Consider the following 450,621-nt stretch of genomic DNA (forward strand, 5'->3'; position numbering starts at 1 on the left):
ATGGGGGAGGCCGGCGGCCGATCACGCGGCGACCGAACAGCCGTGCGTCCAGCGAATAGGCGCCCGGCCCCAACACCAGCAGGGCCAGAGGCAGCAGCGCCAGTGGCCAAGGCCCGGGCAGCGTGGACAGACCCGCGGCCGTCATCACTGCCGCCAGTGGTGTCAGCACACCAAGTGCGAGCATCGCTACGGCCAGCAGGTACAAGGCCGACCACCAGCCGCCTGGCATACCGGGCCCGCAAAGAGCGGCCGCAACGCACAGCCGCAGCCACAGCAGGCCGAGGCCCGGGCCACGGTCGGGAAACATCACGAACAGGCGCTGCATGACCGGGCTCCACGGGGCATGCCGGCGTGATATCGAAACGGACCGCGTGCCGCCTACCCCGTTCGGGTCACCCTGGCCTGCCCCGCACCTGCCAGAATGCGCACCATGCGTGGCCGCCCCTTCCCGTTCCTGCGTCGCTTACCGGCGCTGCTGACGTGCCTGCTGTTGATGACCGCCCTGCCCGCGCTCGCCGTGCAGCGTCCCGCCCTGAGCAGCGGACTGCCCGGCTACGAGCACACCGCATGGCGGGTCGGCCAGGGTGCGCCTGGCGATATATGGGACATTGCGCAGGACCGTGATGGACTGCTGTGGCTGGCGACCGGTTCTGGCCTGTACCGCTTCGACGGCCGCCGTTTTGAACGCCAGGCGCCACCACCGGGCAGCAGCTTCCCGTCCACCAACATGGTCACCCTGGCAGTCGGGCGCGATGACGCAATGTGGATCGGCTACTTCCAGGCCGGCATCAGCCAACTCGCACGCGGCCAACTGCACAGCTACGGTCGGCAACAGGGCGTACCGGTCGGCGTGGTGCCGCACTTCAGCCAGGACCGCGAGGGCCGCCTCTGGGCAGCGATCAATGGTGGGCTGCGCTGGTTCGATGGCCGGCGCTGGCAACCCCCGCCGGCCTCCGCCGGGCTGCCGGAACACCGCGTGCAATGGGTGTTGCATGACAGCCGTGGCACGTTCTGGGTACTGGCGGATCTGAAGATATGGATGCGCGGACCCCACCAGGCGGTCTTCATTGATACCGGCATCGCCGTCTCGCAGATGGCAACACTGGTGGAGAACCCGCAGGGTGAGGTGTGGCTGGCCGACCGCGTCCGTGGCGCCTCGCCACTGGCAAACGCACATGGTCTGCTGACCGGGCCCGAACGTGAGGCGAGGCGCCTGCCCGACCTGGTCGCTGCCCGCATGCAGTTCACCACCGACGGCGCGCTGTGGGCGACGATGAGCCCGCATGGAGGCGTCGCCCGGGTCACGTTCGACGGCACCCGAGCCGTGCGCATGGAGCGCTTCGATTCACCGCATGGCCTGACGGCCACCTCGGCGGTGCCGATCATCGCCGACCGCGAAGGCAACCTCTGGGTAGGTACCAATCTTGGCCTCAACCGCTTCCGCGCGCGCAGCGTGCACACCCTGGCGGTCGGCCCCAGTGATCCCTACCGCTCGCTGGTGCGCACCACTGACGGACGGGTGTACGGCTACGGTGAAGACCTCAAGCCCTACGACCTGCGGCGGTCCCTGCTGGAAGGCAGCGCCGCACAGCTGCAGGCCGCAGCGCGGCAGGCACCTGCGCCGATCTGGCAGTTCGATTGGGTCAATCTGGCGCGCACTGTCGAAGGCCGTACCACGCTGATTCCGCTGCCCGCGCCGTTCACCGGGCAGCCGCTGCACGCCCTGCTGTTTCCCGACGAGACGCAGGCCTGGGTATGCACGGGCGAACGCGGTGTGCTGCATTACCGGGACGAGCAATGGCAGCGGGCGAGTCGCCTGCCCGAGCAGGCCTGCTCCTCCCTGGCGCTGGACGCCCATGGCCAGCTGCTGCTCGGCTACGCCGATGGTCGCGTGCGCCGGATGGGCACCACGACCATCGATGCCTTCGGCGCAGCGCAGGGCCTTTCGGTAGGGCCGGTGACCGCCCTGCTGCAGCATCAGGACCTGCTGCTGGTAGCCGGCGAAGCCGGACTCGCCGCACGCATCGGCGAGGGGCCCTTCGTTGCAGTGCGCACCGACATGGCCGGCGTCCTCGAAGGCATCACCGGCATGGTCGCCGATGCGGGCGGGCATCTGTGGCTCAATGGCAGCCGTGGCCTGGTGCGTCTTGAGAGCAGCCTGTTGCGCCGAGCAATGCAGGCAGGGCAGCAGGTGACGCCCCGCCTGTTCGATGCGGTGGATGGCATGCCCGGCATTGCCCTGCAGAGCGGGCCGATCGCCACCGCCACCCTGGCCGACGACGGTCTTCTGTGGCTGGCGACCAACCAGGGCCTGGCCTGGCTGGACACTAAGCGTTCGCACGTCAACACACTGGCACCCAGCGTTCGCATCGGCGACGTGCTGTATGGCAGCGAACAGCAACCACTGCGGGACGGCCTGCGCCTGCCGGCCGGCACCAGCCAGCTGCAGATCGACTACGTGGCGCTTTCACTGGCCCGCCCGGAGCGCAACCGCTATCGCTATCGACTCTCCGGCGTCGATGACGGCTGGCAGGACGCAGGCAGCAGCACCCGCGCCTATTACACCAACCTGGCGCCGGGAAGCTATCGCTTCGACGTGGAAGCCGCCAATGAGGACGGCATCTGGAGCACGGTCCCGGCCAGCCGCAGCTTCCGCATCGCGCCCACCTTCATCCAGACCGTGTGGTTCAAGCTGCTGTGCGTGGCCGCCGTGCTGGCGCTGCTCGTACTGGCCGTGCGCATCCGAAGTGGCCAGCTCGCCGCGCTGTTCCGCGCCCGCCTGCAGGAGCGAAATGGCGAACGTGAACGCATTGCGCGCGACCTGCACGACACCCTGCTGCAGGGCAGCCAGGGCCTGATCCTGCGCCTGCATGCAATCAGCCAGTCCGCGCAGACGCCAGAAGCAGTGCGCGGCCAGCTGGAGTCGGCGATGCAGCTGGCCGAGCGCAATCTGGCCGAGGGCCGCGAACGCGTCAACGCATTGCGCGACGGCCCTTTCGCCGGCCGCGACCTGGCTTCGGCACTGGCCGATGTGCACGCCGAGTACGCGGGGCATGGCACCAATCCTCTGCGCCTGACCGTTGAGGGCGCGACGCCACCACTACAGGCCGATGCCGCGGAGGAAGTGTTCCTGATTGGTCGCGAGGCCATCCGCAACGCGTTGCGCCACGCCAACGCCAGCGCCATCGAAGTGGAGCTGTCGTACGGCACGCGTTGCTTCCTGCTGCACGTGCGCGACGATGGCCTCGGCATCGCCGACGAGAACGCCGGCCATGGTCATTGGGGCCTGCAGGGCATGCGCGAACGCGCACAGCGCCTTGGTGCGGAACTGCAGCTGTGGACCCGCGCCGGGCTGGGGACCGAAGTCGCGCTGGCGGTTCCCGCCCGGCGCCTGTATCACCGCCGCCCATCGCGTTGGCGCTGGCCCTGGAGTAAAGCAAACCATGACTGAGTCCCCTGCCCCGATCGGCGTGCTGGTGGTCGACGACCACCCGTTGCTGCGTGACGGCCTGGCGGCGCTGCTGGGCGCCCATTCCGACCTGCGCCTGCTCGGCGAAGCCGCCGATGGCGAGGAAGCCATCGCACGCTACCAGCAGCTGCAGCCCGACGTGGTGCTGATGGACCTGCAGATGCCACGCCTGGATGGCGTCGAAGCGATCGTACGGATCCGCGCGATGGACCCGCGTGCGCGCATCATCGTGCTGACCACCTACCGCGGCGATGTACGCGCGGTGCGGGCCCTGCAGGCGGGTGCCAGCGCGTACCTGCTGAAGGACATGCTGCGCCACGAACTGGTCGACACCATCCGCATGGTGGCCGGTGGCCGCCGTGCGCCGATTCCTCCAGCGGTGGCTGCCAGCATCGCCGCGCATGTGATCGAAGACCGCCTGTCACCGCGCGAGACCGAGGTACTGCGGCACGTGGCCGGTGGCCTGTCGAACAAGCGCATCGGCGAGCGCATGCAGATTTCCGAGCAGACGGTGAAGGCGCACATGAAGAGCCTGATGGACAAGCTGGGCGTGGGTGATCGCACGCATGCGGTAACCCAGGCGCTGCGCCGCGGCATCATCAGCCTGGACGACAGCGGTCACGATTAGGGGGTTGTTCGGCAGGGCTGCGCCCTGCACCCACGGTAGTGCCGGCCGCTGGCCGGCAACCTCAACAGCAAAATCAAAAGCGGGCTCTCCGTGGGGTGGCGCGGCGGTGTCGGAATGCGGGGACGCTGCAAGTACGTCCCTGTAAGCTTGGCAGCCGCATCCATGCGGCTGACACCCCGCACTCCGACACCGCCCCACCTCTGACAGATTCCGATGGCGGTTGGTAGGTGTCGACCTTGGTCGACACTTCTGTCAGATATCGAAATCAATCAGGGGTCAGATCCGTTTTCCGAAGGAAAACGGATCTGACCCCAAGAGCCGTTCCAACAGACCGCAGGAACCTGTCGAAGGCGGGGTGGGTCCGGTTGCGGGGGCCTGAGCGCCATGGGCCCGAGGCATGCCTCGGGCGGGTTGGGCAGGACGCCCAACCCCGGTCTTGCCGTGTGCGCAGGACAGCGCACACGAGCAAGGCGCGACCGAGCCTCCATGGGTGAGGGCGCTTCGCTTGCGAAGCATTGCTTCGCAAGCGCCCGAACGCACAGCCGCCAGCGGTTGGGCCGGACTGGGGATTCACGGCGTCCCCCGCAACCGGACCCACCCCGCCTCCCTACAGGAACCCGCTGTTGCTGTTGCCTCCAGCAGGTGCAGGGCTGCAAGCCCTGCCGAACGGCCCCCCTTACTTCAAACGCAGCAGCAAGCTGCCGCCCGCGCATACCACCGCCAACCAGGCCACACCGTGCCACCCCCACTGCGCCAGCGCCAGGCTGCCCAGCGCACCACCGGCAGCCATGCCGATGAACATGCCGGTGAACAGCAACGCATTGAGCCGGCTGCGTGCCGGCGGCACCAGGCCATAGACCAGCGTCTGGTGCGCCACCAGCGCCGACTGGAAGCCGAAGTCGAACAGCAGCGCACTCACCACCAGCAGCGGCAGCAGCGCGGCGGCCGGCAGCCAGGACTCGGCCAGCAGCAGGCCGAAGCCCAGCAACGCCACCGCGATCGCCAGCCGCGCCACTGCATGGCAACCCAAGCGATCGGCGAATCGACCCGCAAATGGTGCGGCCAGTGCACCGGCCGCACCCGCAATACCGAACGCACCCGCCGCCGCACTGCCCAGGCCCAGGCGGGCATGCAGCATCAGCGCCAGCGTCGACCAGAATGCACTGAAACCCACCGCCAGCAGCGACTGGCTGGCCACCGCACGGCGCAGCTGCGGCTGCTCGCGCCACAACGCCAGCAATGAGCCCAGCAACGCCGGATAGCGCAGCGTGCTGGTCGGTGCGAAACGCGGCAGCGCGCGCGCCATCACCGCACCCATCGCCGCCACCGATACCGCAGCAAGCACAAACTGCGTGCGCCAGCCCCACGCTTCAGCCACCACGCCACTGACCACGCGCGACAACAGGATGCCCAGCAACAAGCCGGTCATCACCCGGCCGACGATCTGGCCGCGCTGTGCATCCGGCGCCAGCACCGCAGCGGCCGGCACGATGTCCTGGGCCAGCGTAGCCATCAACCCGACCAGCAGGCTGGCCATCAGCAGGCCTGGCAGGTGCCCGGCCATCGCTGCGGCGCCCAGTGCCAGTGCCAGCAATGCAGATTTCAACAGGATCAGGTTGCGACGGTCGAAGCGGTCGCCCAGCGGCGCCAGCAACAGGATGCCCAGTGCATAGCCGAGCTGGGTCAGCGTCGGTACCAGGCCAGCGGCGCGCTCACCGGCGCCAAGATCCTGGGCGATCAGGCCCAGCATCGGCTGGCTGTAGTAGAGCGAGGCAACCGAGAAGCCGGCGCCGGCCGCCATTGCCAGCACCAGCGGGGTGGAGGGTGCAGTCGCGGGTGCGGCGGCGACGGACAGCGAAGGGGTAGACATGGGGGAGTCCGGTGGAAGAAGTGGGCGTATCCTGCCCGCATTCGCCCAACGTCTGTAGCAAGCTGAAATACATATAATTCATACGCCATACGCATGACCGACCTCACCGCTGGCGCCGATCGCCTGGATCTGCTGCGCACCTTCCTGCGCATCGTCGATGCCGGCAGCCTGTCTGCCGCAGCCGCGCAGCTGGGCACCACCCAGCCAACGGTCAGCCGACGCCTGCAGGCACTGGAGCGGCAGCTCGGCCTGCGCCTGCTGCTGCGCTCCACCCATGGCCTGCAACTGACCGAGGATGGCCTGCGCTGCCAGCGCCATGCGCAACGCGTGGTCGACGAATGGGAGTCGCTGCAGGCCGAACTCCACGGCGAGCCGGAAACACTGCGCGGCCGTCTGCGGGTGATGGTGCCGCATGCCTTCGGCCAGGCGCAGCTGCTGCCGACCATGCTCGCATTCCTCGCCCGGCATCCGCAGCTGAGCCTGGAGTGGATCCTTGAAGATCGGCGTCCGGATTTCATTGCAGAAGGCATCGACTGCGCGGTGCGGGTGGGCCCGGTCGACGAACCGCGCATGGTCGCGCTGCCGCTGGCCGAAGTACCGCGCATCGTCGTGGCGGCGCCCTCGCTGGTGGACGTCACAGCGGTCGGTACGCCGGAACAGGCGCAGTCACTGCCGTGGATCTCGCTGGTCACCTACTACCGCGAACGACTGCTGCTGCATGACGCGCAGGGGCACGCGCATACCCTTTCGATCAGCCCGCGCCTGCTCAGCGACAACCTGTTCGTGGTGCAGCAGGCCGCATGTGCCGGGCTGGGAGCGGCCGTGGTCTCGGCCTGGCTGGTGGCCGACGACCTCGCACAAGGGCGGCTGGTGCAGCTGCTGCCGGACTGGCAGGCACCGCCACTGCCGGTACACGTGGTATTTCCCGCAGCGCGCCAGCAGCCGCCGCGGCTGCGCGCCTTCATCGATGCGATGAAGGCCGCACTACCGCAGCTGCACGGCATGCGGCCGGCGCCGCGCTAGGTCACCGGCCGCATCATCCACGCATGGCGTGGATCTACTGCTGATCGCGGGTATGGATGCCCGGACGGTAACCGGTAGATCCACGCCATGCGTGGATTCCGCCCCGCCGCACCATCAATTGGCCTTCGTCGCCTCGGCATTCCACGCCGCGACCTTGGCCTTGGTGTCGGCCAGCATCCTGTCCAGCGCGGCGCGGTCATACACGTTGCCGCGCAGGATCACGCTGTCGATCTTCTCGGTGGCAGCGATGTCCTGCAGCGGGTTGGCGGTCAGCAGCACCAGATCGGCGGCCTTGCCCTGCGCGACACCACCGTAACGGTCCATCTGGCCGAACCAGGCCGGGCCGGAACGGGTTGCGGCCGACAGTGCCTGCGGTGCGCTCATGCCTTCCTTCACGAACAGCTGCAGTTCCTGGTGCAGGGCGATGCCCGGGAAGTTGAACGAGTTGAGGAAGCCCGCATCAGTACCGGCAATGATCGTCACACCCGCTTCCTGCAGCAGCGGCAGCACGGCGGCCACCTGGTGGTACTGCGCGTGGCGCGCTTCGATCTGCGCCGGCGTCGCCTTCGCCGCGCGGTCCACGCGCCACTGGTAGGTCGCGCGCAGGCCCGGGCCGATGTAGGCCAGGTACGGGTCGTTGGCGTGGTCATCCTGGTCGAGGAAGTCGAGGATGCGGCCGCCGTTGAGGGTCGGGGTCACGAATACGCCGCGCTTGGCGAAATCACGGTAGGCCCGCATTGCGGTGTCACGGTCGAAGCTGGCGTCGAGGCGGCGGTTGGCTTCGGCACGGTCGATGCGGCCAGCTCCGAAGTCGGCGGCAATCTGCGCCTCGTCCTTGCTGCCGGCCTTGAACGCGTAGTCCAGGTGCTCGATCGAGGCCAGGCCGGCATCGACCGCCTGCTCCACGGTCAGCGCCATCGGGATGTGGCCCGACGCCTTGAATCCGGCCTTGCGCGCGGCACTGGCCGAGTACAGGAACAGTTCCGGCTTCAGCGTGCTGTCGGTGATCTTCACGAAATCGACCTTGTCGTGCTGCAGGCGGGCGATTGCCTTGTCGGCGTCGGCCTCGCTGCCCACTTCGATCGTGCCCTTCCAGACCGGCTTGATGCCTTCGATCTTCGCGCCGGAACTCAGCAGGCGCGGGCCGAACAGGGTGCCCTTGGCGATCTCGCCACGCCACTGCAGCACCTGCTCGGGCAGATCGCCGGAACAGTCACGCACCGTGGTGATGCCATGCGCGATGTACAGCGGCAGCAGTGCCTTGTTCTCTTCGATCAGCGCCGGGCCACCACCGAAGTGCACGTGCATGTCCCACAGCCCCGGGATCAGGTATTTGCCCTTGGCATCGATCTGGCGGGTCGCGCTCCACTGGCTGCGCAGCTGCGCGTCCGGGCCGACAGCGACGATGTCCTCGCCGCGGATCACCACGCTCTGACCAGCCAGGGTACTGGCGTGCTCGACATCGACCACGGTGGCGTTGCGGATCAGCAGGTCGGCGCGCTCGGCAGCAGACGCCGACAGCGGTGCCACCGCAAGAAGGATGGCGAAGGACAACGGACGGGAACGGAACATGGACAGCATCCTGGTGGGCACGCCCAGCGTGCGGGTGGAAGGGGTTTGCATTCAGCGCACCGCGCCGTGCTGGCGCAGCAGGGTTTCAATTCCGGAATAGCCGCGCTGGCGCGCGTGCGCCAGCGGCGTCACACCGTCGCCGTCAGCCAGCTCCGGGTCGGCACCGGCCTCCAGCAGCAGCTGCACGATCTGCACGTGGCGCGCGCCGCCATCGCCGAGCAGGATCGCTTCCAGCAGCGCGGTCCAGTGCAGCCGGTTGACATGGTCCACCGCCACGCCGGCCCGCAGCAGCGCGCGCACAGTGGCGACATGGCCGCGCTCTGCCGCCGGAATCAGCGCGGTGCCGCCATAGCGGTTGGTGCTGCGAAGATCGGCACCATGCGCCAGGGTCATCGCCAGGATCTCATCAAGGCCACGCGCGCCTGCGTACAGGTAGGCGCTGTCCTGCAACGCATCCTTGGCGTTGACGTCGGCACCGGCCTCGATCAGCTCGCGCGCGGCATCCACGTTGTTGCCATGCGTGGCCAGCAGCAGCGCGGTGCGGCCCTGTCCATCGCGCGCCTCCAGCGTGGCGCCCTCCTCGATCGCCTGTCGCACCGCAGCAGCGTCACCGCGGCTGGCAGCATCACGCAGGCGGCCATCGACGTCGGCTTTGGACGTTGCGGTGCAGGCCGGGGTGACCATGGCCAGCAGGCACAACAGCAGCACGCGCGCGAACGGCGCACGCCAGCCAGGGGAACGATGGACGCGCATGACAGTGACTCCTCATGTCCGTCGCCACGGAGCACCGGGCGACGGTAGCAACAGCCGGGCATTGCCGGCCCCTGCCCTGCATGGTAGAAGTCGGCTTGGGTATCCAGAAGTGAAATGTTCAAATGCAAGACAGTGCCAAATCGAATAGAACCCTGTTCGAACTGGACCTGCTGCGGGCGCTGGTGATGGTGGCCGACTGCGGCAGCTTCACCACGGCGGCCACGCGCCTGCATTCGACACAATCCACGGTCAGCCAGAAGGTACGCCGGCTGGAGGAACTGGCCGGGCATCGCCTGCTCGAACGCGGCCACCGCGACGTTCACCCCACCGACGCCGGCCACACCCTGCTCGGCTACGCGCGGCGCATGCTCGACCTGAACGAGGAAATGGCACAGGCGCTGGCCGGCGCGATGGTGGAGACCGCCGTCCGCATCGGCGTGCCGGAGGACTTCGTCAACCCGCAGACCACCCGCATGCTGGCCGCCTTCAGCCGCCGCCACCCGCAGGTGAAACTGGAGATCAGCAGCGGCCTGAGCCGTGACCTGGCGCAGGGCTTCGACCACGGCGAGCTGGACCTGGTGCTGGTCAAGCAGCGCCGCAACAACCGCCAGGCGGTGCATTGCCGGCGCGAGCCGATGCACTGGATCGACAGCCTGCGCAGCAGTTGCCTGCAGCAGGACCCGCTGCCGCTGGTCACCTTCCCGCCGCGAGGGCTGTATCGCGACGAGATGATCCACGCCGTGGAAGCGCTGGGCCTGCGCTGGCGCATCGCCTTCACCAGTTCGTCGCTCAGTGGCATCCAGGGCGCCGTGGCCGATGGCATCGGCATCAGCCTGCTGCCGCGCCGCGCGGTCAGCCGCGAGCACCGCATCATCGATGGCGAGCGTGAGCTGCCGGTGATCGACAACTACGAAATCGGCCTGCTGCACCGTGCCGATGCCGACGATGCCGTGCGCGCACTGGCCAGCGAGCTGTGGCGGCAGGTGCAACGCGAACCGGACTGACCACAGTAGATCCACGCCATGCGTGGATGAACTTCGCGCATCACGCATCGAAACATGGTCAATCCGGCCGCACGGCCGGCAACATCGGCTCGTAGAGTGCCTGATGTTTCCGTGCCCCACGGCGCCTTGCCATGTCCGACGAAATCCCCACCCGTTTCGATCCCCTGCCCGCTGCCCTGCAGACGCATCTGCAGCACCAGCGTTCGCTGATCGCCGCGCGCGTGGCCGCCGGCTTTCCGACGTTGCCGGTGCAGTGGCCGCTGGCGGCCACCACCCTGCAGCGCGTGGTCGATGCCGAGCTGATCGATCGTGACGACGGCGATGGCTGGGAAGCGCTGGGCGTGGCGTTCGGTGACACCCTGGCCCAGCGCGTGCCGGGTCTGGCCTGGATGCAGGTCACCGATGCCTGGGGCATCGATGCGGTGCTGCGCTATGCCGACAGCAGCCTGCAGATCGGTGCCAGCACACTGCTGCTCAAGCGCGTCGAACAGGGCGAAGTCATCGACATCGCCCATCTGCTGGCGTGGCTTGAGGAATTCGTCGCCACCCGCGCCGACGATTACGTCTGAAAGGCCGCCGAGCATGGCTCGGCACTACAGGGGATTGCGTGGCGTGGATCTACAGCCAGCGGCCGTCGACCACCACCCGGCGTTCCACGGGCACCGCAGCCACGGCAGCAGGGCCGTGGTCGGCACGTACCGCCACGAAAGTGGCTGGCTGGCCTTCGGCAATACCATGCTGCGGCAGGCCGATCGCCTGCGCGGCATGGGTGGTGACCATGTCCAGCGCCAGCATCAAGTCGGCATCGGTGTAGAAGCCGGACCGGTAGCCCAGCAACATCGCCCGCTGCAGCAGGTCGCCATTGCCATACGGCCACCAGCAGTCACGGATGTTGTCGTTGCCTGCGAACACGCGCACACCGGCATCATGCAGCGCGCGCAGCGGCGGGAACGGATGATCCCCCGGCGCGTTGCTCATGATCGCCACACCCGCGGTGGCCAATGCTTCGCCCACCTGCAGCGCGCGCGCCAGCGGCACGTCGCCCAGCGCATAGGCATGGCTGACCGCAACACGCCCCTGCAGGCCGGCAGCCCGTGTCCGCGCGGCGATGCGCAGCAGCTGGGCCAGGCCGGTTTCGCCCGGCTCGTGCAGATGGATGTCCAGCTGCACGCCGTAGTGCTCGGCCAGGCCGAACAGCAGCGCCAATTGGCCTTCGGCATCACCATCGAGCGTGGTCGGGTCGATGCCGCCGAGCACCTCCACGCCCGCGGCAAGCGCCTGCTCCAGCACCGCGGCGGAACCCGGACAGGACATCACCCCGGCCTGCGGGAACGCCACCAGCTGGATGCGCATGATGTCCGCACAGCGCAACGCCGCCTCGCGTACGGCTTCGAGATGGCCAAGCCCGGTGCTGGCGTCGATATCGACATGACAGCGCATCGCCACGGTACCGAAAGCACTGCACTGGCGGATCAGCGCCTCGGCACGGTCCACCATCGGTGCCGCACCCGCCACCGCCGCCTTCTCCACCGCCAGCCGCTCACGCAGGCTGTTCACCGGCTGGTGCGGGTGCCAACGGTCGCCGACAAAGCTCTTGTCGAGGTGGATGTGGCCGTCGACCAGCCCGGGCAGCACCGTGAAGCCCTGCAGGTCGACGTATTCCGCCCCGTCCGCCGGCGCGGCCTCGCCATTGAGGCCGCTGATGCGGCCATCACGGATATGGAAATGCAGCGGCGCACCCTGGCGGTCGACACCGCCGTGGATGAACTGGAGGGTCATCGGGAACTCCCGGAATGCCAAGACTGCCGCCATCGTGCGCCCCGCCGCCACCATCGGCCAACGAAATATCTGGATGGCACACATTCACCAGAACGATGATCACCCTGCGACAACCGGTCGCAGCCACGCCGTGCACAGCCCTGAACGGGTAACATGGGCGCCTGTTTCCGTTGTGATGCCGCATGGGCCCGTCCGACCGCCACGATCGCCTCCGCCGCTGGCAGGCCGCGTCCCTGCTTGCCGCCGCCCCGATCGCCAGCCTGTCCGCCACTGATGCTGCGGCCGCTGCGCCGCTGCAGTCGCCGCCGGGCCAGCAGCGCATCGCCCCGGCGGCACTGGTCGAGCGCCTGCACCAGCGCGTGCTGTCCGGGCAGAGCGCCACCGCCACGCTGGAACACTGGTGCGCCGAGCACGGCCTGGCCGAACAGGCGCGGGTGCGTGCAGTGCGCATACACGGCCAGGACAAGCCGGCCCCCGCCGACGTTCTGCAGTCGCTGGGCGCGAAGCCGGGTACCGAACTGCGCTATCGCCGCGTACAGCTGGTCTGCGGCAGCCGCGTGCTGTCCGAGGCCGACAACTGGTACCTGCCCGGCCACCTCAGCCCGGCCATGAACCAGGTGCTGGACAGCACCGACGAGCCGTTCGGTCGCGTGGTCGGCCCGCTCGGTTTCCAGCGCCAGACCCTGGCTGACCAGACGTTCTGGCCGCCGCGGGGTGAAGGCGACCGCGGCGTGATCCTCGAGGTGCGTGCCTTGTTGCGCGACCGCCAGCAGCAGCCTTTCAGCTACGTCATCGAGTCATACCTGCAGCAGGCGCTGCCGTAACGCGCAGTGGGTCCCGGGCATGTCCCGCCGCTACCGACCCGTGATGGCGTTGGCGGCCGGGTCCACCGAGAACACGAAACGCCCACCGTGCTGGTCCCTGCCCCACCTCATCGGTGCCGTGGTCAGGCTGTAGACCGGACTTGCCTTGTCCATGCCGATCGCCTCGGACCAGGCGCTGAAATCCTCATCGGTGCGGCTGCGGATTTCGCCGACACACAGGCTGTAGCCACAGGCAAAAGACACCAGCGTGCCGTCGCTGCCGATGAGCCGGGTCGCAGCCGTCCTGTAGAGCCGGGTCAGGTCCTGCACTTCCGGGTGGCCCGCCGCATCCTGCTCGAACTGGCTGATCGCCTGCGCAAAGGCGTTGTCCGAGCCCAGGATCACGTCGCTCTTTTCCGCCGACAGTGCTCCTTCAGTCAACAGCAAGCGCTCGCCCTCAAGGAAGTGTCCCTCCAGATCCGCAGGCCCTTGCCCGGCCGTCGCACGCGTCGATGCCGTTGGCACGCGCGCTGATCCAGCATCGGTCACTGCGTTGGAAAGAGACGGCACGGGCGCGGCGCTGGCCGCCTCCGCAGCATCGTCCACACTGGCCGCCTGCTTGCTGCTGCACCCGGCAATGGCCAGCACGGCAATCACACTCCACACTCTGGCATCCATGCGCATCATCCTCCGGGTATCGCCACAGCATGCCACGCGCGCAGCGGCAGCACCGGTGCACTGCACAAAGAAAAGCCCGGCAATGCCGGGCCTTTCGTTCGCCTGCCGGATCAACGGAACCGGTAATCCAGCTGCACCCAGTACTGGCGGCCGTACGGGTCGTAATTGCCGACCGGGTAGAACGGCCAGCCGCCTCCGTCCTTGTCCGCCGGCGGGCGGCTGTCGCGCAGGTTGTTGACGATCACGCCCACCGACAGGTTCTCGCCGAACTGGCGGAACACGCTGGCGTTGTACGTCATATACGGCGCGATGCGGCCACTGCCATCGGTCTTCGGCAGCGAGCCGAAGCGGTTGCCATACAGCGTGGTGGTCCAGTCACCCTGGTTCCAGGTGATGCTGCCGTTGGCCTTGCTGCGCCACTGGTAGTCATCCAGCGAATTGCGGATGTCACGCTCCGGATCATCGGAGAACTGCCGGTATTTGTGCTCCAGCACCACCGTGTAGGCCAGGCGCGTGGTGAAGCGGCCATAACGGCCGGCATCGAAACGCCAGTTGCCCTTCAGGTCCAGGCCACGAACCGATTCGGAGGCGGCGTTGATCGGATTGATCAGCACACGGGTCACCTGGTCCGGCTGCACGGTTGCGTTGGACGGGTTGCGGATCACCCGAGACAGCGCGTCCTGGCACAGCGGTGAACCGATATCCCGCGCTTCGCCGCCCAGCGTGCGGCCCAGGCGGCAATCGGCCTCGTCACGCAGGATTCGGCTGGTATCGAGGCTGGTCACCTCGTTGTCGATGCGGATGTCGTAGTAGTCGGCACTGAAATCCAGGCCAGACAACGGCGACCAGACCACGCCGAAGCCATAGGACTTGGCCGATTCCGGCTGCAGCTGCGCATTGGCGCGGTTGCTGTAGTCGATCGACAGGCCGTTGTAGTCACAGTTGTCGTACGACTGGCCTGCGGTGCGGCAGCGCCAGTAGTCGGTCATGCCCGGGTTGTAACCGCGCGTCTCCGTCGCGAACACATAGTTCATGTCCGGCGCCCGGAAACTGGTCGCCGCCGTACCACGGATCAGCAGGCTCTCGATCGGACGGAACTCGACGCCAACGCTCCAGGTCGCCTTGCCGATGTGCTCGCCACCCGCACGGTACTGGTCGTAACGGCCGGCCAGCGTGGTGGTCAGCGACTGCAGCAGCGGCAACTGCAGCTCCACACCTGCGGCGTAGCGGTCACGCTCGCCACCGGCGCCGATGCCTGCACTGGTGTTCCAGAACTCGCCGGTTCCCAGGCGCGGGTCCGGGCGGTTGCGGTAGCCCTGGCTGCCGGCTTCGACCACCGCTGCCAATGCAGCGTCGCCACCGGGCAGCGCGAACAGGCGGCCGTTGACGCTGGCGCTGAAGGTCTGCAGCCATGCCGCATTGCGGCTTTCCTGGTAGTCGGACAGGCCCTCGTATTCGTTTGGGGTCAACGGTTTGAACAGGCGTGCCGGGTCCGGCGCATAGACCTCAACGCCATTGCGTACGCCCAGCTTCGGACCCAGCAGGTATTCGTTGATGCCGGCCAGCAGCACCGGGCGGCGGGTGCGGTTCTCGTAACGCGAGCGGCTGTAGACCGCCTCATAGTCCCAGCCACTGTCACCGATCTGACCACGTGCGCCGACGTTGAACGACCACGAGTTTTCCAGGAAGCGGTTGGCATTGCGCGGCAGGCCGCCGATTTCCTCCGGCGCGAAGCGGCGGTACCAGCTTTCCAGATTGCCGGTGGTCTGGTTGTAGAAGTAGTTGCGCGCCGAGGTCCAGGTCGGCGCACGCGTGTTGTTGTAGATGCGCGCGCTGCCCACGGCGACATCAGCGAACAGGTCGGTGGTCTCGTTGACGTGGAAGGTCAACAGACCGTAGCCGTTGAGGTTGCGCTTCTGGGTCTGCACGGTCCAGTAGCTGGCGGCGGCCTCGTTGCTGCCGCAGTACCAGCCCTGGCGCGGGTTGTTGGCGCGGAACACGCTGCCGCCATAGATCTCCGACGCTGCGTCGCAGCCGCTGACGCCCGGATCGATGTTGCGGCCGGTGGCAGCATTGCGGCGATAGGCGATCGCGGTCGCCTGCGGCGCCTTGCCGACCGGGTCATCATCCAGCGAATCCATGAAGTCGCGCTGGCGCGCGTGGATCGCCTTGCGCACATCGAACTCGAAGCCGAACAGCGCATCCCAACGCTCGCCGGAACTGCCACCGACCACCTGCGCGCGCTGGTTGTCGCCACCGCCCTGCTGGGTGCCGCCGGCGCGCACGTTCACGTCCACACCCTCAAAACGGTCCTTGAGGATGATGTTGACCACGCCGGCGATGGCATCGGAGCCATACACCGCCGACGCACCGGCCGCCAGCACCTCGATGCGCTCGATCAGCGCACTGGGGATGTTGGCCAGGTTGACCACGTTCACCGAGCCCTCGTAGGCCAGCGGATAGTCGGCCTGGCGGCGGCCGTTGACCAGCACCAGCGTGCGGTTCGGGCCCAGCCCGCGCAGGTTGATGGTGTTGGCGGCCGGGGTGAAGGTATTGCCGAAGTCCTCGCCCTGCACGTTGCCGGTGTTCTCGGTCAGCGCGCTCAGCGCATCGAAAGCATTGCGGTAGCCCTGTGCATCGATCTGCTCCCGGCTGATCACCGTCACCGGCGAGGGCCCCTCCACACTGGCGCGCGGAATACGCGAGCCGGTGACCTTCACTTCCTGCAATGTGGTGGGTGCGCTTTCCTGCGCGAAGGTCGGCAGTGAGACCAGCATCAGGGACGACAGTGCGAGCACCAGCGGACGCGGGCGCAGCGCCTTGTGGGAGGCGGACATGGGCTTCCTGGGGAGTTTGGCGGGTGGTGGTACGGGACAGCGGCCTGTGCGGCACATAACGATCCCGTAACGAAAGTGTCCTGAATGGGGGGGTTCAACGGAAATGACCAGGCCTGATGGCCTTATGCCTGAACCGAATCAGACCCGCAGTGCCATTCGCCACACTTTTGCAATGTTTTGAATGGTGTGGCGCTGCGGGCACGGCCATCGTGCCGGGGATGATGACCCCGTATCCCACCTCCCTCCTTCCCCCGTTGCGCCCGGTACTGCGCCGTCACCTGCTGCAGCTGCAGGCCGCACCGGTCACCCTGCGCCCCTTCCAGCGTACCGACCTGCCGCGCTGGCGCCTGTTCGATGACCGCCGCCGGCGCGGCCGCCGTCACCCCGGCGACATCGACGAGGAGGCACGCTTTCTCGCACACATGCATCGCTCGCGTCTGGAGCAGGACAACGACCAGCTGCTGCTGGGGGTGTTCGACGACGAACACGGCACGGTGCTGGATCAGCTGCACATCCGCCTGCAGTCGCTGCATGCGCGCAGCGCCGAGTTGCTTTCGCTGCAACACTGGCACCCGCATACCGACGCGGCGCTGCGGGCGCTGTGCCCGTTCCTGTTCGAGGATGTCGGCCTGCATCGCCTGTTCGTGATGCTGCCACCGGACTGCAATGACCCGTTCGCCACTGCGCTGCACGCCTTCGGCTTCGAGCAGGAAGGCCTGCTGCGCGACCATCATCTGGACCTGGAGGGCTGGCAGGATCGCCAGCTGCTGGCGCTGACCGCACCGGTCTGGCGAAGCCGCCAGCAGCCCCAGGGTTAGCGGACCCGCTCCAGCGATGCGCCTGCGCCGGTCAACACCGAGCAGGCGTGGTCCTGCAGCTCTTCAGCGCTGGCCTCGTTGCCGGTGCCGGCGTCCACACGGGTCGCCAGCAGAATGAAGCCCGGGCCGCCCTGCACTGCGTCCCGGCCGGCCACGACCAGGCTCCACTGGCCCACATCATCCACGCCTGCGAGGTCATAGGCCAGCAGATTGAGCGGATTGGCGGTCAGTTCCGCGCCCGGCAGCAGGCGGGCCTGGTACTGATGGCCGCGCAGCAGCACCGGCAACGGTGCCCAGCGGCTGCCGAGGGCGGCAGCATGCGTGTCCAGCGCCTGCAGCACGTCGGCACGCAGGCAATCCACATGGATATGCAGCTGGTGCTGTGACCGGCCGTGCGGCGAGTTCAAGGCCAGGCTGGCGACGTTGCGCGGCAGCGGTTGCCGCAAGGCCTGTTCGGTGTGGCTGCGCGCCTGCCAGGCTGCAGCGAAGTAGTTCGGTGCACCACGCTGGTACAGGCGGCGGTTCTCGATACCGCTGACCTTGTCCAGCGGCATCAGCAGGAACTGGTAGTCGCCGTGCGCGTCCTTGACCAGCACATCGCGGCGATCCGCGGCCGTCTCCACGCGCAGGCAGTCGCCGCGTGGACCTTCGGCGCCCTGGCAGTCACGTTCGATCAATCGCCATAACGCGTCGGAATGGGCCGGCGGCGGCGGCGCGCTGGCGCAGGCGGACAACAGCAGCAGGGACGGCAGCAGGGACGGCAGCAGGAAGGGGCGCAAGGACACGGAAACGACTCACGGAGCAGGCACGGCAGACAGCGCCGCGCTGCATTCTAGCCAGTGCGAAGCTGCAATCAGTAGGTGCCGAACGGCACTTCAACCACGATCGGTGCCTCGCCCTCACCCGCCTGCAGGCTGTAGCGATCCAGCGCGCCGTCGTCATCGGCGTGCGGCTGACGCTGGAAATGCAGCGGATAGCGAATGTCCCCCAGGCGGACGGCGCTGCCGTCGGCCTCCAGCGCGGCACCTTCGGGAATCAGCAGCCCGCCCAGGTCGCTGTAGGCGCCAGGCACATCGGCGAAGCTGTAGTCGGCCAGCTCGTCCACCCGCTGCATCGCATAGACGTGCGGCACATAGGGACGTGCCGGGCTGCGGCCATTGCTCAGGTCGGTCACCCAGGCCTGCGGCAGGTGGTACTGCTCGCGCAGCGCGGCCACGCCCAGCGAGGGGCTGGCCACCTGCAGGCAGCACACCGCGCGCTTGCCCTCACGATCGAGGATGGCGAATCGGTCACCGCGGGTGGCCGCCTGCGGCAGCATGGCAAACGCCAGATTGCGCTGCGCAGGCGCGTAGCCCGCTTCAGTCTGCAGGTTGCGCCAGGCGCCGAATACCGGGGATTCGACCGGCACGGGTTCCGGATCGGCAGCGCAGGCGGCAAACGCCACGCCCAGCAACGACAACGCCAGCGCCGTCATCGTCTTGTCCTTGCCGCGGAAACTGCCTGCCGTCATACCCTATCCAACACCTGCGCCGGAAAGGCCCGGCCTGCCCACTGGCGTACTGCCAGCCATTCCTCCCACTATGCAATGACCACGCTGTGCCGGCAATGACCGGGGCGCTGACGCCTTTCGCACGCTCGGTGCTATCGTTCCCGCCATCTTCCCCTGCGCAGGAGCGCTCGCATGTCCGCATTCCGTCTGTCCCTGTTGCTGCCGGCCTCTGCCCTGCTGCTGTCGGCCTGCGTCAGCACCCCTGGCCCGGAAGTCAAAGGCAGCGGCCGTTGTGACGCCAGCCAGCTGGGCTGGGCGATCGGCCAGCCCGCCAATGAGCCCAACATCCGCCGCCTGTCCCGCGAGAGTGGTGCCGGCCTGGTCAACCCGATCGGCCCCAGCACCATCACCACCAAGGACATCCGCCAGGACCGCCTGCGCGTGTTCGTGGACAAGGACAACGTCATCACCGCCACCCGCTGCGAGTAAGCGCCGCCTCAGTTTTTGTAGAGCCGAGCCCACGCTCGGCTGCTCTGCGGCCGGGCCACGCGAGAACCCGAGTCGAGCATGGCTCGACTCTACACTTCAGGGTTCGGTATAGCCGGCGCAGTCCGGCAGCGCCTGGTCCGGGTGGAACATGCCCTCGCGGAAGTGGAACAACCGCGTATAGGTGCACGCCGGATCCTGCTCGGTGCGCAGGTCTTTCTTCTTCAGCGGCCCCTTGGCCAGCGAATCCTCGAAGCGTGAAGCGCCGGCGGGGAACCGGGTCGCCACGGTCTGGTAGCGCAGCACCGGCATGCCCTCGGCAGCCGTATCCAGCGCCAGCTTCGCCGAGAAGCCGTATTCGTCGTGGCAGGCACCCGCGCGCTGTTTCACGTCCTGCTCGCTGAAACAGGCGCGGATCATCGCATTGCCCAGCCATGGCACGGTCAGCACGTCGTCGTCCACCTGGATGTCGTCCTGCAGGTGGCGTACGCGTGCCAGCTGCAGCGTGGACGCGTCAGCACCTCCACCGGAGTACATGGCGCTGAACGTGACGATGCCACCCACCAGCACATTCTGGCGGGCGCGCTGCTGCGGATCGGTCACTGGTTCACCGCTGCCCACGCCTGGAGCCAGCCGCACGATCCATGGCCACAGTGACAGCTCGCTTTCCTGCGGCACGTCGATGCTGACGTGGTAGGTGTGCGGCTTGCCCTGGTCCGGCCCCTTCTCAAGCACTTCCAGCACGCTCGGCCGGTCACCCTCCTCGGCGACCGGCTGCACGCGCACGCACCAGTTGCCGTCCCGCGTGCAGTCATAAAGCCCCGACGGCCCAGTCTCACTCGCGATCAGTACCTGTCCCAGCGGCTCTATCACGTCGCCGGCGGCATCGCGCTGCTGCGGCAGGATCGAGCCCTGGGCCAGCACCAGCACCGGGGGAGCCAGTAGTGCAACGCACACGATCGTGCGGACAACGATGGTGGGCATGGAGGAGATTCCTGCTCGTGGAATCCAGATGGTAGCGCAGGAGTAACAGGACGATCGCGACCTGTCAGAACGGCGCTCCCAACTACGCCCCGCCAGCAGTCCGGAGAATGGCCGGAGGAGCGAAGCCGTCATCAGTTGGCGACTCGAAATTCTCACCATCCCAGCTTGCTTGACTGATCCACTCCACAGCCTTTTCAGCGAACTCAGCGAAAGTCGGAGCGAGAAGGTACTTGGTGTCTTCATCCGCACCAAAGGCAATCACCTGTCCTTCAGCACCGCCAATGTCGGGATCGAAATCCAATCCCATGTGATTGCCGCCACCATCGTGAGTCAGCGGTATCCAACGCGCATTGGTGTACATCGGCTTCACCACCCCCGCGGGACTCGACTTCATGAACTCCGCGCACTCCTCGTTCATGCCGTCGGCCTCGATCTCACGCCAACCGTGCCACTGCCGCCTGATCTCCACGGACGAGAGCATCTGACTGCCGAACAGAAGCCCAACCCCATCCTGCCCATCGTGAATCATCAGCAGCTGCCTTAGCAGATCTGGCAAAGCGACTCCAAGCTGAGCCTCCAGTTCAACCAACTCGCTTTCGGAGGCTCCCGGCCGCAACTGCACTTCATCCAGACAACTCTTCTCATGAAGCGACGCTTTGATGGACGCCCATATCTGATCTGCACTCTGCATTGGTTCTGTATCCGTCTCGGCCAAGACCTCAGCCTAGTGCCAACCCGATCAGTGCGGAATGCAAGAAATCCGAATTTTCGGAGAGTACGCCGCTAGTGCCCACTACAGTCGCAGCTCCCCCAGCCCTTGGCTTTCGACGTCTGGCCGATGCCGGGATTGAACGTATTGCTCGGGTCCAGCTGCTTGTAGAACCCGGCCAGCGCCGGCTTGGCCGGATACAGGTGGCCGACATTGTGCTCGGCCGGGTACTCGGCACCCCGCTGGTCCAGCAATGCCCACATCGCATGCTCGATCGCCATCGGGTCTTCGCCTTTGCGGGCGATGTAGTCCTGGTGGAACACGTGGCACAGGAAGTGCCCGTAATACAGCTTGTGCAGCAGGCGGCCGTCGATATCCGCCGGTAGCTGTTCGAACCAGTCGGCGTCGTCACGTCGCAGCGCGATGTCCAGCGCGACGATGTCCTGCACCTGGTCACGATGCACTTCACGGTAGCGCACTGCGGCACCGGCCACGGCAAAGCGATGCAGGAACGCCTTGCGCCCCTCCTCCGCCGTGCAGTGGAAATAGCCGCCTTCGTGGCCAGCGAAGAAATCGCGCAGCCAGGCTTCGGTTTGCGCTGCGTCCTGCGCGGACACCTTCAGCAGCAGGTGATGCTCATAGCGCTGGCGGAACTCACCCATGCGCTTGGGCAGGTGCGAGGGCAGCAGGCCCGTCAGCACCTGCATCACACGGTCGGTCACGCCGCGCAGGCCCAACCGCTCGAACCAGCCATCGACACGGCTCTTCAACGCGAACGCCGCGGGCACACGGGAGGTGCCGAGGCGATCGATCAGCAGGAAGCTGTCCTTGCCGTAGCGCTCGCCGATGTCATAGGCATCGCGGTGAATGTACTCGCCCGCGATCGGCAGGCGCTCGAAGCCGGTCAGCAGCTGGCGACGGATCGCGGTGAGGCTGTCGGTGCGATTGCTGCCGATATAGAAGACCTCGGCAGCCTCTTTTTCGAAGGTGTCCAGGCGCACCGCGAACACCGCCAGCTTGCCGGCCGAACCGGCCGCTTCGAAGTGGCGGCTGGGGTCGGCGTTGAAACGCGCCGGCGTATCGGCATCGACCTTGCGCACTTCCTCGGCATAGCGGGGATCGGAGGCCGCGCGGCCGTTGCCATCGCCAACATCCGCCGCGCTGTAGTCGCCCACCTGCAGGCGCTGCAGGATCTGCTCGGGCGTATCACCCAGCGCGATGCCCAGATGGTTGACCAGTTGCAGCTGGCCATCCGCATCGACCTGCGCATACAGCGCCAGCTCGGTATAGGCCGGGCCACGGCGCACCAGCGCGCCGCCGGAGTTGTTGCAGATGCCGCCCAGCACCGACGCACCGATGCAGGACGAGCCGATCACCGAATGTGGTTCGCGGCCGAGCGGTGCCAGCGTCTGCTCCAGCCGGTCCAGCGTGGCGCCGGGCAGGCACAGCACCTGGCGGCCTTCGTTCAACAGCTGGATACCGGTCAGGCGCAGCGTGCTGACCAGCACGATCGGCCGCCCGTAGTCGTTGCCATCCGGGGTCGAGCCACCGGTCAGGCCGGTATTGGCCGCCTGCAGGATGATCGCCGCCCCACCCTGCACCGCTGCCTGCAGCACGCGCCACAGTTCCAGCAGCGTACCCGGGCGCACTACGGCCAGCACCGGGCCGTCGCCGAAACGATAGCCACGGCGGAAGCGGCGCGTGGCCTTGTCGCCGGTCAGTACATGGCGGTTGCCGACCGCGTCGCGCAACTGCGCCAGCACGGCATCGTGGCCACTCACGGCAGGCTGACCAGCGAATCGCGGCCGATGTCGGCGATGCGGCGCGCGCCGGTCAGTGTCATCGCCACGCGCATTTCCTTGGCGATCAGGTCCAGCAGGTTGGCCACGCCGGCCTCGCCCTGGGCGGCCAGCGCATAGACGAAGGCACGGCCCAGCAGCACGGTGTCGGCGCCCAATGCCAGCATGCGCACCACGTCCAGGCCGGTGCGGATGCCCGAATCGGCGAGGATCTTCAGATCACCCTGCACGGCATCGGCAATCGCCGGCAGTGCGCGCGCGGTGGACAGCACGCCGTCCAGCTGGCGGCCACCGTGGTTGGAGACCACGATGCCATCGGCACCGAACTTCACCGCATCACGCGCGTCGTCCGGGTCGAGGATGCCCTTGATCACCATCGGCCCCTTCCAGAACTCGCGGATCCATTCCAGGTCCTTCCATGAAATGGACGGATCGAAGTTGCTGCCCAGCCAGCCGATGTAGTCCTCCAGCCCGGTCGGGTTGCCGCGGTAGGTGGAGATGTTGCCCAGGTCATGCGGGCGCCCGAACAGACCCACGTCCCACGCCCAGTGCGGATGGGTGATGGCCTGGCCGATACGGCGCAGCGAGGCATTCGGGCCGCTCATCCCGGAGTGCGCATCGCGGTAGCGCGCGCCCGGCACCGGCATGTCCACGGTGAACACCAGCGTGGTCACGCCCGCGGCCTGCGCCCGCTCCAGCGCGTTGCGCATGAAGCCACGGTCGCGCAGCACATACAGCTGGAACCACATCGGCCGCTGGATGGCCGGTGCCACTTCCTCGATCGGGCACACCGATACGGTGGACAGGGTGAACGGGATGCCGCGGCTGTCGGCCGCGCGCGCCGCCTGTACCTCACCGCGCCGGGCATACATGCCGGTCAGGCCGACCGGCGCCAGCGCCACCGGCATTGCCAGCTTTTCGCCGAACAGCTCGGTTTCCAGGCTCAGGTCGGACATGTTGCGCAGGATGCGCTGGCGCAGCGCGATGTCGGACAGGTCGGAAACGTTGCGCTTCAGCGTGTGCTCGGCATACGCGCCGCCATCGATGTAGTGGAACAGGAACGGCGGCAGCCGGCGTTGCGCTGCGGCACGGTAATCGGTGGAGGCGGAGATGATCATGGGGTCAACCGTGTGGGGAAGGTAGACGCGAGGCCCGCGCACGCCGGGCTTCGTTGTCATCGAGGGTGCGCAGCGTGGTGTGCACGAACTCGAGGTGGGCATGCGCGGCGGCGCGCGCGCGTTCGGGGTCGCCTGCCAGCACCGCGTCCATCATCTCGCGGTGCTGGTCGGACAGCGGCGAGAAGGTCCTCGCCGAGGTGTAGAGCTTTTCGCGGCTCTGCGAGATGTTGGTCTGCAGCAGCTCGAACAGGCCACGCATCACCTGCAGCAGAACCAGGTTGTGCGAGGCCTCGGCGATGGACAGATGAAAAGCCGCGTCGGCCTCCGCTTCGCCGGTGGGGTCGTCCTTGCCGTGCGCGTCCATCATGGTCTGGAAGGCCTGCGCGATGCGCGTGCGGTCCTCGTCGGTAGCGCGCAATGCGGCATGCCAGGCGGTGGCACCTTCCAGCGCGTGGCGGATCTCCAGCACGTCGAAGCGGTATTCCGGGTCGCCCTGGAACAGCGGCAGGTACGGCGCCAGCGGTTCATCCAGCGCCTGCCGCGCGCGCGCCGCAGGTTCGGCTACATAGGTGCCGCCACCGACGCGTGCGGTCAGCAGGCCCTGGCTGGCCAGCTGCGCGATGGCTTCGCGCAACGCCGTGCGCGAGACCCCCAGCTGCACCGCCAGGGTGCGCTCGGCCGGCAGCCGGTCACCGGGCTGCAGCTGTTGTTCATGCACCAGGCCGCGCAGCTGTGCGGCCACCTTGTCGGAAATGCGTTGCGTGCTCATGGCGCCATTGTGGCCCGAAGCGCGCAGCGGGTGGTCGGCCAAGCGTGCCATGGCTCAGGGAATCATCCAGGTCAGCCAGTAGGCCTGGGCCAGGGTGATCAGGCCGACCATCGTGGTGAAGATCAGGCTGTGCTTGACCGTGAAACGGAACAGGTCCGATTCCTTGCCGGCCAGGCCGACCGCTGCGCAGGCAATGGCGATCGACTGCGGCGAGATCATCTTGCCGGTGACACCGCCAGTGGTGTTGGCCGCCACCAGCAGCACGTCGGACACGCCGATCTGCTGCGCGGTGGTTGCCTGCAGGGCCGAGAACAGCGCATTGGACGAGGTATCCGAACCGGTCAGGAACACGCCCAGCCAGCCCAGGAATGGCGAGAAGAACGGGAACGCGTCGCCGGTGTGCGCCAATGCCAGCGCCAGCGTCGCCGACAGGCCCGAATAGTTGGCGATGAAGGCGAAGGCGAGCACCATGCCGATCGAGTAGATCGGCATGCGCAGCTCGCGCACGGTTTCGCCGAAGGTGCGCAGCGCCGAACGGGCCGGCATGCGCAGCGCGATGATCGCGATCACCGCAGCGAGGATGATCGAGGTACCGGTGGCCGAGAACCAGTCGAACTTGTAGACGGCTTCGTAGCTCAACGGTGCATCCACGATCGGCGGCATCTTCTGCACCATCTGGTCCAGGCCCGGCACCGGGATCTTGAGCACCCAGCTTTCCAGCGGGCCACCCGCCGCGAACAGCGACTTGAACGGCTTGATGCTCCACAGCGTGACCATCGCGGTGAGGATCAGGAACGGCGACCACGCCTTGGCGATCTGGCCAACGCTGTAGCGGGGCGCTTCCAGTGCCTGTGCGGCCGCCTCGGCGCTGGTTTCGGTATCGAAGCGGAAGATCCGCACCGGCTTCCAGCGGCGCAGGAACAGGGTCAGGCACACCAGCGACGCCAGCGACGCGGTGATGTCCGGCAGTTCCGGGCCGATGAAATTGGAGGTGAGGTACTGTGCGATAGCGAACGAGCCACCCGCGACCAGCACCGCCGGCCAGGTTTCCTTGATGCCACGCCAGCCATCCATGATCGCCATGATCCAGAACAGCACGATGATGGTCAGGAACGGCAGCTGGCGGCCGGCCATCTGGCCGATCTCGAATGCATCCAGGCCGGTGACCTGCCCGGCCACGATGATCGGAATGCCCATAGCGCCGAACGCTACCGGCGCAGTGTTGACGATCAGGCACAGGCCGGCGGCATACAGCGGCTTGAAGCCCAGCCCGACCAGCAGTGCCGCGGTGATCGCCACCGGCGCACCGAAACCGGCCGCGCCCTCCAGGAAGGCACCGAAGGCGAAGCCGACCATCAGCATCTGCAGGCGCTGATCCTCGGTGACCGAGAGGATCGAGGCGCGGATGATGTCGAACTGCTCGGTCTTGACCGAGACCTTGTAGAGGAATACGGCACCGATGATGATCCAGGCGATCGGCCACAGCCCATAGACGAAACCAAAGCCGGCCGCGCCCAGCGCCTGGCTCAGCGGCATGCCGTAGAACAGCAGGGCCACGCCGAGTGCGATGGCCACGGTGATCGTGCCGGCCAGCCAGCCCTTCATGCGCAGCACGGCCAGGGCAATGAAGAAGAACGCGATCGGCAGCAACGCGATCAGGCTGGACAACCACAGGTTGCCGGCGGGGTCGTACAGGTGTTGCCAGGGCTGCATGAAGACTCTCGACTGGATGCGGAAGGTGCCCCACCGCAGGCGGTGGGTCGCCGTGACTGTCGAACATTGGTCGTACCAATAAAGATTTCGATCAGACCACTTGCAGCGGATTTAACCGCCACTCCGACGAAGAGCCTATTAGACCATAGCGCTAGATGTCATATTGGTCCGACCATTCAGGCCACCATGGTAATGCCGGCCGCTGGCCGGCAACTCGAGATTCCTTACGAGATCCGCTTCTCCAACCGCCGCATCACCGCCAGCACCAGCACGCACAGCACGCTGACGCCGATCGCAATCACGTATTTACCGATGCCCACGGCGATGCCAATGGCCGCCGCCATGATCAGTGAGCTTGCGGTAGTCAATCCGCTGACCTGGTCTTCGCGTGAGCCGCGCAGGATGGTGCCAGCGGCAACGAAGCCAACACAGGCCACCACCGCTTCGATCAGACGGACCGGGTCGACCTGCAGCAGGTCGCGATAGCGCTCCTGCTGGAAATGCTCAGCCACCGAGTCGCCGAGGCCGACAATCAGTGCGGCGGCACCGGCGATCAGCATGTGCGTGCGCAGGCCCGCCGCGTGCTTGCCCATCTCGCGCTCGACGCCGAGCACGCCGCCGAACAACATGGCTGCGGCCACGCGCAGCAGGATCGAGACATCCTGGGTGAGTTCCATGGGAGAGGCTCCGGGATTTTCCCGGAGCGTCGCGCGGCAGCCGTGGCACAACGGTGAAGGCCGCACCACAGCCCGTTCACCCGGCAGCGCCGGGCCCTGCCCGGCATCACCGTCGCCTGCGATTACCGCATCATTGCGCCAGATAGCCACCATCGATGGCGTAGTACGCGCCGGTCGCGAACGAGGCATCGTCGCTGGCCAGCCAGGCCACCAGCGCCGCAACTTCCTCGGCCGTGCCCAGCCGCTTCAATGCATGGCGGCCTTCCAGCGTGGCGCGCACCTTCGGGTCCATCTTCTCCAGCAGCGGTGTGCTGATGAAGCCCGGGCCGACCGCGTTGACACGGATGCCGTCGGCCGCATGTTCCCAAGCGGCGGTCTGGGTCAGCCCAACCACGCCGTGCTTGGCCGCCACGTACGCAGTGGAACCGGCATAGCCCACCTGGCCCAGGATCGAGGCCATGTTGATGATGCTGCCGCCGGTTCCAGCGGCTCGCATCGCCTGGATCTGCGCACGCTGGCACAGGAACACGCTGGTGAGGTTGACGTCGATAACCCGCTGCCAGCCATCGATCGGATAGTCACCGCTGCTGGCAGCCGGCCCGCCGATACCGGCGTTGTTGACCGCCACATGCAGGCCGTCGAGTTCCTTGATCGTGCGCTGTACTGCCGCCTCCACCGCAGCGTCGTCGGTGACGTCCAGCGCGATGCCGATGGCCTGTGCACCCGCATCCCGCAACTGCGCCACGGTGGCATCGACCGCATCCTGCTTCAGATCCCAGACCGAGATCCGCGCGCCGGACGCCGCCAGGGTCTGCGCCACAGCCAGGCCTATACCGGACACGCCGCCGGTCACGATCGCGGTCTTGCCGGTGAGCTGGTAGTCAATCATCTGCGTTCTCCATCAGTGTGGGTATCGAAGTGGCCTGCAACAGCCAACCGCCCCACCCTACGCGTGCGCCCGTGATGGCCTGGCTGACATCGCGTCCATGGCGGATCGTTCCAGCCATGAAACCTCAACTCAAGTTGATGTATGGAATTGCGTACGGATATGCATGCAAAACGCTGGCGTATGTTCGGCGGCATTTTCACTTTGGCCGTAATCGTCAATCGTTTTGACCATATTTAAATCAAAAGCGCGCGAATCGAGGCGACAATGGGAAACGTTTCCATTTTCTCCGACACATTCAATTCAACCTGGTGTTCCCCCCACCCTCCAGAGTGCCCATGCCACTGCTTCCCAGCATGTCTCACGGGTAACGACCGGATCTGCATCTGTGTTGCAGAGTGCGTGGGCGAGGTAATGCCAGCGTCCACCTCCAAAGCACGTGCCGAGCGATGTCCCGATATTTCACTTTTGCTGATTACCGCCGCTTCGGCCACCGCCATGGCTTCGATTACCGCGCCGACCCGGAACACCTGCGCGACGACCAGTGGGCCGGCCATGGCGAGGTCAACGAGCAGTTCCTGCGCGGCGGCATGAGCCTGATCGCCTCCGACGTCCATAATCGCTTTCCTTATGTGGCGACCGCCCATCAGAGTCCCGGCCTGGCCATCCGCGTGATGCTGCAGGGCCAGGTCGATGTGCGCATTCCGCGACGCGCTGGTTTCACCCTGCGCGCTGGCACGGCAATGACCGCGCACCACCGCGAACAGGTCGAGATGACGGGTGCGCATCCCGGCGAAACGCGCATGCGCGGCGTCAGCGTGATGGTGCCCGGCCAGATCGACCCGGACCTGTTCCATCTGCCGCAGCTGGAAACCGCGCTCAACACCCACCTGGAATGCCGCCACTGGGCCATTCCGCATACCCTGCTGCCAGTGCTGGGCCAGCTGTTCGACAGCCCATGGGAGGACGGCATCGACGCCTTGTGGCGCGAAGGCGTCGCACTGCAGCTGCTGGCCGTTGGCCTGAAGGCCGAGGATCTGCAGACCGACCATGTACGAACGCTGCGCGCGGGCCAGCGCGAGCGGCTGGAGCGTGTGCGCGCCTACCTGCACGACGATCCCAGCCATGCCCACAGTCTGATCGAACTGGCCCAGTTGGCCTGCATGAGCCCGAGCTCGCTGCGCCGTCATTTCGCCCAGCAGTACGGCTGCTCGGTATTCGACTACCTGCACGAGCAGCGCATGCGCCACGCCGAACAGGGACTGCGCGAAGACGGATGGACAGTTGAGCAGGCAGCCGCCGCCAGTGGTTACCGCCACCCCAGCAACTTCGCCGCTGCATTCCGCAAACGTTTCGGCCTGGTACCCAGCCGCTGGCGCACGGGCCCCTCGAAGGTGGGCTGAAGGCTGGTGCCCTGATAGGTGTCGACCTTGGTCGACACGCTCCCGTGCCATCGCGGAGGCCGGCCAGCGGCCGGCACTACCAACGCCGCCGGGCATGGCCCGGCGCTACCGACACCGCACATTCCTGGGTAGCGCCGGGCCATGCCCGGCGTCACCCTGGCCGCTTCAATACACCGGCAGATCGATGTAGCTCGCCTGTGCCGCGCTGTGCCAGACCCGCTGCGTGGCCTTCTGGTAATCGCCCGGCTTGGCCAGGTAGATGTTCGGCACGTAGGTCTGCGGGTTGCGGTCGTACAGCGGGAACAGGCTGGACTGCACCTGCACCATCACCCGGTGCCCCTTCTGGAAGGTGTGGTTGGCGTTGGGCAGATCGAAGCGGTACGGCAGCACTTCGTTGGCCGCCAGCGGCTTCGGATCACTGAAGCTCTCGCGGTAGCGGCCACGGAAGATCGCCAGCGACACCGGCAACTCATAGCCCCCCATCTCCGGCGTGGACGCTTCCTGGTCCGGATACACATCGATCAACTTCACCACCCAGTCGCTGTCGGTGCCACTGGTCGAGGCCTGCAGATGCACCACCGGTGCGCCGCCGATGCGCAGCGGCGCGGCCAGCGGTTCGGTGATGAAGGTCAGCACGTCCGGGCGACCATCGACGAAGCGCTGGTCCTTGACCAGCCAGGTGGTCCACATGTCGCGGTCACCGAAACGTACCGGGCGCGGCACGAACGGCACCGGCTTGGCCGGATCGGACACATACTCCTCGAAGTCGCCCTCGCCCGCCGCCGGCGCCTGGAACGCCAGCTTGCCTCCGGCGCGCAGGAACAGCGGCTTGCTGCTGGCGGCACAGCCCTTGTCGCAGCTGCGCGGCCAACCCTTCAGGCGATCCCAGTGGTTCTCACCGGTGTTGTAGATCAGCACCGGCGGCGTGTCCGCCTTCGGCGCACCGTCCACCAGGTACTGGTCGAAGAACGGCTTGAGTACATCACGGCGGAACTGCAGCGCGGTATCGCCATCGAACTTCAGCGCGCCCAGTTCGCTGCCACTGTAGTTCACCTGGCTGTGCCGCCACGGCCCCATCACCAGGTAATTGCGGTTGTTGCCGCTGTCGCGCCCTTCCATTGCCTGGTAGGCATGGTTGGCACCCCACATGTCCTCCTGGTCCCACAGGCCCTGCAGCCACATGGTCGGCACCTTCAGCGGTGTTTTCGCCATCACCGCATCCAGCGCCTGGCCCTGCCAGAACCCGTCATAGGCCGGATGCTCAACCAGCTTCTTCCACCAGGTCAGCTGGTCCACACCGGTGAAGCGCGCGTAGTCGCCGGCCGAACCGATGCGCAGGAAGGTGCTGTAGTCGTCGTAGCCGAGGCTGGGCAGCGGCGTGCCCTTGCCGCGCTTCTCGGTCTGCATCGCGAAATAGTTGAAGTTGACCTGGCGGAACGCACCGTAGTTGAGCCAGTCGTCGCCCATCCAGCCATCGACCATCGGGCTCTGCGGCGCAGCCACCTTCAGTGCCGGATGCGGGTCGGTCAGCGCCATCACCACGGTGAAGCCCTCGTACGACGAGCCGAGCATGCCGACCTTGCCATTGCTCTCCGGTACGTTCTTCACCAGCCAGTCGATGGTGTCCCAGGCATCGGTGGAGTGGTCCACCTTGGTGTTGTTCAACGGCCCGCGCAGCGGCCGGGTCATCACGTAATCGCCTTCGGAGCCGTACTTGCCGCGGATGTCCTGGAACACGCGGATGTAACCGCCGTCGACGAACACCTCGTCGCCCTGCGGTAGCAGGTCGCGCATGCGTGGCGAATCACTGCGGCTGGCGCGGCCAGCGGCATCGTAAGGTGTGCGGGTCAGCAGGATCGGCGCGTTGCGGGCGCCCTTGGGCACCACGATCACCGTATACAGCTTGGTGCCGTCACGCATCGGCACCATCACCACGCGCTTGTCGTAGTCACGACCGACATCGGGGGCAACGAAGGGCTTGCCGCTGATGTCCGGGGTCATCGGCGGGGTATCGGCGGCCAGCACGGTGCTGGACAGGCAAAGGGCAATGGCTACAGCGACGGCACGCACACGCATGGACAACCCCTCCCGGCAGGAAAGCCTCAAGCCTACTCCTGCCCCGAGCCGTGAAGTGTGTGCGGGCTTTGCATTCTTCGGTGGATGCAGGCAGGACTGATGGCACATGTGCTGCCCGACGGGCACGCATCCATCTGGCCGTTGTCGAGCCGAGCCCACGCTCGGCTGGGGCCACCGCAACCTCCCCGAAGAGCAGCCGAGCCTGGGCTCGGCTCTACAACATCAGGCTGCCGTTACTTCATGCAACGCCAGCCAACGCCAACGGCCGTCTTCCTGCCGCAGCACGGCCAGTGCTTCACGCCAGGCCATCCCACCTTCAGCAACGCCCTGCCCTTCACGGTAGCGCAGCATCACCAACGGTGCCGGCACCGCAATGAACTGCAGGGCATCGATTTCGATACGCAAGCCCGGGCGGGCACCATGGCCGCCAGCGAACATGCCGGCCAGGGCTTCGCGGTCCAGGCGCTGCCCGGCAATACCGACCATGCTGAAGTCGGTGCAGAAATGATCCATCAGCGCATCCAGCGTACTGGCGGCTGCTTCCGCACGGAACCAGGCCTGCAGCTTGGCGATCAGATCATGGAACTCGTTCTCTGCGGTCATCGTCATTGCATTGTCTCGGGTTGGGAAAGAGAGATCGATTGCGGCCGGCGCAGCAATACCATCGGCAGCAGAGTCAGTAGGGCGGCCAGCCCCAGCGCCACGCGCGTGGCGTTTGCCGGCAGCCATTGCATGGCCAATGCCAGCAGCAGCGCAATGGCGGCGGTACCGAGGCAGAAGCTGAGCTGACGGTTGAGGTTCCAGAGGGCACTGGCATCGCCCAGCGCTTCACCCTCCACGCCATGGAAGGCCAGCGTCTGCGCCGTGCTGCTGCACAGGCTGCCGCCCGCCCCCATCAGCGCGAACAACAGCGCGGCCAACGCGAAGGCCGGCTGCGGCAGCAGCGCCATCAACAGCAGGCCGCTGGCCTGCAGCAGCATGCCCGTACGCAGTACCGTGGCCGGGCCGAAGCGAGCCAGCAGGCGCTTGCTGGCCGTGATCGCAGTGGCCGAGGCCAGCGCCCACGGCAGCATCAGCGCGCCGATGCGTGCCGCGCTGTAACCGGCCTGGTGGAGCTGCAGGGTACTGACCAGCTGGCTGCCGATGAATACACCGGGTACGGCCAGATAGATCAGCATCGCCAGCCGCAGCCCACGATGCGACAGCAACGACCAGCGCAGGAGGGGCTGCGCCTGCCGACGCGCATGCCGCAGGTGGGCCACCGCCAGCAGCAGTGCGACCAGCAACAACACGGCACCTGCGCCGCGGTGTCCGGACTCACCCAGCCAGGTCAGCGCCAGCAGCAGCGCGCCCAGCGCCAGCATCGCGGTGGACAGCGCATAGGCCTGCAGCCGCGGCGCACTGCGCACGCCATCGGCCGGCATCCATGCCAGCACAAGCGCGATCGCCACCACCGCCAAGGGCAGGCTGGCCCAGAGCACACCGCGCCAGGACAGCCACTGCACCAGCAATCCGCCCAGGGCTGGCGCCAGGGCCGGCACCAGCAGCGCCACCAGCAGGATGCGCCGGGTCAGCGCGCCACGCTGGTCAGGCGTGCATTGCCGGTAGGCCGCGGCCTGCGCGACCGGAATCAGCAGGCCACCGGCCAGCCCCTGCAGCAGGCGCCAGCCGAGCAGCCAGCCGATACCCGGCGCTGCGCCAGCCAGCACAGCGGCAACCGCGAACAACAGCAACGCCACCAGCAGCAAGCGACGCTCGCCGCAGCGCGCAGCCAGCCAGGGCGCCAACGGAATCACCACGCTCAGGCCCAGCATGTAGGCGGTGCCGACCCAGGCCAGGGTGCTGATATCAGCGTGCAGTTCCGCCGCCAAGGCCGGATAGGCCACCGTGGCGATGAACATGTTGACCAGATCCAGGGCGAACACCAGCAGGAAGATCGCCTCATGGCGCAGGCGGGGGGACGGCATCGGCGGCGCTCCAGCAGAGAAGCGGCCAGCATGCCGTGCGGGCCTTGTTGGAAAAACACGACGACAGCTGCAACACTGTCAAATCTGTTTTGACAATGGATCGCCATGGTCAGCCTCGACCGCTTCGATATCTTCCGCGCCGTGGTCGAGGCCGGCAGCCTGACCACCGCCGCCGATCGCCTCGGCCTCAGCCGCGCGGTGGTCAGCTTCAACCTGAAGCGGCTGGAACAGGAGCTGGGCGTGACCCTGCTGCTGCGCAGTACCCGGCACCTGGCCCTGACCGAGGCTGGCGAGCAGTTCCTGCAGCACTGCGTGCAGGCGCTGGACGCCGCCCAGGCGGCGATCGATGCCGCGCGCCGCGACCAGCACCAGCTGCAGGGCGTACTGCGCCTGACCACCACGCCGGAGTACGCCCAGCTACGCTTGATTCGTGCGTTGGAGGCGTTCCGTGCGCGGCACCCGGCCCTGCAGCTGCACCTGTCGACCTCACCGGCACCGGCCGACCTGATTCCCGAACGCTTCGACCTGGCGATCCGCCTCGGCCGCCTGCCGGACTCTGGGCTGCATGCCAGCGAACTGGAACGGCATCCACTGTGCGCGGTAGCGGCTCCGTCCCTGTTGGCACGCCTGCCCTCTGCCGATGCTGCCGATGACCCCGTGCAGCTGGGTTCCCTGCCCCGCCTGGGCTACCCGCGCCTGGCCGATGTGCCGGTGGTGGCACCGGATGGCAGCGATGCCCTGTTCGCCACCAACCCCGGCAACGCGGTGGTGCGCGTGGATGGTGCCAGCAGCCTGCGCGCCTTCGCCGTGGCCGGTGCCGGCGTGACCGTGCTGCCGCGCTGGCTGATCGAGGACGATCTGGCCCAGGGTCGGCTGCGACCGGTACTGTGCCAGCACCGCTTCCCGCAGCAGAGCGTGTACGCGGTCTACCCGCACAGCACGCAGCCCTCGCCAAAGGTGCGGCAGCTGATTGATTTCCTGCGCGGGTGGTTTGGCAGCGCGCCCGGGTGATGACGGCGTCCGCCGGGCGCGGCGTTCTGGAGCCGAGCCCACGCTCGGCTCCGTTCTACAACAGCCGAGCATGGGCTCGGCGCTACAGTAGATATCCGGTAGCGCCGGGCCGTGCCCGGCGAGCGCAGCGGCAATCTACAAACAAACACGGCCCCTTCCGGGGCCGTGTCTTCAAGGCCTCAGCGCAGCACCTGCTCCACCAGCTGCACGTCCACCGTCTGCAGCGGCTCGGCAGCATTGCGCGACAGCTGCACCTGGTAGGTGCCGCCGTCGATCTTCCACTGGCGGGCCTGCGCATCGTAGTGGGCCAGGGTCTTCGGTTCGGCTTCGATGCGGATGCGGCGCTGTTCGCCCGGCTGCAGGTTCACCTTGTCATAGCCGATCAGTCGGATCGGCGTGGTGCTGCCAGCCGGCAGCTTCAGGTACAGCTGGGCCACGTCGGCACCGGCGCGCTCGCCGGTGTTGCGGATGTCCACGCTGGCGACCAGGCGCGAACCTTCCACGCTGACTTTCAGGTTCTCATAGGCGAACGAGGTGTAGGACAGGCCATGACCGAACGCGAAGGTGGGCTTCAGGCCCTTGGCCGCCATCCACTTGTAACCGACGTTGGCACCTTCGATATCGAAATCGAACACATCACCGAACGGCTTGGCCGGCTTGAAGCCGAGGCCGTCGATGTGCGGGCGCGGCAGCTGCGATTCGTCCACCACCCAGGTCACCGGCAGACGGCCGGACGGATTGACCTGGCCGGTCAACAGCGCGGCAATGCCTTCGCCACCGCGGATGCCCGGGTACCAGGCCTGCAGCATCGCCGGCACCTGCGCCAGCCATGGCGTGCGCACCGGGCCATTGGTTTCCAGTACCAGCACGGTCTTCGGGTTGGCCTTGGCCACCGCCGAGATCAGCGCGTCCTGGTTGTCCGGCAACTGCATGTCCGGCAGATCCACCGATTCGGCGGCCCACTGGGTGGCGAACACGATGGCGACGTCGGCCTGCGCGGCAGCCCTGGCCGCGGCGGCGGCGTTGGTGCCGTCCACGTACTCGATGGTCGCGTCCGGACGCGCTGCGCGCAGCGATTCCAGCGGCGAGGACGGGTGGAAGATCACCGGGCCCGGCCAGGTGGTCGGCAGCACGCCCGGCACTGCATTGGTGCCCTTGGCGGTCACGCCCACCATCGACGAACCGCCGCCACCAATCACGCCCTTGTCGGCGTGGCCACCGATGATGACGATGCGCTTCACCGTGTCGGCCAGCGGCAGCAGGTTGCCTTCATTGCGCAGCAGCACGCTGCCCTCTTCCACCGTGCGCTGGGCGACGGCGAAGCCGGCCTCGGCATCGACCTTCTGGTGCTGCGGCGGGTTGTCGAAGTTGCCATGCAGGAACATCGTGCGCAGGATGCGCGCGACCATGTCATTCAGGCGCGCCTGCGGCACCACGCCGCCATGCACGGCCAGGCGCAGCGGCTCATCGAAGAACACCGCCGCGTCGAACACTTCGCCGGCCGACTGCTGGTCCAGGCCGGCCAGCGCCGCCTTCGAACCGCTGTGCACGCCACCCCAGTCGGACATCACGAAACCGGGGAACTTCCATTCCTGCTTCAGCACCTGGTTCATCAGGTAGCCGTTCTCGCAGCCGTAGGTGCCGTTGATCTTGTTGTACGAGCACATCGCCACGCCCGGGCGGCCGGCTTCCAGCGCGATCTCGAAGGCCAGGAGGTCCGACTCGTGCATGGCCTGTTCGCCAATGCGCACATCGTGGAAGTTGCGGCGGGTCTCCATGTCGTTCAGCGCGAAGTGCTTCATCGAGGAGATCACGTGCTGGCTCTGCACGCCCTGGATCAGCGCGCCGACCATCGAACCGGCCAGCAGCGGATCTTCACCGGCATATTCGAAGTTGCGGCCATTGCGCGGATCACGTTGCAGGTTGACGCTGCCCGACAGCAGGATGTTGAAGCGCTGCTGCCATGCCTCGCGGCCCATGGTCGCGCCACCCGCGAAGGCGACCTGCCGGTTCCAGCTCGATGCGGTGGATGGGCCCGATGGCATCGCCGTGGCGAAATCACCCGGGCGGATGCCGCCCGGATTGGTCACGCCGACGCCGGCATCGGCCGACTGCTGCGACGGAATGCCCAGCCGCGCCACGCCCGGCACGTAACCGGCCGAACCGACCGCGCCTTCCGGCAGCGGGCCACCGTCCTTGCCCAGCCCGAAGTAGCTGTGCAGCATCTGGAACTTCTCGTCCTCCGTCATCGCCTTCAGCAACAGCGCAGCGCGCGCATCGGCGTTGAGGGTGGTGTCCATCCACGGCCTGTCGCCATGTTTGTCGGCGGCATAGGCCAGGGTCAGCAAGGTGGCGCGCAGCGTGCTGCCGGTCACCTTGAACGGCGCACTGCTGGCGGCCTGGAAGCCGTCGCTGAAATAGCTGGCATCGGCTTCCAGGGCGACACGCGCCGGATCGAAGCCGGCGGCCTTGGCCGATTCACCGGCCACCGCGCCGAGCAGCACCGCCGGCGCCCCCAGCCGCGAACGGGTGACCAGCGCTGGCAGCTGCGCGGCACCTGCACCGGCATCGGTATAGACCGCCACCGTGTGGCGGCCATCGTCCAGGCGCAGGTAGCTCAGGCCCGGCTGGTCCGGGCCGGATTCAGCGGCGATCGGCAGCCGGGTCAGCACGGCCTGGCCGCGCTGGATCTGGCCATCGTCCCTGCCGGCGGCGATGAAGCGGTACTCGTAGCCCAGGCCATCGGCCAGCACCTGCAGCGGATCGACCTGGCCGATGCCGCGCTGCACCTGGCGCACGCTCACCGCGTCCACCTGCAGGGTCTTCAGCTGGGCGGCCAGGGCCGGCATCGTCTCGGCGGTCGGGGCCTGTTCCAGGGTCAGCACAGTGAACGCGGCGGGGTCGGCCCAGGCCGGGGCGGCCAGTGCGACAGACAGGGCCAGGGACAGTGCAAGCGGCTTTGTAAACGTTTTCATCGGCAGGCGTAATTCCGTTGCCAAGGCAATCGGTCCAGGGAAAGTGCCGCCGAAGGGTGCAGCGTTCATGCCGCGCAGGAATTGCCAGGCAACCTCCCGCAGGCCGAAGGACGGGCCGGTCTGCGCCTGGGACCCTCCTCCCGGCGTGACAACCTGCCTGTCCGGGCCGCGCAGGGCGACCCAATCCTGTGAAGATTGTGCGAGGGCGTTCACACCTGTCAACAGGACCTAAGTCACAGAGGCAACCCGGCCAGCGGTTATCAGGCCATCACCGGCGGTCATCAGCAGGCCGCGTGGGGCTGCCGATAATGAGGTGTCACCGGCCCTGGACCCCGCCCATGAACATACACCGCGACTTCGATCATCTCTGGCGTGACCGCTGTGATACCTCCACCCAGCGCAGCCCACGCGTGCTGATCCGGGTATTCGTTGCCCCTGGCGAACTGGAGCGCAGCGTGGCGTTCTACGAGCAGTTGCAGGGTGTGGTGGCCGATGCGGGCTTCCCGTTTCCCGATGCCGGCCTACGCCTGGCGATGGTCGGTGCATTCCTGCTGATCGAAGGTTGCGATGAGGCGCTGGCGCCATTCACTTCGACCACGGGGACGCTGCTGGTCGATGACGTTCGGCCCTATCACGACAAACTGGTCGCGGCCGGTGCCGAGATCATCTTCCCGCTGCAGGTGGTGCCGACCGGGGCGGCGTTCAATGCGGTGCATCCCGATGGCACGGTGGTCGAGTACGTACATCACCGGCCGGATCCGCACGGGCGGTGAGAGTGCGCGCGGCCGGGCTGCGCCCGGCACCCGCAGAGGCAACGGCCAATGCAACAGCAGAAGCAAAAGCTGGGTTCCTGTGGGGTGGCGGGGTGGGTCCGGTTGCGGGGGACGGCGCAAGTACGTCCATGTAGCCTCGGTCGCGCCATCCATGGCGCTCACGCCCCCGCAACCGGACCCACCCCGCCTTCGACAATTCGCCGCAATCTGCAGTAGATCCACGCCAGGCGTGGATGCTCTTCGATCAATCGTCGAATTAATCGATTTCGATGGAGATTCATCCACGCATGGCGTGGATCTACAATCCCTCCATGTCCTCCCCCGCCCTGCCCTGGAATGGCACGCTGCTGCTGGATGCTCACGTGGCGGTGCTGCAGGGCCATGCCGGTGACAGCAGCGTACATGCGCACTACGCCCATCAACTGCTGCTGAGCGACGGTACGCCCTGGCAGGTCGAAGTCGATGGCGTACGGCAGCAGGGCCAACGGCTGTGGCTGCCCTCCTTCCAGACGCATGCGATCCTGTCGGCGCCGGAAGCGGGCTGCACGGTGTTCCTCGAACCCGCGCATGCCGATTCCACGCAGATCCAGCAGCATCTGCACGCACTGCCGGGCAATACCATGGAGCTCTGCGACTGGCTGCCACGGCTGAGCCGCCCACAACCGCTGGACCGCCGCGTGCAGGCGGCATTGGCCCGTATCGCCCAGCACCTGCCTGACCCGGTGCCGGCCGCCGATATCGCCGAGGCGGCGCACCTGTCGGCCAGCCAGCTGCACCGGCGTTTCCAGTCCGACCTGGCGGTGACACTCCGCGGCTGGGTACTGTGGCAACGCCTGCGCAATGCACTCACGCATCATCTGCACGGCCACAGCCTGACCGACAGTGCGCATGCCGCTGGATTCGCCGATCTGGCCCATCTGTCGCGCAGCCTGCGCCGCATGTTCGGCATCAGTGCCGCGCAACTGCAGGGCCTGCAGCTGCACGCGGCCTGACACGACCCATCATCCGCGCCTGCGCAGACCTTCCGGCAGCTCCGGCACCTCGCCATGTGGCAGTTCGCGGAACGGCGCCAGCAGTTGCCCGGGGTAATCGCGCGGATAGTCCGGCTGGCTGCCGATGCCGAGGTCGTGCTGGCGCAGCCGATAGCCCGGCGCATCGAAGGCAGTCCCCAGCAGGTGATCCCAGACGGTCAGGAACAGGCCGAAGTTGACGTCGCCGGCGGTGCCGTAACGCATGTGATGGAAGCGGTGCAGCGGCGCCCAGGCCATCACCCGGCCCAGCACGCCGGGACGCATGTCCACGTTGGAGTGCTGCAGCAGCAGCTGGATGGCAATGGCGAAGGCCAGCACCGCCGCCACCGGCATCGGCAGGCCCAACAGCAGCAGCGGTAGCACGCCGCCCACCGCTTCGGCGGCCTGGTGCAGTGGGTGTTTCATCAGCCCGTTGAAGCCATACATGCGGGTCACGCTGTGATGCACGGCATGCAGACGCCATAGCCAGCCGATGCGATGGCTGGCGTAGTGCACCAGGGTGATGCCGAGATCGGCAGCGATGATCGCCACCAGTAGCTGCAGTGCGAACGGCCACTGCAGCGGCCACAACTGCCACGGAATGATCGCCGCCAGCAGCGGCACCGCCGCGATCGACAACAGGTTCAGGCCTTCGTTGACCAGCGCGTGCAGGGCGTCACGCACACGGTCGCCGTGGTCGCGGTTGAACGCAGGGTCATACGGCCAGGCGCGCTCGGCGACGAACGAAACCGCAATGGCGATCGCCAGCAGGGCCAGCAGCCACAACGGATCGCCATGGCAGTGGCCGACCCAGACGACGGCAGTGGCGACGAATCCAAGCAGGAACAGCGGGGCATACAGGCGGAGCATCCAGTGCTTCATGGGCAACCCGGGAAGTGAGGGGCCTGCATGCTGGCGTGGCGTGTGGGTTGCTGGCTTGAACAAACGGCGCAACCCTGCGGGCACCACGCTTCCCACATCCACGCATGGCGTGGATCTACAATGATGCTCTCATCGCGCCCGGGACCGGCATGGACTCCTTCAACCTGATGCGCGCCTTCCGCCGCATCGTCGAACGCGGCGGGCTCGCTCGTGCCGCCGAAGACCTGGGCATGTCGCCGGCCGGCCTGAGCAAGCAGTTGCGCACGCTGGAAACGCACCTGGGCGTGGTGCTGCTGCAGCGGACCACGCGGCGCATGAGCCTGACCGAAACCGGCCACGCCTATTACCGCGAATGCTGCCGCCTGCTCGACGAGCTGGACGCGCTGGAACGCGGCATCGCCGAACAGCGCGGCGAGGTGGCCGGACGCCTGCGCGTGAACGCGCCGCAGTCATTCGCACTGAGCACGCTGTCGCCGCTGCTGCCGCGCTTCCTGCAGCAGCATCCACAGTTGTCGCTGGACCTGGTGATGGAAGATCGCCTGCTCGATGCAGTCGGTGAGGGTTTCGATGTGTCGCTGCGGCTGCGTGCCGAACTGGATGATTCACGCCTGGTGGCGCGCCGGCTGGCGTCGCTGCAGCAGGTGCTGTGCGCGGCCCCGTCCTACCTGCGGCAGCATCCGGCACCGCAGGCGGTGGACGATCTGCAGGCGCACAGCGTGCTGGCCTACAGCCTGTCCGACTCCCCCGGCAGCTGGCCGCTGCTCGGTCCCGATGGCCAGGTGACCATCACCCTGCCCGCGCGCGTCACCGTCAACAACAGCTTGCTGCTGCGCGACCTGCTGGTGGCCGGCATGGGCATCGGTGCCCTGCCCTCGTTCCTGGCCGCTCCGGCACTGGCCCAGGGCGAACTGCAGCAGGTGCTGCCCGACCACCGCTATCCGCCGCGCTTCGTGCATGCGGTCTACCCCACGTCGCGCCATCTGCAACCCAAGGTGCGTGCCTTCATCGATTTCCTGCACGCCGAGCTGCCCGGCTGCGCTGGCCTGGATTCGTAACCGCCAGCGAAAACTGAGCTGCCCGCGGCGTGCTGTTTCGGCCACGCCGCGCTGCCTAATCTGCCGCCTCCCCTCTCACCGATGGCAGGCAGATGTCTTCCGTTCCTTCCCCCGCCACCGCCGCGCCGGTGGTCGATTTCTTCCACGACGTGGTCTGCGGCTGGTGCTTCGTGCTGGCCCCGCGCCTGAAGCAGGTCTCCGCCGAACTCGCCATCCAGGTGCGCCACCGCAGCTTCGTGCTGCAGGACTCGCGCGCACAGATGGTCGAGGTGTTCGGCTCGATGGAGCGCGCCAAGGCGATCATCCTGCGCCACTGGACCGACTGCGCCGCGCATGAAGACACCGCGCGCATCGATATCGAAGGCATGCGCGCGCAGGACTTCGAGTATCCGTCCGGCTGGCTGGGCGCACTGGCCTGCCAGGCCGCCGGCATGCTCGGTGGCAACGACGCCCATGGCGCGATGTTCGATGCCGTGCAGTGGGCGCACCTGCACCAGCACCGCAACATCGGCGACGCCGAAGTCCTGCTGGATATCGCCGAAGCGCTGGGCCACCCGCGTGGCGCCTTCGCTGACCACATGCGCAGCGACGCAGTACGCCAGCGCGTGCAGGTCGATCGCGCCGAAGCCGCTGCCCTCGGCATCCGCTCCATTCCCACCGTGATCGGCGGCAACGGCCTGCGCATGCAGACCCTGCCGCTGCCACACCTGCGCCAGGCCCTGGCGCACCTGGTCGCGGCCTGAGCCGCGCCCCCCCCCCCACCCTGCAAGGAGACTCCCCATGACCCCACGTACCCTGGCCACCGCGCTGGCCCTGCTGCTGGCCGGCACCGCAGCTTCCACCACCGTGTCCGCGCACGAACGCGTACCCTCCGGCCAGCAGGTCGGCACCAGCCCCTGGGGGCCGAAGGACGAGATCGGCCGCCTCAACCTGATCACCGAGGCCTCGCGTGCGGCGATCCTGTCGCGGGTCAGCGGCGGCAAGGCCTATGACCTGGCCACCGAGTACTACGTCGGCATGCCCAGCTGGCAGGATGCCGGCGACCCGCACTACCAGTTCTGGATGACCCACACCCCGCGCGGCACGGTGATGGATGATCCGATGGGCGTGGGCGAAACCATGAACCTCACCCGCAGCTACACCGGCACCGCGTTCTCGATGTACAGCCACACCGGCACCCACATCGATGCGCTGAACCACTTCGGCATCCATGGAAAGATCTGGAATGGCTTCGAGGCCGACAAACACCTCGGCGACCGTGGCTGGAATGTCACCGGCATCGAGAAGTTCCCGCCGTTGATCGCGCGTGGCGTGCTGATCGACGTGGCCACCGCCAAGGGCGTGGACATGCTGCCGGACAGCTACCGCGTCACCCGCCAGGACCTGAAGGATGCGCTGGCACGCCAGAAGGTGAAACTGCAGCAGGGCGACGTGGTGCTGATCCGCACCGGCCGCATGCGCCTGTTCGAACAGCCCAAGGCCTACATGGCCAACCCGCCGGGCATGGGCCTGGACGCGGCGCGCTTCCTGATCGAGGACAGCGGCGCGATGATCGTCGGTGCCGACAACCTCAGCTTCGAGACCTTCCCCTCGGAGGTGTCCGACGACTACGTGCCCCTGCACACCTACCTGCTGGCCCAGCAGGGCGCGCCGATCATCGAGCTGGTGGCGCTGGACGAACTGGCCCGCGACAAGGTCTACGAGTTCGCCTTCATCGGCGGCCCGCTGAAGATCCGCGGTGGCGATGCCGCGCCGCTGCGCCCGGTCGCGCTGCCGGTCCGCCCGTAACCGTGGACATACCCGGGTAGCGCCGGGCCATGCCGGGGGGCCGACCTTGGTCGGCACCCCTACCCCTTCAGCAACCTGAAATCCGATCCTCCGATTTCATTAGTAATTCTACTCACAAGGCGAGTAGCATGTCCGGTCTCAGCCCCTGATACCGGCCCGTCGATACTCGCGTCATGCCCGCCGTTTCCGCCCGTTCCTGCCGCTTCCAGCCTGCCCGGCGCCTCCCCTGGAGGACCCGCTGATGGGTGCCGTCGTCGCCCTCGACCGGCTGCTTGACGGCCGCCAGCTGTGGCGCGGCCCGGCCCGCCAGGGGCCGGCCAGCGACCATCTGGCCAGTGGTCACCCGGCACTGGATGCGCGCCTGCCCGGCGGCGGCTGGCCCAGCAGCGGGCTATGCGAGGTACTGCAGGCCGCGCCCGGCGTCGGCGAACTGGCTCTGGTCTGGCCAGCGCTGGCGAAGCTGAGCCAGCGCGACCGCCCGATCGTGCTGGTCGCCCCACCCTATCGCCCGCACGCTCCGGCCTGGGCAGCGGCCGGGCTGGATCTGACCCAGCTGCAGATCATCCACGCCGCGCCGAAACAAGCGTTGTGGGCCACCGAACAGTGCCTGCGCTCGGCCGCCTGTGCAGCAGTGCTGTGCTGGCCACACCAGGCCGATGACCGCTCACTGCGCCGCCTGCAGGTGGCGGCCGACAGCGGCCAGTGCCTGGGTTTCGTGTTCCGCGAGGCGCAGGCGGCGCGCAATCCCTCCCCGGCCAGCCTGCGCCTGCAGCTCGACCACGGCCAGGTGCGGGTGCTGAAGTGCCGTGGCGGCCTGCCGCCGGCGCAGCCGTTGCCGCTGGCCATCGCCCACTGAGGCCGCGCCATGCACTGGGCCTGTCTGTTGTTGCCGCAGCTGGCGCTGGACAGCGTGCTGCGCCTGCAGCCCGACCCGCAGCGGCCACTGGTGCTGCTGCAGGGGCCGGCACAGCGTCGCGTACTGCGTGCGGTCAGCCCGTCGGCACGCGCAGCGGGGCTGCGCCCGGGCATGCTGCTGTCGGCTGCGCAGGTACTGGTGCAGGACCTGCATCTGCACGATTACGATCCCAGCGCCGAACAGCACACCCGGCAGCTGCTGGCCAGCTGGGCCTATGCCTACAGCTCGCAGGTCAGCCTCGATTTTCCGCACGCGCTGGTCATGGAAATCGGTGCCAGCCGTGCCCTGTTCGGCGACTGGCTGACGATCGAGCAGCGGCTGCGCAACGAACTGCATGAGCTTGGTTTCCGCCATCGCCTGGTGGCCGCGCCCACCGCGCATGCCGCGCGCGTGCTGGCCAACGTTCACGACGGCCTCAGCATCGATGCGCAGCAGCTGCCAGCGGCACTGGCGCAGCTGCCCTTGCCGCGCTGTGGCCTGCCCAGCGAAGCAGTGACCGTACTCGGCCGTTCCGGCCTGCGCACGCTGGGTGCGGTGCTCGAGCTGCCGCGCGACAGCCTGGCCCGGCGCTTCGCACCGGACGTGCTGCAGCAGCTGGATGCGCTGCGCGGGCTGCCCGCCGCGCCACTGCGCTACTACCAGCCACCGGACCGTTTCGATGCGCGCATCGAATTCGAATACGAGATCGAATCCAGCCAGGCCCTGCTGTTTCCGCTGCGTCGCCTGCTGCTGGACCTGGCCGCATTCCTGTGTTCGCGCGATGGCGGCGTGCAGCGCTTCGACCTGCATTTCGAGCACGACATGCTGCCGGCCAGCGTGCTGACCATCGGCCTGCTGGCGCCCGAGCGCGATCCCGCGCTGCTGTTCGAGATCGCACGCAACCGCATGGAAGCGTTTGCCCTGCCGGCCGGCAGCCGCGCACTGCGACTGCAGGCCGAGCAGCTGCCACCGTTCGTGCCCGCCGCGCGTGACCTGTTCGATACCCGGCCGGCACAGGCGATGCCCTGGAACCAGCTGCGCGAGCGCCTGCGCGCGCGGCTGGGCGATGACGCCGTGCAGCCGCTGGCGGTGCAGGCCGACCATCGCCCCGAACGCGCCAGTGGCATCCAGCCGCCAGCCAAGCCTCCGTCGTACTGGCCACTGCGCCCCGGCTGGCTGCTGGACACGCCGCAACCACTGCGTGATCCGCGGCTGCGCATCGTCACCGGGCCGGAGCGGATCGAATCGGGCTGGTGGGATCAGGCCGATGCACGGCGCGACTATTACGTGGTGGAAACTGCTCACGGCCAGCGCGGCTGGGTCTTTCGTGAGCGCAACGACCCGCATGCGCCGTGGATGCTGCACGGCTGGTTCGGCTGAGCCACCATGCACAGCGAACTGCCCGGCTACGCCGAACTGCACTGCCTGTCGGCCTTCAGTTTCCAGCGTGGCGCCTCGATCGCCGAAGAACTGTTCGCGCGCGCCGCCGGCCAAGGCTATCGAGCGTTGGCGATCACCGACGAATGCTCGCTGGCCGGCATCGTACGCGCTTGGCAGGCGGCGAAGACGCATGGCGTGGCGCTGATTGTCGGCGCCGAATTCCAGGTCGAGGATGGGCCGAAACTGGCCCTGCTGTGCACCGACCAGGCCGCCTATACGGGGCTCTGCCAGTTGATCACCACCTGCCGGCGGCGGGCCGCCAAGGGCGAGTACCGCTGCCTGCGCGAGGACCTTCTCGGCCTGCCCGTCGGTCTGCTGTGCCTGTGGCTGGACCGGCAACCGGCCGCCACCGACCTGGAACTGCTGCGCGCCGGCTTCGATGATCGGCTGTGGCTGGCGGTGGAGCTGCACCACGAACACGACGATGCACGCCGCCTGCAGCAGCTGCAGTCCTTCGGCGAACGCCATTGCCTGCCGCTGGTGGCCAGTGGTGATGTGCACATGCATGTACGCCGCCGCCGCGCCCTGCAGGACACGCTGACCGCGATCCGCCACCGTTGCAGCGTGGCCGAAGCTGGATGGCGCCTGTTCCCCAATGGCGAGCGCCACCTGCGCCCACGCACCGCGCTGGCCCAGCTGTACCCGCCTGAGCTGCTGGCCGAGACCCTGCGCATCGCCGAGCGCTGCCACTTCACCCTGGAACAGCTGCAGTACACCTATCCGCGTGAGCTGGTGCCCGAAGGGCATGATCCGGACAGCTGGCTGCGCGTGCTGGTCGAGCGTGGCATCCCGTGGCGCTGGAAGAACGGCATCCAGCCGGCACAGCGCGAGCAGATCGAACACGAACTTGCGTTGATCAAGCAGAAGAACTACGCCTCCTACTTCCTCACCGTGCAGGACATCGTGCGCTTCGCCCGCAGCCAGGACATCCTCTGCCAGGGGCGTGGCTCGGCGGCCAACTCCGCGGTGTGCTTCGTGCTGGGCGTGACCGAGATCGACCCGGCGCGCAGCAACCTGCTGTTCGAGCGCTTCATCTCCGCCGAGCGCGACGAGCCACCGGATATCGACATCGATTTCGAGCACGAGCGCCGCGAAGAAGTGCTGCAGTACGTGTTCAAGCGCTATGGCCGCGAACGCGCCGCCTTGACTGCGGTGGCGATCAGTTACCGTGGCCGCAGCGCGATCCGCGACGTGGCCCGTGCACTCGGCCTGCCGATGGACCAGGTCAACGAACTCGGCGCGGCGATGGACCACTGGGGCGGCCACGTACCACTGCCGGAGACCCTGCGCGAGCGCGGCTTTGATCCGGAAACACCGCTGATGCGGCGGCTGCTGGCACTGACCACCGAGCTGATCGATTTCCCGCGCCACCTGTCGCAGCACCCGGGCGGCTTCGTGATTTCAGAGCACCCGCTGTCGACGCTGGTACCGGTGGAAAACGCGGCGATGGCCGACCGCACCGTCGTCCAGTGGGACAAGGACGATCTGGATGCCACCGGCCTGATGAAGGTCGACTGCCTAGCGCTGGGCATGCTCACCGCCATCCGTAAATGCCTGGCGATGCTGCAGCAGCACGGCCTGCACAGTGGACGCATGGATGCGATCCCTGCCAAGGATACGAAGACCTACGACATGATCTGCGCCGCCGACACCATCGGCGTGTTCCAGATCGAATCGCGTGCGCAGATGGCGATGCTGCCACGCCTGCAGCCGCGCTGCTTCTACGATCTGGTGATCGAAGTGGCGATCGTGCGCCCCGGCCCGATCCAGGGTGACATGGTGCACCCCTATCTGGAACGGCGGAGGATCCTGCGCGAGCAAGGCCCGGAGGCACTGAACGATCCGGACAATCCGCTCTACCCACCGCAGCTGGAACGCGTGTTCGCGCGTACGCTGGGCGTGCCATTGTTCCAGGAACAGGTGATGCAGCTGGCAGTGGAAGCAGCAGGTTACACACCTGGCCAAGCCGATGCCCTGCGCCGCTCGATGGCGGCATGGAAGCGTCGTGGCGGCCTGGAACCGCATCGGGAGAAGTTGCTGGCCGGCATGTTGAAGAATGGCTTCAGCCGCGACTACGGCGAGCACCTGTTCGAGCAGATCAAGGGCTTCGGTGATTACGGTTTCCCGGAAAGCCATGCTGCCAGCTTCGCCCTGCTGACCTATAACAGCTGCTGGCTGAAGTGCCATCATCCCGCCGCGTTCACCGCCAGCCTGATCAACAGCCAGCCGCTGGGGTTCTACAGCCCCGACCAGCTGCTGCAGGATGCACGCCGCCATGGCATCGGCGTGCTGCCGGTGGACGTGCGCCACAGCGACTGGGACTGCACGCTGGATTTCAGCAAGGGACCGGCGGCGATCCGGCTCGGCCTGCGCCTGATCGATGGCTGCAACGAACCCGTCGTGCAGGCCATCATGCGCGAACGTGCGCAGCGCCCGTTCGACGATGTGGGCGACCTGTGCCAGCGCACCGCACTGGACCGCCGCCAGCAGGGCCTGCTGGCCGATGCCGGTGCACTGCGTGGGCTCAGTGGCCATCGCCATCGTGCACGCTGGGATATCTCCGGCGTGGAAAACCGGCTGCCACTGTTCGACCAGGCCCGCGCCACTGCCGAAGCCCGCGTGCCGTTGCCCCTGCCCAGCGCCTGGGAGGACATGCAGGCCGATTATCGCAGCACCGGCACCACACTTGGCCGCCACCCGATCTCGTTCCTGCGCGCGCAGCTGCGCAGCCGTGGCTGTCTGGACGCTGCACAACTGGCCGGGCATGGCCATGGCCGTCGCGTGCGTATCGCTGGCCTGGTACGCATGCGCCAGCGCCCGCAGACCGCCAGCGGCGTCACCTTCCTCACGCTCGAAGATGAGACCGGCATGGTCAACGCCGTGGTCTGGCGACACCTGGCCGATCGCCAGCACCGGGTGCTGGTCGATACCCAGCTGATGCAGATCGATGGCCGCCTGGAACGCGTCGATGGCGTGCAGCACGTCATCGTGCAGCGCATGCACTGCCTGGATGAACTGCTGCAGGGACTGCGCAGCCACAGCCGCGATTTCCACTGACGATACACAACGTCACACAACGAACTGGCCATTGCCGGTCCGCATCCGCTATCGTCGGCACATCCAAGGAAGGACGACCCGATGCCCCGTGCGCTGCTGCTGACCACCCTGGTGGTCTCGACCCTCGCCCTGCTGGTTTCCGGCTGGACCGCCTGGAGCCTGCATCGCAGCCAATCACCCCAGCGCATCATCGAGGCGCGCGGGCTGGTCATCCACGATGCAAGCGGCCAGCCGCGGGTGATCCTCGGCGCACCGGTTCCCGATCCGCTCAGCCAGGGCCGCACCCAGGGGCCGCGTGCCACCGCCCTGTCAGGCCTGATCCTGCTCGGTCCCGATGGTTCCGAACGCGGCGGCTACGGTACCAGCGACCGCGGCGGCGAAGCCCTGCTGACCCTGGACGATGCCACCGGCACCACTGAAGTATTCAAGGTCGTCGCCAACCCGGACCGCGGCGCCAGCCTGATGGTCAAGCACCAGAACAACACCGGCGCCATGCTCACCTCCTGGCAGGGCAAGCCGGAGCTGATGTTCGTCGATGACAGCGGCCAGTCCTACTACGTGCGTCCCGGCGCCAACGCCGCGCCCTGATCTGCTTGTGTAGCGTCGAGCCATGTTCGACTGCTTCTATCAACAGCAGCCGAGCATGGCTTGTATGTTCCTCCCGGCTCCTACGCGGTATGTAGGAGCCAGGGTGGAGGGACCGTCAACATGATATCTGCGGGTAGCAGCCGACAGACGAGCCGAGCGATCCCCATCCCGCACCTTAACGTCGATAAAGGATCTAGCGGCCTTTGAGGACCGCCGATGGAGGCAAGCCAACGTGGTGCGGTACCACCCCAGCCCCTCAACAATAGCTGGGAGTTACGCAGATGTCAGATCGTTTAGCCGTCGGCATCGATGCCGACTCAAAGAGCCTTGTGGTGGCGCGCCATGGCACCAAGGGCAGCACTCGAATCCCCAATTCAGCGTCGGCCATCGGTAAGTGGCTGTCCGGCCTGCCGACCAGGACTCGCATTGGGGTGGAGGCGACCAATCGCTACCACGAGCTTGTGGCTCAATCTGCCCAGAAGGCCGGCCACGCGGTCTTTGTGCTCAATCCGCGCGACATCAAGCATTACGCCAAGGGGGTGGCTTGCCGCGGCAAGACCGACTCTGGCGACGCACAGGTTATCGCGCGCTACATCGCCAAGGAGGCCGACAATCTGCACGAGCATGTCGCTCGTTCGCCTGCGCAGGAGCGGCTGCATGTACTGCTCCAGCAACGTGACAGCCTGGTCAGGAGCAAGACGAAGCTCAATCTCTCGCTGGGGTCGGGAGCATCAGAATCCGCACTCTTCGGAGGGGTTTTCAGTAGCCTGAAAGAGGCCATCGCCCTGCTGGATCAAGAGATCCAACGGTTGTGCCGCAGTGGTGAACAGCACGATCTGTATCGACGAATCATGACCATTCCGGGGATCGGACCGACGGTGGCGGCCTTCATTACCCATCACATCACGCGCTGGCCCTTGGCCAGCTCGGACGCCTGGATTGCCTGCACCGGCCTGGATCCGCGACCCAACGAATCCGGCGCACGGATCGGTCGGCGTCGCCTGTCCAAACGCGGCAGCGCCGGTTTGCGTCAGATCCTCTACATGGCGGCCATGGGCCTGACCCGCTCAAAGGGTGGCAAGCCTCTCTACAACGCCATCCGCGAGCGCGGCCACAGCAGTACTGCCACTTTCAACATTCTGGCGAGAAAACTAGCCAAGATCGCCTGGGGCGTCTTCAAGAGCGGTCGGGACTTTGACCCAGCCATGCTGAAAGTGGGTCAAGCCTGCTTCCAGCAGGCTTGACCGCGAACATAGGATCTCGGCTCTACAAAGGCGAAGCAACGTCGAGCATGGCTCGACGCTACAGAGCGAACACCGCCGCCAGGTCATCCGCCAGCTGCCGCAGCTGCGCTGCCCCCAGCGCAGCGCAGGTGATGCGCAGGCCATGCCCCGGCGCTGCCACCGAGAACACTTCGCCCGCGCGCACATGCCATCCACGCGAAGCCAGGGCCAGCACCTGCGGATGGCTGTCGGCCTGCAACGGCAGCCACAGGTTCAATCCTTCCATCGGCAACGGTGTCGGCAGGCCACGCGCATGCAGCAACTCCTGCAGCGAGCGCAGGCGCTGCTGGTAACGCTCACCTGCCGAAGCGATCTTCGCCCGCTGCGTTGCCGACGACAGCACCGAGGTCGCCGCATCCTGCAGCAGGTGACTGACCCAGCCGGTGCCGGACGCCAATCGCAGCCGCAGCCGCATCGCGGTCTCTTCATCGCAGGCCAGCCAGGCCAGCCGCAGGTCCGGGCCGAGCGGTTTGGACAACGAACGCAGCAGCGCCCAGCGCCGGCCATCCAGCGGCAGCACCGAGTGATAGGCCTGCTGCGAGAGCAGCGCGTAGTGATCGTCGATCAACACCGCCACCTGCGGGTAGGCCGCCAACAACTGCCGCAACGCCCGCGCCCGCTTCGCATCCAGGCTGGCCCCGGTCGGGTTGTGTGCCCGCGGGGTCAGCAACACCGCGCGTGCACCGGCCTCCAGTGCCTGCCGCAGCGAATCGACCTGCATGCCATGCGCGTCCACCGCCACCGGCAACGGCGCGTGGCCCACAGCGTTGAGCACGTTGAGGCTGCCGAGGAAGCACGGATCCTCCACCGCGATGCGATCCCCCGGCAGCAGCCACGCCGACAGCAGGCGTTCGATGCCATCGACCGCGCCATGGGTCAGTTCCAGCGCATAGCCCTCCGGGCAGTCCGCATCCAGCGAGGCGCGTGCCAGCGCCTCCAACCTCGGGTCGACCGTGCCCACGCCATACAGCCGTGGTGCGGCCGGGGCCAGGCGCAGGTTCGGCAGCAGGCGTGGATCCGGGTTGCCACCGGCCAGGTCCTGCAGGGCCAGCCCGGGCGTACTGCCTTCACGCGCCAGCGGCGGCGGCAGGCCACGCACCACCGTGCCGCGGCGGCCCGCCGTGCTGGCCAGGCCCGCCGCATCCAGGCGCTTGTAGGCAGCAGCCACGGTGTTGCGGTTCACTCCCAGCTGCTCGGCCAGTTCACGCACCGGCGGCAACACGCTGCCGGCCGGAAGGCGGCCCTTGCCGATGCCGTCGCGGATGCTGTCGAAGATCGACTCGGCGCTATGCCCGGTGATTTTCATTTTGTCCTATGCCAAAATATCTCTTGTCCTGTGCCAGTGTATCCCACCCTGGTCACCCTGCATTGGAGGTGCCCGCATGCCCCTTGCCGCTGCCGACTGGCCCGTCGCCCAGTCCGTTGAACAGATCGCCGCCAACCTGGTCACGGTGCGCCAACGCATCGCCGATGCCTGCGCCCGCGTCGGCCGGGACCCGGCCAGCGTGCGCCTGCTGCCGGTCAGCAAGACCGTCGATGACGCCCGCATCCGCATGGCGGTAGCCGCAGGCTGCCACGAACTGGGCGAGAACAAGGTGCAGGAGGCGCAACGCAAGGCTGAAACGATGGCCGACCTGGGCGTGCACTGGTCGGTGATCGGCCATCTGCAGACCAACAAGGCGCGCTACGTGGCGCGCTTTGCCAGCGAGTTCCAGGCGCTGGACAGCCTGCGCGTAGCCGAGGCCCTGCAGCAGCGCCTGCAACTGGAAGACCGCACGCTGGATGTGTTCGTGCAGGTCAACACCTCGGCCGAACCGAGCAAGTACGGCCTGGAACCCGACGCGGTCGAGGCCTTCGTGCAGCAGCTTCCGGCCTTAGATCGCCTGCACGTGCGCGGCCTGATGACCCTGGCCATCTTCACCCCCGATGTCGAGCGCGTGCGCGCCTGCTTCGTGCGCCTGCGCGAACTGCGCGACCAGCTGCAACGCACCGCCCCACCCGGCCTCGACCTGTCGCAGCTGTCGATGGGCATGTCCGGTGATTTCGAAGTGGCCATCGAGGAAGGTGCCACCGTGGTCCGCGTCGGCCAGGCCATCTTCGGTGCCCGTGCCACCCCGGATAGTTTCTACTGGCCGAACAGCGGAGCACCGGCATGAAGCACGCGGTTGTCCTGCAACACGTTGCCTTTGAAGACCTCGGCACCCTGAAACCGTTGCTGCTGGCGCAGGGCTGGCAGCTGCACGTGCTGCAGGCCGGCGTCGATGTGCTCGATGGCGCCGAAACCGCCGATCTGCTGGTCGTGCTGGGCGGTCCCATCAGTGCCAATGACACAGGGACCTATCCCTTCGTCAACGACAGCATTGCCCTGCTGCAGCGCCGGCTGCAGCGGCAGCGGCCGACCCTGGGCATCTGCCTGGGTGCACAGCTGATGGCGCGGGCACTCGGTGCCAGTGTCGCTCCCAGTGGTGGCAAGGAAATCGGCTTTGCGCCACTGCTGCTGACCGATGAAGGCCAGCGTTCTCCGCTGCAGTCCCTGCAGGGCATTCCGGTACTGCATTGGCATGGTGAAGCGTTCGAACTTCCGGCCGGTGCACGCCGCCTGGCCAGCACGCCGGCCTGCCGTCACCAGGCATTCGCCATCGGCAGCCACGCACTGGCCCTGCAATGCCATCCGGAACTGGACGCCCGCCAGTTCGAGCGTTGGCTGATCGGCCACACGCTGGAGCTGGCCCAGGCCGGCATCGATCCCAACGACCTTCGCGCGCAGGCGCGTCGCTATGGCGCACCACTGGCTGCGGCCGCCACCGCGATGTTCGACCATTGGCTGCAGGACCTGCCGGAGACACCACAATGAACTACCGATTGCAGATCCACCGCGATGGTGCCCACTGGGGTCACTTCGACTGCAGCGGCCCCGATGCCCTGCAACGCATGGACGCCATCGCCGCACAGCTGCCTGCCGATCAGGGCTTCCAGCTGAAACGGCAGAAAGGGGTCAGCGAAGAGCGCATCCTGTCCAGCAATGCCGATGGCCTGCGCGTACTGGCTTCGCAGATCCAGTACCGCGACATCTGACCCGGCGATGGTAGTGCCGGCCGCTGGTCGGCATTCGACGGGAGAACAGGTTTGCCGGCCAGCGGCCGGCACTACCCTGGCTGTTCGCCCGCGTGCGAAGCTTCACGGATGCTGACCCTGCAACGCGGCCGCCACCACGGACTGCTCATCGCCCCGCGCTGGCCCTCCACCCGCATCCAACTGGAAGAAGAGGTACTGCAACGCCTGCTCGACGCGCAGGCAATGCTGCCTGCCGGGCTGCGCCTGCTGCTCACTCGTGGCTTCGAACCCAGCCACAGCCGTCTCGGTGGCTTCCGCCGCGTGGTGCGACGGCTCGGCATTGCGGTGTTTCGCACCTGCTACCCGCAGCGCCGGGATGAGATCGATGCCATCTTCGGTGCCAACGGCCACGACATCGATGGCCGTCATATCGATGTCTCACTGGTACTGCACGGCAAGCGGCTGCGGCTGCTGCCTCTGGGCGTGTTCACCCCACCGCGCTGGCAGGATCGTCGCGTCGCCCATCATGCCGAAGCGGTCGCGCAGGTGAAGCGCAGCCTGCAGCATTGCGGCTTCGAGCTGCATCACAACCCCACCGAGGCCCTGCAGATCCACTGCGACTATCGCCCGCGCTGACGCCGCGGTGGCCCATGCATGCTGCGCCTCATGCCATAGATGCAAATGATTCTCTTTTGCTGTAAGGTGCAGCCGCTGCCCTTGCCGCCGCGGGCTGTTCCCTTTCCCAGTTGTCGCCCGCCCCGTGTCCACGCCTGTCGAACCGACGGATGTCGCGCAGCTGTGCGCGGCCCATTACCGGCCGCTGCACGCCCATGTCCGCCGCAAACTCCCGCAACGCAGCGACGCTGATGACGTCGTCCAGGAAACCTGGCTGCGTGTCGTCAAAGTCGCCACCAGTGGCCTGCTGGGCAATGGCCGCGCCTATCTGTACCGCGTCGCCCACAACCTGATCGCCGATCACTACCGGCAACGCCAGCGCCGTCGCGAAGAGGTGCTGGATGACACGCAGTTGAATGCCATCGCCGATCCTGCGCCGCTGCCCGAGCAGCGAATGCTCGACGCCGAACAACTGCGCCACCTCGACGCGATCATCGCCGCGCTGCCGCCACGCTCGCGCCAGGTGTTCCTGCTGGCCCGTGTGGAACAGTTGGCGCTGGCCGAGATCGGGCGCCAGCTGGGGATCAGCCGGCAGACCGTGCACGGCCATCTGCTGCGCGCCCTGGTCGCGTTGCAGCAGGTGCCGGGCGCATGAGCCAGGAGACCATTGCACGCGAAGCTGCACGCTGGTGGCTGGATGCGCACGACGGCGACCGCGATGAGAACGCGTTCGAGCAATGGTGCCGGGCCGATCCACGCCATGCGGCGCAGTACCTGCACCTGCAGGAGTTGTGGCAGGCCGGTGCGGCGACGCCCAGCCTGCAGCGGCAACAGCAGCGCAGGCAACGCCGTCGCCTGCGCGAAGCCGGCATTGCGGTTCTGTTGCTGTGCGCACTGGGTCTCTACAGCCGCCATGCCTCGCCACCCGTGGCACAGGTACTGCGTACGGCCGCTGGCGAGATCCGCGAGGAAACTCTTCCGGATGGTTCGCATGTCCTGCTGTCACCTGGCAGCGAAGTGAAGGTGCGCATCGATGGGCAGCGCCGCCAGCTCCAGCTGCAGCGCGGCCAGGCCTGGTTCCAGGTCACCGCAGATGCCGACCGGCCATTCCAGGTGCATACCCCACAGGGCACCGTCACTGCACTGGGGACCGCATTCGATCTTGCCGTGCAGGGCAACAGCAGTGTGGTCACCGTTACCGAGCATCGCGTGCGCGTGGACAGCGGCAACGTCAGCATGCTGGCCGACGACGGCGAGCAGCTGCGCTTCGATGGGCAGGCAACAGCCCATGCAACAACGGCTGCCCCCGGAACATTGGCCTGGCGCGAGCGGCGCCTGCACTGGGTCTCGGCCCCGCTGGCCGACGTCACGCAGGGCCTGGACCGCTGGCATGGCGGGCATACGTGGGTCGTCGGCGAGCAGCTGCGCCAGCAGCCGGTCACCCTGCTCGGCAGTGCCGACGGTGCAGCCAGCAATCGCGACCAGCTGGCCACGCAACTGCAGGTGCGCGTGCTGCGCCTCGGCGCGGGCATACAGGTGTGGCTGCCGCCACGCAGGGAGCAGCGTGATGGACCCTGACATCCGGCCTGCGACTGCGTCTACCCAGGATGACGACGTTCTGCGTCAGCCCCTGGAGCCCCCGATGCTGTGCCCCCGCCCCCTTGTCCTTGCCCTGTCGCTGGCCTGCACCAGCGCCCTTCCGCTGATGCCCGGCAGTGCCCACGCACAGACCGCCACACGCACCTACGATCTGCCCGCCCAGCCGCTGGCGGCCGCGCTGGACGCCTACAGCCGGCTGACCGGTGTCGACCTGGTGATCGGCGCGGCGCTGCCTGCCGGTCATTCGGCCCCTGCTCTGCGCGGTGACTTCGACGATGCGCAGGCCCTGTCGCGCCTGCTGGCAGGCAGCGGCCTGCGACCGCGCTTCGTCGATGCGCGCCGCGCCGCCCTGGAACCGACGCCGGCTGAACGCACCGATGGCAGCCGTCGCACCGGCCCGCTGCGGGTGCAGGGCACTACCGCGCACGGCCAGGCACCGGGCGCCGGCGCCAGCCAGTATGTACCGGCCACCCGCGATGGCTTTGCGCCCTCGGTCGGCAGCGAGCGCGTGGCGATGGCCGAACGCCAGGAAGGCAACAGCCTGCTGCGCTCGATGCCCGGCACCCACAGCTTCCATTCGCGCAGCCAGCCGGGCCTGCAGGTCAACATCCGCGGCATGACCGGTGCCGGCCGGGTCAACACCATGATCGACGGTGTCACCCAGACCTTCCGCAACAATGCCGGGCATGGTTCGGGCGGTCCGTTCGCCTATGTCGATCCCTTCCTGCTGGCCGGTGTGGACGTGCAGCGCGGTGCGGTCGCTGGCGGTGACGGCGCTGGTACGCTGGCCGGCAGTGCCAACTTCCGCACCCTGGATATCGACGATCTGCTGGGTGAGGGCCGTGACTGGGGCCTGCGCGCCGGCTATCGCCATGGCAACAACGGCTATGGCAGCGGCCGCACCTTCGCCGGTGCATGGCGCCACAGCGAAGAAGGTGGCGACCGTCAGTTCGGCCTGCTGGCCGCCGCCAGCAGCAGCCGCAGCAGCGAATACGCGACCGCGCGTGGGCAGAAGAACAACGCCGACCCCGGCAGCCAGCAGCCCAGCAGCTGGCTGCTGAAAGCACGCCTGCAGCCCAGTGACCAGCATCGGCTCGACCTGAGCCACATGCGTTACGAAAACGACTTCTACCACAACTACCCGTGGCAGATTTCCGCGCGCAACCAGCGCGCCAGCTACCACTACACGCCCTATTCGCCATGGATCGACCTGCGCGCGACCTTCGCGAGCAACAAGACCCGGCTGTTCTATCCGCCGGTGGAAGATTCAAGCTACATCGGCCGCCGCACCCACAGCAGCCTGAGCAGCTGGACCCTCGACAACACCAGTCGCTTCGACATCGGCGCACTGCAGGCGCGCTGGAACACCGGCATCAAGCACCAGTCGGACATCTATGTGGCCGATACGCCCATCCTGCGCGGTGCCAACCCGCAGGGTCGCAGCCAGCTGGACAGCGTGTTCAGCACGCTGGAACTGCAGTACGACATCTACGCGCTGACTGCCGGCCTGCGCCAGGACCGCTTCGGCATCCGTGGCCACATCCCGGTGTGCTCGGATGTACCCGGCCAGTGCGCGGAGATCAATGGCGGCGACATCGACGTGCGGCGCAGCGAGCGCGCACTCAGCCCGAGCCTGGCGGTTTCACTGCAGGCCACTGACTGGCTGCAGCTGTTTGCCGAGGTCTCGCGCACATCACGGCCGCCGCGCGTGCAGGAGATGTTCTTCGAGAAGATCCCGCTGGAGGACGCCAGCGTCGCCGACGGCATCGGCGCCAATCCGTTCCTGCGCCGCGAGCGCTCGCGCAACCTGCAGTTCGGCGCCAACCTCAGCATCGACTCGCTGCTGGTCGACGGTGACCTGGCACAGCTGCGCATCACCCGCTTCGACAACCGCATCCGCGACTACATCAAGCCGCAGTACCTGCTGATCGTGCATCCGCCGGAAGTGGAACCGCTGGTGGTGCCGATCGACAGCGATCCGCAGCTCAATGCCTGGACCGATGTGCTGGATGCAGACGACTTCACCGCCACGACCCGCTGGATGAACCATCCCGGCGTCGTGCGCATGCGCGGCATCGAGCTGGAGGCGCATTACGCCAGCGAGCACTACCACGCCACGCTCAGCTGGACCCGCTCGCGTACCAGCGCGCCGGCCATCGAGTTCGTCAACCTGGAAGACATCACCGCCCTGCCCGACCGCTACTGGACCCTGGACGCAGGCGGCCGCTGGTGGCAGCAGCGCGTGCAGGCCGGCCTGCGCGCCGCGTACTCCGGGCCCACCGAGGAGGGCTACGACTTCTTCCAGACCCGCAAGACCGGCGGCACCGGTGTGCTGCTGGACTTCTACGCCAGCTTCAAGCCACAGGCCAACACCACGCTGTGGCTGAACATCGAAAACCTGCAGAACAAGGCCTATGACAACAATGCCTCGATCGACAGCATCTTCAGCCCGATCCTGGACCGCGGCAACGGCCGTGGCCGCACCGTCTCGATGGGCGTCAATGTGGCGTTCTAGCCGTCGCTGGCTGCCCGTATGCCTGCTCGCGCTGGCCGCGGTGGCTGGCGCGCAGCCGGTGCCCGGCACAGTGATCGACCTGGCCACTGGCCAGCACCTGGACGAAGCCGCATTCGTGACACGCGCGGCGGACGCCCAGCGGCTGTTGCTGGGTGAACGCCATGATCTCGCCGGAGACCACGCCGCCCAGCGCTGGCTGCTGCAGGCCCTGCAGCGGCAGCGCCCGCAAGGTTCACTGGTGCTGGAAATGATCGCCAGCGAGCGCCAGCCACGCCTGCAGCGCGTGCAGCGCTGGCTGGCCAAGGGCCACCAGGCCGAAGGTGCACGCCTGCGGGAACTGCTGGACTGGGATACGCGCTGGCCGTGGGCCGCGTATGGCGGCCTGGTACGGGAGGCTGCCGATGCAGGCACGCCGTTGTTCGGCGGCAACCTGTCGCGTACCGAGGTCAACGCGCTGCTGGCCTCGACCGAGGGCGTGCGATTCCCGGTGGCCGCTGCCCGCCAGCGCCTGTCGGCGGTGGTGCTGGCCCAGCACGCAGACGCGGCACCGATGCTGGAAGGAATGCTGGCCGTGCAACAGGCCCGCGACACGCGCATGGCGCGGGTGCTGCTCGATGCGCCCGCGCCGGCGCTGCTGGTAGCAGGTCGCTGGCATGTACTGCGCGGTACCGGTGTACCGGGCTACCTGTCACCGGATACGCCTGCGCTGGTGATCGCATTGGCTTCGCCGGGTGAAACCGTCGATGCGGCAGATGCCGATCTGCTGTGGGTGCTGGACGATGAGTGAGCGTGGCCAACACTGGCAGGCGATCGCGATCACCGTCGTCCTGCATCTGCTGCCACTGCTGCTGTTGGTGCACTGGGTCGCGATGCCGCCGATGCTGCCGCCGCCGGAGCAGGACGTGCGCATCAGCCTGCGCCTGCTGGCACCGGCCACGCCGCCGCAACCGGTGGAGGAACGCCAGGCCGAGACCCCCAGCCAGGCGCAGCAGGCCCGCGCCTCGCAGCCCACGAAGTCGCCGCCGCCACCCAAGCCTACGGCGGCGCGCGAGGGAGAGCTGGCCGCCAGCGAAACGGGTGGGACGGGCCGGCAGCCACTGCCAGTCGCCCCGCCTGCGGCCGCGACCGATGCAAGTCCCGCACCGGCATCGATCACGGCCGCGCCGCCCGCTCCAGACGCGCCACCGGCAGACTTCCAGGCCGGCGCCGCCAGCGACCAGTGGGAAGCCCGCCTGATGGCGCGGCTGGAGCGTTACCGCTACTACCCTGCCGCCGCGCGCTCGCGCCGGCAGCAGGGCACTGCGTGGGTCAGGGCCAGCATCGACCGCGAAGGTCGCCTGCTGGCGCTGCGGCTGGAGCAGTCCAGTGGCCAGCCGATGCTCGATGACGCCGCGCTGCAGACCTTCCGTCGCGCGCAGCCGCTGCCGCCCATTCCCGATGAACTGAAGGCACCGCAGGAGCTGGTGGTGCCGGTGGAGTACTACCTGCGCTAGGCGGCATAAGCCTCCGCCTCGATCTCGAACAGCATGCCGTCCAGCGCCAGCCGCGGCACCGGGATCAGCGTGCAGGTGGGCGCGGCGCGGTTCGGCCAGCGCCGCCGCACCTGATGGGCGATGATGCCCAGCCGGTCTTCGTCGTGGCCCACCACCAGGATGCGCAACCGCGCCACATCAGCCAGGCTTGCCTGCACCGAGCGCAGCGCGGTCTGCAGGTTGTCCAGCGCCTGCCCGACCTGGTCTTCGAAACTGGGCGAGAGACGGCCCTGGGCATCTTCACCGCCCTGCCCGGCGACATGGATCACCCGTGCTGGCAGGCGCACCACCGCCACGTGGGAGTAGCCGTTCGCGGAAGGGTCGTAGAGGCCGGGAGGATTGGACAGCTCCAGCAGGCCATGGCTGAGGTCCGGTGTGGTCAGCAGGTTCATGCCGCGCGCCTCGTGGGGGTTGCAGGCAGTCTGTGACCTCAACCCAGGTTGAGGTCAAACGGATCCGGTGCAACAGACCGGTCTGCCACGCGCAACGATCACGCCGACGTGTAGAGCCGAGCCCGTGCTCGGCTGCGCTGCGCGAATGGCAGCCTAGCATGGGCTCGGCTCTACCGTTCCCCGCTCACGTCCACGCCGGGTCTGCCGTGAAATCGATGGTCAGCCAGAACGTGCTGCCGCGCGCATCCAGCCGCACCGCGATCTCATCGCGCATCGCATCAACCTCGCCCACCGACCCCAGCGGCGTACCCGGGTCGGCCAGCACATGGATCTCGATGAAGCGCATCCGCCCCATCTTCGCCACGTGACTGGTAAAACCGGCATAACCGCGCTCGGCCACGAATGCCTGCATCACCTGCTGCACGCGCCGGTCCAGATCATCCGGCGCCACCTGCAGTACTTCACGCATGGCCTTCCACGCGCTGCGCGCCGGCACCGGCAGCACCGCCAGGCTGATCAACGCCAGCACGATCGAATCCAGGTACGGCACCCAGTGGTGCCATTCGCCCCCCTGCAGGGCCAGGGCCAGTACGAAGGCCAGTACCACCGCCAGGCTCATCAACCCACCCAGCAGCCAGCCACGCACGTCCAGCCACAACAGCGCCGAGCGCAGATGCCGCGCTCGTTGGGCGACAAACAGCGCCATCGCCAGGTTGCTGGCACTCAGCAGTGCCGCCCACCACAGCGCGGGCCCGAATTTCACTTCATGCCCGCCCGTGGTCAAGCCAATCACCGCGTTGGCCAGCGCATACACGCAGGCCAGCGACAGGATCACCCCACCGAATGCCTCGACCATTGGCTCCAGGTGCCAGTAGCCGTACTGGAAGCGCGGGCTCTGCTCCCGCGCCACCAGCCGCAGCACCGACAACGACACCAGGGTCAGCGCGACGTCGACCAGGCTGTACACGCCATCGAACAGGATGGCCTGCGATCCCACCAGCAGGCCACCGCCGAAGCCGACCGTGCTCACCGCCAGGGTGACCCCGATGGAGAACTTCAGGATGCGTTGCTCGCGCGCGGTATCCATCGTCCGCCGAACGGCCGACCGTTGCCGGTCAGGCCTTCAGCACCTCCACCTTGTACGAAACCGCATCACCCTCCTGCTCGATGATCAGCCCGTGCACGTCCGACTCGAAGCCCGGGAAACGAGCGTTCTGTTCGCGGGCGATGCGCAGCGACTGGATGATCGGCTCGTCACTGTCGCCAAAGCGCTCGCCCGGCATGATGGTCGGAATGCCCGGCGGGTACGGCACCAGCATGGTCGCGGCGACGCGGCCACTGAGCTGCTCGATGTCGACCCGCTCGATCTCGCCCTTGACCAGGTGGTTGTAGGCATCGGCCGGGGTCATCACCGGGGTCGGCAGATCCACGTACATCTCGCGCATCACCTTGGCCACCGCAAATTCCTGGTTGAACGCATGCAGTGCATCGCACAGGTCACGCAGGCCCCAGCCGGCGTAGGCATTGGGATAGTCGGCCGCCAGCGTCGGCAGTGCCTGGCTCAGCGGCGCGTTGCGGTCATACAGTTCCTTGAATGCCATCAGCTCGGTGACCAGCGTGCTCCACTTGCCCTTGGTGATGCCCATCGAGAACAGGAACAGCACCGAGTACAGGTTGGTCTTCTCCACGGTAATGCCGCGGCCCCACAGGAACTTGCTGAGCACCGCCGCCGGAATGCCCAGCTTGCCCATGCTGCCGTCCATCGCCAGGCCCGGGGTCAGCAGGGTCACCTTGATCGGGTCGATCAGCACGTAGTCATCGACCAGGTTCTCGAAGCCGTGCCAATGGGCATCCGGTTGCAGGTACCATTCCTCGCGTTTGGCCACCAGCGGCGCCGGCGTATCACCCTTGTCCAGGCTGCGCTCGACCAGGGTCGGCTGCCACACACTGAACCACCAGTCGTCGCGGCCCAGATCGTCACGGACGTGCAGCATCGCGCGGCGGAACGCGATCGCCTCGTCGTGCATCTCCTGCACCAGCGAACGGCCAGCCTCGCCTTCCATCATCTTCGAGGCCACGTCGCAGGCCGCGATCACCCCGTAGTGTGGGCTGGTCGAGGTGTGCATCATGAACGACTCGTTGAAGCGCTCGGCGTCCAGGTTGCGTTGCGCCGAGTTGCGCACGTGGATCATCGAGGCCTGCGAGAACGCCGCCAGCAGCTTGTGGGTTGAATGCGTGGTGAAGATGATCGCATCCTGCTCACGCGGCTTGCCTTTGGCCATGCCGTAGTGGTTCTCGTAGAACGGATGGAACGCGGCGTAGGCGTACCAGGCTTCATCGAAGTGCAGGAAATCGACCGCGCTGCCGATCTCATCAGCGATCTTTTCGGCGTTGTAGCACAGGCCGTCATAGGTCGAGTTGGTGACCACTGCGATGCGTGGCTTGGAGCCGGCCTGGTAGGCCTGGCTGGCCAGCGGGTTGGCAGCAATGCGCTGCTGCAGCGACTCCGGCGTGAACTGGTCCAGGCTGATCGGGCCGATGATGCCGTGCGCGTTGCGGCTTGGGGTGAAGTACACCGGCACTGCACCGGTCATGATCAGCGCGTGCAGCAGCGACTTGTGGCAATTGCGATCTACGAACACCACGTCACCGCGCGCCACCGTGCCGTGCCAGACGATCTTGTTGGCGGTGGAGGTGCCATTGGTGACGAAGAAGGTATGGTCGGCGCCGAAGTTGCGAGCCGCTTCTTCCTCGGCATCCTTGATCGGGCCGGTGTGGTCGAGCAGCGAGCCCAGCTCCGGCACCGAGATCGACAGATCGCTGCGCAGGGTGTTCTCACCGTAGAACTGATGGAATGCACGGCCGACCGGCGACTTGGTGAACGCCACGCCACCGGCATGGCCCGGCGTATGCCAGGAATAGTTCGACTCGGCCGCATGATGGATCAGCGCCTTGAAGAACGGCGGCAGCAGGTTCTTCATGTAGTCTTCGGCTGCGCGCATCACCTGCCGCGAGATGAAGCTCTTGGTGTCTTCGAACAGGAAGATGAAGCCGTGGATGTACTTGAGCAGCTTGCTCGGCACCTTCTCGATGGTGCGGCGCTCGCCGTACAGGAACACCGGCAGGTTGGCGCGGCGCGCACTCTGCTCACGCAGGAAGGCAGTCAGGCGCTGGAACTCGCCATCCACCTCTTCGCTGCCATCGATCGAAATCAGCACTGCCGAGGCCGCCACGTAGGTTCGGGCACCGGCGCGCGCATCATCCAGGTTCAGGCCGCACAGCACGCGCTGGTCGTTGCTGCGCAGTTCTTCCACCAGGGCGCGGATCAGGATGCCGCCGATGCGCGGCGACTCGTAGTCGTTGTCGATGACAATGACCGGATAGTCCAGGGACTTGAAGTACACGTTGATTCTCCTTGTCGAACTCAGGAACGCTGGGCGCCGACGCTGATGGCCGATGCCTCGCGGGCGCGCTGCCGCTGCTGGCGGCGCTCCTCGCTGAAGAAGGGATAGAACACGGTGATGAACAGCACGAACAGGAAGGCGTACTGCACGATGGTTCCCGACGAGCCGTAGATCGCCCACAGGCAGTACACAACGGTCAGGCTGGTCAGGGTCCAGAACGCACCGGTATGGACCAGGGTGTGCGAACGCTCGACCACGAAGTAGCAGGCCACGCACGAGTAGATGTAGGGCAGCAGGGTTAGTACCACGGCGGCCGACGTGATGACGTCGAACTGTGCCGACGCGGTTTCCGAGGTGGAGGTGACCAGCACCGCCAGGGTCATCAGCACCGCTACGATCAGCACGCCCTTGACCGGCACGTCATCCTTGTTGGTCTTGCTGAAGATGCTCGGGAACAGCCCGTCGTCAGAGGCCGCCTTGGCGCTCTGCGCGGTCAGCAGGATCCAGCCGCCCAGCGAACCCGCCGCGCCGATGAAGGCGCACAGGCTGACCAGCGCACCGCCCCAGCCACCGACGGCCTTGGCCGCAGCCAGCGCGAACGGGGCATCGGAGGTCTGCAGTTCGCCGTTGGGCACCATGCCCATGATCACCGAGGAACTGGCGATGTAGGCGATGGCAGCCAGGAACACACCGGCCAGGGTGGCACGGGCCACGTTCTTTTCCGGGTTTTCCACCACGCCGGCGGTGACCGAAGCGGATTCAACGCCGATGAACGCCCACAGGGTCAGTGCCGCGGCGCTGGAGATCGCGCCGAAGTTCGACTCGCCGGACACGTTGTAGGCGCCCTTGAAGATATCGGCATCGAAGAAGAACCAGCCGAAGATGGCGATGCCCAGGATCGGGACCAGCGCAAAGCTGGTGGTGACCGTCTGCACGCGGCTGACGAAGGCCGGGCCGATCACATTGGCGAAGCTCAGCGCCCACACCAGGATCAGCACCGCGATGCAGCGCACCAGCGGCTCGGACAGGATCGGGAAGAAGTAGCTGAAGTAGCCGACCGCCGCAATCGGGATGGCGACGTTGCCGATCCAGTTGGCGAACCAGTAGATGGTGTTGGTCTGGAAGCCCATGTAGGGCCCGAACCAGTCGCGCGCATAGGCGTATGGACCGCCCGCCTTGGGCGCCAGCTTGCCCAGCTTGGCGAACACGAACGCCAGCAGCAGCGCACCGGCGGTGGTGATCAGCCAGCCCCAGATCGAGGCGGTACCGATCTTGGCCAGGCTGGAGGGCAGCAGGAACACACCGGAGCCCATCATGTTGCCGGCGACGAGGAAGGTGGCTCCGACCACCCCGATTTTCTTTGCTTCTGCCATGACAATCTCCTGTACTGGCATGAGCCCGGTGCGGCCGGACGTGGGGACGGTTGCGCTGGCGTAACGCCGCTGGCGCTTACTTGATGAAGTTGTATTGCAGGCTGCCCTGCACCCGGACCGTGTCGCCGCGCGCGCCGCCCTGCTGTTCCAGGCGCCCGTACAGCAGCTCCATGCCCATCGTCCACGACGGTGCCGGGCTCCAGATCAGGTTGAACACGCCGTAGCGGCTCTGACGGAATGCGTCGGCCGCCAGTGCAGCATTCCGCTCCAGGGTCAGCTGGCCGACGATCAGGTTCGAACGCCACAGCTCGGACCAGTAATGGGTGTAGCCAACGAAACCACCGTGCAGGTCCAGCGCATCAAGGCGGCCATCGGCACCGACCACCGCGTCCAGCCCGGAGCCGGTCAGGTCAGCGGTGTAACGGCTCAGGCCGCGCCCACCGAGGGCACCGAACAGCAGCAGGTCGCGCTCGCCCACCGACGCCGATCCGCTCAGCTGCAGGCCACCGGCCATGCGCCGGTCGCGCTCATCGTCACCGTCATACGCCAGGCTGCGTGCCACCGCGCCCAGTTGCAGGTGGCCCCAGTCGCGCTCCATGCGCGCCGTCACCGTCATATCCGGCAGCCGGTTCACCGCCGCGCGCTCATCGCTGGCACCGGCAAGTTCAGTCTTCGGATCTTCGGCGGCAACAGTCAGGGTGTTGCCCTTGCCCATCGCAAAGCTGTGGTGGATGCCGGCCACCAGCAGATAGCCCGCACCACCCGGACCGGCGAAATCCAGCGTGTCAGGCAAGCTGTCCGGATCCATGAAGCTGGAATAGCCGTAGCCCGCGTAGGTATTGCCAAGCTGGCCATAGGCGTGGCGCAGGCGGAATTCGTAACCATCACTGCTGCCGAAGAAGTCGTTCTCCAGGTAGAAGCGCAGGTTCCCGTGCGAGGTCGGGCGCCGCGCCTCGAAACTGAAGCGGGTCTGCTTGGCATGGATGTTGAAATTGGACACGTCACGATGACGGCCGCCCACTGGCATCGACGAAGGAATGAACTGATCTTCGTCGCCGGCTGCGCGCGAATCGGCGATGGCATCGAGCTTGGCGTAGCCGCCAATGCGGATCACCGTATCGGTGCCGGGAATGGCGAAGAACCCCTTCAGATCCGGGTCGGTTGGGCCGGCCGCACTGTCCGGTCGCGATGCCGCGGTGGAAGGATCGGCCACCGATTCACGCTGCGGCAGCACCGGTTGTGCCACGCCCGGCACCTGGGTGGGATGCAGCAGATGGGTAGCGCCTGCAGGTGCGGTCGCAGGCGCAGGGATCTGCGCGACGGCAGGCGCAACCGCGCCATTACGCTGCTCAAGCCGATCCAGCCGCTGCTGCATGCCTTCCAGTACCTGACGCATGGCCGCGATCTCACGGCGCAGCGCCTGCGCGTCCTCCTTGTCATCAGCCTGTGCATATGCCGGCGTGATCGCCAATACGGTCAAGCAGGCCAGACTCAGTACCGCCACGCGCATTGCATCCTCCCTGGACGTCCATGTTCATCTCGCAGGCCGAACGCACGCATGCGCGGCTCCGGCCCCACGTTGCAGTTGCTGGAAATGCGGATACTGCGTCGACGGCGGCGGCCAGCCTGCGCACTGCAGGCAACAGGACGATGACACTGTCCTGCCCGCACCGATGTCGACTCCATCAAGGCCGCGCTGCCAAAGAGGTGGCGACCGCAGCGGTCTGGGTAACAAGCACGGAGTGAGAATGTCGTGAATGGCTGTGCCGGCCGACCCTGATCAGGGCGTGGCGAGCGCGGCATCCGTCGCGCAGTGACGCTGTATTCCATGCGTCACAGGCTAATCCGCCTGTCGTTTTTGGCCTTGATTGGAATCAAGGCGTGATGCTTGATGTCAGTCACGATTCAGACGTGACGATGAACCAACGTTGCGCGGGCCTGCAACCGGAAGGCCGGCCACAGAATGCAACAGGCCCGCATGCTGCCATGCGGGCCTGTGCAATGTTTCATGAAGCTGGCGCCACTCAGCGCGGGCCAAGCACCGTCTGCAGATCGGCACCCTGCGGCAGGCCCGCACGACGCTGTACCTGGCCCTGTGCGTCCTGGAACAGAATGCCCGGCGTGCCCTGGAAGCCCATTTCGATCATCAGTACCTGATTGGCATCGAGCTTGCCAGCAATTTCGCGGCTGATGTTCGGCAGCGCCTTGATGCCACCGCGATCAAAATCGTGCTCGTTCTGCAGCAGCGCTGCACTCGGGTCACGGGCTGCGAGGATGGCCGCCGCCTTGGCCGGGCTGTCCTCGCGGATGACGCCGACCATGATGTGACGCAGCTGCACCTTGCCCGCATCGACCCACGGCCGTGCCGCTTCCCAGAACTTGTGGCAGTAAGGGCAGTTGGCATCGCTGAAGGTATAGACCACGCGCGGCGCATCGGCCTTGCCGTCACGTACCCAGGCGCTGGATTCCAGTTTGGTCCACATCTTGGCCGACATCGGCGAGGCCACCAGCTTCTCAACGGCCTCAGCGGCTACATCGTTGCCCTCCGCATCGAACAGGCTGCCGACCAGTACATGCTTGCCATCAGCAGTGACATAGGCCGCTGCCGGCTGCTGGCCGCCGACCACGCCGGCGAAACCTCGCAGGCCACCGGGGGCATCGAATTCGGCGACGACCTCGAACCCATGCTTCTCGATGCCCTTCAGCACCGCAGGGCGATCGCCCTTGTTGGCAGCGGCTGTGGCGCTCGCTGCCGGTGCCGCGGCGGTCTTGCCCGGCGGTGTCTGTGCCTGGCTGCAGGCGGCCAATGCCAGCAGGACCGGCAGCAACAGCACCGCCGGGGCGGTGCGCAGGGAAGTCGACAACATGGGAACTCCGTAGTGAGATGCCCGCGCAGGCTACCGCAGCCGGCGCAGTTTGTGTTCAAGACCAGCTGCCGTCAGTTCGCCGAGGTGCAGTTCACGCAGGCGCCCCTCGGCGTCGAAGAACAGGGTCGAGGGATAGGCCTGCACGCCCAGCACCGTGGATGCCGCAGCGTCATCGTCCAGCAATACGTTGCCCAGCAGGAGCCGTTCGCGCGCAACGAAACCCTGGACCTCCTCAAGGGTTTCACCCTGATTGAGGAACACGAACTGCACGTCCGCATGTGCCTGCTGTGCCGCTGCCAAGACCGGCATCTCACGCCTGCAGGGACCACACCAGCTGGCCCACAGGTTCAGCACCAGTGGCTTGCCACGAAACTGCTGCAGATCAACCCTTCCCCCTTGCAGATCAGCAACCTGCAATACCGGCAAGGGCATCTGCCGCTCCTGCCAGGCGGACAACAGCTGACTGCCGCCCGCCCATAGCAGCACACCTGCCAACGCCGCGCCCAGCACCGGGGCGCGCAACGCCCGCCATGGGCGCAACCTCCACAGTCCCCATGCCAATCCCGCAACCAGGACAACCACCAGGTGGTAGCCACCATCGGCAATCTGCAGAATGCTCCACGGCGCCTCGCGATACAGCGCGAAGTTCAAGGCCACGAAGCTGATGCGACCACACAGCAGGCCCACCAGCAGCATGTCCAGAACCATGCTGGGTGCGGAAGGCAGCGGCATGCCGTCCTTCCTGCGTGGCCAAAGACGCGCCACGGCCATCGCCAGCACTACGCACACGAGAATCAATACCACCGGCATCGGCACCGGCCCAACGCTCGACATCAGACCACCTGTTCAATCGTCCACTGGCTGCATGGTCGAAGTGTCGCACTCCGGTTGCAAGCCCGACGATGCTGCCCGCATCAGGCCGCGCTGCGCCCCAGTTGCATCACCGACGGCGATTGCAGCCCGCGCAGACTGCCCGCCACCGACGGCATCAAGGGCCGCTCGCGGCGCTTGCTGCTGACGTGACGCCGATAGTTCGCCGGCGTCATGCCAACGATGCGCAGGAACAACCGGCGAAACGCACTCTGATCGGCGTAGCCGACGCCCCAGGCCACCTCATCGATACCCGCTCCCTGCTGCAACAGGGTCTGCGCCTTGGCGATGCGCAGCCGTTGGCAGTACTCGATCGGCCGCAGGCCGGTGGCCTTGAGGAACCGCCGCTGCAGCGTGCGCGGCTCCAATCCGGAGACTTCGCAGATCGCGGCGAGGGTGGCGCCGCGTGCCGCCGTGGTGTGCAACCAGCGCTGTGCCTTCAATACATCACGATCGCCATGTGCGAAGTTGGCGCTGAAGCGTTCCAGATCCTGCTGGATCGTGGCGGGCACGGTGATGCCCAGCTGCTGCGCCACCGCACTGGCCACGCCCTGCCCATGCAGCCGGTACAACAGCCGCAGGCCCAGGAAGCGCCAGGCCTGGCCCCCGCCGACCGTCAGCAGGTCGCCGTCATCCACCAGCGCCCGCTCGCTCGGCACCCAGCTCGCGGCCTGCGCCTGCAGGCCTGGATGGCGCCCGAGATCGGGGCCACTGACCGTACGCCCGGCCAGCAATCCGGCCCGTGCCAGCACGCTGACGCCATCACTGGCGGCGGCCAGCAGGCTGCCACCGTCATAGTGCGCGCGCAGCCAGTCCAGCAGGACCTCATCCGCGCGCAGGCACGCGCCGGCACTGATCTGGCCGGGAACCGCAATCACAGCCGGGATGGCCGCATCGAGCATTTCCGCACCCGCAATACGGTGCACACCAGTCTGGCTGGCCGGCACGATCCAGCGGGTGACCAGCACCCGCTTGAACGGCCGGCGCTGCTGCTGGGCAAGGCGATTGGCAACGTGCGCCATTTCGGCCAGTACGGAGGCGGCAGACGGATCACCTCCCGGGTATTCAACCACCGCGATCTCGACGAATCCTTCGTTCCTGAATCCTTCCACAGACCACCTCCTCGGTTCGTTGCAGGCCATCGAACGGCCGGTTCAGGCGAAGGGTAGGAACTGGCCCATCGGCGGGGCTATGAAGAAAGTTGCAAAGTGCGCTGAATGCGCGCACCCAGTCCAAGCCTTGACTCTCGACCAGACTCCAGGCTTCACAATGGCCGGCAGCATCCGCAGGAATCCGCCATGAACATTGGACAACTGGCCCGCCAGGCGGGCGTGCCGATCGATACGGTGCGCTACTACGAACGACAGCAGCTGCTGCCGACCGCGGCCCGCTCGGCGGGTGGCTACCGCATCTTCGGCGAGCAGGATCTGCGCCGGCTGCGATTCATCCGCCGCGCCAAGGCGCTGGGCTTCAGCCTGGAAGAGATCGGCGAGCTGCTCGTACTGAGCGATCAGCACTCGCAGGACATGGGCAGCGTGCGCGACACCGCGCAGGCCCGCCTGCAGGACATCGCGCAACGGATGGCCGAGCTACAGCGCATGCACACCGCACTTTCGCAGCTGGTCGACGCCTGCCCCGGTCACGGCACGCTGGACCAGTGCCCGATCCTGGCGGCACTGACCGACAACGTTGCACAGGCGAAAGGCGACTGACATCGGCTTCGCAACGCACGTGAAGAAAAGTGCAACAAATGCTTGCCAACCCCCTGGGGCAAGGCTATTATTTCGCTCCTCAGCGACGTGGGGCCATAGCTCAGCTGGGAGAGCGCCTGCATGGCATGCAGGAGGTCAGCGGTTCGATCCCGCTTGGCTCCACCAATCTTTCGGCATTAGGCCGTCGAAAGGTCGCTAAAGAACATTGATGAGAATTGCGTCCCCATCGTCTAGAGGCCTAGGACATCACCCTTTCACGGTGGCGACCGGGGTTCGAATCCCCGTGGGGACGCCACTCATCACGAACAACGAGGACCCGGCCGATAACCGGGTCTTTTTTGTTCACCGCCTACCAGCAGTCAGGTAGTGGCGTTGCGGTTCCCCTGCCCTCGCGGCCGCGGTTGAACCGGAACGAAAAAAGCTCAAAAAAAGCTTCCACAAACGTGAACACGCAGGTATGATAGGCGGCTCGGTAACACGGGGCCATAGCTCAGCTGGGAGAGCGCCTGCATGGCATGCAGGAGGTCAGCGGTTCGATCCCGCTTGGCTCCACCACTTTCGACATTAGGCCGTCGAAGGTTCTACAACTTGAAGTTTTTCGTGCGTCCCCATCGTCTAGAGGCCTAGGACATCACCCTTTCACGGTGGCGACCGGGGTTCGAATCCCCGTGGGGACGCCAGTTTCAAAACGGACTCTGCTCCCGGCAGATCATCCGGAGTTTCATTGGGGCCATAGCTCAGCTGGGAGAGCGCCTGCATGGCATGCAGGAGGTCAGCGGTTCGATCCCGCTTGGCTCCACCACTTCGACATTAGGCCGTCGAAGGATCTACAACTTGAAGTTTTCGTGCGTCCCCATCGTCTAGAGGCCTAGGACATCACCCTTTCACGGTGGCGACCGGGGTTCGAATCCCCGTGGGGACGCCAATTCTTTAAAACCCCGGCTTCGGCCGGGGTTTTTCTTTGCCTGTGATTCCTGGGAAGGCCCGAGCCGCGCATGGCTGGCCTCAGCCTGGACACACCTCAGAACCGGCGATACATCCCGATCGATGCAGGTGCGGTAGGTGCGAAACCAAACTGCGCGTACAGCCGGTGCGCTTCACCATCTGCCAGAAGGCTGACGTATGCCGACGGCGGCAGGTTTGCCTGCATCCAGCCATCCAGGCGACGCATCACTTCCTTGCCCAGGCCCTGCCCCTGCAGGCGCGGCAACACGGCGATATCGCAGACCTGCAGGTGGCAGCCCCCATCGCCGACGATGCGCCCCATCGCCACCAGCTCGTTGCCCTGGTAGGCGCACACGCCATACAGGGTATTGGGCAGCGCGCGTGCCGCCGCCTCCTGGCTCTTGGCACTGAGGCCCGCCAGCACACGCAGCTGGCAATAGTCCTCGACCGTGGGCACGGCGTCGCGGAACTGGCAGGCGACGGAATCATTCATGCGCTTTCTCCCTGTAGGTCGGGCTATCCTGCCTCATCCATGTCGCAACTGCTGCGACCCGCGCCTGCAGAGTTCCCATGTGCTATTCCGCCCTGATCCGCGCCGACTACGCCAAGCTGGTGCGCGAGTTTGGCGCCATCCTGTCGCTGGAAGAATTCGCGGAGCTGTACGCGCACGATCCCGGCAAGAAGCGCCCCAGAACTCCCAAGGCCATGGATGACGGCTTCGCCGGTGCGCGCACCGAGCAGGGCCGCGACATCGTCGCGAAAATCCAGCAATGGCATGCGCAGGAGCGCCAGGATCTGGAAGCGGAGCTGGCCCGCCAGCGCGAGCGACGCGATATCGCCAACGCCACGCTGGCGACCCGCCCCACCCAGAAGGCACGCAACGACCTGCGCGTAGCCGGCAACCGCATCGATCGTGCGCAGGCCCGGCTGGAAGACCTGCACCGGGTGCAGCTGCTGCCGCGCGACAACCGCATTTTCCCTGGCACCTACGCACCGGTCATGGTCAGCGAGGGCGGCAAACGCGTGATCAAGCCGATGCGCTACCAGTGCCGGCTGCCGGACAAGCCGGTGCGCAACGACATCCTCTATCCCGGCACCTACAACGCGAGGCGCGACAGCCTGGAAGGCTATTGGCGCGGTGCGTTCGGCCTGCGCCACGGCGTGGTGGTGGTGCAGGCGTTCTATGAGCACGTACCGCGTCACGCCATCGCCGGCCGCACGCTGGGTGCCGATGAGAAGGAGCAGGACGTGGTGCTGGAGTTCCGGCCTGATCCTCCGCGCGATCTGCTGCTGGCCTGCCTGTGGGCGGAATGGGAAGGACCGGAAGGTCGCCTGCTGTCATTTGCCACCATCACCGACACGCCTCCGCACGACGTCGCTGCTGCGGGCCACGACCGCGGCGTCGTTCCCATCCGCAGGGAACACCTCGATGCCTGGCTCAATCCCGATCCGGATGATCTGGCGCGCCAGTACCGCATCCTCGACGACCGCGAAGAGATCCGCTACGTGTACGAAGAAGCGGGCTGAATACCGCGCACAGATGAAAAACCCCGCCTGGGCGGGGTTCATGGATCAGGGATTGCCGCCGCACATCGCCTCTTCGCAGAAGGCCTGTTCCTGCAGGCATTGTTCGACCTCACCACCCCGCGCGATGCAGCTCTTGTAGAGCTGGAAACAGGGCTGGCCGCACCACGCGGCAGAGGCCGTACCACCGAAGACCGCCATCGAAAGGACACCCGCAGCAACCATGCGCTTGATCCACTTCTTCATGCCACTCTCCTTGTAGGCCTGAGCATTCAGGCCCGGGCAGGATACGCCCACCGCTTCAGCATGCGCCAATCAGGCCCTGGCGCTGGCGCGGCCCACTGCGCGTACCAGTGCCTGGCTCAGGTCTGCCGAGAGATACGGCTTGACCAGCAGCACGCCGGCCAGCATCGGCTCGGGCAGCTGCTCGGCCAGCATGCCGGTGGCCAGCACGAACGGCACGCCACGCGCCGACAGCGCCGCGGCCACCGGCTCGCTGGTTTCATTGCGGGCCAGGCGGTAATCAAGCAGGGCAACGTCCGGGGTCGACGCCTCCAGCAGGCGCAGTGCCTCAGCGACGCTCGCGGCCAGACCCACCACCGTTGCACCGGCATGCACCAGCTGCATCTGGAGCAGTGCGGCACTCATCTCGTCGTTCTCGACCACCAGCACCCTCAGGTCCTGCAACACTGTCATCGGCTACCACTCCTGGAGGCATTCAAGCCGCCGCAGTATAGCCACCACTGGGCCGAAGCCGACAGGACGCGCCCTGATCGGCCTCCCCACTATGAAAGCCGTGCCGACCTCGTTTACAATCGCACGCTGCCTGCCGGTGTGGCGGAATGGTATACGCAGCTGACTCAAAATCAGCCGGGGGTGACCCCATGAAGGTTCGAGTCCTTTCACCGGCACCAAAGACCCTTGCGGCATAAGGGTTTAAAAGAAAATGGCGTAATGGAGTCGTGAATCTTCCGGCTCCGCCTTTTTTCTTCATTCTCTCTCGCTACACACCGCCGCGCATCTGCTGCAGCCCCGCCCTCAACCGCGCCTTGCTGCGGATGTCCCTCGCTCGGGGTTTCGTCTCCGCCGGCGGCTTGCGCGGCTCCAGCGCTGCCTTGATCCGCTCGATCTCCTTCGCCCCAGCCTCAGCCAGGCGCCGGGCCTGTTGCTGCTGCTCGCGGGTCGGGGGTAGGCCCGGCAGAGGCGTGGCCGGCGCGATGAGCGTGCTGTCGGTCAGGGGGTCCACGGCCTCGCGCGGCGGCAGGCCCGGGTAGAGCCCCACCGCACACCAGTGCTCAGCCAAGCGCCTATTCTGGCGCACGCTATCAGCTGTCACGAACCGTCCCTGCTCGGCGTCCCTACCTTTGAGTGGACCGACTCCGGCCCACACTTAGAGGAAAAGGACGTTAGAAATGAACCGAGCGAACTGGTTTGTGGTCTCTCCCGAGGGTGCCAAAGCGGTTGGACAGCTCCATCACTTTGTGACCACCGGCACATCGTTGCCCTCAAAATTGATCCACCTGGTGTTCTTGCGCGTTTCTCAACTGAATGGATGCGCGCACTGCATAGACATCCACACACGCGATCTACTCAAGGAAGGCATGCCCTTCGACACAATCACCCTTCTGCCTGTTTGGCGCGAAGCCTCGTACCTGTTCTCGGAGCAAGAGCGCGCCGCGTTGGCATGGTCTGAGGAAGTGACGCTTGTCAGCGAGACCCACGCATCTGACGAGGCGTATCAGGCCGTGGCCGCAGCCTTCAGCGAGAAGGACCTTGTCGATCTTACGCTCACCATCGCGGCAATGAACGCGATCAATCGGCTAGGCGTGAGCTTTAGGCTCAAGCCCCGTGCCAAGCCCGCTACCGAGTAACGACACCGGCGAGCGCTGGGCATTGGCCCAGCGCCGCGTCAGCGCCGCTTTGATCCGACTTTTGCCTCCCTCAACCGAGCCTTAGCGGGATCCGTCAGTCTGGGCTTGGTCTCCGCCGGCCGCCGGATCGGCTCCAGTGCCGCCATCACCCGGGCGAACGCGGCAGCAGCCGCCTCGTCCAGGGACTCGGGCTGGCGGTACTGATGATCGACATCGACCACTTCAAACGGCTCAATGACACCTACGGCCACCCGGAAGGCGATCGTCGCCTGCAGTCGGTGGCTGCCATCCTTGATGGCTGCCTGCAACGGGGTGACGATCTGCTGGCCCGCTATGGCGGCGAAGAGTTCATCGCCGCCCTGCCCTCGCCCGATGCCGCCCACGCCCTGGGCCTGGGCGAACGGCTGCGCGCTTCGGTCGAAGCCGCAGCCCTGCCCACCCCTGAAGCCACCGTCACCATCAGCATCGGCGTGGCCTGGCAGGCACCGGGCGAAGACCGCGATCCGCGCGACCTGGTCGAACGCGCCGACCAGGCCCTGTATCGCGCCAAGCATGCCGGCCGCAACTGCGTACGCGGCGACACCGGCACCACGGAAGACTGGTCCGGGCGCCGCGTCTAGACCGCGTGCAGCGCCGCCGCTCCATGCCGATGCCCGGCCCCGCCCTGCACGCGGAAGCTGGCCACGGTCTGCAGCAGCTGCGCCGACTGTTCTTCCATGCTGCGCGCCGCCGCCGACGCCTCCTCGACCAGGGCCGCGTTCTGCTGGGTGCCCTGATCGATCAGGTCAACCGCATGATTCATCTGCTGGATGTCGTCGCTCTGCTGCTGCGAGGCAGTGCTGATTTCGGTCATCAGGTCACTGACCCGGCGCACGTTGATCACGATTTCATCCATGGTGCGGCCCGCGCTCTCAACCTGCGCCGTGCCGGCGCCCACATTGGCAACCGACTCATCGATCAGGTGCTTGATCTCCTTGGCTGCGCTGGCCGAACGCTGCGACAGCTCGCGGATCTCGGTTGCAACCACGGCGAAGCCACGGCCATGTTCACCGGCACGCGCAGCCTCCACCGCTGCGTTCAGCGCGAGAATGTTGGTCTGGAAGGCGATGCCGTCGATCACCCCGATGATGTCGACGATGCGCCGCGACGAGGCATTGATCACCGCCATCGTCTCGACCACCTCATGCACCACATTGCCGCCTCGCGCGGCGACGTCGGCCGCTCCACCGGCCAGCTGGCTGGCCTGGCGCGCGTTGGTGGCCGTGCGCTGCACGGTCTCGGCCAGTCCCTTCATCGACACGGCGGTTTCCTCCAGCGAGGCCGCCTGCTGCTCGGTGCGCTGCGAGAGGTCGCTGTTGCCCTGTGCGATTTCAGTCGCGCCGACTGCGATGGTGTCCGCAGCGAACTTGATCTGGCCGATGATGGCCGCCATCGCCTCGACCAGCGAATTCACGCCTTCGCACAGTTCGGCGATCGGTCCGTTCTTGTCGGTGGTGGCCACGCGCTGGGTCAGGTCGCCCTGCTTGGCGGCAGCCACCACCTCGCGGGTCTGCGCCACGGCGCGCTGCATGGCCTGGTTCTCATGCACCTGCACGGTGATGTCGGTAGCGTACTTGACGACCTTGAACGGCTTGCCGTTGAGGTCCAGGATCGGGTTGTAGGATGCCTGGATCCAGACCTCGCGCCCGCCCTTGCCCAGGCGCCGATACTGCCCGGCGTCATACTCGCCACGCCCGAGTTTCTCCCAGAACTGGCGATATTCGACGCTGCTGCGATGCTCGGGCTCGACAAACAACGAATGGTGCTGCCCGCGCACCTCGTCCAGGCTGTAGCCGGTGGCGGCCAGGAAATTGTCATTGGCCGACAGGATGCGGCCATCCATGCTGAACTCGATCACCGCCTGCGACTTGGCGATCGCGGCCAGTTGCCCCGCCGAGTCGGCCGCCTGCAGCTTCTGCGCGGTGATGTCGGTCGCGAACTTGACCACCTTGTACGGCCGCCCCTGGCGGTCCAGCACCGGGTTGTACGAGGCCTGGATCCAGATCTCGCGCTGGCCCTTGCCGAAGCGGCGGTACTGTCCGGCGTCATATTCGCCGCGCCCCAAGCGCGCCCAGAAGTCGCGGTATTCAGCGCTGCGCGCCTGCTCGGGGTCGACGAACAGGGAATGATGCCCGCCCTGGATCTCCTCCAGCCGGTAGCCCATCGCCTGCAGGAAATTGTCATTGGCCTGCAGGATGGTGCCGTCGAGCGCGAACTCGATGACGGCCTGCACGCGATGCAGCGCGGCCACCTGCGCTTCCAGCTCGGTGCGGTCGGTCACCGCCTTCTCTGTGCGGGTGCGTTGCTGTGGCGCCAGTACGCCAAGCAGCGCACGCCACGGCGACCAACGGGTATGCAGCTCGGCCGGCGCCTGCGCGCCCGCCGTGAAGCCTGGAATGAGCATTGTCTGATCCTCGGTGTCCGGTAAGCGGTTGTGACCCGACGGGCGGGATGCCCGGCGGCAACATCAGTTGCCAGGGACTACAGGTGCCAACCGGCACCTCTCGAGCGACTGCCAAGAGCGTCTGCTGCGGGTGCGATCGGCATCTGGAAGCGGCGGAACACACTGCGCGGACCGCCCATCGGGGGCAGTCCCGGGTCCTGCGGCGGGTGACTGGAGCGGGATCCAGAGGGAGTATCGGCGATGCCGTCGGCCGCTTTAGCGGGATTCCGCGACGTCCGTCGCAACTCCATGCATTGCAGCCGGAATGCGGTAGACGATTGCCGTGTACTTCACGCCCCGCTCACGTGCCACCGCCTGCCCACCGAGGGACTCAGCCAGTGAACGGCTGGACCGGTTCCGTTCCGCCACCGGGTAGCGGAACGCCGCACAGCGCAGGCGCTCGGAGGCCGCCGACCACACCGCCGCCACGGCTTCGCGGCCATAGCCGTGCCCATGCATCACTTCTGCGATCCAGATGCCCAGCTCGGGTTCTGCTTCCCCGGCTCGATGCAGGCCTGCCAGGCCAAGGAATACATCATCCTCGCGCCTGCGGATCACGAACGTGATGTCGGTCCCGTCGGCAATGGTGGGCAGCCACGTCTGCCAGACCGCAGCAAACGCCGCCTCCGACGGAGGCGGCTCGAAGGCCATGTAGCGGGTCAGCCCGGGCGTGATTCCCGCAAATGCCTCGTCGGCGTCACCGGGCGTGAATGGCCGGAGGTGCAGCCGCGGACTGTCGATGGTCCAGTCGTCGGATGTCATGTTCTGCATTGCCTGAGCGCTGAGTACAGCATCGCTCAGCAGAAGGATGCAGCTCAAGGCAGAAAGGTTTACATGACCAATGCGGGATTCCCCAGCCGGAGAAAATGACCAGCATGAAGGTCCCGCAGGACGCTTATCGACATGGAGATCGCATGTTCCCTCGCTTTGCCAGCCTTCTCTTCCTGGCCGTGTGCAGCAGCAGCGCGCTGGCCAACGACACCGCCTATCGACCGGCGTTCCACCCGGACCAGCTGAAGGGACCGCCCGCAGGACGCCCGAACGAAGTACTGGTACTGGGCAGCCCGCACCTGTCCAGCCTGCCGGAGACCTTCACGCCGGCGATGCTGGAACCTCTGCTGCAGCGCCTGGAAGCCTGGCGGCCCACCGCGATCGCAGTGGAGAACCTGTCCGGCCTGCAGTGTGACTTCATGCGCCGCAATCCAGCCCGATACGCGGAGAGCGTAGCGGACTACTGCGTCGATCCGGCCCCGGCGCAGGCCGCCACCGGCCTGGACGTGCCCAGCGCGAACGTGGAGATGGAACGCCTGCTTGCGGAATGGCCGAAGGCGCCAACCGCTGCCCAGCGACGCCGATTGGCCGCAGTCTTCCTGGCCGCGGGCGAAAGCAGCTCGGCAGTCGTCCAATGGCTGCGGCTGCCCAGGGAAGAGCGACGTGCTTCGGACAGCCTGACGCCGGAGCTGGTGCGGTTCCTCGACACGCGCATGACCCGCCGCAACGAGGCCGGCCTGGTGGCCGGCGTCCTTGCCGCACGCCTGGGACTGGAGCGCCTGTGGTCGGTCGACGACCACACTGCGGATTCGCCAACACCGGAATCGCAGCAGAAGGCCTACGCTGCCGCCATACGCGGTGCCTGGGACAATTCCTTCGTCAAAGCGCGCAGGGCGGCCGATGAACGGCTCGAAGCCAATCTTGACCAAGCGGATGGGTTGCTCGCGATGTATCGCGCCTACAACGCACCCGAGGCCGTGATGGCGGCCTTCAACAGCGATTTCGGCGCGACGCTCGTCGAACCCTCGCCGGAAGGCTTCGGCCGCAACTACGTGGGCTACTGGGAAACCCGCAACCTGCGCATGGTCGCCAACATACGCGACATACTGGGCCAGCAGTCAGGCACCCGCATGCTGACCATCGTCGGTGCCTCGCACAAGGGCTACTACGAGGCTTACCTCAACCTGATGCACGACGTGCAGCTGGTCAGTTCGGATGAAGTTCTGCGCTGACGCAACATGACATGGGGGATGCGGTGACCATCCACCGCATCACTCCACCGCGTTCCTGCCCGCCCGCCAGAGCACGATGCAGGCGGCACCGATGCAGGACAGCGTGAATACCAGCAGGGCGACCGCGCCGCCCTGCAGCACCGGCAGCAGGGCCTGCGCGTGCAGGTCGCCGCGCAGCTGTTCCGCACGCAGGCAGGCGGCCAGGGCCAGGCACCAACCGACCAGGGCCGGAGCGAAGGCACGCACCGTCACCGGGTTGCAGACATTCATGGGATCGCCTGTACGAGGGGAAGTGCACGGAGTATTCGCGCACGCCCTCTCACAGGCTGAGATCAGCCCTCGATCGGGTCGATGTCGTCGCTCGGCAGCTCACTGGCCTCGCCCTGCACCTGTACGTTGTTGCGACCCATTGCCTTGGCCCGGTAGCACTGGGCATCAGCCGCCGCTACAGCCTGGTCCACGCTCATCCCGCCCGCCAATGGCGCGATACCGATGCTGGCGCCCACATGCAGGCGATCCCGGTCCCACGGAATCGACAGCGATGCCAGGGTGTGCAGCAGTTCACCGCCGATGCGCGCTGCACGACGCGGTGTGCAGCCGGACAGGATCACCGCGAATTCGTCGCCGCCCAGCCGCGCCACCACGTCCGAATCGCGCACGCCGTGGCGCAGCACGCTGGCCACCGCCCACAGCACGGCATCGCCGGCCAGATGGCCCCAGGTATCGTTGACCGGCTTGAAGCGGTCCAGGTCGATGTACATCAACGAGGCGGCCTGGCCGGTACGCTCGACGCGGGTGATCGCCTGCTGCAGATGCACCTCGAAGCCGCGGCGGTTGCTCAGCTCGGTCAGCGGATCGATCTCGGCCAGATGGCGCGCCTCGCGCTGGCGCGCGCGCTGCTGGGTGTCATCGCGCAGCACCCACACTGCGCCCCGTACATGACCTTCATCATCACGCAGCCAGGCACGGGTCAGGTCAACCGGAATCGTGGCTGTGCCCAGGCGCAGCAACAGGTCGGCGTGCAGGTCCACTGCGTTGCTTTCCGGGTCCAGCAGCACGGAGACATCCAGCACTGAACCGGGTGCGTACTCGGTGGTCAGTGCCAGCACATCCTGCACCTTGTGCCCGGCCAGCGACAGCGCGCCATCACCGGCCAGGGTGCGCACCGCGGCGGCATTGGCGTAGTCGATGCGGCCATCCAGGCTGACACTGAGCACCAGGTCGGCCACCGCATCAAGCGTGATACGGCTGCGCTGCTCGCTCTCGAACAGACGCTGCTCGCTGCTGCGCTGGGCGCTGATGTCCTGGATCTGCGACACAAAATGCAGCGGCTCGCCGTGCTCGGTGCGCACCAGCGACACCGACAGCCGTGCCCAGATCACCTTGCCGTCGCGATCGAGATAACGTTTTTCCAGGTGGTAGTGGCTGCGCCGCCCGGCCAGCAGGTCCTGCACCAGGGCCAGATCGGTCTGCAGGTCGTCGGGGTGGGTCAGGCGCTGGAAATCAACCTGCAGCAGTTCTTCGCGGGGGTAGCCCAGGATCCGGCACAGTGCGTCATTGACGTCCAGCCAGCGCCCTTCCAGCGACACCAGCGCCATGCCCAGCGCCGCCGACGTGAACGCACCGGCGAATTTCTCTGCCGACAGGCGTGCTTCGGCACGCGCCTGCAGGATCTCGGTAATGTCGATGGACATGCCGACATAGCCGATCCGCGCGCCGCCGGCACCATCCATGCGGCTGATCGACAGGCGCACCTGGCGTGGCTGGCCATCCTTGCGCCGCAGTGTCCACTGCCGTGAATAGGTCTGCTCATCGGCGCGGGCGCTGAGTGCTTCAAACGCGCCCGGCAGGCTTCCGTCCGCAGCCGCCAGCGGACGCAGCCAGGCCGCCAGCTCGTCCGGATCGTGGAAATCACCCAGTCGCCGCTGGCCGACCACTTCTTCGGCGCTGTATCCCAGCAGGCGTTCCGCGCCGGTATTGAACAAGGTGATGGTGCCTTCGGTATCGGTCGCGATCACCGCCACCTCGTCGGATGCGTCGACCACGGCCTGCAATCGCTGCCGGCTCTCGGCCGCATCCTGTCGCGCCTGCTGCAGCTCGGTCACGTCGGCGTGTGCACCGGCCATCCACAGCGGTCGTCCCTGCCCGTCCCATTCGAACACGCGGCCACGGTCGTGGATCCATATCCACTGGCCATTCTTGTGCCGCATGCGCAGCAGGCAGACATAGTTGTCGCTGCGGCCTTCGAAATGGTCCTCCAGTGCCGCATCGGACAGGACGATGTCGTCGGGGTGGACCAGCTTCAGGAACGTCTTCTGGCACACCGGCTCCAGCTCTTCCAGGCGATAGCCGACGATCTCCGCCCAGCGCGCATTGACCCGCATTTCGCCGGTCTGCACGTTCCATTCCCAGGTGCCGGCTGCGGTGCCGTCGATGATCATCGCCAGGCGACGGCGCTCCTCGGCCAGCTCCTGCAGGCGCCGTTCGAGCAGCCCGTTGCCGTTGCTTCCCTGGCCCGCCATCAACCCGCCCCGCGGCCCGCACAGGCGGGCAGTGGCCGCAGCACAACGCTGCAGCCCTCAACGAAGACAACGGGTCCTGCTGGCGTCATGGCCCTCCCCAGCGACAGCGGGGTGGCCGAACGCCTCCCCTCAAGCGCAAGTGTGCGCAATCACGGGGAAAACCGACAAGTCCCTCACCACGAATCAAGCGTGACGGGGGACACGGTCCTCAACTGCGCTTGGCGCGGGCGAAGGCCTCGGCCAGGGCATTGTTGGCCGGGGGCGCGGACACGGCGGGACGGCCACCATTGCCCTGGCCCCGGTTCGGCCCGCGGTTCGGGCCGCCTGCGTCGCGGCGCGGCCCCTGCCCGCGCTCATCGCGCTGGCCCGAGCGGCTGGTGGCCTGCCCGGGGGTGTCGTCCAAGCGCCGGGTCAGGGCGATGCGCTTGCGGGCCACGTCCACCTCCAGCACCTTCACCTTGACGATATCGCCGGCCTTGACCACGTCGCGCGGATCCTTCACGAACGTATCGGAGAGCGCCGAAATGTGGATCAGGCCGTCCTGGTGCACGCCGATATCGACGAAGGCACCAAAGGCCGCCACGTTGCTCACCACGCCTTCCAGCACCATGCCCTCGCGCAGGTCCTTGATGTCCTCGACACCCTCGGCGAAGCGCGCCGCCTTGAACTCCGGACGCGGATCGCGGCCCGGCTTTTCCAGTTCCTTCAGGATGTCGCGAACGGTCGGCACGCCGAAGGTGTCGTCGGTGAACTGTTCTGCTTTCAGGCCACGCAGGAAGCTGCCATCACCGATCAGCGCCTTGATCGAGCGCGCGGTGCTGGCAACGATGCGCTCGACCACCGGATAGGCCTCCGGATGCACCGCCGAGGCGTCCAACGGCTGATCACCGTCGGCGATGCGCAGGAAGCCGGCGCACTGCTCGAAGGTCTTCTCGCCCAAGCGCGCAACCTTCAGCAGGTCTTTGCGACGCTTGAACGGGCCGTTGTCGTCACGATGGCGCACGATGTTCTCGGCCACCGTGGCCGACAGGCCGGACACCCGCGACAGCAGCGCGGCAGACGCGGTGTTCACGTACACGCCGACAGCGTTCACGCAGTCCTCCACGCGCGCGTCCAACGCCCGGGCCAGACGGTACTGATCCACGTCGTGCTGGTACTGGCCGACACCGATCGCCTTGGGTTCGATCTTGACCAGTTCGGCCAGCGGGTCCTGCAGGCGGCGGGCGATCGATACCGCGCCACGCAGCGACACATCCAGGCCCGGAAACTCCTTGGCCGCGAACTCGGAGGCCGAGTACACCGAGGCACCGGCCTCGCTCACCACCACCTTCTGCAGCTTCGGGTTGCCAGCGGCCTTGATCGCTTCACCGGCCAGCTTGTCGGTTTCGCGGCTGGCGGTGCCGTTGCCGATCGCGATCAGCTCCACGTTGTGCTTGGCGCACAGCTGCTTGATGGTCTGCAGCGACTGGTCCCACTGGCGGCGCGGCTCATGTGGGTAGATGGTATCGGTGGCGACCAGCTTGCCGGTGGCATCGACCACGGCAATCTTGCAGCCGGTCCGGATGCCCGGGTCCAGGCCGAGCACGGTCTTCGGGCCGGCCGGTGCCGCCAGCAGCAGGTCCTTCAGGTTGTCGCCGAACACCGCGATGGCTTCGGCCTCGGCCTTTTCGCGGGCCTGGTTGAACAGGTCCAGCAGCAGATGGGTATGCAGCTTGGCGCGCCAGGTCAGGCGGCAGGCGTCCAGCAGCCAGCGGTCGGCGGCACGGCCCTGGTCGGCAATGCCGGCCTTGCGCGCCACGCGCCCTTCGGCGTACTGGTGGCCAGCCTCGGCATCATTGCCCGGGTCCAGCTCCAGGAACAGGATCTCCTCGCGGCGCGCGCGGAACAGCGCCAGCAAGCGGTGCGAGGGAATCTTCGCCAGCGACTCGGCGTGTTCAAAATAATCGCGGTACTTGGCACCTTCGGTTTCCTTGCCCTCGGCCACGCGGGCACGGATCACGCCGGATTCGCCGAGCCAGGTACGCAGTTCGCCGACCAGCGCAGCGTCTTCGCCCCAGCGCTCCATCAGGATCGCACGCGCGCCTTCCAGCGCAGCCTTGGTGTCGGCAACGCCCTTGTCGGTGTCGACGAAGGTGGCCGCGAACGTCTGCGGGTCCTGCGTCGGGTCGGCCAGCAGGCCATCGGCCAGCGGCTCCAGACCGGCCTCGCGGGCGATCTGGGCGCGGGTGCGGCGCTTGGGCTTGTACGGCAGGTACAGGTCTTCCAGGCGGCTCTTGGTGTCGGCGGCGAGGATGTCGTTGCGCAGTTCGTCGCTGAGCTTGCCCTGCTCGCCGATGCTGGCCAGCACCGCCGCGCGGCGGTCCTCCAGCTCGCGCAGGTAGGTCAGGCGCACTTCCAGGTTGCGCAGCTGGGTGTCGTCCAGGCCCCCGGTCACTTCCTTGCGGTAGCGCGCGATGAACGGAACGCTGGCGCCCTGGTCGAGCAGGCCGACTGCGGCGCGTACCTGGGCGGACTGGGCACCGATCTCGTCGGCGATGGTCTGGGCGATCTGCTGGGCGAGCGCGCTCTGTGCGTTCTTGGCGTCGTGCATTGCTTCAGGTCTGTGCCGCGTTTCGGGAAGACCCCATTCTGGCAACCCACGACGGAGCCGGACAAGGCATTGACAGGGGGAGAGGTTCAGCGGCGGGGCCGGATTGGACGCCGGCATCCTGGCAAGGAGAGGGCTCGGACTGGCCCTGGGCTGGGATGCCGGCGCGGGCGCGCGATGGTGGGCGCGCCCTGCCGCGTGTTGCGGAGGTCAGCGGTAGTGGCGGGCGGCGCGCTGCATGACGATCTCGTCACGCATGCCTTCCAGGGCCATCAGGCGGACCTTGCCGACACCCTGCAGTTCCATGAACCGCTCCGTGTAGAACTCCGGCCCCAGCGCGGTGTCGGCGCGGGATTTGCTGAAGCCGTAGGGCACCACGCCCTTCTCGCCATCCTTGCTACCACCGACATAAAGAACGATTGCCATGTGATGTATTCCTCCAAATTGCTACTGCGTACTGCACTCGATGAGCGATGCTGCGAGCTCATCGAGGGAGAGCTTACCGCGTCGAACCTGACTGGAACGTCACGAAGGCTAATGACGATCGGTTGCATGCAGATGACGGCGGGATCGCAGCAGAATGCTTACGGATCTTTAACTTCCGGCTAACGAATCGGTGGGGGATTCCTGCCAACGGCGCAGCCCCTCGTGGGTGGTTTGGTTGGTCGCGGAAAGCCGGTTTCCTGCAGGCTGGCCGGGAGGGTGGGTAGGCCGGGGACGCCGTGAACCCATCCATGGGGCTTGGCCGCGGCATCCATGCCGCGGACACCCCGCCCTACCCACCCTCCCGGCCGCTGACAGATTCCTGGTGCCTGCCGCCACCCACGGAGAAGAAAAAAGAAGATCAAAAGCAAAGGCAGCCTGGCTGGCCGCTTTTTTGTTGTAGAGCCGAGCCTGCGCTCGGCTTCGCGGGCTGGCCTGAAAGCAGCCGAGCGTGGGCTCGGCTCTACACGAGCAAGCGCAGCGCGCGACCCGCTTTTGCCGTTCTTATTCTTCTCCGTGGCTGGACGCGCACGGAAACTGTCAGAGGTCGGGCGGGATGGGTTCGCGGGACCGTTGGCGCCATGGATGGCGCCATCGAGCCCCCATGGATGGGTTTACGGCGTGTCCCGCGAACCCATCCCGCCCGGCCCAATCGCATGAAACGTATTCCGCGACCACGCCACGAGGGGCTGCGCCGTTGGCAGGAACCTACGGCCACCAGCCGTGCCCGAACCGGGCAAAATGATCGGCCGCGCGCTCGAATGGATTCCGCGCACTCACCCCGCCACACAGCAGGTACACCGGCAGGTACAGCGGCCCCAGCACCATGTACTGGTAGACGTGCGCGCGTTCGTGGTCGTCCAGCCGGATCAGCGGCTCCACGCCCCACCCCGCCTGATGCGCATAGGTCCGGCACGAAATGCCCAGATCATGACCGGTATGCAGGATCACATTGCCCAGCGTGATCGCCCCACCCGGCCCCCACGGCCAGCGGTCGAACACCAACGCACAGTCACGGCCGCTCCAGCGCAATGTCGCGCCGCCGAGCATGCCGGCCAGGCCGCCGATCAGGCCGATCAGGGAATTGGGTGACGTCCACACCGCGCCCAGTACCTGCAGCGCGCGCAGCCAGATCGGCCAGGGCTCAGGGGCAGTCTTCAATCGGCCTCGTTCGGCATCAGCAGCCACAGGATCAGGTAGACCAGGATGCCAGGGAAGGCCGCCGAGCCGATCGAGACCAGCACGAACACGATCCGCACCAGCGTGGGGTTCCAGCCGAAGCGGTGGGCGATGCCGCCCATCACGCCGGCAATCATGCGGTCGTTCAACGAACGCGACAGCGTGCGCGGCGTGGTGTTCATGGCGGTTCTCCTGGGCTGCGGGAAAAAGCAGTCGAGCATGGCTCGACTCTACACCGCCCCCATGTCTACGGCGTGCGGTGGCGCAGGGCCTGCAGGCGTGCGCCGAACCAGGCGGCTGCGGTCTGTTCAGGCTGTCCCGGGCACTGGATGCGGTAGGGCTTGCCACTCATGCTGCTCTGGCTGGCAGCGCGCTCGATGAACTGCTCGGCGCTGTCCACCATGTCCTTCTTCAGCAGGTAGTCGTACTTGCGCTGCAGGTGCGCACGCGCATCACTGCCATCGTGCCAGCTGCCATTGCGCTGGAAGCGGCATTGGGAGCCGTCCAGGCTGGCGATCAGCTGGGCGATCTCCCGCCGTGCATCCGCACTGGGTGCGGCGTGGGCAAGCGGCGCTGCCAGCAGTGCCGCAAGAATCAACAGAATCCGGTACGTCATCATCCCCCCAGGTCAGTCGAGCATGGCTCGACTCTACAGGTCACGCGCCTTCAACCAGCCATCGATCGTAGCCGGTACTTCGCGCTGCGCACGGCCGGAAACGTAGATGCCAATATGCCCACCACGGAAACTGGACTCGGTGTAGTCGTCCGTGCCCAAGCGCCCATGCATCGCGCGCGAAGCATCCGGTGGCACCAGATGGTCCTGTTCTGCATAGATGTTCAGCACCGGCAGGGTCACCTGCGACAGATCCACCGCTTCCTCGCCGATCCGCACCGTGCCGTTCATCAATCCGTTGCCCTGGTAGAACTGCTTGATGAAGTCGCGGAACGCCTCGCCCGCCAGGTCCGGCGAGTCGAAGATCCACTTCTCCATGCGCAGGAAGTCCTCCAGCGCGGCCTTGTCATCGAGGATGTCGAGCAGGCCCACGTACTTCTGCACATTGAGGCGGAACGGCTTGAGCATCAGGTAACTGGCATTCATCAGGTCGGCCGGGATGTTGCCCAGCGTATCCACCAGCAGGTCCACATCCACCTGCCGCGCCCAGTGCGAGAGCATGTTGTCGGCCGTCTGGAAATCGACCGGGGTGACCATGGTGATCAGCTTGCCCAGCTTCTGCCGGCGCAACGCGGCGTAGCAGAGTGCGAACACGCCGCCCTGGCAGATACCCAGCAGGTCGACCGGGCCACCACTGCGCGCACGCAACGCATCGACGGCGCCATCGATGTAGCGCAGCAGGTAGTCCTCCAGGGTCTGGAAGCGCTCCGAGCGATCCGGGTAGCCCCAGTCCAGCACGTACACGTCCTGGCCCAGCGCCAGCAGCTTCTGCACCAGCGAACGGTCAGCCTGCAGGTCGACCATGTACGGCCGGTTGACCAGCGCGTAGACGATCAGCAGCGGCGTACGCCGGGTCGGTGACTGTTCGCCGACGAAGCGGTACAGCACCACCTTGCCGTCGCGCCAGACTTCCTCACGCGCGGTCACGCCATAGTCCACGTCTTCCACCTGCGGCAGCAGCTTCAGCCCTTCCATCAGCTTGCGCTGCATGGCCAGGGTTTCCTGCATCAGGTCATCGGCGTTGAAGCCCAGCGGCCCCTTCATCGGTCACGCGTCCGAGTGGAAGTGCGAGGTGCGGCCTTTTTCGCTGACGCCTTTTTCGCAGCCGCCTTCTTTGCCGGCGCGGCCTTCTTCGCGGCCTTGCGTACGACCGGCTTCACCTTCGCCGGCGCCGGCTGCGCCACTGGGTCCACCTCGGCAGTTCCAGCCAGCACCGCCACCTGTGCCTGCAGGCGGCGCAGGCTGCGCTCCAGCTCGGCGATACGGCGGTGTGCGGCATCCATCTCGCTGCGGGTCGGCAGGCCGATGCGTTCACTCATCTGTTCCACCTCACGCTGCAGGCCGGCGCGCAGGCGCATCTGTGCGTTGCCCAGCGAGGCATATACCTGCTGGAACGGCTCGGACATGGCGACCTTGGCGTAGGCCTCCTCGGCCACTTCGATCCACAGGTCGAACATCGCGCGGGCGCTGGTCAGCTGGGTGCCGGGCTGTTCGTGCTCGGCCAGGCGCTGCTCGAACAGCGCAAAGGCCTCATCCAGCGCCTGCCTGATCTGATCAACGTAGGCGCGCGAATGCTGCTGGTATTCCTCCTGTGCGCGCAGCAGTGCCTGCCAGCGCGCCTGGTGTTCGCGGCCCGGGCCGAATGCCGGGCTCTGCAGCCACGGGCCAGCCTGCAGCTGGAACTGCTGCAGCCATGCGGCGAATTCGGGCACGGCGGCGCCGGCGTGGGTGCTGCCACGGGCCCCCTGCAGCATCCACTGCAGCATGCCGTCGCCCTGCCCCTGTACCGCCTCGCGCCAGGCCTGTGCCACGTCCGCGCTGCTGGCGTCGCGGCCGGCGAAACGCGCGGCCACTTCCTGCATGGTGCCGTACCAGCTGCCCGCCTGTTCGCGGAACCGGCGCACGGCATCTTCCGGTGCGCCCTGCCCCTGTTCGGGCAACAGCTGGCCCCACCAGTCGAACAACCGCTGCCAGCTGCCGGGGTCGTCACCGGCCGGCGCACCGGGCGTGCTCGCATGGCGCAGGGCATCGCCCCAGGCGCCGAAGTACTGCCGCGCCAGGGCTTCGAAATCGCTGCTGCCGGCGTCATGGGCCGAGCTGGTCATCACAGGCCTCCGCTGGGCTGGCTCATGGCTTGGGAATGCGCAGGGTCTTGCTGATCATCAGCGACCCGGACAGGGCGAACAGCAGCACCATCGGGTGCAGCTGCCACGGACCGATCTGCCACTGGCCGAACCAGAGGTCCTGGCCGATGGCATCGGTACCGGCGGCGATCGCCAGCACGATCACCAGCACCAGGCTGGTCGGGATCGGAGTGCCCTCGAAAAACCTGACCTTGCCCTCGTCGCCGGCCAGCGCCTCGGCGGTGACGTTGTAGCGCGCCAGGCGGCTGACGCCGCAGCAGACGAAGTAGCTCAGCACCAGCCAGTCCCAGCCGCCCTGCATGCCGCAGGCATAGGCCAGCGCCGCCGGCGCCACGCCGAAGGAGATCACGTCGGACAGCGAGTCCAGCTCGCGGCCCAGGGTAGAGCTGGACTTGCGCCAGCGCGCGATGCGCCCGTCGAGGGCATCGAAGATGAAAGCCAGCGGGATCAACGCCATGCCGAACAGCAGGTAGCCGCGCTCGCCGTCCTGCAGGAAGCGCATCGCGGCAAAGACCGCACCGGTGCCGCAGAAAGCATTGGCCAGGGTGAACCAGTCGGCCAGCTGGAATTCGCGCAGCATCGAGAAGTGACGTTTCATGGGGTCTCACGGAGCATCAAGGCCCACAGGTTACCGCGAGCGCCGCCACTGGCGACAGCGCTGGCAGGACCCAGCCTTCACCGCTCCCTCACCTGTCCTCACCAGCGGTGAATTTTTCGCCACCCATCTTGACAGCCTAGGGGGGTGGCGCCTGTCGCGGCTTATCCACAAAGTTGCCCACGCGTAATCCACACCCCCTGTGGACAACCAGATCTCACCGACTGCGACGTTGGACATTTACTCATCACCCTGCATCGGGGTTTCCCTACTTCCCAAGCCACAAGGTGTGGCGCTATGGTCACCGGCGGACCCGCCGCCGCCACGTCCGAAACTCTGTAATGGACGATGATGATGCTGGATGCTCCCACCCTGGCCGCACAACTGCGGCAGCCCCATGGCGAGGCCGCGTTGGCGGTCGCCGACTCGATGAACCGCAGCAACGGCGCACTCAACCTGGCCGCGATCGGGCTGCTGGCCGTCGGCGCCGGTGAACAGGTCCTGGAGGTCGGCCCGGGCAATGCGGCCTTCGCGCCGCTGATGCTGCAGGCCACCGGCAGCCACTATCTGGGCATCGAGCTGTCCACCGCCATGGTCGAGGCCGGCAACCAGCGGCTGGCCAGCGCCGGGTTGGCCGAGCGTGCGGCGATGCGGCACGGCGACGCCCATGCGCTGCCGGTCGCCGATGCCGCGATGGATGCCGCGCTGGCGGTCAACACCCTGTACTTCTGGCCGAACCTGGCCCCGGTGCTGGATGAGCTGGCGCGGGTACTGCGCCGGGGCGGCCGCCTGTGCCTGGCCTTTGGCGACGCCAGCTTCATGCGCAGCCTGCCATTCGCTGCCGACTTCCAACTGCATGAGCTGGATGTGGTGGAGCTCGCACTGCGGGTATCGGGCTTCCGTGTCTCGGCCTGGCGCAGCCACCGGGAATCCGCGGCCGGCAATGACGGCCAGACCCGCGAAAAGCACTTCCACCTGCTGTTGGCACAGCGGCGCTGAAGCTGCCCGCCTGACCGAGTGGTAGAGCCGGCCGCTGGCCGGCTGCCCCGACGATTCCGGATTGCCGGCAAGCGGCCGGCACTACCCAGCCTGCACCCGCCTCCAGCGAGCAAAACAGAGCACCTGCATCACCAGCATGGCCAGCAACCCCAGCGGCCACGCCCACCACAGCCCGGCCAGACCGTGCCGGGACTGCAGCCACATCGCCAGTGGCAGCTCCAGCAGCAATACGGCCGCCATGCCCAGCAACGCGGGCAACAACACCGTGCCACCGCCTCGCATCACTCCGACCAGCACCGCACTGCCCCCCATCGCCAGCACGCCCCACACCACGGTGCGCAATTGCTGCGTGGCCAGTTCGCGCACGTCGGTCGCCGCCAGGATCAGGCCAGTCAACCAGGGCGCCAGCGCCACAACCAGCACCACCACCCCGCTCAGTATCGCCAGTCCAAGCAGCACGCCGGTGCGGGCGATGGCGGGCAGCCGTGCCGTACGTCCCGCCCCCATCGCATGCGCGGCGAGGATGGTGGCGGTGATGCCCAGCGACATCGCAGGCAGCTGCACCCAGCTCATCAACTGATTGACCGCGCCGTAGGCGGCCGTGGCGGTATAGCCGTGGCGATTGATCCAGCCCAGCAGCACGATCTCGGCCACGGCCAGACTGAGCATCTGCAGCGAGGACGGTACGCCGATGCGTAGCATCGGACGGATGAGTGCTCCATCGAAACGGATCGATCGCAGTAACTCATGCCCCGGTGCCAACGGGTGCCCAATCCGCTGCCACCGCCACATCAGCCAGGCCAGGGCCAGCAGCGAGGCGAGCGCCGCCGAGACTGCCGCACTGGCTGCGCCCAGCCGCGGCAGGCCGGCCCAGCCCAGGATCAGCAGCGGCGTGCACAGCAGGCCGACCACCGTGGCCAACAGCAGCGCATGCAGCGGCGTCTTCGCATCACCCACCGCGCGGCTCACCGCAGTGGCCAGCCACAGCAGGAAGAACACCGGTGCCGCCAGCAACAGGACACGGGCATAGACGATGGATTCGCCGAGGATCGGGGCCGGCGTACCGAGTGCCACCAGCAGCTCTGGTGCGAAACCGCCGCCCACCGCCATCACCAGCACTGACAACAGCAGAATCAGTGCCACCGCACTGCCGGCCACCGCGCGCGCCTGCTGCGGCCGGCCCGCGCCCCAGGCCTGGCCGATCAGCACCATGGCACCGGTCGCCAGGCCCATTACCAGGGCCAACAGCAGGAAGAAGACCGGGAAGAACGCTGCGGCGGCAGCCACCGCCTGCGTCCCCAGCAGATGGCCGAGGTAGATGTTGTCCAGCGTGCCTGCGGCAAGCTGCAGCGCATTGGTCAGCAGCATCGGCAGCAGCAGGGCCAGGTAGGTGCGCCACAGCGGTGGTGCGGCCGGGGGTGTCGGATGTACAGGGGTGGTCATGGGATTCTCTGGGCAAGGCGCTGCCCTGCCCGGCGTTTCCGCCAGCAAAGCAAGCACAGGGGAGCGGGCCGTGGCCCGCGATCAGGTGGCGCCGCTGCTCAACGACGGCGCGATGGCTCAGCCGTCGGCGCTCTCGAATGCCAGGCGCAGGGCGTGGTTGCGCACATCCTCGGGCCAGCTGCGCAACGCCATTTCCAGGCCCGACCGGTCGTGCGCGAACAGGACACGGATCGCTTCCTCGAAACCAGGCAGGTCACCGGCGATGGTCTGCAGGAAGTGATAGGTGCGCTCGCTGTGGCGACGCTGCTGGTCCTTGTCCGCACCGGCACGGCTGGCCGCCTCCACCAGCCTGCGCAGCACTACCGAGGCCCCACCGGGCTGCTCGGCCAGCCACGCCCAGTGGCGCGGCAGCAGGGTCACTTCGCGGGCAACCACGCCCAGCTTGGGGCGGCCGCGACCGCGCGGGGCAACAGGTGCGTCTTCGGGAGCGATTCCGGCGTCCGCTTCCACGGCCGATGGAAACGCCTCCGCCACCCGCGCCAGCAGTTCTGCGTCGCTGCCGCGTGTGTCGAAATCATGGGTGCGACCGGTAGCGTTGTCGAACACCAGCAGCGGACCGGCAACGTTGCCGGCGCGCAGCTGTTTCAGCGCAAGCGCCGCCACCTCCGGGGTACCGGAAGCGACCAGGCGATGGCCGTCGAAACAGCTGAAGGGAGGAAGTCGGGACGCAGGCATGGCAATGGCATCAGAGGCGATGCGCCAATATTGCCCGGGTAATTTGCGGCCGTAAATATTACCCGGGCATTAATCAACCAGAAGAGCGTGCCAACCACGGTTGGCCCCCACCGGAATGGGTGGCACCCACACGATTCGCCAGGTTACAGACGGCTGAAGGACCAGCTCACCATGCGGCCGTCCTTGTACGGCATCACGCCGTGGAACGGGCGAGGGTCGGTATCGAACACCAGCGGCAGGAAGTTGCGGTCGCCCTCCCACATCGGCAGCGTGTCCAGCTTGTCCAGGTCCACCCACTCCAGCGTGCCCTCGTGGTTGCCGCCGTGCGGGGTGCCCTCGAATCCATCGATGACGAACACGAAGCCCAGCCAGTCTTCGCCGTGCTTGCCGAAACCCGGCCAGCTGATGGTGCCGCGCAGGCGCATGCCGGTGCAGTCGATGCCGGCCTCTTCCTGGATCTCGCGGCGCATGCTGGCGGCCACATCCTCGTCCGCTTCGATCTTGCCACCCAGCCCGTTGTACTTGCCCAGATGATGATCACCGGGGCGGGTATTGCGATGGATCATCAGCACCTGGCGACGATCGGGCGACAGCACGTAGCCCAGGGTGGCGACGATCGGGGTATACGGCATGGGGCAGCATCCAGCGGCAGGTCAGCCGTGGATTATGGCCGATCAGCGCACCAGCGACAGGCGGCGCTCGGTGGGCGTGCCGGCACCATCGGGATCACGGCGCAGGGTGGCGACGCCGTGGCCGCGCTCGGCCAGGTATTCCAGCCACTTGCCCAGGAAGGTATTCATCCGCATGCGGTGGCTGATCAGCTCTGCCGGCGGCGGGTACAGGCCCATCGTGTCCTGCCAGCGGCGGCCCACGTAGCAGTGGGTGGTCTCGGCCTGGCGGGCGTCACGGTACAGCCGCACATAGGCCGACGGATCCGGCTCTCCGGTGACCGGGTCGGCCAGGTCATAGGTCAGGCGCAGTTCCACCGTGTAACGGTGGCACTCGATCACGTCCAGACGAACATCCAGGCCGTCGCCGATCGAGGAAATGTAGCTGCCCGCCACCAGTCCGGCCGGTTCGAACAGGCGCACCAGGTGGCGGTAGTTCTCCGCGTACAGGCCCATGAGCCAGCTCAGCCGGCTCAGGCGGGGAATGCGTTCGGTGCGGGGCAAGGCTCGGGCCATGGGTCGATCCTACACGTTGGTGCTTCAACGTGGGGGCGGGATCGCCCCGGCCAAAGGGGCCCGGTATCGACCACCGGTCGATACCCACCACGCACGAGGGTTTCCCGCAGCATCGGTAGGCCACGACCGTTGGTCGTGGCGCGCGCCTCAATACAGCTCGCGCTGCAGCCCCAGCGTGGCCAGCACCTTGCTGGAGATCTCCTCGATCGAGGTATGGGTAGTGCTCAGCGTCGGGATCCGCTCCATCTGGAACATCACCTCGGCCGCGGCCACCTCGCGCTTGCAGGTATCCAGGTTGGCGTAGCGCGAGTTCGGGCGGCGCTCCTGGCGGATCTGCTGCAGGCGGTCCGGGTCGATGGTCAGGCCGAACAGCTTGCGCCGGTAGTTGCGCAGCCGTGGCGGCAGGCGGTCGCTTTCCAGGTCCTCGTCGGTCAGCGGGTAGTTGGCCGCGCGCACCCCGTAATGCAGGGCCAGGTAGATGCAGGTGGGTGTCTTGCCGGCGCGCGACACCGCCACCAGGATCACGTCGGCGTCGTCGTAATTCACCGCGATACCGTCGTCATGGGTCAGCGCGAAGTTCATCGCGTTGATGCGGCGGTGGTAGGTATCGAAGTCGACCATGCCATGGGCCTGGCCCACACGGTTCACGCGCGAACTGGACAACTCACGCTCCAGCGGCTCGATGAACGGCGCGAACACGTCCAGCATCAGGGCACCACTGTCGGCCAGGATCAGGCTCAGGCTCTGGTCCACGCAGGAGTTCACCACGATCGGCCGGACCTGGTACCGCTCCCCCGCCGCCTGGATCCGGGAACAGGCTTCCCGGGCTTTTTCGGGGTCGTCGACAAACGACATCCGGTCGGTAATGAAGCTGAACCCGGAGAACTGGGTCAGCAGGCTATGCCCAATGGTTTCAGCGGTGATACCGGTTCCATCGGAAACGTAGAACACCGGACGGATGGTCGACATGCGCGCTTTTACCCCCTACGAAGCCTAAAAGGGCCGCCAACACAAGCTTGTGTCGACAGCGGTCTGCCCGGCATCATATCGGCTTCTTCCTACGGACGCGGCCACTCAGCCCGCCTCGGGCGATGGCCAAACGGAGCATCGCGCTTGAACGAGAACATCCTGTGGTTGCACGAACTGCGTCTGGCCGACCTGGCCCGCGTAGGCGGCAAGAATTCCTCGCTGGGCGAGATGATCGGCAATCTGGCCGGTCTGGGCGTCTCCGTTCCCGGAGGTTATGCGACCACCGCTGAAGCCTTCAAGGACTTCATCGCGCACAACGACCTGTCCAAGCGCATCTTCGACAAGCTGGCCACGCTGGACGTCGAGGACGTCAACGCGTTGACCGCCGCGGGCAAGGAGATCCGCAGCTGGGTGATCGACGCGCCGCTGCAGCCGCAGCTGGACCAGGACATCCGCACCGCCTACGCCAAGCTGAGCGCTGACAATGGCGGCGGCGACGTGGCCGTGGCCGTGCGTTCGTCGGCCACCGCCGAGGATCTGCCGGATGCGTCCTTCGCCGGCCAGCAGGAAACCTTCCTCAACGTCACCGGTGCCGACGACGTCGTGCACAAGGTCAAGGAAGTGTTCGCCTCGCTGTACAACGATCGTGCCATTGCCTACCGCGTGCACCACGGCTTCAAGCATGAGGACGTGTTCCTGTCCGCCGGCGTGCAGCTGATGGTGCGTTCGGGCGTCGGTTCCTCCGGCGTGCTGTTCACCCTGGACACCGAGTCCGGCTTCCGCGACGTGGTGTTCGTCACCTCTTCGTTCGGCCTGGGCGAAATGGTCGTGCAGGGCGCGGTCAACCCGGACGAGTACTACGTCTACAAGCCCACCCTGCAGGCCGGCAAGCCGGCGATCCTGCGCCGCTCGCTCGGCAGCAAGGCGATCCGCATGGTGTATTCGGACGTCCCCGGCGAGCGCGTGAAGATCGAGGATACCCCGGCAGAGCTGCGCAACACCTTCTCGATCAGCGACGAGGACGTGCAGGAACTGTCCAAGCAGGCGCTGGTCATCGAAAAGCACTACGGCCGCCCGATGGACATCGAGTGGGCCAAGGACGGTGTCAGCGGCAAGCTGTTCATCGTGCAGGCACGCCCGGAAACGGTGAAGTCGCGCAGCCACGCCACCCAGATCGAGCGCTTCGCGCTGACCGAAAAGGGCGGCAACGTGCTGGCCGAAGGACGTGCCGTCGGTGCCAAGATCGGCTCGGGCGTAGCCCGCGTGGTGAAGACGCTGGACGACATGAACCGCGTGCAGCCGGGCGACGTGCTGATCGCCGACATGACCGATCCCGATTGGGAGCCGGTGATGAAGCGCGCCTCGGCCATCGTCACCAACCGTGGTGGCCGTACCTGCCACGCCGCGATCATCGCGCGCGAGCTGGGCGTGCCGGCCGTGGTCGGTTCGGGCAACGCCACCAAGGTCATCGAAGATGGCCAGCTGGTCACCGTCAGCTGCGCTGAAGGCGATACCGGCTTCATCTACGAGGGCAAGCTCGGCTTCGAGCGCACCACCACCGATCTGGGCAACATGCCGCCGGCACCGCTGAAGATCATGATGAACGTGGCCAACCCGGAACGTGCCTTCGACTTCGGCCAGCTGCCGAACGCCGGTATCGGCCTGGCCCGCCTGGAAATGATCATCGCCAGCCACATCGGCATCCACCCGAACGCGCTGCTGGAATACGACCGCCAGGATGCCGCGACCAAGAAGAAGATCGACGAGAAGATCGCCGGCTACGGTGATCCGGTCAGCTTCTACGTGGACCGCCTGGCCGAAGGCATCGCCACCCTCACTGCTTCGGTCGCGCCGAACCCGGTGATCGTGCGCCTGTCGGACTTCAAGTCCAACGAGTACGCCAACCTGATCGGCGGCAGCAACTACGAGCCGCACGAAGAGAACCCGATGATCGGCTTCCGCGGCGCCAGCCGTTACGTCGACCCGAGCTTCTCGGCCGCCTTCGCGCTGGAGTGCAAGGCCGTGCTGCGCGTGCGCAACGAAATGGGCCTGGACAACCTGTGGGTCATGATTCCGTTCGTGCGCACCCTGGAAGAAGGCCGCAAGGTCATCGAGGTGCTGGAACAGAACGGCCTGAAGCAGGGCGAGAACGGCCTGAAGATCATCATGATGTGCGAAGTGCCGTCCAACGCACTGCTCGCCGATGAATTCCTGGAAATCTTCGACGGCTTCTCGATCGGCTCCAACGACCTGACCCAGCTGAGCCTGGGCCTGGACCGCGACTCGTCGATCGTCGCGCACCTGTTCGACGAGCGTAACCCGGCAGTGAAGAAGCTGCTGTCGATGGCGATCAAGGCAGCACGTGCCAAGGGCAAGTATGTCGGCATCTGCGGCCAGGGCCCGTCCGATCACCCGGATCTGGCCGAGTGGCTGATGCAGGAAGGCATCGAGTCGGTGTCTCTGAACCCGGACACCGTGGTCGATACCTGGTTGCGCCTGGCCAAGCTGAAGGCCAACGGCTGATGCCGTAAAGGCCGCAGGCTGACGTCGTGTTCATCGGCGTCAGCCGATACTGCTGCTGCACGCAAGCCCCGCCTCTGCGGGGCTTGCTGTTTCTGGCGTCCTTGCACGCCACGCGTACCTCGCACCTGTCCCGCAGCAGCAAAGGAATTTCCGCATGATCGCCGCCGCACCGCCCTCGCCCGCCGCAACGCCCTGGTTCCACTCGCTCGACTGGGAGCGCCTGCTGGAAACCTACGGCGTACCGTTGCTGGCCGCGATCGTGGTGCTGCTGGTCGGCCTGTGGGTGGCACGACGTCTATCCAATGCAATGCCACGGGCGACCGCGCGCATGGGCGTGGACCCGATGCTGGGCAGCTTCCTGCGCAACGTGGTGTATGCCGCATCGCTTGTGATCGTGGTGGTGCTGGCGATCGGCACGCTGGGCGTGCAGATCACCCCGTTGCTGGCCGTGCTCGGCACCGCTGGCCTGGCGGTCGGTCTGGCATTGAAGGATTCGCTGTCCAACATCGCCTCGGGCGTGATGCTGGTGACGCTGCGACCGTTCCGCGTGGGCGATGTGGTCACCGTGGCCGGCCAGACCGGCACCGTGCGCGAAGTGCGCATCTTCCAGACCGTGCTTACCGGCGCCGACAACCAGCACACCACCATTCCGAACACACTGATCACCGCCGCGCCGATCATCAACCTCACCGCCGAACCGACCCGTCGCGTCGAACTGGTGATCGGCATCGGCTACGAAGACAACATCCAGCTGGCACGCGACACCGCGCTGGCGCTGATGAAGGCCGACCCGCGCGTGCTGCAGACGCCAGCACCGGACGTGGTGGTATACGAACTCGGCGCGCACGCGATCAACCTCGGCATCCGCTGCTACGTGAAGTCGGCCGACTGGTTCGGTACCAAAGTCACGTTGCTGGAACAGCTGAAGCTGGGCTATGACAAGGCCGGCATCAACATCCCGTACCCGCAGCAGGACATGCACCTGTACCTGCATGGCAAGGATGGCGGCGTGGTCGAAGCGGACGCGCTGGTGCGCGACAAGCCCTGATCCAACCCGGGAGTGCCGACCAACGGTCGGCACCCACCGATGGGCATCAGGCCTCGGCGGCCTCTTCCAGCGCCGGGTAATCGGTGAAACCCTTCGCACCACCACCGAAAAATGTGGCGCGATCCGGCGGATTCAGTTCTGCACCCGTACGCAGGCGCTCAGGCAGGTCCGGGTTGGCAATGAACGGCCGGCCGAAACCGATCAGGTCGGCCCAGCCTTCGGCCAGCGCCTGCTTGGCGCGCTCGGCGGTGTACTTGCCGGCGTAGATCAGCGTGCCCGGGTAGACCATGCGTAGCGCCTGCTTGAACGCCACCGGCATCAGCGGCGCATCATCCCAATCCGCTTCGGCAATGTGCAGGTAGCCCACCCCCAGCTCACCGAGCAGGTGTGCGGCAGCCAGATAGGTCGCCTGCGGCGTATCGTCCACCGCCCCCTGTAGCGTGGTCAGCGGCGCCAGGCGCACGCCCACACGCTCGCCACCGGCAACCTCGACCACCGCCTGCATCACCTCGCGCAGGAAGCGCAGCCGGTTCTGCAGCGAACCGCCATAGCCATCGGTACGCTGGTTGGCCTGCGAGTCGATGAACTGGTTGATCAGGTAGCCATTGGCGCCATGCAGTTCGACGCCGTCGAAGCCCGCCTCCAGCGCATTGCGGGCGGCCTGCGCGTAATCGGCGACGATGCCCGAAATCTCGTCTTCGCGCAGCGCACGCGGCATCGAATGCTGGATCATCTCGCCGACGCCGGCTTCGGGACCTGCCCCTGTCGGGTCGACGAACACTTTCACGCCATCGGCCAGCAATGCCGAGGAAGACACCGGCGCTGCGCCATCGGGCTGCAGGGCCACATGCGAGACGCGGCCGACGTGCCACAACTGCGCGTAGATGCGGCCACCGGCGGCGTGCACCGCATCGGTCACCTGCCGCCAGCCCTTTACCTGTTCGGGGCTGTGGATGCCCGGCGTCCAGGCATAGCCCTGGCCCTGCGGGCTGATCTGGGTGCCTTCGCTGACAATCAGGCCGGCACCGGCACGCTGCGCGTAGTAGGTCGCCATCTCGGCGGTAGCAACGTTGCCGGCAGCCGCACGCGAGCGGGTCATCGGCGGCATCACGATCCGGTTGGGCAGGGTCAGCGGGCCCAGACGGTGGGAGGTGAACAACATGGCGGACATCTCTTGCGGGGGGAGTGCCAGCAAGAATGGGGACCGCCTGCGAAAGGCAACAGGCGTGTTGTGGCAAAACAGTTGTGCCCGGCAGGCAAGGATGGCCCGGCATGAAGGCTCATCCACGCATGGCGTGGATCTACTCCAGGCGGGGTTCGATCTTTACCGCGCCATGCGCCACGCGGTCATAGCAGGTGCGCACCACGTCTTCCCCGTACTTCAGCTCCAGCCGGCGCACGATGAAGTGACCGCGCGCCATGTCCTGGTAGTAGTCGGTGAACATGGTATTGAGCGTTGCACCTGCAGCGGCACCGACAATCGGCACCGCCTGCGCGGCGAATTTCTCGGTGACCACCACGCCGAAACGCGCCGCCACTTTCTCCACCATCTTCGCCAGCAGCTTGCCGGCCTCCTTCGGTGCCACGCCCAGGGTCAGGTCGCGGCCGGTCACCACGCGCCCGGCCAATTCGGCCGACAGGTGGCGCATCACGTCGGTGGTGAAGCCGCGGGCCAGGTAGTAGCCGGTCTCGCTGGCGTCATCGCGCGGCGAGTTGCCACCCAGCGCAAACACCTCCAGGCAGGCCTGGCGGGTGCTGAACTCGGACAGGTCAAAGCCCTCGCTGCGGGCCACGTCGGCCACCGCGCGCATCATGATGGTGGTCGACACCGGCAGCTCGATGAACAAGGCCGCAAAGCCAAATGCCCCGCCGACCGCGCCGGAGGTGGCCGCCGCCAATTTGTGCCAGCGGGTGGAGGCCCCCTTGCCCGGGGTGTTGTCCATGCTCCACAGCGCGGCCTGCGCCGATTTGGTCAGCGCCGCCTGCACCGCACCGTGGATGCGGTTGGAGACCGAACTGGGCAGTGCTTTCACCGCGAACTCCAGCGGCGTGCCAACCAGGTTGGCCATGCGCGCGGTCAGGGTCGGCGCTTCCAGCAGCGCCACCGCCCGCTGCAGGTCGGACCAGTCGCGGGCGTCGTGGGCGATGTCGCGGGGGAGCAGGATGGGCTCGTTCATGGCGCCGATCTTAGCGCCAGGGAGTTGAACGGTTCGTCGCGGGGCACGACAGAGGGGTCAGAGCCCTTTCCGCTGGAAAGGCATCCGCCCCCGGCGCCTTGCCGGCCAGCGGCCGGCACTACCGATCAAGGCGTCGAAAGGCCGGAAAGCGCCCCCATGAACTGGCGGTAGTGGCGCAGCTCGGCGATCGAGTCGTGCACGTCGCTCAGCGCGGTGTGGTTGCTGTTCTTGCCGACGCCGGCGGCCACGGTCGGCGCCCATCGCTTGGCCAGTTCCTTCACCGTGGACACGTCCAGGTTGCGATAGTGGAAATACTTCTCCAGGCGGGGCATCTGGCGGTGCAGGAAGCGGCGGTCCTGGCAGATCGAGTTGCCGCACATCGGCGACAGGCCGGCCGGAATCCACTGTGCCAGGAAGTTCACGGTCTGCGCCTCGGCCTGGGCCAGCGTGGTGGTGCTGTCCACCACGCGCTGCCACAGGCCCGAACGACGGTGCTGGTTGCGGTTCCACTCGTCCATCGCTTCCAGCGTTTCCAGCGGATGATGGATGGCGAATTCAGGGCCCTCGGCCAGCACATTGAGCTGGGCATCGGTAACCACCGTGGCGATCTCGATGATCGAATCGTTGTCGGTGTCCAACCCGGTCATCTCCAGGTCGATCCAGATCAGTCGCTCGTTGGCCGCGCCGGTGTCCGCCATTGTGTCGCCTCGTTGCTGGGCAGGCGCGCGGCCTACCGGTGAAGGAAAGAGGCGCCCATCATACCCGTTCGCCCCTCAGCCCTCGCCGACGTGGTCTTCCAGCAGCAGCGGCGGCTTGCCACGTTTGGCGCGGAAATAATTGGTCAGGCGTGTACTGGCTTCCTTGGCCAGCACCCCGCCGTGAATCTCGACGCGATGGTTGTGGCGGGCGTCGCCAATGAGGTCGAACACGCTGCCGCAGGCGCCCGTCTTGGGGTCACTGGCGCCGTAGACCAGACGGGCGACGCGTGCATGCACGATCGCCATCGCGCACATCGCGCACGGCTCCAGGGTCACATACAGCGTGCTGCCAAGCAGGCGGTGGTTCGCCAGCAGCTTTCCGCCGGCCCGCATCGCCACGATCTCGGCGTGCGCGCTGGGGTCGTGCGAGGCGATGTTGAGGTTCCAGCCCTCCCCCAGCAGCTGGCCATCGGCACCCACCAGCACGGCTCCGACCGGAATTTCGTCGAACTCGCGCTGCGCGCGCTCGGCCAGCGCCAGCGCGTGGCGCATCCAGTGTTCATCGGTGTCGTGCACCGGCACGCCCAGGGCGTCGGTCATGGCGGTTCTCGCGTGTGTGCAGGGCCAGGATGGCCGCCGGGGCCGCATTGTACGCCCCGGGCCGTACAGGCGCCGCTAGCGCGCGTCGAAGCGCTCGCGGGCCGCATCCAGCGCCGGGAAATTGTGCTCGGCCCAGCGGTCCAGGGCGGACAACGTCTCGACCAGACCGTGCGCGACCTCGGTCAGACGGTACTCGACATGCAGCGGTTTGCTGCCCCGGTCACACCGCTCGACCAGCCCATTGCGCTCCAGCTGTCGCAGAGTCTGGGTCAGCACCTTCTGCGAGATGCCTTCGATCTTCCGCAGCAACGCGCCGTTGCGTTGAGGGCCCTGCGCCAACGCCGGCAACAGCAGCATCACCCACTTGCCGGAGATCAGCGCCAGCGCATCGCGCGCCGAGCAGTCGGCGGCATACACGTCTCCGGGATAGGCCATGGTTACCTCAAGGTGCGTAATTGCCGGGGCATGCCGGCACCGCGAGGATGGTCGCACACTCCTCGAACACCTCGCCCCATGCACGCCCTGATCCTGCTTGCCCACCCCGAGCCCCGCTCCTTCAATGCCCACCTCGCCGCGCAGGCGGCCGAGCAGCTGAGGCACGACCACTCGCAGGTGGATGTGGTCGACCTGTATGCGGAAGGCTTCGATCCGCTGGAAGCGGCCTGGCACCATCCACGGCGCCTGCAGCCCGAGCGCTTCGATGCCCAGCGCGAACAACGCCACAGCGCCGAACTGGAGCAGTTACCCGCCGATGTGCAACGTCACCTGTACCTGCTGCGGGTCGCAGACCTGGTGATCCTGCAGTTCCCGCTGTGGTGGTTCGCGGCGCCAGCCATCCTCAAGGGCTGGCTGGACCGCGTGCTGGTATATGGGCCGATGTACAACAGCCGTCAGCGCCACGAACATGGCGTGATGCAGGGCAAGCGTGCATTGCTGAGCGTCACCACCGGTTCATCGGCACGGGCATGCGCGGTGGACGGCCGCGAAGGCGACACCCGATTGCTGCTGTGGCCGTTGATGTACAGCCTGCGCTACGTCGGCTTCGAGGTAATGGAGCCATGCGTGGTGCATGGCGTGCGTTCCGGGCTTGCAGCGGAACGCGTGCAGGCCCACGACGAAGCACTGGTTGCAGCCACCCTCTCCTACCGCGAGCGACTGACGCACTGGCGGCAGTGGCCAATCGTGCCCTTCAACGACAGCGATGACTTCGAGGATGGGGTGGTGCTGCGCGCGGACGCGACTGCGCACAGCCCCTTCATCCGCCACCGCGACGCGGGATGAATCTTCGCCTGCAGGCGCTACCGGAAAGCCTCATACTTCGCACTCTTCCGAAGCACCTTGGTGAACCCATGACCACCCTGCGCCCCTCTCGCGCCGACGACGGCGCCGCCCTTGTCGACCTCTGGCGTCGCGCCGTCGACGCCACCCACGACTTCCTCAGTGCCGAAGACCGCCAGGCCATCGATGCCGAAGTGGCCGGTTTCCTGCCGCAGGCGCCGATGACCGTTGCTGTCGATGCACAGGATCGGCCGCTGGGCTTCATGCTGATCGACGGCACGCACATGGAAGCGCTGTTCATCGATCCCGACGTACGTGGCACCGGGATCGGCCGGCAACTGCTGCAACACGCACTTGCCCAGCATCCGCAGCTGAGCACTGACGTCAACGAACAGAACGCACAGGCCGTCGGCTTCTACCTGCGCATGGGCTTCGTCGAAAGCGGCCGCTCACCGCTCGATTCGCAAGGCCGTCCGTATCCGCTCATCCATCTTCGGCATAACGGATGACATCCGTCGGCAGCGGCCACGTGCTAGCGTGGCTGCTTTCGACCAAGGAACGCCGTGCATGGATGGTGCAAAAGCCCTGCTGACCCTGTTTGCGCTGGGCATCAGCCTGGTCTGGATCCTGGTGCCATTCGCCATCTTCGCCGTGCGCAACCTGCTGCGTGAGGTACTGGTCGAGCAGCGCCGTACCAACGAACTGCTTGAACACATCGGCGGCTACCGCATTCCGAAGCCGCAACCCGAACCGACTGTCTGGCGGGCGCCCTGAGCCGGAACGTGCCAGGCCCGGATCAGGCCGTCGCCTCGAAGGCCGGAGAGTACTGCACCTCGCCCTGTGCCAGCGGAGGCTGCAGGCAAAGTGCCTGGAAGTACTCTGCAGGCACACCCGGCAGGACCAGGCCCGGCTCGGCACGGAAGCCGAAGCGACCGTAATAGGCCGGCTCGCCCAGCAATACACAGCCATGTGCACCCTGCTGACGCAGTGCTTCAAGTGCGGCGTGCATCAGGGCCGCACCGATGCCCTGCCCCTGCCACGCGGGTAAAACCGAGATCGGCCCCAGGCCGAACCAGCCCGTGCTGCCATCGCTGATCGTCACCGGCGACACCGCCACATGGCCGATCACCTTCCCGTCCATCTCGGCCACCAGCGAAACGCTCAGCTCCCCGAGGGCGCGCAGGGCGTCGACGATGAACTGCTCGGTATGGCTGCTGTGCGCCGCATCCCGGAATGCGGCCTCGGTGAGCGCACGGAGGGTGGCATGATCATCAATGGCTTCGGCACGGATGGTGTAGTTCATGGCGTAATGTTCGCTTGCGTGAGCATTGGGTGAATTTGCGACCGTTGTCACAAATTTGCGGCGAAATGTCGAGCGCGAGGCGCAATCGCCCCGCGAACCTCGAATCGCCCGTGCCGCAATCGATTCGGCGACACCACCGAACGCTGAATGCGTCAAAATTCCGTCGCAGACGCCCTGCCGTCGCTGGCGTCAGGTTTCCAGAACACTCCATAATCGATAAACCTGTCACCAGGGAAGGATATATGGACACGGACGCACGATGCAGGATGCTGCCATGGATGTAGGCAAGCCGACACGCAAGGGACGCCATCTGGTACCGATGGGCCTCTTGCTGGCACTGACGGCCTGCTCGCCCTACGCGGACGCAGAGCGTGACGTTGCCGCAGGTGGACGCGGCCTGGCCAAGCTCAACCCGTCACCGCAGCAGGGCTACGAGCTGGTACTGACACTGAAGGATGCCCCTGGTCCCTTCGCGGTCGTCGAGGGCGTTGCCCAGTACGACGTCAGCAACCACAAGGACTGCGGCCGAGTCCTGAGGGCGACCGGTACCGCCAGCCGCATTACCAGCCAGGAGCTCGTCACGCTGCGCAAGGTCGGTGAGAACGAGTATCGCGGCACGTTCTACCTCGACCGCATGCAGGACGAGGATTACTACGGGCGTGGTGTCTGCCATTGGGCGCTGACGGGAGTCGGTGCGATGTTGCGCGCTACGACCGGCGAGGCGGATACGCGATTCCTGACGTTCGTCGACAAGGAGCGCATGGACGCGAGGAGCCCATTGACTCTCTATTATCCGAGGGTTGCCTATCCTCGCGCCGAGCTTGCTGCCAACTACCCTGCCAGCGGCAAAGAGAATCCTTCGGAGTACAAGGAAGAGCTGCGCGACGCGCTGTTCTCAACCACCACCACTGTGCAGAAACTCGCGCCATGAGCTGCCAGTTCAACCATCCCTACCCCCAAGGAGGCCGACATTGCGCCACAAGATGATCCCGTGCCTTGCTCTGCTTCTATTGACCGCCTGCAATCCGGAGACCGCCATGAACCAGGAACGTGCCGCTGCTGAAGCCGATGTCGCCCAGGGTGGGCGTGGCCTCGCCAAGCTCAACCCCAGCCCGCGCAAGGCCTATGAACTGGTGCTGCGCCTGAAGGATGCCCCCGGTGATTTCGCAGTGGTCGAAGGCGTAGCGCAGTACGACGTCACCAACGAAGACCAGTGCGGCCACATCGAACCAGCCACCGGTACCGCCGCACGCATCACCAGCCAGGAGCCGGTGGAGCTGCGCAAGGTCGCTGACGGCGAATACCGCGGCACGTTGTACGTGGACCGCATGCTGGATGAGGACTACTACGGCCGTGGCGTGTGCAAGTGGGAGTTCACCGGCGCCGGGGCGATGCTGAAGGCAACGGGTGCTGAAGGCGAAACGCGCTTCCTGACCTTCGTCGAGGCCAAGCCACTGACCGAAGGTAGCGCGCATACGCTCTACTACCCGGACGCGGCCTATCCGCGGGCACCGCTTGCTGCCAACTATCCGGCCACGGGCAAGACCAATCCTGCAGACTACGTCGCCGAGCTGCAGGGCAAGCTGTTCACCATGAGCCTCAGCGCCAGTGAGGTCACCCAATGACCATCACCTCTCAGGACTACGCCGCACTTTCCGATGACGCCTATAAGGATCGTGCAGTCGGGCGACGGGCTCCGGGCCAGGAAGAGAAAGTCACGCTCAACGGACACGAGTACAAAGTACTTGAGCATGTCGACAATCGACTCAACGGCTACCAAGGCACCATTTACCAACGCACCGACACCAACGAGATCGTCGTCGCTCATCGCGGCACCGAACAGATTGCTCGTGATGCAATCCTCACCGACGGAGGCATGGTCGTTGCCCGCACCAACGTGCAGGCCCCCGATGCCATCGCCCTGACCAAAAGCGCGCTGGACTATGCGAAGCAGGAAGCTGCATTTGGAGGCCGCGCGCCTCAGGTCACCGTCACAGGCCACTCCCTCGGCGGCGCCTTGGCCCAGATCACCTCGCACCATTTCAACGTCAAGGGCGAGACCTTCAACGCCTATGGCGCGGTCAGCCTCAGCTACCGCATTCCGGAAGGCGGCAACACCATGATCAATCACGTCATGGCGTCCGATCCGGTCAGCGCCGCCTCGCCGCATTTCGGCCAGGTCCGCATCTATGCCAAGCCCGACGAGATCAAGACGCTCGCGGCAAACGGCTTCAGCAATCACGCCCTGCGTGATCTGATTCCGGACCGGCCGATCATTGCGGCGACCAGCTCGTTCGGCGCGCACAAACTGGGCAACTTCCTCGACGAAGGCTCGGTGCTGAAACATCCGGAAACCCAGAAGCTGGCAAAAGACAACGCCAGGATGATCGAGGAGTACCGCGATGACGTCGAGTCACTGCGTCGCGGCGTCACCCGCGCGGCACGGGGCATCCCGGGCGGTGCCATCGATCTGTACGACCACATCCGCGGCCCGCTGCAGCCCGGTGAACCGGCACGCCGCGAAGCGGAGAAGAACGGCCATAACACCAGCATGCTGCGCATGGACGATGCCAATCACCTGGGCAACCCACTGTTCAACGATGCGATCCGCGGCGTGCACGCGCAGGACGTTCGCGTCGGCCGCGTCCCGGATGTGATGAGTACGCAGTTGGCCGGTAGCTTGGCGGCGGAGATGCACGCTGCAGGCGGCAAGCGCATCGACGAGGTGGTGATGAATGCCGACGCCTCACGCAGCTTCGCGGTGCAGGGCCAGGGCGGCGACCCGGCACACCTGCGCGTGTCGGTGGACACGGCGGTGGCGATGAACACGCCGCTGGAGCAGAGCAGCCAGCGGATTGATCAGCAAGCCGCGGGACAGCGATTGGCACAGGACCGCGATCAGCAACTGGAACAACAGCAGAACCAGACCCGCAGCATGCAGGCCTGATGAACAGCGCGGGAGCCGGTCATTCCGGCTCCCGCTTTACTTCAGCATCGCGCGTCAGGGGCTGGAGGCCGCGACCGGCGCCGACGCACCGGCGGTTACGAACAGATCCGGCCCGGAATCCGGGAAGCCACCACAGGCGCGATCGCCCGGCGCTACCGGGTCACAGGGCCACTGCGCCCGCGCGACCTTCTCACGCAGCTCGAAGCGATCCCCCGTCCAGACCACGAACGCGATGTGCTCGCGGTTCCAGTCACCGTAGGCGCGCGGACCGCCCTTCTGCGCAGACTCCGGGTACTGCACGAACCAGCGCATGGCCGGGCCGTACTGCAACTTGCTATGGTCCAGGCTGATCCGTCCCTTACGCGACAGCTGACGCGCACGATCGACCTCCGTGACCGGGGGCATGGCCGGCATGGCATCGGCGGTCACATCCCTCGGCGCCGCGTCCCCGCGGACCTGGTACACACGCTGGGCCACGTAGGCCTCGCGGCAATCACCCGCTGGCACGCGGACCGGCTCCTCGCCGTACTCATCGCGGTTGGCGACCTGGTCGCTGCAGGTGAACGGTGCTGACACCAGATAGAACGTGCTGTCGGCGTCGCGCCCTTCCAGCGAGCGCACCCAGATGTCGCCCATCCGCACGATGAAGTCCGGGCGCTGGCCTTAGCCCGGCACCGCCTTGAACCACGCCTTCTGCTGCACCTCACGCTCGCGCCAGCTGCGCGGCAGGTGGATGTCCTGCTGGGGCAGCGCGACCAGCAGCGCGGCCAGATGCGCCGGCATCGTGCCCTGGCACGCGCCGATCAGCAGCTCGCCCTGGGTCGCCAGCCGCCCGGCCAGATCCACCGGGCAGCGGGCGCCAAGCGCGCGCTCGGTGGCCTGCTCGGGCTGCAACGGCACGATGGCCAAGGCGGGTGGCGCGGGAGCTACCGCCGGGACGGCTGGCTCGACGACGGCAGGCGGTGCAGCGACAGGCGCCACCGTTGCGGGTGCAACGGGCACAGGCGTCGGGCCTGCGGCCGGCGCCGGCTGCGCGTCCACCACAGGTGTCGCAGGAGGTGTCACGGCAGCCGGCACTTCGGGAGCCGGTGCCGCGGCAACAGCTTCGGCCGCCGTGGGTGCTGCAACGTGCGCCGTCCCTGCAGGCGCGTCAAAGGCCGCCTCGGCAGCGCGGGGCGTCTCCACGAGGGGTGCTGCGGCCTCCTGAGCCTGTGCCGACGCTGCGGCGAGTCCAAGTGACAGCAGCCAGAGTGACGGCAGGCGGCGCACGGATGCACTGCAGTGGGCGGCGGCGTGCCGGGCATTCGGGGGAACGATTCGCATGTGGTGTCCTTACGAGTGGGTTTCCATGTCGGCGCCACAGGGCGCCACGCGTCGTACGTAAAGCGCCTGCGGCCACCCTGCCCGCAGACATCAGGTGCTACAGGGATCGAGAACGCTGCTCCTGCTCGCGGGCAAGCGCAGCCGCCGGGTCCTGCTGGGCGACGCTGGCAGCCAACTGCTGGCTGCTCTGCGCCAGTGGCTGCTGCGCCGCCTGTTCGCGATCGACCGATGCGCGCAGCATGGCCGGATCGCCCAGCCCACCCTGTACCGCAAACAGCGTGCGACCGTCATTGCCGGCCAGGAGATGATCGATGCGCGACAGGCCGGCTTTATGCGCCCCCAGCGCCAATACGCCAGCGGTATTGTCGAGCTCTTGTATGCTGCGCAGTCCACTCTGTGCTCCCATCTGCTGCAGGCGTCGGCGTGCATCCTCGAACAACGCGTTGCCGGGCTCACCAGTTTGCGACATGTCTCGGGCAACACTCTGCGCCGGCGCACCGACCTCACCCCGCTCCAGCCGCGCCATCACGTCCGGCGTCAGCTTCTGCTGCCAGACCTCGAAGCGTTGCCGGCGCGCCTCGATGCCATTGAGGGCGCCATTGAGCGCATGCGTTGCTTCGCGCACATCCTCGCGCGCGGCTTCCGGCACACGTGTCTGCCACTGCCACACCGCAATACGGCCTGCGTGCTCGGGCTGCGCGGCCAGTTCCGGCTGATTCACTAGGTCCAGATCCAGCGCCTTGCCGGCACGCTCGTAATTCTCCTTGCCGACCAACGGCAGATAGCCGCGGCCGTGGTACTTCAATGCGTCGCCGGGCACATCATTGCCCATGCGTCCGCCGTACATCAGCTCAGCCAGGTTTTCCGGGCGGCCACGCAGCGCTTCCTGGCGGGCGCTCTCCAACGCAGCGTTGCCATTGCGCCACGCAGCTTCCACCGGGATCTGCGAGATTCCCAGGGTGAAGTTGAAACTTTCATTGAGCCGGCTCAAGCCGCGCGACTCGTGCCCTGCCTGGGCCATGAAATTGGCCAGTTCAAGCGGGGAGTCGATGCCGGCTTTGGTCGCCTGCCGCAACAGCTGCGACTCTCTATCGGTCGACACAGTGCAACTCCTGAATCTTCATCAGCGCGGATTCCCTTCCGCCGGTTGGAGCTTGGCTCATGGAAGCGACACCTCCGCGACACTGGACGGGTCGAAGTCCTCGAACAGCACCCTGCCCAGCTCCGCCACCGAGTAATCCCGGATGTTGGTCGCTTCGGTCTCGATATCCACGACCTTGCGTCTCACCCCGTCCACCCAGCAGGCCTTGTCCGCGGGCGCATAGCGGAACCGGTAGGTGCTGCTCCAGCGCTCGCGGCTACCGCCGTTGGTGATCACGCTGAAGGTGCCCTCCTCGACCATTGCATACGCAAAAGGGTCGCCGGCCAAGCCACCTCGGGTGGAACACGGCACCAGCTTGTCGTTGCGCGCGGCCAGCTGCCAGCGCCCGCGCCCGTCACCGCGTAGCAACAGCAGCACCCGGTTCGGTCCGTGTTGGCCGGGCACCAGCCCTTCCGGCGTCGGCTGGTCGATGACCAGCAGCTGATACTCGATGCCATCGCCGTTGAGCTCGCCCCTGACGGCTTCCAGCAGGTTCGCACCGGACGGAACAAATGCCAGGGCATCGTCCATGTGTGCGCCAACCCTGTCTTCCATCCCCTCCCACTCCTTCAATATCGTCCCGCCGATGCCCGCGTCGTAGGCGGGCATAGTGGCGTTGCCCAGTCGCGCCAGTCACCCTGCAGGTGCGGATGATAGCTCCGGGAGCACCATGGCAGCGTCGGTGGCATGCGTCACCCGTTGAGCGGAGGGACAGGGTCCTCATGGACGGGAAAGCTCCTGCAATCGTAGCGCCGAAGCGCCATTTTTCCGGCGCCAGGAGAGCTTAGCGCGAGGAGGTCGCTTGCGTCGAAGAGCGAAAGCTTGAAATGGCGCTACCAGTCACAGAATCGGGGACCGCATCCACGAAGCAAGACGGGCGCAGGCGGCGCAACACCCCCAAATCGCCTGTAGCTTCACATGCAGTTGTTGAATGCCAGAGGACAGGCTTTCGCATCGGCGTCGATACATTCTCCCACTGCCTTTTCCTCCGCCTCGGGCAGCGTCCGGCCGCGTACGCCTGATATCTCTTGAAAGTGAAATAGCACACGCGACGTAGACGGATCTGCATTGTGCTCCCGCCGCAGCTCTGCAGTCCCGCAAGGCAGTCTAAGTTGCCCAGCTTACCGTACTAGCATTAACGTATTTCGTCCCAGTGAACATCAGCGCAGTAGAAGAGACTGATGAGACACATTCAGCCGGAAGTAGGCGCGCAGCATTTTATGCCGTGGCTCTCCAACGACAACATTCTTCGAGACTATACCAGCGTGCCCGCCGACACATTTACATCAAAATTCTTCAAAAATAGGTTTGGTACAGTTTTCATACAGCACCGCGCACTTCCCGCTCACATCATTCTTGCACTTGGAGTGCGCCATTATCAGCGCCATTTCCGGCGTAGCACCACGCCCCAGCGCCGACATTCCACGACCCGTCTTCCCACTTGGAATGACCCAAGCCACACACTGATTTCGATACGCCAAACTGACGGAGCAATCGGCGGCACCCGTTGAACTGCACTTCCGCAACGCCTCTTGCTCTGCCGCTAGCTGTGATCGAAGGCCGGTCGATGCTCCTGCGTCCTGAGTAGACCGGGACTCGGCGATTGCCCCCCAAGTCTTTATCCACCGCCCAGTCGGAGAGTTTGCGGGCAACTCGGAAATCCCGCCACTCGATGTGCTACTCGGTGCGCCACTTGGAATGGGGGCACAACCTCGGGCGCCCTGACCTCCAATCGGGTAGTACCCTGGCGGACAATTGCCTTCAGCAAAGGATTGATACGCCACGCCCAAGATCAAAGTACTGGCGAGAATCGCTTGCGATACAAGAATTTTCATCGCCCGCCACCTCCACCTTTATCGTGCATATCGAACTCGCTATGCAACGCTGCCATTCGCATTTCCTCTAACCCCAGACGATGGTGGCGGAGAGTCAAGGCACCCTGCAATCTCGGAGTGACTGCAGAACCTACACCCATTGGTTGAGATTCGTGAGTCGCCGGTGCGTTCGGCTTGTATTGCCCCCCCGCCCGTCGAATCCGGCGGCTGACCATTCGGGCCCGGCGATGCCGGTACTGCACTACCGCCTATCTGCGAATATGCCATGAAGCTGCCCAATGTTCCCTGGAAGAACATCGCCGCCATCGGGCGGCGCAGTCAGAGAATCAGCATGGTCAGGATCAGGCCCATGCCGCCTTGCTGCAGTGCCATGCTCGACGTACCTTCGCTGAAATTCTCACCCATCAGCGTACCCGTCAACGTGCTTCCCCAAAAGGCGAACGCAACCTTGGACACCATCTTCATCGCGATGCCGGTCACATCAATGGACCGGAATATCAGGGCGCGACATAAGCCTGCAACTTAGAACTCATCAAATATCGGTTTACTGCAGTCCGAATAGATCTCTTCGCAATATCCCGGCTGATCATTCTTGCACATGGCTTGCGCGTTGAATTTTGCCCTTTCGGGCGTGGGACCAGATCCAATCCCAGCACGACCTGCGCCAGAACGCCCCCTTGGAATGACCCACGAGACACACTGATTTTGATACGTGAAGCTAACCGAACAATCAGCGGCACCAGCTGATCCGCATTTTGAAATTGCCTCACGAGAAGCCTCCTCCTTGGATCGCTTACCGACAGAGGTGCCCGCGTCCTGAGTCGTTTTCGATTCAGCAATCGCCCCCCATGTCTTGGTCCATCGCCCAGTAGGAGAGTTTGCGGGCAATTCGGAAATCCCGCCACTCGATGTGCTACTCGGTGCGCCACTTGGAATGGGGGCGCAACCTCGGGCGCCCTGACCTCCAATTGGATAATACCCTGGCGGACAATTGCCTTCAGCGAACGCAACTTCGGTCAATGAGACGAGAAGAAAGAAGAAAAGAATCACCCATTGCTTTGCTCCATTCATGAAACTGTCCTCACCCCCTTCTCATTGGACCAGCTAGACGGCACCGCGATTGACATTTCCTTCGTCTCATAGATCGACTCAGAACAAGCGGAACAGGCCGCTTTACATTGCACTCCATCAGAGCACATACCGCGCGAAGCCGGCAGCTCCAGTCGCTCGATGAAACACACACGGCGCTGCCGCTTGAGTCGTAACGCGGTACAGCACCACACGTGGCGCCCCTCACGCCCTATCGCTCGTAGAAGGCGAATCGCCAATAGCGCCCACCAGCGGCTATTTGGCATGGCAATTTCCGAGGCCATCAATTAACTATTTAAGAGAACTAGAACTCCTCAAAAATCGGTTTCGTGCAGTTGGCATAGAACTCCACACATTTTCCTGGCTGATCATTCCTGCACATTAACTGGGCCACAAATAGCGCTCGCTCCGGCGTGGGCCCACCACCCACTCCCGACTGCCCGCCCCCAGAACGCCCACTTGGAACGACCCAAGAAGCGCACTGATTAAAGTAGGCCAAATCGACCTTGCAGTCACGCGCTCCTCCCGATGCACACTTGGAAAGAGCCTCTTGCTCTGCCAGCTCTTTGGCTCTCTTTCCCGTCGACACTCCTGCGTCTTGAGTGTTCTTGGAAGACGCTATCGCCCCCCAGGTTCGCACCCACTTGCCAGTAGGACTGGCAAGCTGAATCTCCGCTGTGGTACCACCTCCACTAGCGGCCCCGGGTATAGGCGCACACCCCCGTGCCCCTTGCCCCCCAATCGGGTAGTAACCAGGAGGGCAATTACCTTCGGCAAAGGATTGATATGCCACGCCCAAGATCAAAGAACTGGCGAGAATCGCTTGCGATACAAGAATTTTCATCGCCCGCCAACTCCACCTTTATCATGCATATCGAACTCGCTATGCAACGCTGCCATTCGCATTTCCTCTAAGCCCAGACGATGGTGGCGGAGAGTCAAAGGCACCCTGCAATCTCGGAGTGACTGCAGAGCCTACACCCATCGGTTGAGATTCGTGAGTCGCCGGTGCGTTCGGCTTGTATTGTCCGCCTCCCGTCGAACCCGGCGGCTGACCATTCGGGCCCGGCGATGCCGGTACTGCACTACCGCCTATCTGCGAATATGCCATGAAGCTGCCCAATGTTCCCTGGAAGAACATCGCCGCCATTGGGGGCGCAGTCAGAATCAGCGTGGTCAGGATCAGGCCCATGCCGCCTTGCTGCAGTGCCATGCTCGACATACCTTCACTGAAATTCTGACCCATCAGCGTGCCCGTCAACGTGCTTCCCCAGAAGGCGAACGCAACCTTGGACACCATCTTCATCGCGATGCCGGTCATCGCTGCCAGAACCGCCATGGAGAACATCGTGCCTATGCCGTAGAGCAGCCACTTCTGGAACAGCTGCTTGGTCTGGTCAAACAGCAAGCACAGGATGAATAATGGCCCCAGGCCGATGAACAATGCCAGCGCGACCTCATACAGCAAAAGCATTGAGCCAGCCGTGACTGCCGGACCACCCGTGCCCATGCCAATGAACCACATGGCACGGGTCTTGGCGTTGTCCAGCGTCACGTCGCTCATCACGTCCAGCGCGTCAACGCTGGATAGCGCCAGCTGCATGTAGCCCAGGTTCTCATCGATCAGATCCTCCGGCGAGTCCTTCTTCCCGGTCACGACGTAAGTAATCTCGTTCTTCACGTCATTGATGAGAAAGCCATGCATCTCGCGACCGAACATACCCATGGTCGTGGCAACCGACACGATCAGCGCAGCCTTGGCCATGTTGGTCACGAGCACCATCATCGAATCGCGGCTGCGACCGGTGGCGATCCGGAAACCCTGAATCAGCACCCAGAGCGTCATGAGAGTCAGTGCAATGCCACCGACCCACGCCATCATGCGTCCAAGCAGCTTGACGCCGTACTCCGCGATTTCCTTATGCAGGTAATCGAGGATCAGCCGGAAGAACACAAAGTCACCAATTGAGGATGACGCGTGCAGATTCTGCAGCATGTGCAGGGGGCCTTGCCCCAACATGCCATCCATCAGCCCAAGATCCATAACTTCACCTAGAATGTGATTGCAGCTCGACCGGAGCAGCGTCTAATCAGTTGGAGAGCGCTGCCTTCAGTGCCGCGGCCTTCACTACGGTACCGAGAGGTGACTGACCGGTACCCTTCAATGCGCGCTGCGCAAGAATCTGCTGCATCTTGGTCAGCGCCTGAATCTGCTTGTCATACCCTTCAGTCTTCTTTTCCCAGGTCGCAAAATCCGCCTGCATATAGGCGTCAGAAACGACTGCATTCGCGGAGGCCTCTGCCATCGCACCCTCGCCGCTCCACAGATCGCGGATATCCTTGATCCTGTCCAGCACCTTGCGCATGTCGGGCATCGTCTTCTGCACAACTTCCACGGTCTCGTTGTACTTCTGATTCTCCATGACCTGGATTGCAGCGCAGATGTTGCGCTGCTGGGCGATGATGTCCCCACCCGGGCTCAAGTCCAACGCAGTGAGGATACCGCTCAGGCTCATGATATTGCCGGCGCCGCAGCGCTCGGCAACATTCCACTCAAGCGGAACCGGCTCCAGCTTCACGCCTTGAGGCATCAGTGGCGAGGCGATGATCTGATTGAACTTCGCCAGCTTCTGCGCCCAGTTCTGAGTTGTTTCCAGAAACCGTTGCGCCTGGGTACTGTACTCGAGCAAGGCTTCCCCCTGAGCGGCAAGCGTATGGACCTCAGTCAGCGTGCTGTTGAAGGTATTCAAGCCAACCTCAACCACCGGGATGGTGTATCCCTTCACGGGGAAGCTGAGCAATGCGGCGACGGAAATCGCCATGGCGGTGGAACGGAGCCGGGAGACTGCACTCGGCGTCTTGGCAGTACGGGCAGTGGTTTCCATGTTCTTCTCCATCGAATTCAAGGGGCTTGCTGCGTTCACGTCCATTGCGACAGTCATGCTGCAACCTCCTTACTGTTGGATGCGGGCTTTCCGGAGCCCTTGCGGTTCTTGTAGAAATCTTCCAGCCACTGTTCCGGCGTCAGCTCATCCACCGTCACACGTGCACGCACGGCGGCGGTCTGCAGGACACGATGCATGATGTCGATGTTGTCGGTCGACGCCGAGATCACCGACAGGATGTCGTCCATGCCGCGCAGGTTGAGCTGGCAGACACTGGACGCATGACCCTGCTTGACCAGGAAGCAACGCGAGCGCTCGTCCAAGGCGGTAACCACATTGAACTCGGCCTCGGTCAACTTCAGGCCATCCATGTAGTCGCTCTTGCTGGCATTCGGGTTCGGCAGCAGGATCAGGGTAGCGGTCTGTTCGATCAGGGCGGCGGAGATATCACTCTTCAGCGCGTCCTCCGGGCTCTGTGTGGCAAAGATGCCGAGACCATTCTGCTTACGGATGGTCTTCTGCTTGTTCTTCGCGAACTCCTTCAGGCCACCCTCGCCATCCAGGATCTTCCAGAACTCGTCCATCACATAGATCAGCGGACGGCCGTCGATCAGCGACTCCAGGCGGTGCAGCAGGTAATTGATGACCGGCACGCGCACTTCAGGGTTGTCGATGATGTCGGTGTAGTCGAAGCCGATGATGTTGGCCTTGCTCAGGTCAACGGTATCCACGGGATTGTCGAACACCCAGCCCAGCGAATTGCCCGAGGTCCAACGGCGCATGCGCGCGTAGAGGCCATCGTCGCCCATGTTGGGCAGGCTCTTCTGGAAGTTGGTCATGCTGCGCAGATGCATCGGCGTATCGAGCATGCTTTCCACGGCGCGGTAGATGTCTTCTTCCTCGCGGGCGCTGTACTCGCGCTTGCCGGCCAGCACCTTGATCAGGTCGGCCAGGAACTGCACGTTGGCTTCGTTGTTCTCGCACTGGAACGGGTTGAAGCCGGTCGGCGCGCCGTTCTCCAGGGCCAGATAGTTACCTCCGCAGGCCCGCACGAAGATCTCAGCACCGCGGTCCTTGTCGAAGAAGAAGATGGTCGGCGACGGCTCGTACTTCTGCACCTGGCTGAGCAGGAAATTGATCAGCGCGGTCTTACCGGTACCGGACTTGCCGATGACCATGGTGTTGGCGATCGCCTTCTCGCCCAGTGAGTTTTCCGACGGATGGGTCGCGTGGAAATTGAAGTAGTACGGCTGGCCGTTGGTGGTCTGCAGCGTGGTGACGCAATCGCCCCACGGGTTGTTGTGCTGCTTGCCGGTGGCAAAGTTGTGCAGCGGCGACAGGCCAAGGAAGTTCAGCGAGCTGACATTGGCCAGGCGCGTGCGATAGCGCCAGTTGCCCGGCAGCTGCGAGTAGAAGGACGAGGTAACCGCCAGGTCTTCCTTGGTCGACACGAAACCGGCGTTGGACAGCTCGGCGCGGGTCGAGGCGACGTTCTGCGAGAGCTTGGCCTGCGTGTCGCCGTAGACCGCCATGATGAAGTGGTATTCACCCAGCACGAAGTTGCCCGACGACAGCTGATCCATAGCCTGGTCCAGCTCGACGATCTGGCTGACCGCCTTGTCGCCGGAGGAGATCATCATGCCCTTGGTGCGGTCGAGCACCTTCAGCGCATCCTGACGCCCCATCGGGCTGAACGAATGGGTGATGACGTATTCGTAGTCGAGGTACTTCAGGCCGTTGAGGATGCCCGGGTAGGTCCCCTCGGCATACTCCTTGATGTTCAGGATGGCGCCAAAATGGTTGGCGCCATTGGGAGTGTTGATCGCAAAATCGCCGGTCTTGGCCGAGAACATGTGGCGGCTGACAGGCAGGTAATCCTTGATCGGCGCCGACAGCACCGGCACCGGCTCATCGATGCGATTGATCAGGTAGCCGAACAGCTCCAGCGTTTCCGAGAACACCACACCGTTCTTGGCTTCGTACATGCCCAGGCGATACGGCGCGTAGTCGCGGATCACGGCCTCGACGTTGCCGGCCAGTTCCATCAGCTTCTCGACCGCCTGTTCCTGCTCGGCGCGCAGCTTGTCTACGTTCGCCGACTTTTCGACAAAGCGCTTACCGGCCACCACCGGGCGGTAGATCATGGTCAGGTACAGCTCGTTCTGCATGATGCGCTGCGAGGACAACATGCCCATGTACTGGTCGGACACGTCCTGGTTGAAGCGCTGCTTGTAGCTGCTCTTGCCCTTCAGCGTGCGGCGGCGACGGATGTCGTGCACCCAGAAAGCGACGTTGACGAAGTCCGGGGCGCGCAGGGTCTGCAGCAGGCGGTTGAACGTGTTGTGGCGATGCTCGAGCTCCCACTCCTCACGGCCGACGAACGGCAGTCCTTCCAGATGCCAGGTCATCAGGTAGTCGCCGCCCGTGGTCTTGACCACGTTCGGAGCGACATGCGACGACAACGGGATGAACTCACTGATGGAGGTGTCAGGGCTGAACATACGACTGCTTCCAAAGAGGTACTGCCAAGGAGTTTCAAGAGACCTGGCGGGCGAGAACGCCCGCCAGGCCGGATCCGGACCTCAATCCATTCGGGCCGGCTTGTTGCGGTAGTGATTGGGGTTGAACACCCACATGCCATCGTGTTCCGGCACGTTGCGCACCTTCAGCTTGAACATCAGTCGCAGGCCCAGCAGGCGGAAGATCATTTCGTCACGCTTGGCCATGTGCCGCATGATGAAAATCGCCACCGGAATGGTGAGCAGGAACCAGAAGTTCGTGTACACACTGAGCAGCAACAGCCCGCCTGCCACCATGAAAAATGGCAGATAAGGCACGCCCAGGAACATCGCTGGGCGCGTGCAGCCGCGGAACACGACGTTCTTATGCACTGTAGTACTGGATCGCGTTGTTGATCAGGTAGTAGGTCGTGCTGGTGCCAGCACCGCACTTGCCGTCGCTGCCTTCACCCAGCAGCATGCGCGCGATCTGGCCGGCGGCACCGATCAGCACGCCACCGATCAGGATCGGCGCGACGTCGCTGATGCGCTTGTGAGCAAAAGCGATCTGGTAGCCGGCGAAGATCACCGCAATGGTCACCACGGCGATCGAGGCCATGTTCAGCAGGCCGTTGATGTTGGAGAAGAAACCGCAGACCTTCTTGTCGGTGCCGCCGAAGTCGGTGTTGGTGGCGAACACCTGCGGGGCGAACAGTGCGCCAACGAAGATCGTGGCCATCAGCAGGGTCTTCAGCGTGCGCTGGGCCTGGACGAGGTCGAGATTGGATCGCTTCATGGATTGATTTCCTTGTTGATGGACTAACACAACTGAATCGACCAGCCGGGGGACTGGCCGCACCACGACTTCGTCAGAACACGAAGGCCGCATCCCCTGCGGGAATCTGCTGCACCGGTGCAGCCTGCACCGGTGCGTTGAATGAATTTTCGCCACCGGCCACAGGCTGATTGCGCTCGCTCCAGGGGCGCAGCATCACGGGCCCCTCGTTGTCGGCGCCGGCAGCGCCCGGCAACTGCTGCGGCATGGCCATTGCCTGCGCCGGACCCGGCTGAGGCAGCTGCTGCGGCATGCCACCGGCCTGTTGCTGCGGATACGTGGCCCCTTGGGTGGGCTGCGGCTGTGGCTGCATCATCCGGTCCACCGAACCCAGCACTACCTTGGACAGCGCCTGGTCGGCGATGTTCAGCAGGCTGCCCCGCGCCATCGCACCGGTGGAGGGATACACGACATACGCACGTGCCGGGTCTTCCGACGGCACGTACACCGGGCCATTGGACTGCGCAACGATGCGGGCCTGCGCCGGAGAGGCCAGCTGCGGATGATGCTCGACCTTCACGCTGCGGCGTTCACCCCGACTCACCACGTCGATCGGCGCAACACCATTGGTGGCAAGCTGCTGCCCGCGGCGCATCGAGTCGTAGACCTTCTGCACATAGCCATGGCGGAAGCCGGTCTCGAAATTTCCCGAGTAGTAGCAGCTGAACGACTTGCCCCAGTCACCACCGGAGCGCTTGTAGCACTCGGCCAGGATGCGCGAGCCCGCCTGCAGGTTCGGGCACTGCTGGAAGGCCTTCTCGTAGGAATCCAGGCCGTACTTGCCGAGGTTGTAGCGATTGACCTGGGCCAACCCGATGGAGAAGTTGTAGCCCTTCTCCTCCAGCATCCGAACCGTCGCCAGCGCTTCATCCAGCGCCTTGGGCTGGCGCACCAGAGCGCCACCAACTACGCCGATGGCATAAGGGTTGCGTGACGATTCAACGTTGATGACGTGCTGCATCACGTCCATCGACACCGCCATCTCCGGGCACGCCATCATCTCCAGTCCTGGCAGCATCCTTCAGCCCTCCTGCCCCTGGGCGCGCCCAGGATTGAAATCGATACCGGTGATGTAGCGCGAACCGGCGTGCGCCTTGATATGCACAACGATGTCGATGGTCATCATCAACAGTCGCTTGATCACGTTGAATTCCAGGCCCGAACCTTCGGCGGAGGCCTTCACCATGAGGGCCAACTGGTCCCAGGTCTGCTCCGGACTGCCCGCATGGCAACTGGTGATCGAGCCCGGGTGGCCCGATGCGCAGTTGCGGATGAAGTAGAACGCCTCGTCACCGCGCAGCTCGGCAAGGATGATGCGTTCGGGCTTCATGCGCAGGCAGGCTTCCATGCAGCTCTTGGCGCTGACGTTGCTGGTGCTCTGCCCACCCTTGGAGTACAGCAGGTGCACCACATTGGGTTGGGTCAGAAACAGCTCGCGTGCGTCCTCGATCGTGACCAGGCGTTCGTTGTCGGGGATATGATTGACCAGCGCTTTCATGAAGGTGGTCTTGCCGCTGCCGGTCGCACCGGACACCACGATGTTCTTGCGGTACATCACCGCACGCCGGAAGAACTCGGCGTACTCGCGCTGCTGGCGCAGTTCCAGCAGCTCGCGGTCCTGCTCGCTGATGCTGCCATCGCTTTCCAGGATCTGGTTGAAGAAACCATCTTCGTGATACTGGCTCAGCGACTTGGTGTGCTTGGACGGCAGACGGATGGTGATTGATACCTTCCCGGCGTCACATGCCGGCGGAATCACGAACTGCGCACGCTGGCCGGTGGGGAACGTGAGCGACACGACCGGATCGGCATCGGTAATGCGCTGACCGGTGTTGCTCTCGTTCACCACCGCCGTGCAGAACTGCCGGGCCCGCTCGAAGGTCAGGCCCGGCACGTCTACCCGCTGCCACCCCGTCCGGGTTTCCAGGTACAGCTCACCGGGACGGTTGATGCAGATTTCCGTCACTTCCGGGGAAGTCATGTACTCGGCGATGCCCAGCACTTCGTACTGATAGCGCAGGAAATCGCTGGAGACGAGGGCGAGGGGTGACACTTCGGCGTCCATGATCGTTCGTTGGGTTACCGGCGGGGGTGGAGCACGTTGGTGAAGTCGACGTCCTTGGCAACGTAGACATTCACGATCGTGCCCTGGTTGATGGTGACGGTCGGCGGACGACGGTTGCTGCTGAGTGCCTCGTTGGCCAGGCGCTCCATCGTGCGTGCGGTAGCACTCTCATAGGGCGACTGCACCGTCATGCCGTTGTTGGCGATGGTGGTCGTCTCCGGACCATGTTCGGCAGCCGCGTACTTGAAGGCATCGGAAATCAGGCTGATCATCAGCGCCGAGGCGATACGGCTGCCCCAGTGCGCGCTGTACTGGCCCGGATGGCCGGCGCCGCCCAGCTGATCCACGCCCGGGCTGGACATCGCAACATCGATGCCATTGGGGGTGGTGATGCGATCCCAGATCACTTCCACGCGCTTGCCGATCGGACCACCGCCATAGGCGCCATAGATCTTGGAGCCCTTCGGCAGCAGCAGGTTGCGACCGTTGATCGAGTACACCGGCTCGGTCAGCAGGCACGACGTGTAGCCGGCCAGATCGGTGATGATGCGGGTTTCCAGCACGCACCGCAGGTAGGTGCCGCGCACCAGCAGCGCATCGGGGCTCTGGATGTAGGCGGCACTGGAAACGTCTTCCACATCCGGCCCACGGCGGATCTTCTGCTGCCCCTGCTGGTTGGGCATCATGTTCGCAAGCAGCGCCTGGCGGGTCTGTTCGTCGAGCGCACTGCGCTGCGGTTGCGCGCGATTGCCTGCCGCAAGCGCGGCATCATCCACGCCAGCCATCCGGCGCTCGACCAGCGTCGGCTCACGGGGTCCCATGGCTTCCGGCCGGGACGCGATGGGCACCAGCTTCGGACCTTCGTCCTGCGACATCGGCGGAAGCATCGGAATCGGTTCGGCGGCAGTCGGCGGCGCCTGCGGAGGCGGCGCAATGTCCGGCAATGTCGGCGTGCTGGCACGTGCGACATCCGGCACCTTCTGCACGGCGTCATCACTTTCCTGGCCCTTGCGGAACAGCAGGAAGCCCATTGCCATCAGCAGCAGCACGATGCCGCCGAGGAACAGCAGCGCCTTGCGGTTCAACCGCTGCTCTTCGGCCGAGCGCAGCTGCGGCGCGGCCGCGTCCAGATCCGGCGCCGGCTCGGCCTGGGCCGTGCCGAAATAGGGATTCGACGGCGCGTCCGGGGCACCCTGTGCGCCGTACGGGCTCTGGCTCTCGTCGCGTCCGTTGTTCGGGTCGTTTCCGGGAGTGTTCTGCTGGCTCATTTCTTCACGTTCCTTCGCAGGCCGACGACGAAGTCGCCGTGGCGGATGACCAGGTACGGGTGCGTCCCGTGCACGATCAGCGTATTGCCTTCAACCGTGGTGTTGACCACGAAGTCTTCACCGTATTCCGTTTCGCGACCGAAAACCGCCGGGAAGATGCCGGTCTTGTACTCCGGCGAATTCGGCAGCTTCAGGTAGGTGAAACGACCATCGTCATAGGCGTTGACCGGGATCAGCCACCCCATCTTCTTCGCCTTGCTGGTCGAATAGGAGTAGTTGAAGTTGTACTGGCGGTCCTTGGCCAGTTCAGAGCTCAACAATGGCTTGGCCTCTTCTTCGACCGCTTCCTGGGCGACGCCGAACACGGTGTCGTTCGGATAGACGAAGGCGATCTTGTACTGCACGCCTGCACGACGCGCCTGTTCCAGCTGGCGCCAGTCAGTGGCTACCACCTTCAGCTCGAAGATGTAGGAGTGGGTCTCGGTGCGCACCATCATGTTGGTGTCCACGTCGACGTTCTTCGGCTTGAGGTAGAACACGTTCTCGCGGCGGGTCAGCTCCCAGCCGCTGCTGAAGCCGGTGCTGTAGTCGAGGATCTTCTCGTTCGGGCTCAACTCGATCTGGGTGGTCAGGCCCAGGCCGGTGCGAACCGGATAGATGCGGTCCTTCTCGTACTCGTAGTGGTCCACCGCCTGCGCCATCGCCGCTGCTGAAAACAACAGCGACAACATCGACAGCAGCGCCAGCGCGCTTCCCCTGATATTTCGACTACTCATCGGTTGCTTGCTCCATCAGCAGTTCCGGTGGAATTGTTCTGCGCCGGCCTCATGGCCGGCTGTCCGGGCATGGCGTGCCCCGGCGTTACTTGCCCCTGCACCGGCTGACCCGGCATGGGTTGACCCTGTACGGGCTGGCCCGGCATCGGCTGGCCCGGCACCTGGCCGTTGACCGGAGCCGCGACCGGTTGGCCGGTGGCAGGATCGATCATCGTGGCCGCAGCCGGATTGTTCGGATCGTAGACGCCCTGTGCCTGCTGCGCGGCCTGTGCAGCCTGCTGCGCCTGCGCCTGCATGGCGCCGTCATCCGGCACCGGGACGCCACGGGAATAGTCGTTGTCGACGCGATACTCGGTGACCTGGAAGGCCAGCGGATTGAGGATACGATCCTGCTCGGACAGCGCGAGGTTCTGGTTGTAGCCGAAGCGCATCGTCACCAGCTGATTGTCCAGGTAGGTGGCAACGCCAGTGCGCTTGTCCAACAGGCTGCGCTGGATGCGCACCGACGCACCGCGGAAGCTGCCGTTCGGTTCGGCGCCCAGCGGCGTGATGCTGAGGATCTTGACCCGGATGGCGCGCTCGCGGCCATACATCACGAACGGGTTCTGCGGGTTGTTGCCGGCATAGCGCACGCGCATGGACTGCGCCACCGGATCGGTGGACATCACGAACACCAGCTCCCAGTCGCGCAGGCCCATTACCGCCGAGTCGTACGATTCACGTGCCAGCACGTACTGGGCGACATTGCTGCGATTGATCGCTTCGTTGCTGGTGATGGTCTCGCCCTGGAACGTGCCACTCAGGCGCGCGACCGTCGCGGTACCCGTATACGCGTCGGCCATCACCAGGAACGGCACCTTCTCTTTCAGCGGCAGCATGTAGTAGTAGCCGCCCGCCAGTGCGAGCGACATCAGCAACGAGCCCGTGGCGACCCACCACGCGCGCCGCTCGCTGCGACGCGCCATGTCGGCCACGGTGATCTCGTAGCTGACCGCCTTGGCGACCGACTGCTCGACCTTGGGACTGTTGCCGGGATCCTTCTTGCGGAACATGGATTCTTCCGTACTGCTGAAACATCAATGGGCATGGAGCCCCTGCGACAGGCGCGGGGAGCAGCACGTTCGATGGTTTCGAGGTGGACTCAGGTGCCGCTGTTGGAATCAGCGCCCTGCGCCGACGCGGTGGGCGTCGAGCCAGCGCTCTGCACAACGATCTGGTTGCCAACAATGGAGACGGAGATGCCTTGCGCCGAATACGCCGAAGTCAGATCGATCACAGCCTGCTGTGCATTGGTGGTGTCGATCTTCGAGACCGCGCCATACAGCGTGAAGTCCGAGTTGAGGCGGTAGTCCAGTGTTCGTCCGGAATCCTTGGCCCAGCGCTCGAGCATGGCTTTGAGCGTGCCATCCATCGGCGAGGCCTGGTAGACGTAGCTGGAGTACAGCGGGATCTCGGTCGTCGCCACGGCAAAGCGATTGACCGGCTTCCAGCGCCCACCGAAATCGGGGGCGGACTTGGTGGCACACCCTGCCACCATCAGCGCCGCGACTGCGGCGATGGAGATTTTCGCGATAAACGCCTGATTCATACGGGCTTCACTTTGACGTACGAAAAAGCAGTCCCGAGCGTTGGTTCCCTGGTCGTCCAGCGCTGCATGGCGCACGCCGGAATCGGGGAGACGCGCTGGCATGCAGCACACCTGCCCCGGCTCCCCTGCAGCCCGAAAGCTGCCAACCAGGTCGCGGGGCCGCCAGACGTTGCCGACGACACACCCGCACACCCTCACCAACGTCGAAACCATCCTTGTTTCCATGGCACAAACTCCTGGCCACCCTGCGTTACAACTTTTGCCATCCAGCACACACTTCTGGATGACGAACACAGAGTTACACAACCACGCGTCAATTCCATGTCAGACAAGTCTGAAAATCTATGAACAGATGCCGAATTTTTGACTCAGGTCACGATTTCATGTCAGTGAATATGAATACATGTCACAAATTTAGCGACGTGAATTAGACGTTAAGCATCGGAACGTCGACCTTCGGCAGCAGCCGCGACGTGAAATAGCGGTCCTTGTAATAGCGGATCTTGTCGCACTTCACCGGATGCGGTATGCCCTCGTAGAGGAATACTTCCTTGTCCGGCCCCATCGCCTTCAGCTCCTGAGGCAGCATCAGTGCGCGCCGCTCCTCGGTGAAGTTGTGGGTCTTCTCGCGGGCATGGGTGACGTTCTTCTTGCGGATGGTGGTGTAGCCCAGCATGTCCGAGTAGTCGTTGGCGTCCTGCTGCTCGCGCGGCGCGTACAGGATCTGCAGCGCGTGGTTGGTGATGATCGTGCGTGACACTTCCCGTCCGTAGGTGGCATCAAGCTGGGACATGCTCTGGATGATCGGCAGCAGGCGGATGTTGTAACCGGCCATGTAGGACACCGCCGAGGCGATGATCTCGACCTTGCCGATCGAGGTGAATTCGTCCATCAGCAACAGGCACTGGTACTTCAGGTCCGGGTTGGACTTGGGCAGTTCCTTGGTATTGAGGTTGATCAGCTGGCTGAAGAACAGGTTGATGATCAGCCGGCTCTCGGCCAGCTTGTTCGGCTGGATGCCGATGTAGATGGTCATCTTCTTCCTGCGCACGTCGGTCAGCAGGAAGTCGTTGCTGCTGGTGGCCTTGTCCAGCACCGGGTTGATCCAGGGATTGAGCGGCTCCTTGAAGGTGCCGAGGATCGAAGCGAAGGTCTCGTCGGCCTGGGACAGCATGTTGGCGAACGCCGAACGGGCGTTGCCACTGAGGAACGACCGCTCCGACAAAGCCTTGAGGTACTTCTTCAGATCGGTGCCGTCGCCCGATGACAACCGGTAGACAGCGCCCAGCGTGGGCGTGCCCGAACCGCCCGGGAATCCGCTGCTGCGCTCGTCATCCCAGTTCTCGAACAGATACAGGGTGAAGGCCATGAACGCGTTGCGCGCCTGGCTGACCCAGAATTTCTGGTCCTCGGCCCCATCCGGATACAGCATCGCGGCAATGCTCATCAGGTCCGAAACCCGGAACGCCGGATCATCGGACACATAGCTGAGCGGGTTCCAGCGGTGCGTGCGCCGATCTTCGGCGAAGGGATTGAACAGGTAGATCTCCTGGCCCTGGCTGGCGCGCCAGCCACTGGTCAGGTCGAAGTTCTCCTGCTTGATGTCCAGCACCACCAGCGATTCGCCGTACTCCAGCAGGTTCGGGATGACCACGCCCACGCCCTTGCCTGAACGGGTGGGTGCCGCAAGGATCACGAACTGCTGGCCGTCCAGCCGCACCAGCTTGCCGCCATGGCTGCCGACCACGATGCTCTGGCCGGTCTTCTTGAACATGCCGTGCTTGGACAGGTCGGCGCCGGTGGCGAAACGCGCGTCGCCATGCAGCGAGCGCTTGTCCTTCTTCAGCAGCAGCGCCAGGCCGGTCACCAGCAGGGCCATCAGCGGCAGACCGAAGCCCACGTAGCCAGCCCATTTGATCTTGCCCACGAAGGGCGCGACCTGTGGCTGGTCCAGCGCATTGAAGTACTGGTAATAGGTGTTCCAGGTGAACAGCTTGGTATCCAGGCCCAGGAACAACAACGTCAGGTAGCCGGAAAACACGAAACCAAGCAACAGGGTCGCCAGCGTGGTGATGGCGATGAGCAGATACTTCTTACTGGGCAACACCCGAATCCTCCATGATGCGCACAAGGGCGCGACGGCCTAGCGGCGGCGCCAGCGCGACGCCTTCTTCCGCAGGTGGTTTTCGTTCTCCAGCCCGGGCTCTTCGCCCTCTTCACGCACCCGTTGCAACAGCAGTTGGCGCGCTTCGGCCAGTGATACCAGGTCGGTCAGACGATCCCCATCGTCGGCGACGACCGCATGGCCGACCACATCGCCCGGAGCGTACACCGGCGCGTAGGACACCGCTACCAGCTGATAGCGGCCGCGCGTCTCCAGCACATGCCTGAACTCCTGCATCGACATCCTCCTTGTTCCAGCATTCCACAGCCCCTGCACGCCCATCATGCCGACCGCCGTGTCGTCATCACATGCAGGAGGCCGGCAACAGGGGGCCGCACGCGCTGCAGCACCGAGCCCGTGCCCGGCGTGCCGCAATCCCATCGATCAAACACTGATTTGCCCCGGGCGTGGCTGCTGCTGTTGCGGTGCAGCAGTACAATGGCTGGCTCCCCGCCCCCATCGCGCCCCCGCATGAGCCCCAACGCTTCCCTGGCTGCGCGGCTGACGCCCCGTCAGCGCACCTTGATCATTCTTGCCCTGTCCCTGGGCGGCTTCGCCATCGGCACCAGTGAATTTGCCAGCATGGGCCTGATGCTGGAGATCAGCCGCGGCCTGTCGATTTCCGAAACCCAGGTCGGCCACCTGATCAGCGCCTACGCCATCGGCGTGGTGGTCGGCGCCCCGATCCTCGCCTTCGTCGGCGCCAGCTTCCCGCGCCGTAAGCTGCTGCTGGCACTGATGGGCTTCTATGCCGTCGGCAACCTGGCCAGCGCATTGGCACCAAACTACGGCACGATGCTGATCGCGCGTTTCGTCGCGGGCCTGCCACACGGCGCCTACTTCGGCGTGGCGATGCTGGTGGCGGCGGCGATCAGCCCGGCCGGCCAGCGCGGCCAGGCGATGTCGCGGGTGCTGCTGGGCCTGTCGATTGCGATCCTGGTCGGCAATCCGCTGACCACCTGGCTGGGCCAGCAGCTGAGCTGGCGCACCGCCTTTGCCCTGGTCAGCCTGCTGGCCATCGCCACCGTGGCGATGATCGCGCGCTTCCTGCTGCCGGACCCGGACGAAGTGCGCACTTCGCCGATGCGCGAACTGCGCGCCTTCAACACCACCCAGGTGTGGCTGGCGCTGGCAATCGGCGCCGTTGGCTTCGCTGGCATGTTCTGCGTGTTCACCTACCTGGCGCCGACCCTGGTGCAGGTCACCGGCGTAGCCGAATCGTGGATGCCGCTGGCGGTGGGCGTGTTCGGCATCGGTGCGATCATCGGCAACATCGCCGGTGGCTGGCTGGTGGACAAGTTCCACTTCAAGGCCGCCGCGGTGGTGCTGCTGTGGTCGATCGTGATGCTGCTGCTGTATCCGCTGGCCGCGCAATCGGTGTGGACCATCGGCCCGATGATCATCACCGTCGGCACCATGGGCGCGCTGGCCGCGGTGCTGCAGACACGCCTGATGGACGTGGCCGGCGAAGCGCAGACGCTGGCAGCTGCCTCCAACCATGCCGCCTTCAATACCGCCAATGCACTCGGCCCGTGGCTGGGCGGCTTGGCGATCAGCGCCGGCTTCAGCCCGGCCAGCACCGGCTATGTCGGTGCGGCCACTGCGATCGGCGGCCTGCTGCTGTGGTGCGTGGCAGTGATGCTGGACAGGAAGCGCAAAGCCACCGCCGGCAGCCACTGAACACGGCGCCGGCTCGTCAGTCGCTGCCCACGCGGCGGCGGCGTCCCGGTCGCAGCAACGCCGTATCGCCGGCCGCCAACGTCGGTCGCGCCAACTTACCGCGCCGTACGCGGTCCAGTACCCGCCGCGAGTTGGCCGCGCAGTCGATGCCCTCCGGCCGTGCCTGGATGTCCTCGATCAGGGCCAGCAGATGGGCCCGGCTCTGTGCCAGCCGCAACTGCAGCGCCTCGATGTCGGCCACCTTCTGCTGCAGCATCGTGATCAATGCGTCGTGCTGCCACTGGCCCATGTCTGGCGGCAACAGGGTGCGTATCTCCTCCAGGCTGAAGCCGGCGCGCTGTGCACCGGTAATCAGCTCCAGCAACAGCACCGCCTGCTCCGGGTAGTCGCGGTAGCCGTTGGCCTGCCGCTGGACCACCAGCAACCCGGCCTCTTCGTAGAATCGGATGCGCGACGCTGCCAGACCCGTGCGCCGGGCCAGCTCACCGATCTTCATCTGCCTGAATCCTCGACATCGGAACCTGTTGACCTTCAATCAAACTTGAAGGTTAGCGTAGCGCCATTCCCCTGTCCTGGAGCTGTCCGATGTCGCTGTTCTCGCCCCTGGCACTACCCTCCGGTGCCGTCATCCGCAACCGCATCGCCAAGGCGGCGATGGAGGAAAACATGGCCGATGCCGACCACGCCCCCTCCGAAGCGCTGCTGCAGTTGTACCAGCGCTGGGCCGACGGCGGCGCCGGACTGATCATCACCGGCAACGTGATGGTCGATGGGCGCGCCATGACCGGGCCGGGCGGCGTGGTACTGGAAGACGATCGTCACCTCGACCGCTTCACCGCCTGGGCGGACACTGCCCGCTCGCGGGGCGCGCAGATGTGGATGCAGATCAATCACCCGGGGCGGCAGATGCCGGCCGCACTCGGCCAACCCGCGCTCGCGCCGTCAGCCGTTGCTTTGCAGATGGGCGCGCTGTCCAAGCAGTTCGCACCGCCGAAGGCGATGACCGAGGACGACATCGACGCGGTGATCGCGCGCTTCATCCGCAGTGCCGAGCTGGCCGAGCGCGCCGGTTTCAGCGGGGTGGAGATCCATGCCGCGCACGGCTACCTGCTCAGCCAGTTCCTGTCGCCGCTGTCGAACCGTCGCGAGGATCGCTGGGGCGGCAGCCTGGACAACCGTGCGCGCCTGCTGCTGGAGATCGTGCAGGGTGTGCGCGCGGCCGTGGCGCCCACCTTCGTGGTGGCGGTGAAGCTCAACTCCGCCGACTTCCAGCGCGGCGGTTTCTCGCCCGAGGACGCGCGCGCCGTGGTGGAGATGCTGGCGCCCCTCGGCGTGGATCTGGTCGAACTGTCCGGCGGCAGCTATGAAGCACCGGCCATGACCGGCGCCGCACGCGACGAACGCAGCGTGGCCCGCGAAGCGTACTTCCTCGAATTCGCACGCGAGATCGCCACGGTGGCAACGATGCCACTGATGGTCACCGGCGGCATCCGCCGCCGCGAAGTGGCAGAACAGGTGCTGGCCAGCGGCGTGGCCATGGTCGGCATCGCCACCGCGCTGGCGATCGAGCCGGATCTGCCGCAGCACTGGCAGCAGGGCCGCGACCCGGTGCCGACACTGCGCAACATCAACTGGCGCAGCAAGCTGCTGGCGGCCAGCGCGCACATGGCCGCAGTGAAGTATCAGCTGGGCCGGTTGAGCCGGCACCGCCCCACCGCGCCCGGTATCTCACCGGCCTGGGCACTGCTGCTGGCACAGGCGGACGTAAAGTGTCGGACCCGCCGCTACCGGCGCTGGATCGGCGCCCGCGTCTTCGCACATTGAGCCGCGCGGACTTCTCATCACCGCAGCGATGCTCCACCATCTGCAGGATCGGCGGCACTCCGCCGCCGGTCGCAACTTGGAGATGGAAGCCACGTGGCAGCAGGATCGACCAGGAACCGCGAGAAGCTGCTCGACGACCTGCTCTCGCTGGGCCGCAACTGGGCACTTGCCATCGCCATCGCCGGTGCCGGCGCGGCCGTCCACTACAACGAATCGGTCTACGAGGCCGGGCTCTGGCGTGGCCTGCTGCCCACCCTCTGCTTCCTGGTCGCGATCATCTGGATCGTGCTCAGCATCATCCGCTTCGACCTGACCCTCCAGCAGCACTTCGAGCGCAAGCGCACGCGCTGGCTCAGCCGCCTGCTCTACGTGGTGCTGCTCGGTACCGGTATCACTGCCGTGTTCTTCGTGACCGAACTGGCGTCCAACAACCACATCGCAAGAATGTGCGACGCCGTGGCCAACGAACCGGCCAGCCGGATCCACAGGTCCGCCGAGTGCCAGCGCCTGTATCAGCATCGGGCGGCCTACCGGCAACGGCTGGAGTCGGCCGAGGGCGAGTTCGACTGAAGCCTGCGCCGGCTTCGCATCGCGTGCGCGAAAAACACATGGCGTGGATATGCCGTCGGGCACAGTGGCTACGCCTCCCTTGCAGCGAACGAACGCCGCCGACATGCACCACCCACCCGCCCCTGCCCGTCACGATGCCATCGCCCTTCAGGCCGGTGTACTCGGCAGTGTGTTGGGCGTGACGCTGTTCAAGGCGATCGCACTGTCCGCACTGGCGAGTGGATCCTTGATGGTGATCGGGCTGTGGCTGCTGGCCTGCGCGCTGCTGGCTGCCTGGGCACTGGCCGCCTGCCTGGCCTGCCTTGCGCTGAGCCGGCGCGTATTCGTGCTGATGCTGGCGCTGAGCATGATGCTGATGATCTGCGTCGCCTGATCCCAGCAGGCGCGGGACTATCGCGCATCTGTTACAGAATAACAAGTGCGGTTGGTCGGATTGTGCGTGCCCGGGGTCACGGATTTGAATGCCATGGCCAGCCCGGCACCACCCGAGACCTCCCCATGACCCTGCAGCCCCTGCTTCGCGCCTCCCTCACCGCCGTTGCCCTGGCCTCGCTCAGCGCCTGTGCCACCTATGACGACAGCAACATGTATCAGGCCTGCCAGGAATCACCGCATCTGAAGGACCTGCCGCGCGAAGTGGCTGCCCGCGAGAGCCGCTGCAACAAGGGCATGGAAGTGTGGTCGAGCGAGCGCAAGGGCAGTGACAGGCCGATCGACCTGAGCGGCAGGAAGAAGGATCTCTGAGCCGCCTGGCATCTTGATCGTTCCGATGCATGCGGATGACCAGCCCGTCACGATCAGAAGGGCAGGATAACGCCTCCCCACCGCGACGACTTTCCCGATGCCGGCCACTGGTCACCCTGTCATCCATGCCTTTGAAGCTGTGTTCGACCTGTCTGGCGGAGTGGAGCGCATTACGGCGCTCACTGTCATCTGCCGGCACTGTTCTGAAACCCGCTCGGCCAGCGAAGACAACTTGGTCCAGCTGCCGGGCGGTGCCTTGTTCCGCTGCGATGGATGCGGCAGTCATCAGGCGGTGAGCCATGCGCGGGTTGCCGATTGGCAGGTGAATTCGCTTCTGGGTGTCTGAGGCTGGAATACGACGGTGCCATGACGCAGGCTGTTGGCGCAGGGATGATGGTGAAGTCAGAGGCCGCCCCGTGAGCCACCTCGTCGGCCCGAAGGGCCGATGACGGCCAGGGCGCAGGACCTGTGCAGAGCGCAATGACATCACCTCGGCTAAGCTGCGGCACCTTTCTTCACGCACGGCCATGCATCCCTTCCCCCTTCCTGTCTCGGCACCCGATCAACTCGCCTACCGGCTGCTGCAGGACAGCGACTGGGCCCGTTCCGCCGACGCCGCCAACGCTACTCCCGAACTTCGCGCTCTGCTGGCGATGATCCTGGATTCTCCGGAGCCGCTGTGGATCGCATGGGGCCGCGACAACAAGGCGTTCTTCTTCAACGATGCCTACCTGCCGATGCTGGGCGGCAAGCTCCACGGCGCCATGGGCAGCCGATTGGAAGACGTCTGGGCGGACGTCTGGGCCGACGTCGTCGATGCTGTCAACGACGCCTTCGGCGGCACGAGCCGCAGTTTCAAGAACATGCCGTTGATGATGGACCGTGATGGCACGTTGCGCGAGACATTCTGGACGTTCTCCTACTCGCCGCTGCGTGCCGGTTGCGGAGGCGTGGCCGGCATCATCTGCGTCGTCAGCGAGCAGACCGAACGGGTGATCGAGCGCGACCGGCACACGCGCCAGGTAGCGGCCATCACCGAGCAGGCACGCGAGGCCCACCTTGAACTGGTACGCGCCCGCGAACAGCTGCGGCAGTCGCAGAAGCTGGAGGCCATCGGCCAGCTGACCGGCGGCGTTGCACACGACTTCAACAATCTGCTGCAGGTCATCACCGGCTCCGTGGACATGCTGCTGCATACCTGGCCAGCCGGAGATGCGCGCCTGCGCTATGTACAGGCCATCGAAACCGCCGCTGACCGCGCCACTCGCCTGACCGCCCAGCTTCTGGCGTTCTCGCGTAGACAGAGCCTGTCGCCGCAGGTGTTCGACCTTTGCGAGAGCGTGCGCGCGCTTTCAGACATCATCACCACAGTACTGGGTGCGCGCATCTCCGTATCAGTAAACCTGCCCGACGCCCCGTTGCCGGTACTGCTGGACCGGACCCAGCTCGACACCGCACTGATCAACATCGCGGTGAACGCGCGCGACGCCATTGACGGCCACGGCAAGGTGACGATCGATGTGGAACAGCTGACATCGGTGCCTTCCGTGCGGTTCGCGGCGCCGATGAAAGGCAACTTCGCTGCGATCAGCGTCAGCGACACCGGTGCCGGTATCGATCCGTCCGTGGTGGACCGGATCTTTGAGCCATTCTTCACCACCAAGGGAGTGGGCGCGGGCACCGGGCTTGGCCTCAGCCAGGTGTTCGGCTTCGTCAAGCAGTCCGAGGGCGAAGTGGACGTACAGAGCCAGGCCGGTGTCGGTACGCGCTTCACGTTGTATCTGCCGCTGGCGCAGGAAAACGCCACCATCGAGCTGCCGACCACGCAACAGGGGCTGCTGCATGGCCACGGATTGTGCGTACTGGTGGTGGAAGACAACGTGGATGTGGCCGAGTTTGCAGTCGGGGCGCTGCGCGAGCTTGAGTACAACGTCGTACTCGCGCGCAATGCCGACGAGGCACTGGCGGAGCTCGAGCGCGACGCTGCGCGTTTCACGTGGTGTTCAGCGACGTGGTCATGCCCGAGACCAATGGGCTGGATCTCGCCCGCACCATCCGCAGCCGCCTGCCCGATCTTCCGATCATTCTCACCAGTGGCTACAGCGAACTGCTGGCCCGCGATCCAGGCCACGGTTTCACGCTGCTGCGCAAGCCCTACTCACTGAAGCAGCTGGCCTCCGTGATGACCGAGGCCAGCCGTCGCTCGCAGACGATGGTGACTGCGCTTTAGCCGGCAGATCACCGCGTCGGACCGGTCCAGGAAGCAAGCGCCGAATCAAGGCCGGGCATATCTCCTCCTATGCCGCAGGTCCAGGCAACGACGCCATCCGGGCGCACCAGCACCGCCCCCAGACCCGATGCCACATCTCCAGTATCTGCGGCGCAGGCGATGGAAGGCTGCCAGCGTTGGTCATGCTGCGGCGGCGAAGACGCCGGGTCGAAAACAAGCAGCGCCCCCTGCCCCGCTCTCAGCAGTTCGCCCAGGCGGCGGCCATCGGCCAACCGGAAGTCCGGCGCGCTCCTGCCGACCAGCGGGTGCTCTCCGCCAAGTTCCAGCTGCTGCGAAACACCCCAGATCCGCTCGGCCAGATACGTGGCCCCATCGCGGGTGCCGGCCAGGTCGGCCATGATCGCTGCCAGCGCGCGCGAGCCGGCCCCGGGACGCATCAGCGCAACCTGCGCGCGCGACCAGTCCAGCACCTTGGTGCCCACCGGATGGCGCTCAGACTGATAGCTGTCCAGCAGCGCCTCATCAGCCTTGCCCCGCACTACGGCGGCCAGCTTCCAACCGAGGTTCATCGCATCGCCGATGCCAAGGTTCAGCCCCTGGCCGCCCAACGGTGAATGCATGTGCGCGGCATCACCTGCCAACAGCACACGGCCGCTGCGATAGGCCGTCGCTTGGCGCGCAGCATCGGTCCATGTCGTGGCCAGGTGCAATGCAGTGATCGTTGCCTCGCGGCCAGACACCCGCCGCAGCAACGCTTGCGCGGAGTGCCGGTCCAGTGGCGTGCGATGGCCCGCGCCACCGTCGAAATCGGCCAGCGCCAGCAGGCCTGGCGGGTTGAAATTGCACATCCCGTGATCGGTGAACTGTCGGCCCGGTGTGAGTACACACCCATCTGCCAGTTCGACCAGCAGCGTGTAACCGGTGAACTCCGGCCCGGTTCCGGCAAAGATGAAGCCCGATTGCTTGCGTACCGTGCTGCGGGCCCCATCACAACCGACCAGCCAGCGGCCGTGGACCCTGCCGGAGCCGATGTGCACGGCAACCTGCGCCTCGTGCGCATCCACCGCCTGTACCGCACGCCCGCGTTCGATGCGCACGCCCAGCGCAATCGCACGTTCGGCCAATACCGTTTCCAGGGCCTGCAGCTCCACCGCCATCTGAGTGCCCACTGGCGTCGGCAGGCGCCAGCTCCAGCGCGTGCGGTCGACGTCGTCCAACGCAAACGGAATGCCGGCGAAGTGGCCACCCAGCGCCCGCGGTTGCGCCAGCCAATGGGCGGTGCCTAGCGGCGGCGCGCCCTTGTCGGGCTTGAGCACCTGAGTCGCGACGACCGCGTCCAACAGGCCACGCCGATCCAGTGCCTCCAGCGTGGGGACGTTCAGGCCGCGCAGCCCGAATGGCAGGCGCTTCAACGGCGAATCAGCGGACCCGGCCTGTTCCAGCACCAGCACCGAACACCCGGCATGGGCCAGTTCGCAGGACAGGAACAAGCCAACCGGGCCAGCACCGGCAATGACGACGTCGTACAGCATGGAGATTCCTTGTGAGCGCCGGGTCGGCGCTCTGGCGGGACAAATGTTACACTCGGTGTACGTTTTCACACATGAACCACCCATGACCCCGCTTCCTGACCGTCGCGAGCAGCGCAAAGCCAAGACCCGACAAGCGATTTCCGACGTCGCCACCGAGCTGATCATCCGGCGGGGCTTCGAGGCCGTCTCCATGTCCGAGATCGCCGAAGCCGCGGGCGTCTCACGCAAGACGGTCTTCAACTACTTCGCCAGCAAGGAAGACCTGGTGTTCGATCGCGATGAGGAGGCGCGCACGCTGCTGCGCGAGGGCATGATGGCGCGCAGCGGAATGACCCCGCTGATGGCCTTCCAGTCACTCGTGCGCGAGTTGCTGGAGGCGGGCCATCCACTGCTGCGCATCAATGCCGGTGCTGCCGCCTTCTGGGGCACCGTGGCGGAGAGCCCGGTACTGGTCGCGCACGCGCGACGGCTGCAGGCGCAGTTGACTGACGATCTGGCGCAATTGATGGCCGACGCTGTCGGCCGGCCCGGACATGACGCCGAAGGGCGATTGGGCGCGGCCATGCTGCTGGCGTCGATGGTGGCGGCCTATGAGAAGGGACTGGCAAGCCAACTGCAGGGCGAGGACCCGCGCGAGGCCATGCTGCAGCTGATCGTGCGCGGCGCCAACGGGGTACTGGTGGCCTTGGCGGGCACCCCATATACGGACCCCGGCGCGCGTCCATAGCGCATTCGGGGGATAGGTTTCGAAGTGTTGCAAATGCTAATCTTTCTCATTTGCAGACACATAGCCCCTCCCCAATGCCCCTTCCCACACCCCTGCAACGCGCCCTGTACCTGGCACTGACCCTGCCCTTGGCACCGCTTGCCCATGCTGCCGAGTCCTCTACTGCCGCGCCCAAGGACCTGGACAAGGTCGAGGTTCGCGGACGTGCACAGGCGCTGTACCGGGTGGACGATGCTGCGGTCGGCACCCGCACGGATACACCGCTGGAGCTGGTCCCACAGTCGATCCAGGTCATCCCGCGTGAACTGATCGACGACCAGGCGGCGCGTCAGGTAACCGATCTCTATCGCAGCATCAGCGGCATCAGCTATTTCAGCTATGCCGGGGTGACCCTGCGCGGCTTCCGCCAGGAGAACGTGCTGTATGACGGTCTGCGCGGCGACCCGTATGCAGGATTCTCGGTGCCGCAGTTGTTCAACATCGAGCGCGTGGAAGTGCTGAAGGGACCGGCAGGCGCGCTTTATGGCGGGGGTGATGCGGGCGGTGTCATCAACTACGTAACCCGCAAGCCCAAAGCCGCTGCCGAGCGCCGCATCGAGGTCCAGCTGGGCGACAAGGACTTCCGTGCCGGATCGATCGAGGGTACCGGGCCGTTGAATGCCGCCGGCAGCGTGCGCTATCGCGCCGGGCTCTATGCCGACAATGAAAAGGGCGTGCGCTGGAACACCGACAGCGAGAGCGTGATCGGCGATGCCTCGCTGGCCTTCGACGTCGGACAGACCGGCGAACTGGTGCTGCAGTTCACCGACATCACCCAGAACCTTGGCGGCAACCGTCTGCGCGGCGTGCCGGTCAACGATGCAGGCACGTTCCTGACCGACCGCCGCTGGAACCACAACGAGGCCAGCGACTTTCTCGACATGCGCGCCAAGGTGGCGCTGGCGCAGTACCGCTTCGCGCCGCTCGACACGCTGGACCTGGACTTCGCCGCCCGCTGGTTCAGCAACAACGAGCACCAGATGTACCACGAGCCGATGGGCCTGCTCGATCGTGACCGCGATGGCGTGGCCGAATGGATGACCCGCCAGCTGCGCAACCAGATCCGCGACAACGACGCATTCACTGCCAACGGCAATGCAGTCTGGCGGGTGACCACCGGCGCGGTGGAGCACAAGGTGCTGTTCGGCGCCGATGTATACCGGCTGGACGCGTACTTCACCGCACAGACCGCGAACAGCGCTGACCTTGCGCGTGGCGCCGGGCCGGTGCGCGGCATCGACCTGTTCAATCCCGTGTACGGCGCCAGTACCTGGCACGACTACAACCTGGCGGCCCTGCCCTGGCGCAGCACGTCCACCCGCAGCAAGCGCTATGGCGGCTACCTGCAGGACGAACTGGCACTGGGCACACGCTGGCATGTGCTGGCCGGACTGCGCTGGGATGGCTTCAAGGATGAGGACCGCATGGGTGGCAGCAGCGTGGATGGCAACGATCTCAGCTGGCGGCTGGGTAGCACGTTCACCGTGCGCGAGGGCCTGAATGTCTACGCCAACATCGCCAATGGTTTCGTGCCGCAGAGTGCCGCCAACCAGAACCCGGCCGCTGGCGGACCGTTCGATGCCGAGCGCAGCAAGCAGTGGGAAGTGGGCATGAAGTCGCTGCTGGCCGACCGTGTGACCTTGAACATGGCGGCCTACCGGATCGACCGCAGCAACATCGTGCAGGCCACCGGCGAGGTGATCGGTGGCGTGAACCAGTTGGCCGCGCTGGGCCTGGTACGTAGCACCGGCATGGAGCTGGACCTTCTGGCCGACCTCACCGAGCGCTGGGTGCTGAACCTGACCTACGCCTACAACGATGCGCGGGTGAAGGACGCCGGCCCGAATGGCATCACCAACGCCTCCGGCGACCGATTCGCCAATGCGCCGCGCAACAAGCTGGGACTGTGGACGCGTTATGACCTGCCGGCGATCAACTCCGCCATCGGCTTTGGCGCCGATCACGTCGACGAACGCCTCAGCCTGGATGGGCAGACGGTCAAGGCCTACACCGTGTTCGACGTGAGCTGGAAGACCACGTGGAGGCAGTGGCACTTCCAGGCCAACGTCAAGAACCTGTTCGACAAGGTGTACGCGGCCAGTGGCTTCATTGAACGCAACGGGCATTTCCCCGGCGAGCCACGGCGGGTGTATGTGCAGGCGGCCTACAGCTTCTGACACAGGGCTGCGAACCATGATGACAGGGGGAGGTGGCTGCCCACCTCCCCTCCCGGTGTCAGTGCGAGCAGGCCACCAGCATCGAGCGGGTGGCCATCTGGGTGGAGGTGAAGCCGTTCTTGTTGCCCACCGCGATGGCGTTGCCGTCGTCGCCATCCTTGCTGAAGACCACATAGCCGCCTGGGCACATCTGCCCGGCCTTTTCGTAGCAGCCGCTCCAGGAGCTGGAGCCGCTGCAGTCGATGGAGACGCCGCGTCGGCCATCGGGGGTAACGGTCATCCTGGCGGTGGTGCAGCCACTCAGCGCGGCCACGAACAACAACGGAACGAACAACTTCATGGGTACTCCAGGGGGTGGGATCAGCGGAAGGGCGCCAAGGCTGGAGTGCCCGGATTGCGCGAACCTTGCGCCGACATCCGCTTTCCTGCGTCCATTACAGCCTTGCGGGACATCGGGAAGGCACGCCATGTTCACGCAATGTTCCTGTAATACGGTGCCGGCGCGTGCCGAACCGCCCCGCCACGCCCCCTTCCTGCGCAAACCCCGCCGATGCACATCCTGCTGATCGAAGACGAAGCCGAACTGGCCGCTACCCTGAAGTCCGCCCTGCAGCGCGAGCGCTACGTGGTGGACCTGGCCAACACGCTGGCGCTGGCCCGCGAAGCGGCGCTGTGCGGATCGCACGACCTGGTGTTGCTGGACCGCACCCTGCCCGACGGCGACGGCCTGGGATTGATTTCGCTGTTGCGTGAGCGCAACCCCGGGGTGCCGATCATCGTGCTGAGCGCGCTGGGGCAGCTGCCGGACCGCATCGCCGGCCTGGATGAGGGCGCGGACGACTATCTGGCCAAGCCCTTCGCACTGGAGGAGCTGTTCGCCCGCATCCGCGCTGCCGGGCGCCGGCCGAGCGGCATGCAGGTGGAACTGGTGAGCATCGGCCGGTTGGTGTTCGACCCGGCATCGGGCGAGGCGAGCGTGGGCGGGCAGCGGCTGGAGCTGCCGCGCCGTGAGATACGTGTACTGGCCGCGCTGGCCCGGCGTCTGGGTCGCACCGTGCTGCGCGAGTCGATTGAAATGGCGGTGTATGGATTCGATGACGGCATCCATTCCAACACGCTCGATTCGCACGTATCGCGCCTTCGCCGCAAGCTGGCCGATGCCGACGCAGGAGTAGAGATACACGCCATCCGCGGTGTCGGCTATCTGATGCGGGAAGCCAAATAATGGCGCGTCGTCCATCGCTGAAGCGTCCGTTGATCGTCAAAACGCTGATCTATCAGCTAATGGCGTTGCTGGTGGCGTTCTTCGCGCTGCTGATGGTGCTGATACGTGCCGACAGCGGTGGCTACTACACCATCCAGACCTTTGCGCCGGTGGCCGCCGACGCGGTGCACCGCGACCGCAATGGCGAACTGTACGTGCAGAACACACCGGAACTGGCCGAACTGCTGAAGATCGTTCCCGGTGCATGGTTCATCGCCGAGGATGAGCATGGCCACTACGTTACGTTCGGACCTGTGCCGCCGGCCTATGCCTCGCTGGTAGGCGCACTGGATGGCATCCCCTTTGGCGACCTGCGCGGGCGGGATCGCAGCGATGGCCTGGCCGTCGTGGTCCGCCAGCACAGCGGGCCGGCCGGCAAGCTGACCATCATGGCCCATGGCGAAACCGATACGCTGACCTGGCAGATGGCGCTGGCGGCACACATCATCACCCTGCCGATCTTCCTGCTGCTGGGCCTGGCCACCATCGTCCTGACACCGATCATCGTGAGACGGGCCCTGGCCGGGGTGGAGCGCATCGCCGAGGAAGCCCGCAACATCTCCGCCAGCCGCCGCGGTGTCCGCCTGACAGAAACCGCTGTGCCTGTGGAGATCGCTCCGTTGGTGACGGCGGTGAATGAAGCACTGGAGCGGCTGGACGAGGGGCACGAACGGCAACGCCGCTTCATCGCCGCCGCCGCGCATGAGCTGCGCACACCCATTGCGATTCTGAGGGTAAAGGTCGATGCGGCCGACGACGCCACCTCGTGCAGCCTGGCCGTGGAAGTGGCGCGGCTGGCGACGCTGGCAGAGCAGCTGCTGGATCTGCACCGCATGGACGAAGACGGGCCGAAGGAAACCATCAACCTGGCGCGGGTGGCCAAACGGGTGGCCGCCGATCTGGCGCCGCTGCTGATCCAGTCGGACAAGACCGTAGCCGTGGCGGTGGAATCACATTTCCCGGTGCTCGGCGAGACCGGCGCAGTGGAGCGGGTAATTTCCAACCTGGTACTGAATGCTGCCGAACATGGCGGACGCCAGATCATCGTGCGCGTTCAAGGCAGCTGCCTGGAGGTCGAGGACGACGGCCCCGGCATACCGGTCGACCAGCGCGAACGGGTTTTCGAACCCTTCCAGCGGTTGCGGCCGCGGCAGACAGGCGCGGGCCTGGGGCTGAACCTGGTGCGCCAGGTGATCGACCGCCACGGCGGCCACGTCACGATTCTGGATGCGCCGGGTGGTGGTGCATTGATCCGTGTCGAGTTTCCATTGCATCCGGGCGTGACCAGCACGCCACCGCTGGAGCACTGAACACATCGCATGCACCTGTGTAACCGGCGCCTGTCCATGCGTGGCCGGGAGCGAGGACAGGCAAGGTTGCGGCAATGTTCGCTGGACAGCATCGGGGTGTGGCACCTGCCGTGCCACCGCGTTCCTATCTGACAGGAAGCCTGCATGTGACCCAGGGAGCTCCCCCACCGTCCCCTTCCGCACGCACTGTGCCACCGCGGAATTCGCCCGGACTTACGGCTGCCGCATGGAATCGCCGCCCACACAATGTCCGCGCGCCCGGCCTGCAACATTGGCCGCTTTGGCTGCGGACAGTTCCCGATATCGAGCGCGCTGGTGTGTTGATGCGACTGTTCGGCGCGTTGTTTCTGCTGCTGCCCGGCCTTGCGCTGGTGGCTTCAACGTATCGGCACGCGAGCACCGCGGCGGCGGCGGCCGTGTTCCTGTTCGTTGCCGTGCATGCCGCGCTGCACGGGCTGGCGGCATGGCGGGCGGCAACCCCGCACCCAACGCCACCGCTGCTGCGCGCCCTGGACGGCCATGCCGCTGGGATAATGATTGCCAGTGCGCTGCTGATCACCATCGGTGCAGGAATGGCGAAGCTGCATGCTTCGACCTTCCTCTGGTTGTTGGCCGGTGCTGCGATTCAACTCTGCACTGCGCGCATCGCAGGTCACCGGCTGCGAAATGCACTGCTGGTTCTCGGTAGCGCCCTGCAGTTCATCGCCGTCGCACTGCTCGCTCTTCACGCCGCGCGCTGACACAACGATCGCTCCGCAAGGTTCGCGCAACCCAGCGCATGAAGACTCGACGGTCAACCACGTCTGCCACGACAGACGTGTGTTTCTACTGCCGTGAGGACCCCCGATGACCTGTCTGTTCTGGATGTTGCGCCGATGCCACGACAGACGTGTGTTTCTACTGCCGTGAGGACCCCCGATGACCTGTCTGTTCTGGATGTTGCGCCGATGAGCGCCGTACCGCGCAAGCGCCGCCGTGCGCTCATCGTTGCTGCCGGCCTGCTGTGCAGCGCGCTGATTCTGTTCGCGTGGTTGCGGCCCGCACCACCTCCGCACCTGCAGGTTGCACCGGTCGCTCGCGGCAACATCGAACAGGTGGTGGAGGCCACTGGCACGCTGAAGCCCTCGCGACTGGTAAGCGTGGGTGCACAGGTCTCTGGCCGCATCGATACTCTGCATGTAAAGCTGGGCGACAAGGTGAAAGCCGGCGATCTCATTGCCGATATCGATTCGCGCACTCAGCGCAATGCATTGCTGAGCGCGCAGGCCGCGCAGCGCACCGCGCGCGCCAACCGCGATGCGCTGGCCACCGACTTGCGCCAGTTCGAGCTGACACTGCATCGGCAGCAGCAACTGGCGGCCTCGCAACTGGTGGCCCGCGCCGACTTCGATGCAGCCAAGGCCAAGGTCGATGCCACCCGGGAACAAATCGCTGCGCTGGACGGTGAAGTGACGCGCCGACAGACCGACGTCGATGTCGCACAGACCAATCTGGAATTCACCCGCATCACCGCCCCCACCGACGGCACCGTGCTGGCCGTGGTCGCGCGCCAGGGGCAGACCGTGAATGCGGTGCAGAGCGCACCGACCATCGTGATGCTGGGCAACCAGGACGTGATGACGGTGTACGCTGAGATCTCCGAGGCCGACGTCGTACACACGTCTGTCGGGCAGGAGGTATTCTTCACCATTCTTGGTGATGCTGGCCGCCGCTACAGCAGCACGTTGCGGGATATCGCGCCAGCGCCGGAATCGATCACCAACGAAGACAGTTCCAGCCTCGCCGCACCGGCGGTGTCGGGTGGCAGTCGCACGGCCATGTACTACAACGGCCAGTTCGACGTGGACAACGCCGATGGCCGCCTGCGCAGCTACATGACCGCGCAGGTTCGCATCGTGCTGGGCCGCGCCAACGACGTACTGATCATTCCCTCGGTCGCATTGGGTGCACGCGCCGCCGATGGCAGCTACAGCGTGCAGGTACGCGGTGCCGACGGCCGCGCCAGCACGCGGCGCATCACCACCGGGCTGGATGACCAGATCCAGGTGGAAGTACGCGACGGGCTGAAGGAAGGCGAACAGGTCGTGCTGGCGCAGGCCAACGTCGAAGCCACCAACGCGCCTGCACAACCCCAATGAGTACGACCATGAACGAGCCACTGCTGCGCGTTCGCGGCGTACGCCGTGAATTTGCCGCGGGCGAGCAGACACTGGTAGTACTCGACGGCATCGACCTGGATATCCACGCAGGTGAACTGGTGGCCATCGTAGGCCAATCCGGCTCAGGAAAATCCACGCTGATGAACATCCTGGGTTGCCTGGATCGCCCCTCCGCCGGCGTCTATCAGATCGCCGGGCGCGAGACCGCGCAGATGTCGCCTGATGAACTGGCCGAACTACGCCGCGAGCACTTCGGCTTCATCTTCCAGCGCTACCACCTGCTGACCGATCTGACTGCACTGAGCAATGTGGAAGTGCCCGCGATCTACGCCGGCATGCCTGCCGAGGCACGCCATGCGCGTGCGGCCACGCTGTTGTCGCGGCTTGGCCTGGGCGAGCGCATGCAGCATCTTCCTGGTGAGCTGTCGGGTGGCCAGCAGCAACGCGTTTCGATTGCACGGGCCCTGATGAATGGTGGCGCGGTGATCTTCGCTGACGAACCTACAGGTGCGTTGGACACGCATTCCGGCAAAGAAGTGATGAAGATCCTCGGCGAGCTGCATGCCGAGGGCCATACCGTGGTGCTGGTTACGCATGACATGGCCGTGGCCGAGCATGCGCAGCGCATCATCGAAATCCGCGATGGGCGGATTGTGGGTGATCGTGCCACCGGTACTGGTCTGTCAGCGGGCGTGGCGACGCCAGCCGTGCCCCAGCCTGCGGGCAACAGCGGCTGGCAGGTCTGGCGGGACCGTTTCACTGAAGCCTTCCGCATGGCACTGCGTGCGATGAATGCCCACCGCATGCGCACCTTCCTGACCATGCTCGGAATCATCATCGGCATTGCTTCGGTCGTGGCGGTGGTAGCACTGGGCACCGGTGCACGGCAGGCCATCCTGTCCAACATCTCCTCGTTGGGTACCAACACGATCGAGATCTATCCCGGTTCCGGCTTTGGCGACCTGCACTCGGCGCGGGTGGAAACACTCACCCCCGGCGACAGTGTGACCCTGGCCCGGCAACCATTCGTGGACAGCGCCACCCCCGGTGTTGCCACCAGCGGCACTGCCCTGCGCGGCAACCGTTCGGCCAGCGTGCAGGTGCAGGGCGTCAGCGAGCAGTATTTCCGCGTGCATGGCCTGAAGCTGGGCGAAGGCGCCTTCTTCGGCCCACCGGGTGTGAGCGGCTACCAGCAGGTCGTGGTGATCGACGCCAATACCCGCGCTCGCTTCTTCGCTGCCGCGGACAATCCCATCGGCCAGACCCTGCTGCTGGGCAACGTGCCTGTGCGTATCGTGGCCGTGGTGAAGAAGGATGCCGGTGCTGCCGGCGATGCGTCACTGCTGCGGGTATGGCTGCCCTACACCACCGCCATGGCACGCATGCTGGGGCAGAGCCACGTGTCCAGCATCACCGTACGCGTTTCCGATGCGATCAGCATGGAAGCGGCCGAGCAGGCCATCGGACGATTGCTGACGCGGCGCCATGGCAGCACCGACTTCTACATGAGCAACAACGCGCAGATCCGTGAATCCATCGAACAGACCACCGGCATCCTGACCATGATGATCAGCTCCATCGCGGCCATCGCATTGGTGGTCGGCGGGATCGGCGTGATGAACATCATGCTGGTGTCGGTGACCGAGCGAACCCGCGAGATCGGCGTACGCATGGCGGTGGGTGCGCGCCGCAGCGACATCCTGCAGCAGTTCCTGATCGAATCGGTATTGGTGTGCCTGCTCGGCGGCGTGCTCGGCATCGGCGTGGCCCTGGCGTTGGGTGCCGCATTGGAGTTGGCCAAGGTGGGTTTCAGCCTGGTGTTCTCCGTCCATTCCATTCTCGCCGCCTTCGCCTGTTCCAGCCTGATTGGTATTGGCTTCGGATTCCTGCCGGCACGACGTGCCGCACGGCTCGATCCGGTGGAGGCACTGGTCCAATAGCCAATGCATCTACCTGTGTTGACAGCAGGTTCGCGCAATGTCCGCAGTGTGTACTACGGCTACCGAGAATGTCCGCACAGGAGCTGGACGATGTTTCTTAGAACAGGAAAGCCCGCGCTGCTGCTGGTAGCTGCCGCGCAGCTACTGGTGTTGATGCCCTACTCCAGCGACGCCCGCGCACAGCGTGGCGATCGCTACAGCCCGCACTGGAGCCAGGACTACCGCGATCGGGAGCGCGATGCATGGGAGCGGCGCGAACGTGAGCGGGATCGTGAGCGGGAACGCGAGCGCCGGCACGACGCCAAAGCCACCGGCGTGGTAGTGGGCGTGGTGGGTGCAGCGGTGGTGGCCGGCGTGATTGCCGCTGCTGCCAAGCGCGAACGCGAAGTCCGCGAGCGCGCCGACTACTGCATGAACCGCTACGGCAACTACGACCGCCGCAACGATACCTATCGCAGCACCGACGGCTACACCTATCCCTGCCGCTGATTGCCCCTCAACAAGGACAAACACCCCATGACCAGAACTGCTCTGTTGATTGCCCTGTGCGCTGCCCCATTACTGGCCGAGGCCGCACCGGCCGATCCGAAACAGGCCTACATCGATTCCACGTTCACCGCGATGGATACCAACAAGGATGGACGCGTCGACAAGTCCGAGTACGCAGAATTTCAGCAGGGCCGTTTCAACAAGCAGGCCGATTCAATCGACGCCGCATTCACCGCGATGGACAAGAACAAAGACGGACGGATCAGCAAGGAGGAAGCCATCGTGGTGCCGGAGATCGCGAAGTACTTTGCGGGCCTGGACACCGATGGTGATGGCTATCTGTCACTGAAGGAAATGCAACAAGCCATGGTGGCCGCTCAGACTGCAGACGCGCCAACAAAGTAAATCCAGGGCGGGGCGCTGAAGATGGATGCCCATCCGGACGCGGTGCGGGTTGAACACACCCTCTTCCCACGTTAGCCTCCGAGATGCCCAAGGAGGGCTATCAACGGAGTGAAGCATGAAGATTGGATTCAAGCTGTCTGTTGCTATTGCGGCTGCTGCACTGACCCTGGGAATCGGCAGTGCCTCCGCGCAGTCCCGCTGTACCCCGTGCTACACCGCCTACGAGGCTTGTCTGGCGGCGGGCAATGGCGAGAAGGTGTGCTACCCGGCATTTGCCCGCTGCCTACGGAACAGCGGCTGCACCATCCCGTAAGTCACGCACTGCCGTGATTCATGCCGGCCCCCTCCGGGGGCTGGCATTGGTGCGCGCCATATTCCATGCTCGGCCGACAATCACCTCAGGGCGAACGCTTGAAACCACGATAGGTTTCACCCCACTCGCGCATGGCCAGCAGCACCGGAACCAGCGTGCGCCCGAACTCGGAAAGCTCGTATTCCACCTTCGGCGGCACTTCCGGGTACACGTGGCGGATCACCACCCCGTCGGCTTCCAGTTCCCGCAGCTGGCTGGTCAGCATGGACTGGGTAGCGTTGGGCACACGCCGCGTGAGCTCCATGAAGCGTCGCTTGCCTGTCATCAGGTGGAACAGAATGACCGGCTTCCACACGCCGCCCATGACCGACAGCGTGACTTCCACCGCGCAACCGCTCTTGCCGTCCCAACGCCTGCTACGCATGCATACTCCGGAAAACCATAGTACCTACGGAAAATCATCGTTCTTGTTGCGATAGTGGTGCGAGCCTAGCATGGGCTCATCCATTGAACGTGAGACCGCACCATGAGTTTCAAGGCACTGCTGACCCGCAAGACCAACGACGGCGTTTCCACGGAGCTGGTCGATTTCGATGAAGCCAACCTGATGGATGGCGACGTGCTGGTGCAGGTCGAGTACTCCACGCTGAACTACAAGGACGCGCTGGCCCTCACCGGCACGCGCCCGGTGATCCGGACGTTCCCGTTGATCCCTGGCATCGATCTGGCTGGCGTTGTACTGGAGTCGGGCAATGCCGGTTTCCAACCCGGTGACCGCGTGGTGTTGAACGGCTGGGACCTCAGCATGGGCCACCACGGCGGCCTCGCCCAGCGCGCCCGTGTTCGCGGCGAATGGCTCAACAGGATTCCCGCCAACCTGAGCACCCGCGACGCCATGGCCATCGGCACCGCCGGCTACACCGCGATGCTGTGCGTGCTGGCGCTGGAAGATGCCGGCGTGATGCCGGACAAGGACGATGTGCTGGTGACCGGCGCCAACGGTGGCGTCGGCTCGATTGCGGTGGCGATCCTTTCAAAGCTGGGTTATCGCGTAGTGGCTGCCACCGGGCGCCCGGAACACGCCGAGTATCTGCACAGCCTGGGCGCCGCCGAGATCATCGACCGCGCGCAGCTTTCAGAACCGCGCGAACGGCCGGTGAGTGCCGAGCGCTGGGCCGGCGTGGTGGATGTGGCAGGCGGCCCTACCCTCGTCAACGCCATTGCCGAGACGAAGTACCGCGGCGCAGTGGCCGCGTGCGGGCTGGCGCAGAGTGATGAGCTGCATGGCTCGGTGCTGCCCTTCATTCTCCGCAACGTGACGCTTGCCGGCGTGGATTCGGTGAATGCGCCGCAGGCCGTCCGCCAGCGCGCGTGGGATCGTCTTGCCACCGACCTGGACCCGCAGAAGCTGGAAAGCACCGTGCAGCTGATCGGGCTTGCCGAGGTGCTGGACGTCTACGACCAGATCATTCCGGGCAAGGTGCGTGGGCGGATTGTTGTGGATGTGAATGCGTGAGCAGATCGTCTGGATCCACTGCATCTGATGCAGTTTCCATGCTGCGGCGAATGGTGAACACGCAGTGAAACGACGCGGGCGGCGGTGACCTCAAGCCAACGCCGCTCGCATACGCTCGGGTTCCCATCGCTACCTGGACACCTGACATGCCAATGACCGCGTTCGCACTTGCCGCTGCGCTTTCGGGCCTGCCCGACATCACCTGGGAGCGCGAGCGCGCCGAGGATGCGCACCAGCTCATGCTGTGCCAGATCCATCGCGATGCGCTGAAGCAGAACGAGGGCAAGGACGATGCCTATCCGCGTACCAAGGCGGTCTGCGATCTGCTGGCGCGCGAGTACAAGGACAAGTGGGATTTCGATGCGCAGGACGCGCTGGCCGCTTCGGCGGTGGATCTGGATGAGCTGATCCGGCGCGGTGATGTGGTGGAGGTCCCGCCAACGAAGCAGGATCGCGCCTACGAGTGACGCCGTGCCTGCAGGCAAGGCAGCACGCATCGTCTAGGGCCCTTATCATGTGGGCTCAAGGGCCCAATAAGCCCTATTGACGCTTGCAAGGCAGTATCTGGATGTCTATGGAATGGTGCCCCTCGGGCTGGGGCCGACGCGTGACCCGTTCGCCCCATTGGTCGCTGCGGCTTGATGGCGAGTATGTTGAACTCAGTGTGTCCGGCCAGCAGTTCCGGCAGCGCGTGGATGAGGACCAGCAGGTGCAGATCCATCCAGGGGTCTTCTGGTCACGGGTCGAGCTGCAGACCGGCGATGCCGCTGGGCTGTGCGTAGACGGGCTCCCCAACGGACAAGCATCCCGGCTTGCTGCGGCCCTGAAACACATGCTCTTTGCGCGCACCACGCGTGGGCGCAATGCCTTGTTTGACAGCGTTCTGCAACAGATTCAGTCGTGGTTGAACGACGCGGACGCCCTCATCGACCGAGGCAATGCCGGCCGCCGCTGGATCACCCACGAGCAGCAGCAGGCGCTGCTGGCGAAGCGCTCCGCCCTGCCCCTGCAGCCGCTGGAGCTGGAGCAGCTGTTCCGCGATGAGGACGTGCATGAAGATCTGCATGCGGACAGCCATCGCGCAGCGCTGGACGTCCTGCGCGACTGGAACCTGGATTGGCCCGCTGCCTGGGCCGAAGCCAACGAGGCCATGACCCGGCGCGAGCTGGTGTTGGCCAAGGATTTCCTGGACCGGGTCGAGAGTAGACCGCTGACCGAGGAACAGGCCCGCGCCGTCATCTGCTTCGACAACCGGGTCCAGGTCGTGGCCGCGGCCGGCTCAGGCAAGACCTCCACGATGGTCGCCAAGGCCGCTTATGCCATTGACCGCGGCTTTGTCGAACCCGAACGCATCGTGATGCTCGCCTTCAACAAGGATGCCGCCAGAGAGCTTGAAGAACGCGCACAGCGTTCCTTCGACCGATTAGGCATGGGCGACATCACGATTGAGGTACGGACCTTCCATGCACTCGGCCTGGCCATCATCGCAAAAGCCACGGGGCGCAAGCCCGATATCCCGGAATGGGCCATTGACGCCACGCTGGGCTTCAACAAGCTGGCCGAACTGGTGGACGACCTGAAGGATCGCTCGACCCACTTCCGCACCCAATGGGACATGTTCCGCCTGGTATTCGGGCGCGACCTGCCGCCATTCGGCGCGGAAATGGAGGCCGACGGCTACGAACGCGATGGCACACCCTACATCCGCACCCTGCAGGGTGAGCGGGTGAAGAGCCTGGAAGAATGCGTGATCGCCGACTGGCTGTTCTACAACGGCGTGACGTACGACTACGAGCGACGCTACGAATTTGATACGGCGACCGACACCCACCGCCAGTATCGCCCCGACTTCTATTATCCGGGCGCCGGACTGTATCACGAGCACTTTGCGCTGGATGCCGATGGACAGCCGCCGAAGCACTTTGCCAACTACAGCGAAGGCATGCACTGGAAGCGCCAGCAGCATGCAGCGCGCGGCACCGCGCTGGTCGAGACGACGTCGTTTGGACTGCGCAGTGGACATGCCCTGCAGGATCTTGCGGAGCGACTTGGCGCGTCTGATGTCGAACTCGACCCGAACCCGGACCGCGAATTGCCCGATCAGGGCGCCAAGCCGATGCCGGATGCAGACCTGATCGGCTTGATGCGCACCTTCATTGCCCACGCCAAGAGCAACTGTCTGACGCTGGACGATATGGCCGCGCGCCTGCGGCAGATGCCCGAAGATCAGTTCAAGGAACGGCATCGACGCTTCCTGGAGATCGCCAGCCCTGTTTTCCAGGCCTGGGACAACGCACTGGCTGACGAGCACGGCATCGATTTCGAAGACATGCTCAACATGGCGGCCGGGCTGCTGGAACAGGGCCGCTATGAATCGCCCTACGAGCTGGTGATGGCCGATGAATTCCAGGATGCCTCGCGCGCCCGTGCACGCCTCTGCCGTGCATTGGTAAGTCAACCAGGGCGCTACCTGTTTGCGGTAGGCGATGACTGGCAGTCGATCAATCGCTTCGCCGGTGCAGACGTTTCAGTGATGACCGGATTCCGCCAATGGATGGGGCATGGCCAGGTACTGAAACTGGAGCAGACATTCCGCTGCCCGCAGGCGCTATGTGATGTTTCCAGCCGCTTCATCAGCCGCAACCCCGCGCAGATCGTCAAGGAGGTTCGTTCCACTGCACCGGCAATGGGCCCGGTGCTGCAGGCGTTCCAGATGAATCGGCGTGAGGAGCTGCAGTATGGCGTTCGCCAGTACCTCACCAAGCTGCATCAGCAATTGTTGTCCGGGGCGGTGCCACAAGGGCGCAATGGACGCGTGACGGTGTTCATCCTGGGGCGCTACCGCGCCGATCGCAGCGCGGTGCCACCGGATTGGAAGACAGCCTTCGGCAGCACGATGGATGTAGAGTTCCTTACGGCACATCGATCGAAGGGACGCGAAGCGGACTACGTGATCCTGCCGGGGATGATCCACCGAGGCTTCCCCAGCCTACGGCCGGATGACCCGGTGCTTTCGCTGGCGATGCCGGATGGCGACACCTATCCACTGAGCGAAGAACGGCGGTTGTTCTATGTGGCGCTTACGCGAGCGCGACGGTCGGTTGCGATGTTCACCCTGCAGGGCAAGCACTCGCCGTTCCTGGATGAGCTGGTGAAGGACGGGGCAGTAGAAGTGACCGCGATTTCAGGCGCGGCCATTTCGGAAGAGCGCTGCCCGGTGTGCAAGGTGGGCGTGTTCGTGGACCGCAATGGACCGCATGGGGCTTTCCGGTCGTGCTCCAGCTATCCGTTGTGCCATAACAAGCCGAAGGATGGGCGTCGCGGGTAGCCGTCCAGGATCTGCCATCCGTTCGAACGCGCAGACACCGCATCTCAGCGGTGGGCGGCCGGCTGTAGCGGGCGGCAGGGCTACCGACTCCCACTTTCCCACAAAGAGAAAGCCGGCACTGGGCCGGCTTATAGATCTTTTTCCAGCACCCGCATCAACGCTTTGAGCACAACTTTCTCAAGCTCAACACGATGTCTGCAAAGCCATAAAGGAAAGGCGCAGCGAGAAGCGCGGAGACGCCTGATCCCAAAAGCCAGGGAACAATGCCAGCAAGCGCCAACGCGATGCTGATGACGCCAACCGCGGCCGACAAACCTCCGACCGTCTGGATGACAAGCGGCAGCGTCTCACTCTCTACTCGTGACCGTTCTGCCGACGCCGGGTCCACCGCACCCATTTCACTCATGATCAGTCCTGTCCGTGAAACCTGAATACTAGCTCAGTGAACGGTGTTTTGTGCTGGCGCCCCAAGGATACGGCGCAAGTAGAGTCCGCGTGAAACAGCGGGATCGCAACGGTCCGAAACGATTTCTCGATGCTGTGCCAGGAGTTTCTTGCTTCCATCCCTGTCCTCAGCTGAAGACAGCTGCACAGGTAGAGACGCCTGAGAAAGCAAGAAGGCCCCTATCTCTAGGGGCCTTCTGGAATCCTGGCGGAGAGAGCGGCCGATTTGACACTCTCACAATCTCTCAGGGAGTCCAGAAACCTAGGCGTATCAACGCCTGAGACTCCACACCCATACCATCGAGTCTCGCGGAATCAGGACCCCAAACATGGGGCGAACTGTGGGGCACTATTGATGGCAAGACCGACCAATCGACTTAGCGCGCGCGCCGTGCAGACCACGACCAAGGTAGGCTATCACGCAGATGGCGGCGGCCTGTACTTGCTGGTCGGACCAACCGGCTCAAAGTCCTGGGTGCTGCGCTACCAGCGCGCCGGCAGACGCCGGGAGATGGGGCTGGGGCCCACGCAGCTGGTCAGCCTGCAGGAGGCTCGTGCATCAGCTCTCCAGCACCGCCGCCAGCTGCTCGCGGGAGATGACCCAATTGAGGCCCGCCGAATGAGCCGGTCAGCCGGCACCACCTTTGGCGATGCGGCAGATGCCTATATCGCCTCCCACCGCGCCGGCTGGAAGAACGAGGCCCAGGCCGAGCAGTGGGAGCAATCCTTACGAACCTACGGACCGGCGCGAGATACGCCAGTTGGGAACGTCGATACTCCCCTGGTGATGGCTTGCCTGCGCCCCATCTGGACCGAAAAGACGGTGACAGCCACGCGCGTGCGCGGACGTATCGAGCGCGTGCTTGACTGGGCGAAGGTCCACGGGCAGCGTGACGGAGACAACCCGGCGCGCTGGCGCGGCCATCTGGAGAACCTGCTCCCCAAGCCCACCAAGGTGACCAAGCCCAAGCACCATGACGCGATGCCTTACGCGGATGTGCCTGCCTTCATGGCCACCCTTGCCGGGCGAGAGGCGCGCAGCCGACGGGCGCTGCAGTTCGTCATCCTGACCGCAGCCAGGACGGCCGAGGTAACTGGCGCGGATTGGCCAGAATTCGATCTGGAACACCGACTGTGGACCATCCCGGCCAGCAGGATGAAGGGCGGCCGGGAACACATCGTGCCACTGACCAACGCTGCGTTGGCGATCCTGGAACCACTGTCCCGCAAGGAGCCACCGTTCGCGTTGTCCGAGAACGCGATGCTCTACCTGGTGCAGAAGCCCGCACCGAAAGGCTTGGGGCTGCCATTCACCGTCCATGGCTTCCGATCTAGCTTCCGAGACTGGGCTGCCGAGACCACGGACTATTCAAACGAGGTGGTGGAGATGGCGATGGCGATGGCGCATGCCATCAAGAACAAAGCAGAGGCGGCATATCGCCGAGGGCACCTTCTGGACAAGCGGCGCCCCCTAATGGATGCTTGGGCGAATTTTCTTCAGGGATGATCAGCGTGATTGCCAAAACGATTGTGTTTGCGGAACCAGCGGTCAGTTCAGCCGGACAATCGGCATCAGACATCGTGGCGATCTGCTCGCTCGTTGTTGCTCTACTAGCCCTTGGATTCTCAATCGCATTTGCTGAAGTCCAAAGACGTCACAACATTAGAGTAGCGCGCCCCCACATGGACATTTCTCTGGGCGTTGTCACTTACGTTCTAAGGGTAACCAACCACGGTCCCGGCGTCGCGCGGCTTGTCGCCTTTAGCGCCACCACGGAAGGTGGGACTCTCAATCTTTTGGAACCATCCCAATTCGAGAAATTCTGCGATTGGCTTATGAAGGACGCGGTAGAGCCAATTTTTACAGAGAGAAATATGATGGTAGTCGGCAGCTACATCGCACCAGGCCTATCTATTGACACCATCCTTCTAACCAAGAATCTGGGTGATACTGACAAGCGCCTAATTAGCCAAAAAATTAAGTCAATAGAATTCAACATCTCCGTGTCCAGCCTTTATGGAAAAATATACGCGGACTATCACGCACCAATTAGTGGCCCGAGATAAATTACGCAAGTGCTTTTGATCGACCAAGCAGATTTCGGTGATCCCACCATGCCTGTCGATATTCGGCTTAGCGTCGCATCTGCTGCAGCCCTGCTCTCATCCACGCCTTTGTGCGGACGTCCCTCGCTCGGGGCTTGGTCTCTGCCGGCGGCTTGCGCGGCTCAAGCGCCGCCTTGATCCGCTCGACCTCCTTCGCTCCGGCCTCGGCCAGGCGCCTTGCCTGTTGCTGCTGCTCGCGGGTCGGCGGCAGTCCTGGCAGCGGCGGCGGCAGCTGGATCGGCGTGGTGTCAGTCAGCCGGGCGACTGCCTCGCGCAAAGGAAGATCGGGATACAGCCTGGCGGCGCACCAGCGCTCGCCGTAGCGCTTTGCCTGTCGGACATTGGCGGCCCGCACTTCCTTCACCTCCCACATCTTCTGGTCCTCCATCCATAGCCTGACCCCAGAACCGCCATCGGGCGTGACGCTGGCCGTCACGCGGCCGTTGTACCAGAGCGCCCAGCGCTCACCGGTCTGGACTCAGCCAGACGGGATCGGGGCGGTGCGGAAGCCGTGGGAAGAGCGCATAGCCGAAGGATACGGCTCCGCGTCTCAGAGGCTGAGAAAGCTACCTTAACGTTTCAGGCGCTGCCAAACGCTCGAACTTCTCTCGCAACCACTTGCCCTTTCGGCCCAGCCGTTTGGCAGCCAAGGCTATGGCATCCGCTCCGAAGTTCTCGATCGCGATCAGCAACCCAAGCATTTCCACATACAACTTCACTGCGTGTTCTGGGTCATCCGCCGAGACCATGCATCTTGGACTATCGAAGTCGTACTCGAACAGGCGATCCAGGTCTGCTTTCAGGCCATCGACAGCAATCACAAAGCACGTTACCAGCCCGGTTAGCTCACCGTCCCCCAAGGCCCCTTGTGCGAGAGCAGCACGGCACGAGGGGATCGTCTCCTTCGGCAATAAAATGGTGAGCCGCACGACCCTTCCTTGCATGGCCTGCTCGATGCAGTCTTCGACGTCCTTTGCCCAACCTCGAGCCCGCGCGATATCGAGCCCTGCAGCGATCTCTGCTCCGACGGACAGCATTGTCGCCCTTCTTACCCGTCGATTTCTAAGCATCTCCTGCCCAGTGGTCGCTGCGAACGTAATCGCGCCGCCAACTAGTGTTGAGATGATGACCTTCCAATCGAGGTCCATGCCTTTATCCCTTTGGCTTCAAGCAATAGTCTCACATGGCGAAGCTCGCCAGGCCTACCGGAACGGCGCTGCGTCCAAGCGCGCCGCCATCGTCTCAACTGGCGCGATTGAACTTCGCTACGGTGTGGATTCCCACGCCCCTGGAACAGACAATGAGCGACGAAACCTTAGTGAACGGCAGATTTGTTGGTGACGATACGGCCTCAACACTGACCCTTTCTGTGGCCGGCGACGTTGAAGTGACGGTGATTCTGAACAAGCCAGGAAATCGGGGAAGCCAGCGTGAGATCCGGCGCGAGGCAGCGATCAAGGCCATGGAACTGCTGCTGTTCGAAGTCAATCGCGGGCCGGTTAGACCGTATCCTTAGAGGATATAAGGACGCTGAGCGCCTGATTTGGCATGGTCGAGCAAGGCTCGACCCCTCAGCGAATTGGGCCACGATCAAATTTGCTCCAATGCCAACGTTGCATTTGCCAACTGCTGGGCCCATAACCCGTGCAGCAAACCATTGGCATAGGACTTCTCAGCCACCCTCAGCTTGACTATATTCCGGATCGCCAAATTTCTAATAGCTTCAACCGCCGCCCGCCGACTGCCCGCCGTAACCCTCTGAAATAGGTGCTTAGAGACCAAGTGGGCAGTCAGCCGCCCATCACGATCGTCACTTGCCCTGAAATTTCCAGCCGCTCTATCATCGGCAGTTATGGCAAAAAACTCCATCAGCTCATTCGTACTCATGAGAAGAAAACCGTTCTGATGAGCCATCTCACCCACGGGTATTCGCTGATCTTCGACAATCAATACGTATCCACCCGACTTAAGAATTCTCGAAATGAGGCCGGAGGGAGAAAAAAGCCGCAACCAATCTTCGACAGGAACCTCATGGAGCACGTTTGTCATTACGACGCAGTCGGCCCAAGATGCCCCCCTTGACGCTATTAGTGCTTCATCATCGTTGAAATACCTACCCTCTGAAGATCCATACTTTCGCTTAATCGCATCCTGGCAAACGGCGGCGTCGTCCGAACATGGATCGAATGCGATGTAATCGAAGAGCGCCCCCTCATCATCGTCTGACGCCAGAGCTTCAACCAAGCGACCTTTCCCCGCCCCAAAATCGACGACCTTCAGGGCGTCCGACCCCCTAAGATCATTCAGCGATCTACGTATTTGTTGCAGCTGAGAATCCGCCTGGCCGGTATATACCACCTCCGGGGGAAGCAGGCATTGATACGCATAATTATTTGATGCCAAATGGTATGGGAGACTCAGAAATGACGTCAGATGGCCAATATTCTCGTCATTACCGAGAAGGCTCTTGATCACATCCTCTGCCTTGCGGCCTGCAAATTCGGCTTTGCCATCGTCGACACCCCAAATGGCACTTGGCTGTATGGAGTTGATGTAAGCCAAAAGTGGGATGGAGTGAGTAGCAATCCAAATTTGAACGTCTGGAGCGTTCTTACGAATGCGCGACAAGAGGTGTACTAGCGCAGCAGGATGCAGATGATTCTCGGGCTCATCCAAGACAAGGACAGACGGCCCAAGTTCGTCAGCTTGAGCGTGAAGCGCCGCTATGAGCTGAAGCGCAATCTTCTGCCCCGAAGACAATTCGGCGCGTGCGATGTTCTTTCCGTACATCGTAAGCGTTCCGTCCAATCCTCGCTCCAAGCGCTGGCCAAAGAACTGCTCCACCGCTTCGTTCAAAGATTCATAGCGCTCAATGGCTCGATCAATGTCCGCCTGTTGATGCGTTGAATGTTGATGTGTAGCTTCTCGCCATTCGTCCTGAAGTTTAGCAATGTATGCCAACACACTCGAGTTCCAATGAGTGGCATCACCTTGTTTAAGGTTGGAGGCGTGCGTCTCGCGCGTGCTCCTCGCCATATCGTCAGGATTTGCCAGATCACCTGAGGATGGAAGAAAACTCACTGCGTGGCCGTGGGGGCCATCCGACACCACTCCCCCCACGTCAGACAGCAGGATTTCCAGCTGCTCCATATTTTGTATCATCTCCGGACGAGCGCGATAGGTCGCCGACTGACTTCTCATACCCTCGAGCTGCGCTTTGTATTTTTCCTTGTCCACCGACTTAGCAAAGTTAATAATTTCAGAAACATAACGCAGCAACCTAGATTTGCCGCTACCATTCTTCCCAGCAAAGACCACGTAAGAACCTAAACGGTACAAAGTCTGCTCAGGCAAACCCAGTGCTGCTGCGCGCGAGCCACGTACGATAATGCTTGTAATTGCCACGACTGCATCCCTGCGTTCGAATTGGGTCGGCGGATGATAGCAGCAGTTGCGCGTCATGCAGATTGGGGCGTCGACTCCCCCTGCACCGCACAGCGCCCAGATCCGACAAACTGCTGGACGTTCTAGCTCTACGGCGAGGGGCAGTTGCTTACGGTAGAGCCGGCGGCGAATAAGCAATCGCGGCACTCGATCTGAGCAAGTCGTATACGCGCTTCGAACGGTTAGCCGACCTATCATTGTTGTATGTGCGGCCGATTCGTCCAGCTCCCCGTTGTCGACTTCGGCCAGCCCGGCCTGGCTGACCTTGCCCTTGGCCTGGCCGAGATCCAGCCAAGCTACAACCTCGCGCCGACACAGCGCGCCTCGGTGATCCTGGACCGGGGCGAAGGCCGGCAGGTAACTCGGCTGGCGTTGGGCCTGCTGCCGTTCTGGGCCAAGGCCAAGGGCCTGCAGGGTTCGACCATCAACGCGCGGATCGAGACGGTGGCCACCAAGCCCGCTTTCCGGTCTGCGTTCAAGAAGCGCCGGTGCGTGATCCCCATGGCCGGGTACTACGAGTGTTCGGTCAGCCCCGAGGACGGCAAAAAAGACCCGTGGTTCATCCACGCGGCGCAACCGCTGCTGGCTGCAGGTCTGTGGGAGGACACCGGCCCCTTACTACCCGACGGGAACCTTGGCACCTTCACCATCATCACCAGCGACAGCAGCGGCGTCTCCGCCGACATCCACGACCGCATGCCGGCCTGGTTGCAGGCCGGTCAGATCGATGAGTGGATGGCAGCCAGCCCCGACGATGCCATGGCGATGCTGCTGGCAAGCTCGCCTCCGTCCATGGAGGCGTACAGGGTCAGCCGCGCCGTCAACACGCCACGCAACAATCGCGAGGACCTGCTCCAGCAAGTTGCGTGACGTCTACAGCAGGGTGGCCTGGCTGTCGTCCCAGCTCTTGATGATCAGCTCTCCGAACTTCTTCCCTCTCCCCTGCCCGCCACCTATGGTGTAGTCGAGCTGCAGCGGCACCAGGTCGAAGCCGGCGAACACTTCGCGGATCTCAGGGTGGTCGTTGATCGAGACCACGAAGCGCCCGACCGAGCCGCGCATCAGCTCGGCCATGGCCTCGTACTCGGCGAAGGGGAACTCGACGCCGTAACCCTCCGTTTCCCAATACGGCGGATCGAGGTAGAACAGCGTCCCCGGCCGATCGTAGCGCCGCACGCACTCTTGCCATGGCAGGCATTCGATAACTGTGTTCGCCAGGCGCAGTTGTACAGCGCTCAGCTCTTCCTCGATGCCCAACCAGGCGAAGGCCATCACCCTCGCGCAGGCCCTGACCGTGCTGCGGGATCTGCACCACCGCCTGCCGCGCTTGCAGGATCTGCGCGTGTTCGAAGCCGCCATAACCGCCTATGTGGCGACTCTGCGCAGCAGCATGCAGGATGGCGACACGCCGCTCTGCGATACCACCCGTGCCCGGCTGGCGCAGGCGACCGAATTGCTGGAGCTGGTCAGAAGTCAGAGTCGCACCGTGGTCGATCCGGCCGACCCGTGGCGGGACCTGTACCACCCCAGTCGCCTCCCGGCGCGCAACGCCGACGGAGAGATCCTGTGCCATCCGGACGTGCCGGCGTGGGCCGACGGCCGCGAGGTATCGCTACGCCCTCTTTTCCTCGCGCAGGGTTTCGAACTGGTGGTGGTTGAGGGCGAATTCTCCGACGAAGGTATCGGATCTGATGTCTACAGCGCCGCCCAAGAGCTGCATCACTGGAACCCTGCAGCACCGGGCGAAGACTGGCGCTTAGCTTGGTTCGGCGAGACTGAGGACGGCCTCGGTGCATGGTTCGTGCGGCCGCTAGCAATCGGCGTGATGGAAGCTAGGAACGCGGGCCATGGTTGACTGCGCAAATGCCAGCCTACGGCGTAGCTTCGGGGTTCGCTGGGCCGATTTGCTCCTCCGCAGGAACGCCAACAAATTCGCGGAACTCGGCCGCAAATTGCTCGCTTATTCCTCGCAGCCACTCGAGCTGACCAAGCAAAAACTGAAAGTCTGCATAGTCAGCTCCATAACGCCACGTCGGGTTGACGCCGGTCGGCTTGATCACTCGCTCCCGGATCTTTCGAACCAAATCTCCAAGCGTGCGGCTTCCACCGATGAGGGTAGCCAGATCTGCGCCGATGCTGTCGGGCAAGTTGTGGATCCTGTCCTCAACGCGCTCTGCGCCTGGAAGCAGCGCACGCTCTGCTTCGTCGAGAGCGCGACACATAGCCCCACCGTCGCGAATTCTGCGAGCGTGCACGTCGATGCCCGTATCGAGATCTTTGACCATTACGCCCATCCGCACGGGCAGCGCGGTCACTTCATAGAGCAAAAGTCGGCCAATGATCCGCGCATTCTCCTCCCGCAGTTTCACTGCTTCCCCGTGCTGCTGTTGCGCGATCCGCTTCGCCTCCTCGGCGATACCTGCAGCGCGATCAGATGTCCTGTAGGCCAAGAAGGCCACGACCGTAGTGCTCACAGCCGCGACCGCGCCGATCCCGACTGCAAACCAGTCAGCCAGATTCCCCACCTCGTCCGCAAGCGGACAGAACTCAATCGCCATAGACCCTCCCTGTAGGAGCCGATTCTGCCATGACCGACATTGATTCGAACGATATCCTCCAGGCTGGGTCCGCTCCCGTTACCTTGCCGCCCCCGAAGCATGGCGGCCTCGTGCAGTTGGAGGATGGATTACTGCCCTGCCCGTTCTGCGGTGCAGCCGCTGAACGCATCGACTTCGGTATCGGGTCGGGGGAGAACGAGGGCGGCTCGTGTATCGCCTGCACCGTCTGCCAGCACAGCGGCCCCATTGAGTTTGGCTTCAAAGAGAACTTCGTTTCCAACTGGAACCGTCGCGCCCTCTCCGCCCAGCCCTCCCCGGGTGGTCAGGGGGATGGGCGAATCCCGTTTGAAACGTGGGCGAAGTCACAGAACTACGACATGCACCGTAGCGCTGGCGGCCCTACGTTCGTGGTCGGCGAATACACCAGCGAGCTTACAGCAGGAGCATGGGAAGCATGGCAGTACCTCTCCGCCCGCCAGCCGGTGGGGGAGCCGGTAGCGTGGCTTGTCCATTGGTCCGATATGCCGATGGAATCGCCCGAGGTGACAAGAAGCGCATCTCGCATCGCGGAAGTGAGTGCGTTGACCCACCCTCCGCGCGTCGTGCCGCTCTACGCCGCCCGGCCCGCGCAGGCCGTAGACCTGGGCCGCATCCGTTCGACGGTGCAGGCGCTGCTGAACTGGATTGATGACTGGGCCGAAACGCCTGAGGAATCAGGGATCGACGCCATCGAGATTGAAGCGGCGGCCGTGCTGGACCTGATCGACAGCCAGGCGGTGGGCAAATGAGCTTCGACTCACAACTTATCGGGCGGACTGGGCATTGGAAGGAAGTTATTACCGCCATTGACGACCAGATCAAGATCACGCCGGAAAACGGGGGCCATGGGTTTGATCATCTCCGCCATCGCTCGAATCTCATCCATCAGCTGGGCGAAATGCGAGTGGAGAGCATCCACTTCGTACTCTGCCAATTCTGCATGAAACTCTTCCATCGGCGACATATCAAACGTCTCAACAGTCTTGAGCCAGGTTCTAATGGCACGCCGAAGTCTATTCAGCGATTTGACGAGCCCCGCTGTTTCTGGGGTGGCCCTCAGCTCTGGAACCACAAGATTGTGCCGAGCCCAGCCGCGCACGGTCTGCTTCGTGCTCTCTGGAGGCGATTTCGCCTTCACCATCTGGATCGAGAATCCAACACTTCCAAGACGGTATCGGAATTCGATCAAGTCGGCTGCGAAATGCTCCATCGCAGTCTCCGCTATCACAAGCTCCTCGGCTCTCAGGCGTCGCGCAGGGCGCACTACCGCGAGATAGGTTGCAAACGCTGCCAACCAGCTCCCAATGCCGCCGAACACTGCGGCCACAACTGCCCATGCGTCCCACCAAAGCACGCACCGGTCGGCCCCCAACGGCGAACAAGTGCTGATTCCATTCCACCAATCCATCTCATGACCGTCGAGTATGCGGATCCGCATTTTGCCACGTCGCCATTCTCGCAAGAGCAGCCCCATGGCTGACCAACTGCTCACCGCTGCGATGGTCCACGTGTTCGCCCTGGTCGGGTTTGCGGCCCGCATCGCTACCCTGTGGGCGATCAGCCGCGCATGCCGCGCCGCGCGCGCAGGGCTGCGCTGGTGCTGGCGGAGGTGCGCCGCATGATCACTACGCCGGCATTCCGATATCACGGCGCGAAGTTCCGAATCTCTGGCTGGATTCACCAGCACCTGCCTGCACACCGCACCTACGTGGAACCGTTCGGCGGTGCCGCAGGCGTGCTGCTCACGAAGGCCCGCAGCTACGCCTAGGTCTACAACGACCTGGATGGGGACGTTGTGAATTTCTTCCGCGTCCTACAGGACATCGCGCAGCGGGAATCACTGATCGAGACCTGCAGGCTGACTCCCTATGCCCGCGCCGAGTTCGACCAGGCATGGGAGCCTACAGCAGATCCGGTTGAGCGTGCCCGCCGCTTGGTATTACGTGCGCAGATGGGTTTTGGTTCTGCGGGTGCGACAAAGGAAAGACCGGGTTCCGCATCGACTCGCAGCGTACCTATGGCACTGCGCAGCATATGTGGCAGAAGTTCCCCGATGGGTTGGCTGCGATCGCGGATCGCTTCAGCGGCGTCCTTATCGAGAACCGGCCGGCGATCGAGGTGATGAGGCAGCACGACACACCGCAGACGCTCCATTACGTCGACCCACCCTACGTGCACAGCACTCGGGTGATGCAGGCCGGAAAGGCCGGCTATTACAGGCACGAAATGGCCTTCCAGGATCACCAGGAACTACTGACTGCGCTGCTCGCACTACGTGGAATGGTTGCTGTCAGTGGATATCGAACGGAGCTGTACGACGACACCTTGACCGGACGGCAACGGGTAGAGATAACGGCACGCATCGCCGCGGGACGTGGCGGAGCGATCCGCACCGAATGTCTGTGGATCTCCCCCGCAGCCCAGGATTCTGGCCACCAGCGCGGGCTGCCGCTGGAAGCAATCGCATGAACCCCGCCACCGAGCAGCTGCGCGCTGCGCTGGCCACCAACTGAAGGAGGACAACATGGCTACAAACAAGACGCGCGAGATCACTGTCGCGGAACTGCACGCCGACCTGCAACCAATTGAAGTCGTCGCAGTGCGCACCAGCTTGGGCCACTCGTCGATCTATCGCCGGGTGAAGGAAGGGACGTTCCCGAAGTCGTACAAGATCGGCGCACGTGCGGTATGGTTGAAAGAGGACATCGACCGTTTCATTGCTTCGATCACGTATCCACAGAATGTGGGTCAAAGCATGGGACGCGCTGCCTAAAAACGAAAAAAGCCCCTGAGAACAGGGGCTTAGGAATTACCTTGGCGGAGAGAGTGGGATTCGAACCCACGGAAGGTTTAACCCTTCGCCGGTTTTCAAGACCGGTGCCTTAAACCGCTCGGCCATCTCTCCAATCGGGTCCCGGTCGCCCGGGCAGCGGCGTATTCTCGCACGTGAAGGGCATTTGCCCAAGACCACCCTTGCCCCCGCCCTTCGCATCCGGCACGGTGGGGCCTTCACTGCAATCGGAGCCCCCATGGCCCACCTCGACCTGGCCAACCTGCGCACTACCCTGCTGGACGACACCCAGCTGGCCGCAGTGGCCCTGCATCGCACTTTCGCTGGGCACCTGCCGGTCAGTAGTGGGCATCTGGTGGTCTGCGATCCACTGGTCCAGGCCGAGGCGCCTGCGCTGGCCGACTACACCGCCCCGTTGGGTCGGCATCCGGTGGAAATCATCGTGCACAGCGGCCGCCCAGCCCTGGCCGTGGTCTGGTTCAAGCCGCGTCAGGCACTCACCGCGTCTGCGCTGCACTGGCAGATGGCGCGCTGGACCACGCAGGACCTGACCGGACTGGATGAGGACAGCTTCATCGGCTACCCGGTCGACGCCGGCATCGGCTGCTTCATGGATACCGACACCCAGCAGGCACTGCTGGCCCTGATCGAACGGGCCGATGGCGACGAAGGCGGCGAGTGGTCGGATGCGCTGATCGACCATGATGGCCTGGACGAAGGCACCGAATACCGCCCCTGGGGCGAGGACTCACCGCATGGCCTGGTCGTATTCACCAGCGGCTGGGGCGACGGCGTTTACCCAAGCTACTGGGCGCTGGATACGTCCGGCATTCCGGTCGCTCTGGTCACCGATTTCCTGTGCATCCAGCGCGGAGACGGGCGCGACGAGCGCGAGATCGCCGACCAGGCCTATCGCGACAACCTTCCACGTGAAGAAGCGGAAGCGCTGGCGCGGCTGGTGGCGGCCGTGGAGCGGGACGACGCGGATGCGCTGCGCGACCTGTTGAAGGATGCGCCGCAGCGCGCCAATCAGATCGAACCGGACTGCGGCGGCACCGCGGTGTTCGAGGCGATCCGGCTGGACCGTCCGCAGGCATTGCGGGTACTGCTGCAGGGCGGCGCATTGCCGGCGATGCCGGAGCGCCTGCACATGAGCAAGGTGACCAGCTACCTGGACTACGCGCGCTTCCTGAAGAAGCCACGCAGCGCGGAGCTGATAGCGGTGCTGGAGGCACCGGTCATTGCAGCCCAGCCAGCACCGCAGGCAGCCCCGCGACGCAGCTTCTGGGACCGATTGTTCGGGCGGAAGTGATCGACGCCCGGAAACAGCAACGCCGGGCATGGCCCGGCGCTACCGTTGATGTCCCTCAGCCGGCATCCACCGCCAGCGCACCCAGTGCACTGGCCTTGATCCGCTCCTTGGCCTTCTCGCAGGCACCATCGCAATGCAGGCGCGAGGCCTCCAGCTGCGGCGGCAGATGTTCGGCCAGGAAGTCGATGAACACGCGCACCGCCGGCAGCAGGCCACGGCGCGAGGCGAACACGGCATGGCACACGCCCTGCGGCAGCGACCAGTCCGGCAGCACCACTTCCAGCTCGCCATTGCGCACGGCATCGGCGCACACGGTTTCCGGCAGCATGGTGATGCCGAAGCCGTCCTTCACCATGCTCTGCAGCAGCGGGAAATCGAAGCCGGCTACGCGCGGCTGCAGGTCGACCCGGCGCACTTCGCCTTCCGGACCATGCAGTTCCCAGCGCTGGCGTGCTTCGTCTTCGCTGATGCTGAGGGTAACGTGCTGGGTCAGCTCTTCCGGGTCCTTCGGCCGGCCAGCGCGGTCCAGGTACTTCGGGCTGGCCACCAGCAGTTCCTGCACCTGGCCGAAGCTGCGCATCACCAGGCTGCCGTCGTCGTCCAGGCGCGAACGCACGCGCAGGGCCACGTCATAGCCTTCGTTGATGATGTCCACGCGGCGGTTGCTGATGTTCAGCTGCAGGCGCACCTTCGGGTACTGCTCAAGGAACTTGGGCAGCAGCTTGGGCAGCTGCATCTGCGCCAGCGACACCGGCACGCTGGCGCGCACCACGCCGCGCGGTTCCGCACTGAGGCGGTCGACCACTTCGCGGGCGGCCTGCGCCTCGGCCAGCATCGTCTGCGCGTGGCGGTGCACGCTGGTGCCGACGTCGGTGACCGCGAAACGGCGCGTGGAGCGCTGCAGCAGGCGCACGCCCAGGTCGGTCTCCAGCTGGCTGATGCGGCGGCTCAGGCGCGACTTGGGGATGCCCAGCGCACGCTCGGCGGCGGCAAATCCGCCGTGGTCGACCACCATCGCGAAGTAGTACAGATCATTCAGGTCATGCATGCCCGAGTTCCATATCTAGAACAATACGTGGCATTCAACCACCTTTATCCCGCATTTGCAACAACCTATCGTTCTCTCCGTCGGCGGGGCCACCCCGCCCCTCCCTCTCAGAACATAGGTGACTACCATGAAGCTTCTGCATCTCGACGCCAGCGTGCTTGGCGAGAACTCCGTCTCCCGCCACCTGACCGCCGCCGTGGTGGCCCGCTTCAAGCAGCAGATCGAAGGCCTGCAGATCGATTATCGCGATCTTGACGCCAATCCGGTACCGCATCTTCGCAGCAGCTCGCTGGCCAAGGCGGACGCGGCCGAAGCCGCCGATGCTGAACAGGTGCTCGAGCAGTTCCTTGCCGCGGACATCGTGGTGATCGGCGCGCCGATGTACAACTTCAGCATCCCGTCCACGCTGAAGGCCTGGATCGACCGCGTGGCCGTGGCCGGGCGCACCTTCAAGTACACCGAGAACGGCCCGATCGGCCTGGCCGGCGGCAAGCGCGTGATCGTGGTCAGCAGCCGCGGCGGCATCTACACCGATTCGCCGGCCGACTTCCAGGAACCGTTCCTGCGCCAGACGTTCGCCTTCTGGGGCATCAACGACATCGAGTTCGTACGTGCCGAAGGCATCGCCTACTCGCCGCAGCACCGTGAAGACGCCATCGCTGGCGCGTTGGCGGCCCTGCCGTCGCACGAAGCGGCTGAAGCCGCCGCTGCATAAGCGTTCCAGCGTTCGGTGCCCCTCTCTCCTCGTCTGGGCGCTGAACGCGGGCCGGGATCCCCTCCCCCATCCCGGCCCACCCTGGCGGCCCCGCTTTGCGGGGCCGCTTTTCTGTGTCTGGCCCGAGGGCTCGCCATCCACGCACGGTGTGGATCTACTGCACGTGTGCGTGGATTCGGTGCCATGCGCGGCGCTCACCAGAACGTTAGGCTGGGGCCATGAACTACATCGTGACCACTGCACACCGCAGCGAATTTCCGCACCCGATCACCCTGCGCCGTGGCCAGGCGCTGGTGGTGGGCGAACGCTATGAAGGCCCGGAGGGCTGGGACGACTGGTTCCTGTGCGAGGCCGAAGGGCAGCAGCCCGGTTTCGTGCCGGCGCCCGTGATCGGTCGCACTGCGCAGGGTGACGCGTTTGCCACCGAGGATTACTGCGCACGGGAGCTGGATGTGGATCCCGGGCAGGTGCTGCGTGGGCAGCGCACGCTCAATGGTTGGGCGTGGTGCGTGCCGGAGACCGGCGAACCGGGATGGGTGCCGCTGGAGAAGCTGCGGGCCATGCGGTAATCGCGGGGTTCATCCACGCATGGCGTGGATCTACTGAGGCATCGGTGAATTCATGCCGGGCGCGTGCAACATCCTCCAGTAGATCCACGCCATGCGTGGATTCGGTGCCATGCATGCATGGCACCCACCCGATCAGAGAATCAGGCGATGGTTTCCAGCCCACCCATGTACGGGCGCAGCGCTTCCGGCACGGTGATGCTGCCGTCGGCGTTCTGGTAGTTCTCCATCACTGCGATCATCGCGCGGCCAACCGCCACGCCCGAGCCGTTCAGCGTGTGCGCCAGTTCCGGCTTGCCGGTGGCCGGGTTGCGCCAGCGCGCCTGCATGCGGCGGGCCTGGAAGTCACCACAGTTCGAGCACGAGGAGATCTCGCGATAGGTTTCCTGCGACGGCAGCCAGACTTCCAGGTCGTAGGTCTTGATGGCCGAGAAGCCCATGTCACCGGTGCACAGCAGCACCTTGCGGTAAGGCAGGCCCAGCTTCTCCAGCACCACTTCGGCGCAGCGGGTCATGCGCTGGTGTTCGGCGTCGCTGTCTTCCGGGCGGCTGATCGAGACCAGCTCGACCTTCTCGAACTGGTGCTGGCGGATCATGCCACGCACGTCGCGGCCGCCGCTGCCGGCCTCGGCACGGAAGCACATCGAGTGGGCGGTCATACGCAGCGGCAGGCGCTCGGCCTCGACGATCTCGTCGCGCACGATGTTGGTCAGCGGCACTTCCGAGGTCGGGATCAGGTACCGCGTGGAGTCGCCCACGGCGGTCTTGAACAGGTCGTCCTCGAACTTCGGCAGCTGGCTGGTGCCACGCAGCGAATCGGCGTTGACCAGTAGCGGCACGTTGGTTTCCTCATAGCCGTGCTCACCGGTGTGCAGGTCGACCATGAACTGGGCCAGCGCACGGTGCAGGCGCGCGATCGGGCCGCGCAGTACGGTGAAGCGCGAGCCGGACAGCTTGGCCGCGGTCTCGCCGTCCAGCCAGCCGTTGCGGGCGCCCAGCTCGACGTGGTCGAGCACCTTGAAATCGAACTGGCGCGGGGTACCCCAACGTGCCTGCTCGACGTTGTCGTTCTCGTCGGCACCGGCCGGCACGTCATCGGCCGGCAGGTTCGGAATGCCCATCGAGATCGCTTCGATCTTCTCACGCAGCTCGTCCAACGCCACTTCCGAGGCCTTCAGCTCGTCGGCGAAGGCGGCAACCTCGGCCATGATGGCCGAAACGTCCTCGCCCTTGGCCTTGGCCTGGCCGATGGCCTTGGAACGGCTGTTGCGCAGGCTCTGCAGCTCCTGGGTCCGCACCTGGATGCGCTTGCGATCGGCCTCCAGGGACTCCAGGGCAGACACGTCGAGCTCGAAGCCGCGGCTGGTGCGCAGGCGTTCGGCGAGGTCGGCGGGCTGGTGGCGGAGCAGGGCTGGATCAAGCATGGCAGGTGTCGTGGTGGGTATCAGGGATGGGATTATCGCTTGTTATACGGATTTCTGCCGCCCGGTTCATTCCCGCCGTGGCAGAATCGGGCTATTCCGTACTGGTCCGGTCCATGTCTGCACCCCGCTCGTCGTCCGCCAAGTCGTTTACTGTGCATATCCCGCGCAACGCCCTGAAGATCGCCGGCATCGCCTTCGGCGTGGGCGTGCTGCTGTTCGTGCTGGTCTGGCTGACCGGCCGTGACAAGGAGTTCTTCCGCGCCGACCCGGCCGCGCAGACCCCGCAGGAAACCGCCCAGGTCGAGCCCCTGCCGGAACCGTTGGCCGCTGCGGCCGGCTCCAGCGACATGCCCGATGCCAAGCCGGCCCCGGTCGAGGAAGAAGCGCCGAAGCTGGTCGAAACCGCCCCGCCACCGCCCGCCCCGATCGCCGAGCCGGCCCCGGCCACCCCGGGCGCTGCCCCGGCCACGACCGGCAACAGCCAACCGATGCCGATTGCCGGTCAGTCGCCGCCGCCGTCGTACCCCGCCGCCGCCCTGCGCGCCGGCGAAACCGGTACCGTGGTGGTACGCGTGGATGTAGACGCCACCGGCTATCCGAACAACGCCACGGTGATCCAGCGCAGTGGTTCACGCGACCTCGACCGTGCCGCCACCGACGCCGTACGCCGTTGGCGTTTCACCCCCGCGCAGAGCAACGGCCAGCCCGTCCCCGGGAGCATTGAAGTGCCGTTCGACTTCAAGACCCAGTAACTGAACACTTCCCGGCAGGCAAACTGAACCCTGCCGGTGGCGTTGACGCAACGCTGACACTTCTCGTCCGTGGCTCGCGCAACACTTCCCACGTCGTCCATTGACGGAAGGAGTTAGCGATGACTGCCACCACCCACGAAGACCTTCATTCGCCGCAGCTGCAGGAGGATTCCAGCCTGCAGCACAAACCCACGTCGCCCTGGATGTGGATCGCGCTGATCGTGGCGATGTTTGCTGCCGCCCTGCTCTGGCTGCGTCATTCCAACCAGGAAGATGTGGCGCCAGCGCCGGTCGGTGAGCGCATGCTTCCAGCCCCCGAGCAGGCCGCGGTGACGGATGCAGCGGCCCCTGCCGCGCGCCAGGGAGCCCCGGCTACTGCTTCGCGGAAGGCCGCGCCGGTAGCGCGCAATCGTGAGGCCCGCCCGCTGGCCAGCAACCGCATGCCCACCTACCCCGCCGCTGCGCTGCGTAGTGGCGTGCAGGGCAGCGTGATCGCCAGCCTGAGTGTAGATACCCACGGCAATGTCGCTAATGCTGCGATCGTTTCGCGCAGCGGCGAGCGCAGTCGTGATCTGGATCGCGCGGTGCTGAACACCGTGCAGAACTGGAAGTTCCAGCCGGCGATGCACGAGGGCCGTGCCGTCGCCAGCGTGGTGCGGGTCCCGGTGGATTTCCGTACCGAGCAGCGTTGATCGCGGACGAGGGGTTCGTGATGTTTAGACGGAGGCTTCGGCCTCCGTCCTTTTATGCGGAAAAGCGTGCCAACCGAGGTTGGCACCTACCGGATGAGGTGAGCGCGCCAACCGAGGTTGGCTTCTACCGTGCAATGCGATCCGCCGGGCGTGGCCCGGAGGTTGCTGTGACGATCAGGCCAGGTTGAACCCGGCGCTGCGCGCCAGGCCATCGAAATCCGGGAAGGACGTGGCGACATTGGCGATATCGTTGATGCGCACTTCGCCGTCACTGATCTGGCCGGCGATGGCGAACGCCATGGCGATGCGATGGTCACCGTGGCTTTCGATGGTGCCGCTGCCCAGGCGAACGCCACCATGCAGGGTGGCGCCGTCTTCGGTTTCGTCCACCTGCATGCCCAGCGCGCGCAGGCCGGTGGCCATCGCAGCAAGGCGGTCGGATTCCTTCACCCGCAGCTCGGCCGCACCGCTCACCACGGTCTGGCCTTCTGCGGCGGCGGCGGCCACGAACAGCGCCGGGAACTCGTCGATCATGTCCGGCACCAACGCTTCCGGAATGCGCGCGCCCTTCAGCGGGGCGTAGCGCACCACCAGGTCCGCCACCGGCTCACCGCCCTGCTCGGCCGGATTCTCTTCGGTGATGTCCGCCCCCATCAGGCGCAGCGCGTGCAGCAGGCCAGTGCGGCGCGGGTTCAGGCCGACCTGCTTCAGGCGCAGCTGTGAACCAGGAATGATGCTGGCGGCCACCAGGTAGAACGCCGCAGACGAGAAGTCGGCCGGCACCACGATGTCCGTGGCGCGCAGGCGCTGGCCGCCACGCAGGCGGGCCTTGCCCGGTGAGAATTCGATGTCCACGCCGAACGCCGACAGCATGCGCTCGGTGTAGTCACGGGTCGGATGCGGTTCCAGCACGCTGGTTTCGCCCTGCGCGTACAGGCCGGCCAGCAGCACTGCGGACTTGATCTGTGCGCTGGCCACCGGCGAGGCGAAGTCGATGCCGTGCAGCGACTGGCCGCCATGCACATGCAACGGCGGCGTGCCGTCATCCTGGGTGTCGATCTTCGCGCCCATCTGCGACAGCGGGCCAGTGACGCGGCGCATCGGGCGGCCCGACAACGATTCATCGCCGATCAGCGTGCAGTCGAATGCCTGGCCTGCCAGCAGGCCGGCCAGCAGGCGCATGCCGGTACCGGCGTTGCCGCAGTCCAGCGGTGCGCTGGGTGCCTGCAGGCCGTCGATGCCGACGCCGTGCACGATGCGCTGCGACGGGCTGGGGGTTTCGATGCGCACGCCGAGCTGGCTGAAGATGCGCGCCGTGGCGCGGGTGTCTTCGCCTTCCAGGAAGCCCTCGATATGCGAGGTGCCATCGGCCAGCGCGGCGAACATCACCGAGCGGTGCGAGACCGACTTGTCGCCGGGAATGGTCAGGCTGCCCTGCAGCGGCTGGCCCTTGCGGGCAATCCAGTGTTGCGCGTTGCTCATCGTTCGATCATTCCGTAAACACCGGCAGCGCCGGCGATGCATCAGGGAGCGGCGGCTGTTGCCGCCGCAGCAGCACTCAGGGCACGGCCACCGGGTAGGAGCCGAGCACCTTGATCTGCGCCGAGTGCGCTTCCAGTTCGGCCAGGGCAGCCTGCATCGGCGCGTCGTCGATGTGGCCCGCCAGGTCGATGAAGAAGCCGTACTCCCACTTGCCGTGGTGCGACGGCCGCGACTCGATGCGGTTCATGCTGATGCCGTGGCGGGCGAACGGGCTGAGCACGTCGAACAGCGCACCGGGCTTGTCATGGATGAACACCAGCACCGAGGTGCGGTCGTGGCCGGAGGTCGGGAAGATGTTGCGACCCACCACCAGGAAGCGGGTGGTGTTGTCGGCATCGTTCTGGATCGGCTTGGTGACCACCTTCTTCAGGCCGTACACGTGGCCGGCGCTCTCGCCACCAATGGCCGCCGCATCATCGGCGTTGCGCGCGCGACGCGCGCCTTCGGCGTTGCTGGATACCGGAATCTTCTCGGCCTTCGGCAGGTTGGCGCGCAGCCACGCCGAGGTCTGCATGAACGACTGCGGGTGTGCGTAGATGCGCTCGATGTCCTCGAGGCGGCCGCTGCGCGACATCAGGTACTGCTGCACGCGCAGTTCCACTTCGCCACAGATCTTCAGGTTGGAGGTCAGGAACATGTCCAGAGTGATCTGGATGGTGCCCTGCCCCGAATTCTCCACCGGCACCACGCCGAAATCGGCGTTGCCCGCTTCCACTTCCTGAAACACCTCCTCGATGCTGGCCATCGGCAGGCCCAGCGCGGAGCGGCCGAAGTGCTTGAGCACCGCCTGCTGGCTGAAGGTGCCTTCCGGGCCGAGGTAGCCGATCTTCAGCGGCTCCTGCTGGGCCAGGCAGGCCGACATGATCTCGCGGTAGACGTGCACCAGCAGTTCATCGCTGAGCGGGCCTTCGTTGCGGTCCACCACCATGCGCAGCACCTGCGCTTCGCGCTCGGGGCGGTAGTAGTCGACGGCGGCGGCGAGCTTGCCCTTGGCCTTGCCGACCTGGTGGGCGAAGCGCGCGCGCTCAGCGATCAGGTTCTGGATGTCACGGTCGATCTGGTCGATCTTCGAGCGCACATCGGCCAGCGCCAGCGGCGCCAGGGTAGGCGCCGGATTCGACGCGGCCTTGGACGTGCTCTTGCCCTTGGCCTTGGTGGAGGCGCTGTCCTTGGCCGGTTCGGCCTTCTTCGGCGCCTTCTTGCTGGATTTGCTGCTTGCCATCGGAGTTCCTTGTTGCGGGGCACGCACCCGACGGTGCGCGCCGTTCATTGCTCAACCGTGACGCTGCTGGAAATCAGCCATGAAGGCGACCAGCGCCTCGGCCCCGGCCAGCGGCATGGCGTTGTACAGCGAGGCACGGATGCCCCCGACCACCTTGTGGCCCTTCAGCGCCAGCAGGCCGGCGGCCTTGGCTTCGGCGACGAAGCGGGCATCGAGCTCGGCATCGGGCAGGAAGAACGGGATGTTCATCCGCGAACGGGCCGCATGTGCGACCTCATTGCGGTAGAAGCCGCCGGAGCCGTCGATGGCGCCGTACACCAGCGCGGCCTTGGCGGCGTTGCGCTTGGCGAACTCGGCCACCCCACCTTCTGCCAGCATCCACTTGAACACCAGGCCCGCCAGGTACCAGTTCCAGGTCGGCGGGGTGTTGAGCATCGAATCACGGGCGACGTGCGAGCGGTAATCGAAGATGTCCGCACGTGGCTGGCCACTGCGCTCGAGCAGGTCGCGGCGGATGATCATCACCGCGATGCCGACCGGGCCGAGGTTTTTCTGCGCGCCGGCGTAGATCACGCCATAACGGCGCACATCAAGCGGTTCGCTGGCGATGGACGAGCTGAAGTCCGCGATCAGCGGAACGTTGCCGGTGTCGGGCACATCACGGAACTCGACGCCGTGGATGGTCTCGTTGGCGGTGATGTGCACGTAGGCGGCATCGGGCGACAGCTGCCAGTCGGCACGCGCCGGCAGTTCGCGGTAGCCGTTGGCCTCGCTGCTGGCGGCGATGTTGACGTCGACGTAGACACCGGCCTGCTTGACCGCGGTCTTGCCCCAGTGGCCACTGACCACGTAGTCGGCACGTTGGCCGGGGGCGGCGAAGTTGAGCGGGATCAGCGCCTGCTGGGTGGTCGCACCACCGGACAGGAACAGCACCGCATAGTCGTCGGGGATGTCGAGCAGGCGTCGCAGATCGGCTTCCGCCTCGGCGGCCACGGACATGAATTCCACACCGCGATGGCTCATTTCCACGATCGAGGCACCGGTACCGTGCCAGTCCAGCATTTCCGCCTGCGCCTGGCGCAGGACCGATTCCGGCAAGGTTGCAGGGCCGGCACTGAAGTTGAACGCGCGCGTCATGTCACACCTGTGGGGCAAGACCCCTAGTATGCCGCAGTGCACCAGCCTTGCGGCCTTGTGGCGCAAGGGAAATTTGGTTTCATTGGAATCCATTGGCCACCCGCATGGCGCCGGTAGTCGCCGACCTTGGTCGGCGTACGCCGTCAGGCGTCATTCCCGCCGAAGGAGCGTGCCGACCAAGGTCGGCACCTACCGGAAGCGGGTGGGCACACGCCGGGGGGGGGGGTAGCGTCGGGCCATGCCCGGCGGATTCAGATCAGCGCGCGCCGAACCAGAGCAGCAGGCTGAGCAGCGCGGCCAGCAGCAGCGCACTGACCAGCAGCCACGGCCAGCGCCGGACCTTGCGCGGCACGGCCGGCAGCACCGGCGCCTGCTCGGCGTCCTGGCTGGACTCGTCTTCATCCGGCAGCGGGCGCCGGCGCGGGTCATGCGGCACTTCCAGCACGAACCGGTGCTGGCCATCGAACACGACCTGGTCGCCCGCCTGCAGCCAGCAGTGGCGCACGGCCACACCGTTGACCCGGGTGCCGTCGGCACTGCCCAGGTCACGCAGCAGCACGCGCTCGCCGTGCACTTCCACGCGGGCGTGCTGTTCGGCGAAGGCCGGTTCATTGATCTCGATGTCAGCGTCGCCGCCGCGGCCGATCAGGCGGGACCGCGACAGCGTGAAGCTGCGGCCATGGTGCAGGCCACCGACACCGCGCAGCAGGCGCTGCTGCTCATCGGAGCCGTCGTCGTTCTTCGGCGCAGGCGCCTGCAGCAGGCTCTCGACCTCGCCCTGCAGGACCATTTCCACGCCGTCCACATACACCGCATCGCCGGCACGCAGCAGCGCCATGCGCCGCACCGGGCGACCGTTCACATGAATGCCGCGGATACCGTTGCCGACCTGCAGCCAGAGGCCGCGATCATCCACGCAGAACTGCGCCAGCAGCAGGGCACCGTGGCCGGCATCGCCGAGCCGCACACTGCCGTTGGCCTGGCGCACGATGCGTTGCACCCCGGGCCGCAGCGGCTGGTCGGGCTGTTGTTGCTGACTGAAGTGGACAAGCAGGTTCTGCACGCGGCGCAGCCTAGCAGGTTGGCCGCCAACGAAGAAGAACCCACGATGAGTGCTTGGCGCGGAGGCCCTCGATGCGCACAATGCTCGCCCTCATTGATCATCCCCGCCCTGCGCCAGGAGCCTGAATGTCCACCATCGATGTCCGCCACGCCCACGCCCTGCCCGACGCACAGGCGCGCACCGCGATCGAACAGGTTGCCGCCAAGTTGTCCGAGCGCTTCGGCCTGAAGTCGTCCTGGACTGCCGACGTACTGAATTTCTCCGGCAGCGGCGTGGACGGTGCGATCGAACTGCAGCCGGGCGCCGTGCGCGTGACCGCCAAGCTGGGCTTCCTGCTGTCGGCGATGAAGGGCATGGTCGAAGGCGAGATCCAGCGCGTGCTGAAGGAAAAGCTGGGCTGAACCCCGGCGGCGGCCATCACGGCCGTGCAACGCCAACGCGCGCTACTCTCGGGGGCAGGCCCAACTCCCACGGGAAGTGCGATGAACCAGTACGAAAACGATGACCGCCGCAACGACGACGCCTCGTTCGGTGACCAGGCCGAGCGCTTCTCGCGCAAGCTGAGTGACTCGGCGCAGCAGGTCTGGCTGGCCGGCCTGGGCGCTCTTGGCCGTGCACAGGCCGAAGGCAGCCGCTTCTTCGACGGCCTGGTGAAGGAAGGCGAAGCCTGGGAAGCCCGCCGCCGTGAACGCAACGGCGAACAGGGCCCGGGCTGGCGCGACAACGTTGAAACCTCGCTGGACGAGGCCCGCGAGAAGGCCTCCGGCACCTGGAACAAGGTTGAAAAGGCGTTCGACGATCAGGTGCAGGGCGTACTCAAGCGCCTGCACGTACCCACCGCCGACGAGGTGACTGCGCTGGAGGCTCGCATCGATGCCCTGCAGGCGCGCCTGGCCAAGCTGGAGAATCGCGACGCCTCGGGCACTGATGCACCTGCACCGGGCAGCCATCAGTCGCCAGGCAGCGTGCCCTGACCGGCCATTGTTGCAATGCAATAAATTTTGATTGACAATCGCGAGCAACCCGCCAATCGCTTCGGCTGCCGTTTGTTCCCTCCCCTCACGGCTTCAGGATTGGCGGGTTTTTCGTGCCTGCGGTATTCCGAACTGCGCGTTCCATCACGCTTCCTGTCAGGAACATCCTGACTCAGCGGCACGGCGCGACCTTTACACTGTCGCCTTCGCATTCGCCCCTTCCGCGCACCTCCTGCATGCTCCCTTGGATCCTGGCCCTGCTGTCGGCCCTGCTTACCTGTTCCCTGGCCGTTGTCTATCTGTGGTGGATCAAACGGCGGCAGAAGGAGATGCAACTCGGCTTGCAGGCCCTGGCTGGCATGCACTGGCGCGAATTCTCGGTACTGGTCAAGCGCATGCTGCGCGAGCAGCGCGGCCTGCGCGAACTGGATGACCCAGGCGAGGAATCCCGTGAGCCCAGCAGCGATTTCCTGCTCAGTGACGGCCCCAACAGCTGGCTGGTGTCGTGCAAGCACGGCCTGGCCTACCGCATCGGCACCGCTGCAGTGAACGAACTGGGTGCAGCCGCGCGCCTGGCCGGCGCCAAGGGCGGCGTGCTGCTGACCGAAGGCCGGATGGAACGCGACGGCCGCAGCGCCGCCGAGAAGCAGGCGGTCGAGGTGCTGGACGGCCCGCGCCTGTGGCCGCTGCTGCAACCCTATCTACCGGCGGAAATCGAAACCCGTGTGCGCGCCAGCGCCCGCCATGAAGCCCTGCGCCGGATCGCCATTGCCGCGCTCGGCGCGGTCACGCTGGGCCTGCTGGTGGGATTGAGCCTGCAAGGGCTGCACGTGCAGGACGCCCCGCCCGTTGCCGAGGTGGCGGTCGCCCCCGCGCCGGTTGCGCCTGCGGTTGAAGCGGCGCCCGAACCGGCGCCGGCCCCCGCCACCATGCCGCCGGCCGCTACGCCTGCACCGGCCGCGCCCTCAACCGATGCGCGCAGCAACCCCAACCCGGATGCCGCTACGCTGGAGCGCTTCCAGGCCGATCTGTCCCGTGCCTTGGCCGGCAAGCCCGGCATCGCCAGCGGTGTCTGGTTGACCCGGCAGACGCTGGCGATCAACCGCACCGGCGAGCTGGACGCGGTGTGGCCGCAGGTCTGCGAGGAAGTGCTGCACTACCCCGCCCTGCGCAACGTGCGCATCCAGCTCAATGCCCGACCCGGTGTGGATGAGCCGGTGCGCTGGCGCCAATGCGCCACGTATTGATGGGGCAGCATCCACGCATGGCGTGGATCTACCAGGGATTCACACGCGTCGGATAATCCCAACCGGGATTCAGTAGATCCACGCCATGCGTGGATACGCCTCTAGCGCGCCCCAGGCGCGAAGCGCGCAACCAGGTCCCAGGCATCGCCGAGGAACACCTGGCGCACGCGGGTGATCGGCTGCTCACCGCGCCAGGTCAAGCGCTCGATCACCAGACAGGCGGTACCGGGCTTCACATCGAGCAGCTTGGCGGTGACAGCATCCGCGCCCCAGGCACTGATGCGATGCTGGGCGCGGGTCCACGACACGTTCTGCAGCAGCCAGCTGCCCGGCGCGGTAGTGCTGAAATCGACCTCCAGCACCTCGGGCACGCCGACGGGGCTGATCAGGCGATGCTCCAGCGCCAGCGGGCGGCCATCGGCCAGGTGCAGGCAACGCATCGCCAACAGCATTTCGCTGCCGGCCAGTTCCACTTCGCCGGCATTGCCCACTTCAGCCAGACGCAGCTCGCGCTGCAGCAGCCGGTAGCCGTACTGATGCCCGCGCGAACCGACCTCCATCGCAATGTCCGGAATTTCCAACGCCACCTGCTCCAGGTGCGGGGGTTGCCGCGCCACGAACGAACCCGCACGACGGCGACGTTCGATCATGCCGCTCTCGGCCAGCGCGGTCAGCACTTTGTTCACCGTCATCCGCGAGCAGCCGTACTGCTCCATCAGCTCGTGTTCGTATGGAATGCGGAAGCCCGGCGCCCATTCTCCGCTGAGGATGCGGCTTTCCAGATCGCTGCGGATACGCTGGTTGAGCGTGGCGGACTTGCTGGCCTTCACGTAATGGGGTCCCGGTGGCGGAGGCGATCAGCCCAGCACGCCCTTCAGGGCGGCGGCGAAGGCGGTGGTGATCGCCTCGCGCTGCAGGTGGCGGCCCTCGGCCACGCATTGGCGGCCATGGCGCCAGACCGATCGCAGCGCGCCATTACGTGCGGCGAACACCCAGCTGTCAAGCCATGCGTCATCCTGTCGCGCCTGCAGCGCCGGGTGCGCGGCGTCCAGTTCGACCAGATCGGCACTGGCACCGACCTGCAGGCCAGCGGCCACGCCCAGCGCCTGCGACCCACCGTGCAGTGCGCCTTCGAACAGGAAGCGGCCGGTGCTGCGGGTGGCGTCCGGGGCCAGCACATTGCGCCCACGCAGGGTCAGGCGTTGGCCGTATTCGAGCAGGCGCAGTTCTTCGGCGGCATCGATCAGCACGTTGGAATCGGAGCCGACACCGAAACGGCCACCCTCGCGCGCGAACGCCTGCATCGGGAACAGACCGTCGCCCAGGTTGGCTTCGGTGATCGGGCACAGGCCGGCCACGGCCTGGCTGGCCACGATGGCGGCACGCTCGTCGTCGGTGATGTGGGTGGCGTGCACCAGGCACCAACGCGCATCGACCGGTGCGTGGTCGTACAGCCACTGCACCGGGCGCTGGCCGCTCCACGCCAGGCAGGCCTCGACTTCACGCATCTGCTCGGCGATATGGATGTGCACCGGGCCATCGGTGAGCGGCAACAACGCACCCAGTTCCTCGCCCGTGACAGCGCGCAGGCTGTGCGGTGCGATGCCGAGCACCGCATCGGGCAGCGCGGCCAATGCCGGCTTGGCGGCATCCAGCAACTGCGCGAAGCCGTCCACATCGTGGATCAGGCGACGCTGAGCGGGATTCGGCGCTGCCCCGCCGAAATCGGCATGCGCATAGAACACCGGCAGCAGGGTCAGGCCGATGCCGGTCTGATCGGCCGCCGCCGCGATCCGCGCACTCATCTCGGCGCGGTTGGCATAGGCGCGGCCGTCGGCATCGTGGTGCAGGTAGTGGAATTCGCCGACGCGGGTGAAGCCGCTTTCCAGCATTTCCATGTAGGCCTGGGCGGCGATGGCCTGCACCGCGTCCGGGCGCAGATGGGCCAGGAAGCGGTACATCAGTTCGCGCCAGCTCCAGAAGCTGTCACCGTCACCGCCGCCGATCTCGGTCAGGCCGGCCATGCCGCGCTGGAAGGCGTGGCTGTGCAGGTTGGGCAGGCCCGGCACCAGGATGCCGACGCGGGTGTCACCGTCCTGCGCGCCCTGCCCCGTGCTGATCGAGGTGATGCGGCCGTCCTGAACCTGCAGGCGGACATCACGGGCCCAGCCCTCGGCCAGCAGGGCGTGGGCGGCATGGAAACAGTGCGGGGAACGCGAATCGGACATGGCTGGACAACCCGAAATGGACGCCTATATTGTATAGACATATAAGCACAGCCGCGTTGTGGATGCCATGCACGTCGAAACCCTCTGGTCCAACGTCCACCTGATCACCCTCGATGGCGAGGGCCTGGGTGTCATCCGCGATGGCGTGCTGGCCTGCGCCGACGGCCGCATCGTCCATGTCGGCCCGGCCGGCAGCGACGCCCACCTGCAGCCGACCACCCGCATTGACGGCGAGGGCCGCTGGATATCGCCGGGCCTGATCGACTGCCACACCCACCTGGTCTACGCCGGCAACCGCGCCAACGAATTCGAGCAGCGCCTGCAGGGCGTCAGCTATGCCGACATCGCCCGTGCCGGCGGCGGCATCGTCTCCACCGTGCGTGCCACCCGCGCCGCCACACCCGAGCAACTGGCCAGCGAAAGCCGCCCGCGCCTGCTGGCGATGCGCGCCGAAGGCGTGACCACGATCGAGATCAAGTCCGGCTACGGCCTGACCCTGGCCGACGAACGCAAGCAGTTGCAGGTCGCACGCGCATTGGGCGAGGAATGCCGGGTCAACGTGGTGACCACCTTCCTCGGCGCGCACGCGATTCCGCCAGGCCGCGAGGCGCAGGAGTACACCGACGAGGTGTGTGAGGTGATGATTCCGGCCATTGCCGCCGAAGGCCTGGCCGAAGCGGTGGACGTGTTCTGCGAGAACATCGCCTTCTCGCCCGCGCAGGCGCGCCAGGTCTTCGAAGCGGCGCGTGCGAACGGGCTGGCGGTGAAGATCCATGCCGAACAGCTGAGCAACCAGCACGGCGCCGAACTGGCCGCTGGTTTCGGCGCGCTGTCGGCCGACCATATCGAACATCTGGATGACGCCGGCATCGCCGCGATGGCGGCGGCCGGCACTGTCTCTGTGCTGCTGCCGGGCGCGTTCTATTTCACCCGCGATACCACCCTGCCGCCGATCGCTGCATTGCGCGCGGCGGGTGTGCCGCTGGCGCTGGCCACCGACAGCAACCCCGGCACCTCGCCGCTGACCAGCCCGCTGCTGGCGATGAACATGGGCGCCACCCTGTTCCGCCTGACCGTGGACGAATGCATCGCCGGCTTCACCCGTGAAGCGGCGCGCGCACTGGGCCATGGCGAGCGTATCGGCCGTCTGGCCGTCGGCATGGACTGCGACCTGGCGATCTGGGACATCGACGCCCCCGCCGACCTGGTCTATCGCATTGGATTCAACCCGCTGCACGCGCGCGTGGTGCGCGGGCAGCCCGACCTGCCTGCCTCCTGGAGCAACACATGAGCAACACCCTGGTTCTTCGCCCCGGCCATGTCACTCTCGCCCAGTGGCGGCAGGTCTATCGCGGCGCGCCGCTGGCACTGGACCCGGCCGCACTGCCGGTGGTGCGTGCCAGCGCCGCCGCCGTCGCCGCCATCGTCGCCAAGGGCGCGCCGGTGTATGGCATCAATACCGGCTTCGGCAAGCTGGCCAGCGTGCGCATCGAGCGCGAGGACCTGGCCACTCTGCAGCGCAATATCGTGCTCTCGCACGCTGCCGGCGTGGGCGAGCCGATGCCGGCCAGCGTGGTGCGGCTGATGATGGCGCTGAAGCTGGTCAGCCTCGCGCAGGGCGCTTCCGGCGTGCGCGAGGAAACCCTGCTGCTGCTCGAAGCGATGCTGGTCAAGAGCGTGCTGCCGGTAGTACCGGCGCAGGGTTCGGTCGGCGCCTCGGGCGACCTCGCGCCGCTCTCGCATCTGGCCAGCGTGATGCTGGGCGTCGGCGAAGCGTTCATTGGTGACGAACGCCTGCCCGCAACCGACGCACTGGCGCGTGCCGGCCTGCAGCCGATCGAACTGGGCGCGAAGGAAGGCCTGGCGCTGCTCAACGGCACCCAGTTCTCCACCGCCTACGCGCTGGCCGGCCTGTTCGAGATCGAAACCGTGTTCCAGGCGGCACTTGTCACCGGCGCGTTGTCGGTGGAAGCGGCCAAGGGCTCGGACACCCCGTTCGATCCGCGCATCCATGCCATCCGTGGCCAGCGCGGCCAGATCGCCACAGCGGCCACGCTGCGCACCCTGATGCAGGGCTCGGGCATCCGCGAGTCGCACCGTGACAACGACGTACGCGTGCAGGATCCGTACTGCCTGCGCTGCCAGCCGCAGGTGATGGGCGCGGCGCTGGACATCCTGCGCCAGGCCGCGACCACGCTGGAAATCGAAGCCAACGGCGTGACCGACAACCCGCTGGTGTTCACCGAAACCGGCGAAGCGCTGTCCGGCGGCAACTTCCACGCCGAACCGGTGGCCTTCGCCGCCGACATGCTGGCGATGGCCGTGTGCGAGATCGGTTCGATCAGCGAGCGTCGCCTGGCGATGCTGGTGGACCCGGCGCTGTCCGGCCTGCCCGCGTTCCTGACCCCGCGCCCCGGCCTGAATTCCGGCTTCATGATTCCGCAGGTGACCGCCGCCGCGCTGGTCTCTGAAAACAAGCAGCGCGCCTACCCGGCCAGCGTTGATTCGATCCCGACCTCGGCCAACCAGGAAGACCACGTGTCGATGGCCGCGCACGGTGCGCGGCGCCTGATGCAGATGGCCGAGAACGCGGCCAACGTGATCGGCATCGAACTGCTGGCCGCGGCGCAGGGCTGCGACTTCCATGCGCCGCTGCGCTCCAGTGCCGCGCTGGAAACCGTGCGCGCCACGCTGCGTGCGCAGGTGCCGACGCTGGAAGAAGACCGCTACTTCCATCCGGACATGGTGACCGCCACGAATCTGGTGCGCAGTGGCGCGCTGGCGCAGGGCCTGGCCCATCTGTTGCCAGGCGTGGAGCTGCCAACCGTGGAACCGCAGGCATGAATACCCATCCCGACTGGCTGACGGTGCACGAGGGCGACGCCCCCCTCATCGTCAGCTTCCCGCATACCGGCAGCGAGCTGCCGCACGACCTGATCGGCGACTACCACTCGCCGTGGCTGGCACGCCGCGATGCCGACTGGTGGGTGCACGAGCTGTACGACTTCGTGCGCGGCATGGGCGCGACCACGGTGCGCTCGGCGATCTCACGTTCGGTGATCGACCTCAACCGCGATCCCAGCGGTGTGTCGCTGTACCCGGGCCAGAACACCACCGGTCTGTGCCCGCTGACCACCTTCGACAACCAGCCGCTGTACCACGCGGGCCGCGAGCCGGATGACGCCGAGATCGCGCGGCGCCGCGACACGTATTTCCTGCCCTACCACGATGCGCTGGCCGCACAGATCACCCGCCTGCGCGCGCAGCACGGTACGGTGGTGGTGTACGACGCGCATTCGATCCGCTCGCATATTCCGCACCTGTTCGATGGCGAGCTGCCGCAGTTCAACCTCGGTACCGCCGGGCCGTCCGGCGCACCCGACACGTCCTGCGACAACGCCTTGAGCGATGTGGTGGAAAACCTGCTGAAGATCAGTGGCATGAGCCAGGTGCGCAACGGCCGCTTCAAGGGCGGCTGGATCACCCGCCACTACAGCAACATCGCCGGCGGCGTGCACAGCCTGCAGATGGAGCTGGCCTGCCGTGGCTACATGCACGAACCCCTGCCGGATCAGGTGGACGAACACAGCTGGCCCACCCCGCTCGACCCCGACCACGCCGCACCACTGCGCCACACCCTGGCGCAGGTGCTCAATGCCTGCCTTGAATTCGCTACGAACCGGAGCGCCGCATGACCCGCAACGACCCGTCCCGCACCATCGCCGCGCCGACCGGCACCACGCTCAACGCCAAGAGCTGGCTGACCGAAGCGCCGTTGCGCATGCTGATGAACAACCTGCACCCGGACGTGGCCGAGCGGCCGCAGGAGCTGGTGGTGTACGGCGGCATCGGCCGCGCCGCGCGTGACTGGGAGAGCTTCGATGCCATCGTCGAAACGCTCAAGCGCCTGGACGACGACCAGACTCTCCTGGTGCAGTCGGGCAAGCCGGTGGGTGTGTTCCGCACCCATGCCGATGCACCGCGCGTGCTGATCGCCAATTCCAACCTGGTACCGCGCTGGGCCAACTGGGACCACTTCAACGAGCTGGATAGGAAGGGCCTGGCCATGTACGGCCAGATGACCGCCGGCAGCTGGATCTACATCGGCGCGCAGGGCATCGTGCAGGGCACCTACGAGACTTTCGTGGAAATGGGCCGCCAGCACTTCGGTGGCGACCTGACCGGGAAGTGGCTGTTCACCGGCGGCCTCGGCGGCATGGGCGGTGCACAGCCGCTGGCTGCCGTGATGGCCGGCGCCTCCTGCCTGGCCGTCGAGTGCCGCAAGAGCAGCATCGACATGCGCCTGCGCACCGGCTATCTGGACACCTGGACCGACAATCTTGACGAAGCGCTGCGCCTGATCGAGGAGTCGTGCAAGGCCGGAACGCCGAAGTCGGTGGGCCTGCTCGGCAACGTTGCCGACGTGCTGGCCGAACTGCTCAAGCGCGGCGTGAAGCCGGACCTGCTGACCGACCAGACCTCCGCACACGACCCGGTGAACGGCTACCTGCCGCAGGGCTGGACCGTCGAGCAGTGGGACGAGAAACGTGTCTCCGCCCCCAAGGAAGTGGAAAGGGCTGCGCGTGCCTCGATGGCCAACCACATCCGCGCCATGCTCGGCTTCCACGCACTGGGCGTGCCGACCGTGGATTACGGCAACAACCTGCGGCAGATGGCGCTGGAAGAAGGCGTGGCCAATGCCTTCGATTTCCCGGGTTTCGTGCCCGCGTATATCCGCCCGCTGTTCTGCCGTGGCATCGGCCCGTTCCGCTGGGCGGCGCTGAGTGGCGACCCGGAAGACATCGCCAAGACCGATGCCAAGGTGAAGGAGCTGATTCCGGACAACCCACACCTGCACCGCTGGCTGGACATGGCCGCCGAGAAGATCAAGTTCCAGGGCCTGCCGGCGCGCATCTGCTGGGTGGGTCTGGGCGACCGCGATCGTCTGGGCCTGGCGTTCAACGAGATGGTCGCCAACGGTGAACTGAAGGCGCCGGTGGTGATCGGCCGTGATCACCTGGACAGCGGCAGTGTGGCCTCGCCGAACCGCGAGACTGAAGCGATGGCCGACGGCTCCGATGCGGTCTCCGACTGGCCGCTGTTGAACGCCCTGCTCAACACTGCCAGCGGCGCGACCTGGGTGTCGCTGCACCACGGCGGTGGCGTGGGCATGGGCTTCTCGCAGCATGCCGGCATGGTGATCGTGTGCGATGGCACCGAGGCAGCGGCGAAGCGGATTGGCCGCGTGTTGTGGAACGACCCGGCGACCGGCGTGATGCGCCATGCCGATGCGGGTTATGAGATCGCGATCGACTGCGCGAAGGAGAAGAGGCTGGATCTGCCGGGGATTCTCGGCTGATCGCAGGGGTGCCGGCCACTGGCCGGCACTACCGCAAGGCACCTGTAGAGCCGAGCCATGCTCGGCTCAGTGCTTCCAGGGTCACCACGCCTGACCGGAAGGCAGCCGGGCATGGGCTCGGCTCTACATGCCAAGATGCGCCATCACCGCTGACGGACCACTGCGATGCATCGCGCTCTTGCCGTTGCACTTTCCTGCTTCCTGATGGCCACCCTGCCCGTTTCGGCGCGCAGTGCTCCCGACAACCTCTCGTCCCAGCTGGATACCCAACTGCAGACCAACCGCGAACGCTACGGCATCGCCGGCCAGGCCGTACTGGTCGCCCACAACGGCCAGGCGCTGTACCAGGGCGCCAGCGGTGAACGGGATCCCGCTACCCACGCACCGGCCACCGTCAATTCCATTTTCACTGCGCAGTCGATGGCCAAGCTGCTGACCAGCACGCTGGTGATGCAGTTGGTCGACCAAGGCAAGATGGATCTGGATGCGCCGGCCAGCCGCTATGTGCCGGACCTGCCGGCCGCATGGAAGACGATCCCGGTGCGCGACTTCCTCAACCACAGCTCGGGTATCGGCGAGTACTACGACCGGGTGGAGAACCGCTGGGTCAGCAAGGGCTACACCGGTGTGGCGCCTGATCTTGCCGCTGCACTGAAGGTCGCCGCGACCGCGCCGATGCAGTTCGCCAGCGGCAGCCGCGTGCAGTACACCCAGGCCAACTACCTGGTACTGACCGCCTTGCTGGAAGCGCACTATCGCAAACCCTACCCGGCCATCGCACGCGAACGCATCCTGCAGCCTTTGAAGATGGCCAGCACCTCGTGGGGCGTGGCCAGCGTGCCGGCCACGCGCGCGGCGGTGCCTTACATCGGCAGGGACGGCCAACTGCAGCCCGCCAATGAAGACCCCTGGCCGGACTACGGCTGGGGCCATGCCGATCTGCAGACCACCGTAGGCGACATGAACCGTTTCCTGCAGGCGCTTGCGACCGGCAAGCTGGTGCGCACGGCGACCCTGGAAAAACTCTGGCAGCCGCAGAAACTGGCCGGTGGCGGCAACAATTTCTTCTCCACGGGATGGGACACCACCCGCAGCGACGGCTACACCCAGGTTGGCCACGATGGCGGCACCCGTGTACGTGCGCGGCTGGCCTACAAGGGCACGCTGGCCAGCGGCTACTGGGTATTCGTTTACCTGACCAACGGCAGCGCCCGCAATGTCTGGTCGAGCACGCTGGTGGAAAGCACGATGGCGGTGGCCGCGCCGAAGGAATTCCCGCATGCGGTGTTGTCCGAGCGGTTGATCGGCTATGCGTTGGATGACAGCACCGATGCGAAACCGCAGATGCGTAGCTGGCTGCGCGACAGTAATGGCGTTCCCACCGGCGAACTGGAGCGCGCGATCAATGCCGATGGCTATGCCATCCGCCAGAGTCTGGGTGCTGGCAAGGCGCTGAAAGTGTTCACGCTCAACACCGAGCTGTATCCGGATTCGGCCAACGCGTGGGACAGCCTGGCCGAGTGCCATGCGGCATTGGGCGAAAGGGAAGCGGCTGATCGGCTGTATGCGAAGGCCAAGGCGCTGGCGAAGCCCTCGCCCTAAACCCTGCTGTAGAGCCGAGCCCATGCTTGGCTGCTCTTCGTTGCGATCGCAGGAGACCCGCGCGCGCTGCGCGCGATAGCCGAGCATGGGCTTGTATGTTCCTCCCGGCTCCTACGCGGTATGTAGGAGCCAGGGTGGAGGGACCGTCAACATGATATCTGCGGGTAGCAGCCGACAGACGAGCCGAGCGATCCCCATCCCGCACCTTAACGTCGATAAAGGATCTAGCGGCCTTTGAGGACCGCCGATGGAGGCAAGCCAACGTGGTGCGGTACCACCCCAGCCCCTCAACAATAGCTGGGAGTTACGCAGATGTCAGATCGTTTAGCCGTCGGCATCGATGCCGACTCAAAGAGCCTTGTGGTGGCGCGCCATGGCACCAAGGGCAGCACTCGAATCCCCAATTCAGCGTCGGCCATCGGTAAGTGGCTGTCCGGCCTGCCGACCAGGACTCGCATTGGGGTGGAGGCGACCAATCGCTACCACGAGCTTGTGGCTCAATCTGCCCAGAAGGCCGGCCACGCGGTCTTTGTGCTCAATCCGCGCGACATCAAGCATTACGCCAAGGGGGTGGCTTGCCGCGGCAAGACCGACTCTGGCGACGCACAGGTTATCGCGCGCTACATCGCCAAGGAGGCCGACAATCTGCACGAGCATGTCGCTCGTTCGCCTGCGCAGGAGCGGCTGCATGTACTGCTCCAGCAACGTGACAGCCTGGTCAGGAGCAAGACGAAGCTCAATCTCTCGCTGGGGTCGGGAGCATCAGAATCCGCACTCTTCGGAGGGGTTTTCAGTAGCCTGAAAGAGGCCATCGCCCTGCTGGATCAAGAGATCCAACGGTTGTGCCGCAGTGGTGAACAGCACGATCTGTATCGACGAATCATGACCATTCCGGGGATCGGACCGACGGTGGCGGCCTTCATTACCCATCACATCACGCGCTGGCCCTTGGCCAGCTCGGACGCCTGGATTGCCTGCACCGGCCTGGATCCGCGACCCAACGAATCCGGCGCACGGATCGGTCGGCGTCGCCTGTCCAAACGCGGCAGCGCCGGTTTGCGTCAGATCCTCTACATGGCGGCCATGGGCCTGACCCGCTCAAAGGGTGGCAAGCCTCTCTACAACGCCATCCGCGAGCGCGGCCACAGCAGTACTGCCACTTTCAACATTCTGGCGAGAAAACTAGCCAAGATCGCCTGGGGCGTCTTCAAGAGCGGTCGGGACTTTGACCCAGCCATGCTGAAAGTGGGTCAAGCCTGCTTCCAGCAGGCTTGACCGCGAACATAGGATCTCGGCTCTACATGGATGTTGCGGGCGGCCATACGCGAGCGACGGGTGACGTGACGGCGCCGACCTGTTAACTTGCGCGACACTTTCGTGGTTTACAGCATTTCCGCATGTCGCTCTCGCCGTACCGCCCCACTCCCTCGCTGCTATTCCTGACCGTTTCCCTAGGCCTTTCCTCCATCGCCGTCGCCGCCCCCCAGGCCACCACCCTCGATGCCGTACGGGTCACCGCTGCCGCCGATGCGAGTGCCCAGGCGCGCGAGGCGTTGAAGCGCGTGCCCGGCGCTAGCAACGTCATCGACGTGGCCAAGGCCGGCAGCCGCCTGTCCAGCAGCGCCGATGTGCTGGCCTACCAGCCCGGTATCAGCGCGCAGTCGCCGGGCAACGAGGGCACCAAGGTGTCCATCCGCGGCTCCGGCATCAATCGCGGGCCGGGCGCGCATGCTTCGGGCATCGCAGTGTCGATCGACGGGCTGCCGCTGACCGGACCGGGCGGCACGCCCTACGAGCTGCTCGAACCGCTGTGGCTGTCACGCGTGGAAGTGCTGCGGGGCGCCAATGGTTTCAAGCGCGGCGCGCTGGCGCTGGGCGGTGCCATCGACTATGTAAGCCGCAGCGGCCGTGATTCGGCCGGCGTGCAGCTGCACTACGAAGCGGGTAGCCGTGGCTACCAGAAGCACGGCATCAGCTGGGGCGGCGTCAGTGGCGATGTCGATTACTTCCTGGCCTATACCGATACCGAGTTCGATGGCTATCAGCGCCATGCGCGCGGCGACGGCAAGGGCGCGATGGCCAACATCGGCTGGCAGATCACCCCCGATCTGCAGACGCGTTTCTTCGTGCGCTACCGCGAAACCAATCATGAAACGCCCGGCCGCCTGACCCGCGATCAGATCCGCAACGATCCGCACGCCGCGAATGCGTCCAACCTGGCCATTGATGCTCGCCGCCCGCAACCGGGCAGCACTTGGGTGGGCAATGTCACCACGCTGCAGATCGATGAGGACTCCTCGCTGCAGGCCGGGCTGGTCTACCACACGTACCCGATGGACTTGAACGAGAGCCTGTACCGGCAGCAGCTGGACTACGCCAACCTCAACGCCACGCTGGACTACCGCCATCGCCACCGGCTGTTCGGCCTGGACAGCGAGACCACGGTCGGCCTGCGCGCCACCCACGATCTGGACGCCGATGTGCGCGAGTCGCTGCGCTTTGCCAGCAACGGCTATGCCGCCGGTACGCGCACGCGTGACTTCCGCCACCACGGCACCGACAGTACGCTGCACGTCGGCAATACCCTCACCTTCAACGACCGCCTGCGCATGCAGACCGGGCTGGCACTGATCAGCACCCGCCGCGATGTGCAGGTGACCTGGCCGAGCAGCGGCGGCCGCCTGCGCGACCACGACTGGGACTACGCGCCGCGACTGGGCTTCACCTGGCAGCACAGCGCGCAGACGCAGTGGTTCGGCAACCTCAGCCGTTCGGTGGAGGCGCCGCACCCGTGGTCGATGATCTGGGGCTCGAACCAGTACTTCGGGCCGGGCAATGGCCCGTCTACCGGCCGCCAGCGCGCGCCGGTGCCGATGCAGAACCAGACCGCCACCACGCTGGAACTGGGCGCGCGCGGTGACGCGGCGCTGGGTCGCTGGGAACTGACCGGCTACTACGCCCACGTGAACCACGAACTGCTCAGTGTCGAACTGCAACCGGTGCCGAACCTTTTCATCGCCGAGAACAACGCCAGCCCCACCGTGCACCGTGGCATCGAAGCCGGATTGGACAGCACACTGTGGCAGGCCGCGCCGGGGCGCCTGTCGTTGCGCCAGGCGTACACCTTCAGTGATTTCCGTTATCGCCACGATGCACGCTTCGGCAGCAACCGCCTGCCCGGCCTGCCGCGCCACAGCTACCAGGCCGAGCTGCGCTTCGATCATGCCTCCGGCCTGTACGCCGCGCTGAACACCGAATACGCCTCGCGCATCGCGGTGGACTACGCCAATAGCTACTGGGCCGACAGCCATGCGATCTTCGGCAGCCGCATCGGCTACGACGCACCCGGTGGCCGCTGGCAGGCGTGGGCGGAGATGCGCAACATCGGCAACCGCCACTACGCCGCCACGGTCACGCCGGGCTACGACGACGCCGGCAAGGATGTCGCGCGCTCGACGCCAGGCGAAGGCCGTGGCGTCTATGCGGGCGTGCGCTGGCGCTTTGACTGATGGCCGCAGGCGGCGCCGGGTCTGACCCGGCGCCGTCGTTCCAGGGTCAGCCGATACGCCAGGCCGGCAGGCGTTCGCTACGCTTCCAGATGGAAGGCGCGAAACCAATCAACACCAGCGCCGCCAGCCACTTCGGTGAGGTGTTGAGCAGTGTCGAGGTAAGCGAACCATCGGCGGGGGCGGCCATTTCCTGCCACGGGTTGTAGCCCAGGTAGACGACGCTGCCAGCCCACCACAGCAACGCCACACCGACACCCACCAGCAGCAGGGCCAGCGTGCGGCAGGTCCAGCGCTGCGACGTGGTGCCCCATTCCCGCGACGCTGCGATCAGCAGACCCACCACCAGCAGCGACACCAATGCAACCAGCCCGATATCGACCTTGGGCCCGATGCGTTCATAGCTGCAGGCGCGGCATTGCGCCTCTTCCGTGGCAGTGGCAGCTTCGGCGCCATCGGCCTGCCCGGCTGCGGGCTGCGCCAGCGCTGCAAACGGCATCAGTACCGCCAGCAGCGTCACCATGATCCAACGAAACAACGTCCTGTTCCTGCGTGCAGCGACATCCATGCGCTCTTCCTCGTCAGTGGTTGTACGTCCAGGGCCGCAGTATGCGGCCGTCCCATACGCCGCCCAGACCCCGTTCCGGGGGTTCGGCCATCCAGCGTCCTTGTTCCCGATGCAGCACGACAAGCTCCCGGTAGACGAAATCGTCGGAACACGAATCCCAGGCGACCGCAATCATAGCCCACTGCCCATCGACGCTGAAAACAGGCCGGGTCAGATAGGCGACGTGGTCGTATGTCCGAGTCGGCCCATGCGCCGTTGCCCCGCACCCCTGCTCCCGCAGCGCTCGAAGCCCCGCGCCGTCCATCCGCTGCGCACCGGCCAATGCGGCCGCAGGCACTGGCGTGGACCGGCGATTGGCGGGAACCAGGTCCGCCTGCAGCTGCAACCGCAGCGCATGGATGTCCGGCGGCCACCAATCGTCCAGTGGCAGGACCAGATCGTCCACCTCCTGGCAGATGGAGGCACTGCTGCCCGGCCAGCAATAGGGCAAGGTCTGCTCCATCACGTAGATGTCCTCCCCCACCGGGTCGGTCAACTGCGGCTGTTCCTGCGGGCGCCATTGATCAACGCGCGTGGACGGTGTCTGCGGTGCGCTGGGCACCTCGCTCAGCGACGATGGCAGAACTGGCGTTGGCTGCGGCACTGGCGGGGGTGGAGGGGGGAATGGGGGGCTCTGCCGGATCGCCAGCGCCATCGCCTCCGCCTGCATCTGCGCTGTTCCCAGGTTGATCGGTAGCCGACCGATCTCCTGCTGCCACCTCGGGCGCAGGCTGCAGATCCCGGCCACAAGAGCCAAAGCCGACAGCGCCGCCGCCAGCGATGCAATGCGTCGCCAGGTGATCCGTTGTTGGCATTCACGGGCTGGCTTGAACGAGGTATCTGTCATCACGACTCCGCCAACGCGGGCCACAGGCCGTGTCCAACGCTCATATGGCGGACAGGCTCCACTCGAATACGCTCCCATCCGCTCTTCCTGCGGTGCAGAAGGTAGAGGACGCGCATCGCCGTTCCTCCACTGCACAGATCCGAGGCGACCGATGCCATTGCCCAGTTCCCCTCCTGGCTGAACACAGGACGCTGCAGATAGACAACGCCCAGATCGGGATTGCCCGGGCCACCCGTGCATCCCTCGATGCCACGCGCACGCCGTTGCTGAAGCTCGTCCCACGTCATCCGTTGCGCTCGCACATGCGCAAGCTCAAACGCAAGGTCGGGTACGCGTACAGCCCGGCGGTTCGCAACCTGCAGCATCGACTCCAGATGCTGCTGCAGCTGAAAGGACGCCGCACTGTCATCATCACGCCATTCCACGACGCTGTGACGAACCTGGCAGACAGGGGCGGGGTCTCCTTCGCCACAGGTAGGCGCAGTCCATTCCATCACGACAAATGGCATGTCGGGCTCCCAGCCGCGCGGCTCGAAGTGTGCTGGCGCGACATCTTCCAGCGGCACTGCCGCGGTCGCGGATCCACTGTTACCGGTCAGCATCGGGGAGAAGATTCCCTTGATTGGAATCGGTGGTTCCGGCGGCTTCCCTGGTGGTGTCGGTCGCAGGTCGATGAGCTCTGCCATCACTTCGGCCTGCATCCGTGCCGTTCCCAGATTGATCGGAGGCGGGCCGACTGCCTGCCCCCATTGCGAGCGCATGCTGACGATCAGCGCTACGACTGCAACCATCGATAGAACGACCGTTGTGGCCAGGACGCGTTTCCGTGCAATGCGCTGTCGCATGAAGTTCCTGGAAGAAATGAAGCAGGTTGGGATATCGGCCGGGGACGTGACGCTACAGCGCTTGAATGACCTGCAGCAGATGGGTCGCATCTGGCGCGAGTTCCTGCGCGAGCCCGCCCAGCACCACGAAGAACAGCAGCAGGCCGAGCAGCGGCCAGATCGTGTGCGTCACGCATACCCGCCACCACCCCTGCTCGTGCATGCCCTGCATGCGCCGGTACAGGCCACTGGCGATGGCCGCGTCCACCAGCAATTCGGCCATCAGCACCGGTGCCGACCACACCACCCACACGCTCGCCAGCAGGACGGACGCCACCAGCGCGACGATGCCGAGGATCGCCAGCAACGGCAGGCCTGCTTCGTCTTCGGCCAGGCCGGTCAACGGCAGCTCACCGGCATCGCCGCCGCCGGCCTGCGCCGACTCATTCCACGAAGCTGACGCGCCGCCACCTCCAGAACGGCCACCGACGCCGCCCCACGGTGATTCCACGGCACTTCCGCGAGGTGAAGGGCTGCCACTGCCCACATCCGGCGACAGGCCATCCAGCACGTTGTCCCAGCGCCAGCGGATCCAGATCCACATCAGCAGCAGGAACACGCCATAGGCCAGCAATACGGCTATCGGGTAACGAAGCAGCATCGCGTCGATACCGGCCAGACGCAGCAGGTGCGAGGCAAGGAAACCGGCCGCACCGGTCAGGGCCACGATCAGTGCCATCTGCAGGCGTGGCCAGCCGCGTTCCCGCAGGTGTTGCCGTGCGCGCACAAGCTCCCCGGCGCGGTTCACCGGCAACTTCAGCGGGCTCCGCGCAAAGAAACGGGTGCGTTTCATCGGCGCCACCGGGTGCCGCGGATCGTGGAGCGTGGAAGCTCAAGAACCTGATACAGCATGCGGACATCCTTGCCGGGCACGCGCGGGTGGTGTTGCGCGGATTCTACCGCGGCCGGGGCCTCTGTCCAGGCGACGGGCCGAGGCCATTGATCATCAACTGCGGTCGACGATCCGCACGATGCGACCGTCCTCAAAAGCGAACTCGCTGTGTCCCTGCAGTGCCAGTTCCGTACCCGCGCCGGGACCATCGGGAATGTCCTGCGCGAATACGCCACGCCAGCCGATGCTGGCCAGCACCACGCCATCCTTGAAGATCAGCTCCAGCAACCGCTGCTCGCGCTCGCGGAACAACGGCGCCGATTGCCGTGCCAGTTCGCCGAAGGCATCGATGCCTTCGGTGACCATCGTCAGCTGCCCACCGCTGTGGTTCTCGAAACGCACGTTATGCGCCAGCACCGCCAGCATGGCGTCGATGTCGAAGCGGTTGTAGGCCTGCAGGTAGTGCTCGATCAGATGGCGGCAGTGCGATTCGTCCACGGCGGTGTCCAGTCAGGGCCTGCGCCGAGTCTCCCGCGACCGTTCAGCCGTATCAAGGAGGCGCGGCGGCCTTCAGCAACTGCGCGGCCACCTGGTCGAACGGGGCGATGTCCTGCAGTGCGCGGCACATCGCCACCGCACCTTCCACACTGGCAATCACCAGATTGGCCAGCCCACCCGCGGCGACCGGATCGTGGCCGTCGGCGATGAACGCTGCGGCCAGATGGGCCTGCCAACGTGCGAACACTTCAGCAGCTGCTGCACGGGGCTGGCTCGGCACTGCCTCCACCGGCTCCTCCACGGCAGCGGCCAGTACCGGGCAGCCCGCCCGGAACCCGGAGCGCAGCAGGCGCTCGCGCCACATTGCCAGGAACTGCTGCAGGCCCTGCACCGCCCCGCCCTTCAGCAGCTCCACCAGCAGCGCTTCCACCTTGTCGCCAGCCATGTGGGTGGCACGCGCCAGCAGCTCCTGCTTGCCGCCGGGAAAATGGTGGTAGGTGGAGCCCAGCGGCGCCTCGGCCAGCTTGGTCACCTCACGAATGCTGGTGGCATTGAGGCCTACCCGCGCCAGCATCTGTGCTGCGGCATCAATCACCCGTTGCGGGGCATCAGAGGGTCGTGGGCTCACGGCGATCGCCTTGCTAAGACAGTCGTCATAGATTAGCGTACCGGCCGTTCTATAACAGTCGTCATAGCCATGAATCTCTGGTTCCGCCTGCTCCATCTGCTGCTTTGCAGCCTGTTCCGGCCGAAGCTGGAGGCCCCGTTCGGGGTCTCGCGCCTGCAGTTCCGTGTGCTGCCCAACGACCTGGACAGCAACCTGCACATGACCAACGGCCGCTACTGGAACATCTTCGATCTGGGCCGGCTGGACCTGATCCTGCGCATGGGCCTGGGCCGGGTGGCGCTGCGCGAGAAGTGGGCACCGATCGTCGGTGCCGGCACCATCCAGTTCCGCCGCGAACTCAAGCCGTTCCAGCGCTTCACCCTGGAAACGCGCCTGGTGGGCTGGGTCGGCTCGCGCGGCATCATGGAGCAGCGCGTGCTGATCGGGCCCGACCAGAAGATCGCCACACGTGCGCTGCTGGTCACCGGCATCTACGACCGTCGCGCGCGCCAGTTCCTGGGCATGCCGAAGATGATGGAAGCGATCGGCGTGGTCGCCCCACCGTCGCCGTCGCTCAGTGCAGCCGCCGAGGCGTTGCTGGCGGCCGATGCCGCGTTGAAGCTGGACGATGCCTGAGGCACGTCACCCTACCTTCGGCATGTTCTTGGTCACGCAATGGATGCCACCTCCGCCGCCGGCGATCGCATCGATATCCACCTGTTCGATCACGCGGCCGGGATACAAGTCCTCCAGCAGTTCACGGCAGTAGCCATCGGCTGCGTCGTCACCGAACTGCGGCGCGACCACCGCGCCGTTGATCGGCAGGTAGTTGATATAGCCCGTCGCCAGATCGTCGTTGTCGCGGGTATGCACGTTGTCGCGCCCGTCCCGCGGCGGCGGCAGCGTATGCACCTGCAGGCGACGGCCATCGGCATCGGTGGCCTCGCGCAGGATCTGTAGATGTTCGCGGGTCAGGTCGTAGTCGTAGGACTCCGGATCATTGTCCAGGTTGGCAATCACTACACCCGGGCGCACGAAGCGCGCATAGAAATCCACATGCGCGTCGGTGATGTCCTCGCCGGCGATGCCGGGCAGCCAGATCACCTTGCGCAGGCCCAGGTGATGCTTCAGCTCGGCCTCGATCTCCGCGCGCGACCAGTCCGGATTACGGTTGCGGTTCACCCAGCAGCTTTCGGTGAGGATGGCGGTGCCATGGCCATCGACTTCGATGCCACCGCCCTCGCCCACCAGATCGCTTTCCAGCAGCGTCGCGCCGGTCACCTGTGCCAGCCAGGGCGCCACCGCGCCATCGTTGCGTGCGCTCTGCTTGCCTCCCCAACCGTTGAAGTTGAAGTCGACCAGCCCCAGCCCGCCCCGGTCATTGGTGACGAAGCAACCGCCGTAATCGCGCACCCATATGTCATCCAGCGGCACCTCGAGGAACTCGATGTTGTCGCGGCCGCAGCGGTCCTGCGCCTGCTTCAGCTGGTCCGGGCGGCACAGCACGCTGACCGGCTGGTGGCGGGCGATGGTACGGGCCAGCCGCGCCACGGCGGTGTTCACCGCATCGGCCTGCGCGCCCCAGACCCGCGGTTGCGCGGCGAAGGCCAGAAAGACACGTTCCTGCGGCCCGTGCTCGTCCGGCATGCGCCAGGCGCCCGCAGCTGGCCCCGCTGCGGATACGCGAGCCGGCAGCCCCGCCAGACCGAGGGCGGCCAGGCCGCCAAGACCGGCGGCGCCCGCCAGCTGGGTGAGGAAGTGACGACGGCTGCTCATGACGGGCTCCAGGGCCGGTGTGGGATGGAAGCTATGCTGCGCTTGCCCATCCATAAGAACAAACGATAGATTCAGCCATCAATTGAACAGTTTTACTTACCTGAAATGCTCAAGCATTGGCCACCGCTGAACGCGTTGCGTGGTTTCGAGGCCGCCGCCCGCCTGGGTAGTTTCCACAGGGCCGCCGAGGAACTGCATCTGACCCAGTCGGCCATCAGCCAGCAGATCCGGGGCCTGGAAGCCTCGCTGCAGCAGCCGTTGTTCTTCCGGCAGGGCCGCAGCGTCACCCTCACCGACGCCGGCATCGACCTGCTGGAAACCACCCAGTCCCTGCTGCGGCAGCTGGCCAGTGGCATCCGCCGGCTCGATCAGTACCGCAAGCCGAATCAACTGATCGTCAACACCAGCCCGGCCTTTGCGCGCCATTGGCTGGTGCCACGCCTGGCCGGGTTCCATCGCCTGCATCCCGGTGCCGACCTGTGGCTGCTGACCAGCGAGGACGCGCCGGACATGACCACTCAGACGCTGGACGTAGCGGTACGCGATGACCTCGACTCACAGGCGCAGTGCCAGCACCGCGTGCTGCTGCAGGATCGCCTCTTTCCGGCCTGCCATCCCGACCTGCTGGCCACGCCCACGCATGAACGCCTGACCCTGCATGGCGAGCGCGAAATGGATTGGAGCCAATGGCAGGTCCAAGGCGGTGCGGATGTCGGCCAGCGCCGCGAAGGCATGAATTTCTCGGAGCCCGGGCAGCTGCTGGATGCCGCATGCCAGGGCCTGGGGATTGCCCTGGTCAGCGAATTGCTGGCGGCCCGCGCCTGCGATCAAGGCCTGCTGCTACCGCTGGATGAGGCGCGCGTGCGCGGCCCGCGCTGGAGCTGGCTGGTGCACCAGGACAGCGCGGCCGATCCGCTGGTGATCAGTTTCTGCGAGTGGCTGCTGGCGAGTCTGCCCGCGGGAGCTACTTCTGCTGCAGCGCGCGCTTGACCGCCGCTTCGGCCAACGGCGCCATCACTGCATAGCCCTTCGCCGTGGGATGCACGCCGTCCTCGGCCAGCTGCGGATCGAGGCCACCAGCCGCATTGGCCATCGGCGTGTAGTAGTCCAGATAGACCAGCTGCTTCGCCTCGGCATAGCGCTTCAACGCCGTGTTCAATGCGCGCACCTTCGGCGCAGGCGTGATGCCCGGCATCCACGGGTACTCGCTCACCGGCAGCACGGAGGCCAGCACCACGGCGATGCCATGTGCACGGGCCAGCTCCATCATCGCGTGCAGGTTGTCTTCGATCATCGCCTGCGTGGACGGGCCGGTGTTGCCGGCGATGTCGTTGGTGCCGGCCAGGATCACCACCACCTGTGGCTTCAGTGCCAGCACGTCCTGCGGGAAACGCACCAGCATCTGCGCCGTGGTCTGGCCACTGATGCCGCGGTTGAGCCAGCCCTTGCCGGGGAAGAAACCGGCACTGCCTTCCCTGCCCCAGCCCTCGGTGATGGAGTCACCGAAGAACACTACGCGTGGCTGGCCCGGCACTGCCGCAGGCAGTCGCGCGTTCGCGTCACGATAGCGTTGCAGCTGCGGCCAATCGGCCAGGCGCTGCTGCATGAAACGAACTTCGTCGGGGCGCAGCTGGTCGATCGGCGTCTGCAGCAGCGGATTGACTGCGACGGCTTGTGCAGCGCCCAGCGGAGAAGCCAACGCGAGGCCCAGCGTCACGACGGTGGCAGCGGCAAGCTCAACAGATCCACGCATGCGAGTACTCCTGAAATCATCTTCCGCAGTCTAACGCCCCGCCCTGTGCTCAGCGTGCAGCCGTACGCGCCGCCACACCCGTGACTTTCGCCGGCATCCACATGCCCGGCGTCCAGCCGCTGGCAGCGAGGATCGCCTTCGGGTTGTCCTGCTGGATCAGCGCACGCACCGCATCACGCTTGTCCTTGGCCTGCAGGTAATAGGCCTTGGCGATGCGGTAGCCCACCCAGTACCCGAGGTCGTAAGGCTCCTGCGAGCCCGGCTTGTAGTTGTACAGCCATGGCGACAGATCGGTGCTGTCCAGATCCAGCGCGAACGCGCTTTCGATATGCACTTCCCGGCCACGGGTCCAGGCCGCGTGGCGCCCGTTGCCGACGTTGCCGGAAATCAGTTCGGCGATGAACTCGGCGATGCCCTCCCCCAGCGAAACACGCAGCACCGTCGCATGCGGGTCGCCCGGCTCGAAGTCGGTCAGGCCCGTCTGCTGGATGTGCACGTACTCGTGCGCAATCACGTGCACGAAGCGGTCCTGCACATTGGGATTCATGAAATCGGCTGCGCACAGCGCTTCCAGGCCGATGATCACCCCGCTTTTCGAGGTCAGCCCGACCGGACGGCCACGGCCCACCGCGATGGTCACCGGCGGAAACGCAGCCTGCGGGTAGATCGCCTGCAGGTTGGAAAACACCTGCGTCAGGCGTTGTTTCACCGCTGGCAGTTCGGCCAGGCAGCTTCGTCCCTGCGCATACAGTTCCGGCTGGTTGGCGATGGACTCGGCAATGCGCTCGGGGGTGACCCGGCGCGCCTTCGCCAGTTCGGCCAGGCCCGCCGAACCCTCGGCCATGTATCCACGCAACTGCGCAACGCTGGGTTTGCCACCTGCGTTGTCGTACAGCGCGTAGAAGCGACTGACATCGTCAGTGACAATCTGAGGCCCGGCCGGTACCGCCGCCGTGGCCATGCCAACTGCCCCGGCACAGGCCAGGGCCAACAGGCCGCGCAGGATCATGGACATCGCTCCGTCCTTGGTGGAGTGCAGGCGAAGCGCGCAATCTATCACCCCGGCCCGGCCGCCGCAGCAAGCAGATGCGGGCACTCCGGCGCTGTGCCAGACTCGATTCGGCACCTGCCACGGAAGATGGAGCACCCCGCGATGATGATCGTTCCCGCGTACTGGGCTGAAGCCCGCCTGCAGGCCCGCTTCCGTGGCCGGCCGGTGGTGGTGCGCCGCTTCGGCTGGTCCGACGAAGGCCCTGCAGAGGCGCAGGTGCACGCCGACCGCCGCGCCAACGAAGCCCTCAATGCCATCCTCGCCGGGCAGGCGCTGCCGCGCCGCGAAGTGCGCAGCAACTACGGCGTGGAGGGCGTGCCGATCCGCGAGCAGATCGTGCAGCGCGACGGCGACGTCATCATCACCCGCAACAGCTATGGCGCACTGTGCCTCAACAGCCCGGACGTGCTGTTCGCCGACATCGACCATGCGCAGCCGCCAGCCGGCTGCGTGATGCCGGCCATTGTTGCGGCGGTCGTGCTGCTTGCCGGCGCCGTCACCGGCACGCTGCTGTGGCACTGGCTGGTGGGGCTGGTGCTGGGCGTGGCGGCGGTAGTTCTGGTCAATGCCGCATTGCTGTTGCGCCGCAGGCAGCGTCTGGCCGCCGCCGGGGGGGCCGAAGGGCTTGCGCTGCGGCGCGTGGAAGTCTTCAGCGAACAACACCCCGACTGGCATCTGCGCGCTTACCGCACGCCTGCGGGACTGCGCGTGCTGGCGATGCATGCCACCTTCTCGCCCGAGGACGAGCAGCTGCAGGCGTTCTTCAAGGCACTGGGCACCGACACCTTGTACGCGCGCATGTGCCGACTGCAGCACTGCTTCCGTGCGCGGCTGACACCGAAGCCGTGGCGCGTCGGCCTGCGTTATCGCATCCGCCCGCCGGTGGCCGCGTGGTCCGCCGAACAGGCCAACAACCCGGATCGTCTGGCCTGGATTGCGGAGTACGAAAAGAAGAGCGCCGGCTTCGCGGCCTGCGCTTATCTACGCAGTTTCGGCGATACCACCCGGGTGCATGCCAAGGCAGAACATGTGCGCGACCTGCATGACCGGCTGTCGCGCGCGCAGGACCGCCTACCGCTGGCGTGAGGGCGGGTACTCAGTCAGCGCTCTGCACGAACGGCTGCCCTGCCAGGGTAGTGCCCAGCCGCACCGCGATCTGTTGACCGTCCTTTTCGAAGGTCGTCGCACATTGCTTTCCATCCTTCTGGCATCCGACTTCCGGAAAGCCGTCCAGCGATTCCGGCGCGCCCTGCGCAGGTTTTGCCCGCCAGCCTGCGGCATCCAGCAGGCGCTTGGCCTTGGCGTAAGGCATGCCGGCGATGATCCCCAGCTGCGCCAATTCGGTGGGCAATGGCTGCGCACCTGCAGTTGAGACCAGGACCAAGGACAACGTTGCAGCAAGAAGGATGGCTTTCATTGCACCGACCTGGAACGAGCTATCAGGTTCAGCCTAGACCATTTGCGCGGCGTGCGAATGTGCCGGTAACACGTCGTTACCGAGTCTCCACAGTTGATTGCAGAGCACCTGCAACTGTTTACAGGCCAACGGATAGCCGAGCGTGGGCTCGGCTCTACAGCAGGATGCAGGAAGGCCGCCCGAAGGCGGCCTTCTGCAAAGCGGTCGAGCAGGCTCGACGCTACTTGGCGTTCTTCACGTAGGTGTCGAACCAGTTCAGCATTTCCGCCACCAGCTGCTCGTTCGATTCCAATGCGGTGTACCAGTGCGGTTCGTTCGGCAGCATCACCAGGCGGGTGGTGCCGCCGTTGCCGCGGATCGCCTGGTAGAGCTTGCGCGACTGGAACGGCTCGGTGCCCGGGTTGGCGTCGTCCTCGCCGTGGACCAGCAGCAGCGGCAGCTTGATCTTGTCGGCATAGAAGAACGGCGAGGCCTTCAGGTACACGTCCTGCGCCTGCCAGACCGAGCGGCGTTCGTTCTGGAAGCCGAACGGGGTGAAGGTCTTGTTGTACGAACCGCTGGTCGCCACACCGGCCTTGAACAGCTTGGTGTGCGCAATCAGGTTGGCGGTCATCAGGCCGCCATGGCTGTGACCGGTCACGCCGATGCGGTTGCGGTCGACCACGCCCATGTCCACGGCCTTGTCCACCGCCGCCTTGGCGTCGGCTTCCAGCTGCTCCAGGTAGGTGTCGTAGGCGTTCTTCGGGTCACCCACGATCGGGAACGAGGCGTTGTCGATGATCGCGTAGCCGGCCAGCAGCATCAGGCGGTACGGCTGCAGGCGGGTGAAGGTCTGCTGCGAACCGGATACCTGGCCGGCCTGCGCGGCGTTGGCGAAGTCGGCCGGGTACGCATACAGGATCGCCGGCACGCGCTGGCCCTCCTTGTAGCCCGGCGGCGTGTACAGGGTGAACGACAGGTCCACGCCGTCGGCGCGCTTGTAGGTCACCAGCTGCTTCTTGATCTGGCGCACTTCCGGGGTCGGGTCGACCAGCTTGGTCAGCGCGGTCGTGGTGGACGCGAACTGCGCCTCGCCGGCCTTCGCGTCGGCCACCGCCTCACCCTGCTGCCGAATGAAGGCATTCGGCGGATCGATCACCGACTGGTGCCAGGTCAGGTAGCGCCCCGGCGTGTTGCTGAAACCGAGGAACTGTTCGTAGGCATCGGCGCTGCTGCGGAACAGGCGCTCGCTCTTCAGCGTGCCGAGGTCGAGGCGGTCGAGGAACGGACGGTCGCCCTGCGGCGAGGCACCACGGCCGCTGAGGAACACATGGTTGCCCTCACGGCGCACGACCTGCGCACCATTCGGCAGGCGGGTGAAGACCAGGTTGCCGGGGTTGCCGTACAGCTCATCGCTGGACATGTCCCACAGCAGGCGGCCTTCCTTCTTCGGCTGGTCCACATCGACGATGCGGGTCTGCATCCAGTGGCGGTTCTCGTCGTTCTCGAACTGGAACGCCACGGCCGGATCGGCGGTCCATGCGAAGCCTTCGAAGCGCTGTGCGGTGCGGGTGATCTCGACCGGCTTGCCGTTGAACGGCGCCTTCAGCATCAGCACGCGATCGCGATGCGGCACGTTGACCTTCCAGTCGCCCTTGTCCAGCGCTTCGGCATAGACCAGGGTGGCCGGATCGGTGGCACGCCAGTCGAAACCGCGCGGACCTTCCGGTACGCCGTGCACCGGCACGCGGTCGGCCAGCGGCAGGCTGGCGATCGGCGTGGACTTGCCGCTGGCGATGTCCAGCACGGCCACGTCGTTGGCGAAGCGCTGGTAGGTCACCGCATGCGAATACGGTGCCTTGATCGATTCGGTCAGCACGTGCACGCCATCGGGCGCGGCGCTGACTTCATTGAACAGCGCCGGTTGCCCGACCGGGCGCACGCGGTTGGCGACGGTATCGACCACGGCCAGCTGCGAAGTACCGTAATAGGCGAACAGCTTCTCGTCATGGACGCTGGTCAGCGTGTCGCGGGCTTCGTAGGTGCTGCTTTCGCCGCTGCTGCCCAGCGACTCCTGCGCGTCCGGACCGGTCGGCACGCCGCCATTGGACGGCGCCGGGCCCTGATTGGCCGGCACCAGCTTCACCAGCAGGTTCTGGCTGCCGCCCAGCCACTGCACGGTGTAGCCGAAGATCGGGTTCAGCTGCACGTTCGGCACCTGCTTCACCTGGCCGGTGGCCGCATCGCCCACCCACAGCTGCACGCTGGTATCGACCGCATTCTGGAAGGCGAAGTGGCTGCCATCGGCCGACCACAGCGCGCCGGTGGCGCAGCCCTGCGGCAGGTTGACCTTGGTCTCCTTGCCGCTGCCGATATCGACCAGGGTGAAGTCGGCCACGCAGGCCGGAATGCCGTAGCCACCGGGGGTGTCATGGCGGCTGCGGTTCTTCGGTTCCAGGCGCACGCCGGCCAGCTTCAGATACGGCTGGGCGACACGGCTGATCGAAGGGTAGGTCTGCGCAGTGGTCAGCAGCAGGCGCTGCCCCCCCGGGGCCACGTTCGGCGCTGGCGGCGGCGGCGCCTTCAGCACCTTGAGCAGGTGTTCCGGTGGCTTGGCGTAGTCGGCAAGCGCCGGGCCAGCGGCCAGCAGGCCGACGGTGGCAACGGCAACGGCCGCCGCCAGAGAGGTTCGACGGATCAGCATCCTTATCCCCTGGAGTGTGAATGGGTACCCGGAATCGGGCATGGACCCGAATCTAGCACCGCAGGGGTTGTCGTGAATGGGCCGGAAGGGCTAGTGGCCGGATGGGGCAAAGTGCAGCTCCGGGAGGTGCCGGGAACTGCCGGCACCTGCCAGGCATGGCTTGGCACTACTGCTGCGCGTGCAGGTCCCAGGTGGCCAGGTAGTCGGGGTCGACCACGATCATGCCACTGGTGTGCATGCGGTACTCCCCGGGCTCGGCTGGCTGGTACTGGTCCAGCATCGGCGGCAGGTAGCGCTCGTGGCCATCATTCTCGTCGGCCAGCACCACGCCCTCGTCGGCGCTGATGCGCAGCACCGTGCCGGCATACTGCTCCAGCCCCTTTACCTGGCCGTCGCCGCCATAGCGGGTCACCCCTACCAGTACGACCTTGCCGATCATTTCCTCGACCTTGGCGTCGTCCAAGGGCGGCAGCATGGGAGTGAATTCGTCGCTCATCGGTGCACCTCCGTAGCCTGCAGGACATCGTGGATGAGGTTTCCGCTTCGCAGTGCGCGTCGCTGGCAGCCGAGCAAATGCCCGGCCTGAAGCCTCTGCATCGAGAGTGCCAGTACGCCCATGAACCCAAGGGTTCCTGGAGCACGATGCTGCCATCACAGGCGGAAGGGACAGGTGAAGGCCGAACTCGGTCCTCGCCGATCAGGGGGTTGCACCTGCACCACGCTAGAATGCGCCCATGCGCACCGTACATGCCCTCCGCTACATCACTCCCTTGCGGGAAGGTGGCTCCCTGCCGGCCGTGGTCGAGACCGACGACGACGGCATGGCCGTGCTGAAGTTCCGTGGCGCCGGCCAAGGCCCGAAGGCGCTGATCGCCGAGCTGATCGCCGGCGAAATGGCGCGCACGCTGGGCCTGCCGATTCCGGAAATCCTGTTCGTGGAGCTGGACCGCGAGTTCGCCCGCACCGAACCGGACCCGGAAATCCAGGAGCTGATCCGTGCCAGCGAGGGCCTGAACCTGGGCCTGGACTACCTGCCCGGTGCGATCAACTACGACCCGGCGGCGATGCCGGTGGATGCCGATCTGGCCTCGCGCATCGTCTGGTTCGATGCGCTCACCAGCAATGTCGATCGCACCACGCGCAATCCGAACCTGATGGTGTGGCATCGAAAGCTGTACCTGATCGATCACGGTGCGGCCATGTACTTCCATCACGACTGGGCCAACGCCGGCGATGCCTGCGAAAAGCCGTTCGTGCTGATCCGCGACCACGTGCTGCTGTCGTTCGCCAGCCGCATCGCCGAGGTGGATGCCGAACTGGCCGCGCGCCTGACCGATGCCGAGATCGAGCGCATCGTCGGCCTGGTGCCGGACAGCTGGCTGGTCAACGAGCCGGCATTCGACAGTCCGCAGGCCTATCGCCAAGGCTACATCGACTATCTCAAGCATCGCCTGAAAGTGCGTGCGGTGTTCGTGCAGGAGGCCATCCGTGCCCACGCTGCACACGTATGACTACGCGGTCATCCGCGTGGTACCGCGGGTGGAACGCGAGGAATTCATCAACGTCGGGGTGATCGTCTCCTGTCCTGGCGCGCGTCATCTGGAGGCGGCCATCGACATCGATCCTGCGCGCCTGCGCGCCTTCGCGCCGGCGCTGGACCAGGAGGCGCTGCAGCCGTGGCTGGATGCGATCGTGGCCATCTGCCGCGGCGACGCCAGCGCCGGCCCCATCGCGCAGCTGCCCGCGCGTGCGCGCTTCCATTTCCTTACCGCCAAGCGCAGTTCGGTTGTGCAGATGTCGAGCACGCATGTGGGCCGCACTGCGGACCCGGCGGGCGTGGTGGAACACTTGATGACGAAGATGGTGCGGGTACCGGCACCATCCGAGTAACGTCGATCGGGTAGAGTCGACTGTTAGTCGACTAACGCGCGCAGCGTGGGCTCTTTGGCTGCGGTTGAGAAAGGCAGTCGACTAACAGTCGACTCTACCCAGTCGACTCTACCCGGTAGACGCCACCCGGCCGGTGCCATCACCATTCGCGCTCGCCTGCCGGCTCAAGCTCGCTCAACGGCCAGCGGCACCATCCATACGGATGGTCACCGATCTGCGCGGCAAGACCGGCTCGAACGGGATTTGCCAGAATGTAGCAAGCGTGCCTGTGAAGCGACGCATCACTGCGGATTGCATGATCGTAATAGCCAGCCTGCCAGATTGCACCCCGGCTCCCTCGCCGCCGGTTGATTAGAAAGCTGCTGCGCGCCTTGAAGCGCTGCACGCAGTAGCCCAACGAGTGACTGCGAAGTTGAGCCAGCCAGTGAATGTGATCCGGCATGATGATCCAGGCAAGTGATGCAGTCAGGCCTTCCCGATCCATCGATCCGAGGAGCTGCATGGCAAGGTGGGCATTGGCAGGGCAATCGAATACGCGATAGCGATTCCGGCACACCATGGTGATGGTGTAGACGTTGCCGACTATGGATCGGCGGCCGGCAAGCAGTTGAGGGCTGGGCATGAGTTCGAGAATGCCCGCCCGCATGGATTTCCGGCATCGGTTCCCTGCCAATGCCAGAATCAGGGATCCTCTCGATACAGCGTCAGGGTATGTGGAGTCGCCTGGGTGGAGTCGCCTGGGTGGAGTCGCCCGGGTAGAGTCGACTGTTAGTCGACTATCGCGCGAAGCGCGGGCTTTCCAACGCGGAAGAGAAGAGCGGTCGACTAACAGTCGACTCTACCCAGTCGACTCTACCCAGTCGACTCTACCCAGCCGGCTTTACCCGTCGGCCCTATCTCGGCAACGCAAACGCCATCACATAATCGCCGTTTGGGGTTTCCATGAAATGGTGGCCACCGGCCATGATCACTACGTACTGGCGCCCGCCCTGCTCGTACACCATCGGGTTGGCCTGGCCGCCCGCGGGCAGCTTGGCATGCCACAGTTCCTTGCCGGTCTTCAGGTCGATGGCACGCAGCAGGTCATCGGTGGCAGCGGCGATGAAGATCAGGCCGCTGGCGGTGATCACCGAACCACCATTGTTCGGCGTGCCGATCTCGATCGGCAGGCCGGAACGGATGCCGAACGGTCCGTTGCCGCGCGCACTGCCGAATGGACGGTCCCACAGCAGCTTGCCGGTACGCAGGTCGATGGCACGGATACCGCCATAGGGCGGCTGCTTGCACAGCAGGCCGGTGAACGGCAGCCGCCAACCAGCGTTGACCTGGATGCCATACGGCGTGCCCACCTGCGGGTCGCCCGCGCCTTCTGCACCGCCCTTGTCGAACCGGATCTTCTCGCGTGGCAGCCAGCCCAGCCGGTCGGCCTCGGCGCGTGGCACCAGCCGGTTGTAGTTGGGCATGTCGTTGTAGTTGGCGACGATCACGCCGCGGCGCGTATCGATGGACACGCTGCCCCAGTCCGAGCCGCCGTTGTAGCCAGGGTACTCGATGGAATGGCGCTCGCTGCTCGGCGGCGTGTAGAAGCCTTCGTAGTACGCCTTGCGGAACTGGATGCGGCAGACCAGCTGGTCGATCGGGGTGATGCCCCACATGTCGCGCTCGGTCAGGTCATGTTCGCGGCGCAGCGTGTGGTACAGCGAAAACAGCTGGGTGGGTGAACGCTGCTCGGGTTCGACGCCGCCGACCGGCACCTTGCGCTCTTCGGCGGCGGTCAGCAGCTGGCCGTTGCGGCGATCGAGGATATAGAGGTCGCCCTGCTTGGTCGGCAACAGGATCGCCGGCACCTTGCCCGCCGCCGTCGGGTAGTCGATCAGGCTGGCCTGCGAACCCAGGTCGTAGTCCCACACATCCTTGCGCACCGCCTGGAAATGCCAGACCGGCTTGCCGGTGGCCACGTCGATCGCCACCAGCGAGGTTGCATAGCGGTTCTGGCTCTCCGTGCGCGAGCCACTCCAATAGTCTCCCGCAGAATTGCCCAGCGGCAGGTAGACCAGCCCCAGTGCTTCATCACCGGTGGCGGTGGTCCACATGTTGGGTGTGCCGCGCGTATAGGTCTGCTCGCGCGGCGGCAAGCCGCTGCGCTCGGGCTGGTCCATGTCCCATGCCCAGCGCAGCTTGCCGGTGATGGCATCGTAGGCCTGGATCACGCCCGAGGGCGCATCGCGGCGCTGTCCGTCGAGCACCTGATGACCGGTCACGATCACGCCGCGCACGATGGCCGGCGGCGAGGTGATCGACACATAGCCCGGCGGCACTTCGCCCATGCCCAGGGTGATGTCGACCTGGCCGTTGTTGCCGAAATTCGCGCACGGGCGGCCACTGTCCGCATCCACCGCGATGATGCGCCCATCCAGCGTGCCTTCGATGATGCGCGCCCAGCATGCCGGACGACTGCCCGGTGCAACACTGCGGGTGATGCTGGGCGGCGGTTCCGGCAGCGCCAGATCAGCGGCGACATCGGCCAATGCCGCATCAGCAACGGTCGGCGTGCTGGGCTGCTCGTAATAGCTCACACCGCGACAGGCAGCGGTATAGGGAATCGAAGCATCCTTCACCCTTGGATCGAACCGCCACAGCTCCTTGCCGCTGGCGGCGTCGAGTGCGATCAGGCGGTTGCGCGCGGTGCACAGGTACAGGCGACCGCCAATCTTCAGCGGCGTGGTTTCCGCGCCCCAGCGCTTCCTCGGCATATCGCCGGTACGGAACTGCCAGGCCGGCTGCAGCGTGGCCACATTGGCCGGGGTGATCTGCTGCAGCGGCGAATAGCGGGTGGCCGCATTGCTGCGGCCCCACGCCGGCCAGTCGCCCTCGGCGGGCTGGTCAGCCGGCTGCAGGCCCGTGGTATCGCGCGTAGGTTCCAGTCCGGCGCTGACCGCGCCTTCCGGGAACGGCAGGTGCCCGTCCACTTCACCATGCGGCGCAAAGGCCAGGCCGAAGGCAGCTACGAACACCAGCATCAGCACGCCCGCCACGCTGCGCGACAGGCGCTTGGACACCGGTTCGCGCAGGGTCGGTGCCAGCAGCGCCACCACGATGCCCAGGGCCGTAACGAGGCCCAGGCGCGGCACCCAACGCCAGTAGTCGCTGCCCGACTCCCACCAGGTCCACAGCAGTGTGCCGATGAACACCAGCGCGTACAGCAGCGCGCCGCTGCGACGGTTGCCGAACAGCAGGAGGCCGCTGGCCAGCAGGCCGAGCCCGGCGATGGCGTAGTACGCCGAGCCGCCAAGGCTGAGCAGCCATGCGCCGAGCCCGCCGATGACCAGGCCGAGCACGACCAGCAACAGCGACAGCACGGTCACCAGCGGATGGCGCGGGGTTCGGACAGGAGCAGGATCGGACGGCGGCGTGACGGACATCGTCGATCTCCGGGGGCAGCATGCGCCCTTATCCCACCGCCGGCGTGAAGCGCGCGCGTATGTGTGGCGTCCGGTTACGACGACGCCGGCACAGGGCCGGCGTCGTCGGGTACTTCAGGCTCGCGGCAGGATCACTCCTGCGCGGCGTCCTCGCTGCTGGCCGCAGCCGGGGCGCCGTCGGTCGTGGCCGGGGCGGCAGCCGCCACCTCGTCCTCGTCCTCTTCGATGGAGGCATCCATGCGCTCCACCGCCTGCAGCTTCTCGTCCTTGGACAGGCGGATCAGGGTGACGCCCTGGGTGTTGCGGCCGACGCGGCTGATTTCCGAGCCACGCGTACGCACCAGGGTGCCGCCATCGGAGATCAGCAGGACTTCGTCGCTGGAGCCCATCAGCACCGCGGCGACCAGCTTGCCGTTGCGCTCGGTGGTCTGGATGCCGATCACGCCCTGCGTACCACGGCCCTTGCGCGGGTAGTCCGGCAGCGGGGTGCGCTTGCCATAGCCGTTCTCGGTGGCGGTGAGGATGTACTGCACGCTGGCGTCGTCAGCGCCGTCGATCACCGCATCGCCATTGGCGGCGGCTTCTTCGACACCGTTGTCGTCCTCGTTCTCGTCCTCGATGCCACCGGCACTTTCGGCCACGATCAGGCTGACCACTTCCTCGCCGGCCGGCATCTTGATGCCACGCACGCCGGTCGCGGTACGGCCCATCGAGCGGACCTTGTCCTCGCCGAAGCGCACGGTCTTGCCGTTGGAGGCGAACAGCAGGATGTCGCGCTCGCCGTCGGTCAGGCCGACGCCAACCAGCGCATCGCCCTCGTCGAGGTTGATCGCGATCTTGCCGCGGGCCAGACGGAAGGCGAACTCGCCCAGCGGGGTCTTCTTGACCGTACCGTTCTTCGTGGCGAAGAACACGAACTGGCCATCGGCGTACTCGCGCACCGGCAGCACGGCCTGCACGCGTTCGCCCGGTTCCAGCGGAATCCAGTTGATGATCGGACGGCCACGAGCGTTGGAACCGGCTTCGGGCAGCTGGTAGACCGGCAGCCAGAACACCTTGCCCGAACTGGTGAAGGTCAGCAGCGTGTCATGCGTGTTGACCAGCCACAGCTGTTCGATGAAATCCTCTTCCTTGGTCGCCGCCGCACTGCGGCCACGGCCGCCACGGCGCTGCGCGCGGTACACGCTCACCGGCTGGCGCTTCACGTAACCGGCGTGCGACACGGTGACCACCACGTCTTCCGGCGCGATCAGGTCGAGGATGTCCAGGTCTTCTTCGCTGTGGCGGATCTCGGTACGACGCTCGTCGCCGAACTCGGCCTTGACGCTGACCAGCTCTTCGCGGATCACCTGCAGCAGGCGGTCGGGGTCTTCCAGGATGTGGATCAGCCCGGCGATCACTTCCAGCAGCTGCTTGTACTCGTCGGTCAGGCGGTCCTGCTCCAGCCCGGTCAGGCGGTGCAGGCGCATTTCCAGGATCTGGGTGGCCTGGATCTCGGTCAGCTGGTAGCCGCCCTCGATCAGGCCCACGCCCTTGGGCAGGTCTTCCGGACGCGAGGCTTCGGCACCGGCGGCGCCCAGCATCGCACCGACCAGGCCCGGCTCCCACACGCGCGCCAGCATGCGCTCGCGTGCTTCGTTCGGGTTCGGCGAGGTCTTGATCAGTTCGATCATCTCGTCGATGTTGGCCAGCGCGACGGTCAGGCCTTCCAGCACGTGGGCACGGGCACGCGCCTTGCGCAGCTCGAACACGGTGCGGCGGGTGACCACTTCGCGACGGTGGCGGACGAACGCCTCCAGCATCTGCTTGAGGTTCATCAACTGCGGGCGGCCATCGACCAGCGCCACCATGTTGATGCCGAACACCGATTCCATCTGCGTCTGCTGGTACAGGTTGTTCAGCACAACCTCGGCAGATTCACCGCGCTTGATCTCGATGTAGATGCGCATGCCGTCCTTGTCGGACTCATCGCGCAGCTCGCTGATGCCTTCGATCTTCTTTTCCTTGACCAGCTCGGCGATCTTCTCGATCAGACGCGCCTTGTTCACCTGGTAAGGAATCTCGGTGACGATGATCGATTCGCGGCCGTTGTCGGCCACTTCGATATCGGCCTTGGCACGGATGCGCACGCGGCCACGGCCGGTGCGGTAGCCGGCGACGATGCCGGCGGTGCCATTGATGATGCCGGCGGTCGGGAAATCCGGGCCAGGAATGTATTCCATCAGGCCGTCGACGTCGATTTCCGGGTTGTCGATCAGCGCGATGCAGGCGTTGATCGATTCGCTCAGATTGTGCGGCGGGATGTTGGTCGCCATACCCACCGCGATACCGGCCGAACCATTGACCAGCAGGTTCGGGAACCGGGTCGGCATGACCGTCGGCTCCAGTTCCTTTTCGTCGTAGTTGGGCTGGAAATCGACGGTTTCCTTGTCGATGTCGGCCATCAGCTCATGCGCGAGGCGCGACATGCGCGCTTCGGTGTATCGCATCGCTGCGGCGGAGTCGCCGTCGATGGAGCCGAAGTTACCCTGGCCATCGACCAGCATGTAGCGCAGCGAGAACGGCTGTGCCAGGCGCACCAGCGTGTCGTACACCGACTGATCGCCATGCGGGTGGTACTTACCGATGACGTCACCGACGATACGTGCCGACTTGAAGTAGGGCTTGTTGCTGTGCGCGTTCAACTCGTTCATCGCGAACAGCACGCGGCGATGCACCGGCTTGAGGCCGTCGCGCGCATCCGGGAGCGCGCGGCCCACGATCACGCTCATGGCGTAATCGAGGTAGCTCTTGCGCATCTCGTCTTCCAGGTTGACCTGGATGATTTCCTTGGCGGTTTCTGCCATTCGGGTTCCGTTGTCTGGTAGCGGTCCAGTCCGGCGCAGCCCTCTGCGGGAGGGGGTCGTGCCGGAACCTCGATTCAACCTGTGGATACTACCACAACAGGCCGTTTTCCGCCTCCCTTTACGGGGATTTTACCGGCACAAATCAGGAACTTAGGGCCCCATACCGCCCCTGTAGCGCCGAGCCCATGCTCGGCTGCGGCGGATTTGCTGGCTGAGCCGAGCGTGGGCTCGGCTCTACAGACATCCGCGACCCTGCCCGCCTCAGCCGCCGAAGGCGGCGCGCATGTTGTCGGCGGTCGGGTTCAGGATCACCCCGCGCTCGGTCACGATGGCATCGATCAGCTCGCCCGGAGTGACGTCGAACACCGGGTTCCAGGCGGCAATGCCTTCGGCCACGGTGCGGGTCCCGCCCACGCCATACAGCTCGCCCGGGTCACGCTGCTCGATCTCGATCTGGCTGCCGTCCACGGTTTCCATGTCCACGGTCGAGGACGGCGCCACCACCATGAACTTGACCCCGTGATGGCGGGCGGCAATGGCCAGCTGGTAGGTACCGATCTTGTTGGCGGTATCGCCGTTGGCACAGATACGGTCGGCACCCACGATCACCCACTGCACGGCACCGGTCTTCATCAGGTGCGAGGCGGCCGAATCGGCAATCAGGGTGGCGTCGATGCCATCCTGCTGCAGCTCCCACACGGTCAGACGTGCGCCCTGCAGCCACGGACGAGTCTCGCCGGCAAATACCCGGGCGATGCGGTGCTGGGCCATGCCGGCACGGATCACGCCCAACGCGGTACCGAAGCCGGCGGTGGCCAGCGAGCCGGTGTTGCAATGGGTCAGCACGCCGCTACCGGCCTCGATCAGGCCGGCGCCCAGCGCGCCCATGTGGCGGTTGGCCGCCAGGTCTTCCTCGGCGATGGCCTGCGCCTCCGCTTCCAGCGCGGCCTTCCAGTCGGCACCGGCGGCATTCAGGCAGCGGCGCATGCGCGCCAGCGCCCAGGCCAGGTTGACAGCGGTCGGGCGCGACGCGTTCAAGCGCTGCAGCGCCGGCTCCAGCTGCTGCAGCGCATGCGCGCCATCAGCGGCCTGCACGTCACGTGCGGCCAGCACCACGCCCCAGGCCGCGGCAATGCCGATGGCCGGCGCGCCACGCACGGTCAGCGCGTGGATGGCGGCGGCAACCTCGTCACTGTCATGGCAGACCACGTGCTCGACCACGAACGGCAGCTTGCGCTGGTCCAGCAGTTGCAGGGCATCGCCGGTCCAGAGGATCGGGCGGATGTGGTCATAACGGGCGTAGTCGATGTCGGAGGCAGTGTTCATGGCCCCATTGTAGGGCCACGCCCCGCGCGGTTGGAGCCTGCCCCGGCTCAATTCACCGAGAATTCGGCGCGGCAGCCGCCGTCCACCCAGATCCCGTTGCGGTTCCAGCCCCAGGTGTTGCCTTCCTCGCACGGGGTGCTGGACAACTGTTCGGTGACGACGGCGCCGACCGAAATGCTCGCGCCACAGAAGCGGCGCTTCTTCGACTTCGACTCGCAGGTCAGGCGGCGCGGCACGTCGACAAAACGGCCGTCCTCGTCCGCCACTTCGAAATCGCCCTGGCAACCACGGCTGGTCCAGACTTCATTGCGCTTGTAGCCCCAGCCCTGCCCTTCGCGGCACGGCAGCACCGACAACTGGCGCAGCAGGCGCACCGGCGCCCCGTCCAGGCGCACCGGGCAACTCTGCGGGCGGCCATTGGATTCGCAGCGCACCACACGGCGGACCAGGCGCTTGCCTTCCGTTGCCGCAGGCGCTGCACCTTGCGCTCGACGCGCACGGAACTCGGCCCGACAGCCCAGGGTAACCCACACGCCACTGCGGTCGGTGCCCCACTCGCTGCCACGGATGCAGCTGTTGCTGGACAGCTGGCGCACAAGGTCGATGCCATTGCTGACGTCGATATCGCAATGCACCCAGCCCATGTCGCGCGATTCGCAGGTCACCACTTCGCCGTCATAGCCCGCCTGCTGGGCCGACGCCGATGACGGCAGCCAGGCACCCCAGAGCGCGATGGAGTACACCGGTGCAGCGACAACCGCAAACCACTTGACCAAAGCCTTCCCCAGCAGGAATGGATGAACTGCGTGCCAGTGTCCGGCATCTGCCGTGATAAGAGCATCATCCCGCTTACCGAAGCAAGCGCAGAAACGCGGAATTCCGTTCAGTCTTCGATGTTCAGGAACGTGCGCACCGCGCTCACGCGTGGGCGAAGTCGTAGGCCAGCACATCGGCGATACGCGGCGTGCGGTTCATCGCCATCAGCAACCGATCAACACCCACCGCCACGCCGGCGCAGGCGGGCATCGAGGGCAATGCGGCCAGCAATGCTTTGTCCAGTGCCGGCTGCACCTGGCCGCGCTCATGGCGGCGCTGCAGGTCGCGCTGGAAACGCGCACGCTGCTCGTGGGCGTCGTTCAGTTCGTGATAGCCATTGGCCAGTTCCACTGCCCCCAGGTACAGCTCGAAACGCTCCGCCAGTGGCGGCGTGCCGGCACGGATGCGTGCCAATGCGGCCTGGCTGGCGGGCCAATCGTGGACCACGGTCATCACCGCGTCATCGAAATGCGGCTGGATATGATGGGTCATCAGCAGATCCAGCCAGTCATCGCGGGTCAGCCCGACCGGGTCGATGTGCACCTCGCCCAGCGCGGCACGCAGCGCAGCCTCATCGGCATCGAACGGATCCACGCCCACGTACTGCTGGAACAGCTCGCGGTAGCTGAGCACACGCAGCGTCGCACTGCGCCCGACCAGGGCCAGCGCCTGGCCAACCAGCTCGGCGGTTTCCTGCACCAGGCGATGGTGGTCCCAACCGACCCGGTACCACTCCAGCATGGTGAATTCCGGATTGTGGCGGCCGCCCGCCTCGCCGTTGCGGAACACCCGGCCCAGTTCGTAACAGTCACCCACGCCCGCCGCCAGCAGGCGCTTGAGCGGATACTCCGGCGAGGTGCGCAGCCAGCGGCGGCGTCCGCCGGCATCGACATGGCCGGTGAAATCGGTATGGAAGCTGTCGATGTTCGGCTCGGTGTTGCCGGCCACCGACAGGATCGGCGTCTCCACCTCCAGCACGTCGCGCTCGGCGAAGAAGCGGCGCACCAGCGCATTGAGCGCGGCGCGCTGCTGCAGCATGCGCAGCAGGGCCTCGCTCACAGGATGCCCTCCGGGCGCGGGTGGTCCAGCGGCAGAGTCAGCAGATCGCGGGTGTCATCGATGTAGCCGCTGGCCAGGTACAGGCGCCGGGCCAGTTCGTTGTGGTGGTTCACTTCCAGGCGCAGGCGACTGACGCCACGACCCCGTGCGCGCTGTTCGCAGATGGCCAGCGCCTGCTTGCCGCGGCCACGACCGCGCGCGCGATGGCTCAGGTACAGCTCGTCCAGCAGCATGAAGTGGCCGCCCTGCTCCAGGCTGAAGCCCATCGCGATCACTGCGTAGCCGACCACCTCGCCCGCCTCGTCCAGCCACAGCAGTACTTCGCCATTGCGCGGGTCAGCCAGCAGCGCATCCACACCGCGACGCACGCGCGCGTCATCGAAGTCGATCCTGTCTTCGGCGTAGAACTCGCGCATCAACGCGATCAGCGGCTCTTCGTCAGCTCGGGTAGCCAGGCGGAAATCCAGCGGGGCGGTCTGCATCGGTGTTCCTTTGTGTTTCATGCCGGGCGCAGGGGCACCCGGCGGGGTCATCATTCGTGTTCGGCAAGATAGGCCAGCAGGCGGTCTTCGTCCCACACCGGCACGCCCAGCGACTGTGCCTTGTCCAGCTTGGAGCCTGCCTCGGTACCGGCCACCACAAAGCTGGTCTTCTTCGAGACGCTGCCGGAGACCTTGGCGCCCAGCGCCTCCAGGCGCTCCTTGGCGGCATCGCGGGTGAGCTGCGCCAGGGTGCCGGTGAGCACCACGGTCTGCCCGTCCAGCGGGCCCGCAACGATCTCGGCCAGCGCCGGCGCCTTGGCCAGGATCTGCTGCATCGCCTTCTCGGCGGCCAACAGCATCGCGCCATGGCCTTCGGCGTCCAGCCACTCCGCTAGACCGCGCGCAGTGTCGTCCGGTAGGCCGGCGTTGACGAACTGGCCATGCTCGGCGTCGAGCACCGCCTGCGCGCCAGGCAGCGCAGCCACCAGCTTTTCCGCGCGCAGGCGGGTAATGCCGGGGATCTCCGACTCGACCAACAGCTGCGCCAGATCCAGGCCCTCGCGCAGCTTGGCACTGGGCGCGTGCACATCGCTGATGCGCACCTGGCCAACCTGCAACAGGTCATCGATGGCCTGCTGGTTGCCCTGCTGCTCGAAGAAATGGCCGAGCGAGCGCGCCACTTCGCCACCGATGTCCGGCACACGCTTGAACAACGGCCACGGCAGATGGCGGATCAGCTCCAGGTCACCGAACCACTGCGCCAGCGCCTTGGCCGTGCTTTCGCCCACATGCTCGATGCCGAGCGCGAACAGCAGGCGCTCCAGCGTGGCAGCACGACTGGCGTCGATCGCCGCGATCAGGTTGTCGGCCCACTTGGTGGCGATCTTCTTCGTGTTCCATTCGAAGCTGGCCGGCTGCACCAGCGCCTGCGCGCGCCAGCCCGGATCGTTGCCGTCCAGCTTCAGCACTGCATTGAGCACCGCACCACTGCCCTCGGCGGGCAGATGCAGCTTCAGCGCAGCGGCCAGTGCTGACGGATCCTCGGCGTCCAGTACCAGTTTCAGGTGCAGCAGCTGGTCACGGCTGAGGCGGTACAGATCGGCCACGCTCTTGACGATGCCGGCGTCGACCAGGGTTTCGATGTACTTGTCACCCAGGCCATCGATGTCCATCGCGCGGCGCGAAGCGAAATGGGCGATGGCTTCCTTGCGCTGCGCCGGGCAGGACAGTTCGCCCGAACAACGCCACGCCGCCGCCCCCTCCTCACGCACGATCTCCGAACCACAGACCGGGCAGCGCGTCGGCATCTGCCACGGCGTGGTGCCCTGCGGGCGGCGGTCGAGGATGACGCTGACCACTTCGGGAATGACATCGCCAGCACGCCGCACGATCACGCTGTCGCCGACGCGCACATCCAGGCGTGCGATCTGGTCGGCGTTGTGCAGCGTGGCGTTGGACACGATCACGCCGGCCACGGCCACCGGCGCCAGGCGCGCGACCGGTGTGGCCGCACCGGTGCGGCCGATCTGGATCTCGATCGCCTCCACCGTGGTGCTCTGTTCCTGCGCCGGGAATTTGTGCGCGATGGCCCAGCGCGGCGCGCGCGAAACGAAGCCCATCGCCTGCTGACCCGCACGATCATCGAGCTTGTAGACCACGCCATCGATATCGAACGGCAGGCCATCACGGCGCTCACCGATGTCGCGGTAGTAGCCGAGCAGGCCGTCGGTGCCGTCCACCACCTTGCACAGCTCACTGACCGGAAAGCCCCAGGTACCGAGCTGGGCCAGGATGCCCGAATGGGTGTCCGGCAGTTCGCCGCCCTGCACTTCGCCGGTGCCGTAGGCGAAGAAACTCAGCCTGCGCTGCGCACTGATCTTCGGATCGAGCTGGCGCAGCGAGCCGGCCGCGGCGTTGCGCGGATTGGCCAGCACCTTGCCACCGTGCTGGCGTGCACGTTCGTTGTAGGCCTCGAAATCGGCGCGCGCCATGTAGACCTCGCCGCGTACTTCCAGCACATCCGGCCAGTCCTTGCCGTGCAGGCGCTTGGGAATGTCACCGATCTCGCGCAGGTTGGCGGTCACGTCCTCGCCGGTACTGCCATCGCCACGGGTCGCGCCGAGCACGAAATGACCCTCTTCGTAGCGCAGGCTGATCGCCAGGCCGTCCATCTTCGGCTCGGCCGAGAACCGTAGGCTGCGACGACCCAGGCGCTCATCGATGCGGCGCACGAAATCGGCCACTTCTTCATCGCTGAAGGCATTGGACAGCGACAACATCGGTACCGCGTGGCGCACCTCCGGGAAACGGCCGGAGGGCCGCGCACCGACCTGCTGGGTCGGGCTGTCGGCACGGGCCAGTTCCGGGTGCTCGCGCTCCAGCGCTTCCAGCTCGCGCACCATCCGGTCGTAGTCGACGTCAGGGATCTCCGGCGCGTCCAGCTCGTGGTAGGCGCGGTTGGCCTGGGCGATCTGCCGGCGGAGGTCTTCGGCGCGTTCGGCTGGGCTGGGGCTCATCGGGATCCGGTGGTTCTGGGATGGCCGGGAATTCTACCGCGCCCGGCCGTCAGGCCCGGTAACGGCCCCGCTTCTGTAGCGTCGAGCCATGCTCGACTGCTCCCCCCTCCGCTCTGGCAGGTGCCAACCGTCTCCCTCGTTCCGGTAGGTGCCAACCTTCTCCCCGCTCCGGTAGGTGCCAACCTTGGTTGGCACGTCTGTAGTCGAGCACGGCTCGACGCTGCAAATGCAGCTTGCCGCCCACCCTCACCGGCGCTAGCGTGCGACGGTCTGCCCTTCGGAATCCTGCCCGTGCCCCTGCCCGCTTCCCGTCGACGCTTCCTGCAACTGGCCAGTGCTGGCCTCGCCGTCGCCGGCAGCGGGCTGCCGCAGCTCGGCCATGCCCAACCCGCGACAGCCGCCGCCCCCGCCCCCGCCCCCGCCGAAGGTGCGGTGCTGCTGAATTTCAACGAATGCCCCTACGGCCCCTCGCCCGCAGCCCAGCAGGCGGCACGCGACAGCATCGCCGGTTGCGGCCGCTACCGTTTCGCACTGGCCGGACAGGTGCGCGACGCCTTCATCGAACAGGCACGCATTCCGGCTGATCACGTGCGGTTGTATCCGGGTTCCAGCGAACCGCTGAACCGTGCCGCCGTGCTATGGACCGGCCCGCTGGCGGGACTGGTAGTCGCCGACCCGACCTTCGAGACGCTGGGCGAGGTCGCCGCCGCACACGGTGCGCACGTGCAGAAAGTGCCGCTGCGCGACGACGGCGCACATGACCTGCGTGCAATGGTTGCCGCCGCGCATGCACGCCCGACCGGACTGCTGTATGTGTGCAACCCGAACAACCCGACCGGCTCGATCAGCCCACCGGATGAGCTTGCCTGGCTGCTGGCCCACAAGCCCGCCTCCACCCGCGTGCTGCTGGACGAGGCCTACCTGCAGTACAGCGAGCAGCCGAGCCTGATTGCGCAGGTGGCGCAGCGCGACGACCTGATCGTGTTGCGCACGTTCTCCAAGCTTTATGGCATGGCCGGCCTGCGACTGGGCGTGGCGGCCGCGCATCCCGACCGCCTGCGCGAACTGGCCAGCCTGGGCGACAACCCGCTGCCCGTGCCGGCACTGGCCGCTGCACTGGCCAGCCTGCGCGATCCGCAGTTGATTCCTCAGCGCCGCCTGCAGAATGCCAAGGTGCGGCAGGCCACCATCGCGTGGCTGGGCAAGCGTGGTTTCAGCTGCGTGCGGTCGGAAGCGAACTGCTTCGTGGTCGACGTCCGGCGCGATGGCAGCGCGTTCGCCAAGGCAATGGCCGACAACGGCGTGGTGATCGGGCGAAGCTGGCCGATCTGGCCACAGCGCGTGCGCGTGACCGTCGGCACCGAAGAGGAGATGGCCGCGTTCCGCAATGCGTTCGCGAAGGTGGCCGGCGTACCGGCCTGACCCTGTTGGTGGGGGCGAACCTTGGTTCGCCCCATCCACGCATGGCGCGGATCTACTGTTGTGGGTGCCAATCGTTGGTCGGGGTGGGTGCCGACCGTTGGTCGGCACGCCATGCCGCTTACCAGCGCGGGGTCTTGGTCAACGGCGGAGCCTGGTGCTGACGGTCATAGGCGCGCAGCTCGTCACGGATGTGCGCGATGCGCTGGCGCCCCAGGGCGTTGCGGCTGTCATCCAGCACAACGCCATCCAGCAGCTCGGCCATGCGCTGCACGGTCGGCAGCATTTTCTCCCAGGCATCCAGCGCGGTCAGCGGCGCCGGCAGGGTCAGGAAGAAGGCGATGGCCGGGGTCTCCATGGCACGGATGTTGGCCATGTCGAAGCTGCCCGGCTTCATGATGCTGGCCATCGAGAAGATCGGGCCGCGCTCGGGGTGGCCTTCCACCAGGCGGTGGAACACGTTCATGTGGCCGAACACCAGGCCGGTCTTTTCGGCCGCCACCACGATGTCTTCGCCACGCAGCTGTTCGCCGGCCCGAGCGGCCACGAACAGCGAGACGATCTTGTCGAAGTCCTGGGTGGCGCGCTTGCCGAGGTCGCTGGCGCCCGGATCGGTTTCGCCCAGGCCGAGTTCGGCCTGCTCACCTTCCGTGCCCATGCCCGGTTCGACGCGGCCATCGGCCACGGTGACGCCGTCTTCGCCCAGCACCGGCTCGCGGCGCTCGCCGCTGTTCGGTTCCGCGCTTTCCACGCGGCGGCCCTGGGGCTTCTTCTTCGGACGGCCAAACAGGAAGATCGCGGCGATCAACAGCAGGCCGGCGGCCAGGATGCCGATGCGCAACAGTGCCGTGTCGGACATTCGATAGGTTCTCCGGCTAGTTCATTCAGGTAACTAGGATGGCACGTCAGGCCGCGCCCGCCAATCGCGCGGCTTCTTCCAGGTCCACGCTGACCAGGCGGCTGACGCCCGGCTCGCGCATGGTCACGCCCGACAACTGGTGCGCGGCCTCCATCGTCGCCTTGTTGTGGCTGACGAACAGGAACTGCACCTTTTCGCTCATTTCCTTGACCATGTTGGCCAGGCGGCCGACGTTGGCTTCGTCCAGCGGCGCATCCACCTCGTCCAGCAGGCAGAACGGTGCTGGATTCAGCTGGAAGATGGCGAACACCAGCGCCACCGCAGTCATCGCCTTTTCGCCGCCGGACAGCAGCGAGATGCTGGACACGCGCTTGCCCGGCGGACGCGCCATGATGGTCACACCGGTGTCGAGCAGGTCTTCACCGGTCAGCTCCAGGTAGGCGTGGCCACCGCCGAACAGGCGCGGGTACAGCGCCTGCACGCCGGCGTTGACGCGGTCGAAGGTGTCCTTGAAGCGGCCACGGGTCTCGCGGTCGATCTTGCGGATCGCATCTTCCAGGGTTTCCAGCGCCGTGGTCAGGTCGGTGTGCTGCGAATCCAGGTAGTCCGAGCGCTGCGACGCCTCACCGTACTCGTGGATGGCGGCCAGATTGACCGGCTCCAGCCGGCGCATGCGGCCATCGATCTGGTGCACGGCCTGCTCCCAGTCGCCCAGGCGGGCATCCTCGGGCAGCGCATTGAGCACGTCCTGCAGTACGAAACCGGCCTTCTCCACCGCCCCCTGCAGGGTCTCCGCGCTGAGCACCAGCGCCTGCTGGTCCAGCTTGCGCTGCGAAATGCGTTCGCGCTGGGCCAGCGCCTGTTCGTCGCGCTGGTGGCGGGTCTGTTCGTAGTTGCGCAGTTCGGCATCGATGCCGTCCAGCAACGTGCGCGCCTCGGTCAGCACGCGGTCGGCGCGGACGCGCTCTTCCAATGCGTTCTGATGTTCGGCCTGCAGCGATTCGACCGGCGAATCGCCCTCATCCAGCTGCGAATGCAGTTCGCCCAGGCGCGAATCCAACTGCCCGCGCTGGGTACCCATGCGCTCCAGTGCCTGGCTCAGTGAGGCCAGCTGCGCCCGCTGCGATTCCAGGGTCAGGGCCAGCGAGTGCGACCGCTCGCGCACCGCACGTGCAGCGTCGCGGGCCAGGTCGCGGGCCTCGGTCAGCTGGCGGCGCTCGCCCTCCAGCCGCTGCCGGGTCGATTCCAGGTCGCCCATGCTGCTGACCGCGTTCTCCAACCGCGAGCGCGCCTCACGCGCCTGCTCGTTGTTGGCTTCCAGCGTGTCCTGCAGCTGCTTCAGCTCACCTTCGATGCGGTCGATGCGCGTGCGCGCGGCCTCCACCTTGCCCTGCTGGCCCTGCAGCTGGCCGGCCAGTTCAGAGACCGCGCGATGGGCCTGGTACAGCGCACGCTGCGCGTCTTCGCGCTGCTGTTCGGCGGCCTGCAACTGCTCGCGGAAGCCTGCCAGCTGTTCCTCCAGCTCGGCCTCGCGGTCCTGCAGCTGCTCGATCTGCTCACGCAGTTCGTTGATCTCACGTTCGCGCAGCAGCGCGCCCTGCTGGGCCGCACCGGAACGCGATACGCGCAGCCAGCCCTGACCCAGGCGCTCGCCACTTTGGGTGATGATCGAATCGCCTTCCGGCAGGCTGGCCTGCAGCGTCTTGGCTTCGGCCAGATCCCTGGCACCGTGCAGGTGCGCCAGCAGGCGCCGGATCGCTGCCGGGCCACGCACGCGTGCAGCCAGCGAGGTCGGCGCGACCTTCAGGTCCGCGCCATCGTTGGCGACCAGTGCAATGTGGCCCTCGCCCAGTTCGCCCAGCGCGTCGACCAGGCTGGCCGGGTCATCGACCAGCACGCCTTCGATCAACTGGCCAAGCGCGCTTTCCACCGCGTTTTCCCAACCGGCATCCACGTCCAGGCGTTCGCCGACGCGCGCCGCCGAATCCAGCCCGCGCGCCTTCAGCCAGGCCACGGCCGCGCCCTGCTCCTGGCCCAGTGCGGCCTGCTGCAGGGTTTCCAGCGAGGCCAGGCGACCGCGCAGGCCGTTGGCCTGCTTGCGCAGTTCAGCCAGTTCGTTCTGGCCATTCCGCTGCTGCTCCTGCACGGCCGCCACGCCCTGCTTGCGCAGCTCGACGTCTTCGCTCAATTCATCCAGCGCGGTCTTCTGCGTGTCGTGCTGCAGGTGCAGCTGCTCGAAGGCTTCTTCCAGCGCATCCACGTCCAGGCCGGCGCGTTCGGCGGCCAGGGCCTCGCGACGCCGGTCGGCGTCGAGGATCTGCTTGTCCAGGTAGTCCACGCGCGTGCGCTCGACATCGCCGGCGCGCGAGGCTTCCGAACTCTGCGAGGTGTGCTGTTCCCAGCGCTGCTGCCAGCTGGCCAGCCGCTCTTCAGCCTCACGCAGGCTTTCTTGCTTGATCTCGTGTTCTTCCTGCAGTGCTTCCAGCTGCGGAGTGGCGGCCTCCACTGCCTCACGCAGCACCATCAGCTTCGCCTCGTCGCCACTGATGTGCTGGCCCAGTTCGGCCAATGCCTGACGGGTCTCGTCGCGTGCCTTGAGCAGGCGCTGCGACAGCTCGCGCTGGTGCTGGATCTGCTGTTCCAGGCGCGCCAGCGTGCTGCCGACCTGGTAGACCGCCGCCTGCGCGGTGTTGAGCGCATCGGCGGCCTCTTCGCGGCGTACCCGCGAGGTCTCGATGCGGGCCTCGGCGTCACGCTGGTCGGCGATCAGCTGCTGCAGCCTCGTCTCTTCCTGCGACAGGCCTTCGCGCAGCTTCGACAGGCGCCCGTCGAGGCCGCGGAATTCCAGCGCCTTCCACTCGGCATCCTTGACCCGGCGCTCTTCCTGCAGGGCCTGGTACTGCTCGGCCTGCTTGGCCTGGCGCTTGAGGTGCTCCAGCTGCTTGCTGATCTCGTCGCGCAGGTCGCCCAGCCGGTCCAGGTTCTCGCGGGTGTGGCGGATGCGGGTCTCGGTCTCCTTGCGGCGCTCCTTGTATTTGGAGATGCCGGCCGCCTCTTCCAGGTAGACGCGCAGGTCTTCCGGGCGTGCCTCGATGATCTGGCTGATCATGCCCTGCTCGATGATCGAGTAGCTGCGCGGGCCCAGGCCGGTGCCGAGGAACAGATCGGTGATGTCGCGGCGGCGGCACTTGGTGCCGTTGAGGTAGTAGTTGCTGGTACCGTCGCGGCTGACCGTGCGCTTGACCGAGATTTCGTTGAACGAGGCGTACTCGCCCGAGATCGTGTGGTCGGAGTTGTCGAAGATCAGCTCGACCGTGGCCTGCGAGACCGGCTTGCGCGCGTTGGACCCGGAGAAGATCACGTCGGTCAGCGAGTCGCCACGCAGGCGGCTGGCCGAGCTCTCGCCCATGACCCAGCGCACGGCGTCGATGATGTTCGACTTGCCGCAACCATTGGGCCCCACCACGCCGGTCATGTTGGTCGGCAGGTGCAGGGTGGTCGGATCGACGAACGACTTGAAGCCGGACAGCTTGATCGTGGAAAGACGCATAGGGGTTCCGGACTGGGGCCGGCAAGCGGCCTGCGTTTACCCTCCAAGCCATTGATCCTGTTGGGATCGATGCCCGTGGAACGGGTGTGACGCCCTGAGTATACCGATGTGGCCGTGTTCTACGAATGGGCGTGGAACATTGTCCAGCCCCACCCCGTCGGCCAGAGGTGGCCCGACACCACGAAACGGAGCCATAAAACAAAACGGGCACCCTTGCGGGCGCCCGTTCTGCGGTGATGCCAGGCCTTGCGGCGTGGGATCAGGCTTCGGCGACGACGACAACCTTGACGGTGGTCTCGACGTCGGCGTGCAGGTGGATCAGCACGTCGTACTCGCCGATGTTGCGGAAGGCGCCTTCGCCCAGGATGACTTCGCTCTTGCTGACCGGCAGGCCGGCAGCGGTGAAGGCATCGGCGATTTCGCGGGCGCCGACCGAGCCGTACAGCTTGCCTTCGGTCGAAGCGTTGGCCGGGATGGTCACGCTCGCGCCGTCCAGCTTGGCCTTGCGGGCGTCAGCTTCGGCGTGGATGGCCTGGGCCTTGGCTTCGTACTCGGCGCGCTTGGCTTCGAACTCGGCCTTGTTGCTCTCGGTGGCCGGCACGGCCTTGCCCTGCGGCACGAGGAAGTTACGGCCGTAGCCCGGCTTCACGTCGACCAGGTCGCCCAGGTTGCCGAGGTTGGTGACTTTCTGCAGGAGGATCAGCTGCATGGTATTGCTCCAGATGAGTTATTCGTTAGCGAGGCGATGCCCCGCAACAAAGGCTGTCCGAATAGCTGGCACAGCGGGGGCGGCACCGGGCCGCCCCGCCGGGCATCAGACGTCGTGGTTGTCGGTGTACGGGATCAGGGCCAGGAAGCGAGCGCGCTTGACGGCGGTCGCCAGCTGGCGCTGGTACTTCGACTTGGTACCGGTGACGCGGCTCGGCACGATCTTGCCGTTCTCGGTCAGGTACTGGCGCAGGGTGTTGAGATCCTTGTAGTCGATCTCCTTCACACCTTCAGCCGTGAACTTGCAGAACTTGCGGCGACGGAAGAACTTGGACATGGGAAGGCTCCTTAGGCGGCAGAAGCGGCGTCGTCGCCGGCTTCGTTGTCAGCGGTGGTGGTGGACTCGCCTTCTTCGTCGTCACGACGACGGCGCTCACCGCGCTCCGGCTTGTCACCCTTCTCGTCCTTGCTCTTCATGATCAGCGACTGCTCGGTGTCAGCCTCGTCACGCTTGATGACCAGGTTGCGCAGCACGGCGTCGTTGAAGCGGAAGCTCTCGGTCAGTTCGTTCAGAACGGCCTGGTCGGCTTCGATGTTCATCAGCACGTAGTGGGCCTTCACCAGGTTCTGGATCGGGTACGCCAGCTGGCGGCGACCCCAGTCTTCCAGACGGTGGATGGTGCCGTTGCCGTTCTCGACCAGCGACTTGTAGCGCTCGATCATGGCCGGGACCTGCTCGCTCTGGTCCGGGTGGACCATGAACACGATTTCGTAATGACGACTCATGTTTTTTCTACCTTTCGGATGTGGCCTTGCGGCCGGACAGCCCCCCGCCGTTGAGACCGCGGTGGGGCAAGGGTTCCCGCCGGGTAGGCAGGAAGCCGCGCATTATGGCGCAGATGGGGAGGATGGGCAACCGGGGGTACCCGACATGCTGAACCGGGGTGCCCTGCCCCGGTGCCGATCAAGGTCGGCACCCACCAGGCGGGTAGCGCCGGGCCATGCCCGGCGGCCGGCCGTCAGGCCTTGTCGGCGTCGGTGGTGAAGCTCTCGCCGCAGCCACACTCGGCGGTGGCATTGGGGTTGCTGAACGTGAACGTCTCGCTCAGGCCGTGCTTGCCGAAGTCGATCACGGTGCCGTCCACCAGCGCCAGGCTCTTGGCGTCGACGTAGATCTTCACGCCGTCCTGGTCGAACACGGTATCGCCCTCGCGCTCGTCGCGGGCCAGGTCGGTGATGTGACCCCAGCCGGAGCAACCGGTCTTGGTCACGCCGAAACGCAGGCCCAGCGCGCCGGGGGTCTGGGCGATGAAGCGCTGCACGCGCTCGAAGGCAATGGGGGTCAGGCTGACGGCCATGGGGCTACTCCAGAGGTACGGGGACATTATAAGGAGCCGTTGCCGCGAAAAATGCCTCGCAAGCAGAACGCTGCAACCGGTAAACTCCCGTGTTCACAGATCGAGTCGATCAGCAGAGGATTCAAGTCATGACGGTGGTCAGCGTTGAACATGCGCTTGCCGGGAAGATCCCGGAAGGCGGCGAAGTCACGGTACGCGGATGGGTGCGCACGGTGCGCGGTTCAGCGAATCTGGCTTTCGTGAATGTGAGCGACGGCTCCTGCTTCGCCCCGATCCAGGTCGTGGCCGGCGACGGCCTGGCCAACTTCGACGAGATCAAGCGCCTGACCAGCGGCTGCTCGGTCATCGCCACCGGCACCCTGGTGAAGTCGCAGGGCAAGGGCCAGTCGTTCGAGATCCAGGCCAGCGCACTGGAAGTGGTCGGCTGGGTCGAAGACCCGCTCACCTACCCGATCCAGCCCAAGCCGATGTCGCCGGAGTTCCTGCGCGAAGTGGCACACCTGCGCCCGCGCACCAACCTGTTCGGTGCGGTCACCCGCATCCGCAACTGCCTGGCCCAGGCCGTGCACCGCTTCTTCCACGAGAACGGCTTCAACTGGATCAGCACCCCGATCATCACCACCTCCGACGCCGAAGGCGCCGGCCAGATGTTCCGCGTGTCCACCCTGGACATGGTGAACCTGCCGCGTGACGAGAAGGGCGCGATCGATTTCAGCCGTGACTTCTTCGGCAAGGAAACCTTCCTGACCGTGTCCGGCCAGCTGAACGTCGAGGCTTACTGCCTGGCGCTGAGCAAGGTCTACACCTTCGGCCCGACCTTCCGCGCCGAGAACAGCCACACCACCCGCCACCTGGCGGAATTCTGGATGATCGAGCCGGAAATCGCCTTCGCCGACCTGGCTGAAGACGCACGCCTGGCCGAAGAGTTCCTGAAGTACCTGTTCCGCGCGGTGCTGAACGAGCGCAGCGACGACCTGGCCTTCATCGCCGAGCGCGTGGACAAGAACGCAATCACCAAGCTGGAAGACTTCATCAACGCACCGTTCGAGCGCATCGACTACACCGATGCGGTCACCCTGCTGCAGAAGTCCGGCAGGAAGTTCGACTTCCCGGTCGAATGGGGCCTGGACCTGCAGACCGAGCACGAGCGCTGGCTGACCGAGGAACACGTCGGCCGCCCGGTGGTGGTGACCAACTATCCGGAGCACATCAAGGCCTTCTACATGCGCCTGAACGACGACGGCAAGACCGTCGCCGCGATGGACGTGCTGGCCCCGGGCATCGGCGAGATCATCGGCGGCAGCCAGCGCGAAGAGCGCCTGGACGTGCTGGATGCGCGCATGGCCCAGTTCGGCCTGGATCGCGAGCACTACAGCTGGTACCGCGATTTCCGCCGCTATGGTTCGGTGCCGCACGCCGGCTTCGGCCTGGGCTTCGAGCGCCTGGTGGTCTACGTCTGCGGGCTGTCCAACATCCGCGATGCGATCCCCTACCCGCGCGCCCCCGGCAGCGCGGACTTCTAAGCCCCACACGACCACGGAGGTACTGCCCCATGACCCTGTTCTTCGCCCTCTGTTTCGTCGGCGTTGCAGTGGCCGGGTTCAGTGCCTTCGTGATCTTCTGGCCGCTGACCCTGGTGCATGTGCGCGACCGCCATCCGGCGCTCGCCGAGCGCTTCGGCAGCGGCGCCTTCCTCAAACCCGATGCCCTGGCCTGGCTGCTGCGCCGCGACTATCGCAAGCAGCCGGACCGCTCGCTGTCCGGGCTGGCGACGCCGGCCTGGGTATCGCTGCTGACCCTGCTGGCCGGACTGGGCATGGCCGCCCTGCTCTGGCTGGCCTCGCTCTGGTAACACACCCATGAATGACATCACCGCCTCGCGCGACAGCTGGTGGCTGGCCAGCCTCGGCAACACCCTGATCTGGGCGCGCCTGCGCGTGCGCCCGGCCGGCACCGCCGAAGTGCTCGACAGCGATGGCAACACGCTGAGCTATGACAGCGAAGACACCGCCCGTTCGCAGCTGTTCGACGCCGAGTTCGTCGAGTACGACGGCCTCGACGAAGAAGACGCGCTGGTGCGCGGCTTCAGCCTGCACGAAGTGCAGCCGCCGCAGGCCGACAGCGACGAGGGCCTGCGTGGCCGCATGATCCAGTCGCTGGGCGGGCGCGCCTGAACCCAGCATGTTCACCCCGCGCGCCTTCGCCGAGACCGACCTGCTCTGGCTGGACCGCCTGCTGGCGCGCGATCCATTCGTCACCGTGCTCACCCCCGGCAGCGATGGCCTGCCGGAGCTGACCCGGATGCCGGTACTGTACCGGCGTGACGGCGAACAGATCGAACTGCGCGGCCACTGGGCCCGCGCCAACCCGCAGTCGCGCCACAGCGGCGCGGCCAAGGTGCTGGTCGACGGCCCGCACGGCTATGTCTCGGCCAGCTGGCACCCGGACAAGGAACCTGCGGCGCGGGTGCCGACCTGGAACTACGCCGCCGCCGAACTGCGTGGCCAGCTGCAGACCTTCGACGACACTGATGCGCTGGCCGAACTGGTCGGTACGATCAGCGACCGTTTCGAAGCCAGTGTCGGCCAGGCCTGGCAGTTCGATGCCACGCGTGCCGAACACGGCCCGGAGCTGCGCGCCATCGTCGGCTTCCGTTTCCAGGTCGAGCAGGTGCAGCTCAAGCTCAAGCTGAGCCAGAACCATCCCGACGCCAACCAGCGCGCCGTGATCGCCGAACTGGAACAGCTCGGCACCCCCTCTTCCACCGAGTTGGCGCAGTGGATGCGCTGGCACCGCGAACAGGCCGCCCGCAGCGACTGAACGCCCCAGATTCCCGCGACGACGCAGCCGGATGGCTGCGGCGCGCCCCCACCCGACGCCAGGGACCCGTACATGAAAGACATCCACAAGCTGCTGCAGAACAACCGCGACTGGGCCGACCGCATCGAGAAGGAAGACCCCGAGTTCTTCCACCAGCTGGCCAAGCAGCAGCACCCGGAATACCTGTGGATCGGCTGCTCCGATTCGCGCGTGCCGGCCAACCAGATCATCGGCATGGCCCCGGGTGAAGTGTTCGTGCACCGCAACGTCGCCAACGTGGTCGCCCACACCGACCTGAACTGCCTGAGCGTGGTGCAGTACGCGGTGGACCAGCTGAAGGTGAAGCACATCCTGATCGTCGGCCACTACGGCTGCGGCGGTGTGCATGCCTGCCTGCACAACACCCGCGTCGGCCTGGCCGACAACTGGCTGCGCCATGTGGGCGACGTGATGCAGAAGCACACCGGCATCCTCGATGCGATCGAGACCGATGAGCTCAAGCACGCTCGCCTGTGCGAACTGAACGTGATCGAGCAGGTTGCCAACCTGTGCCGCTCGACCATCGTGCAGGATGCCTGGGCCCGCGGCCAGAAGCTGATGGTGCATGGCTGGGTCTACAGTCTGAAGGACGGACGCGTGCGCGAGATGGGCATCGACGTCGGTTCGCAGGAAGAGCTGCAGCCGGCGTATGAAAAGGCCCTGTCCTACATTCCGCGCAAGGGCAAGCGCGACTGATCCCTTACGGATGACCACCATGCTCGCTTCGCCGATCAACCTGCACGCCTGGATCGAAGAAAACCGCCACCTGCTGAAGCCACCGGTGGGCAACAAGATGATCGACAACGGCGACTTCATCGTGATGGTGGTGGGCGGGCCGAACTCGCGTACCGACTTCCACTACGACGAAGGCCCGGAGTGGTTCTACCAGCTCGAAGGCGAGATGGTGCTGAAGGTGCAGGAAGACGGCGCGGTGCGCGACATTCCGATCCGCGCCGGCGAGATCTTCCTGCTGCCGGCGAAGGTGCCGCACTCGCCGCGGCGTCCGCCCGGTGGCATCGGCCTGGTGGTCGAGCGCAAGCGCCTGCCGCATGAGATGGACGGTGTGATCTGGCATTGCGAACACTGCAACCACAAGCTGCACGAAGAGTACTTCCCGCTGCAGAACATCGAAACCGACCTGCCCAAGGTGTTCGCGCGTTACCACGCCAGCCTGGAACTGCGTACCTGCAGCCAGTGCGGGCACGTGGATCCGCTGCCGGTGCCTGCGGCGGGCTGAGCACCTGCCCCTGTAGAGCCGAGCCCATGCTCGGCTTCGTGGCCCGGCAGCCGAGCATGGGCTCGGCTCTACAGGTTCGGCGGCAGGCACGCCGCCAAGCGCTACACTGGCGGTCCCGTTGCAGCCTGTTGCCCGACCATGTCCGACCTGCTCAGCCGCACCCACGCCATCGCCCTGGACGCCGCCGATCCGCTGCGCCCGCTGCGCAATGAATTCCTGATTCCGCGCCATGGTGGCGGCGAGCAGACCTACTTCGTCGGCAACTCGCTGGGGCTGCAGCCGCGTGGCGCACAGGCGGCCGTGCAGGAAGTGATGAAGCAGTGGGGCGAGCTGGCCGTGGAAGGCCACTTCACCGGCCCGACGCAGTGGCTGTCCTACCACCGTCTGGTGAGCGCGCAGCTGGCCCGCGTGGTCGGAGCATTGCCCAGCGAAGTGGTGGCGATGAACACGCTGAGCGTGAACCTGCACCTGATGATGGTCAGCTTCTACCGGCCAACGGCCGAGCGCCCGGTGATCCTGATGGAGGCCGGTGCATTCCCGACCGACCGTCATGCGGTGGAAGCACAGATCCGCTTCCATGGTTTCGACCCGGCGGAGTGCCTGGTGGAAGTGCAGCCGGACGAAGCCAACGGCACGATCTCACTGGCCGCGATCGAACGCGCCATTGCCGAGCACGGCCCGCGCCTGGCGCTGGTCCTGTGGCCCGGCGTGCAGTACCGCACCGGCCAGGCCTTCGACCTCGATGCGATCACCCGCGCCGCACGCCTGCAGGGCGCACGCATCGGCTTCGACCTGGCGCACTCGGTCGGCAACCTGCCGCTGCGCCTGCATGACGTGGCTCCCGATTTCGCCGTGTGGTGCCATTACAAGTACCTCAACAGCGGCCCGGGCGCAGTGGCTGGCGCCTTCGTGCACGAGCGCCACCACCGCGATACCACGCTGCCGCGCTTTGCTGGCTGGTGGGGCCATGAGGAAGCCACCCGCTTCCAGATGGCGCCGCAGTTCACGCCCGCCATCGGCGCCGAAGGCTGGCAGCTGAGCAATCCGCCGATCCTCGGCCTGGCACCGCTGCGCGCCTCTCTGGACCTGTTCGAACGTGCCGGCATGGAGGCGCTGCGCAGCAAATCGCTGGCGCTGACCGGCATGCTCGAAGCACTGGTACGCGCGCGCCTGCCGCAGGTGCTGGACATCATCACCCCGGCCGACCCGCAGCGCCGCGGCTGCCAGTTGTCGCTGCGCGTGATCGGTGGCCGCGAGCGTGGCCGTGCCCTGTTCGAACACCTGCGCGGCATCGGCGTGCTCGGCGACTGGCGCGAGCCCGACGTGATCCGCATCTCGCCCACCCCGCTCTACAACCGCTACCTGGACGTGCACCATTTCGTCGAGGAAGTGGAAGCCTGGGCCGGCCTTTAAGCCGGTCCCTCTCCTACTGCTGGACAGTTCGTTGATCGCACACGCCTCCCGCTCGTTGAGCATTATCGGTGCCGGCCTCGCCGGGTCCCTGCTGGCCATCCTGCTGTCACGGCAAGGCTGGCGCATCACCCTGTACGAACGCCGCGGCGATCCGCGCGTGGCCGACTACGAGAGCGGCCGCTCGATCAACCTGGCGCTGGCCGAGCGTGGGCGCAATGCGCTGCGCCAGGCCGGCGTGGAAGACGAGGTGATGGCGCGCGCGGTGATGATGCGCGGCCGCATGGTGCACCCGCGCGAAGGCGAACCGCAGCTGCAGCGCTATGGCCGTGATGACAGCGAAGTGATCTGGTCGATCCACCGCAGCGACCTGAACACCACGCTGCTGGAACTGGCCGAAAAGGCCGGCGCCACCGTGCACTTCCATCGCCGCCTGCACACCGTCGATTTCGATGCCGGCTACGCGCGCTTCATCGATGATCGCGACGACAGCCCGCACGACATCCGCTTCGACACCCTGATCGGTGCCGACGGCGCCGGCTCGGCGCTGCGCGCGGCGATGAACCGCCGTGCGCCGCTGGGAGAGGACATCGCCTTCCTCGACCACTCCTACAAGGAGCTGGAGATCCCGCCGGCCGCAGATGGCAGCTTCCGCATCGAGCGCAACGCACTGCACATCTGGCCGCGCGGCCACTACATGTGCATCGCCCTGCCCAACCACGAAGGCACCTTCACCGTCACCCTGTTCCTGCCCAACCAGGGCGAGCCCAGCTTCGCCACGGTCAACACCGGCGTACAGGCCGAGGCGCTGTTCGTGCGGGAGTTCGCCGACACCTTGCCGTTGATCCCGAACCTGCGCGCGGACTGGGAACAACACCCGCCGGGCCTGCTCGGCACGCTCACCCTGGACCGATGGCATCAGCAGGGCCGCGCCGTACTGATCGGCGATGCTGCGCATGCGATGGTGCCGTTCCACGGCCAGGGCATGAACTGCGCATTCGAGGATTGCGTGTCTCTGGCCCGTCATCTGATGGAAGCGGACGATCTGGAAGGCGCGTTCGAAGCCTTCGAAGCCGAGCGCAAGCCGAATGCACGTGCCATCCAGCAGATGGCGCTGGAGAACTACCTGGAGATGCGCGACCGCGTGGCCGATCCTGCGTTCCTTCTGCAGCGCGACCTGGAGCAGGAACTGCAGCGGCGCTGGCCGACCCGCTTCGTACCGCATTACACGATGGTCACTTTCCTGCACACGCCCTACGCCGAGGCGCTGCGCCGCACCGAACTGCAGCGCGAGATGCTGGCGGCGGCCACTGCAGGTCACCACTCACTGGACAACATCGACTGGACGGCACTGGAAGCGCAGATCCACGCGCAGCTGCCGATCCTGGAGGGCGCGCACTGATGGCTGACAGCTTCCTGTTCTACGATCTGGAAACCTTCGGCCAGGACCCGCGACGCACGCGCATCTCCCAGTACGCCGCCATCCGTACCGACGCCGACCTCAACGAGATCGATACCCCGGTCAGTTTCTTCGTGCGCCCGGCCGACGACCTGCTGCCCTCGCCGATGGCCACCCTGGTCACCGGCATCACCCCGCAGCAGGCCCTGGCCGAGGGCATCAGCGAGGCCGAAGCCTTCGACCGTATCAACGAGCAGCTGTCGCGTCCCGGCACCTGCGCATTGGGCTACAACACCCTGCGCTTCGACGATGAATTCGTCCGCTACGGCCTGTTCCGTAACTTCCATGACCCCTACGAACGCGAGTGGCGCAACGGCAATTCGCGCTGGGACCTGCTGGACATGCTGCGACTCATGCGCGCGATGCGTCCGGACGGCATCCAGTGGCCGCTGCGCGAGGACGGCGCCACCTCGTTCAAGCTCGAGCACCTGGCCGAGGCCAACAACGTGCGCGAAGGCGACGCGCACGAAGCGCTGTCCGACGTGCGCGCCACCATCGGCATGGCACGCCTGTTCAAGCAGTCGCAGCCGCGGCTGTGGGAGTACGCGCTGAAGCTGCGCGACAAGCGCTTCGTCGGCAGCCTGCTGGACGTGACCGCGATGAAACCCGTGCTGCACATTTCCATGCGCTACCCCGCCAGTCGCCTGTGCGCGGCGCCGGTGCTGCCCTTGGCCGTGCATCCCACCATCAACAACCGCGTGATCGTGTTCGACCTGGATGGCGACATCGACGACCTGGTGGCACTGCCGGCCGAGGTGATCGCACAGCGCCTGTACATGCGCGCCAGCGAACTGCCCGAAGGCGCCGCGCGGGTGCCACTGAAGGAAGTGCATCTGAACAAGGTGCCAGCACTGATCGCCTGGAACCACCTGCGCGCCGATGACCACGCGCGACTCGGCCTGGACGTGGCCGCGATCGAGGCCAAGGTCGAGCGCCTGCGCGCGTTCGCCCCGCAGCTGGCCGAGAAGGCGCGCCAGGTCTACAACCAGCCCCGTGCGGCCACCGTGGCCGACGTCGATGCCTCGCTGTACGACGGCTTCCTCGGCAATGGCGACAAGCCGCTGCTGGCGCTGGCCCGCACCACAGCGCCGGAACAGCTGGCCGCGCTGGAAGGCCGCTTCCGCGACCCGCGCCTGCCCGAACTGCTGTTCCGCTACCGCGCGCGCAATCATCCCGACAGCCTCGCGCCGCCTGAACGCCAGCGCTGGCAGGATTACCGCCGCCAGCGCCTGCTCGGAGACGGCGGCCTGGGCGAACTCAACCTGCCCCAGTACCAGCAGCAGCTCGATGCACTGGCCGCCGAAGCGCCCGATGACACCCGGCGCCAGGCCCTGCTGCAATCGCTGCGCGACTGGGGCCAGCAGCTGCAGGAGACCTTGTGAGTACCTATTTCTCGGACGCCAGCTTCAAGTTCCTGCGCAGCCTGGCGCGGCATAACGAAAAGGCGTGGTTCAACGATCACCGCCAGCAGTATGAAGACCACGTCCGGCAGCCGTTCCTGCGCCTGCTGGGTGACCTGCAGCCAGCGCTGGCGGAGATCAGCGACCACTTCCGCGCCGATACCCGTGGCGTCGGTGGCTCGCTGTTCCGCATCCACCGCGACGCGCGCTTCTCCAACGACAAATCCCCGTACAAAACCTGGCAGGGTGCGCGCCTGTTCCATGAGCGCCGCCGCGAAGTGGCCGCGCCTTCGTTCTACGTGCACCTGCAACCGGGCGAGAGCTTCGTTGGCGCCGGCCTGTGGCATCCAGAACCGGAGACCCAGCGCCGCGTGCGCCACTTCATCCTCGACAACCCGGGCAGCTGGAAGGCGGCCGCGCATGCTCCCGCGCTGCGCAAGCGCTTCGACTTCGAGGAGAGCGAAAAACTGGTGCGTCCACCGCGCGGCTTCCCGGCCGATTTCGAGTTCATCGACGACCTCAAGCATCGCAACTGGGTGATGTGGCGCTCGCTGGACGACGCCACCATGACCGGCCCTCGCCTGCTGTCCACGCTCGGCAGGGATCTGGCAGGGCTGGGCCCGTTCGTCGACTATCTGTGCGCGGCGCTGGACCTGGAATTCTGATGCCGTTGGCGCACCAACGCCGCACGCTGGGCCGCACCGGGCTGGCGGTTTCGCCGGTGGGCCTGGGCTGTTCCGGCTTCTGGGGGCATCGCCGGTTCCCGGAACAGTCGGCCGCGCACGTGGTCGAGCATGCACTGGCACAGGGCGTCAACCTGTTGGACACCGGTCACAACTACTCCGGTTTCCACGCCGAGCCGCGGCTGGGCCGCATCCTGCGCCCGTTGCTGAAGCGATACCCGCGCGAGTCGCTGGTGATCTCCAGCAAGGGCGGCACGCTGACCGGCCAGGCCGGCATCAGCGGCGCCGAGCAGCGCAATTTCTCGCCCGCCGCCATCACCGCCAGCTGCGAAGCCTCGCTGCGCAACCTCGGCCTGGATTACCTCGATATCTACCAGCTGCACGGTGCCAGCCAGCACGACATCAACGATGACCTGCTGGCCGCACTGCAGCGACTGCGCGAACGCGGGCTGATCCGGCACACCGGCATCAATACGCACACGGCGTCGACCCTGTGCTGGATGATCGACCATCCCATGCTGTTCGATGTGGTGCTTCTGGACTACAACGCCCTGCAGCAGGACCGTGAACCGCTGATCGACCAGTTGCACGCGGCGGGCATCGGCGTGCTCGCCGGCACCGTGCTGGCGCAGGGCCATCTGCTGCCGTCACGCGCCCGCCTGCCGCGCCCGGCCGACGCCTGGTACCTGGCCAGAGCCTGGCTCAAGCCAAGCAGCCGCGCACTGATGCACAGTGCACGCCGGATGCGCCACGCCATCGCTACCATCCGCAGCCAGCGCCCCGCCCAAACCGCGTTTGCCTACGCCCTGGGCCATCCCGGCGTGGCCAGCGGCATCCTCGGCACCACCCGCACCGTCAGCCTGGACGAAGTGCTGGCGACGCGGCTTGAGGCACTGACCGCAGCCGAACGCCAGCAGCTGGTGAACGCCTTCGGTGATGGGCGCGGATCACCCAGTCATTGAGTCTTCACCCCATGCCGCTGCGGTTGCGGCAGTCTGTGCGGCATGAAGAAACTCACTCTACTCGTTGTGCTGCTGGTCCTGGCCTTGGCCGCCTGGTGGTTCGGTGGCCCCTACATGACCGTGCGCGGGCTGTCCCAGGCCATTGAACAGCGCGACACCGCACGCCTGGAGCGCTATGTGGATTTCCCGCGCGTGCGCAGCAGCCTGCGGGCGCAGCTCAACGACTACCTGGTGCGCCAGGCCGGCCCGGATGTGGCGGCCAGTCCCTTCGGTGCCCTGCTGTATGGGTTGGGCGACCAGCTAGGCGGTGCCGCGGTGGACACCATGGTGACCCCGACCGGTATCGGCGCGATGCTGCAGGGCCACGTGCTATGGAAGCGCGGCCGCAATGAACTGCAGGGCGGCGATGCCTTCGGCCCGACCGAGCCGGCGCGACCGCTGAAGAATGCCGAGCATCATTTCGAAGCGCTGGACCGCTTCGTGATCGATGTCGATCGCGGCCCCGGCCAGGCGCCGATGAAGGTCGTGCTGGAGCCGCAGGGCCTGCGCTGGAAGGTGGTGGACCTGCAGCTGGGGATGTCGGGCAGCCCTTGATCGTACCCGGGGCCTGAGGGCGATGCCGACCTAGGTTGGCAACTACCGGGGCATGCGGCTCTGGTAGATGCCCACCTTGGTGGGCGCCGATGCATGGCAGTGCCAACCGAGGTCGGCACCTACCCGGCATGGCTTCAGCCTTCGTTGGCGACGCCGTGCGGTACGTGGCCGGCGGCCACATGCTCGCGGGCGCTGTCGATGTTGTGCTGCGAATCGTCGAAGAAGATGTCGGCGCCGAACGCCTGCAGGAACGGGCCCTTGTGGCGGCCGCCGAGGAACAGCGCCTCATCCAGGCGCACGCCCCACTCGCGCAGGGTGCGGATCACCCGCTCATGCGCCGGTGCCGAACGCGCAGTCACCAGTGCGGTACGGATCGGCGCACTCTCGCCGGCCGGGAACACTTCCTGCAGCGTGTGCAGCGCCGACAGGAAGCCGCGGAAAGGGCCGCCACTGAGCGGTTCACGGGCCCGTTCGCGCTCGTGGCGGCCAAAGGCTTCCACGCCCTGCTCGCGCGAAATTCGCTCGCTCTCATCACCGAAGATCACCGCATCACCGTCGAAGGCGATGCGCAGCTGCCCGGCCGGGCGGGTGATGTCGATCTGATCGGCTGCCGCCGCGGCGGTTTCGCCGGGCGGCTTGGGCAGGATGGTGGCCGCGGCGATGCCATGGCGCAGCGCGCTGCGCACTGATTCCGGGTTGGCCGACAGGAACAGGTCGGTTCCGAACGGCTTCACGTAGGGCCAGGTCGGCTCGCCGGCGGTGAACGTCGCGCGGATGATGCCAAGGCCGTAGTGCTGGATCGAGTTGAAAATGCGCAGGCCGGTATCGGCCGAGTTCCGCGACAGCAGGATCACCTCGACCCGCGGGTTCTCTGGACTGGCGCCCTGGTTCAGTGCCAGCAGCTTGCGCACCACAGGGAACGCCACGCCCGGGCCGAGGATGTCGTCTTCGTGCTGGCGCTGGAACTCGGCATAGGCCGCCACGCCATCGCTCTCGAACAACGCGTGGCTTTCCTCGAGGTCGAACAGCGCGCGCGAGGTCACCGCGACGGTCAGCAAACGGGGGGAGTTGTCGCCCATCGGTGGGGGTCCTTCAAGCGGTCGGCATGGCCGGCCGCCTATTGTCTTCAAAAAACGAACTGTTCGCTCAGGATCCGGTCTTCCAGGTTGTGCTCCGGGTCGAACAGCAGGGTCACGCGGCGGTCTTTCGACTCGCGGATGGTCACTTCGACCACGTCGCGGGTCTCGTGCGAATCAGCGGTCACGCTGATCGGGCGCTTGTACGGGTCCAGTACGCGGAAACGCACTTCGGTGTCGGCTTTGAGGATCGCCCCGCGCCAGCGTCGCGGCCGATACGGGGCCAGCGGCGTCAGGGCGATGGTATGCGAGCCCAGCGGCAGCACCGGGCCGTGCGCGGAATAGTTGTAGGCGGTACTGCCAGCCGGGGTGGCGACCAGTACGCCGTCACCGATCAGTTCGGCCACGCGTTCCTGGCCGTTGAGGTCGATGCCGATATGCGCCGCCTGCCGGGTCTGGCGCAGCAGCGAGACGTCGTTGTAGGCCAGCGAGCCGGTGCTGGTGCCCGATTCGGTCAATGCCACCATCTCCAGCGGACGCAGGTTGGCCGGCTCGGCACGGGCGATGCGCGCCTGCACGTCCTCGTCGCCGCGATACTGGTTCATCAGGAAGCCGACCGTGCCCAGTTTCATGCCGAACACCGGCTTGCCCAGGTGTCCATGCCGGTGCAGGGTCTGCAGCATGAAGCCATCGCCGCCCAGTGGGCACAGTACATCGGCCTGCTCGGGCGTGTAGTCGCCATAGCGCGACACCATGGCCGCGCGGGCCATCTGCGCGGGCTCGGTGGTACTGGCCAGGAAAGCGATGCGGGGGGTGTCGCTCATCGGTGGATCCGGGGGGAAGGCATGAGGGAGAGCATAACCGAGCGCCGGGGGTTGGACCTCGCGGGGCGGATGACAGATCGACGGCCGGCGTCGGGTCAGTGATCGCAGAAAAGACAGGCAAAAACAGAACGGCCCCGCTTTCGCGGGGCCGCTGTGTTTCACGCATGCCGGGCACGCCCGGCGTTACATCACTTACGCACCGTGCGCGGCCAGCTGGCCCAGGCGCTGGACTGCGACCGAAACGGTCGGGTAGTCCAGGGTCTTCTGCTCGGCCAGTTCGGCCAGCATCGCCAGGGTGAAGCGCAGGCTGTTGTCGTCACGGCCCATCCAGGCTGCGACCTTGGCCTCCGCGCTACTGCCCTTGGTGCCCAGCACCTGGCCGGCCAGGTTGCGGTGGTTGGCCGCCAGTTCGTCACGCAGCACGCCACGTGCCACGGCGTGCCAACGACCGTTGACCTCCAGCGCGTCGACCTGCTCGAACAGCCACGGCAGCTGCAGGGCATCGCCCAGGCGGAAGTGGACCTTGGACACGTCCACCGGCTTCAGCTTGCGGGTGCGGGCCAGTTCGATGATATCGAACGCCGGCTCCAGGAAGTGCAGTTCGGCCAGCTGCTGCGCCAGCGCGGACGGCAGACCCTTTTCCTTCCACTCGGCCACCAGGGCTTCGTAGGTCGGACGCTGCGAATCCGGCAGCACACCCGAAGCAACGCGGATGTCGTTGAACGGACCCTGGTAGCGGTTGACCGCTTCGGTGATGCCCGGCATCGCACCCGGGCGCGACAGCAGCCAGCGCACGAACGAGCGCTGCAGCTTCCAGATCACTTCCAGCGCATCGATCTGCACCGACTCCGGCACCTTGCCGTCGAGGGCATCGATCTGCGCCCACAGCGCGCGTGCATCCAGCGTTTCGCGGCTGATGGTGTAGGCCTTGGCGACCTCGGCGATGGAACGGCCGGTGTCTTCCTGCATGCGCATCAGGAAGGTAGCGCCCATGCGGTTGATGGTCTGGTTGGTCACGGCCGTGGCGATGATTTCGCGCTTCAGGCGGTGACGCTCCATCGCGTCGGCGTACTTCTTCTGCAGCGGGGTCGGGAAGTAGCGCTGCAGCTCCTTGGACAGGTACGGATCTTCCGGGATGTCCGAATCCAGCAGCTGGTTGAACGCCACCAGCTTGGAGTAGGACAGCAGCACCGACAGCTCCGGACGGGTCAGGCCCTGGCCGCGTGCCTTGCGCTGGGACAGCTCGGCGTCGGACGGCAGGAACTCGATCTGGCGGTCGAGCAGCCCCTGCTGTTCCAGGGTACGGATGAAGTGCTGCTTGGAACCCAGGCGCTTGACCGCCATCCGCTCCATCAGGCTCAGCGCCTGGTTCTGGCGGTAGTTGTCGTTGAGCACCAGCTCTGCGACTTCATCGGTCATCGAGGCCAGCAGCTTGTTGCGCTGCTCGACGGTCAGCTTCTTGGCCCGCACCACATCATTGAGCAGGATCTTGATGTTGACTTCATGGTCGGAGGTGTCGACACCGGCCGAGTTGTCGATGAAGTCGGTGTTGAGCAGCACGCCAGCCTGCGCGGCTTCGATGCGGCCCAGCTGGGTCATGCCCAGGTTGCCGCCCTCGCCCACCACCTTGCAGCGCAGCTCGCCACCGTTCACGCGCAGCGCGTTGTTGGCGCGGTCGCCGACATCGCTGTGCTGCTCGCTGGCGGCCTTGACGTAGGTACCGATGCCACCGTTCCACAGCAGGTCGACCGGCGCCTTCAGGATCGCGCTCATCAGATCGTTCGGCGACAGCGCCTTGACGTTGTCGTCCAGGCCCAGCGCTTCGCGCACCTGCGGGGTGATCTCGATCGACTTCAGGCTGCGCGGATAGACGCCGCCGCCCTTGCTGATCAGCTTGGCGTCGTAGTCCGCCCAGCTCGAACGCGGCACGGTGAACAGGCGCTCACGTTCGACGAACGTGGTGGCCGCATCCGGGTTCGGGTCCAGGAAGATGTGGCGGTGGTCGAACGCGGCGACCAGGCGGATGTGGCGCGACAGCAGCATGCCGTTGCCGAACACGTCGCCGGACATGTCGCCGACGCCGACCGCGGTGAAGTCCTGGCTCTGGCTGTCACGGCCCAGCGCACGGAAGTGGCGCTTGACCGACTCCCACGCACCACGTGCGGTGATGCCCATGCCCTTGTGGTCGTAACCGACCGAACCACCGGAGGCGAACGCATCGCCCATCCAGAAGCCGTGCGCGATGGCCAGGCCGTTGGCGATGTCGGAGAAGGTCGCGGTGCCCTTGTCGGCGGCCACCACCAGGTACGGATCGTCCATGTCGTGGCGCACGACATCCACCGGCGGCACGATCTTGTTGTTGACGATGTTGTCGGTGATGTCCAGCAGGCCCTGGATGAACAGCTTGTAGCAGGCCACGCCGTTGGCGAAGATCGCATCGCGATCGCCATTCACCGGCGGCATCTTGGCGAAGAAGCCACCCTTCGCGCCGACCGGCACGATGACGGTGTTCTTGACCATCTGCGCCTTGACCAGGCCCAGCACTTCGGTACGGAAGTCTTCGCGACGATCCGACCAGCGCAGGCCACCACGGGCCACGGCGCCGAAGCGCAGGTGGGTACCTTCCACGCGCGGGCCGTAGACGAAGATTTCGCGGTACGGGCGCGGCTTCGGCAGGTCCGGCACCAGCGCCGAATCGAACTTGAAGCTGATGACATGGCCGTGCTGGCCGTTGGCATCGGTCTGGTAGTAGCTGGTACGCAGGGTCGCGTCGATCACACCCATGAACGAGCGCAGGATGCGGTCCTCGTCCAGGCTGGACACGCGGTCCATCAGCTTCAGCAGCGCATCGCGCGCAGCCTGCATCTGTGCGTCGCGGTCACCCTTGCGGGCGTCGACCACGGTCTTGAGCACCTTCAGGGTGGCGTCGTCGCCAGCAGCCAGCACATCGAAGTGGGCCTTCAGCTGGGCCTGGCCGGCAGCGATGTCGTCCTTGCTCTCGTGGCCGGTGGCCGGATCGAAGCGCGCTTCGAACAGCTCGACCAGCAGGCGGGCCAGCAGCGGGTAGCGCGCGAAGGTGCCTTCCACGTAGGCCTGCGAGAACGGCACGCCGGTCTGCAGCAGGTACTTGCAGTAGCCACGCAGCATGGCGACCTGGCGCCAATGCAGGCCGGCAGCCAGCACCAGGCGGTTGAAGCCATCGTTCTCGGCATCGCCGTGCCAGACGCGGGCGAAGGTCTCGCCGAAGGCTTCATCGACGCTGGCGGCATCGATCGCGCCGGCGGTCGATTCCACCTCGAAGTCCTGCACGTACACCGGCGCGTTGTCGACCGACAGGCGGTACGGACGCTCGGCGATCACGCGCAGGCCCATGTTTTCCATCATCGGCAGCGCATCCGACAGCGGAATGTCGTCCAGCTGGCGATACAGCTTCAGGCGCAGGCCATCGCCGCTTTCGCGCGGCACGGCCTGCAGGCTCAGGCGCAGGTCGTCCGGGCCGGTCAGGGCGTCGAGCTGGCTGACATCGTTGGCGGCAACCGCGGTGCTGTTGTCTTCGATGTAGCCGGCCGGCAGCGCCTTGCCGATGCGGGCGGCGATGCGCAGGCCTTCGGTCTCGCCATGGCGGGACACCAGCGCTTCACGCAGGTCGTCCTGCCAGTTGCGCAGCACCTGGGCCAGCTTCTGCTCCAGTTCGGCGGTATCGACGTCGAGCATTTCGCCAGGCTTCGGGCGCACGATCAGGTGCACCTGGGCCAGCGGCGATTCGCCCAGCACCACCGAGCTGTCCACGTACTCGCCGTGCAGCGCGTCCTTCAGCATCGCTTCGATGCGCAGGCGCACGTCGGTGTTGAAGCGCTCGCGCGGCAGGTAGACCAGCGCGGAGATGAAACGGCTGTACTTGTCGCGGCGCAGGAACAGGCGGCTGCGCACGCGCTCCTGCAGGCCCAGCACGCCCATCGCGGTGCGGAACAGTTCGTCCTCGCTGGACTGGAACAGTTCTTCGCGCGGCAGGGTTTCCAGGATGTGGCGCAGGGCCTTGCCGCTGTGGCTGGCCGGAGCCAGGCCGGACTGCTTCATCACGTGCTCGTGGCGCTGGCGCACCAGCGGGATTTCCCACGGGCGACGGTTGTACGCGCTGGAGGTGAACAGGCCAAGGAAGCGCTGCTCGCCGATGATCTTGCCCTTGGCGTCGAATTCCAGCACGCCGATGTAGTCCATGTAGCCAGCGCGGTGCACCCGCGAACGGGCATTGGTCTTGGTCAGGATCAGCGCGTCCTTCAGCCCGGACGTGGTGTTCAGGCCCTGCGCGGCCAGGGTCTTGACCGGACGGGCGGCGGACTTGTCCTTGCCGCGCATCAGGCCCAGGCCGGTGTCGTTCAGCGGCGCCAGCACGTCTTCCTTGCCCTGCTTCTCGACGCGGTACTCGCGGTAGCCGAAGAAGGTGAAGTGGTTGTCGGCGGCCCAGCGCAGGAACTCCTGTGCTTCCTTGCGCGACGCGTCGTCGACCGGCAGCTGGCGGCTGCCCAGGTCGTCGGCCAGTGCCAGCGCCTTGTCCTTCATCGGCTGCCAGTCGCGCACGATCGCACGCACTTCGTCCAGCGCCTTGTTGATGGCCTGTTCGATGGCGGCCATGGCGTCGGCCGGCTGGCGGTCGATCTCCAGCAGCATCACCGACTCGGCATCGCCTTCGCCGACCTTGACCAGCTTGCCGGCCTTGTCGCGGGTGAAACGCAGCACCGGGTGGCCCAGCACGTGGACACCCACGCCCTGTTCGGCCAGCGACATGGTGACGGTGTCGACCAGGAACGGCATGTCGTCGTTGACGATCTGCAGCACGGTGTGCGGCGACTCCCAACCGTTGGCCTTCGCGGTCGGATTGAACACGCGGACGTTGGCCTTGCCGGCCTTGCGGGCACGGGCGAATTCCAGCGTCTCAGCCGCGAGAGCGGCCCACTCTTCAGCGCTGTGGTGCGGGAACTCGTCCGACTCCATGCGCTTGTAGAAGTCAGTGGCAAATGCCACTGCTTCGGCCTGTGCGGCCGCGGGGTAGCGCTTGCGCAAGGCCGTGTACACCGGCTCCAGGGAGAAACCAGCGGTCACTGCGACCTCCGCTTCTGCTGGTTTGGTCTTGTTTTTCACGGTCTTGGCTGCGGTTTTTTGCGGTTTCATGGCAGAGCGATGCGCTTGCTCAGTTGGGAAAATGAAATTGTAGCCCTACCGCACGAAAAGGCCTTGCTGCAGGACGGAATAACCAGATTCGGGTTTGCTGCGGTTTAGACGCCTATTCAGTTCGCACCGGTATGGTGCTGGCGCCCGCTTCAGCACTGCCGACAGGATCGGCAAAGCGCGTTACCGGAAGACACACGCGGCGACACCGATTCGATTCCACAATCCTGAACTGGACGGTATAGTCCACCGCGTGAATCCGGCCTACCTCCCCGTTGCCCTCGACGCACGCGATGAGCGCGTGTTCGATGCCGTGCGCGAGCTGCTGGCCCAGCAGGGCATGCAGATGAGCATGGATGCGGTGGCCCAGCACGCCGGCTGCTCCAAGCAGACCCTGTACTCGCGTTACGGCAGCAAGCAGGAACTGCTGCGCCGGGTGATGCAGCGCCACGTCGGCCACGCCACCGGCGCCATGGTTCGTGCACTCCGCACTGACGACCTGCGTGCCAGCCTGCTCCAGTTCGCCACCGACTTTCTGGAGCACTTCAACCAACCGCACGTGGGCCAGGCCTGTCGGCTGATCGCCGCCGATGCATCCCAGTTTCCCGAAGAGGCGCGTACGCTGTACCGGCATGGTGCCGGCGCGCTGACGCTTCATCTTGCTGAATGGATTGAAACCGTTTGCATGCGAGGCCAGCTCCGGCATGACGACCCGCACTTCATGGCCGAACTGCTGCTGAGCATGATCGCCGGTCAGGATTTCGACAAACGGCGCTTCCATACCCCCCATCGTGATGACGCGCAGCTGCGTCGGCGCTGGGCAGAGTTCTCCGTCGACAGCTTCCTGCGCGCCTTCGCGCCTCAGCCGTCGCCGGCCCCGTCTTCAAACCAACCCCGGAGTTCCTCCTGATGACCGCCCCACTCCGCACCCTTGCCTTGACGTGCGCCGTTGCTGTCGCGCTGGCTGCCTGCAAGAAGCCGGAACAGCAGACGCCCCCGCCGCCGGAGGTGGGCGTGATCGACGCCAAGCCGCAGACCCTGCCGCTGCAGCGTGAGCTGGTCGGCCGCCTGTCGCCGTTCCGCAGCGCCGACGTGCGTGCGCGCGTGCCGGGCGTACTGCTCAAGCGCGTCTACCAGGAAGGCTCCCAGGTCAAGCAGGGGCAACCCCTGTTCCTGATCGACCCGGCGCCGCTGCGTGCCTCGCTCAATGCCTCCGAGGCCCAGCTGGCTTCGGCCCGCGCCACCTACGCCAATGCCAAGGTGGCCGCCGACCGCGCCCGTTCGCTGGCGCCGCAGCAGTTCGTCTCCAAGTCCGACCTGGACAACGCCGAATCGGCCGAACGCACCGCGCTGGCCGCGGTCAAGCAGGCCGAAGCGGCGGTGACCTCCTCGCGCATCAGCCTGGGCTATACCGAAGTGACCGCACCGATCAGTGGCGTGGCCAACAAGCAGCAGGTCACCGAGGGCGCACTGGTCGGCCAGGGCGATGTGACCCTGCTGACCACCGTCGACCAGCTCGACCCGCTGTACGTGAACTTCTCGCTGAGCGTGGATGAGCTGACCCAGCTGCGTGCGCAGCAGGCCAAGGGCGCGCTGGCGCTGTCGGGTGACGGCAAGGCCACGGTCAACGTCAAGCTGGCCGACGGCACCACTTACAGCGAGCCGGGCACGCTGGACTTCTCTTCGACCACGGTCGACCCGGCCACCGGCGCGGTGTCGCTGCGTGCGCTGCTGCCGAACCCGCAGCAGATCCTGCTGCCGGGTGCCTTCGTCAGCTTCCAGGCCAACCTGGGCGAGCGCAACAACGCCTACCTGGTGCCGCAGCAGGCACTGCTGCGTGACACCACCGGCGGCTACGTGATGGTGGTCGGTGCCGACGGCAAGGTCATCCGCAAGAACGTGAAGACCGACGGTGCGCAGAACGGCAACTGGCTGGTCAGCGACGGCCTGGCCGCCGGTGACAAGGTGATCGTGGCCGGCGTGCAGAAGGTCAAGGAAGGCGCACCGGCAGTCGCCAAGCCGTGGACCCCGGGGCAGGACGCCAACGGCAAGCCTGCCGCAGGCGGCGCCGCTCCGACGGGCGCGGCACCGGCCGCAGGCAAGGCACCGGCCGACGCGGCCAAGCCCGAGCAGGCCGATGCGGCCAAGCCGGCAGCCACCGATTCGAACAAGCAGTAACGGGAACCTTCCGTCATGCCTAAATTTTTCATCGAACATCCAGTCTTCGCCTGGGTGGTTGCGATCCTGATCTCGCTCAGCGGCGTGATCGCGATCCTCAACCTGGGCGTGGAGTCCTATCCCAACATCGCCCCGCCGCAGGTCACCGTCTCGGCCACCTACCCGGGTGCCAGTGCCGACACCACGGAGAAGTCGGTCACCCAGGTGATCGAGCAGCAGCTGACCGGTATCGATCACCTGCTGTACTTCAGCTCCTCGTCCGCCTCCAACGGCCGTGCACAGATCACCCTGACCTTCGAGACCGGTACCGATCCGGACATCGCCCAGGTGCAGGTGCAGAACAAGGTCTCGCTGGCCACGCCACGCCTGCCCTCGGAAGTGACCCAGCAGGGCGTGGTGGTGGCCAAGGCCAACGCCGGCTTCCTGATGGTGGTGGCGCTGCAGTCCGATACCCCCGCCATCAACCGTGACGCCCTGAACGACATCGTCGGTTCGCGTGTGCTCGACCAGGTCTCGCGTATCCCCGGCGTCGGCAGCACGCAGCAGTTCGGTTCCGAGTACGCCATGAACATCTGGCTGAACCCGGAAAAGATGCAGGGTTATGGTCTGTCGGCCAGCCAGGTGCTGGCGGCGGTGCGCGCGCAGAACGTGCAGTTCGCCGCCGGTGCGCTGGGTTCGGACCCGTCGCCGGAAGGCCAGCACTTCACCGCCACGGTCTCGGCCGAAGGCCGCTTCAGTTCGCCGCAGGAGTTCGAGAACATCATCCTGCGCGCCAATGCTGACGGTTCGCGCGTGCTGCTGAAGGACATCGCCCGCGTTGCCTTCGGTGCCAACAACTACGGCTTCGACACCCAGTACAACGGCAAGCCGACCGGCGCCTTCGCCATCCAGCTGCTGCCGGGCGCCAATGCCCTGAACGTGGCCGATGCGGTGCGCGCCAAGATGGACGAACTGCAGCCCAGCTTCCCGGCCGGCGTCACCTGGTTCTCGCCGTACGACAGCACCACCTTCGTCAAGATCTCGATCCAGGAAGTGGTCAAGACGCTGTTCGAGGCGGTGTTCCTGGTGTTCCTGGTGATGCTGATCTTCCTGCAGAACTTCCGCGCCACCCTGATCCCGACCCTGGTCATCCCGGTGGCCCTGCTCGGTACCTTCCTGGGCATGTGGATGATCGGCTTCACGATCAACCAGCTGACCCTGTTCGCGATGGTGCTGGCGATCGGCATCGTGGTCGATGACGCGATCGTGGTGATCGAGAACGTCGAACGCATCATGACCGAGGAAGGCCTGGCGCCGAAGCCGGCCACGCAGAAGGCGATGACCCAGATCACCGGCGCGGTGGTGGCGATCACCGTCGTGCTGGCGGCGGTGTTCATCCCGTCCGCCCTGCAGGGCGGCGCCGCCGGTGAGATCTACAAGCAGTTCGCCCTGACCATCGCCATCTCGATGGCGTTCTCGGCGTTCCTGGCCCTGGGCTTCACCCCGGCGCTGTGCGCGACTTTCCTCAAGCCGACGCACAACGACAACCCGAACATCATCTACCGCACCTTCAACAAGTACTACGACAAGATCAGCCACACCTACGTGGGCCACATCACCTCGGCGGTGCGGCATGCGCCGCGCTGGATGATCCTGTTCGTGGTGCTGACCGCTCTGTGCGGTTTCCTGTTCACCCGCATGCCGGGCAGCTTCCTGCCGGAAGAAGACCAGGGCTATGCGCTGGCGATCGTGCAGCTGCCGCCGGGCTCGACCAAGGGCCAGACCAACGAAGTGTTCGCGCAGATGCGTGGCATCCTGGAAAAGCAGGATGGCTATGAAGGCATGCTGCAGGTGGCCGGTTTCAGCTTCGTCGGTTCCGGCGAGAACGTGGGCATGGGCTTCATCCGCCTGAAGCCGTGGGAGGAACGCAAGTTCACCGCGCCGGAGTTCATCCAGAACATGAACGGCGCGTTCTATGGCATCAAGGAAGCGCAGATCTTCGTGGTCAACCTGCCCACCGTGCAGGGCCTTGGCCAGTTCGGTGGCTTCGACATGTGGCTGCAGGACCGTAGCGGTGCCGGTTACGAGCAGCTGACCCAGGCCCGCAACATCCTGCTCGGCCAGGCCGCGCAGAAACCGGACCACCTGGTCGGTGTGCGCCCGAACGGCCTGGAAAACGCGCCGCAGCTGCAGCTGCACGTGGATCGCGTGCAGGCGCAGTCGATGGGCATGTCGGTGTCGGACGTGTACAGCACCATCCAGCTGATGCTGGCCCCGGTGTACGTCAATGACTTCTTCTATGAAGGCCGCATCAAGCGCGTGACCATGCAGGCCGATGGCCCGTACCGCACCGGCCAGGAGTCGCTGAAGAGCTTCTACAGCCCGTCCAGCCTCACCACCAATGCCGACGGTACCAACGCGATGATCCCGCTCAACACGGTGGTCAAGTCCGAATGGGTGTCGGCACCGCCGTCGCTGAGCCGCTACAACGGCTACTCGGCGATCAACATCGTCGGTTCGCAGGCACCGGGCACCAGCTCGGGTGAAGCGATGCAGACCATGGAGGCGATCGTCAACGACGACCTGCCGGCCGGTTTCGGCTACGACTGGTCCGGCATGTCCTACCAGGAAATCCTGGCCGGCAACGCGGCGACGCTGCTGCTGGTGCTGTCGATCGTAGTGGTGTTCCTGTGCCTGGCCGCGTTGTATGAAAGCTGGTCGATCCCGGTGGCGGTGCTGCTGGTAGTGCCGCTGGGCGTGCTCGGCGCCCTCGGCCTGTCCATGCTGCGTGGCCTGCCGAACGACCTGTTCTTCAAGATCGGCCTGATCACCGTGATCGGCCTGGCGGCGAAGAACGCGATCCTGATCGTCGAGTTCGCGGTGGAGCAGCGCGCAGCAGGCAAGACCCTGCGTGATGCCACCATCGAGGCGGCACGCCTGCGTTTCCGACCGATCCTGATGACCTCGTTCGCGTTCATCATGGGCGTGATCCCGATGGCGATCTCCACTGGTGCCGGCGCCAACTCCCGCCACGCCATCGGTACCGGCGTGATCGGCGGCATGCTGTTCGCCACCCTGCTCGGCCTGCTGATGATCCCGGTGTTCTTCGTGGTCGTGCGCCGCATGCTGGGCGACAAGCTGGATGAACCGTCCAAGGAGTTCATGGAACGCCAGCGTGATGCGGATGCTGCACACCGCCCGGATCGTTGATCCGGTGGTGAGCTGAAACGAGAAAGGCCCCGGAGCGATCCGGGGCCTTTTTTCTGCTTTTGAATGCATCCCAACCAAGGTTGGCATCTACCAGGGCAACGACATGCCCGACGGCTGGCAATCACCAGAGCTGCGGCATGCCCGGTAGCCGCCAACCTTGGTTGGCGCCGTTCGGGCCACGTCTCAGCGCAGCAGCGCAATCACCACGCACACCACCACGAGAGCCAGCGCAGGCCATTGCATCGGCAGGAAGAAGAAGTGATGGGGTGCGGCCTCGCCCTTCTGCCGGGGCACACGATTGAGCCACAGGCCCAGCAGTACGTTCACCGCTGCGCCGATGCCTGCACCCAGCAGCACCTGGGGCAGTGGAGTGTTGCCCTTGGAGCCTTCATGCGGGAAGAAGTACGCCAGCAGCAGGATGGCTGCGATCGGCGTCACCAGCGTCATGAATCCCCAACCTCGATAGATCATCTTTGCAGACCGCGTAATAAACGACCTGTATTGGAACAGATCGGGTATCGCCCGGCCAGGAAGACCGTGTAGATCCACGCATGGCGTGGATCTACCGGCCGCGCCGCCGTTGCAGCGGCGCGGCCCTTTCCACTCAGCGCAGTCCGGTCTCGTTGCGGGCGATCACCAGGCGCTGGATTTCCGAGGTGCCTTCGTAGATCTCGGTGATCTTAGCATCACGGAAGTAGCGCTCCAGCGGCATTTCCTTCGAATAACCCATGCCGCCATGGATCTGCACCGCCTGGTGGGTGATCCACATCGCGGCTTCCGAAGCGGTCAGCTTGGCCACCGCCGCTTCCGTGCTGAAGCGCTTGCCCTGGCCCTTCACCCACGCCGCGCGCAGGGTCAGCAGCAGTGCTGCGTCCAGCTTGCACTTCATGTCGGCAATCTTGGCCTGGGTCATCTGGAAGGTGCCGATGGCCGCGCCGAACGCCTTGCGCTCCTTCACGTATTCCAGGGTCGCTTCATAGGCGGCGCGGGCGATGCCGATGGCCTGCGAGGCGATACCGATGCGGCCGGCATCGAGCACACTCATGGCGATCTTGAAGCCCTCGCCTTCCTGGCCCAGCACATCCTCAGCCTGCGCCACGTAATCGTTGAACTCGATCTCGCAGGTGGCCGAGGCACGGATGCCCAGCTTCGGTTCGGTCTTGCCGCGACCGAAGCCCGCCTTGTCGGTATCGATGAGGAAGGCAGTGATGCCGCGCGCGCCCTTGTCCGGCTCGCTCATCGCGAACAGCACGATGTACTTGGCCACCGGGCCGGAGGTGATCCAGCTCTTCTTGCCGTTGATGATGAAGGTGCCGTCGGCCTGCTTCACGGCGCGGCAGCGCATGGCCGTGGCGTCCGAACCGGACTGCGGCTCGGTCAGCGCAAACGCGCCGATGGCCTCGCCCTCGGCGATGGCACGCACGTACTTCTGCTTCTGTTCCTCGGTACCGTGGGTGAGGATGCCATTGCAGAACAGCGAGTTGTTGACCGACATGATGGTCGAGTGGGCAGCGTCGGCGGCAGCGACCTCCACCATTGCCAGCACGTACGCAACCGGGTCCATGCCCGCGCCACCGTATTCGGTCGGCACTTCGATGCCCATCAGGCCGTTCTCGCCCAGCAGGCGGATGTTGTCCAGCGGGAACTCGCCGGTGCGGTCATGGTGCTCCGCGCTCGGGGCGATCTTTTCCTGCGCGATGCGCCGCGCAACGTCCTGCAACATCAACTGCTCTTCAGTAAAGCTGAAATCCACAACACCCTCCCGGGTACATGATGTTATGGGCCGCGCACGGCGTGCCCAGGTGCCCCGATTGTACCGGGGCCCGGCGGTTTCCGTACGCCAGCGACTTGACCGCGGCAGGCCTTCTCAGCGAATATATCTCTATATCGCGATAGGTAGATATTTATGGATCTTGAAGACTGGTCGACCCGCCTGAAGGTGTTCGCCGATGCGACCCGCGTGCGCCTGCTGGCGCTGCTGGAGCAGGAGGAACTTACCGTGGCCGAACTGTCGGCGATCACCCGGCTGGCACAGCCGCGGGTGTCCACCCATCTGGCGCGCCTGAAGGAAGCCGGCCTGGTTCGCGACCGCCGTGCCGGCGTGTCGGCCTATTACCGCTTCGACGAGGCCCAGCTGGACCCGGCGCAGCGTGCATTGTGGCATGCCTTGAGCAACGGAAGCGACGACCCGCTGCTGCGCCAGGACGCCGAACGCGTCGCCGCCGTGCTGGCCCACCGCGCCTCCGACCAGAACTGGGCCGACAGCGTGGCCGGCGACATGGAGCGCCACTACTCTCCAGGCCGGACCTGGGAGGCCCTTGCGCGCACCGCGCTGCCACTGCTGGAAACCGGCGACGTGCTGGACATTGCCTCCGGTGATGGCGTGCTGGCCGAACTCGTCGCCCCGCATGCCAAGCGCTACATCTGCATCGACACCAGCGCACGCGTGGTCGCCGCCGCCAGCGAGCGCCTGCGCCGCCTGCCCAATGTGGAAGTGCGCGAGGGCGACATGCATGCCCTGCCGTTCAAGGACGGCAGCTTCGACCTGGTGGTGCTGATGCATGCGCTGACCTACGCCAGCAAACCGGCGCAGGCGGTGACCGAAGCCGCACGCGTGCTGCGCCCCGGTGGCCGCCTGCTGCTGTGCAGCCTCGCCCGCCACGAGCACAAGGCAGCAGTGGAGGCTTACGGCCACGTCAACCTCGGTTTCAGTGACAAGGAACTGCGCAGGTTCGTCGACAAGGCCGGCCTGCAGGTGTCCAGCCTGGAGACGGTTACCCGCGAAAAGCGTCCGCCGCACTTTGAAGTGATTTCACTGATCGCCAACAAGCCCTGAGCCGAGACCGCCATGCCTGCCCTGCCCTGGTTGCATCCTGATCGTGCCAACGCCCTGCTCGACGCCCTGCGCGAGCGGATCCTGATCATCGACGGCGCGATGGGTACGATGATCCAGCGCCATGGCCTGCAGGAAGACGATTACCGTGGCGAGCGCTTCGCCGATGGCTACGACCATCTGCATGGCCCCGGCTGCGATCACGCAACACCGGAAGGCCATGACCTGAAGGGCAACAACGATCTGCTGCTGCTGACCCGGCCGCAGATCGTCGCCGACATCCACACCGCCTACCTGGAAGCGGGCGCGGATCTGGTCGAGACCAACACCTTCAACGCCACGTCGGTCAGCCAGGCCGACTACCACCTCGAACACCTGGTGTACGAATTGAACAAGGCCGGTGCCGCAGTTGCGCGAACCTGCTGTGATGCAGTGGCTGCGACCACGCCGGGCAAGCCCCGCTTCGTGATCGGGGTGATCGGCCCCACCAGCCGCACCGCCTCGATCAGTCCCGACGTCAATGATCCGGGCTTCCGCAACACCAGCTTCGACGAGCTGCGCGACACCTACCGCGAAGCGATCGAGGGCCTGATCGACGGCGGTGCCGACACCCTCATGGTCGAGACCATCTTCGACACGCTCAACGCCAAGGCGGCGCTGTATGCGCTGGAAGAGGCTTTTGATGCGCGTGGCGCGCGCTTGCCGGTGATGATCTCCGGCACCATCACCGACGCGTCCGGACGCACCCTGTCCGGGCAGACAGCGGAAGCCTTCCATGCCTCGCTGGCGCATGCACGACCGCTGTCGATCGGACTGAACTGCGCGCTGGGTGCCGATGCCATGCGCCCGCACGTGGAAACCCTTGCACAGGTCGCCGGCTGTTATGTCAGCGCACACCCCAATGCCGGTCTGCCCAATGCCTTCGGCGAGTACGACGAAACGCCGGAGGACATGGCCAGTACCCTGCGAGGCTTCGCCGAAGATGGCCTGCTGAACCTGGTCGGCGGCTGCTGCGGTTCTACCCCGGACCATATCCGTGCAATTGCCGAGGCCGTGGCCGGGCTGCCGCCGCGCGCCCTGCCCGGTTCCCAGGAGCAGCAGGCCGCATGAGCACCTCGCCCTACACCCGCCTGTCCGGGCTGGAACCGCTGGTCATTACCCCGGATCTGCTGTTCATCAACGTCGGCGAACGCACCAACGTCACCGGCAGCGCGCAGTTCCGCAAGCTGGTCAAGGAAGGCCGCTACGAAGAAGCGGTGGACGTGGCCCGCCAGCAGGTGGCCAGCGGCGCGCAGATCCTCGACGTCAACATGGACGAGGGCCTGATCGATTCGGAAGCGGCGATGACCCGCTACCTCAACCTGATCATGTCCGAGCCGGACATCGCGCGTATCCCGGTGATGGTCGACTCCTCCAAGTGGAGCGTGATCGAGGCCGGCCTGAAATGCCTGCAGGGCAAGAGCGTGGTCAACTCGATCTCGCTGAAGGAAGGCGAGGCACTGTTCCGCGAACACGCACGCAAGGTCCTGCGCTATGGCGCCGCCGCGGTGGTGATGGCCTTCGATGAAAGCGGGCAGGCCGATACCTGCGCGCGCAAGGTCGAGATATGCACCCGCGCCTACCGCATCCTCGTCGACGAGATCGGTTTCCCGCCGCAGGACATCATCTTCGACCCGAACATCTTCGCCGTCGCCACCGGCATCGAAGAGCACGACAACTATGCAGTGGACTTCATCGAAGCCACCCGCATCATCAAGCAGACGCTGCCGCACTGCCATGTGTCCGGCGGTGTCTCCAACGTGTCGTTCTCGTTCCGTGGCAACGAAACGGTACGCCAGGCCATCCACTCGGTGTTCCTGTACCACGCCATCGCCGCCGGCATGGACATGGGCATCGTCAACGCCGGCGCCATGCCGATCTACGACGAGCTGGAGCCGGAACTGCGCGAGCGCGTGGAGGACGTGATCCTCAACCGCCGCAGCGACGCCACTGAGCGCCTGCTGGAAATCGCCGAGCGCTACAAGGGCAAGAAGGGCGCGGCAAAGACCGAGGACCTGGCCTGGCGCGAGAAGCCGGTGGCGCAGCGCCTGGCGCACGCGCTGGTGCATGGCCTGGACGCCTATGTGGAAGAGGACACCGAACTGGCCCGCCAGGCCTCCAGCCGCCCGCTGGATGTGATCGAAGGCCCGCTGATGGACGGCATGAACGTGGTCGGCGACCTGTTCGGCGCCGGCAAGATGTTCCTGCCGCAGGTGGTGAAGTCCGCGCGCGTGATGAAGAAGGCGGTGGCCTACCTACTGCCGTACATCGAAGCGGAAAAGGCGCGCAGCGGCGACACCGCCAAGAGCAACGGCAAGATCATCATGGCCACGGTGAAGGGCGATGTGCATGACATCGGCAAGAACATCGTCGGCGTGGTCCTGGCCTGCAACAACTTTGAAGTAGTCGACCTTGGCGTGATGGTGCCGGCACAGAAGATCCTCGATGCCGCCCGTGAACACAACGCCGACCTGATCGGTCTGTCCGGGCTGATCACTCCGTCGCTGGAGGAGATGAGCCACGTCGCCCGCGAGATGCAGCGCCAGGGCTTCGAGCTGCCGCTGCTGATCGGTGGCGCCACTACCTCGCGTGCGCATACCGCGCTGAAGATCGACCCGCATTACAAGGCCCCCACGGTGTGGGTGAAAGATGCCTCGCGCGCGGTCGGCGTGGCCCAGTCGCTGATCTCGCGTGACCTGCGTGAAGCCTTCGTTGCCGCCAACGAGGCCGACTATGCCGAGATCCGCGCGCGCCACCGCAATCGCGGCGATGCCAAGCGCCTGGTCACGCTGGAACATGCACGCGGGCAGAAATTCCAGGGCGGCTGGGACAGCTACACGCCGCCGGCACCGAACCAGCCCGGCCTGCACGTATTCGACGACTACCCGCTGGCCGAACTGGTCGACTACATCGACTGGACGCCGTTCTTCCAGGCCTGGGAGCTGGCCGGCAAGTTCCCGGCCATCCTCACCGACGAGATCGTCGGCACTCAGGCCAGCGATCTGTACAAGGATGCCCGCGCGATGCTCGAGCGCATCGTCGGCGAAAAGTGGCTGACCGCCAAGGCCGTGTTCGGCCTGTGGCCGGCCAACAGCGTCGGCGACGACGTGCGCGTGCAGCACCCGCAGGGCGAGACCACGCTGCACTTCCTGCGCCAGCAGGTGGACAAGCCGGCCGAGCGCCCCGATTTCTGCCTGGCCGATTTCATCGCGCCGGCCGACAGTGGCCAGCAGGACTGGATCGGCGCCTTCGCGGTGACCGCCGGCATCGGCATCGACGCCCACGTGGCGCGCTTCGAGGCCGACCATGACGATTACAACGCGATCCTGCTCAAGGCCCTCGCCGACCGCTTCGCCGAAGCGTTGGCCGAGCGGCTGCACCAGCGCGTACGCACGGAATTCTGGGGCTACGACCACGCCGAGACGCTGGACAACGAGGCACTGATCGACGAACAGTATCGCGGTATCCGCCCCGCGCCGGGCTATCCCGCCTGCCCGGAGCACAGCGAAAAGCGCTGCCTGTTCGACCTGCTGCAAGCCGAAGCGAACGCCGGCATGGCGTTGACCGAGAGCTTCGCGATGCTGCCCACCGCAGCGGTATCGGGTTACTACTTCAGCCACCCGCAGAGCCAGTACTTCGTGGTCGGCCGGCTCAGCCGCGAACAGGTCGGCGACTACGCACGCCGCAAGGGCGTGGACCGCGCCCAGGCCGAGCGCTGGCTGGCCTCCAACCTCGACTACGATCCCGAATGACACGGTAGCGCCGGGCCATGCCCGGCGTCATCCCTCTCCGCCGGGCGTGGCCCGGCGCTACCCTGCGTTGTTCTCGCGATGACTGTCCCCGTTGCCCGCCTCTCCAGCTTCTACCTGTTCTACTACGCAGCGCTCGGTGCGTTCACCCCTTACTGGAGCCTGTTCCTCACTGCGCGCGGCATGAGCGTGACCGCGATCAGCGTGATGATGGGCCTGTGGTATGCAACGCGTGTGGTTGCGCCCAGCACCTGGACCTCGCTGGCGGCGGCCTCGCCACGGCCGATCCGCCTGCTGCGTATCGGCTGCCTGCTGACCCTGATCAGCTTCGCCGCGTTCCTGCTTCCTCTGCCGCAGCCGTGGATGTATCCGGCAATGGTGGTGTTCTGCTTCTTCTACAACGCGGTAATGCCACAGTTCGAGTCGATCACCCTCACCCATCTCGGCAGCGACAGCCATCGCTACGGCCTGATCCGGGTCTGGGGCTCACTGGGCTTCATCGCCATCGTGACCCTGTTCGGCTGGCTGATCGAAGGTGACGGCACCTCCAGCCGCGCCGGGCTGCTGCCGTGGATGATGCTGCCGCTGTTCGTCCTGCTGGTCGCTTCCGCCTTCAGCAATCACTACGCGCGCGGCATCGGCCGGACCGAAGGCGACGCCAGCGGCTTCTGGCAGATCGTGCGCCGCCCTCCGGTACTCGCGTTCTTCCTCGCTGCCTTCATGGAGCAGCTTTCGTTCGGACCGTACTACACGTTCTTCTCGGTCTACATGGACCATCACGGCTACCGCACATCCACGCTCGGCCTGCTGTGGACCATCGGCGTGGTGTTCGAGGTCGGCGTGTTCTTCACCATCGGCCGTTTCTTCCGTCGCTACGACGCCAGCTGGATGCTGCTGATCGCGCTGGTCAGTTCCTGCCTGCGCTGGGCGGTTACCGCGCTGTTCCCGGAGAACCTGCCGGTGATGCTGCTGGCCCAGACCGCGCATGCGCTCGGCTTTGCTGCTTTCTTCGCCGCAACCATGCAGATGCTGGCGACCTATTTCCCGGGCCGCCTCAACGGCCATGGCCAGGGCCTGCTGTACGGTTTCTCGTCCGGTGCCGGCGGCGTGCTGGGCGCGCTCATTGCCGGCCAGCTGTGGAAGATCGACGATGGCCGCACCGCATTCCTGGCGGGGAGCGGGTTTGCCCTGGTCGGCGCATTGCTGTGCTTCTTCGCACTGAGCATGCCGTTGATCCGTGCACGCCGCAGCATTGCGCGCGCCCGGTAACGAAAACGCCGGGCAATGCCCGGCGTTTTCATCGTGCAGCAGGTGTAGTTACCAGATCAGGTCGTCCGGCACCTGGTACTGCGGGTCCGCGTACGGATCTTCCTCGGCCGGCGCATCCGGATCGACCTTCAGCGCCACCGAGGCGGCGAACACCGCTTCGGACTGTGCCAGCACCTCGGCAGTCACCAGCAGGTAGCGGCCATTGAGCTGCACCACGCCCAGCTCACCGGCATTGAGCGCGGTCAGCTGTTCGGCGGTCACGTAGATGCGCTTGATCTTGCCGCCGTACGGGAAGTGGCGGGCGATGTCCGCCGCCTCGGCGTTGAGGCTCTTGTCCTTCAGCAGTTCTTCCAGCTTGGCCTTCGCCTCACGGCGAACGCGTGCTTCTTCCTGCTTCAGGCGCTCGGTCTCGATGCGCTCTTCCTTCTCCCGCTGCGCGCGGATGGCATAGGCCTTGGCCAGGTCCATCTCTTCGGCGCTGCGCGGCTTGCGCGGGCCCTGCTGTCCCTGGCCACCGCGCGCATGCCCGCCGGGCTTGCCCGCGCCACCATGACCGTGCCCGCGACGCTCGCCGGGCTTGTGCTCGCCCTTGCCTGCGCCCTGCGGCTTTCCATTGCCGTTGCCACCCTTGCCCTGCGGGCGGCCATCACGGCGGGGGCCATCATTCTTGCGCTCGGGCTTGGGCGCGGGCTTGAAGCCCAGGCCCATCAGCTGGTCGCGGAGGGTATCGCTCATAGGATTCGGATCAGTAGTGCGGCGGCGGCGGTTCGCTCGCCGGATCAGAAGAATTCAGTGCGTTGCGGACCTTGCCCAGGTCTTCCAGCAGCACGCGCAGCACATCGGCGTTGCGCATGCCCTGCATGCGGGCATCAGCCAGCGCATCGCTCAGTTCGGCCAGTGCCTGTTCCTGGAAGGACACGCGCATTTCCAGCTCGACCAGGCGCGCCTCCAGCGCCTGCTCGCGTTCAGTGGGCATATCAGACATGCAACGAGCGCCCCCGGCCAATGCCGTAGTACGCAAGACCTGCAGCTTCCACTTCGCCCGGCTCATACAGGTTGCGGCCGTCGAACACCACTGCGTCCTTCAACTGCTCGCGCAGCTTCTGGAAGTCGGGGCTGCGGAACTGCTTCCACTCGGTGACCACCACCAGTGCATCGGCGCCCTGCAGTGCTTCGCCTGCCGTGCTGCAGAACGTGAGGTCGTCGCGCTCACCGAAGATGCGCTGCGATTCATGCATCGCTTCCGGGTCGTAGGCACGCACCGTGGCACCGCCTTCCCAGAGCTGGGCCAGCAGGCGACGGCTGGAGGCCTCACGCATGTCGTCGGTGTTCGGCTTGAAGGCCAGGCCCCATACGGCGAACGTCTTGCCGCGCACGCCTTCGTCCTCGCCCTTGTCGTAATGGCGCTGGATGAGGGCGAACAGGTGGCCCTTCTGTGCATCGTTGACCGCTTCAACCGCATTGAGCAGCTTCGGCTCCAGGCCATACTGCTGGGCGGTACGGGCCAGTGCCTGCACGTCCTTCGGGAAGCACGAGCCACCGTAGCCGGCGCCCGGATAGATGAAGTGCCAGCCGATGCGCGGGTCCGAGCCGATGCCCTGGCGGACCTGCTCGACGTCGGCACCCACGCGTTCGGCGATGTTGGCGATTTCATTCATGAACGAAATCTTGGTCGCCAGCATCGCGTTGGCGGCGTACTTGGTCAGCTCGGCCGAGCGCACGTCCATTTCCACCACACGGTCGTGGTTGCGGTTGAACGGCGCGTACAGGCGACGCATCACCGCCACCGACTCCTCGCTGGTCGCACCGATGATGATGCGGTCCGGGCGCATGCAGTCGGCGACTGCGTCGCCTTCCTTCAGGAATTCCGGGTTGGACACCACGTCGAAGGCGATGTCCGCGCCCCGCGCGGCCAGCTCTTCAGCGATGGCTGCACGCACCTTGTCAGCGGTGCCGACCGGCACCGTCGACTTGTTGACCACCACGGTCGGCACGCTCATGTGCCGGCCGATGGTGCGGGCCACGGCCAGCACGTACTGCAGATCGGCGCTGCCATCCTCGTCCGGGGGCGTGCCAACGGCGATGAACACCACCTGGCCATGCTCGATGGCGGCCGCCGCATCGGTGGTGAACGCCAGCCGCGAGGCGGCGTGGTTGGCCTTCACCATCGGCTCAAGGCCCGGCTCATAGATCGGGATGATGCCCTGGTTGAGGCCATCGACCTTGGCCTGATCGATGTCCACGCAGACCACCTGGTGGCCTGCGTCGGCCAGGCAGGTACCGGTCACCAGTCCAACGTAACCGGTACCAAAAATCGCAACGCGCATATCCGTATTCGCTCCTGAATGACTTACGGCAGAACGCCCAGCAGCTCGACGTCGAACGTCAGCGTCGCGTTCGGGCCGATCGGGCCGCCCGGGGTGCCGTTCTCGCCGTAGGCCAGTTCGCCCGGGATCCAGAAGCGGTACTTCGAACCGACCGGCATCAGCGCGACGCCTTCGGTCCAGCCCTTGATCACCTGGTCCAGGCCGAACTCGGCCGGCTGGCGGCCGTAGGAACTGTCGAACACGGTGCCGTTGAGCAGCTTGCCTTCGTAGTTCACGCGCACCTTGCTGCTCGGCAGAGGACGCTCGCCGCTACCCGGGCGGATCACCTGGTACTGCAGGCCCGACGAGGTGGTCACCACGCCCGGCTGGGTCTTGTTCTTGGCCAGGAATGCGTTGCCTTCCGTGCGGTTGGTCTGCGCAGCCTGGGCGGCCTTGGCCTGCATTTCAGCCTGCTTGGCACCCATGAAGGCCTGGATGGTGGCGGTCGCGTCAGCTTCCGTCATCTTCGGCTGGCCCTTGGTCAGGCCGGTGCTGATCGCGTCAAACAGCGAGGCGACATCGATATCGTCCTTCAGCTGCGCCAGCGACGGGCCCACCGAGTAGGAGCCGATCATCTGCGACACCTTGACGCGGTCGACCTTCGGCGGCTGCGAACCCGGTGCCACGCCCGGCACCTGCTGGCCACTGCGGGCCATCACGACCTGGCGCAGGGCGGCATCGGTGGCCTTGGCCTGTTCCTGGGTGATCTGCGGCTGCAGGCCCTCGAACGAGCGCTCAACGGCGGTGCGCAGGGCGGCCACATCGATCTCTTCGGCGATCGGGGTGAACGACTTGGCCACGTCCAGGCCGATGGCATAGCCGAGCTTCTGCTTGGGGGAATTCAAGGTTGCGGTCTCCTTGGCGGCTGCGGGGGCAGCCGGTTGTTGCGACAGAGCGACACCCGAAGTGCCCATCGCCAGAATCAGAACCGACGCCGCGGCGCCGCGCATTCCCATCTTCATTCGCTGCATTCCTGGAAGTGTCTGGGCGCCGACGTCGGCGCGAAAAGAAGCATTGTCGCACGCATGCCGTCGATGTCGAGGCATGCGTGCCGGATATCAATGCGTGGCGGCTGCCGCCAGCGCCTTGTCGATGGCCGCGGTCAGCTGCGGATCGTCCGGCGTCACCTTGCTGGCGAACTGGGCAATGACCTTGCCATCGCGGCCCACGAGGTATTTGTGGAAGTTCCAGGCCGGCGCAACGCCGGTCGCTGCGGTCAAGCGCTGGTACAGCGGCGTGGCCTGGGTACCGACCACATGCACCTTCTCGAACATCGGGAACTTGACGCCATAGGTCAGGGTGCAGAAGTCCTGGATCTGCTTCTCGTCACCCGGTTCCTGGCCCTTGAAGTCATTGGAAGGGAAGCCCAGCACCGCGAAACCGCGGCCGGCATAGCGCTTCTGCAGCGCCTCCAGCCCTTCGTACTGCGGCGTGTAGCCACACTTGCTGGCGGTGTTGACCACCAGCAGCACCTGCCCGTGATAGCGCTGCTGCAGATTCACCTGCTGCTTGCTGGCCAACGGCCGGTATTCCAGATCGAGCAGGTCGGCCGCCAGCGCACTGGCGGAACCGGCGGCACCGGCCACCATCAGGGCCAGCAGGGACAGGCCGCGCAGGCGGCACGGGGAAACGGTCGGCAGGGGCATCAGAGGCGGTCCGCGGTAGCCATTCACAAGGCCCGGCCAGCGCTGGCCGGGAATCGGCCGAACTATAGCACCGGGCTCCGGCACCCCTGATGGCACAGGCCCACACGGGCTTTGCGCTGCGTGGCGGATGCGCTGCCCGGGCGCCATCGATGGCGCAGCGATGACATAGCATGGACATCACTGAATGGAAGGCGGCCCCGGGAAGACCCCTGCGGCAGTTTTATTTCCCTTTTAAATCAATCAAATAAAGGGATATTTCAGCAATCTGACCACCCCTGCCATCAGTTGGGGGCGGCAAGGGGTTGCACGTAGGCGTGCCGGTGTTATAGTTGCATACAGCACCAGTCACCTGAGACAGGGGGAAGCCATGAACGTCCGGATCCGTCGCAACCTCACCGCACCCGCGGCCGTCGCTGTTTCGACCCTGCTCGTGCTGGCCTGGTGGGCCACGCCCACCGCCCCTGCTTCTGCCGCTGCTGAAAGTCCGCAGGACGCAACGCTCTCCCCGGCAGGGAACGCCCCCTCCTCCCCCCCTCCCCCGCGTCGGCTGCACAGCGCGCTGTCCATGCCGTATTTCTCGTTCGCCCAGCCGCTGACCCCACGGAGCTGAATATGAGCGACATCCAGTGGAGCGACGGCGCTCCCATCTACCGTCAGTTGAAGGAGCGCGTGATCGCCATGATGCTCGACGGAATCCTCAAGCCGGGCGATGCCCTGCCTTCGGTGCGCCAGGTGGCCGCCGACTATCAACTCAATCCCATCACCGTTTCGCGCGCTTACCAGGAACTGGCCGACGAAGGCCTGGTCGAGAAGCGCCGCGGCCTGGGCATGTTCATGACCGAGCAGGCGGCCACGCAGCTGCGCAGCAGCGAGCGCGACCGTTTCCTCAACGAAGAATGGCCCGCGGTTCTGGAGCGCATCCAGCGCCTGGGCCTGAGCCTCGACGAATTGCTGCCCCAGGGGAAAGTCTGATGAATAGCACTGCAAGTGAGTCGGTCATCACCGCCCGAGGCCTGCGCAAGGCCTACAAGACCACGGTCGCCCTCGACAATGCCAGTTTCAGCATTCCAAGCGGGCGTATCGTCGGCCTGATCGGGCCCAATGGCGCCGGCAAGACCACCGCGCTGAAGGCCCTTCTGGGCCTGACCTCGGTGGAGGGTGAACTGAGCGTGCTCGGCCGCGACCCGCGACTGCACCGCGACGAACTGATGAACGACATCTGCTTCATCGCCGACGTCGCCGTACTGCCGCGCTGGCTGAAGGTCCGCGAGGCGATCGACTTCGTCGCCGGCGTGCATCCGCGCTTCGACCGCGCTCGTTGCGAGCGCTTCCTGGCCAACACCAAGCTGCAGCCGAAGCAGCGCGTGCGCGAACTGTCCAAGGGCATGATCGTGCAGCTGCACCTGGCACTGGTGATGGCCATCGATGCCCGCATCCTGGTGCTGGACGAACCGACCCTGGGCCTGGACATCCTGTACCGCAAGGAGTTCTACCAGCGCCTGCTGGAAGACTACTTCGACGAACAGAAGACCATCATCGTCACCACCCACCAGGTGGAGGAGATCGAGCACATCCTCAGCGACGTGATGTTCATCCGCGACGGCCGCATCGTGCTCGACGCGGAAATGGACGACGTCGGCCAGCGCTACACCGAGCTGCTGGTCAATGCCGACCAGCTGGACACCGCCCGCGCCCTGAAGCCGATCGACGAGCGCAGCCTGGCGTTCGGCAAGACAGTGATGCTGTTCGATGGCGTGCCGCGCGCCCAGCTTTCCTCCCTCGGCGAGACCCGCATCCCGGGCCTGGCCGACCTGTTCGTCGCCATCATGAAGGGGACCTACGCATGAATGCCGTCAACCACCCCGTCAGCCCGATCGGCACCCTGCGCTGGCTGCTCAAGCGCGAGTACTGGGAGAACCGCGGCGGTTTCCTGTATGCCCCGTTGATCGCTGGCCTGATCTCGCTGGTGATGAGCATCGCCGGCATTGCCTTCGGCCTCTTCGCACTGAACCGTGCAGCGCGCGACGGCGGCCTGCACATCGATGGCGAGAACGTGAACATCAATGGCCTGAACCTGGCCCTGCTCACCCGTGACATCAGTGCCAAGGACCTTGCTGATCTTGGCAACGGCCTGGACCTGACTCTGGTGCTCAGTTCAAGTTGGCCGTTCCTGGTGCTGGCCTTCGTGGTGTTCTTCTACTGCCTGGGCGCCCTGTACGACGATCGCCGCGACCGCAGCATCCTGTTCTGGAAATCGTTGCCGCTGTCGGACACGCAGACCGTGCTGTCCAAGGTGATCAGCGCACTGATCGTGGCACCGTTGATCGCGGTGATCGCCGGCATCCTCACCATGTTCGGCTTCATGCTGATCATCAGTGCCGTCGCGCTGCTGCACGGTGGCAGCCCGATGACCCTGATCTGGGGCCCGGCCAGCCCGCTGACCCTGGCCGCTGGGCACCTGGCCTGGATTCCGGTCTATGCCCTGTGGGCCCTGCCCACCGCCGGCTGGCTGCTGCTGTGCTCGGCATGGGCCAAGAGCAAGCCGTTCCTGTGGGCGGTGATGCTGCCGCTGTTTGCCGGCATCATTGTCAGCTCCACCAAGATGATGCCGCTGTTCGGCCTGACCACCGGCTGGTTCTGGCAGAACATCGTCGGCCGCCTGCTGCTGGGGGGCGTACCCGGCATGGACCTGCTGTATCGCCTCGGCGCCGACGAAGCCTCGCGCCGCGATCTGGACTCGGTCGTCAGCCTGATGTCCCCCGCCTCGCAGCTGAAGTCGCTGGCGATGCCGGAACTGTGGATCGGCGCCGTCGTCGGTGCAGTGTTCATCTTCCTTGCCATCCGCCTGCGCAAGCGCGCCGGCGAGATCTGATCCCATCCATCCGGAGGCATTACCCATGCGTTCCCTGCTCGCCTGTTCTGCGTTGTTGCTGTTGCCGTTGTCGGCGCTGGCCGCCGATGCTCCGAACTGCAAGTTCACTGCTGCCCGCGCGCTGAAGCTGGACGTGGCCGGTGCCAAGACGGTGGTGTTCGAGGTCAACCAGCATGATCTGAAGGTGGTCGCCAGCGCTGGCGGCGGCCAGCTGGACGGCCGCGCCTGCGCGTCCAGCCAGGAATGGCTGGACCAGCTGGTACTGGACCAGCGCAAGGTGGGCGACAAGCTGGTGGTGAGCCTGCGCCGCGACGGCCGCCAAAGCGGCATCAGCTTGGGCAACAGCTACGCCTGGCTGGATATCCGCGGCAGCGTGCCGGACAACCTGCCGCTGCAGTTCAAGGTCGGCTCGGGCGATGCCAGCGTGGAAAACGCACAGTCGCTCAGCGTGGACGTCGGCTCAGGTGACGCGGTGGCCCGCGGCACCCGCGGCAGCATCCACGCTGCAGTGGGTTCCGGCGACCTCAACATCGATGGCGGCAGTTCCTTGAATCTGCTGTCGCTGGGTTCCGGCGACGTCACCGTACGCAACATCAGCGGCGACGCCAGCACCGGTACCGTCGGCTCCGGTGACCTGAAGATCACCGATGTACGTGGCAACGCGCGGCTGGACACGGTGGGCTCGGGTGACATCGAGTTCAAGCGCGTGCAGGGCAACGTTGAAGTGGGCGTGGTCGGCTCCGGCGGCGTCGACCTGGCCGACATCGGCGGCAATGTGCACGTCCGCAGCCACGGCTCGGGCGACATCCACGTCGACGGCGTGCGCGGCACCCTGACCGTCGATCACAGCGGCAGCGGTGACGTCGATCATCGCAACGTCAGCGGGCGGGTCACTCTGCCGCGCAGCAAGTAACCCTCTTCCAGACACTACCAGGGGAACACCATGAACCTGTTGCGCCTGTTGCCCGCTGTGCTGCTGTCCCTGCCGCTGATCGCCTGCGGCGGCACGTCGTCCGCGCCCGACAAGACCGTCGGCAAAAGCGTCGCCGAAGCCACAGGTGGCGTTGGCGAGACCGTCAGAAACGCCATGGACGATGCCCGCAAGGATATCGCCCAGGGCAACATCAAGATCTCGGCGGACAAGCAGCCGCGTGCGGAGATCACCCCGGATGGCCGCCTGCTGATCGCGGGCAAGGAGATCGCTGCCAACGATATCCAGCGCCGCCATCTGCAGGACTACCGCGGCCACGTGGTCGCCATCGCGATGGACGGCATGGATGTCGGCCTGGCAGGCGCCAAACTGGGTGCCAGCGCGGCCGGCGAAGCGCTGAAGGGCATTTTCAGCGGCGACAGCGAAGGTGTCGAAAAGCGCATCAATGCCGAAGCCGAGAAGATCGAAGCCCAGGCCAAGCGCATCTGCGACCGCCTTCCGGCGATGCTGGCCAGCCAGCAGGCGCTCGCACGCGAACTGCCGGCGTTCAAGCCCTACGCGACCATGGACCAGGGCGACGTGGACGACTGCGGCAAGGACACCGTGGTCCAGCGCTAGGCCTGTGACAGATCAGCGCACCCGGTCGGCAGCGGCGTCCGGCTGCCGGCCGTAGTGCGCCGTCCGGCTTACAATGGCGGCCCCGGACGCCCCCGAACCGAATGTCATGAAGAAGCTGTTTCTGCTGCTGACCGCCCTGCTCTGCCTCGGCCTGGTCGGCTGTGACCAGGAATACCGCAACCACCGTGCCGAGCGCGGCAAGCCCAAGATTTCCGTCAGCGAAGGCATGGTCACCGTGCGTCGCCCGCCGGCACCGAACATCATCATCCTCGCCGATGGCACGATGAAGATGGACGAGATCCAGATTCCGCTGGACGACGGACAGAAGCAGATGCTGCAGACCATGTTCGGCAAGCTGCAGGTGCTGCGCCAGAACACCCTGGTGGCCGCACCGGCCGATCCCAACATGCAGCCGGTGAAGATCCAGCCGCCAGAGGGCATGGAAGTGATTCCGACGGACCTGATCCAGCGCATCCCCGAGTTCAAGGATTACACCGACACCTTCGGCAACATCGTCGCCGACCGTCGCTGAAGAAAAACGCCGCCCGAGGGCGGCGTTTCCTTTTGTAGAGCCGGGCATGGGCTCGGCTCTACAGATTACAGAATCCGGATCAACCGCCGCCACCGCCACCGGCCTGGATGCCACCGGCCGTCAGCGCGGCCGGGTCCAGCAGACGACGCAGCTCGGCTTCGGCCAACCCGCTGTCCTCCAGTGCCACGTCCAGCACCGGGCGCTGTTCCTTGTAGGCACGCTTGGCAATCGCCGCAGCCTTCTCGTAGCCGATGATCGGATTCAGTGCGGTGACCAGGATCGGATTACGCGCCAGCGCCTCGGCCACGCGATCCTCACGCACCTTCAGCCCGGCGATCGCGCTGTCCGCCAACAGGGTCGACACGTTGGCGAGCAGGCCGATGCCATCGAGCAGGTTCACCGCGATCAGCGGCAGCGTGACGTTGAGCTGGAAGTTGCCGGTCTGGCCAGCCACGGTGATCGCGGTGTGGTGGCCGATGACCTGCGCACAGGCCATCACGGTCGCTTCCGGAATCACCGGATTGACCTTGCCCGGCATGATCGAGCTGCCCGGCTGCAGCGCCGGCAGTTCGATCTCGCCCAGACCGGCCAGCGGACCGGCGTTCATCCAGCGAAGGTCATTGGCGATCTTGATCAGCGCCACGGCCAGCGCATTGAGCTGGCCGGACAGCTCGACTGCATCGTCCTGCGCGGCCAGGCCTTCGAACTTGTTCTCGGCGCTGTCGAACTTGACACCGGTCTGCTGCTTCAGCGCCTTGGCCACTTGTGCACCAAAACGTGGGTCGGCGTTGATGCCGGTGCCGATGGCGGTGCCGCCCAGCGGCAGGCGACGCACGCGCTTCAGGCTGTCTTCGATGCGCTCCTGCGCCGAGGCCAGCTGTGCGGACCATGCGCCGAACTCCTGCTCGAAGGTGAGCGGCATCGCATCCATCAGGTGGGTACGGCCGGTCTTGACCACCTTGCGCAGGCTGCGGCCCTTCTTGTCCAGGGTCTTGCGCAGGTGCACCAGCGCCGGCAGCAGCTGCTCATGCGTCGCCAGTACCGCCGACACGCGCAGCGCGGTTGGAATCACGTCGTTGGAGCTCTGCCCCTGGTTGACGTGGTCATTGGGATGCACAGCGGCCTTGCCGGCCTTGCCGGCACGGTTGGCCAGGGTGGCGATGACCTCGTTGGCATTCATGTTCGAGGAAGTGCCCGAACCCGTCTGGTAGACATCGATCGGGAACTGCGCGTCCCAGGTGCCGGCGGCCACTTCGGCGGCGGCGGTCTGGATGGCCTTGGCCACATTCTTCGGCAGGTGGCCCAGCTCGGCGTTGACGCCCGCGGCGGCGCCCTTGACCAGGCCCAGGGCGCGGATGAAACCGCGCGGCATGCGCTGGCCCGACACCGGGAAGTTCTGCACGGCACGCTGGGTCTGGGCGCCCCACAGGGCGTCCACAGGCACCTGCAGCTCGCCCATGCTGTCGTGTTCGATTCTGAAACCCTTGCTTGCAGCTTTGCTCATTGCATCAACTCCGCACTACTTCAGTTGGGGAAAGGGAAGCGGCGGCTGGCAGGGTGTCGCTTCCCGGGCTGGCGGCTGCGCCAACGATACTCCCTTGCCCGCAGCGTGGGATGACGAGCGCGGGCCAGATCGTTTCATCCGCAGGGCCGTGTTGTAGAACCGAACCTACGCTCGGCTGGCCCGTGGGCGCTGGATTACCCGGAGCAGCCGCGCGTGGGCTCGGCTCTACAGGGCACGCCTGCCCGGCACGTCGTAGAATATGGCCCCCGCCGCTCGTCCCAGCCCTGCCGACATGTCCGATTCCGCCCTGCTCGCCCTGTCCCCGCTCGATGGCCGCTATGCCGGCAAGGTCGATGCCCTGCGCCCGATCTTCTCCGAGTACGGCCTGATCAAGGCCCGCATCACGGTCGAAGTGGAGTGGCTGCTGGCCCTGGCCGCCGAGCCGGGCATCGTCGAGCTGGCCCCGTTCTCCGACGCCGCCGTCGCCCGCCTGCGCGCCCTGGCCGCCAGCTTCAGCCCGGCCCAGGCCGCGCGCGTGAAGGAAATCGAGCGCACCACCAACCATGACGTCAAGGCGGTGGAGTACTTCATCAAGGAACAGCTGAAGGACGACACCGAGCTGGCACCGGCGCTGGAATTCGTGCATTTCGCCTGCACCAGCGAAGACATCAACAATCTCAGCTACGGCCTGATGCTGGAGCAGGCCCGCCGCGAGGTGCTGCTGCCGACCCTGGACGGCATCGCCAACAGCCTGCGCAGCCTGGCCCACGCCCAGGCCGGCCAGCCGATGCTGTCGCGCACCCACGGCCAGACCGCCTCGCCGACCACCCTGGGCAAGGAACTGGCCAACGTGGTCGCGCGCCTGGAGCGCCAGCGCAGGCAGATCGCTGCCGTCGAGCTGACCGGCAAGATCAACGGCGCGGTAGGCAACTACAACGCGCACGTGGCCAGCTATCCGGACGTGGACTGGCCGGCCTTCGCCGAGCGCTTCGTGACCGGCCTGGGCCTGGTGTTCAACCCGTACACCACGCAGATCGAGCCGCACGACAACATCGCCGAGATCGGCGATGCCGCACGCCGCGCCAACATCATCCTGATCGACCTGGCCCGTGACATCTGGGGCTACGTTTCGCTGGGCTACTTCAAGCAGCGCCTGAAGGAAGGCGAAGTCGGCTCGTCGACGATGCCGCACAAGGTCAACCCGATCGATTTCGAGAATGCGGAAGGCAACTTCGGCATCGCCAACGCGCTGTTCGAGCACTTCAGCGCGAAGCTGCCGATCAGCCGCTGGCAGCGTGACCTGACCGATTCCACCGTGCTGCGTGCACTGGGCACCGCGTTCGGCCACAGCCAGGTGGCACTGGATTCGCTGGCCAAGGGCCTGGGCAAGCTGGAAGTGAACCCGCAGCGGCTGGACGCGGATCTGGACGCGGCCTGGGAAGTGCTGGCCGAAGCCGTGCAGACGGTGATGCGCCGCCATGGCCTGCCGAATCCGTACGAGCAGCTGAAGGCGCTGACCCGTGGCCAGGGCATCACCGCCGAGTCGATGCGTGCGTTCGTGCAGGGGCTGGAGCTGCCGGCGGATGCGAAGCAGCGCCTGCTGGAGATGACCCCGGGCAGCTACACCGGTCTGGCGGAATCGCTGGCGAAGAAGATCTAAGGTTTTCCTGCGGCGGCGGCCGCGGGCGCTGCCTGCGGCAGGCAACGGCAACAGCAACATAAACGTCAAGAGCGGCTCTGGATTGCTGCTAGCTGGGCGGGTCGGGATGGGCCAGCGGGACACGCCGTGAACCCGTCCCTGGGGGCTCGATGGCGCCATCCATGGCGCCAACGGTCCCGCTGGCCCATCCCGACCCGCCTCTGACAGATTCCCGGTGACGGATCGAAGAGCGTTGGGTTGTCGGGACGGAATTTGAAAGAGGGACGCGGCTTCGCCGCGTCCCTTTTTGTCTTGGGATCGCTGTAGAGCCGAGCCCACGCTCGGCTGCCTTTCGCAATGGCAACGGCAAGCCGAGCGTGGGCTCGGCTCTACACGAGCAAGCGCAGCGCGCGACCCGCTGTTGCCTTTGATCTTCTTCCATTCCGTGGCGGGCCGCGCAGGAAACTGTCAGGGGCCGGGCGGGTGGGCTGCGCGGGGGCGTGAGCCGCATGGATGCGGCGATCGAGCTTACATGGACGTACTTGCAGCGTCCCCCGCGCAGCCCACCCGCCCGGCCAAGCGCGGCTTTTGCTTGTGAACCCACACCGCCACGAGGGGCTCCGCCGTTGGCCGGAACCCCGCGACAAACCACCGCACGTGCGCAATCCCAACGAACGTCGGACAATGGAGACCTTGGCGGCCCGCCGCGCCGCCCCTCCCGCTTTCCGCTGCAAGGATTCCCCCATGGCCGCCCGCAAGTCCTCCGCCCCCCTCATCGAAGTCACCGCCCGTCCCGGCCAGCCGCTGGGCATGGCGCCGGCCACCTTCCTGCGCGATTTCTGGCAGAAGCGCCCGCTGCTGATCCGTAACGCCTTCCCGGACTTCCAGACCCCGGTGCAGCCGGAAGACCTGGCCGGGCTGGCCTGCGAGGAAGGTGTACTGGCGCGCCTGATCGAGCACGACAAGACCCAGGACGGCTGGCGCGTGCGCACTGGCCCATTCCAGGAAGACGTGTTCCCCGCCCTGCCCGACCACGACTGGACCCTGCTGGTGCAGGACGTGGACAAGTGGGACCCGGACGTGCGCGCCCTGATCGAGCACTTCAGCTTCCTGCCGCGCTGGCGCATGGATGACGTGATGATCAGCTTCGCCGCTACCGGCGGCTCGGTCGGCGCCCACGTCGACCAGTACGACGTGTTCCTGCTGCAGGCGCACGGCCATCGCCGCTGGCAGATCGATGCCAGCGAATCGATCAAGGGCAAGCAGCCGCCGCTGGGCTTCCGCCCGGACGTGGAGCTGAAGCTGCTGAAGGTGTTCAAGCCGACCCACGACTGGGTGCTGGCGCCGGGCGACATGCTGTACCTGCCGCCGAACGTGCCGCACCACGGCGTCGCCGAAGATCCGTGCCTGACCTTCTCCTTCGGCATGCGCGCGCCGTCCTCGGCCGAGCTGATCAGCGACTACCTGGACACCCTGATCGCCGATGCCGACGAGAACATCCGCTACCAGGATGCCGACCTCAAGGTGCCGGCCGACCCGAACGAGATCGACACGGTGGCGATGGCGCGGGTGATCACCGCGCTCAACGCCATCCGCATGAACGACCCGGACAAGCTGGGTGACTGGTTCGGCCGCTTCATCACCACCTACCGTGCAGCGGGCGAAGTGATGGCCCACCAGGCAGCACCGGCACCGGAGGAAGTGGTCCAGGCCCTGGCGTCGGGCCTGCTGCTGCAGCGCCACCCGTGGGCGCGCCTGGCCTGGCGCCGGGCCAAGCGCGGCGCCAGCCTGTACGTCAGCGGCCAGGACTTCGCGCTGCCGGTGAAGGACGCCCAGCGTCTGGCCGGCGCCGAACAGCTCGATGCCGCCGCCTATCGCGGCCTGTCCGACAAGGGCCGTGCCGTGGTCCAGCAGCTGCTGGTCGGCGGGGTGTTCCAGCTGATCGACCCGAATGAGGTATACGAGGCCGAAGACGAGGACGACGGCGAAGATGCCGCGGTGCTCGGCGAGGTCGTCGAAGGCCGTGACCGCGTGGATGCGATCGACGCCGATGCGGTGTCCGACGATGTCCACTCCGTGACCGTGCACGACGACGGCATCGAGGTCATCGTCAACTTCGAGGACGACGAGGAAGACGACAGCGACGTCGGCCGCGCCTGAGTCGCCGCCATGGTCCGGGTCCAGCAGGTCAGCCACGCCGACGCCCACGTCGCCATCCACGACGTGCGGCAGCGGGTGTTCGTGCAGGAACAGGGCATCGCCGCCGAACTGGAGCGCGACGCGCTGGACCCGGTCAGCGCCCATGTACTGGCGCTGGACGCCGACGGCGAACCGGTCGGCACCGGCCGACTGGCCCCGGACGGCCGCATCGGCCGCATGGCGGTGCTGGCCAGCCATCGCAGCCGCGGCGTCGGTGAAGCCCTGCTGGAGGCACTGGTCGAGGCCGGGCGCCGGCTCGGCCTGGCCGAACTGCACCTGCACGCGCAGCTGCCGGCCCGTGACTTCTATGCCCGCCAGGGTTTCCTGCCCGAGGGCGAGGTGTTCGAGAAGGCCGGCATCGGCCACCAGCAGATGCGTCGCCGGCTGGGCGCGGCCCGCGCCATCGACGGCCGCGCCGAGGCGGTGGCGATCACCACCGCCATCATCCACCGCGCCCGCCGCCAACTGTGGCTGCACAGCCGCCAGCTGGACCCCGGCCTGCTTGACGCACCGCAGGTGCAGGCCGCCCTGCGCCGCTTCGTCACCGCCCGCCACGACAAGCAGCTGCGGGTGATCGTGCACGATGCGGCTGCCGTTGCCTCTGCCGGGGCACCGCTGCTGGCGTTGGCCCAGCGCCTGCCAAGCGTGATCCAGTTCCGCGAGGTCACCGACCCGGTCGACCGTGCGTTGGCCTCGGCCTGCCTGCTCAACGATGCCGGCGACTTCTACTTTCGTCTGATCGGGCATCGCCTCGACGGCGAAGCCGGCATCGCGCTGCCGGCACGTTCGCAGCCGTTCGAGCAGCAATTGCAGCGTGTCTGGGACCGTTCGCGCGATTGCAGCGAACTGCGCGCGCTCGGCATCTGAGCGCGGGCCACCGCGCCAACCTGTCTGGAAGCGGCACCGGGGGACGCGCGATGCCTCTGGTGATGCCCCTTCGTGTCCGGTTGGGGGTACAATTTGGCTGTTTGAACGCGCCCGTGCATGGCTATTCATCTTCGTGCCGGGTCCTTCTGAAGCCATACCCCACAAAGCGAATCAGCACCCTCCATCGTGGACAATCAACTGAAGCAGTTTGCGCAATCTTCGCAACTCGCCGGCGGCAACGCCTCCTATGTCGAGGACCTGTACGAGCAGTACCTGGTCTCCCCGGATAGTGTCGATCCCAAATGGAAAACCTACTTCGACGGCTTCAAGGGCCGCGAAGCAGGTGACATCCCGCACTCGGCTGTCATCTCCCACATCGCGGACGCGGCCAAGGATGCGCTGAAAGCCGGCACCGGCAGCGGTGCGGGCGACGAGCGTGAGCGCAATGTCGGTCGCCTGATCACCGCCTACCGCTCGCGTGGTCACCTGGACGCGCGCCTTGATCCGCTGGGGCTGGCCGCACCGGTCAACACCCCGGACCTGGGGCTGCCGTTCCACAGCCTGTCCGATGCCGACCTCAACAGCGAGTTCAGCACCGGCGGCGTCGGCGGCCAGCCGCGCATGAAGCTGCGCGACCTGCTTGCACGCCTGAAGGCGACCTACACCGGCTCGATCGGTGCGGAGTTCATGCACATCTCCGAGGTCGAGCAGCGCCAGTGGATCTACAAGAAGCTGGAAGCGGCCGGTGGCAACTACCAGCTGGACGCTGACACCCAGCGCCGCACCCTGGAGCGCCTGACCGCGGCTGAAGGCCTGGAGCGCTACCTGCACACCAAGTACGTCGGCCAGAAGCGCTTCTCGCTGGAAGGCGGCGACTCGCTGATCCCGATGATGGACACCATCATCCGCAGCGCCGGCAAGGATGGCGTCAAGGACGTGGTGATCGGCATGGCCCACCGCGGCCGCCTGAACGTGCTGGTCAACACCCTGGGCAAGAACCCGCGCAAGCTGTTCGACGAGTTCGAAGGCAAGTTCGAGCACGACGAGCACGCCTCGGCCGGTGACGTGAAGTACCACATGGGCTTCTCGGCCGACGTCGCCACCGAAGGCGGCCCGGTGCACCTGGCGCTGGCGTTCAACCCGTCGCACCTGGAAATCGCCGACCCGGTCGTGGCCGGTTCCGTGCGTTCGCGCCAGGAGCGCCGCAAGGACACCGCCCGCAAGCAGGTCATGCCGATCCTGATCCACGGCGACGCGGCGTTCTCCGGCCAGGGCGTGGTCATGGAGCTGTTCCAGATGTCGCAGGCCCGCGGCTTCGCCGTCGGCGGCACCGTGCACATCGTGGTCAACAACCAGGTCGGCTTCACCACCTCCAACCCGCTGGATACGCGTTCCACGCGCTACGCCACCGACGTGGCGAAGATGATCGCCGCCCCGGTGCTGCACGTGAACGGCGATGATCCGGAAGCGGTGGTGTTCGCCGCGCAGCTGGCCTTCGAGTTCCGCCAGAAGTTTGCCAAGGACGTGGTCATCGACCTGATGTGCTACCGCCGTTGGGGCCACAACGAGGCCGACGAACCGGCGATCACCCAGCCGCTGATGTACCAGGTGATCCGCAAGCACGCCACCACCCGCGAGATGTACGCCGAGCAGTTGGAAAAGGCGGGCGTGATCGCCGCCGGCGCCGGCAAGGCGATGGTCGATGCCTACCGCGAGAAGCTGGACGCCGGTGAAGTGACCACCGAGCTGGCCAAGGTCGAGAAGACCCCGCCGACCAGCCCGCTGTTCGTCGATTGGCCGAAGCTGCTGGAAGGCAAGCTGTCCGATCCGATCTCGACCAAGGTCGAGAAGAACAAGCTGGTCGAGCTGGCCAAGCTGATCAACACCATTCCCGAAGACGTGCAGCTGCACTCGCGCGTGGCCAAGGTCTACGACGACCGCCGCAAGATGGCCGCCGGCGAGATCCCGGGCGACTGGGGCTTTGCCGAGAACCTGGCCTATGCCACCCTGCTCGATGAAGGCCATGCACTGCGCCTGGTCGGCCAGGACGTGGGCCGCGGTACGTTCACGCACCGCCACGCGATCCTGCACGACCAGAAGACCGACAACTACTACATGCCGCTGCGGCAGCTGGTGGATTCGCCGGAGAAGGCCACCGTCATCGATTCGCTGCTGAGCGAAGAAGCGGTGATGGCCTACGAGTACGGCTTCTCCACCACCGATCCGAACACGCTGTGCATCTGGGAAGGTCAGTTCGGCGACTTCGCCAACGGCGCCCAGGTGGTGATCGACCAGTTCATCGCCGCCGGTGAAGCCAAGTGGGGCCGTATTTCCGGCCTGACCCTGCTGCTGCCGCATGGCTATGAAGGGCAGGGCCCGGAACACAGCTCGGCGCGCCTGGAGCGCTTCCTGCAGCTGTGCGCGCTGGAGAACATGCTGGTTGTCGTGCCGTCGACCCCGGCGCAGGCCTTCCACATGCTGCGTCGCCAGCTGCACATGACCACCCGCAAGCCGCTGGTGGTGATGTCGCCGAAGTCACTGCTGCGCCACAAGCTGGCTGTGTCGACCCTGGACGAGCTGGCCAACGGCGAGTTCCAGCACCTGATCGGCGACGCCAATGCGGACGCCAAGAAGGTCAAGCGCGTGGTGCTGTGCTCGGGCAAGGTCTACTACGACCTGCTGGAAGACCAGACCAAGCGTGGCCAGGACGACGTGGCAATCATCCGCGTGGAGCAGCTGTACCCGTTCCCGCGTGCGCTGCTGGCTGCCGAACTGAAGAAGTACGGCAAGGCCACCGACGTGGTGTGGACGCAGGAAGAACCGCAGAACCAGGGTGCGTGGTACCAGATCCGCCACCACCTGCAGTTCTGCCTGGCCGATGGCCAGAACCTGCACTACGCCGGTCGCGCACGTTCGGCTTCGCCGGCTGCCGGTCACATGGCTGACCACGTCCGCGAACAGCAGCAGCTGGTCGCCGACGCACTGGTCAACCCGTTCAACGACACGTTCGCTGAATAATCCTCCCCCTATTTAGAAGACAAACCAGGAAGCTCCCGCAATGGCCACCGAAGTCAAAGCCCCGGTACTGCCCGAATCCGTCGCCGACGGCACCATCGCCACCTGGCACAAGAAGGTGGGCGACGCCGTCAAGCGCGACGAAAACCTGCTTGACCTGGAAACCGACAAGGTCGTCCTGGAAGTGCCGTCGCCGGTCGACGGCGTGCTCAAGGAAATCAAGTTCAAGGAAGGCGATACCGTGACCTCCAGCCAGGTCGTGGCGATCATCGAAGAAGGCGCCGTGGCTGCTGCCCCGGCTCCGGCTGCTGAAGCCGCTCCGGCGGCTGCCGCTGCCCCGGCCGCCGCTGCCCCGGCCGCCGCTGCTCCGGCCGCAGCCGCCGCTCCGGCCCCGGCTGCCAAGTCGGCCGCCGACGCCCTGCCGCCGGGCGCCCGCTTCACCGCCATCACCGAAGGCGTGAACCCGGCCGACGTCGACGGCACCGGCCGTCGCGGCGCGGTGACCAAGGAAGACATCGTCAACTTCGCCCGCAACGGCGGCGCCGGCAAGGCCGGTGGCGCACGTCCGGAAGAACGCGTGCCGATGACCCGCATCCGCAAGCGCATCGCCGAGCGCCTGATGGAGTCGAAGAACTCCACCGCCATGCTGACCACCTTCAACGAAGTCGACCTGTCCAAGGTCTCGGCGGCGCGCAAGGAACTGCAGGACGAGTTCGTCAAGGCACACGGCATCAAGCTGGGCTTCATGAGCTTCTTCGTGAAGGCCGCGGCCAATGCCCTGCAGCGCTTCCCGCTGGTCAACGCCTCGATCGACGGCGACGACATCATCTATCACGGCTACTCGGACATCTCGATCGCCGTGTCGACCGAGAAGGGCCTGGTCACGCCGGTGCTGCGCAACGTCGAGCGCATGTCGTTCGCCGACATCGAGAAGACCATCGCCGACTACGCCAAGAAGGCCCGTGACGGCAAGCTGAGCCTGGAAGAACTGCAGGGCGGCACCTTCACCGTGACCAACGGCGGCACCTTCGGTTCGCTGCTGTCGACCCCGATCATCAACCCGCCGCAGAGCGCCATCCTGGGCATGCACGCCATCAAGGAGCGTCCGATCGCCCAGAACGGCCAGGTCGTGATCGCGCCGATGATGTACCTGGCGCTGTCGTACGACCACCGCATCATCGACGGCAAGGATTCGGTGCAGTTCCTGGTGGACATCAAGAACCAGCTGGAAAACCCGGGCCGCATGCTGTTCGGCCTGTAAGACACCTCCCGCCCCTCCGCGCCTGCGCGGAGGGGTTCTGGTAATGCATCAAGGAATAATTCAATGGCTGAACAATTCGACGTCGTCGTCATCGGTGCCGGCCCGGCCGGTTACCACGCTGCCATCCGCGCGGCCCAGCTGGGCCTGAAGACCGCCTGCATCGACGCAGCGCTGGGCAAGGACGGCAAGCCGGCCCTCGGCGGCACCTGCCTGCGCGTGGGCTGCATCCCGTCCAAGGCGCTGCTGGATTCCTCGCGCCAGTTCTGGAACATGGGCCACATCTTTGGCGACCACGGCATCAGCTTCAAGGATGCCAAGATCGACGTCGAGGCGATGATTGGCCGCAAGGACAAGATCGTCAAGCAGTTCACCGGCGGCATCGGCATGCTGTTCAAGGCCAACAAGGTCGCCGCCTACTACGGCTTCGGCGAACTGCAGCCGGGCAACGTGGTCAAGGTCACCCAGCATGACGGTTCCATCGTCGAGCTGAAGGGTACCAACGTCATCATTGCGGCCGGTTCGGACTCGATCGAACTGCCGTTCGCCAAGTTCGACGGCGAGACCATCGTCGACAACGTCGGCGGCCTGGACTTCACCGAAGTGCCGAACCGCCTGGCGGTGATCGGCGCCGGCGTGATCGGCCTGGAACTGGGCAGCGTGTGGAAGCGCTTGGGCGCCGAAGTCACCATCCTGGAAGCACTGCCGGAGTTCCTGGCCGTGGCCGACGCCGAAGTGGCCAAGACCGCTGCCAAGGAATTCAAGAAGCAGGGCCTGGACATCCGCCTCGGTGCCAAGGTCTCCAAGACCGAGATCATCGGCAAGGGCAAGAAGAAGGAAGTCGTTGTCACCTACACCGACAGCGAAGGCGAAAAGACCCTGACCGTGGACAAGCTGCTGGTGGCCGTCGGCCGTCGCGCCGCCACCAAGGGCCTGCTGGCCGAAGGCACCGGCGTGAAGGTCAACGAGCGCGGCCAGATCGAAGTCGATGCGCACTGCCACACCGGCGTCAACGGCGTGTGGGCGGTCGGCGACTGCGTGCGCGGCCCGATGCTGGCGCACAAGGGCTTCGAGGAAGGCATCGCGGTGGCTGAGCTGATCGCCGGCCTGCCGGGCCACGTCAACTTCGACACCATCCCGTGGGTCATCTACACCGAGCCGGAACTGGCCTGGGTCGGCAAGACCGAAGCCCAGCTGAAGGCCGAAGGTATTCCTTACAAGGCCGGCAGCTTCCCGTTCGCCGCCAACGGCCGCGCCGTGGCGATGATCGAGCCGGCAGGCTTCGTGAAGATCCTGGCCCATGCCGAAACCGATCGCATCCTCGGCATGCACCTGGTCGGCGCCAACGTCTCCGAGCTGGTGCACGAAGGTGTGCTGACCATGGAGTTCAGCGGCTCGGCCGATGATCTGGCCCGCATCTGCCACGCCCACCCGTCGCTGTCGGAAGTGATCCACGACGCGGCGATGGCGGTCAGCAAGCGCGCCATCCACAAGGCGAACTGATCGTTCGCGGGTAGTGCCGGCCGCTGGCCGGCACACTCCAGCAATCAAAAAACCCCGCCTCGGCGGGGTTTTTTGTTGGCTACCCTGGTGTAGAGCCGAGCCCACGCTCGGCTGCGCATTTGGCGGTCCGTGAAGGCCCAGCCGAGCATGGGCTCGGCGCTACACCTTTTCAGCTGGCTTCTTCGGCGGATCGTCACAGACCCTGTGCTGCACCACCGTCTCGCCGACCTTCCATTCCTTCGTGACCCGGCAGTGCGCCTTGGCCTCGGGTATCGTCGAAGCCGTCGCCCCCGCAGCATTCGCCTCGTCGGCACCGGCTGCCTGCTGGCGCTCCAGCCACGCCGATGGCGGCGCGGGCGGTGTGGCCAGCACCGGGCCTGACAACAGGACCAGGCCCATCAGCAACACGGCCCTCATGCCGCCACCGCCCGGCCGCCGAGCAACCGTGCCGGCAACATGAACAGCGCACGCAGGAACGCAAACAGCGCCGAGAAGGTGATGCCGACCAGTCGGAACGGCAGGCTCAGCAGCCAGACGAACGGCCAGGCGATCAGGGCGAGGATCGCCAGCGGCCAGCACAGCACGAACAGCAGGCACCACACACCGAGCGCGAACAGGGTCTTCATCACGGTCTCCTTGTGGCGGCACCTTGCCGCCTGCGGACACCTTGGCGCCCTGCCCTTGCCACGCACAAACGGTTTGCGACGAAACCGGGCTGGGGGCGATGAAACCGGTCCACCGCCGTTGTAGAGCCGAGCCTGCGTTCGGCTTTCCAGAAGCAGCCGAGCGTGGGCTCGGCTCTACAGGAGCTGCGATGCGCCCGGGCGGCCGTGGGTCACCTGGAAGCGCGCCGCAGTGCGCACTGCGGCATCCGCACGCAGCACGCTGTCGGCGAAGCGCAGCTCGGCGTCCACGGTCTGCCGGTTCAGCTGCAGCTTCCACCAGCCACGGCGGTCGCCATCGAAATAGCGGATGTGCGGGTTCTGCGGTATCGATGGCCCGTAATACGGACCATACGGCGTATCGTCGCCGCCGCTGCTGATCGCCGGGGCGATGAATTCGGTCGCCACGACCGGCGCACTGGCCGCGTCGAAATCCAGTTTCAGGTCGTTGACGAAGGTGGAATGCCAGTCACCGCCCAGCACGATGGCATTGCCCTGCCCGCCCGCCTGCAAGGCCTGCAGCAGGCGGTTGCGTGCGGTGGGATAGCCATCCCAGGCGTCGTTCCAGAAGCGCTCGCGCGGTGTGCCACCGTCCAGCCGCAGCTGCGCCATCAGCAGCTGCTGTACCACCACGTTCCAGCGCGTGCCCCGCGCGACGGCCATCGACTGCGCGAACCACGCCTCCTGGCCCGTGCCGAGCATGCTCATGCGTGGATCCAGCGCCGCCTCGCAGCGCGGTGACTCGCCCACACCGCAGGGATTGGCCGGGCGGAACTGGCGGCAGTCGAGCAGCGTCAGCTGTGCAAGATCGCCGTAACGCAGGCGCCGATGCACGCGCAGGCCACCGTTGCCCGCAGGCGTGCTGCGCATCGGCAGGTGCTCGTAGAACGCACGATACGCGGCCGCGCGGCGGATGATGAAATCCTCCATTGAGACGCCGGGCTTCTCCGGGTGGATGCCGGAGTAATCGTTCTGCACTTCGTGGTCATCCCAGATCACCGCGAACGCGTGTGCGGCGTGCGCGGCCTGCAGGTCGGGATCGAGTTTGTACAGCGCGTACTGGTCACGGTAACGTTCCAGGCTCACCGTCTCGCCACTGAACCGCGCCGCATCCAGCGTGCTGCCACGCGCGTTCTGCAGCGGGCTGTATTCATACAGGTAGTCGCCGGCATGCAGCACCAGGTCGACATCACTCTGCGCGATGTCACGCAGCACCGGGTAGTAGCCGCTGTTCCACGCCTGGCAGGTACACAGCGCCAACCGCAACTGCTGCAACTGCGTGTCCAGCAGCGGCGCGGTGCGGAAGTGGCCGACCACGCTTTCCTCATCGCCGTCGCAGGCGAAACGATAGTAATAATCGCGGCCGGGACGCAGGCCGTTGACCTCCACATGTACCGAATGGGCCAGCTCCGGCACAGCCGCAGCAACGCCGCGCTGCACCAGCCGGCGCATGCCGGGGTCTTCGGCCACGAACCAGCGCACGGGCACCGCCCGCGACGGCATGCCGCCGCCGTTGAGTGGGTCCGGCGCGAGCCGCGTCCACAGCACTGCACCCTGCGGATCCGGATCACCGGCGGCGACACCGAGGGTGAACGGATCACGCCCCAGCCGCGGCCGTGGGCCGGCCGTGGCCAGCCCCGGCATCGCCGCCAGTGCGATCGCCGCCCCTGTCCCCTGCCACGCCATGCGCAGCAGGCGACGACGGCTTTCCGGATCGACAGGCCCGCGCATCAGAAGTGCACGGTGGCAGTGGCCATCACCTGCCGCGGCGCGCCGACCTGCATGGTCGCCAGGCTGCGGGTCGGGTCGGCGGCGTAGGTGCCGTTGGTGTTGATCGAAGACAGGTAACGCTTGTCGGTCAGGTTGGTCAGGTTAAGCGCCACGGTCAGGTTCTGTGCCGGGCCGAGCGTGCCGAAGTCATAGGCCACCGACGCATTGACCAGCCAGTAGCTCGGCACCGACACATCGTTGGTATAGGTCACGTAACGCTTGCCGACATGGTTGGCGGCCAGTCGCAGGTCCCACGGGCCCGGGGTCCAGGCCAGGGTGCTGGCGAACATCCACTCCGGTGTGTCGACGGTCGTCTTGCCGCGGGTCGGCACCACGCCGTTGTTCACGTAGTCGTTGTCGTAGGTACTGTCATTCCACGACAGCGCATTGGACCAGGTCAGGTCCTGCATCGGCTTCAACTGCAGGGTCGCCTCGGCACCGCGGCTGGTCACCGAACCAACGTTGGAGAACAGCGCCGGGCAACCGAGGATGCCCACGCACTGCGCGATGGCCAGCAGGCGGTTGTCGAACTTCACGTCATACACCGCCACCGAGGCTTCATAGCCCTGGCCGTAGCCGCGCCAGCCCAGTTCGAGGGTGCGCGACTGTTCCGGCTTCAGGCTCTTCGCGCTGGCATCGAACGCGGCCTGCGGCACGTTGAACGGACTGCCCACGCCCAGTGCATAGGCCGCGATGTTCTTGGCGAACGAACCAAAGATCTCGTTGCCTTCGTTGAGCTTGAAGTTGAAGCCGGCCTGCGGCAGGAAGCCCTTCTTCGAGGTCAGGCTGCTGTTGTTGGCATAGCTGCCCAGCGGTGTGCGCACGCGGGTGCGGGTGTGCGGCGACTTCGCACCGATGTCGATGGTCAGACGGTCATCGAACAGGCGGAAACGGTCCTGCACGTAGAACTGGCGGGTGATGGTGGTGTAGCGCTGGTGCCACACGCGCTGGTCCGGATTACGCAGGAAGAAATCGTCGGTGATCGGGCCGTCGATGTAATAGAAGTTGCGCTGCACGCTGTGGCCGTTGTCCTCGTACCACAGGCCCGCTTCCAGCTCGTGGCCCGCCACGTTCCAGGTGAACGCAGAGGTCACACCGGTGCGGTCGATCGCATACTCGGTGGTGCGGATCGAGATCGGGATCTCGCGGCTGGTACCCGGGTTGGACGGATTGGACGGGCTGAACCAGTGGCCCTGGCCACGGTTGCTGTGGTTGTAGACGTTGACCTTCAGGCGCATCGACTCGTTCAGGCCGAAATCGCCGGCGATGCTGGACAGGTCGTCATTGCGCAGGCCGTGGCCGGAGTAGTACGCATCCCACGGGCTGTTGACGCCGCCGCTGAACGTGCCGCGTGCAGCGGCCACGGCACGGTTCCAGTCCGGCGCGTAGTTGTCCCAGTCCCAGCCGAGACGATCGATCATCTCCAGCGACAGGTCCTGGTAATCGGCCTCGACGCGGCGCGAGGCGTTGAACAGCGCGGTAATCCTGCTGTCCGTTCCGAAGTTGTAGGTGGCCTTGCCGTTGAACTGCTTCAGCTCCTGCGAGCCCTTGCCCTTCCACTTGTCGCCTTCCGAGTATGCGCCGGACAGGTAGGCCGCGAAGCCCTGATGTTCACCAGTCTCCAGGCGCGCATAGCTGCGGCGCGCGTTGTCGCTGCCGAAGCTCTGTGCCAGCACTACCCCGTATTCGGTGGACGGGTCGATCGAATAGAACTGGAACACGCCGCCAAGGTTGCTGGTGGACGGCGTACCCAGCGCGCCAATGCCGGTGGAAACCTCCGCGCCGCCCAGGTTCTCGCTGATCACCGCGCGGCTGATGTGCAGGCCGTTGCTGTTGCCGTAGGCCATGTTGCCCAGCGGGATGCCATCAAGGGTGTAGCCCAGGCGGTTCTGGTTGAAACCACGCAGGCTGATGCTGGTGGACCATTCGTAGGCGCCGGTGGCATCGGCCGATTCGAAGTGCACGCCCGGCTTGCTGGCCAGCAGCTTCAGCGGGTTGGCACCCGGCGGCAGGATCTTCATGTCCTCGGCGGTCACACGCTGCACCTGGCGGGCTTCGCCGCGGCCGATCACCGAGATCGAATCGAGGGTGGTGGCCGACGGCGCGTCGGTCGTGGGGGCGGTTTCAGCGACAGCCAGCGACGGCAGCGAAGCACAGACCAGCAGGGCCAGCAGATTGCGGCGGAGCGGAGCGTGGGACGGCATGGGGGCGGATTCCTTGGGCACGCTGGACGCCGAAGGGCGGCGTCGAAGGGCAGCAGCGGCGGAATCGTAGAAGCGTCGCGTTACATGTCATTTACACGCCACATACGGACGTTTGGTGTTTGGAATGGTTTGCCGGCCAGGAGGAGATTGCCGGCCAGCGGCCGGCACGCCTGTTACTCGAACGAGCCGACCGAATCGTGGGCCAGGTTGTCGAAGCGGGTGTATTCGCCGAAGAACTTCAGCTTGCACGAACCGGTCGGGCCACCACGGTGCTTGCCGATGATGATCTCGGCCAGGCCCTTGTCCGGCGAATTTTCCTTGTTGTAGTAATCGTCGCGGTAGATGAAGACGATCATGTCCGCGTCCTGCTCGATTGCGCCCGATTCGCGAAGGTCGGCCATCACCGGGCGCTTGTCGGTACGTGTTTCCAGCGAGCGGTTGAGCTGCGACAGCGCGATCACCGGCACGTGCAGTTCCTTGGCCAGGCCCTTCAGCGAACGCGAGATCTCCGAGATTTCGGTCGCGCGGTTTTCGCTGTTGCCCGGCACGCTCATCAGCTGCAGGTAGTCGATCACCACCAGGCCCAGGTCGTGCTCGCGCTTGAGGCGGCGGCACTTGGAACGCAGCACTTCCGGCGACACGCCCGGCGTATCGTCGATGAAGATCTTGGTTTCCTTCAGCATCTTGATCGCACTGGTGACGCGGCTCCAGTCCTCGTCTTCCAGCTGGCCGGTACGCAGGCGCTGCGCGTTGATGCGGCCGTTGGAGGAAATCAGGCGCATCGCCAGCTGCGATGCCGACATTTCCATCGAGAACACCGCCACGCCCTTCTTCGATTTGATCGCCGCGTACTCGGCGATGTTCAGCGCAAAGGTGGTCTTGCCCATGGCCGGGCGCGCAGCCAGGATGATCAGGTCGGTCGGCTGCAGGCCGGAGGTCATCGCATCGAAATCGTTGTAGCCGGTCGGCAGGCCGGTGATGTTGCCGCCGTTCTCGAAGCGGCTGCGCAGCTCTTCGAAGGCATCCTTCAGTGCACCGGGCATCGCCACGAAATCGGTACGGCCGCGTGCGCCCTGTTCGGCGATGGCGAACACGCTCTTTTCCGCCGATGCCAGCAGCTCGCTGCTCTCACGGCCCTCAGGCTGGAAACCATCGTTGACGATGTCGGTGCCCACCTGGATCAGCTGCCGCAGCACCGCCTTGTCACGCACGATCTCGGCGTAGGCCACGATGTTGGCCGCCGACGGCGTGGTACTGGCCAGCTCGATCAGATAGGCACCATCGCCCACCAGTTCCATCTTGCCCTGTGATTCGAACCACTCGCCCAGGGTCACCGCATCGAACGGCCGCTCGCGCTCGGACAGCTCACGGATCGCGCGGTAGATCATCTGGTGGTCGCGGCGGTAGAAATCGCCTTCGGTCAGCTGGTCATTGACCCGGTCATAGGCCTCCGGGGCCAGCATCAGGCCACCCAGCACCGCCTGCTCGGCTTCCACCGAATGGGGCGGTACCCGCAACTGGTCGATGCGCGATTCGTCGCGATCGCGATCGAAGCCATCACCGCGCTCTCTGCGGTTGGAACGGAAGCCGGGGCGAGCGGACATGCTGCGGTGTTTCCTGCAAAAGTGGGCCGGACGAGTGTAGGCATGCGCCGACCCCGGCGGCCATGGACAAGCCTGTGGATAAGCCGTGGAGAAACGGGGGATATCCGCCGGTGCCTGGCCAGATTGGCGTGGGGGCGTCGCACTGCCTGCGACGGGCGCCGTTGCGGCACCCGAGCGGGCATTATCGCAGATGGGGGTGGCAACCGCTGGCGTCAATCGCCCTTGACGTGAACCGCGATCAGCGCCAGGAACCGGTCCACATAGTCCTGCAGGAACTTCTGCGTGCCTTCGTTGTGGACCGTGCCGTCGGCATCGATCAGGCCGTCCTTGAAATGGATGAACGCCTCGGGTTGGCCGAGCACGTGCATGTCCAGGAAGGCCAGGCTGTTGCGAAGGTGCTGCTGGGCCACGGCGGTGCCGATCTGGCCGATGGAGGCGCCGATCACCGCCGCCGGCTTGCCGGAAAACGCGCTGTCGCCATACGGGCGGGAGCCGATATCGATGGCGTTCTTCAGTACGCCGGGCACGGACCGGTTGTATTCAGGGGTCACGAACAGCACCGCGTCAGCGGCACGCACCTGATCCTTCAGCCGGGTGCCCTGCGGCGGGTACTGGCCATCGAAATCCTGGTCGTAGAGCGGGAGATCGCCGATCTGCACGTACTGGAAGCGCGCGCGGTTGCCAGCGATCTTCTCCAGCGCATGGGCCAGCCTGCGGTTGCAGGACTCCTTGCGCAGGCTGCCGACGAACACGGCGATGGTGGGGACGGACATAGGGACATACTCCTCACGGTGCGGGAGGCCCAGCCTAGACGCCGGGCCCGTGCCGTCCGGTGAAGATCAGCCGCCGGTCACGCCGGCCCGCACCTGCCGCCAATGCGCCTGCCAAGCCTGGAACATCAGCACGTTCCACAGGTGGGTATGCCACTTGCGCTGGCCGCCCAGGAACTGCTGCCACAGCGGCTGCACCGCCGCCGCCGACAACACGCCTTCGCGCTCCAGGCGAGCCGGCTGCAGCAGGTCTTCGGCCCACGGCCGCAGGTCGCCCTTCAGCCAGTCGCTGACCGGCGCACCGAACCCGCGCTTGGGCCGGTGCACCATCGACTGCGGCACGTAGCGGCCAAGAACGCGCTTGAGCAGCACCTTGCTGGTGGTTTCGCTGCGCTTGAAGCCCAGCGGCAGCGACCAGGCGAACTCGGCAACGCGCCAGTCCAGCAGCGGCGCGCGTGCCTCCAGGCTGACTGCCATCGAGGTGCGGTCGACCTTGCACAGCAGGTCATCCGGCAGGTAGGTCACGTAATCGGCCAGCATCATCGCGTCGGCCGGTGTGCCGGCGCCGTGCAACGGATCGGCCAGGTCGTAGAAGCTGCCGGCAGCCTGCGCGCCCGGCACTGCCGCCGTCGGGTCGCGCCAGCGCGAAATGCGGTTGCGGTACACGTCACCGATGCCACGCGCGCCGGACTCGGCCAACAGCGCGGCCAGGCCGCCGGTACGCGAGGCCTCGCCCTGCTGCTGGGAGCGCGCGCCCATCCAACGCCGCAGCGGCCCTGGCACGCGGCCCAGCATCTGCCAGTTGCGCAGCGCGCGCACATAGCGGGTATAGCCGAAGAACAGCTCGTCACCACCATCGCCGGACAGCGCGACGGTTACGCCCTGCCGCGCCAGGCGGGCGACCAGCGCGGTCGGCACCTGCGAGGCATCAGCGAAGGGTTCGTCGAACATTGCCGGCAACTGCGGCACCACCGCCAGTGCATCGGCACCGCTGACGTAGAGTTCGGTGTGGTCACAGCCCAGATGCGCGGCCAGTTCCTTGGCCAGCGGCGCCTCGTCGTGGCCCGAACCGGTGAAGCCGATACTGAAGCTGTGCACCGGCTGACCGCTCTGTGCCTGCATCAGCGCGGCCACCAGCGATGAATCGGTGCCGCCGGACAGGAACACCCCCACCGGCACGTCGGCCACCATGCGCAGCGCCACTGCGTCGCGCAGCAGCCCGTCCAGCTGTTCCTCGGCCTCCTCGATGCGGCCCTGGAACGGCGCGGCCAGCGCCGCCTGCATGCGTGCCCGCGCATCCCAGTACGGACGCTGCGCCTGTTCCGGGCGATGCGCCGATGCACCCGCCGCGACGGCTTCGGCATCCAGGCGCAGCACGCGGCCCGGCATCAGCTTGTAGCAGCGCTGGTGGATGCTGTGCGGGGCCGGAATGTAGTCCAACCGCAGCAACAGGGTCAGTGCGTCGCGGTCGATGTCGTTGTCGAACGCCGGGTGCTGCCACAGCGCCTTCAGTTCGGAACCGAACACCAGGGTGTCACCGGCCCAGCCGTAGTACAGCGGCTTCTTGCCAACACGATCGCGGGCCAGCCACAGGCACTGCTGCTGGCGGTCCCACAGCGCGATGGCGAACATGCCGTTGCAGCGCTGCAGGGTGTCCTCGATGCCCCATTGCAGGATCGCTGCCAGCAGCACCTCGGTGTCGGAGTGACCACGGAAGGCATGCCCCAGCGGCTCCAGTTCGGCACGCAGGGCGGCAAAGTTGTAGACCTCGCCGTTGTAGGCCATCACGTAGCGACCATCGGACGAGGCCATCGGCTGGTGGCCCAGCGGCGACAGGTCGAGAATGCTCAGCCGACGGTGCGCCAGCGCGATGCCTGCCCCGGCATCGGCCCAGCTGCCGCCATCATCCGGCCCGCGGTGGTGCAGCGCCTCGCCCATGGCCAGGACCTGCGCCTGCAGCACTTCGGCCGACGCCACAGGCGCCGGCAACAACATTCCCGCCAATCCACACATGCATCAAGGTTCCTGCGCCAGTTCAAGGGCGGCGCCAATCACCGCATTGTCGCTTGGAAGCCCGAACATTGCTGCCCCCGCCAGCGGGGTATAGGTATCGGCACCGCAGACCCGGCGCAGCGGCAGGTGGCCGAAACCGGCCTCGACCAGTGCCGTGACCACGCCCTCGCCCACCCCGCCACTGTGGCGGCCCTCGTCCAGCACCAGTACCCGCCGTGCACTGGCGGCCTGGCTGGCGATGAAGCCGGCATCCAGCGGCACCAGCCAGCGCAGGTCGACCACCCGCACCTGCCAGCCCAGCTGCTGCTCGATCGCCCGCGCCGCGCGCAGCGCCATCGGCACGCCGTTGCCATAGGTGTAGACCAGCAGGTCGCCTGCCTCCGGCGCATAGACCCGGCCTTCACCCGGTACCAGCGCCTGGCCCTGGTCCGGGTAGTCGAACAGCCACTGGCCATCGCCCGGCTCATGCAGGTCCTTGCTCATGTACAGCGCGATCGGCTCCAGGAACACCGCCACACGCCCATCCACCCGGGCCAGCGCCGCCAGCGTGCGCAGCATCATCACCGCATCGTCGCCACGCGACGGGCAACCGACCACCAGGCCGGGAATGTCGCGCAGCGCCGTGATCGAATTATCGTTGTGGAAGTGGCCGCCGAAACCCTTCTGGTATCCCAACCCGGCCACCCGCACCAGCATCGGGTTGCGGTACTGGTCATTGGAGAAGAACTGCAGCGAACACGCTTCGCCGCGCAGCTGGTCGATGGCGTTGTGCAGGTAGGCCAGGTACTGGATCTCCGGAATCGGCAGCATGCCCATGTTGGCCAGGCCCTGCGCCATGCCCAGGATCATGGTTTCGTCCAACAGGGTGTTGAACACCCGGCGTGGGCCGAAGCGGCGCAGCAGATCCTTGGTGACGGTGTAGACACCGCCCTTCTGCGCGACGTCCTCGCCGAACAGCAGGCTCTGCGGATACTTCGCCAGCAGCTCCTGCAGGCCGTGGTTGATCTGGATGGCAAGGTGCCGTGGTGCCTGTCGCTCGGGCAGGGTCTCCGCACCGCCATACAGCGCTTCGCGCGTCTCGGCGGACACCTCGCGGCATGCTTCGGCCTGCACCGCCGATGGCGTGTACGGCGCCAGCGGCGCCATCACGTCCTGCAGCGACTGCAGCGTCGGGTGGCCTTCGGCGTCGGCGGCCGCCGCCATGCAGCGCGCGCGCATCGTTTCGTAGGCCACTTCGATGGCGGCTGCATCCATCCAGCCCGATTCCATCGCGATCTGCGCCGAGCGCAGCAGCGGATCCTGCGCCTCGGCCGCGCACAGCTCCGGCAGCGCGCGCCATTCCACTTCAAAGTCGGTGCCGGCATGGCCCATCAGGCGCGTGGTACGCAGATGCAGGAAGGTCGGCCGCCGCGTGCGCCGGCAATGTTCCACCGCGGCCTGCACCTGGGCGTGCCCGGTGGCCAGGTCCAGGCCATCGGCGAAGAAATAGTCGAGCCCCGGCTGCCGGCTGAAGCGCTCGGCAATCCAGCCGTCCGGCGTCTTCACCGAAATGCCCAGCCCGTTGTCCTCGCAGACGAACAGGATCGGCGCCGGCAGCTTCTGGTAGGCCGACCACATCGCGGTATTGAACGCGGTCTGCGCGGTGGCATGGTTGGCCGAGGCATCCCCGAACGAGCACAGCACGATGCTATCGGTGGGAACCGGCAGCGCCTGCCCCAACCGCTTGCCGCTCTCGATGGCCAGCGCGGTGCCCAGCGCCTTCGGCAGGTGCGAAGCAATCGTCGAGGTCTGCGGCAGCACCCACAATGGCTTGCTGCCCCACACCTTGTGGCGGCCACCGCTGGCCGGATCATCCGCGCTGGCGGCGAAGGACAGCGCGGCATCGCGCAGCGGGTCGATACCCGGCACCTGGCGTGAACGCTCGGCCATGAAGGCACCGGAGCGATAGTGCAGGAAGGCGGGATCGGTATGCCGGCAGGCCCGCGCCAGCAGCGCATTGCCTTCATGGCCGGAGGAACCGATGGTGTAGAAGACCTTGTTCTGCACGCGCAGCACGCGTGCCATCAGGTCCAGCTGGCGGCTGGCCAGCTGCGAGTCGAACAGTTCGCCGAAAGCAGCGGCGGTGAGCGTGCTGCCCGGCAGGATCGGCGCATCCGGTGCCGGGCGCGGACGCGGGGTGCCGCGCCAGCCACGCACCGCATCGAGGAAGTTGACGTCGCACACTTCGGCGCGGTTGAGCACGCGCATGCGTGCGGGAATTGGATCTGGAACCACAGCGAACATCGAACACCCTCCGTGTCGTTGTTGCATTCCGCCGGGCATGGCCCGGCGCTACCCTGTGGGGGTTACCTTGGTGAGAGTCACGCGGCCTCGAATCGCGAGCGCACTTCGGCGGTCACCGCCGGCATCGGCAGGAAGCGCGGCTGCTCACGCACGCGCTGCAGCCAGGCGCGAACTTCCGGGAACGGCTCCAGGCTGATACCGCCCTCGCCCGCCACATCGGTATAGGCAAACAGGGCGATATCGGCGATGCCGTATCCGCTGCCGGTGAACCATTGCGCCTGGCGCAGGTGCTGCTCCATCACCGCCAGCGCGGTGGCCGCGCGCTCGTGCAGCCGTGGCAGTTCGGCGCGGCGCGGCGAATCGGGGGCGGTCCAACCACGGATGAAGCGCGCCACTGCCACGCACGGCTCGTGCGTGTACTGCTCGAAGAACATCCAGCTCAACGCCTGCGCGCGCTCCCAGCCATCAGTGGGCAGGTACGGCGTGCCTTCGGCCAGCCAGAACAGGATCGCGTTGGATTCGGTCAGCACGCGGCCATCGTCGCGGACGATCAGCGGCACCTTGGCATTCGGGTTGAGCGCCAGGAATTCCGGGGTATGGGTCTGGCCGTGGGCACTGTCCACTTCCACCCAGCGGTAACGGCTGCCGAGCTGCTCCAGCAACAGGCGGACCTTGTGGCAATTGCCCGAGACCGACATGCCATGCACCGTCAGCGGGACGCGCGCTTCCACCATTGCCTGCTCCATCACGTCCGGCCGGCGGCCGGCTGCGTGCAGTCTGGCAAGCACGCCGGTGAATGCCAAGCGCGGGTGCAGCATGCGGACAATCTGTAGAGCCGAGCCCACGCTCGGCTGCATTTGGCGAACGGCAGCCGAGCGTGGGCTCGGCTCTACAACCGTCAACGGCGCTGCCGCCACTGCTCGCGCGACTGGCCCCAGATCTGCATCGGCTTGTCGTTGTACGGCGCTGGCAGCTCCCCCATGCGCAGCATCGTGCTGCCGAGCTTGCGCGCGACCGCCCGCGAGTTGTCGTTGTTCTCGGCGATGGTGTGGATCACCTCATCCCACCCGAGCGTGTCGAACGCCCAGTCGATCGCGGCGACCGCAGCTTCCGGCGCATAGCCCCTGCCCCAGCTGGCATGGCGGATGCCCCAGCCGACCTCGGTACCGGGCCAGTCCTGCGGTTGCCAGGGACCCATGCGCCCGATCCAGTCGCCGCTGGATTTCTCGATCACGCTGAACATCGAGAAGCCAAACAGCTGCCAGGCGCCGGCCAGGCTGCAGAAGCCACGCCAGGCCACCGAAGGCGGCTGCACGCCACCGAGGGTGCGCATCGTTTCCTCGTCGGCGCAGAACGCCAGGTAAGGTTCGTAGTCCTCGCGCAGCAGCGGGCGCAGGATCAGGCGCTCTGTTTCGATGCGCAGGTCGAAGATGCTCATGCCGGCTCCATGTCGAAGGAAGCGTCCATGATGGTGGATTCGCGCTCCGCACGGATGAATTTCGCCGGCTGCAACGAAACGGGCCGGCATGAGCCGGCCCGTGGGGTACTGCATGCTGCTTCCAGATTACTGGCGCGTGGTGGCCGCAGTGGCACCGGCGGCAGCGGTCTGCGTGACCAGCTGGCCATCGACCACCGGCAGGCGATCGCTGGCCGGCTTGTTGTCCATGCGCACGGTCTTCTCGGCGCCGTCGTAGCGATAGGTCACGTTGTAGCCCTTCACCACGTCGTTGGTGCCCATGGCAATGCGGTTGCCCGGCTTGCTGGCCATGCGCATGGTGCCGGTGGTGCCGTCCTCGTTGCGGTAGGTCACGTTGTAGCCGGTGACGCGGCTCGACTCGGAGGTCGCGGTCTCGGTGTGGCACTGGCGCTCGGTGCGGTTGACCACGCGGCCACCCACATGGCGCTTGTCGATCTGGTTGCCGATGAAGCCACCGGCCACGGCACCGGCCGCGGTCGCGGCCTTCTTGCCGTTACCACCGCCAACCTGGTTGCCGAGCAGGCCGCCGACCACCGCGCCGACCACGGTGCCGCCGACGTTGCCGTCACGCTCCGGCAGGCGCTCCTGCACGGTCACGTCCTGGCAGACTTCATGCGGGGTCTGGGTCGTGGAGGTCTCGCGCACCGCATCGGTGCCGATCACGGTGGCGTAGGCCTTCTGCTTTTCGGTGATCGGGTCGACCTTCAGCACATCGGCATATTCCAGCCCACGCGGTGCCGACGGGTCGAGCGTGTCACCACGCGCGCCATCGTCAGTGGCGTTGCCATCGACCAGGCGCGATTCGCCATTGGGGGTTCCGGCGCTAATGGAATCAGGCGACGTGTCGCCGCTCTTCATGAAGGCGGCGGTGGCGATACCACCGACCAGCAGCGCGCCCGCTGCGACCAGGACAGTTGTAGTTGTGCTTTTCATGACCTGCTCCTTGCGGACCATCCGCAACGTTCTCGGACCAGATTGCAGCATGCGCTGCCTGAACGGAATCTCCACATTTCCTGCTCATTCCCGTAACCCATTCAGCATCGGGAAATGCTGGGCCCGTGGTAGCGTTTGCATATTCCCCAGGAGGACCCCCGCCATGGCCAACCCGATGCTGCTGCCGGTACTGCAATGGGCGCGCCGGCTGCGCTACCCCACCCTGTTCAAGCTCACCGCAGGCCTGTTCGTACTGACCCTGTTCATCCCCGACCCGATCCCGTTCGTCGATGAACTGGTGCTCGGCTTCGGCACCCTGCTGCTGGCCAACTGGAAAAGCCGCAACACCGCCACGGCGCCGCCGTCGCTGGAACAGCGTTGAGCCTGCTGGTCGACAGCCACTGCCACCTCGATGCCGGCGAGTTCGACAGTGACCGCGCCGCCGTGATCGCACGCGCGCAGGCCGCTGGCGTGCGCCTGCAGGTGGTGCCGGCGGTGACCGCGGCCAGCTGGCCGACGCTGCGCGAGGTCTGCCAGCAGGCGCCGGGGCTTTACCCGGCCTACGGCCTGCACCCGATGTTCCTGTCCGAGCACCGGCCCGGCCACCTGCCGCTGCTGCGCGAGTGGATCGAGCGCGAACGCCCCTGCGCGATCGGCGAATGCGGCCTGGACTTCTTTGTCGAAGGCCTGGATGCCGAGACGCAGCAGGCGTACTTCCTCGGCCAGCTGCAACTGGCCCGTGAGTTCGAGCTGCCGGTGATCGTGCATGCACGGCGCGCGGTGGACGTGGTGATCGCCGCGATCCGTCGCATCGGCGGCCTGCGCGGCGTGGTGCACAGCTTTTCCGGCAGTCCGGAACAGGCGGCACAACTGCACCGGCAGGGCTTCCTGCTCGGGCTCGGCGGCCCGTTGACCTACGAACGCGCGCAGCGCCTGCAGCGACTGGTGCGCGACATGCCGCTGGAACAGCTACTGCTGGAGACCGACGCGCCCGACCAGCCTGACGCCGGCATCCGCGGCCAGCGCAACGAACCGGCACGGCTGGCGGTCATCGCCCGCCACGTGGCCGCGCTGCGCGGGATGGAGCTGGACGCAGTGGCCCAGGCCACGACGGAGAATGCACGACGCCTGTTCGCGCTGCCGGCAATGTAACGGCAGGTGCCGGCCGCTGGCCGGCACGATCCATCACACCTCGCTGGCCTCTACCGCTTCGGCCTTCACTTTCTTCGGCTCCAGCAGCATTTCCAGCGCCTTGCCCACCGCCGCGAACGCGAACGCGCCAGTGATATGGGTCGCCGCACCCAGGCCGGCGCCGCAGTCCAGCTTCAACGCCGCATCGGCGCCAAGGTTCGGGCGGATGCCACAGACGCTGCCATCAGCCTGCGGATACTTCACGTTCTCCAGCGAATACACTGCCGGCACACCGAAATAGCGCTTGGCGTTCTTCGGGAAATTGAACTCGCTGCGCAGCTTCTTGCGGATCAGCGCCAGCATGGCGTCGTGCTCGGTGCGCGAGACGTCGCGGATGCGCACCAGGGTCGGATCGGTACGGCCACCGGCGGCACCGACGGTCAGCAGCGGCAGCTTGCGGCGACGGCACCAGGCAATCGTCTCGACCTTGACCCGGAAGCTGTCGCAGGCATCGATCACCAGATCGAAGCCCCGGTCCAGCAGCTCCGCCATGTTCGACACGGTCAGGAACGCCTGCACGGCATCGACCTCGATGTCCGGATTGATCGCGCGGCAGCGCTCGGCCATCGCCTCGGCCTTGTTGCGGCCGTAGTTGCCTTCCATCGCCGGCAGCTGCCGGTTGGTGTTGGAGACGCAGATGTCATCGGCATCGATCAGGGTCAGGTGGCCCACCGCCGAGCGGGCCAGCGCTTCCACCACCCATGAGCCGACGCCGCCCATGCCCACCACCGCCACGCGGCTACCCTGCAAGCGCTCGAGCGCACCCACGCCATACAGCCGTTCGATGCCGGCGAAGCGTTGTTTGACCTGTTCATTCATCCCGCTATTTTAACGTGCAGGCGCCAGCGCCTGCAGCGCGCCGGCATCGAACCCACCGTTGCACGCCCGGAGAGCCCGCCATGAACGCCAGCCCACCCCGCCGTCCGTCCACCGCCTACCGCTATCTGTTCGTGCTCGGCCTGGGACTGTTGATCGGCCTGATCGCCACGGTGATGGTGGGCCGCGCCCTGCAGGCGCGCCGCGACCCGTTCCCGGACAGTCTGATGCAGGTGATGCAACGGCAATCGCAGCTGCTGCAGCAGGCCCAGCAGCAGAACCGCTGCAGCCTGGCCGACAGCGTGCCGCGCCTGCAGGCCCTGCGCCTGCTGTCCAACGACCTCGATCTGGCCTTTCCCGGGCTGAAGGACAACGCGCAGTTCCAGCAGCATGCCAGCCAGCTGCGTGGCAACCTCAACGCCGCCCTGGCCGCGCCGCCCAGCGACTGCACGGCCCTGGCCCAAGTGGTGGAAACCGTGCAGGCCGACTGCCGCGCCTGCCACCAGGACTTCCGCTGAGCCGCATTCATCCTGCAGCCGGGCAAGGCATGCACGGTTGGCGCGTCGTTCACGTTCGAAAGGAGACGATTCGTCCACCCTGCTGCATGACGCAGTACCACCCCAGACACCCGCCTTCACGGCCAGGAGACGCCCCATGAAGATCCAGCTCATTGCCGCCAGCGCCATCGCTACCCTCGCCCTGGCAGGCTGTGCCACCTCGCCTGGCTACGGCGGTGGTGGTTACAACAACGGCTACAACAATGGCGGCTACGGCAACAACGGCGGTTACAACCAGGGCCGCTGCGCTGACTGCGGCATCGTCACCCGCATCAACACCGTGCAGTCCGGCCGTACCGCCCCCAGCGCGACCGGCGCGATCCTGGGCGGCATCGTCGGCGCCGTGGCCGGCCACGAGATCTCCGACCACACCGGTGGCAGCCGTGGCAACAAGAACATCGCCGCCGCTGCGGGCGCAGTCGGTGGCGCGCTGGCCGGCAACCAGATCCAGAAGAACGTGACCAGCGACACCTACGACATCAGCGTGCGCATGGACGATGGCCGCACCATCGTGGTCAACCAGCGTGACCTCGGCGGCATCCGCGAAAACACCTACGTGCGCGTGGTCAACGGCAAGGTCATCCTGCGCTGATCCGCACCGGGCCATGCGCAACGAAAAAGGCCCGCTTGCGCGGGCCTTTTTCATGCCGACAGGCGGCGGGCATTACACCGGCTGCACCTTGTCAGCCTGCAGACCCTTCTGGCCCTGCACGACTTCGAAGCTCACAGTCTGGCCTTCCTTGAGGCTCTTGAAGCCCTGGGTCTCGATGGCGCGGAAGTGCACGAACACGTCCTCGCCATTCTGCCGGCTGATGAAGCCGAAGCCCTTCGCATCATTGAACCACTTTACGGTACCGGTCTCGCGATCAGCCATCTCACTAACTCCCTTTGACTCTCTCTTGTTGTTGGAAACGCCTGGTGGGCGGCTGACAAGCAAGGGGGAAGCGAGGTGCATCGATGCAGCGGATCGGGAAGATCTTGCTTCATCAGGCCACGATCCACGGTGACCTTGCCAAGCTCAGCGACTGCAACTTAACCCGCCCAAAACGAAAAAGCAACTGGCAAAATCTTTCACTGTCAACCCCAAAACGGCCACCATACGGGACAGCATGGGACTCTCATTCATCTTATATCTGCTAGCGGTCATTTTTGTCCTGGTCGGCATCGCCGGGATCATCCTGCCAGCCCTCCCCGGCATCCCGCTGGTATTCATCGGACTGCTGCTGGCGGCCTGGGCCGACGGCTTCGCCCATGTGGGCTGGCCAACCCTGGTCGCACTGGGTGTACTGACCGTGCTCTCGCTGCTGGTGGACGTGCTGGCCACAGTGGTGGGCGCACAACGGGTGGGCGCCAGCCGGAGGGCGCTATGGGGCACGTTCCTCGGCAGCATCGTCGGCCTGTTCTTCATGCCGATCGGCCTGTTCGCCGGCCCGTTGATCGGCGCCCTGCTCGGCGAGTACTGGCACACCCGCGAGCTGGGCCGCTCGACCAAGGTCGGCCTGGCCACCTGGCTCGGCATCCTGCTCGGCCTGGCGCTGAAGCTGGCGGTGGTGATCGCGATGCTGGGGTTGTTCGCCTTCGCCTGGTTCCTGTGACCAGTGCAGCCTTCACGCTACACGCACGCAGTGGCCGTGCATAAACCGTAGGGGCTGGCCGCGATCCGGTACAGCCGCCACACTGTGCAATTCCCGTATTCACCGAAGGGCCTGCTGGAATGACCCTCCCCCCGCTGCTTCCCCGCCTCGCGCCGCTGGCGCTGGCCCTGGCCAGTGCGCCGCTGGCCGCGCAGGAATTCGTGCCCAGCACCGACACCTCGCCGGCGGCGTGTGCCGCCATCACCACCGACGCCGCGCGCCTGGCCTGCTATGACCGCCTGTTCGCGCACACCCCGCAGGCCACGGCCGCTGCCGACGCCGCTGCCGAGGCGGCCGCGCAGGCCCGTCGCGAAGAGCGCCAGACCGCACGCGTGAGCCAGGGCGAAGAGAAACTGCGCGAACGGGTCAGCGACCTGTTCCGTCCGGCAGCACCGGACAGCGCGCTGGCCAACGCCGGACGCGGTTCGCTGCTGGACAGCCGCTGGGAGCTGGCCGAGGACTCCAAGCTGGGCCCGTTCCAGCTGCGTGCCTACAAGCCGGTATACCTGCTGCCGGCGTTCTGGACCAGCGACCGCAACACCACGCCGCATTCGCCGAACCCGGCCAACACGGTCACCACCCCGCAGGTGCTCGACAGTGCAGAACTGAAGTTCCAGATCAGCTTCAAGACCAAGATCGCCGAGAACCTGTTCGGCGACAACGGCGATATCTGGGCCGGCTACACCCAGAGCTCGCGCTGGCAGGCCTACAACGGCGAGGATTCGCGCCCGTTCCGCGAAACCAATTACGAGCCGGAAGTGATGATGGTATTCCGCAACGGCTACTCGATCGGTGGCTGGCGCGGGCGCATGACCGGCATCGCACTGAACCATCAGTCCAACGGCCGCGCTGATCCGCTGTCGCGCAGCTGGAACCGGGTGATGCTCAACATCGGCCTGGACCGTGAGAACTGGGCACTGGTGCTGCGTCCGTGGTACCGCATTCCCGAGACCCGCAGCGACGACAACAATCCGGACATCGAGGACTACATGGGCCGCGGTGACGCGACCCTGACCTGGAACCGCAACGGCCATGAAGTCTCGCTGATGGCGCGTCATTCGCTGCGCACCGGCAGCCGCTCGCACGGCGCCCTGCAGCTGGATTACGGCTTCCCGATCAGCAACCTGCTGCGCGGCCATGTGCAGATCTTCGACGGCTACGGCGAAAGCCTGATCGACTACAACCACAAAGCCACCTACGTGGGTGTGGGCGTGTCGCTGCTGGAGTGGTTCTGATGGACGTGACGATCTGGCATAACCCGGCCTGCAGCAATTCGCGCGGCGCCCTGAAGCTGATCCGCGATGCGGGCTTCGAGCCGGAGGTGATCGAGTACCTCGGCAATCCCCCCGATGTGGCCACACTGCGCCAGGTGCTGGCCGAATCCGGATTGAGCGCGCGTGATCTGGTGCGCAGCAAGGAATCGCAGTTCGCCGAACTGGGCCTGGAAGATGCGGACGAGGCCACGCTGCTGGCCTCGATGGCCGAACACCCGCGCCTGATCAACCGCCCCGTGGTGCGCACGCCCAAGGGCACACGGACGTGCCGCCCGCCGGAAACGGTGCTGGAGATCCTCTAGCCCGAAAAAGGGGACGGAGGGAATTAAGTCGTTTGTGCACAAACGACTTAATTCCCTCCGTCCCCTTTTTTGGTTATCGCCAGTCGGTGATGCCCTCGCGGCGATACACCTCGGCGAACGCCGGGCGCGCCTTCATCGACGTGGCATGCGCCTTCAGCACCGGCCAGGTGTCGCTGGGCTTCGGCATGCCGCGCGACCAGCGCATCAGCATCACCAGCATGTAGTCGACCACGCAGGGCGTGGCGCCCAGCAGGTAGGGACCATGCACCTGCAGGTGCGTGGCGACATGCTGCCAGGCCGCTTCAAGGCGCTGACGGGCCATCTCGCGGCTCGCCTCGATATTCGCCTCCCCCGCCATTTCATGCGGGTAGAACCAGGCGCGATAGGCGGGCTGCAGCGTATTGGCACACCAGAACATCCATCGGTAGGCCTCGGCACGCTGTGGCGTGCCCACCGGGGGCAGCAGGTTGGCGCCCGGATGGCGATCAGCCAGATACAACGCAATGGCCGCCGCTTCGGTCAGTACCAAGCCATCGATCAGCAGCGTCGGCACCACACCGGCCGGATTCAGCGCCAGGTACTCCGCCGACTTGTGCTCGCGCGCGTCGAAATCCAGCAGCACCAACTCGTGCTCGATGCCCAGCTCGATCAACAGCCAATGCACCACGAGGGCGGCAGTACTGGTCGAACCATACAGCGTGGTGCTCATGCGGAAGATCCTGTGCAGGTGGATCCGCCGATTATGCGCCCGCGCGCGCGATCGTTGCTCAGCCGCAGCTGCTCATGCAGGAATCCCGGCGTTCGCCACAGGACATCATCGGCGCGCGCATCGTGCAGTCATGCGCCTTCAGTTCGCAGGCACGGCGCAGTTCGGGGTTGGCAACGTCCTTGCAGCGCTTGTCCGGCGCAGGCACCGCCTGCTGCTCGCAGCTGAAGGCACTGTTGCCGGTGCTGCCCCGCGCCATGCAGCTGCGATAGTCGGCCTGGCACTGCATGCGGCACTGCGAGGAGGCGGAGAAATCCGCACCTTCATAGGATGACGTTGTGCTGCAGCCGGCCAGGACCAGCAAGAACACAGCCGCGACGGATCGATGCAGGCGCATGGGCACATCCAGTGCAGGGGAGTGCCGACCCTAGCAGACTACGGTTACTCGTGCATGCACCTACGCGTGCCGCGATCAGTACACGGGAGTACCGGTGTCGGTGCGGACGTCATTCACGGTACCGCCGCAGGAGAGCAGGCACTGGGCGTACGGGGCACTGCATGAAGGAAGCGCCGGGGGACCGCAGTAGTTGCCGGCACCGTTGCCCCCTTCGCAGTTGTGCCGCTGCTTGTCGTCGGCGATACCACTGCAACGGCTGATGATCCGGCTCTTCTCGCTTTCGCAGCTCCGCTGATCCGATTCGGCACGGGCGCGGTTGTGGAAGTCGCACGTCGCCTTCTGGCTCTCGCAGACCGACGCGCAGATCTTCCCCGCTTCGTGGGTGGGTGGCTCGACGAAATAACGTGGCCCGCAGGCGCTGCACGCCAGCGTAGCGACCAGCAACACGAAAACACGCGACCACCGCAGCACGATGGACTCCCTTCCAGTACGCCGGCCAGTACGCTAGCAGAGCAGGCCGCGCGCGGGCAGGCTGCACACAACAACGGCGCCACGCGGGCGCCGTTGCCTGAAACGGAAGCGGAAGACTTACTCCACCACCACCGGAATCTTGCCGATGCGGGCCTGCCATTCGCGCGGGCCGGTCTTGTGTACCGATTCGCCAGTGGAATCCACTGCCACGGTCACCGGCATGTCCTGCACGGTGAACTCGTAGATCGCTTCCATGCCCAGATCAGCGAAACCGACCACCTTGGCCGCCTTGATCGCCTTGGACACGAGGTAGGCCGAACCGCCGACCGCCATCAGGTAGGCCGACTTGTGCTTCTTGATCGCCTCGATTGCGGCCGGGCCGCGCTCGGCCTTGCCGACCATACCCAGCAGGCCGGTCTGCGCCAGCACCTGCTCGGTGAACTTGTCCATACGGGTCGCCGTGGTCGGGCCGGCCGGGCCCACCACTTCGTCGCGCACCGGATCAACCGGGCCCACGTAGTAGATGAAACGCCCCTTCAGGTCGACCGGCAGTTCCTCGCCCTTGTTGAGCATGTCGACCATGCGCTTGTGCGCGGCGTCACGGCCGGTCAGCAGCTTGCCGTTGAGCAGCAGGGTCTGGCCCGGCTTCCAGCTGGCCACGTCCTCCGGCGTGATCGTGTCCAGGTCCACCCGGGTGCCCTTGGACGCGTCATAGGTCAGCTTCGGCCAGTCTTCCAGCGACGGCGGGTCCAGCATCACCGGGCCGCTGCCGTCCAGGGTGAAGTGCGCGTGGCGGGTGGCCGCGCAGTTCGGGATCATCGCCACCGGCAGGTTGGCCGCGTGGGTCGGGTAATCGTTGATCTTGATGTCGAGCACGGTGGTCAGGCCACCCAGGCCCTGCGCACCGATACCCAGTGCATTGACCTTCTCGTACAGCTCCAGGCGCAGCTCTTCGATGCGGTTGGACGCACCACGGGCCTGCAGCTCGGTGATGTCGATCGGCTCCATCAGCGCTTCCTTGGCCAGCAGCATCGCCTTTTCGGCGGTGCCACCGATGCCGATGCCGAGCATGCCCGGCGGACACCAGCCGGCGCCCATGGTCGGCACGGTCTTCAGCACCCAGTCGACGATCGAGTCGGACGGATTGAGCATGGCGAACTTGGTCTTGGCTTCCGAGCCACCGCCCTTGGCGGCGACGATCACGTCGACCGTGTTGCCCGGCACCACCTTGACGTTGACCACGCCCGGGGTGTTGTCCCTGGTGTTGATGCGCTTGCCGGCAGGATCAGCCAGCACCGAGGCGCGCAGCTTGTTGTCCGGGTGCATGTAGGCGCGGCGCACGCCTTCATTGGCCATGTCTTCCACGCCCATGGTGGCGTCATCCCAACGCACGTCCATGCCGATTTCCAGGAACACGGTGACGATGCCGGTGTCCTGGCAGATCGGACGGTGGCCTTCGGCGCACATGCGCGAATTGATCAGGATCTGCGCCATCGCCTCCTTCGCGGCCGGTGACTCCTCGCGCTCGTAGGCGGCGGCAAGGTTCTTGATGTAGTCGACCGGGTGGTAGTACGAGATGTACTGCAGCGCGTCGGCGATGGACTGGATGAGGTCTTCCTGCTTGATCGATGTCACGTCTTGCTCGCTTGCTCGAGGCTGGCGGGGGTAATCCGCCCATTTTACCCCCTCCCCCGGCCGCGGGGTGGTAGTGCCGGCCGCCGGCCGGCACTATCCGCGCAAGCCCTCTGTCACGCCATGCGCCACTGCGGCGTCCTTGCCCACATGAACGCTGAAACCGCTTTCCAGACCCACCGCCCGCGCCTGATGGCCCTGGCCTACCGCCTGCTCGGCAGCCGCGCCGACGCCGAAGACGTCGTCCAGGATGCCTGGCTGCGCTGGTCCGGCGCCGACCCGGCGGCCGTCCGCGACCCCGAAGCCTGGCTGGTCACCACCACCACCCGGCTTGGCCTGGACCGGCTGCGCGCGGCCAAGCGCGAGCGCATGCACTACGTCGGCCCCTGGCTGGCCGAGCCACTGGCGGTCACCCTGGAGCCCGACCCGGCGCCCGGCCCGGCGCAGCTGCATGCGCTGGCCGACGATGTCTCGGTCGCCTTCCTGACCCTGCTCGAACAGCTCGGCCCCGAGGAACGCGCCGCCTTCCTGCTGAAGGAGGCGTTCGACCACGACTACCGCGAAATCGCCGACCTGATCGGCCACAGCGAAGCCAACTGCCGGCAGCTGGTGCATCGGGCCCGGCAGCGCCTGCAATCCGGGCGCCCACGCTTCAATGCCGATGCCAGCCAGCACCGGCAGCTGCTGGCGCGCTTCATGGATGCCTCGCAGCGTGGCGACAGCGAAGCAATCCGGGCCCTGCTGCACACCAACGCGCAGCTGGTCTCCGACGGCGGCGGCGTGGTCACCGCAGCGGTACGCCCGCTGCTGGGCGCCGAGCGCATCGGCCGCCTGTTCTGGGCCATCGCACGTCGTGGCGCGGTGCATCCGGCGCAGCTGGGCTACGTCAACGGCGAGCCGGCGATCCTGCGCTTCCATGGCGATCGGCTGCACTCGGTCACCACCATCGAAGTGGCCGATGGCCGCATCGCCAACGTGTACAGCGTGCTGAATCCGGAAAAACTGCCGTCGGTTGTCACGCGCGATGGCGGTGCGGCGTCCTGGTAATGAAAGGCGGCCAACGTGGCCGCCATGGAGCCGAAAATGTCCGACCACGCCTCTCCCCGCGTCCCCTACACCCGCCTGGCCGCCGAGGCCTTCAAGGGCCTGTTGGCCACCAGCCAGGCGGTGCATGACAGTTCGATCGACCCGACCCTGATGGAACTGGTGTTCCTGCGCGTGTCGCAGCTCAACGGCTGCGGCTACTGCATGGACATGCACGGCACCGCGCTGCGCAAGGGCGGCATCGAGCCGCGCAAGCTGGACACCCTGCCCGCGTGGCACGAAAGCCGCTTCTTCGATGCACGCGAACGCGCAGCGCTGGGCTGGGCCGAGGCGCTGACCCGCTTGACCGACGGTGCGCCGTCGCAGGAAGCGTTCGACGCGCTGGCGCCACACTTCGATGAGAAGGGCATCAGTGATCTGAGCATGGGCATTGCGGTGATCAACGCCTGGAACCGATTGGGCGCGGGCCTGCTGCCACCGCTGCCGTAAGAGGGTTTTGTTGGCCGGGCTGCCGCCCGGCACCCGCAGAGGCAACAACCAGAGCAACATCAAAAGCCGGCGCTACTGTGGGTTGGCGGGGCGGGTCAGGTCGCAGGGGACGCTGCAAGTACGTCCATGTAAGCTCGGTCGCCGCTTGCTCGTGTGCGCTGTCCTGCGCACACGGCAAGACCGGGGTTGGGCGTCCTGCCCAACCCGCCCGAGGCATGCCTCGTGCCCATGCGGCTCACGCCCCTGCGACCTGACCCACCCCGCCCTCGACAGACTTCTACTGCTGATGGCAGGTGTCGACCTTGGTCGACACGGTAGATCCACGCCATGCGTGGATACGGGGGGCTGGATCCCTTCGCTTTGCAAAGGGATCTGATCCCGGTGCCGGCCACACGGCTGCACTGACCCCCTCTGCACGTATCAGGCGCGCACAATACGGGCATGCCTGCTCCCCCCACCGCTGGCGCCGACGCCGCGAAGAAACCCAGCCTGCGCCAGCGCTTCAGGGCGATGCGCAACCTGCCGCCGTTCCTGCGCATGGTCTGGAAGACCAGCCCCGCGCTTACCCTGGCCAGCCTTGGCCTGCGCCTGATCCGTGCCCTGCTGCCGGTGGCAATGCTCTACGTCGGCAAGCTGATCATCGACAGCGCCCTGCACCTGAGCCAGCACGATGCCGGCTTCCCGCCGCTGGGCGAAGCGCTGTCCAGCGGCCTGCTCAACCCACTGCTGGGCCTGCTGGCGCTGGAATTCGGACTGGCCATCGCCTCGGACCTGCTCGGCCGGTTGGTCAGCTATGCCGACGCCCTGCTTTCCGAACTGTTCGCCAACGTCACCAGCATCCGGCTGATGGAACACGCGGCAACGCTGGATCTGGAGGACTTCGAGGATCCGGACCTGCAGGACAAGCTGGACCGCGCGCGGCGCCAGACCATGGGCCGGATGAACCTGATGAGCCAACTGTTCGGCCAGGTGCAGGACGCGATCACCGTGGCCAGCCTCGCCGTCGGCCTGCTGGTGTACGCGCCGTGGCTGATCCTGCTGCTGGCGCTGGCGCTGGTGCCGGCCTTCATCGGCGAATCGCACTTCAACGCGGCCGGCTACAGCCTCAATTTCCAGTGGACGCCCGAGCGCCGCCAGCTCGACTACCTGCGCCAGCTCGGCGCCAGCGTGGAAACGGCCAAGGAAGTGAAGATCTACAACCTGCACCGCTTCCTGGTAGAGCGTTACCGGCGGCTGTCAGTGGCGCTGTTCCAGGCCAACCGGGCGCTGGCCCGGCGGCGTGCGTTCTGGGGCACGCTGCTGGCCGCGCTGGGCACGCTGGGCTACTACACCGCCTATGCCTACATCGCCTGGCGCACGGTGCGCGGCGACTTCTCGATCGGCGACCTGACCTTCCTTGCCGGCAGCTTCCTGCGCCTGCGCCAGCTGCTGGAAGGCCTGCTGATCGGCTTTTCGCAGGTGGCCAGCCAGGCGCTGTACCTGGATGACCTGTTCTCGTTCTTCCAGATCGAGCCGGAAATCCACTCGCGGGAAGGCGCCGTGCGCGTGCCGCAGCCGATCCGCCAGGGCTTCGTGTTCGAGAACGTCGGCTTCCGCTATCCCGATGCCGAACAGTGGGCGGTGCGCCATCTGGATTTCCAGCTGCACGCCGGCGAAGTGCTGGCCCTGGTCGGCGAGAACGGAGCGGGCAAGACCACGCTGGTGAAGCTGCTGGCGCGGCTGTACGAACCGGACGAGGGCCGCATCCTGCTCGATGGCCGTGACCTGCGCGACTACGACCTGGACGACCTGCGCGCGAACCTCGGGGTGATCTTCCAGGACTTCGTGCGCTACAACCTCAGCGCCGGCGAGAATATCGGCGTCGGCCAGGTCGAGGCGATGGACGACCAGGCACGCATCGCCGACGCCGCGCGGCGCGGCATGGCCGAGGACGTGATCGACGACCTGCCCGGCGGCTACGACCAGCTGATCGGCCGCCGCTTCAAGCAGGGCGTGGACCTGTCCGGTGGCCAATGGCAGAAGATCGCCATTGCCCGCGCGTGGATGCGCAATGCGCAGGTGATGATCCTGGATGAGCCAACCGCAGCGCTGGATGCCCGAAGTGAGTTTGAAGTGTTCCAGCGGTTCAGGGAACTGGCGGATAATCGCACCGCAGTATTGATTTCCCACCGTTTTTCCTCGGTACGCATGGCCGATCGCATCCTGGTGCTGGCCGATGGCCGCATCGAGGCCAGCGGCACCCATGAGCAGCTGATGGCCCAGGGAGGACGGTACGCCGAGCTGTTCGAGCTGCAGGCGGCGGGTTACCGCTGAGAACGCCTCTCGTTCCGCCTAATGAGAACCCGTCTCATTTGAGATAGAATCACCCCCGACGACTTTCGATAGATACGCCCATGTCCTCCGCTTTCGGCGCCGAAACGGTGCTTGAGGTCCGTCACTGGACCGACGCCTACTTCAGCTTCACCACCACCCGCGACAGCGGCTTCCGCTTCGAGAACGGCCAGTTTGTGATGATCGGCCTGGAAACCGAGGCGCGGCCGTTGCTGCGCGCCTATTCCATCGCCAGCGCCAACTGGGAAGAGCATCTGGAGTTCTTCAGCATCAAGGTGCAGGACGGACCGCTGACCTCGCGCCTGCAGCACATCAAGCCGGGCGACAAGGTGCTGGTTGGCAAGAAACCCACCGGCACCCTGCTGATCAGCGACCTGCACCCGGGCAAGAACCTGTATCTGCTGGGCACCGGCACCGGCATGGCACCGTGGCTGTCGGTCATCAAGGACCCGGAAACCTACGAGCGCTTCGAGAAGGTGATCCTGTGCCACGGCGTGCGCTACGAAAAGGACCTGGCCTACCGCGATTACTTCGAGAAGGAACTGCGTGAGCATGAGTTCCTGGGCGAGATGATCGGCGACAAGCTGCTGTACTACCCGGCCGTCACCCGTGAACCGTTCGCCAACCAGGGCCGCCTGACCCAGCTGATGGAGAGCGGCGAGATGCAGCGCACCCTCGGCCTGCCGGAGCTGAGCCCGGAAAACGACCGCGCGATGATCTGCGGCAGCCCGCAGATGCTGGCCGACCTGCGCACCGTGCTCGACGCGCGTGGCTTCCAGGTCTCGCCGCGCATCGGCCAGCCGGGCCACTACGTGTTCGAGCGCGCGTTCGTCGAGAAGTAAAGCGCGGGGCACCGCCCCCGCCTCTGCACCCGACCTGTTGCATGCCCTGCGCATTGCCGGCATGGTCCGCCACACACGGGCCGATGGCCCTCCTGGGGAATACACGGATGATGGACACATGGATCCCGCACCGGATGCGGGCGTGGGCGATTGCCGGTCTTCTGCTGGCGGCGGCTCCGGCGTGGGCTGCGCCGCCCGCCCGTGGCGACGTGCCGCCGCAGGCACTGGGCAACGACCGCAAGGGCAATCCGGTCAATCTGGCCGAGCAGCGCGGCAAGGTCGTGATCGTGACCTTCTGGGCCTCCTGGTGCGGCCCCTGCCGCAAGGAACTTCCGATCCTGGCCCATCTGCAACAGGTGGTCGGCGAGGACGCGTTGAAGGTCTACGCGGTCAACTGGGGCGAACCCCGACTGGAAGTCAGCCGTCTGATCCGTCAGCGCGACTGGCCGAAGCTGGAGTACCTGCATGATCCCGGCGGCGCGCTGGCCGAGCAATTCGGCATCGTCGCAGTACCCCACATGTTCATCGTCGGCCGCGACGGCACCATCGCCCATGCCCACCGCGGCTACAGCGAGGCCAGCCTGCCGCAGATCATGCAACAGGTGATCGATGCACTGCCCGAAGAGGTGCGCAACCGCGAGGCAGGGGCGGCGCCGCTGGGGCACTGACGCCGTACATCGCCTCCAGCGCGAACAAGGGCGTGTTACAACAGCGCTTCGATCTCGTCGCGCAGCTGCTCCGGCTTGGTGGTGGGCGCATGCCGCGACACCACCCGCCCCTGGCGATCGACCAGGAACTTGCTGAAATTCCACTTGATGCGGGTGCTGCCCAGCAGGCCGCGCTTCTCGCGTGACAGCCAGGCCCACAAGGGATCCGCGCCCTCGCCGTTGACCTCGATCTTCTCCGACAACGGGAAGCTGACCGGGTAATCCAGCGAACAGAACTGGCGGATCTGCGCCGCGTCCCCCGGCTCCTGTGCGCCGAACTGGTTGCAGGGGAAGCCGATCACCACCAGGCCACGCTCGCGGTAGTCCTGCCACAGCTGCTCCAGCCCGGTGTACTGCGGGGTGAAACCACAGCGGCTGGCCACGTTCACCAGCAACAAGGGACGGCCCCGGTACTGATCCAGCACCTGCGGCTGGCCGTCGAGGTCACGGAAGCTGAAATCGTAGGCGCTGGTCATGATGGCGGGCCGTGGGCGGTGAATGCATGGTACCCGCGCCCGGCCCCACCAGCATGCCTTTTGACACAAGTGCGGGCGCGGCCGGCCGGGTTAACCTCGGGCCCTTGTCTGCCTTACCGGAGTTCCTACCTTGACCACTCGCCTTGCCCTTGCCGTGGCCATGTCCCTCGGCCTTGCCCTGCCCGCCTTCTCCGCCGGCGCCGCCACCCCGGCTGCCAGCACCCATGCCCAGCAGGCCAATCCGTTCTTCGCCGAAAGCCCGCTGCCGCTGCACTTCCCGCAGTTCGACAAGATCAAGGACAGCGACTTCGCCCCGGCCTTCGACGCCGGCATGGCGCAGCAGCTGAAGGAAGTGGAGGCCATCGCCAACAACAAGGCCAAGCCGACCTTCGACAACACCATCATCGCGCTGGAAAAGAGCGGTGACATCCTCGACCGCGCGACCACCGTGTTCTTCAGCCTGGTGGGCGCCGATACCAACGACACCCGCAAGAAGCTGCAGGCCGACTACTCGGCGAAGTTCGCCGCGCACAGCGATGCGATCGCGCTGAACGGCAAGCTGTTCGCGCGCATCCAGGCACTGTACGACACCCGCAGCCAGCTGGGCCTGGACGCCGAAGGCGTGCGCCTGGTCGAGAAGTACTACGACAACTACGTGCGCGCCGGCGCCAAGCTGTCCGACGCCGACAAGGCCAAGCTGAAGGAAATGAACGCCGAGCTGGCCAACCTGGGCACCAAGTTCAGCCAGAACGTGCAGTCGGAAGTGAACGCTTCGGCAATCACCGTCGACGACGTCAAGGAGCTGGACGGCCTGTCCAAGGAGCAGATCGCCGCCGCTGCCGAAGCCGCCAAGGCCCGCGGCCAGGACGGCAAGTACGTGATCACCCTGCTCAACACCACCGGCCAGCCGCCGCTGACCAACCTGGCCAACCGCGCCCTGCGCCAGAAGATCTACGAAGCGTCGGTCAGCCGTGGCAGCCGTGGCGGTGAGTTCGACAACACCGCGCTGGTCTCGCGCATCATGCAGCTGCGTGCCGACAAGGCCAAGCTGATGGGCTTCCCGAACTTCGCCGCCTACAACCTGACCAACCAGACCGCCAAGACCCCGGAAGCGGTCAATGCGATGCTGGGCAAGCTGGCCCCGGCCGCCGTGGCCAACGCCAAGCGCGAAGCCGCCGACCTGCAGGCGATGATCGACCAGGAACAGAAGGCCGCGGGCAAGCCGACGTTCAAGCTGGAACCGTGGGACTGGGCCTTCTACAGCGAGAAGGTGCGCCAGGCCAAGTACAACTTCGACGAGTCGCAGCTGAAGCCGTACTTCGAAATGAAGAACGTGCTGGAGAACGGCGTGTTCCATGCCGCCAACCTGGAATTCGGCCTGACCTTCAAGCAGCGCACCGACCTGCCGGTCTACCACGATGACGTCACCGTCTACGACGTGTTCGACGCCGACGGCAGCCAGCTGGCGATCTTCATCTTCGACCCGTATGCACGCGCCTCAAAGCGCGGTGGTGCGTGGATGAATTCCTACGTTTCGCAGTCCAAGCTGACCGGCTTCAAGCCGGTGGTCGCCAACCACCTGAACATCCCGAAGCCGCCGGCCGGCCAGCCGACCCTGCTGACCTGGGATGAGTTGAACACCACCTTCCACGAGTTCGGCCATGCCCTGCACGGCATGTTCTCCAACGTGAAGTACCCGTACTTCTCGGGCACCTCGGTGCCGCGTGACTTCGTCGAGTTCCCCTCGCAGGTCAACGAGATGTGGGCCGACAACCCGGTCATCCTGAAGAACTACGCCAAGCACTACCAGAACGGTTCGGCGATGCCGCAGGCGCTGCTGGACAAGGTGCTGGCGGCGGCCAAGTTCAACCAGGGCTTCGCCACCACCGAGTACCTGGGTGCAGCCATGCTTGATCAGCGCTGGCACCAGATCGGCGCCGACCAGGTGCCGGCCGCCAAGGACGTGATGGCCTTCGAGCGCGCCGCGCTGGAGAAGGACGGCATCTACTACGCGCCGGTTCCGCCGCGCTACAAGACCCCGTACTTCAGCCACATCATGGGTGGCTACTCGGCCGGCTACTACGCCTACATCTGGTCCGAAGTGCTCGACGCCAACACCCAGAAGTGGTTCAAGGACAACGGCGGCCTGAGCCGCAAGAACGGCGACCACTTCCGCGCCACGCTGCTGTCCAAGGGGGGCAGCGTGGATGCCATGCAGCTGTTCCGCGATTTCGCCGGCCACGAGCCGCAGATCGAACCGCTGCTGGAAAAGCGTGGCCTGACCGGCGCCGGCAACTGATCGCCGCTGCGGCAGCCTGAAACGAAAACCGCCCGGGAAACCGGGCGGTTTTTTTGTTGGGTCATCCACGCATGGCGTGGATGCTCTTGCAGATCAGCGTGGCGCCACGTACCCGCCCGGCACGCCTTCCGGCGACAGCACCAGCTGCCACAACTGCGCATGCCGGCAGCGGAAGGTGGCCATCGATCCGGCCAGGTAGAACCGCCACATGCGGCGGAAATGCTCGTCATAACGCGCATCCAGCCGTGGCCATGCCGCTTCCACGTTGCGCCGCCAGGCTTGCAGGGTCAGGTCGTAATCGGTGCCGAAGTTGTGCCAGTCCTCCAGCACGAAACGGCCTTCGAACGCCCGGGTGATCTGCACTGCCGACGGCAGCATCGAGTTGGGGAAGATGTAGCGCGCGATCCACGGATCGGTGCGATGCCGGGAGATGTTGGTGCCGATGCTGTGCAGCAGCAGCAGGCCACGCGGCGACAGGCAGCGTTTGGCCACTTCGAAGAAGCTGGCGTAGTTCTTGTCGCCGACGTGCTCGAACATGCCGATCGAGAAAATCGCATCGAACGGTTCGTCCAGTTCCCGGTAGTCCTGCAGGCGGATTTCAATCGGCAACCCCGCGCACAGCTCGCGGGCAAACTCGGCCTGTTCCTGCGAAATGGTCACGCCGACGCCGCTGACGCCGTAGCGCTCGGCAGCGAACTTCAGGGCTTCGCCCCAGCCACAGCCGATGTCCAGCACACGCTGACCCGGGCGCAGCCCCAGCTTGCGGCACACCAGGTCGAGCTTGGCTTCCTGCGCGGTGTCGAGATCGTCGGCATTGCGCCAGTAGCCACAGCTGTAGACCAGGCGCTGGCCGAGCATGGCCTGGTAGAGATCGTTGCCGAGGTCGTAGTGGCGGCGGCCGACTTCGTAGCTGCCCTGCCCCACCTGCAGGTTGAACAGGCGCGCCTTCAGCGCATCGGCCACTTCGCGCCAACCGTGCACCCGTTCGTCCAGGTGCGCCTGCATCAGGTGGACGAGGAATTCATCCAGGACGTTGGCATCCCACCAACCCTCCATGTAGCTCTCGCCGAGGCCGAGCGAGCCTTGGCCCATGACCCGCGCGAAGAAGCGCGGGTCATGCACCTGGATATCCTGTGGCTGGGTACCGCCGATGCGGACCCCGGCTTCCTGCAGCAGGCCGGCGACCCGCTCCTGCAACCCTGTATCCACGCCACCTCCTCGACTGCGGTCAACCGCGTGCGAACAGCTCCACGTAGTCCTTGGCCACGTGCGGCAACAGCACCGCCGCCGGTACATCGGCGGTCTGGGTGCCGTCCGAGTATGGACCCACCTGGTAGGGCGGGAAAACAAAGCGCAGTGCCGTGATCTGCCCCTTGTCGTCGGTCAGCGGCTGGAACTGGCTGAAATTGTCGGCCTGCGGGCCGGTACCGTCGGCGATCATGCGCGATGCGTTGCGCAGCGATTCCTGCAGCTGGGCCGGGTCCATGTCCTCGCCGCTGAGCCGCGTGGCCACGCGTTCGCGCAGCTGGTCGGCAACGAAATCACTGATCGCCTTCCAGCCCTTGGCATCGGCCACCAGCTTGTCGGCGCTGAGCATCTGCTGCTGCGCCGGCAGCCACACGAAACGCGCCACCAGCGGCTCGCCGTGGGCGCCACCGGTATAGCGGCTGCCATCGGCACTGACCACCACCAGCTGTGGCGTTTCCAGCAGCTTCTCGAAGCTCAGCGACAGCTCGTAGGGCATGGTCGGCTTGTCATTGCCCAGCCCGTCCAGTGCCTGCTGCAGGTCGCTGCGAGCGCTGGTGGCATAGTCCTGCAGCGCGCGTGCCAGGCCCGGGTAGCGGTCGATGCCGGCCGGGTAGCTGATGCCCACCACTTCGCGTTCGTTGTTCTCGATCACGTCGCGCAGGTCCAGCGGCGCTTCCGTGGCCGGCGTTTCGCCTGCGGCGGTGGTCTCGGCGGCAGGTGCCCCGTCGGCCACCGGTGCCTTTTCGCTCTCACGCTGGCAACCGGCCAGCAACAGCACGCCCACCACGCCGGCCAGCACGCTGCCGTGCAATGGCCGGTTGTTTCCAATCTTCATCGGGATCCCCTGTTCATGTTTGTACATCATCGCCTGCCATGGCTGAAGCGTGGCCCGCTGGCATTCAGCCAACGAGCAGGTCGTGGTACTCCTCATGCCGCTGCAGGAAGGCCTCGGCGTAGGAACACGCCGGCACCACCTTGTACTTCTGCTCACGGGCAAAACGCAGCGCCACACGGGTCAGCTCACCGGCAATGCCCCGGCCGGCGATCGGCTCGGGCACCTCGGTATGCGTGATGACCATGCGCCTGCGTTTGATCTGGTAATCCAGCACCGCCAGCTGTCCGCGCACACGGGCGGTGAAGCGATGGTTGGCCAGGTCGTGTTCGACCTCGTAGGCCAGACCGGGGGGCGTGACCGAAGCCATGGAACTGTCTCCTGCGGCGACTGCGTGGATGGTGCGCAGCCGGGCGCCATGATCGCGTGAAGCCTGAACAGGGGCAAGTCCAGTCCGTTCACGTCAGTTTTCGACCCTCAAGCTGGAGGGCCGGCGGCCGCTATCGCCTGTGGAGGGGTACGGCCAGGCTGGCACGGCCCTTGCGACCGTTGATCATGCGCACCACCGCGGAGGCACCGATGCACCCCAGCGATCCCCATTCCGATACCGACCGCGCCCTGCTGGAGGGCCTGCTGCAACTGGCGGTGGAAGGGCAGACCGAAGACCAGGATTTCCAGCGCATCGGCGAGGAAGTGTTCGCCCGCCTGCTGGACACCTACGGCCAGCAGACCGCGATCTGAGCCTGCCGGGGCGGATCGCTGCCGATCCGCCCCGCTCCCGCCATCAACCGCCGCCGAGGCGGAAGGTCGGGTTGGAAAGCTCGCGCAGGAAGTGGGTGAAGATGCTCGGCTGCATGGCCAGCATGAAGATCACGCCGAACGCCGCGCCCGCCAGGTGGGCGCTGTGGTTGATGCGGTCACCGCCGCGCTTGTCCATCCAGATGCTGTAGCCGACGTAGAACGCGGCGTAGACGATGGCCGGCGCCGGGATGAAGAACACCAGGATGATCGACCACGGCTTGATCAGGATGAAGGCGAACAGCACCGCCGACACCGCCCCGGACGCACCCAGGCTGAGGTAGTTCGGGTTCTTCTGGTTCTTCAGGTAGCTGGGCAGGATCGAGACCAGCAGCGCACCGATGTAGAACGCCGGGTAGGTCAGGTAGCTGCCGGTCAGCTGCACCATCACGCTCTCGATGAATCCCCCGAAGAAGAACAGGGTGATCATGTTGAAGATCAGGTGCGACCAGTCGGCATGGATGAAGCCATAGGTCACCAGCCGGTCGTACTGGCGGTGACGGTCGATGGCCGGCGGCCACAGGATCAGGCGGTCGGCCAGCTTGCGGTTGTTGAACGCCATCCACGACAGGATGGCGGTGATGGCGATCAACAGCAGATTGACGGGGGTCATGTCAGGCTCAGGCGCTACGGTAGTTGTCGACCATACGATAGCGTTTTGCGTACCAACCGAAGGCCAACGCCGCGACGAAGGCGAAACCGGCGAAGAAGAACATCAGGAATGCCGCCTCGCTCAGGCCGGTACTGGCGATCTTGTGGGTCACCACGTCATTGCGCACGGCTGCATTGGACAGCAGCACCCACAGGTTGCCGATGGTGGTGGTCAGGTTCCAGAAGCTCATGACCACACCCTTCATGGCCTGCGGCGCCTGGCTGTAGGCGAACTCCAGGCCGGTGGCCGAGACCAGCACCTCACCGAAGGTCAGCAGCGCGTACGGCAGCATCTGCCAGAAGATCGACATGGCGTTGCCCCCGTCCATCACCACCTGGATGCCGCCGACCACGATCCAGGCCAGGCCGCTGAAGGCGATACCGGCGGTCATGCGGCGCAGCGCGGTCGGCTCGAAGCCGAAGCGGCGCAGGGCCGGGTACAGCACCAGGTTGTTGAACGGGATCAGGATCATCACCAGCAGCGGGTTCAGCGCCTGCATCTGCGAGGCGGTGAACCAGCTCGGCATCTGCATCTGCTGGCCCTGCAGGACCCAGGTCGAGGCCTTCTGGTCGAACAGCGAGAAGAACGGCGTGGTCAGCGCGAAGATCACCAGCACGCGCAGCACCGAGCGCACGCCTTCCACGGCTTCGGCCGGATGCTGGCCACGGGCACGCTCCAGCTGCAGCCAGGTGCCGCCGCCGATGCCCGCCAGGATCGACACCAGCGCCAGGCACAGGCAGATGACGATGCCCAGCGAGCCGACCAGGCTGAACGAGGCTGCTGCCAGCACCAGGCCGAGCACGGCGATCACCAGGCCCGGACGGCCCTGGCCGGTCACGCGCGTGGTCAGTGCGGTACGCACCACGTTGGCGAACGAATGCGGATCCTTCGGCGGCAGCGGCACCAGCACGTAGCGCTTGCGGCCCAGCCAGAACACGAAGGTGGCGATGAACATCAGGATGCCCGGGATACCGAACGCCCACTGCGGGCCCCAGTTCTTCAGCACCAGCGGGATCAGCAGCGAGGCGAACAGCGAGCCGAAGTTGATGATCCAGTAGAAGGCGTCGAAGACGATCTTGGCCAGGTGCTTGTTGCTCTGGTCGAACTGATCACCCATGAACGAGGCCACCAGTGGCTTGATGCCGCCGGCACCGAGCGCGATCAGGCCCAGGCCGAGGAAGAAGCCCTCGCGGCTGTTCTCGAACAACGCCAGGCACAAGTGGCCGGCGCAGTAGACCAGGCTGAACCAGAGAATGGTGTGGTACTTGCCGAAGAACCTGTCGGCCAGCCAGCCTCCGAGCAGCGGGAAGAAATACACGCCGATCATGAAGCTGTGCATGATGTCCTTGGCTTCACCGGCACGGCCTTCCGCAGTGATTTCCTGCAGCAGCAGCGAGGTGATCAGGAACTGCACCAGGATGTTGCGCATCCCGTAGAAACTGAACCGCTCGCAGGCCTCATTGCCGATGATGTACGGGATCTGGCGCGGCATCTTTCCCTGGCCGGCGATGGGGGCAACTGCGTCGTGGCTCATCCTGTAAGGCAATCCTGCAAAGCGAAAGGCGCAAGATTACCGGAAGCAGGGCTTGCGAAGCACGCTGCAGGGCTGCATGACAACGGTGCCAATCCATGGCAGACACCGCATGCCATGCCGGAAGTCACGGCACCTGCACGACAAAAGCGTAAACTTATCGTTATGCGCCCCCTCGCCCCCGCCCGTCTCCTGCTCAGTTGCCTGGTGCTGCTGATGGCGTTGCAGGCGCAGGCGCGGCCGCAGGCACCGGCCACAACGGCCAGCGAAAGCGAGCCCCGCCAGCTGACCGTGGCCGCGCTGGAGCTGCCCAGCCGCGATGATGCGCAATGGAAGTTGCGCCGCGAACAGGTCGCACAGTTGCTGACCGACCTGCAACCGGACGTGATCTCGGTGCAGCAGGTGCTGCAGCAGCAGGGCCGCAACCCGGCCTGCTGGCTCGCCACCCGGCTGCGCTACAGCTGCGACTTCGTTACCGCCGATCCGCCCAGCCAGCCGTTGCGGCATGGCAACGCGATGCTGACCCGGCTGCCGGTCAGCGAGGATGGCGTGACCCTGCTGCACCCACCCGGCATCTTCAGCGCCGCCGGCATGATGCGGCTGAAGCTGGGCGAGGCACTGGTCAACATCTATGTGGCACGGCTGCGCCCGGACCCGGACGAGGCCACCGCCCGCCAGCATCAGACCAGCGACCTGATGACCTGGATCGGCGCCACCGCCGAGGGCATGCCCAGCCTGATCGCCGGCGATTTCTCGGCAACCACCGTCGAGCTCGTGCGCAGCACCCCGGGGTTCCAGCCCGCCCGGCGCAATCCCGGCGGTCGCGTCGAGGCGCCTGCGGCCAGTGGTGGCGGCAGCAGCGGTCATGGCCTGGATGTGCTGTTCCAGGTCAAGCACTTCGGCGGCATCCGCCAGCAGCCGATCCTGCTGCCGGCCGACGGCGACCTGCCCGGCCTGCGCCTGGGCGTGATGGCCACCCTGCGCCTGCAGGGTGATACCGCCACTACCGAATGACTCCTGCAACAGAAAAGGCCGGGGTTTCCCCGGCCTTCTCCGTTCATCCCATCACCGCGATCAGGCGATCGCTTCCTGGTAACGGCGCTCGACCTCGTTCCAGTCGATGACGTTGAAGAACGCGCCGATATATTCCGGACGGCGGTTCTGGTACTTCAGGTAGTACGCGTGTTCCCACACGTCCAGGCCGAGGATGGGGGTGTTGCCTTCCATCAGCGGGCTGTCCTGGTTACCGGTGCTCTCGACCACGACCTTCTTGTCCGGGGTTACGCTCAGCCAGGCCCAACCGCTGCCGAAACGGGTCAGCGCAGCCTTGGTGAAGGCGTCCTTGAACTTGTCGAAGCCGCCCAGGTCCTTGTCGATGGCCTTGGCCACGTCGCCCACCGGGTTGCCGCCAGCATTCGGAGCCATCACGGTCCAGAACAGCGAGTGGTTGGCATGGCCGCCACCGTTGTTGCGCACCGGACCCTGCAGGTTCTCCGGCAGCGACTTGAGCTTCTTCACCAGTTCCTCGACCGGCAGGTCAGCGTACTCGGTGCCTTCCAGCGCCGCGTTGACGTTGTTGATGTAGGTCTGGTGATGCTTGGTGTGATGGATTTCCATCGTCGCCGCATCGATATGCGGTTCCAGCGCGTCGTAGGCGTAGGACAGCTTGGGCAGGGTATAGGCCATGATGCATCTCCTGATTGCGAGGGCACCCGACGGTGTCGGGCGTTGCGCGGTGAATGATGGGGACAGACCGCCAGATTACCAAGGGGGATGTAAAGGAAATTGCGTCCTGCCAGTGAGCACGACGGCAATTGTTACGCAGCAGTGACGCGATGCCATCCTCATGCACCGTGCAGCGCACAGGCGCTACAGTGCCTGCACCGCCCTCGCCCGCTCCTTGCCCATGCGCAACCCCCGGCTGCTGATCACCGCCATCGCCCTGCTGCTGCTCGGCCTGGTCGTCAACCATTTCATGCAGCGCCCGCCGGCGCCGCAGTTCGCGCCGGACCTGCAGGGTGCGCCTGCCGCGCGCGCGCCGGCCACCGCCTCGCCCGGCAAGAACAGCGGACTTCCCGCGTTCCTGCCCGCTGAAGCCCGGCAGACCATCGCCCTGATCCAGCGTGGCGGCCCGTTCCCGCACCGCCAGGACGGCAGCACGTTCGGCAACCGCGAGCAGCAGCTGCCGCAGCGCCCGCGCGGCTACTACCGCGAATACACCGTCGATACCCCCGGCGCCCGCACCCGTGGCACGCGCCGCATCGTCACCGGCGGCGATCCGCCGGAGGCGTGGTACTACACCGACGACCACTACGAATCGTTCCGCAGCTTCACCGTACCGGCCCAGGGAGCGCAGTGATGAGCCACGATGATTTCGGCCTCGGCCTGCATGACATCAACAATGCTGGCGTCTACGCCATCGACAGCGACGACATCGGCGCACTGGCCGCAGCGATGCGCGATGCCGGGCTGAAGGTGATCCGCATCGATCTGGAAGGCGTGGGCGACAAGCGCACCCTGCTCGCCCGGCTGGCCGCGCAACTGGATTTCCCGACCGGCTTCGGCGGCAACTGGGATGCGCTGTCGGACAACCTGCGCGACCTGCAGTGGCTGCCGGCCAACGGTTACGCGCTGTTCCTGGCCGACGTGGACACGTTGCGCGCCTCCACGCAGAAGGACTTTGACACCCTGCTGGACGTGATGGACGAAGCCAGCCGCGACTGGGTCGGCCGCGACGTGCCGTTCTGGGTGTTCCTCTCGCAGAGCGCGTGAGGTCACTGCCCTGGTGGATGCCGACCTTGGTCGGCATGCGCTGATGCCTCGGTAGAGGCCGACCTTGGTCGGCGCCTCTGTGCCAACCAAGGTTGGCACCTACCAAAGCGCGAGCCGGCCAGCGTGTGGCGCGCCCGTCTTGGCTAGCGGCTCCCGTTATCTTCCTGCAGTTCCTTCTTGAACGGGATGTCCGGCGGCGGCCGTGCCACGGCCGGCTGGTCCTGCATGTTCGGATTGGTCAGGCCGCAGCCACCACCGGCCTGCAGGATCGAGATCACGCAGGAGATCCTCGTACTGGTACCCGGCAACGGAATCTCCATTGCCTTGACCCCCTTGCGCACCCACTCGGCCAGCAGCGATTCCTGCGGGACCCAGTACTTGTCGAACGAAGTGGGCGTGTAGTCGTAAGGCGGTCGCTTCAACCAGGTGCCCGATTGCGCGATGCGTTCCTTGCTCCAGCCATCGTTGGCGCCACCGGGCGCACCGCGCTCGGCACGACCCTCGCCTTCCTGGCCCGGCACACGCACGCTGCCATCGGCATTGAACAGGCCACTGCCCTTGCCGGTGGTGCTGGCCTGGCGGGCGCCCTTGTCGGCGCCGTCATGGTTGCGGCTCGATGCACCCCAGTCATCACCCTTGGGGGGCGTGGCCCAGTTGCCCGGATTGGGGGCCGGGCGCGCACCTGCCTGAGCCGGGGTCGTGCTGGATGCAGCAGGCCGCGCAGTGCTGCTGCTCGCCTGCGTCGCGCTGCCATTGGCTGCCGGCGCGGGTGTTGCCGCGGGTGCATTGCCACTGGAAGACGAAGGGGCTGCGGCCGGTGCCGAGGCTACTTCGCGCTCGCGCACCTGTACGTCACGACCCGCCGGCGCACGCACCGCCGGATCACGACCGGCAACGGTTGCCACCCGCACCTGCGGATCGACCACCGCCTGCACTTCACGCTCGCGCACCTGCACGTCGCGCTGCGGCACGCGCACCTGCACATCGGCCGTGCGCAGCGGCTGCGACACCGCCGGTGCATCGACCGTACTGACCTCGCGCTCCTGCACCTGTATGTCACGCAGCTGCGGCGCCCGCACCGCTATCTCCGGCGCACGCAGTGCGGTTGGGGTTGGCGGCGCCTGCACCGGCTGCACGCTGCGCTCGCGCACTGTGGGCGTGGTGTCGCGCGGCACGATGCTGACCTCGGTGCGCGGCACGCTGACCGGCGGTACCACGAAATCCGTACTGGCCTGCGCTACTTCGGTGGCCTGCACCGGCGAGGGTGGCGGGGCCGCAAGCGGGGCCGGCTCGGCTTCGGCCGGCGGCGACGGCACGCTGGCTGTCGGTGCCGGAGCCGGTGCGGGCGCAGGCGCCGACGCGGCCGCAGGACGCGGCTCAGGTGCCGTCGCTGCCCCTGCTTCCTGGCCGGCGGCAACCTGACCCGCCGGTGCAGCCGCAGCCGCTTCGGCACCCGGCTGATCGCCACCACCTTCCTGGCTGGCGCGACCGACGAATTCCACCTGCACACGCTCGCCTTCGGCGCCCTCTGCTTCCGGTGCCGTGGTGCGGATCACCGCAACCCACAGCAGCAGCATGAAGAACAGCAGGTGCAGCAGCGCGCTGGCAAACGCCGAGGTCCAGCGCATCCAGCGCTGATCGCGCGGCGCAGCGTCCCAGTCCTGCCAGAACAACCGGCGCAGCGACTGCCACGGTGACAGCCGGGGCGATTGACCCGGCGGTCCAGGCAGCGGGCGCGGCAGCAATACTGCAATCACTTCGCGGGCGTGGAAGGGCCGCGGCAGCGGGCCCAGCGAGCGCAGCCACAGCGCCCAGCCATAGGGCAGGCGCGTGGACTTCTCGAGGACGGCGCGTGGCTGCTGGCGGGCCAGCAGCAGTTCGATGAGTTGCTCGGCCCGGGTCAGAGGCACGCGTCAGCGATCAGGCGACGTTGCCGCGCGGGATGTACGGCGCGTGGCCGCTGTCGTGGTCGGTCGCGTCGCGCACGGCGGTCACGCCCGGCACGCGGCCCATCAGGGTCTTCTCGATACCCTGCTTGAGCGTCACGTCGGCCATGCCACAGCCCTGGCAGCCACCACCGAAGCGCAGCAGCACCACGCCGTCGGCCGAAACTTCCTGCACGGCCACCTTGCCGCCGTGCGAGGCCAGCTGCGGATTGACTTCGTTCTCCACCACCCAGTGCACGCGCTCGACCAGCGACGCGGCATCACCGGGGGCCTCGCCCTTGATGCGCGGTGCCTTGATGGTCAGCTGCTGGGTACCGGCGGTGCCGGCGACGATGTCGATCTCGGCACCGTCGAGCCAGCCGACGCTGCTCGCATCGACGTAGAGGGTGAAGCCATCGCAGTCCACCGCCCACTCGTCACCGAGCAGGTCGGTCGGTTCGGCGAATTCCAGCCGGGCATCGGCGCGCGGGGTACCGGGGTCGACCGCGCTCAGGCGCACGCCCATGCCGGGCACGCCCTCGCGTTCGATCAGCTTGCGGAAATGGGTCTGGGCAGTGTCGGAGATCTGGATCATCAGGCTATTCTAGCCAAGTAAGCGTCAGCCGCTCATTCGGTTTATACACCGTCCGGCGCATTGTTCAGTCAACACGAGGTGGAGATTCCCATGGCCGACCTGATTCCACTGGCCCAGGCCCGTTGCGTGCCGCGCAAAGGCAGCGACCACAAGCTTGGCGAGGCCCGCCTGGCCGAACTGCTGCCGCAGGTTCCCGGCTGGGAGCTGAGCGAGGGCGGGCAGGCCCTGACGCGCACCTTCCGCTTCAAGGATTACTACGCCACCATGGCCTTCGTGAACGCGCTGGCCTGGATCGCCCATCACGAGGACCACCATCCGGACCTTGGCGTGCACTACGACCGCGCGGTCGTGCGCTTCTCCACCCACGATGTGGGCGGCCTGAGCGAGAACGACTTCATCTGCGCGGCAAAGACTTCGGCCCTGACGGAGCAACTGCCATGAACGTACGTTTGCTGAGCCTGTCCCTGATCGCTGCGACCGGCCTGGCCGGCTGTGGCCCGTCCGAACCACCGGCACCGCCACCGCCGCCGCCGACCGAAGTGGCCGCGGTGAAGACGCCGCCGCCGCAGTACCCGCTTGAGCTGGCCTGCATGGGCGTGGGCGGCACCAGCACCTTCAAGGTGACCATCGGCGCCGACGGCAAGCCGAGCGAGGTCGCGCTGTTGACCGGGGCCGGCAACCCGCAGCTGGACGAACTGGCCAGGACCGCCGTGCAGGGCTGGCAGTTCAAGGCTGCCACCCGCAACGGCGCTGCAGTGCCGGCCACCATCCAGGTACCGGTCAGCTTCAACCCGCCGCAGCCGAAGCCGGACCAGTGCTTCGCCATCGAAGAACGCCTGCGCCGCGGCGGCTGATCGCCCGCGCCCCGACGAGGCCAGCCGACGCCCGCCTCGCCCTCGCCGCCCCGGCCTTGCCCGGGGCGGTTGTCTATTGACCAGGACCGCGTCGGTACATGTTGCAGATTCCTCCCGAAAACATCTGGATCGCACTGGCGGTCACTCTTGCGGCCGGCCTCGCCACCGCCATCGGCAGCCTGCTGGTGCTGTTCTCACGGCGCCCCAACCCGCGCCTGCTGGCGTTCGGCCTGGCCTTCGCTGGCGGCGCGATGGTCTATGTGTCGCTGTCGGAGATCCTCAACAAGTCCATTGCTTCGTTCGCACTGGCCTATGGCGAGCGCACCGGCTTCACCTACGGCACCCTGGCCTTCCTGCTGGGCGTGATCGTGATCGTGCTGATCGACCACTTCATTCCCAACCCGCACGACAGCCTGGACAAGCAGGACCCCGCGTTCCGCGAGAACAGCCGCGAATACCTGAAACGGGTCGCGCTGCTGACCTCGGTCGCGATCACCGCGCACAATTTCCCGGAAGGGCTGGCAACCTTCTTTGCCACGCTGGAAAGCCCATCGGTGGGCATGCCACTGGCCTTCGCCATCGCCATCCACAACATTCCCGAGGGCATCGCGATCGCGGTGCCGGTGTACTTCGCCACCCAGAACAAGTTCTATGCGTTCAGTGCCAGCCTGCTGTCCGGCCTGGCCGAACCGGTGGGCGCGGCGCTGGGCTACTGGCTGCTGTCAGGATCGTTGTCGCACGCCACGTTTGGCTGGGTGTTCGGACTGATCGCCGGCGTGATGGTGTTCCTTGCGCTGGATGAGTTGCTGCCGGCAGCCAAGCGTTATGCCAAGGGCCACGAAACGGTGTACGGGCTGGTGGCCGGCATGGGCACGCTGGCGATCAGCCTGGTGCTGTTCAAGTGGTGAGGGACTCCCGGCTCGCCCTGTAGAGTCGAGCCACGCTCGACTGCTCTCCGGTCGGCTCGCGCGGAACGCCAGTCGAGCATGGCCCGACTCTACAAGGGTTCCTTACTTCAGGCGGTCCAGCGCCTCGGCCAGCTCATCGGCCAGCGGCGCATTGAGCACATACGGGGTCTTGCCGTCGTCCAGCGCGAACTCCAGCGAAGCCGCGTGCAGGAACAGGCGTTTCAGGCCGATCTGCTCACGAAGCCGCTTGTTGACCGCCGGATCGCCGTATTTGTCGTCACCGGCCACTGGATGCCCCAGATGCTGGGCATGCACGCGGATCTGGTGGGTGCGGCCGGTCTCGATGCGCACCTCGCAGTATGAATGGCCGCCACGACGTTCCAGTACCCGGAAGTGGCTGATCGATTCCTTGCCGATCGCATTGACCTGCACATGGCGCTCGCCGCCCTGGCGCAGGCCCACGTGCAGCGGCGCGTCGACCGTCATCACGCCATCGGGCATGCGCCCGGTCAGCAGCGTCAGGTAGCGTTTGCGGATGCCAGCGCCGTGGTCTTCACGCAACAGGGCCTGCAGTTCGCTCAGCGCCGAGCGCTTCTTGGCCACGATCAGCAGGCCTGAGGTGTCGCGATCCAGCCGGTGGACCAGTTCCAGGGTCTGCCCCGGGCGCAGCGCGCGCAGGGTCTCGATAGCGCCGAAGCTGATGCCGCTGCCGCCGTGGCTGGCCACGCCGGTGGGCTTGTTCAGGGCCAGCAGGCGGGCGTCCTCGAAGACGATGGCCTGCTCCAGGCGGCGCATGAACGCCTCCGGCGGGCCGGCCTTGTCTCCTTCTTCACTGAGACGAACCGGCGGCACGCGCACCTCATCGCCCGCCTCCAGCTTGCGTTCGGCCTTGGCACGGCCGCCGTTCACCCGCACCTGGCCGCTGCGTACCAGCTTGTAGACCAGGCTGCGCGGGGCGCCCTTCAGCTGGCCGAGCAGGAAGTTGTCCAGGCGCTGGCCGGCGCGGTCGGCGGGAACGGTGATCATGCGCACGGAAGGCTTGTCGCCAGCGGGTTTGGTCGGGTCTTGGGCGGTCATCAGGCTGTTTATTCTGTTACACTCGGGGGGCGAGATAAGGGATTGATTTCGTTGGAAGTTACTCAGGGCCAGAAGCCCAGCTTCCGACGAATCCGGCACAGTGCGCGACCACCGCCCGCGGGGCGGCCATGTTAGCGGCTCACCGGCCTTCCCGGCCATCGCCGGATGCCTGACACGCAACCGTGCTGAACATGTCCCGCGTGGCGCTCCAGCCTGGCTGACAGCTGCCTGCGGCCTGTAACACCCCAAAACCCATAAGAGTGAAGCGCTCCCGCGGCCTGCCGTGGTGTCGTAGCGCTGGAAACCCAAGCCGCCCTCCCCGCGCTTGCGCGAATGGGCGGCGAACCGTGTCCAGAGGCGAAACCCCATGGCGTTCCGCGCGGTAGCCGCTTGCGAGGAACGCAACAATGAAGCGAATGCTGATCAACGCCACGCAGGCTGAAGAGCTGCGTGTTGCCATCGTGGATGGCCAGTCGTTGTATGACATCGACATCGAACAGCCGTCGAAGGAACAGAAGAAGTCCAACATCTACAAGGGCCGGATCTTCCGCATCGAGCCCTCGCTGGAAGCGGCCTTCGTCGAGTACGGTGGTGGCCGCCATGGCTTCCTGCCGCTGAAGGAAATCTCCCGCGACTACTTCCAGGCCGGTGTCGACCACAACAAGGCCGGCATCCGCGAACTGCTGAAGGAAGGCCAGGAGATCGTCGTCCAGGTCGACAAGGAAGAGCGTGGCAACAAGGGCGCTGCCCTGACCACGTTCATCTCGCTGGCCGGCCGCTACATGGTGCTGATGCCGAACTCGCCCAGCGCCGGCGGCGTGTCCCGTCGCATCGAAGGCGAAGACCGTGCCGCCCTGAAGGACGCCCTGGACAAGCTGAACATCCCCGACGACATGGGCGTGATCATCCGTACCGCCGGCGTCGGCCGCGATGCGGAAGAGCTGCAGTGGGATCTGGACTACCTGCTCAACGTCTGGCGTGCCATCGCCGAAGCCGCGCTGAGCAAGCCGGCCCCGTTCCTGATCTACCAGGAATCGCGCCTGATCGTGCGCGCCCTGCGTGACTACCTGCGCGCCGACATCGGCGAGATCCTGGTGGACACCGAGGAGATGTACGAGCACGCCCGCGAGTTCATGCAGCAGGTGATGCCGCAGACCCTGCGCAAGCTCAAGCATTACAAGGACGACATCCCGCTGTTCAACCGCTTCCAGATCGAATCGCAGATCGAAGGCGCCTACGAGCGCAACGTGCGCCTGCCGTCGGGCGGCTCGATCGTGGTCGACCAGACCGAAGCGTTGACCGCCGTCGACGTGAACTCCTCGCGCGCCACCAAGGGCAGCGACATCGAGGACACCGCGTTCCAGACCAACCTGGAAGCGGCCGAAGAAGTGGCCCGCCAGCTGCGCCTGCGTGACCTGGGCGGCCTGGTGGTGATCGACTTCATCGACATGGCCTCCAACAAGCACCAGCGCGAAGTCGAGAACCGCCTCGCCAACGCACTGAAGTACGACCGCGCGCGCGTTCAGGTCGGCCGCATCTCGCGCTTCGGCCTGCTGGAAATGAGCCGCCAGCGCCTGCGCCCGAGCCTGGGCGAGTCCAGCCAGATCGTCTGCCCGCGTTGCGACGGCCACGGCCGCATGCGCAGCGTCGAGTCGCTGTCGCTGTCGATCATCCGCGTCGCCGAAGAACATGCGATGAAGGAAAACACCGGGCAGGTGCTGGTCCAGGCCCCGGTGGAGATCGCCAACTACCTGTTGAACGAAAAGCGCAGCGCCCTGCGCGAGATCGAGCAGCGCCACGAGGCGCCGATCGTGATCGTCGCCGACGAGCAGCTGCACACCCCGCACTACACCGTCACCCGCCTGCGCGAGAACGAGCTGGGTGAAGAGAGCAACAAGCCCAGCTACCAGCGCGGCACCCCGCGCAAGTTGCCGGTGCACGCGCTGACCAAGGGCCAGCTGAACATCCCGCCGCCGGCGGTGACCCAGGTCAAGCACACCTCCCCCGCCCCGGTGCGCGAGGAAGTGGAGCCGGCCGCAACTGCCCCGGCCCCGGTCGTGGCAGCGCCGGTGGCGCCGGCCCCGAGCGGCGGCGTGATCGGTTGGCTCAAGCGCGTGTTCGGTGGCGAACCGGCCCCGGCGCCGGCGCCGGCAGCCCCGGCTGCACGCCAGCAGCAGGACGGCGGCCGCAAGGACCGCAACAAGGATCGCAACAAGGACCGCAAGGACCGTCGCGACGACAATCGTGGCAACGGCAACGCGCAGCAGCAGAAGGACGGCGGCAACCGCAAGGACCGCGGTGAGCAGCGCAAGGATGGCCGCAACGGCAACAACGGCAATGCCCAGTCGCAGCCGCAGCAGGGCAAGCAGAAGGAGCCGCAGCAGAAGGATGGCCAGCAGCAGCCGCAGCAGCAGAACAAGCCGCGCAACGAGCAGCAGGGCCAGAACCAGAACCAGCAGCAGCCGAAGCTCAAGCAGCCCAAGCAGCCGCGTCCGCAGCAGCAGGACGGTGACAAGCCGACCGAGAAGCCGCAGCGCGGTGCCGCCGATGCACCGGTCGACGCCGTGACCGCGGCAGCAGCCGTGGCCGCCACGGCCGCCGCCGCCAATGGGGTGACCGCACAGGAAGCCACTGCACCGGTCGCCCCGGTGGCCGCCGCTCCGGTGGACGCCGCAGTAGCGGTCGAGACCGGTGCCAACGAGGCCGAGGTGGTTCCGGTTGCCGGTGAAGAGGCCGCAACCGACGCCAATGGCGAGCAGGCAGGCGAAGGCGCGACCCGCCGTCGCCGTGGCCGTCGTGGTGGCCGTCGTCGTCGTCGCGGTGGCACCGAGAACGCCGCCGGCAGCGACGCTCTGGGTGATGACCAGGACGAGGGTGATGACAGTGATGACGCCGACGGCGCCGAGCCGAACGTCGACAGTACTGCCGGCACTGCGCCGGTCGCTGTTGCGCAGCCGGCCCGTTCGCAGCCGGAGTTCGACTTCGATGACGAAGTCGAGCCGGTCGTTGCCGACGCCGCGAAGCCGGTCCGTGCTGCCGCCGCCGTTGCCGCCGCACCGGTTGCCGTGGTGAGCAGCGCCGTGGTCGAAGCCGCCGCCCCGGTCGTGGCTGAAGTGCAGGCCCCGGTCGAAGCTGCTGCGAAGACCGAAGCGGTGTCCTCGCCGGTGCAGACCAGCATGCTCGATGCCATCGACGCCGCGACCCCGGCCCAGCCGGTAGCCGCTGCCGCGCCGGTGATCGAAGTCATTGCGCCGGTGACCGAAGCACAGCCGGTCGCGGTTGAAGCAGCCCCGGTGGCTGAAGCCGCTCCGGTGATCGAAGCGAAGCCGGCGGCGGTCGAAGCTGCGCCGGTGGTTGAAGCCAAGCCGGAGATCGTTGAAGCCACTCCGATGGTTGAAGCCAATCCGGAGGCCGTTGAGGCTGCGCCGGTGGTTGAAGCCAAGCCGGTCGTCGAACCCGTCGTAGCCGCCGAACAGCCGGTCGCTCCGGTGGCGGTGGAAGCCGCGCCGATCGAAGCCGCTGCCCCGGTCGCCGAAGCGGTGGTGACGCCGTTGATCGACCCGGTCGCCGATGGCCATGCCGACGCTGCAGCCCAGGCTGCAGAAGCCAAGGCCGGCGAAGAAGACGAAGAGACTGCCAAGCGCACCCCGCCGGCGAACTGATCGCTCTTTGATCGCATGAAAACGAAACGGCGGGGATCAATGATCCCCGCCGTTTTTGTTTGTGCCTCGGGCGCGTGCAGCGCTCTGGAAGAGGCCGACCTTGGTCGGCGCCGTTGTTGGAGCGGACGCGGACACGTCCGTGCCAACCAAGGTTGGCACCTACCGAAGCGTGCTCCGTCAGGGTTTCGGTGCGAACTGCAGACGGGTCCACACGCCGTAGTGGTCCGAGGCCCAGCGACCGCTGTCATCGGGCTGGTCGAACAGGAGCTTGGCCTCACGCGCGACCATCTCGTCCTGCTGGAAGAAGATGTGGTCGATCCGCGAGGGTGCCTGGTAGTAGTGCCGGTTCAATGTACTGACCTCGGCCAGGTCAGTGTTGACATGCACGCTGCCGTAGCTGTCGCCGTAGTGGCTGCGCAGCTCGCTCAGGTCACCAGCATCCACCAGCGCATTGAAGTCGCCGGCGATCACCACCGGAGCACCGGCCGACGTTGCAGTGATGAAGCGCAGCAGGTCCTCGACCTGGCTGCGGCGGATGCGCTGCCCGCTCTCGTCACTGCGCTCGTTGAGGTGCGTGGCATAGACGTTCACCGGCGTGCCATCGACGTCGATGCGCAGGTGAGCAACCGTGCGGTAGTCGTCCAACGGCTGCAGCAGATGATCCCCCTGGGCGAGGATCGGCCGCCGCGTCAGCAGCGCATTGCCGTAGCGCTTGGGCGCCCCAACCGGATCGGTGGACACGAACACGTACCTGTAGCCGAGTTGGCTGGCCAGCCATTGCGCCTGGTTGCGCACGTTGCGGCGCTGGATCACCTCCTGCAGGGCAACCGCATCCGGCTGCAGGCGCTTGAGTTCGGCCAGAATGGTGCGGCGCCGGCTCGGCCAGTCTTCGCGGTCATGATGCAGGTTGAAGGTGACCATGCTCATGCCCGGCGCGCTGGCAACGTCGGGCGCCGCGGTCGTGGCAGCCGGTTCGGCCGCCATCAACACGCCCGGCAATGTCAATGCAATGGCCAGCCCCAGGGCACGCACCGATGTGCGCACCCTCGCCCCCTGCTGCTTCATCGTTACTGTCCCTTGCGCTCGGCGCGGCGCACCGCGCTCGGCACTTCGATCTCGATCCGCGCCGGCAGCTGGTGCACGTGCAGTTCCTTGTTGATCCACTCGGCGGCTTCGCCGTTGACCGTCACCTCGCCCGGATCACCCGCGTACGGCCATGGCAGCACCACGCCCCCCACCGGCGGCACCAGGCCCGGCAGCACCTCCAGCACCAGCTGCTTGTCGCTGCGCTGCAGGCGGTAATTGAGCTGGCCCTGTGGCGTACGCAGGCCCTGCACCGCGACACCCTCACCCTGCAGCCACGCGCTCGGTACGCCGGCGGCCAGCACCAGCGCATCGTCCATGTCACGGTTGTAGGCGAACATGTCCAAGGCCGAGCGCACGAAGTCCGAGGCCACCCAGGCATGCGGCAGGTCACCGACGAAGAACGGCTTGCGCGGCGTGCGCGAGACCACTTCGGCCCACTGGTTCCAGGCCTGCGGTGCGCGGTCCTTGAAGAAGAATTCGGTGGCCTGCCAGGCGCGGTCGCGCCAGCCCAGGCGCACGAACGCGGCCACGTTGCGCCATTCGTACGGGGTGTAGTCCTTCCACTCGCGCTTGCCATCGCGCCGCGCGACGAACTCGTTCCAGTAGCGTTCGAAGGTCGCCTCCAGGGCCTGCTGCGGCAGTCGGCCCTGCTCGCCGCCAGGCGCCAGTGCGATCGTGGTCGAGGTCGCATCGAAATCGCCCAGCTCGGCCGAGCCCGGCAGGTAGTCGATGCTGTGCTGCTGCATCGCCGACAACAGCGAGGCCTGCAGGTCATCCCTGAACTGGTCGCGCGATTCGGCAATCTGCATCGCCTCGACCTTGCCCAGCTGGGTCGCCAGCAGCGCCGCGTCCTTGTAGCCGCGCAACGCCCAGAAGTTGTCCCAGTACGAGTGCATCGGCTTGGCCGAATAGCCTTCGTGGCTGATCGAGGCCGGCATCATCCCGTAGAACGCCGGGTTGCGCGCGCGGTTCTCTTCGGTGCGCTCGCTGGCGCGCAGCTGCTCCATGTAGCTGTAAGCGCCCTGCACGTGCGGCCACATCAGCTCGGTGAAGGTGCTGTCGCCGGTGTAACGCCCGTACTCGGCGATGCTGTAGATCAGCTCGCCATGGCTGTCGTTCTCCGGCACCGGATCACTGCCGCGCGCATCGACGCAGCACGGCACCTTGCCGTTCTCGAACTGGTACGGCGCATACCAGTTGATGTAGTCACGCACCGCATCGCTGCGGCCCATGCGCAGCAGGCCCTCGGAAATCATCGCGCCATCTCGGATCCAGCTGCGCGCATACGAACGCGTGCCCGGCTGCAGCCGCGGCCCGACCCGCGAGATCAGCATGTGCGCGACCGCCGTGCGCAGGGTGTCGACCAGCGGTTGGCCTGCAGCGGGCACCTGCAGCGAGACCACGCCCAGCTTCTTGCGCCATTGTTCGGCCACCTGCGCCTGCGCCTTGGCCACGTCCAGCGCCTGCGGCGCCCAGCCACCGGTCTGTGGCAGCACCACCGCCACCTCGCGGCTCTGGCCAGGCTCGAGCTTGATCGTATAGATCAACGCGCCCGACGCCATGCCGGTGCTGTCCTTCACCGCGGTCTCAGCCGGGTACTTGCCGTCCGCCAGGTGCATCGCATCAAGCTTGCCATCGAACGTACTGGCAAAGCGCGCGTCCGGCACCTGCAGCGGATAGAGGCGCGGCTCGCCGTTGACCCGCACCAGCTGCTCGCCGACATCCAGTGCATCGATGCGGCTGAAGCCACCGACGGTGTTGAGGAACTGCGTGGGCGGATTGACCTGCCACGGACGGATCGCCAGTGCCAGGGTGTATTCGTGTGCGACCTTATCCGGATTGCTCAGCCGGTAGCGGCCGATCAGCTGCGCGCGCTCCGGCGTGCCCTGCACGAAGCCGGTCACCGCCAGGCCAACCTTTTCATGCACCCAATCGACGTTGGCGATCGGCAGGTAATGATCCTGCAGCGACTGGGTGATCGCCACCTTCGACCAGTCCAGCAGCTTGCCATCGAGGCGGATGAACGGTTCGATGCTGAAGCTGCCCTTGGCCGGCTCCAGTGCGCCGTCCTCGCTGATCAGCGCCTGTTCCTGGCCGCCATCGAGGCCGAGCAGGGTCCAGTACGGCTGCTCACCCACATAGGCACGTGGCAGCGAGCCGCGTGGCAGGTCGGCGGCGACCGAGGAGAGGAAAGCGTTCGGGGTGGCGGCAAAGGCCAGCGGCTTGAGCGTGATGTCACGGATGCCATAGCGCCAGTTCGGCCCGTCCTGCAGATCGAAGCGCACGTAGCGCGCATCGGTGTCCGGCAGCGCCAGCCAGTCGCGGCCACCGGCACCACTGGTCACTTCACGCACGGTACGCCAGTCACGGCCATCCTCGGAAGTGCGCACGGTATAGCGGCGGGCTTCAAGATTCGGCAGCCAGTCGATCACCGCACCGCCGATCTCGCGGCTCTTGTGCAGGTCCAGGCTGATGGTCTGCTGCTTGACGCCACCACTGATCCAGAACGTATCGCTCTTGCCGTCGATCATGCGGTCCTGCAGCGCGGTGGCGGTATCGGCAATCACCGATGGCACCAGCGCCGAATCATCCTGAGCTGGCAGGCCCTGCAGGGTCAGCTTGTCGAAGCACACCGTGCCGCGGCCGCCGACCTTGCTGTAGATCGTGAACTCGACCGCAGCACTGCGTGCCATCTCCTTCTCGGGCGAGGGACCCCACGCCTTGTCGATCTGGCGGCGGCGGTACTCGACCGGCGTCCACGCCCTGGGGAAGCTGTAGCCGGGCCGGTTGACCCACCAGACGTTGTCGCCACTGGTATCGATCAGCTTGAACTGCAGGTCGTTGCCCGGCGAATCACCGCGCAGCTGGAAACCGAAGCGGTAATTGACCGGGTATTCGATGTTCAGCGCGCGACGGATGCCGACGTAGCCGGAGACATCGTGGAAGTCATAGTCCAGGCACAACGCGCGGCCACCACCGGCGCCGCTGACCGGCCGCAGCGAACCGCTGACCTGGTCGGACAGCACCAGCTTCCAGGCGGCGATGTCGTCGAAGTCGTCCAGCACCTTCGGTGCCGGCAGCGCCGGTGGTGCGGCGATCGCCAGGGAGGTCCACAACAGGCCCAGTCCAACGGCGATCGCTCGCTTCATCCCTTGACGCTCCCCAGCAACAGACCTTGGATGTAGTACCGCTGCAGCACCAGGAACAGCGCCAGCACCGGGACCACGGTGACCACCGCGCCGGCCATCATCATTTCCACGTCCATGATGTGCTCGCGCGAGAGGGTGGCCAGCGCCACCGGCAAAGTGTAGTGCTCCTGATCGGTCAACACGATCAACGGCCACATGAAATCGTTCCATGCACCCATGAAGGTGAAGATCGCCAGGGTCACCAGCACGGGCTTGAGCATCGGCAGCACGATCTGGAAGAAGATGCGCAGCTCCCCTGCCCCGTCGATACGGGCCGCTTCCAGCAGCTCGTCCGGAATCGAACGCGCGTACTGCCGCACCAGGAAGATGCCGAACACGCTGGCCAGCGCCGGCACGATCACGCCGCCGAAGCTGTTGACCAGGCCCAGCTGCTTCATCAGCAGGAACAGCGGCAGCATCGCCACCTGCGCCGGAATCACCAGCGCCGCCATCAGCACCTGGAACAGGCGCTCGCGGCCGACGAAGTTCAGCTTGGCGAAGGCATAGCCGGCCATCGTGTTGAGCAGCAGCGAACCCAGCGTGATACCGACCGACACCAGCAGGCTGTTGGCGAAGTTGCCGCCCATGCCGGTGCGCGCGAACAACTCATGGTAGTTGCGCGTGGTGATGCTCGATGGCAGCAGCGGCGGCGGGAAGTGGGTCGCCTCGCCCTGCGGCATGAACGAGACCGAGAGCATCCACAGCAGCGGCGCCAGGCTGACCAGCGCCAGCACCAGCAACGCACCATTGATCAACCACGGGTACCAGCGCGACTGGCCGATTTCACGACTCATACCAACTGCCTCTTGCGGCCGAAACGCAGCATCACGGTGGTCACCGCCAGGATGATCAGGAACAGCAGGAACGCCACTGCGGAGGCGCGCCCCAGGTTCCACCACTTGAAGCCTTCCTCGAACATGAAATACAGCACGCTGACGGTGCTCTGCAGTGGGTCGCCGCGGGTCATCACGTACGGTTCGGCGAACAGCTGGAAGTAGCCCGACACGGTGATCACGCCGACCACCAGCAGCACCGGGCCGAGCATCGGCAGGGTGATGTGCAGGAACTGCTTCCAGCGCGAAGCACCGTCGATACGGGCCGCCTCGTACAGGTCATGCGGGATGGCCTGCAGGCCGGCCAGGAAGATCACCATGTTGTAGCCGAAGTTCTTCCACACCGCGAACAGCATGATGGTCGGCATCGCCCAGTTGGGATCGCCCAGCCAGTCGATCGGGCTGATGCCCAGATGACCCAGGCCGTAGTTCACCAGGCCGTAGCTGGTATGGAACAGGTAGCGCCAGATCACCGCCACCGCCACCAGCGTGGTCACCACCGGCGCGAACAGGGCGGTGCGGAACAGCGCCTTGAAGCGTGCGGCCGGTGCATTCAGCAGCATCGCCGCACCCAGCGACACGCCAATCGACAACGGCACGCCGATCAACACGAAGTAGGTGGTGTTCCACAGCGACTTCCAGAACATCGGCGTCTGCAGCAGGTCGATGTAGTTGCCGAGGCCGACGAACCGCAGGTTGCTGCTGTCAGCCAGTGCATAGAGGTCGAAGTCGGTCACGCTCAGCGCCAGCGCCGAGGCGACCGGCAGGCCGAAGAACATGCCCAGCACGATCAGCGAGGGGCCGGCGAAAATCCAGCCGGCAAGCGAAGTACGTTTCATTGCGCGCTCCCGGCGGCCACGGCACTGCTGGACTGCGGCGACGGCACGCGCTGCTGCAGGCGTTGTTGTTCATGCATCCAGCGGCGCTTGGTCAGCACCTTGTCCACGCGCTGGTCCAGCTCTTCCACGGCCTTGTCCTGCGCCAGGCCACCACGCACCACCTTCTCGGTGACGATGCGCATTTCCTGCACGATGCGCTCCCACTCAAGCACCTTCGGCGTCGGCTTGACCCGCTCCAGCTGGTCACGGAACGCAGCGGCCAGAGGATCATTGGCCAGCGACGGTGCGTTCCAGGTACTGCGACGCGGCGGCAGGTCGCCGATGATGGAATGGAAGCGGGCCTGGATTTCCGGGCGCGACAGGAACTCGATCAGCCTCCAGGAGGCTTCCTTCTGCTGCGACTTGCGGAAGATCACCAGGCTGGTGCCACCGGCAATACCGGCGCCCGGACCGTCCGGACCCGGCAACGCGGCCGTGCCCCACTGCCCTTCCAGCTCCTTGGGCTGCAGCTTCTTGAACTCGCGGATGTTCCAGGGGCCGGAGATGTAGAACACATTGAAGCCACGGAAAAACTCGTCCCAGACGTTGGAGATCTGCGTCTCGGACATCTTCGGCGCCCAGCCCTGCTCGAACATGTTGGCGTAGAAGGCCAGCGTGCGGCGGAACCCCGGGCTGGCGAAATTGCCGCGCGTGTCATCGTCGCGCAGCAGCGGATCGGGCTGCTGCAGCGCCAGCGACAGCTGCTGCTCGAACTCGTTGATCGGCATCAGCACCGCATAGCGGTTCGGGCCCTGCATGCGCTTGATCGCCGCCATCTGTTCGTCCCACTCCTGCCACGTGCGCGGCGGGTGGTCGTAACCGGCCTTGGCCAGCAGATCCTTGCGGTAGAAGATCAGGCGCGTATCGACATACCACGGCACGCCCACCAGCTCGCCGTGGATCACATTGGTATCCCAGATGCCTTGGAAGTAGTCCTTCGGGTCGACCACGGCCGAGCGCTGCACGAACGGCTGCAGCGGCGTCAGCGCATCAAGCTCGGCGAACTCCGGTACCCAGGTGTTGCCCAGCTGGCACACGTCCGGCAGGCCGTCGGCGGCGAACGCGGTCAGCAGCTTCTCGTGCGCGGCCGTCCACGGGATGTTCTGCACATCCACCTTGATGCCCGGATTCTCGGCCTCGAACTCATGGATCAGCTCGCTGACCACCTCCGCCTCGCGGCCCATCGCCCAGAAACGTACGGTGGTGGTGCCCGGATCGGTACGGGCACAGCCGGCCACGGCCAATGCGGCGAAGGCAGGCAGCGCCCAGCGGCGCAGGCGGTCGATCCAGTTCGGCATCGGGTTACTTGCCCTGGCCTGTGGTGCGGTTGGCATTGTTCTTCTGTTCCTGCGCGGCAGCCGCGCGTGATTCGGCGATACCCACCGCGCGTGCCGCCGCGGCCTTTTCGTCTTTCTGCAGTTCCAGCGGCTGGAACGAACCTTCCGGTGCCAGCCAGCCACCACTGAACCCGGCCCGTTCCAGGCCCTTGCGGATGTACGGGTTCTTCTTCATGACTTCCCAGACGAAGTCATCGCGGTAGTTGGCGATCATGGTCAGGATCGGGCCCTGATCGATGGCGATGTAATCGCTGGCGACCCAGCCGCGATCCGGCACCAGGCGGCCGGTCTTGATCGGGATGTCGTAGTTGAAGCTGGGGTTGAATGAATCCAGGAAGCCGTAGCTGGAGTAGATGTAATCGCCAAAGCGCTTGTGCATCTCCAGCGTGGCCGGAATCACCTGCTCCGGCGCGAACACCACCGACGCGATCGCAGCGGTGGGAGCGATGGTGCCGTCATCGAAGTTCTCGCGCAGGCCGGCGCCGCGCGAGGAGTAATGGCGGAACTGGCGCTGCTCGCCGCGATAGTCCTGGGTGGTGTTCTGTGGTCCATCACTGGCGGTCAGGCCCCACACATTCTCGCCATACTCCTTCCACTGCATCGGGTTGGCGATGGCGTACTCGCGCTGGGCCAGTGCGGCCGAGCGGCTGTTGAGGAAGTAGGTGCTGCCGCGCTCGCGCATGTACGCATCCTGGATATCGCGGAAGTCGATCCAGACGTGGCTGTACTGGTGGCCGAACAGCGGGCCGAAGGACAGGTATTCCTGGCCCTGGTAGACGCCCCAGTCGTTGTCATAGGTACGCGTCCACACCGTCCACGCATCCGGGCTGACCGGGTGCGTCGGCGAGCCCAGGGCAAGGATGTAGACCATCATCGCCTCGTTGTAGCCCATCCAGTCGTGGTCGATGAAGCCGCTCTCGGGGAACCAGCCCATCGAGATCAGCGGTGCACGCTGCTGCAGCCACGGCCAGTCGACCTTCTTGTACAACGTGTCGGCGATCTGGCGGATCTCCTTCTCACGCGGATCGTCGCCGTCGTAGTACGACTGCGCGAACAGCACGCCCATCATCAGCAGCGCGGTATCCACCGAGGACAGCTCAACCCAGCTGTCGTAGCGACGCCCTTCCTGCATGTCCAGGAAGTGGTAGTAGAAGCCCTTGTAGCCGGCCTTGCCGGTGCGCTGCGGGCCCATCGGCACGTCGCGGAAGAACTTCAGCGTGGTCAGGGTGCGGTCGATCGCCTGGTTGCGGCTGACCCAGCCGTTCTCGATGCCGATCGGGTACGCGGTCAGTGCGAAGCCGACCGAGGCGATGCTGGCGAACGGCCGCGACGGATAGCGATCCGGGGTCAGGCCATTGATCTCGTTGGTGGTATCCCAGAAGAACTGGAAGGTACGACGCTCGATGTCATCGAACAACGGCGGCAGCACCGGCTTCATCGGCCGCGGCGGTGCGTCGGCCTCGATCAGGATCACCGGCGGCCGCGGCTTGGCAGGCTCCTGCTGGGCCGGCTGGCAGGCGGCCACGGCCAGGCTCAACGCTGCGGCGGACAACAGATGGCGTGCCTGCATGGCGCGATTTCTCCGGTGGTCTGATCGATGGGAAAGCATACCGTCCAATGATCTGAAATCGTTTACAAGATGCGTTCTGAAAAAACCACGAAAAACGTGGTTTGACACCGCGATCATTGCCCATGCCGCTGCCCCCTGGCCGGCAGCGGCATGGGCAATGGACCGGCGCGGGGCCGGCCATTGCCGTTTTCAAGCAGCCGATGCCGCCGGCGGAACGGCGGCATCGGGTCGTGCATCTACATCCGGGCTTAGAAGCGGAAGCCCACTTCGGCCTTGATCTGGCGCGGCGTACCGACGATGTCGCCGGTCTCGTTGTAGCTCGCGGTCAACTTGCCATTCTTGTAGTAGTTGTAGTTCGAGAAATTGTCGAAGTTGAACACGTTGATGATGTCGATACGCGCATACAGCTCGGTATCGCCCGGCATCTTGAACGTCTTCGTCGCCTGCAGGTCGACCGAGCGATAACCGAAGATCTTGCCACCCAGCAGGAACTTGCCGTTGCCACCCGGAACCGCCGCCATCGGGGTCGGCAGGTCGAAGCCATTGGCCTGCGGCACGCCGTACCAGTCGTTGATCGCGGTCGGGGTGGCCAGGGTGATCTTGCCACCGAAGGTGATGCCCCAGAAGCCCGCATACGAACCGGTCACCACCAGGCGGTGACGCGGCGCGCCGTTGGAGCGGATGGTCGGATAATCACCGATCACGCCACGGTCGAACGCGTAGTGCTCGTTGATGTCACGGTTGTGGCGGGCGGTGGTCCAGGTATAGGCGATGGAGGTGCCCCAGCCGCTTTCTTGGGTGAACGGCTTCTGCGCCGACAACAGGATCTGGGTAGCACGGGTCTTGATGCCCTGCTGGCCGATGATCAGGCTGCCGAAGCCCGGCACGTTGCAGCTCCACGCCTGGCCCAGACCGGCTTCGGTGCCACCGCACAGACGCGGATCGTCGAAGAAGTTGCCGGTCGGGTAGCGATTACCCAGGGTGAAGGCGAAGCCGTCATAGGTGAGCGTGCGCGAGATGGTGGCGTCGGTCAGCCAGTCGCCGATCTGATTGCTCATGCCCAGGCTGAACTGGTCAGCGTAGGGGACCTTCAGATTGTTGTTCAGCAGGTCGACTTCCAGGCCGGCATTGCTGGTCGAACCGACCAGGCTCTGGAGGTTGCCGATACCGTTGAGCAGATTCGGGTTCCAGTCATAGCACGCGGCGTTGCCCTGGAAGCACTGACCGGTTGCCGGATTGCGGAAGTAGATCGTCGGCTGCGGCAGGGCCAGCTTGGTGGTTTCCAGCTGCAGGTAGTCGAACAGGTCGCGGTCGTAGGAACGACCGGCACCGCCGTGGATCACGTGCTGCTCGTCGGCATTGATGTCATACGAGAAACCCAGACGCGGCTGCCAGGCATTCTTGAATGCCTTGCGGTTGTGGCCGTTGCTGATGTAATCGTTGATGTTCAGGCCGCTCAGCGCCAGCGTGTCGGCGTAGCTCTGGCCAGCGGCGGCACGCGGATCCTGCGCGAACAGCGCATTGACCACTTCCGGCGGGGTCACGAAGTCCAGATAGGACGGGTTCTTCTCGTAGTCCCAGCGCAGGCCGAGGTTCAGCTGCAGATGGTCGTTGACCTGCCAGTCATCCTGGATGAACAGACCGATCTGCTTCACCTTCGAGCGCACTTCGCCAGACACGCCGGACACGCCGGTGACCGGCTTCACGAACTGTGCCTTGTACGGGATGCTGTCCGGGAAGGTCGGGTTGTCGATGGTGTAGTAGAACTGCGGATTGATCTGCGCCGCATCGGAGGCGTACAGGTCGATCTGCTTGTACTTGGCACCCATCTTGATGGTGTGGTCGCCCGCCCACTCGATGCCATCCAGGGTCAGGTTGTCTTCGATCGACCAGCCCTTCTGGCCCTTCACCTGCGACGACATTGCCGAGGAACCACCGATCGAGACGATGGCGCGCTCCTCGCTCTTGCCGTCCGGCGCGGTGTAGTTGAAACCGTTGCCCATGCTCAGCGGCTTGGGATTGTTGAACGAGTCCTCGTGGGTAACCATCAGCTCGTTGTAGTAACGCTCACCGCTGTGGTTCCAGCGCAGCGCGTAACGACGGTCAGTGTTCTTGGTTTCCTTGCCGTGCATCGGCGCGGTCTGGTCCGAGAACTGCTGCTGGGTTTCATCACGGTCCTGGAAGGTCAGTTCCAGGCGATCGTTGTCGGTCGGCTCGAAGTCGACCTTGGCGAAGATCAGGTCCTGCTGGAACGGCTGGCTGGCCGGGCCCAGGCCGGCCTGGGCATCAGCCGGGACGCGGTTGGCCTTGTTGGTCACCGCACCATGCGGTGCGATGGTCACCGGCAGATCGAAGCGCTTGGCTTCATAGGTCACGAAGAAGTGGGCCTTGTCCTTGACGATCGGGCCGCCCAGGGCGAAGCCGTATTCCTTCTCGGCCGAATCCTCCTTGCCCTTGCCCGGCTGACGCTCGGCCGGGGTCATCGCGCGCATGCTGTCGTTGGTATAACGGTAGAAGGTTTCACCCTTGAACTCGTTGGTACCCGACTTGGTCGCGGCCGTGACCGCTGCACTGGACACCTGGCCGTACTCGGCCTTGTAGTTGCCGGTGATGACCTTGTACTCGCCGATGGCCAGCTGCGGGAACGGGTTACCGGCACTGCCGGACTGACCGGCCACGCCGCCGCCCTTGACGTAGCTCTTCTGGCCCACACCGTCGATGTAGACGTTGGTGCCGTCGGAGTTGGTGGCACCGCCGCGCAGCGAGGTGTTGCCCTTGGCATCGCGGGTGAAGATCATGCCCGGCACCGCGTCGGCGAACTCCAGGAAGTTGCGCGAGACCTGCGGGGTGGTCTGGATCTGCTGCAGGCTGACGGTCTTGCCGACTTCGGACGTGCGCACTTCCTGCAGCAGGGTCGGCGCGACGACGTTGACAGTGTCCAGGTTGGTGGCTGCGGTCGTACCCGGGGTACTGCTGGCCGCGCCGGCGAAGTTCAGGGTGGCGGTCGAGGCCACGGTGACGGTGACCTTCTGGGTCTGGCCATTGGCGACCACGTCGTAGGTGCCTGGGTCCAGGCCCATCAGCGAGTAGCTGCCGTCGGCGCGGACGGTGCCGCGACGGACGGTGCCGGTGGCGACGTTGGTGGCGGTCACTTCGGCGCCGGCCTGGGCGCCGGATACCTGGCCGCGCAAGCTGGCATTGGCCGACTGCGCCATGACGTTCGGAGCGGCGGCCAGCATCAGGCAGCTGACCAGTGCGGTGCTCAGCAGCCGGCGTGCCGGCGTGCGGAAGGTGGTGTGCATCATCAACTCAATCTCCGGGTGGCGGTAACCGCTTGCGCGGTCCCTGCGATCAATCAAAAAAGAAGGAACGCCTCTGGCTTCAACGGCCCGATGGCGGAGTGGTGGAATCGCGAACTATCAAGCGGGGAACCAGGGTCTGCTTGTCCCCTGTCCCGTCCGTGGAGGTGCCGTCCATCAACTGCAGCAGGCGCGTCATGGCCCGGTCGCCGAGCTCGGCGATGCTGACCTGCATGGTGGTCAGCGACGGGTGGACGAAACGCGCCAGTGGAATATCATCGAAACCCGCCAGGGCCACATCGGCCGGGACACGGACCCCTGCCTGCGTGAACGCATACAGGCAGCCCAGCGCCATCATGTCGTTGGCGGCGAACACGGCATCAGGCAGCGCTCCGGCTGCCAGCAACTCCTGACCGGCGCGATGGCCGGAAGCTTCGTCGAAATCACCGGGCAGCTCGATGCCTTCGGCGCCACCGCCAAAAGCCGCCAGCGCGTCACGGAAGCCGCGCAGGCGCTCGCGCGCGTCGAAGTTGAGATCCGGGCCAGAAATGAAAGCGATGCGACGGTGGCCAGCGTCAAGCAGATGACGGGTCATCGCCATCGCACCGGCATGGTCGTCGATGCTCAGCACCGGGTGGTCCTGCCCGGGCAGATAGGTGTTGATCAACACCGTCGGCAACGACTGCGGCAGGTTGTCGGTCAGGAAGCCCGGGCTCTCGGCATAGGGCGAGAGCACCAGCAGGCCGTCGACGCGGCCGCGCATGGCGCGCAGGGCCGCACCCTGCTGCTCCTGGTCACCGTGGTAGCTGGACACCAGCAGGTGCTGGCGGCGGCTACGGGCGACATTGTCGATGCCACGCATCAGCTCGGAGAAGAATTCGCCGTACAGGTCAGGCAGCACCACGCCCACCGTATTGGTGCGGCGGCTGCTCAGGCTGCGGGCGGCGGCGTGCGGGGTGTAACGCAGCCGTGCGGCGACCTCCAGCACAAGCTGGCGGACCGGTTCGGCGACATTTTCATGCCCGTTGAGCGCGCGGGAAACCGTGGCCACGGAGACCCGGGCTTCGCGTGCGACGTCTTTGATTGTGATAGCTGCCTTGTTCACGAAGCCGCCCTCCACGGCTTGGACCTACCAGCATTGGCGCGGAATGTAAGCGTTTCCATCTGGGCTTGTAAACAGTCCGTTAGGCGAATGTCCCGAAATGGACATGGAAATCTGTCTGCAGCGAGCCCCCGCGGGGACCCGCCAGGACAGCGTGGGACAAGGGCTCAGCCCTGTTCTGACGGGGTCTGCGCGCGGATGGACAACGCGTGGATGTCGGTCTCCATCATCGCCCCCAGCGCGGCGTACACCGCGCGATGCCGGGCCAGCGGGCCCAGTCCGGCAAAGCGTTCACTCACCACATGCACGTTGAAATGTCCGCGGCCATCGCGCGCACCGGCATGGCCTGCGTGGCGATGACTGTCGTCTTCGATCTCGAGCACGCTCGGCGCCAGGGCATGCTGCAGCGCATCACGCATTCGCGAGATCCGTTCCGCGTTCACGGCAACACCTTGCGAAACGGTCGCACCTGCACGCGGGTGTAGACGCCGGCGGCCACGTACGGGTCGGCGTCGGCCCAGGCCTGGGCCTGCAGCAGCGACTCGAACTGCGCGATCACCACCGAGCCGCTGTAACCGGCCGGGCCCGGGTCTTCACTGTCCACCGCCGGGCACGGGCCGGCCAGCAGCAGGCGTCCCTCGTCGCGCAGCGCGTGCAACCGCGCCAGGTGTTCCGGCCGCGCCTGCAGCCGCTGCGCCAGCACATCCTGGCCGTCATACCCTTCGATCACATACCACACCGGCATTTCCTCGCTTGCGTTGTCGGGTCCGCAGATTCTAGCCAATGCGACCCCTGCCCCGGCCCGGCTGGACACTGGCGCAACAAAGGCTTACCCTAGACTCCATTGCACGTGGCTGGATGCAGCAGCCCGTCGGTTTTTGCGGCCAACGCAGCCCCCGACGACCGTCCCGCTGCTTCAAACCGGTCCACCTGGCCGGGCCACGTAGACGACCTCCCCGTAGTTCCGTCGCCGCCGTTTCGTGCGGCACGTCCTGCTGTTTGATATGTGTGGAATCGCGCCGATCCCGGCGTGTCTGGTGCCCTGGGGCTCCGTGGCGTTGGCCCGGCGAACCCGGTGCCGCGACTGGTCCGTTGCAATCCTGATGTCCATTAGATGACTTCCGAACTCGCGCTCGACGCGAACCCGCCAACCCGGCCGCCCGCCCCACAGCAGCAGGAAATGCCGCTGGCCGTGGTGCATGGGCAACCGGTCCTGCAGATTCCGCAGGACCTGTACATTCCGCCGGACGCGCTGGAAGTCATCCTGGATGCCTTCGAAGGCCCGCTGGACCTGCTGCTGTACCTGATCCGCCGCCAGAACCTGGATGTCCTGGACATTCCGGTAGCCGAGATCACCCGGCAGTACGTGGAATACATCACCGTGATGCGCGAGCTGCGCTTCGAGCTGGCCGCCGAGTACCTGGTGATGGCAGCGATCCTGGCCGAGGTGAAGTCGCGCATGCTGCTGCCGCGCCCGGTCAGCGAGGAAGGCGATGAAGCCGACCCGCGCGCCGAACTGGTGCGCCGGCTGCAGGAGTACGAACGTTTCAAGCAGGCCGCCGAGGACATCGATGCCCTGCCCCGCCAGGACCGCGACACTACGGTGGCGCACGCCTTCATGCCCGAACGCGCCACGGTGAAGCTGCCGCCGCCGGTGGACCTGAAGGAGATGCTGCTGGCCCTGCACGACGTGCTCAAGCGCGCCGAGCTGTTCAGCGGTCACGCCATCAAGCGTGAGGCACTGAGCGTGCGGCAACGCATGGGCGAAGTGCTGGGACGCCTGGAAGATGGCAAGTTCTATCGTTTTGAAGGGCTGTTCACGGCCGAAGAAGGCAAGCTGGGCGTGCTGGTCACGTTCCTGGCGGTGCTGGAACTGGCCAAGGAACAGCTGCTGGACATCGTCCAGGAAGAACCACTGGCGCCGATCTACGTGAAATCGCTGGCCGCCGGCAACACCAATGCCCCGCTGCAGTTCAGCAGCGAGTTCGACGACAACGACGCCGCCAATGCAGACGAGTGAGCGCTGACTGCCGATGGATCAACTGCTGATCAACCGCATTGTCGAGGGTGCCTTGCTGGCCTCCAGTCAGCCGCTCACCCTGGCCCAGCTGAAGGACCTGTTCCCGGAAGAGGAACCGGCACCGCCGGGCAGCATCGAACGCGCGCTGGAACGCCTGCGCGAAGCCTGCGAAGGCCGCGGCGTGGAACTGGTCGAGGTCGCCTCCGGCTTCCGCTACCAGGTGACCGGCGAAGTGCATGGCTGGATCAGCCGGCTGTGGACCGAACGCAAGACCCGTTACACCCGCGCCACCCTGGAAACCCTGGCGCTGATCGCCTACCGGCAACCGATCACCCGCGGCGAGATCGAGCAGGTACGCGGCGTGGCGGTCAGCAGCAACATCATCCAGGCGCTGGAAGAACGCGAGTGGATCCGCGTGGTCGGCCACCGCGATGTGCCCGGCAAGCCTGCGCTGTTCGGCACCACCAAGGGCTTTCTGGATTATTTCGGCCTGAAGCGATTGGATGAGCTGCCGCCTCTGTCGGAACTGAAGGACCTGGGCGAGCTGGAACCCCAGCTGTCCCTGGACCGCGATGCGCCCGCAGCAGCAAGCGCCGACGGTCCTGACATCTCGGCCGGCGACGAAGGCGCTGCCGCGAACGATGATGCCGGCCTGGCCGGCAGTGACACCCCCGATTCCGCCGACGCAGCTCCTGCGGCGGCTATCGATGAGCAAGCACCTTCGCCCCTCGATGATGGGCACCCCGATTCCGCGCCGGGCGAGCGCGCGGTGCCAGTGAACGAACGCGAAGACAACGCCGTCGCGATGACGACCGTGGCTGTTGACCAAGCCGATTCCGAACCAGAGGCCGACCTCGAAACCGTCGGCCGGAGCAAAACTGATGAGTGACACCCCCCGTAACAAGCTCTCGCTGAAGCGCGAAGCCACCTCCGAACAGTTCAAGCTGGAAGAGCGCCTGCACAAGGTGCTGGCCCAGGCCGGCCTCGGCTCGCGCCGCGCGCTGGAACAGCGCATCGCCGAAGGCCTGGTCAAGGTCAACGGTGAAGTCGCGCAGACCGGCATGTCGGTCAAGAGTGGCGACAAGATCGAACTGGATGGCCGTGGCTTCGTCGCCACCGCCCTGGCCGAGCCGTCGCGCGTGCTGGTCTACAACAAGCCGGAAGGCGAAGTGACCACGCGCGATGATCCGGAAGGCCGCCCGACCGTATTCGAATCGCTGCCGCCGCTGAAGGGCGCGCGCTGGATCGCGATCGGCCGCCTGGACATCAACACCACCGGCCTGCTGCTGGCCACCACCGACGGTGAACTGGCCAACGCCATGATGCACCCGTCTTTCGAGGTCGAGCGCGAATACGTGGTCCGCGTGCGTGCGCCGGAAGGCGAGGAAAAGGTCTCCGACGCCATCGTCGACCGCCTCACCCGTGGCGTGGCACTGGAAGACGGCCCGGCCAAGTTCGACGAGATCGAACGCATCGGCGGCACCGACTCGCACGACTGGTTCCGCGTCGTGGTGAAGGAAGGCCGCAACCGCGAAGTGCGCCGCCTGTGGGAGTCGCAGGGCTGCCAGGTCAGCCGCCTGAAGCGCACCCGCTACGGCAAGGTGAGCCTGCCGCGCGAACTGGCCCGCGGCCATTCGGTGGAACTGGGCACCACGCAGGTTGAAGCCCTGCGCGCGCAGCTGAAGCTGGAAGAAGGCGCGCCGTCGGCACTGACGCTGCAGCCGGTGATCGGCCAGCGCCGCGCCGCCAAGACCACCGTGCGCGTGCGCGAAGGTGGCCGCGGCAACGCCTACGTCAACGGCCACAACACCGCCGACGAGGGCCGCGAGCTGCGTCGTTTCGATAACGTCCGCGAAGACCGCGGCCGTGGTCGCGGCGGCAAGGGCGGCGGCTTCAAGGGTGGCCTGACGGTCAGCGGTGAAGCGGCAGCCAAGCAGTCGCAGAAGCCGTTCAAGCAGCGCGCCCAGAAGAACGATCGTTCGCTGCCGGAAGGCAACCCGGCCGCGTTCCGCACCTGGTACGTGCCGGATGGCGTGAGCACCGGCCCGAGCGGCCATCGCAATGCCGGCCCGGGCGCGCGTGGCCCCGGTGCCCGTGGTCCGGGTGCAGGCGGCCAGGGCCGTCCGTATGGCAAGCCGAAGGGTCCGGGCGCAGGCGCCGGTGGCGGCCAGGGCCGTGGCGGTTTCGGCGGTGAAGGCCGTGGCGGCGCAGGCGGCCAGGGTCGTCCGGCCGGTGCGGGCAACCGCTCGCAGGGCCAGGGCAACAAGCACCCGTACGGCCATCCGGGCAATGCCCCGAGCTTCCCGTCCGACCACGCCACGCCGGGCTTCAACCCGTATGGCAGCCCGAAGCCGGCACAGGGCGCCCGTCCGGGCGGTCGCGGTCCGGGCGGCGGCAACCGCGGTCCGGGCGGTAATCGCGGCCCGGGTGGTCCGGGTAGCAACCGTGGCCCGGGTGGCCCCGGCGGCAATCGCGGTCCGGGCGGCCCGCGCCGCAGCGGCCCGCGCGGCGGCTGATCACCGGCACGCCTGAAATGAAAAACCCCGGCGCAGGCCGGGGTTTTTCGTTGAAAAGGGGACGGAGGGGATTAAGTCGTTCTTGCCACGGCCTGTGTCGAAGAGGCGAAAGCGACTTAATCCCTTCCGTCCCCTTTTGCGTGGCGCTGGAACGCGGCGGGCGTGGTGCCGGTCATGCTGCGGAAGAAGGCGATGAACGGGCTCTCGGCGGAGAAGCCGGTGTCCTGCGCCACATGCGCCACGCGTTGGCCCAGCAGCAGCAACTCCATGGCCCGCATCAGTCGCCATTGCTGGCGCCAGGCTTGGTAGCTCATGCCGGTATCACGCTGCATCAACCGGCCGACAGTACGCGCGCTCAGGCCCGTGCGCGCGGCCAGCTCCCCCAGTTCGGGCGGCAGCTGCTCGGCCAGCGGCAGGCAACGTGCGATCCGCGGATCACGCGGTAAAGGCAGGTCCATCGGCGCCACCGGTGCAGCGGCGATTTCCAGCACGCACAACGCCAGTTGATGGTGCGCGCGCGGCGACTGCCAGTCATGGTCGAACGGCGCCTGCGCGATCGGCTCCAGCAAGGCCTGCAGCAGCGGACCGACGCCGATGATCGCCGGCTGCCGGGGCAGCTGGGCCGACAGGGTGGCGTCGAAGTACAACGAACGGTAGTCGACTGCCTGGCGCATCTGCGCACGATGGCGCAGCCCACCCGGAATCCACGCCGCGCGCGCGGGCGGCAGCAGGCTGACGCGATCACCGTAGGTCAGGCGCGTACAGCCCTGCCGGGTGTACAGCAGCTGCGCGCGTGCATGTTGGTGCCAACCCGAGTCGTGATCCGCCAGTGAGGCCGCGATCCCCAACACCGGAGCGCCCCAGGCATCGGCGTCGAAGTGCGCATCCGGCTGCAACCAGGCCATGTCTGATTTCATATATCTGATGACAGGATAGACAGAGTGCGCCATTGCGGGCGCGACCACAATGCGCGGCCCTGTTCCTGGAGCGCCCGCATGTCGCGCCGCCTGTTGTTGCTCACCATTGCACTGCTGATGTTTCCGCAGTTGGCACAGACCCTGTACAGCCCGGCCCTGGCCGATCTGGCCGAACGCTTCGCCCTGCCGCCGAGTGCCGCCAGCCAGGCCATGAGCCTGTACCTGTTCGGCTTCGCTGCAGGCGTGCTGCTGTGGGGGCGCCTGGCCGATCGTATCGGTCGTCGCCCCGCCCTTCTCTGTGGCCTCGGCGTCTTCGGAGTAGCTGCACTGGGTGGGCTGATGGCTGGCAGCTTCGGCCAGGTGCTGCTGGCCCAGGCGTTGGCCGCAGTCGGCGCCGCCGCCGCTTCGGTGGTGACCCAGACCGTGCTGCGCGACCATCTGCAGGGTCCAGCGTTGGCGCAGGCATTCTCTTGGATCGGCATGGCCCTGGCCCTGAGCCCGGCCATCGGCCTTGCACTGGGCACGCTGCTGGTCGCCGCCCATGGCTATGCCGGCGTACAGTCCGGCCTGCTGCTGGTTGCTGCCTTGCTGGCAGTCGCATGCCTGGCTGGCCTGCGCGAAAGCCGTCCTGCACATATCCCGCACACGCCCATGCTGCCGCTGCTGCGGGAACTGCTGCGCGATCGCTGGATCTGGTCACACGCGTTGCTGGTGATGGCCTTCAACGTGGCGATGTACAGCTGGTATGTGCTCGGCCCCTTCGTGTTTGCGCGCCTGCACTGGCCAGCCACCTGGTTCGGCGCCAGCGGCGCGGTGCTGGCACTGGGCTCGGCACTGGGCGCGTGGGGCAATGGCCGCCTGCTGCGTGCAGGCGTTGCCACAACCACGCGCATCCGCATCGCCGCAGGACTGGTTCTGACGGGAGGCCTGCTGGCCGCGCTGCTGCATGATCACCCTGCCCTGGTCGCGGCGATGGTGCCGGTGGTGACGGGCTTCGGCCTTGCCATTCCCAATGTGCTCGGCCAGGCCTTGCGCGGCTATCCACACTGTCTCGGCAGCGCAGGCGCGCTGTTCGGCCTGCTCTACTACCTGCTGATCGGTGCGGCAATGGCGCTGGTCGGTGCAGTGCAGCTGCTGGCACCGACCCTCATCGTGTGCGGCCTGCTGGCCTTGTGGCTGCAGCGGCAGCGTCCCGCTGCAGCCTAGGAATTGCTGCAAAAGCAGCGCACTGTGCGCGCCTTCCGGGAACGGCTTTGATTCCCTGGCTATCGTGCGCGCTCTCACACACAAGGCAGATGCCCATGATCACCATCACCGCCGAACAGGCCCGCGCCAACGTCGATGCCGCCAAGCGCCCGATCGAACTGTTCTACCGCGATCTCGACAACGCCATCCAGATCGGCTCGGAAAATGGCCGCCGCTACGTCGTGTTCGGCTTCAGCCAGGTGATGGCCAGCGAGCAGCTCGTCGAAGACGTGGTCGCACAGTTGCTGAAGAATGGTTTCGGTGTTGAACGGTTGTTGAGCGATTCCGAACAGCACTACATCCGCATCAACTGGGGAACTGCCGCGCCGTCGCGCCTCAGCGCCGGCTGAGGGTGAACGCGGTGCCGTCCACGCCCAGGTCCCAGCCCTTGCCGGTACCGGACAGGGCCAGCGAGATGTCGCCCTTGGTCATCACCTGCGCGTTGCTGGACTTCACCGCACCGGCATGCGCGCCGACCGAGGCGTAAGTGCCCAGCAGCTCGTTGACGCTGACCGCGCCGGTGAAGCTGCCACGCCCGTTGGTGATCTTCGACTTGCCGACGGTCAGGCCGCCCCCCTTCATCTGGATGCGCACCGGCAGGCTGGCGCCGTTGCTGCAGGTGACCGTGCCATTACCGGATGCGGTCTTGTAGATCAACGACCAGCCGGACAGGTTGTAGCGCAGCTCGCAATCGAGGTTGCCGGCAGCGTGCGCGGCGGGGGCCAACGCTGCGGCGGACAGCGCCAGTAGCAGGGCGAAGGGCTTGTTCATGGCGGGACTTCCAGTTCGGTCGGACTGGCGGCGAATCTAACAGCGCGCGCGTGCACGTTGAATGCAGGCGCGCGCGCTGGTGCGGCGGCGTTCAGGCCGTCGCTCAGGCCTGCTCGTCCAGATGGAAGGCATCGGCATCAAGCATGGCCGGGAAGCGCGCGCGGTGTGCTGCCAGCGCCTCGGCCGAGACGGTGGTGGTGACCACCTGTTCGCGTTCGCGAATCTCCACCTGCGGCTGACCGAGGAAATCCAGCACCGCGCTGTCGCCGGCGTAATGCAGCTGGTTGCCATCGACGCCCACGCGATTCACTGCCGCCACGAAGCACAGGTTCTCGATCGCACGTGCACGCAGCAGTGTCTTCCACGCATAGGCGCGTGCCGACGGCCAGTTGGCAACGAAGATCTGCAGGTCGAAATCCAGCTGCTGCGGACGCTCCACGTTGTAGCGGTTGCGGCAGAACACCGGGAAACGCAGGTCGTAGCAGACCTGCGGATTGATCCGCCAGCCCTTCCATTCCACGCTCAGGCGGTCGCGACCGGCAGCATAGCGCTCGTGCTCGCCGCCGTAACGGAACAGGTGGCGCTTGTCGTAGTACTCCAGGTTGCCATCGGGCGTGGCGAACAGCAGGCGGTTGTAGACGCCTTCGCCATCACGCAACTGCACGCTGCCGATCACCGCCGCGTTCAAGGCCCTGGCCTGCTCGCGCACCCAGGCCACGGTCGGGCCGTCCATGCCTTCGGCCTGGGCGATGGCGTCGTTGGAGAAGCCACTGGTGAAGGTCTCCGGCAGGATCACCAAGTCGGTGGTGCCGGCCAGCGGTGCCAGCAGTGCGCCGTAGTACTCACGGTTGCCCGCCGGATCATGCCAGCGGGTGTCGCCCTGGACGAGGGAAATGCGCAGGTCCTGCATGGTCACTGCTCCGCTCAAAGAAGGCGCAGGCGTTCGATCGCCGCGTCCATGGTCGCTTCATTCTTGGCGAAGCACAGGCGCACCAGGCGCTGACCGGCCGGCGGATTCTCGTAGAACGGCGACAGCGGGATGGCGGTCACGCCCTTCTCGATGGTCAGCCACTTCACGAACTCGTGGTCCGGCAGGTCGCTGATGGCCGAGTAATCGACCAGCTGGAAGTAGCCGCCCGGGACCGGCAGCGCCTTCAGGCGGGTGCTGGACAGCTGCTCGCGGAAACGGTCGCGCTTGGCCTGGTAGAACGCGCCCAGCTCGAGGTGGTGTTCGGGCTCATCGCGGATCATCGCGGCGAAGCCATACTGCGCCGGACCGAAGCTGGTGAAGGTGTTGTACTGGTGCACCTTGCGGAACTCGGCGGTCAGCGCCGGCGGGGCGATCGCATAGCCGATCTTCCAGCCGGTGCAGTGGTAGGTCTTGCCGAAACTGGAGATGACGAACGCGCGCTCGCGCAGTTCCGGGTAGCGCAGCGCCGATTCATGGCGGCGGCCGTCATAGATGATGTGCTCATACACCTCATCGGAGATCAGGTAGATCTGCGTGCCGCGCAGCAGCTCGGCCAGCGCCTGCATGTCCTGCGCCGACAGCATCGCGCCGGACGGGTTGTGCGGGGTGTTGACGATCAGCATGCGTGTGCGCGGGGTGATCGCCGCACGCACGCGGTCCCAGTCGACGGCGAAGGTCTGCGGATCCAGCGACACATGCACGGCCTTGGCACCGGCCAGATCGATCGCCGGTTCATAGCAGTCATAGGCCGGGTCGAGCACGATCACTTCTTCGCCGGCACGCACCACGGCGTGGATGGCGTTGAAGATGGCCTCGGTACCGCCACTGGTGACGGTGATCTCGCTGTCCGCATCGACCTGTGCGCCGTAGCAGTCCAGCGCCTTCTGTGCGATGGCCTGGCGCAGCGGCGCCACGCCGGTCATCGGCGGGTACTGGTTCAGCCCGGCGGCCATCGCCTTGGCCGTCTCATCGATCAGGCGCTGCGGCGCGGAAAAGTCCGGGAAACCCTGGCCCAGGTTGACCGCGCCGTGTTCGGCGGCGAGCTGGGACATCACGGTGAAGATCGTGGTACCGACCTTGGGCAGCTTGGTGTTGGGTTGCATCGGCCTGGAATCTGGGGGAACGAGGCCCAGAAGTGTACGAAATCCACGCTGCGACTGTGGGTTCAGCCGGTAGCGCCGGGCCATGCCCGGCGGCTCTTTGCATATGCCTTGCGGCCGCCGGGCATCGCCCGGCGCTACCGGGACAGCATTCACCGCTACAATTGCCGCCGCACTCCGGCATGAAGACCCCTGCCCCTTGAACACCCCTGCATTGCTGGCCGCCAGCGGCCTGAGCTTCTCCCGCAATGACGAGCCGGTGTTCGGCCCGCTGGACTTCCATGTGGACGCCGGCGAAGCCCTGCTGGTGCAGGGCGGCAACGGCGCCGGCAAGACCACGCTGTTGCGCGTGCTGGCCGGCCTGGCCCGGCCCGGTGCCGGGCAGGTGCAGATCGATGGCCGACCGGCCGGCAATGCCGAGCGCGCGCGCTATGTCGCCTACCTCAGCCACCTGCCCGCATTGAAGCCCGATCTGGACACGCTGGAGAACCTGCACTTCCTGTGTGGCCTGCACGGCCGCCGTGCGCGGCAGATGCCCGGCAACGCGCTGGCCATCGTCGGCCTGGCCGGTTATGAGGACACCCTTGTTCGGCATCTGTCCGCCGGGCAGAAGCGGCGGCTGGCTCTGGCACGCATCTGGCTGTCGCCGGCGCCGCTGTGGCTGCTCGACGAACCCTATGCCAACCTCGACCTGGAGGGCATCACCCTGGTCAACCGGATGATTTCCGCGCACCTGCGCGCCGGTGGCGCGGCACTGGTCACCACCCATGGCGCCTATGCCGCACCGCCGGTGCGTACCCGCCAGCTCGACCTCGGCGGTGCCGCATGATCGCGCCAGGCACCGAACCGGGCCTGTGGCAGACCGCGGGCGCCCTGCTCAAGCGCGACCTGCGCCTGCTCTGGCGCCGCCGCGGCGATGCGCTGCAGCCGCTGCTGTTCGCGGTGCTGGTGGTGGTGCTGTTCGCGCTGGCGCAGGGTCGCGAGCCGCAACTGCTGGCCGCCACCGCAGGCGCAGTGCTGTGGCTTGCGGTGCTGCTGGCCGGGCAGCTGTCGCTGGATTCACTGTTCCGCTCCGATGCCGAAGACGGCTCGCTGGAACAATGGCTGCTGGCGCCGGTGCCGCTGGCCTGGCTGGTGCTGGTGCGCGTGCTGCTGCACTGGGCCACCACCGCCCTGCCGTTGATCGTGGTCAGTCCGCTGCTGGCCGAAATGCTGCATCTGCCGCATGACCAGCTGCCGATGTTGCTGGCATCGTTGCTGCTGGGAACGCCGTTGCTGAGCCTGATTGGTGGCGTGGTCGCTGCACTGACCGTCGGCATCCGACGCTCTGGTATTCTCGTGGCATTGCTGTCGCTGCCGCTGTACGTGCCGGTACTGGTGTTCGGCGCAGGCAGTCTGGCGGCAGCCGGACGCGGACAGGATCCGGTCGGTGCGCTGCTGATGCTTGGCGCCGGCCTGCTGGTCGCGCTGGTGCTGGCGCCGTTGGCCACCGCCGCTGCAATACGTATTTCTCTGAGTTGACCGAGCTGAGAGCCAATCCACCCCTGCTGGATAGCCGCCACGCATGAATCCGATTGTCCGCTGGTTCCACCAACTCGGTTCGCCCCCCACGTTCGACCGATTCGCTGCCCGCTGGTCGCGGGTGTTCTACCTCGCGGCGGTGCCGGTGCTGCTGGTCGGCATGTGGCAGGCGCTGCTGGTGGTGCCGCCGGAAGCCAAGCAGCTGGACAGCTTCCGCATCCTCTACATCCACGTGCCCAGTGCCTGGATGAGCCTGTTCGTGTTCGCGCTGATGGCGCTGTATGCCGCCATCGCCCTGATCTGGCGGATCAAGGTCTGCGAGATCCTGGCCATGGCCTGTGCGCCGATGGGCGCCGGCTTCACCCTGATCACCCTGCTGACCGGCAGCATCTGGGGCAAGGGTACCTGGGGTACCTGGTGGGACTGGGACCCGCGCATGACCAGTGAACTGGTGCTGCTGTTCCTGTACCTGGGCGTGATCGGCCTGTACCACGCCATCGAGGACCGCCGCAGCGCCGCGCGCGCGGCCGGCCTGCTGGCCATCGTCGGTGTCAGCCTGCTGCCGGTGATCCGCTATTCGGTGGACTGGTGGGGCGGCCTGCATCAGCGCCAGTCGATCAACGTGTTCGGTGAATCGGCAATCAGCAGCGCGATGATCGCGCCACTGTGGTGGATGGTCATCGGCACCAAGTTCTGGTTCGCCGGTTCGGTGCTGGCCAAGGCCCGCGCCGACAATCTCGACCGCGAGGCCGGCAAGGCCTGGGTCGGTGGCCGGGTCGATGCCGCACGCGCGGCCGGGGAGGCCCAGCCATGACCCACCTGCCCTATGTGATCGGCGCGTACGCCGTGTTCGTGCTGGTGCTCGGCGCCGATGCCATCGGTTCGTGGCTGCGCCTGCGCATGGCACGCCGGTTGGCGCTGGCACGCCAGCAGCGGCAGCAGACCCGCGCCGTCAAACAGGAAGCTGCGGCGCCGCTGTCGACGGAGCTGGAACGATGACGCCGGTACAACGCCGCCGCCTGGCCTGGGTACTGCTGGCCCTGCTCGCCTCCGGGCTGGCCACCGCACTGGTGGCGATGGCGCTGGAACGCAACATCGCCTACCTCTACACTCCCTCGGAAGTGCTGCGCGGGGATGTCGATGCACAGTCGCGGTTCCGCTTGGGCGGCATGGTGGTGAAGGGCTCCTTCAACCGCCCGGTCGGTTCGCTGGAAGCACGTTTCGAAGTAACCGACGGCGATGCCCAGCTGGCGGTGACCACGTCGCGGATTCTTCCGGACATGTTTGCCGAAGGCACCGCGGTGGTCGCCAGTGGCCGCCTGCAGGATGGTGTCTTCGTTGCCGACGAAGTGCTGGCCAAGCACGATGAAAAGTACGTGCCGAAGGAAGTGGCCGACAAGATGGGCGATGCCCATCGCAAGCATGACGTGCCGGTGACGGCACCCGAGGTGCGCTGAGTGCTGCCCGAACTGGGTCAGATCCTGCTGTTGTGCGCGTTGCTGGCCTCGCTGCTGCAGGCCGGCCTGCCGCTGGTCGGCGCGCATCGCAGCAATACGGCATGGATGGCGGTGGCACGGCCGGCCGCCTTCGCACAGCTGCTGCTGCTCGCCGGCGCGTTCGCGGTGCTGACCGCCGCGTTCGTGCAGCAGGATTTCTCGGTGCGCTACGTGGCCGAGAACTCCAATTCGCTGCTGCCGATGATCTACCGCTACTCGGCGGTGTGGGGGGCCCACGAGGGCTCGCTGCTGATGTGGGCGCTGGTGCTGGCGCTGTGGACCGGCGCGGTGGCGCTGTTCTCGCGGCACCTGCCGGCACACGTGCAGGCGCGCGTACTGGCGGTGATGGGCGTGGTCAGCGTCGGCTTCCTCGCCTTTCTGATCTTCACCTCCAATCCGTTCCTGCGCCTGAACCCGGCGCCGCTGGAAGGCCGCGACCTCAACCCGCTGCTGCAGGACCCAGGGCTGATCATTCATCCGCCGATGCTGTACATCGGATACGTGGGCTTTGCCGTTCCGTTCGCATTCGCGGTGGCGGCCCTGCTGGAGGGGCGCATCGATGCGCGCTGGCTGCGCTGGACGCGGCCGTGGACCAACGTCGCCTGGGGCTTCCTGACCCTGGGCATCGCGCTGGGCAGCTGGTGGGCCTACTACGAGCTGGGCTGGGGCGGCTGGTGGTTCTGGGACCCGGTGGAGAATGCCAGCTTCATGCCCTGGCTGGTCGGTGCGGCATTGATCCATTCGCAGGCCGTCACTGAAAAGCGCGGCACGTTCGGCAGCTGGACCCTGCTGCTGGCGATCGCCGCCTTTGCGCTGTCGCTGCTGGGCACGTTCCTGGTGCGCTCGGGCGTGCTGACCAGCGTGCATTCGTTTGCCGCCGATCCGTCGCGCGGCCTGTTCATCCTGGTATTCCTGTCGGTGCTGATCGGCGGCAGCCTGCTGCTGTACGCGCTGCGCGCCAGCCAGCTCAGCGTGGACGCCGACGACCCACGCCGTGGCTTCACCGCCACCTCGCGCGACACCCTGCTGCTGGCCAACAACCTGCTGCTGGCCACCGCCTGCGCGATGGTCCTGCTCGGCACGCTGTATCCGCTGCTGGCAGATGCACTGTCGCTGGGCAAGATCTCGGTCGGCCCGCCCTACTTCGGCAGCCTGTTCCTGCTGCTGATGGCGCCGATGATCCTGCTGCTGCCGTTCGGCCCGCTGGTGAAGTGGCAGCGCGACCAACCTTCGCGTGCATTCGCCCTGCTGGCGCCCTGGCTGGGGCTGGCGGTGCTGCTGGGCGCGCTGGCCTGGTGGCAGGCGCCGCAGAACGGCTGGAAGGCCGGTCTCGGTGTCGCCGCCGCGGCCTGGGTCGGATTCGGTACCGCACGCTTCGTCTGGCAGCGCCTGCGTGGCAATGGCCGCTTCACCACCGAAATGCTCGGCATGATCGTCGCCCACACCGGCATTGCCGTGTTCCTGGCTGGCGCGTTGCTGGTAGAGGCACTGAACGTGCAACGCGAAGTGGCGCTGGCACCGGGCCAGCAGCTGGTGGTCGGTCGCCACGAGGTGCGCTTCGAGGGCGTGGACCATCGCGAAGGCCCCAACTTCATCGCCGACCGCGGCCACCTGCGCGTGTTCCGCGACGGCCGCGAGCTGGCCCTGCTGCATCCGGAGAAGCGCCAGTACGCCAGCGGCGGCCAGGTGATGACCGAGGCCGGCATCGATGCACGCTTCGACGGCGACGTCTACGTGGCATTGGGCGAGCCGCTGGGCAACAATGCATGGGCGGTCCGGGTGCACATCAAGCCGTTCGTGCGCTGGATCTGGCTGGGCGCGCTGTTGATGGCCCTGGGCGGATTCATCACCGCCGCCGACCGCCGTTTCCGTCGTCCGTAGGAGTTTCCATGTCCGAGTCCCCCGCCCCGCGCCCCTCCCGCCCGCTGCCGCCGGTAGCCATCGTGATCGGCGTGCTGTTCTTCTTCGGCCTGCTCGGGCTGATGATCTACGGGGTGATGAAATCGGGTGATCCGCAGCGCGACGTGCTGCCCTCGGCGCTGATCGACAAGCCGGCGCCGGCGTTCGCCCTGCCGGTGCTGCACGACCCGGAGATGATCGTGCACAGCGACGAACTGCGCGGCGCGCCTTACCTGTTGAACGTATGGGGCAGCTGGTGCGCGGCCTGCCGCGAGGAACACCCGGTGCTGACCCGTTTCGCCGAGAGCAAGCGCGTGCGCGTGATCGGCTACAACTGGAAGGACGAGCCGACCGATGCCCTGCACTGGCTGGAGCAGCTGGGCAACCCGTTCATGGTCGTGCTCAGTGATGTTGAAGGCCGCACCGCCATCGACTGGGGCGTGACCGCTGCACCGGAGACCTTCCTTGTCGACGGCAGCGGCATCGTGCGCTGGAAGTACAGCGGTGCGATGACCCAGCGCGTAGTCGACGAGAAGCTGATCCCGGCGCTGGAAAAGATCGAGAAGGCCCAGGGCAATGCCGGCAGCACGCTGCACACGGCGCCCTGAGCCCATGCGCTGGCTGCTGGCGTTGCTGCTTCCGATGCTGCCGCTGGCCGCAGTGGCACAGCAGCCGCTGCACGATCCGCAGCCGCTGCAGTTCCGCGATGGCGCCGAAGAACGCCGCTTCCATGACCTGGCCGCGCAGCTGCGCTGCGTGCAGTGCCAGAACCAGTCGCTGGCCGATTCCAACGCGCAGATCGCGCAGGATCTGCGCCGCGAGGTGCTGCAGCTGATGCAGCAGGGCCACGACGATGCACAGATCAAGCAGTTCCTGGTCGCCCGCTACGGTGAGTTCGTGCTCTATCAACCACCGTTGCAGCCGGGCACCTGGCTGCTGTGGGGCGGTCCCCTGCTGATGCTCGGCGCCGGCGCACTGGTGGTGCTGGGCATTGTCCGCCGTCGTGGCCGTACGGTCGGCGCAGCACCGGCCGGCAAGGCCGATGAAGGAGACGGATGGTGAGCCATTGGCTGCCGGTGCTGGCCGGTCTGGTTGCTGCGCTGATGGCAGCGCTGGTGCTGTGGCCGCTGCGCCACCACGGTCGTCGCGGTTTCGCGGTCGGCGTGTTCGCACTGGGCGTGGCCGGTGCCTGCCTGTATCTGCTGGTCGGTGATCCGCGTGCAGCACAGGTCCAACCGACGCCGTCGGTAGCCACCCTGCGCGATGGCGTGCAGGCCCTGCAGGATGCACTGGAGCGTGACCCACAGCGGGCCGATGGCTGGGCGCTGCTGGGCCGGTCGCAGGCCGAACTGGGCAACGCCGCAGCCGCGGCGGACGCCTTCGCACGTGCCGCCGCTCTCGCCCCGGAAGACCCCGGCGTGCTGGTGGAAGCGGCGCAGGCACGTGCGCAGGCCGATGCCGGCAAGCAGTTCGATGACACCGCGATGGCCTGGTTGCAGCAGGCGCGTGCACAGGCACCCGATGCCGAGCGCGCCAGCTGGCTGCTGGGCATCGCCCTGCGCCAGCGCGGAAAGAATGCCGAGGCCGCGGATGTGTGGAGCGGCCTGCTGCCACGGCTTGAGCCCGGCGCCGCGCAGGCGCTGCAGGCGCAGATCTCCATCGCCCGCGAAGCCGCAGGCCTGGCACCCGATGCCGCCCCTGCAGCACCAGCGGCGCTGCTGCAGGTACGCGTGCAGCTGCCTGCGCTGGAGAATGCCGAGTGGCCGGCCAGCACCCGGGTATTCGTGCTGGCCCGCGCCGTGGGTGGACCGCCGATGCCGGTGGCCGCACGCAAGCTGCCGCTGGCCGGTTTCCCGGCCACGGTCGGGCTGGGCGACGCTGACAGCCCGATGCCGACCGCGCCGCTGTCGGCACATCGCGACGTGGAAGTGCTGGCACGCATCTCGCGTACTGGTAGCGCCAATCGCAGCGAGGGGGACCTGCAAAGCGACGTGGTGCGGGTGACGCTGCCGCATGACGGCGTGGTTGAGCTGCGGTTTCCCTGACTTGTAGAGCCGAGCCCACGCTCGGCTGCGATTGGGTTGCCGGCGCCCGCCATCCGAGCATCGGCTCGGCTCTACAGCAGATCCACGCCATGCGTGGATACGACGGTCCGGTCCGCGTCCAACCGCTGCTGGAAACCAGCGTGTCGCCAGCTCCACATGCGGCCCCGCTAGAATGGCTGCATGACCGAATTCATCCCGCCCGGCACCCGCTTCCACGCCCTGCCCTCGCCCTTCCCGTTCAAGCGCGGGGGCGCCCTGCACGGCGCGCGCGTGGCCTACGAAACCTGGGGAACACTGGCGGCCGACGCCAGCAATGCGATCCTGATCGTCACCGGCCTCTCGCCGGATGCGCATGCCGCGGCCAACGACGCCAATCCGGCACCGGGCTGGTGGGAAGGCATGGTCGGCCCCGGCAAGCCGATCGATACCGACCGCTGGTTCGTGGTCTGCGTGAACTCGCTGGGCAGCTGCAAGGGTTCGACCGGTCCGGCCTCGCTCAATCCGGCCACGGGCGAACCGTATCGCCTCGACTTCCCCGAGCTGTCGATCGAAGACGGCGCACGCGCCGCCATCGAGGTCGTGCGCGCCCTGGGCATCGAGCAGCTGGCCTGCGTGGTCGGCAATTCGATGGGCGGCATGACCGCACTGGCCGTGCTGATGCTGCAGCCGGGCATCGCGCGCAGCCACGTCAACATTTCCGGCAGTGCGCAGGCGCTGCCGTTCTCGATCGCGATCCGTTCGCTGCAGCGCGAGGCGATCCGTCTTGATCCGCGCTGGAATGGTGGCCACTACGACGATGCCGAATACCCCGAGTCCGGCATGCGCATGGCGCGCAAGCTGGGCGTGATCACTTACCGCTCCGCACTGGAATGGGATGGCCGCTTCGGCCGCGTGCGGCTGGATTCGGACCAGACCGACGACGATCCGTTCGGCCTGGAGTTCCAGGTGGAAAGCTATCTGGAAGGCCACGCACGGCGCTTCGTGCGTTTCTTCGATCCGAACTGCTACCTGTACCTGAGCCGCTCGATGGACTGGTTCGACCTGGCTGAATATGCCGACGGCGACGTGCTGGCCGGGCTGGCGAAGATCCGGGTGGAAAAGGCGCTGGCGATCGGCGCCAACACCGACATCCTGTTCCCGGTGCAGCAGCAGCAACAGGTCGCCGACGGCCTGCGCGCCGGCGGCGCCGATGCGCGCTTCATCGGCCTGGAATCGCCACAGGGCCATGACGCCTTCCTCGTCGATTTCGAGCGTTTCGGCCCGGCCGTGCGCGGCTTTCTCGACGCGCTGTAGGTGGCATGGCGGCGTCATCTCGCGCTGGCCGCGTTCGGCGCGTTGATCGCGCTGACGGTCAGCGGCGTGCTGCCGCTGTGGCTGGGTGGGTGGTGCCTGCTCGCCAGCGCGGTGTCGTTCGGCCTGTACGGCCACGACAAGCGCGCGGCGCAGAGAAAGCAGTGGCGTATTCCGGAGCGCACATTACAGCTGCTGGCCTTTGCCGGCGGTTGGCCCGGCGCGCTGCTGGGCCAGGCGATGTTCCGCCACAAGCACCGCAAAGCCTCGTTCCAGTGGGTGTTCTGGCTGTGCGTGCTGGCCAACGTGGCCTCGATCGCGGTGATGCTGCGCGAGTTTTCGCGATAGCCAACCTGTAGAGCCGAGCCCATGCTCGGCTCCGTACAGAGGCAGCCGAGCATGGGCGTGGCTCTACAGTAGATCCACGCCACGCGCGGATGTGCATCGGTCAAAGTTCGCGGACCAGCGCCCCATCGCGCAACCGGTACTGCGCATCGACCACGCCTTCAGGCAGGTCGTCGTGGGTGATCATCAGCAGGCTGCGCCCGTCCAGCAACCCGGAAAGGTCCCGCAACAGCGCGCGTGCGGTATCCACGTCGAGGCCTTCGGTCGGTTCGTCCAGCAACAGGATCGGTGCATTGCGCAGCAGTGCACGGGCCAGCGCCAGCCGCCGCGCCTGGCCGGCCGACATCGTCGCGCCGTTCTCCCCCACCCAGGCCTGCAGGCCACCATTGCGCTCGGCCCATTCGCCCAGGCGCACGCGGCGCAGCACTGCCCACAAGGCGGCGTCGCTGGCATCGGGATCACCCAAGCGCAGGTTCTCGTCCACGGTGCCGGCGAACACCGGCGCGTTCTGCGGCAACCAGGCCAGCTGCCGATGCCAGTCGGCCTGGCTGAAATCACGCAGGTCGATGCCACCATAGGTGATTCGCCCCTGCTGCGGATCCCACAGCCGCAGCAGCAGGCTGGACAGCGTGGTCTTGCCACTGCCGCTGTCGCCACGGATGGCGATGCGTTCCCCAGGCGCCAACGTCAGCCGCAGGCCGGACAGCACCGGTCGCACCGCGCCTGGCCACTGGAAATGCACGTCATCCCAGTGCACGCGCGCGGCCTGCGGTACCGGCTGTGGCGCTGCCGGATCCTCCACCGTCGTCGCCTGCTCGACGATGGCCTGCAACCGATCAGCGGCGATCCGCCCGGACTGCAGTGACTGCCACGCCAACCCCATCCCGGCCCACAGTTCGATCAGCGCGACGGTGAGGAACACCAGGCCCGCGGCCATTTCCGGCGCGATACGCTGCTGTTCGGCCGCGTGGAGCGCCAGTGCCAGCATCGCCACCAGCCCCAGCCCTGCGACCAGGCCATGCAGGGTCGAGGCCGCGATCAGGCGCCAGCGGCGCCGACGATCCCGCGAAGCCAGCTGCTTGGCGGCCACGCGCACCTTCAGCTGCCACGCCGCATCGGCATGCAGCGCGGCCAGATCGCCCGCGCCCTCCAACCCTTCAAAGGCGGCGGTGCGCAGTGCGGCGCGATGCGCGGCACGGTCCGCCTCTTCATCGTCACGACCGCGCACACCCAGCCACGGCACGCCGAAAGCGATCAGCAGCGCCAGCACTGCCAGCAACACCGCTGCCGACGGCAGGATCAGCGCCGCCGAGGCCACCGCCACCAGCGTCAGCGCACCCAGCGCCACCAGCGGCCCGATCGCACGCACCAGCAGGCCGTCCACTTCACCGATGTCACCGAGCAGGCGGGCCAGCAGATCGCCGGTGCGCGTCGCCCCCAGCCGTGCCGGTGCCAGCGGCAGCGCGCGGCGGAAGAACCACACGCGCAGGTCGCGGGCGATGCGCAGGGTGGCGTCGTGGCCCACCAGCTTTTCGAAGTAGCGCGACACGATGCGCGCCATGGTCAGCCCGCGGATACCCGCGGACGGCGAGAAGAAGTTGAAGCCCTGGCCGAGGCCGGCCGCACCGGCCAATGCAGCTGCGGTGAGGAAACCACCGGACAGGCCCAGCAGTGCGGTGCCGGCCAGCATGGTGGTCCACAACAGCAGGATCGTCAGCAGCAGGCGCGGCCGATGGCGCAGGAACACCGCACGCAGCGAATCAGGCGAACGGCTCATGCGCGCACCGCCTGTGCCGGTTCCACCAACCGACCTTCCGGCAACAACAGGCAACGGTCGGCCCAGGCGATCACCGCCGGGCTGTGGGTGGCGACCACCACGCTGCGGCCGCGTGCATAGGCGGCCAGGCTGCGCAGCAGCGCCGCTTCGGTATCGGCATCGAGGAACGCGGTGGGTTCGTCCAGCAGCAGCACCTGCGGGTCGCGCAGCAGCAGGCGGGCCAGGCCGATGCGACGTGCCTCACCACCGGACAGGCCGAAGCCGCGCTCGCCGATCACCGTATCCAGTCCCTGTGGCAGGCGCTGCGCGAACTGCAGCACCTGTGAGGCCTCGGCCACTGCGCGCAACCGCGCGTCGCTGGCGCCGGGATCGGCCAGGCGCAGGTTGTCGGCGATGCTGCCGTGGAACAGGTACGGCCGCTGGCTGGCATAGGCTACCTGCACGCCGGGCCGCAGGTGCAGCTTGCCGGCACGCGGTGGCAGCCAGCCCGCCAGTGCTTCCAGCAGCGTGCTCTTGCCGGATCCACTGGGGCCGACCAGGGCCAGCCGCTGGCCCGGTTCCAGCAGCACATCCAGATCCTGCAGCACGTCGTGCGGCGCGCCCAACGGGCGCAGCACCAGCCCCTGCGCCTGCAGCGGCGGCAACGCGGCCTCGGCCGGTTCCACAGCCAGCGGCGCACTCTCGTTCTCGATCAGGCCCTGCTCGTCCGGCAATGACTGCAGCAGACGTTCAACCTCGGCCGCCGCGGCCAGTGCATTGGCGCGGTCGTGGTAGTGCGCAGCCAACCGCCGCAGCGGCGCGTAGAACTCCGGCGCCAGCAGCAGGCAGAACAGGCCCGCGCCCAGCGTCGGCACCGCCGAATGCAGCGACATCATGCCCAGATAGCTCAGGCCCAGGTACAGCGCGACCATCGCCACGCTCACCGAGGCAAAGAATTCCAGCACCGTGGACGACAGGAAGGCGATCCGCAGCACTTTCAGGGTACGCACGCGCACACCTTCGGCGGCCGCCTCGATACCCTCCAGCTCGGCCTCGCCGCGGCCATACAGGCGCAGCAGGCCCAGGCCCTTGATGCGGTCGGCGAAGTGGCCGCTCATCCGCGCCAGCTCCCCCAACTGGGCGCGACCGGCGGCTTCGGCGCCCCAGCCCACCAGCATCATGAAGAACGGCACCAGCGGCGCGGTGAACAGCAGGATCAACGCCACCACCCAGTCAACCCAGGCCACCGCGGCCAGGATCAGCAGCGGCACCACCAGCACCTCGGTGCGCACCGGCAGGAACCCGCTGTAATAACTCTCGATCGCATCACCGTGATGCAGCATCAGTTCGCCCAGTTCGCCGGTGCGGCGCTGGCGCAGCCACAACGGGCCATGGCTGAGCAGTCGGGCGAACACTCGCTCGCGCAGGGCCAGCCGCGCGGCATCGGCTACATCCCCGGCAGCCGCCTGGGTGGCGCTGCCCAGCAGCGTGCGCAGCACCAGGATCACCACCAGCCCGCCCAGCACTGGCAGCCCCGAGGCCAGCGGCGCGCGCTCCACCAGCACCTGCTGCACCAGCCAGGCGATCGCGGCGGCCTGGCCGATCAGCAACGCACCGGACAGGCTGATGCACAGGGCCGCCAGGCGTTGGCGCCCCCGGGCGGAATGGGCCAGATCAGCCAGCCACGCCGCGCGGACACGGCGCTGGCGGGCAGTTTCGGCTTCCGGGGACAGGCTGTCAGGGGTCGTTTCGGCAGCGCTCAAGGGGTCTTCACGGGCAACGGGGGAGACACGGCATTGTAGGCGCAGGCAATGGCCGGCCTCTGCGGCCAGCGGTCGCAGTCTTCATCGGGTTGGCATACGATCAACCGGGGCACCTGTTCATACATTGATCTGGATCAAGGCTGTTTGAAGTAGTCGGTCACATCATTCACGTCGTAGACCACCCTTCCCGCCACCTGCAACGGCACTATCCAACGAGGTAGCCAGGCCATGATTGATCAGACAGTCGTAGAGCTGTCGCGGCTGCAATTCGCGCTGACCGCGATGTACCACTTCCTATTCGTACCCCTCACCCTTGGCCTGTCGTTCATGGTGGCCATCATGGAGAGCGTGTACGTGATGACCGGCAAGGAGATCTGGCGCAGGATGACCCTGTTCTGGGGCGTCCTGTTCGGCATCAACTTCGCCATGGGCGTCGCCACCGGCATCGTCATGGAATTCCAGTTCGGCATGAACTGGTCCTACTACAGTCACTACGTGGGTGACATCTTCGGCGCGCCGCTGGCGATCGAAGGCCTGATGGCCTTCTTCCTGGAAGCCACCTTCGTCGGCCTGTTCTTCTTCGGCTGGAACCGCCTGAGCAAGGTCAAGCACCTGATGGTGACCTGGCTGATGGCACTGGGCACCAACCTGTCGGCGATCTGGATCCTGGTTGCCAACGGCTGGATGCAGAACCCGACCGGTGCGGTGTTCAACCCGGAAACCATGCGCATGGAAGTGGTCGACTTCATGGCGGTGGTGTTCAACCCGGTGGCGCAGGCCAAGTTCGTGCACACCGTCAGCGCCGGCTACGTGACCGGTGCGGTGTTCGTGATGGCGATCAGCGCGCTGTTCCTGCTGCGCAACAAGCACAAGGACCTAGCCCGTCGTTCGTTCGCGGTGGCCGCGGCGTTCGGCCTGCTGTCATCACTGTCGGTGGTCGTGCTGGGTGACGAGAGCGGCTACGCCGCCAGCGAACACCAGAAGATGAAGCTGGCCGCGATCGAAGCGATGTGGGAGACCGAGCGTGCGCCGGCCGACTTCACCGCCTTCGGCATCCCGAACCAGGAAACCCACCAGAACGACTACGCGGTGAAGATCCCCTACCTGATGGGCCTGATCGCCACCCGCTCGTTGAACCAGCCGATTCCGGGCATCCTGGAACTGGTCGAGCGCGCCGAACACCGCGTGCGTGGCGGCCAGCTGGCCTACGGTGCATTGGAACGCCTGCGCGCCAACAAGAACGACGTTGAAGCACGCGAGATGTTCGACCGCCACTGGCAGGACCTGGGCCACGGCCTGCTGCTCAAGCGCTACCGCGACGACATCCTCAACGCCACCCCGCAGGAGATCTCGCAGGCGGCGATGGACACCGTGCCGCGCGTGATGCCGCTGTTCTGGACCTTCCGCGTGATGGCCGGCCTCGGCTTCTACCTGATCGCCTTCTTCGCACTGGCCTTCTACTACTCCTGCCGCAACAACTTCCAGGACAAGCGCTGGTTCCTCAAGCTGGCCCTGTGGACGCTGCCGGCACCGTGGATCGCGATCGAGTGCGGCTGGTTCGTGGCCGAGTATGGTCGCCAGCCGTGGGCGGTCGATGGCGTGCTGCCGACCTTCTATGCGGCGTCGGGCTTGGCCCTGCATGAAATCGTGCTGACCCTGGCCGGCTTCACCGCAATCTACACCGCGCTGATCGTGGTCGAGATCAAGCTGATGCTCAAGGCGATCCGCAAGGGTCCGGACGAGGTGCTGCCGTCGCTGCAGTCGCCCCAGCCGCATGCTTCCCACAATGCCTCGGCGCCAGCCGCCGGCCAGGCCTGAGGCAGGAGAACCAAGATGGATTTCATTCTTCTGGACTACACCACGCTGCGCGTGATCTGGTGGCTGCTGCTCGGCATCCTGCTGATCGGTTTCGCCGTGATGGATGGTTTCGACCTGGGCGTGGGCACCCTGCTGCCCTTCGTCGCCCGCAACGACGCCGAGCGCCGGCTGGTGATCAACACCATCGGCCCGGTGTGGGAAGGCAACCAGGTGTGGCTGATCCTGGGCGGCGGCGCGATCTTCGCCGCCTGGCCGCCGCTCTATGCGGTCAGTTTCTCCGGGTTCTACCTGGCGATGTTCGTGATCCTGTTCGCGCTGATCCTGCGTCCGGTCGGTTTCAAGTTCCGCAGCAAGATGCCCAGCGAACGCTGGCGCAACACCTGGGACTGGGCGCTGTTCATCGGTGGCTTCATCCCGGCGCTGATCATGGGCGTGGCGGTGGGCAACGTGGTGCTGGGCGTGCCGTTCCACTTCGATGACAGCATGCGCATCTTCTACACCGGCTCGTTCTTCGGCCTGCTGATGCCCTTCGCGCTGCTGGCCGGCCTGCTCAGCGTGTCGATGCTGGTCGCCCACGGTGCCGCCATGCTGGTGCTGAAGACCGACGGCCCGGTGGCCGAACGTGCAGCCCGTTTCGGCAGCATCGCCGCGATCATCGCCTTCGTGCTGTTCGCAGTGGGCGGTGCCTGGGTGGCCTTCGGCCTGCCGGGTTACCAGATCACCTCGCAGGTGGTTACCGATGGCGCCACCAATCCGCTGCTGAAGACCGCCGAACTCGGCGCCGCCGGTGGCTGGATGCGCAACTACAGCGCGATGCCAGCCACGATCCTGGCACCGCTGCTGGGCCTGGCCGGCCTGCTGGCCAGTGCGGTGCTGCTGCGTGCCCGTCGCGGCGGGCTGGCCTTCATCGCTTCCGGTGCGGCCATCGCCGGCATCATCCTGACCGTCGGTTTCGCCATCTTCCCGTTCCTGCTGCCGTCCTCGAGCCAGCCCACCTCCAGCCTGACCGTGTGGGACGCCTCGTCCAGCCACCTGACCCTGTGGATCATGCTGCTGGCCACGGCGGTGTTCCTGCCGATCATCCTCGCCTACACCACCTGGGTGTACCGCGTGCTCAAGGGCAAGACCACCACCGAAGAGATGGGCAACAACCCGAACGCTTACTGATTGACGGTGTGCCGGCCCACGGCCGGCACACCCTTGAACAAAGGAGATCGACCATGTGGTATTTCGCCTGGATTCTCGGCGCCGGCCTCGCCTCGACGGTGGCCATCCTCAACGGCATGTGGTTCGAAGCCCGCGAGCAGAACCGTATCGAGAAAGAAAATCGTCGCTGAGCTGTAAAAAAACCTTGCCGCCTTGGCCTTCACACGGTATCTTAGGCGGCTCCTTCGGGGTGTAGCTCAGTCTGGTAGAGCGCTACGTTCGGGACGTAGAGGTCGCAGGTTCGAATCCTGTCTCCCCGACCACTCAAGTGGTCGCATTGAAGCCTGGTGAAGTCGTCCAGGCTTTTTTGTTCCCTGAAGTGGCACTGCTTCGGCAGTGTGAAGAAAACAGCATTCACCCCTTGCCGCCATCGGGGTGAATCGCTAGAATAGGCGGCTCCCTTCGGGGTGTAGCTCAGTCTGGTAGAGCGCTACGTTCGGGACGTAGAGGTCGCAGGTTCGAATCCTGTCTCCCCGACCACTTCGGTGGTCACCAAGAAGCCTGGAAGACATCACTGTCCTCCGGGTTTTTTTGTGCCAAGCGCCGGGCCACCCGCATGACGGGACCTTGCCCGGCAGCGCACGTACAATGGCCGCGCTGCCGGCCCACCCTGCAGCCCCCACCCCCACCTGCCGCTTCGGCGTAGACCGATGCCGGCGCTGCATGCCGTTGCTGCGGCGTGCGACACCTGCAAGGACCACCGATGAGTTCCTCCACTTCCGATTCGCCGTCGCTGCTGCACGGTCGCGTCCTCGCGTTTGCCGCGATCCTGCTGGCAGCGGTCAACCTGCGCACGGCGGTCACCTCGATCACCCCGCTGCTGGACGTGCTCGGCCAGCAGTTCGGCTTCGGCACCACCATGACCGGCGTGCTGGGCATGCTGCCGACCGCCTCGTTCGCGCTGTTCGGCGTGGCCACGCCGGCACTGGCGCGGCGCCTGGGCCTGGAGCGCACCACCCTGCTGGCGATGGTGATGGCGATGGCCGGCCTGCTGCTGCGCTCCAGCGCCGGCAACGTCGGCACGCTGTTGCTGGGTTCGGTGCTGGCGCTGGCCGGCATGGGCATCGGCAACGTGGTGGTGCCGCCGCTGGTGAAGCGTTACTTCGCCAACAAGGTCGGCACCATGAGTACGCTCTACATCAGCGTGCTGCAGCTGGGCACGATGCTGCCGGCGCTGCTCGCGGTGCCGATGGCCAACGCTGCCGGCTGGCGCGTGTCGCTGGGCATGTGGGCGCTGCTGGCACTGGCCGCCGCACTGCCCTGGCTGGTGCTGGCCAAGCGCGCGCCGAAGCCGCAGGCCGACGCCACCGACCCCACCGCGCAGCCGCATGGCAAGGTCTGGCGCACGTCGCTGGGCTGGAGCATGACGCTCATGTTTGGCATGACCTCGCTGATGACCTACTCGATGTTCACCTGGCTGCCGCGCATCGTGGTCGAGGCCGGTGGCACGCCCGCGTTCGGCGGCGTGATGGTGGCCGTGTTCTCGGCACTGGGCCTGCTACCGTCGCTGGTCATCCCGTCGATGGCGGTGCGCCTGCAGAACCCGTTCCCGCTGGTGCTGATCGGCTTCTTCTCGTTCGTGATCGCCTTCACCGGCCTGCTGCTGGCACCGATGAAGGCCCCGCTGCTGTGGGCCTGCCTGCTCGGCGTCGGTCCGTCCACCTTCCCGCTGGCGCTGACCCTGATCAACCTGCGCACCCGCACCCCCACCGGCTCGGCGGCGCTGTCCGGGTTCATGCAGGGTGTGGGCTACAGCTTCAGCTGCCTGGGGCCGTTCCTGGTCGGCTGGCTGCACACCGTCAGCGACGGCTGGACGATCCCGTTCAGCTTCCTGTTCGGCTGCGCCACCCTGATGCTGTGCGCTTCCTGGGTGGCCTGCAAGCCGCGCAAGCTGGAAGACCTCTGGTAAGCCGCATGGGGCCAGCAACCGGCCCCACCTACCGCTCGTCAGCCCGTTTGCGCATTTTGACGCCGGGCTGACAATTCCGGGCGGATAGTGCCCACGAATGCCCATCCTTGCCGCGTGCCGGCATCGGGCATGGGGGCGGCAGCGCCGCCCAGGCCACCACTCGGTGCGCGGGGGACTCTCGTTTCAGACAAGACATTGCAGGTCGCTGTCCTGGTTTCGCCCATCCCTGCTGGATGGGAGTTCGCGAGGGGAGTGACGCAGGCCACGGCCACCCCAAAATCTGGCATGTGATGTGCGTCACATTTTTCAGGTTGTCTGGTTCGGAAGCCAAGGGGGTCCCCAATGGTTGTCCACCGCCGGCTGGCGCTCTGCGTCGGCCTTGCCTGTACCGCCCTGGCCTGGGCCAGCAGTGCTGCCCCGCCCGACCGCGAGGCGGCCCTGGCCGAGATCGGCCGCTACCGCGACCAGGCCCGCTGGCTGGATGCCCTCGGCGCCATCGAGCGCGCCAGCCAGCAGCAGCCCAACGACGATCTGCTGTTCAAGCTGCGCGTACTGACCCTGGGCGACATCGGCAATGCGTGGCGCGCCTGGGCGCTGTACCAGCAGCGCCCGCAGCTGTTCGACGCTGCACAGAAGCAGCGCATCGAAGGCGACTACCTGGCCAAGCTGGTGGTCTGGAGCCTGGCCTACAGCAGCAGCGAAGACAGCCGGCTGGAAGAGGCCGAATCAACCCTGGCGCGCATGCAGCGCTACCTGGGCGCCGAAGGCACTCCACCCGCGCAGGCGCCACTGCGCATCCGCATGGACCGGCTGATCCTGCTCAACCGGCTGGGCCGCCATGCGCAGGTGCGCGAGGAAGCCCGCGCACTGCAGGCCGAAGGCCATGCCCTGCCCGACTATGTGCTGCCCGCAGTGGGCGATTCGCTGATGGGCACCCTGCACCCGGAGGAAGCCATTCCGGTGCTGCAGGCAGCGGTCGCTGGCGATCCAACGCGCGACGCCTCGCATTCGGAACTGGCATACGCCTACCTGGAAAGCGAGCAGCAGGAAAAGGCCGTCGACCTGCTGCAGGCGTGGCGCGACAAGGAACCTGCCTGGCGCTGGAGCAACGGGAAGTCGCCGTATCCAAACTGGTCGCGCTACGAGGCCGACCTCAACCTGGCGATGGTGCGCGCCTACAGCGGTGACCTGCCCACCGCGCAGCGCGATCTGGAATCGATGGTCGACATCGCACCGGGCAACGGCGGCCTGCAGAGTGCGCTGGGCAGTGTCTACATGATGCGCGGCTGGCCACGCAGGGCGCTGCAGCGGCAACAGATGGCGCATGCGCTGGACCCGCGCGACATCGAGCCACGGCTGGGCATGCAGGAAGCCTACGTCGCTCTGCAGCGTGATGACCTGGCGCGACCGCTGCACGACGATCTGGTCGCACGCTACCCCACCCAGCCCGCCGTCGAACGCATGGACCAGGCCTGGCGCGCGCATCGCGGTTGGCAGCTGAAGGCATGGACCGACATCGGACGCAGTTCCGGCGGTGGTGGCACCTCGCCGCTGGGCAACGATGATCGCCGCTATGGCATGGAGGTCCAGACACCCGTACTCGACGATCGCTGGCGGCTGTTCGCCTTCGCCGACCGGCGCTCGGTCGATTTCCAGGACCAGCGCATCGACCCGCTGTGGCTGGGCGCGGGCGTACGCTACCGCTTCGGCCGGCTGGATGCGGAAGCGGCCGTGCTGCGCGCCAACGACCACATTGGCGATACCGGCCTGCGCGTCGGCGTGGGCTGGCAGTTCAACGACTACTGGCATGCCGGACTGATTGCCGCACGCAATGATCCGGAGGCATCGATGCAGGCGCGCGTGGCCGGCATCACCGCTGACAGCGTCAGTGCGCAGGTCGACTATCGGCGCAGCGAACGCACGCACTGGGTGTTCGGCGCCAGTCGCTTCCGTTACGACGATGGCAACCATCGCGAACTGTTCAGCACCGCACTTGAACAGCGCCTGCTGACCCGCCCACGGTGGCTGATCGATGGCCTGGCCAGTGCCTACACCAGTCGTGGCAGCCGCGACGATGCCCCCTACTTCAACCCGAAGCGCGACCGCATGGTCGAGATCGGCCTGCGCATCGACCAGCAGCTGTGGCGCCACTACGAACGCCACTTCCGGCACCGGCTGACCGTCTCGCTGGGCGACTACTGGCAGGACGGCTTCGGCAGTGCGCTGGTGCCGTCGGTGTCGTACATGCACGAGTGGCAGCTGGGCCAGGGCCGCGTGTTCGAGTATGGCGTGCGCTGGTCGCGGCCGGTCTACGACGGCCATCGCGAACGCCATATCGGCTTCGAAGCCGCACTGCGCTGGGGAGACTGACATGACCCGCATCCTGCGCCTGATCGTGCTCCTGCTGCTGTCGGCTGCGCCGCCGGCCTTCGCGCAGCAGGCCCTGCATCTCGATGCGATCGACAACGGCCTGCTGATCCTCAGCTACCACGACATCCGCGACCAGGTCGCAGCCAAGGGGGATGCCGATACCTATGCGGTGAGCACGCAGAACTTCGCCGCCCACCTGGACTGGCTGGGGGCACACGGTTACCACCCGGTGTCGCTGTCGCAGGTGATCGCGGCCTCACAGGGGCGCGCCACGCTGCCTCCAAAACCGGTACTGCTGACCTTCGATGACGGCCTGCGCAGCGTCTACGACAAGGCCTTCCCGCTGCTGCAGGCCTACCGCTATCCGGCGCTGGTGGCGGTGATCACCGACTACGTGGACATGGCACCGGGCCGCACCATCGACTATGGCTACCGCCCGTTCGGCCGCGACGACTTCATCACCTGGGCACAGCTGAAGCAGATGCACGACAGCGGCCTGATTGAGGTGGCCAGCCATACCGACGATCTGCACCACGGGGTGCTTGCCAACCCGCAGGGAAATTCCACCCCTGCTGTCGTGACCCGCATCTACCGACCGGCCACGCACAGCTACGAGAGCGAGCCACAGTACGAGCAGCGCCTGCGCGCCGATCTCGGCCGCAGTGTGCAACGCATCCAGCAGCACCTGGGCGTGCGCCCGCGCGCCATCGTCTGGCCCTATGCCGCCTACAACCAGCTGAGCAACGACATTGCCGAGCAGCTGGGCATGCCAGTGTCCTTCGATCTGGAAGGCCGCAGCACGCCGGTGGCCAGCGACCTGCATGGCCTGGCGCGCTTCCTGGTCAGCGACAACCCGACCGTGGAGGCGCTGGCCTACGAACTGCGCCGCGACGTCGCGCTCGATGGCATCCGTGCCCTGCAGATCGACCTGGATGATGTGTACGACCCCGACCCCGCACAGCAGGCGCGCAATCTGGATGCGCTGATCGAGCGGGTCAAGCGCGTCGCACCGACGCACGTCTACCTGCAGGCGTTCGCCGATCCGGACGGCAACAACACCGCCGATGCACTGTACTTCCCGAACCGCCACATGCCGATGCGCGCGGACCTGTTCAGCCGCGTTGCCTGGCAGCTGAAATCGCGTGCGGGGGTGAAGGTCTACGCATGGCTGCCGGTGCTCGGCTTCGAGCTGCCCGACCCGGCGCAGCGCAAGGCGCTGGCGATCCGCAACGGCGATGCCGATGGCATGTACCGGCTGGATTTCACCAACCCGCGAGCGCGCCAGATCATGCTCGACATCTACGAGGACCTGGCGGTCAACTCGTACCTCGAGGGCCTGCTGTTCCATGACGATGGCTATCTGCGCGACACCGAGCTGCCCACGCTGGCGGCCGGCGATGGAGGCAGCGCACGCACGCAGGCATTGATCGACTTCACCCTGGCACTGCGCAACAGCGCGCAGCACTGGCGGCCGAAGCTGGCCACGGTGCGCAACCTGTACGCCGAACCGGTGCTGCGCCCACAGAGCGAAGCCTGGTTCGCGCAGCGCTTGGACCTGTTCAACAAGGCCTACGACCAGACCGCACTGATGGCGATGCCGTGGATGGAAGGCAGCAAGCATCCGGAACGCTGGCTCGACCAGCTGTTGGGCGCGGTGCGGGCGCATGATCCACAGCTGCAGCACACCCTGTTCGAATTGCAGACCGTCGACTGGCGCAGCGGGCAACCGATTCCCGCCGAGCGCCTGCGCGCGCAGATCCGCCAGCTGCAGGCGCAGGGCGTGCACCACTTCGCCTGGTACCCGGACGACTTCATCGCCGACCAGCCCTCCACCCGCGATGCCCGCGCGGCGATGTCCGCCGGCAACTTCCCGTACCCGGAGAAGTGACATGGACATGCATCCGTTGCTGCAGGTCCTGTTCCAGTTCGCCTTCTACTACCCGATGGTGATGGCGTTCTTCTGGATGTCGGGCGGCCTGTATTACTACTTCCGGCGCGAACGCCATTCGCGTCCACGCAACGACCCGCCGCTGATGGTCGATCCACCGTTCGCGAGCCTGCTGATTCCCTGTCACAACGAGTCCGCGAACCTCGACGACACGCTCGGCGCGGCGCTGGCACAGCGCTACCCGGCCGACTACGAAGTGATCGCCATCGACGACGGCAGCAGCGACGACACCGGTGCGCGGCTGGACGCCCTGGCGGCAAAGCACCCACGGCTGCGCGTGCTGCACCTGGACCGCAACCTGGGCAAGGCCAATGCGCTGCGCATGGGTGCACTCGCCGCGCGTTCGGAGTACCTGGTGTGCATCGACGGCGATGCGATGCTGGAGGAGCACGCGCTGCACTGGATGATCTGGCACCTGGTCAGCGGCAACCGGGTCGGCGCGGTGACCGGCAATCCGCGCATCCGCAACCGCTCCACCCTGCTCGGACGCCTGCAGGTGGCCGAGTTCTCCTCGATCATCGGCATGATCAAGCGCGCGCAGCGGGTATACGGGCGCATATTCACCATCTCCGGCGTGATCGCTGGCTTCCGTCGTACCGCGCTGCACCAGGTCGGCTGGTGGTCGGACGACATGGTGACCGAAGACATCGACATCAGCTGGCGCCTGCAACGGGCGCACTGGGACATTCGCTACGAACCCAACGCACTGTGCTTCATCCTGATGCCGGAAACGCTGAAGGGGCTGTGGAGGCAGCGGCTGCGCTGGGCCCAGGGTGGCGTGGAGGTGATGCTGCGCCACGCCCGCTCGCTGCTGCACTGGAAGGAGCGGCGCATGTGGGGCGTACTGCTGGAGTACGTGCTGAGCGTGATCTGGGCTTACACCATGTTGTTCATCGTGGTGCTGTGGGCGCTGGGCAAGTTCATCGAACTGCCGCCGCAGCTGCATATCGCCAGCCTGCTGCCGGAATGGCACGGCGTGATCCTGGCCCTGGTCTGCCTGCTGCAGTTCGCCAGCAGCCTGATCATCGACCGTCGTTACGAAACACAGATTGGACGCAACTACTTCTGGGTCATCTGGTACCCGATGGCGTACTGGTTGATCAGCCTTTCCACCACCCTGGTGGCGTTGCCGAAAACCCTGCTGCGCCGTCGCAGCAAGCGCGCCACCTGGACCAGTCCCGATCGGGGGATCCGATGAACGCACAACGCCCGTCCAACCGCTTCGACTCGCGGATGATCCGCAAGCCGTATCGCCAACCACGCTTCCAGCGCACCGCCTGGGGCTTCGTCACCCTCGCGTTCTGGGGGTTCTACTTCTACCTGTGGGCACCGTTGGTGACCCTGCTCTCGTGGCTGATCGGCGGGCAGATGGCCTGGCAGCAGCTGTACGAGCGCAAGAACCAGTTCGACCCCTATGTGCTGGTGGCGCTGCCGCTGATGCTGCTGTGTGCCAGCGTGCTGCTGATCGGCTGGGCCGAGTACAACCGCGCGCGCTTCCGCGGCCACGACCGGCGCCTGCCGCGGCCGCTGGCCAGCCTCAACGAAGTGGCCGCCGACCTGGGGGCCAGCACCGGGCTGGCCGAGCGCCTGCTCGGCTGCAAGGCCGCCACGCTGCACATGGACGATCACGCGCGGCCGATCGGCATCCGCCGCGAGGTGGTGTAACCCGACAACCCGGTGGGTGCCGACCCTGGTCGGCACTTGCTTTGGTAGATGCCGACCTTGGTCGGCACCGGGGTCCACCGCGAAGAGCATCCACGCACGGCGTGGATCTACGTGCGCGTCTGCCCTTCACCGCGCACGACAAATCGTTCGACGGTGAGTGCTTCCAGGCCCATCGGGCCGTAGGCGTGCAGGCGCGTGGTGGAAATACCGATCTCGCTGCCCAGGCCCAACTGCCCACCATCGGAAAAGCGCGATGAGGCATTCACCATCACCACCGCCGAACGCAGCGCGTTGACGAAGCGCTCGGCGTGGACCGCGTCTTCGGTCGCAATCACTTCGGTATGGTCGGAGGTATAGCGGCGGATGTGCGCGATGGCCGCATCGAGGTCATCCACCACCCGCACGGCCAGCACCAGATCCAGGAACTCGGCGGCGTAATCCGCATCGGTGGCTGCGTTGCTACCCGGCAGCAACGGCTGCGCAGCCGCGTCGGCGCGCAGCTCCACGCCGCGCTCGCCGAGCGCCTGTGCCACGCGCGGCAGGAACGCTTCGGCCACATCGCGGTGCACCAGCAGGGTCTCCAGCGAATTGCAGGCCGACGGACGACTGCACTTTCCGTCCACCAGCAGATCGATGGCATTGCCGAGGTCGGCGCTGGCATCCACGAACAGGTGGCAGACACCCTTGTAGTGCTTGATCACCGGCACCCGCGCATGTTCGGCAACGAAGCGGATCAGGCCTTCGCCGCCGCGCGGAATCGCCAGATCGATCAGTTCATGCAGCTGCAGCAGTTCCAGCATCGCTTCGCGGCGCAGGTCGGTCAGCACGGTCACCGCCGCCGGTGGCACGCCATTGGCCTTGAGCGCGCCCGCCAACGCCTGGGCGATGGCTGTGTTGGAATGGATGGCTTCGGAGCCACCGCGCAGGATCACACCATTGCCGGCCTTCAGGCACAGCGCAGCCGCTTCGGCGGTCACGTTCGGGCGCGCCTCATAGATCATTGCGATCACACCCAGCGGCACGCGTACCTTCTGCACGCGGATGCCGTTTGGACGCGCATCGTCGCGGGTGATCTGGCCGACGGGATCGGGCAGCGCGGCGACCTCACGCACGGCTTCGGCCATCGCGAACAGGCGTGCCGGGTCCAGCGCCAGGCGGTCGAGCATGGCGCTGCCAACGCCCTTGTCGCGCGCGGCGGCGAGGTCACGTGCATTACCGGCAAGGATCAGCCCGGCATTCACTTCCAGCGCCTGTGCCATGGCCAGCAGCAGCGTGCGGCGGGCCGCACTGTCGAGGCCGGCAACGTTCTGGGCCGCGTCACGGCAGGCACGCGCCTGCGTTTCGATGTCGCTCATCGGGGAGTCCTTCAAACCGGTCATGGCAGCACCAGATCGTCGCGATGGACGACGCTGCCGCCGTAGTTGTAGCCCAGCACGGCCTCGATGTCGCGCGAATGGCGGCCGGCGATCCGGCGCACATCATCGGCCGCGTACTGGCTGACGCCGCGCGCGACGCAGACACGGCCCTGCGGCGCGTTCCAGCACACCTGCACCATGTCGCCACGGCGGAACACGCCCTCCGCGCCGGTGATGCCACCGGGCAGCAGCGAGGCGCCCTTCTCGCGCATGGCCTGCGCCGCGCCGGCATCGATCACGATCGCGCCCTCGACCAGCGGCGCGTGCCGCAGCCAGTGCTTGCGTGCGGCCTCGCGGCTGCGTGCGGCGTGGATACGGGTACCGAACAGGCGATCCTGCGCCAGCGCGCGCACCACGTCGCCACTGCGGCCATTGAACAGATAGGTTTCTATGCCGAGGCGACCGGCCTTCGCCGCCGCCTCCAGCTTGGTGCGCATGCCGCCGGTACCAGCGCGCGAGCCGGCGCCACCGGCCATCGCCAGCACCTCGTCACTCAGTTCCGGCACGTCGTGCAACGGCCGCGCGTCGGCCACGGTGCGCGGGTCGGCGCTGTACAGGCCGTCGATGTCAGTGGCGATGAACAGTGCATCGGCATCGACCAGCGCCGCCACGGTCGCGGCCAGGTTGTCGTTGTCGCCGAGCTTGAGCTCGTCCACCGACACGGTGTCGTTCTCGTTGACCACCGGCAACGCACCCAGCCGCAGCAGTTCGTTGAGGGTAGCGCGTGCGTTGAGGTAGCGGCGGCGGTTGCGCAGGTCGTCGTGGGTCAGCAGCACCTGCGCCACCGGGCGCTCGAAGAAGCGCTGCCAGAGCCCGATCAGCTGGGCCTGGCCGAGCGCGGCCAGCGCCTGCCGCGCCGCCATCGCCGCGCCGGGCTCATCGGCCCGCGGCAGGATCGCGCGCCCGGCAGCGACCGCGCCGGACGATACGATCACTACCTCACGCCCGGCCAGTACATTGGCAGAGACGAACTGTGCCAGGCCCAGCGCGTGGCGTGGCGACAGGCCGCCGCCATCGGCTGCCAGCAGGCTGCTGCCGACCTTCAGCACTGCACGCCGCCATGGTGGCAGCGCTTGTTCGGGGAACGGCGAGGCGACGTGGGCAGCGTGCTGGATCATCGGTCAGGCTCTCAGCGAGTGTTCCATTCGTGCACGGTCAGGTCGGAGGCCTGCATCGTCACCAGCGGATCGGTGGCGACGATGGCCTGTGCCTGCGCCAGGCTGTCCACGTTGCACAGCACATAGGCGCCACCGCTGCCATCGGCGAAGCCGCCGGTCAGCTGCAGCTTTCCCTGCGCCTGCAACGCATCGAGGAAATCACGATGCGGCTGCACGGCGGCGGCATTGAAACCGGGCCGGCGCATGGCCAACACCAGGTAGACCGTGCCCGCCATCAGGACAGCGCCTGCCAGCGCGCGCGCAGTTCATCCAGGCGCAGGTCGGCTGCCGAACCCGGCGACACGCGAGCGGCCAGGCTGCCTTCCGGCGTGCGCCCCTGCCCTGCACTATCGGCACCGGCCGCAGCGGCCTTGTAGGCCTCGCGGAACGGCACACCAGCCACGGCCGCTTCCACGGCAACGTCGGTGGCATACATGCCCGAGTCGATCGCTGCGCGCAGCCTGTCGTCACGCCACTCCAGATTGGCCAGCAGCGCCGGCAGCAGCTCCAGCGCGGCCAGGCCACGGCCGAAGCCATGGAAGATGGCGCCCTTGGACGACTGCAGGTCGCGATGGTAGCCCGACGGCAGCGACAGCAGCTGCTCGATCTCGGTGCGCGCGGCGGCGACGCTGGCATGGGTGGCGCGCATCAGCTCGATCACATCCGGGTTGCGCTTGTTGGGCATGATCGAGCTGCCGGTGGTGTACTGCGCCGGCAGTGCGACGAAGCCGAACTCGGCGCTGGTGAACAGCGACAGGTCCCAGGCGATGCGGCGCAGGTCCAGGGTGGCACCACCCAGTGCTTCCAGCGCGGCCAGCTCGAACTTGCCCCGCGACAGCTGCGCGTAGATCGGCGAGATCTGCATGCGCGCGAAACCGAGCGCAGCCGTGGTGTGTTCGCGGTCCAGCGGCAGATTGACGCCATAACCGGCGGCGGTGCCCAGCGGGTTGGCATCGATCAGTGCATGGGTGTCACGGGCGCGGATGGCATTGTCGATGAAGGCCTCGGACCAGCCCGCCCACCACATGCCGGCCGAGGACACCACGGCACGCTGGATGTGGGTATAGCCGGGTATCGGCAGGTCCTTCTCGGCCTGCGCACGGTCCAGCGCGACCTTGGCCACTTCGGCGCTGAGCTGCGCCACGCGCTGCAGCTTCTCTTTCAGCCACAGGCGGGTGGCCACCAGGATCTGGTCGTTGCGGCTGCGGCCGGTGTGGATCTTGCGGCCGGCGTCGCCGAGGCGTTCGGTCAACCGCGCTTCGATCGCCGAGTGGCCATCTTCGTACTGCGTATCCAGCACGAAGCGGCCTTCGCGGAAGTCCTGCGCCAGGATCTCCAGTTCGCGCAGCAGGCCTTCCAGCTCGTCGGCGCTGAGGATGCCGATGTGCTGCAGGCCCTGTGCATGCGCGGCGCTGGCGGCGATGTCGTGCAGGAAGAATTCGCGATCGAGGATCACGTCGTCGCCGGCGAGGAAGGTCTGGATCTGGGCGTCGACGGCGACGCCGGGCTTCTGCCAAAGAAGGTCTGCCATGGGGGCTCCGGAATACGTGTTCAGTGCGGGATCGACGTCAGTTCGTCGATGCCCAGCGCGAGGTTGAGGTTCTGCATGGCCTGGGTGGCCGCGCCCTTGAGCAGGTTGTCCAGGGTCGCCACCACCACGACCCGCTTGCCGCCCGGGGCCAGGGTGAAGCCACCGACCTGGGCACCGTGGCGACCGGCAGTGCGGCTGACCCACGGCGCTTCATCCACCACTTCGATCAAGGGTTCGCCGGCATAGGCCTGCTGGAAGCGCTCGACGATCTGCTCGCGGGTCTGCACCCGGTTCAGCCACAGATTGGCGGTGAGCGTGATGCCACGGAAATGCGGCGCGACGTGCGGCATGAACTCGACCGCCACGCCCAGCTGCACGGACACTTCGCGCTCGTGCACGTGGTTGGTCAGCGCATACGGCATCAGGTTGTCGGCCAGCAGTTCAACGTTGTTCTTGTCCGACGGCGTGGTACCGGCACCGGAGTAGCCGGAGACACCGAAGCACTGCGGCGGACCGGCCAGCAGGTCCAGCAGCGGATGCACCGCCAGCTGCATTGCCGTGGCATAGCAGCCCGGGTTGCTGATGTGCTTCTGGCCGTTGTAGCGGCCGCGGGTCAGCTCCGGCAGGCCGTAGTACCAGCTGTTGTCGAAGCGGTAGTCGGCCGAGAGATCGACGATGACAGTGTCCGGCTTCGCGGTTTCAAGCGCGGCCACGAACGGCGCGGCCAGGCCATTGGGCAGGGCCAGGATCACCGCATCCACGCCCTTGGCGGCCACCGCGTCGGCGTCCAGGTTCTCGTACTGCAGGTCACCCTGGAATTCCGGATGGTGATCGGACAGGCGCTGCCCGGCGCGCTCGCGCGAGGAGACGAAAGCCAGTTTCAGCCGCGGATGGGCGGCCACCAGCTTGATCAGCTCGGCACCGGTATGGCCGCGGGCACCGACGATACCCAGGGTGAAAGTCGAATCGTTCATGCGTGACTGTCCAGGCGGTACTGCAGGTGGCGCTTCACGCCCTGCCATTCCGCATCGATGATGGAGAAGATGACGGTGTCGCGCGGCGTGCCGTCGGCATGCCGCTTGTGGTTGCGCAGCACGCCGTCCTGCTTGGCGCCGAGGCGGGCGATGGCGGTACGCGAAGTGACGTTGAACCAGCTGGTTTCCAGCACCACGCTGATGCAGCTCATGGCCTCGAAGGCGTGCTGCAGCAGCAACAGCTTGGCTTCGGTGTTGGCGCCGGTGCGCTGCACACGCGGCGCATACCAGGTGTAGCCGAGACTGAGCTTGGGCACGCCGGCATCCATGTCGTAGAAGCGCGTGCTGCCGATGATCTCACCCGCCGCATCGCGGATCACGAAGGGCAGCACCTTGCCTTCAGCCTGCGCCTGCAGCGCGGCCTGCACATAGTGCTCGGCCCGCTGCGGTGACGGCACCTGGGTGTACCAGAGCTGGTCCAGGCCGCTGCCTTCAAGCGCATCGCGCAGGCCCGGCACGTGCTCCATCTGCAGCGGCTGCAGGGTTACGTGCTGGCCGCGCAGGGTGGGAACCGTGTTCCAGGCATCGAGGTTGCTCATCGCTCAGCCCTGCAGGCTCGGGGTGCGCTGCGCGCAATGATCGACATAGGTCTTGATCCGGTCGATGTCATCGGCACCGAACCAGAACACCTTCCACTGATCCTGCTTGTAGCAGCCATCGGACTCGGCGTAGTAGAAGTGATTGATCGGGTTGCCGTGGCGCGAGCGCCAGAACAGCTGCGGGGTTTCCTCCAGCATCACGTTCCATACTGCGCGGCCCAGGCCTTCGCCCTGCGCGTCGTCGAGCACGGCGAACTTGTCCAGGTACACGCCCTCTGCCTCGTCGGTGAGGATCACCGCGGTGCGGTAGTTCTCGCTGACATAGGCACGCAACAGTCTGGTCTTCTCGAAGTAGTCCGGCACCAGGGTGCGGCCGAAACTGGATTCGATCAGGCCCTTCAGGCGCGGCAGGTCCAGTTCGTCCCAGGCGGTGGCGCGCAGTACTTTCTCGCCCTTGCGTACCAGCGTGCCCGAGCCCTTGTGGGTGAACAGTTCCTTGGCCAGGTCGGCCGGACGGGTGATCGACACCGACGATTCCAGCGGCAGGCGATCAAGCAGATCCTTGATCTGTTCGATCTTCACCTTCATGCCGCCGTGGATCCACGGCTGCGCGATCAGATGGTCGTACTCGGTGGACAGGTTGATCGAATCGATCACGTTGCCCGCCTCGTCCAGCAGACCACCGGTGCCGGTCAGGAAGATGATCTTGTACGGCTGCAGTTCCTGCACCAGCTCGTTGGCGGCAAAGTCGGCGTTGACGTTGAGGATCTGGCCGCCGGCGGTCTCACCCAGGCTGGTGATGACCGGGATCGACCCGGCGCGCAGGCTGGCCTCGATTGGCGCCAGGTTGACCTTCTTCACCTCGCCGACCAGACCGTAGGTGTCCACGTCCAGGTACTCGGCCTCGAACACACCACCGGTGATCGAGGTGGCGCGCGCGCCGTTCTGCTGCAGCGCCTCGACCAGGCGCAGGTTGGACTGCTGGAACACCCGGCGCACGATCGCCAGCGCTTTCGGCGAGGTCACGCGCAGGCCGTTCACGGTCTGCTTCTCGATGCCAGCGGCCGACAGCTCGGCATCCAGCTGCGGGCCGGCGCCGTGCAGCACGATCGGGGTCAGACCGACCTCCTGCAGGAACGACAGCGAGGAAGTCAGCGCGTCGAGGTCGTCGCGCAGCACCGCGCCGCCGACCTTGACCACGGCGAAGCGCTTGGCATCCAGCTGCGAAAAGCGCTTGAGGTACTGGCTGATCTCCTTCGCGCTGGCCATGCTGGAAAGCAGGCGCACGATGGTCTGGCGGGTCTGGCGGTGGGGCTGGAGGGCAGGAGACATTTCAGTTTCGTCGAAAAGGGAAGAATCAGGCGCCGGCGGCGATGATGCGGTGCACGGCGTCGGTGTAGCGCTGCAGCTGCTCCAGCGTCACGAACTCGTCGGCGGTGTGGGCCTGGGCGATGTCGCCCGGGCCGAACACCAGCGTGGTGTAGCCACCGGCCGAGAACAGCGAGGCCTCGGTCCAGAAGTCCACCGCGTTGCCGATCGGCAGGTCCAGCGCATCGGCCACGTCGCGCGCCAGCAGGCGGCGGTTCTCGGCTTCGGCGATGTCACCGGCCGGCAGGCTGGGGCCACGGAAGGTTTCGGTGAACAGTGCCGCCTGCGGCTCGGCGAAGCCGGCAAAGGTCGCCAGCAACGCATCGATATCCATCGACGGCAGCGGACGGAAACCGAAGCGCACTTCGGCAGCGGGCGCGATCATGTTGGCCTTGATGCCACCTTCGACGCGACCGATGTTGAAGCGCAGGCCGGTCAGCCCGCCGAAGCGCGCCGACGCCAGCGATTCCACGTGGTCCAGCGCGCGGTTGCCCCAGCGCATGGCCTGATGCAGCGCGCTGGCGGCTGCATCCTGCTTGCCCGAGGCATGCCCCGCGCGGCCAGCGAACTGCATCAGCACCGAGCTGATGCCACGGTGCGCCAGCACCGCCTCGCTCATGGTCGGCTCGGCCACCAGCACCGCTTCATACGGCAGGCCACGGGCCAGGAACGCAGCGATGCAGCGCGGATCGTTGGCTTCTTCATCGCTGGAGAACAGGAAGGCTGCGTCACCGTCGCTGGCATTGGCTGCGGCCACCAGTGCGGCGGCCGCGCCCTTGATGTCACACACGCCCAGACCGACCACGCGGTCGTCCAGGCGACGCATCACGTGCGGGTCGGCACTCCAGTGCGGCGAATCGGGCACAGTATCAAGGTGTACGTTGAACAGGTACTTCGGCGTCCCGCGCACGGCGTACAGGCTGACCGCACCGGCGCCGTGGTCGATCACCTCGACGTTGAAGCCGGGCAGGTTCGCGCGCAGGTAATCGAAGATGCCACCGGTGGTGATCGCACGCGGCGGGTTGCGGGTGTCGAAGGACACCAGGGCCTGCAGGTGATCGAGCGTCTGTTCAAGCATGAATCAACAATCCTGTGGGATTCCGCCGGGCATGGCCCGGCGCTACCGTGATGCGTCTGGTGGAGAGCCCCCTTCTTGTTGAAGGGGGCGCGCCAACGGCGCAGGGTCGAGGCGGAATGCGTGGTCAACCGCTCAGCGGTTGACTTGCGCGTAAAGCGTCGAGCTCATGCCGAACAGCTTGATGAAGCCCTCGGCCTCTTCCACGCCCCAGTCGGCCGACTGCGCGTAGGTGGCACCCTTGGTGTTGAGCAGGTGCGGCGACTTCACCGCCACTGCATCGACGCGGCCACCACGGGTCTCCAGCACCACTTCACCGTTGACCTTGGCCTGCGAGGACTTCAGGAACGCTTCGATGTCGGTCTTCAGCGGGTCGTGGTAGAAGCCTTCGTACACCAGCTCCACCCACTTGCGCGCCACGTCCGGCTTGAAGCGGTTCTGCTGCTTGGTCAGCACCGCATCTTCCAGCGCGCGGTGTGCGGCCAGCAGCGAAACCAGGCCCGGTGCCTCGAACACGATGCGGCCCTTCAGGCCGATCACGGTATCGCCGGTGTAGACGCCGCGGCCAACGCCGTACGGGGCGAACAGCTTGTTGAGCTGGGCCAGGATCTGGTCGCCCGGCAGCGCCTTGCCGTTCAGTTCAACCGCTTCGCCTTCGACGAACTTCAGGGTGACCGTCAGCGCCTGCTCCGGCCACTCGCTGCGCGGTGCGCACCAGCCACGGGCGCCCTCGCCCGGGGCTTCCCAGCGGTCGATCTCGCCGCCGGACATGGTCAGTCCCAGCAGGTTCTCGTTGATGGTGTAGGCCTGCTGCTTGGCGCGCACGCCGAAGCCGCGCTCTTCCAGGTACTTCTGCTCGTAGGCGCGGGTCTGGGTGTGTTCCTTCTGGATCTCGCGGATCGGCGCGATGATCTGGTAGTCGCCCAGTGCCTTCACGGCCAGGTCGAAGCGGACCTGGTCGTTGCCCATGCCGGTGCAGCCGTGGGCGATGATGTGGGTGCCCAGTTCGGCGGCACGCTTCAGCGCCGCATCGACGATCAGGTAACGGTCCGACACCAGCAGCGGGTACTGGCCCTGGTAGCCTTCACCGGCCCACACGAACGGCTTGACGAAGCCTTCCCAGATGGCCGGGCCACCGTTGACGGTAACGTGGCTGGTCACGCCCAGCTCGGCGGCGCGCTTTTCGATGAAATCGCGCTCTTCATCATCCACGCCGCCGGTGTCGGCAAACACGGTGTGCACGTTGTAGCCACGCTCCTGCAGGTACGGCACGCAGAAGCTGGTATCCAGGCCGCCGGAGAAGGCGAGAACGACGTCTTTGTTGCTCATGGGGAGGGTATGTCCTGGTAGCGCCGGGCCGTGCCCGGCGGAAATGATTGAATCGGAAAAAATCAGCGCCCGGCAACGGCGGCCATGATCGCCTTCTGCACGTGCAGGCGGTTCTCGGCTTCGTTGATGGCGATGCACTGCGGCGAATCCATCACCGCATCGGTGGCCTTGACGTTGCGGCGCAGCGGCAGGCAGTGGCTGAACACACCGTTGTTGGTCAGCGCCATCTTCCGCTCGTCCACGATGAAGTGCTTGAACTGGTCGCGGATCGGCTTTTCCGGCTCCCAGTTGCCGAAGAACGGCAGCGCGCCCCAGCTCTTGGCATAGACCACGTCGGCGCCGGCGTAGGCGCTGTCGATGTCATGGCTGATCTTCAGCGAACCGCCGCTCTCGGCCACGTTCTGCTCGGCCCAGCCCATGTAGCGGTCGTCGAGGATGTAGTCGGCGGTCGGGCACAGCAGGGTCACGTCCATGCCCATGCGGGTGGCGATGGTCAGCGCCGAGTTGGCCACGGCGGTGTTCAGCGGCTTGGGGTGGTAGGTCCAGGTCAGCACGTACTTCTTGCCACGCAGGTCCTGGGTGCCGAAGTGCTCCTGCAGGGCCATGATGTGGGCCAGCTCCTGGCACGGATGGGTGATGGTCTCCATGTTGATGACCGGCACCGGCGAGTACCTGGCGAAGCTGTTGAGGACGATGTCCTGGCGGTCGTAGGCCCAGTCGATGAACTTGGGGAACGCGCGCACGGCGATGATGTCGCAGTAACGGCCCAGCACCTTGGCCACTTCAGCGATGTGCTCTTCGGTATCGCCGTCCATCACCGTGCCGAGGTTGAACTCGATCGGCCACGCATCCTTGCCCGGCTGCAGCACCACCGCGTGGGCGCCGAGCTGGAACGCGCCCAGTTCGAAGCTGGTGCGGGTGCGCATGGACGGGTTGAAGAACACCAGCGCGATCGACTTGCCCTTGAGCTGGTCGCCGAGCTTGTTGCGCTTGAACAGCGCGGCCTGGGTCAGCAGCGCGTCGAGATCGCTGCGGCTCCAGTCCTGGGTGTTCAGGAAGTGCTTGGGGGACATCATCTTTCCTTGCGTGGCGGCGCCGGGTTCGACGCGGTGGAAGGGAAAACAGGAAGCAAAGGTGGAACGAAAAGGTTGCAGTTGCAGCTTTCAGAACGCAGAAACGAAAAAACCCAGCCGGGCGGCTGGGTTTTTTTCGGACGAACAGCAAAAAGCTCCGGTTACCCAGCGAGAATGTGGGGTTCCGGTCGACGCGCACGCGAGGTCATGCCCGACGCCTGTCGGGCTGCGCTGCTGTCGTGCTGGAAGTCGGTGAGCTTCATGGTCAGCCATCTTTGCATGCGGCCGGGGCCGACGCAAGGGGCCGGGGTCGCAGAATCAGGGATTGCCCGTGGCGCCCTGCTCGGGGCCGACCCAAGGGGTGATCGACACCCGGATCTTGAGCCGGTTGCCGGGGTCTTCCGGCAGCCGTGAGCGGTACTTGGTGCCCTTGTAGACGTAATCCACGTCGTAGGCGATGGGCCTGCGGAATTCACGCCCCACCGGCACGATACGGCAGTCACGGGTCAGCATCGGGCCATTGTTGGCCGGTGCCGGCGCCGGGGCGGGTGACTCGGCGGCGGTGTCCTCGGAGACCTCTTCATCGCTGCGCTTGAACATCGAGCGCACCGAGTCCCAGAAGCGGCTGATCCGGCCCTTGTCCTCAACCGGCTCCTCACCGGTGACATTGACCGGCGCCAGGGTCCGGGTCGAGACCGGCTCGCAGTGTTCTTCGGTGCGGGTCGCGCGCAGGGTCTGGAACACGGGCTCGACGTTCAGCACCTGCGCGTAGTCGAACTTCACGTTCTCCACGATCACCACCCGGTTGCGGGGCTCGGCCTCCTGCGCCTGGGCCACGGCGGCCAGCGCCGACAGGCAGGCCAGGGTCAGCAACGCGGTGGATTTCATTGGCGAAGGGAGCAAGGACACGGCAATAGTGTAGGCAGTGGCGAGCGCAAGGGGCTGAACATTACCCGTCCACGCTGCTCCTGCCCACCCCACCTTGGACGGACCCGGCGTCCACCGGTGGCAGGCGGTGCCCCCAAAGGAGGCCGACACGTTCTAAAATCACAGGCTTGTCCCCCAGCCACAGCCCCATGACCCTGCGCCTGCACAACAACCTGACTCGCCAGCTCGAACCGTTCACCCCGCTCGACCCGGCCTGTCCGACCCTGTATGTGTGCGGCCCCACGGTCTACAACTACGTGCACATCGGCAACGCCCGTGGCCCGGTGGTGTTCGGCGTGCTGGCCGACCTGCTGCGGCGCCGTTTCGGTGGCCTGCGCTACGCGCGCAACATCACCGACGTGGACGACAAGATCAACACCGCCGCGCGCGAGCAGGGGGTGCCGATCAGCACCATCACCGACAGGTTCGCTGCCGCCTACCGTGAAGACATGGCCGCGCTGGGTGTGGTGCCGCCGGACATCGAACCGGAAGTGACGGCGCACATGCCGCAGATCATCACCATGATCGAGCAGCTGATCGCCAACGGCCATGCCTATGCCGCCGAGGGCCATGTGCTGTTCGCGGTGGCCAGCTTCGACGGCTACGGCAAGCTCTCGCGCCGCGACCCGGAAGAGATGCTGGCCGGCGCCCGTGTCGATGTCGCCCCCTACAAGCGCGATCCCGGCGATTTCGTGCTGTGGAAGCCGTCCAGCGACGACCTGCCCGGCTGGGAATCGCCGTGGGGCCGTGGCCGCCCGGGCTGGCACATCGAATGCTCGGCGATGGCCGCCGCCCATCTGGGCGAGACCATCGACATCCATGCCGGCGGCGTCGACCTGCAGTTCCCGCACCACGAGAACGAGATCGCGCAGAGCGAATGCGCCCACGGCGGCAGGATCTTCGCCCGTTTCTGGCTGCACAACGGCATGCTCAACTTCGGCGGCGCCAAGATGAGCAAGTCGCTGGGCAACATCGAGCGCGTGCACGACCTGGTGCGCCAGCATCCGCCGGAAGCCCTGCGCCTGGCGCTGCTGTCGGCCCACTACCGGCAGCCGCTGGACTGGTCCGATGGCCTGATCGAGCAGTCGGTGCGCACCTTGGATCGCCTGTACGGCACCCTGCGCGAACTGGCGTCGGTCGACGCGGTCGTGGCGATCCCGGCCACGGTCGAGGCGACCCTGGATGACGACCTGAACACCCCGCAGGCGCTGGCCGAAGTGGCCCGCATCGCTGCCGATGCACGCCGAGCCACCGACCCGGCCGAACAGGCGCGCCTGAAGGGCGAGCTGCTCGGTGCCGGCTTGGCCCTGGGCCTGCTGCAGGCCGATCCGGCGCAATGGTTCGGTACCGCTGCGGGCGATGACGGCGACGATGCCCGTATCCAGGGCCTGATCGACGAGCGTGCCGCTGCCAAGAAGGCCCGCGACTTCGCCCGTTCCGACGCCATCCGCGACCAGCTGGCCGCCGAAGGCATCGTGCTGGAAGATACCCCGCAGGGCGTGCGCTGGTCGCGCAAGCGCGGCTGACCTGCCCTGCCCCGTGGCCGGTACGCCGGCCACGCCCCACCGTAGAGACTGTTGTGACCGACTCCCCGTTCCCGCTTGAACCCACCGCCGCCGAGGCACAGACCGCCATCGCCGAGGAATTCGGCTTCTTCGGCGACTGGTCCGAGCGCTACCAGTACCTGATCGACCTCGGCCGCAAGCTGCCGGCCTTCCCGGAAGAATGGAAGACCGAAGAGCATCGCCTGCTCGGCTGCCAGTCGATGGTCTGGATCGTGCCGGAAGGCAATGCGCAGTCGCTGCGCTTCCATGCCATCAGTGATTCGGCCATCGTCTCCGGCCTGATCTTCCTGGCGCTGCGCGTGTACTCCGGGCGCTCGGCGCAGGAGATCCTGGCCACCGAACCGAGCTATATCCAGGACATCGGCCTGGCCCGCCACCTGTCTCCGACCCGCAGCAATGGTGTGGCAGCGATGCTGGCCTTCATCCGCGAGACCGCGCAGGCCCAGCTGCAGCGCGATCCGCCGTGAGCGAGCCTGCCACAGCCGAGGACACCGCGCTGGGCCTGCTGTCCCGACCCGGCTTCGCCAAGCTGCTGGCCTACCGCATCTTCGCGATGCTGTCCTACCAGGTGGTGGCAGTCACCGTCGGCTGGCACATCTACGAAGTCACCCGCAATCCGTTCTCGCTGGGCCTGATCGGCCTGGCCGAGGTGCTGCCGTTCTTCTGCGTGGCGCCATTTGCCGGCTACCTGGTCGACCATCTGCCGCGGCGTCGGTTGGGCATGGCGGCCTGTTCCGGGCTGATCGCCACCGCGCTGGTACTGACCAGCGTGGCCAAGGGCTGGCTGCCGTTTGAAGGCGTGTGGCCCATCTATGCAGCCATCGCCCTGACCGGCATGGTCCGCGCCTTCCTGTCGCCGATCTACAACGCGCTGTTCGCCCGCGTGCTGGCCCGCGATCAGTTCGCGCGCGGCGCAGGCCTCGGCGCGGTGGTGTTCCAGGCCGGCATGGTGGCTGGTCCGGCACTGGGTGGCGTGCTGGTCGGCTTCGGCGGCAAGGGCCTCTCCTACGCGGTGGCTACGGCCTTTGCGCTGGTGGCGATGGCCTGCCTAGCTACATTGAAGGTGGAAGAACCGGTGCACACCGGTCCCGCCGCGCCGATCTTCAAGAGCATCGCCGAAGGCGCGCGCTTCGTGGTCGGCAACCGGATCATGGTCGGGGCGATGGCGCTGGACATGTTCTCGGTCCTGCTCGGCGGCGTGGTGGCGATGCTGCCGGCGTTCCTGCACGAAATCCTGCACCACGGCCCGGAAGGCCTGGGCATCCTGCGCGCGATGCCGGCGCTCGGTTCGGTGTGCGTGGGCCTGTGGCTGGCCCGCCACCCGCTGCACCGCAATGCCGGCCGCGTACTGCTGTTCGCGGTGGCCGGTTTCGGCCTGTGCGTGATCGGCTTCGGCCTGTCGCAGCACTTCTGGCTGTCGGCGCTGATCCTGCTATTCTACGGGGCCTTCGATGGCGTCTCGGTGGTGATCCGATCGACCATCCTGCAGTTGGCCACGCCGGAAGAAATGCGCGGACGGGTGTCGTCAATCAACGGCATCTTCATCAGTTCGTCCAACGAGCTGGGCGCGTTCTATGCCGGCACGATGGCCAAGCTGCTCGGCCTGGTGCCGGCCGTGGTGCTGGGTGGGTTCGCGGTGCTGAGCGTGGCCGGGATCACCGCGTGGAAGAACCCGACATTGCGGAAATTGAATCTTCGCGACCTGCAGTGACGCTGCTAACAGCGGATTCGGCGGCGCCGGGTGTTTGGCTGGGGCCGTTGCTCTCCCTCGATGATTGGGCTTGTCACTTTCTTTTCGCGAAAAGAAAGTAACCAAAGAAACGCTCCGCCATCCGCGAGCCGGCGCTGCGCGCCGGTGCCCTGTGCTCCTCGGTGAATCAGGGGACGGCGCCGAACTCGCTGCGCTCAAACAGCGCGCCTCTTCGCCCCTGATTCCCCTGCGGTGCTCGGCTCGCTACAAGGCGGACTCAACTGCCGCGAGCGCACGCATGACCGCTCCTGTCGGCCTGAGCCGAGCGTGGGCTCGGCTCTACATCGGCCGCGCACGCAGGAAACCGTCGAGAGCCTGCGGGTGGGTCCGGGCGGGACCGTCCGCGGCATGGATGCCGCGGCCGAGCTTACAGGGATGTACTTGCAGCGTGTCCTGCCCGGCCCCACCCGCAGGCTCCACCCGATACCCGGAAGGCGCTGCTCTACACAGCCAACTCGAACCCAACAAAAAACCCGGCCGAGGCCGGGTTTTTCGCATGACCATACAACGAGCAGGAATCAGTCGCCCTGCTGCTTCTGCAGGTGCTCCCAACGCTCCTGGGCGTCGATGGTGCGTTCGGCGGTCAGGCGCGCTTCCAGGCGCTCCAGGCCGATTTCTTCACCGGTGTCGACGCAGTAACCGTAGTCGCCCGCTTCCAGGCGCTTCAGGGTGCTGTCGATCTTGCCGATCAGCTTGCGGTAGCGGTCGCGGGTACGCAGTTCCAGCGAGTTCTCGGTCTCGCGGGTCGCGCGCTCGGCTTCGTCGCCGATGTCACGCACTTCCTCACGAAGATTCTCGATGGTCTGCTTGGACTCTTCCACCAGGTCCGCGCGCCAGTTCTGCAGACGCTGACGGAAGTACTCCTGCTGCAGCGGGCTCATGTATTCCTCTTCCGAGGACGGCTTGTAGCCAGTCGGCAGGATCGGGCGGCCGGTGGCCTCGTCGGTCTTGTACTCGACCACCTTGTACTTGCTGCGCGGGGCCGGTGCAGCCGAGCGGGCGGCGACGGCCACGGCAACCTTGCCGACAGGGCGCGACACGGTCTTCGGGGCGGAATCGGATTTCACGGCGGTTTTGGCAGGCGATTTCGAAACGGGCACGGGATTCTTGGATTGCGGGGCCTTCGAAGCGGCAGGAGCGGCGGCCGGGGCCGGCTTGGAAGCCGGTTGGGCTGCTGCCACTGCCACGGTCTTGACCGGGACAGGCTTGGCCGGAGCCGGCTTGGCAGCAGGCTTCGGTGCGGACTTCACTACTGGGGCCGGGGCCGGCTTCACGGCCGGCACGGCAACATTCTTGGCAACCTTCTTTACAGCGGCAGGCGTGGCAACCGGTTTAGCCGCAGCGACCTTCTTGGCCGCGGGCTTGGCGAGCGGCTTGGCTGCAGCCTTCTTCACCACCGCCTTCGGCGCCGGCTTGGCTGCGGCCTTCTTCGCCACCGGCTTGGCGGCGGCCTTCTTCACCGGCGCGGCCTTGCTGGCGGCCTTCTTCATCACCGGCGCCTTCTTGCTGGCAGCGGCAGGCTTGGCCTTGGCGGGCGCAGCAGCCTTCTTCGCCACCGGCTTGGTTGCCTTGACCGGCGTTTTCTTTGCGGTGGCCTTCCTGGCCGCCGGTTGCGAGGACGCTGCCTTGGTCGCCGGCTTGCTGGCCGGTTTCTTGGCAACGGGCTTTGCCGCCAACTTCTTCACAACAGGCTTGGCGGTTTTCTTGGCGGCCGTTGCGGCCTTCTTTGCAGTTTTTTTAGCAGCCACGAAACGCTCTTCCTTGGATTCCCCGGGGCCCGGGAAAGCGGGCCTTTATAGCCTACCCGACCCGCAGCAGCAACCTCGACCCCCTGCTCCATTCAGTCCTGGAGTCAAGGCGCCCTTGGAGGCAGTCCGACGAACACGGACCGCCTTGCGCGGTACGGAACCTGGCCAGCACCCGAAGGTGCTGGTACCGGTCGCAGGCCATCGGCGACATGCGACCAACGGCCCATCCTGCACAAATGCGGCCTTCATGCCAACTGGCATAAGATGACTGGGTGATCTCGCGCCTGCTCATTGCCCTGCTGCGCTTCTACAAGCGCTTCATCAGCCCCCTGCTGGGGCCACGCTGCCGTTTCGTGCCGAGCTGTTCTGAATACGCGATGGAAGCCATCTCGCGGCACGGCCCGCTGCGCGGCAGCTGGCTGGCTGCGCGCCGGCTGGGCCGCTGCCACCCGTTCCACCCCGGCGGCTTCGACCCGGTGCCCGAATCCAACCACGCCCCCTCTTGCCGTTGCACAGGAAAACACTGACATGTCCTCCACCCTCATCACCAACGCCCGGATGGTCAACGAAGGCCGCACCTTCGACGGCGACCTGCGCATCGAGAACGGCCGCATCGCGCAGATCGGCAATGGGCTGGCGCCGCGCGACGGCGAGCAGGTGGTGGACGCGGCCGGACGCTGGTTGCTTCCCGGCATGATCGATGACCAGGTGCACTTCCGCGAACCGGGCCTGACCCACAAGGGCGACATCGCCAGCGAATCGGCGGCGGCCGTGGCCGGTGGCCTGACCAGCTTCATGGACATGCCCAACACCAACCCGCCGACGCTGGATTCGACCATCCTGGAAGCCAAGTACGAACTCGCGCGCGGCCGCGCCTGGGCCAACTACGGCTTCTACCATGGCGCCAGCAATGACAACCTGGACGCGATCCGTGCGCTGGACCCGAAGAAGGCCCCGGGCGTGAAGGTGTTCATGGGCGCCTCCACCGGCAACATGCTGGTGGACAACCCGGAAACGCTGGATGCGATCTTCCGCGAATGCCCGACCCCGATCATCACGCACTGCGAAGACACGCCGATGATCGATGCCAACCTGAAGGCCTTCCAGGAAAAGTACGGCGACGAGCTGACCCCGGACATGCATCCGGATATCCGTTCGCGCGAGGCCTGCATCAAGTCGACCCGCCTGGCGATGTCGCTGGCGCGCAAGCACGGCACCCGCCTGCATGTACTGCACATCTCCACCGCCGACGAGCTGGCGCTGTTCGAAAAGGGTCCACTGATCCGCGCCGACGGCAGCCGCAAGCAGATCACTGCCGAAACCTGCGTGCACTTCCTGCACTTCGCGCGCCCGGACTATGCGACCAAGGGCAACCTGATCAAGTGCAACCCGGCGATCAAGGAAGTGTCCGACCGCGAAGCAATCACCGCTGCGCTGGCCGACGACGTGCTGGACGTGCTGGCCACCGACCACGCCCCGCACACCTGGGAAGAGAAGCAGAAGCCCTACGCGCAGGCGCCGTCGGGCCTGCCGCTGGTGCAGTACGCGCTGGTGGCCGCGCTGGAGCGCGTGCACGAAGGGAAGCTGACCCGCGAGCAGGTGGTGCAGAAATTCGCACACGCACCGGCACAGCTGTTCGACGTGGAAGAACGCGGCTTCCTGCGCGAAGGCTACTTCGCCGACCTGGTGCTGGTGGAAGACGTGCCATTCACCGTCAAGCGCGAGGACGTGCTGTCCAAGTGCGGCTGGTCGCCGTTCGAAGGCACCACCTTCCGTTCGCGCGTGGCCTCGACCTGGGTCAACGGCCAATTGGTGTGGGACGGCAGCAAACTGGTGGGTGAACCGGCCGGCCAGCGCATGACCTACGACCGCTGATGCGCAAGGTATTCCTGTTCGGGGCGCTGCTGCTGGCCGCGCCCCTGTTCACCGCACCGGCGGCGCAGGCGCAGGATGGCATCGGCAGCCTGATCGACAGTCGCGTGGTGTTTCCGGCCAGCGCGTCGCAGGGCGCGCTGGTGATCGGCAAGGTGCCCGCCGGCAGCCGCGTGCAGTACGCCGGCCGCCAACTGCGGGTGAGCGGCTATGGCAGTGTGGTGTTCGGCATCGGTCGCGACGAGAAGGGCCCGTTGCGCGTGCAGGTACAGCGCCCCGATGGTGGCAGCGAGACGGCGACCATTGCGGTGACGCCGCGCGACTGGCCCACCGAGCGGGTCAACGGCGTGCCGCCGAAAACGGTGAACCCGCCGCCGGCGATTGCCGAGCGGATCAAGCGCGAACAGGCGCAGGTGACCGCGGCACGTGCCCGCGATGACGACCGCACTGATTTCACCCAGACCTTCATCTGGCCGGTGCAGGGCCGCATCAGTGGCCGCTTCGGCAATGCGCGTGTCTACAACGGTCAACCTGGTGCCGGTCATTCCGGCATGGACATCGCGGTGCCGACCGGCACCCCGGTGAAGGCACCGGCCGCCGGCATCGTCACCTTCGCCGGCCCGGACCTGTACCTGACCGGTGGCACGCTGCTGCTCGACCACGGCTTCGGGGTCAGCTCCAACTTCCTTCACCTGTCGCGCATCGACGTGAAGGTCGGCGACCGGGTGGAACAGGGCCAGGTGATCGCCGCGGTCGGCGCCACCGGTCGCGCCACCGGCCCGCACCTGCACTGGGGCATGAACTGGTTCGATACCCGCATCGACCCGTTGCTGGTGCTGGAACGTAAATAACGCGCGCAACGCGCTGTGGTAGGTGCCGACCTTGGTCGGCACAACCTCATGGAGCGTGCGGACCAAGGTCCGCACCCACCAGAATCGATCAACCGCGGGCAGCCCACCACACGCGCAGCAGGGTGCGCACCGGGGTGGCTTCGATCGGCTTGCCTGCGGCCTGCGCCGCCACGCGGGCGCGCGCCAGGCTGGACCACACGCGGCGCGGGCGCGGCCCGGGTACGCGGCTGCCCCACCCCTTCAGCAGGTACTGCGCCCAGCGCTGCGCGGCCGTGCTGGAATCCCCATCCAGCAGGCTGCGCGGTACACCGGCGACGCCGGCATCCTGCAGGCGCTGGGCAAGGGTCTGCAGCTGCACCGCACGACCAGCGCCGGTGCGCGGCTTGTCGTTGAACAGCGCCGCTTCCACCGCGGCAACCGCGTCGGCGTAATTGGCCAGCGCACGCTCGGCACCGGCCGCATCCAGCGCGACCGAGCGCGCTTCAACCAGATCGGGCAGCGCTTCGGCCAGCTGCGCCCACGGCGCACGCACCGGTTCCAGCAAGCGACCCAACGGGTGGCGCGACCTGTGCGCAGCCCAGCTGCGCAGCTCCTCGCCCCACCACGCCAGCTTGGCGTCGGCCGGCAACGGATCGCCGCCGGTGTTGAGCATGTCGTCGAATTCCTGCAGCAGCGCGAACCACGCCACCGCAAGCTCGCGTTGCGATTCGGCCACGAACGGGGCGGCCACCGACCATTCCGGCCAACGGCTGCGCCACTTGTCGAGGAAACTGTCCAGCGCGGTACTGCTCACTACGTCATTCCTTACGGCTGGGCCGGGGCTGCCGGCCGGGTCGGCCAGAGACTGGCCAGTTGCAGAAGTCCGGCGTTCTCGACCAGCACGTCGGCCTGCCAGGCCAGCGGGTCGTCGCTGTGCAGGCGATAGCCCCACAGTGCCGCCACCGACGGCATGGCCGCGGCACGCGCGGCGATGATGTCGCGCTCGTCGTCGCCTACGTACACGCAGTCTTCGGCGGCAACGGCGATCGCCTGCGCCGCGTGCAGCAGCGGCAGCGGATGCGGCTTGCGCTCGGCCAGGCTGTCACCACCCACCAGCACCGCACAGCGCTGCTGCCAGCCGTGCTGCGGCAGGATCAGGCGCGCCAGGTACTCGGGCTTGTTGGTGACGATGCCCCACACCGTACCGGCGGCATCCAGTGCAGCAAGCATGCCGGCCACGCCATCGAACAGCACCGCATGCTGGCCGATCAACGCCCCGTAGCGCTGCAGGAACTCCGGAATCAGCGCATCACGCGCCGCCGTGTCCAGTTCGGGGAAGGCTGCCGAGACCATCGCGCGCGAGCCCTTGGACACCACCGGGCGCAGCAGTGCCGGATCGATCGGCGCACGGCCACGCTCGGCCAGCATCGCATCACACGTGGCGACGAAGTCCGGCGCGCTGTCCAGCAGGGTGCCGTCCAGATCGAACAGCACCGCGCGCGGGAAGCGGGCAGAGGTCATGCCGGCTTGACCGCGTAGGCGAGGTAGTTGATGTCGGTGCGGCTGCTCAGGCGGGCATGGTTGCGCCACGGCTCGTAGGCCATGCCGCTGACATCCACCAGCTGCATGTCGGCCTCGCGCAGCCAGCGTGCCAGCTCGGCCGGCTTGATGAATTCCTGGTAGTGGTGGGTGCCCTTGGGCAGCAGCCGAGCCACGTATTCGGCGCCGACAATCGCCACCGCGAAGGCGGCAGCGGTGCGGTTGATGGTCGACAGGAACAGGTGGCCGCCCGGCTTCAGCAGGCGCTTGCAGGCCTCGATGATCGCGCCCGGGTCCGGCACGTGCTCCAGCATTTCCATGCAGGTGACCACATCGAAGCTGCCCGGCTGCTCGGCGGCCAGATCCTCGGCGGCCTGCACCCGGTAGTCGACCTTCGCACCGCTTTCCAGCGCATGCAGGCGCGCGACCTTGACCAGCTCCGGGGCCAGGTCGATGGCGGTGACGTCCGCACCGGCCTGGGCCAGCGCTTCGCTCAACAGGCCGCCACCGCAACCGATGTCGAGCACGCGTGTGCCGCGCAGCGGCACGCGGTCGGCCACGTACTTCAGGCGTACCGGATTCAGTGCGTGCAGCGGCTTCTGCGGGCCGTCAGCGTCCCACCAGCGGTTGGCCAGCGCGGCGAACTTGTCCAGCTCGGCCTGATCGAAATTGGAGGAAGCGTGGGGGGCAGTCATGAGGGGTCCTTGCGGCGCCAGGGATCAGGCGCGGATATGACGGATGCGCTCGCGCCACTGGCGCGCGTTGGCGATGATGCCCGGCAGGTCCATGCCGACCAGCTCGCGCTGCACCAGCTTCGGCTTGCCGGCGATCCAGACGTCGCTGACCTGCTGGCGGCCGGTGGCGTACACCAGCTGCGACAGCACGTTGTGCAGCGGCTGGGTTTCCAGCGCCGACAGGTCGACGCAGACCAGGTCGGCCTGCTTGCCGACTTCGATCGAACCGATGCGGTCGCCGAAGCCCAGCGCGCGGGCGCCGCCCAGGGTGGAGGCGCGCAGCGTGGTGGCCGCGTCCAGCGCGGTTGCGTCATCGGCCACGGCCTTGGCCAGGATCGCCGCGGTGCGGTTCTCGCTGAACATGTCCAGGTCATTGTTGCTGGCGCAGCCATCAGTGCCGATCGCCAGGTTCACGCCGGCGCGCTGCAGGGCGCAGGCCGGGCAGAAACCGGAGGCCAGCTTCAGGTTCGATTCCGGGCAGTGCACCACGCTGACGCCACGTTCGGCGCACAGGTGAATTTCTGCGTCGGTCAGCTGGGTCATGTGCACCGCGATCAGGCGGTCGTTGACCAGCCCGAGCCGATCCAGCCGCGCCAGCGGGCGCTGGCCGTGCAGCTTGATCGAATCGTTGATTTCCTGCGCGGTCTCGTGGGTGTGCAGGTGCACCTGCATGTCGAGCTGGTCGGACAGCATCCGCACCCGCTCGAAGTTGGCATCGTTGACGGTGTACGGCGCATGCGGCGCGAACGCGGTGCCGATCAGCGGATCGGTGCGCCACTGGTCATGCAGTTCACCGGCCTTGGCGAAGTACTCGTCGTCGGTCTTGGCCCAGGCGGTGGGGAAATCGATGATGACCGCGCCAACCAGCGCGCGGAAACCGTGCTTCTTGTAGACCGCGGCCTGAACGTCGCCGAAGAAGTAGTTCTCGTTGGCGCAGGTGGTGCCACCGCGCAGCATCTCGGCGATGGCCAGGGTGGTGCCGTCAGCCACGAATTCCGGGCCGATCACCGCCGCTTCCACCGGCCAGATGTGTTGCTGCAGCCAGGTCATCAGCGGCAGGTCGTCGGCGACGCCGCGCAGCAGGGTCATCGGGTTGTGCGTGTGCGCGTTGACCAGGCCCGGCATCAGCGCGGCCTCGGGGCGGCTGACCACCTGTGCGGCGCGGAAACGCGCACGCGCCTCGGCACGCGGCAGGATCGCGATGATCTCGCTGCCACGCACGGCGACGGCGTGGTCTTCCAGCACTACCGCATGCGGCTCGATCGGAACGACGTAACCGGCTTCGATGAGCAGGTCGCAGGCTTCGGGGAGGTGCGGGCTATCGCTCATGCGGGCTCACTGGCTATTGGAGAAGGGCCTGGCGGGAGGCGGTAGCGCCGGGCCATGCCCGGCGGCTGTCCGCTGCGGCGCCATGGGCGCCAGCAACGGGTCCGGGCGATGCCCGGAAAGCCGAGCACGGGCTCGGCTCTACAGTCTGGTCGACCTGCGGCCGGAACCTTACTTGACGCGTGCGGAGTACTCGCCCGAACGGGTATCGACGCGGATCACTTCGTCCTGGTTGACGAACAGCGGCACGCGGACCACGGCGCCGGTTTCCAAGGTGGCCGGCTTGCCGCCGCCGCCCGAGGTGTCGCCACGGACGCCCGGATCGGTTTCAGTGATCTTCAGTTCAACGAAGTTCGGCGGCTGCACGAAGATCGGCTCACCATTCCACAGGGTGACCACGCAGGACTCTTCGCCCTTCAGCCACTTCTCGGCGCCGCCCATGCCGGCCTTGGTGGCCTGGACCTGCTCGAAGGATTCCGGGTCCATGAAGTGCCAGTACTCGCCGTCGCTGTACATGAAGTTCATGTCGGTATCGACGACGTCGGCTGCATCCAGCGAGTCGGTCGACTTCATGGTCACTTCCTGGGTACGGCCGTCCTTGATCAGGCGGTACTTCACGCGGGTGAAGGCCTGGCCCTTGCCCGGCTTGACGTATTCGGTGTCGATGATGACGGCCGGTTGGTTGTTGACCAGGATCTTCATCCCGTTCTTGACGTCGTTCATGCCGTAGCTGGCCATGCGTAAACTCCTGAGTGGCAAAAACGCCGCGGGTGCGGCGAGCCGTTAGAATGGAAAGCCCACCGGATGCCGGTGGGCGACTGTTTTTCTGCCCCCATGATAACCGCAGGCCCCCTCTCCATGCAGCTTTCCGCCTTCCCACGGCCCCAGTCGCCAGCTGCGCCCGCGCGCTGGCAGCAGCTCTGGCGCCAGGCGGTGCGCGACCCGCACGCGCTGCTGGCCCGGCTGCAGCTGGACCCGGCCGCGCTGGGCGTCTCGGAGGCGGCCATGGCCCAGTTCGCGCTACGCGTGCCGGAAGGCTTCGTGGCCCGCATGCGCCCTGGCGATGCGGCCGACCCGCTGCTGCGCCAGGTGCTGCCGATCGACGAGGAAATGCGCCCGGTGCCCGGGTTCAGCTTCGATGCGGTGGGCGACGGTGCCGCCAAGAAGGCCACCGGCGTCATCCAGAAGTACCGTGGCCGTGCCCTGCTGGTCGCCACCGGCAGCTGCGCGATCAACTGCCGCTACTGCTTCCGCCGCCACTTCGACTATGGGGCGGAGAACGCCGCCAAGGGTGGCTGGCAGGAGGCCGTAGCCGCCATCGCCGCCGACCCGGACATCGACGAGGTGATCCTGTCCGGCGGTGACCCGCTGTCGCTGGCCACGCACAAGCTGGCCGAGCTGACCGACGCCCTGCGCGCGATCCCGCATATCCGCCGCCTGCGCATCCATACCCGGCTGCCGATCGTGCTGCCGGAGCGCGTGGACGATGAACTGGTCTCCTGGCTGGGCAGCCTGCCGTGGCCGCTGGCGATCGTGGTCCACGCCAATCATGCCAATGAATTCGATGCCAGCGTGGACGCGGCGATGGTCCGCCTGCGCGGCATCGGCGCCCAGCTGCTGAACCAGGCGGTGTTGCTGCGCGGGGTCAACGACAGCGTGCAGGCCCTGCAGGACCTGAGCGAGCGCAGCTTCGCCGCCGGCGTGCTGCCCTACTACCTGCACCAGCTGGACCGGGTCGAGGGCGTGGCCCATTTCGAAGTGGACGATGCCCAGGCCAAGGCACTGATTGCAGGCCTGACCGCACGCCTGTCCGGCTACCTGATCCCCAAGCTGGTGCGCGAACTGCCCGGCGATCCGAGCAAGCGCCCGGTGTAGCCCCAAAAAACGGACGGAGGGGATGAAGTCGCAAATGCATAAGCGACTTCATGCCCTCCGTCCCTTTTTTGTGTCGGTCAGATGCCCGATTCGATCATCCGCACCACTTCGGTGGCGGTCACCGGGTGGCTCAGCCAATAGCCCTGGCCAAGGTCGCAGCCGCGCTGCGCCAGCAGCTCGAACTGCGCCTGCTGCTCGATGCCTTCGGCCACTACGGTGATGCCCAGCGCGTGGGCCATGGCAATGATCGCCGTGGTCAGCGCGAGGTCATCGGGGTCACGCTGCATGTCGGCCACGAAACTCTTGTCGATCTTCACGCCGTCCACGGGTACCTGGCGCAGATGACTGAGCCCGGAGAAGCCGGTCCCGAAATCATCCAGCCAGACCTTCACGCCGGTGCGGTGCAGCTTGTCCAGCAGCTGCGCGGCAACCATCTCGTCGCCGATCACGGCGGTTTCGGTCAGCTCCAGATGCAGGCGCGACGCCGGCAGCCCGGACTCATGCAGGCACTGCGCGACCAGTGCCGGCAGCTCACCGCCGCGCAACTGCCTTGGCGACACGTTGACCGACACGAACAGGTCGTCCCCGGCCGCCCCGCGCGGCCATTGCGAGGCCTCCATGCAGGCCGCACGCAGGACCTTCGGGCCGATGATCTCGATCAGCCCGCTCTGCTCGGCTACCTCGATGAACACCGAGGGCGGAATCGTGCCCAGGGTCGGGTGCTGCCAGCGCAACAGTACTTCAACGCCGACCATCCGGCGGTCGCGCATGCGGAAGATCGGCTGGTAGGCCAGGCGCAGTTCGCCGCGCTCCCAGGCACCGCGCAGCTCCTGTTCCATATGCACGCGACGCTCGACCGCATGGTCCATCGCCCGGCTGTAATAGCGATAGCAGTTCTTGCCGGCCATCTTCGCCTGGTACATGGCGATGTCGCCGTTCTTCAGCAGGGTGGTCGCATCGGCTGCATCGTCGGGGAACAGGGTCACGCCGATCGAGGTGCCCAGGAACAGTTCCCTGCCCTGCACCACCAGCGGCTTGCCCAGCTCGCGCACCAGCACTTCGGCCAGCAGCCGCGCGTTGGCGGCCACATCACCGTCGCCCACCAGGATCACGAACTCGTCTCCGCCGAAGCGCGCCAGCAGGGTTTCATCGCCCCCGGCCTCGGTGACCGCGCGGCCGATGCGCTGGGCGAACTGCAGCAATGCCTCATCGCCGGCCTCGTGGCCAAGGGTGTCATTGACCCGCTTGAAGTCGTCGATATCGGCGAACAGCAGGCCCAACCGGTGATTGGCAGCACGGGCGGCCATCAACCGATGATCAAGCGCCTCGCGGAATGCCAGCCGGTTGGTCAGCCCGGTCAGCGCGTCGGTATAGGCCATGCGCCGCACTTCGCGGTCATGGCGGGCGATCGCATCGCGCATCCGGGCGAAACCACGTACCAGTTCGCCGACCTCGTCGTCGCGGGTGTTCTCGGCCAGGGGCGTCTGGTAGTCGCCGGCCTCGATGCGACGGGCGGCGACGGCAAGATCACGGATCGGCGCGACCAGGGTGCGCTGCACGTACAGGATCACCACCACGCCGATCACCACCAGCAGGCCCAGCATCAGCAGCAGCCAGCCCAGATGACGGCTGCCGACCTGCTGCAGGCGCTCGCCCAGGGTGGCGTTGGCCGCCTGCTCGCGCTGCTGCACCTCATCCAGCGCCATGCCGACCCGGACGCCGCCAATGCGCTGGTTGCCGATCATGATCGGCATGGTGTTGTCGAGCACCTTCGGCGATTCCTGCACGACCAGCATCTGCGCGGCTGCAGCCTTGGGTGCCAGGGGATCGGCCATCGGCTGGCCGAATCCGGACACCTCGACCGAGCCGTCGTGTACCAGCCGGCCGCGTTCGTCGAACACCAGTACATAGCGCACCACGGGCTGGCGCGCGGTACTGCGTACCAGTACGCCGACCTGGTCCAGATCGCGGTAGTACAACGGGTTGGCCAGGGCGTCGGACAACTCACGCGCCATCGCCTCGCCGCGGCTGCGCACGCTGCGGTCGAACAGTTCATGGATGACGCCGCCGCTGAGGTTGCGCACCTCGCTCTGCATCGCCGTCTGCCGCCCCAACAACACCGCAAGGATCGCGATCACCACGACCATCGCCCCGCCCATCGCGAGCAGGAACCGGGCCTGCATCCCCGAGCCAAGCCACTTCATTCCACTTCCATCCGCACGCGCGTCAATCCTTGTTTCAATTCATCCAACCGCTGCTGCGCATGCGCATCGACGCGGTGGAACCCGGAAGTGCCAAAAAACCGATGCAGCGCCCCCTGCGCCTGCGGGTCGCTGGCTGCCTGCAGCAGCACTTCCTGCAGGCGATCGCGCACGCGTGGATCCAAGTCGGCGCGGACCATCTCCACCGCACGCGGGTAGGGTTCGGTGCGCAGCAGCTCGCGGAAGTCGCGCCGGAACGCTGCCGGCATCCGCCGCTCGTCATTCCAGTCCACGCTGCTCACCGCTCCCACGTCAACCACCCCCTTGTGCACGAACGTCGCGATGTTCAGCTCGCTGCGTGCAAATACGTAACCCACACTGTCCCGGCCCGGCATGTCCCATGCACCGGCCAGGATCTGCGGCGACAGGCCCTCCTGCAGCAACGTCATCACCGGCACCAGATAGGCACTGGTGGACGCCGTGTTCTGCAGGGCCAGGCGATGGCCCCGCAGATCCTGTACGCGCTGGATCGGGCTGTCGCGGCGCACGAAGAACACCGTCTGGTAATCACGCACGCCGTTGCGCTCGGTCAGCAGCAGTGGGCGGGCGCCACTGCGCTGGCCCAGCGCCACCGCCGTACCCGAGGTTTCGGTGACCCAGTCGACCCTGCCCCGCCGCAGATAGCTGGCCATCTGCTGCGGGTCGCGTGCCATCAGGATCCTCCCCTCCTTGATGCCAACGTCGTGCATGCGCGCCACCACGTAGTCCAGCAAGGGCTGCAGCTGTTCGTAATGCGCCTTGGGATCATCGCTGATCCGGCCCAGCACCAGTACCGGGTCCGGTGCTGCACGCACCGTCCCGGCCAGCAGGACCATGGCCAGGCTCAGCAGTCCCCCCTGCATTGCCTTTCGCAGACCCGACACAGGCTTCATCCCCCCTGGGTATCCAGACAGACTACCCGAAAAAATGAGAACGTCGTCAGCTGTCCTTGTTGCCCGCTTGTGCCAGTCGCGCCATGCGCTGGGTGTCGGCGAGGATGCCGCGCAACAGGCGCACTTCCTGCTCGCTGGGTTCGCTGCGCAGGAACAGGCGGCGCAGCTTGCGCATCGCCGATTCCGGGGCGCGGCCCTTGTGGAAATCGATCTCATCCAGCGTGTCGCCAAGCTGGGCGAAGAAGCTCTCCATCTGCTCGTGGCTGGCCGCCTGTTCGCGGAAGCCCGGCTCGGCGTCGGCTGCAGGCTGCGCACCCAGCAGCTGCATGCGCGTTTCATAGGCCAGCACCTGCACGGCAGCAGCCAGGTTGAGCGAGCTGAACTCCGGGTCGGACGGGATGTGCACCGCTGCATGGCACAGCTGCAGTTCCTCGTTGGTCAGGCCGGTGCGCTCACGGCCGAACACCAGCGCCACCTCGGCACCCTCGCCGGCCTTGGCCACCGCGCGGGCGGCGGCATCGGCCGGCAGGTACTCCTCCAGCTGGACACGGCGGGCACGGGCGGTGCAGCCCAGCACCAGGCGGCAGTCAGCCACGCCCTCGGCCAGAGTCGCCACCACCGGGGCGTCCCCCAGTACGTCTTCGGCACCGGCCGAGCGCCGGAAGGCCTCCTCGTCCAGCGGCTTTTCGGGAGCGACCAGTACCAGGCGGGCCAGGCCCATGGTCTTCAGGGCACGGGCGGCGGCCCCCATGTTGCCGGGGTGCTGGGTACCGACCAGGACGAATCGGAGGCGGGTGGCGGCGGGAAACTGGGACATGAACAGGGAAAAGGTCGAGCTGGACGATGAGCAATGGTAAACTGTGCGGCCGGCCACTGCGCCGGACCCGCTCTTTTCCCCCGCCAGTCCATCTCTTCTGCCTTTCCGGGAGCCCACGCCATGCAGAAACCCGCCGTAACCGTCATGGTCAAGGCCGCCCGCCTCGCCGGCAACGTCCTGTTGCGCAACATCAACAAGCTCGAGGCACTGAACGTGGTGCAGAAGGGCCGGATGGACTACGCCAGCGAAGTGGATGCGGACGCGGAAAAGGTCATCGTCAAGGAACTCAAGCGCGCCTACCCGGACTACGGCATCTTCGGTGAAGAAGGTGGCGTGCAGGGCGAGCGCCGCCAGATGTGGGTCATCGACCCGCTGGACGGCACCAGCAACTACCTGCGCGGCGTGCCGCACTACTGCGTGTCGATCGCCCTGGTCGAAAACGGCGAGCCGACCGATGCGGTCATCTTCGACCCGCTGCGCAATGAACTGTTCACCGCCAGCCGTGGCGCGGGTGCCGTGCTGAACGACCGCCGCATCCGCGTGGCCGACCGCAAGGATCTGGAAGGCACGATGATCCACACCGGCTTCGCCCCGCGCGAGCGTTCCCGCGCCAGCGCCCAGCTCAAGGCAGTCGACGCCCTGCTGGTGCACGGCGAGGACATCCGCCGTACCGGTTCGGCGGCACTGGACCTGGCCTACGTGGCCTGCGGCCGCGCCGACGCCTACTTCGAAGCCGGCGTGAAGGCATGGGACATCGCTGCCGGCCTGCTGCTGGTCCGCGAGGCCGGCGGCAAGGTCTGCGACTTCAAGGGCGCGACCCTGGGCCGCATGGACAACCGCGGCCCGGAGACCCACCAGATCGTGGCCGGCAACCTGAAGGTGGCCGAGTCGCTGCAGAAGGTGCTGGTGAACACCGGCTACGCGGCGGAGTTCGACGCGAAGTTCTGAGGTTCCGTGTAAAGCGGTTCATGGAGACGGCACCTGCGAAGGTGCCGTTTTCGTTCGTGCGCCGACGCATTGGCGCGCCAGGCGATGCCTGGGGATCATTTCCGCGACCGCGGTGGGGTGTCACTTTCTTTGCTCGTGCAAAGAAAGTAACCAAAGAAACACGCCGCCAGGGCGCGAGCCGATGCTGCGCATCGGTACCCTGCGCTTCTCGGCGAATCAGGGGGCGGCGCCGAACTCGCTTCGCTCAGACATCGGCGCCTCTTCGCCCCTGATTCCCCTGCGATGCTCGGCTCGCTCAAGGCGGAGCCAAGGTCAAATGCCACAGCTGCACCCAGTAGGTCCAATCCGTGCGTGGATGCTGTTGCCCTTGATCTTGACCTTCCAGTCCGCCTTCAAGCGAGCCGAGCACCGCAGGTCCGGCGAGGGCGAAGAGGTGCGGGTGTCTGAGCGCAGCGAGTTCCCGCACCGTCCCTCGACGGACCGAGGAGCACAGGGCACCGGCGTGCGCAGCGCGTCGGCTCGCGGCTGGCGGAGCGTTTCTTTGGTTACTTTCTTTGCGCGCAAAGAAAGTGACACCCCTCCGCAGTCGCGGAAATGACTCTCGCCGGGTCATAGACGGCGTCACCAACGCGTCGGCGCACAAACAAAAACGCCCGGCGCGAGGCCAGGCGTTCCTGCACTACCGTGAAGCGGAGGCTTACGCCACCGTCGAAGCCCGCAGCGCGGCAATGCGCTCTTCCAGCGGCGGGTGGCTCATGAACAGCTTCTTCGCCGTCGAACCGGCAATACCGAACGCCGCGATCTGGGTCGGCAGCGTGCTCTGGCCGTGGTTGAGCTGCAGGCGCTCCAGCGCGGCGATCATCTTCTGACGACCGGCCAGCGAGGCACCACCCGCATCGGCGCGGAACTCGCGGTGGCGCGAGAACCACATCGCGATCATCGTGGCGAACAGGCCGAACACCATCTCCAGCACGAACACGATGATGTAGTAGGCGAAGCCGCGGCCGCCACCTTCGCGGTTGCCCGACAGCGCGCTGTCGATGATGCCGCCGACCACGCGGGCCAGCACGATCACGAAGGTGTTCAGCACGCCCTGCAGCAGCGCCATGGTGATCATGTCACCGTTGGCGACGTGGGCGATCTCGTGGCCCAACACCGCTTCGGCTTCATCTTCGCTCATGTTGTGCAGCAGGCCGGTGGACACCGCCACCAGCGCATTGTTGCGGTTGGCGCCGGTGGCGAAGGCGTTGATCTCCGGGCCTTCATACACCGCCACCTCCGGCATGCCGATGCCGGCCGCCTTGGCCTGGCGCTCGACCGTGGCCAGCAGCCAGCGTTCGGTCTGGTTGCGCGGCTCGGTGATCACCACCGCACCGGTGGAGCGCTTGGCCATCCACTTGGACAGCAGCAGCGAGATGAGGGAGCCACCAAAACCAAAGATCGCGGCCATGACCAGCAGGCCGCTCATCTGGTTCGAATTGACCCCCAGCAACGACATCACGATGCTGGCGAGGATCAGGACCGCGAAATTGGTCGCCAGGAACAGGGCAATGCGGGTAAACATGGGAAAATCCGGCTCGGAAGGGGTCGATACCGGTCAATTTGCGGTGTGGTCAGCTTGAATTCAAGCGCCAACCTGACCGACGATTCAGCCTGCATGACCGCCAATGTTCCCTGCGGCCGCTTCGCGCCCTCGCCGACCGGCCTGCTCCACCCCGGATCCCTGCTCGCCGCCTTCGGCAGCTGGCTGCTCGCGCGCCATCACGGCGGCCTGTGGCGGCTGCGCATCGAAGACGTCGACCCGCCGCGCACCGTGCCCGGTGCCGCCGAGTCACAACTGCAGGCACTGACGGCGTTCGGTCTGGCCCACGATGGCCCGATCTTCTGGCAGAGCGCGCGCGGCGAGGCCTACCAGGCTGCGCTTGACATACTGCTCGCCAGCGACCAGGCCTTTGTCTGCCACTGCAGCCGCGGCGACCTGGCCGCCAGCGGCGGCATCCACCATCACTGCGTCGCCCGGCAACCGCGACCGGACCCCGCCGTCCGTTTCCGCGTGCCACCGGGCAGCATCGTGCACTTCGACGATGGCCTGCGCGGCCCGCAGCAGCAGGACGTGCATGCCGAGGTCGGCGACTTCGTGCTGCGCCGCGCCGATGGCTGCTGGGCCTACCAGCTGGCGGTGGTGGTCGATGACGCCGCGCAGGGGGTGACCGAAGTGGTGCGCGGCGCCGATCTGCTCGACTCCACCGCGCGGCAGATCCTGCTGCAGCAGGCCTTGGGGCTGGCGGTACCGCGCTACTGGCACCTGCCGCTGCTGCTCGATGCCCCAGGCCACAAGCTGTCCAAGTCGCTGGCGGCGCTGCCGGTGGACAGTTCGCGCCCGCTGCCCGTGCTGCGCCAGCTCTGGCAGCTGCTCGGCCAGGCACCTGAAGCGTTGGAACCTGCGCACGATCTGGACACGTTGCTGGCCACCGCTCGGCAGGCCTTCGACCCCGCCCGGCTGCCGCGTAGCGACATCCTGTTGCCAGCCGGCGCACTTTCCGCGCCGATGTTGCAGAATCACCCTTCCCCCACCTGATACCCGGACAGCACTCCATGACATCTCGCGTCGCACTGGTCACCGGCGGAACCGGCGGCATCGGTACCGCCATCTGCCAACGCCTGGCCGACCAGGGCCACCGGGTCGCCACCAACTACCGCGACGAGGCCAAGGCCCGCGCCTGGCAGCAGGCGATGACCGAACGCGGCTACAGCGTGTCGATCTTCCCGGGCGATGTCTCCGATCCGGGCAGCGCCGAAGCGCTGGTGCGCGCCGTCGAAGCCGAGCTGGGCCCGGTCGAGATCCTGGTCAACAACGCCGGCATCACCCGCGACACCACGTTCCATCGCATGCGCGCGGACCAGTGGCACGATGTGATCAATACCAACCTCAATTCGGTGTTCAACGTCACCCGCCCGGTCATCGAGGGCATGCGCCGGCGCGGCTGGGGCCGGGTCATCCAGATCAGCTCGATCAACGGCCTGAAGGGCCAGTATGGCCAGGCCAACTACGCGGCGGCCAAGGCCGGCATGCACGGCTTCACCATCTCGCTGGCGCGCGAGAACGCCGGCTTCGGCATCACCGTCAACACCATTTCGCCCGGCTACGTCGCCACCGACATGGTGATGGCGGTTCCGGAGGAGGTGCGTGCCAAGATCATCGCCGACATCCCCACCGGACGCCTCGGCAAGCCGGAGGAAATCGCCTACGGCGTCTCGTTCCTGGTTGCCGACGAAGCCTCGTGGATCACCGGTAGCAACCTGGACATCAACGGCGGCCACCATATGGGTTGGTAAGCCGCGCAGCGGACCCTCGCGGCAGCCGCCGCCGGCCCCTGCCAGGAGTCATGCTGCGCAGCACGCAAACCCTTGTTGCGCAACATGATCGCCGCCGAAAGCCAAGCCTGGCGGGGGCTCAGGCGGTTGCAACGGCTGCTGCACTGCGCCATGCTGCGCGTCTACTGTGACGAGTACCGCTTCATGGCTGCGACCCGCATCATCAAGAAGTATCCGAACCGCCGTCTCTACGACACCGAGATCTCCAGCTACATCACCATCGAGGACGTGCGCCAGCTGATCCTGGACGGTGAAGACTTCGAAGTCCGCGACGCCAAGAGCGGCGACGACCTCACGCGATCGGTCCTGCTGCAGATCATCGCCGACCAGGAACAGGACGGCGAACCGATGCTGTCCACCCAACTGCTGAGCCAGCTGATCCGCTTCTACGGCGATTCCCTGCAGGGCTTCATGGGCAATTACCTGGAGCGCAGCATGCAGGTCTTCCTCGACCAGCAGCAGCAGTTCCGCCAGCAGATGGGCAACCTGCTGGGGCAGACCCCATGGGCGATGATGAACCAGCTGACCGAGCGCAACCTGGAGCTGTGGCAGGAATTCCAGCGCAACATGGGCACGGGCTTCGGTGGCCCGCGCCCGGGCGGCACCGGAACGGGAACCGGGGCAGGTACCGGCAACAAGCCGAACGAACCGGGCGCCGGCACCGGCGGCAAGACCCGCCGCTGAGCTGCAGCAACGGTTGATACGAAAACGGCGCGCCCCTGGCGCGCCGTTTTGTTTGAATCGCGCCGGCGATACATCAGCGTTTCGCCTTGCACCCCGTGCATACGCGCTCGACCTTGTAACCCTTCGCCTTCAGCTTCTCGACCACGCCGTCGTTGCCCAGCAGGTGCAGCGTGCCCACCACCACCAGCGTGCCGCCCTGCCCGGCCTGCAGGTACGGCAGCAGCTTCGGCACCCAGGCGTCATTGCGGCCGGTATTGATGCGCTGGTAAAGCTGTGGATACTGCTGGCGCATTTCCGCCGCCATCCTGGTCCACAACAGGCGCTCGTCACCCCGGCGCCAGGCATCATGCAGCTGGCGTGCCTGCTCGTCGGCCTTGCCAGCCTGGTCCAGCGCTTCGGCCAGCATCTGCCGCTGTTCCTGCAGCGTCATTCCGTCGAGCATGCCGATCTGGGTATCGATGTCTTCCAGTCCCGCGGTCTTGCGCCCGGTCTTCTGCGCACGCTCCATGAAGTGACGATCCAGGCCCAGTGCGGGGTCCAAGCCCAGCTTCTGCATCTGCCCGACCGAAATGCTCAGGCCGACAAACCACGGCTTCATGCCCTGCATCTGCGCCAGCGGCAGCTTGTTCTCGGTGGCGAACACCTGCAGCTTCTGCCAGGTCGCAGCATCCAGGTCACGCTTGAGCTCGCTGCCATCGGTGCGGACCGCTGCCTGCACCATGCGGCTGGCCAGCTGTGGCGACTGCATGTCTTCCGGCGACAGTTCGAACACGACCCGCTGCGAGGCCTCGAACGCCTGTTCGACATCGGGCGACAACGGGTAGTCCTGCGGCTTCAGCAGGTGGAAGGAACCGAGCAGGTAGAGGCGCGAGTCGCCCGGTCCAGTCACTTTCCACAGCAACGGCACCGGCGGCTTGGCCACCGCTGCGCCAGCGATGTCGGCTTGCGCGGTACGCGCTGCAACCAGCGGTGCCAGCGCGCAGGCCGCCAGTACAACGGCGGTACGCAACAGGGATCTGATCGGCATATCAGCCTTCTCCTTCAGGCAGGTGGTAAGCCTTCTCGCCCGCTTCCACGCGCAGGTCCAGCCGGTTTTCCGGCGGCGCCAACGGGCAGGTCGCGTAGGCGGTGAACGCACACGGCGGGTTGTAGGCATGGTTGAAATCGATGCGTACCGTGCCATCGGCTGCCGCCGCATCGGTATCCAGGTAACGCCCCGCCGGATAGCTGCCGCGGCCACTGGTGCGGTCGGCAAAGATCAGGAACAGCGGTTGACCGGGCGCACCAATCGCCTCCAGCCGCCAACTGCGGCCATCACGCTGGAACTCGACCGCGCCTGCGTTGGGCATCTCGGTGGTCAGGCCAGTGATATCGACGATCGGCAGGGTTTTGCCCGGCGAGTGCGCGATGAAGCGGGCCTGCACCTGCCAGTCAGGACCACCCGGCCAGTACTCCAGTCCTGCAAAATCTCGGCGTGCCGGCGCATCGGCATGCTTGACCCGCAGCGCATCGCGCGGGCCGCGGCGGATGATGCTGAGCTGCCCCTTGCCACCATCGAAGGCCAGCAGCGTCGGCTGCGGATCCTTGTCGGTGTCGACACGGATGCGGCCGCGCACCGGCTGCCCGTCATGGCTGACGTCAACGCCGGCCTCAGGTGTGAACCACCATTGGCTGCCTTCGCGGCGCAGCAGGCCCAGCTTGTCCGGCCCAACCGCCAGGCGGATGCCATTGGTCGCGCCGCTGCCGACGAAGTGCGATTTGTTCTGCAGCCAATGCAGGCCGACCAGCGCTGTCCAACCGTCCGGCCGGGTCAGATCCTGGTAGCGCGCTACCCGCCACTGCTGCTGCGTGGCCGCGTAGGCCGGATCTTCAGTGACCTTCGGCGCCGGCGGTGTCGCCGGGCTGCAGGCAACCAACACCAGAGCGGCCAGCAGGCCGCCCACTCCCCGATAACGCATCGATGCTCCCCTCAACGTCCGCGCAGGAACCAGCGGTCGATCTCCGCCAGCGAAAAACGGGCCCAGGTCGGTCGGCCGTGGTTGCACTGGCCAGACCGCTCGGTAATTTCCATGTCGCGCAGCAGCGCGTTCATCTCCGGCACGGTCAGGCGCCGGTTGGCGCGCACCGCACCATGGCAGGCCATGGTCGACAGCAGTTCATCGCGCGCACTGGCCACGCGCCGGCTCTGGCCGTGTTCGCGCAGGTCGGTCAGCACGTCGCGCAGCAGCCCTTCCGGTTCGGCATGCGCCAACAGCGCTGGAATGCTCCGCACATGCAGGGATCCGGGGCCGGCGCGGGTCACCTCGAAGCCGAGCGCCGCCAGTGTGTCGGCTTCGCTTTCGGCAGTGTCGGCCTCACGCTCGCCCACTGCCAGCGTGATCGGCACCAGCAGCGGCTGCGACTGCAGGCCGATACCGTCGTGCGCGTTCTTCAGGCGCTCGTAACCGATGCGCTCGTGCGCGGCATGCATATCGACCACGATCAAGCCTTCTGCATTCTCGGCCAGGATGTAGATGCCATGCAGCTGCGCGATCGCGTAGCCCAGCGGCGGCACGCCTGCGTCGGCACTGGTGACCGGCAGTCCGTTCTCGGTCGGCATTGGCGGCAGCGCAGCACCGCGCTCGGCGCCGGCTGGTGCGGCATACAGCGCGGCATAGGCAGCCGGAGCATCGGCCACCTGCAGCCCCAGCGGTTGCTGCGGGCGCCAGCCAGAGAATCCACCACCGCCGCCACTCGAACCGGCACCCGGTGCGGCACCGCGGACCAGACCGAAACCGGAGGCGCCCGCACTGGAGACCATCGATGCCGCACCTGCATCCGCCGGATGCGCGGAGCCGGCACCGATGTCCTGCGCCGACATGCCGGCACGGGTATCGGCCAGCGCATCCTTCAGCGTGCGGTAGACAAAATCATGCACCAGCCGCGAATCACGGAAACGCACCTCGTGCTTGGCCGGGTGCACGTTGACATCAACGCGGGTCGGGTCGAGCTCAAGGAACAGCACATAGGCCGGCTGGCGACCGTGGTACAGCACGTCGCCGTAAGCCAACTTCACCGCATGGGCGACGCTGCGGTCGCGCACCGAACGGCCGTTGACGTACAGGTACTGCTGGTCGGCGCTGGCGCGCGAATAATGCGGTTGCGCGATCCAGCCGTGCAGGCGCAGGCCGGCACCACTGTGGTCGACGCGCACGGCCTGGTTGGCGAAATCCTCGCCCAGCGTTTCAGCCAATCGCGCATCGGAATACAGATCGCCCGGCTTGTAGCGGCGCGAGGCCTTGCCGTTGTGCGACACGCGCAGCTCGACATCCGGCCGCGCCAGCGCCAGCGAACGCAGCCATTCTTCGATATGGCCCAGCTCGGTACGCTCGGCGCGCAGGAACTTGCGCCGCGCCGGTACGTTGTAGAACAGCTCGCGCACTTCTACCGTGGTGCCCGGCGCATGCGCGCGCGGGGTCACTTCGCCGATCTTGCCGCCTTCGATCTGCAGCGCCGAACCGTGTTCGTCATGTGCGCGACGCGAGGACAGGGTGAAACGGCTGACCGAGGCGATCGACGGCAGCGCTTCACCCCGGAAGCCGAGCGTGGCCACCGATTCGAGGTCGTCCAGATCGGCGATCTTGCTGGTGGCATGGCGCGATACCGCCAGCGGCAGCTGTTCCGGTGCGATGCCACTGCCGTTGTCGCGGATGCGGATCAGGCGTACACCGCCCTCTTCAAGATCGATATCAACGCGGCTGGCACCGGCGTCGATCGCGTTCTCGACCAGCTCCTTGACCACCGACGCGGGACGTTCGACCACTTCGCCGGCGGCGATCTGGTTGATGAGGATCTCCGGCAACGGCCGGATCGGGCGCGGATGGGTAGCAGACGTCATGCCGGGATGATAACGGAGCGGCCGAGGGTAGAGTCGAGCCATGCTCGACTGACGGGCTACCGGCAAGGCCCAGTCGAGCATGAATCATCCCGCGTGCCCAGCGGCAGGGTCCGCGCGCATGGCGTTGCGTTCATCAGAAGGGCGCCCATCGGTCATGGGGCGCGGCTCGACTCTACAGAAAGCAGTAAACCGCCTTCGGCGGGTTACTTGCTGCCGCCGGCCATGGTGCCGGCTGCGTCGATCTCGGCCTGGGCGCGGGCGGCATACAACGTGCCCGGTGGAGGCTGGCGGCTGAAGAAGGTGTGCACACCGTCCAGCACGGCACCGGCGATCTTGCGCTGGTAGGCCGGGTCGATCAGGCGGCGCTCTTCATCCGGGTTGGAGATGAACGCGGTTTCCACCAGCATCGCCGGCATGTCCGAGGTGCGCAGCACCGCGAAGTTGGCGCGCTCGATGTTCGGCTTGTGGTTGTTGCCGATCCGCTTCAGGCCGCCCAGCACGTGGCCGGCCGCGTCCTCGGACGCCTTCATGTAGCCGCTCTGGGCCAGATCCAGCAGCACGTTGGCAAGCGTGCCTTCGGTCTGCTGCAGGCGCACGCCACCGACCAGGTCGGCCGCGTTTTCCTTGTCCGCCAGCCAGCGGGCGCGCTGCGAAGAGGCGCCCTTGGTCGACAGCACATACACCGACGAACCGGTGGCCGAACGGTTTTCGGCCGCGTCGGCATGGATCGAAATGAAGATGTCGGCCTTGTTCGCACGCGCCTTCTGCGCGCGCATCGGCAGCGGGATGAACACGTCGCTGTCGCGGGTCAGGTACGCCTTCAGGCCCGGCGTCGCATTGACCTGGCGGGCAAGCTCACGCGCCACCGCCAGGGTGACATCCTTTTCGCGCTTGCCGGTCGGGCCGATCGCGCCCGGATCCTGGCCGCCGTGACCCGGATCGATGGCCACCACCAGATGACGCATGCCAGCCTGCATGCGGATGCGCGACGCATCGCTGGGCATGGCCGGACGCGGCGGTTCCACTGGCGTCGGTGCCGGTGCAGGCACCGTAGCCGGCGGCGTGGTCACCACCGCTGCGGTGCGCTGTCCAGCCAGGATCGCGGCCGGCGACGAAGAAGGCGAGCTGCTGGCCACGGTACCGGCCGCCGCGACCTGGGCCGGTGCAGTGGACGGCGCCGGGGTGGGCGTGGCCGGCGCGGCGGCAGTGGCACTGGCCTGCTGGCGAACCTGGGCAGTCAGCAGCGCGGTGGCACGCGCAGCATCGGAACGCGACTGCGCGCTCTCCGCCGGCGTCGGCGTCGGTGCAGGCGTGTTGACCGGTGCCTGTGGCTGCACCGCCGGCGTCACTGCAGGACGGCTGGCGGCCACGGCCGGGCCATCGCCCGGCCATTCGATCACCAGCTTGGATTCATTGCCCTCGCGCTGCATCTGTGGGCGGAACGGCGCCACCGATTCAGCAAGGTCGAAAACGACACGGAAGGTGCCCGGCACCGGCTGTCCGGTACGCACCGCCGTAACCACGCCCTGCGCAGCCGGCATTTTCAGGTTGCGTATGGCGCTGGAGTCGGGGAAATCGACCACCAGGCGGTTCGGACCGGCCAGAGAAAGCGTCTTGTAGCCGCCACTGCCGACCAGCGAGATTTCGGCACGGGTGCCGGTAGCGCCGGTATTCAGCAGGACCTGGCGGACTTCACCGGCCCACGCACTGACGCTCGCCAGACCCAGTCCGACGGCGGCACAGATAGCGATGAGACGGTTCCCCGGGCGCATGGCTCAGGATTCAATCACCGCGCTGAACGGAATGCAACACCTTTTTCCTTAATAATCCGTAACCTGCCGGTCTTTGTTCTCGTCAGCCGACAGAAGTGGCCTGCAAGTCGCCCCCCTTGGGAAGCCGCTTCAGCCATTCATGTCCGACGTCGCTTACTCCAGTGAGACGCGCGCGACGCCCCTGCCCCTCGATCTCCAGCGCCACCACCAGGTCGGTCGGCGGTAGCGCGCCGGCGCCGCGTTCCGGCCATTCCACCAGCCACAGCACCGCGCTGCCCTCGTCCAGGCCGAGGAAATCCAGCTCACCGGCCTGGCCGATGCGGTACAGGTCCAAGTGCCACGCCTCACCGCCACTGGCCAGCGGATAGCGCTCGACCAGGGTGTAGGTCGGGCTGCGGATCGCGCCCTGCACGCCCAGCGCGCGCAGCAGTGCGCGGGCGGTGGTGGATTTGCCGGCGCCCAGGTCGCCGCGCAGTTCGACCAGCGCCTGCGGCGGCCGGGTGGCCGCCAGCCATTGCCCGAGCAGTTCAGTGGCATCGCTGTCGGCAAGGAAGAAATCGATCATCGAGAGAGGTCCGGGTTGGCCAGTCGCCGCAACGGCGACAGCAGATCAGTAGGAAGCAGGCCGCGCGCGCCATCGGCGGCCGCGGCGTCGCCCGCGAGCGCATGCAGCAGTGCACCAGCGGCGGCAGCGTCGAAGGCGGCCAGCCCCTGCGCGCGCAGGCTGGCAATGATGCCGGTGAGCAGGTCGCCCATGCCTCCCACAGCCATGCCGGGATTGCCTGCACCGATCAGCCGTGGCGCCTGCCCGGGGGCCGTCACGATGCTGCCTGCGCCCTTCAGCACCACCACGGCGTGGAAGCGTTCGGCCAACGCCTGCGCACAGCGGTAGCGATCAGCCTGGATGTCAGCGGTACTGCAGCCGAGCAGGCGCGCGGCCTCGCCCGGATGTGGCGTAAGGATGGCGTCCGGTAGCGCGCGCGGATCCTGCGCCAGCAGGTTCAGCGCATCGGCGTCGACCACCAGCGGTTTGGCGCTGGCCAGCACCCGCGCAAACAGTGCACGCGCCCATTCGTCCTGGCCCAGACCGGGGCCAATCGCCACCACCCTGGCCTTGTCCAGCAGCGCCGGCAGCACATCGCCGTCTTCCAGCGCATGGGTCATCGCCTCCGGCAGGCGCGCCAGCAACGGACCGACGTGATCGCGGCGGGTACCCAGGCTCAGCAATCCCGCGCCCGCACGCAAAGCGGCCTCGGCCGCCATGGCGATCGCGCCGCCGCTGCCATGGTTGCCGCCGACGCACAGCACGTGCCCGGATTCGCCCTTGTGGGTGTTGGCGCGGCGCGGCGGCAGCAGTGCCGGCAAGCGGGCCTGGGTCCAGTGCTCCGCGGCGGGTGACACGCCCTGCCGTGCGGCCGCGGGCAGCTGCAGCGGCGCCAGCGCCTTCTGGCCGCAATGATCCAGCGCGTCGCCGGTATACAGCCCGCGATGCGGCACGATGAACTGCAGGGTCAAAGCGGCCTTCACGGCCACGCCCGGTACGGCACCGCGATCGGCATCGACGCCACTGGGGACGTCCAGCGCCAATACCGGTACCGCCTGCGCGTTGAGCGCGACAATCAGCGCCTGCGCCACGCCTTCCGGCGCGCGATCGAAGCCCAGACCGAACAGGGCATCGACCCAGATATCAGCCTCGGGCAGCGCGCCGTCGAAATCGGTGATGGTGCCGCCGCCGGACTTGAATTCCGATGCCGCACGCTGTGCCAGCACGGTTGACGGTGACTTCCCCGGCAAGGCGATCACCATCACCTCACGCCCGGCCTGCAGCGCGTGGCGGGCCAGCACATGGCCATCGCCACCGTTGTTGCCCGCTCCGACCACCACGCCGATCCGCCGCGCCTGCGGCCAGTGCTGCAGCAGGCACTGCCAGGCAGCCTGGCCGGCCTGCGCCATCAGGCCCCAGCCGCCCTCGGCAGCCAGTGCCGAGGCCTGCGCATCAAGCGCACGCGCGGCAGCAGAATCGAACAGATCGGCGAGGTTGGCCATGCAGGGATTTTATACTGGTGCACATGTCCCCTGCCCCCACCCCTGTCGATCCGGCCCAGGCCGTGCAGCGCATCCGCGAACTGGCCCGTGCGCATGGCTTCCAGCGCTGCGGCATCGCCGGCATCGAGCTGGGCGAGGATGAAGCGCACCTGGCCGACTGGCTGGGCCAGGGCCTGTACGGCACGATGGACTGGATGGCGCGCCACGGCACCCTGCGCGCGCGCCCGGCGGAGCTGCTGCCCGGCACCGTACGGGTGATCTCGGTAGGCATGGACTACAGCCACAAGGACGACACCGAAGCCTGGGCGACCCTGGCCGACCCGGGACGGGCCTACGTGGCCCGCTACGCGCTGGGCCGCGACTACCACAAGCTGATGCGCAACCGCCTGCAGAAGCTGGCCACGCAGATCAACGATGAAGTGGCACCGCTGGGCTACCGCGTGTTCGTCGATTCGGCCCCCGTGCTGGAACGCGCACTGGCGCGCAATGCCGGTCTCGGCTGGATCGGCAAGCACACCTGCCTGATCGACCGTCATGGCGGCTCATGGTTCTTCATCGGCGAGATCTACATCGATATCCCGCTGCCGATCGATGCTCCGGCCACTGCACATTGCGGTACCTGCACGCGCTGCATCGATGTCTGCCCGACCCAGGCCATCACCGGCCCGCAGCGCCTGGATGCGCGGCGCTGTATCTCCTACCTGACCATCGAGCACGACGGTGCCATCCCCGAAGACATGCGGCCGTTGATCGGCAACCGCATCTACGGCTGTGACGACTGCCAGCTGGTGTGCCCCTGGAACAAGTTCGCCAAGCGCACCGACGAAGCCGACTTCCGCGCACGCAACAACCTCGATACCGCGCGGCTGGACCAGCTGTTCGCCTGGGACGAAGCCGAGTTCCTGCGCCGCACCGAAGGCAGCCCGATCCGGCGCAGCGGCCATGAGCGCTGGCTGCGCAACATCGCCGTGGCGCTGGGCAATGCCCCCTCTTCGGTCGAAGCGCTCGCTGCACTGCAGACCCGCATCGACGATCCCTCGCCGCTGGTGCGTGAACACGTGCAGTGGGGACTGGGCCAGCACACGGCGCGCTGACGTGCGATCCTGAGCACCCGCTCCACCCGCAGCACGCCGTTCCCATGCAGCCACGCAACAACGACATCCTCACCCCCAGCCAGCTCAACACCCTGGCCCGCGACCTGCTGGAAGGCAGCTTCCCGGCGATCTGGGTCGAGGCCGAGCTGGGCAGCGTGGCCCGTCCTTCCTCCGGGCACTTGTATTTCACCCTGAAGGACGCACGCGCGCAGCTGCGCGCGGCGATGTTCCGGATGAAGGCGCAGTACCTGAAGTTCGTGCCGCGCGAAGGCATGCGCGTGCTGGTGCGTGGCAAGGTGACCCTGTATGACGCTCGTGGCGAGTACCAGATGGTGCTGGACCACATGGAGGAAGCCGGCGAAGGCGCATTGCGCCGCGCCTTCGAAGAGCTGAAGGCACGCCTGGAGGCCGAGGGCCTGTTCGACCCGGCGCGCAAGCGGCCGCTGCCCGCGCACGTGCAGCGCCTGGCAGTGATCACCTCGCCCACCGGCGCCGCCGTGCGCGACGTGCTGAGCGTGCTGGCCCGCCGCTTCCCGCTGCTTGAAGTGGACTTGCTGCCGACCCTGGTGCAGGGCAGCAGCGCCGCTGCACAGATCACCCGCCTGCTGCAGGCCGCCGATGCCAGTGGTCGCTACGACGTGATCCTGCTGACCCGCGGCGGCGGTTCACTGGAAGACCTGTGGGCCTTCAACGATGAAGCACTGGCCCGTGCGATCGCCGCCAGCCGCACCCCGGTGGTGTCGGCGGTGGGCCACGAAACCGACTTCAGCTTGAGCGACTTCGCCGCCGACCTGCGCGCGCCGACACCGTCGGTGGCCGCCGAACTGCTGGTGCCGGACCAGCGCGAACTGGCGCTGCGCCTGCGCCGCACGGCGGCACGCATGGTGCAGCTGCAGCGGCACACGATGCAGCAGGCGATGCAGCGTGCCGACCGTGCGCTGCTGCGCCTCAGCGCGCAGAGCCCGCAGGCCAGGCTGGATCTGCTGCGTCGCCGCCAGCTGGACCTGGGCCGGCGCCTGCATGCCGCGTTCAATCAGCAGCAGGAACGCCGTGCCGCACGCCTGCGCCATGCAGCGGCGGTGTTGCGCGGGCACCATCCGCAGCGCCAGCTCGACGCGATGCAGCGCCGCCTCGCCGCCCTGCGTGGGCGTCCGCAGGCTGCAATGCAGCGCCTGCTGGAACGCGATGCACTGCACCTGCGCGGGCTGGCGCGTTCGCTGGAAGCGGTCAGCCCGCTGGCGACCGTGGCCCGCGGCTACAGCATCCTCACCCGCAGCGACGACGGCACTCTGGTGCGGAAGGTCGATCAGGTGCAGCCTGGCGATGCGCTGCAGGCGCGCGTCGGCGACGGCGTGATCGACGTGCAGGTCAAGTAGAGGGTTGTTCGGCAGGGCTGCGCCCTGCACCCACAGAAGCTTCAAGCCAAGGCAACGTCAACGTCAAAAGCAGGCATTCCGTGGGATGGCGGGGCGATGTCGGAGTGCGGGGACGCCGCAAGTACGTCCTTGTAGGCTTGGCAGCCGCATCCATGCGGCTGACACCCCGCACTCCGACACCGCCCCACCTCTGACAGATTCCGGTGGCTGTTGGTAGGTGTCGACCTTGGTCGACACGGTAGATCCACGCATGTGTGGATGAATCTCCATCGGAATCGAATATTTCGAATCGAGATCGAAAAGCATCCGCGCATGGCGTGGATCTACAGCAGGTCGCAGAAATCTGTCGAAGGCGGGGTGGGTCCGGTTGCGGGAGTGTCCGCGGCATGGATGCCGCGGCCAAGCCCCCATGGACGGGTTTACGGCGTCTCCCGCAACCGGACCCACCCCGCCATCCCACGGATAGCCAGCCTTTGCTTCGGCGGTTGCTGTTGCTCTGGATTCGGCAGGTGCAGGGCTGCAAGCCCTGCCGAACACCCTCTACTTTGCCTGCTCGCAGAACTTCTGCCGGTACTCGAGTGCCTTCGGCATCAGCGCCTGCAGGTTCTGGATGCGGGTGCCCGGGTTCGGGTGGGTCGAGGAAAACTCCGGTGGTGACTGGCCACCACTGGCCTGGCCCATGCGCTGCCACAGCGGCACCGCCTCGCGTGGGTCGAAGCACGCCGCCGCCGCCAGCATCAGGCCCACTTCGTCGGCCTGTGTCTCGTGGCTGCGTGCATACGGCAACAGGTAACCGTAGCCCATCGCTGACATCATCATCTGTTGCTGCTGCGCATCCATGCCGCTGGCGGCGCCGGCCACCTGCCCGATCTGGGTCAGCTTCTGCTGGGCCATGCGCTGTGCACCATGGCGCAGCAGCGCATGCGCGATCTCGTGGCCCATCACCACCGCCATCGCATCGCGGGTGCGCGCCACCGGCACCAGCCCGGTGTAGACCGCCATCTTGCCGCCCGGCAGGCAGAACGCATTGGCCTGGTCGGACGGAATCACGTTCACTTCCCACTGGAAATCCTGCGCGAAGTGCGCCGGCTGCACGCCATGCTCCTGGGCCAGCGCGGTCTCCACCACATCGACCTTGGCGATCAGGCGCTGGGCGATGTCACGCACATCACGCGCGATCGGTGCATTGGGGTCCATCGGCCGTTCCTGCGACAGGATCTGCTGGTAGGCCTGCAGCCCCAAAGCAGTCTCCTGGCGCGCGTCCAGGCTGCTGTCGATCATCACCTTCTCGCCGGTATAGGGATCCACCGTGCGGTTGGAAAACCAGTAGAAGACCGCGTAGCCGGCGGCCAGCAGCAGCACCCACCAGCGGATGTTGCCGAACAGGCCGCGGCGCTGCGAGCCTTGTGGCGGGCGGGAAAAGGGATCGTTGCGCATCGGGTCGGCTTCCAGCGGGCCCCGCCGGCCGGCGGGCACGGCGCAATCTTAGTGCGCCGATGCCAGCAACGGGTGAAGCCGGCTGCCGATCAGATGCCGCGTACCAGGCGGAAGCCGATGCGCGCGTTGGTGGTATCCGAGTCCTGGGATTGCCGCCAGGCGGCGCGGGTCTGCTCCGGCGCATTGGCCCAGTTGCCCCCCCGGATCACCCGTGCGCGACAGCCCGGGTTGAACCAGGCGGCGCCATCGGAGGGCGCGCGCCGGTAGCTGGCATGCCAGCAATCGGCCACCCATTCGCTGAGATTGCCGCCCATATCGTGCAGGCCGAAGGCATTGGCCTGGAAACTCCCTACCGGTGCCGGCCCCCACCAGCCATCGCCATAGCCGATGAAGGCGTTGTGCCAATGCCGCCCGGACGGCGACACATCCTTGCTGCCGGTGAAATTGCCGCTGCCCGGCGGCGGCGTGCCCGCATCGCCCCAGGGGTAGCGACCACTGTTGCCGCCGCGCAGCGCGTACTCGAACTCTGCTTCACTGGGCAACCGGTAGCTGCGCCCGGTCTGCTCGGACAACCACGCCGCATAGTTTTCGGCATCGCGGATGCTGACGTGCATCACCGGCGAATTGGCCATCGCGCGGCCACCGTCGTAATCCGAGCGCCAGTCCACGCCGCTGCGGCGGATGAAATTGCCGCTGCGTTCGTCATAGACCACCGAATGGCCACGCCGCGTCGCCCGGGGGCGCGCGTTGGTCGCCTTCACGTAGCGCTGGAAATCGCTGACCGTGACCTCGGTGATCGCCATCGCGAAGCCTCGATCAAAGCGCACATAGTGCGATGGTCGCTCAGCATCGCTCGAACCCGGTTCGGCATCACCGGCGCCCATCTGGAAACCGCCATGCGGCACCACCACCATCTGCGGACCGCGTCCGCCATCACGCATGGCGTCGCTGAACACCTGTCCCGGGCGGAAGCTGCCGTAGTGGGTGGCCAGGTCGATGCGCTCACGCAGCTGGGCCACCACCGCGTCTCCCGGCAGGGCGATGCGCAGGGCCTCGGCCAGTTTCTCGCGTGCCGGCTTCAGGCCCTGCGGCGTGGACAGGTCGCGCAGGCCGTCATCGCGCAACTGCAGCAATGCCGCCGCACGGATCTGCTCGATGCGCTCGAACGCGTCGGCAATGGTCGGCGACGAGTCGCGCACCTTGCTGGCTTCGGCCAGCCAGGTGCCCGCGCTGGCGAAATCGCGCGTGCGAGCAGCGTCCTCGGCACGACGGATCAACCCGCTTTCGGCCGCGGCCAGTCCCTGCCGTGCACGGCTGTTGTTCTCGTCCAGTGCCAGCGCCTCGCGGAAGTTGCCGATGGCGCCATCCCCGTCCTCGCCGATCCGGTCCGCGCGCAGGTCCTCTTCACCGGCGCGGTTGTAAGCGACCACCCGCTGGGCAAGCTCCACCCGACCCTGCAGTGCGCGTACCTTCTCGTCCTTGGGCGCCAGGGTCAGCAGCACCAGCGCCTGGCGGCTGGCCTCGGCCAGCGCCTCGCGCTGCTTCAGCGGCCGCACCAGCAACGCATCCGCCTGCTGCTGCAGGCGCTGGCGGGCACGCTGCAGGCCCTGGCGGGCCTGGCGGTCATCCGGGTCCTCTTCCTGTACTGCCAGCCACAGCGGAATGGCGGCATCGGCATCCTCATACAGCCGGCCCTCAGTGAAGGCCTGCCCGGCCGCGCGGCGCAACTGGGCCAGGCTGCGGCCCTGGCGGTCCACCCGCGGCGGCGTCCACTGCTGTACATCCTCGGCGGCATCCTCACCGGCGATGGTCACGCTGCCCTGCCCGGCCTGCGGGCGCTCATCGCTGTTTGCGTTCGCGGACGGGCGCGCCTCCTCCCCGGCACTCCGGTCCACTGCCGTGGGGGGCGACGGCGTGCAGCCTGCCAGGGCCATGGCCAGGGCGGTGCACAGCGCGGACGACAACGGAAAACGCAAGCGGAGCCTCCTTCGGCACGGACGCGCACCGACGTTAGGCTATTCTCCCCTGCCTGAGCAAACCCGAGTAGTAGGCCCTGAACCGTGGCAACCTGGATCACCACCCCCGCCGAGCTGGATGCGTACTTCCAGCAGCGCCCGACCCGCATCGGCCTGGACACCGAATTCATCCGTGAACGCACCTTCTGGCCGCAGCTGGCCCTGGTGCAGATGGCGGTCGGGCAGGACATCCTGCTGATCGACCCGCTGATTCCCGGCATGACCGAGGCGCTGGCACCGTGGCTGGCCGATGAATCCATCATCAAGGTGATGCACAGCGCCAGCGAAGACCTGGTCGCCTTCAAGTGGGCGTGCGGCGTGCTGCCGCGACCACTGTTCGACACCCAGATCGGTGCCGCGCTGGCCGGCATCGGCGGCGGCATGGGCTACCAGAAGCTGGTGGCGGAAATCACCGGCGTCGCCCTGGCCAAGGGCGAAACCCGTTCGGACTGGATGCGCCGCCCGCTTTCGGAGTCGCAGCTGCAGTACGCCGCCGACGATGTCGAGCACCTGTTCGCGCTGCATGACGCCATTGATGCCAAGCTGCAGGCGCTTGGCCGCCAGCAGTGGCTGCACGACGATGGCGAGCGCCTGCTGGCCAGCGTCGCCAACGATGAGGACCGCTGGCCGCATCTGGCGATGCGCTCGGCGCAGTTCCTCGACGCGGCCGCACAGCACCGCCTGCTGCGCCTGCTGCGCTGGCGTGATGTGCAGGCACGCAGCAGCGACCGCCCGCGAAGCTGGATCCTGGACAACGAACTGGCCGCCACCCTGGCGCGCACGCCACCGGCCGACGAGACGGCGCTGGGCAGGCTGTTCGAGCAGTTCCCGAAGGCACCGCGCAAGCTGGCAGGCGCGGTCTGGCAGGCACTGTCCACGCCGCTGGCCGATGAAGCCGAGGCACCGCTGGCACTGCCCGCCAACGACAGCAACAAGCAGGTAGTGAAGAAGCTGCAGGACGCGGTGGCCGAACGCAGCCGCGAGCTGGGCCTGCCGGATGGCGTGCTGGCCTCCCGCAAGCATCTGGAAAGCTATCTGGAACGCCGCAAATGGCCGGCCGCACTGGCGGGCTGGCGCCAGCAGGAACTGGAGTCGCGGCTGCAGGCGTTGCTGCCGGCGAATTAGCGACCCGCATCGGCCGCCTCACGGGGCGGCCTTGCCAATGCTCGACAAGGACGTTACTGCATGCCTGCATGGCCCTTTTCCGGCATGTCACGATGGATGATCGGCTCGCTGCTGCTGGCCGGCAGCACCGCCACGGTCAGAGCAGCGTACCCGGCGTCCTGTCCATCCTCCTCTGGAGTTCCTGTAGTGCAGACACTCGAGTACATGCACGATGCGCTGTCGCGTGGCAATCGTGAGGCCGCCATCGAAGTGATGCGGGAACCACAGCGCTACCGTGCGCTGTTCAAGGATCCACAAGGGGCAGAACGTTACCTCGCTCTCGCGCAGCAGGTCGCCGATGACGCGCAGCAGCACCCCTGCATCGATCGCAGCAGCCAGCTCAACGCCTACGCGGCACTGACCGGCGGACTGGATCTTGCCCGTTCGGTTCACTACCTCGCGCTGTCGGCACGCCTGATCGAACAGGACCCCGCTGCCAGCGAGCAGGACAAGCTCGAACCCTGGCTGCATCCGCATGCCCTGATGCACGGCTATTTCCAAGCCGGTGGCGGGCTGGCCCTGGACGGCGCCGTGCCCGGCGTGGATCGCGCCGGAATCGAGGCGTGGCGACAGGGCCAGGGCACCCTCGCCTACCGGCCCGAACTGCTGCTTGCATTTCCGCTGCACATGGACGATCCGCAACGCGAACGCCTGTTCCGGGTGACAGGATTCGCCTTGCTGCCGACCTCCCAATGGCACGACCGCACCGCGCTGCGCACACTCATCCACAGCGACGCCTATCTTGACTGGCTGGATGCGCCCCCGCTGCATCTCGCCTCGCGGCTGTCGATGGCACTGGAGGAAATGGCGACGCCGCCCTGGCCGGAACATCTGCGTGCAGCGGGCTATCAGGTCCACGGAGAAGCCCTGCACGATGACGAAGCCGATCCGGATTGAATCTCTGCCTCAAGCAAGGCTCCTGCTGAATGCCACCGACACGGCAGCCGCATGTCCTGCTTGCCGCCGGTAACGACCGCGCTTCTAATGTCCAGCCTCGTACTCGCTGGATTGCATCAATGACAAACGGATTTGCAAAAGACGGGCTTTCCCCCGAAGACCTCGCCTGGCGCGTGCAGGCGCGTAGCGCACTGCAGGAGCGGCGCTATGCCGAACTGGATGCGTTGCTTGCTCCGCATGAGCTGGCCTGGCTGCAGGGAAAGAATGCGTTGCCGGGCATCCGCTGGCGGCTGCGCAACCTGCACGACGCCACGCTGACGCTGGAAGCGCGCCTGCAGCAGGCGCAGCAGTGGGTCTCGGCCGCCCCCGGCAGCTACTACGCCTGGCTGCGTCTGGGCGCCTGCTGGCAGGACGCTGCCGGTGAACTGCGCAGCGCCGACGTGGCCGCACTGGTGGAGGACAGCCAGTGGCTGGCCGCACAGCTGGCCCGCGACCATGCCGTACATGCTTACCTGCAGGCGATCGCGCTGTCGCCGCGGCCCGCACTGGCATTGGACGGCATCAAACGCATCATCAGTTACCTGCGCGAACCGAACTGGCTGCGTGCGCTGCAGGCCGGCCAGCCGCCGGAATCCGATGATGCCGCGCTGGCCGAGCACTATCCGCAAGCCTGGCCGCAGGCACTGCAGCTGCTGTCGCGCTTCGGTGCACCGCTGCAGGCCTTGCCCGCCACGCTGCCGCCGCTGCTGCGCGAACGCAGCCAGGACGACTTCGATGCGCCGTTGGCGTACTGGATGCGGCTGGTGCTGGAGCAGCGCCCCGACGACCTGAGCACGTTGGAGAGCACCCTGTATTTCCTGTACCCGCGCTGGGGCGGCAGCCACGAGGCGATGGAAGACTTCATCGAGGGCAGCTGGTGCCGCGGCCTTGATCTGACGCAGAGCAATGCGCTGCGCTGGCGAAAGGCGCAGGACTGGCTGGCCGAGCTGCCACAGCGCGACGACAGCGAAACCGTCGCGGCGCACGAGCACGCCTACGCGCAGATCCTCGACTGGCACCTGGACCGTGCCCTGCGCGCGGAGGTGCTGACCCAGCGTGCCGGACTGCGCTACCGGCTCGGGCGCCGTGAGGATGTCGAGAACGACGTCCAGTGGGACGCCCAGCACATGCAGGCAGTGTTCGAGGACCTGCAGCAGGCCTGGACGCTGGACCGCGACATGGTCCTGCATGAAGGCCTCAGCAATCTCGAGGCCTGCACCTGGTTTGCCCACGTCGATGGTGCCGAAGCGCTGTTCGCCCAGGCGGTAGACTACGCGGCGCGCGAAGGCGACTCGGCGATCGGCCTGCTCTGGGCAGCCACCGCCATCGAGCATGGACTGCTCGGCCAGACCGCCGACCCGGCACGTGCCGCGCCCCTGCTGCAGCGCGCCCTGGAACTGGCGCCGCGGGAGAATACCTCGGCTGTCACCTTCGCCGCCAATCTGTTCTGCGATGTCTCACAGACGGCCGGCCTGTCGCTGCTGCAGCGCATGGCCGACGATGGCGACGCCGGCGCGATGTCGGCACTGTGCGATCTGTACAAGGGCCGCCTGGGTGGCCGTGACCAGCCGCAGTTCGTTGATGCAGAAAAGGCCGCGCACTGGCAGGAGCGTGCGGTGGAAGGCGGCGACCTGATTGCCACCTACAACCTGGCCGTGCGCCTGGTCGCTGCCGGTGGCGCCGGCAATGAAGCCCGCGCGCGTGAGCTGTATCTGCGCTGCCTGGATGAAGCGGAAACCGGTGAACGCGTCTGGGCCCCCACCTGCCGCAACCTGGCCTGCCTGGCCCTGGACGGCCAGAACGACGCGCACAAGCGCGAAGCGGTCGAGCGTGCATTGATTCCGCTGTGGTGGCGCGGCGATGACGACGACAAGCTGTGGGCCGCCGGCTATCTGGCCGACATCTACCACTTCGGCAATGGCGTGCCGGCCAATGCGTTCCTGGCGCTGACCTGGCTGCAGCGCGCCAGCGAGATCGATCCGGAGTATGTGGACGTGGTACGCATGACGCCGCTGATCAACGGCGAAGGCCGCTGGTTCGGCGCCAGCCGCGCGCGCAAGCAGCAGGAACAGGACCGCCAGCAGGTGGACAGCGCCACCTGGGCCCTGACCTTCGGCCAGCGCAGCCAGGACAGCGACCTCACCGCCGTCTGAAACAATGAAAAAGGGCGGCCCGGATCACCGGGCCGCCCTCTTCATTTCAGCAGTGCGATGGCGGGAGGCCCCGCCACCGCGCCAGAGCCTTACCAGTTCATGTTCAGCGAGACACCCACGGTGCGCGGCTCGTTGTAGACCGCCGCCATGTAGTTCTCGATCACACCCTTGAGGTTCTTCTCGTTGGTGATGTTGCGCGCGAACAGCGCAACTTCGTAGGCACCGTAGTTGCCCGAGTAGCCGATCTTCAGGCCACCTTCGAAGTCACCCTTGGAGTTGAACTCCTTGCTGTCGTACAGCACGAAGCTGGTGTAACCCTGCTTGTTCCAGTCGGTGGAGACGAACATGGTGCCGGCGTCGCTGACCGGGAAGTCGTAGCGGGCGGCCAGGTTCACGTTGTACTTCGGCGCGTTCGGCAGCGGGTTGCCGTCGATCTGCGCGAAGGTGTTGGCACCGACCTTGATGGTCGGGTCGCCGACGGTGCAGACCACCTGGCCGTTGAGGCCGCAGACCTGCGCGTAGACGCGCTTGTCCTTGATCTCGCTGTGCAGCAGGCTCAAGCCGGCGCTCAGGGTCAGGTTCGGGATCGGGCGCAGCTCCATGTCGGCTTCGAAGCCGTAGGCCTTGGCCTTGTCGGCGTTGAACAGCACGCCGTTGCCGTCCGAATCGTTGCCGTTGAGCTGGATGTCGTTGACGGTGTAGGTGAACGCGGTGGCGTTCAGGCGCAGGCGGTTGTCCCACAGGCTGCTCTTCACGCCCGCTTCCCAGGACAGGATCGTCTCGGAATCGGCGGTGGTGAAGTCGGCATTGAACACTGCCGAACGACCCTGGATGGTCGGGCCACGGAAGCCACGCGCGACCTTGGCGTAGACGCTCACGTCCGGCGTGATCTGATACATCGCGCTCAGATCCCAGCTCGGGGTGGTGTCGGACATCTTGACGTCGGTGCGGCCCTTGTAGGTGACCACGCCGGCAGCGGTGTCGGCGGTCTTCAGCAGGCGGGTGTGCTTCTCGTCCCTGGTCTGGCGCAGGCCGGCGGTGACGGTGAACTTGTCGGTGAAGGCGTAGCTCAGCTGGCCGAAACCGGCCCACGAGGTGTTCTTGTTGCGCAGGCGCACCCAGTTGTTCGGATTGCGTGCCGCGCCCTGCAGGAACCAGGCGCGCTGGTAGAAGTCGGTGGTGTCGCTGCCGTTGAAGTAGAACGCACCGGCCTGCCACTGCAGCGCGCTGTCGTCATGGCTGGCCAGGCGGAATTCCTGGGTCCACTGGTCCAGGTCGCGGATGCGGCCCATCGACTGGCCGTAGCCGTTCGGCACGCCGTTCACCGGGAAGTTCACCGCAGCGCCGCCGTCGGTGTCGCCACGGCTGTAGCCGGAGGTGGTTTCGTAGGCGGTGATCGAGGTGAAGTCGATCGCGCCGAAGTCGTAACGTGCCTTCACCGAGCCGCCGTAGGTCTTGTAGGCCTGCGGATTGTTGTCGGCTTCGTCGTAGGCAACCTTGTCGCGCGGCACGTCGGTCTTGTTCGAGCCCTTGGTCAGCGCACCGCGCAGGAAGAGGGTCGAGGTACCTTCGTAATCACGAGCATGGGCCGAGGCCAGGATCGAGAACTGGTCGCTCGGGGTCAGCAGCAGCTGCGCGCGCACGTTGCGGTCATCGAAGCCGCCCATGGCGTTCTTCTTCGGGCTGACCGTGCCGTCGGCGCTCGGGCCCCTGTAGGTGTTGTCGACGTAGTCGTCGCGGTGCTGGTACAGGGCCGACACGCGGAACGAGGCGATGTCGTTGATCGGGCCGCCGAAGCCGCCGTCGATCGACACGCTGTTGTAGGTGGCGTAGCTGGCGCTGACGCGGCCGGTATAGTCCTGGGTCGGCTTCAGGGTGTCGAACTTGACGATGCCGGCGGTGGTGTTGCGGCCGAACAGCGAGCCCTGCGGGCCGCGCAGCACTTCCACCTGGTCCACGTCAAAGACCGGGTTGGACTTCAGCACCACGTGTTCCAGCACCACGTCGTCCTGGATGATCGAGACCGGCTGCGAGGCACCCAGGTAGAAGTCGATGTTGCCCAGGCCGCGGATGTAGAAGCGCGGGAAGATACGGCCGGTGGTGGTTTCCGCATACAGGCTCGGCACGCGGCCGGACAGCGCCAGCAGGGTGTCGTCGCCGCCAGCGGTGAAGTCGCGCATGCGCTCGCCCTGCACCACGCCGACCGAAACCGGCACTTCCTGCAGGTTCTGCTCACGGTGTTCGGCGGTCACGGTGATCGTGTCCAGGCCGGTCGGGGTCGGCGCGCTGTCCTGCGCGGCGGCGCCGAAGCTGCCGACCAGGGCCAGACCGGCACAGGCCAGTGCCAGCGGGTGGCGGCGGAAGGAAACAAGGGAAGACGACAGACCCGACAGGCGGCGGGAATCGGTATGGGAGGGCATGCAATGCTCTGAGGAGGCGTCCGAGCGGCCTGCGCGGGCCGGGCGGCAAAAAGGAGGAAAACTGCGCAAGCGGCCATTATCCCCCAAATTGTTACGATTTCGTTGCGCAGCACCAAAACCCGGCGAAACAAGCGCTTTCGGCACAGTTTCAGGGCATTCCGCACGCCCTGAAGGCTTGACTCAGGGCAGCGGGGTCAACGCGACATCGACCATCGCCAGCAGGCGCTCGCGGCTGATGCCGTCACGCGCCTGCACCGAGATGCCATGCAGCACCGTGGCGAAGTGGTCGCCCAGCGCCTGCACCTCCGCGTCGTCGGCCAGCTCCCCCTCGGCCTGCGCCTGCTGCAGCCGCGCGATGATCGCCGCCGTGCGCTGGCGACGATGACTGGCCAGCCAGTCCCGCACGCCTTCGCCATCGGGCGACACGCTGCTGGCCGAGGACACCACCAGGCAACCATGCGGGCGCCCGCGACGGGTGTAGGTCATCACCGCCTCGCGCAGCATCGAACCGATCGCCTCACGCAATGTTGCCTGCTCCAGCGCGCGCGGCGCGAAACCGCCCTCGCCTTCTTCGTACAGCGCCACGGCTTCGCGGAACAACTGCTCCTTGCTGCCGAACGCGGCGTAGATGCGTGCAGAGGCAATGCCCAGTGCTTCGACCAGTGCCGACATCGACGTGCCTTCATAGCCGTGCTGCCAGAACAGCAGCATCGCCTTGCGCAACGCCTGGTCCCTGTCGAATTCGCGCGGTCGCCCTGCCATCTGCCTGCCTGCTCCAGTGAGGCGCGCAGTGTAACGCGGGTGTTGACCATCGCGAGAGTCGCGCCTATTCTTTGTCGATCGACAAATAAGTGGAGCAACACATGCAGACCCTCAAGGGCCCCAGCCTGCACCTGGCGCAGTTCGCCGGCGACCAGGCCCCGTTCAACTCACTTGCCAGCATTGCCGCGTGGGCCGCCGGCCACGATTTCAAGGCGCTGCAGATTCCCGCGTGGGATGCACGCCTGTTCGACCTGGCCACCGCCGCCGACAGCCAGGACTACTGCGACGACATCCGTGGCACCCTGGCCGAGCACGGCCTGCAGGTCAGTGAGCTGACCACCCACATCCTCGGCCAGCTGGTGGCCGTGCATCCGGCCTACGATGAACTCTGCGATGGCTTCGCGCCGGAAGCACTGCGCGGCAATCCGCAGGCCCGCACGGAATGGGCACAGCAGCAGCTGCACCTGGCCGCTCGCGCCTCGCGCCGTCTTGGGTTGCAGGACATGGGCACCTTCTCCGGCTCGTTCGCCTGGCCCTACCTGTTCCCGTTCCCGCAGCGCCCGCCGGGCCTGATCGATGCCGCCTTCGATGAACTGGCCCGCCGCTGGCGGCCGATTCTCGACAGCTGCGAGGACAATGGCATCAACCTCTGCTACGAGATCCATCCCAGCGAAGACCTGCACGACGGCACCAGCTTCGAGCGCTTCTTCGAGCGCGTCGGCCAGCACGAGCGCTGCCGCATCCTGTTTGATCCCAGCCACTTCGTGCTGCAGCAGCTCGACTACCTGCAGTACCTCGACATCTACCACCCGCTGATCCGCATGTTCCACGTCAAGGATGCGGAGTTCCGCCCCAGCGGCCGCCAGGGCATCTATGGCGGCTACGCCGACTGGACCGAGCGCGCCGGCCGCTTCCGCTCGCTGGGCGACGGCCAGGTCGACTTCAAGTCGATCTTCTCCAAGCTGGCCCAGTACGACTACCAGGGCTGGGCAACGCTGGAATGGGAGTGCTGCCTGAAGGACCAGGAAGCCGGCGCGCGCGAAGGCGCTGCATTCATCCACGACCACATCATTCCGGTCACCGACAAGATCTTCGACGACTTCGCCGGTGCACCGATCAGCACCGCGCAGATGCAGCAGATGCTCGGCATCGCCTGAGCCCCAACGGAGCACTCCCTCATGACCACTTCCCTTTCCGCTGGCGCTGCCGGCGACGCTCCCCTGCGCCACCATTACCTGCGCATCGACGGCCAGCGCGTGCATTGCGTGTCCGCGGGTCACGGTGAACCCGTATTGCTGATTCCCGGCTGGCCGCAGACCTGGTACGCCTGGCGCCATGTGTTGCACGCCCTGGCCGAAGCCGGCTTCGAAGCCATCGCGGTCGATCCGCCGGGCATCGGCGAATCCGATCGCCCCAGCCACGGCTACGACACCGGCAGTGCCGCCGCCGTCCTGCACCAGACCATGCAGGCGCTGGGCCACGAGCGCTACCAGGTAGTCGGACATGACATCGGTATGTGGATTGCCTATGCACTGGCCAGCGACCAGCCGCAGGCGGTGCGCCAGCTGGCGGTTACCGAAGCGGTGATTCCCGGCCTGGCGCCGGAACCGGGCATCTTCGCTGCCCCGGCCGACAACATCTTCCTCTGGCACTTCATGTTCAACCAGGTCGCGGACCTGCCTGAAGCACTGATCAGTGGCCGCGAACGCGCCTACCTGGAGTTCATGTTCGACCGCTGGTCGTACCGCCGTGACGCGGTGGCTGCCGACACCTACATCGCCGCCTACAGCCGGCCCGGCGCACTGCGGGCCGGCTTCGCCTGGTACCGCGCGATCCCGGAAACCATCCGCCAGAACAAGGAACGTGCACAGCGCCGGCTGGCGATGCCGGTGCTGGCCATCGGCGCCGAGCACGCCACCGCCGATGCGCCGATGCTGACCCTGCAACCGCACGCCGACAACGTGCGCGGCAGCATCGTGCCGGGCTGCGGCCACTTCATCATGGAAGAAGCGCCGCAGGCGTTCCTGGCGCAGCTGCTGCCGTTCCTGCAGGAGGTGCGCCATGCAGCTTGAACCGGCGCTGCAGCAGTTCGTCGATGCCGTCGCGGCGCATCCGCTGCCGGAGGAGCTGCGCGAACTGCGGGCGATCAGCGAGAGTGCGCTGCCACAGTTGCAGGGTGCGCCGCAGCCGGTTGCGCGTGTAATCGAACATGCGGTGATCGCACGCGACGGGCAGGCGCTGGAGGTCCGCCTTTACACACCGGAAGGCCTGCCCGACGGGCCGGCGCCGGCCCTGTTGTTCGCCCACGGTGGCGGCTGGTTCCAGTGTTCGCTGGCGGTCTATGACGGCCCCTGCCGTGCGCTGGCCAATGCCAGCGGCTGCGTGATTGTGGCCGTGGGCTACCGGCTGGCGCCGGAACACCCGTTCCCGGTTCCACTGCATGACGTCGCCGACGCCTGGCAGTGGTTGCAGGACAACGCCGAGCGCCTCGGCCTGGACCCGCAGCGATTGGCGATCGGTGGCGACAGCGCCGGTGGCAATCTGGCCGCCGCCTGCTGCCTGCTGCTGCGCGATCTCGGCCTGCCGCAACCGTGCCACCAGTTGCTGCTGTACCCGGCGCTGGATGCCGGCATGGGCAGCGATTCCTACCGCGACTACGCCACGGGCTACTACCTCAGCGCCGAACTGATGCAGCGCTGCTGGCAGGCCTATCTGGGTAATCTGGATCAGCCGCCGTCACTGGCCTCGCCCGCGCACGCAACAGACCTGCAGGGGCTGGCGCCAGCCTCCGTACTCAGCTGCGAACACGACCCGCTGCGCGACGAAGCCGAGCAGTACGCGCATCGCCTGCAGGCTGCGGGTGTCGACTGCACGCTGGAGCAACTGCCCGGGATGATCCATGCCTGCATCCACCTGCAGGGGGTGGCTGTTTCTACCGGCGTGGCGGTACAGCGCGCGGGCGCCCTGCTACGCCAGGCCCTGGCCTGAATCAGTGTGGGACGGTGGTGGCTGCACGGCTGCCGCTGTTCCGGTCCGGCCCGACGCTTGGCAAGCCCGCCGGGCAGCGCTACACTGAAAGCCTGCCGTGGGGCCATAGCTCAGCTGGGAGAGCGCGTCGTTCGCAATGACGAGGTCAGGAGTTCGATCCTCCTTGGCTCCACCACTATTCGGAAAGAACCCGTAGATCTCCGCGATCTGCGGGTTTTTTCTTTTCAGCACCCGGGGCTCAGGCCGGCTCCTCACCGCCATCCTTGCGATGTGGACTGCGCGAGTGCCTATCGCGCACCTGTTGATCGCGCTGCCCCGGCCGCTGCTTGGCCACATCGTCCTGCTTCCTGTCCTGGCGGCTTTCCTGGATGCCCTGCTTCGGGTCCTGATCCTTGCCTCGCTCGTTCATTGAAATCTCCCACGCCGGCGGCGGGCCCACGTTGCCCACCACGCTAGAGGTTGCCGGGTAAGCCGCAGGTCAGTCCTGCGCCAACGTCATGTGCAGGCACTGGCTTGCCGCCACGGCCCCGCGCAGCCAGAATCCGGGGCACCACGCCCACCGGTATGCCATGCCCTCTTCTGCCCAGCACGCAGCCCACGCGTTGCCGATGCTCCTCAATGCGACAGACGGCAGCATCCAGCTCGGCAACCTGCCGACACTGATCGGCCCCACCCTGCCACGGGATGAGGCGCGTGTCGCCTTTGCCACGCTGATGCGAGGAGAGCGCGATGTCGGCACCGGCTATCACTGGCTCAGCCTGCACCGGCTCCGTCTGGGCGGTGCGCCCGCCGGCATCAGCCTGTGTTTCCACGGGCAGCAGCTCGACATGGTGACGATGGGCGTCGATCTGCCCGGTGCAACACTGGAAGACGGTTGGCCGACCCAGGCCGCGATCGATGCCGAAGTCGCCTTCATGCGCCGCACGTTGGGTGCCGCGCTGGGTCACAAGCTGGCCGGCGGCCACGCCCGGTTCGACTGGGGCGAAGCCTGGGCCCGTTTCGATCCGAAAGGCTTCATGGCCAGCAGCGGTATCCGCTACGCGCCACGCTCGTGACTCAGGTACGGGTGATCGACACCCCACCCTCCACGCGCATCGCAGTACCAGTAACGAAACTGCTTTCATCGCTGGCCAGGAACAGCGCCGCGTTGGCGATCTCCTCCGGCTCGGCCATGCGCTTCAGTGCGTGCAGCGAGCGCACGAAGTCGCGGGCATCGCCGGTGGGTGCGGCCTGCCGCCCCATCTCGGTATCGGTGCCACCGGGCAGCAGCACGTTGCTGCGCACGCCGCGCGCGCCGTATTCGGCAGCGATCACCTGGCTCAGGCCGATCAACCCGGCCTTGCTCGACGCATAGGCCGCCATGCCCGGGAATCCCACGGTGTGGCCGACGAAGGTACCGACGAACACCAGCGAGCCGCCGCCGCGCGCCAGCAGTGCCGGCAACTGCGCGCGTGCCGCATGGAAGGCGGCATCCAGATTGGTCGCCATCACTTCGCGCCAGGCGTCCACCGGGAACTCCGCCGCCGGCACGCCCGGACCAAGCATGCCGGCATTGTTGAGGGCGATATCCAGGCCGCCGAATGACTGCTGGGCCAGATCGACCAGCGCCTGCGCCGTACCCGGGTCGGCCACGTCGGCGGCATGTACCACGGCTTCGCCACCGGCGGCGCGAATCTGCTCGGCCAGCGCCTGCAGCGGCTCCGGCCGCCGTGCGTTGAGCACCAGCTTTGCCCCTTCGGCAGCGAAGCGCAGGGCGCTGGCGCGGCCGATGCCGGCGCTGGCACCGGTGATGAGAGCGATCTTGTTGTTCAGGCGCATGGTCGTGGTACCGGTTGTGAAGTGGCCGCCACGATGCCGCGCCTCTCCCCTGCCAACACTCCGTTTCCGGGCCTGGCCCATCGGTGCAGGAAACGGAGTTTCCGCAGCACCGGCGCGTGCCAGAATCCGGCCATGGACAGTACCGCCACCACCGCCCTCGATGCCCGCGTCGAACGGGTCTGCCGCCACCTTCAGGCCAGCCACGACGAACCCTCGCTGCAGGAACTGGCCGGGATCGCGGGTTGCAGCCCAACCCGCCTGCATCGCCTTTTCAAGGAAGCAACCGGGTTGACCCCGAAGCAGTACGCTGCCGCGCTGCGCGCCGACCGCCTGCGCACCGGGCTGGAACAACAGGAACGCATCACCGACGCTTTCCACGATGCCGGCTTCGGCTCCAGCGGACGCTTCTACGAGAACGCACCGAAGTTGCTGGGCATGACTCCCAAGCAATGGCGCGCAGGGGGGCGTGGCGAAGTCATCCACTTCGCGCTTGCCGAAAGTTCACTGGGCAGCGTGCTGGTGGCCAGCAGCGGGACCGGCGTGGTCGCGATCCTGCTCGGCGACGATCCGGAGACGCTGCTGCAGTCATTGCAGCAACGCTTCCGCCAGGCCGAACTGGTCGGCGCCGACCAGGGCTATGAACAACTGGTGGCACAGGTGGTGGGCCTGGTCGAGGATCCCACGCGGGGCGCCACGCTGCCGCTGGACATCCGCGGCACCGCGTTCCAGCAACGGGTATGGCAGGCGCTGCAGCAGATTCCGCGCGGGCAGACCGCGTCGTATGCGGATGTCGCCGCACGCATCGGCGCGCCCCGCTCGAGCCGTGCCGTAGCACGTGCATGCGCAAGCAACCCACTGGCGGTGGCAGTTCCCTGCCACCGCGTCGTACGTCGCGATGGGGACCTGTCCGGCTATGCGTGGGGTGTAGCGCGCAAGCGCGAACTGCTGCGCCGGGAAAAGGCCTCGACTGTCTGACGTGGGTGCCGACCTTGGTCGGCACGCCCAGCTTCCGGTAGGTGCCGACCTTGGTCGGCACACCGCCAAGCCCTCAATCCAGCTTCACCACCAGCTTGCCGAAGTTGTGCCCCTTCAGCAGCCCGAAGAACGCCTCCGGCGCATTCTCCAGCCCTTCCACCACATCCTCGCGGTACTGGATGCGGCCATCGCGCAGCCACTGCGGCATCTCGCGTTCGAAGTCCGGCCACAGGTGGTTGAAGTCGTGCACGATGAAACCGCGCACGGTCAGGCGCTGGCGCAGAATCTGGCTGAACAGTGCGGGCAACCGGTCCGGACCGGGCTGCTCGACGCCGCGCTCGTTGTAGGTGGCGATGGTGCCGCACACTGGAACGCGGGCGAAGTCGTTGAGCAGCGGCAGCACTGCATCCAGCACGTGCCCGCCCACGTTCTCGAAATACACGTCGATACCCGCAGGAACCGCTGCGCGCAGCTGCGCGGCGAAATCAGCGGCGCGATGATCCAGCGCCACGTCCGCCCCCAACGTCTGCAGGTAAGCGCGCTTGGCTTCGCCACCGGCGATGGCGACCACGCGCGCGCCCTGCAGCTTGGCCAGCTGCGCCACGGTCGCACCCACCGGCCCGGTCGCGGCAGCCACCACCAACGTCTCGCCCGCCTTCAAACGGGCGATTTCATGCAGGCTGGAATAGGCGGTGAAGCCGGGCATGCCATATACCCCCAGCGCCGTACTCAGCGGCAGCCCGGTCGGATCCAGCCGGCGCCCCAGTGCCTTGGCCGGCAGCACCGCGTGGGTCTGCCAGCCACCCGGTGCCAGCACCAGCTCACCTGTGGCTACGCCCTCGGCGTTCGACTGCAACACCTCGGCCACGGTCTGCCCTTCCATCACCGCGCCCACCGCCACCGGCGCGGCGTACGACGGGCCCTCGTCCATGCGTCCCCGCATGTACGGGTCCAGCGACAGGTAGCGGTTGCGCAGCAGCACCTCGCCAGCGGCCAATGTCGGCAACGCAACTTGTTCCAGGCGGAAATTGGCTGCACTTGGCGCCCCCTGCGGACGCGACGCAAGCACGATGCGGGAGGTGGTCGAGGAATCGGACATGGCCAGGTCTCTGCTGCTGCCAGCATCAGGAAAGGAGTGCCGACACTACGCCGCAGCCATCCCCGATGGCGGCCACGAAAACAGCGTTCCATGGACCGGCGCGGCACGGGTCCGGCGCAGCCCTTGCCCTTGCAGCTTTGACGATCGCGGCGATCTGCTGATTTCCACCGCAGACGATGATCGACTGACCACGCCCCGCCCCACGACGGAGGATCAAGCACTTGCGAGCGCGCAGACGGCAATGTGAAGAAATCTTGGCAAAACGCTTGCCGAAGGCAGCCGACCTCCGTAATATACGCGTCCTTGGCAGCGACCTCGCTGCAACGAAACATGTGGCCGAGTAGCTCAGTTGGTAGAGCAGGGGATTGAAAATCCCCGTGTCGGCGGTTCGATTCCGTCTTCGGCCACCACTTTCGAAGGCCTGCAGAAATGCGGGTCTTTTTTTTCCGGAAACCGGGTTTGATGACGGTTGCCACACAATTTGGCCGAGTAGCTCAGTTGGTAGAGCAGGGGATTGAAAATCCCCGTGTCGGCGGTTCGATTCCGTCTTCGGCCACCATCTTCAGAGACCTGCAGAAATGCAGGTCTTTTTTTTGTCTGCGATCTGCGATCCCCCCCCCCCTGGCCTCGATACATGCCAGCCCACCGCCGTCCGGTTGACGAAACATTTACACCGCCGCGCGCCGCGGCACCTACGCTCCAGACTCCTGCCTGGAGCCTGTCGATGCATCTGCGCCCCGCCCTGCTCGCCTGCCTGCTGCTGGCCGCCCTGCCGGTGATCGCCGCCGAGCCGGTGCGCGCGGTCGACATGCTGGACATCGATCGCTATGCCGGCCAGTGGCACGAGATCGCGCATCTTCCGGTGTCGTTCCAGAAGCAGTGCGTCGGCGAGATCACCGCCAACTACGGGCTGCGCCGCGATGGCCGCATCAGTGTCACCAACGCCTGCCGCAACGGCGACGGAGAACGTGTGGTTGCCGAAGGCGTAGCACGCCCGGTCGCCGGCCATCCCGGCCAGTTGCAGGTGCGCTTCGTGCCGGACTGGCTGAGCTGGGTGCCGCTGGTCTGGGCCGACTACTGGGTCCTGGCACTGGATCCGGACTATCAGTGGGCGTTGGTCGGTGAACCGGACCGCAAGTACCTGTGGATTCTCTCGCGCCTGCCGGAAATGGATCGCGCCCGGTTCGAACAGCTGAAAGAAAAAGCCGAAGCCATGGGCTACGACCTCGGCCCACTGCGCCTGATGGCCCCGATTCGCGATACGCCCGCCGACTGAACCGCCCGGCATCCAGCGCACCACGCGTGCGCCATCCGGCGCTGCGCACGCCCGGCCGCCATCTTCACGCGCTACCCTCTGCGACGGGTCGCCACAGGCGATCCAAACGACCATACGCCGTAGTATGCTTATCCAACGCACCCCTCCAGAGGACCTGCGCCCATGCTCCACCGCTTCCGTATCGCCTTGATCGTCCTGTGCACCCTCGCCCTTGTTGCCTGCAACAACGGCATCGTCAAGCGTGTTTCGGAACCGGCGGCCAGCCTGCAGCAGCTGACCGTGCGCGCCGACGGCAACTGGACCGTGGCCCTGCGCCTGCAGAACTACAGCTCCATGCCCATGACCTTCGATGACGTCGCGCTGGCGCTGACCGTGGGCGACAGCGACGCCGGCACCCTGCAGGCCAAGCCGGGCATCTCCATCGGCGGCACCTCGGCCGATGTCATCAATGTCGACCTGGTGCCCAGCTCGGCCGCACGCCTGGTGGTGGCCGACGCATTGGCCAGCAACCGCACCCTGGCTTACGGCCTGAAGGGAACGGTGGCGGCCACGCCGCAGGAAAAGAAGCAACGCAGCTTCGACATCAGCAGCCGCAGCACCCTCAACCAGGCCCCGGGCCTGCCGGGCGTGCTGCGCTGACTCCCGCTTTCCGCCGCGGCGCCCGGCGCCGCTCCCCCTGTCCCTGATCAAATCGAGACGTACCGATGAGCAGCTACACCGCCCCGCTTTCCGACCTCCGTTTCGCCCTGCACGATGTGCTGAAGGTCGAACCGCTGTTCGCCCGCCTGGGCTTCACCGACGCCACCGCCGATGTCGTCGATGCCGTGCTGGAAGAAGCCGGCCGCTTCAGCGCCAGCGTGCTGGCCCCGCTCAACAGCGTTGGCGACGAGATCGGCTGCGTGCTCGACCAGGCCAGCGGCGAAGTGACCACGCCACCCGGCTTCAAGCAGGCCTACGACCAGTTCGTCGACGGCGGCTGGACCGGCCTGACCGCATCGCCGGAACTGGGCGGACAGGGCCTGCCGCATACGCTGGGCGTGCCGCTCAACGAAATGATCAACGCCGCCAACCTGGCCTGGGGCAACTTCCCGCTGCTGTCGCACGGCGCCATCGAAGCACTGAAGCAGCATGGCGAAGCCTGGCAGCACGAGGCCTTCCTGAAGCCACTGATCGAGGGCCGCTGGACCGGCACCATGTGCCTGACCGAACCGCATTGCGGCACCGACCTGGGCCTGCTCAAGACCAAGGCCGAGCCGAACGCCGATGGCAGCTATTCGATCACCGGCACCAAGATCTTCATCACCGCCGGCGAGCACGACCTGACCGGCAACATCGTGCACCTGGTGCTGGCCAAGCTGCCCGACGCTCCCCCGGGCGCCAAGGGCATCTCGCTGTTCGTCACCCCGAAGTTCAAGGTCGACCGCGACGGCAACGTTGGCGAGCGCAATGCGCTGCGCTGCGGCTCCATCGAACACAAGATGGGCATCAAGGGCTCGGTCACCTGCGTGATGAATTTCGATGGCGCCCAGGGCTACCTGGTCGGCCAGCCGCACAAGGGCCTGCAGGCGATGTTCACCATGATGAACACTGCTCGCCTGGGTGTCGGTCTGCAGGGCATCGGCCTGTCTGAGCGCGCCTACCAGAACGCGCTGAAGTACAGTCGCGAGCGCCTGCAGTCGCGTTCGCTCAGCGGCGCCAAGTTCCCGGACAAGCCGGCCGACCCGATCCTGGTGCATCCGGACGTGCGCCGCATGCTGCTGACCATCAAGTCGCTGGTGGAAGGCAGCCGCCTGCTGGCGCTGCACGCCGCCACCCTGATCGACGTCGCCCACCATGCAGACGATGCCGGCGAACGCGAGCGCGCAGACACCCTGGTGAGCTTCCTGACCCCGATCTCGAAGGCCTGCCAGACCGAATGGGGCATCGAGAACACCTACAACGCCCTGCAGTGCTTCGGCGGCCACGGCTACATCCGCGAGCACGGCATGGAACAGCTGGCCCGCGATGCCCGCATCACCACGCTGTATGAAGGCACCACCGGCATCCAGGCGCTGGACCTGATCGGCCGCAAGACCGCGTCCAGCCAGGGCGCTGGCCTGAAGCTGATGCTGGCCGAGATCGAAGCGTTCGCCAAGGCCAACGAGGGCAACGAAAGCCTGGCCGAGTTCATCGGCCCGCTGCGCGCCAAGGCCGCCGAGTGGGGCAAGCTGACGATGGACGTGCTGCAGCGTTCGGCCGCCAACCCGGACGAACTGGGTGCAGCCAGCTACGACTATCTGTTCTATTCGGGGTATGTGGTGCTGGCCTACTGGTGGGCCCGCAGCGTGGCCGCCGCCGATGCCAGCGCGCACGGCGCCGCCTTCACCCAGAGCAAGCGCGAGACCGCGCGGTTCTACTTCGCCCGCGTGCTGCCGCGCACGCTCAGCCATGCCGCCGCCATCCAGGCCGGCGCCGCCCCGCTGATGGCGATGGACGACGAGCGCTTCGGCGCCTGAGCCGGGCTGCCGCCCGGCACCCGCGGTTGCGCCGGCCGCTGGCCGGCAACCGCAAAAGCAACAGCTGCATCCCGGTGGATGGCGGGGCGGTGTGGGCTGGCAGGACACGCCGCCCCGCCTCTGACAGTTCCCCGCGATCTGCGTAGATCCACGCCACGCGTGGATGAAAGCCACCGAAATCCCTCTGGAGAAGAGCCCCCCTTTGTTAAGGGGGGCGCACCGACAGGTGCGGGGGATAGGAGGAATGCGCGGACCTGAATTGTTGCGTTTTGGGTATCGCCACTTGGGCGATACCCAAAACGCAACAATTCAGGTATAAGCTGTTCTCCCGATGGAGACAGACACTACACGCTTGGGTCTGATCGAAGCCGGAGCTCCGTTTTCTGCTCCGGGCGCCGAAGCATCGCCCAACGCCACGACGCTGCATCGCCCCGGTTCGGTCCGGCTGCTCTCGCTTGATGCCCACGGACGCGTACTGGACTGGATCACCTGGCAGGATGCGGCGTGCCTCTACGCCCGCGAAGCCGTCGCCTGGACACTCGGCGATCCCTGCCTGCACATCCACGGCGGCACCAATCGCTTCAGCGGCCTGCAGAGCGGCATGGACCTGCACCCGATCATCGCCGCGCGCGGCCACGCCCGCTCCCGCGCGATCGACCCGACGCCGAACCTGACCAACCCGGCCCTGTTCGCCCGCGACGCCCACCTGTGCATGTACTGCGGCCAGCAGTTCAACCGCCCCACGCTCACCCGCGACCACGTCATGCCGCTGTCCAAGGGCGGCCTGGACTGCTGGGAAAACGTGGTCACCGCCTGCTTCCACTGCAACTCGCGCAAGAGCGACCGCACCCCGCAGCAGGCCGGAATGCCACTGCTGGCGGTGCCCTACCGGCCCAGCTGGATCGAGCATCTGATCCTGTCCAACCGCAACATCCTGGCCGACCAGATGGCCTTCCTGAAGGCGCAATTGCCGAAGCGCTCAAAACTGAGCACCTGAATCGCCGAAAATGCAACCCTCACCGTCCTGTCACGGGCGGCGGCGTTTGCTTGCCCCACCCCCGTTTGAGGGCGAAAATGGGCGTTCAGAACAAGTGCGAACATGATGATCGACTCTGCCCGCTATCCCCGCCTCGCGCGCATCCAGACACCGGATGACCTGCGCACGTTCGACGAATCCGAATTGAGGGCGGTCGCCGACGAACTGCGTGCCTACCTCATCGAGTCGGTGGGCAAGAGCGGCGGCCACTTCGCCGCCGGTCTGGGCGTGATCGAACTCACCGTGGCCCTGCACTACCTGTACCAGACCCCGCAGGACCAGCTGGTCTGGGACGTCGGTCACCAGACCTACCCACACAAGATCCTGACCGGTCGCCGCGACGAGATCCACACCGTCAAGCAGAAGGACGGCGTGGCACCGTTCCCGAAGCGTGAAGAGAGCGAGTACGACACCTTCGGCGTCGGCCATTCGTCGACCTCGATCTCGGCCGCGCTCGGCATGGCCATCGCTCGCCAGTCCGAAGGCGACAACCGCCAGGTCGTTGCGGTGATCGGTGACGGTGCGATGACCGCCGGCATGGCCTTCGAAGCGCTGATGCACGCCGGCGGCATGGAGCCGGAACCGAATCTGCTGGTGATCCTCAACGACAACAACATGTCGATCTCCGAGGCGGTCGGCGGCCTGACCAAGATGCTCGGCCGTGCTACCGGCAGCCGCACGCTCAATGCACTGCGCGAAGGCGGCAAGAAGATCCTCGGCGACAAGAAGAACAACCCGGCGCGCTTCGTGAAGCGTTGGGAAGAACACTGGAAGGGCATGTTCGTGCCGTCCACGATGTTCGAGGAAATGGGTTTCCACTACACCGGCCCGATCGACGGCCACGACATGCCCGCCCTGCTGTCCACGCTGAAGACGCTGCGCGCCTCCAAGGGCCCGAAGCTGCTGCACGTGATGACGACAAAGGGCAAGGGCTACGAGCCGGCCGAAGGCGATCAGATCGGCTACCACGCGGTGGGTCCGTTCGATCCGGACAAGGGCCTGGTGGCCAAGGCTGGCGCCAAGAAGCCCACCTATACCGACGTGTTCAGCGACTGGCTGTGCGATGCCGCCGCCGCCGAGCCGCGCCTGTACGGCATCACCCCGGCGATGCGCGAAGGCTCCGGCCTGGTGCGCTTCAGCAAGGAATACCCGCAGCGCTATTTCGACGTCGCGATCGCCGAACAGCACGCGGTCACGCTGGCCGCCGGCATGGCGACCCAGGGTGGCAAGCCGGTGGTGGCGATCTATTCGACCTTCCTGCAGCGCGCGTACGACCAATTGGTGCACGACGTGGCCATCCAGGACCTGGATGTACTGTTCGCGATCGACCGCGCCGGCGTGGTCGGTCCGGACGGTGCGACCCACGCCGGCAATCTCGACCTGAGCTTCCTGCGCTGCGTGCCGAACATGGTGGTGATGGCGCCATCCAATGAAGCCGAGTGCCGGCAGATGCTCAGCACCGGCCTGCAGCACCCGGGCCCGGCCGCCGTGCGCTATCCGCGCGGCACCGGCACCGGCGTCGCCGCAGGCACCGACCTTTCCACCCTGCCGATCGGCAAGGGCGAGCTTCGCCTGCAGGGCAGTCGTATCGCCCTGCTCGCCTTCGGCAGCACCGTGGCCGCCGCCGAACAGGTTGGCCGCGAACTGGGCCTGAGCGTGGTCAACATGCGCTTCATCAAGCCGCTGGACCGCGAGCTGGTGCTGGCTGTCGCCGCCCAGCACGAGGGGCTGGTGACGATCGAAGACAACGTGGTGGCCGGTGGCGCCGGCTCCGGCGTCGGTGAGCTGCTCAATGCCGAAGGCGTGCTGCGCCCGATCCTGCACCTGGGCCTGCCCGACAGCTACCAGCACCACGCCAGCCGCGAGGACCTGCTGGCCGAAGCCGGCATCGACGCCGCAGGCATCCGCGCGGCCGTACTCAAGCGCTGGCCGCAGCTGGCTGCCGGGACCCCGCCGCTCAGCGCGGCAGGCTGAGACCGGTCACCACCCAGTGGATCCACGCATGGCGTGGATCCACTGCGGAACAGGGGTCGATCCACGCCATGCGTGGGGACAGATCAGGGAGCCCCAGCCCTCAGCCGTAGCTGACCGCTTCCACGAACGCGCCGCTGGCCTCCACCCGCACCGCAGCGCGCTGACCGGTGTCGACGAAGTGGAGGCGTGCAAGGGTTTCAGCGAAATCGTAGGCCCGGGCACCATCGCGGAACTCGATCGGTTCCGGCCGGTCCGGGTGCAGCACGCGCCATTGGCGTTGCTCGCATTGCAGGCGGATCAACATGCAGCTCACTCCTTGAGGCAGCGTATCGACGGTGGCGGGATGGGCGTGCCGGTTACGGCAGACTTCATCGCGGCGGATCAGGGGCACGCAGAGGTGCCCTGATCGCAGAAGATACGACGTTCAAAATGTGAGCTGTATCAGATTATTCTGATTTTCGAGGCGCGTGCTCAATTCACCTGGAACTGCGCCCGGCAACCGTCGCTGACCCAGATGCCACGGCGGTCCCAGCCCCACGTCTGGCCCTCGATGCAAGCGCTGCGTGAATCCTGACGGACCAGGCGCACACCACGACGGATGCGCGCATCGCAGTACTCCTGGCGATGGCCGTTGGAATGGCAGGTGATCACCTCACCCCCACCCCAGCCATTGCCACCATTGCCCCAGCCGTTGCCATGGCCACCACCCCAGCCACCGCCGCGGCGGTACTCGCCAACGAACTCGGCACGACAGCCCTGGGTGACCCAGACACCGTAGCGCGATTGTCCCCAGGTCTCGCCTTCCACGCACGGCGAGCCCGACAACTGGCGGATCATCCGGGCACGGCCTTCCAGGCGGCATTCATTGCTGCGGTTCTTGATCGATTCGCAGCGTACGATGCCGCCGCCATCACGACCGCCATAGCGATCGTCGTCATACCCGTAGCCATAGCTCTGCGCCTGCGCGCCGCCCGCGGCCGCCAGCATTGGCAGCAGGGTGCAGGCCAGGGTACGCCAGGTGAGTGCCTTGCCCATCGGGATCTCCGGATGAATACGATGGCGCAAGCATCCGGGATTCGTTGCGCGGCGCACAGGGGGCGCCCTACGGCGGTTTTTTCCCCATTCAAACAACTCAACCGTGGCTGACTGCGCCTCGGCCGGTGGCGTCAACTTCCGACGTGGAGTGCGTCCACCGAATTGCCGAGCGCCTCGACCCGTACCGTGCTGCGCTGGCCGGTACGGCGGTGGTGCTCCAGGGCCCGCGCCGCAGCGACATCGAAAGCCTCGGCGCCCCGTGCATAACGGGTGGCGTCATGCGCCTGCGGATCCAGTACGGACCAGTGCCGGGCGTTGCATTGAACGGTAATGACCATTGGAAGACTCCTGCGGAATGAAGGCATGCCGGCAGCGGAAGCCCCTGAGCGCCGGTACACCATCAGGCTAGCGAGCACCTCCGGGATGGCCTATCAGATTTGTACGAAAATGCCGCGCCGGACTGTCGGACCGCCCCGCCCTCACATCCCTGAGGCCGTTTAGTGAATCCCTTTCGTGACCCTTGTCACGGAGTTGACAGAGCTTCACACTACCGTCACCAACAGGGGCCCCTTCCACATGCGCACCTTCTTCTCGCAGCAGCGTTGGACGTTGCTGAAGTTCTACTTCGTGGCCAGCTATCTGGTGCTGATCGAGGAACTGATCCGCGCCGCCCTGCACTGAGCACTTGCTGCCGTTTTTCCTGCGGCCGACACTGTTGCTTTAGGCACGGAGCTCCGCCGATGAAATCCCTTCTTCTGATTCCCGCGCTACTGGTCCTGGTCGCCTGCGCCAGCCCGGACAAGGCACCCACGCACGCCGAAGCGACAGCCACGCCGGTGGTCGGCGGTGATCGCGATGCGCATGGCTGCATCGGTTCGGCCGGCTACCAGTGGTGCGAGCACAGCCAGCGTTGCGAACGCCCGTGGGAACTGGCGCAGGCACAGGGCCTGGCCAATACCGCCGAAGCCATCAACGCCTATTGCGCAAAGCCGGCCAGCCCGGCGCGCAAGTGAGTCGCGCCCACCATGGCTGAGCTGAGTCCGCTCCCCCCCCTGGCCCCGGGCCGCTACCGCCACTTCAAGGGCGGCGAGTACGAAGTGCTGGACATCGTCCGCAGCAGCGAGACCCTGCAGCCGATGGTGCTGTACCGCGCGTTGTATGGCGAAGGCGGTCTGTGGGTACGCCCGTACGCCATGTTCGTCGAGCAGGTGCCCGGCGAGCACGGACCGCAGCCACGTTTCGCCCGCATCGACGCATGACGGTTCCGCTGCCGGTCCAGGCCGGCAGCGCGCGGCAACACAGCGGGCCTGCGCTACAATCGTACCGTCCAGTCGGTTTTTCCCACCATGTCCGCATCCCCCTCCCGTTCGCGCCGCAAGGCGCCCGACAGCGTGCGCCAGTCACTGCTGCAGGCCACCATTGAAGTGATCGGCCGTAACGGCCTGGCCGCGCTGACCGTGCAGGACGTCGCGCAGGCCGCTGGTGTCAGCAAGGGTGCGTTGTTCCATCATTTCAGCAGCAAGCATGCACTGGTGGATGAAGCCGTCGGCGCGCTCATCGGCGAGTTCGAAGCGCGGGTACGCGCCCTGCTGCAGGAAAATCCCGAAGGCCATGGCCGTTTCAGCCGCGCCTATGTACAGGCCAATTTCGAGCATCTGCTGCAGCAGGAACAGGACAACGACATCGGCCTGACCCTGGGCAACCTGATGGAACCGGCCCTGCTCGCGCATTGGCGCACCTGGAAGCGTGCAATGCTGGCCGAATTCGCCGGCGAAGCCAACGATCCCCGACTGTATGCGGCGCGCTGCGCGGCCGATGGCTACTGGGCCACGGCCTACGGCCGGCCGCTGGACGAGGAGGAACGCATCAACGCACTGGCCATGGCCGAACAGGCCCTGAAACTGTGCGACCCGCAGTGAGCTGGAGCGCGCAATGAATCCCTACCTCTACCTTGCTGCAGCCATCATGCTGGAAGTGATTGCCACATCACTGTTGAAGGCCTCCGACGGCATGAGCCGGCTGGCGCCGACGCTGGGCGCGCTGGTCGGCTACGGGCTGTGCTTCTACTTGTTGTCGATGACCATGAAGTCGATCCCGACCGGCATCGCCTACGCGATCTGGTCCGGCGTCGGCATCGTGCTGATCTCGCTGATCGGGCTGGTGGTGTTCAAGCAGCGCCTGGATGCACCCGCGTTGATCGGCATCGGCCTGATCTGCGCCGGCGTACTGGTGATCAATCTGTTCTCGCGCAGCAGCGCACACTGAGCACGCTGCTGCGCGACACACGCTAGCTGACCTTCTTCGCTACGGTCATGCCGAGCAGGAACAGCACCACGGCGATGATGATGCCGGCCCAGAACAGGAACTTGGCGATGCCCACCGCGGCACCGGCAATGCCGCCGAAGCCGAGCACGCCCGCAATGACGCCGATGATGGCGAAGATGATGGCCCACTTGATCATGTCAAACCTTTCCCCGCGGGGACTGCGTACTGGATGATCAGGCTAGGCCGTGGCCGATGCGGCAGTCGTGAACAGGCCGCGTGCGCGGCGTGAATCAGCGCGGACGGAAGCGCAGCAGCGCGACGGCAAACGCCAGGAACACGCTGCCCACCAGCCGCTCGAACCAGCGTCGCGCAAACGGCTTGGCCAGCCAGCGGCGCAGGCCATGGCCACCGGCTGCATACATCACGTACCAGAACAGTTCGCAGGCGGCGAAGGTGGCCACCAGCACGCTGTACTGCAGTGCCTGGCCGCGTGACGGATCGACGAACTGCGGCAGGAACGCCGCCGCGAACAGCAGCAGCTTGGGATTGCTCAGGCCCACCAGAAGGCCACCACGGAACACGGTCCAGGCACCAAGCGTCGGCGTCATCGGCAGTGCGGCATCCACCGTCACCGCAGGCGCGGGACGGCAGCTATCGCGCCATGCCTTCAGGCCCAGCCAGGCCAGGTAGGCCACACCCAGATAGCGCAGCACTTCGAACAGCATCGGCGAGGAATGAAGCAATGCGCTCAGGCCAGCAGCGGACGCGGCCAGCACCAGCAGCATCGCCAGCAGGCAGCCGGCCATCGCCGGCACACTGCCGCGGAAGCCGAGTCCGACGCTGCGGCCGAGGATATGCAGCATGTTCGGCCCCGGCGTGCCACACAGAACAAACACCGTGGCCAGGAACCACCACCAGGTATGCAGGGCCATGGCGCACATCCACTTCAGAAGACCGTACCAGCATAGAGTGCGTCTGCAACGCGCGGCACATACAGCACAGCGTGGATGTGGTGGTTACAGAGGCAGGCTCAGGCCGCGTGCGCGTCGCGCCGTACCAGTACCTGGTCGATCAGGCCCCATTCGCATGCCTGCTCGGCACTCATGAAATGATCGCGGTCCAGGGTCTGCTCGACCTCCTCGACACTGCGTCCGCAATGCTGCGCATACAGCCGGGTGATGCGCTGCTTGGTGCGCTGCATTTCCTCGGCGTGGATGAAGATGTCCGAAGCCTGGCCCTGCACCCCGCCCAGCGGCTGGTGCACGTGCAGGCTGGCATTGGCCAACGCCGCGCGGTGACCGGGCTCGCCGGCCATCAGCAGGAACGACCCCATCGACCGCGCGGTGCCCATGCACAGCGTATGCACCGGGGCCGAGATGTATTGCATGGTGTCGTACATCGCCAAGCCGCTGGAAATGACTCCGCCTGGCGAGTTGATGTACAGATGGATCGGCTTCTCCGGGTTTTCCGATTCCAGGAACAGCAGCTGCGCGCAGACCAGCGCCGACACGGTGTCATCGACTTCGCCGTTGAGAAAGATGATGCGCTCGCGCAGCAGCCGCGAGTAGATGTCATAGGAACGCTCGCCGCGCTCGCTGCGTTCCACCACCATCGGTACCAGCTGCATCCTGTCCCGCATGTGCCTGCTCCCTATAGCGTTCGATCCAAGCGCTGGTTCAAGCCGCGCGCATCACCGTGCGATGCTCATCGTTGGAAGCCGGCGGGATCAGAGAACGCCGGTCAGTGAGCCGATGCACGATGGTCAGCACCGTCCCTCCACCCCCATCCGCGCGCAGCCGGAAACACACCAGACTGTGCAGATGTGGGGGCTGCGCATCGCGCAAGCGGAAGCCCAGCTCCCGTCCCTCCTCGCACAGGCAGGGCTGCGGGTCGGCAAGATCGGCTGCGGGCAACCAGCGCTCACGCAGCGCCGGGTCCAACAGTGCGCGCCAGACCCGTTCCGGTGGCGCTGGCAGCCACTGCTCCATCACCAACGCAGGAGCCGCTTCGTTCAGAACGTCGTCCATCAATCCATCTCCTTCAGCAGATCCTGCAAGGCATCCATACGCGCGGGCCAGTAGGCCCGGTAGCGCTGCAGCCAGTTGCCGATGTGGGCCAGTCCGCGCGGATCGACCTCGTAGTAGACGAAGCGGCCTTGGCGCTGTTCGCTCACCAGCCCGGCATCGCGCAGCACTGCCAGGTGCTGGGACATCGCAGACTGGCTGATCGCCACGCCCTCGCGCAGCGCGCTGGCATGCTGCCCGCCCTCGGCCAGCTTTTCGAAGATGTGGCGGCGGGTCGGGTCGGCCAGCGCCTTGAACAGGGCGTTCTCGATCATGGTCAACACATTAGCAATCGCTAATGTGTGGTGCAACTCCCTCATCGGCTGTGCTGCAATGACGGCTCCCCGGCATGGAGCTGTGCATGAAGACCCTTGGCCTGATCGGCGGCATGAGCTGGGAAAGCTCGGCGCAGTATTACCGGCTCATCAACGAGGACGTGCGGCAGCGCCTCGGTGGCGCACATTCGGCGCAGCTGCTGCTGTGGTCGGTGGACTTCGCCCCGATCAAGCAGCTGCAGCACGACGGCGACTGGGATGCACTGGGCGACCACATGGTTGAGGCCGCACGGCGCCTGCAGGCCGGTGGTGCCGATCTGCTGCTGGTCTGCACCAACACCATGCACCAACTGGCCGACCGCATCGAGGCGGCCTGCCCACTGCCACTGCTGCATATCGCCGACCCCACCGCCCAGGCCATCGTGCAGGCAGGCGCGCGAAAGGTGGGCCTGCTCGGCACCGCCTTCACCATGGAGCAGGACTTCTACCGCGGCCGGCTGCAGGATCGCTTCGGATTGGAGGTCCTGGTTCCCGAAGCCGATGATCGTCGCAGCGTGCACGACATCATCTACCAGGAACTGATCGCCGGCGTGGTCAGCGAACACTCACGACAGGTCTACGCCGGCGTGATCGAGAGACTGGTCGCGCGCGGCGCCGAGGCCATCATCCTCGGCTGTACCGAGATCATGCTGCTGGTACGGCCGGAGGACAGCACAGTGCCGCTGTTCGATACCACTGCACTGCATGCGCGGGCCGCCGTGGATGCGGCGCTGGCGTGAATCAATGCGCGCCGGAACGCGGAATCAGTCCGCGCCCTGCACTTCCAGCGCGGTGATCAGCCACTCGACCACCGCCTGGGAATCGCACAGGAAGAAGATGGCATCGCCGGAGCGCGCTTCGGTAAGCAGGCGATAGACCGTGATCGCCACCGCCGACTGGTTGGCGATGAACACTTCCGGGCTGCGCGGCCCTTCGCTGTGGCCGGCAACCGCGTGCAGCGCCTTGCGTGCGGCCACGGTCGCAGCCGGGTCCGCGCTGCGGGTCAGTTCCGGCCCGCGCAGACCCCAGGCAATGAACACGTGCTTGCCCTTGAACGTGGTGTCCAGGACCCGCACCTCGGCGCCGCCTGCGTCGGCCGAGCGATGAATGACGGTACTGCTGATCAACGCAACCCCCTGTGGTCGTCGTGGTCCGCGCATCCTCCCCCACAGGCCGCCCGCACACCAGTGACGGCAGCCACAGGCTGCGCCGACAGGCGTGGAAGACATGTAAGAAGGTGTAAACCGATGCGATCGGATGTGCAGCGATGATACGGGATGTAAGCCTCTGCATGGGCCCGTGCGCACTACTAAATCCTTACTGAGCCACTTCCGGAACGATGCGTTCCGACGGCCCCGTGCTGGGTCATTCTTGCCGCCCGAATCCACGCTCGAGGCTCCCTATGACCCTTCGCCCGCTGCTGCCGATCACCGGCGCCGCCCTTGTCCTGCTGCTGGCCGCCACCGCCGTGGCCGCCCAGGACTACGACACTGATCACATTCCAGCGCTGCGCTGCGAATCCCAGTTCAACAAGACCGAGCAATGCCCCATCGAGGGCCCGATGCGCCTGGCCAGGCAACTGTCGGTCACCCGCTGCGTGGAGAACCAGAACTGGGGCCAGAGCCGCCGCACGTTATGGGTGACCGACGGCTGCCGCGCCGAGTTCGTCGCCGATGGATACGGGCGCTGGCCGGGACGTGGCCGCGGCCGTGACCGCGACAACGAGGGTGAACGCCTGGTCTGCGAGTCCTACGAGAACAAGGACAAGGAGTGCCGGATTCGCGTTCGTCACGAGGTACGGCTGGTCAAGCAGAAATCGGTGACGACCTGCATCGAGGACCGCAACTGGGGCTGGGACCGTCGCGGCGTATGGGTCAGCGACGGCTGCCGTGCCGAGTTCCGGGTGTATTGACTGCCTGCCACGCGCTGGCTGCAACGAGTAGACGTGCGTGCAAGGCGGAGTCGATAGACTATGGCCTGCATGGCAGGGAGCACGACATGGAACGATGGTATCTGGCGACGCTGCTGGCGTTGATCCTGCATCAGATCGACGCTGCGTTCTGGCAGGAATGGACCATGTTCCATGTGCCCGGCGGCATCCAGGGCTTCCTGCTGTTCAACCTGTTCGCAGTCGGCGCCGTGCTTGGGGGTTATCGCCATGCCCTGTTGGGTACATCCACGGCGCGCGGCTATGCACTGGTTTGTGGCGCGCTCGGCATTGGCACGGCGCTGATCCACCTGGCGTTTGCCCTGCTCGGTCGCAATGAATTCCACCTGCCGCTGTCGATCATCGTCCTGCTCGCCTGTTTTGTATCGGGTGGCGGTCTGTTGCTGCAGCTCCGCCCGCGATGAGCCGGACGTCCCGTTCTCCGCGCCTGCGTAACGGCAGCCCCCAGGACGCGGATGCCTTGATCGCGCTCGACAGCGTGGCAGCCATTGATCCAGAGCGGATCATGCAGATTGGCAACTGGCTGGCACACGGCGGCCTGTATGTCGCCGAGCAGGACGGCAGGGTCGTCGGCTACCTGGTCATGCCTCACCACTTCTTCGGCGAGGCCTTCGTCGAGATGCTGATGGTGGCGCGCGAACGCCGCGGCCACGGCATTGGTACCGCACTGCTGCGACACGCGATCGCACGGCGCGGTCGCGGCAAGCTGTTCACCTCGACCAATGCCTCCAACATCGGCATGCAGCGCCTGCTCGTTGCGTCGGGCTTCATCGACAGCGGCATCGTGCACGGATTGGATGACGGCGACCCGGAGCTGATCTACCGCTTCGCTGAAGACTGATCATCGGCATCAGCAGCGCGCACAAAAAAGCCCACGCATTGCTGCGCAGGCTTCTTGATTCATCACAGTGGTCGGGACGGCCGGATTCGAACCGACGACCCTCTGCCCCCCAGGCAGATGCGCTACCAGGCTGCGCTACGCCCCGACTGATGCTGCGATGTGCCCGCCAGTGCGGCGGGCCGTGAAGTATAGCGGATTACGATGGAAATGGGATCAGCGGCGCAACAACTGCAGCACTTCTTCCAGCTCCATGCGTACCTGCTTGATGATCTGGTTGCTCAGCGCCGATTCCTCGCGGGCATCGGGGCCGTCCAGACGCAGGCGTGCACCACCGATGGTGTAGCCCTGTTCGTACAGCAGGCTGCGGATCTGCCGCACCATCAGCACGTCGTGGCGCTGGTAGTAGCGGCGGTTGCCTCGGCGCTTGGCCGGCTCAAGGCTGGGAAACTCGGTTTCCCAGTAGCGCAGGACGTGCGGCTTGACGTCGCACAGCTCGCTGACTTCACCGATGGTGAAGTAGCGCTTGGCCGGGATCGGCGGTAGTTCGCGGTTACTGCCCGGATCCAGCATAAGCTTCCACCCTCTCCTTGAGCTTCTGGCCCGGACGGAAGGTGACCACCGTACGGGCGGAAATCGGAATTTCCTCGCCGGTCTTGGGGTTGCGACCCGGGCGCTGGTTCTTGCGCCGCAGATCGAAATTACCGAAGCCCGACAGCTTCACCTGACGTCCCTGTTCCAATGCTTCACGCAGCACATCGAAAAACGCGTCGACGAATTCCTTGGCTTCCCGCTTGTTCAGACCGACTTCGTCGAACAGCTTTTCCGCCATCTCCGCCTTGGTCAATGCCATTGCCTGCTACCCCCGAGTGCTGCCCGCTCAGCCGCGGATCCGGGCGTGGTGTTCACGCTCGATGGCAGTGACCGCCTCGGCCACCACCGCATCCACGTCGCGGTCCGTCAGAGTGCGCGACTTGTCCTGCAAAATCAAGCCCATAGCGAGACTCTTGAATCCCGGCTCGACGCCCTGGCCGACATAGCGGTCGAACAGGTTCAGGTCGCGCAGCAGCGGGCCGGCGGCCTGGCGGACGGTCGCCGCCAGATCGGCCCAGGCCACCTGTTCAGGCACCAGGAACGCCAGGTCGCGGCGCACGGCCGGGAAGCGCGACAGCTCGCCCGCACGCGGCAGGCGGCGGGCGGTCAGCGGTTCCAGATCCAGTTCGAAGGCGTAGACGTCGGATTCGATGTCCATCGCCTTGACCAGGCGCGGATGGACCTGACCGATCCAGCCGATCGCCACGCCATCGCGGAACACCTCGGCCGAGCGCGCCGGGTGGCCGTAAGGACGGGCCGACGGGCGGAACTCCAGCTGCGCGCCACTGGCAGCGGCCAGCGATTCCAGATCGCCCTTCAGATCGTGGAAGTCGACCTTGCGGGTCGGCAGGCCCCACTGCACCGCCTGCGCATCACCGCAGACCGCGGCGGCCACGCGCGGGGTTTCCAGCGGCGCCGGCTGGCCATCTCCGGCCTGCTGGGTGAACACCCGGCCGAGCTCGAACAGGCGCACGCGACCCAACTGGCGCGCGGCATTGCGGCCCAGCGTGGCGACCAGGCCCGGCAGCAGCGACGGGCGCATCACCGCCAGTTCGGCCGACAGTGGGTTGGCCAGCGGTACCAGGCCATCGCGCAGCTGCCACTGGGTCAGCAGCGCGTCGTCGACGAAGGCAAAGTTGACGGTTTCCTGCTGGTCACGGGCGATCAGCTGGCGGCGCACGCTCAGCGCGTCCAGCTGGGTCTCGCTCGGCATCGCCACGCGTGAGGCACCGCCCGGCAGCGTGGTCGGGATCTGCTCGTAGCCGTGGATACGCGCCAGTTCTTCGATCAGGTCTTCTTCGATGGCGATGTCGAAGCGCCGGCTCGGCGCAGCCACCTGCCAGCCGTCTGCGGTTGCGACCACGTCCATGCCCAGCGCGCGCAGGATGCGCTCGACTTCGGCATCGTCGATGGTGATGCCGAGCACGCGGGTGATGCGAGCGCGGCGCAGTACGATCGTCGCCGGCTGCGGCAGGTCATCGGCACGCACGGTCTCGGTGACCGGCGCCGGGGTACCGCCGGCCAGGTCCAGCACCAGGCGGGTGGCGTATTCGATGGCGGTGCGCGGCAATGCCGGGTCGACGCCACGCTCGAAGCGATGGCCTGCATCGGTATGCAGGCCCAACTTGCGGCCACGGCCCATGATCGCGGCCGGCGCGAAGTGCGCAGCTTCCAGGAACACGGCGGTGGTGGCGTCGGTGACGCGGGTGTCGAAGCCGCCCATCAGGCCGGCCAGGCCGACCGCACGGTCAGCATCGGTAACCACCAGGAAGCTGTCGTCCAGTGCGGCATCGCGGCCGTCCAGCAGCTTCAGGCTCTCGCCCGCGCGCGAACGGCGCACGGCGATACTGCCCTGCAGGGTACCGAGGTCGTAGGCATGCATCGGCTGGCCCAGCTCCAGCATCACGTACTGGGTGATGTCGACCAGCAGCGAGACCGGACGCACACCGCTGCGGCGCAGGCGCTCGGCCATCCACAGCGGGGTCTTGGCAGCGGCGTTGACGCCTTCGATGACGCGGCCCAGGTAACGCGGTGCTTCGGCGCCGGCGTCGAGCTGGATCGACAGTTCGCGGCTGCCGACCGGCGCAATGGCGTCGGCCGCGAAGTCCAGCACTTCACTGCGGGTGGCGGCGGCGACGTCGTAAGCGATGCCGCGCAGGCTGAAGCAGTCGGCACGGTTCGGGGTCAGCTTGATCTCGATGCTGGCGTCCGGCAGCCCCAGATACTCGACCAGGGACTGGCCGACCGGTGCGTCGTCCGGCAGTTCCAGCAGGCCGGAGGCATCGTTGTCCAGGCCCAGCTCCTTGGCCGAGCACAGCATGCCGTTGGACTCGACGCCGCGCAGCTTGGCCGGCTTGATCTTCAGCTCGCCGATCTGCGCGCCGACCATCGCCAGCGGCGCGACCAGGCCCGGGCGCGCGTTCGGCGCGCCGCACACGATCTGCAGCAGCTCGCCCTGCCCGGCATCGACCTTGCACACCTGCAGGCGATCGGCTTCGGGATGGCGCACCGCTTCGACGATGCGCGCCACGACCACGTGCTCGAGGCCTTCGCCAAGCGCGGTCACCTCTTCCACTTCCAGGCCGATAGCGGTCAGCACCGCGCTGAGCTCATCGCGCGAGGCGGAGGTCGGGACGTGGCTGCGCAGCCAGTTTTCGGAGAATTTCATGGTGTCACCCTGGTGGGCCCGGCGCATGCGCCTGGGCCTGCGAATTTAGGAGCAGCCGAGCATGGCTCGGCTCTACATGGTTGCGACTTACGCGAACTGTTTCAGGAATCGCACGTCGTTCTCGAAGAACGCGCGCAGATCGTTGACGCCGTAACGAAGCATCGCGAAACGCTCCACGCCCATGCCGAACGCGAAGCCGGTGTAGCGCTCCGGATCGATGCCGACGTTGCGCAGCACGTTCGGATGGACCATGCCGCAGCCCAGCACTTCCAGCCAGCGGGTGCTGCCGTCGGGCTGCTGCCAGGCGATGTCCACTTCCGCACCCGGTTCAACGAACGGGAAGTAGCTGGGACGGAAACGCATCTCGAAGTCGCGCTCGAAGAACGCGCGCACGAACTCGGCCAGCGTGCCCTTCAGGTCGGCGAAGGTCGAATGCTCGTCCACCAGCAGGCCTTCGACCTGGTGGAACATCGGCGAGTGGGTCTGGTCGCTGTCGCTGCGGTACACCTTGCCGGCGGCGATCATGCGCAGCGGCGGCGCGTGGTCGCCCATGTAGCGCACCTGCACACCGGAGGTATGCGTGCGCAGCAGGCGTCCGTCGCCGAAGTAGAAGGTGTCGTGCATGGCGCGCGCCGGGTGGTGCGGCGGGAAGTTCAGCGCCTCGAAGTTGTGCCAGTCGTCCTCGATCTCCGGCCCTTCCGACAGCTCGTAGCCCAGCCGGCCGAAGATGCCGGTGATGCGCTCCAGGGTGCGGGTGATCGGGTGCAGGCCGGCGCGGTCGCCGTTGCGACCCGGCAGGGTGATGTCGATGGCTTCGGCGGCCAGGCGCGCATCCAGTGCCGCGTCTTCCAGCAGTGCCTTGCGCTCACCCAGCGCGCGGGTCAGCGCATCGCGGGCCTGGTTGATCGCTTCACCGGCGGCCTTGCGCTCGTCGGCCGGCAGCGCGCCGAGCTGCTTGAGCTGCGAAGTGATGCTGCCACTCTTGCCAAGCAGGGCCACGCGCAGCTGTTCCAGCACGTCGGGGCTCTGTGCGGCGGCCACATCGGCCAGCGCCTGGGTGGTGAGGGATTGGATGTCGCTCATGGGGGGCCGGAACTCCAGTCGATCTGCCATCGCGATGCGCGAAGGGCCGACCCCTGTCGCCACCGCCGTCCCCGCGCTGCCATCGTGGCCTCGCCGGGACCCAAAAAAGAATGGGGAAGGACTTGCGCCCTTCCCCATGCATTGCCTTGACCTGACACCGTTCCGAGTGAACGGTTACGGCATCGGGAAGGACTTATGCCGCCAGCGCGCCCTTGGCCTTTTCGGCCAGCGCAGCAAAACCGGCTGCGTCGTGCACGGCGATGTCAGCCAGGACCTTGCGATCCAGGGTGATGCCGGCCTTCAGCAGACCGTTCATGAAGCGGCTGTAGCTCAGGCCGTTGATGCGGGCAGCCGCATTGATACGGGTGATCCACA

General features: G+C 66.3%; 426 protein-coding genes, 14 tRNA genes and 4 pseudogenes (2 of these 444 running past the window's edge). 216 read left to right on the top strand and 228 right to left on the bottom strand.

Features of this window, described 5'->3' with window-relative positions; translation table 11 throughout:
* Window positions 1-325, bottom strand: the 5' portion of a protein-coding gene (locus tag M1L61_RS13395; RefSeq protein ID WP_248853629.1) for a hypothetical protein. 8 nt of this gene lie to the left of the window's left edge; only the first 325 of its 333 coding nucleotides appear in the window; the start codon lies at window positions 323-325; its stop codon lies off the left edge, out of view.
* Window positions 326-421: 96 nt separating this feature from the next.
* Between M1L61_RS13395 and M1L61_RS13400 the strand changes: the two genes are divergently transcribed.
* Window positions 422-3,451, top strand: coding sequence for a sensor histidine kinase (locus M1L61_RS13400; protein WP_248853630.1), 3,030 nt, complete (start codon window positions 422-424; stop codon window positions 3,449-3,451).
* A complete protein-coding gene (locus tag M1L61_RS13405) occupies window positions 3,444-4,097 on the top strand; it encodes a response regulator transcription factor (RefSeq protein WP_010485096.1) in 654 nt (217 codons plus the stop codon). Before M1L61_RS13400 ends, M1L61_RS13405 begins: the two co-directional genes overlap by 8 nt.
* A gap of 676 nt (window positions 4,098-4,773) precedes the next feature.
* Here M1L61_RS13405 and M1L61_RS13410 read toward each other — a convergent pair.
* Window positions 4,774-5,967 carry an MFS transporter gene (locus M1L61_RS13410; protein ID WP_125438453.1) on the bottom strand — a complete coding sequence of 398 codons (1,194 nt, stop codon included), beginning with the start codon at window positions 5,965-5,967 and terminating at the stop codon, window positions 4,774-4,776.
* 93 nt (window positions 5,968-6,060) lie between these two features.
* On the opposite strand from M1L61_RS13410, the gene M1L61_RS13415 reads away from it, so the two are divergent.
* Window positions 6,061-6,990 carry a LysR family transcriptional regulator gene (locus M1L61_RS13415; protein ID WP_241888113.1) on the top strand — a complete coding sequence of 310 codons (930 nt, stop codon included), beginning with the start codon at window positions 6,061-6,063 and terminating at the stop codon, window positions 6,988-6,990.
* A gap of 114 nt (window positions 6,991-7,104) precedes the next feature.
* Here M1L61_RS13415 and M1L61_RS13420 read toward each other — a convergent pair whose 3' ends face one another.
* A complete protein-coding gene (locus M1L61_RS13420) occupies window positions 7,105-8,562 on the bottom strand; it encodes an amidohydrolase family protein (RefSeq protein ID WP_248853631.1) in 1,458 nt (485 codons plus the stop codon).
* 51 nt (window positions 8,563-8,613) lie between these two features.
* Window positions 8,614-9,315, bottom strand: a complete 702-nt coding sequence (locus M1L61_RS13425) for an ankyrin repeat domain-containing protein (RefSeq protein WP_248853632.1) — start codon at window positions 9,313-9,315, stop codon at window positions 8,614-8,616.
* Window positions 9,316-9,437: 122 nt separating this feature from the next.
* On the opposite strand from M1L61_RS13425, the gene M1L61_RS13430 reads away from it, so the two are divergent.
* Window positions 9,438-10,319, top strand: coding sequence for a LysR substrate-binding domain-containing protein (locus M1L61_RS13430; protein WP_248853633.1), 882 nt, complete (start codon window positions 9,438-9,440; stop codon window positions 10,317-10,319).
* Window positions 10,320-10,450: 131 nt separating this feature from the next.
* The gene (locus M1L61_RS13435) at window positions 10,451-10,888 is read left to right on the top strand and encodes a DUF3806 domain-containing protein (protein WP_248853634.1); all 438 of its coding nucleotides are present in this window, start codon (window positions 10,451-10,453) and stop codon (window positions 10,886-10,888) included.
* A 49-nt stretch (window positions 10,889-10,937) separates the two neighbouring features.
* On the opposite strand, the gene M1L61_RS13440 is transcribed toward M1L61_RS13435, so the two are convergent.
* Entirely contained in the window at window positions 10,938-12,098 is a 1,161-nt protein-coding gene (locus M1L61_RS13440; RefSeq protein WP_248853635.1) for an amidohydrolase family protein, read from the bottom strand.
* A 182-nt stretch (window positions 12,099-12,280) separates the two neighbouring features.
* On the opposite strand from M1L61_RS13440, the gene M1L61_RS13445 reads away from it, so the two are divergent.
* Complete coding sequence (locus tag M1L61_RS13445; RefSeq protein ID WP_241873593.1) at window positions 12,281-12,922, top strand: hypothetical protein; 642 nt, start codon at window positions 12,281-12,283, stop codon at window positions 12,920-12,922.
* A gap of 30 nt (window positions 12,923-12,952) precedes the next feature.
* Here M1L61_RS13445 and M1L61_RS13450 read toward each other — a convergent pair whose 3' ends face one another.
* Both M1L61_RS13450 and M1L61_RS13455 read right to left on the bottom strand, forming a co-directional pair.
* Window positions 12,953-13,585 carry a hypothetical protein gene (locus tag M1L61_RS13450; protein WP_248853636.1) on the bottom strand — a complete coding sequence of 211 codons (633 nt, stop codon included), beginning with the start codon at window positions 13,583-13,585 and terminating at the stop codon, window positions 12,953-12,955.
* 104 nt (window positions 13,586-13,689) lie between these two features.
* Complete coding sequence (locus M1L61_RS13455) at window positions 13,690-16,416, bottom strand: TonB-dependent receptor (RefSeq protein ID WP_248853637.1); 2,727 nt, start codon at window positions 16,414-16,416, stop codon at window positions 13,690-13,692.
* 221 nt (window positions 16,417-16,637) lie between these two features.
* Between M1L61_RS13455 and M1L61_RS13460 the strand changes: the two genes are divergently transcribed.
* Window positions 16,638-17,234 carry a GNAT family protein gene (locus M1L61_RS13460; protein ID WP_224328256.1) on the top strand — a complete coding sequence of 199 codons (597 nt, stop codon included), beginning with the start codon at window positions 16,638-16,640 and terminating at the stop codon, window positions 17,232-17,234.
* On the opposite strand, the gene M1L61_RS13465 is transcribed toward M1L61_RS13460, so the two are convergent.
* A complete protein-coding gene (locus tag M1L61_RS13465) occupies window positions 17,231-18,019 on the bottom strand; it encodes a CDP-diacylglycerol diphosphatase (RefSeq protein WP_248853638.1) in 789 nt (262 codons plus the stop codon). The genes M1L61_RS13460 and M1L61_RS13465 overlap by 4 nt on opposite strands.
* Before the next feature lie 68 nt (window positions 18,020-18,087).
* The gene (locus M1L61_RS13470) at window positions 18,088-18,744 is read right to left on the bottom strand and encodes a hypothetical protein (RefSeq protein ID WP_010485068.1); all 657 of its coding nucleotides are present in this window, start codon (window positions 18,742-18,744) and stop codon (window positions 18,088-18,090) included.
* 171 nt (window positions 18,745-18,915) lie between these two features.
* Here M1L61_RS13470 and M1L61_RS13475 point away from each other — a divergent pair, with 171 nt between their 5' ends.
* On the top strand, window positions 18,916-19,212 hold the full coding sequence (locus M1L61_RS13475) for an I78 family peptidase inhibitor (RefSeq protein WP_010485066.1): 297 nt from the start codon (window positions 18,916-18,918) through the stop codon (window positions 19,210-19,212).
* Window positions 19,213-19,308: 96 nt separating this feature from the next.
* Here M1L61_RS13475 and M1L61_RS13480 read toward each other — a convergent pair whose 3' ends face one another.
* The 8 genes from M1L61_RS13480 to M1L61_RS13515 form a co-directional block, all read right to left on the bottom strand.
* Window positions 19,309-20,193 carry a hypothetical protein gene (locus M1L61_RS13480; RefSeq protein WP_197654901.1) on the bottom strand — a complete coding sequence of 295 codons (885 nt, stop codon included), beginning with the start codon at window positions 20,191-20,193 and terminating at the stop codon, window positions 19,309-19,311.
* 82 nt (window positions 20,194-20,275) lie between these two features.
* Window positions 20,276-20,884, bottom strand: coding sequence for an SMI1/KNR4 family protein (locus M1L61_RS13485; protein ID WP_049452740.1), 609 nt, complete (start codon window positions 20,882-20,884; stop codon window positions 20,276-20,278).
* Between the two features lie 92 nt (window positions 20,885-20,976).
* Complete coding sequence (gene dld / locus M1L61_RS13490) at window positions 20,977-22,683, bottom strand: D-lactate dehydrogenase (RefSeq protein ID WP_029550801.1); 1,707 nt, start codon at window positions 22,681-22,683, stop codon at window positions 20,977-20,979.
* Window positions 22,680-23,819 carry an FMN-dependent L-lactate dehydrogenase LldD gene (lldD, locus tag M1L61_RS13495; RefSeq protein WP_010485059.1) on the bottom strand — a complete coding sequence of 380 codons (1,140 nt, stop codon included), beginning with the start codon at window positions 23,817-23,819 and terminating at the stop codon, window positions 22,680-22,682. Before lldD ends, dld begins: the two co-directional genes overlap by 4 nt.
* Window positions 23,820-23,823: 4 nt before the next feature.
* On the bottom strand, window positions 23,824-24,588 hold the full coding sequence (lldR, locus tag M1L61_RS13500; protein ID WP_029379987.1) for a transcriptional regulator LldR: 765 nt from the start codon (window positions 24,586-24,588) through the stop codon (window positions 23,824-23,826).
* Between the two features lie 54 nt (window positions 24,589-24,642).
* A complete protein-coding gene (gene lldP, locus M1L61_RS13505) occupies window positions 24,643-26,301 on the bottom strand; it encodes an L-lactate permease (protein WP_248853639.1) in 1,659 nt (552 codons plus the stop codon).
* Window positions 26,302-26,525: 224 nt separating this feature from the next.
* The gene (locus M1L61_RS13510; protein ID WP_005410036.1) at window positions 26,526-26,978 is read right to left on the bottom strand and encodes an MgtC/SapB family protein; all 453 of its coding nucleotides are present in this window, start codon (window positions 26,976-26,978) and stop codon (window positions 26,526-26,528) included.
* Between the two features lie 130 nt (window positions 26,979-27,108).
* Window positions 27,109-27,867, bottom strand: a complete 759-nt coding sequence (locus M1L61_RS13515; RefSeq protein ID WP_049452746.1) for an SDR family NAD(P)-dependent oxidoreductase — start codon at window positions 27,865-27,867, stop codon at window positions 27,109-27,111.
* Between the two features lie 446 nt (window positions 27,868-28,313).
* Here M1L61_RS13515 and M1L61_RS13520 point away from each other — a divergent pair, with 446 nt between their 5' ends.
* Window positions 28,314-29,267, top strand: a complete 954-nt coding sequence (locus M1L61_RS13520; RefSeq protein WP_010485049.1) for an AraC family transcriptional regulator — start codon at window positions 28,314-28,316, stop codon at window positions 29,265-29,267.
* Window positions 29,268-29,432: 165 nt separating this feature from the next.
* Here the strand turns inward: M1L61_RS13520 and M1L61_RS13525 are convergent, their stop codons facing one another.
* The 3 genes from M1L61_RS13525 to M1L61_RS13535 form a co-directional block, all read right to left on the bottom strand.
* Complete coding sequence (locus tag M1L61_RS13525) at window positions 29,433-31,343, bottom strand: CocE/NonD family hydrolase (RefSeq protein ID WP_019338311.1); 1,911 nt, start codon at window positions 31,341-31,343, stop codon at window positions 29,433-29,435.
* A gap of 222 nt (window positions 31,344-31,565) precedes the next feature.
* The gene (locus tag M1L61_RS13530) at window positions 31,566-31,952 is read right to left on the bottom strand and encodes a DUF4440 domain-containing protein (RefSeq protein WP_010485044.1); all 387 of its coding nucleotides are present in this window, start codon (window positions 31,950-31,952) and stop codon (window positions 31,566-31,568) included.
* Window positions 31,949-33,310, bottom strand: coding sequence for an MFS transporter (locus M1L61_RS13535; protein ID WP_241888102.1), 1,362 nt, complete (start codon window positions 33,308-33,310; stop codon window positions 31,949-31,951). Before M1L61_RS13535 ends, M1L61_RS13530 begins: the two co-directional genes overlap by 4 nt.
* A 105-nt stretch (window positions 33,311-33,415) precedes the next feature.
* Between M1L61_RS13535 and M1L61_RS13540 the strand changes: the two genes are divergently transcribed.
* A complete protein-coding gene (locus M1L61_RS13540; protein ID WP_248853640.1) occupies window positions 33,416-34,321 on the top strand; it encodes a LysR family transcriptional regulator in 906 nt (301 codons plus the stop codon).
* 179 nt (window positions 34,322-34,500) lie between these two features.
* Here M1L61_RS13540 and M1L61_RS13545 read toward each other — a convergent pair whose 3' ends face one another.
* Window positions 34,501-37,296, bottom strand: a complete 2,796-nt coding sequence (locus M1L61_RS13545) for a glycoside hydrolase family 3 C-terminal domain-containing protein (RefSeq protein ID WP_248853641.1) — start codon at window positions 37,294-37,296, stop codon at window positions 34,501-34,503.
* A 338-nt stretch (window positions 37,297-37,634) separates the two neighbouring features.
* Here M1L61_RS13545 and M1L61_RS13550 point away from each other — a divergent pair, with 338 nt between their 5' ends.
* Entirely contained in the window at window positions 37,635-38,069 is a 435-nt protein-coding gene (locus M1L61_RS13550; protein ID WP_010485036.1) for a glyoxalase/bleomycin resistance/dioxygenase family protein, read from the top strand.
* A 287-nt stretch (window positions 38,070-38,356) separates the two neighbouring features.
* Complete coding sequence (locus M1L61_RS13555) at window positions 38,357-39,061, top strand: AraC family transcriptional regulator (RefSeq protein WP_049481979.1); 705 nt, start codon at window positions 38,357-38,359, stop codon at window positions 39,059-39,061.
* A 9-nt stretch (window positions 39,062-39,070) separates the two neighbouring features.
* On the opposite strand, the gene M1L61_RS13560 is transcribed toward M1L61_RS13555, so the two are convergent.
* Window positions 39,071-39,949 (bottom strand): sterol desaturase family protein, encoded by an 879-nt coding sequence (locus tag M1L61_RS13560; RefSeq protein WP_227199619.1) that lies wholly within the window; start codon window positions 39,947-39,949, stop codon window positions 39,071-39,073.
* 116 nt (window positions 39,950-40,065) lie between these two features.
* On the opposite strand from M1L61_RS13560, the gene M1L61_RS13565 reads away from it, so the two are divergent.
* The 8 genes from M1L61_RS13565 to M1L61_RS13600 all read left to right on the top strand — a co-directional run bounded on the left by M1L61_RS13565 (window position 40,066) and on the right by M1L61_RS13600 (window position 50,028).
* On the top strand, window positions 40,066-41,016 hold the full coding sequence (locus tag M1L61_RS13565) for a LysR family transcriptional regulator (protein WP_191863646.1): 951 nt from the start codon (window positions 40,066-40,068) through the stop codon (window positions 41,014-41,016).
* A gap of 92 nt (window positions 41,017-41,108) precedes the next feature.
* Window positions 41,109-41,759: a DsbA family protein gene (locus M1L61_RS13570; protein ID WP_248853642.1), complete on the top strand. Its 651-nt coding sequence runs from the start codon at window positions 41,109-41,111 to the stop codon at window positions 41,757-41,759.
* Between the two features lie 37 nt (window positions 41,760-41,796).
* On the top strand, window positions 41,797-42,804 hold the full coding sequence (locus M1L61_RS13575) for a cyclase family protein (protein ID WP_197576727.1): 1,008 nt from the start codon (window positions 41,797-41,799) through the stop codon (window positions 42,802-42,804).
* A 241-nt stretch (window positions 42,805-43,045) separates the two neighbouring features.
* Window positions 43,046-43,660, top strand: coding sequence for a translesion DNA synthesis-associated protein ImuA (gene imuA / locus M1L61_RS13580; RefSeq protein WP_053443224.1), 615 nt, complete (start codon window positions 43,046-43,048; stop codon window positions 43,658-43,660).
* 9 nt (window positions 43,661-43,669) lie between these two features.
* Window positions 43,670-45,079, top strand: coding sequence for a DNA polymerase Y family protein (locus M1L61_RS13585; RefSeq protein WP_053443225.1), 1,410 nt, complete (start codon window positions 43,670-43,672; stop codon window positions 45,077-45,079).
* A 6-nt stretch (window positions 45,080-45,085) separates the two neighbouring features.
* Window positions 45,086-48,196: an error-prone DNA polymerase gene (locus M1L61_RS13590; RefSeq protein ID WP_053443226.1), complete on the top strand. Its 3,111-nt coding sequence runs from the start codon at window positions 45,086-45,088 to the stop codon at window positions 48,194-48,196.
* 81 nt (window positions 48,197-48,277) lie between these two features.
* On the top strand, window positions 48,278-48,784 hold the full coding sequence (locus tag M1L61_RS13595) for a hypothetical protein (protein ID WP_019336451.1): 507 nt from the start codon (window positions 48,278-48,280) through the stop codon (window positions 48,782-48,784).
* A 281-nt stretch (window positions 48,785-49,065) separates the two neighbouring features.
* A complete protein-coding gene (locus tag M1L61_RS13600) occupies window positions 49,066-50,028 on the top strand; it encodes an IS110 family transposase (RefSeq protein ID WP_049409923.1) in 963 nt (320 codons plus the stop codon).
* 58 nt (window positions 50,029-50,086) lie between these two features.
* On the opposite strand, the gene ptsJ is transcribed toward M1L61_RS13600, so the two are convergent.
* Window positions 50,087-51,373, bottom strand: a complete 1,287-nt coding sequence (gene ptsJ, locus M1L61_RS13605; RefSeq protein WP_010485015.1) for a transcriptional regulator PtsJ — start codon at window positions 51,371-51,373, stop codon at window positions 50,087-50,089.
* Window positions 51,374-51,449: 76 nt separating this feature from the next.
* On the opposite strand from ptsJ, the gene M1L61_RS13610 reads away from it, so the two are divergent.
* From M1L61_RS13610 to M1L61_RS13650, 9 genes are all read left to right on the top strand, one after another.
* Window positions 51,450-52,223 carry a YggS family pyridoxal phosphate-dependent enzyme gene (locus tag M1L61_RS13610; protein ID WP_248853643.1) on the top strand — a complete coding sequence of 258 codons (774 nt, stop codon included), beginning with the start codon at window positions 51,450-51,452 and terminating at the stop codon, window positions 52,221-52,223.
* Window positions 52,220-52,921, top strand: coding sequence for a glutamine amidotransferase (locus M1L61_RS13615; protein ID WP_019660234.1), 702 nt, complete (start codon window positions 52,220-52,222; stop codon window positions 52,919-52,921). Before M1L61_RS13610 ends, M1L61_RS13615 begins: the two co-directional genes overlap by 4 nt.
* Window positions 52,918-53,142 carry a hypothetical protein gene (locus M1L61_RS13620; RefSeq protein ID WP_010485009.1) on the top strand — a complete coding sequence of 75 codons (225 nt, stop codon included), beginning with the start codon at window positions 52,918-52,920 and terminating at the stop codon, window positions 53,140-53,142. Before M1L61_RS13615 ends, M1L61_RS13620 begins: the two co-directional genes overlap by 4 nt.
* A gap of 108 nt (window positions 53,143-53,250) precedes the next feature.
* Window positions 53,251-53,757, top strand: a complete 507-nt coding sequence (locus M1L61_RS13625) for a hypothetical protein (protein WP_248853644.1) — start codon at window positions 53,251-53,253, stop codon at window positions 53,755-53,757.
* Between the two features lie 124 nt (window positions 53,758-53,881).
* Window positions 53,882-54,391, top strand: a complete 510-nt coding sequence (locus tag M1L61_RS13630; RefSeq protein ID WP_099560288.1) for an RNA polymerase sigma factor — start codon at window positions 53,882-53,884, stop codon at window positions 54,389-54,391.
* Window positions 54,388-55,314: a FecR domain-containing protein gene (locus tag M1L61_RS13635; protein ID WP_100446051.1), complete on the top strand. Its 927-nt coding sequence runs from the start codon at window positions 54,388-54,390 to the stop codon at window positions 55,312-55,314. The genes M1L61_RS13630 and M1L61_RS13635 overlap by 4 nt, the downstream gene beginning before the upstream one ends.
* Window positions 55,315-55,378: 64 nt before the next feature.
* Window positions 55,379-57,850 carry a TonB-dependent receptor gene (locus M1L61_RS13640; protein ID WP_248853645.1) on the top strand — a complete coding sequence of 824 codons (2,472 nt, stop codon included), beginning with the start codon at window positions 55,379-55,381 and terminating at the stop codon, window positions 57,848-57,850.
* Window positions 57,837-58,637: a ChaN family lipoprotein gene (locus M1L61_RS13645; protein WP_248853646.1), complete on the top strand. Its 801-nt coding sequence runs from the start codon at window positions 57,837-57,839 to the stop codon at window positions 58,635-58,637. The genes M1L61_RS13640 and M1L61_RS13645 overlap by 14 nt, the downstream gene beginning before the upstream one ends.
* Window positions 58,630-59,343 carry an energy transducer TonB gene (locus M1L61_RS13650; protein WP_010484995.1) on the top strand — a complete coding sequence of 238 codons (714 nt, stop codon included), beginning with the start codon at window positions 58,630-58,632 and terminating at the stop codon, window positions 59,341-59,343. The genes M1L61_RS13645 and M1L61_RS13650 overlap by 8 nt, the downstream gene beginning before the upstream one ends.
* Here M1L61_RS13650 and M1L61_RS13655 read toward each other — a convergent pair.
* From M1L61_RS13655 to M1L61_RS13690, 8 genes are all read right to left on the bottom strand, one after another.
* Window positions 59,340-59,774 carry a Rid family hydrolase gene (locus M1L61_RS13655; protein WP_126560373.1) on the bottom strand — a complete coding sequence of 145 codons (435 nt, stop codon included), beginning with the start codon at window positions 59,772-59,774 and terminating at the stop codon, window positions 59,340-59,342. The two genes, M1L61_RS13650 and M1L61_RS13655, sit on opposite strands and share 4 nt — an antisense overlap.
* Window positions 59,775-59,958: 184 nt before the next feature.
* Window positions 59,959-60,861 (bottom strand): cation diffusion facilitator family transporter, encoded by a 903-nt coding sequence (locus M1L61_RS13660; protein ID WP_235651860.1) that lies wholly within the window; start codon window positions 60,859-60,861, stop codon window positions 59,959-59,961.
* A 28-nt stretch (window positions 60,862-60,889) separates the two neighbouring features.
* A complete protein-coding gene (locus M1L61_RS13665) occupies window positions 60,890-63,178 on the bottom strand; it encodes an Orn/Lys/Arg decarboxylase N-terminal domain-containing protein (protein ID WP_010484988.1) in 2,289 nt (762 codons plus the stop codon).
* Window positions 63,179-63,198: 20 nt separating this feature from the next.
* Window positions 63,199-64,551: an arginine/agmatine antiporter gene (adiC, locus tag M1L61_RS13670; protein ID WP_248853647.1), complete on the bottom strand. Its 1,353-nt coding sequence runs from the start codon at window positions 64,549-64,551 to the stop codon at window positions 63,199-63,201.
* A 76-nt stretch (window positions 64,552-64,627) separates the two neighbouring features.
* A complete protein-coding gene (locus tag M1L61_RS13675; RefSeq protein ID WP_159360309.1) occupies window positions 64,628-66,061 on the bottom strand; it encodes a DcaP family trimeric outer membrane transporter in 1,434 nt (477 codons plus the stop codon).
* A gap of 514 nt (window positions 66,062-66,575) precedes the next feature.
* Entirely contained in the window at window positions 66,576-67,418 is an 843-nt protein-coding gene (gene dsbG, locus M1L61_RS13680; RefSeq protein WP_010484982.1) for a thiol:disulfide interchange protein DsbG, read from the bottom strand.
* 30 nt (window positions 67,419-67,448) lie between these two features.
* Complete coding sequence (locus M1L61_RS13685; protein ID WP_224328271.1) at window positions 67,449-68,252, bottom strand: TlpA disulfide reductase family protein; 804 nt, start codon at window positions 68,250-68,252, stop codon at window positions 67,449-67,451.
* An 80-nt stretch (window positions 68,253-68,332) separates the two neighbouring features.
* Window positions 68,333-69,400, bottom strand: a complete 1,068-nt coding sequence (locus M1L61_RS13690) for a helix-turn-helix domain-containing protein (RefSeq protein ID WP_019336511.1) — start codon at window positions 69,398-69,400, stop codon at window positions 68,333-68,335.
* A gap of 186 nt (window positions 69,401-69,586) precedes the next feature.
* Between M1L61_RS13690 and M1L61_RS13695 the strand changes: the two genes are divergently transcribed.
* The 7 genes from M1L61_RS13695 to M1L61_RS13725 all read left to right on the top strand — a co-directional run bounded on the left by M1L61_RS13695 (window position 69,587) and on the right by M1L61_RS13725 (window position 70,925).
* A complete protein-coding gene (locus M1L61_RS13695) occupies window positions 69,587-70,000 on the top strand; it encodes a heavy metal-responsive transcriptional regulator (protein ID WP_010484978.1) in 414 nt (137 codons plus the stop codon).
* A gap of 89 nt (window positions 70,001-70,089) precedes the next feature.
* Window positions 70,090-70,165 (top strand) — tRNA-Ala (locus M1L61_RS13700).
* A gap of 54 nt (window positions 70,166-70,219) precedes the next feature.
* Window positions 70,220-70,295: transfer RNA gene (locus tag M1L61_RS13705), tRNA-Glu, on the top strand.
* Window positions 70,296-70,479: 184 nt separating this feature from the next.
* Window positions 70,480-70,555 (top strand) — tRNA-Ala (locus M1L61_RS13710).
* A 49-nt stretch (window positions 70,556-70,604) separates the two neighbouring features.
* Window positions 70,605-70,680, top strand: a tRNA-Glu gene (locus M1L61_RS13715).
* Between the two features lie 46 nt (window positions 70,681-70,726).
* Window positions 70,727-70,802: transfer RNA gene (locus tag M1L61_RS13720), tRNA-Ala, on the top strand.
* A 47-nt stretch (window positions 70,803-70,849) separates the two neighbouring features.
* Window positions 70,850-70,925 (top strand) — tRNA-Glu (locus tag M1L61_RS13725).
* Between the two features lie 96 nt (window positions 70,926-71,021).
* On the opposite strand, the gene M1L61_RS13730 is transcribed toward M1L61_RS13725, so the two are convergent.
* The gene (locus tag M1L61_RS13730) at window positions 71,022-71,438 is read right to left on the bottom strand and encodes a GNAT family N-acetyltransferase (RefSeq protein WP_043403080.1); all 417 of its coding nucleotides are present in this window, start codon (window positions 71,436-71,438) and stop codon (window positions 71,022-71,024) included.
* 77 nt (window positions 71,439-71,515) lie between these two features.
* On the opposite strand from M1L61_RS13730, the gene M1L61_RS13735 reads away from it, so the two are divergent.
* Window positions 71,516-72,472, top strand: coding sequence for an SOS response-associated peptidase family protein (locus tag M1L61_RS13735; RefSeq protein WP_010484958.1), 957 nt, complete (start codon window positions 71,516-71,518; stop codon window positions 72,470-72,472).
* 45 nt (window positions 72,473-72,517) lie between these two features.
* Here M1L61_RS13735 and M1L61_RS13740 read toward each other — a convergent pair whose 3' ends face one another.
* Window positions 72,518-72,715, bottom strand: coding sequence for a hypothetical protein (locus M1L61_RS13740; protein WP_010484956.1), 198 nt, complete (start codon window positions 72,713-72,715; stop codon window positions 72,518-72,520).
* A 69-nt stretch (window positions 72,716-72,784) separates the two neighbouring features.
* A complete protein-coding gene (locus M1L61_RS13745; protein WP_010484954.1) occupies window positions 72,785-73,165 on the bottom strand; it encodes a response regulator in 381 nt (126 codons plus the stop codon).
* Between the two features lie 132 nt (window positions 73,166-73,297).
* Here M1L61_RS13745 and M1L61_RS13750 point away from each other — a divergent pair.
* Window positions 73,298-73,383 (top strand) — tRNA-Leu (locus M1L61_RS13750).
* 89 nt (window positions 73,384-73,472) lie between these two features.
* Here the strand turns inward: M1L61_RS13750 and M1L61_RS13755 are convergent.
* Window positions 73,473-73,772, bottom strand: a complete 300-nt coding sequence (locus tag M1L61_RS13755; RefSeq protein ID WP_224328272.1) for a hypothetical protein — start codon at window positions 73,770-73,772, stop codon at window positions 73,473-73,475.
* A gap of 109 nt (window positions 73,773-73,881) precedes the next feature.
* Between M1L61_RS13755 and M1L61_RS13760 the strand changes: the two genes are divergently transcribed.
* Window positions 73,882-74,340: a carboxymuconolactone decarboxylase family protein gene (locus M1L61_RS13760; protein ID WP_248853648.1), complete on the top strand. Its 459-nt coding sequence runs from the start codon at window positions 73,882-73,884 to the stop codon at window positions 74,338-74,340.
* 179 nt (window positions 74,341-74,519) lie between these two features.
* A pseudogene (locus M1L61_RS13765) lies at window positions 74,520-74,960 on the top strand (GGDEF domain-containing protein); the annotation flags it as partial.
* On the opposite strand, the gene M1L61_RS13770 reads toward M1L61_RS13765, so the two are convergent.
* Together M1L61_RS13770 and M1L61_RS13775 are read right to left on the bottom strand one after the other, a co-directional pair.
* Window positions 74,957-76,783 (bottom strand): methyl-accepting chemotaxis protein, encoded by a 1,827-nt coding sequence (locus M1L61_RS13770; RefSeq protein WP_049482641.1) that lies wholly within the window; start codon window positions 76,781-76,783, stop codon window positions 74,957-74,959. The pseudogene M1L61_RS13765 and the gene M1L61_RS13770 sit on opposite strands and share 4 nt — an antisense overlap.
* Window positions 76,784-77,038: 255 nt before the next feature.
* Window positions 77,039-77,584 (bottom strand): GNAT family N-acetyltransferase, encoded by a 546-nt coding sequence (locus tag M1L61_RS13775; RefSeq protein WP_043403106.1) that lies wholly within the window; start codon window positions 77,582-77,584, stop codon window positions 77,039-77,041.
* Between the two features lie 152 nt (window positions 77,585-77,736).
* Between M1L61_RS13775 and M1L61_RS13780 the strand changes: the two genes are divergently transcribed.
* Complete coding sequence (locus tag M1L61_RS13780) at window positions 77,737-78,825, top strand: DUF5694 domain-containing protein (RefSeq protein ID WP_248853649.1); 1,089 nt, start codon at window positions 77,737-77,739, stop codon at window positions 78,823-78,825.
* 39 nt (window positions 78,826-78,864) lie between these two features.
* On the opposite strand, the gene M1L61_RS13785 is transcribed toward M1L61_RS13780, so the two are convergent.
* The 10 genes from M1L61_RS13785 to M1L61_RS13830 form a co-directional block, all read right to left on the bottom strand.
* On the bottom strand, window positions 78,865-79,095 hold the full coding sequence (locus tag M1L61_RS13785; RefSeq protein WP_010484939.1) for a hypothetical protein: 231 nt from the start codon (window positions 79,093-79,095) through the stop codon (window positions 78,865-78,867).
* Window positions 79,096-79,157: 62 nt separating this feature from the next.
* Window positions 79,158-81,347: a PAS domain S-box protein gene (locus tag M1L61_RS13790; RefSeq protein ID WP_019336521.1), complete on the bottom strand. Its 2,190-nt coding sequence runs from the start codon at window positions 81,345-81,347 to the stop codon at window positions 79,158-79,160.
* A gap of 208 nt (window positions 81,348-81,555) precedes the next feature.
* Window positions 81,556-83,937, bottom strand: a complete 2,382-nt coding sequence (locus tag M1L61_RS13795) for a Tex family protein (RefSeq protein ID WP_248853650.1) — start codon at window positions 83,935-83,937, stop codon at window positions 81,556-81,558.
* A 207-nt stretch (window positions 83,938-84,144) separates the two neighbouring features.
* Window positions 84,145-84,360, bottom strand: a complete 216-nt coding sequence (locus tag M1L61_RS13800) for a hypothetical protein (RefSeq protein WP_005410085.1) — start codon at window positions 84,358-84,360, stop codon at window positions 84,145-84,147.
* A gap of 765 nt (window positions 84,361-85,125) precedes the next feature.
* Window positions 85,126-85,578: a hypothetical protein gene (locus M1L61_RS13805; protein WP_010484931.1), complete on the bottom strand. Its 453-nt coding sequence runs from the start codon at window positions 85,576-85,578 to the stop codon at window positions 85,126-85,128.
* Window positions 85,575-85,778, bottom strand: coding sequence for a PspC domain-containing protein (locus M1L61_RS13810; protein ID WP_010484929.1), 204 nt, complete (start codon window positions 85,776-85,778; stop codon window positions 85,575-85,577). Before M1L61_RS13810 ends, M1L61_RS13805 begins: the two co-directional genes overlap by 4 nt.
* Window positions 85,779-85,843: 65 nt before the next feature.
* The gene (locus M1L61_RS13815; RefSeq protein WP_031269840.1) at window positions 85,844-86,212 is read right to left on the bottom strand and encodes a YfeK family protein; all 369 of its coding nucleotides are present in this window, start codon (window positions 86,210-86,212) and stop codon (window positions 85,844-85,846) included.
* Window positions 86,213-86,245: 33 nt separating this feature from the next.
* Window positions 86,246-87,313, bottom strand: a complete 1,068-nt coding sequence (gene phaC / locus M1L61_RS13820) for a class III poly(R)-hydroxyalkanoic acid synthase subunit PhaC (protein ID WP_248853651.1) — start codon at window positions 87,311-87,313, stop codon at window positions 86,246-86,248.
* The gene (gene phaE, locus M1L61_RS13825; protein WP_019338202.1) at window positions 87,310-88,374 is read right to left on the bottom strand and encodes a class III poly(R)-hydroxyalkanoic acid synthase subunit PhaE; all 1,065 of its coding nucleotides are present in this window, start codon (window positions 88,372-88,374) and stop codon (window positions 87,310-87,312) included. Before phaE ends, phaC begins: the two co-directional genes overlap by 4 nt.
* Window positions 88,375-88,396: 22 nt before the next feature.
* Window positions 88,397-89,011: a phosphatidylcholine/phosphatidylserine synthase gene (locus tag M1L61_RS13830; RefSeq protein ID WP_019338201.1), complete on the bottom strand. Its 615-nt coding sequence runs from the start codon at window positions 89,009-89,011 to the stop codon at window positions 88,397-88,399.
* 345 nt (window positions 89,012-89,356) lie between these two features.
* On the opposite strand from M1L61_RS13830, the gene M1L61_RS13835 reads away from it, so the two are divergent.
* Window positions 89,357-90,007: a class I SAM-dependent methyltransferase gene (locus tag M1L61_RS13835; protein ID WP_010484920.1), complete on the top strand. Its 651-nt coding sequence runs from the start codon at window positions 89,357-89,359 to the stop codon at window positions 90,005-90,007.
* A gap of 81 nt (window positions 90,008-90,088) precedes the next feature.
* Here M1L61_RS13835 and M1L61_RS13840 read toward each other — a convergent pair whose 3' ends face one another.
* The 5 genes from M1L61_RS13840 to M1L61_RS13860 form a co-directional block, all read right to left on the bottom strand.
* Window positions 90,089-91,450, bottom strand: a complete 1,362-nt coding sequence (locus M1L61_RS13840) for an MATE family efflux transporter (RefSeq protein ID WP_197578464.1) — start codon at window positions 91,448-91,450, stop codon at window positions 90,089-90,091.
* A 117-nt stretch (window positions 91,451-91,567) separates the two neighbouring features.
* The gene (locus M1L61_RS13845) at window positions 91,568-92,185 is read right to left on the bottom strand and encodes a DUF2239 family protein (protein ID WP_054172003.1); all 618 of its coding nucleotides are present in this window, start codon (window positions 92,183-92,185) and stop codon (window positions 91,568-91,570) included.
* 143 nt (window positions 92,186-92,328) lie between these two features.
* Window positions 92,329-92,817, bottom strand: coding sequence for an 8-oxo-dGTP diphosphatase (locus M1L61_RS13850; protein ID WP_010484913.1), 489 nt, complete (start codon window positions 92,815-92,817; stop codon window positions 92,329-92,331).
* Window positions 92,818-92,859: 42 nt separating this feature from the next.
* A complete protein-coding gene (locus M1L61_RS13855; RefSeq protein ID WP_010484911.1) occupies window positions 92,860-93,369 on the bottom strand; it encodes a DUF1249 domain-containing protein in 510 nt (169 codons plus the stop codon).
* A 147-nt stretch (window positions 93,370-93,516) separates the two neighbouring features.
* Window positions 93,517-94,338, bottom strand: a complete 822-nt coding sequence (locus M1L61_RS13860; protein ID WP_010484909.1) for a pyruvate, water dikinase regulatory protein — start codon at window positions 94,336-94,338, stop codon at window positions 93,517-93,519.
* A 144-nt stretch (window positions 94,339-94,482) separates the two neighbouring features.
* On the opposite strand from M1L61_RS13860, the gene ppsA reads away from it, so the two are divergent.
* On the top strand, window positions 94,483-96,861 hold the full coding sequence (gene ppsA / locus M1L61_RS13865) for a phosphoenolpyruvate synthase (RefSeq protein WP_010484907.1): 2,379 nt from the start codon (window positions 94,483-94,485) through the stop codon (window positions 96,859-96,861).
* A gap of 154 nt (window positions 96,862-97,015) precedes the next feature.
* On the top strand, window positions 97,016-97,909 hold the full coding sequence (locus M1L61_RS13870; RefSeq protein ID WP_010484905.1) for a mechanosensitive ion channel domain-containing protein: 894 nt from the start codon (window positions 97,016-97,018) through the stop codon (window positions 97,907-97,909).
* A 46-nt stretch (window positions 97,910-97,955) separates the two neighbouring features.
* On the opposite strand, the gene M1L61_RS13875 is transcribed toward M1L61_RS13870, so the two are convergent.
* From M1L61_RS13875 to M1L61_RS13895, 5 genes are all read right to left on the bottom strand, one after another.
* On the bottom strand, window positions 97,956-99,071 hold the full coding sequence (locus M1L61_RS13875) for an alkene reductase (RefSeq protein WP_248853652.1): 1,116 nt from the start codon (window positions 99,069-99,071) through the stop codon (window positions 97,956-97,958).
* Window positions 99,072-99,210: 139 nt separating this feature from the next.
* The gene (locus M1L61_RS13880; protein ID WP_010484901.1) at window positions 99,211-100,086 is read right to left on the bottom strand and encodes an EcsC family protein; all 876 of its coding nucleotides are present in this window, start codon (window positions 100,084-100,086) and stop codon (window positions 99,211-99,213) included.
* A gap of 125 nt (window positions 100,087-100,211) precedes the next feature.
* Entirely contained in the window at window positions 100,212-100,784 is a 573-nt protein-coding gene (gene orn / locus M1L61_RS13885; protein WP_043402905.1) for an oligoribonuclease, read from the bottom strand.
* Between the two features lie 75 nt (window positions 100,785-100,859).
* On the bottom strand, window positions 100,860-101,384 hold the full coding sequence (gene tadA, locus M1L61_RS13890; protein ID WP_049436615.1) for a tRNA adenosine(34) deaminase TadA: 525 nt from the start codon (window positions 101,382-101,384) through the stop codon (window positions 100,860-100,862).
* A 75-nt stretch (window positions 101,385-101,459) separates the two neighbouring features.
* Window positions 101,460-101,819, bottom strand: coding sequence for a helix-turn-helix domain-containing protein (locus M1L61_RS13895; protein ID WP_049436614.1), 360 nt, complete (start codon window positions 101,817-101,819; stop codon window positions 101,460-101,462).
* A 78-nt stretch (window positions 101,820-101,897) separates the two neighbouring features.
* On the opposite strand from M1L61_RS13895, the gene M1L61_RS13900 reads away from it, so the two are divergent.
* The 3 genes from M1L61_RS13900 (at window position 101,898) to M1L61_RS13910 (ending at window position 103,436) form a co-directional block, all read left to right on the top strand.
* The gene (locus tag M1L61_RS13900) at window positions 101,898-102,665 is read left to right on the top strand and encodes an NAD(P)H-dependent oxidoreductase (RefSeq protein ID WP_049482617.1); all 768 of its coding nucleotides are present in this window, start codon (window positions 101,898-101,900) and stop codon (window positions 102,663-102,665) included.
* A gap of 68 nt (window positions 102,666-102,733) precedes the next feature.
* The gene (locus tag M1L61_RS13905) at window positions 102,734-103,171 is read left to right on the top strand and encodes an acetyltransferase (RefSeq protein ID WP_010484891.1); all 438 of its coding nucleotides are present in this window, start codon (window positions 102,734-102,736) and stop codon (window positions 103,169-103,171) included.
* 58 nt (window positions 103,172-103,229) lie between these two features.
* On the top strand, window positions 103,230-103,436 hold the full coding sequence (locus M1L61_RS13910; RefSeq protein WP_005410107.1) for a hypothetical protein: 207 nt from the start codon (window positions 103,230-103,232) through the stop codon (window positions 103,434-103,436).
* Window positions 103,437-103,458: 22 nt separating this feature from the next.
* Here the strand turns inward: M1L61_RS13910 and M1L61_RS13915 are convergent, their stop codons facing one another.
* Window positions 103,459-103,965, bottom strand: coding sequence for an N-acetyltransferase (locus M1L61_RS13915; RefSeq protein WP_248853653.1), 507 nt, complete (start codon window positions 103,963-103,965; stop codon window positions 103,459-103,461).
* A 274-nt stretch (window positions 103,966-104,239) separates the two neighbouring features.
* Here M1L61_RS13915 and M1L61_RS13920 point away from each other — a divergent pair, with 274 nt between their 5' ends.
* The 3 genes from M1L61_RS13920 to M1L61_RS13930 are packed head-to-tail and all read left to right on the top strand — an operon-like array spanning window position 104,240 to window position 106,912.
* Window positions 104,240-104,896: a hypothetical protein gene (locus M1L61_RS13920; RefSeq protein WP_248853654.1), complete on the top strand. Its 657-nt coding sequence runs from the start codon at window positions 104,240-104,242 to the stop codon at window positions 104,894-104,896.
* Window positions 104,897-104,936: 40 nt separating this feature from the next.
* Window positions 104,937-105,590, top strand: a complete 654-nt coding sequence (locus M1L61_RS13925; RefSeq protein ID WP_029379978.1) for a hypothetical protein — start codon at window positions 104,937-104,939, stop codon at window positions 105,588-105,590.
* On the top strand, window positions 105,587-106,912 hold the full coding sequence (locus M1L61_RS13930; protein ID WP_248853655.1) for an XVIPCD domain-containing protein: 1,326 nt from the start codon (window positions 105,587-105,589) through the stop codon (window positions 106,910-106,912). The genes M1L61_RS13925 and M1L61_RS13930 overlap by 4 nt, the downstream gene beginning before the upstream one ends.
* A 54-nt stretch (window positions 106,913-106,966) precedes the next feature.
* Here M1L61_RS13930 and M1L61_RS13935 read toward each other — a convergent pair whose 3' ends face one another.
* From M1L61_RS13935 to M1L61_RS14035, 21 genes and pseudogenes are all read right to left on the bottom strand, one after another.
* On the bottom strand, window positions 106,967-107,548 hold the full coding sequence (locus M1L61_RS13935) for a hypothetical protein (protein WP_248853656.1): 582 nt from the start codon (window positions 107,546-107,548) through the stop codon (window positions 106,967-106,969).
* A 27-nt stretch (window positions 107,549-107,575) separates the two neighbouring features.
* A complete protein-coding gene (locus M1L61_RS13940; RefSeq protein ID WP_248853657.1) occupies window positions 107,576-107,812 on the bottom strand; it encodes a hypothetical protein in 237 nt (78 codons plus the stop codon).
* Between the two features lie 520 nt (window positions 107,813-108,332).
* Window positions 108,333-109,337, bottom strand: a complete 1,005-nt coding sequence (locus tag M1L61_RS13945) for an XVIPCD domain-containing protein (RefSeq protein ID WP_248853658.1) — start codon at window positions 109,335-109,337, stop codon at window positions 108,333-108,335.
* Between the two features lie 57 nt (window positions 109,338-109,394).
* Complete coding sequence (locus M1L61_RS13950; protein ID WP_248854783.1) at window positions 109,395-109,931, bottom strand: hypothetical protein; 537 nt, start codon at window positions 109,929-109,931, stop codon at window positions 109,395-109,397.
* Between the two features lie 731 nt (window positions 109,932-110,662).
* Entirely contained in the window at window positions 110,663-111,211 is a 549-nt protein-coding gene (locus M1L61_RS13955) for a DUF4189 domain-containing protein (RefSeq protein WP_080356529.1), read from the bottom strand.
* Between the two features lie 171 nt (window positions 111,212-111,382).
* A pseudogene (locus M1L61_RS13960) lies at window positions 111,383-111,691 on the bottom strand (type VI secretion protein); the annotation flags it as partial.
* A 42-nt stretch (window positions 111,692-111,733) separates the two neighbouring features.
* The gene (locus M1L61_RS13965; RefSeq protein ID WP_080356582.1) at window positions 111,734-112,282 is read right to left on the bottom strand and encodes a DUF4189 domain-containing protein; all 549 of its coding nucleotides are present in this window, start codon (window positions 112,280-112,282) and stop codon (window positions 111,734-111,736) included.
* 322 nt (window positions 112,283-112,604) lie between these two features.
* A complete protein-coding gene (locus M1L61_RS13970) occupies window positions 112,605-113,144 on the bottom strand; it encodes a DUF4189 domain-containing protein (RefSeq protein WP_080356581.1) in 540 nt (179 codons plus the stop codon).
* A gap of 39 nt (window positions 113,145-113,183) precedes the next feature.
* A complete protein-coding gene (locus tag M1L61_RS13975; protein WP_010484868.1) occupies window positions 113,184-114,329 on the bottom strand; it encodes a type IV secretion system protein in 1,146 nt (381 codons plus the stop codon).
* A gap of 61 nt (window positions 114,330-114,390) precedes the next feature.
* Entirely contained in the window at window positions 114,391-115,242 is an 852-nt protein-coding gene (locus tag M1L61_RS13980; RefSeq protein ID WP_248853659.1) for a hypothetical protein, read from the bottom strand.
* Window positions 115,239-117,686, bottom strand: a complete 2,448-nt coding sequence (locus tag M1L61_RS13985; protein ID WP_010484861.1) for a VirB4 family type IV secretion/conjugal transfer ATPase — start codon at window positions 117,684-117,686, stop codon at window positions 115,239-115,241. Before M1L61_RS13985 ends, M1L61_RS13980 begins: the two co-directional genes overlap by 4 nt.
* 81 nt (window positions 117,687-117,767) lie before the next feature.
* Complete coding sequence (locus M1L61_RS13990; protein ID WP_010484859.1) at window positions 117,768-118,076, bottom strand: VirB3 family type IV secretion system protein; 309 nt, start codon at window positions 118,074-118,076, stop codon at window positions 117,768-117,770.
* The gene (locus M1L61_RS13995; protein WP_010484857.1) at window positions 118,069-118,479 is read right to left on the bottom strand and encodes a TrbC/VirB2 family protein; all 411 of its coding nucleotides are present in this window, start codon (window positions 118,477-118,479) and stop codon (window positions 118,069-118,071) included. The genes M1L61_RS13990 and M1L61_RS13995 overlap by 8 nt, the downstream gene beginning before the upstream one ends.
* Window positions 118,480-119,059: 580 nt before the next feature.
* A pseudogene (locus M1L61_RS23185) lies at window positions 119,060-119,524 on the bottom strand (lytic transglycosylase domain-containing protein); the annotation flags it as partial.
* Between the two features lie 15 nt (window positions 119,525-119,539).
* Complete coding sequence (gene virB11 / locus M1L61_RS14005) at window positions 119,540-120,583, bottom strand: P-type DNA transfer ATPase VirB11 (protein ID WP_197654186.1); 1,044 nt, start codon at window positions 120,581-120,583, stop codon at window positions 119,540-119,542.
* A gap of 14 nt (window positions 120,584-120,597) precedes the next feature.
* A complete protein-coding gene (locus M1L61_RS14010) occupies window positions 120,598-121,851 on the bottom strand; it encodes a TrbI/VirB10 family protein (RefSeq protein WP_049413026.1) in 1,254 nt (417 codons plus the stop codon).
* Window positions 121,848-122,627, bottom strand: a complete 780-nt coding sequence (locus M1L61_RS14015) for a TrbG/VirB9 family P-type conjugative transfer protein (protein WP_014037652.1) — start codon at window positions 122,625-122,627, stop codon at window positions 121,848-121,850. The genes M1L61_RS14010 and M1L61_RS14015 overlap by 4 nt, the downstream gene beginning before the upstream one ends.
* Window positions 122,624-123,679, bottom strand: a complete 1,056-nt coding sequence (locus tag M1L61_RS14020; RefSeq protein ID WP_197654185.1) for a type IV secretion system protein — start codon at window positions 123,677-123,679, stop codon at window positions 122,624-122,626. The genes M1L61_RS14015 and M1L61_RS14020 overlap by 4 nt, the downstream gene beginning before the upstream one ends.
* Before the next feature lie 89 nt (window positions 123,680-123,768).
* Complete coding sequence (locus M1L61_RS14025; protein ID WP_010484845.1) at window positions 123,769-124,215, bottom strand: hypothetical protein; 447 nt, start codon at window positions 124,213-124,215, stop codon at window positions 123,769-123,771.
* Between the two features lie 427 nt (window positions 124,216-124,642).
* Window positions 124,643-126,322, bottom strand: a complete 1,680-nt coding sequence (locus M1L61_RS14030) for a type IV secretory system conjugative DNA transfer family protein (protein WP_248853661.1) — start codon at window positions 126,320-126,322, stop codon at window positions 124,643-124,645.
* Between the two features lie 36 nt (window positions 126,323-126,358).
* A complete protein-coding gene (locus M1L61_RS14035; protein WP_029379975.1) occupies window positions 126,359-126,616 on the bottom strand; it encodes a hypothetical protein in 258 nt (85 codons plus the stop codon).
* Window positions 126,617-126,850: 234 nt separating this feature from the next.
* Between M1L61_RS14035 and M1L61_RS14040 the strand changes: the two genes are divergently transcribed.
* Entirely contained in the window at window positions 126,851-128,059 is a 1,209-nt protein-coding gene (locus M1L61_RS14040) for an MFS transporter (RefSeq protein WP_049482594.1), read from the top strand.
* Between the two features lie 16 nt (window positions 128,060-128,075).
* Here the strand turns inward: M1L61_RS14040 and M1L61_RS14045 are convergent, their stop codons facing one another.
* Window positions 128,076-128,555, bottom strand: coding sequence for a MerR family transcriptional regulator (locus M1L61_RS14045; protein WP_248853662.1), 480 nt, complete (start codon window positions 128,553-128,555; stop codon window positions 128,076-128,078).
* Between the two features lie 89 nt (window positions 128,556-128,644).
* Between M1L61_RS14045 and M1L61_RS14050 the strand changes: the two genes are divergently transcribed.
* From M1L61_RS14050 to M1L61_RS23190, 6 genes and pseudogenes are all read left to right on the top strand, one after another.
* Window positions 128,645-129,883 (top strand): NADH:flavin oxidoreductase/NADH oxidase family protein, encoded by a 1,239-nt coding sequence (locus M1L61_RS14050; protein ID WP_248853663.1) that lies wholly within the window; start codon window positions 128,645-128,647, stop codon window positions 129,881-129,883.
* Window positions 129,884-129,976: 93 nt separating this feature from the next.
* On the top strand, window positions 129,977-130,453 hold the full coding sequence (locus M1L61_RS14055; RefSeq protein ID WP_010484832.1) for a hypothetical protein: 477 nt from the start codon (window positions 129,977-129,979) through the stop codon (window positions 130,451-130,453).
* 103 nt (window positions 130,454-130,556) lie between these two features.
* A complete protein-coding gene (locus tag M1L61_RS14060) occupies window positions 130,557-130,826 on the top strand; it encodes a hypothetical protein (RefSeq protein WP_010484830.1) in 270 nt (89 codons plus the stop codon).
* A gap of 125 nt (window positions 130,827-130,951) precedes the next feature.
* A complete protein-coding gene (locus M1L61_RS14065; protein ID WP_248853664.1) occupies window positions 130,952-131,197 on the top strand; it encodes a hypothetical protein in 246 nt (81 codons plus the stop codon).
* Between the two features lie 97 nt (window positions 131,198-131,294).
* Window positions 131,295-131,543: a hypothetical protein gene (locus tag M1L61_RS14070; protein ID WP_005410137.1), complete on the top strand. Its 249-nt coding sequence runs from the start codon at window positions 131,295-131,297 to the stop codon at window positions 131,541-131,543.
* Window positions 131,544-131,724: 181 nt separating this feature from the next.
* Window positions 131,725-133,427 (top strand): annotated as a pseudogene (locus M1L61_RS23190) (ATP-binding protein).
* Window positions 133,428-133,435: 8 nt separating this feature from the next.
* Here M1L61_RS23190 and M1L61_RS14085 read toward each other — a convergent pair.
* Entirely contained in the window at window positions 133,436-134,959 is a 1,524-nt protein-coding gene (locus tag M1L61_RS14085; RefSeq protein WP_049413014.1) for an FAD-dependent monooxygenase, read from the bottom strand.
* An 82-nt stretch (window positions 134,960-135,041) separates the two neighbouring features.
* Between M1L61_RS14085 and M1L61_RS14090 the strand changes: the two genes are divergently transcribed.
* Both M1L61_RS14090 and M1L61_RS14095 read left to right on the top strand, forming a co-directional pair.
* Window positions 135,042-135,686, top strand: a complete 645-nt coding sequence (locus M1L61_RS14090; RefSeq protein WP_248853666.1) for a TetR/AcrR family transcriptional regulator — start codon at window positions 135,042-135,044, stop codon at window positions 135,684-135,686.
* 74 nt (window positions 135,687-135,760) lie between these two features.
* Window positions 135,761-137,902, top strand: coding sequence for a TonB-dependent receptor (locus M1L61_RS14095; protein ID WP_248853667.1), 2,142 nt, complete (start codon window positions 135,761-135,763; stop codon window positions 137,900-137,902).
* A 58-nt stretch (window positions 137,903-137,960) separates the two neighbouring features.
* Here M1L61_RS14095 and M1L61_RS14100 read toward each other — a convergent pair whose 3' ends face one another.
* Entirely contained in the window at window positions 137,961-138,242 is a 282-nt protein-coding gene (locus M1L61_RS14100; RefSeq protein ID WP_010484816.1) for a hypothetical protein, read from the bottom strand.
* Between the two features lie 210 nt (window positions 138,243-138,452).
* On the opposite strand from M1L61_RS14100, the gene M1L61_RS14105 reads away from it, so the two are divergent.
* The 8 genes from M1L61_RS14105 (at window position 138,453) to M1L61_RS14140 (ending at window position 145,782) form a co-directional block, all read left to right on the top strand.
* Window positions 138,453-139,127 carry a response regulator transcription factor gene (locus M1L61_RS14105; protein ID WP_019338179.1) on the top strand — a complete coding sequence of 225 codons (675 nt, stop codon included), beginning with the start codon at window positions 138,453-138,455 and terminating at the stop codon, window positions 139,125-139,127.
* Window positions 139,127-140,476, top strand: a complete 1,350-nt coding sequence (locus M1L61_RS14110) for a HAMP domain-containing sensor histidine kinase (RefSeq protein ID WP_010484812.1) — start codon at window positions 139,127-139,129, stop codon at window positions 140,474-140,476. The genes M1L61_RS14105 and M1L61_RS14110 overlap by 1 nt, the downstream gene beginning before the upstream one ends.
* 323 nt (window positions 140,477-140,799) lie before the next feature.
* A complete protein-coding gene (locus tag M1L61_RS14115) occupies window positions 140,800-141,216 on the top strand; it encodes a hypothetical protein (RefSeq protein ID WP_049436684.1) in 417 nt (138 codons plus the stop codon).
* A 207-nt stretch (window positions 141,217-141,423) separates the two neighbouring features.
* Window positions 141,424-142,614, top strand: a complete 1,191-nt coding sequence (locus M1L61_RS14120; RefSeq protein ID WP_248853668.1) for an efflux RND transporter periplasmic adaptor subunit — start codon at window positions 141,424-141,426, stop codon at window positions 142,612-142,614.
* On the top strand, window positions 142,611-144,575 hold the full coding sequence (locus M1L61_RS14125; RefSeq protein ID WP_248853669.1) for a MacB family efflux pump subunit: 1,965 nt from the start codon (window positions 142,611-142,613) through the stop codon (window positions 144,573-144,575). The genes M1L61_RS14120 and M1L61_RS14125 overlap by 4 nt, the downstream gene beginning before the upstream one ends.
* Before the next feature lie 90 nt (window positions 144,576-144,665).
* Entirely contained in the window at window positions 144,666-145,064 is a 399-nt protein-coding gene (locus M1L61_RS14130) for a hypothetical protein (RefSeq protein WP_248853670.1), read from the top strand.
* Window positions 145,065-145,091: 27 nt separating this feature from the next.
* A complete protein-coding gene (locus tag M1L61_RS14135) occupies window positions 145,092-145,469 on the top strand; it encodes an EF-hand domain-containing protein (protein ID WP_049436688.1) in 378 nt (125 codons plus the stop codon).
* Window positions 145,470-145,584: 115 nt separating this feature from the next.
* The gene (locus tag M1L61_RS14140) at window positions 145,585-145,782 is read left to right on the top strand and encodes a hypothetical protein (protein ID WP_032128612.1); all 198 of its coding nucleotides are present in this window, start codon (window positions 145,585-145,587) and stop codon (window positions 145,780-145,782) included.
* 85 nt (window positions 145,783-145,867) lie between these two features.
* Here M1L61_RS14140 and M1L61_RS14145 read toward each other — a convergent pair whose 3' ends face one another.
* Window positions 145,868-146,206: a helix-turn-helix domain-containing protein gene (locus tag M1L61_RS14145; RefSeq protein ID WP_043398633.1), complete on the bottom strand. Its 339-nt coding sequence runs from the start codon at window positions 146,204-146,206 to the stop codon at window positions 145,868-145,870.
* Between the two features lie 102 nt (window positions 146,207-146,308).
* On the opposite strand from M1L61_RS14145, the gene M1L61_RS14150 reads away from it, so the two are divergent.
* The 3 genes from M1L61_RS14150 (at window position 146,309) to M1L61_RS14160 (ending at window position 150,626) form a co-directional block, all read left to right on the top strand.
* The gene (locus M1L61_RS14150) at window positions 146,309-147,298 is read left to right on the top strand and encodes an MDR family oxidoreductase (protein WP_248853671.1); all 990 of its coding nucleotides are present in this window, start codon (window positions 146,309-146,311) and stop codon (window positions 147,296-147,298) included.
* Between the two features lie 146 nt (window positions 147,299-147,444).
* On the top strand, window positions 147,445-147,765 hold the full coding sequence (locus tag M1L61_RS14155; RefSeq protein ID WP_248853672.1) for a hypothetical protein: 321 nt from the start codon (window positions 147,445-147,447) through the stop codon (window positions 147,763-147,765).
* A 107-nt stretch (window positions 147,766-147,872) separates the two neighbouring features.
* Entirely contained in the window at window positions 147,873-150,626 is a 2,754-nt protein-coding gene (locus M1L61_RS14160) for a UvrD-helicase domain-containing protein (RefSeq protein WP_248854784.1), read from the top strand.
* 154 nt (window positions 150,627-150,780) lie between these two features.
* On the opposite strand, the gene M1L61_RS14165 is transcribed toward M1L61_RS14160, so the two are convergent.
* Window positions 150,781-151,032, bottom strand: a complete 252-nt coding sequence (locus tag M1L61_RS14165) for a hypothetical protein (protein ID WP_248853673.1) — start codon at window positions 151,030-151,032, stop codon at window positions 150,781-150,783.
* Window positions 151,033-151,425: 393 nt separating this feature from the next.
* On the opposite strand from M1L61_RS14165, the gene M1L61_RS14170 reads away from it, so the two are divergent.
* Window positions 151,426-152,577: a site-specific integrase gene (locus tag M1L61_RS14170; protein WP_248853674.1), complete on the top strand. Its 1,152-nt coding sequence runs from the start codon at window positions 151,426-151,428 to the stop codon at window positions 152,575-152,577.
* Window positions 152,553-153,137: a hypothetical protein gene (locus M1L61_RS14175; RefSeq protein ID WP_248853675.1), complete on the top strand. Its 585-nt coding sequence runs from the start codon at window positions 152,553-152,555 to the stop codon at window positions 153,135-153,137. Before M1L61_RS14170 ends, M1L61_RS14175 begins: the two co-directional genes overlap by 25 nt.
* A 67-nt stretch (window positions 153,138-153,204) precedes the next feature.
* Here M1L61_RS14175 and M1L61_RS14180 read toward each other — a convergent pair whose 3' ends face one another.
* Window positions 153,205-153,549 (bottom strand): hypothetical protein, encoded by a 345-nt coding sequence (locus M1L61_RS14180; protein ID WP_248853676.1) that lies wholly within the window; start codon window positions 153,547-153,549, stop codon window positions 153,205-153,207.
* 193 nt (window positions 153,550-153,742) lie between these two features.
* Window positions 153,743-154,324, bottom strand: a complete 582-nt coding sequence (locus M1L61_RS14185) for a hypothetical protein (RefSeq protein WP_248853677.1) — start codon at window positions 154,322-154,324, stop codon at window positions 153,743-153,745.
* A 152-nt stretch (window positions 154,325-154,476) separates the two neighbouring features.
* Between M1L61_RS14185 and M1L61_RS14190 the strand changes: the two genes are divergently transcribed.
* Window positions 154,477-154,692 (top strand): hypothetical protein, encoded by a 216-nt coding sequence (locus M1L61_RS14190; protein WP_248853678.1) that lies wholly within the window; start codon window positions 154,477-154,479, stop codon window positions 154,690-154,692.
* 74 nt (window positions 154,693-154,766) lie between these two features.
* On the opposite strand, the gene M1L61_RS14195 is transcribed toward M1L61_RS14190, so the two are convergent.
* The gene (locus M1L61_RS14195; RefSeq protein ID WP_248853679.1) at window positions 154,767-156,638 is read right to left on the bottom strand and encodes an AAA family ATPase; all 1,872 of its coding nucleotides are present in this window, start codon (window positions 156,636-156,638) and stop codon (window positions 154,767-154,769) included.
* Window positions 156,639-156,824: 186 nt separating this feature from the next.
* Between M1L61_RS14195 and M1L61_RS14200 the strand changes: the two genes are divergently transcribed.
* The gene (locus M1L61_RS14200) at window positions 156,825-157,490 is read left to right on the top strand and encodes an SOS response-associated peptidase (protein WP_248853680.1); all 666 of its coding nucleotides are present in this window, start codon (window positions 156,825-156,827) and stop codon (window positions 157,488-157,490) included.
* A 3-nt stretch (window positions 157,491-157,493) separates the two neighbouring features.
* Here M1L61_RS14200 and M1L61_RS14205 read toward each other — a convergent pair whose 3' ends face one another.
* Window positions 157,494-157,892, bottom strand: coding sequence for a DNA adenine methylase (locus M1L61_RS14205; RefSeq protein WP_248853681.1), 399 nt, complete (start codon window positions 157,890-157,892; stop codon window positions 157,494-157,496).
* On the opposite strand from M1L61_RS14205, the gene M1L61_RS14210 reads away from it, so the two are divergent.
* Complete coding sequence (locus M1L61_RS14210; RefSeq protein ID WP_248853682.1) at window positions 157,870-158,475, top strand: hypothetical protein; 606 nt, start codon at window positions 157,870-157,872, stop codon at window positions 158,473-158,475. The genes M1L61_RS14205 and M1L61_RS14210 overlap by 23 nt on opposite strands.
* A gap of 16 nt (window positions 158,476-158,491) precedes the next feature.
* Here the strand turns inward: M1L61_RS14210 and M1L61_RS14215 are convergent, their stop codons facing one another.
* Window positions 158,492-159,178, bottom strand: coding sequence for a hypothetical protein (locus M1L61_RS14215; protein ID WP_248853683.1), 687 nt, complete (start codon window positions 159,176-159,178; stop codon window positions 158,492-158,494).
* Between the two features lie 29 nt (window positions 159,179-159,207).
* On the opposite strand from M1L61_RS14215, the gene M1L61_RS14220 reads away from it, so the two are divergent.
* The gene (locus tag M1L61_RS14220; protein WP_248853684.1) at window positions 159,208-159,966 is read left to right on the top strand and encodes a hypothetical protein; all 759 of its coding nucleotides are present in this window, start codon (window positions 159,208-159,210) and stop codon (window positions 159,964-159,966) included.
* Between the two features lie 8 nt (window positions 159,967-159,974).
* Here M1L61_RS14220 and M1L61_RS14225 read toward each other — a convergent pair whose 3' ends face one another.
* Window positions 159,975-160,691 (bottom strand): hypothetical protein, encoded by a 717-nt coding sequence (locus tag M1L61_RS14225; RefSeq protein WP_248853685.1) that lies wholly within the window; start codon window positions 160,689-160,691, stop codon window positions 159,975-159,977.
* Here M1L61_RS14225 and M1L61_RS14230 point away from each other — a divergent pair.
* The 4 genes from M1L61_RS14230 (at window position 160,690) to M1L61_RS14245 (ending at window position 161,990) form a co-directional block, all read left to right on the top strand.
* On the top strand, window positions 160,690-160,839 hold the full coding sequence (locus tag M1L61_RS14230) for a hypothetical protein (protein WP_248853686.1): 150 nt from the start codon (window positions 160,690-160,692) through the stop codon (window positions 160,837-160,839). The two genes, M1L61_RS14225 and M1L61_RS14230, sit on opposite strands and share 2 nt — an antisense overlap.
* Entirely contained in the window at window positions 160,836-160,985 is a 150-nt protein-coding gene (locus M1L61_RS14235; protein ID WP_248853687.1) for a DNA adenine methylase, read from the top strand. Before M1L61_RS14230 ends, M1L61_RS14235 begins: the two co-directional genes overlap by 4 nt.
* A gap of 266 nt (window positions 160,986-161,251) precedes the next feature.
* Window positions 161,252-161,686: a hypothetical protein gene (locus M1L61_RS14240; RefSeq protein WP_248853688.1), complete on the top strand. Its 435-nt coding sequence runs from the start codon at window positions 161,252-161,254 to the stop codon at window positions 161,684-161,686.
* Between the two features lie 55 nt (window positions 161,687-161,741).
* A complete protein-coding gene (locus tag M1L61_RS14245) occupies window positions 161,742-161,990 on the top strand; it encodes an AlpA family phage regulatory protein (RefSeq protein WP_248853689.1) in 249 nt (82 codons plus the stop codon).
* A gap of 42 nt (window positions 161,991-162,032) precedes the next feature.
* Here the strand turns inward: M1L61_RS14245 and M1L61_RS14250 are convergent.
* Window positions 162,033-162,122 (bottom strand) — tRNA-Ser (locus tag M1L61_RS14250).
* A gap of 124 nt (window positions 162,123-162,246) precedes the next feature.
* Here M1L61_RS14250 and M1L61_RS14255 point away from each other — a divergent pair.
* The gene (locus M1L61_RS14255; RefSeq protein ID WP_248853690.1) at window positions 162,247-163,320 is read left to right on the top strand and encodes a DUF4241 domain-containing protein; all 1,074 of its coding nucleotides are present in this window, start codon (window positions 162,247-162,249) and stop codon (window positions 163,318-163,320) included.
* Between the two features lie 55 nt (window positions 163,321-163,375).
* Here M1L61_RS14255 and M1L61_RS14260 read toward each other — a convergent pair whose 3' ends face one another.
* Window positions 163,376-164,368: a LysR family transcriptional regulator gene (locus M1L61_RS14260; protein WP_049429058.1), complete on the bottom strand. Its 993-nt coding sequence runs from the start codon at window positions 164,366-164,368 to the stop codon at window positions 163,376-163,378.
* 127 nt (window positions 164,369-164,495) lie between these two features.
* On the opposite strand from M1L61_RS14260, the gene M1L61_RS14265 reads away from it, so the two are divergent.
* On the top strand, window positions 164,496-165,083 hold the full coding sequence (locus M1L61_RS14265) for an NAD(P)H-dependent oxidoreductase (RefSeq protein ID WP_010480565.1): 588 nt from the start codon (window positions 164,496-164,498) through the stop codon (window positions 165,081-165,083).
* A 218-nt stretch (window positions 165,084-165,301) separates the two neighbouring features.
* Window positions 165,302-165,652 carry a hypothetical protein gene (locus tag M1L61_RS14270; RefSeq protein WP_019337278.1) on the top strand — a complete coding sequence of 117 codons (351 nt, stop codon included), beginning with the start codon at window positions 165,302-165,304 and terminating at the stop codon, window positions 165,650-165,652.
* 140 nt (window positions 165,653-165,792) lie between these two features.
* Here M1L61_RS14270 and serS read toward each other — a convergent pair whose 3' ends face one another.
* Window positions 165,793-167,073: a serine--tRNA ligase gene (gene serS, locus M1L61_RS14275; RefSeq protein ID WP_049436699.1), complete on the bottom strand. Its 1,281-nt coding sequence runs from the start codon at window positions 167,071-167,073 to the stop codon at window positions 165,793-165,795.
* 113 nt (window positions 167,074-167,186) lie between these two features.
* On the opposite strand from serS, the gene M1L61_RS14280 reads away from it, so the two are divergent.
* A complete protein-coding gene (locus tag M1L61_RS14280; protein WP_100446140.1) occupies window positions 167,187-167,825 on the top strand; it encodes an energy transducer TonB in 639 nt (212 codons plus the stop codon).
* Window positions 167,826-167,944: 119 nt separating this feature from the next.
* A complete protein-coding gene (locus M1L61_RS14285; RefSeq protein WP_248853691.1) occupies window positions 167,945-168,517 on the top strand; it encodes an energy transducer TonB in 573 nt (190 codons plus the stop codon).
* Between the two features lie 174 nt (window positions 168,518-168,691).
* Here the strand turns inward: M1L61_RS14285 and aroA are convergent, their stop codons facing one another.
* The 4 genes from aroA to M1L61_RS14305 all read right to left on the bottom strand — a co-directional run bounded on the left by aroA (window position 168,692) and on the right by M1L61_RS14305 (window position 173,481).
* Window positions 168,692-169,999 carry a 3-phosphoshikimate 1-carboxyvinyltransferase gene (gene aroA / locus M1L61_RS14290; protein ID WP_019337282.1) on the bottom strand — a complete coding sequence of 436 codons (1,308 nt, stop codon included), beginning with the start codon at window positions 169,997-169,999 and terminating at the stop codon, window positions 168,692-168,694.
* 76 nt (window positions 170,000-170,075) lie between these two features.
* Window positions 170,076-171,281: a prephenate dehydratase gene (pheA, locus tag M1L61_RS14295; RefSeq protein ID WP_019337283.1), complete on the bottom strand. Its 1,206-nt coding sequence runs from the start codon at window positions 171,279-171,281 to the stop codon at window positions 170,076-170,078.
* Between the two features lie 51 nt (window positions 171,282-171,332).
* A complete protein-coding gene (gene serC / locus M1L61_RS14300) occupies window positions 171,333-172,418 on the bottom strand; it encodes a 3-phosphoserine/phosphohydroxythreonine transaminase (protein ID WP_019337284.1) in 1,086 nt (361 codons plus the stop codon).
* A 256-nt stretch (window positions 172,419-172,674) separates the two neighbouring features.
* Complete coding sequence (locus M1L61_RS14305) at window positions 172,675-173,481, bottom strand: FHA domain-containing protein (protein ID WP_010480552.1); 807 nt, start codon at window positions 173,479-173,481, stop codon at window positions 172,675-172,677.
* 125 nt (window positions 173,482-173,606) lie between these two features.
* Here M1L61_RS14305 and M1L61_RS14310 point away from each other — a divergent pair, with 125 nt between their 5' ends.
* From M1L61_RS14310 to M1L61_RS14320, 3 genes are all read left to right on the top strand, one after another.
* A complete protein-coding gene (locus M1L61_RS14310; RefSeq protein WP_049455440.1) occupies window positions 173,607-173,882 on the top strand; it encodes a polyhydroxyalkanoic acid system family protein in 276 nt (91 codons plus the stop codon).
* A gap of 81 nt (window positions 173,883-173,963) precedes the next feature.
* Window positions 173,964-174,455 (top strand): phasin family protein, encoded by a 492-nt coding sequence (locus tag M1L61_RS14315; protein ID WP_010480542.1) that lies wholly within the window; start codon window positions 173,964-173,966, stop codon window positions 174,453-174,455.
* 236 nt (window positions 174,456-174,691) lie between these two features.
* Window positions 174,692-175,702 (top strand): restriction endonuclease, encoded by a 1,011-nt coding sequence (locus M1L61_RS14320; protein WP_197602297.1) that lies wholly within the window; start codon window positions 174,692-174,694, stop codon window positions 175,700-175,702.
* 101 nt (window positions 175,703-175,803) lie between these two features.
* Here the strand turns inward: M1L61_RS14320 and hutC are convergent, their stop codons facing one another.
* Window positions 175,804-176,532 carry a histidine utilization repressor gene (hutC, locus tag M1L61_RS14325; RefSeq protein WP_049412977.1) on the bottom strand — a complete coding sequence of 243 codons (729 nt, stop codon included), beginning with the start codon at window positions 176,530-176,532 and terminating at the stop codon, window positions 175,804-175,806.
* 27 nt (window positions 176,533-176,559) lie between these two features.
* On the bottom strand, window positions 176,560-177,930 hold the full coding sequence (locus M1L61_RS14330; RefSeq protein ID WP_248853692.1) for a formimidoylglutamate deiminase: 1,371 nt from the start codon (window positions 177,928-177,930) through the stop codon (window positions 176,560-176,562).
* A 67-nt stretch (window positions 177,931-177,997) separates the two neighbouring features.
* On the opposite strand from M1L61_RS14330, the gene hutI reads away from it, so the two are divergent.
* The 7 genes from hutI to M1L61_RS14365 all read left to right on the top strand — a co-directional run bounded on the left by hutI (window position 177,998) and on the right by M1L61_RS14365 (window position 188,400).
* Window positions 177,998-179,221 (top strand): imidazolonepropionase, encoded by a 1,224-nt coding sequence (gene hutI / locus M1L61_RS14335; RefSeq protein ID WP_197597216.1) that lies wholly within the window; start codon window positions 177,998-178,000, stop codon window positions 179,219-179,221.
* Window positions 179,218-180,774 carry a histidine ammonia-lyase gene (gene hutH, locus M1L61_RS14340; RefSeq protein ID WP_248853693.1) on the top strand — a complete coding sequence of 519 codons (1,557 nt, stop codon included), beginning with the start codon at window positions 179,218-179,220 and terminating at the stop codon, window positions 180,772-180,774. The genes hutI and hutH overlap by 4 nt, the downstream gene beginning before the upstream one ends.
* Window positions 180,771-181,625, top strand: coding sequence for an N-formylglutamate deformylase (hutG, locus tag M1L61_RS14345; RefSeq protein ID WP_019337290.1), 855 nt, complete (start codon window positions 180,771-180,773; stop codon window positions 181,623-181,625). The genes hutH and hutG overlap by 4 nt, the downstream gene beginning before the upstream one ends.
* Entirely contained in the window at window positions 181,622-183,289 is a 1,668-nt protein-coding gene (gene hutU, locus M1L61_RS14350) for a urocanate hydratase (RefSeq protein ID WP_248853694.1), read from the top strand. Before hutG ends, hutU begins: the two co-directional genes overlap by 4 nt.
* A gap of 165 nt (window positions 183,290-183,454) precedes the next feature.
* On the top strand, window positions 183,455-184,891 hold the full coding sequence (locus M1L61_RS14355) for a serine hydrolase domain-containing protein (RefSeq protein ID WP_248853695.1): 1,437 nt from the start codon (window positions 183,455-183,457) through the stop codon (window positions 184,889-184,891).
* Window positions 184,892-185,203: 312 nt separating this feature from the next.
* The gene (locus M1L61_RS14360; protein ID WP_049409923.1) at window positions 185,204-186,166 is read left to right on the top strand and encodes an IS110 family transposase; all 963 of its coding nucleotides are present in this window, start codon (window positions 185,204-185,206) and stop codon (window positions 186,164-186,166) included.
* A gap of 122 nt (window positions 186,167-186,288) precedes the next feature.
* Window positions 186,289-188,400, top strand: a complete 2,112-nt coding sequence (locus tag M1L61_RS14365) for a TonB-dependent receptor (RefSeq protein ID WP_248853696.1) — start codon at window positions 186,289-186,291, stop codon at window positions 188,398-188,400.
* Between the two features lie 46 nt (window positions 188,401-188,446).
* Here M1L61_RS14365 and M1L61_RS14370 read toward each other — a convergent pair whose 3' ends face one another.
* The 6 genes from M1L61_RS14370 to M1L61_RS14395 all read right to left on the bottom strand — a co-directional run bounded on the left by M1L61_RS14370 (window position 188,447) and on the right by M1L61_RS14395 (window position 192,693).
* Window positions 188,447-188,965, bottom strand: a complete 519-nt coding sequence (locus M1L61_RS14370; RefSeq protein ID WP_345779122.1) for a hypothetical protein — start codon at window positions 188,963-188,965, stop codon at window positions 188,447-188,449.
* Between the two features lie 13 nt (window positions 188,966-188,978).
* Window positions 188,979-189,851: a hypothetical protein gene (locus M1L61_RS14375; protein WP_248853698.1), complete on the bottom strand. Its 873-nt coding sequence runs from the start codon at window positions 189,849-189,851 to the stop codon at window positions 188,979-188,981.
* Window positions 189,851-190,696, bottom strand: a complete 846-nt coding sequence (locus M1L61_RS14380; RefSeq protein WP_019660341.1) for a hypothetical protein — start codon at window positions 190,694-190,696, stop codon at window positions 189,851-189,853. Before M1L61_RS14380 ends, M1L61_RS14375 begins: the two co-directional genes overlap by 1 nt.
* Window positions 190,697-190,748: 52 nt before the next feature.
* Entirely contained in the window at window positions 190,749-191,528 is a 780-nt protein-coding gene (locus M1L61_RS14385; protein WP_248853699.1) for a hypothetical protein, read from the bottom strand.
* A gap of 153 nt (window positions 191,529-191,681) precedes the next feature.
* Window positions 191,682-192,065 (bottom strand): nuclear transport factor 2 family protein, encoded by a 384-nt coding sequence (locus M1L61_RS14390; RefSeq protein WP_019660343.1) that lies wholly within the window; start codon window positions 192,063-192,065, stop codon window positions 191,682-191,684.
* 52 nt (window positions 192,066-192,117) lie between these two features.
* Window positions 192,118-192,693, bottom strand: a complete 576-nt coding sequence (locus tag M1L61_RS14395; protein ID WP_043398545.1) for a TetR/AcrR family transcriptional regulator — start codon at window positions 192,691-192,693, stop codon at window positions 192,118-192,120.
* 69 nt (window positions 192,694-192,762) lie between these two features.
* On the opposite strand from M1L61_RS14395, the gene M1L61_RS14400 reads away from it, so the two are divergent.
* On the top strand, window positions 192,763-193,308 hold the full coding sequence (locus M1L61_RS14400) for a thioesterase family protein (RefSeq protein WP_248853700.1): 546 nt from the start codon (window positions 192,763-192,765) through the stop codon (window positions 193,306-193,308).
* 6 nt (window positions 193,309-193,314) lie between these two features.
* Here M1L61_RS14400 and M1L61_RS14405 read toward each other — a convergent pair whose 3' ends face one another.
* Window positions 193,315-194,448 (bottom strand): agmatine deiminase family protein, encoded by a 1,134-nt coding sequence (locus M1L61_RS14405; protein WP_043398541.1) that lies wholly within the window; start codon window positions 194,446-194,448, stop codon window positions 193,315-193,317.
* A 105-nt stretch (window positions 194,449-194,553) separates the two neighbouring features.
* Between M1L61_RS14405 and M1L61_RS14410 the strand changes: the two genes are divergently transcribed.
* Complete coding sequence (locus tag M1L61_RS14410) at window positions 194,554-195,438, top strand: LysR family transcriptional regulator (RefSeq protein WP_235651885.1); 885 nt, start codon at window positions 194,554-194,556, stop codon at window positions 195,436-195,438.
* Here the strand turns inward: M1L61_RS14410 and M1L61_RS14415 are convergent.
* Entirely contained in the window at window positions 195,413-196,201 is a 789-nt protein-coding gene (locus tag M1L61_RS14415; protein ID WP_248853701.1) for an SGNH/GDSL hydrolase family protein, read from the bottom strand. The two genes, M1L61_RS14410 and M1L61_RS14415, sit on opposite strands and share 26 nt — an antisense overlap.
* A 49-nt stretch (window positions 196,202-196,250) precedes the next feature.
* Window positions 196,251-197,216, bottom strand: a complete 966-nt coding sequence (locus tag M1L61_RS14420) for a DUF2268 domain-containing putative Zn-dependent protease (protein WP_049482504.1) — start codon at window positions 197,214-197,216, stop codon at window positions 196,251-196,253.
* Between the two features lie 138 nt (window positions 197,217-197,354).
* On the opposite strand from M1L61_RS14420, the gene M1L61_RS14425 reads away from it, so the two are divergent.
* The gene (locus M1L61_RS14425; RefSeq protein WP_010480506.1) at window positions 197,355-198,338 is read left to right on the top strand and encodes a hypothetical protein; all 984 of its coding nucleotides are present in this window, start codon (window positions 197,355-197,357) and stop codon (window positions 198,336-198,338) included.
* Window positions 198,339-198,348: 10 nt separating this feature from the next.
* Here M1L61_RS14425 and M1L61_RS14430 read toward each other — a convergent pair whose 3' ends face one another.
* The 3 genes from M1L61_RS14430 to M1L61_RS14440 form a co-directional block, all read right to left on the bottom strand.
* Window positions 198,349-198,669, bottom strand: coding sequence for a hypothetical protein (locus M1L61_RS14430; RefSeq protein WP_029379698.1), 321 nt, complete (start codon window positions 198,667-198,669; stop codon window positions 198,349-198,351).
* 220 nt (window positions 198,670-198,889) lie between these two features.
* Window positions 198,890-201,352, bottom strand: coding sequence for a prolyl oligopeptidase family serine peptidase (locus tag M1L61_RS14435; RefSeq protein WP_241875134.1), 2,463 nt, complete (start codon window positions 201,350-201,352; stop codon window positions 198,890-198,892).
* Window positions 201,353-201,518: 166 nt separating this feature from the next.
* Entirely contained in the window at window positions 201,519-201,848 is a 330-nt protein-coding gene (locus M1L61_RS14440; protein WP_010480503.1) for a hypothetical protein, read from the bottom strand.
* A 238-nt stretch (window positions 201,849-202,086) separates the two neighbouring features.
* Between M1L61_RS14440 and M1L61_RS14445 the strand changes: the two genes are divergently transcribed.
* Window positions 202,087-202,863, top strand: coding sequence for a HipA family kinase (locus M1L61_RS14445; protein ID WP_043398508.1), 777 nt, complete (start codon window positions 202,087-202,089; stop codon window positions 202,861-202,863).
* Window positions 202,841-203,242: a DUF3037 domain-containing protein gene (locus M1L61_RS14450; protein WP_248853702.1), complete on the top strand. Its 402-nt coding sequence runs from the start codon at window positions 202,841-202,843 to the stop codon at window positions 203,240-203,242. The genes M1L61_RS14445 and M1L61_RS14450 overlap by 23 nt, the downstream gene beginning before the upstream one ends.
* A 139-nt stretch (window positions 203,243-203,381) precedes the next feature.
* Here the strand turns inward: M1L61_RS14450 and M1L61_RS14455 are convergent, their stop codons facing one another.
* The 8 genes from M1L61_RS14455 to ligA all read right to left on the bottom strand — a co-directional run bounded on the left by M1L61_RS14455 (window position 203,382) and on the right by ligA (window position 215,715).
* Window positions 203,382-203,888 carry a transposase gene (locus M1L61_RS14455; protein ID WP_248853703.1) on the bottom strand — a complete coding sequence of 169 codons (507 nt, stop codon included), beginning with the start codon at window positions 203,886-203,888 and terminating at the stop codon, window positions 203,382-203,384.
* 247 nt (window positions 203,889-204,135) lie between these two features.
* Window positions 204,136-206,664, bottom strand: a complete 2,529-nt coding sequence (locus M1L61_RS14460; RefSeq protein ID WP_248853704.1) for a membrane-bound PQQ-dependent dehydrogenase, glucose/quinate/shikimate family — start codon at window positions 206,662-206,664, stop codon at window positions 204,136-204,138.
* Between the two features lie 131 nt (window positions 206,665-206,795).
* Window positions 206,796-209,510: a DNA gyrase subunit A gene (gyrA, locus tag M1L61_RS14465; protein ID WP_010480491.1), complete on the bottom strand. Its 2,715-nt coding sequence runs from the start codon at window positions 209,508-209,510 to the stop codon at window positions 206,796-206,798.
* 261 nt (window positions 209,511-209,771) lie between these two features.
* The gene (mtnA, locus tag M1L61_RS14470) at window positions 209,772-210,836 is read right to left on the bottom strand and encodes an S-methyl-5-thioribose-1-phosphate isomerase (protein WP_010480489.1); all 1,065 of its coding nucleotides are present in this window, start codon (window positions 210,834-210,836) and stop codon (window positions 209,772-209,774) included.
* Between the two features lie 47 nt (window positions 210,837-210,883).
* Window positions 210,884-211,612 (bottom strand): DUF3011 domain-containing protein, encoded by a 729-nt coding sequence (locus M1L61_RS14475; RefSeq protein ID WP_010480486.1) that lies wholly within the window; start codon window positions 211,610-211,612, stop codon window positions 210,884-210,886.
* Window positions 211,613-211,754: 142 nt separating this feature from the next.
* The gene (epmA, locus tag M1L61_RS14480) at window positions 211,755-212,711 is read right to left on the bottom strand and encodes an EF-P lysine aminoacylase EpmA (protein ID WP_283102606.1); all 957 of its coding nucleotides are present in this window, start codon (window positions 212,709-212,711) and stop codon (window positions 211,755-211,757) included.
* Window positions 212,708-213,193 carry a GNAT family N-acetyltransferase gene (locus tag M1L61_RS14485; protein ID WP_019337316.1) on the bottom strand — a complete coding sequence of 162 codons (486 nt, stop codon included), beginning with the start codon at window positions 213,191-213,193 and terminating at the stop codon, window positions 212,708-212,710. The genes epmA and M1L61_RS14485 overlap by 4 nt, the downstream gene beginning before the upstream one ends.
* A gap of 50 nt (window positions 213,194-213,243) precedes the next feature.
* Window positions 213,244-215,715, bottom strand: a complete 2,472-nt coding sequence (gene ligA / locus M1L61_RS14490) for an NAD-dependent DNA ligase LigA (RefSeq protein WP_248854786.1) — start codon at window positions 215,713-215,715, stop codon at window positions 213,244-213,246.
* A gap of 285 nt (window positions 215,716-216,000) precedes the next feature.
* Here ligA and M1L61_RS14495 point away from each other — a divergent pair, with 285 nt between their 5' ends.
* Window positions 216,001-217,131: a pyridoxal phosphate-dependent aminotransferase gene (locus M1L61_RS14495; RefSeq protein ID WP_248853705.1), complete on the top strand. Its 1,131-nt coding sequence runs from the start codon at window positions 216,001-216,003 to the stop codon at window positions 217,129-217,131.
* 118 nt (window positions 217,132-217,249) lie between these two features.
* Here M1L61_RS14495 and zipA read toward each other — a convergent pair whose 3' ends face one another.
* From zipA to M1L61_RS14525, 6 genes are all read right to left on the bottom strand, one after another.
* Window positions 217,250-217,987: a cell division protein ZipA gene (zipA, locus tag M1L61_RS14500; protein WP_010480476.1), complete on the bottom strand. Its 738-nt coding sequence runs from the start codon at window positions 217,985-217,987 to the stop codon at window positions 217,250-217,252.
* Between the two features lie 46 nt (window positions 217,988-218,033).
* Window positions 218,034-221,537, bottom strand: coding sequence for a chromosome segregation protein SMC (gene smc, locus M1L61_RS14505; protein ID WP_248853706.1), 3,504 nt, complete (start codon window positions 221,535-221,537; stop codon window positions 218,034-218,036).
* 259 nt (window positions 221,538-221,796) lie between these two features.
* Complete coding sequence (rplI, locus tag M1L61_RS14510; protein ID WP_043398478.1) at window positions 221,797-222,246, bottom strand: 50S ribosomal protein L9; 450 nt, start codon at window positions 222,244-222,246, stop codon at window positions 221,797-221,799.
* A gap of 105 nt (window positions 222,247-222,351) precedes the next feature.
* Window positions 222,352-222,582, bottom strand: coding sequence for a 30S ribosomal protein S18 (rpsR, locus tag M1L61_RS14515; RefSeq protein ID WP_002804494.1), 231 nt, complete (start codon window positions 222,580-222,582; stop codon window positions 222,352-222,354).
* Window positions 222,583-222,593: 11 nt separating this feature from the next.
* Complete coding sequence (rpsF, locus tag M1L61_RS14520) at window positions 222,594-223,031, bottom strand: 30S ribosomal protein S6 (protein ID WP_006452997.1); 438 nt, start codon at window positions 223,029-223,031, stop codon at window positions 222,594-222,596.
* Window positions 223,032-223,264: 233 nt separating this feature from the next.
* A complete protein-coding gene (locus M1L61_RS14525; RefSeq protein ID WP_053443270.1) occupies window positions 223,265-223,603 on the bottom strand; it encodes an iron-sulfur cluster assembly accessory protein in 339 nt (112 codons plus the stop codon).
* A gap of 128 nt (window positions 223,604-223,731) precedes the next feature.
* Between M1L61_RS14525 and asnS the strand changes: the two genes are divergently transcribed.
* The 12 genes from asnS (at window position 223,732) to M1L61_RS14585 (ending at window position 234,207) form a co-directional block, all read left to right on the top strand.
* Complete coding sequence (gene asnS, locus M1L61_RS14530) at window positions 223,732-225,126, top strand: asparagine--tRNA ligase (protein ID WP_049482475.1); 1,395 nt, start codon at window positions 223,732-223,734, stop codon at window positions 225,124-225,126.
* A gap of 29 nt (window positions 225,127-225,155) precedes the next feature.
* Window positions 225,156-225,455 carry a hypothetical protein gene (locus M1L61_RS14535; RefSeq protein ID WP_043398470.1) on the top strand — a complete coding sequence of 100 codons (300 nt, stop codon included), beginning with the start codon at window positions 225,156-225,158 and terminating at the stop codon, window positions 225,453-225,455.
* 7 nt (window positions 225,456-225,462) lie between these two features.
* Window positions 225,463-225,777 (top strand): hypothetical protein, encoded by a 315-nt coding sequence (locus M1L61_RS14540; RefSeq protein WP_006453002.1) that lies wholly within the window; start codon window positions 225,463-225,465, stop codon window positions 225,775-225,777.
* 7 nt (window positions 225,778-225,784) lie between these two features.
* Window positions 225,785-226,423 carry an FMN-binding negative transcriptional regulator gene (locus tag M1L61_RS14545; protein WP_248853707.1) on the top strand — a complete coding sequence of 213 codons (639 nt, stop codon included), beginning with the start codon at window positions 225,785-225,787 and terminating at the stop codon, window positions 226,421-226,423.
* Window positions 226,424-226,495: 72 nt separating this feature from the next.
* Window positions 226,496-227,158, top strand: coding sequence for a carbonate dehydratase (can, locus tag M1L61_RS14550; protein ID WP_010480460.1), 663 nt, complete (start codon window positions 226,496-226,498; stop codon window positions 227,156-227,158).
* A gap of 19 nt (window positions 227,159-227,177) precedes the next feature.
* Window positions 227,178-227,699: a 3-hydroxyanthranilate 3,4-dioxygenase gene (locus tag M1L61_RS14555; RefSeq protein ID WP_029379697.1), complete on the top strand. Its 522-nt coding sequence runs from the start codon at window positions 227,178-227,180 to the stop codon at window positions 227,697-227,699.
* A 138-nt stretch (window positions 227,700-227,837) separates the two neighbouring features.
* Complete coding sequence (kynU, locus tag M1L61_RS14560; protein ID WP_248853708.1) at window positions 227,838-229,112, top strand: kynureninase; 1,275 nt, start codon at window positions 227,838-227,840, stop codon at window positions 229,110-229,112.
* Window positions 229,113-229,143: 31 nt separating this feature from the next.
* A complete protein-coding gene (locus M1L61_RS14565; protein ID WP_248853709.1) occupies window positions 229,144-230,511 on the top strand; it encodes an NAD(P)/FAD-dependent oxidoreductase in 1,368 nt (455 codons plus the stop codon).
* Window positions 230,511-231,950, top strand: a complete 1,440-nt coding sequence (gene sbcB / locus M1L61_RS14570; protein WP_248853710.1) for an exodeoxyribonuclease I — start codon at window positions 230,511-230,513, stop codon at window positions 231,948-231,950. Before M1L61_RS14565 ends, sbcB begins: the two co-directional genes overlap by 1 nt.
* Complete coding sequence (locus M1L61_RS14575; RefSeq protein ID WP_049436750.1) at window positions 231,947-232,633, top strand: DUF2461 domain-containing protein; 687 nt, start codon at window positions 231,947-231,949, stop codon at window positions 232,631-232,633. Before sbcB ends, M1L61_RS14575 begins: the two co-directional genes overlap by 4 nt.
* A complete protein-coding gene (locus M1L61_RS14580; RefSeq protein ID WP_019337346.1) occupies window positions 232,633-233,613 on the top strand; it encodes an aldo/keto reductase in 981 nt (326 codons plus the stop codon). Before M1L61_RS14575 ends, M1L61_RS14580 begins: the two co-directional genes overlap by 1 nt.
* 42 nt (window positions 233,614-233,655) lie before the next feature.
* The gene (locus tag M1L61_RS14585; protein WP_248853711.1) at window positions 233,656-234,207 is read left to right on the top strand and encodes a DUF2939 domain-containing protein; all 552 of its coding nucleotides are present in this window, start codon (window positions 233,656-233,658) and stop codon (window positions 234,205-234,207) included.
* A 134-nt stretch (window positions 234,208-234,341) separates the two neighbouring features.
* On the opposite strand, the gene M1L61_RS14590 is transcribed toward M1L61_RS14585, so the two are convergent.
* The 3 genes from M1L61_RS14590 to M1L61_RS14600 all read right to left on the bottom strand — a co-directional run bounded on the left by M1L61_RS14590 (window position 234,342) and on the right by M1L61_RS14600 (window position 241,276).
* Entirely contained in the window at window positions 234,342-235,286 is a 945-nt protein-coding gene (locus M1L61_RS14590; RefSeq protein WP_010480444.1) for a 5'-nucleotidase, read from the bottom strand.
* 47 nt (window positions 235,287-235,333) lie between these two features.
* Window positions 235,334-236,107, bottom strand: coding sequence for an NAD kinase (locus M1L61_RS14595; RefSeq protein ID WP_053443276.1), 774 nt, complete (start codon window positions 236,105-236,107; stop codon window positions 235,334-235,336).
* A gap of 192 nt (window positions 236,108-236,299) precedes the next feature.
* Window positions 236,300-241,276, bottom strand: coding sequence for an NAD-glutamate dehydrogenase domain-containing protein (locus M1L61_RS14600; protein ID WP_248853712.1), 4,977 nt, complete (start codon window positions 241,274-241,276; stop codon window positions 236,300-236,302).
* A gap of 250 nt (window positions 241,277-241,526) precedes the next feature.
* Here M1L61_RS14600 and M1L61_RS14605 point away from each other — a divergent pair, with 250 nt between their 5' ends.
* Genes M1L61_RS14605 through M1L61_RS14615 form a run of 3 tightly spaced genes read left to right on the top strand, consistent with a single transcriptional unit; the run spans window position 241,527 to window position 246,640 of the window.
* Window positions 241,527-242,183, top strand: a complete 657-nt coding sequence (locus tag M1L61_RS14605) for a TetR/AcrR family transcriptional regulator (RefSeq protein ID WP_248854787.1) — start codon at window positions 241,527-241,529, stop codon at window positions 242,181-242,183.
* A complete protein-coding gene (locus M1L61_RS14610) occupies window positions 242,183-243,451 on the top strand; it encodes an efflux RND transporter periplasmic adaptor subunit (RefSeq protein ID WP_248853713.1) in 1,269 nt (422 codons plus the stop codon). The genes M1L61_RS14605 and M1L61_RS14610 overlap by 1 nt, the downstream gene beginning before the upstream one ends.
* 15 nt (window positions 243,452-243,466) lie before the next feature.
* On the top strand, window positions 243,467-246,640 hold the full coding sequence (locus M1L61_RS14615; RefSeq protein WP_057503346.1) for a multidrug efflux RND transporter permease subunit: 3,174 nt from the start codon (window positions 243,467-243,469) through the stop codon (window positions 246,638-246,640).
* Between the two features lie 183 nt (window positions 246,641-246,823).
* Here M1L61_RS14615 and M1L61_RS14620 read toward each other — a convergent pair whose 3' ends face one another.
* Window positions 246,824-247,087 carry a hypothetical protein gene (locus tag M1L61_RS14620; RefSeq protein WP_019337351.1) on the bottom strand — a complete coding sequence of 88 codons (264 nt, stop codon included), beginning with the start codon at window positions 247,085-247,087 and terminating at the stop codon, window positions 246,824-246,826.
* 157 nt (window positions 247,088-247,244) lie between these two features.
* On the bottom strand, window positions 247,245-248,393 hold the full coding sequence (locus M1L61_RS14625; protein ID WP_043402932.1) for an acyl-CoA dehydrogenase family protein: 1,149 nt from the start codon (window positions 248,391-248,393) through the stop codon (window positions 247,245-247,247).
* Window positions 248,394-248,546: 153 nt separating this feature from the next.
* Here M1L61_RS14625 and M1L61_RS14630 point away from each other — a divergent pair, with 153 nt between their 5' ends.
* The 4 genes from M1L61_RS14630 to M1L61_RS14645 all read left to right on the top strand — a co-directional run bounded on the left by M1L61_RS14630 (window position 248,547) and on the right by M1L61_RS14645 (window position 254,530).
* Window positions 248,547-249,476 (top strand): metalloregulator ArsR/SmtB family transcription factor, encoded by a 930-nt coding sequence (locus M1L61_RS14630; RefSeq protein ID WP_010480432.1) that lies wholly within the window; start codon window positions 248,547-248,549, stop codon window positions 249,474-249,476.
* Window positions 249,477-249,488: 12 nt separating this feature from the next.
* On the top strand, window positions 249,489-250,583 hold the full coding sequence (locus tag M1L61_RS14635; RefSeq protein ID WP_010480431.1) for a homocysteine S-methyltransferase family protein: 1,095 nt from the start codon (window positions 249,489-249,491) through the stop codon (window positions 250,581-250,583).
* On the top strand, window positions 250,580-253,264 hold the full coding sequence (metH, locus tag M1L61_RS14640) for a methionine synthase (RefSeq protein ID WP_019337353.1): 2,685 nt from the start codon (window positions 250,580-250,582) through the stop codon (window positions 253,262-253,264). The genes M1L61_RS14635 and metH overlap by 4 nt, the downstream gene beginning before the upstream one ends.
* Window positions 253,265-253,342: 78 nt before the next feature.
* On the top strand, window positions 253,343-254,530 hold the full coding sequence (locus M1L61_RS14645) for an MFS transporter (protein WP_248853714.1): 1,188 nt from the start codon (window positions 253,343-253,345) through the stop codon (window positions 254,528-254,530).
* 48 nt (window positions 254,531-254,578) lie between these two features.
* Here the strand turns inward: M1L61_RS14645 and M1L61_RS14650 are convergent, their stop codons facing one another.
* The 5 genes from M1L61_RS14650 to M1L61_RS14670 form a co-directional block, all read right to left on the bottom strand.
* Entirely contained in the window at window positions 254,579-255,265 is a 687-nt protein-coding gene (locus tag M1L61_RS14650; RefSeq protein WP_099560593.1) for a DUF2058 family protein, read from the bottom strand.
* 10 nt (window positions 255,266-255,275) lie between these two features.
* On the bottom strand, window positions 255,276-255,515 hold the full coding sequence (locus M1L61_RS14655) for a SlyX family protein (RefSeq protein WP_019337356.1): 240 nt from the start codon (window positions 255,513-255,515) through the stop codon (window positions 255,276-255,278).
* Window positions 255,508-256,857, bottom strand: coding sequence for a UDP-glucose/GDP-mannose dehydrogenase family protein (locus M1L61_RS14660; RefSeq protein ID WP_010480421.1), 1,350 nt, complete (start codon window positions 256,855-256,857; stop codon window positions 255,508-255,510). Before M1L61_RS14660 ends, M1L61_RS14655 begins: the two co-directional genes overlap by 8 nt.
* A 23-nt stretch (window positions 256,858-256,880) precedes the next feature.
* Entirely contained in the window at window positions 256,881-257,858 is a 978-nt protein-coding gene (locus M1L61_RS14665) for an FKBP-type peptidyl-prolyl cis-trans isomerase (protein WP_010480420.1), read from the bottom strand.
* 96 nt (window positions 257,859-257,954) lie between these two features.
* A complete protein-coding gene (locus M1L61_RS14670; RefSeq protein ID WP_019337359.1) occupies window positions 257,955-258,542 on the bottom strand; it encodes a glutathione peroxidase in 588 nt (195 codons plus the stop codon).
* Between the two features lie 612 nt (window positions 258,543-259,154).
* On the opposite strand from M1L61_RS14670, the gene M1L61_RS14675 reads away from it, so the two are divergent.
* The 6 genes from M1L61_RS14675 (at window position 259,155) to M1L61_RS14700 (ending at window position 263,495) form a co-directional block, all read left to right on the top strand.
* Window positions 259,155-259,514 (top strand): GntR family transcriptional regulator, encoded by a 360-nt coding sequence (locus tag M1L61_RS14675; RefSeq protein ID WP_006453095.1) that lies wholly within the window; start codon window positions 259,155-259,157, stop codon window positions 259,512-259,514.
* Window positions 259,514-260,389 (top strand): ABC transporter ATP-binding protein, encoded by an 876-nt coding sequence (locus M1L61_RS14680; protein ID WP_019337360.1) that lies wholly within the window; start codon window positions 259,514-259,516, stop codon window positions 260,387-260,389. The genes M1L61_RS14675 and M1L61_RS14680 overlap by 1 nt, the downstream gene beginning before the upstream one ends.
* Entirely contained in the window at window positions 260,386-261,414 is a 1,029-nt protein-coding gene (locus M1L61_RS14685) for an ABC-2 transporter permease (RefSeq protein ID WP_197601982.1), read from the top strand. Before M1L61_RS14680 ends, M1L61_RS14685 begins: the two co-directional genes overlap by 4 nt.
* 25 nt (window positions 261,415-261,439) lie before the next feature.
* A complete protein-coding gene (locus tag M1L61_RS14690; protein ID WP_010480407.1) occupies window positions 261,440-262,327 on the top strand; it encodes a DUF2807 domain-containing protein in 888 nt (295 codons plus the stop codon).
* A 30-nt stretch (window positions 262,328-262,357) separates the two neighbouring features.
* Window positions 262,358-262,963, top strand: a complete 606-nt coding sequence (locus tag M1L61_RS14695; RefSeq protein WP_010480405.1) for a hypothetical protein — start codon at window positions 262,358-262,360, stop codon at window positions 262,961-262,963.
* Window positions 262,964-263,069: 106 nt separating this feature from the next.
* Window positions 263,070-263,495: a hypothetical protein gene (locus tag M1L61_RS14700; RefSeq protein WP_010480403.1), complete on the top strand. Its 426-nt coding sequence runs from the start codon at window positions 263,070-263,072 to the stop codon at window positions 263,493-263,495.
* A 79-nt stretch (window positions 263,496-263,574) separates the two neighbouring features.
* On the opposite strand, the gene M1L61_RS14705 is transcribed toward M1L61_RS14700, so the two are convergent.
* Window positions 263,575-264,999: a class II fumarate hydratase gene (locus tag M1L61_RS14705; RefSeq protein WP_019337364.1), complete on the bottom strand. Its 1,425-nt coding sequence runs from the start codon at window positions 264,997-264,999 to the stop codon at window positions 263,575-263,577.
* Between the two features lie 292 nt (window positions 265,000-265,291).
* Here M1L61_RS14705 and purB point away from each other — a divergent pair, with 292 nt between their 5' ends.
* The 6 genes from purB to lpdA all read left to right on the top strand — a co-directional run bounded on the left by purB (window position 265,292) and on the right by lpdA (window position 275,480).
* Window positions 265,292-266,659 carry an adenylosuccinate lyase gene (gene purB, locus M1L61_RS14710; protein ID WP_010480398.1) on the top strand — a complete coding sequence of 456 codons (1,368 nt, stop codon included), beginning with the start codon at window positions 265,292-265,294 and terminating at the stop codon, window positions 266,657-266,659.
* Window positions 266,660-267,382: 723 nt separating this feature from the next.
* The gene (locus M1L61_RS14715) at window positions 267,383-268,798 is read left to right on the top strand and encodes a cupin domain-containing protein (protein WP_019337365.1); all 1,416 of its coding nucleotides are present in this window, start codon (window positions 267,383-267,385) and stop codon (window positions 268,796-268,798) included.
* Between the two features lie 9 nt (window positions 268,799-268,807).
* The gene (locus M1L61_RS14720; protein WP_248853715.1) at window positions 268,808-269,704 is read left to right on the top strand and encodes a GNAT family N-acetyltransferase; all 897 of its coding nucleotides are present in this window, start codon (window positions 268,808-268,810) and stop codon (window positions 269,702-269,704) included.
* Window positions 269,705-269,890: 186 nt separating this feature from the next.
* Window positions 269,891-272,722, top strand: a complete 2,832-nt coding sequence (locus M1L61_RS14725) for a 2-oxoglutarate dehydrogenase E1 component (protein ID WP_010486842.1) — start codon at window positions 269,891-269,893, stop codon at window positions 272,720-272,722.
* 40 nt (window positions 272,723-272,762) lie between these two features.
* Window positions 272,763-273,980: a dihydrolipoyllysine-residue succinyltransferase gene (sucB, locus tag M1L61_RS14730; RefSeq protein WP_010486840.1), complete on the top strand. Its 1,218-nt coding sequence runs from the start codon at window positions 272,763-272,765 to the stop codon at window positions 273,978-273,980.
* 63 nt (window positions 273,981-274,043) lie between these two features.
* Window positions 274,044-275,480 carry a dihydrolipoyl dehydrogenase gene (lpdA, locus tag M1L61_RS14735; protein WP_043401609.1) on the top strand — a complete coding sequence of 479 codons (1,437 nt, stop codon included), beginning with the start codon at window positions 274,044-274,046 and terminating at the stop codon, window positions 275,478-275,480.
* A gap of 159 nt (window positions 275,481-275,639) precedes the next feature.
* On the opposite strand, the gene M1L61_RS14740 is transcribed toward lpdA, so the two are convergent.
* The 11 genes from M1L61_RS14740 to M1L61_RS14790 form a co-directional block, all read right to left on the bottom strand.
* Complete coding sequence (locus tag M1L61_RS14740) at window positions 275,640-275,897, bottom strand: hypothetical protein (protein WP_248853716.1); 258 nt, start codon at window positions 275,895-275,897, stop codon at window positions 275,640-275,642.
* Window positions 275,894-276,106 (bottom strand): hypothetical protein, encoded by a 213-nt coding sequence (locus M1L61_RS14745; RefSeq protein ID WP_010486834.1) that lies wholly within the window; start codon window positions 276,104-276,106, stop codon window positions 275,894-275,896. The genes M1L61_RS14740 and M1L61_RS14745 overlap by 4 nt, the downstream gene beginning before the upstream one ends.
* Window positions 276,107-276,280: 174 nt before the next feature.
* Entirely contained in the window at window positions 276,281-277,873 is a 1,593-nt protein-coding gene (locus tag M1L61_RS14750) for an alkaline phosphatase D family protein (RefSeq protein ID WP_010486832.1), read from the bottom strand.
* Window positions 277,873-280,116 carry a TonB-dependent receptor gene (locus M1L61_RS14755; RefSeq protein WP_010486830.1) on the bottom strand — a complete coding sequence of 748 codons (2,244 nt, stop codon included), beginning with the start codon at window positions 280,114-280,116 and terminating at the stop codon, window positions 277,873-277,875. The genes M1L61_RS14750 and M1L61_RS14755 overlap by 1 nt, the downstream gene beginning before the upstream one ends.
* Before the next feature lie 173 nt (window positions 280,117-280,289).
* Window positions 280,290-281,720: a replicative DNA helicase gene (locus M1L61_RS14760; RefSeq protein ID WP_010486827.1), complete on the bottom strand. Its 1,431-nt coding sequence runs from the start codon at window positions 281,718-281,720 to the stop codon at window positions 280,290-280,292.
* A gap of 212 nt (window positions 281,721-281,932) precedes the next feature.
* A complete protein-coding gene (locus tag M1L61_RS14765) occupies window positions 281,933-282,493 on the bottom strand; it encodes an NAD(P)H-dependent oxidoreductase (RefSeq protein WP_010486825.1) in 561 nt (186 codons plus the stop codon).
* Between the two features lie 66 nt (window positions 282,494-282,559).
* Window positions 282,560-284,503, bottom strand: a complete 1,944-nt coding sequence (gene asnB, locus M1L61_RS14770; protein WP_010486823.1) for an asparagine synthase (glutamine-hydrolyzing) — start codon at window positions 284,501-284,503, stop codon at window positions 282,560-282,562.
* Between the two features lie 3 nt (window positions 284,504-284,506).
* The gene (locus tag M1L61_RS14775) at window positions 284,507-286,786 is read right to left on the bottom strand and encodes a thiamine pyrophosphate-dependent enzyme (RefSeq protein WP_248853717.1); all 2,280 of its coding nucleotides are present in this window, start codon (window positions 286,784-286,786) and stop codon (window positions 284,507-284,509) included.
* 77 nt (window positions 286,787-286,863) lie between these two features.
* On the bottom strand, window positions 286,864-287,520 hold the full coding sequence (locus M1L61_RS14780; protein ID WP_071306053.1) for a glutathione S-transferase family protein: 657 nt from the start codon (window positions 287,518-287,520) through the stop codon (window positions 286,864-286,866).
* 164 nt (window positions 287,521-287,684) lie between these two features.
* The gene (locus M1L61_RS14785) at window positions 287,685-288,224 is read right to left on the bottom strand and encodes a GNAT family N-acetyltransferase (RefSeq protein ID WP_010486816.1); all 540 of its coding nucleotides are present in this window, start codon (window positions 288,222-288,224) and stop codon (window positions 287,685-287,687) included.
* A gap of 126 nt (window positions 288,225-288,350) precedes the next feature.
* Entirely contained in the window at window positions 288,351-289,196 is an 846-nt protein-coding gene (locus tag M1L61_RS14790; protein WP_010486814.1) for a glycine zipper 2TM domain-containing protein, read from the bottom strand.
* Window positions 289,197-289,359: 163 nt separating this feature from the next.
* On the opposite strand from M1L61_RS14790, the gene M1L61_RS14795 reads away from it, so the two are divergent.
* Window positions 289,360-289,578 (top strand): DUF6116 family protein, encoded by a 219-nt coding sequence (locus M1L61_RS14795; protein WP_010486812.1) that lies wholly within the window; start codon window positions 289,360-289,362, stop codon window positions 289,576-289,578.
* Window positions 289,575-290,348, top strand: coding sequence for a TatD family hydrolase (locus M1L61_RS14800; RefSeq protein WP_248853718.1), 774 nt, complete (start codon window positions 289,575-289,577; stop codon window positions 290,346-290,348). The genes M1L61_RS14795 and M1L61_RS14800 overlap by 4 nt, the downstream gene beginning before the upstream one ends.
* A gap of 33 nt (window positions 290,349-290,381) precedes the next feature.
* Here the strand turns inward: M1L61_RS14800 and M1L61_RS14805 are convergent, their stop codons facing one another.
* Window positions 290,382-291,206: a tRNA threonylcarbamoyladenosine dehydratase gene (locus M1L61_RS14805; protein ID WP_010486808.1), complete on the bottom strand. Its 825-nt coding sequence runs from the start codon at window positions 291,204-291,206 to the stop codon at window positions 290,382-290,384.
* Window positions 291,207-291,286: 80 nt separating this feature from the next.
* On the opposite strand from M1L61_RS14805, the gene M1L61_RS14810 reads away from it, so the two are divergent.
* On the top strand, window positions 291,287-291,721 hold the full coding sequence (locus M1L61_RS14810) for a cytochrome c (RefSeq protein WP_043401586.1): 435 nt from the start codon (window positions 291,287-291,289) through the stop codon (window positions 291,719-291,721).
* A gap of 136 nt (window positions 291,722-291,857) precedes the next feature.
* Complete coding sequence (locus M1L61_RS14815; protein ID WP_010486804.1) at window positions 291,858-292,352, top strand: glycine zipper 2TM domain-containing protein; 495 nt, start codon at window positions 291,858-291,860, stop codon at window positions 292,350-292,352.
* Between the two features lie 72 nt (window positions 292,353-292,424).
* Here the strand turns inward: M1L61_RS14815 and M1L61_RS14820 are convergent, their stop codons facing one another.
* Window positions 292,425-292,634: a cold-shock protein gene (locus M1L61_RS14820; protein WP_010486802.1), complete on the bottom strand. Its 210-nt coding sequence runs from the start codon at window positions 292,632-292,634 to the stop codon at window positions 292,425-292,427.
* Window positions 292,635-292,869: 235 nt separating this feature from the next.
* On the opposite strand from M1L61_RS14820, the gene M1L61_RS14825 reads away from it, so the two are divergent.
* The 3 genes from M1L61_RS14825 (at window position 292,870) to arsC (ending at window position 294,970) form a co-directional block, all read left to right on the top strand.
* Window positions 292,870-293,355: a DUF456 domain-containing protein gene (locus M1L61_RS14825; protein WP_049482405.1), complete on the top strand. Its 486-nt coding sequence runs from the start codon at window positions 292,870-292,872 to the stop codon at window positions 293,353-293,355.
* A 119-nt stretch (window positions 293,356-293,474) separates the two neighbouring features.
* Window positions 293,475-294,629 carry a phospholipase A gene (locus M1L61_RS14830; RefSeq protein WP_019337376.1) on the top strand — a complete coding sequence of 385 codons (1,155 nt, stop codon included), beginning with the start codon at window positions 293,475-293,477 and terminating at the stop codon, window positions 294,627-294,629.
* Complete coding sequence (arsC, locus tag M1L61_RS14835; protein WP_248853719.1) at window positions 294,629-294,970, top strand: arsenate reductase (glutaredoxin); 342 nt, start codon at window positions 294,629-294,631, stop codon at window positions 294,968-294,970. The genes M1L61_RS14830 and arsC overlap by 1 nt, the downstream gene beginning before the upstream one ends.
* A gap of 73 nt (window positions 294,971-295,043) precedes the next feature.
* Here the strand turns inward: arsC and M1L61_RS14840 are convergent, their stop codons facing one another.
* From M1L61_RS14840 to M1L61_RS14855, 4 genes are all read right to left on the bottom strand, one after another.
* Window positions 295,044-295,679, bottom strand: coding sequence for a glutathione S-transferase family protein (locus M1L61_RS14840; RefSeq protein ID WP_049409309.1), 636 nt, complete (start codon window positions 295,677-295,679; stop codon window positions 295,044-295,046).
* A 58-nt stretch (window positions 295,680-295,737) separates the two neighbouring features.
* Window positions 295,738-296,073: a hypothetical protein gene (locus tag M1L61_RS14845; RefSeq protein ID WP_043401568.1), complete on the bottom strand. Its 336-nt coding sequence runs from the start codon at window positions 296,071-296,073 to the stop codon at window positions 295,738-295,740.
* Between the two features lie 75 nt (window positions 296,074-296,148).
* On the bottom strand, window positions 296,149-296,544 hold the full coding sequence (locus M1L61_RS14850; RefSeq protein ID WP_053443290.1) for a hypothetical protein: 396 nt from the start codon (window positions 296,542-296,544) through the stop codon (window positions 296,149-296,151).
* A 117-nt stretch (window positions 296,545-296,661) separates the two neighbouring features.
* Window positions 296,662-298,179, bottom strand: a complete 1,518-nt coding sequence (locus tag M1L61_RS14855) for a fumarate hydratase (RefSeq protein ID WP_010486788.1) — start codon at window positions 298,177-298,179, stop codon at window positions 296,662-296,664.
* 147 nt (window positions 298,180-298,326) lie between these two features.
* On the opposite strand from M1L61_RS14855, the gene M1L61_RS14860 reads away from it, so the two are divergent.
* The 5 genes from M1L61_RS14860 to M1L61_RS14880 all read left to right on the top strand — a co-directional run bounded on the left by M1L61_RS14860 (window position 298,327) and on the right by M1L61_RS14880 (window position 303,550).
* Window positions 298,327-299,223: an RNA polymerase sigma-70 factor gene (locus tag M1L61_RS14860; RefSeq protein WP_197601702.1), complete on the top strand. Its 897-nt coding sequence runs from the start codon at window positions 298,327-298,329 to the stop codon at window positions 299,221-299,223.
* A gap of 36 nt (window positions 299,224-299,259) precedes the next feature.
* Entirely contained in the window at window positions 299,260-299,709 is a 450-nt protein-coding gene (locus M1L61_RS14865) for a carboxymuconolactone decarboxylase family protein (protein ID WP_019336724.1), read from the top strand.
* Window positions 299,710-300,150: 441 nt separating this feature from the next.
* On the top strand, window positions 300,151-302,022 hold the full coding sequence (locus M1L61_RS14870; RefSeq protein WP_248853720.1) for an ABC transporter ATP-binding protein: 1,872 nt from the start codon (window positions 300,151-300,153) through the stop codon (window positions 302,020-302,022).
* A gap of 80 nt (window positions 302,023-302,102) precedes the next feature.
* Complete coding sequence (locus tag M1L61_RS14875; protein ID WP_010486777.1) at window positions 302,103-302,882, top strand: ferredoxin--NADP reductase; 780 nt, start codon at window positions 302,103-302,105, stop codon at window positions 302,880-302,882.
* Between the two features lie 110 nt (window positions 302,883-302,992).
* Window positions 302,993-303,550 carry a TlpA disulfide reductase family protein gene (locus tag M1L61_RS14880; RefSeq protein ID WP_248853721.1) on the top strand — a complete coding sequence of 186 codons (558 nt, stop codon included), beginning with the start codon at window positions 302,993-302,995 and terminating at the stop codon, window positions 303,548-303,550.
* 35 nt (window positions 303,551-303,585) lie between these two features.
* Here M1L61_RS14880 and M1L61_RS14885 read toward each other — a convergent pair whose 3' ends face one another.
* A complete protein-coding gene (locus M1L61_RS14885) occupies window positions 303,586-304,065 on the bottom strand; it encodes a glutathione peroxidase (RefSeq protein ID WP_171954537.1) in 480 nt (159 codons plus the stop codon).
* Window positions 304,066-304,195: 130 nt separating this feature from the next.
* Here M1L61_RS14885 and M1L61_RS14890 point away from each other — a divergent pair, with 130 nt between their 5' ends.
* Window positions 304,196-306,364: a M3 family metallopeptidase gene (locus M1L61_RS14890; protein ID WP_248853722.1), complete on the top strand. Its 2,169-nt coding sequence runs from the start codon at window positions 304,196-304,198 to the stop codon at window positions 306,362-306,364.
* Between the two features lie 93 nt (window positions 306,365-306,457).
* Here the strand turns inward: M1L61_RS14890 and cfa are convergent, their stop codons facing one another.
* Genes cfa through M1L61_RS14905 form a run of 3 tightly spaced genes read right to left on the bottom strand, consistent with a single transcriptional unit; the run spans window position 306,458 to window position 308,814 of the window.
* The gene (gene cfa / locus M1L61_RS14895; RefSeq protein ID WP_053443294.1) at window positions 306,458-307,573 is read right to left on the bottom strand and encodes a cyclopropane fatty acyl phospholipid synthase; all 1,116 of its coding nucleotides are present in this window, start codon (window positions 307,571-307,573) and stop codon (window positions 306,458-306,460) included.
* Window positions 307,574-307,592: 19 nt separating this feature from the next.
* Window positions 307,593-308,474, bottom strand: a complete 882-nt coding sequence (locus M1L61_RS14900) for a DUF3298 and DUF4163 domain-containing protein (RefSeq protein WP_010486767.1) — start codon at window positions 308,472-308,474, stop codon at window positions 307,593-307,595.
* Between the two features lie 37 nt (window positions 308,475-308,511).
* The gene (locus tag M1L61_RS14905; RefSeq protein WP_006455911.1) at window positions 308,512-308,814 is read right to left on the bottom strand and encodes a GNAT family N-acetyltransferase; all 303 of its coding nucleotides are present in this window, start codon (window positions 308,812-308,814) and stop codon (window positions 308,512-308,514) included.
* A gap of 185 nt (window positions 308,815-308,999) precedes the next feature.
* Here M1L61_RS14905 and M1L61_RS14910 point away from each other — a divergent pair, with 185 nt between their 5' ends.
* Window positions 309,000-309,185, top strand: a complete 186-nt coding sequence (locus M1L61_RS14910) for a hypothetical protein (RefSeq protein ID WP_049453088.1) — start codon at window positions 309,000-309,002, stop codon at window positions 309,183-309,185.
* Between the two features lie 43 nt (window positions 309,186-309,228).
* Here the strand turns inward: M1L61_RS14910 and M1L61_RS14915 are convergent, their stop codons facing one another.
* Complete coding sequence (locus M1L61_RS14915) at window positions 309,229-309,855, bottom strand: rhomboid family intramembrane serine protease (RefSeq protein ID WP_010486760.1); 627 nt, start codon at window positions 309,853-309,855, stop codon at window positions 309,229-309,231.
* Window positions 309,856-309,862: 7 nt separating this feature from the next.
* Complete coding sequence (locus tag M1L61_RS14920; RefSeq protein WP_049409328.1) at window positions 309,863-311,428, bottom strand: oligopeptide:H+ symporter; 1,566 nt, start codon at window positions 311,426-311,428, stop codon at window positions 309,863-309,865.
* A gap of 162 nt (window positions 311,429-311,590) precedes the next feature.
* Between M1L61_RS14920 and M1L61_RS14925 the strand changes: the two genes are divergently transcribed.
* Window positions 311,591-312,439, top strand: coding sequence for an endonuclease/exonuclease/phosphatase family protein (locus tag M1L61_RS14925; protein ID WP_029380095.1), 849 nt, complete (start codon window positions 311,591-311,593; stop codon window positions 312,437-312,439).
* Between the two features lie 60 nt (window positions 312,440-312,499).
* Here M1L61_RS14925 and M1L61_RS14930 read toward each other — a convergent pair whose 3' ends face one another.
* Complete coding sequence (locus M1L61_RS14930; RefSeq protein WP_005410310.1) at window positions 312,500-313,111, bottom strand: superoxide dismutase; 612 nt, start codon at window positions 313,109-313,111, stop codon at window positions 312,500-312,502.
* A 220-nt stretch (window positions 313,112-313,331) separates the two neighbouring features.
* On the opposite strand from M1L61_RS14930, the gene M1L61_RS14935 reads away from it, so the two are divergent.
* Window positions 313,332-313,784 (top strand): ribonuclease domain-containing protein, encoded by a 453-nt coding sequence (locus tag M1L61_RS14935; RefSeq protein ID WP_029380094.1) that lies wholly within the window; start codon window positions 313,332-313,334, stop codon window positions 313,782-313,784.
* A complete protein-coding gene (locus M1L61_RS14940) occupies window positions 313,784-314,197 on the top strand; it encodes a barstar family protein (protein ID WP_010486750.1) in 414 nt (137 codons plus the stop codon). Before M1L61_RS14935 ends, M1L61_RS14940 begins: the two co-directional genes overlap by 1 nt.
* A 143-nt stretch (window positions 314,198-314,340) precedes the next feature.
* Here M1L61_RS14940 and M1L61_RS14945 read toward each other — a convergent pair whose 3' ends face one another.
* Together M1L61_RS14945 and M1L61_RS14950 are read right to left on the bottom strand one after the other, a co-directional pair.
* A complete protein-coding gene (locus M1L61_RS14945) occupies window positions 314,341-316,107 on the bottom strand; it encodes a hypothetical protein (RefSeq protein WP_248853723.1) in 1,767 nt (588 codons plus the stop codon).
* 10 nt (window positions 316,108-316,117) lie between these two features.
* Window positions 316,118-316,717: an NfuA family Fe-S biogenesis protein gene (locus tag M1L61_RS14950; RefSeq protein WP_010486746.1), complete on the bottom strand. Its 600-nt coding sequence runs from the start codon at window positions 316,715-316,717 to the stop codon at window positions 316,118-316,120.
* A 90-nt stretch (window positions 316,718-316,807) separates the two neighbouring features.
* Between M1L61_RS14950 and M1L61_RS14955 the strand changes: the two genes are divergently transcribed.
* From M1L61_RS14955 to zupT, 3 genes are all read left to right on the top strand, one after another.
* Entirely contained in the window at window positions 316,808-317,158 is a 351-nt protein-coding gene (locus M1L61_RS14955) for a 4a-hydroxytetrahydrobiopterin dehydratase (protein ID WP_005417612.1), read from the top strand.
* A complete protein-coding gene (locus M1L61_RS14960) occupies window positions 317,155-317,571 on the top strand; it encodes an energy transducer TonB (RefSeq protein WP_010486743.1) in 417 nt (138 codons plus the stop codon). The genes M1L61_RS14955 and M1L61_RS14960 overlap by 4 nt, the downstream gene beginning before the upstream one ends.
* Before the next feature lie 98 nt (window positions 317,572-317,669).
* Window positions 317,670-318,479, top strand: coding sequence for a zinc transporter ZupT (gene zupT, locus M1L61_RS14965; RefSeq protein WP_010486740.1), 810 nt, complete (start codon window positions 317,670-317,672; stop codon window positions 318,477-318,479).
* 102 nt (window positions 318,480-318,581) lie between these two features.
* Here zupT and M1L61_RS14970 read toward each other — a convergent pair whose 3' ends face one another.
* Entirely contained in the window at window positions 318,582-319,556 is a 975-nt protein-coding gene (locus tag M1L61_RS14970; protein ID WP_043401530.1) for an RluA family pseudouridine synthase, read from the bottom strand.
* A 407-nt stretch (window positions 319,557-319,963) separates the two neighbouring features.
* On the opposite strand from M1L61_RS14970, the gene rne reads away from it, so the two are divergent.
* Window positions 319,964-323,218, top strand: a complete 3,255-nt coding sequence (rne, locus tag M1L61_RS14975) for a ribonuclease E (protein WP_248853724.1) — start codon at window positions 319,964-319,966, stop codon at window positions 323,216-323,218.
* A gap of 177 nt (window positions 323,219-323,395) precedes the next feature.
* Here the strand turns inward: rne and M1L61_RS14980 are convergent, their stop codons facing one another.
* The 10 genes from M1L61_RS14980 to M1L61_RS15025 all read right to left on the bottom strand — a co-directional run bounded on the left by M1L61_RS14980 (window position 323,396) and on the right by M1L61_RS15025 (window position 337,250).
* Window positions 323,396-324,283, bottom strand: a complete 888-nt coding sequence (locus M1L61_RS14980) for an endonuclease/exonuclease/phosphatase family protein (protein WP_049408973.1) — start codon at window positions 324,281-324,283, stop codon at window positions 323,396-323,398.
* Between the two features lie 2 nt (window positions 324,284-324,285).
* Window positions 324,286-327,453 (bottom strand): discoidin domain-containing protein, encoded by a 3,168-nt coding sequence (locus M1L61_RS14985; protein WP_248853725.1) that lies wholly within the window; start codon window positions 327,451-327,453, stop codon window positions 324,286-324,288.
* Complete coding sequence (locus M1L61_RS14990) at window positions 327,450-328,286, bottom strand: carbohydrate ABC transporter permease (RefSeq protein WP_006378064.1); 837 nt, start codon at window positions 328,284-328,286, stop codon at window positions 327,450-327,452. Before M1L61_RS14990 ends, M1L61_RS14985 begins: the two co-directional genes overlap by 4 nt.
* Window positions 328,283-329,164 carry a sugar ABC transporter permease gene (locus M1L61_RS14995; protein WP_006378065.1) on the bottom strand — a complete coding sequence of 294 codons (882 nt, stop codon included), beginning with the start codon at window positions 329,162-329,164 and terminating at the stop codon, window positions 328,283-328,285. The genes M1L61_RS14990 and M1L61_RS14995 overlap by 4 nt, the downstream gene beginning before the upstream one ends.
* On the bottom strand, window positions 329,161-330,501 hold the full coding sequence (locus tag M1L61_RS15000) for a sugar ABC transporter substrate-binding protein (RefSeq protein ID WP_071306021.1): 1,341 nt from the start codon (window positions 330,499-330,501) through the stop codon (window positions 329,161-329,163). Before M1L61_RS15000 ends, M1L61_RS14995 begins: the two co-directional genes overlap by 4 nt.
* A gap of 4 nt (window positions 330,502-330,505) precedes the next feature.
* Entirely contained in the window at window positions 330,506-332,110 is a 1,605-nt protein-coding gene (locus tag M1L61_RS15005) for a glucoamylase family protein (RefSeq protein ID WP_010486724.1), read from the bottom strand.
* Window positions 332,111-332,358: 248 nt separating this feature from the next.
* Complete coding sequence (locus M1L61_RS15010) at window positions 332,359-335,415, bottom strand: TonB-dependent receptor (RefSeq protein WP_043401509.1); 3,057 nt, start codon at window positions 335,413-335,415, stop codon at window positions 332,359-332,361.
* A gap of 76 nt (window positions 335,416-335,491) precedes the next feature.
* The gene (locus M1L61_RS15015; RefSeq protein WP_019336632.1) at window positions 335,492-336,529 is read right to left on the bottom strand and encodes a LacI family DNA-binding transcriptional regulator; all 1,038 of its coding nucleotides are present in this window, start codon (window positions 336,527-336,529) and stop codon (window positions 335,492-335,494) included.
* 149 nt (window positions 336,530-336,678) lie between these two features.
* The gene (locus M1L61_RS15020) at window positions 336,679-336,930 is read right to left on the bottom strand and encodes a BolA family protein (RefSeq protein WP_010486717.1); all 252 of its coding nucleotides are present in this window, start codon (window positions 336,928-336,930) and stop codon (window positions 336,679-336,681) included.
* Between the two features lie 20 nt (window positions 336,931-336,950).
* Window positions 336,951-337,250, bottom strand: a complete 300-nt coding sequence (locus tag M1L61_RS15025) for a YciI family protein (protein WP_029550673.1) — start codon at window positions 337,248-337,250, stop codon at window positions 336,951-336,953.
* Between the two features lie 375 nt (window positions 337,251-337,625).
* On the opposite strand from M1L61_RS15025, the gene M1L61_RS15030 reads away from it, so the two are divergent.
* From M1L61_RS15030 to M1L61_RS15040, 3 genes are read left to right on the top strand one after another with little or no spacing between them, the layout of a single operon-like run.
* Window positions 337,626-338,531, top strand: a complete 906-nt coding sequence (locus M1L61_RS15030) for a ScpA family protein (protein ID WP_010486714.1) — start codon at window positions 337,626-337,628, stop codon at window positions 338,529-338,531.
* A 13-nt stretch (window positions 338,532-338,544) separates the two neighbouring features.
* On the top strand, window positions 338,545-339,420 hold the full coding sequence (gene scpB / locus M1L61_RS15035) for an SMC-Scp complex subunit ScpB (protein ID WP_019336635.1): 876 nt from the start codon (window positions 338,545-338,547) through the stop codon (window positions 339,418-339,420).
* Complete coding sequence (locus M1L61_RS15040; RefSeq protein ID WP_071306023.1) at window positions 339,413-341,047, top strand: pseudouridine synthase; 1,635 nt, start codon at window positions 339,413-339,415, stop codon at window positions 341,045-341,047. Before scpB ends, M1L61_RS15040 begins: the two co-directional genes overlap by 8 nt.
* A gap of 116 nt (window positions 341,048-341,163) precedes the next feature.
* Here M1L61_RS15040 and M1L61_RS15045 read toward each other — a convergent pair whose 3' ends face one another.
* Complete coding sequence (locus M1L61_RS15045) at window positions 341,164-341,952, bottom strand: helix-turn-helix transcriptional regulator (RefSeq protein ID WP_248853726.1); 789 nt, start codon at window positions 341,950-341,952, stop codon at window positions 341,164-341,166.
* 90 nt (window positions 341,953-342,042) lie between these two features.
* Between M1L61_RS15045 and M1L61_RS15050 the strand changes: the two genes are divergently transcribed.
* Both M1L61_RS15050 and M1L61_RS15055 read left to right on the top strand, forming a co-directional pair.
* The gene (locus M1L61_RS15050) at window positions 342,043-343,170 is read left to right on the top strand and encodes an MFS transporter (RefSeq protein WP_248853727.1); all 1,128 of its coding nucleotides are present in this window, start codon (window positions 342,043-342,045) and stop codon (window positions 343,168-343,170) included.
* Window positions 343,171-343,265: 95 nt separating this feature from the next.
* Window positions 343,266-343,559, top strand: a complete 294-nt coding sequence (locus M1L61_RS15055) for a hypothetical protein (RefSeq protein WP_043401502.1) — start codon at window positions 343,266-343,268, stop codon at window positions 343,557-343,559.
* Here M1L61_RS15055 and M1L61_RS15060 read toward each other — a convergent pair.
* The 3 genes from M1L61_RS15060 to M1L61_RS15070 form a co-directional block, all read right to left on the bottom strand.
* The gene (locus M1L61_RS15060) at window positions 343,546-343,980 is read right to left on the bottom strand and encodes a hypothetical protein (protein WP_010486698.1); all 435 of its coding nucleotides are present in this window, start codon (window positions 343,978-343,980) and stop codon (window positions 343,546-343,548) included. The genes M1L61_RS15055 and M1L61_RS15060 overlap by 14 nt on opposite strands.
* A 103-nt stretch (window positions 343,981-344,083) precedes the next feature.
* On the bottom strand, window positions 344,084-344,890 hold the full coding sequence (locus M1L61_RS15065) for an amidohydrolase (protein ID WP_010486696.1): 807 nt from the start codon (window positions 344,888-344,890) through the stop codon (window positions 344,084-344,086).
* A 14-nt stretch (window positions 344,891-344,904) separates the two neighbouring features.
* Window positions 344,905-346,053 carry a pyridoxal phosphate-dependent aminotransferase gene (locus M1L61_RS15070; protein ID WP_010486694.1) on the bottom strand — a complete coding sequence of 383 codons (1,149 nt, stop codon included), beginning with the start codon at window positions 346,051-346,053 and terminating at the stop codon, window positions 344,905-344,907.
* A 196-nt stretch (window positions 346,054-346,249) separates the two neighbouring features.
* Between M1L61_RS15070 and ccmA the strand changes: the two genes are divergently transcribed.
* The 11 genes from ccmA (at window position 346,250) to M1L61_RS15125 (ending at window position 354,649) form a co-directional block, all read left to right on the top strand.
* The gene (ccmA, locus tag M1L61_RS15075; RefSeq protein ID WP_019336398.1) at window positions 346,250-346,879 is read left to right on the top strand and encodes a heme ABC exporter ATP-binding protein CcmA; all 630 of its coding nucleotides are present in this window, start codon (window positions 346,250-346,252) and stop codon (window positions 346,877-346,879) included.
* Window positions 346,876-347,571, top strand: a complete 696-nt coding sequence (gene ccmB, locus M1L61_RS15080) for a heme exporter protein CcmB (RefSeq protein ID WP_006456616.1) — start codon at window positions 346,876-346,878, stop codon at window positions 347,569-347,571. Before ccmA ends, ccmB begins: the two co-directional genes overlap by 4 nt.
* A gap of 43 nt (window positions 347,572-347,614) precedes the next feature.
* Window positions 347,615-348,385, top strand: a complete 771-nt coding sequence (gene ccmC, locus M1L61_RS15085) for a heme ABC transporter permease CcmC (RefSeq protein ID WP_010486688.1) — start codon at window positions 347,615-347,617, stop codon at window positions 348,383-348,385.
* Window positions 348,382-348,570 carry a heme exporter protein CcmD gene (locus tag M1L61_RS15090; protein WP_010486686.1) on the top strand — a complete coding sequence of 63 codons (189 nt, stop codon included), beginning with the start codon at window positions 348,382-348,384 and terminating at the stop codon, window positions 348,568-348,570. The genes ccmC and M1L61_RS15090 overlap by 4 nt, the downstream gene beginning before the upstream one ends.
* Window positions 348,567-349,028 (top strand): cytochrome c maturation protein CcmE, encoded by a 462-nt coding sequence (ccmE, locus tag M1L61_RS15095; RefSeq protein WP_100446247.1) that lies wholly within the window; start codon window positions 348,567-348,569, stop codon window positions 349,026-349,028. The genes M1L61_RS15090 and ccmE overlap by 4 nt, the downstream gene beginning before the upstream one ends.
* Window positions 349,029-350,948: a heme lyase CcmF/NrfE family subunit gene (locus M1L61_RS15100; protein ID WP_248853728.1), complete on the top strand. Its 1,920-nt coding sequence runs from the start codon at window positions 349,029-349,031 to the stop codon at window positions 350,946-350,948.
* 8 nt (window positions 350,949-350,956) lie between these two features.
* On the top strand, window positions 350,957-351,574 hold the full coding sequence (locus M1L61_RS15105; protein ID WP_005410345.1) for a DsbE family thiol:disulfide interchange protein: 618 nt from the start codon (window positions 350,957-350,959) through the stop codon (window positions 351,572-351,574).
* A gap of 4 nt (window positions 351,575-351,578) precedes the next feature.
* Entirely contained in the window at window positions 351,579-352,028 is a 450-nt protein-coding gene (locus M1L61_RS15110; protein ID WP_010486679.1) for a cytochrome c-type biogenesis protein, read from the top strand.
* The gene (locus M1L61_RS15115; RefSeq protein WP_248853729.1) at window positions 352,022-353,011 is read left to right on the top strand and encodes a cytochrome C biogenesis protein; all 990 of its coding nucleotides are present in this window, start codon (window positions 352,022-352,024) and stop codon (window positions 353,009-353,011) included. Before M1L61_RS15110 ends, M1L61_RS15115 begins: the two co-directional genes overlap by 7 nt.
* A 180-nt stretch (window positions 353,012-353,191) precedes the next feature.
* A complete protein-coding gene (locus M1L61_RS15120; protein ID WP_049408994.1) occupies window positions 353,192-354,304 on the top strand; it encodes a homoserine O-acetyltransferase in 1,113 nt (370 codons plus the stop codon).
* Window positions 354,305-354,649 (top strand): DUF1294 domain-containing protein, encoded by a 345-nt coding sequence (locus M1L61_RS15125; protein WP_010486674.1) that lies wholly within the window; start codon window positions 354,305-354,307, stop codon window positions 354,647-354,649. It begins immediately after the preceding gene.
* Window positions 354,650-354,749: 100 nt separating this feature from the next.
* On the opposite strand, the gene cydC is transcribed toward M1L61_RS15125, so the two are convergent.
* Together cydC and cydD are read right to left on the bottom strand one after the other, a co-directional pair.
* Complete coding sequence (gene cydC, locus M1L61_RS15130; protein WP_248853730.1) at window positions 354,750-356,423, bottom strand: thiol reductant ABC exporter subunit CydC; 1,674 nt, start codon at window positions 356,421-356,423, stop codon at window positions 354,750-354,752.
* Window positions 356,420-358,165, bottom strand: a complete 1,746-nt coding sequence (gene cydD, locus M1L61_RS15135) for a thiol reductant ABC exporter subunit CydD (RefSeq protein WP_126559457.1) — start codon at window positions 358,163-358,165, stop codon at window positions 356,420-356,422. Before cydD ends, cydC begins: the two co-directional genes overlap by 4 nt.
* A 228-nt stretch (window positions 358,166-358,393) precedes the next feature.
* On the opposite strand from cydD, the gene M1L61_RS15140 reads away from it, so the two are divergent.
* The 10 genes from M1L61_RS15140 to pgaD all read left to right on the top strand — a co-directional run bounded on the left by M1L61_RS15140 (window position 358,394) and on the right by pgaD (window position 369,081).
* On the top strand, window positions 358,394-359,983 hold the full coding sequence (locus M1L61_RS15140) for a cytochrome ubiquinol oxidase subunit I (protein WP_005410352.1): 1,590 nt from the start codon (window positions 358,394-358,396) through the stop codon (window positions 359,981-359,983).
* A 15-nt stretch (window positions 359,984-359,998) separates the two neighbouring features.
* Entirely contained in the window at window positions 359,999-361,150 is a 1,152-nt protein-coding gene (gene cydB, locus M1L61_RS15145) for a cytochrome d ubiquinol oxidase subunit II (RefSeq protein WP_005410353.1), read from the top strand.
* Window positions 361,151-361,203: 53 nt separating this feature from the next.
* Complete coding sequence (gene cydX / locus M1L61_RS15150; RefSeq protein WP_005410354.1) at window positions 361,204-361,320, top strand: cytochrome bd-I oxidase subunit CydX; 117 nt, start codon at window positions 361,204-361,206, stop codon at window positions 361,318-361,320.
* A 55-nt stretch (window positions 361,321-361,375) separates the two neighbouring features.
* Window positions 361,376-361,452: transfer RNA gene (locus tag M1L61_RS15155), tRNA-Pro, on the top strand.
* Between the two features lie 140 nt (window positions 361,453-361,592).
* Window positions 361,593-361,669 (top strand) — tRNA-Pro (locus M1L61_RS15160).
* A gap of 223 nt (window positions 361,670-361,892) precedes the next feature.
* Entirely contained in the window at window positions 361,893-363,098 is a 1,206-nt protein-coding gene (locus M1L61_RS15165; protein ID WP_043400972.1) for an MFS transporter, read from the top strand.
* A gap of 342 nt (window positions 363,099-363,440) precedes the next feature.
* On the top strand, window positions 363,441-365,468 hold the full coding sequence (pgaA, locus tag M1L61_RS15170; RefSeq protein WP_010486663.1) for a poly-beta-1,6 N-acetyl-D-glucosamine export porin PgaA: 2,028 nt from the start codon (window positions 363,441-363,443) through the stop codon (window positions 365,466-365,468).
* Between the two features lies 1 nt (window position 365,469).
* Entirely contained in the window at window positions 365,470-367,356 is a 1,887-nt protein-coding gene (pgaB, locus tag M1L61_RS15175; protein ID WP_019336644.1) for a poly-beta-1,6-N-acetyl-D-glucosamine N-deacetylase PgaB, read from the top strand.
* A 1-nt stretch (window position 367,357) separates the two neighbouring features.
* A complete protein-coding gene (pgaC, locus tag M1L61_RS15180; protein ID WP_010486660.1) occupies window positions 367,358-368,614 on the top strand; it encodes a poly-beta-1,6-N-acetyl-D-glucosamine synthase in 1,257 nt (418 codons plus the stop codon).
* Window positions 368,611-369,081, top strand: coding sequence for a poly-beta-1,6-N-acetyl-D-glucosamine biosynthesis protein PgaD (gene pgaD, locus M1L61_RS15185; protein WP_248853731.1), 471 nt, complete (start codon window positions 368,611-368,613; stop codon window positions 369,079-369,081). The genes pgaC and pgaD overlap by 4 nt, the downstream gene beginning before the upstream one ends.
* Before the next feature lie 107 nt (window positions 369,082-369,188).
* Here pgaD and M1L61_RS15190 read toward each other — a convergent pair whose 3' ends face one another.
* The 11 genes from M1L61_RS15190 to M1L61_RS15240 form a co-directional block, all read right to left on the bottom strand.
* Window positions 369,189-370,460 carry a glutamate-5-semialdehyde dehydrogenase gene (locus M1L61_RS15190; RefSeq protein ID WP_248853732.1) on the bottom strand — a complete coding sequence of 424 codons (1,272 nt, stop codon included), beginning with the start codon at window positions 370,458-370,460 and terminating at the stop codon, window positions 369,189-369,191.
* Entirely contained in the window at window positions 370,457-371,614 is a 1,158-nt protein-coding gene (proB, locus tag M1L61_RS15195) for a glutamate 5-kinase (protein WP_057503879.1), read from the bottom strand. Before proB ends, M1L61_RS15190 begins: the two co-directional genes overlap by 4 nt.
* 11 nt (window positions 371,615-371,625) lie before the next feature.
* Window positions 371,626-371,889 (bottom strand): YciI family protein, encoded by a 264-nt coding sequence (locus M1L61_RS15200; protein WP_010486652.1) that lies wholly within the window; start codon window positions 371,887-371,889, stop codon window positions 371,626-371,628.
* Window positions 371,889-373,184 (bottom strand): argininosuccinate lyase, encoded by a 1,296-nt coding sequence (argH, locus tag M1L61_RS15205; RefSeq protein ID WP_019336646.1) that lies wholly within the window; start codon window positions 373,182-373,184, stop codon window positions 371,889-371,891. Before argH ends, M1L61_RS15200 begins: the two co-directional genes overlap by 1 nt.
* A 20-nt stretch (window positions 373,185-373,204) precedes the next feature.
* The gene (gene argC / locus M1L61_RS15210) at window positions 373,205-374,158 is read right to left on the bottom strand and encodes an N-acetyl-gamma-glutamyl-phosphate reductase (protein WP_019336647.1); all 954 of its coding nucleotides are present in this window, start codon (window positions 374,156-374,158) and stop codon (window positions 373,205-373,207) included.
* The gene (locus M1L61_RS15215; RefSeq protein ID WP_019336648.1) at window positions 374,155-374,757 is read right to left on the bottom strand and encodes a GNAT family protein; all 603 of its coding nucleotides are present in this window, start codon (window positions 374,755-374,757) and stop codon (window positions 374,155-374,157) included. The genes argC and M1L61_RS15215 overlap by 4 nt, the downstream gene beginning before the upstream one ends.
* A gap of 3 nt (window positions 374,758-374,760) precedes the next feature.
* On the bottom strand, window positions 374,761-376,089 hold the full coding sequence (locus M1L61_RS15220; protein ID WP_248853733.1) for an acetylglutamate kinase: 1,329 nt from the start codon (window positions 376,087-376,089) through the stop codon (window positions 374,761-374,763).
* Window positions 376,090-376,114: 25 nt separating this feature from the next.
* Entirely contained in the window at window positions 376,115-377,203 is a 1,089-nt protein-coding gene (locus M1L61_RS15225) for an acetylornithine deacetylase (RefSeq protein ID WP_010486641.1), read from the bottom strand.
* A gap of 132 nt (window positions 377,204-377,335) precedes the next feature.
* The gene (locus M1L61_RS15230; protein ID WP_019336650.1) at window positions 377,336-378,529 is read right to left on the bottom strand and encodes an argininosuccinate synthase; all 1,194 of its coding nucleotides are present in this window, start codon (window positions 378,527-378,529) and stop codon (window positions 377,336-377,338) included.
* A gap of 62 nt (window positions 378,530-378,591) precedes the next feature.
* A complete protein-coding gene (locus M1L61_RS15235; protein ID WP_049412647.1) occupies window positions 378,592-379,602 on the bottom strand; it encodes an N-acetylornithine carbamoyltransferase in 1,011 nt (336 codons plus the stop codon).
* 318 nt (window positions 379,603-379,920) lie between these two features.
* Window positions 379,921-380,490, bottom strand: a complete 570-nt coding sequence (locus tag M1L61_RS15240; protein WP_043400934.1) for a hypothetical protein — start codon at window positions 380,488-380,490, stop codon at window positions 379,921-379,923.
* A gap of 188 nt (window positions 380,491-380,678) precedes the next feature.
* Between M1L61_RS15240 and cysS the strand changes: the two genes are divergently transcribed.
* From cysS to M1L61_RS15255, 3 genes are read left to right on the top strand one after another with little or no spacing between them, the layout of a single operon-like run.
* The gene (gene cysS / locus M1L61_RS15245) at window positions 380,679-382,055 is read left to right on the top strand and encodes a cysteine--tRNA ligase (RefSeq protein ID WP_019336653.1); all 1,377 of its coding nucleotides are present in this window, start codon (window positions 380,679-380,681) and stop codon (window positions 382,053-382,055) included.
* A gap of 53 nt (window positions 382,056-382,108) precedes the next feature.
* The gene (locus M1L61_RS15250) at window positions 382,109-382,561 is read left to right on the top strand and encodes a SufE family protein (RefSeq protein WP_164118876.1); all 453 of its coding nucleotides are present in this window, start codon (window positions 382,109-382,111) and stop codon (window positions 382,559-382,561) included.
* Complete coding sequence (locus tag M1L61_RS15255; protein ID WP_049482302.1) at window positions 382,558-383,805, top strand: MFS transporter; 1,248 nt, start codon at window positions 382,558-382,560, stop codon at window positions 383,803-383,805. The genes M1L61_RS15250 and M1L61_RS15255 overlap by 4 nt, the downstream gene beginning before the upstream one ends.
* A gap of 557 nt (window positions 383,806-384,362) precedes the next feature.
* Here the strand turns inward: M1L61_RS15255 and dksA are convergent.
* Window positions 384,363-385,592, bottom strand: a complete 1,230-nt coding sequence (gene dksA, locus M1L61_RS15260; protein WP_248853734.1) for an RNA polymerase-binding protein DksA — start codon at window positions 385,590-385,592, stop codon at window positions 384,363-384,365.
* Between the two features lie 272 nt (window positions 385,593-385,864).
* Here dksA and yidD point away from each other — a divergent pair, with 272 nt between their 5' ends.
* The 3 genes from yidD to M1L61_RS15275 are packed head-to-tail and all read left to right on the top strand — an operon-like array spanning window position 385,865 to window position 388,315.
* Window positions 385,865-386,119 carry a membrane protein insertion efficiency factor YidD gene (gene yidD / locus M1L61_RS15265; RefSeq protein ID WP_010486626.1) on the top strand — a complete coding sequence of 85 codons (255 nt, stop codon included), beginning with the start codon at window positions 385,865-385,867 and terminating at the stop codon, window positions 386,117-386,119.
* Between the two features lies 1 nt (window position 386,120).
* Window positions 386,121-387,467 (top strand): dihydroorotase, encoded by a 1,347-nt coding sequence (locus M1L61_RS15270; protein ID WP_043400926.1) that lies wholly within the window; start codon window positions 386,121-386,123, stop codon window positions 387,465-387,467.
* Window positions 387,467-388,315: a M23 family metallopeptidase gene (locus M1L61_RS15275; RefSeq protein ID WP_010486622.1), complete on the top strand. Its 849-nt coding sequence runs from the start codon at window positions 387,467-387,469 to the stop codon at window positions 388,313-388,315. Before M1L61_RS15270 ends, M1L61_RS15275 begins: the two co-directional genes overlap by 1 nt.
* Window positions 388,316-388,403: 88 nt before the next feature.
* On the opposite strand, the gene M1L61_RS15280 is transcribed toward M1L61_RS15275, so the two are convergent.
* The 5 genes from M1L61_RS15280 to efp form a co-directional block, all read right to left on the bottom strand.
* Entirely contained in the window at window positions 388,404-389,108 is a 705-nt protein-coding gene (locus M1L61_RS15280; RefSeq protein ID WP_248853735.1) for a squalene/phytoene synthase family protein, read from the bottom strand.
* A gap of 11 nt (window positions 389,109-389,119) precedes the next feature.
* The gene (locus M1L61_RS15285) at window positions 389,120-389,815 is read right to left on the bottom strand and encodes a phosphoglycolate phosphatase (protein WP_248853736.1); all 696 of its coding nucleotides are present in this window, start codon (window positions 389,813-389,815) and stop codon (window positions 389,120-389,122) included.
* Window positions 389,812-390,528, bottom strand: coding sequence for a bifunctional 2-polyprenyl-6-hydroxyphenol methylase/3-demethylubiquinol 3-O-methyltransferase UbiG (gene ubiG, locus M1L61_RS15290; protein WP_248853737.1), 717 nt, complete (start codon window positions 390,526-390,528; stop codon window positions 389,812-389,814). Before ubiG ends, M1L61_RS15285 begins: the two co-directional genes overlap by 4 nt.
* A 24-nt stretch (window positions 390,529-390,552) precedes the next feature.
* Window positions 390,553-391,896, bottom strand: a complete 1,344-nt coding sequence (locus tag M1L61_RS15295; protein WP_248853738.1) for a TRZ/ATZ family hydrolase — start codon at window positions 391,894-391,896, stop codon at window positions 390,553-390,555.
* A 168-nt stretch (window positions 391,897-392,064) separates the two neighbouring features.
* Window positions 392,065-392,631 carry an elongation factor P gene (efp, locus tag M1L61_RS15300; RefSeq protein ID WP_005410381.1) on the bottom strand — a complete coding sequence of 189 codons (567 nt, stop codon included), beginning with the start codon at window positions 392,629-392,631 and terminating at the stop codon, window positions 392,065-392,067.
* A gap of 120 nt (window positions 392,632-392,751) precedes the next feature.
* Here efp and epmB point away from each other — a divergent pair, with 120 nt between their 5' ends.
* Entirely contained in the window at window positions 392,752-393,768 is a 1,017-nt protein-coding gene (gene epmB, locus M1L61_RS15305; RefSeq protein WP_248853739.1) for an EF-P beta-lysylation protein EpmB, read from the top strand.
* A gap of 77 nt (window positions 393,769-393,845) precedes the next feature.
* On the opposite strand, the gene M1L61_RS15310 is transcribed toward epmB, so the two are convergent.
* From M1L61_RS15310 to M1L61_RS15320, 3 genes are all read right to left on the bottom strand, one after another.
* Window positions 393,846-395,972 (bottom strand): EAL domain-containing protein, encoded by a 2,127-nt coding sequence (locus M1L61_RS15310; protein ID WP_049482288.1) that lies wholly within the window; start codon window positions 395,970-395,972, stop codon window positions 393,846-393,848.
* Window positions 395,969-396,844 carry a phosphate/phosphite/phosphonate ABC transporter substrate-binding protein gene (locus M1L61_RS15315; protein WP_227200124.1) on the bottom strand — a complete coding sequence of 292 codons (876 nt, stop codon included), beginning with the start codon at window positions 396,842-396,844 and terminating at the stop codon, window positions 395,969-395,971. Before M1L61_RS15315 ends, M1L61_RS15310 begins: the two co-directional genes overlap by 4 nt.
* Window positions 396,845-396,947: 103 nt before the next feature.
* Complete coding sequence (locus M1L61_RS15320; RefSeq protein WP_248853740.1) at window positions 396,948-397,718, bottom strand: RNA methyltransferase; 771 nt, start codon at window positions 397,716-397,718, stop codon at window positions 396,948-396,950.
* Window positions 397,719-397,838: 120 nt separating this feature from the next.
* On the opposite strand from M1L61_RS15320, the gene M1L61_RS15325 reads away from it, so the two are divergent.
* Window positions 397,839-398,666, top strand: a complete 828-nt coding sequence (locus tag M1L61_RS15325; protein WP_005417749.1) for an inositol monophosphatase family protein — start codon at window positions 397,839-397,841, stop codon at window positions 398,664-398,666.
* 697 nt (window positions 398,667-399,363) lie between these two features.
* Here the strand turns inward: M1L61_RS15325 and htpX are convergent.
* Window positions 399,364-400,230, bottom strand: coding sequence for a protease HtpX (gene htpX, locus M1L61_RS15330; RefSeq protein ID WP_097049004.1), 867 nt, complete (start codon window positions 400,228-400,230; stop codon window positions 399,364-399,366).
* A 93-nt stretch (window positions 400,231-400,323) separates the two neighbouring features.
* Between htpX and gluQRS the strand changes: the two genes are divergently transcribed.
* The 3 genes from gluQRS (at window position 400,324) to phaR (ending at window position 402,725) form a co-directional block, all read left to right on the top strand.
* Complete coding sequence (gene gluQRS / locus M1L61_RS15335; RefSeq protein ID WP_248853741.1) at window positions 400,324-401,244, top strand: tRNA glutamyl-Q(34) synthetase GluQRS; 921 nt, start codon at window positions 400,324-400,326, stop codon at window positions 401,242-401,244.
* Between the two features lie 17 nt (window positions 401,245-401,261).
* Entirely contained in the window at window positions 401,262-402,002 is a 741-nt protein-coding gene (gene phbB, locus M1L61_RS15340; protein WP_049437412.1) for an acetoacetyl-CoA reductase, read from the top strand.
* A gap of 183 nt (window positions 402,003-402,185) precedes the next feature.
* Window positions 402,186-402,725: a polyhydroxyalkanoate synthesis repressor PhaR gene (gene phaR, locus M1L61_RS15345; protein WP_010486594.1), complete on the top strand. Its 540-nt coding sequence runs from the start codon at window positions 402,186-402,188 to the stop codon at window positions 402,723-402,725.
* 73 nt (window positions 402,726-402,798) lie between these two features.
* Here phaR and M1L61_RS15350 read toward each other — a convergent pair whose 3' ends face one another.
* The 6 genes from M1L61_RS15350 to M1L61_RS15375 form a co-directional block, all read right to left on the bottom strand.
* Window positions 402,799-403,752: a TraB/GumN family protein gene (locus M1L61_RS15350; protein WP_019336844.1), complete on the bottom strand. Its 954-nt coding sequence runs from the start codon at window positions 403,750-403,752 to the stop codon at window positions 402,799-402,801.
* 1 nt (window position 403,753) lies between these two features.
* Entirely contained in the window at window positions 403,754-404,683 is a 930-nt protein-coding gene (locus M1L61_RS15355; RefSeq protein ID WP_248853742.1) for a DUF1684 domain-containing protein, read from the bottom strand.
* Window positions 404,684-404,694: 11 nt separating this feature from the next.
* Window positions 404,695-406,602, bottom strand: a complete 1,908-nt coding sequence (gene mutL / locus M1L61_RS15360; protein ID WP_049454830.1) for a DNA mismatch repair endonuclease MutL — start codon at window positions 406,600-406,602, stop codon at window positions 404,695-404,697.
* Between the two features lie 203 nt (window positions 406,603-406,805).
* Entirely contained in the window at window positions 406,806-408,374 is a 1,569-nt protein-coding gene (locus M1L61_RS15365) for an N-acetylmuramoyl-L-alanine amidase (protein WP_227200084.1), read from the bottom strand.
* A gap of 82 nt (window positions 408,375-408,456) precedes the next feature.
* The gene (gene tsaE, locus M1L61_RS15370; RefSeq protein ID WP_197597756.1) at window positions 408,457-408,939 is read right to left on the bottom strand and encodes a tRNA (adenosine(37)-N6)-threonylcarbamoyltransferase complex ATPase subunit type 1 TsaE; all 483 of its coding nucleotides are present in this window, start codon (window positions 408,937-408,939) and stop codon (window positions 408,457-408,459) included.
* Entirely contained in the window at window positions 408,936-410,420 is a 1,485-nt protein-coding gene (locus tag M1L61_RS15375; protein WP_227200082.1) for an NAD(P)H-hydrate dehydratase, read from the bottom strand. Before M1L61_RS15375 ends, tsaE begins: the two co-directional genes overlap by 4 nt.
* Before the next feature lie 23 nt (window positions 410,421-410,443).
* Between M1L61_RS15375 and queG the strand changes: the two genes are divergently transcribed.
* Together queG and xseA are read left to right on the top strand one after the other, a co-directional pair.
* Window positions 410,444-411,514 (top strand): tRNA epoxyqueuosine(34) reductase QueG, encoded by a 1,071-nt coding sequence (queG, locus tag M1L61_RS15380; protein WP_049454822.1) that lies wholly within the window; start codon window positions 410,444-410,446, stop codon window positions 411,512-411,514.
* A 44-nt stretch (window positions 411,515-411,558) separates the two neighbouring features.
* A complete protein-coding gene (gene xseA / locus M1L61_RS15385; RefSeq protein WP_043400889.1) occupies window positions 411,559-412,890 on the top strand; it encodes an exodeoxyribonuclease VII large subunit in 1,332 nt (443 codons plus the stop codon).
* Between the two features lie 540 nt (window positions 412,891-413,430).
* Here xseA and M1L61_RS15390 read toward each other — a convergent pair.
* Window positions 413,431-414,327: a M48 family metallopeptidase gene (locus tag M1L61_RS15390; RefSeq protein ID WP_248853743.1), complete on the bottom strand. Its 897-nt coding sequence runs from the start codon at window positions 414,325-414,327 to the stop codon at window positions 413,431-413,433.
* An 89-nt stretch (window positions 414,328-414,416) separates the two neighbouring features.
* Complete coding sequence (locus tag M1L61_RS15395; RefSeq protein WP_043400884.1) at window positions 414,417-416,303, bottom strand: formylglycine-generating enzyme family protein; 1,887 nt, start codon at window positions 416,301-416,303, stop codon at window positions 414,417-414,419.
* Between the two features lie 84 nt (window positions 416,304-416,387).
* Here M1L61_RS15395 and rnd point away from each other — a divergent pair, with 84 nt between their 5' ends.
* The 3 genes from rnd (at window position 416,388) to M1L61_RS15410 (ending at window position 420,595) form a co-directional block, all read left to right on the top strand.
* The gene (rnd, locus tag M1L61_RS15400) at window positions 416,388-417,467 is read left to right on the top strand and encodes a ribonuclease D (RefSeq protein ID WP_248853744.1); all 1,080 of its coding nucleotides are present in this window, start codon (window positions 416,388-416,390) and stop codon (window positions 417,465-417,467) included.
* Window positions 417,468-417,653: 186 nt separating this feature from the next.
* A complete protein-coding gene (locus M1L61_RS15405) occupies window positions 417,654-418,403 on the top strand; it encodes a hypothetical protein (protein WP_248853745.1) in 750 nt (249 codons plus the stop codon).
* 119 nt (window positions 418,404-418,522) lie between these two features.
* A complete protein-coding gene (locus tag M1L61_RS15410; RefSeq protein ID WP_248853746.1) occupies window positions 418,523-420,595 on the top strand; it encodes a DUF4034 domain-containing protein in 2,073 nt (690 codons plus the stop codon).
* A gap of 89 nt (window positions 420,596-420,684) precedes the next feature.
* Here M1L61_RS15410 and M1L61_RS15415 read toward each other — a convergent pair whose 3' ends face one another.
* Window positions 420,685-423,015: a TonB-dependent receptor gene (locus M1L61_RS15415; RefSeq protein ID WP_100446290.1), complete on the bottom strand. Its 2,331-nt coding sequence runs from the start codon at window positions 423,013-423,015 to the stop codon at window positions 420,685-420,687.
* A 180-nt stretch (window positions 423,016-423,195) separates the two neighbouring features.
* Window positions 423,196-423,777, bottom strand: a complete 582-nt coding sequence (locus M1L61_RS15420; RefSeq protein WP_049482252.1) for a TetR/AcrR family transcriptional regulator — start codon at window positions 423,775-423,777, stop codon at window positions 423,196-423,198.
* Between the two features lie 101 nt (window positions 423,778-423,878).
* Between M1L61_RS15420 and M1L61_RS15425 the strand changes: the two genes are divergently transcribed.
* The 4 genes from M1L61_RS15425 (at window position 423,879) to M1L61_RS15440 (ending at window position 426,940) form a co-directional block, all read left to right on the top strand.
* Window positions 423,879-424,934, top strand: a complete 1,056-nt coding sequence (locus M1L61_RS15425; protein WP_010486563.1) for a sugar phosphate isomerase/epimerase family protein — start codon at window positions 423,879-423,881, stop codon at window positions 424,932-424,934.
* Between the two features lie 21 nt (window positions 424,935-424,955).
* Window positions 424,956-425,849, top strand: a complete 894-nt coding sequence (locus M1L61_RS15430) for an alpha/beta hydrolase (protein ID WP_010486561.1) — start codon at window positions 424,956-424,958, stop codon at window positions 425,847-425,849.
* Window positions 425,839-426,765 (top strand): alpha/beta hydrolase, encoded by a 927-nt coding sequence (locus M1L61_RS15435; RefSeq protein ID WP_248853747.1) that lies wholly within the window; start codon window positions 425,839-425,841, stop codon window positions 426,763-426,765. The genes M1L61_RS15430 and M1L61_RS15435 overlap by 11 nt, the downstream gene beginning before the upstream one ends.
* Before the next feature lie 99 nt (window positions 426,766-426,864).
* Window positions 426,865-426,940, top strand: a tRNA-Ala gene (locus tag M1L61_RS15440).
* Window positions 426,941-427,003: 63 nt separating this feature from the next.
* Here the strand turns inward: M1L61_RS15440 and M1L61_RS15445 are convergent.
* Entirely contained in the window at window positions 427,004-427,174 is a 171-nt protein-coding gene (locus M1L61_RS15445) for a hypothetical protein (RefSeq protein WP_181390032.1), read from the bottom strand.
* A gap of 160 nt (window positions 427,175-427,334) precedes the next feature.
* On the opposite strand from M1L61_RS15445, the gene M1L61_RS15450 reads away from it, so the two are divergent.
* Window positions 427,335-427,820 (top strand): hypothetical protein, encoded by a 486-nt coding sequence (locus M1L61_RS15450; protein WP_248853748.1) that lies wholly within the window; start codon window positions 427,335-427,337, stop codon window positions 427,818-427,820.
* Window position 427,821: 1 nt separating this feature from the next.
* On the opposite strand, the gene M1L61_RS15455 is transcribed toward M1L61_RS15450, so the two are convergent.
* On the bottom strand, window positions 427,822-428,583 hold the full coding sequence (locus tag M1L61_RS15455) for an SDR family oxidoreductase (protein WP_043400854.1): 762 nt from the start codon (window positions 428,581-428,583) through the stop codon (window positions 427,822-427,824).
* A 132-nt stretch (window positions 428,584-428,715) separates the two neighbouring features.
* Here M1L61_RS15455 and M1L61_RS15460 point away from each other — a divergent pair, with 132 nt between their 5' ends.
* Window positions 428,716-429,558 carry a methylated-DNA--[protein]-cysteine S-methyltransferase gene (locus tag M1L61_RS15460; RefSeq protein ID WP_197576809.1) on the top strand — a complete coding sequence of 281 codons (843 nt, stop codon included), beginning with the start codon at window positions 428,716-428,718 and terminating at the stop codon, window positions 429,556-429,558.
* A gap of 73 nt (window positions 429,559-429,631) precedes the next feature.
* On the opposite strand, the gene M1L61_RS15465 is transcribed toward M1L61_RS15460, so the two are convergent.
* Window positions 429,632-430,657: an NADP-dependent oxidoreductase gene (locus tag M1L61_RS15465; protein ID WP_248853749.1), complete on the bottom strand. Its 1,026-nt coding sequence runs from the start codon at window positions 430,655-430,657 to the stop codon at window positions 429,632-429,634.
* 334 nt (window positions 430,658-430,991) lie between these two features.
* On the opposite strand from M1L61_RS15465, the gene M1L61_RS15470 reads away from it, so the two are divergent.
* The 7 genes from M1L61_RS15470 (at window position 430,992) to dxs (ending at window position 437,438) form a co-directional block, all read left to right on the top strand.
* Window positions 430,992-431,067: transfer RNA gene (locus tag M1L61_RS15470), tRNA-Phe, on the top strand.
* Between the two features lie 73 nt (window positions 431,068-431,140).
* Window positions 431,141-431,216, top strand: a tRNA-Phe gene (locus M1L61_RS15475).
* Between the two features lie 165 nt (window positions 431,217-431,381).
* Window positions 431,382-431,933, top strand: coding sequence for a lipocalin family protein (locus M1L61_RS15480; protein ID WP_010486517.1), 552 nt, complete (start codon window positions 431,382-431,384; stop codon window positions 431,931-431,933).
* Between the two features lie 162 nt (window positions 431,934-432,095).
* Window positions 432,096-432,572 (top strand): LEA type 2 family protein, encoded by a 477-nt coding sequence (locus tag M1L61_RS15485; protein WP_010486516.1) that lies wholly within the window; start codon window positions 432,096-432,098, stop codon window positions 432,570-432,572.
* Between the two features lie 65 nt (window positions 432,573-432,637).
* Window positions 432,638-434,428 carry an acyl-CoA dehydrogenase C-terminal domain-containing protein gene (locus tag M1L61_RS15490; RefSeq protein ID WP_248853750.1) on the top strand — a complete coding sequence of 597 codons (1,791 nt, stop codon included), beginning with the start codon at window positions 432,638-432,640 and terminating at the stop codon, window positions 434,426-434,428.
* Window positions 434,429-434,759: 331 nt separating this feature from the next.
* Window positions 434,760-435,425 (top strand): HNH endonuclease, encoded by a 666-nt coding sequence (locus M1L61_RS15495; RefSeq protein ID WP_019336875.1) that lies wholly within the window; start codon window positions 434,760-434,762, stop codon window positions 435,423-435,425.
* A gap of 105 nt (window positions 435,426-435,530) precedes the next feature.
* Window positions 435,531-437,438, top strand: a complete 1,908-nt coding sequence (gene dxs, locus M1L61_RS15500) for a 1-deoxy-D-xylulose-5-phosphate synthase (protein ID WP_010486509.1) — start codon at window positions 435,531-435,533, stop codon at window positions 437,436-437,438.
* A gap of 100 nt (window positions 437,439-437,538) precedes the next feature.
* Here dxs and M1L61_RS15505 read toward each other — a convergent pair whose 3' ends face one another.
* From M1L61_RS15505 to M1L61_RS15515, 3 genes are all read right to left on the bottom strand, one after another.
* Window positions 437,539-437,742, bottom strand: a complete 204-nt coding sequence (locus M1L61_RS15505; RefSeq protein WP_005417823.1) for a hypothetical protein — start codon at window positions 437,740-437,742, stop codon at window positions 437,539-437,541.
* 167 nt (window positions 437,743-437,909) lie between these two features.
* Complete coding sequence (locus M1L61_RS15510) at window positions 437,910-438,473, bottom strand: DUF3011 domain-containing protein (RefSeq protein ID WP_010486507.1); 564 nt, start codon at window positions 438,471-438,473, stop codon at window positions 437,910-437,912.
* Between the two features lie 131 nt (window positions 438,474-438,604).
* Window positions 438,605-438,811 carry a hypothetical protein gene (locus tag M1L61_RS15515; protein ID WP_010486505.1) on the bottom strand — a complete coding sequence of 69 codons (207 nt, stop codon included), beginning with the start codon at window positions 438,809-438,811 and terminating at the stop codon, window positions 438,605-438,607.
* 402 nt (window positions 438,812-439,213) lie between these two features.
* On the opposite strand from M1L61_RS15515, the gene M1L61_RS15520 reads away from it, so the two are divergent.
* The 4 genes from M1L61_RS15520 to M1L61_RS15535 all read left to right on the top strand — a co-directional run bounded on the left by M1L61_RS15520 (window position 439,214) and on the right by M1L61_RS15535 (window position 440,738).
* Window positions 439,214-439,486 (top strand): hypothetical protein, encoded by a 273-nt coding sequence (locus tag M1L61_RS15520; protein WP_019336879.1) that lies wholly within the window; start codon window positions 439,214-439,216, stop codon window positions 439,484-439,486.
* 12 nt (window positions 439,487-439,498) lie between these two features.
* Window positions 439,499-439,732 carry a DUF1653 domain-containing protein gene (locus tag M1L61_RS15525; RefSeq protein WP_142806436.1) on the top strand — a complete coding sequence of 78 codons (234 nt, stop codon included), beginning with the start codon at window positions 439,499-439,501 and terminating at the stop codon, window positions 439,730-439,732.
* A gap of 87 nt (window positions 439,733-439,819) precedes the next feature.
* On the top strand, window positions 439,820-440,392 hold the full coding sequence (locus M1L61_RS15530; RefSeq protein WP_248853751.1) for a TetR/AcrR family transcriptional regulator: 573 nt from the start codon (window positions 439,820-439,822) through the stop codon (window positions 440,390-440,392).
* Window positions 440,393-440,405: 13 nt separating this feature from the next.
* Entirely contained in the window at window positions 440,406-440,738 is a 333-nt protein-coding gene (locus M1L61_RS15535) for an SMR family transporter (protein ID WP_049434138.1), read from the top strand.
* Window positions 440,739-440,760: 22 nt separating this feature from the next.
* Here the strand turns inward: M1L61_RS15535 and M1L61_RS15540 are convergent, their stop codons facing one another.
* The 5 genes from M1L61_RS15540 to M1L61_RS15560 form a co-directional block, all read right to left on the bottom strand.
* Window positions 440,761-440,934, bottom strand: coding sequence for a DUF1328 domain-containing protein (locus M1L61_RS15540; RefSeq protein WP_006380555.1), 174 nt, complete (start codon window positions 440,932-440,934; stop codon window positions 440,761-440,763).
* Between the two features lie 94 nt (window positions 440,935-441,028).
* The gene (locus M1L61_RS15545) at window positions 441,029-441,670 is read right to left on the bottom strand and encodes a LysE family transporter (RefSeq protein ID WP_019336882.1); all 642 of its coding nucleotides are present in this window, start codon (window positions 441,668-441,670) and stop codon (window positions 441,029-441,031) included.
* Between the two features lie 98 nt (window positions 441,671-441,768).
* Window positions 441,769-442,377, bottom strand: a complete 609-nt coding sequence (locus M1L61_RS15550; RefSeq protein WP_126560782.1) for an ATP-dependent Clp protease proteolytic subunit — start codon at window positions 442,375-442,377, stop codon at window positions 441,769-441,771.
* A gap of 37 nt (window positions 442,378-442,414) precedes the next feature.
* Complete coding sequence (locus M1L61_RS15555; RefSeq protein ID WP_053443329.1) at window positions 442,415-442,765, bottom strand: polyketide cyclase; 351 nt, start codon at window positions 442,763-442,765, stop codon at window positions 442,415-442,417.
* Window positions 442,765-443,076 (bottom strand): metalloregulator ArsR/SmtB family transcription factor, encoded by a 312-nt coding sequence (locus M1L61_RS15560; protein WP_019660556.1) that lies wholly within the window; start codon window positions 443,074-443,076, stop codon window positions 442,765-442,767. The genes M1L61_RS15555 and M1L61_RS15560 overlap by 1 nt, the downstream gene beginning before the upstream one ends.
* A gap of 86 nt (window positions 443,077-443,162) precedes the next feature.
* Here M1L61_RS15560 and M1L61_RS15565 point away from each other — a divergent pair, with 86 nt between their 5' ends.
* Complete coding sequence (locus M1L61_RS15565) at window positions 443,163-443,855, top strand: aspartate/glutamate racemase family protein (protein WP_053443330.1); 693 nt, start codon at window positions 443,163-443,165, stop codon at window positions 443,853-443,855.
* 24 nt (window positions 443,856-443,879) lie between these two features.
* Here the strand turns inward: M1L61_RS15565 and M1L61_RS15570 are convergent, their stop codons facing one another.
* Window positions 443,880-444,275, bottom strand: coding sequence for a hypothetical protein (locus tag M1L61_RS15570; protein WP_012511691.1), 396 nt, complete (start codon window positions 444,273-444,275; stop codon window positions 443,880-443,882).
* Between the two features lie 242 nt (window positions 444,276-444,517).
* On the opposite strand from M1L61_RS15570, the gene M1L61_RS15575 reads away from it, so the two are divergent.
* The 3 genes from M1L61_RS15575 to M1L61_RS15585 all read left to right on the top strand — a co-directional run bounded on the left by M1L61_RS15575 (window position 444,518) and on the right by M1L61_RS15585 (window position 445,904).
* A complete protein-coding gene (locus tag M1L61_RS15575) occupies window positions 444,518-445,027 on the top strand; it encodes a DUF3011 domain-containing protein (protein WP_010486479.1) in 510 nt (169 codons plus the stop codon).
* Between the two features lie 86 nt (window positions 445,028-445,113).
* Entirely contained in the window at window positions 445,114-445,467 is a 354-nt protein-coding gene (locus tag M1L61_RS15580; RefSeq protein WP_191849714.1) for a DUF6713 family protein, read from the top strand.
* A complete protein-coding gene (locus M1L61_RS15585) occupies window positions 445,464-445,904 on the top strand; it encodes a GNAT family N-acetyltransferase (RefSeq protein WP_248853752.1) in 441 nt (146 codons plus the stop codon). Before M1L61_RS15580 ends, M1L61_RS15585 begins: the two co-directional genes overlap by 4 nt.
* Before the next feature lie 68 nt (window positions 445,905-445,972).
* Here M1L61_RS15585 and M1L61_RS15590 read toward each other — a convergent pair.
* The 6 genes from M1L61_RS15590 to rplT form a co-directional block, all read right to left on the bottom strand.
* Window positions 445,973-446,049: transfer RNA gene (locus M1L61_RS15590), tRNA-Pro, on the bottom strand.
* Window positions 446,050-446,117: 68 nt separating this feature from the next.
* Window positions 446,118-446,474: a MerR family transcriptional regulator gene (locus M1L61_RS15595; RefSeq protein ID WP_005410431.1), complete on the bottom strand. Its 357-nt coding sequence runs from the start codon at window positions 446,472-446,474 to the stop codon at window positions 446,118-446,120.
* The gene (locus M1L61_RS15600; RefSeq protein ID WP_005410432.1) at window positions 446,455-446,754 is read right to left on the bottom strand and encodes an integration host factor subunit alpha; all 300 of its coding nucleotides are present in this window, start codon (window positions 446,752-446,754) and stop codon (window positions 446,455-446,457) included. Before M1L61_RS15600 ends, M1L61_RS15595 begins: the two co-directional genes overlap by 20 nt.
* A 27-nt stretch (window positions 446,755-446,781) precedes the next feature.
* On the bottom strand, window positions 446,782-449,163 hold the full coding sequence (gene pheT / locus M1L61_RS15605) for a phenylalanine--tRNA ligase subunit beta (protein ID WP_248853753.1): 2,382 nt from the start codon (window positions 449,161-449,163) through the stop codon (window positions 446,782-446,784).
* Between the two features lie 87 nt (window positions 449,164-449,250).
* Window positions 449,251-450,246 (bottom strand): phenylalanine--tRNA ligase subunit alpha, encoded by a 996-nt coding sequence (locus M1L61_RS15610; protein WP_005417865.1) that lies wholly within the window; start codon window positions 450,244-450,246, stop codon window positions 449,251-449,253.
* 193 nt (window positions 450,247-450,439) lie between these two features.
* Window positions 450,440-450,621 carry the 3' portion of a 50S ribosomal protein L20 gene (gene rplT, locus M1L61_RS15615; RefSeq protein ID WP_005410435.1) on the bottom strand. The gene runs 178 nt beyond the window's last position, so 182 of the gene's 360 nt are visible here — the last part of the coding sequence; its start codon lies beyond the right edge, outside the window; its stop codon occupies window positions 450,440-450,442.

Origin of the sequence: Stenotrophomonas sp. NY11291, assembly GCF_023277365.1 — a bacterium.
GTDB classification, from domain to species: Bacteria; Pseudomonadota; Gammaproteobacteria; order Xanthomonadales; family Xanthomonadaceae; genus Stenotrophomonas; species Stenotrophomonas geniculata.

What these genes read in the sequence shown, in the direction of transcription:
- M1L61_RS13830 (WP_019338201.1), bottom strand. Translation starts at nt 89,011, where the DNA reads ATGAAACGTCACTTCTCGATGCTGCGCGAATTCCAGCTGGCCGACTGG.
- M1L61_RS15165 (WP_043400972.1), top strand. Translation starts at nt 361,893, where the DNA reads ATGAGTTCCTCCACTTCCGATTCGCCGTCGCTGCTGCACGGTCGCGTC.
- M1L61_RS14370 (WP_345779122.1), bottom strand. Translation starts at nt 188,965, where the DNA reads ATGGATGTCGCTGCACGCAGGAACAGGACGTTGTTTCGTTGGATCATG.
- M1L61_RS14360 (WP_049409923.1), top strand. Translation starts at nt 185,204, where the DNA reads ATGTCAGATCGTTTAGCCGTCGGCATCGATGCCGACTCAAAGAGCCTT.
- M1L61_RS13415 (WP_241888113.1), top strand. Translation starts at nt 6,061, where the DNA reads ATGACCGACCTCACCGCTGGCGCCGATCGCCTGGATCTGCTGCGCACC.
- M1L61_RS15485 (WP_010486516.1), top strand. Translation starts at nt 432,096, where the DNA reads ATGCTCCACCGCTTCCGTATCGCCTTGATCGTCCTGTGCACCCTCGCC.
- M1L61_RS14125 (WP_248853669.1), top strand. Translation starts at nt 142,611, where the DNA reads ATGAGTACGACCATGAACGAGCCACTGCTGCGCGTTCGCGGCGTACGC.
- M1L61_RS14675 (WP_006453095.1), top strand. Translation starts at nt 259,155, where the DNA reads ATGAGCGACATCCAGTGGAGCGACGGCGCTCCCATCTACCGTCAGTTG.
- M1L61_RS14985 (WP_248853725.1), bottom strand. Translation starts at nt 327,453, where the DNA reads ATGAAGCGAGCGATCGCCGTTGGACTGGGCCTGTTGTGGACCTCCCTG.
- M1L61_RS14020 (WP_197654185.1), bottom strand. Translation starts at nt 123,679, where the DNA reads ATGTTCCGCAAGAAGGATCCCGGCAACAGTCCCAAGGTCGAGCAGTCG.
- M1L61_RS13850 (WP_010484913.1), bottom strand. Translation starts at nt 92,817, where the DNA reads ATGCCGTATACCCCGATCGTCGCCACCCTGGGCTACGTGCTGTCGCCC.
- M1L61_RS15110 (WP_010486679.1), top strand. Translation starts at nt 351,579, where the DNA reads ATGCGCTGGCTGCTGGCGTTGCTGCTTCCGATGCTGCCGCTGGCCGCA.
- M1L61_RS14740 (WP_248853716.1), bottom strand. Translation starts at nt 275,897, where the DNA reads ATGAGGGCCGTGTTGCTGATGGGCCTGGTCCTGTTGTCAGGCCCGGTG.
- M1L61_RS15320 (WP_248853740.1), bottom strand. Translation starts at nt 397,718, where the DNA reads ATGTCCCAGTTTCCCGCCGCCACCCGCCTCCGATTCGTCCTGGTCGGT.
- M1L61_RS14555 (WP_029379697.1), top strand. Translation starts at nt 227,178, where the DNA reads ATGCTCGCTTCGCCGATCAACCTGCACGCCTGGATCGAAGAAAACCGC.
- M1L61_RS15105 (WP_005410345.1), top strand. Translation starts at nt 350,957, where the DNA reads ATGTCCGAGTCCCCCGCCCCGCGCCCCTCCCGCCCGCTGCCGCCGGTA.
- M1L61_RS14830 (WP_019337376.1), top strand. Translation starts at nt 293,475, where the DNA reads ATGACCCTCCCCCCGCTGCTTCCCCGCCTCGCGCCGCTGGCGCTGGCC.
- M1L61_RS13675 (WP_159360309.1), bottom strand. Translation starts at nt 66,061, where the DNA reads ATGCGCGTGGCGGTACTGAGTCTGGCCTGCTTGACCGTATTGGCGATC.
- M1L61_RS14690 (WP_010480407.1), top strand. Translation starts at nt 261,440, where the DNA reads ATGCGTTCCCTGCTCGCCTGTTCTGCGTTGTTGCTGTTGCCGTTGTCG.
- xseA (WP_043400889.1), top strand. Translation starts at nt 411,559, where the DNA reads ATGCAGCCACGCAACAACGACATCCTCACCCCCAGCCAGCTCAACACC.
- M1L61_RS13535 (WP_241888102.1), bottom strand. Translation starts at nt 33,310, where the DNA reads ATGCCGTCCCCCCGCCTGCGCCATGAGGCGATCTTCCTGCTGGTGTTC.
- M1L61_RS14660 (WP_010480421.1), bottom strand. Translation starts at nt 256,857, where the DNA reads ATGCGCGTTGCGATTTTTGGTACCGGTTACGTTGGACTGGTGACCGGT.
- M1L61_RS13600 (WP_049409923.1), top strand. Translation starts at nt 49,066, where the DNA reads ATGTCAGATCGTTTAGCCGTCGGCATCGATGCCGACTCAAAGAGCCTT.
- M1L61_RS13610 (WP_248853643.1), top strand. Translation starts at nt 51,450, where the DNA reads ATGCCCCTTGCCGCTGCCGACTGGCCCGTCGCCCAGTCCGTTGAACAG.
- M1L61_RS14715 (WP_019337365.1), top strand. Translation starts at nt 267,383, where the DNA reads ATGGCCGCCCGCAAGTCCTCCGCCCCCCTCATCGAAGTCACCGCCCGT.
- M1L61_RS14105 (WP_019338179.1), top strand. Translation starts at nt 138,453, where the DNA reads ATGCACATCCTGCTGATCGAAGACGAAGCCGAACTGGCCGCTACCCTG.
- M1L61_RS15425 (WP_010486563.1), top strand. Translation starts at nt 423,879, where the DNA reads ATGCAGACCCTCAAGGGCCCCAGCCTGCACCTGGCGCAGTTCGCCGGC.
- M1L61_RS15365 (WP_227200084.1), bottom strand. Translation starts at nt 408,374, where the DNA reads ATGCGCCCGGGGAACCGTCTCATCGCTATCTGTGCCGCCGTCGGACTG.
- M1L61_RS15325 (WP_005417749.1), top strand. Translation starts at nt 397,839, where the DNA reads ATGCAGAAACCCGCCGTAACCGTCATGGTCAAGGCCGCCCGCCTCGCC.
- M1L61_RS15410 (WP_248853746.1), top strand. Translation starts at nt 418,523, where the DNA reads ATGACAAACGGATTTGCAAAAGACGGGCTTTCCCCCGAAGACCTCGCC.
- M1L61_RS13735 (WP_010484958.1), top strand. Translation starts at nt 71,516, where the DNA reads ATGTGCTATTCCGCCCTGATCCGCGCCGACTACGCCAAGCTGGTGCGC.
- M1L61_RS15510 (WP_010486507.1), bottom strand. Translation starts at nt 438,473, where the DNA reads ATGGGCAAGGCACTCACCTGGCGTACCCTGGCCTGCACCCTGCTGCCA.
- M1L61_RS15435 (WP_248853747.1), top strand. Translation starts at nt 425,839, where the DNA reads ATGCAGCTTGAACCGGCGCTGCAGCAGTTCGTCGATGCCGTCGCGGCG.
- M1L61_RS13845 (WP_054172003.1), bottom strand. Translation starts at nt 92,185, where the DNA reads ATGCCTGCGTCCCGACTTCCTCCCTTCAGCTGTTTCGACGGCCATCGC.
- M1L61_RS13855 (WP_010484911.1), bottom strand. Translation starts at nt 93,369, where the DNA reads ATGGCCCGAGCCTTGCCCCGCACCGAACGCATTCCCCGCCTGAGCCGG.
- M1L61_RS15530 (WP_248853751.1), top strand. Translation starts at nt 439,820, where the DNA reads ATGTCCGCATCCCCCTCCCGTTCGCGCCGCAAGGCGCCCGACAGCGTG.
- M1L61_RS13405 (WP_010485096.1), top strand. Translation starts at nt 3,444, where the DNA reads ATGACTGAGTCCCCTGCCCCGATCGGCGTGCTGGTGGTCGACGACCAC.
- M1L61_RS14410 (WP_235651885.1), top strand. Translation starts at nt 194,554, where the DNA reads ATGCTCAAGCATTGGCCACCGCTGAACGCGTTGCGTGGTTTCGAGGCC.
- M1L61_RS13930 (WP_248853655.1), top strand. Translation starts at nt 105,587, where the DNA reads ATGACCATCACCTCTCAGGACTACGCCGCACTTTCCGATGACGCCTAT.
- M1L61_RS14720 (WP_248853715.1), top strand. Translation starts at nt 268,808, where the DNA reads ATGGTCCGGGTCCAGCAGGTCAGCCACGCCGACGCCCACGTCGCCATC.
- M1L61_RS14040 (WP_049482594.1), top strand. Translation starts at nt 126,851, where the DNA reads ATGAGCCCCAACGCTTCCCTGGCTGCGCGGCTGACGCCCCGTCAGCGC.
- M1L61_RS14930 (WP_005410310.1), bottom strand. Translation starts at nt 313,111, where the DNA reads ATGGCCTATACCCTGCCCAAGCTGTCCTACGCCTACGACGCGCTGGAA.
- M1L61_RS14590 (WP_010480444.1), bottom strand. Translation starts at nt 235,286, where the DNA reads ATGGGCGACAACTCCCCCCGTTTGCTGACCGTCGCGGTGACCTCGCGC.
- M1L61_RS14260 (WP_049429058.1), bottom strand. Translation starts at nt 164,368, where the DNA reads ATGCATGACCTGAATGATCTGTACTACTTCGCGATGGTGGTCGACCAC.
- metH (WP_019337353.1), top strand. Translation starts at nt 250,580, where the DNA reads ATGAGCACCTCGCCCTACACCCGCCTGTCCGGGCTGGAACCGCTGGTC.
- lldD (WP_010485059.1), bottom strand. Translation starts at nt 23,819, where the DNA reads ATGATCATCTCCGCCTCCACCGATTACCGTGCCGCAGCGCAACGCCGG.
- cydB (WP_005410353.1), top strand. Translation starts at nt 359,999, where the DNA reads ATGGATTTCATTCTTCTGGACTACACCACGCTGCGCGTGATCTGGTGG.
- rpsF (WP_006452997.1), bottom strand. Translation starts at nt 223,031, where the DNA reads ATGAGTCGTCATTACGAAATCGTGTTCATGGTCCACCCGGACCAGAGC.
- lldR (WP_029379987.1), bottom strand. Translation starts at nt 24,588, where the DNA reads ATGAGCACGCAACGCATTTCCGACAAGGTGGCCGCACAGCTGCGCGGC.
- M1L61_RS13480 (WP_197654901.1), bottom strand. Translation starts at nt 20,193, where the DNA reads ATGCCCACCATCGTTGTCCGCACGATCGTGTGCGTTGCACTACTGGCT.
- M1L61_RS13485 (WP_049452740.1), bottom strand. Translation starts at nt 20,884, where the DNA reads ATGCAGAGTGCAGATCAGATATGGGCGTCCATCAAAGCGTCGCTTCAT.
- M1L61_RS15430 (WP_010486561.1), top strand. Translation starts at nt 424,956, where the DNA reads ATGACCACTTCCCTTTCCGCTGGCGCTGCCGGCGACGCTCCCCTGCGC.
- M1L61_RS14035 (WP_029379975.1), bottom strand. Translation starts at nt 126,616, where the DNA reads ATGCAGGAGTTCAGGCATGTGCTGGAGACGCGCGGCCGCTATCAGCTG.
- M1L61_RS14270 (WP_019337278.1), top strand. Translation starts at nt 165,302, where the DNA reads ATGAACTACATCGTGACCACTGCACACCGCAGCGAATTTCCGCACCCG.
- M1L61_RS14995 (WP_006378065.1), bottom strand. Translation starts at nt 329,164, where the DNA reads ATGAAACGTACTTCGCTTGCCGGCTGGATTTTCGCCGGCCCCTCGCTG.
- M1L61_RS13655 (WP_126560373.1), bottom strand. Translation starts at nt 59,774, where the DNA reads ATGAACCTGCTGACCACACCGGACCTCAGCCATGGCCTGCTGGAGCTG.
- M1L61_RS14680 (WP_019337360.1), top strand. Translation starts at nt 259,514, where the DNA reads ATGAATAGCACTGCAAGTGAGTCGGTCATCACCGCCCGAGGCCTGCGC.
- M1L61_RS15575 (WP_010486479.1), top strand. Translation starts at nt 444,518, where the DNA reads ATGACCCTTCGCCCGCTGCTGCCGATCACCGGCGCCGCCCTTGTCCTG.
- M1L61_RS14330 (WP_248853692.1), bottom strand. Translation starts at nt 177,930, where the DNA reads ATGTCCGATTCGCGTTCCCCGCACTGTTTCCATGCCGCCCACGCCCTG.
- M1L61_RS13525 (WP_019338311.1), bottom strand. Translation starts at nt 31,343, where the DNA reads ATGCGTGTGCGTGCCGTCGCTGTAGCCATTGCCCTTTGCCTGTCCAGC.
- dxs (WP_010486509.1), top strand. Translation starts at nt 435,531, where the DNA reads ATGATCGACTCTGCCCGCTATCCCCGCCTCGCGCGCATCCAGACACCG.
- M1L61_RS15070 (WP_010486694.1), bottom strand. Translation starts at nt 346,053, where the DNA reads ATGCAACCCAACACCAAGCTGCCCAAGGTCGGTACCACGATCTTCACC.
- gluQRS (WP_248853741.1), top strand. Translation starts at nt 400,324, where the DNA reads ATGACCGCCAATGTTCCCTGCGGCCGCTTCGCGCCCTCGCCGACCGGC.
- M1L61_RS13810 (WP_010484929.1), bottom strand. Translation starts at nt 85,778, where the DNA reads ATGAACACCACGCCGCGCACGCTGTCGCGTTCGTTGAACGACCGCATG.
- M1L61_RS13790 (WP_019336521.1), bottom strand. Translation starts at nt 81,347, where the DNA reads ATGGCGGGCCAGGGAAGCAACGGCAACGGGCTGCTCGAACGGCGCCTG.
- M1L61_RS14775 (WP_248853717.1), bottom strand. Translation starts at nt 286,786, where the DNA reads ATGTTCGCTGTGGTTCCAGATCCAATTCCCGCACGCATGCGCGTGCTC.
- M1L61_RS14070 (WP_005410137.1), top strand. Translation starts at nt 131,295, where the DNA reads ATGCCGGCCACTGGTCACCCTGTCATCCATGCCTTTGAAGCTGTGTTC.
- M1L61_RS13530 (WP_010485044.1), bottom strand. Translation starts at nt 31,952, where the DNA reads ATGACGATGACCGCAGAGAACGAGTTCCATGATCTGATCGCCAAGCTG.
- M1L61_RS15525 (WP_142806436.1), top strand. Translation starts at nt 439,499, where the DNA reads ATGGCTGAGCTGAGTCCGCTCCCCCCCCTGGCCCCGGGCCGCTACCGC.
- M1L61_RS15315 (WP_227200124.1), bottom strand. Translation starts at nt 396,844, where the DNA reads ATGGTCCTGCTGGCCGGGACGGTGCGTGCAGCACCGGACCCGGTACTG.
- M1L61_RS15350 (WP_019336844.1), bottom strand. Translation starts at nt 403,752, where the DNA reads ATGCCGATCAGATCCCTGTTGCGTACCGCCGTTGTACTGGCGGCCTGC.
- M1L61_RS14385 (WP_248853699.1), bottom strand. Translation starts at nt 191,528, where the DNA reads ATGAAACGCACCCGTTTCTTTGCGCGGAGCCCGCTGAAGTTGCCGGTG.
- M1L61_RS14185 (WP_248853677.1), bottom strand. Translation starts at nt 154,324, where the DNA reads ATGGACCTCGATTGGAAGGTCATCATCTCAACACTAGTTGGCGGCGCG.
- M1L61_RS14375 (WP_248853698.1), bottom strand. Translation starts at nt 189,851, where the DNA reads ATGACAGATACCTCGTTCAAGCCAGCCCGTGAATGCCAACAACGGATC.
- M1L61_RS14810 (WP_043401586.1), top strand. Translation starts at nt 291,287, where the DNA reads ATGAACGCCAGCCCACCCCGCCGTCCGTCCACCGCCTACCGCTATCTG.
- M1L61_RS14615 (WP_057503346.1), top strand. Translation starts at nt 243,467, where the DNA reads ATGCCTAAATTTTTCATCGAACATCCAGTCTTCGCCTGGGTGGTTGCG.
- M1L61_RS13780 (WP_248853649.1), top strand. Translation starts at nt 77,737, where the DNA reads ATGTTCCCTCGCTTTGCCAGCCTTCTCTTCCTGGCCGTGTGCAGCAGC.
- M1L61_RS13900 (WP_049482617.1), top strand. Translation starts at nt 101,898, where the DNA reads ATGCACGCCCTGATCCTGCTTGCCCACCCCGAGCCCCGCTCCTTCAAT.
- M1L61_RS13545 (WP_248853641.1), bottom strand. Translation starts at nt 37,296, where the DNA reads ATGAAAACGTTTACAAAGCCGCTTGCACTGTCCCTGGCCCTGTCTGTC.
- M1L61_RS14010 (WP_049413026.1), bottom strand. Translation starts at nt 121,851, where the DNA reads ATGAGCCAGCAGAACACTCCCGGAAACGACCCGAACAACGGACGCGAC.
- M1L61_RS15415 (WP_100446290.1), bottom strand. Translation starts at nt 423,015, where the DNA reads ATGCCCTCCCATACCGATTCCCGCCGCCTGTCGGGTCTGTCGTCTTCC.
- M1L61_RS15450 (WP_248853748.1), top strand. Translation starts at nt 427,335, where the DNA reads ATGCCCTCTTCTGCCCAGCACGCAGCCCACGCGTTGCCGATGCTCCTC.
- M1L61_RS13840 (WP_197578464.1), bottom strand. Translation starts at nt 91,450, where the DNA reads ATGACCACCCCTGTACATCCGACACCCCCGGCCGCACCACCGCTGTGG.
- M1L61_RS14655 (WP_019337356.1), bottom strand. Translation starts at nt 255,515, where the DNA reads ATGTCTGATATGCCCACTGAACGCGAGCAGGCGCTGGAGGCGCGCCTG.
- M1L61_RS15565 (WP_053443330.1), top strand. Translation starts at nt 443,163, where the DNA reads ATGAAGACCCTTGGCCTGATCGGCGGCATGAGCTGGGAAAGCTCGGCG.
- hutG (WP_019337290.1), top strand. Translation starts at nt 180,771, where the DNA reads ATGAATACCCATCCCGACTGGCTGACGGTGCACGAGGGCGACGCCCCC.
- lldP (WP_248853639.1), bottom strand. Translation starts at nt 26,301, where the DNA reads ATGCAGCCCTGGCAACACCTGTACGACCCCGCCGGCAACCTGTGGTTG.
- M1L61_RS14580 (WP_019337346.1), top strand. Translation starts at nt 232,633, where the DNA reads ATGCCGTTGGCGCACCAACGCCGCACGCTGGGCCGCACCGGGCTGGCG.
- phbB (WP_049437412.1), top strand. Translation starts at nt 401,262, where the DNA reads ATGACATCTCGCGTCGCACTGGTCACCGGCGGAACCGGCGGCATCGGT.
- M1L61_RS15550 (WP_126560782.1), bottom strand. Translation starts at nt 442,377, where the DNA reads ATGCGGGACAGGATGCAGCTGGTACCGATGGTGGTGGAACGCAGCGAG.
- M1L61_RS15060 (WP_010486698.1), bottom strand. Translation starts at nt 343,980, where the DNA reads ATGAACAAGCCCTTCGCCCTGCTACTGGCGCTGTCCGCCGCAGCGTTG.
- hutI (WP_197597216.1), top strand. Translation starts at nt 177,998, where the DNA reads ATGCACGTCGAAACCCTCTGGTCCAACGTCCACCTGATCACCCTCGAT.
- M1L61_RS14050 (WP_248853663.1), top strand. Translation starts at nt 128,645, where the DNA reads ATGTCGCTGTTCTCGCCCCTGGCACTACCCTCCGGTGCCGTCATCCGC.
- imuA (WP_053443224.1), top strand. Translation starts at nt 43,046, where the DNA reads ATGGGTGCCGTCGTCGCCCTCGACCGGCTGCTTGACGGCCGCCAGCTG.
- M1L61_RS15200 (WP_010486652.1), bottom strand. Translation starts at nt 371,889, where the DNA reads ATGGCGGGCACGGTCTACCTGGTGTTGGCCATGCGCCGGCCCGGTTTC.
- M1L61_RS15065 (WP_010486696.1), bottom strand. Translation starts at nt 344,890, where the DNA reads ATGCAGGACCTGCGCATTTCCCTCGTCCAGGGCGACACCCGCTGGCAT.
- M1L61_RS14200 (WP_248853680.1), top strand. Translation starts at nt 156,825, where the DNA reads ATGTGCGGCCGATTCGTCCAGCTCCCCGTTGTCGACTTCGGCCAGCCC.
- M1L61_RS14320 (WP_197602297.1), top strand. Translation starts at nt 174,692, where the DNA reads ATGCTCCCTTGGATCCTGGCCCTGCTGTCGGCCCTGCTTACCTGTTCC.
- M1L61_RS14650 (WP_099560593.1), bottom strand. Translation starts at nt 255,265, where the DNA reads ATGAGCGATACCCTCCGCGACCAGCTGATGGGCCTGGGCTTCAAGCCC.
- M1L61_RS15555 (WP_053443329.1), bottom strand. Translation starts at nt 442,765, where the DNA reads ATGGACGACGTTCTGAACGAAGCGGCTCCTGCGTTGGTGATGGAGCAG.
- M1L61_RS14700 (WP_010480403.1), top strand. Translation starts at nt 263,070, where the DNA reads ATGAAGAAGCTGTTTCTGCTGCTGACCGCCCTGCTCTGCCTCGGCCTG.
- M1L61_RS14845 (WP_043401568.1), bottom strand. Translation starts at nt 296,073, where the DNA reads ATGCGCCTGCATCGATCCGTCGCGGCTGTGTTCTTGCTGGTCCTGGCC.
- pheT (WP_248853753.1), bottom strand. Translation starts at nt 449,163, where the DNA reads ATGAAATTCTCCGAAAACTGGCTGCGCAGCCACGTCCCGACCTCCGCC.
- aroA (WP_019337282.1), bottom strand. Translation starts at nt 169,999, where the DNA reads ATGAGCAACGCGCAACACTGGATTGCCCGCAAGGGCCAGCCGCTGCAG.
- hutU (WP_248853694.1), top strand. Translation starts at nt 181,622, where the DNA reads ATGACCCGCAACGACCCGTCCCGCACCATCGCCGCGCCGACCGGCACC.
- lpdA (WP_043401609.1), top strand. Translation starts at nt 274,044, where the DNA reads ATGGCTGAACAATTCGACGTCGTCGTCATCGGTGCCGGCCCGGCCGGT.
- M1L61_RS14115 (WP_049436684.1), top strand. Translation starts at nt 140,800, where the DNA reads ATGCGACTGTTCGGCGCGTTGTTTCTGCTGCTGCCCGGCCTTGCGCTG.
- M1L61_RS13400 (WP_248853630.1), top strand. Translation starts at nt 422, where the DNA reads ATGCGCACCATGCGTGGCCGCCCCTTCCCGTTCCTGCGTCGCTTACCG.
- M1L61_RS14235 (WP_248853687.1), top strand. Translation starts at nt 160,836, where the DNA reads ATGATCACTACGCCGGCATTCCGATATCACGGCGCGAAGTTCCGAATC.
- M1L61_RS14460 (WP_248853704.1), bottom strand. Translation starts at nt 206,664, where the DNA reads ATGTCCGTCACGCCGCCGTCCGATCCTGCTCCTGTCCGAACCCCGCGC.
- cydX (WP_005410354.1), top strand. Translation starts at nt 361,204, where the DNA reads ATGTGGTATTTCGCCTGGATTCTCGGCGCCGGCCTCGCCTCGACGGTG.
- M1L61_RS13935 (WP_248853656.1), bottom strand. Translation starts at nt 107,548, where the DNA reads ATGGGCGACATCTGGGTGCGCTCGCTGGAAGGGCGCGACGCCGACAGC.
- M1L61_RS14015 (WP_014037652.1), bottom strand. Translation starts at nt 122,627, where the DNA reads ATGAGTAGTCGAAATATCAGGGGAAGCGCGCTGGCGCTGCTGTCGATG.
- asnS (WP_049482475.1), top strand. Translation starts at nt 223,732, where the DNA reads ATGACGGTGGTCAGCGTTGAACATGCGCTTGCCGGGAAGATCCCGGAA.
- pheA (WP_019337283.1), bottom strand. Translation starts at nt 171,281, where the DNA reads ATGGCAAGCAGCAAATCCAGCAAGAAGGCGCCGAAGAAGGCCGAACCG.
- M1L61_RS15230 (WP_019336650.1), bottom strand. Translation starts at nt 378,529, where the DNA reads ATGAGCAACAAAGACGTCGTTCTCGCCTTCTCCGGCGGCCTGGATACC.
- M1L61_RS13635 (WP_100446051.1), top strand. Translation starts at nt 54,388, where the DNA reads ATGAGCCAGGAGACCATTGCACGCGAAGCTGCACGCTGGTGGCTGGAT.
- can (WP_010480460.1), top strand. Translation starts at nt 226,496, where the DNA reads ATGAAAGACATCCACAAGCTGCTGCAGAACAACCGCGACTGGGCCGAC.
- M1L61_RS15005 (WP_010486724.1), bottom strand. Translation starts at nt 332,110, where the DNA reads ATGCAGGCACGCCATCTGTTGTCCGCCGCAGCGTTGAGCCTGGCCGTG.
- M1L61_RS14445 (WP_043398508.1), top strand. Translation starts at nt 202,087, where the DNA reads ATGCGCACCGTACATGCCCTCCGCTACATCACTCCCTTGCGGGAAGGT.
- pgaB (WP_019336644.1), top strand. Translation starts at nt 365,470, where the DNA reads ATGACCCGCATCCTGCGCCTGATCGTGCTCCTGCTGCTGTCGGCTGCG.
- M1L61_RS13965 (WP_080356582.1), bottom strand. Translation starts at nt 112,282, where the DNA reads ATGAATGGAGCAAAGCAATGGGTGATTCTTTTCTTCTTTCTTCTCGTC.
- M1L61_RS13905 (WP_010484891.1), top strand. Translation starts at nt 102,734, where the DNA reads ATGACCACCCTGCGCCCCTCTCGCGCCGACGACGGCGCCGCCCTTGTC.
- M1L61_RS14045 (WP_248853662.1), bottom strand. Translation starts at nt 128,555, where the DNA reads ATGAAGATCGGTGAGCTGGCCCGGCGCACGGGTCTGGCAGCGTCGCGC.
- M1L61_RS14610 (WP_248853713.1), top strand. Translation starts at nt 242,183, where the DNA reads ATGACCGCCCCACTCCGCACCCTTGCCTTGACGTGCGCCGTTGCTGTC.
- M1L61_RS14785 (WP_010486816.1), bottom strand. Translation starts at nt 288,224, where the DNA reads ATGAGCATCTTCGACCTGCGCATCGAAACAGAGCGCCTGATCCTGCGC.
- M1L61_RS14880 (WP_248853721.1), top strand. Translation starts at nt 302,993, where the DNA reads ATGGACACATGGATCCCGCACCGGATGCGGGCGTGGGCGATTGCCGGT.
- queG (WP_049454822.1), top strand. Translation starts at nt 410,444, where the DNA reads ATGTCCCCTGCCCCCACCCCTGTCGATCCGGCCCAGGCCGTGCAGCGC.
- M1L61_RS13870 (WP_010484905.1), top strand. Translation starts at nt 97,016, where the DNA reads ATGATCGCCGCCGCACCGCCCTCGCCCGCCGCAACGCCCTGGTTCCAC.
- M1L61_RS13880 (WP_010484901.1), bottom strand. Translation starts at nt 100,086, where the DNA reads ATGAACGAGCCCATCCTGCTCCCCCGCGACATCGCCCACGACGCCCGC.
- M1L61_RS15540 (WP_006380555.1), bottom strand. Translation starts at nt 440,934, where the DNA reads ATGATCAAGTGGGCCATCATCTTCGCCATCATCGGCGTCATTGCGGGC.
- M1L61_RS14380 (WP_019660341.1), bottom strand. Translation starts at nt 190,696, where the DNA reads ATGCGACAGCGCATTGCACGGAAACGCGTCCTGGCCACAACGGTCGTT.
- M1L61_RS15040 (WP_071306023.1), top strand. Translation starts at nt 339,413, where the DNA reads ATGAGTGACACCCCCCGTAACAAGCTCTCGCTGAAGCGCGAAGCCACC.
- M1L61_RS15465 (WP_248853749.1), bottom strand. Translation starts at nt 430,657, where the DNA reads ATGTCCGATTCCTCGACCACCTCCCGCATCGTGCTTGCGTCGCGTCCG.
- M1L61_RS14195 (WP_248853679.1), bottom strand. Translation starts at nt 156,638, where the DNA reads ATGACGCGCAACTGCTGCTATCATCCGCCGACCCAATTCGAACGCAGG.
- M1L61_RS15420 (WP_049482252.1), bottom strand. Translation starts at nt 423,777, where the DNA reads ATGGCAGGGCGACCGCGCGAATTCGACAGGGACCAGGCGTTGCGCAAG.
- phaE (WP_019338202.1), bottom strand. Translation starts at nt 88,374, where the DNA reads ATGACCAGCTCGGCCCATGACGCCGGCAGCAGCGATTTCGAAGCCCTG.
- serS (WP_049436699.1), bottom strand. Translation starts at nt 167,073, where the DNA reads ATGCTTGATCCAGCCCTGCTCCGCCACCAGCCCGCCGACCTCGCCGAA.
- M1L61_RS14400 (WP_248853700.1), top strand. Translation starts at nt 192,763, where the DNA reads ATGAATCTCTGGTTCCGCCTGCTCCATCTGCTGCTTTGCAGCCTGTTC.
- M1L61_RS15285 (WP_248853736.1), bottom strand. Translation starts at nt 389,815, where the DNA reads ATGACCTCTGCCCGCTTCCCGCGCGCGGTGCTGTTCGATCTGGACGGC.
- M1L61_RS13575 (WP_197576727.1), top strand. Translation starts at nt 41,797, where the DNA reads ATGACCCCACGTACCCTGGCCACCGCGCTGGCCCTGCTGCTGGCCGGC.
- M1L61_RS15515 (WP_010486505.1), bottom strand. Translation starts at nt 438,811, where the DNA reads ATGGTCATTACCGTTCAATGCAACGCCCGGCACTGGTCCGTACTGGAT.
- M1L61_RS14545 (WP_248853707.1), top strand. Translation starts at nt 225,785, where the DNA reads ATGTTCACCCCGCGCGCCTTCGCCGAGACCGACCTGCTCTGGCTGGAC.
- M1L61_RS13445 (WP_241873593.1), top strand. Translation starts at nt 12,281, where the DNA reads ATGGGCCCGTCCGACCGCCACGATCGCCTCCGCCGCTGGCAGGCCGCG.
- M1L61_RS14420 (WP_049482504.1), bottom strand. Translation starts at nt 197,216, where the DNA reads ATGTCCATGATCCTGCGCGGCCTGTTGGCCCTGGCCTGTGCCGGGGCA.
- M1L61_RS14440 (WP_010480503.1), bottom strand. Translation starts at nt 201,848, where the DNA reads ATGAGCGACGAATTCACTCCCATGCTGCCGCCCTTGGACGACGCCAAG.
- M1L61_RS13410 (WP_125438453.1), bottom strand. Translation starts at nt 5,967, where the DNA reads ATGTCTACCCCTTCGCTGTCCGTCGCCGCCGCACCCGCGACTGCACCC.
- M1L61_RS14940 (WP_010486750.1), top strand. Translation starts at nt 313,784, where the DNA reads ATGAGCCACGATGATTTCGGCCTCGGCCTGCATGACATCAACAATGCT.
- M1L61_RS13510 (WP_005410036.1), bottom strand. Translation starts at nt 26,978, where the DNA reads ATGGAACTCACCCAGGATGTCTCGATCCTGCTGCGCGTGGCCGCAGCC.
- sbcB (WP_248853710.1), top strand. Translation starts at nt 230,511, where the DNA reads ATGGCTGACAGCTTCCTGTTCTACGATCTGGAAACCTTCGGCCAGGAC.
- M1L61_RS14960 (WP_010486743.1), top strand. Translation starts at nt 317,155, where the DNA reads ATGAACGTACGTTTGCTGAGCCTGTCCCTGATCGCTGCGACCGGCCTG.
- M1L61_RS15215 (WP_019336648.1), bottom strand. Translation starts at nt 374,757, where the DNA reads ATGAGCAACCTCGATGCCTGGAACACGGTTCCCACCCTGCGCGGCCAG.
- M1L61_RS14140 (WP_032128612.1), top strand. Translation starts at nt 145,585, where the DNA reads ATGAAGATTGGATTCAAGCTGTCTGTTGCTATTGCGGCTGCTGCACTG.
- M1L61_RS14425 (WP_010480506.1), top strand. Translation starts at nt 197,355, where the DNA reads ATGATGATCGTTCCCGCGTACTGGGCTGAAGCCCGCCTGCAGGCCCGC.
- M1L61_RS15600 (WP_005410432.1), bottom strand. Translation starts at nt 446,754, where the DNA reads ATGGCATTGACCAAGGCGGAGATGGCGGAAAAGCTGTTCGACGAAGTC.
- M1L61_RS15225 (WP_010486641.1), bottom strand. Translation starts at nt 377,203, where the DNA reads ATGCTTGAACAGACGCTCGATCACCTGCAGGCCCTGGTGTCCTTCGAC.
- phaR (WP_010486594.1), top strand. Translation starts at nt 402,186, where the DNA reads ATGGCTGCGACCCGCATCATCAAGAAGTATCCGAACCGCCGTCTCTAC.
- M1L61_RS14365 (WP_248853696.1), top strand. Translation starts at nt 186,289, where the DNA reads ATGTCGCTCTCGCCGTACCGCCCCACTCCCTCGCTGCTATTCCTGACC.
- M1L61_RS14915 (WP_010486760.1), bottom strand. Translation starts at nt 309,855, where the DNA reads ATGACCCCCGTCAATCTGCTGTTGATCGCCATCACCGCCATCCTGTCG.
- M1L61_RS14695 (WP_010480405.1), top strand. Translation starts at nt 262,358, where the DNA reads ATGAACCTGTTGCGCCTGTTGCCCGCTGTGCTGCTGTCCCTGCCGCTG.
- M1L61_RS15355 (WP_248853742.1), bottom strand. Translation starts at nt 404,683, where the DNA reads ATGCGTTATCGGGGAGTGGGCGGCCTGCTGGCCGCTCTGGTGTTGGTT.
- M1L61_RS13770 (WP_049482641.1), bottom strand. Translation starts at nt 76,783, where the DNA reads ATGCTCATTCCAGGCTTCACGGCGGGCGCGCAGGCGCCGGCCGAGCTG.
- M1L61_RS15495 (WP_019336875.1), top strand. Translation starts at nt 434,760, where the DNA reads ATGGAGACAGACACTACACGCTTGGGTCTGATCGAAGCCGGAGCTCCG.
- M1L61_RS14825 (WP_049482405.1), top strand. Translation starts at nt 292,870, where the DNA reads ATGGGACTCTCATTCATCTTATATCTGCTAGCGGTCATTTTTGTCCTG.
- M1L61_RS13420 (WP_248853631.1), bottom strand. Translation starts at nt 8,562, where the DNA reads ATGTTCCGTTCCCGTCCGTTGTCCTTCGCCATCCTTCTTGCGGTGGCA.
- arsC (WP_248853719.1), top strand. Translation starts at nt 294,629, where the DNA reads ATGGACGTGACGATCTGGCATAACCCGGCCTGCAGCAATTCGCGCGGC.
- M1L61_RS13640 (WP_248853645.1), top strand. Translation starts at nt 55,379, where the DNA reads ATGCTGTGCCCCCGCCCCCTTGTCCTTGCCCTGTCGCTGGCCTGCACC.
- htpX (WP_097049004.1), bottom strand. Translation starts at nt 400,230, where the DNA reads ATGTTTACCCGCATTGCCCTGTTCCTGGCGACCAATTTCGCGGTCCTG.
- M1L61_RS14280 (WP_100446140.1), top strand. Translation starts at nt 167,187, where the DNA reads ATGTCTGCACCCCGCTCGTCGTCCGCCAAGTCGTTTACTGTGCATATC.
- orn (WP_043402905.1), bottom strand. Translation starts at nt 100,784, where the DNA reads ATGGCGGACACCGGCGCGGCCAACGAGCGACTGATCTGGATCGACCTG.
- M1L61_RS13620 (WP_010485009.1), top strand. Translation starts at nt 52,918, where the DNA reads ATGAACTACCGATTGCAGATCCACCGCGATGGTGCCCACTGGGGTCAC.
- M1L61_RS14205 (WP_248853681.1), bottom strand. Translation starts at nt 157,892, where the DNA reads ATGGCCTTCGCCTGGTTGGGCATCGAGGAAGAGCTGAGCGCTGTACAA.
- M1L61_RS13475 (WP_010485066.1), top strand. Translation starts at nt 18,916, where the DNA reads ATGTCCGCATTCCGTCTGTCCCTGTTGCTGCCGGCCTCTGCCCTGCTG.
- M1L61_RS15115 (WP_248853729.1), top strand. Translation starts at nt 352,022, where the DNA reads ATGGTGAGCCATTGGCTGCCGGTGCTGGCCGGTCTGGTTGCTGCGCTG.
- M1L61_RS14905 (WP_006455911.1), bottom strand. Translation starts at nt 308,814, where the DNA reads ATGGCTTCGGTCACGCCCCCCGGTCTGGCCTACGAGGTCGAACACGAC.
- M1L61_RS13695 (WP_010484978.1), top strand. Translation starts at nt 69,587, where the DNA reads ATGAACATTGGACAACTGGCCCGCCAGGCGGGCGTGCCGATCGATACG.
- M1L61_RS13435 (WP_248853634.1), top strand. Translation starts at nt 10,451, where the DNA reads ATGTCCGACGAAATCCCCACCCGTTTCGATCCCCTGCCCGCTGCCCTG.
- M1L61_RS13650 (WP_010484995.1), top strand. Translation starts at nt 58,630, where the DNA reads ATGAGTGAGCGTGGCCAACACTGGCAGGCGATCGCGATCACCGTCGTC.
- M1L61_RS14970 (WP_043401530.1), bottom strand. Translation starts at nt 319,556, where the DNA reads ATGACCGCCCAAGACCCGACCAAACCCGCTGGCGACAAGCCTTCCGTG.
- M1L61_RS15270 (WP_043400926.1), top strand. Translation starts at nt 386,121, where the DNA reads ATGTCCTCCACCCTCATCACCAACGCCCGGATGGTCAACGAAGGCCGC.
- M1L61_RS14935 (WP_029380094.1), top strand. Translation starts at nt 313,332, where the DNA reads ATGCGCAACCCCCGGCTGCTGATCACCGCCATCGCCCTGCTGCTGCTC.
- M1L61_RS15240 (WP_043400934.1), bottom strand. Translation starts at nt 380,490, where the DNA reads ATGAAATCCACCGCGTTGCTGACCCTGGCCTGCCTGTCGGCGCTGGCC.
- M1L61_RS15545 (WP_019336882.1), bottom strand. Translation starts at nt 441,670, where the DNA reads ATGGCCCTGCATACCTGGTGGTGGTTCCTGGCCACGGTGTTTGTTCTG.
- M1L61_RS15000 (WP_071306021.1), bottom strand. Translation starts at nt 330,501, where the DNA reads ATGCCGAACTGGATCGACCGCCTGCGCCGCTGGGCGCTGCCTGCCTTC.
- M1L61_RS15310 (WP_049482288.1), bottom strand. Translation starts at nt 395,972, where the DNA reads ATGAAGTGGCTTGGCTCGGGGATGCAGGCCCGGTTCCTGCTCGCGATG.
- epmB (WP_248853739.1), top strand. Translation starts at nt 392,752, where the DNA reads ATGCAGCTTTCCGCCTTCCCACGGCCCCAGTCGCCAGCTGCGCCCGCG.
- M1L61_RS14160 (WP_248854784.1), top strand. Translation starts at nt 147,873, where the DNA reads ATGGAATGGTGCCCCTCGGGCTGGGGCCGACGCGTGACCCGTTCGCCC.
- M1L61_RS14095 (WP_248853667.1), top strand. Translation starts at nt 135,761, where the DNA reads ATGCCCCTTCCCACACCCCTGCAACGCGCCCTGTACCTGGCACTGACC.
- pgaA (WP_010486663.1), top strand. Translation starts at nt 363,441, where the DNA reads ATGGTTGTCCACCGCCGGCTGGCGCTCTGCGTCGGCCTTGCCTGTACC.
- M1L61_RS14805 (WP_010486808.1), bottom strand. Translation starts at nt 291,206, where the DNA reads ATGAATGAACAGGTCAAACAACGCTTCGCCGGCATCGAACGGCTGTAT.
- M1L61_RS13995 (WP_010484857.1), bottom strand. Translation starts at nt 118,479, where the DNA reads ATGAAGCGATCCAATCTCGACCTCGTCCAGGCCCAGCGCACGCTGAAG.
- M1L61_RS14215 (WP_248853683.1), bottom strand. Translation starts at nt 159,178, where the DNA reads ATGGCGATTGAGTTCTGTCCGCTTGCGGACGAGGTGGGGAATCTGGCT.
- M1L61_RS14415 (WP_248853701.1), bottom strand. Translation starts at nt 196,201, where the DNA reads ATGCGTGGATCTGTTGAGCTTGCCGCTGCCACCGTCGTGACGCTGGGC.
- M1L61_RS15585 (WP_248853752.1), top strand. Translation starts at nt 445,464, where the DNA reads ATGAGCCGGACGTCCCGTTCTCCGCGCCTGCGTAACGGCAGCCCCCAG.
- M1L61_RS15595 (WP_005410431.1), bottom strand. Translation starts at nt 446,474, where the DNA reads ATGCTGGATCCGGGCAGTAACCGCGAACTACCGCCGATCCCGGCCAAG.
- M1L61_RS15030 (WP_010486714.1), top strand. Translation starts at nt 337,626, where the DNA reads ATGACTTCCGAACTCGCGCTCGACGCGAACCCGCCAACCCGGCCGCCC.
- M1L61_RS14190 (WP_248853678.1), top strand. Translation starts at nt 154,477, where the DNA reads ATGAGCGACGAAACCTTAGTGAACGGCAGATTTGTTGGTGACGATACG.
- M1L61_RS13915 (WP_248853653.1), bottom strand. Translation starts at nt 103,965, where the DNA reads ATGAACTACACCATCCGTGCCGAAGCCATTGATGATCATGCCACCCTC.
- M1L61_RS15235 (WP_049412647.1), bottom strand. Translation starts at nt 379,602, where the DNA reads ATGTCCCCCAAGCACTTCCTGAACACCCAGGACTGGAGCCGCAGCGAT.
- M1L61_RS14155 (WP_248853672.1), top strand. Translation starts at nt 147,445, where the DNA reads ATGCCAATGACCGCGTTCGCACTTGCCGCTGCGCTTTCGGGCCTGCCC.
- M1L61_RS14925 (WP_029380095.1), top strand. Translation starts at nt 311,591, where the DNA reads ATGCGCCCCCTCGCCCCCGCCCGTCTCCTGCTCAGTTGCCTGGTGCTG.
- M1L61_RS14180 (WP_248853676.1), bottom strand. Translation starts at nt 153,549, where the DNA reads ATGTGGGAGGTGAAGGAAGTGCGGGCCGCCAATGTCCGACAGGCAAAG.
- serC (WP_019337284.1), bottom strand. Translation starts at nt 172,418, where the DNA reads ATGACGCGCGCGTTCAACTTCAGTGCCGGCCCTGCAACCTTGCCGGAA.
- pgaD (WP_248853731.1), top strand. Translation starts at nt 368,611, where the DNA reads ATGAACGCACAACGCCCGTCCAACCGCTTCGACTCGCGGATGATCCGC.
- M1L61_RS14635 (WP_010480431.1), top strand. Translation starts at nt 249,489, where the DNA reads ATGCCTGCCCTGCCCTGGTTGCATCCTGATCGTGCCAACGCCCTGCTC.
- M1L61_RS14755 (WP_010486830.1), bottom strand. Translation starts at nt 280,116, where the DNA reads ATGCCGTCCCACGCTCCGCTCCGCCGCAATCTGCTGGCCCTGCTGGTC.
- M1L61_RS14815 (WP_010486804.1), top strand. Translation starts at nt 291,858, where the DNA reads ATGAAGATCCAGCTCATTGCCGCCAGCGCCATCGCTACCCTCGCCCTG.
- M1L61_RS14100 (WP_010484816.1), bottom strand. Translation starts at nt 138,242, where the DNA reads ATGAAGTTGTTCGTTCCGTTGTTGTTCGTGGCCGCGCTGAGTGGCTGC.
- zipA (WP_010480476.1), bottom strand. Translation starts at nt 217,987, where the DNA reads ATGTCCGACACGGCACTGTTGCGCATCGGCATCCTGGCCGCCGGCCTG.
- M1L61_RS14595 (WP_053443276.1), bottom strand. Translation starts at nt 236,107, where the DNA reads ATGAGCGACACCCCCCGCATCGCTTTCCTGGCCAGTACCACCGAGCCC.
- rpsR (WP_002804494.1), bottom strand. Translation starts at nt 222,582, where the DNA reads ATGTCCAAGTTCTTCCGTCGCCGCAAGTTCTGCAAGTTCACGGCTGAA.
- M1L61_RS14910 (WP_049453088.1), top strand. Translation starts at nt 309,000, where the DNA reads ATGCGCACCACCGCGGAGGCACCGATGCACCCCAGCGATCCCCATTCC.
- M1L61_RS13685 (WP_224328271.1), bottom strand. Translation starts at nt 68,252, where the DNA reads ATGTCGAGCGTTGGGCCGGTGCCGATGCCGGTGGTATTGATTCTCGTG.
- M1L61_RS13470 (WP_010485068.1), bottom strand. Translation starts at nt 18,744, where the DNA reads ATGACGGCAGGCAGTTTCCGCGGCAAGGACAAGACGATGACGGCGCTG.
- M1L61_RS13775 (WP_043403106.1), bottom strand. Translation starts at nt 77,584, where the DNA reads ATGACATCCGACGACTGGACCATCGACAGTCCGCGGCTGCACCTCCGG.
- M1L61_RS15090 (WP_010486686.1), top strand. Translation starts at nt 348,382, where the DNA reads ATGACCCACCTGCCCTATGTGATCGGCGCGTACGCCGTGTTCGTGCTG.
- M1L61_RS15010 (WP_043401509.1), bottom strand. Translation starts at nt 335,415, where the DNA reads ATGATGCACACCACCTTCCGCACGCCGGCACGCCGGCTGCTGAGCACC.
- M1L61_RS14150 (WP_248853671.1), top strand. Translation starts at nt 146,309, where the DNA reads ATGAGTTTCAAGGCACTGCTGACCCGCAAGACCAACGACGGCGTTTCC.
- M1L61_RS14110 (WP_010484812.1), top strand. Translation starts at nt 139,127, where the DNA reads ATGGCGCGTCGTCCATCGCTGAAGCGTCCGTTGATCGTCAAAACGCTG.
- M1L61_RS14165 (WP_248853673.1), bottom strand. Translation starts at nt 151,032, where the DNA reads ATGAGTGAAATGGGTGCGGTGGACCCGGCGTCGGCAGAACGGTCACGA.
- M1L61_RS14765 (WP_010486825.1), bottom strand. Translation starts at nt 282,493, where the DNA reads ATGTCCGTCCCCACCATCGCCGTGTTCGTCGGCAGCCTGCGCAAGGAG.
- M1L61_RS13795 (WP_248853650.1), bottom strand. Translation starts at nt 83,937, where the DNA reads ATGCACGACGCCAAGAACGCACAGAGCGCGCTCGCCCAGCAGATCGCC.
- M1L61_RS13660 (WP_235651860.1), bottom strand. Translation starts at nt 60,861, where the DNA reads ATGGATACCGCGCGCGAGCAACGCATCCTGAAGTTCTCCATCGGGGTC.
- M1L61_RS14900 (WP_010486767.1), bottom strand. Translation starts at nt 308,474, where the DNA reads ATGTACAAACATGAACAGGGGATCCCGATGAAGATTGGAAACAACCGG.
- M1L61_RS13910 (WP_005410107.1), top strand. Translation starts at nt 103,230, where the DNA reads ATGGATGGTGCAAAAGCCCTGCTGACCCTGTTTGCGCTGGGCATCAGC.
- M1L61_RS13560 (WP_227199619.1), bottom strand. Translation starts at nt 39,949, where the DNA reads ATGCTCCGCCTGTATGCCCCGCTGTTCCTGCTTGGATTCGTCGCCACT.
- M1L61_RS14665 (WP_010480420.1), bottom strand. Translation starts at nt 257,858, where the DNA reads ATGAAGATGGGAATGCGCGGCGCCGCGGCGTCGGTTCTGATTCTGGCG.
- tadA (WP_049436615.1), bottom strand. Translation starts at nt 101,384, where the DNA reads ATGACCGACGCCCTGGGCGTGCCGGTGCACGACACCGATGAACACTGG.
- M1L61_RS14310 (WP_049455440.1), top strand. Translation starts at nt 173,607, where the DNA reads ATGTCCACCATCGATGTCCGCCACGCCCACGCCCTGCCCGACGCACAG.
- virB11 (WP_197654186.1), bottom strand. Translation starts at nt 120,583, where the DNA reads ATGGACGCCGAAGTGTCACCCCTCGCCCTCGTCTCCAGCGATTTCCTG.
- M1L61_RS14120 (WP_248853668.1), top strand. Translation starts at nt 141,424, where the DNA reads ATGAGCGCCGTACCGCGCAAGCGCCGCCGTGCGCTCATCGTTGCTGCC.
- M1L61_RS14885 (WP_171954537.1), bottom strand. Translation starts at nt 304,065, where the DNA reads ATGACCAGCGCCTACGATTTCAGCTTCCGTGACCTCGACGGCCAGCCG.
- M1L61_RS15140 (WP_005410352.1), top strand. Translation starts at nt 358,394, where the DNA reads ATGATTGATCAGACAGTCGTAGAGCTGTCGCGGCTGCAATTCGCGCTG.
- M1L61_RS13785 (WP_010484939.1), bottom strand. Translation starts at nt 79,095, where the DNA reads ATGAATGTCTGCAACCCGGTGACGGTGCGTGCCTTCGCTCCGGCCCTG.
- M1L61_RS13980 (WP_248853659.1), bottom strand. Translation starts at nt 115,242, where the DNA reads ATGACTGTCGCAATGGACGTGAACGCAGCAAGCCCCTTGAATTCGATG.
- tsaE (WP_197597756.1), bottom strand. Translation starts at nt 408,939, where the DNA reads ATGATCGATTTCTTCCTTGCCGACAGCGATGCCACTGAACTGCTCGGG.
- dsbG (WP_010484982.1), bottom strand. Translation starts at nt 67,418, where the DNA reads ATGTTGTCGACTTCCCTGCGCACCGCCCCGGCGGTGCTGTTGCTGCCG.
- M1L61_RS14225 (WP_248853685.1), bottom strand. Translation starts at nt 160,691, where the DNA reads ATGGGGCTGCTCTTGCGAGAATGGCGACGTGGCAAAATGCGGATCCGC.
- M1L61_RS13590 (WP_053443226.1), top strand. Translation starts at nt 45,086, where the DNA reads ATGCACAGCGAACTGCCCGGCTACGCCGAACTGCACTGCCTGTCGGCC.
- M1L61_RS14630 (WP_010480432.1), top strand. Translation starts at nt 248,547, where the DNA reads ATGGATCTTGAAGACTGGTCGACCCGCCTGAAGGTGTTCGCCGATGCG.
- M1L61_RS15610 (WP_005417865.1), bottom strand. Translation starts at nt 450,246, where the DNA reads ATGAGCGACATCCAATCCCTCACCACCCAGGCGCTGGCCGATGTGGCC.
- M1L61_RS14875 (WP_010486777.1), top strand. Translation starts at nt 302,103, where the DNA reads ATGTCCTCCGCTTTCGGCGCCGAAACGGTGCTTGAGGTCCGTCACTGG.
- M1L61_RS13975 (WP_010484868.1), bottom strand. Translation starts at nt 114,329, where the DNA reads ATGGATGGCATGTTGGGGCAAGGCCCCCTGCACATGCTGCAGAATCTG.
- argC (WP_019336647.1), bottom strand. Translation starts at nt 374,158, where the DNA reads ATGAACGATTCGACTTTCACCCTGGGTATCGTCGGTGCCCGCGGCCAT.
- ccmB (WP_006456616.1), top strand. Translation starts at nt 346,876, where the DNA reads ATGATCGCGCCAGGCACCGAACCGGGCCTGTGGCAGACCGCGGGCGCC.
- M1L61_RS13425 (WP_248853632.1), bottom strand. Translation starts at nt 9,315, where the DNA reads ATGCGCGTCCATCGTTCCCCTGGCTGGCGTGCGCCGTTCGCGCGCGTG.
- M1L61_RS13970 (WP_080356581.1), bottom strand. Translation starts at nt 113,144, where the DNA reads ATGAAAATTCTTGTATCGCAAGCGATTCTCGCCAGTTCTTTGATCTTG.
- M1L61_RS14750 (WP_010486832.1), bottom strand. Translation starts at nt 277,873, where the DNA reads ATGCGCGGGCCTGTCGATCCGGAAAGCCGTCGTCGCCTGCTGCGCATG.
- M1L61_RS14060 (WP_010484830.1), top strand. Translation starts at nt 130,557, where the DNA reads ATGCACCACCCACCCGCCCCTGCCCGTCACGATGCCATCGCCCTTCAG.
- M1L61_RS15220 (WP_248853733.1), bottom strand. Translation starts at nt 376,089, where the DNA reads ATGTCTCCTGCCCTCCAGCCCCACCGCCAGACCCGCCAGACCATCGTG.
- M1L61_RS14435 (WP_241875134.1), bottom strand. Translation starts at nt 201,352, where the DNA reads ATGCTGATCCGTCGAACCTCTCTGGCGGCGGCCGTTGCCGTTGCCACC.
- M1L61_RS13920 (WP_248853654.1), top strand. Translation starts at nt 104,240, where the DNA reads ATGGATGTAGGCAAGCCGACACGCAAGGGACGCCATCTGGTACCGATG.
- M1L61_RS13895 (WP_049436614.1), bottom strand. Translation starts at nt 101,819, where the DNA reads ATGGCCTATCCCGGAGACGTGTATGCCGCCGACTGCTCGGCGCGCGAT.
- M1L61_RS13645 (WP_248853646.1), top strand. Translation starts at nt 57,837, where the DNA reads ATGTGGCGTTCTAGCCGTCGCTGGCTGCCCGTATGCCTGCTCGCGCTG.
- M1L61_RS13570 (WP_248853642.1), top strand. Translation starts at nt 41,109, where the DNA reads ATGTCTTCCGTTCCTTCCCCCGCCACCGCCGCGCCGGTGGTCGATTTC.
- M1L61_RS13550 (WP_010485036.1), top strand. Translation starts at nt 37,635, where the DNA reads ATGAACATACACCGCGACTTCGATCATCTCTGGCGTGACCGCTGTGAT.
- M1L61_RS15045 (WP_248853726.1), bottom strand. Translation starts at nt 341,952, where the DNA reads ATGGCCTGGTTGCAGCCGGATGCGCACTTCGACGCCGATGCCTGGGGC.
- M1L61_RS14865 (WP_019336724.1), top strand. Translation starts at nt 299,260, where the DNA reads ATGTCCGACCACGCCTCTCCCCGCGTCCCCTACACCCGCCTGGCCGCC.
- M1L61_RS15455 (WP_043400854.1), bottom strand. Translation starts at nt 428,583, where the DNA reads ATGCGCCTGAACAACAAGATCGCTCTCATCACCGGTGCCAGCGCCGGC.
- M1L61_RS14485 (WP_019337316.1), bottom strand. Translation starts at nt 213,193, where the DNA reads ATGCAGACCGCCCCGCTGGATTTCCGCCTGGCTACCCGAGCTGACGAA.
- M1L61_RS14265 (WP_010480565.1), top strand. Translation starts at nt 164,496, where the DNA reads ATGAAGCTTCTGCATCTCGACGCCAGCGTGCTTGGCGAGAACTCCGTC.
- M1L61_RS13875 (WP_248853652.1), bottom strand. Translation starts at nt 99,071, where the DNA reads ATGTTGTTCACCTCCCACCGTCTGGGCCCGCTGACCCTGCCCAACCGG.
- M1L61_RS14670 (WP_019337359.1), bottom strand. Translation starts at nt 258,542, where the DNA reads ATGCCCCTGCCGACCGTTTCCCCGTGCCGCCTGCGCGGCCTGTCCCTG.
- M1L61_RS14145 (WP_043398633.1), bottom strand. Translation starts at nt 146,206, where the DNA reads ATGCGTAGCAGGCGTTGGGACGGCAAGAGCGGTTGCGCGGTGGAAGTC.
- smc (WP_248853706.1), bottom strand. Translation starts at nt 221,537, where the DNA reads ATGCGTCTTTCCACGATCAAGCTGTCCGGCTTCAAGTCGTTCGTCGAT.
- mutL (WP_049454830.1), bottom strand. Translation starts at nt 406,602, where the DNA reads ATGACGTCTGCTACCCATCCGCGCCCGATCCGGCCGTTGCCGGAGATC.
- M1L61_RS14760 (WP_010486827.1), bottom strand. Translation starts at nt 281,720, where the DNA reads ATGTCCGCTCGCCCCGGCTTCCGTTCCAACCGCAGAGAGCGCGGTGAT.
- adiC (WP_248853647.1), bottom strand. Translation starts at nt 64,551, where the DNA reads ATGGCAGAAGCAAAGAAAATCGGGGTGGTCGGAGCCACCTTCCTCGTC.
- M1L61_RS15570 (WP_012511691.1), bottom strand. Translation starts at nt 444,275, where the DNA reads ATGCGCGGACCACGACGACCACAGGGGGTTGCGTTGATCAGCAGTACC.
- ubiG (WP_248853737.1), bottom strand. Translation starts at nt 390,528, where the DNA reads ATGACTGCCCCCCACGCTTCCTCCAATTTCGATCAGGCCGAGCTGGAC.
- M1L61_RS15505 (WP_005417823.1), bottom strand. Translation starts at nt 437,742, where the DNA reads ATGTTGATCCGCCTGCAATGCGAGCAACGCCAATGGCGCGTGCTGCAC.
- M1L61_RS14705 (WP_019337364.1), bottom strand. Translation starts at nt 264,999, where the DNA reads ATGAGCAAAGCTGCAAGCAAGGGTTTCAGAATCGAACACGACAGCATG.
- M1L61_RS14745 (WP_010486834.1), bottom strand. Translation starts at nt 276,106, where the DNA reads ATGAAGACCCTGTTCGCGCTCGGTGTGTGGTGCCTGCTGTTCGTGCTG.
- M1L61_RS13440 (WP_248853635.1), bottom strand. Translation starts at nt 12,098, where the DNA reads ATGACCCTCCAGTTCATCCACGGCGGTGTCGACCGCCAGGGTGCGCCG.
- M1L61_RS14600 (WP_248853712.1), bottom strand. Translation starts at nt 241,276, where the DNA reads ATGAAACCGCAAAAAACCGCAGCCAAGACCGTGAAAAACAAGACCAAA.
- asnB (WP_010486823.1), bottom strand. Translation starts at nt 284,503, where the DNA reads ATGTGTGGATTGGCGGGAATGTTGTTGCCGGCGCCTGTGGCGTCGGCC.
- M1L61_RS14085 (WP_049413014.1), bottom strand. Translation starts at nt 134,959, where the DNA reads ATGCTGTACGACGTCGTCATTGCCGGTGCTGGCCCGGTTGGCTTGTTC.
- M1L61_RS15055 (WP_043401502.1), top strand. Translation starts at nt 343,266, where the DNA reads ATGATCACCATCACCGCCGAACAGGCCCGCGCCAACGTCGATGCCGCC.
- M1L61_RS14780 (WP_071306053.1), bottom strand. Translation starts at nt 287,520, where the DNA reads ATGGTGGAAGCGCGCGTCCCGCTGACGGTGCATGGCATGTCGGTCTCG.
- M1L61_RS13860 (WP_010484909.1), bottom strand. Translation starts at nt 94,338, where the DNA reads ATGTCGACCATCCGTCCGGTGTTCTACGTTTCCGATGGAACCGGTATC.
- M1L61_RS15460 (WP_197576809.1), top strand. Translation starts at nt 428,716, where the DNA reads ATGGACAGTACCGCCACCACCGCCCTCGATGCCCGCGTCGAACGGGTC.
- M1L61_RS15490 (WP_248853750.1), top strand. Translation starts at nt 432,638, where the DNA reads ATGAGCAGCTACACCGCCCCGCTTTCCGACCTCCGTTTCGCCCTGCAC.
- M1L61_RS14535 (WP_043398470.1), top strand. Translation starts at nt 225,156, where the DNA reads ATGACCCTGTTCTTCGCCCTCTGTTTCGTCGGCGTTGCAGTGGCCGGG.
- efp (WP_005410381.1), bottom strand. Translation starts at nt 392,631, where the DNA reads ATGGCCAGCTACGGCATGAACGACGTCAAGAACGGGATGAAGATCCTG.
- M1L61_RS15445 (WP_181390032.1), bottom strand. Translation starts at nt 427,174, where the DNA reads ATGAACGAGCGAGGCAAGGATCAGGACCCGAAGCAGGGCATCCAGGAA.
- M1L61_RS14455 (WP_248853703.1), bottom strand. Translation starts at nt 203,888, where the DNA reads ATGCGGGCGGGCATTCTCGAACTCATGCCCAGCCCTCAACTGCTTGCC.
- M1L61_RS15120 (WP_049408994.1), top strand. Translation starts at nt 353,192, where the DNA reads ATGACCGAATTCATCCCGCCCGGCACCCGCTTCCACGCCCTGCCCTCG.
- hutH (WP_248853693.1), top strand. Translation starts at nt 179,218, where the DNA reads ATGAGCAACACCCTGGTTCTTCGCCCCGGCCATGTCACTCTCGCCCAG.
- M1L61_RS13625 (WP_248853644.1), top strand. Translation starts at nt 53,251, where the DNA reads ATGCTGACCCTGCAACGCGGCCGCCACCACGGACTGCTCATCGCCCCG.
- M1L61_RS14240 (WP_248853688.1), top strand. Translation starts at nt 161,252, where the DNA reads ATGTGGCAGAAGTTCCCCGATGGGTTGGCTGCGATCGCGGATCGCTTC.
- M1L61_RS13760 (WP_248853648.1), top strand. Translation starts at nt 73,882, where the DNA reads ATGAACCGAGCGAACTGGTTTGTGGTCTCTCCCGAGGGTGCCAAAGCG.
- proB (WP_057503879.1), bottom strand. Translation starts at nt 371,614, where the DNA reads ATGATCCAGCACGCTGCCCACGTCGCCTCGCCGTTCCCCGAACAAGCG.
- M1L61_RS13555 (WP_049481979.1), top strand. Translation starts at nt 38,357, where the DNA reads ATGGCGTGGATCTACAATCCCTCCATGTCCTCCCCCGCCCTGCCCTGG.
- M1L61_RS15560 (WP_019660556.1), bottom strand. Translation starts at nt 443,076, where the DNA reads ATGATCGAGAACGCCCTGTTCAAGGCGCTGGCCGACCCGACCCGCCGC.
- M1L61_RS13730 (WP_043403080.1), bottom strand. Translation starts at nt 71,438, where the DNA reads ATGAATGATTCCGTCGCCTGCCAGTTCCGCGACGCCGTGCCCACGGTC.
- scpB (WP_019336635.1), top strand. Translation starts at nt 338,545, where the DNA reads ATGGATCAACTGCTGATCAACCGCATTGTCGAGGGTGCCTTGCTGGCC.
- M1L61_RS14405 (WP_043398541.1), bottom strand. Translation starts at nt 194,448, where the DNA reads ATGAGCAGCCGTCGTCACTTCCTCACCCAGCTGGCGGGCGCCGCCGGT.
- purB (WP_010480398.1), top strand. Translation starts at nt 265,292, where the DNA reads ATGTCCGATTCCGCCCTGCTCGCCCTGTCCCCGCTCGATGGCCGCTAT.
- M1L61_RS14430 (WP_029379698.1), bottom strand. Translation starts at nt 198,669, where the DNA reads ATGAAAGCCATCCTTCTTGCTGCAACGTTGTCCTTGGTCCTGGTCTCA.
- M1L61_RS14210 (WP_248853682.1), top strand. Translation starts at nt 157,870, where the DNA reads ATGCCCAACCAGGCGAAGGCCATCACCCTCGCGCAGGCCCTGACCGTG.
- M1L61_RS15535 (WP_049434138.1), top strand. Translation starts at nt 440,406, where the DNA reads ATGAATCCCTACCTCTACCTTGCTGCAGCCATCATGCTGGAAGTGATT.
- M1L61_RS14525 (WP_053443270.1), bottom strand. Translation starts at nt 223,603, where the DNA reads ATGGCCGTCAGCCTGACCCCCATTGCCTTCGAGCGCGTGCAGCGCTTC.
- M1L61_RS15480 (WP_010486517.1), top strand. Translation starts at nt 431,382, where the DNA reads ATGCATCTGCGCCCCGCCCTGCTCGCCTGCCTGCTGCTGGCCGCCCTG.
- M1L61_RS14315 (WP_010480542.1), top strand. Translation starts at nt 173,964, where the DNA reads ATGAACCAGTACGAAAACGATGACCGCCGCAACGACGACGCCTCGTTC.
- M1L61_RS15295 (WP_248853738.1), bottom strand. Translation starts at nt 391,896, where the DNA reads ATGAGCGATAGCCCGCACCTCCCCGAAGCCTGCGACCTGCTCATCGAA.
- M1L61_RS14685 (WP_197601982.1), top strand. Translation starts at nt 260,386, where the DNA reads ATGAATGCCGTCAACCACCCCGTCAGCCCGATCGGCACCCTGCGCTGG.
- M1L61_RS14090 (WP_248853666.1), top strand. Translation starts at nt 135,042, where the DNA reads ATGACCCCGCTTCCTGACCGTCGCGAGCAGCGCAAAGCCAAGACCCGA.
- M1L61_RS13540 (WP_248853640.1), top strand. Translation starts at nt 33,416, where the DNA reads ATGGTCAGCCTCGACCGCTTCGATATCTTCCGCGCCGTGGTCGAGGCC.
- M1L61_RS13835 (WP_010484920.1), top strand. Translation starts at nt 89,357, where the DNA reads ATGATGATGCTGGATGCTCCCACCCTGGCCGCACAACTGCGGCAGCCC.
- M1L61_RS14620 (WP_019337351.1), bottom strand. Translation starts at nt 247,087, where the DNA reads ATGACGCTGGTGACGCCGATCGCAGCCATCCTGCTGCTGGCGTACTTC.
- M1L61_RS14820 (WP_010486802.1), bottom strand. Translation starts at nt 292,634, where the DNA reads ATGGCTGATCGCGAGACCGGTACCGTAAAGTGGTTCAATGATGCGAAG.
- M1L61_RS15190 (WP_248853732.1), bottom strand. Translation starts at nt 370,460, where the DNA reads ATGACCGGTTTGAAGGACTCCCCGATGAGCGACATCGAAACGCAGGCG.
- M1L61_RS14230 (WP_248853686.1), top strand. Translation starts at nt 160,690, where the DNA reads ATGGCTGACCAACTGCTCACCGCTGCGATGGTCCACGTGTTCGCCCTG.
- M1L61_RS14130 (WP_248853670.1), top strand. Translation starts at nt 144,666, where the DNA reads ATGTTTCTTAGAACAGGAAAGCCCGCGCTGCTGCTGGTAGCTGCCGCG.
- gyrA (WP_010480491.1), bottom strand. Translation starts at nt 209,510, where the DNA reads ATGGCAGAAACCGCCAAGGAAATCATCCAGGTCAACCTGGAAGACGAG.
- M1L61_RS15390 (WP_248853743.1), bottom strand. Translation starts at nt 414,327, where the DNA reads ATGCGCAACGATCCCTTTTCCCGCCCGCCACAAGGCTCGCAGCGCCGC.
- ccmC (WP_010486688.1), top strand. Translation starts at nt 347,615, where the DNA reads ATGAATCCGATTGTCCGCTGGTTCCACCAACTCGGTTCGCCCCCCACG.
- M1L61_RS13615 (WP_019660234.1), top strand. Translation starts at nt 52,220, where the DNA reads ATGAAGCACGCGGTTGTCCTGCAACACGTTGCCTTTGAAGACCTCGGC.
- cysS (WP_019336653.1), top strand. Translation starts at nt 380,679, where the DNA reads ATGACCCTGCGCCTGCACAACAACCTGACTCGCCAGCTCGAACCGTTC.
- M1L61_RS13450 (WP_248853636.1), bottom strand. Translation starts at nt 13,585, where the DNA reads ATGCGCATGGATGCCAGAGTGTGGAGTGTGATTGCCGTGCTGGCCATT.
- phaC (WP_248853651.1), bottom strand. Translation starts at nt 87,313, where the DNA reads ATGAAGGGGCCGCTGGGCTTCAACGCCGATGACCTGATGCAGGAAACC.
- M1L61_RS14860 (WP_197601702.1), top strand. Translation starts at nt 298,327, where the DNA reads ATGAACGCTGAAACCGCTTTCCAGACCCACCGCCCGCGCCTGATGGCC.
- M1L61_RS14135 (WP_049436688.1), top strand. Translation starts at nt 145,092, where the DNA reads ATGACCAGAACTGCTCTGTTGATTGCCCTGTGCGCTGCCCCATTACTG.
- M1L61_RS13460 (WP_224328256.1), top strand. Translation starts at nt 16,638, where the DNA reads ATGACCCCGTATCCCACCTCCCTCCTTCCCCCGTTGCGCCCGGTACTG.
- rplI (WP_043398478.1), bottom strand. Translation starts at nt 222,246, where the DNA reads ATGCAGCTGATCCTCCTGCAGAAAGTCACCAACCTCGGCAACCTGGGC.
- M1L61_RS13515 (WP_049452746.1), bottom strand. Translation starts at nt 27,867, where the DNA reads ATGATTGACTACCAGCTCACCGGCAAGACCGCGATCGTGACCGGCGGC.
- M1L61_RS13950 (WP_248854783.1), bottom strand. Translation starts at nt 109,931, where the DNA reads ATGGAAGACAGGGTTGGCGCACACATGGACGATGCCCTGGCATTTGTT.
- M1L61_RS14795 (WP_010486812.1), top strand. Translation starts at nt 289,360, where the DNA reads ATGGCCAACCCGATGCTGCTGCCGGTACTGCAATGGGCGCGCCGGCTG.
- M1L61_RS13585 (WP_053443225.1), top strand. Translation starts at nt 43,670, where the DNA reads ATGCACTGGGCCTGTCTGTTGTTGCCGCAGCTGGCGCTGGACAGCGTG.
- M1L61_RS13985 (WP_010484861.1), bottom strand. Translation starts at nt 117,686, where the DNA reads ATGTTCAGCCCTGACACCTCCATCAGTGAGTTCATCCCGTTGTCGTCG.
- M1L61_RS14245 (WP_248853689.1), top strand. Translation starts at nt 161,742, where the DNA reads ATGGCTACAAACAAGACGCGCGAGATCACTGTCGCGGAACTGCACGCC.
- M1L61_RS13520 (WP_010485049.1), top strand. Translation starts at nt 28,314, where the DNA reads ATGTCCCGATATTTCACTTTTGCTGATTACCGCCGCTTCGGCCACCGC.
- M1L61_RS14025 (WP_010484845.1), bottom strand. Translation starts at nt 124,215, where the DNA reads ATGAATCAGGCGTTTATCGCGAAAATCTCCATCGCCGCAGTCGCGGCG.
- M1L61_RS14990 (WP_006378064.1), bottom strand. Translation starts at nt 328,286, where the DNA reads ATGAGTCGTGAAATCGGCCAGTCGCGCTGGTACCCGTGGTTGATCAAT.
- M1L61_RS13745 (WP_010484954.1), bottom strand. Translation starts at nt 73,165, where the DNA reads ATGACAGTGTTGCAGGACCTGAGGGTGCTGGTGGTCGAGAACGACGAG.
- M1L61_RS14955 (WP_005417612.1), top strand. Translation starts at nt 316,808, where the DNA reads ATGGCCGACCTGATTCCACTGGCCCAGGCCCGTTGCGTGCCGCGCAAA.
- M1L61_RS15020 (WP_010486717.1), bottom strand. Translation starts at nt 336,930, where the DNA reads ATGCGTGATGCGCTGCAGCATGCCCTGGCGCCGAGCGTGCTCGAGATC.
- M1L61_RS15520 (WP_019336879.1), top strand. Translation starts at nt 439,214, where the DNA reads ATGAAATCCCTTCTTCTGATTCCCGCGCTACTGGTCCTGGTCGCCTGC.
- M1L61_RS14255 (WP_248853690.1), top strand. Translation starts at nt 162,247, where the DNA reads ATGGCCCACCTCGACCTGGCCAACCTGCGCACTACCCTGCTGGACGAC.
- M1L61_RS14980 (WP_049408973.1), bottom strand. Translation starts at nt 324,283, where the DNA reads ATGAAGCAGCAGGGGGCGAGGGTGCGCACATCGGTGCGTGCCCTGGGG.
- M1L61_RS13595 (WP_019336451.1), top strand. Translation starts at nt 48,278, where the DNA reads ATGCCCCGTGCGCTGCTGCTGACCACCCTGGTGGTCTCGACCCTCGCC.
- M1L61_RS14920 (WP_049409328.1), bottom strand. Translation starts at nt 311,428, where the DNA reads ATGAGCCACGACGCAGTTGCCCCCATCGCCGGCCAGGGAAAGATGCCG.
- M1L61_RS13800 (WP_005410085.1), bottom strand. Translation starts at nt 84,360, where the DNA reads ATGGCAATCGTTCTTTATGTCGGTGGTAGCAAGGATGGCGAGAAGGGC.
- M1L61_RS14285 (WP_248853691.1), top strand. Translation starts at nt 167,945, where the DNA reads ATGACTGCCACCACCCACGAAGACCTTCATTCGCCGCAGCTGCAGGAG.
- M1L61_RS13955 (WP_080356529.1), bottom strand. Translation starts at nt 111,211, where the DNA reads ATGAAAATTCTTGTATCGCAAGCGATTCTCGCCAGTACTTTGATCTTG.
- M1L61_RS14355 (WP_248853695.1), top strand. Translation starts at nt 183,455, where the DNA reads ATGCATCGCGCTCTTGCCGTTGCACTTTCCTGCTTCCTGATGGCCACC.
- M1L61_RS14220 (WP_248853684.1), top strand. Translation starts at nt 159,208, where the DNA reads ATGACCGACATTGATTCGAACGATATCCTCCAGGCTGGGTCCGCTCCC.
- pgaC (WP_010486660.1), top strand. Translation starts at nt 367,358, where the DNA reads ATGGACATGCATCCGTTGCTGCAGGTCCTGTTCCAGTTCGCCTTCTAC.
- M1L61_RS15050 (WP_248853727.1), top strand. Translation starts at nt 342,043, where the DNA reads ATGTCGCGCCGCCTGTTGTTGCTCACCATTGCACTGCTGATGTTTCCG.
- M1L61_RS13565 (WP_191863646.1), top strand. Translation starts at nt 40,066, where the DNA reads ATGGCGTGGATCTACAATGATGCTCTCATCGCGCCCGGGACCGGCATG.
- cydC (WP_248853730.1), bottom strand. Translation starts at nt 356,423, where the DNA reads ATGAGCCGTTCGCCTGATTCGCTGCGTGCGGTGTTCCTGCGCCATCGG.
- M1L61_RS14170 (WP_248853674.1), top strand. Translation starts at nt 151,426, where the DNA reads ATGGCAAGACCGACCAATCGACTTAGCGCGCGCGCCGTGCAGACCACG.
- M1L61_RS13815 (WP_031269840.1), bottom strand. Translation starts at nt 86,212, where the DNA reads ATGACGTACCGGATTCTGTTGATTCTTGCGGCACTGCTGGCAGCGCCG.
- M1L61_RS14540 (WP_006453002.1), top strand. Translation starts at nt 225,463, where the DNA reads ATGAATGACATCACCGCCTCGCGCGACAGCTGGTGGCTGGCCAGCCTC.
- M1L61_RS15375 (WP_227200082.1), bottom strand. Translation starts at nt 410,420, where the DNA reads ATGGCCAACCTCGCCGATCTGTTCGATTCTGCTGCCGCGCGTGCGCTT.
- M1L61_RS13455 (WP_248853637.1), bottom strand. Translation starts at nt 16,416, where the DNA reads ATGTCCGCCTCCCACAAGGCGCTGCGCCCGCGTCCGCTGGTGCTCGCA.
- M1L61_RS15275 (WP_010486622.1), top strand. Translation starts at nt 387,467, where the DNA reads ATGCGCAAGGTATTCCTGTTCGGGGCGCTGCTGCTGGCCGCGCCCCTG.
- argH (WP_019336646.1), bottom strand. Translation starts at nt 373,184, where the DNA reads ATGGCAGACCTTCTTTGGCAGAAGCCCGGCGTCGCCGTCGACGCCCAG.
- kynU (WP_248853708.1), top strand. Translation starts at nt 227,838, where the DNA reads ATGTCCGACCTGCTCAGCCGCACCCACGCCATCGCCCTGGACGCCGCC.
- M1L61_RS14870 (WP_248853720.1), top strand. Translation starts at nt 300,151, where the DNA reads ATGCCTGCTCCCCCCACCGCTGGCGCCGACGCCGCGAAGAAACCCAGC.
- M1L61_RS15580 (WP_191849714.1), top strand. Translation starts at nt 445,114, where the DNA reads ATGGAACGATGGTATCTGGCGACGCTGCTGGCGTTGATCCTGCATCAG.
- M1L61_RS14840 (WP_049409309.1), bottom strand. Translation starts at nt 295,679, where the DNA reads ATGAGCACCACGCTGTATGGTTCGACCAGTACTGCCGCCCTCGTGGTG.
- M1L61_RS13430 (WP_248853633.1), top strand. Translation starts at nt 9,438, where the DNA reads ATGCAAGACAGTGCCAAATCGAATAGAACCCTGTTCGAACTGGACCTG.
- rne (WP_248853724.1), top strand. Translation starts at nt 319,964, where the DNA reads ATGAAGCGAATGCTGATCAACGCCACGCAGGCTGAAGAGCTGCGTGTT.
- M1L61_RS14585 (WP_248853711.1), top strand. Translation starts at nt 233,656, where the DNA reads ATGAAGAAACTCACTCTACTCGTTGTGCTGCTGGTCCTGGCCTTGGCC.
- zupT (WP_010486740.1), top strand. Translation starts at nt 317,670, where the DNA reads ATGTTGCAGATTCCTCCCGAAAACATCTGGATCGCACTGGCGGTCACT.
- M1L61_RS14065 (WP_248853664.1), top strand. Translation starts at nt 130,952, where the DNA reads ATGACCCTGCAGCCCCTGCTTCGCGCCTCCCTCACCGCCGTTGCCCTG.
- mtnA (WP_010480489.1), bottom strand. Translation starts at nt 210,836, where the DNA reads ATGAACACTGCCTCCGACATCGACTACGCCCGTTATGACCACATCCGC.
- M1L61_RS14950 (WP_010486746.1), bottom strand. Translation starts at nt 316,717, where the DNA reads ATGATCCAGATCTCCGACACTGCCCAGACCCATTTCCGCAAGCTGATC.
- M1L61_RS13740 (WP_010484956.1), bottom strand. Translation starts at nt 72,715, where the DNA reads ATGAAGAAGTGGATCAAGCGCATGGTTGCTGCGGGTGTCCTTTCGATG.
- ptsJ (WP_010485015.1), bottom strand. Translation starts at nt 51,373, where the DNA reads ATGAAAATCACCGGGCATAGCGCCGAGTCGATCTTCGACAGCATCCGC.
- sucB (WP_010486840.1), top strand. Translation starts at nt 272,763, where the DNA reads ATGGCCACCGAAGTCAAAGCCCCGGTACTGCCCGAATCCGTCGCCGAC.
- M1L61_RS14790 (WP_010486814.1), bottom strand. Translation starts at nt 289,196, where the DNA reads ATGAAAAGCACAACTACAACTGTCCTGGTCGCAGCGGGCGCGCTGCTG.
- M1L61_RS14645 (WP_248853714.1), top strand. Translation starts at nt 253,343, where the DNA reads ATGACTGTCCCCGTTGCCCGCCTCTCCAGCTTCTACCTGTTCTACTAC.
- ccmE (WP_100446247.1), top strand. Translation starts at nt 348,567, where the DNA reads ATGACGCCGGTACAACGCCGCCGCCTGGCCTGGGTACTGCTGGCCCTG.